Origin of the sequence: Acidovorax benzenivorans (genome assembly GCF_028680575.1) — a bacterium.
In the GTDB taxonomy this organism is placed as follows: domain Bacteria; phylum Pseudomonadota; class Gammaproteobacteria; order Burkholderiales; family Burkholderiaceae_C; genus Acidovorax; species Acidovorax benzenivorans.
Genome location: NZ_JAPCKI010000002.1, coordinates 54,705 through 504,767 on the forward strand (window position 1 = coordinate 54,705; position 450,063 = coordinate 504,767).

397 protein-coding genes, 1 tRNA gene, 1 other RNA gene, 2 pseudogenes, 1 CRISPR repeat array and 1 riboswitch (2 of these 403 running past the window's edge) are annotated in these 450,063 nt (G+C 65.2%); of the genes and pseudogenes, 221 read left to right on the forward strand and 180 right to left on the reverse strand.

Annotation, left to right across the window (positions count from 1 at the left end; translation table 11 throughout):
• Positions 1-2,246, forward strand: partial view of an acetyl-CoA carboxylase family protein gene (locus OIN59_RS03735; protein WP_274108064.1) — the 3' portion only. The gene continues 1,027 nt to the left of window position 1, outside the view; 2,246 of the gene's 3,273 nt are visible here — the last part of the coding sequence; its start codon lies beyond the left edge, outside the window; it ends in the stop codon at positions 2,244-2,246.
• A 19-nt stretch (positions 2,247-2,265) separates the two neighbouring features.
• Here the strand turns inward: OIN59_RS03735 and OIN59_RS03740 are convergent, their stop codons facing one another.
• Positions 2,266-2,649, reverse strand: coding sequence for a hypothetical protein (locus OIN59_RS03740; RefSeq protein WP_274107225.1), 384 nt, complete (start codon positions 2,647-2,649; stop codon positions 2,266-2,268).
• Positions 2,650-2,742: 93 nt separating this feature from the next.
• Between OIN59_RS03740 and OIN59_RS03745 the strand changes: the two genes are divergently transcribed.
• Together OIN59_RS03745 and OIN59_RS03750 are read left to right on the forward strand one after the other, a co-directional pair.
• Positions 2,743-3,882 (forward strand): aminotransferase class V-fold PLP-dependent enzyme, encoded by a 1,140-nt coding sequence (locus tag OIN59_RS03745; RefSeq protein ID WP_274107227.1) that lies wholly within the window; start codon positions 2,743-2,745, stop codon positions 3,880-3,882.
• A 33-nt stretch (positions 3,883-3,915) separates the two neighbouring features.
• On the forward strand, positions 3,916-5,211 hold the full coding sequence (locus OIN59_RS03750; RefSeq protein ID WP_274107229.1) for a DUF445 domain-containing protein: 1,296 nt from the start codon (positions 3,916-3,918) through the stop codon (positions 5,209-5,211).
• A 445-nt stretch (positions 5,212-5,656) separates the two neighbouring features.
• Here OIN59_RS03750 and OIN59_RS03755 read toward each other — a convergent pair whose 3' ends face one another.
• The 6 genes from OIN59_RS03755 to purU all read right to left on the reverse strand — a co-directional run bounded on the left by OIN59_RS03755 (position 5,657) and on the right by purU (position 12,908).
• Positions 5,657-6,091, reverse strand: coding sequence for a hypothetical protein (locus OIN59_RS03755; protein ID WP_274107231.1), 435 nt, complete (start codon positions 6,089-6,091; stop codon positions 5,657-5,659).
• Between the two features lie 144 nt (positions 6,092-6,235).
• Positions 6,236-7,147, reverse strand: coding sequence for a DUF4238 domain-containing protein (locus OIN59_RS03760; RefSeq protein ID WP_274107233.1), 912 nt, complete (start codon positions 7,145-7,147; stop codon positions 6,236-6,238).
• A gap of 100 nt (positions 7,148-7,247) precedes the next feature.
• The gene (locus OIN59_RS03765; RefSeq protein ID WP_274107235.1) at positions 7,248-8,747 is read right to left on the reverse strand and encodes an FAD-linked oxidase C-terminal domain-containing protein; all 1,500 of its coding nucleotides are present in this window, start codon (positions 8,745-8,747) and stop codon (positions 7,248-7,250) included.
• Positions 8,748-8,919: 172 nt separating this feature from the next.
• On the reverse strand, positions 8,920-10,959 hold the full coding sequence (locus tag OIN59_RS03770; RefSeq protein WP_274107237.1) for a UvrD-helicase domain-containing protein: 2,040 nt from the start codon (positions 10,957-10,959) through the stop codon (positions 8,920-8,922).
• Between the two features lie 181 nt (positions 10,960-11,140).
• Positions 11,141-12,046 (reverse strand): LysR substrate-binding domain-containing protein, encoded by a 906-nt coding sequence (locus OIN59_RS03775; RefSeq protein WP_274107239.1) that lies wholly within the window; start codon positions 12,044-12,046, stop codon positions 11,141-11,143.
• Between the two features lie 13 nt (positions 12,047-12,059).
• Complete coding sequence (gene purU, locus OIN59_RS03780; protein WP_274107241.1) at positions 12,060-12,908, reverse strand: formyltetrahydrofolate deformylase; 849 nt, start codon at positions 12,906-12,908, stop codon at positions 12,060-12,062.
• A gap of 72 nt (positions 12,909-12,980) precedes the next feature.
• Between purU and OIN59_RS03785 the strand changes: the two genes are divergently transcribed.
• Positions 12,981-15,302: a putative bifunctional diguanylate cyclase/phosphodiesterase gene (locus OIN59_RS03785; protein ID WP_274107243.1), complete on the forward strand. Its 2,322-nt coding sequence runs from the start codon at positions 12,981-12,983 to the stop codon at positions 15,300-15,302.
• Positions 15,303-15,306: 4 nt separating this feature from the next.
• Here the strand turns inward: OIN59_RS03785 and OIN59_RS03790 are convergent, their stop codons facing one another.
• Positions 15,307-16,176 carry a ChaN family lipoprotein gene (locus OIN59_RS03790; protein WP_274107245.1) on the reverse strand — a complete coding sequence of 290 codons (870 nt, stop codon included), beginning with the start codon at positions 16,174-16,176 and terminating at the stop codon, positions 15,307-15,309.
• 72 nt (positions 16,177-16,248) lie between these two features.
• Between OIN59_RS03790 and OIN59_RS03795 the strand changes: the two genes are divergently transcribed.
• The 16 genes from OIN59_RS03795 (at position 16,249) to OIN59_RS03870 (ending at position 37,347) form a co-directional block, all read left to right on the forward strand.
• Entirely contained in the window at positions 16,249-18,186 is a 1,938-nt protein-coding gene (locus tag OIN59_RS03795; protein ID WP_274107247.1) for a type IV pili methyl-accepting chemotaxis transducer N-terminal domain-containing protein, read from the forward strand.
• Positions 18,183-18,917, forward strand: a complete 735-nt coding sequence (locus OIN59_RS03800; RefSeq protein WP_274107249.1) for a response regulator — start codon at positions 18,183-18,185, stop codon at positions 18,915-18,917. Before OIN59_RS03795 ends, OIN59_RS03800 begins: the two co-directional genes overlap by 4 nt.
• Before the next feature lie 213 nt (positions 18,918-19,130).
• Positions 19,131-20,423 carry an MFS transporter gene (locus OIN59_RS03805; protein ID WP_274107251.1) on the forward strand — a complete coding sequence of 431 codons (1,293 nt, stop codon included), beginning with the start codon at positions 19,131-19,133 and terminating at the stop codon, positions 20,421-20,423.
• Positions 20,424-20,443: 20 nt separating this feature from the next.
• A complete protein-coding gene (locus OIN59_RS03810) occupies positions 20,444-21,853 on the forward strand; it encodes a NarK family nitrate/nitrite MFS transporter (RefSeq protein ID WP_274107253.1) in 1,410 nt (469 codons plus the stop codon).
• A gap of 34 nt (positions 21,854-21,887) precedes the next feature.
• Entirely contained in the window at positions 21,888-25,697 is a 3,810-nt protein-coding gene (locus tag OIN59_RS03815) for a nitrate reductase subunit alpha (protein WP_274107255.1), read from the forward strand.
• Positions 25,698-25,720: 23 nt separating this feature from the next.
• A complete protein-coding gene (narH, locus tag OIN59_RS03820; RefSeq protein ID WP_274107257.1) occupies positions 25,721-27,244 on the forward strand; it encodes a nitrate reductase subunit beta in 1,524 nt (507 codons plus the stop codon).
• A gap of 20 nt (positions 27,245-27,264) precedes the next feature.
• Positions 27,265-27,966, forward strand: coding sequence for a nitrate reductase molybdenum cofactor assembly chaperone (gene narJ / locus OIN59_RS03825; protein ID WP_274107259.1), 702 nt, complete (start codon positions 27,265-27,267; stop codon positions 27,964-27,966).
• Positions 27,963-28,694 carry a respiratory nitrate reductase subunit gamma gene (gene narI / locus OIN59_RS03830; protein ID WP_274107260.1) on the forward strand — a complete coding sequence of 244 codons (732 nt, stop codon included), beginning with the start codon at positions 27,963-27,965 and terminating at the stop codon, positions 28,692-28,694. Before narJ ends, narI begins: the two co-directional genes overlap by 4 nt.
• Before the next feature lie 25 nt (positions 28,695-28,719).
• Positions 28,720-29,664, forward strand: a complete 945-nt coding sequence (locus OIN59_RS03835) for a peptidylprolyl isomerase (protein WP_274107261.1) — start codon at positions 28,720-28,722, stop codon at positions 29,662-29,664.
• Between the two features lie 36 nt (positions 29,665-29,700).
• Positions 29,701-30,378 carry a carbonic anhydrase gene (locus OIN59_RS03840; protein WP_274107263.1) on the forward strand — a complete coding sequence of 226 codons (678 nt, stop codon included), beginning with the start codon at positions 29,701-29,703 and terminating at the stop codon, positions 30,376-30,378.
• A gap of 100 nt (positions 30,379-30,478) precedes the next feature.
• Positions 30,479-32,926 (forward strand): adenosylcobalamin-dependent ribonucleoside-diphosphate reductase, encoded by a 2,448-nt coding sequence (locus tag OIN59_RS03845; RefSeq protein WP_274107265.1) that lies wholly within the window; start codon positions 30,479-30,481, stop codon positions 32,924-32,926.
• Complete coding sequence (locus OIN59_RS03850) at positions 32,923-34,257, forward strand: NnrS family protein (protein ID WP_274107267.1); 1,335 nt, start codon at positions 32,923-32,925, stop codon at positions 34,255-34,257. The genes OIN59_RS03845 and OIN59_RS03850 overlap by 4 nt, the downstream gene beginning before the upstream one ends.
• Before the next feature lie 19 nt (positions 34,258-34,276).
• A complete protein-coding gene (locus OIN59_RS03855; protein WP_274107269.1) occupies positions 34,277-34,954 on the forward strand; it encodes a nitroreductase family protein in 678 nt (225 codons plus the stop codon).
• Positions 34,955-34,988: 34 nt separating this feature from the next.
• Complete coding sequence (locus OIN59_RS03860) at positions 34,989-35,402, forward strand: ribonucleotide reductase subunit alpha (RefSeq protein WP_274107271.1); 414 nt, start codon at positions 34,989-34,991, stop codon at positions 35,400-35,402.
• A gap of 8 nt (positions 35,403-35,410) precedes the next feature.
• Positions 35,411-36,004 carry a hemerythrin domain-containing protein gene (locus OIN59_RS03865; RefSeq protein WP_407655052.1) on the forward strand — a complete coding sequence of 198 codons (594 nt, stop codon included), beginning with the start codon at positions 35,411-35,413 and terminating at the stop codon, positions 36,002-36,004.
• A 260-nt stretch (positions 36,005-36,264) separates the two neighbouring features.
• Positions 36,265-37,347, forward strand: coding sequence for an AbrB family transcriptional regulator (locus tag OIN59_RS03870; protein ID WP_274107273.1), 1,083 nt, complete (start codon positions 36,265-36,267; stop codon positions 37,345-37,347).
• A 28-nt stretch (positions 37,348-37,375) separates the two neighbouring features.
• On the opposite strand, the gene OIN59_RS03875 is transcribed toward OIN59_RS03870, so the two are convergent.
• From OIN59_RS03875 to OIN59_RS03885, 3 genes are all read right to left on the reverse strand, one after another.
• On the reverse strand, positions 37,376-37,675 hold the full coding sequence (locus tag OIN59_RS03875; RefSeq protein ID WP_100412684.1) for a BTH_I0359 family protein: 300 nt from the start codon (positions 37,673-37,675) through the stop codon (positions 37,376-37,378).
• A 199-nt stretch (positions 37,676-37,874) separates the two neighbouring features.
• The gene (locus OIN59_RS03880; RefSeq protein ID WP_274107276.1) at positions 37,875-39,047 is read right to left on the reverse strand and encodes a DUF3108 domain-containing protein; all 1,173 of its coding nucleotides are present in this window, start codon (positions 39,045-39,047) and stop codon (positions 37,875-37,877) included.
• Between the two features lie 35 nt (positions 39,048-39,082).
• Entirely contained in the window at positions 39,083-39,865 is a 783-nt protein-coding gene (locus tag OIN59_RS03885) for an IclR family transcriptional regulator (RefSeq protein ID WP_274107278.1), read from the reverse strand.
• Between the two features lie 103 nt (positions 39,866-39,968).
• Between OIN59_RS03885 and OIN59_RS03890 the strand changes: the two genes are divergently transcribed.
• A complete protein-coding gene (locus tag OIN59_RS03890; RefSeq protein ID WP_274107280.1) occupies positions 39,969-40,982 on the forward strand; it encodes a fumarylacetoacetate hydrolase family protein in 1,014 nt (337 codons plus the stop codon).
• 243 nt (positions 40,983-41,225) lie between these two features.
• Entirely contained in the window at positions 41,226-42,203 is a 978-nt protein-coding gene (locus tag OIN59_RS03895; RefSeq protein WP_274107282.1) for a Bug family tripartite tricarboxylate transporter substrate binding protein, read from the forward strand.
• Positions 42,204-42,292: 89 nt separating this feature from the next.
• Here OIN59_RS03895 and OIN59_RS03900 read toward each other — a convergent pair whose 3' ends face one another.
• Together OIN59_RS03900 and OIN59_RS03905 are read right to left on the reverse strand one after the other, a co-directional pair.
• Complete coding sequence (locus OIN59_RS03900; RefSeq protein ID WP_274107284.1) at positions 42,293-42,706, reverse strand: VOC family protein; 414 nt, start codon at positions 42,704-42,706, stop codon at positions 42,293-42,295.
• 144 nt (positions 42,707-42,850) lie between these two features.
• A complete protein-coding gene (locus OIN59_RS03905) occupies positions 42,851-43,873 on the reverse strand; it encodes a zinc-binding alcohol dehydrogenase family protein (RefSeq protein WP_274107286.1) in 1,023 nt (340 codons plus the stop codon).
• Between the two features lie 183 nt (positions 43,874-44,056).
• On the opposite strand from OIN59_RS03905, the gene OIN59_RS03910 reads away from it, so the two are divergent.
• From OIN59_RS03910 to OIN59_RS03920, 3 genes are all read left to right on the forward strand, one after another.
• On the forward strand, positions 44,057-45,013 hold the full coding sequence (locus OIN59_RS03910) for a LysR family transcriptional regulator (RefSeq protein WP_274107288.1): 957 nt from the start codon (positions 44,057-44,059) through the stop codon (positions 45,011-45,013).
• A gap of 108 nt (positions 45,014-45,121) precedes the next feature.
• Positions 45,122-46,285 carry an iron-containing alcohol dehydrogenase gene (locus OIN59_RS03915; RefSeq protein ID WP_274107290.1) on the forward strand — a complete coding sequence of 388 codons (1,164 nt, stop codon included), beginning with the start codon at positions 45,122-45,124 and terminating at the stop codon, positions 46,283-46,285.
• A gap of 171 nt (positions 46,286-46,456) precedes the next feature.
• Positions 46,457-47,533, forward strand: a complete 1,077-nt coding sequence (locus OIN59_RS03920) for an alpha/beta hydrolase family protein (RefSeq protein WP_274107292.1) — start codon at positions 46,457-46,459, stop codon at positions 47,531-47,533.
• 96 nt (positions 47,534-47,629) lie between these two features.
• On the opposite strand, the gene OIN59_RS03925 is transcribed toward OIN59_RS03920, so the two are convergent.
• The gene (locus OIN59_RS03925; protein WP_274107294.1) at positions 47,630-49,723 is read right to left on the reverse strand and encodes a molybdopterin-containing oxidoreductase family protein; all 2,094 of its coding nucleotides are present in this window, start codon (positions 49,721-49,723) and stop codon (positions 47,630-47,632) included.
• Between the two features lie 137 nt (positions 49,724-49,860).
• On the opposite strand from OIN59_RS03925, the gene OIN59_RS03930 reads away from it, so the two are divergent.
• Positions 49,861-51,009, forward strand: coding sequence for an ABC transporter substrate-binding protein (locus OIN59_RS03930; protein WP_274107296.1), 1,149 nt, complete (start codon positions 49,861-49,863; stop codon positions 51,007-51,009).
• A gap of 48 nt (positions 51,010-51,057) precedes the next feature.
• Here the strand turns inward: OIN59_RS03930 and argE are convergent, their stop codons facing one another.
• Positions 51,058-52,215, reverse strand: a complete 1,158-nt coding sequence (gene argE, locus OIN59_RS03935) for an acetylornithine deacetylase (RefSeq protein WP_274107298.1) — start codon at positions 52,213-52,215, stop codon at positions 51,058-51,060.
• 77 nt (positions 52,216-52,292) lie between these two features.
• On the opposite strand from argE, the gene OIN59_RS03940 reads away from it, so the two are divergent.
• From OIN59_RS03940 to OIN59_RS03955, 4 genes are all read left to right on the forward strand, one after another.
• On the forward strand, positions 52,293-53,504 hold the full coding sequence (locus tag OIN59_RS03940; RefSeq protein WP_274107300.1) for a M20 aminoacylase family protein: 1,212 nt from the start codon (positions 52,293-52,295) through the stop codon (positions 53,502-53,504).
• A gap of 101 nt (positions 53,505-53,605) precedes the next feature.
• Positions 53,606-54,703 (forward strand): M14 family metallopeptidase, encoded by a 1,098-nt coding sequence (locus tag OIN59_RS03945; protein WP_274107302.1) that lies wholly within the window; start codon positions 53,606-53,608, stop codon positions 54,701-54,703.
• 157 nt (positions 54,704-54,860) lie between these two features.
• Positions 54,861-55,835 (forward strand): helix-turn-helix transcriptional regulator, encoded by a 975-nt coding sequence (locus tag OIN59_RS03950; RefSeq protein ID WP_274107304.1) that lies wholly within the window; start codon positions 54,861-54,863, stop codon positions 55,833-55,835.
• A gap of 186 nt (positions 55,836-56,021) precedes the next feature.
• On the forward strand, positions 56,022-57,674 hold the full coding sequence (locus OIN59_RS03955) for a tannase/feruloyl esterase family alpha/beta hydrolase (protein WP_274107306.1): 1,653 nt from the start codon (positions 56,022-56,024) through the stop codon (positions 57,672-57,674).
• Between the two features lie 66 nt (positions 57,675-57,740).
• On the opposite strand, the gene OIN59_RS03960 is transcribed toward OIN59_RS03955, so the two are convergent.
• Both OIN59_RS03960 and OIN59_RS03965 read right to left on the reverse strand, forming a co-directional pair.
• On the reverse strand, positions 57,741-58,730 hold the full coding sequence (locus OIN59_RS03960) for a tripartite tricarboxylate transporter substrate-binding protein (protein WP_274107308.1): 990 nt from the start codon (positions 58,728-58,730) through the stop codon (positions 57,741-57,743).
• 37 nt (positions 58,731-58,767) lie between these two features.
• Positions 58,768-59,934, reverse strand: a complete 1,167-nt coding sequence (locus tag OIN59_RS03965) for a mandelate racemase/muconate lactonizing enzyme family protein (RefSeq protein ID WP_274107310.1) — start codon at positions 59,932-59,934, stop codon at positions 58,768-58,770.
• A gap of 108 nt (positions 59,935-60,042) precedes the next feature.
• Here OIN59_RS03965 and OIN59_RS03970 point away from each other — a divergent pair, with 108 nt between their 5' ends.
• Entirely contained in the window at positions 60,043-60,972 is a 930-nt protein-coding gene (locus tag OIN59_RS03970; RefSeq protein WP_274107312.1) for a LysR family transcriptional regulator, read from the forward strand.
• Here the strand turns inward: OIN59_RS03970 and OIN59_RS03975 are convergent.
• Positions 60,969-61,436 (reverse strand): nuclear transport factor 2 family protein, encoded by a 468-nt coding sequence (locus OIN59_RS03975; protein WP_274107314.1) that lies wholly within the window; start codon positions 61,434-61,436, stop codon positions 60,969-60,971. The genes OIN59_RS03970 and OIN59_RS03975 overlap by 4 nt on opposite strands.
• Before the next feature lie 103 nt (positions 61,437-61,539).
• Here OIN59_RS03975 and OIN59_RS03980 point away from each other — a divergent pair, with 103 nt between their 5' ends.
• Positions 61,540-62,124 (forward strand): TetR/AcrR family transcriptional regulator, encoded by a 585-nt coding sequence (locus OIN59_RS03980; RefSeq protein WP_274107316.1) that lies wholly within the window; start codon positions 61,540-61,542, stop codon positions 62,122-62,124.
• Positions 62,125-62,151: 27 nt separating this feature from the next.
• On the opposite strand, the gene OIN59_RS03985 is transcribed toward OIN59_RS03980, so the two are convergent.
• The gene (locus tag OIN59_RS03985; RefSeq protein WP_274107318.1) at positions 62,152-62,532 is read right to left on the reverse strand and encodes a tautomerase family protein; all 381 of its coding nucleotides are present in this window, start codon (positions 62,530-62,532) and stop codon (positions 62,152-62,154) included.
• An 87-nt stretch (positions 62,533-62,619) separates the two neighbouring features.
• Here OIN59_RS03985 and OIN59_RS03990 point away from each other — a divergent pair, with 87 nt between their 5' ends.
• A complete protein-coding gene (locus OIN59_RS03990) occupies positions 62,620-63,477 on the forward strand; it encodes a LysR family transcriptional regulator (protein WP_274107320.1) in 858 nt (285 codons plus the stop codon).
• Here OIN59_RS03990 and OIN59_RS03995 read toward each other — a convergent pair whose 3' ends face one another.
• Both OIN59_RS03995 and OIN59_RS04000 read right to left on the reverse strand, forming a co-directional pair.
• Complete coding sequence (locus tag OIN59_RS03995; protein ID WP_274107322.1) at positions 63,478-64,038, reverse strand: DUF922 domain-containing Zn-dependent protease; 561 nt, start codon at positions 64,036-64,038, stop codon at positions 63,478-63,480.
• Positions 64,039-64,067: 29 nt separating this feature from the next.
• Positions 64,068-65,702, reverse strand: coding sequence for a wax ester/triacylglycerol synthase family O-acyltransferase (locus tag OIN59_RS04000; RefSeq protein WP_274107324.1), 1,635 nt, complete (start codon positions 65,700-65,702; stop codon positions 64,068-64,070).
• A 149-nt stretch (positions 65,703-65,851) separates the two neighbouring features.
• On the opposite strand from OIN59_RS04000, the gene OIN59_RS04005 reads away from it, so the two are divergent.
• Positions 65,852-66,106, forward strand: coding sequence for an acyl-CoA-binding protein (locus OIN59_RS04005; RefSeq protein WP_055397012.1), 255 nt, complete (start codon positions 65,852-65,854; stop codon positions 66,104-66,106).
• 64 nt (positions 66,107-66,170) lie between these two features.
• Here OIN59_RS04005 and OIN59_RS04010 read toward each other — a convergent pair whose 3' ends face one another.
• Positions 66,171-67,091, reverse strand: coding sequence for a hydroxymethylglutaryl-CoA lyase (locus OIN59_RS04010; RefSeq protein WP_274107333.1), 921 nt, complete (start codon positions 67,089-67,091; stop codon positions 66,171-66,173).
• A gap of 201 nt (positions 67,092-67,292) precedes the next feature.
• Between OIN59_RS04010 and OIN59_RS04015 the strand changes: the two genes are divergently transcribed.
• Entirely contained in the window at positions 67,293-68,354 is a 1,062-nt protein-coding gene (locus OIN59_RS04015) for an ornithine cyclodeaminase (protein ID WP_274107335.1), read from the forward strand.
• Positions 68,355-68,379: 25 nt separating this feature from the next.
• Here OIN59_RS04015 and OIN59_RS04020 read toward each other — a convergent pair whose 3' ends face one another.
• Genes OIN59_RS04020 through OIN59_RS04030 form a run of 3 tightly spaced genes read right to left on the reverse strand, consistent with a single transcriptional unit; the run spans position 68,380 to position 70,674 of the window.
• Positions 68,380-69,084 carry a nitroreductase gene (locus tag OIN59_RS04020; RefSeq protein ID WP_274107337.1) on the reverse strand — a complete coding sequence of 235 codons (705 nt, stop codon included), beginning with the start codon at positions 69,082-69,084 and terminating at the stop codon, positions 68,380-68,382.
• 17 nt (positions 69,085-69,101) lie between these two features.
• Positions 69,102-69,509: a polyhydroxyalkanoic acid system family protein gene (locus tag OIN59_RS04025; protein WP_274107339.1), complete on the reverse strand. Its 408-nt coding sequence runs from the start codon at positions 69,507-69,509 to the stop codon at positions 69,102-69,104.
• Positions 69,502-70,674, reverse strand: coding sequence for an aminopeptidase (locus tag OIN59_RS04030; protein ID WP_274107341.1), 1,173 nt, complete (start codon positions 70,672-70,674; stop codon positions 69,502-69,504). The genes OIN59_RS04025 and OIN59_RS04030 overlap by 8 nt, the downstream gene beginning before the upstream one ends.
• Positions 70,675-70,756: 82 nt before the next feature.
• On the opposite strand from OIN59_RS04030, the gene OIN59_RS04035 reads away from it, so the two are divergent.
• A complete protein-coding gene (locus tag OIN59_RS04035) occupies positions 70,757-71,431 on the forward strand; it encodes a DNA-3-methyladenine glycosylase I (protein ID WP_274107343.1) in 675 nt (224 codons plus the stop codon).
• A gap of 4 nt (positions 71,432-71,435) precedes the next feature.
• Here OIN59_RS04035 and OIN59_RS04040 read toward each other — a convergent pair whose 3' ends face one another.
• The 5 genes from OIN59_RS04040 to phnF are packed head-to-tail and all read right to left on the reverse strand — an operon-like array spanning position 71,436 to position 75,227.
• On the reverse strand, positions 71,436-72,635 hold the full coding sequence (locus tag OIN59_RS04040) for an MFS transporter (protein ID WP_274107345.1): 1,200 nt from the start codon (positions 72,633-72,635) through the stop codon (positions 71,436-71,438).
• Positions 72,636-72,674: 39 nt separating this feature from the next.
• Positions 72,675-73,097 carry an arsenate reductase (glutaredoxin) gene (arsC, locus tag OIN59_RS04045; RefSeq protein WP_274107347.1) on the reverse strand — a complete coding sequence of 141 codons (423 nt, stop codon included), beginning with the start codon at positions 73,095-73,097 and terminating at the stop codon, positions 72,675-72,677.
• A 36-nt stretch (positions 73,098-73,133) separates the two neighbouring features.
• Positions 73,134-73,733 carry a phosphonate metabolism protein/1,5-bisphosphokinase (PRPP-forming) PhnN gene (gene phnN / locus OIN59_RS04050; protein ID WP_274107349.1) on the reverse strand — a complete coding sequence of 200 codons (600 nt, stop codon included), beginning with the start codon at positions 73,731-73,733 and terminating at the stop codon, positions 73,134-73,136.
• The gene (locus OIN59_RS04055) at positions 73,730-74,458 is read right to left on the reverse strand and encodes a DUF1045 domain-containing protein (RefSeq protein WP_274107351.1); all 729 of its coding nucleotides are present in this window, start codon (positions 74,456-74,458) and stop codon (positions 73,730-73,732) included. Before OIN59_RS04055 ends, phnN begins: the two co-directional genes overlap by 4 nt.
• Positions 74,445-75,227 carry a phosphonate metabolism transcriptional regulator PhnF gene (phnF, locus tag OIN59_RS04060; protein WP_274107353.1) on the reverse strand — a complete coding sequence of 261 codons (783 nt, stop codon included), beginning with the start codon at positions 75,225-75,227 and terminating at the stop codon, positions 74,445-74,447. Before phnF ends, OIN59_RS04055 begins: the two co-directional genes overlap by 14 nt.
• Positions 75,228-75,302: 75 nt before the next feature.
• On the opposite strand from phnF, the gene phnG reads away from it, so the two are divergent.
• The 12 genes and pseudogenes from phnG to OIN59_RS04120 all read left to right on the forward strand — a co-directional run bounded on the left by phnG (position 75,303) and on the right by OIN59_RS04120 (position 85,072).
• Positions 75,303-75,815, forward strand: coding sequence for a phosphonate C-P lyase system protein PhnG (phnG, locus tag OIN59_RS04065; protein ID WP_274107355.1), 513 nt, complete (start codon positions 75,303-75,305; stop codon positions 75,813-75,815).
• On the forward strand, positions 75,812-76,465 hold the full coding sequence (gene phnH / locus OIN59_RS04070) for a phosphonate C-P lyase system protein PhnH (RefSeq protein ID WP_274107357.1): 654 nt from the start codon (positions 75,812-75,814) through the stop codon (positions 76,463-76,465). The genes phnG and phnH overlap by 4 nt, the downstream gene beginning before the upstream one ends.
• A 2-nt stretch (positions 76,466-76,467) precedes the next feature.
• Entirely contained in the window at positions 76,468-77,571 is a 1,104-nt protein-coding gene (locus tag OIN59_RS04075; protein WP_274107359.1) for a carbon-phosphorus lyase complex subunit PhnI, read from the forward strand.
• Positions 77,568-78,488, forward strand: coding sequence for an alpha-D-ribose 1-methylphosphonate 5-phosphate C-P-lyase PhnJ (locus OIN59_RS04080; protein ID WP_274107361.1), 921 nt, complete (start codon positions 77,568-77,570; stop codon positions 78,486-78,488). The genes OIN59_RS04075 and OIN59_RS04080 overlap by 4 nt, the downstream gene beginning before the upstream one ends.
• Entirely contained in the window at positions 78,485-78,946 is a 462-nt protein-coding gene (locus tag OIN59_RS04085; protein WP_274107363.1) for a GNAT family N-acetyltransferase, read from the forward strand. The genes OIN59_RS04080 and OIN59_RS04085 overlap by 4 nt, the downstream gene beginning before the upstream one ends.
• Positions 78,943-79,731, forward strand: a complete 789-nt coding sequence (gene phnK, locus OIN59_RS04090; RefSeq protein WP_274107364.1) for a phosphonate C-P lyase system protein PhnK — start codon at positions 78,943-78,945, stop codon at positions 79,729-79,731. Before OIN59_RS04085 ends, phnK begins: the two co-directional genes overlap by 4 nt.
• The gene (gene phnL, locus OIN59_RS04095; RefSeq protein ID WP_274107365.1) at positions 79,728-80,459 is read left to right on the forward strand and encodes a phosphonate C-P lyase system protein PhnL; all 732 of its coding nucleotides are present in this window, start codon (positions 79,728-79,730) and stop codon (positions 80,457-80,459) included. Before phnK ends, phnL begins: the two co-directional genes overlap by 4 nt.
• The gene (locus OIN59_RS04100; protein WP_274107366.1) at positions 80,456-81,610 is read left to right on the forward strand and encodes an alpha-D-ribose 1-methylphosphonate 5-triphosphate diphosphatase; all 1,155 of its coding nucleotides are present in this window, start codon (positions 80,456-80,458) and stop codon (positions 81,608-81,610) included. The genes phnL and OIN59_RS04100 overlap by 4 nt, the downstream gene beginning before the upstream one ends.
• Positions 81,611-81,758: 148 nt before the next feature.
• A pseudogene (gene phnC / locus OIN59_RS04105) lies at positions 81,759-82,620 on the forward strand (phosphonate ABC transporter ATP-binding protein).
• Between the two features lie 45 nt (positions 82,621-82,665).
• Positions 82,666-83,613, forward strand: a complete 948-nt coding sequence (gene phnD, locus OIN59_RS04110) for a phosphonate ABC transporter substrate-binding protein (RefSeq protein ID WP_274107368.1) — start codon at positions 82,666-82,668, stop codon at positions 83,611-83,613.
• Between the two features lie 34 nt (positions 83,614-83,647).
• Positions 83,648-84,454 (forward strand): phosphonate ABC transporter, permease protein PhnE, encoded by an 807-nt coding sequence (phnE, locus tag OIN59_RS04115; protein WP_274107370.1) that lies wholly within the window; start codon positions 83,648-83,650, stop codon positions 84,452-84,454.
• A gap of 18 nt (positions 84,455-84,472) precedes the next feature.
• Complete coding sequence (locus OIN59_RS04120; protein WP_274107372.1) at positions 84,473-85,072, forward strand: phosphonate degradation HD-domain oxygenase; 600 nt, start codon at positions 84,473-84,475, stop codon at positions 85,070-85,072.
• A gap of 36 nt (positions 85,073-85,108) precedes the next feature.
• Here OIN59_RS04120 and OIN59_RS04125 read toward each other — a convergent pair whose 3' ends face one another.
• On the reverse strand, positions 85,109-85,570 hold the full coding sequence (locus OIN59_RS04125; protein WP_274107374.1) for an Lrp/AsnC family transcriptional regulator: 462 nt from the start codon (positions 85,568-85,570) through the stop codon (positions 85,109-85,111).
• A 97-nt stretch (positions 85,571-85,667) separates the two neighbouring features.
• Here OIN59_RS04125 and OIN59_RS04130 point away from each other — a divergent pair, with 97 nt between their 5' ends.
• Complete coding sequence (locus OIN59_RS04130) at positions 85,668-86,639, forward strand: EamA family transporter (RefSeq protein ID WP_274107376.1); 972 nt, start codon at positions 85,668-85,670, stop codon at positions 86,637-86,639.
• A gap of 109 nt (positions 86,640-86,748) precedes the next feature.
• Here OIN59_RS04130 and OIN59_RS04135 read toward each other — a convergent pair whose 3' ends face one another.
• Genes OIN59_RS04135 through OIN59_RS04160 form a run of 6 tightly spaced genes read right to left on the reverse strand, consistent with a single transcriptional unit; the run spans position 86,749 to position 93,740 of the window.
• Positions 86,749-87,150 carry a RidA family protein gene (locus OIN59_RS04135; RefSeq protein ID WP_274107379.1) on the reverse strand — a complete coding sequence of 134 codons (402 nt, stop codon included), beginning with the start codon at positions 87,148-87,150 and terminating at the stop codon, positions 86,749-86,751.
• Positions 87,151-87,152: 2 nt separating this feature from the next.
• On the reverse strand, positions 87,153-88,820 hold the full coding sequence (locus tag OIN59_RS04140; protein ID WP_274107381.1) for an AMP-binding protein: 1,668 nt from the start codon (positions 88,818-88,820) through the stop codon (positions 87,153-87,155).
• Between the two features lie 4 nt (positions 88,821-88,824).
• Positions 88,825-90,030, reverse strand: a complete 1,206-nt coding sequence (locus tag OIN59_RS04145; protein ID WP_274107383.1) for an acyl-CoA dehydrogenase family protein — start codon at positions 90,028-90,030, stop codon at positions 88,825-88,827.
• A gap of 4 nt (positions 90,031-90,034) precedes the next feature.
• Positions 90,035-90,889 carry an enoyl-CoA hydratase family protein gene (locus tag OIN59_RS04150; RefSeq protein WP_274107385.1) on the reverse strand — a complete coding sequence of 285 codons (855 nt, stop codon included), beginning with the start codon at positions 90,887-90,889 and terminating at the stop codon, positions 90,035-90,037.
• Positions 90,886-91,377, reverse strand: coding sequence for a MarR family winged helix-turn-helix transcriptional regulator (locus OIN59_RS04155; RefSeq protein ID WP_274107387.1), 492 nt, complete (start codon positions 91,375-91,377; stop codon positions 90,886-90,888). Before OIN59_RS04155 ends, OIN59_RS04150 begins: the two co-directional genes overlap by 4 nt.
• Positions 91,378-91,379: 2 nt before the next feature.
• Positions 91,380-93,740 (reverse strand): bifunctional salicylyl-CoA 5-hydroxylase/oxidoreductase, encoded by a 2,361-nt coding sequence (locus OIN59_RS04160; protein WP_274107389.1) that lies wholly within the window; start codon positions 93,738-93,740, stop codon positions 91,380-91,382.
• Positions 93,741-93,853: 113 nt separating this feature from the next.
• On the opposite strand from OIN59_RS04160, the gene OIN59_RS04165 reads away from it, so the two are divergent.
• Both OIN59_RS04165 and OIN59_RS04170 read left to right on the forward strand, forming a co-directional pair.
• Positions 93,854-95,140 (forward strand): class I SAM-dependent methyltransferase, encoded by a 1,287-nt coding sequence (locus OIN59_RS04165; RefSeq protein ID WP_274107391.1) that lies wholly within the window; start codon positions 93,854-93,856, stop codon positions 95,138-95,140.
• 10 nt (positions 95,141-95,150) lie between these two features.
• The gene (locus OIN59_RS04170; RefSeq protein WP_274107393.1) at positions 95,151-95,465 is read left to right on the forward strand and encodes a DUF1840 domain-containing protein; all 315 of its coding nucleotides are present in this window, start codon (positions 95,151-95,153) and stop codon (positions 95,463-95,465) included.
• A 135-nt stretch (positions 95,466-95,600) separates the two neighbouring features.
• On the opposite strand, the gene OIN59_RS04175 is transcribed toward OIN59_RS04170, so the two are convergent.
• From OIN59_RS04175 to OIN59_RS04215, 9 genes are all read right to left on the reverse strand, one after another.
• Positions 95,601-96,698: a Bug family tripartite tricarboxylate transporter substrate binding protein gene (locus OIN59_RS04175; RefSeq protein WP_407655053.1), complete on the reverse strand. Its 1,098-nt coding sequence runs from the start codon at positions 96,696-96,698 to the stop codon at positions 95,601-95,603.
• A gap of 256 nt (positions 96,699-96,954) precedes the next feature.
• Positions 96,955-97,941: a tripartite tricarboxylate transporter substrate-binding protein gene (locus tag OIN59_RS04180; RefSeq protein WP_274107395.1), complete on the reverse strand. Its 987-nt coding sequence runs from the start codon at positions 97,939-97,941 to the stop codon at positions 96,955-96,957.
• Positions 97,942-98,286: 345 nt separating this feature from the next.
• A complete protein-coding gene (locus OIN59_RS04185) occupies positions 98,287-99,534 on the reverse strand; it encodes a phenylacetate--CoA ligase family protein (RefSeq protein WP_274107397.1) in 1,248 nt (415 codons plus the stop codon).
• Positions 99,535-99,757: 223 nt separating this feature from the next.
• Entirely contained in the window at positions 99,758-100,570 is an 813-nt protein-coding gene (locus OIN59_RS04190) for an ABC transporter ATP-binding protein (protein ID WP_056060067.1), read from the reverse strand.
• Positions 100,571-100,791: 221 nt separating this feature from the next.
• Positions 100,792-102,120: an ABC transporter substrate-binding protein gene (locus OIN59_RS04195; protein ID WP_274107402.1), complete on the reverse strand. Its 1,329-nt coding sequence runs from the start codon at positions 102,118-102,120 to the stop codon at positions 100,792-100,794.
• Positions 102,121-102,250: 130 nt separating this feature from the next.
• On the reverse strand, positions 102,251-103,327 hold the full coding sequence (locus OIN59_RS04200) for a branched-chain amino acid ABC transporter permease (protein ID WP_274107404.1): 1,077 nt from the start codon (positions 103,325-103,327) through the stop codon (positions 102,251-102,253).
• A 28-nt stretch (positions 103,328-103,355) separates the two neighbouring features.
• On the reverse strand, positions 103,356-104,285 hold the full coding sequence (locus tag OIN59_RS04205; protein WP_274107406.1) for a branched-chain amino acid ABC transporter permease: 930 nt from the start codon (positions 104,283-104,285) through the stop codon (positions 103,356-103,358).
• Between the two features lie 16 nt (positions 104,286-104,301).
• A complete protein-coding gene (locus OIN59_RS04210; RefSeq protein WP_274108070.1) occupies positions 104,302-105,087 on the reverse strand; it encodes an ABC transporter ATP-binding protein in 786 nt (261 codons plus the stop codon).
• 35 nt (positions 105,088-105,122) lie between these two features.
• Positions 105,123-107,069, reverse strand: coding sequence for an AMP-dependent synthetase/ligase (locus tag OIN59_RS04215; protein WP_274107408.1), 1,947 nt, complete (start codon positions 107,067-107,069; stop codon positions 105,123-105,125).
• Positions 107,070-107,250: 181 nt separating this feature from the next.
• Here OIN59_RS04215 and OIN59_RS04220 point away from each other — a divergent pair, with 181 nt between their 5' ends.
• Positions 107,251-108,993, forward strand: coding sequence for an AAA family ATPase (locus OIN59_RS04220; protein ID WP_274108072.1), 1,743 nt, complete (start codon positions 107,251-107,253; stop codon positions 108,991-108,993).
• A 5-nt stretch (positions 108,994-108,998) separates the two neighbouring features.
• Positions 108,999-109,826, forward strand: coding sequence for a general secretion pathway protein GspB (locus tag OIN59_RS04225; protein ID WP_274107410.1), 828 nt, complete (start codon positions 108,999-109,001; stop codon positions 109,824-109,826).
• Positions 109,827-110,020: 194 nt separating this feature from the next.
• On the opposite strand, the gene OIN59_RS04230 is transcribed toward OIN59_RS04225, so the two are convergent.
• Positions 110,021-111,232 carry an ABC transporter substrate-binding protein gene (locus OIN59_RS04230; protein ID WP_274107412.1) on the reverse strand — a complete coding sequence of 404 codons (1,212 nt, stop codon included), beginning with the start codon at positions 111,230-111,232 and terminating at the stop codon, positions 110,021-110,023.
• Between the two features lie 168 nt (positions 111,233-111,400).
• Between OIN59_RS04230 and OIN59_RS04235 the strand changes: the two genes are divergently transcribed.
• Positions 111,401-112,126: a Crp/Fnr family transcriptional regulator gene (locus OIN59_RS04235; RefSeq protein WP_274107414.1), complete on the forward strand. Its 726-nt coding sequence runs from the start codon at positions 111,401-111,403 to the stop codon at positions 112,124-112,126.
• A gap of 75 nt (positions 112,127-112,201) precedes the next feature.
• Here OIN59_RS04235 and OIN59_RS04240 read toward each other — a convergent pair whose 3' ends face one another.
• Positions 112,202-113,914: a methyl-accepting chemotaxis protein gene (locus OIN59_RS04240; protein ID WP_274107416.1), complete on the reverse strand. Its 1,713-nt coding sequence runs from the start codon at positions 113,912-113,914 to the stop codon at positions 112,202-112,204.
• Between the two features lie 406 nt (positions 113,915-114,320).
• Here OIN59_RS04240 and OIN59_RS04245 point away from each other — a divergent pair, with 406 nt between their 5' ends.
• The 6 genes from OIN59_RS04245 (at position 114,321) to OIN59_RS04270 (ending at position 121,796) form a co-directional block, all read left to right on the forward strand.
• Complete coding sequence (locus tag OIN59_RS04245) at positions 114,321-115,214, forward strand: DUF4394 domain-containing protein (protein ID WP_274107418.1); 894 nt, start codon at positions 114,321-114,323, stop codon at positions 115,212-115,214.
• Positions 115,211-115,864, forward strand: coding sequence for a methylamine utilization protein (locus OIN59_RS04250; RefSeq protein ID WP_407655054.1), 654 nt, complete (start codon positions 115,211-115,213; stop codon positions 115,862-115,864). The genes OIN59_RS04245 and OIN59_RS04250 overlap by 4 nt, the downstream gene beginning before the upstream one ends.
• Positions 115,864-118,197: a putative bifunctional diguanylate cyclase/phosphodiesterase gene (locus OIN59_RS04255; protein WP_274107422.1), complete on the forward strand. Its 2,334-nt coding sequence runs from the start codon at positions 115,864-115,866 to the stop codon at positions 118,195-118,197. Before OIN59_RS04250 ends, OIN59_RS04255 begins: the two co-directional genes overlap by 1 nt.
• 408 nt (positions 118,198-118,605) lie before the next feature.
• Entirely contained in the window at positions 118,606-119,391 is a 786-nt protein-coding gene (locus tag OIN59_RS04260; RefSeq protein WP_407655061.1) for a pseudouridine synthase, read from the forward strand.
• A gap of 64 nt (positions 119,392-119,455) precedes the next feature.
• Positions 119,456-120,757 carry an esterase/lipase family protein gene (locus OIN59_RS04265; protein WP_274107424.1) on the forward strand — a complete coding sequence of 434 codons (1,302 nt, stop codon included), beginning with the start codon at positions 119,456-119,458 and terminating at the stop codon, positions 120,755-120,757.
• A 103-nt stretch (positions 120,758-120,860) separates the two neighbouring features.
• Positions 120,861-121,796: an exopolyphosphatase gene (locus OIN59_RS04270; protein ID WP_274107426.1), complete on the forward strand. Its 936-nt coding sequence runs from the start codon at positions 120,861-120,863 to the stop codon at positions 121,794-121,796.
• Between the two features lie 58 nt (positions 121,797-121,854).
• Here OIN59_RS04270 and aqpZ read toward each other — a convergent pair whose 3' ends face one another.
• The gene (gene aqpZ / locus OIN59_RS04275) at positions 121,855-122,550 is read right to left on the reverse strand and encodes an aquaporin Z (RefSeq protein ID WP_274107428.1); all 696 of its coding nucleotides are present in this window, start codon (positions 122,548-122,550) and stop codon (positions 121,855-121,857) included.
• Between the two features lie 324 nt (positions 122,551-122,874).
• On the opposite strand from aqpZ, the gene htpG reads away from it, so the two are divergent.
• Positions 122,875-124,851, forward strand: coding sequence for a molecular chaperone HtpG (gene htpG, locus OIN59_RS04280; protein ID WP_274107430.1), 1,977 nt, complete (start codon positions 122,875-122,877; stop codon positions 124,849-124,851).
• A gap of 197 nt (positions 124,852-125,048) precedes the next feature.
• Here htpG and OIN59_RS04285 read toward each other — a convergent pair whose 3' ends face one another.
• Positions 125,049-125,357, reverse strand: a complete 309-nt coding sequence (locus OIN59_RS04285) for a hypothetical protein (protein WP_274107433.1) — start codon at positions 125,355-125,357, stop codon at positions 125,049-125,051.
• A gap of 330 nt (positions 125,358-125,687) precedes the next feature.
• Here OIN59_RS04285 and OIN59_RS04290 point away from each other — a divergent pair, with 330 nt between their 5' ends.
• The 3 genes and pseudogenes from OIN59_RS04290 to OIN59_RS25330 all read left to right on the forward strand — a co-directional run bounded on the left by OIN59_RS04290 (position 125,688) and on the right by OIN59_RS25330 (position 130,042).
• On the forward strand, positions 125,688-129,152 hold the full coding sequence (locus tag OIN59_RS04290; RefSeq protein WP_274107435.1) for an IPTL-CTERM sorting domain-containing protein: 3,465 nt from the start codon (positions 125,688-125,690) through the stop codon (positions 129,150-129,152).
• Positions 129,153-129,231: 79 nt separating this feature from the next.
• Positions 129,232-129,691, forward strand: a pseudogene (gene xrtH / locus OIN59_RS25325) (exosortase H); the annotation flags it as partial.
• Positions 129,665-130,042 carry an exosortase H-associated membrane protein gene (locus OIN59_RS25330; RefSeq protein ID WP_407655062.1) on the forward strand — a complete coding sequence of 126 codons (378 nt, stop codon included), beginning with the start codon at positions 129,665-129,667 and terminating at the stop codon, positions 130,040-130,042. The pseudogene xrtH and the gene OIN59_RS25330, both read left to right, overlap by 27 nt.
• Positions 130,043-130,071: 29 nt before the next feature.
• Here the strand turns inward: OIN59_RS25330 and OIN59_RS04300 are convergent, their stop codons facing one another.
• The 10 genes from OIN59_RS04300 to OIN59_RS04345 form a co-directional block, all read right to left on the reverse strand.
• On the reverse strand, positions 130,072-130,800 hold the full coding sequence (locus tag OIN59_RS04300) for a response regulator transcription factor (RefSeq protein WP_274107437.1): 729 nt from the start codon (positions 130,798-130,800) through the stop codon (positions 130,072-130,074).
• A gap of 187 nt (positions 130,801-130,987) precedes the next feature.
• Positions 130,988-132,046, reverse strand: a complete 1,059-nt coding sequence (locus OIN59_RS04305; protein ID WP_274107439.1) for a serine/threonine protein kinase — start codon at positions 132,044-132,046, stop codon at positions 130,988-130,990.
• Between the two features lie 44 nt (positions 132,047-132,090).
• Complete coding sequence (locus OIN59_RS04310) at positions 132,091-133,185, reverse strand: DUF2855 family protein (RefSeq protein ID WP_274107441.1); 1,095 nt, start codon at positions 133,183-133,185, stop codon at positions 132,091-132,093.
• An 81-nt stretch (positions 133,186-133,266) separates the two neighbouring features.
• A complete protein-coding gene (locus tag OIN59_RS04315; RefSeq protein WP_274107443.1) occupies positions 133,267-134,703 on the reverse strand; it encodes a bifunctional serine/threonine-protein kinase/universal stress protein in 1,437 nt (478 codons plus the stop codon).
• Positions 134,700-135,458: a metallophosphoesterase family protein gene (locus OIN59_RS04320; protein ID WP_274107445.1), complete on the reverse strand. Its 759-nt coding sequence runs from the start codon at positions 135,456-135,458 to the stop codon at positions 134,700-134,702. The genes OIN59_RS04315 and OIN59_RS04320 overlap by 4 nt, the downstream gene beginning before the upstream one ends.
• Before the next feature lie 133 nt (positions 135,459-135,591).
• A complete protein-coding gene (locus OIN59_RS04325) occupies positions 135,592-135,978 on the reverse strand; it encodes a DUF1304 domain-containing protein (RefSeq protein WP_274107447.1) in 387 nt (128 codons plus the stop codon).
• A gap of 3 nt (positions 135,979-135,981) precedes the next feature.
• Positions 135,982-136,398 (reverse strand): organic hydroperoxide resistance protein, encoded by a 417-nt coding sequence (locus OIN59_RS04330; protein WP_274107449.1) that lies wholly within the window; start codon positions 136,396-136,398, stop codon positions 135,982-135,984.
• Positions 136,399-136,470: 72 nt separating this feature from the next.
• Complete coding sequence (locus OIN59_RS04335) at positions 136,471-136,935, reverse strand: MarR family winged helix-turn-helix transcriptional regulator (protein ID WP_274107451.1); 465 nt, start codon at positions 136,933-136,935, stop codon at positions 136,471-136,473.
• Between the two features lie 255 nt (positions 136,936-137,190).
• The gene (locus tag OIN59_RS04340) at positions 137,191-138,009 is read right to left on the reverse strand and encodes a crotonase/enoyl-CoA hydratase family protein (protein WP_274107453.1); all 819 of its coding nucleotides are present in this window, start codon (positions 138,007-138,009) and stop codon (positions 137,191-137,193) included.
• A gap of 203 nt (positions 138,010-138,212) precedes the next feature.
• Positions 138,213-139,061 (reverse strand): 3-hydroxybutyryl-CoA dehydrogenase, encoded by an 849-nt coding sequence (locus OIN59_RS04345; protein ID WP_274107455.1) that lies wholly within the window; start codon positions 139,059-139,061, stop codon positions 138,213-138,215.
• A gap of 246 nt (positions 139,062-139,307) precedes the next feature.
• On the opposite strand from OIN59_RS04345, the gene OIN59_RS04350 reads away from it, so the two are divergent.
• Positions 139,308-140,897 (forward strand): GMC family oxidoreductase, encoded by a 1,590-nt coding sequence (locus OIN59_RS04350; RefSeq protein ID WP_274107457.1) that lies wholly within the window; start codon positions 139,308-139,310, stop codon positions 140,895-140,897.
• A 188-nt stretch (positions 140,898-141,085) separates the two neighbouring features.
• Positions 141,086-141,823: a hemerythrin domain-containing protein gene (locus OIN59_RS04355; protein WP_274107459.1), complete on the forward strand. Its 738-nt coding sequence runs from the start codon at positions 141,086-141,088 to the stop codon at positions 141,821-141,823.
• Between the two features lie 166 nt (positions 141,824-141,989).
• Here OIN59_RS04355 and OIN59_RS04360 read toward each other — a convergent pair whose 3' ends face one another.
• Genes OIN59_RS04360 through OIN59_RS04370 form a run of 3 tightly spaced genes read right to left on the reverse strand, consistent with a single transcriptional unit; the run spans position 141,990 to position 144,693 of the window.
• Positions 141,990-143,342: a GAF domain-containing protein gene (locus tag OIN59_RS04360; protein ID WP_274107461.1), complete on the reverse strand. Its 1,353-nt coding sequence runs from the start codon at positions 143,340-143,342 to the stop codon at positions 141,990-141,992.
• Positions 143,339-143,845, reverse strand: coding sequence for a hypothetical protein (locus OIN59_RS04365; protein ID WP_274107463.1), 507 nt, complete (start codon positions 143,843-143,845; stop codon positions 143,339-143,341). The genes OIN59_RS04360 and OIN59_RS04365 overlap by 4 nt, the downstream gene beginning before the upstream one ends.
• Positions 143,842-144,693, reverse strand: a complete 852-nt coding sequence (locus OIN59_RS04370) for an ABC transporter permease (RefSeq protein ID WP_274107465.1) — start codon at positions 144,691-144,693, stop codon at positions 143,842-143,844. The genes OIN59_RS04365 and OIN59_RS04370 overlap by 4 nt, the downstream gene beginning before the upstream one ends.
• Positions 144,694-144,783: 90 nt before the next feature.
• Between OIN59_RS04370 and OIN59_RS04375 the strand changes: the two genes are divergently transcribed.
• The 6 genes from OIN59_RS04375 to cynS all read left to right on the forward strand — a co-directional run bounded on the left by OIN59_RS04375 (position 144,784) and on the right by cynS (position 150,537).
• On the forward strand, positions 144,784-145,992 hold the full coding sequence (locus OIN59_RS04375) for a sensor histidine kinase (RefSeq protein ID WP_274107467.1): 1,209 nt from the start codon (positions 144,784-144,786) through the stop codon (positions 145,990-145,992).
• The gene (locus OIN59_RS04380) at positions 145,989-146,684 is read left to right on the forward strand and encodes a response regulator (RefSeq protein ID WP_274107469.1); all 696 of its coding nucleotides are present in this window, start codon (positions 145,989-145,991) and stop codon (positions 146,682-146,684) included. The genes OIN59_RS04375 and OIN59_RS04380 overlap by 4 nt, the downstream gene beginning before the upstream one ends.
• 146 nt (positions 146,685-146,830) lie before the next feature.
• Positions 146,831-148,237 (forward strand): CmpA/NrtA family ABC transporter substrate-binding protein, encoded by a 1,407-nt coding sequence (locus tag OIN59_RS04385; RefSeq protein WP_274107471.1) that lies wholly within the window; start codon positions 146,831-146,833, stop codon positions 148,235-148,237.
• 1 nt (position 148,238) lies between these two features.
• Positions 148,239-149,108, forward strand: coding sequence for a nitrate ABC transporter permease (ntrB, locus tag OIN59_RS04390; protein WP_274107473.1), 870 nt, complete (start codon positions 148,239-148,241; stop codon positions 149,106-149,108).
• A complete protein-coding gene (locus OIN59_RS04395) occupies positions 149,098-149,982 on the forward strand; it encodes an ABC transporter ATP-binding protein (RefSeq protein WP_274107475.1) in 885 nt (294 codons plus the stop codon). The genes ntrB and OIN59_RS04395 overlap by 11 nt, the downstream gene beginning before the upstream one ends.
• Positions 149,983-150,093: 111 nt before the next feature.
• Complete coding sequence (cynS, locus tag OIN59_RS04400; protein WP_274107477.1) at positions 150,094-150,537, forward strand: cyanase; 444 nt, start codon at positions 150,094-150,096, stop codon at positions 150,535-150,537.
• Between the two features lie 214 nt (positions 150,538-150,751).
• On the opposite strand, the gene OIN59_RS04405 is transcribed toward cynS, so the two are convergent.
• From OIN59_RS04405 to OIN59_RS04430, 6 genes are all read right to left on the reverse strand, one after another.
• Positions 150,752-151,330 carry a DUF3455 domain-containing protein gene (locus tag OIN59_RS04405; protein WP_274107479.1) on the reverse strand — a complete coding sequence of 193 codons (579 nt, stop codon included), beginning with the start codon at positions 151,328-151,330 and terminating at the stop codon, positions 150,752-150,754.
• Between the two features lie 144 nt (positions 151,331-151,474).
• Entirely contained in the window at positions 151,475-152,800 is a 1,326-nt protein-coding gene (locus OIN59_RS04410) for an FAD-dependent oxidoreductase (protein ID WP_274107481.1), read from the reverse strand.
• Entirely contained in the window at positions 152,797-153,954 is a 1,158-nt protein-coding gene (locus OIN59_RS04415; protein ID WP_274107483.1) for an acyl-CoA dehydrogenase family protein, read from the reverse strand. The genes OIN59_RS04410 and OIN59_RS04415 overlap by 4 nt, the downstream gene beginning before the upstream one ends.
• Before the next feature lie 44 nt (positions 153,955-153,998).
• The gene (locus OIN59_RS04420; protein WP_008905298.1) at positions 153,999-154,568 is read right to left on the reverse strand and encodes an OsmC family protein; all 570 of its coding nucleotides are present in this window, start codon (positions 154,566-154,568) and stop codon (positions 153,999-154,001) included.
• An 87-nt stretch (positions 154,569-154,655) separates the two neighbouring features.
• The gene (locus OIN59_RS04425; protein ID WP_274107489.1) at positions 154,656-155,576 is read right to left on the reverse strand and encodes a sulfurtransferase; all 921 of its coding nucleotides are present in this window, start codon (positions 155,574-155,576) and stop codon (positions 154,656-154,658) included.
• 235 nt (positions 155,577-155,811) lie between these two features.
• Positions 155,812-157,458 carry a sigma-54 interaction domain-containing protein gene (locus tag OIN59_RS04430; protein WP_274107491.1) on the reverse strand — a complete coding sequence of 549 codons (1,647 nt, stop codon included), beginning with the start codon at positions 157,456-157,458 and terminating at the stop codon, positions 155,812-155,814.
• 95 nt (positions 157,459-157,553) lie between these two features.
• Between OIN59_RS04430 and purT the strand changes: the two genes are divergently transcribed.
• Positions 157,554-158,756, forward strand: coding sequence for a formate-dependent phosphoribosylglycinamide formyltransferase (purT, locus tag OIN59_RS04435; RefSeq protein WP_274107493.1), 1,203 nt, complete (start codon positions 157,554-157,556; stop codon positions 158,754-158,756).
• A 137-nt stretch (positions 158,757-158,893) separates the two neighbouring features.
• Here the strand turns inward: purT and OIN59_RS04440 are convergent, their stop codons facing one another.
• The 4 genes from OIN59_RS04440 to OIN59_RS04455 all read right to left on the reverse strand — a co-directional run bounded on the left by OIN59_RS04440 (position 158,894) and on the right by OIN59_RS04455 (position 164,710).
• Positions 158,894-159,829, reverse strand: a complete 936-nt coding sequence (locus tag OIN59_RS04440; protein ID WP_274107495.1) for an ATP-binding cassette domain-containing protein — start codon at positions 159,827-159,829, stop codon at positions 158,894-158,896.
• Positions 159,830-159,946: 117 nt separating this feature from the next.
• Positions 159,947-161,083 carry a GGDEF domain-containing protein gene (locus OIN59_RS04445; protein ID WP_274107497.1) on the reverse strand — a complete coding sequence of 379 codons (1,137 nt, stop codon included), beginning with the start codon at positions 161,081-161,083 and terminating at the stop codon, positions 159,947-159,949.
• Positions 161,084-161,107: 24 nt separating this feature from the next.
• Positions 161,108-162,589, reverse strand: a complete 1,482-nt coding sequence (locus OIN59_RS04450) for an AMP nucleosidase (RefSeq protein ID WP_274107499.1) — start codon at positions 162,587-162,589, stop codon at positions 161,108-161,110.
• A gap of 57 nt (positions 162,590-162,646) precedes the next feature.
• Complete coding sequence (locus OIN59_RS04455) at positions 162,647-164,710, reverse strand: putative bifunctional diguanylate cyclase/phosphodiesterase (RefSeq protein ID WP_274107501.1); 2,064 nt, start codon at positions 164,708-164,710, stop codon at positions 162,647-162,649.
• 158 nt (positions 164,711-164,868) lie between these two features.
• Here OIN59_RS04455 and OIN59_RS04460 point away from each other — a divergent pair, with 158 nt between their 5' ends.
• Together OIN59_RS04460 and dbpA are read left to right on the forward strand one after the other, a co-directional pair.
• Positions 164,869-166,149 (forward strand): MgtC/SapB family protein, encoded by a 1,281-nt coding sequence (locus tag OIN59_RS04460; protein WP_274107503.1) that lies wholly within the window; start codon positions 164,869-164,871, stop codon positions 166,147-166,149.
• A 33-nt stretch (positions 166,150-166,182) separates the two neighbouring features.
• The gene (dbpA, locus tag OIN59_RS04465; protein WP_274107505.1) at positions 166,183-167,601 is read left to right on the forward strand and encodes an ATP-dependent RNA helicase DbpA; all 1,419 of its coding nucleotides are present in this window, start codon (positions 166,183-166,185) and stop codon (positions 167,599-167,601) included.
• A 64-nt stretch (positions 167,602-167,665) separates the two neighbouring features.
• Here dbpA and OIN59_RS04470 read toward each other — a convergent pair whose 3' ends face one another.
• The 4 genes from OIN59_RS04470 to OIN59_RS04485 all read right to left on the reverse strand — a co-directional run bounded on the left by OIN59_RS04470 (position 167,666) and on the right by OIN59_RS04485 (position 171,196).
• Complete coding sequence (locus OIN59_RS04470; RefSeq protein WP_274107507.1) at positions 167,666-168,358, reverse strand: ankyrin repeat domain-containing protein; 693 nt, start codon at positions 168,356-168,358, stop codon at positions 167,666-167,668.
• A 43-nt stretch (positions 168,359-168,401) separates the two neighbouring features.
• Positions 168,402-168,887 carry a GlcG/HbpS family heme-binding protein gene (locus OIN59_RS04475; RefSeq protein WP_274107509.1) on the reverse strand — a complete coding sequence of 162 codons (486 nt, stop codon included), beginning with the start codon at positions 168,885-168,887 and terminating at the stop codon, positions 168,402-168,404.
• 139 nt (positions 168,888-169,026) lie between these two features.
• Positions 169,027-169,659 carry a response regulator transcription factor gene (locus tag OIN59_RS04480; protein ID WP_274107511.1) on the reverse strand — a complete coding sequence of 211 codons (633 nt, stop codon included), beginning with the start codon at positions 169,657-169,659 and terminating at the stop codon, positions 169,027-169,029.
• On the reverse strand, positions 169,649-171,196 hold the full coding sequence (locus OIN59_RS04485) for a sensor histidine kinase (RefSeq protein ID WP_274107513.1): 1,548 nt from the start codon (positions 171,194-171,196) through the stop codon (positions 169,649-169,651). The genes OIN59_RS04480 and OIN59_RS04485 overlap by 11 nt, the downstream gene beginning before the upstream one ends.
• A 111-nt stretch (positions 171,197-171,307) precedes the next feature.
• Between OIN59_RS04485 and OIN59_RS04490 the strand changes: the two genes are divergently transcribed.
• Positions 171,308-172,258 (forward strand): cation diffusion facilitator family transporter, encoded by a 951-nt coding sequence (locus OIN59_RS04490; protein WP_274107515.1) that lies wholly within the window; start codon positions 171,308-171,310, stop codon positions 172,256-172,258.
• Positions 172,255-172,713: a D-aminoacyl-tRNA deacylase gene (gene dtd / locus OIN59_RS04495; protein WP_274107517.1), complete on the forward strand. Its 459-nt coding sequence runs from the start codon at positions 172,255-172,257 to the stop codon at positions 172,711-172,713. Before OIN59_RS04490 ends, dtd begins: the two co-directional genes overlap by 4 nt.
• A gap of 34 nt (positions 172,714-172,747) precedes the next feature.
• Here dtd and OIN59_RS04500 read toward each other — a convergent pair whose 3' ends face one another.
• From OIN59_RS04500 to OIN59_RS04525, 6 genes are all read right to left on the reverse strand, one after another.
• Positions 172,748-173,959 carry an MFS transporter gene (locus tag OIN59_RS04500; protein ID WP_407655063.1) on the reverse strand — a complete coding sequence of 404 codons (1,212 nt, stop codon included), beginning with the start codon at positions 173,957-173,959 and terminating at the stop codon, positions 172,748-172,750.
• A gap of 122 nt (positions 173,960-174,081) precedes the next feature.
• Positions 174,082-174,831, reverse strand: coding sequence for a sulfite exporter TauE/SafE family protein (locus tag OIN59_RS04505; protein WP_274107521.1), 750 nt, complete (start codon positions 174,829-174,831; stop codon positions 174,082-174,084).
• 123 nt (positions 174,832-174,954) lie between these two features.
• On the reverse strand, positions 174,955-176,682 hold the full coding sequence (locus OIN59_RS04510) for a hypothetical protein (protein WP_274107523.1): 1,728 nt from the start codon (positions 176,680-176,682) through the stop codon (positions 174,955-174,957).
• A gap of 65 nt (positions 176,683-176,747) precedes the next feature.
• On the reverse strand, positions 176,748-178,700 hold the full coding sequence (locus OIN59_RS04515) for an integrin (protein WP_274107525.1): 1,953 nt from the start codon (positions 178,698-178,700) through the stop codon (positions 176,748-176,750).
• A 388-nt stretch (positions 178,701-179,088) separates the two neighbouring features.
• The gene (ybeY, locus tag OIN59_RS04520; RefSeq protein WP_274107527.1) at positions 179,089-179,550 is read right to left on the reverse strand and encodes an rRNA maturation RNase YbeY; all 462 of its coding nucleotides are present in this window, start codon (positions 179,548-179,550) and stop codon (positions 179,089-179,091) included.
• A gap of 62 nt (positions 179,551-179,612) precedes the next feature.
• Entirely contained in the window at positions 179,613-180,569 is a 957-nt protein-coding gene (locus OIN59_RS04525; protein WP_274107529.1) for a PhoH family protein, read from the reverse strand.
• Positions 180,570-180,649: 80 nt separating this feature from the next.
• On the opposite strand from OIN59_RS04525, the gene ruvA reads away from it, so the two are divergent.
• From ruvA to ruvB, 3 genes are all read left to right on the forward strand, one after another.
• Positions 180,650-181,225, forward strand: coding sequence for a Holliday junction branch migration protein RuvA (gene ruvA / locus OIN59_RS04530; RefSeq protein ID WP_274107532.1), 576 nt, complete (start codon positions 180,650-180,652; stop codon positions 181,223-181,225).
• A gap of 69 nt (positions 181,226-181,294) precedes the next feature.
• Complete coding sequence (locus OIN59_RS04535) at positions 181,295-183,214, forward strand: trypsin-like peptidase domain-containing protein (RefSeq protein WP_274107534.1); 1,920 nt, start codon at positions 181,295-181,297, stop codon at positions 183,212-183,214.
• Between the two features lie 8 nt (positions 183,215-183,222).
• The gene (gene ruvB / locus OIN59_RS04540; RefSeq protein WP_274107536.1) at positions 183,223-184,284 is read left to right on the forward strand and encodes a Holliday junction branch migration DNA helicase RuvB; all 1,062 of its coding nucleotides are present in this window, start codon (positions 183,223-183,225) and stop codon (positions 184,282-184,284) included.
• Here ruvB and OIN59_RS04545 read toward each other — a convergent pair.
• From OIN59_RS04545 to OIN59_RS04605, 13 genes are all read right to left on the reverse strand, one after another.
• Positions 184,241-186,043 carry a lysoplasmalogenase family protein gene (locus tag OIN59_RS04545; protein ID WP_274107539.1) on the reverse strand — a complete coding sequence of 601 codons (1,803 nt, stop codon included), beginning with the start codon at positions 186,041-186,043 and terminating at the stop codon, positions 184,241-184,243. The genes ruvB and OIN59_RS04545 overlap by 44 nt on opposite strands.
• A 109-nt stretch (positions 186,044-186,152) precedes the next feature.
• A CRISPR array of direct repeats spans positions 186,153-191,710; the repeat unit is 28 nt; unit sequence TTTCTGAGCTGCCTATGCGGCAGTGAAC.
• Positions 191,711-191,839: 129 nt separating this feature from the next.
• Positions 191,840-192,415: a type I-F CRISPR-associated endoribonuclease Cas6/Csy4 gene (cas6f, locus tag OIN59_RS04550; protein WP_274107541.1), complete on the reverse strand. Its 576-nt coding sequence runs from the start codon at positions 192,413-192,415 to the stop codon at positions 191,840-191,842.
• Positions 192,416-192,428: 13 nt separating this feature from the next.
• Positions 192,429-193,454 carry a type I-F CRISPR-associated protein Csy3 gene (gene csy3, locus OIN59_RS04555; protein WP_274107543.1) on the reverse strand — a complete coding sequence of 342 codons (1,026 nt, stop codon included), beginning with the start codon at positions 193,452-193,454 and terminating at the stop codon, positions 192,429-192,431.
• A 56-nt stretch (positions 193,455-193,510) separates the two neighbouring features.
• Positions 193,511-194,599 carry a type I-F CRISPR-associated protein Csy2 gene (gene csy2 / locus OIN59_RS04560; protein WP_274107545.1) on the reverse strand — a complete coding sequence of 363 codons (1,089 nt, stop codon included), beginning with the start codon at positions 194,597-194,599 and terminating at the stop codon, positions 193,511-193,513.
• Positions 194,596-196,002 (reverse strand): type I-F CRISPR-associated protein Csy1, encoded by a 1,407-nt coding sequence (csy1, locus tag OIN59_RS04565; RefSeq protein ID WP_274107547.1) that lies wholly within the window; start codon positions 196,000-196,002, stop codon positions 194,596-194,598. The genes csy2 and csy1 overlap by 4 nt, the downstream gene beginning before the upstream one ends.
• Positions 196,003-196,370: 368 nt before the next feature.
• The gene (cas3f, locus tag OIN59_RS04570) at positions 196,371-199,919 is read right to left on the reverse strand and encodes a type I-F CRISPR-associated helicase Cas3f (protein WP_274107550.1); all 3,549 of its coding nucleotides are present in this window, start codon (positions 199,917-199,919) and stop codon (positions 196,371-196,373) included.
• Complete coding sequence (cas1f, locus tag OIN59_RS04575; RefSeq protein ID WP_274107552.1) at positions 199,916-200,905, reverse strand: type I-F CRISPR-associated endonuclease Cas1f; 990 nt, start codon at positions 200,903-200,905, stop codon at positions 199,916-199,918. The genes cas3f and cas1f overlap by 4 nt, the downstream gene beginning before the upstream one ends.
• Before the next feature lie 85 nt (positions 200,906-200,990).
• Positions 200,991-202,157 carry a DSD1 family PLP-dependent enzyme gene (locus OIN59_RS04580; protein WP_274107554.1) on the reverse strand — a complete coding sequence of 389 codons (1,167 nt, stop codon included), beginning with the start codon at positions 202,155-202,157 and terminating at the stop codon, positions 200,991-200,993.
• Positions 202,141-202,782, reverse strand: coding sequence for a histidine phosphatase family protein (locus OIN59_RS04585; RefSeq protein ID WP_274107556.1), 642 nt, complete (start codon positions 202,780-202,782; stop codon positions 202,141-202,143). The genes OIN59_RS04580 and OIN59_RS04585 overlap by 17 nt, the downstream gene beginning before the upstream one ends.
• 81 nt (positions 202,783-202,863) lie before the next feature.
• A complete protein-coding gene (locus tag OIN59_RS04590; protein ID WP_274107558.1) occupies positions 202,864-203,481 on the reverse strand; it encodes a DUF4136 domain-containing protein in 618 nt (205 codons plus the stop codon).
• Between the two features lie 55 nt (positions 203,482-203,536).
• Positions 203,537-204,508 carry a tRNA 2-thiocytidine(32) synthetase TtcA gene (gene ttcA, locus OIN59_RS04595; RefSeq protein ID WP_407655064.1) on the reverse strand — a complete coding sequence of 324 codons (972 nt, stop codon included), beginning with the start codon at positions 204,506-204,508 and terminating at the stop codon, positions 203,537-203,539.
• Positions 204,509-204,524: 16 nt separating this feature from the next.
• Entirely contained in the window at positions 204,525-204,896 is a 372-nt protein-coding gene (locus OIN59_RS04600) for a dihydroneopterin aldolase (RefSeq protein WP_055396414.1), read from the reverse strand.
• 50 nt (positions 204,897-204,946) lie between these two features.
• A complete protein-coding gene (locus OIN59_RS04605) occupies positions 204,947-205,732 on the reverse strand; it encodes an SDR family oxidoreductase (RefSeq protein WP_274107563.1) in 786 nt (261 codons plus the stop codon).
• A gap of 15 nt (positions 205,733-205,747) precedes the next feature.
• Between OIN59_RS04605 and OIN59_RS04610 the strand changes: the two genes are divergently transcribed.
• Together OIN59_RS04610 and OIN59_RS04615 are read left to right on the forward strand one after the other, a co-directional pair.
• Positions 205,748-206,878, forward strand: coding sequence for a class I SAM-dependent methyltransferase (locus tag OIN59_RS04610; RefSeq protein ID WP_274108078.1), 1,131 nt, complete (start codon positions 205,748-205,750; stop codon positions 206,876-206,878).
• The gene (locus OIN59_RS04615; protein WP_274107565.1) at positions 206,879-207,073 is read left to right on the forward strand and encodes a DUF2905 domain-containing protein; all 195 of its coding nucleotides are present in this window, start codon (positions 206,879-206,881) and stop codon (positions 207,071-207,073) included.
• A gap of 123 nt (positions 207,074-207,196) precedes the next feature.
• Here OIN59_RS04615 and otsA read toward each other — a convergent pair whose 3' ends face one another.
• The 3 genes from otsA to otsB are packed head-to-tail and all read right to left on the reverse strand — an operon-like array spanning position 207,197 to position 211,164.
• Positions 207,197-208,576, reverse strand: a complete 1,380-nt coding sequence (otsA, locus tag OIN59_RS04620; RefSeq protein ID WP_274107567.1) for an alpha,alpha-trehalose-phosphate synthase (UDP-forming) — start codon at positions 208,574-208,576, stop codon at positions 207,197-207,199.
• A 48-nt stretch (positions 208,577-208,624) separates the two neighbouring features.
• Complete coding sequence (locus tag OIN59_RS04625) at positions 208,625-210,430, reverse strand: glycoside hydrolase family 15 protein (RefSeq protein ID WP_274107569.1); 1,806 nt, start codon at positions 210,428-210,430, stop codon at positions 208,625-208,627.
• Complete coding sequence (gene otsB / locus OIN59_RS04630; protein WP_274107571.1) at positions 210,427-211,164, reverse strand: trehalose-phosphatase; 738 nt, start codon at positions 211,162-211,164, stop codon at positions 210,427-210,429. The genes OIN59_RS04625 and otsB overlap by 4 nt, the downstream gene beginning before the upstream one ends.
• 188 nt (positions 211,165-211,352) lie before the next feature.
• Between otsB and trxC the strand changes: the two genes are divergently transcribed.
• A complete protein-coding gene (gene trxC / locus OIN59_RS04635; RefSeq protein ID WP_274107573.1) occupies positions 211,353-211,790 on the forward strand; it encodes a thioredoxin TrxC in 438 nt (145 codons plus the stop codon).
• Positions 211,791-211,800: 10 nt separating this feature from the next.
• On the opposite strand, the gene OIN59_RS04640 is transcribed toward trxC, so the two are convergent.
• The 4 genes from OIN59_RS04640 to OIN59_RS04655 are packed head-to-tail and all read right to left on the reverse strand — an operon-like array spanning position 211,801 to position 214,187.
• A complete protein-coding gene (locus OIN59_RS04640; RefSeq protein WP_274107575.1) occupies positions 211,801-212,274 on the reverse strand; it encodes a DoxX family protein in 474 nt (157 codons plus the stop codon).
• Positions 212,275-212,283: 9 nt separating this feature from the next.
• Positions 212,284-213,054 carry an HvfC/BufC N-terminal domain-containing protein gene (locus OIN59_RS04645; RefSeq protein ID WP_274107577.1) on the reverse strand — a complete coding sequence of 257 codons (771 nt, stop codon included), beginning with the start codon at positions 213,052-213,054 and terminating at the stop codon, positions 212,284-212,286.
• Complete coding sequence (gene bufB / locus OIN59_RS04650) at positions 213,045-213,896, reverse strand: MNIO family bufferin maturase (protein ID WP_274107579.1); 852 nt, start codon at positions 213,894-213,896, stop codon at positions 213,045-213,047. The genes OIN59_RS04645 and bufB overlap by 10 nt, the downstream gene beginning before the upstream one ends.
• Before the next feature lie 3 nt (positions 213,897-213,899).
• Positions 213,900-214,187 (reverse strand): BufA1 family periplasmic bufferin-type metallophore, encoded by a 288-nt coding sequence (locus OIN59_RS04655; RefSeq protein ID WP_274107581.1) that lies wholly within the window; start codon positions 214,185-214,187, stop codon positions 213,900-213,902.
• Positions 214,188-214,399: 212 nt separating this feature from the next.
• On the opposite strand from OIN59_RS04655, the gene OIN59_RS04660 reads away from it, so the two are divergent.
• Both OIN59_RS04660 and OIN59_RS04665 read left to right on the forward strand, forming a co-directional pair.
• A complete protein-coding gene (locus OIN59_RS04660; RefSeq protein ID WP_274107583.1) occupies positions 214,400-215,029 on the forward strand; it encodes a sigma-70 family RNA polymerase sigma factor in 630 nt (209 codons plus the stop codon).
• Position 215,030: 1 nt separating this feature from the next.
• Positions 215,031-215,672 (forward strand): DUF1109 domain-containing protein, encoded by a 642-nt coding sequence (locus OIN59_RS04665; RefSeq protein ID WP_274107585.1) that lies wholly within the window; start codon positions 215,031-215,033, stop codon positions 215,670-215,672.
• Positions 215,673-215,694: 22 nt separating this feature from the next.
• On the opposite strand, the gene OIN59_RS04670 is transcribed toward OIN59_RS04665, so the two are convergent.
• Both OIN59_RS04670 and OIN59_RS04675 read right to left on the reverse strand, forming a co-directional pair.
• Positions 215,695-216,153: a GNAT family N-acetyltransferase gene (locus OIN59_RS04670; protein WP_274107587.1), complete on the reverse strand. Its 459-nt coding sequence runs from the start codon at positions 216,151-216,153 to the stop codon at positions 215,695-215,697.
• A 131-nt stretch (positions 216,154-216,284) separates the two neighbouring features.
• Positions 216,285-217,538, reverse strand: coding sequence for a multifunctional CCA addition/repair protein (locus OIN59_RS04675; protein WP_274107589.1), 1,254 nt, complete (start codon positions 217,536-217,538; stop codon positions 216,285-216,287).
• 45 nt (positions 217,539-217,583) lie between these two features.
• Between OIN59_RS04675 and OIN59_RS04680 the strand changes: the two genes are divergently transcribed.
• Both OIN59_RS04680 and OIN59_RS04685 read left to right on the forward strand, forming a co-directional pair.
• Complete coding sequence (locus tag OIN59_RS04680) at positions 217,584-218,039, forward strand: hypothetical protein (protein WP_274107591.1); 456 nt, start codon at positions 217,584-217,586, stop codon at positions 218,037-218,039.
• An 8-nt stretch (positions 218,040-218,047) separates the two neighbouring features.
• Complete coding sequence (locus tag OIN59_RS04685; RefSeq protein ID WP_274107593.1) at positions 218,048-218,509, forward strand: hypothetical protein; 462 nt, start codon at positions 218,048-218,050, stop codon at positions 218,507-218,509.
• Positions 218,510-218,551: 42 nt separating this feature from the next.
• On the opposite strand, the gene OIN59_RS04690 is transcribed toward OIN59_RS04685, so the two are convergent.
• The 3 genes from OIN59_RS04690 to OIN59_RS04700 all read right to left on the reverse strand — a co-directional run bounded on the left by OIN59_RS04690 (position 218,552) and on the right by OIN59_RS04700 (position 220,263).
• Complete coding sequence (locus OIN59_RS04690) at positions 218,552-218,860, reverse strand: NIPSNAP family protein (RefSeq protein ID WP_108499396.1); 309 nt, start codon at positions 218,858-218,860, stop codon at positions 218,552-218,554.
• 8 nt (positions 218,861-218,868) lie between these two features.
• Complete coding sequence (locus tag OIN59_RS04695; RefSeq protein ID WP_274107596.1) at positions 218,869-219,561, reverse strand: glutathione S-transferase family protein; 693 nt, start codon at positions 219,559-219,561, stop codon at positions 218,869-218,871.
• Positions 219,562-219,690: 129 nt separating this feature from the next.
• Complete coding sequence (locus OIN59_RS04700) at positions 219,691-220,263, reverse strand: 5-formyltetrahydrofolate cyclo-ligase (protein ID WP_274107598.1); 573 nt, start codon at positions 220,261-220,263, stop codon at positions 219,691-219,693.
• A gap of 14 nt (positions 220,264-220,277) precedes the next feature.
• On the opposite strand from OIN59_RS04700, the gene OIN59_RS04705 reads away from it, so the two are divergent.
• Positions 220,278-222,263, forward strand: a complete 1,986-nt coding sequence (locus OIN59_RS04705) for a lytic transglycosylase domain-containing protein (RefSeq protein WP_274107600.1) — start codon at positions 220,278-220,280, stop codon at positions 222,261-222,263.
• A 115-nt stretch (positions 222,264-222,378) separates the two neighbouring features.
• Positions 222,379-222,981: a DUF4124 domain-containing protein gene (locus OIN59_RS04710; protein ID WP_274107602.1), complete on the forward strand. Its 603-nt coding sequence runs from the start codon at positions 222,379-222,381 to the stop codon at positions 222,979-222,981.
• A 128-nt stretch (positions 222,982-223,109) separates the two neighbouring features.
• Here the strand turns inward: OIN59_RS04710 and OIN59_RS04715 are convergent, their stop codons facing one another.
• The 10 genes from OIN59_RS04715 to OIN59_RS04760 form a co-directional block, all read right to left on the reverse strand.
• On the reverse strand, positions 223,110-224,042 hold the full coding sequence (locus OIN59_RS04715; protein ID WP_274107604.1) for an MBL fold metallo-hydrolase: 933 nt from the start codon (positions 224,040-224,042) through the stop codon (positions 223,110-223,112).
• A gap of 158 nt (positions 224,043-224,200) precedes the next feature.
• On the reverse strand, positions 224,201-226,363 hold the full coding sequence (locus tag OIN59_RS04720; RefSeq protein WP_274107606.1) for an NHL repeat-containing protein: 2,163 nt from the start codon (positions 226,361-226,363) through the stop codon (positions 224,201-224,203).
• 223 nt (positions 226,364-226,586) lie between these two features.
• Complete coding sequence (rbsD, locus tag OIN59_RS04725) at positions 226,587-226,976, reverse strand: D-ribose pyranase (protein WP_274107608.1); 390 nt, start codon at positions 226,974-226,976, stop codon at positions 226,587-226,589.
• Complete coding sequence (rbsK, locus tag OIN59_RS04730; protein ID WP_274107610.1) at positions 226,973-227,917, reverse strand: ribokinase; 945 nt, start codon at positions 227,915-227,917, stop codon at positions 226,973-226,975. Before rbsK ends, rbsD begins: the two co-directional genes overlap by 4 nt.
• Positions 227,914-228,936 carry a LacI family DNA-binding transcriptional regulator gene (locus OIN59_RS04735; protein WP_274107612.1) on the reverse strand — a complete coding sequence of 341 codons (1,023 nt, stop codon included), beginning with the start codon at positions 228,934-228,936 and terminating at the stop codon, positions 227,914-227,916. The genes rbsK and OIN59_RS04735 overlap by 4 nt, the downstream gene beginning before the upstream one ends.
• A gap of 56 nt (positions 228,937-228,992) precedes the next feature.
• Positions 228,993-229,985 (reverse strand): ABC transporter permease, encoded by a 993-nt coding sequence (locus OIN59_RS04740; protein WP_274107614.1) that lies wholly within the window; start codon positions 229,983-229,985, stop codon positions 228,993-228,995.
• Positions 229,982-231,631, reverse strand: coding sequence for a sugar ABC transporter ATP-binding protein (locus tag OIN59_RS04745; protein WP_274107616.1), 1,650 nt, complete (start codon positions 231,629-231,631; stop codon positions 229,982-229,984). Before OIN59_RS04745 ends, OIN59_RS04740 begins: the two co-directional genes overlap by 4 nt.
• 71 nt (positions 231,632-231,702) lie before the next feature.
• On the reverse strand, positions 231,703-232,656 hold the full coding sequence (locus OIN59_RS04750) for a sugar ABC transporter substrate-binding protein (protein WP_274107618.1): 954 nt from the start codon (positions 232,654-232,656) through the stop codon (positions 231,703-231,705).
• A gap of 466 nt (positions 232,657-233,122) precedes the next feature.
• On the reverse strand, positions 233,123-234,805 hold the full coding sequence (locus OIN59_RS04755) for an AMP-binding protein (protein ID WP_274107621.1): 1,683 nt from the start codon (positions 234,803-234,805) through the stop codon (positions 233,123-233,125).
• Positions 234,806-234,879: 74 nt separating this feature from the next.
• The gene (locus tag OIN59_RS04760) at positions 234,880-235,620 is read right to left on the reverse strand and encodes an FFLEELY motif protein (protein ID WP_274107623.1); all 741 of its coding nucleotides are present in this window, start codon (positions 235,618-235,620) and stop codon (positions 234,880-234,882) included.
• Positions 235,621-235,718: 98 nt separating this feature from the next.
• Between OIN59_RS04760 and OIN59_RS04765 the strand changes: the two genes are divergently transcribed.
• The gene (locus tag OIN59_RS04765; RefSeq protein WP_274107625.1) at positions 235,719-236,612 is read left to right on the forward strand and encodes an esterase/lipase family protein; all 894 of its coding nucleotides are present in this window, start codon (positions 235,719-235,721) and stop codon (positions 236,610-236,612) included.
• 914 nt (positions 236,613-237,526) lie between these two features.
• Here the strand turns inward: OIN59_RS04765 and phhA are convergent.
• The 5 genes from phhA to OIN59_RS04790 form a co-directional block, all read right to left on the reverse strand.
• Complete coding sequence (phhA, locus tag OIN59_RS04770; protein WP_274107627.1) at positions 237,527-238,366, reverse strand: phenylalanine 4-monooxygenase; 840 nt, start codon at positions 238,364-238,366, stop codon at positions 237,527-237,529.
• Between the two features lie 61 nt (positions 238,367-238,427).
• A complete protein-coding gene (locus tag OIN59_RS04775) occupies positions 238,428-239,396 on the reverse strand; it encodes a Bug family tripartite tricarboxylate transporter substrate binding protein (protein WP_274107628.1) in 969 nt (322 codons plus the stop codon).
• A gap of 73 nt (positions 239,397-239,469) precedes the next feature.
• A complete protein-coding gene (gene hppD / locus OIN59_RS04780; protein ID WP_274107630.1) occupies positions 239,470-240,582 on the reverse strand; it encodes a 4-hydroxyphenylpyruvate dioxygenase in 1,113 nt (370 codons plus the stop codon).
• Between the two features lie 178 nt (positions 240,583-240,760).
• Positions 240,761-241,750 carry a lipase secretion chaperone gene (locus OIN59_RS04785; protein WP_274107632.1) on the reverse strand — a complete coding sequence of 330 codons (990 nt, stop codon included), beginning with the start codon at positions 241,748-241,750 and terminating at the stop codon, positions 240,761-240,763.
• A gap of 3 nt (positions 241,751-241,753) precedes the next feature.
• Positions 241,754-242,695 (reverse strand): esterase/lipase family protein, encoded by a 942-nt coding sequence (locus OIN59_RS04790; protein WP_274107634.1) that lies wholly within the window; start codon positions 242,693-242,695, stop codon positions 241,754-241,756.
• Between the two features lie 165 nt (positions 242,696-242,860).
• On the opposite strand from OIN59_RS04790, the gene OIN59_RS04795 reads away from it, so the two are divergent.
• From OIN59_RS04795 to fabB, 6 genes are all read left to right on the forward strand, one after another.
• Positions 242,861-243,343 (forward strand): Lrp/AsnC family transcriptional regulator, encoded by a 483-nt coding sequence (locus tag OIN59_RS04795; RefSeq protein ID WP_015012403.1) that lies wholly within the window; start codon positions 242,861-242,863, stop codon positions 243,341-243,343.
• Between the two features lie 351 nt (positions 243,344-243,694).
• Positions 243,695-244,435 carry a GNAT family N-acetyltransferase gene (locus OIN59_RS04800; protein ID WP_274107638.1) on the forward strand — a complete coding sequence of 247 codons (741 nt, stop codon included), beginning with the start codon at positions 243,695-243,697 and terminating at the stop codon, positions 244,433-244,435.
• Between the two features lie 104 nt (positions 244,436-244,539).
• Entirely contained in the window at positions 244,540-245,424 is an 885-nt protein-coding gene (locus tag OIN59_RS04805; protein WP_274107640.1) for an HlyC/CorC family transporter, read from the forward strand.
• Complete coding sequence (lnt, locus tag OIN59_RS04810; RefSeq protein ID WP_274107642.1) at positions 245,424-247,055, forward strand: apolipoprotein N-acyltransferase; 1,632 nt, start codon at positions 245,424-245,426, stop codon at positions 247,053-247,055. The genes OIN59_RS04805 and lnt overlap by 1 nt, the downstream gene beginning before the upstream one ends.
• Before the next feature lie 161 nt (positions 247,056-247,216).
• A complete protein-coding gene (gene fabA, locus OIN59_RS04815) occupies positions 247,217-247,738 on the forward strand; it encodes a 3-hydroxyacyl-[acyl-carrier-protein] dehydratase FabA (RefSeq protein ID WP_274107644.1) in 522 nt (173 codons plus the stop codon).
• Positions 247,735-248,958, forward strand: a complete 1,224-nt coding sequence (gene fabB, locus OIN59_RS04820; RefSeq protein WP_274107646.1) for a beta-ketoacyl-ACP synthase I — start codon at positions 247,735-247,737, stop codon at positions 248,956-248,958. Before fabA ends, fabB begins: the two co-directional genes overlap by 4 nt.
• A 73-nt stretch (positions 248,959-249,031) precedes the next feature.
• Here the strand turns inward: fabB and OIN59_RS04825 are convergent, their stop codons facing one another.
• Complete coding sequence (locus OIN59_RS04825; protein ID WP_274107648.1) at positions 249,032-249,949, reverse strand: LysR family transcriptional regulator; 918 nt, start codon at positions 249,947-249,949, stop codon at positions 249,032-249,034.
• 209 nt (positions 249,950-250,158) lie between these two features.
• Between OIN59_RS04825 and OIN59_RS04830 the strand changes: the two genes are divergently transcribed.
• The 7 genes from OIN59_RS04830 to OIN59_RS04860 all read left to right on the forward strand — a co-directional run bounded on the left by OIN59_RS04830 (position 250,159) and on the right by OIN59_RS04860 (position 257,786).
• Positions 250,159-251,235: a type II asparaginase gene (locus OIN59_RS04830; protein WP_274107650.1), complete on the forward strand. Its 1,077-nt coding sequence runs from the start codon at positions 250,159-250,161 to the stop codon at positions 251,233-251,235.
• Between the two features lie 464 nt (positions 251,236-251,699).
• The gene (gene glyQ / locus OIN59_RS04835) at positions 251,700-252,605 is read left to right on the forward strand and encodes a glycine--tRNA ligase subunit alpha (protein WP_274107652.1); all 906 of its coding nucleotides are present in this window, start codon (positions 251,700-251,702) and stop codon (positions 252,603-252,605) included.
• Between the two features lie 20 nt (positions 252,606-252,625).
• Positions 252,626-254,767, forward strand: a complete 2,142-nt coding sequence (glyS, locus tag OIN59_RS04840) for a glycine--tRNA ligase subunit beta (RefSeq protein ID WP_274107654.1) — start codon at positions 252,626-252,628, stop codon at positions 254,765-254,767.
• A gap of 47 nt (positions 254,768-254,814) precedes the next feature.
• A complete protein-coding gene (gene gmhB, locus OIN59_RS04845) occupies positions 254,815-255,432 on the forward strand; it encodes a D-glycero-beta-D-manno-heptose 1,7-bisphosphate 7-phosphatase (protein ID WP_274107656.1) in 618 nt (205 codons plus the stop codon).
• A gap of 64 nt (positions 255,433-255,496) precedes the next feature.
• Positions 255,497-256,270: a lysophospholipid acyltransferase family protein gene (locus OIN59_RS04850; protein ID WP_274107658.1), complete on the forward strand. Its 774-nt coding sequence runs from the start codon at positions 255,497-255,499 to the stop codon at positions 256,268-256,270.
• A 13-nt stretch (positions 256,271-256,283) separates the two neighbouring features.
• Positions 256,284-257,243, forward strand: coding sequence for a M48 family metallopeptidase (locus OIN59_RS04855; protein ID WP_274107660.1), 960 nt, complete (start codon positions 256,284-256,286; stop codon positions 257,241-257,243).
• 120 nt (positions 257,244-257,363) lie between these two features.
• Positions 257,364-257,786, forward strand: a complete 423-nt coding sequence (locus tag OIN59_RS04860; protein WP_274107662.1) for a rhodanese-like domain-containing protein — start codon at positions 257,364-257,366, stop codon at positions 257,784-257,786.
• Positions 257,787-257,944: 158 nt separating this feature from the next.
• Here OIN59_RS04860 and lysM read toward each other — a convergent pair whose 3' ends face one another.
• Entirely contained in the window at positions 257,945-258,433 is a 489-nt protein-coding gene (gene lysM, locus OIN59_RS04865; RefSeq protein ID WP_274107664.1) for a peptidoglycan-binding protein LysM, read from the reverse strand.
• 179 nt (positions 258,434-258,612) lie between these two features.
• Here lysM and OIN59_RS04870 point away from each other — a divergent pair, with 179 nt between their 5' ends.
• A complete protein-coding gene (locus OIN59_RS04870; protein WP_274107666.1) occupies positions 258,613-259,380 on the forward strand; it encodes a type III pantothenate kinase in 768 nt (255 codons plus the stop codon).
• A gap of 198 nt (positions 259,381-259,578) precedes the next feature.
• On the opposite strand, the gene OIN59_RS04875 is transcribed toward OIN59_RS04870, so the two are convergent.
• From OIN59_RS04875 to OIN59_RS04885, 3 genes are all read right to left on the reverse strand, one after another.
• A complete protein-coding gene (locus OIN59_RS04875; RefSeq protein ID WP_274107668.1) occupies positions 259,579-260,355 on the reverse strand; it encodes a tetratricopeptide repeat protein in 777 nt (258 codons plus the stop codon).
• Positions 260,356-260,409: 54 nt separating this feature from the next.
• The gene (locus tag OIN59_RS04880; protein WP_274107670.1) at positions 260,410-261,072 is read right to left on the reverse strand and encodes a TetR/AcrR family transcriptional regulator; all 663 of its coding nucleotides are present in this window, start codon (positions 261,070-261,072) and stop codon (positions 260,410-260,412) included.
• 229 nt (positions 261,073-261,301) lie between these two features.
• Positions 261,302-261,895, reverse strand: coding sequence for a phasin family protein (locus OIN59_RS04885; protein ID WP_274107672.1), 594 nt, complete (start codon positions 261,893-261,895; stop codon positions 261,302-261,304).
• Positions 261,896-262,122: 227 nt separating this feature from the next.
• Between OIN59_RS04885 and OIN59_RS04890 the strand changes: the two genes are divergently transcribed.
• From OIN59_RS04890 to OIN59_RS05155, 54 genes are all read left to right on the forward strand, one after another.
• Positions 262,123-264,108, forward strand: a complete 1,986-nt coding sequence (locus OIN59_RS04890; protein WP_274107674.1) for an SDR family oxidoreductase — start codon at positions 262,123-262,125, stop codon at positions 264,106-264,108.
• Positions 264,109-264,219: 111 nt separating this feature from the next.
• Entirely contained in the window at positions 264,220-265,314 is a 1,095-nt protein-coding gene (rfbB, locus tag OIN59_RS04895) for a dTDP-glucose 4,6-dehydratase (protein WP_274107676.1), read from the forward strand.
• Positions 265,311-266,201 carry a dTDP-4-dehydrorhamnose reductase gene (gene rfbD / locus OIN59_RS04900; protein ID WP_274107678.1) on the forward strand — a complete coding sequence of 297 codons (891 nt, stop codon included), beginning with the start codon at positions 265,311-265,313 and terminating at the stop codon, positions 266,199-266,201. Before rfbB ends, rfbD begins: the two co-directional genes overlap by 4 nt.
• A gap of 14 nt (positions 266,202-266,215) precedes the next feature.
• A complete protein-coding gene (rfbA, locus tag OIN59_RS04905; RefSeq protein WP_274107680.1) occupies positions 266,216-267,100 on the forward strand; it encodes a glucose-1-phosphate thymidylyltransferase RfbA in 885 nt (294 codons plus the stop codon).
• A gap of 6 nt (positions 267,101-267,106) precedes the next feature.
• Positions 267,107-267,652, forward strand: a complete 546-nt coding sequence (gene rfbC / locus OIN59_RS04910; protein WP_274107682.1) for a dTDP-4-dehydrorhamnose 3,5-epimerase — start codon at positions 267,107-267,109, stop codon at positions 267,650-267,652.
• The gene (locus OIN59_RS04915; RefSeq protein WP_274107684.1) at positions 267,649-268,842 is read left to right on the forward strand and encodes a DUF1972 domain-containing protein; all 1,194 of its coding nucleotides are present in this window, start codon (positions 267,649-267,651) and stop codon (positions 268,840-268,842) included. Before rfbC ends, OIN59_RS04915 begins: the two co-directional genes overlap by 4 nt.
• A 50-nt stretch (positions 268,843-268,892) precedes the next feature.
• Positions 268,893-269,861, forward strand: a complete 969-nt coding sequence (locus OIN59_RS04920; protein WP_274107687.1) for a glycosyltransferase family 2 protein — start codon at positions 268,893-268,895, stop codon at positions 269,859-269,861.
• A 70-nt stretch (positions 269,862-269,931) separates the two neighbouring features.
• Positions 269,932-271,650 (forward strand): GspE/PulE family protein, encoded by a 1,719-nt coding sequence (locus OIN59_RS04925; RefSeq protein ID WP_407655055.1) that lies wholly within the window; start codon positions 269,932-269,934, stop codon positions 271,648-271,650.
• Positions 271,643-272,851 carry a type II secretion system F family protein gene (locus OIN59_RS04930; protein WP_274107691.1) on the forward strand — a complete coding sequence of 403 codons (1,209 nt, stop codon included), beginning with the start codon at positions 271,643-271,645 and terminating at the stop codon, positions 272,849-272,851. The genes OIN59_RS04925 and OIN59_RS04930 overlap by 8 nt, the downstream gene beginning before the upstream one ends.
• A gap of 30 nt (positions 272,852-272,881) precedes the next feature.
• On the forward strand, positions 272,882-273,328 hold the full coding sequence (gene gspG, locus OIN59_RS04935; protein ID WP_274107693.1) for a type II secretion system major pseudopilin GspG: 447 nt from the start codon (positions 272,882-272,884) through the stop codon (positions 273,326-273,328).
• Between the two features lie 44 nt (positions 273,329-273,372).
• Positions 273,373-273,864, forward strand: coding sequence for a GspH/FimT family pseudopilin (locus OIN59_RS04940; protein WP_274107695.1), 492 nt, complete (start codon positions 273,373-273,375; stop codon positions 273,862-273,864).
• Positions 273,861-274,331: a type IV pilus modification PilV family protein gene (locus tag OIN59_RS04945; protein ID WP_274107697.1), complete on the forward strand. Its 471-nt coding sequence runs from the start codon at positions 273,861-273,863 to the stop codon at positions 274,329-274,331. Before OIN59_RS04940 ends, OIN59_RS04945 begins: the two co-directional genes overlap by 4 nt.
• Positions 274,328-274,939: a prepilin-type N-terminal cleavage/methylation domain-containing protein gene (locus OIN59_RS04950; RefSeq protein ID WP_274107698.1), complete on the forward strand. Its 612-nt coding sequence runs from the start codon at positions 274,328-274,330 to the stop codon at positions 274,937-274,939. Before OIN59_RS04945 ends, OIN59_RS04950 begins: the two co-directional genes overlap by 4 nt.
• A gap of 47 nt (positions 274,940-274,986) precedes the next feature.
• A complete protein-coding gene (locus tag OIN59_RS04955; RefSeq protein WP_274107700.1) occupies positions 274,987-275,859 on the forward strand; it encodes a type II secretion system minor pseudopilin in 873 nt (290 codons plus the stop codon).
• A gap of 398 nt (positions 275,860-276,257) precedes the next feature.
• Positions 276,258-276,857: a PilN domain-containing protein gene (locus tag OIN59_RS04960; protein ID WP_274107702.1), complete on the forward strand. Its 600-nt coding sequence runs from the start codon at positions 276,258-276,260 to the stop codon at positions 276,855-276,857.
• The gene (gspM, locus tag OIN59_RS04965) at positions 276,854-277,408 is read left to right on the forward strand and encodes a type II secretion system protein GspM (protein ID WP_274107704.1); all 555 of its coding nucleotides are present in this window, start codon (positions 276,854-276,856) and stop codon (positions 277,406-277,408) included. Before OIN59_RS04960 ends, gspM (OIN59_RS04965) begins: the two co-directional genes overlap by 4 nt.
• Positions 277,405-277,914, forward strand: coding sequence for a hypothetical protein (locus OIN59_RS04970; RefSeq protein ID WP_274107706.1), 510 nt, complete (start codon positions 277,405-277,407; stop codon positions 277,912-277,914). The genes gspM (OIN59_RS04965) and OIN59_RS04970 overlap by 4 nt, the downstream gene beginning before the upstream one ends.
• A gap of 345 nt (positions 277,915-278,259) precedes the next feature.
• Positions 278,260-280,356, forward strand: coding sequence for a type II secretion system secretin GspD (gene gspD, locus OIN59_RS04975; protein WP_274107708.1), 2,097 nt, complete (start codon positions 278,260-278,262; stop codon positions 280,354-280,356).
• A 49-nt stretch (positions 280,357-280,405) separates the two neighbouring features.
• Complete coding sequence (locus tag OIN59_RS04980; RefSeq protein ID WP_274107710.1) at positions 280,406-280,861, forward strand: hypothetical protein; 456 nt, start codon at positions 280,406-280,408, stop codon at positions 280,859-280,861.
• A gap of 167 nt (positions 280,862-281,028) precedes the next feature.
• Positions 281,029-281,982, forward strand: coding sequence for a hypothetical protein (locus OIN59_RS04985; RefSeq protein WP_274107712.1), 954 nt, complete (start codon positions 281,029-281,031; stop codon positions 281,980-281,982).
• Positions 281,983-282,103: 121 nt separating this feature from the next.
• Positions 282,104-283,237: an NHL repeat-containing protein gene (locus tag OIN59_RS04990; RefSeq protein WP_274107714.1), complete on the forward strand. Its 1,134-nt coding sequence runs from the start codon at positions 282,104-282,106 to the stop codon at positions 283,235-283,237.
• A gap of 83 nt (positions 283,238-283,320) precedes the next feature.
• Entirely contained in the window at positions 283,321-284,145 is an 825-nt protein-coding gene (locus tag OIN59_RS04995; RefSeq protein WP_274107716.1) for a peptidylprolyl isomerase, read from the forward strand.
• A 180-nt stretch (positions 284,146-284,325) separates the two neighbouring features.
• The gene (locus OIN59_RS05000) at positions 284,326-285,282 is read left to right on the forward strand and encodes a glycosyltransferase family 2 protein (protein ID WP_274107718.1); all 957 of its coding nucleotides are present in this window, start codon (positions 284,326-284,328) and stop codon (positions 285,280-285,282) included.
• A gap of 2 nt (positions 285,283-285,284) precedes the next feature.
• The gene (locus OIN59_RS05005) at positions 285,285-286,508 is read left to right on the forward strand and encodes a glycosyltransferase family 4 protein (protein ID WP_274107720.1); all 1,224 of its coding nucleotides are present in this window, start codon (positions 285,285-285,287) and stop codon (positions 286,506-286,508) included.
• On the forward strand, positions 286,508-287,428 hold the full coding sequence (locus OIN59_RS05010; RefSeq protein WP_274107722.1) for an NAD-dependent epimerase/dehydratase family protein: 921 nt from the start codon (positions 286,508-286,510) through the stop codon (positions 287,426-287,428). The genes OIN59_RS05005 and OIN59_RS05010 overlap by 1 nt, the downstream gene beginning before the upstream one ends.
• Positions 287,425-288,249, forward strand: a complete 825-nt coding sequence (locus OIN59_RS05015) for an ABC transporter permease (RefSeq protein ID WP_274107724.1) — start codon at positions 287,425-287,427, stop codon at positions 288,247-288,249. Before OIN59_RS05010 ends, OIN59_RS05015 begins: the two co-directional genes overlap by 4 nt.
• Before the next feature lie 2 nt (positions 288,250-288,251).
• The gene (locus OIN59_RS05020) at positions 288,252-289,475 is read left to right on the forward strand and encodes an ABC transporter ATP-binding protein (RefSeq protein WP_274107726.1); all 1,224 of its coding nucleotides are present in this window, start codon (positions 288,252-288,254) and stop codon (positions 289,473-289,475) included.
• A gap of 32 nt (positions 289,476-289,507) precedes the next feature.
• Positions 289,508-290,371: a hypothetical protein gene (locus tag OIN59_RS25290; protein WP_328517972.1), complete on the forward strand. Its 864-nt coding sequence runs from the start codon at positions 289,508-289,510 to the stop codon at positions 290,369-290,371.
• Positions 290,358-291,350 (forward strand): class I SAM-dependent methyltransferase, encoded by a 993-nt coding sequence (locus tag OIN59_RS05030; RefSeq protein WP_274107731.1) that lies wholly within the window; start codon positions 290,358-290,360, stop codon positions 291,348-291,350. Before OIN59_RS25290 ends, OIN59_RS05030 begins: the two co-directional genes overlap by 14 nt.
• Before the next feature lie 24 nt (positions 291,351-291,374).
• Positions 291,375-291,995 carry an acyltransferase gene (locus tag OIN59_RS05035; RefSeq protein ID WP_274107733.1) on the forward strand — a complete coding sequence of 207 codons (621 nt, stop codon included), beginning with the start codon at positions 291,375-291,377 and terminating at the stop codon, positions 291,993-291,995.
• A 241-nt stretch (positions 291,996-292,236) separates the two neighbouring features.
• Positions 292,237-292,710 carry a lytic transglycosylase domain-containing protein gene (locus OIN59_RS05040; RefSeq protein WP_274107734.1) on the forward strand — a complete coding sequence of 158 codons (474 nt, stop codon included), beginning with the start codon at positions 292,237-292,239 and terminating at the stop codon, positions 292,708-292,710.
• Between the two features lie 218 nt (positions 292,711-292,928).
• Complete coding sequence (locus OIN59_RS05045; RefSeq protein WP_274107736.1) at positions 292,929-294,032, forward strand: MraY family glycosyltransferase; 1,104 nt, start codon at positions 292,929-292,931, stop codon at positions 294,030-294,032.
• A gap of 76 nt (positions 294,033-294,108) precedes the next feature.
• On the forward strand, positions 294,109-294,999 hold the full coding sequence (gene argB / locus OIN59_RS05050; RefSeq protein ID WP_274107738.1) for an acetylglutamate kinase: 891 nt from the start codon (positions 294,109-294,111) through the stop codon (positions 294,997-294,999).
• Between the two features lie 185 nt (positions 295,000-295,184).
• On the forward strand, positions 295,185-295,877 hold the full coding sequence (locus OIN59_RS05055) for a response regulator transcription factor (RefSeq protein WP_274108080.1): 693 nt from the start codon (positions 295,185-295,187) through the stop codon (positions 295,875-295,877).
• Positions 295,878-296,126: 249 nt separating this feature from the next.
• The gene (locus OIN59_RS05060; RefSeq protein WP_274107740.1) at positions 296,127-297,581 is read left to right on the forward strand and encodes a sensor histidine kinase; all 1,455 of its coding nucleotides are present in this window, start codon (positions 296,127-296,129) and stop codon (positions 297,579-297,581) included.
• Positions 297,582-297,788: 207 nt separating this feature from the next.
• Complete coding sequence (gene slmA, locus OIN59_RS05065) at positions 297,789-298,451, forward strand: nucleoid occlusion factor SlmA (protein ID WP_274107742.1); 663 nt, start codon at positions 297,789-297,791, stop codon at positions 298,449-298,451.
• Between the two features lie 149 nt (positions 298,452-298,600).
• Positions 298,601-299,347: a TetR/AcrR family transcriptional regulator gene (locus OIN59_RS05070; protein WP_274107744.1), complete on the forward strand. Its 747-nt coding sequence runs from the start codon at positions 298,601-298,603 to the stop codon at positions 299,345-299,347.
• A gap of 5 nt (positions 299,348-299,352) precedes the next feature.
• Positions 299,353-301,149: an acyl-CoA dehydrogenase C-terminal domain-containing protein gene (locus OIN59_RS05075; protein WP_274107745.1), complete on the forward strand. Its 1,797-nt coding sequence runs from the start codon at positions 299,353-299,355 to the stop codon at positions 301,147-301,149.
• A 45-nt stretch (positions 301,150-301,194) separates the two neighbouring features.
• Positions 301,195-301,632 (forward strand): DUF2147 domain-containing protein, encoded by a 438-nt coding sequence (locus OIN59_RS05080; RefSeq protein WP_274107748.1) that lies wholly within the window; start codon positions 301,195-301,197, stop codon positions 301,630-301,632.
• A gap of 115 nt (positions 301,633-301,747) precedes the next feature.
• Complete coding sequence (locus OIN59_RS05085; RefSeq protein WP_274107750.1) at positions 301,748-304,150, forward strand: 3-hydroxyacyl-CoA dehydrogenase/enoyl-CoA hydratase family protein; 2,403 nt, start codon at positions 301,748-301,750, stop codon at positions 304,148-304,150.
• Between the two features lie 11 nt (positions 304,151-304,161).
• The gene (locus OIN59_RS05090; protein WP_274107751.1) at positions 304,162-304,671 is read left to right on the forward strand and encodes a DUF4442 domain-containing protein; all 510 of its coding nucleotides are present in this window, start codon (positions 304,162-304,164) and stop codon (positions 304,669-304,671) included.
• 15 nt (positions 304,672-304,686) lie between these two features.
• Positions 304,687-305,886: an acetyl-CoA C-acyltransferase gene (locus OIN59_RS05095; protein WP_274107753.1), complete on the forward strand. Its 1,200-nt coding sequence runs from the start codon at positions 304,687-304,689 to the stop codon at positions 305,884-305,886.
• A gap of 218 nt (positions 305,887-306,104) precedes the next feature.
• A complete protein-coding gene (locus tag OIN59_RS05100) occupies positions 306,105-306,992 on the forward strand; it encodes an alpha/beta hydrolase family protein (protein ID WP_274107754.1) in 888 nt (295 codons plus the stop codon).
• Positions 306,993-307,019: 27 nt separating this feature from the next.
• Complete coding sequence (locus OIN59_RS05105) at positions 307,020-307,883, forward strand: acyl-CoA thioesterase (RefSeq protein ID WP_274107756.1); 864 nt, start codon at positions 307,020-307,022, stop codon at positions 307,881-307,883.
• Between the two features lie 75 nt (positions 307,884-307,958).
• Positions 307,959-308,735: an enoyl-CoA hydratase gene (locus OIN59_RS05110; RefSeq protein WP_274107758.1), complete on the forward strand. Its 777-nt coding sequence runs from the start codon at positions 307,959-307,961 to the stop codon at positions 308,733-308,735.
• 1,008 nt (positions 308,736-309,743) lie between these two features.
• On the forward strand, positions 309,744-310,493 hold the full coding sequence (locus tag OIN59_RS05115; protein WP_274107760.1) for a TetR/AcrR family transcriptional regulator: 750 nt from the start codon (positions 309,744-309,746) through the stop codon (positions 310,491-310,493).
• Between the two features lie 29 nt (positions 310,494-310,522).
• Positions 310,523-311,464, forward strand: coding sequence for an SDR family oxidoreductase (locus OIN59_RS05120; RefSeq protein ID WP_274107762.1), 942 nt, complete (start codon positions 310,523-310,525; stop codon positions 311,462-311,464).
• A complete protein-coding gene (locus tag OIN59_RS05125) occupies positions 311,461-313,074 on the forward strand; it encodes an acyl-CoA carboxylase subunit beta (RefSeq protein ID WP_274107765.1) in 1,614 nt (537 codons plus the stop codon). The genes OIN59_RS05120 and OIN59_RS05125 overlap by 4 nt, the downstream gene beginning before the upstream one ends.
• A 15-nt stretch (positions 313,075-313,089) precedes the next feature.
• Positions 313,090-314,220, forward strand: coding sequence for a DNA alkylation repair protein (locus OIN59_RS05130; protein WP_274107766.1), 1,131 nt, complete (start codon positions 313,090-313,092; stop codon positions 314,218-314,220).
• Between the two features lie 53 nt (positions 314,221-314,273).
• Positions 314,274-315,452, forward strand: a complete 1,179-nt coding sequence (locus OIN59_RS05135; protein ID WP_274107768.1) for an acyl-CoA dehydrogenase family protein — start codon at positions 314,274-314,276, stop codon at positions 315,450-315,452.
• Position 315,453: 1 nt separating this feature from the next.
• A complete protein-coding gene (locus OIN59_RS05140; RefSeq protein ID WP_274107770.1) occupies positions 315,454-316,263 on the forward strand; it encodes an enoyl-CoA hydratase/isomerase family protein in 810 nt (269 codons plus the stop codon).
• Positions 316,260-318,200: an ATP-binding protein gene (locus OIN59_RS05145; RefSeq protein ID WP_274107772.1), complete on the forward strand. Its 1,941-nt coding sequence runs from the start codon at positions 316,260-316,262 to the stop codon at positions 318,198-318,200. Before OIN59_RS05140 ends, OIN59_RS05145 begins: the two co-directional genes overlap by 4 nt.
• Positions 318,197-319,369, forward strand: coding sequence for an acyl-CoA dehydrogenase family protein (locus OIN59_RS05150; protein WP_274107774.1), 1,173 nt, complete (start codon positions 318,197-318,199; stop codon positions 319,367-319,369). Before OIN59_RS05145 ends, OIN59_RS05150 begins: the two co-directional genes overlap by 4 nt.
• A 145-nt stretch (positions 319,370-319,514) precedes the next feature.
• On the forward strand, positions 319,515-320,423 hold the full coding sequence (locus tag OIN59_RS05155) for a BKACE family enzyme (RefSeq protein WP_274107776.1): 909 nt from the start codon (positions 319,515-319,517) through the stop codon (positions 320,421-320,423).
• A 36-nt stretch (positions 320,424-320,459) separates the two neighbouring features.
• On the opposite strand, the gene OIN59_RS05160 is transcribed toward OIN59_RS05155, so the two are convergent.
• From OIN59_RS05160 to OIN59_RS05205, 10 genes are all read right to left on the reverse strand, one after another.
• Positions 320,460-321,074 (reverse strand): PIN domain-containing protein, encoded by a 615-nt coding sequence (locus OIN59_RS05160; protein WP_274107778.1) that lies wholly within the window; start codon positions 321,072-321,074, stop codon positions 320,460-320,462.
• Positions 321,075-321,188: 114 nt separating this feature from the next.
• The gene (locus OIN59_RS05165; RefSeq protein WP_274107780.1) at positions 321,189-323,360 is read right to left on the reverse strand and encodes a 3-hydroxyacyl-CoA dehydrogenase NAD-binding domain-containing protein; all 2,172 of its coding nucleotides are present in this window, start codon (positions 323,358-323,360) and stop codon (positions 321,189-321,191) included.
• Positions 323,361-323,382: 22 nt separating this feature from the next.
• On the reverse strand, positions 323,383-324,588 hold the full coding sequence (locus tag OIN59_RS05170) for an acetyl-CoA C-acetyltransferase (protein WP_274107782.1): 1,206 nt from the start codon (positions 324,586-324,588) through the stop codon (positions 323,383-323,385).
• Positions 324,589-324,666: 78 nt separating this feature from the next.
• Positions 324,667-325,833 (reverse strand): acyl-CoA dehydrogenase family protein, encoded by a 1,167-nt coding sequence (locus tag OIN59_RS05175; protein WP_274107784.1) that lies wholly within the window; start codon positions 325,831-325,833, stop codon positions 324,667-324,669.
• A gap of 127 nt (positions 325,834-325,960) precedes the next feature.
• Positions 325,961-327,127 (reverse strand): ABC transporter substrate-binding protein, encoded by a 1,167-nt coding sequence (locus tag OIN59_RS05180; RefSeq protein ID WP_274107786.1) that lies wholly within the window; start codon positions 327,125-327,127, stop codon positions 325,961-325,963.
• A 207-nt stretch (positions 327,128-327,334) separates the two neighbouring features.
• Entirely contained in the window at positions 327,335-329,191 is a 1,857-nt protein-coding gene (locus OIN59_RS05185) for an AMP-dependent synthetase/ligase (protein WP_274107788.1), read from the reverse strand.
• A 7-nt stretch (positions 329,192-329,198) separates the two neighbouring features.
• Positions 329,199-330,017, reverse strand: a complete 819-nt coding sequence (locus OIN59_RS05190) for an ABC transporter ATP-binding protein (protein WP_274107790.1) — start codon at positions 330,015-330,017, stop codon at positions 329,199-329,201.
• Between the two features lie 61 nt (positions 330,018-330,078).
• Entirely contained in the window at positions 330,079-330,918 is an 840-nt protein-coding gene (locus OIN59_RS05195) for an ABC transporter ATP-binding protein (protein WP_274107792.1), read from the reverse strand.
• A gap of 5 nt (positions 330,919-330,923) precedes the next feature.
• Positions 330,924-332,000, reverse strand: coding sequence for a branched-chain amino acid ABC transporter permease (locus OIN59_RS05200; protein WP_274107794.1), 1,077 nt, complete (start codon positions 331,998-332,000; stop codon positions 330,924-330,926).
• Between the two features lie 3 nt (positions 332,001-332,003).
• Complete coding sequence (locus OIN59_RS05205; protein ID WP_274107796.1) at positions 332,004-332,879, reverse strand: branched-chain amino acid ABC transporter permease; 876 nt, start codon at positions 332,877-332,879, stop codon at positions 332,004-332,006.
• Between the two features lie 265 nt (positions 332,880-333,144).
• Between OIN59_RS05205 and OIN59_RS05210 the strand changes: the two genes are divergently transcribed.
• The 3 genes from OIN59_RS05210 (at position 333,145) to OIN59_RS05220 (ending at position 335,318) form a co-directional block, all read left to right on the forward strand.
• On the forward strand, positions 333,145-333,942 hold the full coding sequence (locus tag OIN59_RS05210) for a crotonase/enoyl-CoA hydratase family protein (protein WP_274107798.1): 798 nt from the start codon (positions 333,145-333,147) through the stop codon (positions 333,940-333,942).
• A 109-nt stretch (positions 333,943-334,051) separates the two neighbouring features.
• A complete protein-coding gene (locus tag OIN59_RS05215; RefSeq protein WP_274107799.1) occupies positions 334,052-334,540 on the forward strand; it encodes a thioesterase family protein in 489 nt (162 codons plus the stop codon).
• 214 nt (positions 334,541-334,754) lie between these two features.
• Positions 334,755-335,318, forward strand: a complete 564-nt coding sequence (locus OIN59_RS05220; RefSeq protein ID WP_274107801.1) for a bactofilin family protein — start codon at positions 334,755-334,757, stop codon at positions 335,316-335,318.
• Positions 335,319-335,383: 65 nt separating this feature from the next.
• On the opposite strand, the gene OIN59_RS05225 is transcribed toward OIN59_RS05220, so the two are convergent.
• A complete protein-coding gene (locus OIN59_RS05225) occupies positions 335,384-335,806 on the reverse strand; it encodes an acyl-CoA thioesterase (protein WP_274107803.1) in 423 nt (140 codons plus the stop codon).
• A gap of 129 nt (positions 335,807-335,935) precedes the next feature.
• Here OIN59_RS05225 and OIN59_RS05230 point away from each other — a divergent pair, with 129 nt between their 5' ends.
• From OIN59_RS05230 to OIN59_RS05240, 3 genes are all read left to right on the forward strand, one after another.
• A complete protein-coding gene (locus OIN59_RS05230) occupies positions 335,936-337,801 on the forward strand; it encodes an ABCB family ABC transporter ATP-binding protein/permease (RefSeq protein ID WP_274107805.1) in 1,866 nt (621 codons plus the stop codon).
• 149 nt (positions 337,802-337,950) lie between these two features.
• Positions 337,951-338,883, forward strand: coding sequence for a 2-hydroxyacid dehydrogenase (locus OIN59_RS05235; protein ID WP_274107807.1), 933 nt, complete (start codon positions 337,951-337,953; stop codon positions 338,881-338,883).
• Between the two features lie 71 nt (positions 338,884-338,954).
• On the forward strand, positions 338,955-339,287 hold the full coding sequence (locus tag OIN59_RS05240) for a nucleotide pyrophosphohydrolase (protein WP_274107809.1): 333 nt from the start codon (positions 338,955-338,957) through the stop codon (positions 339,285-339,287).
• A 177-nt stretch (positions 339,288-339,464) separates the two neighbouring features.
• Here the strand turns inward: OIN59_RS05240 and OIN59_RS05245 are convergent, their stop codons facing one another.
• From OIN59_RS05245 to OIN59_RS05255, 3 genes are read right to left on the reverse strand one after another with little or no spacing between them, the layout of a single operon-like run.
• Positions 339,465-340,502 carry a DctP family TRAP transporter solute-binding subunit gene (locus OIN59_RS05245; protein WP_274107811.1) on the reverse strand — a complete coding sequence of 346 codons (1,038 nt, stop codon included), beginning with the start codon at positions 340,500-340,502 and terminating at the stop codon, positions 339,465-339,467.
• A gap of 43 nt (positions 340,503-340,545) precedes the next feature.
• On the reverse strand, positions 340,546-341,844 hold the full coding sequence (locus OIN59_RS05250) for a TRAP transporter large permease (RefSeq protein ID WP_274107813.1): 1,299 nt from the start codon (positions 341,842-341,844) through the stop codon (positions 340,546-340,548).
• A complete protein-coding gene (locus tag OIN59_RS05255; protein WP_274107815.1) occupies positions 341,841-342,389 on the reverse strand; it encodes a TRAP transporter small permease in 549 nt (182 codons plus the stop codon). Before OIN59_RS05255 ends, OIN59_RS05250 begins: the two co-directional genes overlap by 4 nt.
• A 218-nt stretch (positions 342,390-342,607) precedes the next feature.
• Here OIN59_RS05255 and OIN59_RS05260 point away from each other — a divergent pair, with 218 nt between their 5' ends.
• The 6 genes from OIN59_RS05260 to OIN59_RS05285 all read left to right on the forward strand — a co-directional run bounded on the left by OIN59_RS05260 (position 342,608) and on the right by OIN59_RS05285 (position 347,948).
• Positions 342,608-343,540: a LysR family transcriptional regulator gene (locus OIN59_RS05260; protein ID WP_274107817.1), complete on the forward strand. Its 933-nt coding sequence runs from the start codon at positions 342,608-342,610 to the stop codon at positions 343,538-343,540.
• 181 nt (positions 343,541-343,721) lie between these two features.
• Positions 343,722-344,618 (forward strand): amino acid ABC transporter substrate-binding protein, encoded by an 897-nt coding sequence (locus tag OIN59_RS05265; protein WP_274107819.1) that lies wholly within the window; start codon positions 343,722-343,724, stop codon positions 344,616-344,618.
• 118 nt (positions 344,619-344,736) lie between these two features.
• Complete coding sequence (locus tag OIN59_RS05270) at positions 344,737-345,636, forward strand: amino acid ABC transporter substrate-binding protein (RefSeq protein ID WP_274107821.1); 900 nt, start codon at positions 344,737-344,739, stop codon at positions 345,634-345,636.
• 108 nt (positions 345,637-345,744) lie between these two features.
• Positions 345,745-346,503 carry an amino acid ABC transporter permease gene (locus OIN59_RS05275; RefSeq protein ID WP_274107823.1) on the forward strand — a complete coding sequence of 253 codons (759 nt, stop codon included), beginning with the start codon at positions 345,745-345,747 and terminating at the stop codon, positions 346,501-346,503.
• Position 346,504: 1 nt separating this feature from the next.
• A complete protein-coding gene (locus OIN59_RS05280) occupies positions 346,505-347,170 on the forward strand; it encodes an amino acid ABC transporter permease (protein WP_274107825.1) in 666 nt (221 codons plus the stop codon).
• 40 nt (positions 347,171-347,210) lie between these two features.
• Positions 347,211-347,948, forward strand: a complete 738-nt coding sequence (locus tag OIN59_RS05285) for an amino acid ABC transporter ATP-binding protein (protein WP_274107827.1) — start codon at positions 347,211-347,213, stop codon at positions 347,946-347,948.
• A 108-nt stretch (positions 347,949-348,056) separates the two neighbouring features.
• On the opposite strand, the gene OIN59_RS05290 is transcribed toward OIN59_RS05285, so the two are convergent.
• Positions 348,057-348,977, reverse strand: coding sequence for a MurR/RpiR family transcriptional regulator (locus OIN59_RS05290; protein WP_274107829.1), 921 nt, complete (start codon positions 348,975-348,977; stop codon positions 348,057-348,059).
• 99 nt (positions 348,978-349,076) lie between these two features.
• Here OIN59_RS05290 and OIN59_RS05295 point away from each other — a divergent pair, with 99 nt between their 5' ends.
• The 6 genes from OIN59_RS05295 (at position 349,077) to OIN59_RS05320 (ending at position 356,048) form a co-directional block, all read left to right on the forward strand.
• Entirely contained in the window at positions 349,077-350,258 is a 1,182-nt protein-coding gene (locus OIN59_RS05295; protein WP_274107830.1) for a M20 family metallopeptidase, read from the forward strand.
• Between the two features lie 51 nt (positions 350,259-350,309).
• Positions 350,310-351,296 (forward strand): Bug family tripartite tricarboxylate transporter substrate binding protein, encoded by a 987-nt coding sequence (locus OIN59_RS05300; protein WP_274107831.1) that lies wholly within the window; start codon positions 350,310-350,312, stop codon positions 351,294-351,296.
• Between the two features lie 107 nt (positions 351,297-351,403).
• A complete protein-coding gene (gene pyrC, locus OIN59_RS05305) occupies positions 351,404-352,468 on the forward strand; it encodes a dihydroorotase (RefSeq protein WP_407655056.1) in 1,065 nt (354 codons plus the stop codon).
• Positions 352,453-353,223 carry a DUF3025 domain-containing protein gene (locus OIN59_RS05310; protein ID WP_274107833.1) on the forward strand — a complete coding sequence of 257 codons (771 nt, stop codon included), beginning with the start codon at positions 352,453-352,455 and terminating at the stop codon, positions 353,221-353,223. Before pyrC ends, OIN59_RS05310 begins: the two co-directional genes overlap by 16 nt.
• A gap of 183 nt (positions 353,224-353,406) precedes the next feature.
• Positions 353,407-354,285, forward strand: coding sequence for a protease HtpX (gene htpX, locus OIN59_RS05315; RefSeq protein WP_099731248.1), 879 nt, complete (start codon positions 353,407-353,409; stop codon positions 354,283-354,285).
• Between the two features lie 194 nt (positions 354,286-354,479).
• Complete coding sequence (locus OIN59_RS05320; protein WP_274107834.1) at positions 354,480-356,048, forward strand: methyl-accepting chemotaxis protein; 1,569 nt, start codon at positions 354,480-354,482, stop codon at positions 356,046-356,048.
• 19 nt (positions 356,049-356,067) lie between these two features.
• Here OIN59_RS05320 and OIN59_RS05325 read toward each other — a convergent pair whose 3' ends face one another.
• Positions 356,068-357,132, reverse strand: a complete 1,065-nt coding sequence (locus OIN59_RS05325) for a GlxA family transcriptional regulator (RefSeq protein ID WP_274107835.1) — start codon at positions 357,130-357,132, stop codon at positions 356,068-356,070.
• Between the two features lie 124 nt (positions 357,133-357,256).
• Between OIN59_RS05325 and OIN59_RS05330 the strand changes: the two genes are divergently transcribed.
• A complete protein-coding gene (locus OIN59_RS05330) occupies positions 357,257-358,600 on the forward strand; it encodes an amidohydrolase (protein WP_274107836.1) in 1,344 nt (447 codons plus the stop codon).
• Positions 358,601-358,634: 34 nt separating this feature from the next.
• Here OIN59_RS05330 and OIN59_RS05335 read toward each other — a convergent pair whose 3' ends face one another.
• The 7 genes from OIN59_RS05335 to OIN59_RS05365 form a co-directional block, all read right to left on the reverse strand.
• On the reverse strand, positions 358,635-360,353 hold the full coding sequence (locus OIN59_RS05335; protein WP_274107837.1) for an NAD(P)/FAD-dependent oxidoreductase: 1,719 nt from the start codon (positions 360,351-360,353) through the stop codon (positions 358,635-358,637).
• Between the two features lie 210 nt (positions 360,354-360,563).
• Positions 360,564-361,481 carry a cysteine synthase A gene (gene cysK / locus OIN59_RS05340; protein WP_274107838.1) on the reverse strand — a complete coding sequence of 306 codons (918 nt, stop codon included), beginning with the start codon at positions 361,479-361,481 and terminating at the stop codon, positions 360,564-360,566.
• A gap of 126 nt (positions 361,482-361,607) precedes the next feature.
• Positions 361,608-362,675 carry an RNA 3'-terminal phosphate cyclase gene (gene rtcA / locus OIN59_RS05345; protein WP_274107839.1) on the reverse strand — a complete coding sequence of 356 codons (1,068 nt, stop codon included), beginning with the start codon at positions 362,673-362,675 and terminating at the stop codon, positions 361,608-361,610.
• Positions 362,676-362,755: 80 nt separating this feature from the next.
• The gene (locus tag OIN59_RS05350) at positions 362,756-363,976 is read right to left on the reverse strand and encodes an RtcB family protein (RefSeq protein ID WP_274107841.1); all 1,221 of its coding nucleotides are present in this window, start codon (positions 363,974-363,976) and stop codon (positions 362,756-362,758) included.
• 27 nt (positions 363,977-364,003) lie between these two features.
• A complete protein-coding gene (locus OIN59_RS05355; RefSeq protein ID WP_274107843.1) occupies positions 364,004-364,798 on the reverse strand; it encodes a hypothetical protein in 795 nt (264 codons plus the stop codon).
• A gap of 21 nt (positions 364,799-364,819) precedes the next feature.
• A complete protein-coding gene (locus OIN59_RS05360; RefSeq protein ID WP_274107845.1) occupies positions 364,820-365,962 on the reverse strand; it encodes a slipin family protein in 1,143 nt (380 codons plus the stop codon).
• 295 nt (positions 365,963-366,257) lie between these two features.
• Positions 366,258-366,330 (reverse strand) — tRNA-OTHER (locus OIN59_RS05365).
• Between the two features lie 344 nt (positions 366,331-366,674).
• Between OIN59_RS05365 and rtcR the strand changes: the two genes are divergently transcribed.
• Positions 366,675-368,309 carry an RNA repair transcriptional activator RtcR gene (gene rtcR, locus OIN59_RS05370; protein ID WP_274107847.1) on the forward strand — a complete coding sequence of 545 codons (1,635 nt, stop codon included), beginning with the start codon at positions 366,675-366,677 and terminating at the stop codon, positions 368,307-368,309.
• 10 nt (positions 368,310-368,319) lie between these two features.
• An RNA gene (rnpB, locus tag OIN59_RS05375) (RNase P RNA component class A) lies at positions 368,320-368,659 on the forward strand.
• A 66-nt stretch (positions 368,660-368,725) separates the two neighbouring features.
• On the opposite strand, the gene OIN59_RS05380 is transcribed toward rnpB, so the two are convergent.
• The 6 genes from OIN59_RS05380 to OIN59_RS05405 all read right to left on the reverse strand — a co-directional run bounded on the left by OIN59_RS05380 (position 368,726) and on the right by OIN59_RS05405 (position 375,793).
• Positions 368,726-369,949, reverse strand: coding sequence for a M48 family metallopeptidase (locus OIN59_RS05380; RefSeq protein ID WP_274107849.1), 1,224 nt, complete (start codon positions 369,947-369,949; stop codon positions 368,726-368,728).
• 2 nt (positions 369,950-369,951) lie between these two features.
• A complete protein-coding gene (locus OIN59_RS05385) occupies positions 369,952-371,217 on the reverse strand; it encodes a YjgN family protein (protein ID WP_274107851.1) in 1,266 nt (421 codons plus the stop codon).
• Positions 371,218-371,387: 170 nt separating this feature from the next.
• The gene (locus tag OIN59_RS05390) at positions 371,388-372,173 is read right to left on the reverse strand and encodes an rRNA pseudouridine synthase (RefSeq protein ID WP_274107853.1); all 786 of its coding nucleotides are present in this window, start codon (positions 372,171-372,173) and stop codon (positions 371,388-371,390) included.
• Between the two features lie 31 nt (positions 372,174-372,204).
• Positions 372,205-373,902, reverse strand: a complete 1,698-nt coding sequence (locus tag OIN59_RS05395; protein ID WP_274107855.1) for an MBL fold metallo-hydrolase — start codon at positions 373,900-373,902, stop codon at positions 372,205-372,207.
• An 83-nt stretch (positions 373,903-373,985) separates the two neighbouring features.
• Positions 373,986-374,738, reverse strand: coding sequence for a maleate cis-trans isomerase family protein (locus OIN59_RS05400; protein ID WP_274107857.1), 753 nt, complete (start codon positions 374,736-374,738; stop codon positions 373,986-373,988).
• Positions 374,739-374,830: 92 nt separating this feature from the next.
• Positions 374,831-375,793, reverse strand: a complete 963-nt coding sequence (locus OIN59_RS05405) for a Bug family tripartite tricarboxylate transporter substrate binding protein (protein ID WP_274107859.1) — start codon at positions 375,791-375,793, stop codon at positions 374,831-374,833.
• A 129-nt stretch (positions 375,794-375,922) separates the two neighbouring features.
• Here OIN59_RS05405 and OIN59_RS05410 point away from each other — a divergent pair, with 129 nt between their 5' ends.
• Entirely contained in the window at positions 375,923-376,795 is an 873-nt protein-coding gene (locus OIN59_RS05410) for a LysR substrate-binding domain-containing protein (RefSeq protein ID WP_274107861.1), read from the forward strand.
• Positions 376,796-376,888: 93 nt separating this feature from the next.
• Here the strand turns inward: OIN59_RS05410 and dkgB are convergent, their stop codons facing one another.
• Together dkgB and OIN59_RS05420 are read right to left on the reverse strand one after the other, a co-directional pair.
• Positions 376,889-377,707, reverse strand: coding sequence for a 2,5-didehydrogluconate reductase DkgB (gene dkgB / locus OIN59_RS05415; RefSeq protein ID WP_274107863.1), 819 nt, complete (start codon positions 377,705-377,707; stop codon positions 376,889-376,891).
• Positions 377,708-377,768: 61 nt separating this feature from the next.
• Complete coding sequence (locus tag OIN59_RS05420) at positions 377,769-378,971, reverse strand: MFS transporter (RefSeq protein WP_274107865.1); 1,203 nt, start codon at positions 378,969-378,971, stop codon at positions 377,769-377,771.
• 113 nt (positions 378,972-379,084) lie between these two features.
• Between OIN59_RS05420 and OIN59_RS05425 the strand changes: the two genes are divergently transcribed.
• A complete protein-coding gene (locus OIN59_RS05425) occupies positions 379,085-379,969 on the forward strand; it encodes a LysR substrate-binding domain-containing protein (protein WP_274107867.1) in 885 nt (294 codons plus the stop codon).
• Between the two features lie 34 nt (positions 379,970-380,003).
• On the opposite strand, the gene OIN59_RS05430 is transcribed toward OIN59_RS05425, so the two are convergent.
• Positions 380,004-380,708 (reverse strand): glutathione S-transferase N-terminal domain-containing protein, encoded by a 705-nt coding sequence (locus OIN59_RS05430; protein ID WP_274107869.1) that lies wholly within the window; start codon positions 380,706-380,708, stop codon positions 380,004-380,006.
• A 116-nt stretch (positions 380,709-380,824) separates the two neighbouring features.
• On the opposite strand from OIN59_RS05430, the gene dapF reads away from it, so the two are divergent.
• The 4 genes from dapF to lepB all read left to right on the forward strand — a co-directional run bounded on the left by dapF (position 380,825) and on the right by lepB (position 384,281).
• Entirely contained in the window at positions 380,825-381,706 is an 882-nt protein-coding gene (gene dapF / locus OIN59_RS05435; protein ID WP_274107871.1) for a diaminopimelate epimerase, read from the forward strand.
• The gene (locus tag OIN59_RS05440) at positions 381,703-382,392 is read left to right on the forward strand and encodes a DUF484 family protein (RefSeq protein ID WP_274107873.1); all 690 of its coding nucleotides are present in this window, start codon (positions 381,703-381,705) and stop codon (positions 382,390-382,392) included. The genes dapF and OIN59_RS05440 overlap by 4 nt, the downstream gene beginning before the upstream one ends.
• A 44-nt stretch (positions 382,393-382,436) precedes the next feature.
• Positions 382,437-383,414: a tyrosine recombinase XerC gene (locus tag OIN59_RS05445; RefSeq protein ID WP_274107875.1), complete on the forward strand. Its 978-nt coding sequence runs from the start codon at positions 382,437-382,439 to the stop codon at positions 383,412-383,414.
• A 198-nt stretch (positions 383,415-383,612) separates the two neighbouring features.
• Positions 383,613-384,281 (forward strand): signal peptidase I, encoded by a 669-nt coding sequence (gene lepB / locus OIN59_RS05450; protein ID WP_274107877.1) that lies wholly within the window; start codon positions 383,613-383,615, stop codon positions 384,279-384,281.
• 47 nt (positions 384,282-384,328) lie between these two features.
• On the opposite strand, the gene OIN59_RS05455 is transcribed toward lepB, so the two are convergent.
• Both OIN59_RS05455 and OIN59_RS05460 read right to left on the reverse strand, forming a co-directional pair.
• On the reverse strand, positions 384,329-385,966 hold the full coding sequence (locus OIN59_RS05455) for a methyl-accepting chemotaxis protein (protein WP_274107879.1): 1,638 nt from the start codon (positions 385,964-385,966) through the stop codon (positions 384,329-384,331).
• A 36-nt stretch (positions 385,967-386,002) separates the two neighbouring features.
• A complete protein-coding gene (locus tag OIN59_RS05460) occupies positions 386,003-386,530 on the reverse strand; it encodes a chemotaxis protein CheW (RefSeq protein WP_274107881.1) in 528 nt (175 codons plus the stop codon).
• Positions 386,531-386,776: 246 nt separating this feature from the next.
• On the opposite strand from OIN59_RS05460, the gene OIN59_RS05465 reads away from it, so the two are divergent.
• The gene (locus OIN59_RS05465; RefSeq protein WP_056059256.1) at positions 386,777-388,012 is read left to right on the forward strand and encodes a class I SAM-dependent rRNA methyltransferase; all 1,236 of its coding nucleotides are present in this window, start codon (positions 386,777-386,779) and stop codon (positions 388,010-388,012) included.
• Between the two features lie 42 nt (positions 388,013-388,054).
• On the opposite strand, the gene OIN59_RS05470 is transcribed toward OIN59_RS05465, so the two are convergent.
• The 3 genes from OIN59_RS05470 to OIN59_RS05480 all read right to left on the reverse strand — a co-directional run bounded on the left by OIN59_RS05470 (position 388,055) and on the right by OIN59_RS05480 (position 392,264).
• Positions 388,055-390,160, reverse strand: a complete 2,106-nt coding sequence (locus OIN59_RS05470) for an acetoacetate--CoA ligase (RefSeq protein WP_274107885.1) — start codon at positions 390,158-390,160, stop codon at positions 388,055-388,057.
• Positions 390,161-390,187: 27 nt separating this feature from the next.
• Complete coding sequence (locus OIN59_RS05475; RefSeq protein WP_274107887.1) at positions 390,188-391,171, reverse strand: Bug family tripartite tricarboxylate transporter substrate binding protein; 984 nt, start codon at positions 391,169-391,171, stop codon at positions 390,188-390,190.
• Positions 391,172-391,340: 169 nt separating this feature from the next.
• Positions 391,341-392,264, reverse strand: a complete 924-nt coding sequence (locus OIN59_RS05480; protein ID WP_274107889.1) for a helix-turn-helix domain-containing protein — start codon at positions 392,262-392,264, stop codon at positions 391,341-391,343.
• A gap of 224 nt (positions 392,265-392,488) precedes the next feature.
• Here OIN59_RS05480 and OIN59_RS05485 point away from each other — a divergent pair, with 224 nt between their 5' ends.
• The 20 genes from OIN59_RS05485 (at position 392,489) to ftsZ (ending at position 416,613) form a co-directional block, all read left to right on the forward strand.
• A complete protein-coding gene (locus OIN59_RS05485) occupies positions 392,489-393,550 on the forward strand; it encodes a CobW family GTP-binding protein (protein WP_274107890.1) in 1,062 nt (353 codons plus the stop codon).
• A gap of 177 nt (positions 393,551-393,727) precedes the next feature.
• Positions 393,728-394,525, forward strand: a complete 798-nt coding sequence (gene dksA, locus OIN59_RS05490; protein WP_274107892.1) for an RNA polymerase-binding protein DksA — start codon at positions 393,728-393,730, stop codon at positions 394,523-394,525.
• A 47-nt stretch (positions 394,526-394,572) separates the two neighbouring features.
• Entirely contained in the window at positions 394,573-396,312 is a 1,740-nt protein-coding gene (locus OIN59_RS05495; RefSeq protein WP_274107894.1) for an STAS domain-containing protein, read from the forward strand.
• A gap of 159 nt (positions 396,313-396,471) precedes the next feature.
• Positions 396,472-397,038 carry an ATP-dependent protease subunit HslV gene (gene hslV, locus OIN59_RS05500; RefSeq protein WP_274107896.1) on the forward strand — a complete coding sequence of 189 codons (567 nt, stop codon included), beginning with the start codon at positions 396,472-396,474 and terminating at the stop codon, positions 397,036-397,038.
• A gap of 132 nt (positions 397,039-397,170) precedes the next feature.
• A complete protein-coding gene (hslU, locus tag OIN59_RS05505; protein ID WP_274107898.1) occupies positions 397,171-398,496 on the forward strand; it encodes an ATP-dependent protease ATPase subunit HslU in 1,326 nt (441 codons plus the stop codon).
• 252 nt (positions 398,497-398,748) lie between these two features.
• Complete coding sequence (gene mraZ, locus OIN59_RS05510; protein WP_015012546.1) at positions 398,749-399,177, forward strand: division/cell wall cluster transcriptional repressor MraZ; 429 nt, start codon at positions 398,749-398,751, stop codon at positions 399,175-399,177.
• An 8-nt stretch (positions 399,178-399,185) separates the two neighbouring features.
• On the forward strand, positions 399,186-400,112 hold the full coding sequence (gene rsmH, locus OIN59_RS05515) for a 16S rRNA (cytosine(1402)-N(4))-methyltransferase RsmH (RefSeq protein ID WP_274107903.1): 927 nt from the start codon (positions 399,186-399,188) through the stop codon (positions 400,110-400,112).
• A gap of 1 nt (position 400,113) precedes the next feature.
• Positions 400,114-400,440, forward strand: coding sequence for a cell division protein FtsL (gene ftsL, locus OIN59_RS05520; protein ID WP_274107905.1), 327 nt, complete (start codon positions 400,114-400,116; stop codon positions 400,438-400,440).
• Positions 400,437-402,182, forward strand: a complete 1,746-nt coding sequence (locus OIN59_RS05525) for a peptidoglycan D,D-transpeptidase FtsI family protein (protein ID WP_274107907.1) — start codon at positions 400,437-400,439, stop codon at positions 402,180-402,182. Before ftsL ends, OIN59_RS05525 begins: the two co-directional genes overlap by 4 nt.
• Positions 402,182-403,696 carry a UDP-N-acetylmuramoyl-L-alanyl-D-glutamate--2,6-diaminopimelate ligase gene (locus OIN59_RS05530; protein ID WP_274107909.1) on the forward strand — a complete coding sequence of 505 codons (1,515 nt, stop codon included), beginning with the start codon at positions 402,182-402,184 and terminating at the stop codon, positions 403,694-403,696. Before OIN59_RS05525 ends, OIN59_RS05530 begins: the two co-directional genes overlap by 1 nt.
• Positions 403,687-405,153 (forward strand): UDP-N-acetylmuramoyl-tripeptide--D-alanyl-D-alanine ligase, encoded by a 1,467-nt coding sequence (locus tag OIN59_RS05535; protein ID WP_274107911.1) that lies wholly within the window; start codon positions 403,687-403,689, stop codon positions 405,151-405,153. The genes OIN59_RS05530 and OIN59_RS05535 overlap by 10 nt, the downstream gene beginning before the upstream one ends.
• A gap of 39 nt (positions 405,154-405,192) precedes the next feature.
• Positions 405,193-406,371 (forward strand): phospho-N-acetylmuramoyl-pentapeptide-transferase, encoded by a 1,179-nt coding sequence (mraY, locus tag OIN59_RS05540; RefSeq protein WP_274107913.1) that lies wholly within the window; start codon positions 405,193-405,195, stop codon positions 406,369-406,371.
• Positions 406,368-408,332 carry a UDP-N-acetylmuramoyl-L-alanine--D-glutamate ligase gene (murD, locus tag OIN59_RS05545; RefSeq protein ID WP_407655057.1) on the forward strand — a complete coding sequence of 655 codons (1,965 nt, stop codon included), beginning with the start codon at positions 406,368-406,370 and terminating at the stop codon, positions 408,330-408,332. Before mraY ends, murD begins: the two co-directional genes overlap by 4 nt.
• Positions 408,329-409,597 carry a putative lipid II flippase FtsW gene (gene ftsW / locus OIN59_RS05550; RefSeq protein ID WP_274107915.1) on the forward strand — a complete coding sequence of 423 codons (1,269 nt, stop codon included), beginning with the start codon at positions 408,329-408,331 and terminating at the stop codon, positions 409,595-409,597. Before murD ends, ftsW begins: the two co-directional genes overlap by 4 nt.
• Positions 409,594-410,664, forward strand: a complete 1,071-nt coding sequence (gene murG, locus OIN59_RS05555) for an undecaprenyldiphospho-muramoylpentapeptide beta-N-acetylglucosaminyltransferase (RefSeq protein WP_274107917.1) — start codon at positions 409,594-409,596, stop codon at positions 410,662-410,664. Before ftsW ends, murG begins: the two co-directional genes overlap by 4 nt.
• Positions 410,661-412,094: a UDP-N-acetylmuramate--L-alanine ligase gene (gene murC, locus OIN59_RS05560; RefSeq protein WP_274107919.1), complete on the forward strand. Its 1,434-nt coding sequence runs from the start codon at positions 410,661-410,663 to the stop codon at positions 412,092-412,094. The genes murG and murC overlap by 4 nt, the downstream gene beginning before the upstream one ends.
• The gene (locus OIN59_RS05565) at positions 412,091-413,080 is read left to right on the forward strand and encodes a D-alanine--D-alanine ligase (RefSeq protein WP_274107921.1); all 990 of its coding nucleotides are present in this window, start codon (positions 412,091-412,093) and stop codon (positions 413,078-413,080) included. The genes murC and OIN59_RS05565 overlap by 4 nt, the downstream gene beginning before the upstream one ends.
• Positions 413,080-413,883: a cell division protein FtsQ/DivIB gene (locus OIN59_RS05570; RefSeq protein WP_274107923.1), complete on the forward strand. Its 804-nt coding sequence runs from the start codon at positions 413,080-413,082 to the stop codon at positions 413,881-413,883. The genes OIN59_RS05565 and OIN59_RS05570 overlap by 1 nt, the downstream gene beginning before the upstream one ends.
• 107 nt (positions 413,884-413,990) lie before the next feature.
• Positions 413,991-415,220, forward strand: a complete 1,230-nt coding sequence (ftsA, locus tag OIN59_RS05575) for a cell division protein FtsA (RefSeq protein ID WP_015012559.1) — start codon at positions 413,991-413,993, stop codon at positions 415,218-415,220.
• Between the two features lie 151 nt (positions 415,221-415,371).
• Complete coding sequence (ftsZ, locus tag OIN59_RS05580) at positions 415,372-416,613, forward strand: cell division protein FtsZ (protein WP_274107926.1); 1,242 nt, start codon at positions 415,372-415,374, stop codon at positions 416,611-416,613.
• A gap of 133 nt (positions 416,614-416,746) precedes the next feature.
• Here the strand turns inward: ftsZ and OIN59_RS05585 are convergent, their stop codons facing one another.
• Positions 416,747-418,531, reverse strand: a complete 1,785-nt coding sequence (locus OIN59_RS05585) for a methyl-accepting chemotaxis protein (protein ID WP_274107928.1) — start codon at positions 418,529-418,531, stop codon at positions 416,747-416,749.
• Positions 418,532-418,749: 218 nt separating this feature from the next.
• On the opposite strand from OIN59_RS05585, the gene lpxC reads away from it, so the two are divergent.
• The 4 genes from lpxC to OIN59_RS05605 all read left to right on the forward strand — a co-directional run bounded on the left by lpxC (position 418,750) and on the right by OIN59_RS05605 (position 423,932).
• Entirely contained in the window at positions 418,750-419,673 is a 924-nt protein-coding gene (lpxC, locus tag OIN59_RS05590) for a UDP-3-O-acyl-N-acetylglucosamine deacetylase (RefSeq protein WP_015012562.1), read from the forward strand.
• 12 nt (positions 419,674-419,685) lie between these two features.
• Positions 419,686-419,862: a hypothetical protein gene (locus OIN59_RS05595; RefSeq protein ID WP_015012563.1), complete on the forward strand. Its 177-nt coding sequence runs from the start codon at positions 419,686-419,688 to the stop codon at positions 419,860-419,862.
• 54 nt (positions 419,863-419,916) lie between these two features.
• Positions 419,917-420,040, forward strand: a riboswitch (TPP riboswitch).
• Between the two features lie 149 nt (positions 420,041-420,189).
• Positions 420,190-422,067 (forward strand): phosphomethylpyrimidine synthase ThiC, encoded by a 1,878-nt coding sequence (thiC, locus tag OIN59_RS05600; protein WP_274108083.1) that lies wholly within the window; start codon positions 420,190-420,192, stop codon positions 422,065-422,067.
• 206 nt (positions 422,068-422,273) lie between these two features.
• Positions 422,274-423,932, forward strand: coding sequence for a methyl-accepting chemotaxis protein (locus tag OIN59_RS05605; protein WP_274107932.1), 1,659 nt, complete (start codon positions 422,274-422,276; stop codon positions 423,930-423,932).
• Positions 423,933-423,998: 66 nt separating this feature from the next.
• Here OIN59_RS05605 and OIN59_RS05610 read toward each other — a convergent pair whose 3' ends face one another.
• The 10 genes from OIN59_RS05610 to gspG (OIN59_RS05655) form a co-directional block, all read right to left on the reverse strand.
• A complete protein-coding gene (locus OIN59_RS05610; RefSeq protein ID WP_274107934.1) occupies positions 423,999-425,387 on the reverse strand; it encodes a GspE/PulE family protein in 1,389 nt (462 codons plus the stop codon).
• A 13-nt stretch (positions 425,388-425,400) separates the two neighbouring features.
• Positions 425,401-427,683 (reverse strand): type II secretion system secretin GspD, encoded by a 2,283-nt coding sequence (gspD, locus tag OIN59_RS05615; protein ID WP_274107936.1) that lies wholly within the window; start codon positions 427,681-427,683, stop codon positions 425,401-425,403.
• A gap of 4 nt (positions 427,684-427,687) precedes the next feature.
• Positions 427,688-428,500, reverse strand: a complete 813-nt coding sequence (gene gspN / locus OIN59_RS05620; RefSeq protein WP_274107938.1) for a type II secretion system protein N — start codon at positions 428,498-428,500, stop codon at positions 427,688-427,690.
• Between the two features lie 27 nt (positions 428,501-428,527).
• Entirely contained in the window at positions 428,528-429,082 is a 555-nt protein-coding gene (gspM, locus tag OIN59_RS05625; RefSeq protein ID WP_274107940.1) for a type II secretion system protein GspM, read from the reverse strand.
• The gene (gene gspL, locus OIN59_RS05630) at positions 429,079-430,362 is read right to left on the reverse strand and encodes a type II secretion system protein GspL (RefSeq protein ID WP_274107942.1); all 1,284 of its coding nucleotides are present in this window, start codon (positions 430,360-430,362) and stop codon (positions 429,079-429,081) included. Before gspL ends, gspM (OIN59_RS05625) begins: the two co-directional genes overlap by 4 nt.
• Before the next feature lie 92 nt (positions 430,363-430,454).
• A complete protein-coding gene (gene gspK, locus OIN59_RS05635; RefSeq protein WP_407655058.1) occupies positions 430,455-431,390 on the reverse strand; it encodes a type II secretion system minor pseudopilin GspK in 936 nt (311 codons plus the stop codon).
• 74 nt (positions 431,391-431,464) lie between these two features.
• Positions 431,465-432,226 carry a PulJ/GspJ family protein gene (locus OIN59_RS05640; RefSeq protein ID WP_274107946.1) on the reverse strand — a complete coding sequence of 254 codons (762 nt, stop codon included), beginning with the start codon at positions 432,224-432,226 and terminating at the stop codon, positions 431,465-431,467.
• Positions 432,226-432,603, reverse strand: a complete 378-nt coding sequence (gene gspI / locus OIN59_RS05645; RefSeq protein WP_274107948.1) for a type II secretion system minor pseudopilin GspI — start codon at positions 432,601-432,603, stop codon at positions 432,226-432,228. The genes OIN59_RS05640 and gspI overlap by 1 nt, the downstream gene beginning before the upstream one ends.
• On the reverse strand, positions 432,600-433,115 hold the full coding sequence (locus OIN59_RS05650) for a prepilin-type N-terminal cleavage/methylation domain-containing protein (RefSeq protein WP_328517970.1): 516 nt from the start codon (positions 433,113-433,115) through the stop codon (positions 432,600-432,602). Before OIN59_RS05650 ends, gspI begins: the two co-directional genes overlap by 4 nt.
• 28 nt (positions 433,116-433,143) lie before the next feature.
• Positions 433,144-433,584, reverse strand: coding sequence for a type II secretion system major pseudopilin GspG (gene gspG, locus OIN59_RS05655; protein ID WP_274108085.1), 441 nt, complete (start codon positions 433,582-433,584; stop codon positions 433,144-433,146).
• Between the two features lie 72 nt (positions 433,585-433,656).
• Between gspG (OIN59_RS05655) and OIN59_RS05660 the strand changes: the two genes are divergently transcribed.
• Positions 433,657-434,109, forward strand: coding sequence for a type II secretion system protein N (locus tag OIN59_RS05660; protein WP_274107950.1), 453 nt, complete (start codon positions 433,657-433,659; stop codon positions 434,107-434,109).
• A 26-nt stretch (positions 434,110-434,135) separates the two neighbouring features.
• On the opposite strand, the gene OIN59_RS05665 is transcribed toward OIN59_RS05660, so the two are convergent.
• From OIN59_RS05665 to ilvA, 3 genes are all read right to left on the reverse strand, one after another.
• Complete coding sequence (locus OIN59_RS05665; RefSeq protein ID WP_274107952.1) at positions 434,136-434,723, reverse strand: histidine phosphatase family protein; 588 nt, start codon at positions 434,721-434,723, stop codon at positions 434,136-434,138.
• Complete coding sequence (cobS, locus tag OIN59_RS05670; protein WP_274107954.1) at positions 434,720-435,526, reverse strand: adenosylcobinamide-GDP ribazoletransferase; 807 nt, start codon at positions 435,524-435,526, stop codon at positions 434,720-434,722. Before cobS ends, OIN59_RS05665 begins: the two co-directional genes overlap by 4 nt.
• A gap of 83 nt (positions 435,527-435,609) precedes the next feature.
• A complete protein-coding gene (gene ilvA / locus OIN59_RS05675; protein WP_274107956.1) occupies positions 435,610-437,169 on the reverse strand; it encodes a threonine ammonia-lyase, biosynthetic in 1,560 nt (519 codons plus the stop codon).
• 366 nt (positions 437,170-437,535) lie between these two features.
• On the opposite strand from ilvA, the gene OIN59_RS05680 reads away from it, so the two are divergent.
• Positions 437,536-437,985, forward strand: coding sequence for an OsmC family protein (locus tag OIN59_RS05680; RefSeq protein WP_274107958.1), 450 nt, complete (start codon positions 437,536-437,538; stop codon positions 437,983-437,985).
• Positions 437,986-438,096: 111 nt separating this feature from the next.
• Here the strand turns inward: OIN59_RS05680 and coq7 are convergent, their stop codons facing one another.
• The gene (coq7, locus tag OIN59_RS05685) at positions 438,097-438,714 is read right to left on the reverse strand and encodes a 2-polyprenyl-3-methyl-6-methoxy-1,4-benzoquinone monooxygenase (protein WP_274107960.1); all 618 of its coding nucleotides are present in this window, start codon (positions 438,712-438,714) and stop codon (positions 438,097-438,099) included.
• 315 nt (positions 438,715-439,029) lie between these two features.
• Here coq7 and OIN59_RS05690 point away from each other — a divergent pair, with 315 nt between their 5' ends.
• From OIN59_RS05690 to OIN59_RS05730, 9 genes are all read left to right on the forward strand, one after another.
• On the forward strand, positions 439,030-440,076 hold the full coding sequence (locus OIN59_RS05690) for a porin (protein WP_274107962.1): 1,047 nt from the start codon (positions 439,030-439,032) through the stop codon (positions 440,074-440,076).
• Positions 440,077-440,560: 484 nt separating this feature from the next.
• Positions 440,561-442,141 (forward strand): ABC transporter substrate-binding protein, encoded by a 1,581-nt coding sequence (locus OIN59_RS05695; protein ID WP_274107964.1) that lies wholly within the window; start codon positions 440,561-440,563, stop codon positions 442,139-442,141.
• 142 nt (positions 442,142-442,283) lie between these two features.
• Entirely contained in the window at positions 442,284-443,264 is a 981-nt protein-coding gene (locus OIN59_RS05700; RefSeq protein ID WP_274107966.1) for an ABC transporter permease, read from the forward strand.
• Positions 443,264-444,481 (forward strand): M20 aminoacylase family protein, encoded by a 1,218-nt coding sequence (locus tag OIN59_RS05705; RefSeq protein WP_274107968.1) that lies wholly within the window; start codon positions 443,264-443,266, stop codon positions 444,479-444,481. Before OIN59_RS05700 ends, OIN59_RS05705 begins: the two co-directional genes overlap by 1 nt.
• Positions 444,482-444,581: 100 nt before the next feature.
• Positions 444,582-446,165, forward strand: coding sequence for an ABC transporter substrate-binding protein (locus tag OIN59_RS05710; protein WP_274107970.1), 1,584 nt, complete (start codon positions 444,582-444,584; stop codon positions 446,163-446,165).
• Between the two features lie 122 nt (positions 446,166-446,287).
• A complete protein-coding gene (locus tag OIN59_RS05715; protein WP_015012586.1) occupies positions 446,288-447,199 on the forward strand; it encodes an ABC transporter permease in 912 nt (303 codons plus the stop codon).
• Positions 447,200-447,220: 21 nt separating this feature from the next.
• On the forward strand, positions 447,221-448,207 hold the full coding sequence (locus tag OIN59_RS05720) for an ABC transporter ATP-binding protein (protein ID WP_274107974.1): 987 nt from the start codon (positions 447,221-447,223) through the stop codon (positions 448,205-448,207).
• On the forward strand, positions 448,204-449,238 hold the full coding sequence (locus OIN59_RS05725; RefSeq protein ID WP_274107976.1) for an ABC transporter ATP-binding protein: 1,035 nt from the start codon (positions 448,204-448,206) through the stop codon (positions 449,236-449,238). Before OIN59_RS05720 ends, OIN59_RS05725 begins: the two co-directional genes overlap by 4 nt.
• Before the next feature lie 431 nt (positions 449,239-449,669).
• A protein-coding gene (locus OIN59_RS05730; RefSeq protein WP_274107978.1) for a hypothetical protein crosses the window boundary here: on the forward strand, positions 449,670-450,063 show its 5' portion. 1,274 nt of this gene lie beyond the right edge of the window; only the first 394 of its 1,668 coding nucleotides appear in the window; it begins with the start codon at positions 449,670-449,672; its stop codon lies beyond the right edge, outside the window.

Below are 450,063 nucleotides of genomic sequence, written 5' to 3' on the forward strand. Positions count from 1 at the left end.
GCATCAACGCCGAGACGCTGGACGCGCAGGGCGGCGCCACCCCCGGCAGCGGCACGCTCAGCCGCTTCGACCTGCCCACGGGCCCCGGCGTGCGCGTGGACTCGCACGGCGCAGCGGGCGCCACGCCGTCACCACACTACGACACGCTGCTGGCCAAGCTCATCGTGCACACACGCAGCCCGCGTTTTGCCGATGTGCTGCGCCGCTCGCAGCGTGCGCTGGCCGAGTGCCGCATCGACGGCGTGGCCACCAACCTGGCGCTGCTGCAGGCACTGGCCGCACGGCCCGAGATGGAAATCCAGCAGGTGCACACACGCTGGCTGGAATCAGTGCTGCCAGAACTTCTGATTGCTACTAAAAATATAGCTGATGGCGCTTATGAATCAAGCGCTAGCGGCCCAAATGATCCAAATCCATCAGCGCCCGCACCCGAAGGCGCCGTGCTTGCTCCCATGCCCGCGCGTCTGGTGCAGCTCAGCGTGGCGGAAGGGGATGTGGTGGCCGCAGGCGCCGAGCTGGCCGTGCTGGAGTCGATGAAGATGGAGCACATGCTGCTGGCGCCGCATGCGGGCCGCGTGCGCGCACTGCTGGCAGTGCCGGGCGGCTACCTCGTGCAGGGCCAGCCGCTGCTGGTGCTCGATGCCGTGGAGGGGGCGGATGCCGCCCAGGACGCGCAGGGCGCGGAACAGGACCTGGATGCCATCCGCCCCGACCTGCAGCGCGTGCGGGACCGCCACGCGTTCACGCTCGACGCCGCACGCCCCGAAGCCATCGCCAAGCGCCACGCACAAGGCGGTCGCACCGCGCGCGAAAACATTGCCGACCTGTGCGACGACGGCAGCTTTATCGAGTACGGCACGCTGGCCATCGCCGCGCAGACGCGCCGCCGCAGCCTGGATGACCTCATCGCCAACACGCCCGCCGACGGCATGGTCACGGGCATTGGTGGCATCAACGGCGCACTGTTCGGGCCCGAGAAGGCCCGCGCGGTGGTCATGTCCTACGACGCCACCGTGCTCGCTGGCACGCAGGGCGCGCGCAACCATGCCAAGACCGACCGCATGCTGGGCATTGCCCTGGCGCAAAAGCTGCCGGTGGTGCTGTTTGCCGAAGGTGGCGGTGGTCGGCCGGGCGATACCGACATGCCCATCGTGGCGGGGCTGCATGTGCACACCTTCGCCAGCTACGCCGCGCTGTCGGGCCTGGTCCCGGTGATCGGCATCGCGGCGGGGCGCTGCTTTGCGGGTAATGCGGCGCTGCTGGGTTGCAGCGACGTGATCATCGCCACGCGTGGCAGCAACATCGGCATGGGCGGCCCGGCCATGATCGAAGGCGGGGGACTGGGCGTCTTCAAGCCCGAGCAGGTCGGCCCCAGCCGCGTGCAGCACGCCAACGGCGTGATCGACGTGCTGGTGGAGAACGAGGCCGAGGCCGTGGCCGCCGCGCGGCACTACCTGTCGTTCTTCCAGGGCCGCACATCGCAGTGGTCCGCACCCGACCCACGCCTGCTGCGCGCCGTGGTGCCCGAGAACCGTCTGCGCGTGTACGACACCCGCGCGGCGATGGCTGGCCTGGTGGACGACGGCAGCTTGCTGCTGCTGCGCACCGGCTTTGGCGCGGGCATCTACACGGCGCTGGCGCGCATCGAAGGCCGCCCCGTGGGCATCTTGGCCAACAACCCGCAACACCTGGGCGGCGCCATCGACGCCGACGCGGCCGACAAGGGCGCGCGCTTCATGCAGCTGTGCAACGCGCATGGCCTGCCCATCGTGAGCCTGGTGGACACGCCCGGCTTCATGGTCGGCCCCGAGGTCGAAGCCACGGCCCAGGTGCGCCACGTGAGCCGCCTGTTCGTCACCGCCGCCAGCCTGCGCGTGCCATATTTCAGCGTGGTGCTGCGCAAGGGCTACGGCCTGGGTGCCATGGGCATGACGGCCGGGGGCTTCCACGCGCCCGTGTTCACCGTGGCCTGGCCCACGGGCGAGTTCGGCGCCATGGGGCTCGAAGGCGCCGTGCGCCTGGGCTTTCGCAAAGAGCTGGAGGCCCTGCCCGAGGGCGCCGAGCGCGACGCGCTGTTCGCCAAGCTGCTGGCCAAGTCCTACGCCAACGGCGAGGCGCTGCACATGGCGACCACGCTGGAGATCGACGCAGTGATCGACCCGGCCGACACGCGGGCGTGGCTGGCGCGCGGGCTGGCGTCGGCGCAGGTGGGGCCGTTGGGGCACCGGTTTGTGGATACCTGGTGATTCGACCGAAGTGTCGAGACTAGGAGTGCTCTTGCGACTCTTTCGTTAACTGTCTCAGGCAACGTCCAAGTGCCATGAACAGGAGCCCCAGACCCACGTCCCACAGGGCCGCACAGGCGAAGCCGCCAATTGCATAGGATGCGCTCAAGACCTGCAGAGCGCGCTTGCTGCGCGGTGACGCCACGCTTTTACTTGCCGCATACGGCAGCAGGATCGCTGTCAGCACAAGAAAGTTGGCCCATAACGGGGCGCTCCATTGGCGGCCCATCGTCGTCATTGGGTTGAACGAAGCAGCTGCGCCCCCTAGCTTCGCTAGTACAAGGACGATGACCGTTGTGCTGGTCAAAATGGTGAAGCCGCGAAACGAAAACACCTCTTTGAACCAACTTATGAGTCGTTGCATGATTTGTGAGGCGTCAGCATAGGCATGTAAGCATGCTTTCAAATATTGAGTAGCCTCGCAGTATGCTGTACCCCCATTGAACACGGAGATGCTATGCCCGGCCTTTTGCCCGATATCGATCCTGATGGCCTGCTCGAATTCTCGGTGGTCTACACCGACCGCGCGCTCAACCACATGTCCAAGCGCTTCACCGGCGTGGTGCAGGACATTCTGGGCACGCTCAAAGAGGTCTACCACGCCCACACCGCTGTGCTGGTGCCCGGCAGCGGCACCTTCGGCATGGAAGCAGTGGCCCGCCAGTTTGCCAACAAGGAAAAGGTGCTCATCGTGCGCAACGGCTGGTTCAGCTACCGCTGGACGCAGATCTTTGACGCCGACAAGGGCCTGGGCGGCGGCTCGGTCATCTGCAAGGCGCGCCAGCAGGGCAGCGGCCCGCAGGCGCCCTGGGCACCATGCCCCGCTGAAGAAGTCGCAGCCACCATCCGCGCTGAAAAGCCCAAGGTGGTGTTTGCGCCCCATGTGGAAACGGCCAGCGGCATCATCCTCTCTGACGACTACCTCCGCACGCTGACGGCGGCTGCCCACGAGGTGGGCGCGCTGTTTGTGCTGGACTGCGTGGCGTCGGGCGCCATGTGGGTGGACATGCAGGCCACGGGCGTGGATGTGCTCATCAGCGCCCCGCAAAAGGGCTGGAGCGGCTCACCCTGCTGCGCCATGGTGATGCTGTCCGAGCGTGCGCGCCAGGCGATTGAAGGCACCACGAGCAGCAGCTTCTCGTGCGACCTCAAGAAGTGGATGCAGATCGCCGAGGGCTACGAAAAGGGCCAGCACGCGTACCACACCACCATGCCCACGGATGCGCTGGTGCGCCTGCGCGAGGTGATGGCCGAGACGCGCGCCTACGGTTTTACCAAGGTGCGTGATGAGCAGATCGAACTGGGCGCCAAGGTGCGTGCACTGCTCGAATCGCGCGGCTTCCCCAGCGTGGCGGCCGATGGATTCAAGGCCCCTGGTGTGGTGGTGAGCTACACCACCGACCCCGGCATTCAGAACGGCAAGAAGTTCATGGAAGTGGGCCTGCAGACCGCCGCCGGCGTGCCGCTGCAGTGCGACGAGGGGCCGGACTTCAAGACCTTTCGCGTCGGCCTGTTTGGCCTGGAGAAGTGGCACAACGTGGACCGTACGGTGGGCCATTTGTCGAAGGCGCTGGACCAGATTGCGGCGGCGGCTTGACGGGTTGCGGTCGAGGTCGGCGGGCTTGCCCGGATGAACCCCGAGACTGACAGCGCAACCCTCGCCCTTCGGCGCGCCAAGCGGCAGGCGCTGGGCCTGTTGTTGCTGGTGACGGCAGTGTTCATCGCCACCAGCGTGGTCGAGCGCGGTTTGCTGCTCAACTGCATCAAGGCCATGGCCGAGGCCGCCATGGTGGGTGCGCTGGCGGACTGGTTTGCGGTGGTGGCGCTGTTCCGGCGCCCGCTGGGCCTGCCCATTCCGCACACGGCGGTTATTGCGCGCAACCAGGCGCGCATCGGCCGCAACCTCGCCACCTTTGTGCGCGACAAGTTCCTGGACGTGCCTTCGCTGGTGTCGCTGATCCGCCGGCACGACTCGGCCGAGCGGCTGGCGCAGTGGCTCACGGCGCCGGGCAACGCCGCGCTGCTGGGGCACCAAGCCACGCGCCTGGCGTCGGCTGCGCTGGAGACGGTGCAGGACGCGCAGGTGGAGCGTTTCATCCAGAAGGCCGCGCGTGCTCTGATCGGGCAGGTGGACATGTCGCGTGCGCTGGCGGCGGTGCTCGATACCCTCACGCACAACGGCCGTCACCAGGCGCTGCTGGACGATGTGCTGGCCAAGCTCATCGAACTGCTGCAGAACGAGCAGACCCGCACCTGGGTGGCGCAGTCCATCGTGGCCTGGCTCAAGAAGGACCACCCGCGCACCGAGAAGTTGCTGCCCAGCGACTGGCTGGGCGACAAGGGTTCGGCCTTGCTGGCCCGCGCGCTGGAGAGCGTGATGGCCGACGTAGCCGCCAACCCGCAGCACGCCCTGCGCGCGCAGTTCGATGTGGCGGTGCAGCGCTTCATCGAGCGCCTGCGCAGCGACCCGGAATGGGAGCGCAAGGGCGAGGAGATCCGCACCTGGCTGCAGACCGACGCCACGGTGGGCGGCTATGTGCAGACCTTGTGGCTGGACCTGCGCGGTGCGTTGCAGCGCGATCTGGCAGATGCCGATTCGGTGCTGGCGCGGCAGGTGGGCAAGCTGGGGCTATGGCTGGGCGAGTCGCTGGCGGGTGATGCGGCGCTGCGGCAGTCGTTCAATGACCGGCTGGAGCGGTGGGTGGAGGGCCTGGCGCCGGATGTGTCGGCGTTCATTGCGCAGCACATTGAGGACACCGTGCGGCGATGGGATACCGAGGAGATGACGCAGCTGATTGAGCTGAACATTGGCAAGGATCTGCAGTACATCCGTATCAACGGCACCTTGGTGGGGGGGGTGATTGGGCTGGTGCTGTTTGGGGTGTCGCATGCGGGGGAGATTGGGCGGGCGATGGTGGGTGGCTGAGTCGGGCGAAGTCCGAGTGTCACCCCCAACCGTTCGGGCTGAGCTTGTCGAAGCCTGAGCGTGTTCGAACGGGAAGCATGCCCAGGTTGAGGGCAGAGGCCGGGAGTCGCCCGGCATGCGAGTAACTTTCTTTCGCGTCGCCGAAAGAAAGTCACCAAAGAAAGGGCGACCCCCAGTCTGCGACCCCTTCGCTGCGCTACGGGGCAAACCTGCGTCGGGGCGGTTGCGGGGTGCGCCGTGGAACTCGCTTTGCGCTGGCGCGCGCCGCTCGGACAACCACGGCGAGTCAGTTCACGAGGCATGCGCGCTCCGACGCGCATGCTCACCCCGCAACCGCCCCGCCGCAGGCGCAGCCAGCAGGGGTGGGGAGCCTAACAGCCAACAGCCGAACAGCCACACGGGCCATCGCGTTGCTCGGCCGTGTGCCGACCACGTGGGGCTGGGCCTAGCGTGCCGCCTGATCCGCAGCCATGTTGGCCGCGTGTTCTTCCTGCAGGTGCTGCGCAATCTGCGCCCAGGCCTGCTTGGCCTCGCCGTCCTGCGCCCAGGCGTAGCAACTGGCAATGTGCATGGCCGTCACCGCATGGTGCGGGTCGAGCGCAAAGGCCACCTCGCACTGCAGCGCCGCCTGGCGCCACATCGCCGTCGCATCTTCAGATCCTTCTTTCTGCAGCGCATGGGCCTCGGCCACCCACGCCTGCCCCAGCCGAAACGCCGCCGCGTGCTGCCCGGGGGCGGCTTCGTGCGCCCGTTGAAACAACACCCCCGCCTGCCGCCACAACGCCCGCGCTGCGGCAAAGTCTTGCGTGGCCACGGCCTGTGCCTGGGCGACGAGGGCGTTGCCGGAATGGAGGAGGGTGGTGGTGGAGTCGCTGGGCATGGGTTTGGAGCGCGGATGGAGGGGCGGATTGTCGATGGTTCTACTGGATGCTACCGGGTGATAGCAGCCGATGGCACCAGAGAGAATTGCTACTCGCCGGTAGCATGCGGAACCGCTGCAGAACTCGTACGTTTGAGCAACCCGTTAGGCCCGCACAGTAACAACGCCTCCGCGCCCGTATGCCAGGAAGTTGTCTTCGGCAAGGAACAGTCGTCGATCCGCTTGGCGCGATACCCGGGTGTTCATCCTGGCGACTACGTCGGCGCGCACGTTGATCACTGGTTTCAATGGTGTGCCGAGAATTCCAATGAAGCCCGCCTTCTTGCTAATGGGGAAAAACAATTCAGTGTTTTGCGTTAGGAACGATGGGTGACCGTGGAAGCCGTGTTCCATAACTAAGGAGAACGGGTAGTCAGAGGTGATGAACGAGCTGTCCTCTGGAGCTACCAGTACAGTCCAAGTGCGTTTGCCGAGCGCTGTCAAGAGTTCATCATGCGCGCGAAACTCTTCACGCAAAGTACCTTCGTTCCCAAAGTCGATGATGTAGTGTCGACCTTCGACGAACTGACGTGCGCGCTCGTAGCTCACATCTCCTTTGAACTCTTCGTCAGTCTGTTGAGCCAACGAGAGATGGTGCTCCCAATTGGCCTGAGATGCTACAAGCCACTTAAGTTTCTCGTCTGCGACGCGTGTTCGAGCACTGTTCAAGTTTCGTCTAGATTTTGGGTTCTGCACGATCACCAAACTCAGAAGATTGAGTATCAGATTGTGGTCCTCATCACTTGGGAACTCCCTCGATTCAGTCACACGACGAATTGCTTGTATGGCTCTATCCTCTATTGGGGCTAGGGCGTTTTCGATTGCATCTGGTGGTAGACCCTCAGTATCTATGCGCTTGAAGTCCTTCTCGACCGCAACATTCAATGGCGACGTCCGAAAGCTCCTACTTTCCTGGAGGTCCAGGACGTGCAGCATTCCATCTTTTCGCCCGGAATCAGTGAAGCCGGCTAGATAACCCTGGGGGAGAAAATGATGTCGGCGGGCGACTGTCGGCATAACTTGGGATTCTTCGTGTTGAACGCGAGTGATGGTTTTGTAACTCTCACTTGGACGGCGGTCCTGGGCTCACTTCGGGCGGCGCCGGGGGCGGCATCGTTCAAAACCGCGGCAAATCAGGATGCTTGATCTGCCCCCCACGCACCAGCATCTTCCCGTACTCCGCACACCGGTTCAGCGTGGGAATCACCTTCCCCGGGTTCAGCAACCCTGCCGGGTCAAACGCATGCTTCAGCCCAAACATCTGCGCGTTCTCCGCCGCAGAAAACTGCACACACATGCTGTTGAGCTTCTCTACGCCCACGCCATGCTCCCCCGTCACCGTGCCGCCCATGGCGACGCTGGTCTCCAGGATGTCGGCGCCAAACAGCTCGCAGCGGTGCAGCTGGTCGGCATCGTTCGCATCAAACAGGATGAGAGGGTGCAGGTTGCCGTCGCCCGCATGGAACACGTTGGCGCAGCGCAGCTGGTATTTCTTTTCCATCTCCTGGATGGCGAGCAGGATGTCGGCCAGGCGCTTGCGCGGGATGGTGGAGTCCATGCACATGTAGTCGGGGCTGATGCGGCCGCTGGCGGGGAAGGCGTTCTTGCGGCCGCTCCAAAAGCGCAGGCGCTCGGCCTCGTCGCGGCTCACGCTGATGGCGGTGGCGCCTGCGGCGCGCAGCACCTCGCTCATGCGGCCGATTTCTTCTTCCACCTCTTCGGGTGTGCCGTCGCTCTCGCACAGCAGGATGGCCTCGGCCGTGAGGTCGTAGCCCGCATGCACAAAGTCTTCGACGGCGGCGGTCATGGGTTTGTCCATCATCTCCAGGCCTGCGGGGATGATGCCGGCGGCGATCACTGCGGCGACGGCGTCGCCTGCTTTGCGCACGTCGTCAAAGCTGGCCATGATGCAGCGCGCCAGTTGGGGCTTGGGGATGAGCTTGACCGTCACTTCGGTGGTCACGGCCAGCATGCCCTCGCTGCCGATCACGGCGGCCAGCAGGTCGTAGCCGGGGGCGTCGAGTGCCTCGCTGCCGAATTCCACCGGTTCGCCTTCTACCGTGAAGCCCTTCACCTTGAGCACGTTGTGCACGGTGAGGCCGTATTTGAGGCAGTGCACGCCGCCCGAGTTTTCGGCCACGTTGCCGCCGATGGTGCAGGCGATCTGGCTGCTGGGGTCGGGCGCGTAGTAGAGGTTGTAGGGTGCCGCCGCCTCGCTGATGGCCAGGTTGCGCACGCCACACTGCACCACGGCCGTGCGGCTTTCGGGGTTGATGTCGAGGATGCGGTTGAACTTGGCCAGCGACATCGTCACGCCCATGGCGTGGGGCATGGCGCCGCCCGACAGGCCCGTGCCCGCACCGCGTGCCACCACGGGCGCCTGCAGTTGGTGGCACACCTGCAGCACGGCCTGGACCTCGTCATACGTTTCGGGCAGGCACACCACCAGCGGGCGCTGGCGGTAGGCGGTGAGGCCGTCGCATTCGTAGGGCGTGGTGTCTTCGGTGTGCCAGAGAAGCGCGTGTGTTGGCACCACGCGGCTCAGGGCCTGGACAACCTCGGCCTGGCGCGCGGCGCGTTCGGACAAGGCTGTGGTGGGTTCGGCGGCAGTGTTCATGGCCGCCACTGTAGAGGAAGGTTGCGTGCAGGGGCGTGAGTTTTCTTGCAGCAGTCTGTGAAATGGCCTGGATATGGCTGTTTGCTATCAATTAGTGAGCCATTGGCGCTTGTGAATAAAGCGCTAGAGGCCAATTGGGCTTGAATTTCTGAGCAAATGGCCCGCAGCCCCCTCACACAGGCCCGGGGCTGACCGGGCGTTGGCTGCCTTCCAGAAGCCACAGGCGTTTGCTGGCGCGCGTCATGGCGACATAGAGCATGTTGCGTTCGCGGTAGGCGTCTTGCCGGGCGGCACTGCGCGGAAAGCGCCCGCGTTCTACCAGGGGCACGGCCACATACTCATATTCATGCCCTTTGCAGCGCTCCACCGTCAGCAGTTGCAGGCTGGAGGCCTCTTGCTGGGAGTGCTGGTGGATGCTGGCCTGGACCATGAGCGCCAACCGGCCCAGGAATTCGTCCACCGACAACCCGGCGCAGATGCGGGCCAGCGCCGCGAGGCTGTCCCGGCAGTAGCGCAATTCGTCCGGGCTGATGGGCGCCTGCGCAAAGAGCTGAAGCACCAGCGGATGCGCGCACAGCAGTCCGGCATCGGCACAGGCCTCGGGGGGCAAGGCCAGCAATTGTTCGCACAGAGGGGATGCCACCGGGGCCTGGGGGTTGAAGCTGGCACGCACCAGAAACCGGCGCATCAGGTCCCGCTTGCCGATGAGTTCTGCGGCCACAACGCGGGTGTCCACTTCAGCGGGGGAGTCTTCCACCAGCGCTTGCATGTCGAACGCGCCATTGGCCAGCACGTCCTGGTCGGGCTGGCTGCCGCGCCGCACGTAGCGCAGCAGACCTTCCATCGCGCTGCTCAGAATGCCCTGCGTGAGCCGCACCCCGTCGCTGCAGCCCTGCATGGCCCCCATGATGGCCAGCACCAGGGCGATCTCGCGGCGCTGGTAGAAGCGTTTCATGCCCTTGCAGGCGTAGTGCACGCCTTCATGGGCAAACATCCATTCGAGCAGGATCGAGTCTTCTGGCGACCGCAGGACCACATTCAGGCAGGGAGGGTGCGTGTGGCTGCCGGGCGACTGCGGCTGTTGGGGCCGCTGGGGCAATTGCTGCAGCACGGTGTCATGGATAGCCAGCAGTTGCCGGGCGCAGTCCTCGTCGTCGGTGTAGCGGCGCTGCTCGAAGGCGGAAGCTTTGGTGGGGTAGTGCGCAGCAAACTCCACGCCGAACAAGGGGTTCAGCCCCTGGCAGATGGCGTTGCCGAAACGGTAGGTGGTGTTGAGGGCGACGACCTGGGTGTCTGCAGGCAGCTCTTGCCGGATGCGGGCCAGGCTGTCGCCAAAGACGGAGAACGCGCCGGGCAGGATGTGCTGGTTGAAGTCTCCCGCGCCGACGAATAGACCATTGCCGCCCTGCACCAGAGTCCGCAGCACCCGCATGGCGGCCTCGTCCAGGTCCTGCAGCTCATCGAACAACACCGCGTCGAAGCGGCCCTGCAGCGGTGCATAGGCATCGTCGAAATCCAGCTCCCCGAGCTGTGTGGCCACTTCATACGTGCAGTCGCCCGGCGCGTAGAACAGCGGCTCGTTGCTCAGCCCCCTGCGCAGGCGTTCGTACTTGGCCAGCAGCTGATAGAGCCCGTAGTCGAGCTGGTGTTCGCGGCAGTAGGGCAAGGCGCCCACGCCTGACTGGTCGATGGCGCGCAGCAGCAGCCGCTGCTTGGCCTGGGCTTCAAAGTCGATGAAGGCCTGCACGTCCAGATCGCGCGACAGAAAGTCATCGGTCTCGGACGCCTTGTCCAGCACGTGGTCCTGGAGCAGCGCGGCGTGGGCCTGGCGCACGAGCAGACTCTTGTGCAGGGGCTCGGTCACGCGCACGAGGGGGTCGCCCTGCTCCTTGAGCACAGTGGAGCACAGTTGCTCCACGGTCATGATCTGGACCTGGCGGGGAATGGTGGGGACGAACTTTTCCAGGCGCTGCGCTATGGCGGCCAGTCCCGCCTCCGAATACGCGAGCATCAGGATGCGGCTGGCCCCCTGGGTGCGGATAAGGTCCGCAGCCTTGATGGCCAGGGTGGTGGTCTTGCCTGTGCCAGCCAGCGCGTTGACCAGCACTGCGCGCGCCGTGGTGTTGAGCACCGCGTTCTGCTCCAGCGTGGGGTATCTCTTCTTGAAGTGGGCGTCTTGCAGCACGGCGTGGTGAGGTGGTGGAGAGGTCAAGAGGTCAAGAGACAGGACAGACGAGAGGCGCGTGCCGGGTGATGGCGGCAGGCGGGCTGTGTGAAGCTGGAACCCTGCGCGCCACAGGGGGAGGGCAGGGTACTTTGGGTGCTATTAAATATATAGCTTCTGGCGCTTTATGGATAAGCGCTTGCGGCCAAAATCGTCAATGCAGGAGGGCTCAGGCCATGGTTTTGCGCAGCCACTCGGCAAACGCCGCGCACTCCCAGCGGTCCATGGTGCCCGTGCGCCAGCACAGGTAGTGTGCGTGGGGGCTGGTCGTATCGGTGTCGAACAGGCGCACCAGCGTGCCGTTCTCCAGCCACGGCGCCCCGAGCTTCAGGCGCACCAGCGCCACGCCCATGCCAGCGGCGGCGCCGTCGCACATCAGGCCGATGTCGTTGAACTGCGAGCCCTCGCTGGGCTCGGCCCAGTCCAGGCCCGTGGCGGCAAACCAGGTGCGCCAGGGCTCCAGCGGACTGCGCAGCAGGGGCACGCCTTCCAGGTCCTCCGGCCGGTCGAACGGGCCGTGTTCGCGCACGAACGCGGGGGAGGCCAGGGGCGTGACCACGTCGCGCGCCAGCTCCACATGCTCCACATCGGCATAGTGGCCGGGGCCAAAGCGCACCATCAGGTCAGCGTCTTCGGCCACCACGTCCAGCAGCGGAATGGACACCTGCAGGGCCAGGTCGATCTCGGGGTAGGCCTCGGTGAACTGGCGCAGGCGCGGGATGAGGATGGTGCGCGCAAACGTGGGTGTCACGGCCAGCTTGAGCCGCCGGCGCCCGGGCGCTGCCGCCTGGCCCGGAAACCGCTGCAGAGCGCCCAGCCCCTCGCGCACATGGGCCAGGTAGGCGCTGCCCTCGGTGGTCAGCGAAAAATCGGCCCGGCCAAACAGCCGCACACCCAGGATCTGCTCCAGTTGCTTGACGCGGTGGCTCACGGCGCTGGGCGTGACGCACAGGTCGTCAGCCGTCTGCGTCACGCTGCGCAGGCGGGCCAGGGCCTCAAACGTCAGCAGGCACTGGATGGGCGGAATGCGCCGTGCTGCACTGCTGAGGAAGGAAGACGGGGCTGCCGTGGCCATGGGGCGGAACGGGTTAGCGGAAGATGACGGTCTTGTGACCGTTCAGGATCACGCGGTGCTCGCTGTGCCACTTCACGGCGCGGGCCAGCACCTGGCTTTCGGTGTCGCGGCCCCGGGCCGTCAGGTCTTCCACCGTGTCGGTGTGGTCGGCGCGGGCCACGTCCTGCTCGATGATCGGGCCTTCGTCCAGGTCGGCCGTCACATAGTGGGCGGTGGCGCCAATCAGCTTCACGCCCCGGTCATGCGCCTGGTAGTAGGGCTTGGCGCCCTTGAAGCTGGGCAGGAAGCTGTGGTGGATGTTGATGGCCCGACCTGCTAATTTTTGACATAGGTCAAGGGAAAGTATCTGCATGTAACGAGCTAAGATCACTAACTCGGCGCCTTCGGCCTCGATAATCTCCAGCTGTTTGGCTTCGGCCTGGGCTTTGGTGCTGCCCGTCATCGGGATGTGGTGGAACGGCACGTTGTAGCTGGCCGCTAGTTGGTAGAAGTCGCGGTGGTTGCTGATGATGGCGCGGATGTCGATGGGCAGCAGGCCACTCTTCCAGCGAAACAGCAGGTCGTTGAGGCAGTGGCCTTCCTTGCTGACCATGAGCACGGTTTTCATGGGGGCTGCCGTGGCGTGCAGACTCCAGTTCATGTTGTAGGGCTCGGCAAAGCTGGTCAGGCGCGCTTTGAGGGTGGGGTGGTCGTGCTGGTCGCAGGCAAACTGCACCCGCATGAAGAACAGGCCCGTGGCGTGGTCGTTGTACTGCGCGGCTTCTTCGATGTTGCCGCCGTGCTCCAGCAGAAAGCCCGAGACGGCGTGCACCAGCCCCAGGCGGTCGGGGCAGGACAGGGTAAGGATGTAGGCGTTGGTCATAGCTGTGCAATTGTCGCAGCAAGGGCCGATGGCTGTGGAACCGTGGAACCAACAAGGAGCGCAAGAAGCGCAATGGGCAACGAGGGCTACGCCTCATCGCTGGTCCCCTGGCGGGGCATGCTGCTGTACCTGGTGCTGGGGGTGGCCTGGGTGTTCGTGGGCGATGTGTTGCTGGCCCACTGGGTGACCGACCCGGCCCTGCTGACCCGTTTTCAGACCTGGAAGGGTTGGTGCTATGTGGGGTTGACCAGCGGCCTGGCCTGGTGGCTGCTGCGGCGTATGCGCCGGGCCGAAAAGGTGCGCATGGCCATGGCGCAGGAGCTGACGCAGATCGTGCGCCATGCGCCCGCCGGTTTTGCGCGGGTGGGGCTGGACGGTAGCTTTCTGTGGGTCAACACCCGCCTGTGTGATCTGCTGGGCACAACGCCCGAGCAGGCGCTGGGCCTCAATTTTCGCGATGTGATGATTGCCCAGGACCGTGACTGGGCCGCGTCGCAGCTGGAGCGCCTGCTGGCAGGCGAGATTGACCACTACGTGGGCGAACGCCATTGCCTGCGGCTGGACAACGGCTGCCGGGTGACCGTGTTGTGCACCGTGACGCTGGCGCCCGCCGTGGGCGACGAGCCCGCGCACCTGGTGTGTGTGGTGCAGGACTTGGACGAGATCAAGGCTGCCCGCGCCGCACTGCAGCGCAGCGAGGCCCGCCAGCGCCTGGCGGCTGCGGTGGTGGACAACACCATGGAAGGCGTGGTGGTGACCGACGCCCACAGCCGCATCCTGTCAGTCAACGCCGCGTTCACCCGGCTGCTGGGCTACACCGAGGAGGAGCTGCTGGGCAAGACGCCCCGCGTCTTCAAGTCGGGGCGCCACGACAAGGCTTTTTACCAGGCGATGTGGGCGGCGCTGACCGAGACGGGGTACTGGCAAGGCGAGATCTGGAACCGCCGCAAGAACGGCGAGATCTTCCCGGAGCACATGTCCCTGTCGGCCGTGCGCGACCCGGCGGGCGAGATCACGCACTACGTGTGCATGTTCTCCGACATCTCCGAAGAAAAAGCCCAGCAGCGGCAGCTGGAGTATTTGGCGCACAACGACTCGCTCACCGGCCTGTCCAATCGCACTTGGTTTGGGCACCAGCTGGAGCTCGCGGTGCAGGAGGCGCAGCTCAGTGGCGAGCGCATTGCCGTGCTGCTGCTCAACCTGGACCGCTTCAAGGACGTGAACGACAGCTATGGCCATGCCACGGGCGACGAGGTGCTCAAGCACATCGCGCGGCAGGTGCAGTCGGCCCTGCGGCCGGGGGATGTGCTGGGGCGGATGGCGGGGGACGAGCTGGCCGTGGTGGCGCGCAATTTGCGCCATGCCGATGGCGCCGCCGCTGTGGCGCGCCACCTGATCCGCGCCGTGGCCGAGCCCTGGCGCTCGCCCGACGGGCTGGAGGTGGTGGCGGGCGTCAGTGTGGGCATTTGCATGTTCCCGGAGCACGCCAACACCACCGAGCTGCTGCTGCAGGGCGCCCACGCAGCGGTCTATGGGGCCAAGGCGCAAGGGCGGGGTGCATGGTGCTTCTTTCAGGAGGCCATGACCCAGGCCGCCCGCGAACGGCTGGAGCTGGAGTCGCGCCTGCGCCTGGCGCTGGCCCAGGGCCATCTGCAGATGTACTACCAGCCCCAGATCGACATTGCCACCGGGCGCATCCAGGGTGCCGAAGCCCTGGTGCGCTGGAACGACCCGCAGGAGGGGCTGATCTCGCCCGCCCGCTTCATCCCTGTGGCCGAGACCTCGGGCGTCATCGGACCGCTGGGCGAATGGGTGGTGCGCGAGGTTTGCCGACAGGGCCAGCAATGGCGTGAGGCGGGGCTGCCCGAGCTGACCCTGGCGTTGAACGTGTCGCCGCGCCAGTTCCACCTGACCGACCTGGCCGGGAGCACTGCGGCCGCGCTGCAGGCCAGCGGGTTCCCGGCGGCGCTGCTAGAGCTGGAGATCACCGAAAGCGCGCTGGCCGAGCGCACCGATGAGGCCCGCCAGGTGCTGGTGCGCCTGCGAGAGCTGGGTGTGCGCATTGCGGTGGACGACTTTGGCACCGGCTACTCGTCGCTCGCACAGCTCAAGCGGTTTCCCATCGACGTGCTCAAGATCGACCAGGGTTTTATCCGCGACATTCCGCAAAGCGAGGACGACATGGCCATCAGCGCCGCCATCATTGCCATGGGGCACAGCATGGGCCTGTCGGTGCTGGCCGAGGGGGTGGAGACCGAGGGGCAGTTGGCCTTTTTGCGCGAGCGGCGCTGCGACGCCTACCAGGGCTACCTGTGCAGCCGCCCTGTGCCTGCCGACGATTTTGTGGCGCTGCTGCGCGCGCAGGCGGTGCCTGTCGCCACCGTTCAGGGCTGAAAACTCAGACCTTTTGTCCGGGCGCCGCCGGGCGCCACTGCTCGCGCAACTCTGCGCACACATCACGCGGGGGCAGCGCGGGGGTGTTGATCACTGCATCGGCATCTGCACCTGATTTGATAGCGGCTGACGCATGTTCCACCTGCGCTAGAGCCACTTTTGACACCAAATTTGCGGGCCAGTGGGTGGGCACGCCCAGGTGGCGCAGCACATGGCCGCCGCCCGCCACCAGCAGCACAGTCTGGCCGGGGCGCACTGCGTCCAATGCGGTCTGGGCCATGCTGGCGTCGCGGGCGATCTGGATGCGGGCCATGGGCGCGATTTGTGACTCCGGCAGCAGCCCGCAGTGGCCGTCGCGCAGCGCCTGGTATTGCTGGGCCAGCGCCGGGGCGGGCAGATGCTGGTCCCAGGCGGGGTTGGCCATGGTGGCCCGCATGCGGGCGCGGGGCAGGTTGCCACCCAGCACGGGCACCCCGGCGCCCACGGCCGCCATCACCACCGGGCCATAGGCCTGCCATGGCCAGGCGGTGTTGTCCCACTGCAGGGCGGCCTGGGCCTGGGCCTCGCTGGCATCGTGCGGCAGGCCTTGAGTGCTGTGGCCGCGCTCGGCCATTTCCATCACCACGGCTGTCAGCTGCCCCCGTGCCGCCAGCCACACCACGGTCTCGCGCTGCAGGCGCTGGTGGTCGGGCGCATCGTGCTGCTCGCCCAGCAGCAGCACATCGGCGGGGAGCAGGGTCTGGAGGCGACCGGGCCAGTCAGCGAGCGGAATGCTGGGGAGCATGGTGCCCGTGCTGGCGCAGCCCGCCAGTGCTACCAGGGCCGCGGCCAGCAGCCAGTGGACACAGAGGCGGGTGTCGGGTGATCGTCGCATGGCGCCATGCTACGCGTGTTGGCCTTGACTCAAGTCAAGAGTCAGTGCAGGCTCGGTGCCTACACTGCCGCCATGCGCACCAAGCCCACGCTAACCACCAAGCTCCTCGCCATGGGCGCGGGTTTCCTGTTGGTGGCGCTGGCATCCATCGGCCTGACGCTGTGGGTGACCTGGAAACTTGAAGGGGGTGCTGCTGCGGTGAATGAGGCTGGCCGCCTGCGAATGAACATGCTGCGCATGGTGCTGGTGCTGCAGACAGAGCCCCCCGCTGCGGTGCAGGAGCGCGCTCGCCAGTTTGACGTGAGCCTGGATCTGCTGCGCACGGGCGATCCATCGCGGCCCTTGTTTGTGCCGTGGAGTCACGAGACACGCACCCGCTTTGACGGTATTCGCAGCCAGTGGGCGGTGGCGCGCGCGGGGTGGGTCAGTTCCTTGCCCCCAGACCGCGCACAAATTCTGGCGGAAGCCGATGCCTTTGTGCAGCAGGTCGATGGTTTTGTGGACGCCATCGAGATCCAGATCGCGGGCTGGACCGCCGCGCTGCACCTGTTCCAGCTGTTCATGATGGCGCTGGCCATCGTGGCCGCCGTCACCTTCATGGCCGTGAGCTACCTGCTGGTCATCAACCCCGTGGCGCGCCTGCAGCAGGCCCAGGCCCGGCTGCGTCAGGGCGAGCTCGGCACGCGCCTGCCGGTCGATACGGATGACGAGTTCGGCCAGCTCTCGGCGGGCTTCAACCTCATGGCGCATGCACTGCAGGCCTCGCACGACGAGCTGGAGCACAAGGTGCGCGAGAAGACCGCCAGCATCGCCGTGCAGAACCAGCGCCTGGCAGCGCTGTACGAGGTGAGCGCGCTGGCCAGCACGGCGGGCAGCCTGGAACTGCTGGCTCAGGGCTTTGTGCAGCAAATCCGCCGCGTGGCGGGGGCCGATGCGGCGGCGGTGCGCTGGTCCAACGAGGCCAACGAACGTTATGTGCTGCTGGCCGGTGATGGCCTGCCCCGCACCATGGCCGAGGGCGAGCACTGCCTGCACACCGGCACCTGCCTGTGCGGCCAGCCACAGGCGCAGGCGCGCACCCGGGTCATTCCCATCACGCCATCGACCGCCGTCGCCTTGCCGCATTGCCGCGAGGCGGGTTTTGAAACCATGGTGACCATCCCGGTGCAGATGCAGCAGCGCTTGCTGGGTGAGGTCGACCTGTTCTTCCGTTCGCCGGTGGAGATGACCGATGAGCTGCGCGACCTGCTCGAAGCCATGACGCGTCACCTGGCCAGCGCCATGGAGGGCCTGCGCGCCACTGCGCTGGAGCGCGAGGCTGCGGTGGCCGAGGAGCGCAGCCTGCTAGCGCGCGAGCTGCACGACTCCATCGCCCAGTCGCTGGCTTTCCTCAAGATCCAGACCCAGTTGCTGCGCGATGCCGTGGCGCGTGGCGACGAGGTGAAGCGAGACCGCAGCATTGGCGAGCTGGACGTGGGCGTGCGCGAGTGTTATTCCGACGTGCGCGAGTTGCTGGTGCACTTTCGCACCCGCACCAGCGAAGAAGACATCGAATCCGCGCTACGCGCCACGCTGTCCAAGTTTGAGCACCAGACCGGCATGGCCACCACGCTGGGCATGGTGGGCCATGGCCTGCCGCTGGCGCAGGACGTGCAGATTCAGGTGCTGCACATGGTGCAAGAGGCGTTGTCGAACGTACGCAAGCATTCGGGCGCAACGCGGGTCGATGTGCTGGTGCACCGCCACCCGCGCTGGCGCTTTGAGGTGCAGGACAACGGCACGGGCTTTGACACCGCCTCCGTGCCGCCCGACTCGTTGCACGTGGGTCTGGGCATCATGCGCGAACGGGCCCAGCACATTGGCGCCGTCGTGCAGGTGGAGTCCGCGCCGGGGCAGGGCACCCGCGTGTGCGTTGAGCTGCCCTCGGTGGCGCCAGCCCAGGCCGTCGCATCCACCCAGGCCGCGGCATCGGCCCCTGTCGCCGTTCCACAACCTGTCTTCACCTCATGATGCCCTCCGCTTCGCCCGCTGCCACACTGCCGGCTCCCACTGCACTGCCGGTCACGCTGCTGGTGGTGGACGACCATACGCTGTTCCGGCGCGGACTGATCGCGCTGCTTGGGCAGTACGACGGCCTGTCTGTGGTGGGCGAGGCGGGTGATGCCGCGCAGGCCCTGCGGCTTGCGCCGCAGTTGAAGCCGCAGGTGATCTTGCTCGACAACCACCTGCCCGGCGTGATGGGGGTGGACGCCATCCGGGGGCTGCGCGAAGTGTCGCCCACCTCGTGTGTGCTCATGCTTACGGTGAGCGAAGACGCGCAAGACCTCGCTACCGCACTGCGCAACGGCGCGCAGGGCTACCTGCTCAAGACCATTGATGGCGACCTGTTGGCCCAGGCCATTCGCCGAGCGGCCCGGGGCGAGCCTGTGGTCAGCCCCGAGCTGATGGGCAAGCTGGTGGCAGCGTTCCAGTTGCAGGGCGCACCGGAGGCTGTGCCTGCGCCGCCCGCACCCTCCGATGCCACTGTGGTCGCCGCCAACGGCTTCACGCCCCTGTCGCCGCGCGAGGAAGACGTGCTGCGTGAGATTGCACGCGGCGCGAGCAACAAAGAGATCGCGCGCACCCTCGATATCGCCGAGACCACGGTGAAGATCCATGTGCAGCACATCCTGCGCAAGCTGGGTCTCAGCTCGCGCGTGCAGGCGGCGGTGTACGCCTCGGACCGGCAGCGCGCTGAATAGCGCAGGCCTGCACTCGCCACGGGCAGGTGGTGGTGCAGAAGTGGTGGAGCAGGGGGGCACCGCCATGCAAAGGGCACTCCATAGTTCTTTCGGACGATGCCCTGCCCCCAGTGACTACTCCCTCTGCCGCGCCGCACACCCTCTAGCGAAGGATGTGCAAAAAGCCCTGCATACGCGACCATTCCTCCCATCCAAAAAGAGAGGAACCGCGCAATGGCCAACGCAACCCTGCCCCCGGGCGACAGTCCGCAGCGCACCCGCCAAGCCTGGTCGGTGCTCATCGTCAGCACCTTCGCCTTCACCGTCTGCTTCATGGTCTGGATGATGTTCGGCGTCATCGGCATCCCCATCAAGAAGATGCTCAACCTGAACTCCACGCAGTTCGGGCTGCTCATGTCCATGCCCGTGCTCACGGGCTCGCTGGTGCGGGTGCCGCTGGGCATCTGGACCGACAAGTTCGGTGGTCGCATCGTGATGACCGCCGTCATGGCCACCACCGTGCCGGCCATCTGGATGATGGGCTATGCCACGGAGTATTGGCACTTTCTCACCATTGGCCTGTTCGTGGGCTTGGCGGGGGGCTCGTTCTCGGTGGGGACGCCCTACGTGGCCCGCTGGTTCCCCAAGCACCGCCAGGGCACGGCCATGGGTGTGTACGGGGCTGGCAATTCGGGCGCAGCCGTGAACAAGTTCGTGGCCCCGGTGCTGCTGGTGGCTTTTGGCTGGACCATGGTGCCGCAGGTGTATGCGGCCATCATGCTGGGCACCGTGGTGCTGTTCTGGCTCTTCAGCTATAGCGACCCGGCCCACCTGGTGCCCAGCAGCGTCAAGTTCACCGACCAGCTCAAGGCGCTCAAGGACCCCAAGGTACTCAAGTATTGCCAGTACTACAGCATCGTGTTCGGCGGCTATGTGGCGCTGTCGTTGTGGATGGTGCAGTACTACGTGGGCGAGTTTGGCCTGGACATCCGCGTGGCGGCTCTGCTGGCGGCCTGCTTCTCGCTGCCCGGTGGTGTGCTGCGCGCCATCGGCGGCATGCTGAGCGACAAGTACGGCGCCCACAGCGTGACCTGGTGGGTGATGTGGGTGAGCTGGATCTGCCTGTTCCTGCTGAGCTATCCACAGACTGATTTCACCATCCTGACCGTCAACGGCCCCAAGACCTTTCACCTGGGGCTCAACGTCTACGCGTTCACCGGCCTGATGTTTCTGCTGGGCATTTCGTGGGCCTTCGGCAAGGCCAGTGTCTTCAAGTACATCAGCGATGACTACCCCCACAACATTGGCGCCATCAGCGGCATCGTGGGCCTGGCTGGTGGCCTTGGGGGCTTCATTCTGCCCATCCTGTTTGGTGCGCTCATGGACCTCACGGGCATCCGCTCCAGCGCCTTCATGCTGATGTACGGCGTGGTGTGGGTCTCGCTCATCTGGATGTACTTCACCGAAGTGCGCAACACCCGTCTCATGGGCTCGCAGGGCGCTGCTGCACAGCCTGCCACCCGCTGATTTTTTAAGGAAACCTCACCATGTCTGCCACCAACAACAGCGGGCGCCAGGGGCGTCTGCTCACCCTCTGGGCCCCGGAGGACAAATCGTTCTGGGAGCGCGAAGGCGAGGCTGTCGCCAAGCTCAACCTGTGGATCTCGGTGCCCGCGCTGTTCCTGGCCTTTGCCATCTGGCAGGTCTGGAGCGTGGTCGCCGTGAGCCTGCCGGGCCTCGGGTTCAAGTATTCGACCAACCAGCTGTTCTGGCTGGCGGCGGCGCCCGCGCTCTCGGGCGCCACGCTGCGCATCTTCTACTCGTTCATGGTGCCGCTGGTCGGTGGCCGCCGCTGGACGGCCATCTCCACCGCTTCGCTGCTGATCCCTGCCATCGGCATCGGCTTTGCGGTGCAGGACAACACCACGGCCTACCCCACCATGCTCATCCTGGCGCTGCTGTGTGGCCTGGGTGGCGGCAACTTCAGCTCCAGCATGGCCAACATCAGCTTCTTCTTTCCGAAGGAGCGCAAGGGCTCGGCGCTGGGCGTGAATGCGGGCCTGGGTAATCTGGGCGTGTCGGTGGTGCAGTTCCTGAGCCCGCTGGTCGTCACTGCAGGCATCTTCGGCATCTTTGGCGGCGAAGGCCAGACCATTGTGAAGAACGGCCAGACCGTGCAGGTGTGGACGCAGAACGCTGCCTTCATCTGGGTGCCATGGATCGCGCTGACGGCACTGGCCGCCTGGTTTGGCATGAACGACATTGCCGACGCCCGCGCCTCGTTCGCTGCGCAGGCCGCCATCTTCAAGCGCAAGCACAACTGGCTGATGTGCGTGCTGTACCTCGGCACCTTCGGCTCGTTCATCGGCTATGCCGCAGGCTTTCCGCTGCTCATCAAGAGCCAGTTCCCCGGTGTGAACCCCCTGGCCTACGCCTGGCTGGGCCCGCTGGTAGGTGCCGTGATCCGTCCGTTTGGCGGCTGGCTGGCCGACAAGCTCGGCGGTGCGCGCGTCACGCTGTGGAACTTCATCGTCATGGCCATGGCAGTGGCGGGTGTCACGTTCTTCCTGCCCTCCGCTGGTAACGAAGGCCAGTTTGCGGGCTTTTTCGTGTGCTTCCTGGTGCTGTTCCTCACCACCGGCATTGGCAACGGCTCCACCTTCCGCATGATTCCCGTGATCTTCCTGACCGAAGCCATGCGGGGCGTGGACCCCCGCAACACCGCCGCCGTGGCCCAGGCCAACAAGGAAGGCAACACCCTGGGCGCTGCCACGTTGGGCTTCACTGCCGCCATGGCTGCCTACGGCGGGTTCTTCATTCCCAAGAGCTATGGCAGCTCGATTGCCCTGACGGGCAGCCCCCATGCCGCGCTGTGGACGTTCTTCGTTTTCTACATCGCTTGCATCGTGATCACCTGGTGGTACTACGCGCGCAAACACGCCGAGATGCCTTGCTGATCACCTTTAGACAGAACAGAAAAAGGAGCCCCCGATGAGCCATTTCCTCGATCGCCTTTCGTACTTCTCGCAGCCCCGCGAGACCTTTGCCCAAGGCCACGGCGAAACCAACGGTGAAGACCGCACCTGGGAAGACGCCTACCGCGACCGCTGGGCGCACGACAAGATCGTGCGCTCCACCCACGGCGTGAACTGCACGGGCTCCTGCTCGTGGAAGATTTACGTCAAGGGCGGCATCGTGACCTGGGAAACCCAGCAGACCGACTACCCCCGCACCCGCCCTGACCTGCCCAACCACGAACCCCGTGGCTGCGCACGCGGTGCTAGCTACAGCTGGTACCTGTACAGCGCCAACCGCGTGAAGTACCCCATGGTGCGTGGCCGCCTGCTCAAGCACTGGCGCGCCGCCATTGCCCTGGCCAAGAGCCCGGTGGATGCCTGGGCCAGCATTGTCGAAAACGATGCCTCCAAGCGCGAATGGCAAAAGCAGCGGGGTCTGGGCGGCTTCGTGCGCAGCACCTGGGACGAAGTCAACCAGATGATCGCTGCGGCCAATGTCTACACCATCAAGAAGCATGGCCCGGACCGCATCATCGGCTTCTCGCCCATCCCGGCGATGTCGATGATTTCGTACGCCGCTGGTTCACGCTACCTGAGCCTGATCGGTGGCGTGTGCATGAGTTTCTACGACTGGTACTGCGACCTGCCTCCCAGCAGCCCGCAGACCTGGGGCGAGCAGACCGACGTGCCCGAGTCGGCCGACTGGTACAACAGCTCGTACATCATTGCCTGGGGCTCCAACGTACCCCAGACGCGCACGCCTGATGCCCACTTCTTGACCGAGGTGCGCTACAAGGGCACCAAGGTCGTGTCCATCACGCCCGACTATTCCGAAGTAGCCAAGCTGGGTGATCTGTGGATGCACCCCAAGCAGGGCACCGACGCTGCCGTGGCCATGGCCATGGGCCATGTGATCCTGAACGAGTTCTACTTCAAGGACGGCGGCAAGGGCCGCTCGGCGTACTTTGACGACTACGCACGCCGCTACACCGACTTGCCGCTCTTGGTGGTGCTCAAGGAAAAGACGCTGCCCGATGGCCGCACGGTGATGGTGCCCGACCGCTATGTGCGCGCCAGCGATTTCCCCGGCCAACTTGACCAGTCGAACAACCCCGACTGGAAGACCGTGGGCTACGACGAGCTGGGCCAGGTCACGCTGCCCAACGGCTCCATCGGTTTCCGCTGGGGTACCGATGGCCGCGCCGACCAGGGTCTGTGGAACCTGGAGAACAAGGAAGCGCGCACCGGCAACACCGTCAAGCTCAAGCTGTCGGTGATCGAAGATGGCGAGCAGGCGCACGATGTGGCCGATGTCGCCTTCCCTTACTTTGGCGGCGTGGCAACGCCCAACTTCACGGCCAACGAGCAAGGCGGCGACGTGATGGTGCGCCGCGTGCCGGTGTCCCACCTGGAGTTGGCTGGGCACGAAGCCAAGGGCCGAGTGATGGTGGCTACCGTGTTCGACCTGTTGGCCGGCAACTACGGCATCGACCGTGGCCTGCCCGGCGAAGAACCGGGTGGCGGCTATGACGCCGACCGCCCCTACACCCCCGCATGGCAAGAGGCCATCACCGGCGTGCCGCGTGACCAAATCATCACCGTGGCGCGCCAGTTCGCCGACAACGCCGACAAGACCCATGGCAAGTCCATGGTCATCATCGGTGCGGCGATGAACCACTGGTACCACTGCGACATGAACTACCGCGGCATCATCAACATGCTGATGCTGTGCGGCTGTATTGGCCAAAGCGGTGGCGGCTGGGCGCACTATGTGGGCCAGGAAAAGCTACGGCCCCAGACCGGCTGGACGGCACTGGCCTTTGCGTTGGACTGGATCCGTCCCCCCCGCCAGATGAACAGCACGAGCTTCTTCTATGCCCACACCGATCAGTGGCGCTACGAGAAGCTTGGCATGGAGGAAATCCTCTCGCCCCTGGCCGATGCCAGCGCCTACCACGGCGCCCAGATCGACTACAACGTGCGCGCCGAGCGCATGGGCTGGCTGCCTTCGGCGCCCCAGCTCAAGACCAACCCGATGCAGGTGGCCAAGGATGCCGCAGCCAAGGGCATGGACGCCAAGGACTACGTGGTTCAGTCGCTCAAAGACGGCAGTCTCACGATGAGCTGCGAGGACCCGGACCATCCCGACAACTGGCCGCGCAACATGTTCGTGTGGCGCTCCAACATCCTGGGCTCGTCGGGCAAGGGACATGAATACTTCCTCAAGCACCTGCTGGGCACCACGCACGGCGTACAGGGCAAGGACCTGGGCAAGGACGAAGCCAAGCCCGAGGAAGTGCAGTGGCACGCCAACGCGCCCGAAGGCAAGCTGGACCTGCTGGTCACGCTCGACTTCCGCATGAGCACCACCTGCCTGTACTCCGACATCGTGCTGCCCACCGCCACCTGGTATGAGAAGAACGACCTCAACACCAGCGACATGCACCCCTTCATCCACCCGCTGTCCACAGCGGTGGACCCTGCTTGGCAGGCCAAGAGCGACTGGGAGATCTACAAGGGTTTCGCCAAGGCCGTGAGCGAGGTCAGCGTGGGCCACCTGGGCGTGGAAAAGGATGTGGTGCTCACGCCCATCATGCACGACACCCCCGGTGAAATGGCCCAGCCTTATGGCGTGCGCGACTGGAAGAAGGGCGAGTGCGAACTCATCCCCGGCAAGACCGCGCCCCAGGTCACGGTGGTCGAGCGCGACTATCCCAACCTGTACAAGCGCTTCACCGCCCTGGGCCCCTTGATGGACAAGGCCGGCAACGGCGGCAAGGGCATCGGCTGGAACACGCAGACCGAAGTCGGTCAGCTGGGCGACCTGAACGGCCGCGTGAAGGAAGAGGGCGTGACGCAAGGCATGCCCCGCATCGTGACTGACATCGATGCCACCGAAGTGGTGATGATGCTGGCCCCCGAAACCAACGGCCATGTGGCCTGCAAGGCCTGGGAGGCCCTGGGCAAGCAGACGGGCCGCGACCACGTGCACTTGGCGCTGCACCGCGAAGACGAGAAGATCCGCTTCCGCGACATCCAGGCGCAGCCGCGCAAGATCATCAGCTCGCCCACCTGGTCGGGCCTGGAAAGCGAGAAGGTCAGCTACAACGCGGGCTACACCAATGTGCACGAGTACATCCCATGGCGCACCCTTACGGGGCGCCAGCAGTTCTACCAGGACCATCCGTGGATGCGTGACTTCGGCGAAGGCTTTGTGAGCTACCGCCCACCGGTGCACCTGAAGACGCTGCATGAAGTCGAAGGCAAGAAGCCCAACGGCAACAAAGAGATCCAGCTGAACTTCATCACGCCGCACCAGAAGTGGGGCATCCACAGCACGTACAGCGACAACCTGATGATGCTCACGCTGAACCGGGGTGGCTCGGTGGTGTGGCTGAGCGAAGACGACGCCAAGGTCGCTGGCATCGTGGACAACGACTGGGTTGAACTCTTCAACGCCAACGGCGCCATTGCGGCCCGCGCGGTGGTGAGCCAGCGTGTGAACCCCGGCATGGTGATGATGTACCACTCGCAAGAGAAGATCATCAACACCCCCGGCTCTGAGATCACCGGCACCCGTGGCGGTATCCACAACTCGGTCACCCGCATCGTGCTCAAGCCCACCCACATGATTGGTGGCTACGCACAGTACAGCTACGGCTTCAACTACTACGGAACCATCGGCACCAACCGCGACGAGTTCGTGCTGGTGCGCAAGATGGACCGCGTGGACTGGCTCGACGACGAAGCCCCCGCATCGGCCCACAGCGGCGCGCATGCCTGAAGCCGAAGACAAGGAGAAACACGATGAAAATTCGCGCACAAATCGGCATGGTGCTGAACCTGGACAAGTGCATTGGTTGCCACACCTGTTCCGTCACCTGCAAAAACGTTTGGACCAGCCGCCCCGGGGTGGAATACGCCTGGTTCAACAACGTCGAAACCAAGCCCGGCATTGGCTACCCCAAGGAATGGGAAAACCAGGACAAGTGGAACGGTGGCTGGGTACGCAGCCCTGACGGCTCCATCGCCCCCCGCCAGGGCGGCAAGTGGAAGCTGCTCATGCGCATCTTCGCCAACCCCAACCTGCCGCAGATCGACGACTACTACGAGCCCTTCACATTCGACTACGACCACCTGCAGTCCGCCCCTGAAAGCAAGGCCGCACCCACGGCGCGTCCACGCAGTCTGATCACCGGCAAGCGCATGGAGAAGATCGAGTGGGGCCCGAACTGGGAAGAAATCCTGGGCGGCGAGTTCAGCAAGCGCAGCAAGGACAAGAACTTCGACGATGTGCAAAAGGACATCTACGGCCAGTTCGAAAACACCTTCATGATGTACCTGCCGCGCTTGTGCGAGCACTGCCTGAACCCGGCGTGTGTGGCATCGTGCCCCAGCGGCTCGATCTACAAGCGCGAGGAAGATGGCATCGTGCTGATCGACCAGGACAAGTGCCGTGGGTGGCGCATGTGCGTCAGCGGCTGCCCCTACAAGAAGATTTATTACAACTGGCAGTCGGGCAAGGCAGAGAAGTGCATCTTCTGCTACCCCCGCATCGAAGCGGGCCAGCCCACCGTGTGCTCAGAAACCTGCGTGGGCCGCATCCGTTACCTGGGCGTGCTGCTGTATGACGCAGACCGTATCCAGGAAGCTGCCAGCGTAGAGCGCGACCGCGACCTGTACCAGGCCCAGCTCGACATCTTCCTGGACCCGAACGATCCGGACGTGATCAAGCAGGCCCGCATCGACGGCATCCCGGACAGCTGGATGGACGCCGCGCGCAACAGCCCCGTCTACAAGATGGCCGTGCAATGGAAGGTGGCCCTGCCGTTGCACCCCGAGTACCGCACGCTGCCCATGGTCTGGTATGTGCCACCGCTCTCGCCCATCACGGCCGCCGCCAACGCGGGCCATGTGGGCGTGAATGGCGAGATCCCGGACGTATCGCAGCTGCGCATCCCCGTGCAGTACCTGGCCAACCTGCTGACCGCAGGCGACACCGGGCCCGTGGTGCGGGCACTGGAACGCATGCTGGCCATGCGCACTTACCAGCGCGACAAGCATGTGGAACAGCGCCAGAACCTGGCCGTGCTCAAGCAGGCCGGTCTGTCGATGTCCGAGGTCGAGGAGATGTATCACGTGATGGCGATTGCCAACTACGAGGACCGCTTCGTGATCCCATCGGCCCACCGCGAATACGCCGAAAACGCTTTTGACATTCGCGGCGGCTGCGGCTTCTCGTTTGGCAACGGGTGCTCCGATGGGGCCACCGAGACGAGCATGTTCGGTGGCAAGAAGCCCCGAACCATCCCGATCAAGGCCACTGTTTGAGTGCAACGGAAGGAATCACCATGTTCAAGAAGAACCCGACCTCCGTGCGCTTGACCCTGCGCGCCCTGGGCTACCTGCTGAGCTACCCCGATGCGCAGCTGCGCAGCGTGATGCCGCAGCTCATCGACGCGCTGCAGGCGGAGCAGGCCTTGACGGCCGACCGCATGGGCGAGCTGAAGGCTGTGTGCGAGCACCTGGCTGCACTCGACCCGCTGGAAGCCGAAGCCCGCTACGTGGACAACTTCGACCGGGGCCGCCAGACCTCGCTGCATCTGTTCGAGCATGTGCACGGTGACTCGCGCGACCGGGGGCCTGCGCTCATCGATCTGATGCAGACCTATGAAAAGGCCGGCCTGCAATTCCAGGCCGACGAGCTGCCCGACCACCTGCCGGTGGTGCTGGAGTTCGCATCCACCCAGCCGCCTGAAGTGGCCAAGGAGTTTCTGGGCGAAATGGCCCACATCCTCAACGCGCTGTTCAGTGCGCTGGTGGCGCGCAACAGCCCCTATGCCAGCGTGATTGCTGCGGTGCTCGAAGTGTCGGGCCAGCGCGTGCAGTCGGTGGCGCTCACGCCTGAGCCCCCCATGGACGAGGTCTGGGCCGAGCCCGAAGCGTTTGGCGGTTGCAGCACCCAGGGTCAGTCCAAGCCTGACCAGCCGCAGCCGATGCATTTTGTTCGTACCCCCCGCGCCGAGCGGGCACCAGAAGGAGTCTCCGTATGACCGCCTGGCTTGATACCCTGTTGTTTGGCATCTATCCCTATATTTGCCTGGCCGTTTTCTTCATTGGCAGCTGGGCGCGGTTCGATCGCGATCAGTACACCTGGAAGAGCGACTCATCGCAACTGCTGCGCACCGGCAGCCTGCGCTGGGGCAGCAACCTGTTCCACATCGGCGTGCTGTTCCTGTTCTTCGGGCACACCGTGGGCATGCTCACGCCGCACTTTCTGTATGAGCATTTCATGAGTGCGGGTGCCAAGCAGCTCATGGCCATGGTCTCCGGGGGTATTGCGGGCACGCTGGGCTTCATCGGCCTGTCCATCCTGCTGCACCGCCGCCTGTCGGATGAGCGCATCCGCGCCACGTCAAAGGTCAGCGACATCCTGATCCTGGTGCTCCTGTGGCTGCAACTGGCGCTGGGCCTGGCTACCATCCCGCTGTCGGCACAGCATCTGGACGGCTCCATGATGATGAAGCTGGCCGAGTGGGGCCAACGCGTGGTGACCTTCCGCAGCGGGGGTGTGGAGCTGCTGGCCGAAGCGGGCTGGATCTTCAAGGCCCACATGTTCCTGGGCATGAGCATCTTCCTGATCTTCCCGTTCACCCGTCTGGTGCACGTGTGGAGCGGCTTTGGCACGTTGGCCTATGTGCTGCGCCCCTATCAGGTGGTGCGTGCGCGCCGCTTGAACCTGCCCCCAGGCCATATGCAGTCGCAAGACCGCCGCGCCTGAAACCCACCGACCCAAGGAGCACACCATGAGCGGATGTGGAACCGGGAGCTGCGGATGCGGCTCTACTGAGAGCAGCGCGGCAGCCGCCCCTGCCAGCCTACTGACCCCCACGCAGACAGCGGCCTACGAGGCACTGGCAGCAACGGTGGCTGACGTGCCCCTGCAGGCCACGTCGGCACCCGTGACCGGCGGAGTGAGCGACGCGGTGGCTGGAATTGCACGCATCAACGGCGTGGCACTCAATGCTCCGCACGAGTTGCTGGACGAAGAGGCCTTGCGCCAACGCGCTTGCACCGAGCTGCTGCGCCAGGCCGCTCAGCAGGCGGGCTTGCTGTCAGCAGACGATGTGCCGGGCATCGAGGGCGCCATCAGCACGGAGGCCTCCAATGCCATTGAGCAACTGCTGGACCGCGAGCTGCCCATTCCCGATCCGTCGGAGGAAGCCTGCCGCCGTTACCACGAGGCCCACCCTGCGGCGCACGCCCAGGGCGAACGCGCCCAATTGCGCCATGTGCTGTTTGCCGTGACGCCGGGCGTGGATGTGAAACAGCTACGCCTGCGGGCCGAGGCCATGCTGATCGAACTGCGCTGCGCGGACGATGGCGGCGCCCAGTTTGCCAAGGCAGCAGCCCAGTGGTCCAACTGCCCCAGTGGCCAGCAGGGCGGCGATCTGGGCTGGCTCACTCGCGCCGATTGCGCCCCCGAGTTCGCCCGCGAGGTGTTTGGCAGCGCCGAGATCGGTGTGCTGGCACGCCTGGTGCACAGCCGCTTTGGCCTGCATGTGGTGGAGGTGGTGGCCCGCGACATCGGGCAGCAGCCCTCCTTCGAAGAGGTGCGCCAGGCCATCGCGCTCACGCTGCGCCAGCAGGCGTGGGTGAATGCGCTGCGCCAGTACCTGCAACTGCTGGCAGGCGCTGCCGTGGTGGATGGTGTGGCGCTGGACGCGGCCGACACGCCGCTCGTACAGTAGTTGCGCGGCACACCACCGCTACCCGATTGCCCGCCCATGCCCGACGAGTTGCTGGACCGCTTGCGCCGCTTTCACAACGACGCCTTTCCCCAGTACCGCGAGCAGTTCAAGACGCTGGTGGATGAGGGGCAGCACCCCACCACCTTGTTCATCGGCTGCTCCGACTCCCGCCTGGTGCCCTACCTGCTCACCGGGGCGGAGCCGGGCGAGTTGTTTTTGGTGCGCAATGTGGGGGCTTTCATCCCACCCTATGACGGATCACACGGCCACCATGGCACTACGGCGGCGATCGAGTTTGCCGTGCTCAACCTGCAGGTGCGCCGCATTGTGGTGTGCGGCCACAGTCACTGTGGGGCTATCAAGGCGATGTATGGTGAGGTCTCTCCCGAGGCGCCCAACCTGAACCGCTGGCTGGATCTGGGGCGCGAGGCCCTGTTGCCCATGCAGCCGGGCCCCGAGGTATTGCGCCGCACCGAGCAGCGCGCTGTGGTGCTGCAGCTTGAACGCCTCATGGAGTACCCCATGGTGCGCAGCCGGGTGCAGTCCGGCCAGATCAGCCTGCACGGTTGGCACTACGTGATTGAGGATGGTGAAGTTCATGTCTTCGATGTCCAGACCGGCGGTTTCGTGCCTGCGTCGCAGTCGGACCATAGCGGCACCGGCCCCTACCAGCCCTATGTGGAGCATGACGGGCAAGTGCTGGTGGATGAGTGATCTGCCGTCTGCTTGCCAGCAGCCATCATTCGGAGTGGAATGAGCGCTCCTTGACGGAACGCAACCCCGTTTCAGTGTGAAACCCAAATCATCGGCCCCCATGAAACGCGAACCCCAGCCCCCTCTTCACCTCGCCTCGTCCCTGCAGCCCATCAGCCTGGATGTGCTGCGCGAGAAATACCTCAAACCCGGCGAAACCACCGCCGACGAGCTGTACCAGCGCGTGGCGCGTGCCCTGGCATCGGTCGAAAAACCAGAGCTCCGCGAAAAATACGAAACGCTGTTCCTGGCCAACCTGAAGGCGGGTGCGATTGGCGCGGGCCGCATCATGAGCGCGGCGGGTACCGATATCCAGGCCACGCTGATCAACTGCTTTGTGCAGCCCGTGGGCGACTGCATCCAGGGTGTGGACGACGAGGGCTTTCCAGGCATCTACGAAGCGCTGCGCGAGGCCGCAGAAACCATGCGCCGGGGCGGTGGCGTGGGCTACGACTTCTCCCGCATCCGACCCAAGGGGGCGCAGGTGAAGGCCACGGCCTCCATGGCGTCGGGGCCCTGTAGCTACATGAACGTGTTCGACCAGTCCTGCTCCACCGTGGAGAGTGCAGGCGCGCGCCGGGGTGCGCAGATGGGCGTGCTGCGCATCGACCACCCCGATGTGCACGAGTTCATCACCGCCAAGCGCACGCCGGGCCGCTGGAACAATTTCAATGTCTCGGTGGGGGTGTCGGACGAGTTCATCCTTGCCGTCCAGAACAACGCGCCGTGGGAGCTGGTGCACAAGGCACGCCCTGGCGCTGCCCTGCTGGCCCAGGGCGCCCGGCAGCGCGCCGATGGCTTGTGGATCTACGCCACCGTGCCCGCGCGCGAGCTGTGGGACACGATCATGAAGTCGGCCTATGACTTTGCCGAGCCTGGCATCCTGTTCCTGGGCCGTATCAACGAAGACAACAACCTGCACTATTGCGAGGACATCGCGGCGACCAACCCCTGTGGTGAACAGCCTCTGCCGTCCTATGGCTGCTGTGACCTGGGCCCCATCATCCTCACCCGCTTCGTGCGCCACCCCTTCGGTTTTGGGGGCGTGGCCGCATTTGACTTCGACGCCTTTACCAAAGCAGTGGCGCTGCAGGTGCGCGCGCTCGATAACGTGCTCGATGTGACCTACTGGCCCTTGCCGCAGCAGCGCGACGAGGCCATGGCTAAGCGCCGCATTGGTGTGGGCTTTACCGGCATGGGCAACACCTTGGCCATGCTGTGCCTGCGCTACGACCTGCCCGAGGGGCGCACCATGGCCGCACGCATTGCCGAGTGCATGCGTGATGCCGCCTACGCCGCGTCTGTGGACCTGGCGCGCGAGAAGGGGGTGTTCCCGAAGTTCGACGCCAACGGTTATCTGGCCGAAGGCACCTTCGCCAGCCGCTTGCCCGAGTCACTCAAGACGGCTATCCACCAGCACGGCATCCGCAACAGCCACCTGCTGTCTATCGCCCCCACGGGCACGGTGAGCCTGGCCTTTGCCGACAATGCCTCCAACGGCATCGAGCCGCCGTTCTCGTGGATGTACAAGCGCAAGAAGCGCGAGTCCGATGGCAGCACCACCGAGTACGCGGTGGAAGATCACGCCTGGCGCCTGTACCGTGAGTTGGGTGGCGATGTGAATGTGCTGCCCGACTACTTCGTCTCGGCCCTTGCCATGCCCGCCGAAGGCCACATCGCCATGATGGAAGTCGTGCAGCCCTTTGTGGACACGGCCATCTCCAAGACGGTCAACATCCCTGCCGACTACCCCTACGAGGGGTTCAAGGACCTGTACCTGCAGGCCTGGCGCGCCAAGCTCAAAGGCCTGGCCACCTACCGGCCCAACGCCATCCTGGGATCGGTGCTGGAGACCCATGCAGCGCCTGAGCCAGCAGCCGTTGCCGCACCGCCTGTGGCTCCCCCCGCACCGCCGGTGGACCCCATGCGCACCGTGATCGAAAGCCGCCCCCAAGGTGGCCTCTCGGCGGTGGCCGAAAAGCTCGAATACTGGACACAGGAAGGCCACAAGACGCTGTACCTCATCGTCTCGTTCCTGCCGGTCCCCACGGGGGTTGGCAACGGCACGGTGGACCGTGCTATCGAGTTCTTCATGCCCGTGGGCCAGAGCGGCGAGTCGCAGCAGTGGATCACCTCCAGCATGCGCATGTTGTCGCTGGCAGCGCGTGGCGGCTTTTTGGAGCGGGCGCTGTCCGATATGCGCAAGGTGGCCTGGGACCGTGGCCCCGTGCGCTTGGGGCAACACCGCAAGGACGACGGCACGCTGGTGCCCATGTGGCACGACTCCGAAGTGGCGGCCATGGCCTACGCCATCCAGAACATCCTGGCGCGCCGTGTGGCTGACCCCGTGCAGCAGCAACTGCCGCTGGATGAGCCTGCTCCACCCCCGGTGGCCGTGCCGCAGGCCATGGCGGGCAAGAAGTGCAGCGAATGTGGCGCCCACGCCGTGATCCGCAAGGATGGTTGCGACTACTGCACGCAGTGTGGGCATCTGGGAAGCTGCGGGTGACCACCTCTCGGCCCACCATTCCCCTGCGCGTGGCATCCGGCAAACCCTCTGCCGAGGCGCTCGCACAGATGGACAGGCACTGGCGCTGGCGCTATGTGATGCTGGCCCCCCATCGGTTGGGCTTTCTGCTCGCCATGGTGGTGTTGGTGACCTCTGGGGTGTGGTGGGCGCTGGTGCAGGTGGATCGGTCCACCCAATGGTGGGGGTTGCCTGGCGCGTTGCCGCCCACGCTGGTGCACTCCGCCGTGATGGTGTTCGGATTCATCCCGCTGTTCTTTTCGGGTTTTCTCTTTACGGCGGGCCCCAAGTGGCTGGGCGTGGAGCCTCTGCCTGTCAATGCGCTGCGTTTTCCCTTGCTCGCGCAGGCTGCGGGCTGGTTGCTGTGGCTGGCAGGGGCCCATTGGCATTCCGCTCTGGCGCTGGCGGGGCTCGCGCTGGCCTGCAGCGGCCTGGTGTGGATGACTGCACAGTTTTGGGGCCGTGTGCGGCTGAGCCAGGCGCAAGACCAGCTTCATGCGCGCGTGATTGCCAGCGCCTGCCTGCTCGGCAGCGCCAGCGTGGTGGGGCTGTGGCTCAGCCTGGTGTTGGGCGCCCCCGCAGTGGCAAGGGCCTGGGTGTTCACGGGTCTCTGGGGGTTTGTGGTCGTGGTGTATGTCACGGTGGCACACCGCATGATTCCCTTTTTCACCTCCAGCGCCATGCCCATGGTGCAGGCGTGGCGCCCTTTCTGGGTGCTTTGGCTCATGCTGGCGGCGGCGCTGCTGCAGGTGCTGGCCGTGTGGCTCGAATGGGCCGGTGTATCCGCCAGTGCAGCGGGGCCCGCCTGGGGACTGGTGCATGGCTCGCTGCAGTTGGTGGTGGGGGGCGTGCTGGTCTGGCTGGCCTGTGTGTGGGGGTTGGTGCAGAGTCTCAAAAACAAGCTGTTGGCCATGCTGCACATTGGCTTTTTGTGGCTGGGAGTGTCCTTCTTGCTCGGTGGTGTGTCCGCGTGGCTGGCCTGGGGGATGGGCGTTGGCGGCCTGGGCTTGGGGGCCCTGCACGCGCTCACCATGGGGTGCCTGGCGTCGTTGATGCTGGCCATGGTCACGCGGGTGTCCTGCGGGCACAGCGGGCGGGCGCTGGTGGCTGACCGCATGGCGTGGTCGCTGTTCTGGTTGCTGCAAGCCGCGACTGTGCTGCGCATTGTGGCTGCGGTGCCGGGTATCCCCGGCGATGTGTTGCTCTGGTTGCTGCCGTTGGCCGCTGTGCTGTGGGCGGGCACCATGGGGGCCTGGGGCGTGCGCCTCGGCCGCTGGTATGGTTGCCTGCGGGCCGATGGTCGACCGGGCTGAGCCTTTTCAAGGACTTGCAATGGCTGTCATCCCTTGGCCTTTGAGCCACGTATCCAAACCGCCCACCTCCTCTCCGCGCACGCCGGTGGCGGACGATGTGGCGGGCATGGCGGCGGCGCTGATCCAGTCGCGCCAGACCATTCTGCCCAAGCGACTGGGCGCCCCGGGGCCCAACGCTGCCGAACTGGCGCAGATCCTCCATGCGGCGGCCCACGCGCCGGACCATGGCCAACTGGTGCCCTGGCGGTTTGTGCTGGTGCCAGAGGCTTCACGCCCCATGCTGGCTGACGTGTTTGCCCAGGCGCTGCTGGAGCGCGACCCTGAAGCCACCCCCGAGCAGGCGGAGCAGGCCCGCGAGAAGGCGTACCGGTCTCCCGTGCTGCTGCTGGCGGTGGTGGAGGCAGAGCGGGGCGATGCCGAGATCGACCTGGCCGAGCGCATCGTCTCTGCGGGTTGTGCCGTGCAGAACATGCTGCTGATGGCAACTGCGCAGGGTTATGGCTCGGCGCTGACCAGCGGCAAGGCCCTCAAGGCGGCCAGCCTGCGCGACCTGTTCCAGCTGGCGGCCTCCGAGCAGGCCTTGTGTTTCATCAGCATCGGCACCGTACAGTCGCGCAAGGCGGCGCGCGCTCGTCCTGCGGCGGGTGCCTATGTGAGTACGCTGGATGCCAAACGAGGCATAGTGCCTGGGTTCTGACATCCCGCCCATTTTTTGTTTGCGAGACTTCTTCATGGATATTTCCAGTTTTGACGACCTGTTGCAGGCTGCCCGCATGCAGCCGGAGCCGCAGCGCCTGCTGTTTGTCTTTGCGGCTGTAGAGCTGCCCGATGACGCCACCCCCGCTCAGCGCGCACGCTTTGAAGCCGGGCAGGGCGGTGCGCTGGTGCCGCTGATGTGTGTGGACAAGACGCCGCAGGAACTTGCTTCGTTCGACGCGCTGGTGGACGAGGCCCGCCAGTTCACGGCCCCTGGCCACGACTGGGCCATCGTGTTTGCGGCGGCCATGTCCGGCACGCTGAACAAGGCCCCCACCAGCGCCGATGCCGAGGCGCCTTTGCAGCGCATGGTGGACGCCATCAAGGGCGGTGCGCACGGCGCGTTCATCCCGTTCGACCGCCAGGGCCAGCCCGTGCGGTTTGGGTGAGGCGGGCCATGGCCTCTGCCCCCGCATCTGCACCGGTATCGGCGCCCGCCCCGGTCAGTGCCGCTCCACGCCATCTCCCGGGCTTCAGTGCGCCCGCTGTGGGTTTCGAGCAGCCCTTTGCCATGCTGGAAGCCTGCCACGAGCGCGTGCAGCGCACGCTGGGTTTGCTAGGCCGCTTGCGCGCCCATGTGCAGGCGCACGGGGCGGACAACGATGCCCGCCAGGCCGCACGCGATGTGCTGCGCTACTTCGACGTTGCGGCGCCGCTGCACCATCAGGACGAAGAACTGCATGTGTTCCCGCTGCTGCTTGCCGAGGCCACGCCCGAGGTCCGGGCGCTGGTCTTGCGCCTGCAACAAGACCACGTGGCCATGACGGCTGACTGGGCGGCAGCCCGGGTTGGCCTGCAGGCGCTGGTGGACGGAGGCGCCACGGGCTTCACGCCCCAGGACGAAGCGGCGTTTGACCGTTTTGCTGGGCGGTACGGCGCCCACATCGCAGCCGAAGAAGGCGCGGCCTACCCCGCCGCCGCTGCTTTACTGTCACCCGCCTCCCTCGCCACGATGGGGCGGGAGATGGCCGCCCGGCGTGGCGCTGTCTGATGCTATTAAAAATATAGCTGACGGCGCATATTCGACGGGCGCAATAGGCTGATATGGCTGAAATTCCGGCGATTGCTGCCCGGCAGAGACCTGACGCGCCCTGAAACGCCAGTGGGCGCCTTGTGCAGTGTGGCCGTTGCCCGGTGGCGATGCCTGCCGTTCCGTGTGGGCAGTGCCGCTGTGGCTGCAGGGGACGTTGCTCGCGCGATACTGCGGTGTTGCCCGCGCTGCTGGCGCGGCCTGTTTGTTCTCTGTTTCGTATGCGCCCCCTCTTTGTTGTTCGCACCCTGGCCACCCTTGCCCTGGCGTGGGCCGCTGCCGCTGCCTGTGTAGCCCTGCAGACCCCGCTGCCCTGGATGATCGGCCCGTTGCTGGCCACCTCCGTCGTGTCGATGGCTGGCGGGCCCACCGAAAGTTGGGGGCCGTTGCGCAATGCCGGGCAATGGACCATTGGCGCTGCACTGGGCCTGTATTTCACGCCCCAGGTGGTCGCGCTGATCGGTGGCCTGTGGTGGGCCATTGTGCTGGGCATTGTGTGGGCGCTGTTCCTGGGCTGGCTGTTTGGTGCGTGGTTGTACCGGGTGCACGCGCCACGCATGCATGGCGTGCCCGCCTCCATGCTGCGCGCCACCAGCTACTTTGCCGGTGCGATAGGTGCGGCGTCCGAGATGACCTTGTTGTCCGAGCGCGAAAACGCGCGCACCGATCTGGTGGCCGCCAGCCACAGCCTGCGGCTGCTGATCGTTACGGTGACCATTCCGTTCGCGCTGCAGTTCAGCGGCCTGCACGGCCTCGATATCCTGCCGCCCACGCTGCGGGTGGTGAACTGGTCGGGGCTGGCGCTGATGGCGCTGCTGACCGGTACAGGGGCGCTGCTGATGGACCGGCTGGGCCGCGCCAACCCCTGGTTCATGGGGGCGATGCTGGTGTCCATGGGCCTGACCATGGCGGGCCAGAGCCTGTCGGCAGTGCCCCAGGGCATGGTCAATGCGGCCCAGTTGGTGATCGGGGTGAGCCTGGGCGTGCGGTTTCGCGCGGAGTTTTTGCACACTGCGCCGCGCTGGCTGGCGTCAGTGGCGCTGGGCACCGTGGTGCTGATGGGCGTGTGCGCGCTGTTCGCAGGCGCCTTGGCCTGGGCCACGGGGCTGCCCTGGGTCACCTTGCTGCTGGGCACTTCGCCCGGCGGCATCACCGAGATGGCCATCACGGCCAAAGTGCTGCAGCTGGGGGTGCCGGTGGTGACGGCGTTTCAGGTGTGTCGACTGATTGCGGTGCTGATGCTGGTGGACCCGCTGTACCGGCGCATTTACCCGCCCGACGTAGATCAGGGCTCGGTGGGCTGAGCCACCAGGGCCGCGCTATCCCCGTGTGTCAGTGCACCACGACAGGGTTTTGCGCCAGCCCCGCGTAGCGGTCCAGTGCGTCTTCCACTTCTTCCTGGGTCGGCGTGTCGCGCTGCCAGGCCAGGATCTGCTCCTGGAACATCTCGGCCCAGGAACCGTCCAGGTACACCTCTTTGCCAGAGCGCTTGTCCACGATTTCAAAGCCGTGGCGCGCAAGCTGGGGGATGGCGGGGGCGGTGTCGTTGAGCACTTGGGCGCTCTTTTTCTCCACGGCGTCGGGCAGCATGTGGACCACCACGAAGGATTCTGAGTCGTAGAGCATGTGCATCGTGTTCCCCTTGTCGATATAAATGTCAGATGACAGCGGGTACGCAGAGTTCAAGGGGCCCGGGTAAAGCCCGTGGCTTTTGTCCCCCTGCTGCGTTGCAGTATTTCATGAAAAACGGAGCACGCCGGGTTCGTGGGGCTTTTTTGCCCGGATGGCGTTTGGGCGCAACACTCCGTGCGGCGCAAGAGGGGGCAAGTGCTCAGGGTGGGGCGCTGGCTCGCAGCTGCAGGTCGGCAAAATCCCCGTTGGCCTGGGTGAGCTTGATGCGCACCGGTAGGTAGCCCAGCCCTGGAGCCACCCAGAGTTCGGCCTTCTGGTCGTAGTCCTTGCGGGGCAGGCGCAGCAGCTTGAGTGCGGGCGTGGGCCCGGCGGGCAGGTCCAGGGTTTCGGGGCCTTCTACGGTGAAGGTCCAGCGGTCGGCGCTGCGGGCGCTCACGGTGGTCAGCGTGATCTGGGTGCCTGGCGCAAAGCGGCCTGGGTCTGCGGCGAGCATGGCGCCCAGCTGGATGAAGAGGCTCAGGCGGTCCTGCACGCCAGGGCCTGCTGCTGCCTCGGGCGTATTGGCGCTGAAGGTGACGCGGCCCTTGGCGTAGTCGAAATGAGCGGCCTGCTCGCTGCGGGATTTGTCGGAGAACTTTTCGGGCAGCAGACCTTGGGCCGTGACCGTGCCCACGCTGCGCTGTGTGCGGGTGCCTACCAGGAAAGCGCTGATCTCCTGGCGTGCCTCGTAGCGATTGCCATCGTGCTGCCACAGCAGTTCGGCACGGGCGCTGTAGGCAAACTTTTTGGCCTGGCCGCTCACATCGAACGCGAGCCGCGTGGGGCTGGGGATGCGCACGGGCGGTGGTGTGGTGCTGGCGCTGCGGCCGGTGCCCCCGGGGGGGCTGATGTCCACGCCCGAGCCTGGTGGGGTGTCTTCGACCGGTGGCGCCGGTGGCGCAGCGGAGGCCGGGGCGTCGGGTGCGGCGGCGGGGGTGGCTTGCGATGCGACCGGGAAGGCATCGGTGTCCTGCACGTCCGAGGCGGCACTTGCCACGGTGGATACGACACCAGCATCGGCAGGGGGGCTGGACTCGGCAACGGGGCCGGCCGCAGGCTGGGGGGGGGAGGCGTCAGTGGCGGGTGGATTCGGTGGGCGCTTGGGTGCTGCCACCTTTTTGCGGGCTGGCGGCAGGGGGGCTGTGGCTGTGGCGGGCAACGCGATCGGGGCGGCGTTTGCCGGTGGTGGGGGCGTCGCCGCAATGCTGCGCGTGCTGAATACACGGTGGGTCGGTTGTGCAGGGCTGTCCCACGCCAAGGGCACGCCACTGAGCACCAGCCAGTGCAGGGCCAGCACCAGGGCCGTGATGAGAACCAACGCGCGCCGTGGCATCTCGTCGCTGCTTGCGTGTGTGGGGTCGGGGGCCGTCAGGCGCTGCCCGCGCCCAGATCGCTGGACAGCTGGGCGGCGGCAGCGCGCAGCGGGGCATCGATGGCGCCATCCCATTCGGGGTCGAACGTGGCGATGGAGCCCAGCGTGGTGATGCCCAGCTCCAGGTGGCCGTCGGCGTCGAACACCGGCGCGCAGAAGGCGACGATGCCGGGCAGCAGCGTGTCCACCACGCGGGCCGCGCCGCGCGTGCGCACCTCGGCCAGCAGAGTGTTCACCTCGGCCATGGTCGCGGGAAGGTCGGTACGGCGCATCTTGACGGCGCGGGCCAGTTCCTCTTTCAGCAGCGGCGCCACCACCTCGGGCGACATGAAGGCCGCAAAACACCGGCCGGTGGCCGACGACAGCAACGGCATCACGTCACCCAGGCGCAGGTTGGCGGTGACGGCCTGGGGCGACTCCTCCCAGTGCACGATGGTGGCGCCGTGGTTGCCCCACACCGCCAGCGCGAGCGTATGGCCGATGGTTTCCATCAGCGCGGGCATGCGTTCACGGGCCAGGCGCACGCCATCGAGCCGCGTCAGCGACGCTAGGCCCAGCTTGAGTGCGGCGGGGCCGAGGTCGTAGCGTGCGGTGCGTGGGTCTTGCGTGACCAGGCCCAGGCGCTGAAAGCTCACCAGATACCGGTGCGCCTTGGCTGCGCTCATGCCCGCCGAGGCGGCCACATCCTTGAGCATCAGCGGTCCGCGCGAGCGCGTCAGCCCCTCCAGCAGGGCAAAACCCACCTCGACCGACTGAATTCCTGCACGTTCTTTGTCCATGTGCACTAAAATTTGCGAGTTTTGTTTAGTTAAATCAATTTACCCAAGCGTAATTCGTGTTGGGTGAAGACTTTCAACCCCTTGAGACAAAGGTCCTGCCACCATGAAACTCGCTACCTACAAAGACGGCTCGCGCGACGGCCAACTGGTTGTCGTCTCCCGCGACCTGGGCACGGCCCATTATGCGACCGGCATTGCCAGCAAGATGCAGCAGGTGCTGGACGACTGGGGCTTCATTTCGCCCCAGCTGCAGGACCTGTATGACCAGCTCAACAGCGGCCGCGCGCGCCACGCGTTCCCGTTCGACCCGGCCCAGTGCATGGCCCCGCTGCCACGCGCCTACCAATGGGCTGACGGCTCGGCCTACATCAACCACGTCGAATTGGTGCGAAAAGCACGCAACTCCGAAGTGCCCGAGAGCTTCTACACCGACCCTCTGATGTACCAGGGCGGTAGCGATGACTTCATCGGCCCCTGCGACGACGTGGTGGTGCCCAGCGAAGCCATGGGCATCGACTTTGAGGCCGAGATCGCGGTAGTGACTGGTGACGTGAAGATGGGCACCAACGCCGACCAGGCGCTGGACGGCATCCGCCTGGTGATGATTGCCAACGATGTGAGCCTGCGCAACCTGATCCCGGCCGAGCTGGCCAAGGGCTTCGGCTTCTTCCAATCCAAGCCCGCCACCGCCTTCGGCCCCGTGGCCGTGACGCTGGACGAGCTGGGCGACGCCTGGGACCACGGCCGCGTGAACCTCACCGTGCAGTCCACCTGGAACGGCCGCAAGGTCGGCATGTGCGACGCCGGCCCTGAGATGACCTTCCACTTTGGCCAACTGATTGCCCACGTGGCCAAGACGCGCAACCTGCGCGCCGGTTCCATCATCGGCAGCGGCACCGTGAGCAACAAGGGCGTGACCGACGCCAGCGGCCGCACCGAATGGCCCAAGGGCTACAGCTGCATCGCTGAAAAGCGCTGCATCGAGACGATTCAGGATGGCCAACCCAGCACCGACTTCATGAAGTTTGGCGACACCATCCGCATCGAGGTCAAGGGCAAGGACGGTGCGAGCATCTTCGGCGCCATTGACCAAGCCATCGCAGCCCCTGCGGTCTAAAGCGCCGACAGCTGATCGGTTGAATAGCTGAACCGCGCACCCCACACGCGGGTCGTTCCATCCCACCCGTTCGCGCTGGGCTTGTCGACGCCTGGGCGTTGCGGGAGATGGCTCTCGACGGGCGCAAAGTGTGAGGGCGTAGTCGTCGTTGGGCAAAAAAATACAAGCAAAAACAGGCTCTAGCGCTTATTAGATAAGCGCTAGTAGCTATCAATTCAATAGTTATCTATCGGAGACAACCCCATGCAACGCAGAACCCTCTTGTCCGCCCTGGCCGCCGCTGGCGCCGCCTCCGCTGCGCCCTGGGCCACTGCCCAATCAACCTGGCCCGACCAGCCCTTGCGCTGGGTGGTGCCCTACCCGGCTGGTGGCGGCACCGACGTGCTGGCGCGCACCGTGGCCGAAGCCATGCGCCAGACGCTGGGCCAGCAGATCGTGGTGGACAACCGCCCCGGCGCCTCCACCAACATCGGCGCGCAGATGGTCGCCACGGCCAAGGCCGACGGCAACACCTTCATGTCGGCCGACAACGCCGTGCTGGCCTACAACGAGCACCTGTTCACCAAGCTACCGTTCAACCCCGAAAAGGACTTCACCTACGTGGGCGGCATCAGCCGCTTTCCGCTGGCGCTGGTGGTGCACCCGGCGTTTGAAGCCAAGACGGTGAAAGAATTCCTGGCCTACGCCCGCGCAAACCCCGGCAAGCTCAACTACGCCTCGCCCGGCAACGGCTCGCCGCACCACTTGGCGATGGAGATGTTCAAGAACCGCACCAAGACCTTCCTCACGCACATCCCCTATCGGGGCGCCGCGCCTGCGCTGCAGGACGTGATGGGTGGCCAGGTGCCCTGCATGTTCCTGGACTTGGCGGCTGGCCTGCCCGTGATCACCTCGGGCAAGGTGCGCGCGCTGGCCATCGGCTCCGCCAAGCGCGTGGCCGCGCTGCCAGACGTGCCCACGTTGGCCGAGGCCGGTGTGCCCAACACCGAGGTGTTCGCGTTCCAGGGCATCCTGGCGCCCGCTGGCCTGCCTGCGGCCATAACGGCGCGCCTGAACGGCGACCTGAACAAGGCCCTGCTCAACCCCGCCGTGGTCAAACGCATGAACGACTTCGGCATGGAAGCCCTGCCCGGCACGCCCGAGCAGTTCCGTGCGATGGCGCGCGCCGAGTCCAAGCGCTGGGGCGAGATCATCAAGGCAGCAGGCGTGAAGCTGGACTGATCACAGGGCCCCAGGCGACCCCTGGGAGATCGTCCACAGGCTCCACGCTTTACCGGGCCCAGCCACCTCTGCCCTCGCAGGCTGCTGGCCTACGCAGGCTGGTGGCACACCGCCTCGATGTTGTTGCCTTCGGGGTCGATGACAAACGCGCCGTAGTAGTGCGGGTGGTAGTCAGGCCGCAGGCCGGGGGCTCCGTTGTCCTTGCCTCCGGCTTCCATGGCGGCGCGGTAAAAGGCATCGACCTGGGCCTGTGTTGCAGCCCGCCATGCCAGGTGGCAGCCTGTGGTGGCAGGCGGTCCGCCGTAGGGCGAGGGGCCGTCGATGAACCACACATCGGCCTTTTTGCCGTCGGGCTCGGACGCATCCGGGTAGGCAAAGCCCAGAATGTTCATGCCGTAATTGCCTTCAAAAGACAGGCTGTAGCCCAGTGGTGCGAGGGCGGCACTGTAGAACGCCTTGGCGCGGGCAATGTCGGTCACGCGGAAAGTCATGTGGTCGAGCATGGGGACTCCTGGTCAGGTTGTTGACCTTGTTTTATACATGAGTTACTGGTTTTAAACACAGTAATTCGTGCCAATAAACAAACCGCTACCCACGCCCCCATGCCCCTGCCGCCACCCCGTTCTGTTCATGTGGTCCTGGGGCGCTCAGTTCCACCCCTCCAGCACCAGCTTGCCCCGCGCCTTGCCGCTTTCGATGAGCGCATGCGCCCGCTTCAGGTTATCGGCGTTGATGCCCCCCAGCCGCTGGTCCAGCGTGGTGCGGATCAGCCCCGCGTCCACCAACTGCGCCACCTCGTTCAGCAGCCGGTGCTGGCCGATCATGTCGGCGGTGCCGAACAGGGCGCGCGTGAACATCAGCTCCCAGTGCACGGACACCGACTTGCGCTTGAACTTCGTCACGTCGAGCGACACCGGGTCATCGATCAGTCCGAACTGGCCTTGCGGTGCAATGGCCTCCACGATCTGGTCGAAGTGCGCGTCGGTTTGCGTGAGGCTCACGATGATGTCCACCGTGGGGCGGCCGATGCGGGCCAGCTCCTGCGTGATCGGCAGGCTGTGGTCGATGACATGGTGGGCGCCCAGCTCGCGCACCCAGGCCTGCGTTTCGGGGCGTGATGCGGTGCCGATCACGGTCAGGCTGGTCAGCCGCGCTGCCAACTGCGTGAGGATGGAGCCCACACCACCGGCGGCGCCGATGATGAGCAATGTCTTGTGGCTCGGCTGCTTGCCGGGCGCCACGCCCAGCCGGTCGAACAGCATCTCCCAGGCGGTGATGGCGGTCAGGGGCAACGCAGCCGCCTCGGCAAAGTCCAGCGACTTCGGCGCATGGCCCACGATGCGTTCGTCCACCAGGTGCAGCTCGCTGTTGGTGCCCTGGCGCGCGATGGAGCCCGCATACCAGACACGGTCGCCGGGCTGGAACAGCGTCACGTTGGGGCCCACGGCACGCACGACGCCGCTGGCGTCCCAGCCCAGCACCTTGTAGTCGGGGCCATCGCCGCTGCGCGAGCTGCTGTTGCGCACCTTGGTGTCCACGGGGTTCACTGACACCGCGCGCACTTCCACCAGCAGGTCACGGCCCGTGGGCGTCGGGTCAGGCAGGGTGATGTCGATCAGCGAGTCGGCGCGCCCGATGGGGCCAGCGTGGAGGTAGCCAATGGCTTTCATGAAAAGGTCCTGGGTCAAAAGAAAACAAACCGAACAGATGCCCGAATGATTGACTTGATCGGTTTCTTTTTAAATGGATCATCCTTTGAATAGATCTTCAAGCAATGTTTGAAAATGGCGCGTGCGGTGCGCCTTTGCTTCTCATCGCACTCCGCGATGGAGCCCGCCACACCCGGAGCCCCCATGAAAAGCTTGAAGGACCTCGACATCTTCGTGCGCACCGTGGACAGTGGCAGCCTGTCTGCCACGGCCCGCGCGCTGGACATCACGCCCGCCGCCGCCAGCGCCGCGCTCAAGCGGCTGGAGGCCGAGCTGGGCGTGTCGCTGTTCGTGCGTTCCACGCGCAGCCTGCGCCTCACCCAGGAGGGCGCCCTGTTCCTGGAGCATTGCCGCCCGGCCCTGGTGTCGCTGCAGCAGGTGCAGGGGCAATTGGCCGGTGGCCACGCGGGTGGGTTGCGTGGCACGCTGCAGCTTGCTGCGCCGTCCGATCTGGGACGCAACGTGCTGCTGCCGTGGCTGGATGCGTTCCAGGCCCAACACCCCGGCGTCGATATCCGCCTGCAGCTCTCGGACCGTGTGGCCAATGTCTACAGCGAGCCGGTGGATGCCGCCTTCCGCTATGGCAAGCCGCAGGACTCCAGCCTGGTGGCGCTGCCGTTGGCGGCCGAGCACCGACGCGTGTTGTGCGCCGCACCGTACTACCTGCAGGCCCACGGCGCACCCGACACGCCCCACGCGCTGACTGAGCACGACGGACTGTGCTTCATGCTCGGTGAGGACGTACACGACCGGTGGCACTTTTGGGACGCTGCGGGCCGCGAGGTGGTGGTGCGCGTGCGCAGCCGCAACGTGGCCAACGACGGCGATGTGGTGCGCCGCTGGGCCGTGCTGGGTCGGGGCATTGCCTACAAGTCGTACTTCGACGTGGCCGACGATCTGGCGGCAGGCCGTCTGGTGCCGCTGTGCACCGGTTGGACCACCGAGGCCGTGCCACTCTTCCTGGTGGCGCCCAGCCGCCGCCAGTTCACGCCGCTGGTGCGCGCGCTGCGAGACTTCATGGCCGAGCGGTTGCAGGCGCTGATGCGCAGGGCACCCGACCAGCCCCACGCCGGGCCGTTGCCAACCGGCGCTTCGGGGTAGGGCTATCGCACGCGCGACCGGCGCGGCGGGCGGGGGCGACGCACAATCTCGCCCTGCATGCGGCCCGCCATCCCCCGCGATGGGGCCGCCACCCCACGGAGAAACACCATGCTGAATTTCGACTTCCACAACCCCACCCACATCGCTTTCGGCCAAGGCCGCATTGCTGACCTGGCCAAGCTGGTGCCCGCTGGCGCCAAGGTGCTGATCCTGGTGGGTGGCGCCAGTGCCGAAAAGACCGGCACCCTGGCCGAGGTGCGCGCGGCGCTGGGCGAGCGCCAGCACGCCACCTTCAGCGGCATCGAGCCCAACCCGAGCTACGAAACCTCCATGAAGGCCGTGGCGCAAATCCGCGAAGGCGGGTTCGACTTTCTGCTGGCCGTGGGGGGTGGTTCGGTGATTGACGCCACCAAGTTCATCGCCGCCGCTGTCCGCTTCGAGGGCGATGACCCTTGGGTCATCCTCGAAAAGCACGGCCGCAACATCAAGGGCGCCCTGCCGTTTGGCGCTGTGCTCACGCTGCCAGCCACGGGTTCGGAGATGAACAACGGCGGCGTCATCACCCACCGCGCCAAGGGCGCCAAGCTGTCGTTTGGCAGCGTGCACACCTACCCGGTGTTCTCGGTGCTCGACCCCACCAAGACCTACACCCTGCCGCCCCAGCAGCTGGCCAACGGCGTGGTCGATGCGTTTGTGCACACGGTGGAGCAGTACCTGACCTACCCCGTGAATGCACCGGTTCAGGACCGTTTTGCCGAAGGCATCCTGCAGACGCTGATCGAGATCGGCCCGCGCCTGCTGGCGGCGCCTGAGCCCGTGTACGACGACCGTGCCAACCTCATGTGGGCCGCCACCATGGCTCTCAACGGCCTGATCGGCGCGGGCGTGCCGCAGGACTGGGCCACGCACATGATCGGCCACGAGCTGACGGCGCTGCACGGCATCGACCACGCGCGCACGCTGGCCATCGTGCTGCCCGCGCTGCTGAACGAGCGCCGGGTTGCCAAGCGCGCCAAGCTGCTGCAGTACGGCGAGCGCGTGTGGGGCATTACCACGGGCAGCGAGGACGAACGCATCACCGCCGCCATCGAGCGCACGCGCGACTTCTTTGAAAGCATGGGCATCGCCACCCGTCTTTCGGGCTACGGCCTGGGCGCCGAGGTGGTCGGCACCGTGGTGGCGCAGCTCGAAGCGCACGGCATGGTGACGCTGGGCGAGCAGCGCGAGATCACGCCTGCCGTGAGCCGACGCATCCTAGAAGCCGCGCTGTAACCGGCTGCGGGGCGGGGAGGGGAGGGGAGGGCGGGCATACGCTCGCATCTCCTGCGCTGCATTTCGCGCCGCGCAGCGGCGTTTCGTCGCAGGGTGCTGGAGCCCGCCACCAGCGCCGCCTACAGTGCCGTCAAGCCGCCTCCCTGGGCGGCATTTGACGAAAGGCGCACCGTGACCCTCATCCTGGCCCTCCACTCCACATGGCGGGCAGCCCGCGCTCCGCTGCTGGCGGCCCTGGTGACGCTCCTGGCCTGGGCAACGCCTGCATCGGCGCAGCATGCCGGTTTGCGCACCCTGGTGGTCCCTGGCGCCGAGCCTGTGACCGTGGCGCTGTTTTATCCCTCCCCCGCCGTGGCGCGCACCCAACCCATGGGGCCGTGGCGGCCCCAGGTCACGCCGGGAGCGCCGGTGGCTGCCGCACCCCTCAAGGGCCTGGTCCTCATATCGCACGGCACGGGCGGCCATGAACTGGGCCACCACAACCTGGCCACGCGCCTGGCGGCCGACGGCTATCTGGTGGCGGCGCTGCGCCACCCGGGCGACAACTGGGAGGACCGGTCGATGATCACCTCGGGCCGCTACTTCAGCGAGCGCCCCCGCCAGGTGAGCCGCGTGCTGGACGCGCTGCTGGCCAGCCCCGAGTGGGGCCCCCGCATTCCGGCCGAGCGCATCGCCGCCGTGGGGCATTCGGCGGGCGGCTACACCGTGCTGGCCTTGGCCGGTGCGCAGGCCGAACCGGCCCGTGCCGCGCAGCATTGCCGCAGCGTCTCGGACGATCCGGGTTTCTGCAGCCTGGGCAAACTCTCTTCGGCCCAGGGCACCAACGGCACCAACGGCGCCCACAGCCCCGTGGCCTCGGCGTCTTCAGCGGTTGGCCCGCTGGACGGCCCGCTGGTCTCGGTGGCAGACCCCCGCATCCGCGCCGTGGTGGCCCTGGCACCCATGGCCGTGGTCCTGACGCCCCAGAGCCTGGCCGCCATTACCGTGCCGGTGAAGGTGGTCATGGCCGAGCGCGACGTGGTGCTGCAGGGCAAGTACCACGGCCAGCATGTGGCGGCCCACCTGCCCCGGGCAGACACCAGCACCGTGCCGGGCGCTGGCCACTTCGCGTTCATGGCCCAGTCGGTCTGGCCCCTGGTGTCAGACGCCGGTGACGCCGCCGCCAATCCCGAGGGCTTTGACCGGGTGGCCTACCACGCCACGCTGGAGAACCAGGTGGCGGAGTTTCTGGGGCGGCAATGGCGGTGAGTGCAGCGGATTCTTAAGAAAAATGGCCGTCTGCGCTCAATGGGCATGCCTTTTTTGCTATGAAATTAATAGCAATTCATGGTTTGCTGCAGCCGCTCAGGCGGGCAGCGCCGCCTCGGTGGGGCATGCCTCCACCTGAACCAGGCAGTCATAAAACGTCGGCGCACGGCCCAGGTCCGTCAGCGCCTGGCCGGTCACCTCGTTCACGTTGGTGCCGTTCAGCCCGAGCTTGCGCCACCAGATGCCCAGGCCGTTGACCACGCCGGCCCGCGCGCGGCGCGAGACGGTGGCGTGGCACAGGTAGCTGCCCCGGTCGTTGAAGACGCGCACCACGGCGTCGTTGGCAATGCCGCGCGCTTCGGCGTCGTCGGGGTGGATCTCCAGTACCGGGCGGCCTTCGATGGTGCGCAGGCTTTGCACGTTGACGAAGGTGGAATTCAAAAAGTTGCGCGCGGGCGGCGAGATCATTGCCAGCGGGTAGCGCGCATCCGTGCCCTGCAGCTCGTAATTGGGCAGGTGGTCGGGCAGCCCGTCCAGGCCCTGCGCGGCCAGGCGGGCGCTGTAGAACTCGCAGCGGCCCGATGGGGTGGGGAAGTTGCCCTCGGCAAACGGCGCATCGGGCAAAGCCAGCGTGGCAAAGCCCTGCGATTCGAGCAATGCGTAGTCCACGGCGTCGCCAAAGGCCTGGCGGCACAGCGCCTCGTCGCTGTCGGCAAAACAAGGCTCGGTGAAACCCATGCGCGCAGCCAGGTCGCGGAAGATCTGCGCATTGCTGCGGGCCTGGCCCTGGGGTGCAATGGCGGGGCGGTTGAGCAGCACATCGGTGTGGCCGTAACTCAGGTGCACATCCCAATGCTCCAGTTGCGTGGTAGCGGGCAGGATGTAGTCGGCGTAGTCGGCCGTGTCGGTGCGAAAGTGCTCCAGCACCACGGTGAACAGGTCTTCGCGCGCAAAGCCGCGCACCACCTTGCCCGAGTCGGGTGCCACGGCCACGGGGTTGCTGTTGTAGACCACGATGGCCTCCACCTTCGGTCCGAAGGCTGGCGAGGCCTCGCGCAGCAGGTCGTCGCCAATGGTGGACATGTTGATGGTGCGTGGTGTCTGGGCGGGCATCAGGTCGGGCCGCTGCAGCACGGCGCGCTGCGCCGGGAACTGGCCCGAGCTGGACAACAGAACGCCGCCCGCGCGGTGGCGCCATGCGCCGGTCAGCGCAGGCAGGCAGGCCACGGCACGCACGGCATTGCCGCCGCCGCGCACGCGCTGCATGCCGTAGTTCAGGCGGATGGCGGCGGGCTGGGTGGTGCCATAGTCCTGGGCCAGCTGGCGGATCTGTTCCACGGGAATGCCGCACACCTCGGCCGCGCGCTCGGGCGGCCATTGCAGGGCGCGCTCGCGCAATTGGTCCCAGCCCAGCGTGTGGCGGGCGATGTAGTCGTGGTCCAGCCAGTCGTGCGCGATCAATTCGTGCATCAGCGCCAGGGCCAGCGCGGCGTCGGTGCCGGGGCGCAGGGCAATGTGCTCGTGGCATTTGTCGGCCGTCTCGCTCTTGCGGGGGTCAATGCACACCAGCTTGGCGCCGTTGCGCTTGGCCTGCTGGGCGTAGCGCCAGAAGTGCAGGTTGCTGCCGATGGAGTTGCTGCCCCAGATCAGGATGAGCTGCGCTTGCGCAAAAAACTCCACCTTCATACCCACCTTGCCGCCCAGCGTCTGCACCAGCGCCTCGGCCCCGGCGGATGCGCAGATGGTGCGGTCGAGCTGCGATGCGCCCAACTGGTGGAAGAAGCGCCGGTCCATGCTCTCGCCCTGCACCATGCCCATGGTGCCCGCGTAGCTGTAGGGCAGGATGGCCTCGGGCGCGCGTGCGGCGATGGACTGCAGGCGCTGGGCGATGTCGGTCAGCGCCTCGTCCCAGCTGACCGGGGCGAACTGCCCGCTGCCTTTGGCGCCGGTGCGCTTGAGCGGGGTGAGCACGCGCTCGGGGTGGTAGCTGCGCTCGGTGTACTTGCTCACCTTGGCGCACAGCGCGCCGTCGGTGTGGCGGTGGTCGGGGTTGCCTTGCACACGGGTGGCCACGCCGTGCTCGTCCACGGTGGTCAGCAGGGCGCAGGTGTCAGGGCAATCGTGCGGGCAGGCTCCACGCACCAGAATCGGTGCAGATGAAGGGGTATTTGCGGCAGAAGGCGTGTGCATTCGGGGGCTTGATCGTTAAACTGGCACTCAGGGTTGGAACGGGCATGCATAAGTTGCCGCAGTTCCAAGGAGGCTGCCTACCGGCAGCGCAGAGGGGCATGCCCCTTCTTTCTTCTTACAAGAGCAGAGATTTCACCATGAACCACTCAGTATTGGGGCGCAGGCAGTTTTCGGTGGGCTTGGGGGCTGCAGCGTTGGGCGGTTTTGGCCTGGCGCGTGCGCAGGGCGAGGGCCGCATCGTGCTGGGGCAGTCGGCTGCCTTCACCGGCCCTGCGGCCCAACTGGGCGTGCAGTTCAACCAGGGCGCCAAGCTCTTTTTTGACCAGATCAACGCCCAAGGCGGCGTGGGCAAGCGGCTGGTCGAGATCCGCACCATGGACGATGGCTACGAGCCGGACCGCTGCGCCGAGAACACCCGCAAGCTGATTGCCGACGAGGTGTTTGCCCTCTTTGGCTACATCGGCACCCCTACCAGCCTGGCCGCGCTGCCGCTGTTCACCAAGGAGAAGGTGCCGTTTTTTGGCCCCTTCACGGGCGCCGAGGCGCTGCGCCAGCCGTTCAACCGGCTGATCTTTCATGTGCGTGCGTCTTACTACGACGAAACGGCGCTCATCGTGCGCCAACTCACCAATCTGGGACTCAAGAAGATTGCGGTGTTCTACCAGAACGACGCCTACGGCAAGGCGGGGCTCGACGGCGTGACCCGTGCGCTGGCCGAGCTGAAGCTGACACCTGTGGCAACGGCCACGGTGGAGCGCAATTCCACCGACGTGAAAGCGGCCGTGGACAAGCTGGTACCCGCCACGCCCGATGCGGTGGTGCAGATCACGGCCTACGCGTCGGCCGCCGCGTTTGTGCGTGCAGCGCGCAAGGCAGGCTTTGGTGGCACGTTCTACAACGTGTCGTTTGTGGGGACCCAGGCGCTGGCCGACGAGCTGGGCAAGGACGGTGCGGGGGTGGTGGTGTCTCAGGTGGTGCCCTCGCCTTACCAGCCCTCACGCCAGATCACGCGCGAGTTTCTGGAAGCCATCAAGAAGGGCGGTGACAAGGTGCAGCCCAACTACTCCAGCATGGAGGGCTACCTGGCCGCCCGTGTCTTCACCGAAGGGCTGCGCCAGGCACAGGCCAGCGGCAAGATCACGCGCGAGAGCTTCATCACCGGCACCGAGTCCATCGGCAACCAGGTGATCTCGGGCTTTCCGGTGTCGTTCAGTGGCACCAGCCACGCAGCCTCGAAGTTTGTCGAGATGTCGATGCTGACCGGGGACGGCCGGGTAAGGACCTGATTCCGAACGGGGGGCGGGCGTGCGCCGGCCCCCGCCGCTCCAAAGCGATCAGCTCAGCGTGCGCGTGCGCGCTAGCCCCTGCATGAACGCCTCGCAGCGTCCCAGCTGCTCCAGGCTCACGTACTCGTCGGGCTGGTGGGCCTGCTGGATGCTGCCGGGGCCACACACCACGGTGGAGATGCCCGCGTTCTTGAACAGCCCCGCTTCGGTGCCAAAGGCCACCAAGGTGGTGCCTTTTTCGCCCGACAGCTCCTGCGCCAGGCGCGTCACCGGGTCGTCCTTGCTGCCCAGAAAGCTCGGGATCTCGCAGATGGTTTCGAACTCGAAACCCGCTCCGGGCGCCACCTTCTTCATGGCGGGCTCCAGCGATTTGGCGTAGGCCACCACCTCGGACTGCATCTGCCCCGCGTTGGCCGTGGGCAGGTCGCGGAACTCGTAGCGGAACTCGGCGTCGCGCGGCACCACATTGTCGGCAATGCCACCATGGAACTGGCCCACGCTGCTGGTCGAGAACGGCACGTCAAAGCCCTCAAAGCGGGGCTCGTTCTTTTCAAAGTCTTCCGCCATGTCGCGCACCCGGCCCACCACGCGGGCGGCCATCTCGATGGCGTTGACCGAATGCGGCGTGAGGGACGAATGCGCCTCCTTGCCGCGCACGCAGCACTTGTAGCGGTACACGCCCTTGTGCGCGATGGCGGGGATCATGCTGGTGGGCTCGCCCACGATGCAGGCCAGGGGCTTGATGTTCGCGTCGCGCAGGTCGGCGATGAGTTCCTTCACACCAAAGCAGCCGATCTCTTCTTCGTAGCTGAACGCCAGATGGACCGCAAAAGGCGCGTCGCTGTTCAGGAACTGCTCTGCGTGCGACACGGCAATGCCAATAAAGGCCTTCATGTCGGCACTGCCGCGCCCGTACAGGTTGCCGTCCTTGACCAGGGCACTCAGCGGGTCCATGGTCCAGTCCTGACCATCCCACGGCACCGTGTCGGTATGGCCCGAGAGGATCACGCCCGCCGGCTTGCCCTCGCCCAGGGTGGCGAACAGGTTGGCCTTGGTCTTGTCGTCGTTGAAGGTCAGGCGGCTTTTCACACCCAGCCGGGCCAGGTGATCGCGGATGAAATGGATCAGCTCCAGATTGGAGTTATGGCTGACGGTGTTCATGCGCACCAGGGTTTGCGCAAGTTCGAGGGCGTGGGCAGAAATCATGGAGTGGCTAGCGAATAACCCGGGTTGGCACGTGTGTTGCTGTCGGGCTAGACTGTGAGATCGTAAGGACACATATCATGAACGTTATTGACTCCATCGTCACCCAGGCGGCCAGTATTGCAGCGGTGCGCCGGGACATTCACGCCCACCCCGAGCTGTGCTTCGAAGAGGTGCGCACCGCCGATGTGGTGGCGAAAAAGCTCACCGAATGGGGCATTCCCATTCATCGGGGGCTGGGCAAGACGGGCGTGGTGGGCATCGTCAAGGGGCGCGATGGCGGCGCCAACGGCCGTGCGATTGGCCTGCGCGCCGACATGGACGCCCTGCCCATGCAGGAGTTCAACACCTTCGCCCACGCCAGCAAACACCAGGGCAAGATGCACGCCTGCGGCCACGACGGCCATGTGGCCATGCTGCTGGCGGCGGCCCAGCACTTTGCCAAGCACCGCAACTTTGACGGCACCGTGTACCTGATCTTCCAGCCGGCCGAAGAAGGCGGCGGCGGTGCCCGCGTGATGATCGAAGACGGCCTGTTCGAGCAGTTCCCCATGCAGGCTGTGTACGGCATGCACAACTGGCCCGGCATGCCGGTGGGCACCTTTGCCGTGAGCCCCGGCCCGGTGATGGCATCGACCAGCGAATTCAAGATCACCCTGCGTGGCAAGGGCGGCCACGCGGCTTTGCCACACACGGGCATTGACCCGGTGCCGATTGCCTGTGGCATGGTGCAGACCTTCCAGACCATCATCAGCCGCAACAAGAAGCCGGTGGACGCGGGCGTGATCTCGGTCACCATGATCCACGCGGGCGAGGCCACCAATGTGGTGCCCGACAGCGTCGAGCTGCAGGGCACTGTGCGCACCTTCACCGTGGAGGTACTGGACCTGATTGAAAAGCGCATGCGCCAGGTGGCCGAGCACACCTGCGCCGCACACGACGCAACGTGCGAGTTCGAGTTCGTGCGCAACTACCCACCCACCATCAACTCGCCCGCAGAGGCCGAGTTTGCCCGCAAGGTCATGGTCGGCATCGTGGGTGAAGAGCGTGTGCTGCCCCAGGAGCCCACCATGGGTGCTGAAGACTTTGCCTACATGCTGCAGGCCAAGCCCGGTGCGTATTGCTTCATTGCCAACGGCGACGGCGCCCACCGCGAGATGGGCCACGGCGGCGGCCCCTGCATGCTGCACAACCCCAGCTACGACTTCAACGATGACCTGATCCCGCTGGGCGCGACCTACTGGGTCAAGCTGGCCGAGGAATGGCTGGCCCAGCCCGCCAAAGCGGCCTGAAGCAGCTTGGCGCGCCGTTGATCCTCTTCCACCCGGGCGTGCGCAGCGCGCGTGCCCGGGTTTTCTTTTTGTCTTCCCACTGACTCCTGAAAGCCCTGCCCATGACCGGAATCGTTGAAGCCTTCTCGCCCAGCTACGCCCAGGCGCGCACAAAGTTTCTGGAGGCCGCCGCAGCCGCCGGCCTGTCCATCGAATCGCACGCCCACCCACTCAAGGGCCGCGACGGCGAAGACCTGGCCATGGACGTGGTGCGCGACGGCCCGGCCGATGCCAAAAAGCTGCTCATCGTGAGCAGCGCCTGCCATGGCGTCGAGGGCTACTGCGGCAGCGGCGTGCAGGTGTTTGCGCTGCACGATGCCGAGTGGCGCGCCAAGGCGCGCGATGCCGGTGTGGCCACGCTCTACATCCACGCGCTCAACCCCTATGGCTTCTCGCACGTGCGCCGCTTCACACACGAGAACGTGGACCTGAACCGCAACTTCCAGGACTTCAGCAAGCCCCTGCCCGTGAACACCGCCTACCGCGAGGTGCAGCCCCTGCTGCTGCCCGAGCAGTGGCCACCCGGCCCTGAGAACCAGGCAGCGGTGGCGGAGTACATCGCCACCAAGGGCGAGGCCGCGTGGCAGGCCGCCATCTCGCAAGGCCAGCACGAGTTTCCGCAGGGCGTGTTCTTTGGCGGCACCGAGCCCACCTGGAGCAACCGCACGCTGCGCCAGGTGCTGCGCCAGCACGGTGTGGCCGCGTCGAAGATCGCCTGGATCGACCTGCACACGGGCCTGGGCCCCAGCGGCCATGGCGAGCGCATCTACGCGGGCAATGACAACGCCGTGGCCGTGGCCCGCGCGCGCGCCTGGTGGGACGGCGGCGGCGCCACGCCGGTCACGTCGATCTACGACGGCTCGTCCACCTCGGCCTTCCTCACCGGCCTGATGTGGACATCGATCTACGACGAGTGCCCCCATGCCGAATACACCGGCATTGCCATGGAGTACGGCACCGTGCCCGTGCTCGACGTGATGAACGCCATCCGTGCCGAGCAATGGCTCCAACTGCACCCCGAAACTCCGGCTGACAAGGCTGCCCAGATCAAGGCGCAAATGCTGGCGGCCTTCTACACCGACACGGACGCGTGGAAGGGCCAGATCATCAGCCAGGCACGGCAGTCGATGTTCCAGGCGGTGAACGGGTTGACGGCCTGATTTTTTGCTCCAGAGGCCTCAGGCGCTAGTGCTATATGCCTGAGATGCTATCAATATGGTAGTGGGTGCGCAGGGGTTTGGCGGGTAGTACGGGTTCAGGAGCGTTGGGGTTGCCACCGTGGGGCGGCTACCATCGCCCCAAAAACCAGGAGACACCATGGCCTCTGACCCTCTGCGCGCGCTGAGCCGCAGCCTGCTCCGGCTGTCGGAGCAAGCCCAGCAGGTGGCCCCGCAGGACTTGCTGCACCAGGCCATGCAGACCTTGCAGGGGCTGGTGCCTTTTGATTCCGCTTGGTGGGGCGAGGTCTCGGCGGGCGATGTGCAGGTGGCACCCCGCAACTGGCTGCACGGCAGCATTGGCCTGAGCCGCAGCTTTGCCGAGGAGTGGAATGCGCTGGCGGCGGTGGACCTGTTTGGACTTCAGTCCATGCAGCAGCTGGGGGTGGTGATCCGTGAACGCGATGTGGTGGGCCCGTTACCCGAGCACCCGGAGGTGGCGGCCTTCAGCCAGCGCCATGGCCTGTACCACTGCATGGCCCTCACGGCCGAACTGCCGCACAGCGGGCTGATGTTTTTTGTCTCCATCTACCGCCCGCCGACCCGGCCGGAATTCTCGGACGGCGAGACCGTGTTGTTCGGCGAGTTTGTCTTGCACTTGCTGCAGCAATGGCACCACCGTCTGCAACGCCTGCAAAGCGACACGCCCGGCCGCCCGTGGGATAGTTTTGCCCTGGCCCGGCCGTCGGGCGAGTTGCTTTTCGCAGGCCTGCGCATCAGCCTGGCGCTGGGCGAGGCCAGCCCCGGCTGGAACGGCACCCACCTGCCACCGGTGGTGGCGCAGGCGCTGGCGGGCGCGCCCTGCACCTTGTCGGTGGGCAAAGCCTGCCGCCTGCGGCTGGAGCCCTGCGGCCCACTGGTGGCGGTGAGCCTGGCGTCGCGCCAGCACAAGCAAGCCCTGGCCCCGCGCGAGCTGAGTGCCGCCATGCTGTATGCCCAGGGCCGCTCGCACAAAGACATTGCGGCCACGTTGGGCCTCACGCCCGCGACGGCGCGCACCTACCTGCGCACGGCCTATGCCGCGCTGAGCGTGAGCAACAAGCTGGAGCTGGTGGCCGCGCTGCGCCACCAGTAGCGAACGGCTGCGGGGGTGCCCCGCGCGGGTTTGCAGGGCTCGGTAGTTTCCCGCTCCCTCTGCATTTGCAGAGGCTGCAACCACGCCGCCTTTTCCTATCGTCCGCACCGGAGTCCAGTCGCCGGTGCCGGTCACGCGCCGCCCAGCCTGGACTCCTGAAGAACCGTCATAACAGGAGACCCTTGCATGTTCCCGAACCCACACCCCTTCGCCGTGGCGCCCCGACGCCACCCCGAACCTCACCCTCACTCCCTGGCACGCGCAGGGCGCTGGACCGCTGCCTGCACCCTGGGTGCTGTGGCAGCCCTGGCCCTGACCGCCTGCGGCGGCGGCAGCGACGCCAACCCCCCGCTGGCCAGCAAGCCCCTGGCCGAGGCCTGCGCGGCCTACGCATCCACCGCCTTGCCCCATGGCGCCAAGGTCACCCGCACCGAGCTGCGCAAGGCCGAGGGCACGTTGCCCGATGCCTGCATCGTGCGCGGGCAGATCGTGTCGTCGCCCGAGTCCACCATCCACTGGGCGGTGGAGCTGCCCACGCTGGCGCAGTGGAACAGCAAGACGCTGACCATTGGTGGTGGCGGCTTCGACGGCTTCATCCCTACCGACGACCCGTGGTACCAGCAATTGGTGGGGCCCTCGGCCAACCCGTTCGTGAAGATCAGCTCCGACTCCGGCCACCAGGTGCGCGGCTTTGCCTGGGGCAAGAGCGATGTGGCGCTGCGCAACCATGCATTCGACGCCAACCACTTCGTGCTGGAGGTCGGCACCGCCATCGCCACGGAGTTTTACGGCAAACGCCCCGTGCGGCGCTATCACATGGGCCATTCCAACGGCGGGCGATCGGGGCTCATCTCCACGCAGAAGTACCCCAAGGACTACGACGGCGTGGTGGCCATGGAGCCCGCCATCAGCCAGCAGGCGCACCAGGTCAACCTGGGCCCCACGGTGCTGCGCCACATCTTCAAGAGTCGTGACAACTGGATGAGCCCCGCCAAGATCGCGCTGTATGCCAAGGCCGAGACCGCTGCGTGTGATGGTCTCGACGGCCTGAAGGACGGCATCATCGGCAACATCGAGGCCTGCCACTACGTGCCCACCGAGCTGCTGTGCCAGGGCGCGGACAACGACAGCTGCCTCACCGCCGGGCAGATCGAATCCATCCGCCTCATCTACAGCGACCACCAGACGCCCGTGACCCTGTCGCGCGGCGCCGTGGGCTACCCGCGCTACGGCCGGGGCGGCGCGTCCACGTCGGACTGGCAGTCGTACATGTTCGGCACCAGCTTCGACGCGCCCGATTCGTTCAACCACATGGCCGTGACGGAAGCCGCGCGCCTGGTGGAGAGCAACCCCAACGCCAACATCCTGAGCCACGACCCCACGCAGTACCAGGCGCAGTACCTGCGGCTCGCCGAGATGATCGACGCGACCGACCTGGACCTTTCCGCCTTTGCCGACAACGGCGGCAAGCTGCTGATCTGGTACGGCCTGGGCGACACCTGCGTGTCGCTGTATAGGACGGCGGACTACTTCGACACCGTGAAACAGCGCCTGGGCGCCAGCAAGGTGCGGGGCTTTGCGCGCATGGTTACTTCGCCCTCCAACGGGCATGACCTGGACGGCGCGGGCACCGAGCCGCGCTCCATCGACCTGCTCGCCGCCATGGACGCCTGGGTGGAAAAGGGCGCGGCGCCTGACAAGCTGGTCGCCACGAAGTTCGCCCCCGGCACCAGCACACCCGTGGCCCAGCGCCCGGTGTGCGAGTACCCCCAATTCCCGCGCTACAACGGCACGGGTGATCCGAGCAAGGCCGAGAGCTTTAGCTGCTCCGCGACCTGAGCCATCGTCAACGATGAAGAGCAAGGGCGTGCCGAGGGGGTCGCCCTTGCTGCGATGTCGCACGCATCAATCGGCAGTTTCGCCAGAGTCCTTGATGATCTTGGCCCAGCGGCGCATTTCGCCTTCCACGTACTTTTTGTGCTCTGCAGGCGCAAGGCGCGCATCGGTCACCACGCGCACCCCCAGGGCTTCTTCACGCTGGATGAGATCGGGGTCTTTGAGTGCAGCGCGAATGGCCGCATTCAGCTTGGCCAGCACGGCTGCAGGCGTGCCCTTGGGGGCGTACACCCCGTGCCACACCGACATCTCAAAGCCAGCCAACCCCGCCTCCGCCAAGGTGGGCGTCTGCGCCAATGCAGGCAGCGCCATCCGCTGCTGGCTGGTCACGCCAAAGACCTTGACCTTCTTGGCCTCGATCTGGGGCACGGCGTTGGTGGCCTGTTCACACATCAGGTCCACTTGTCCTCCCATCAGGTCGGTCATGGCGGGCGCCGTGCCTTTGTAGGGCACAAAGGTCATCTTCGATGGCAGGCTGGCCTGCAGGACCAGTCCGCACAGGTGCGATGCCGAACCCACGCCAGCGTTGGCAATGTTGACCTTGCCGTTGTTGGCGTTGATCCATTGGCGCAGATCGGCAAAGTGGTTGGCTGCCAGGCCGGGTTTGCCGATCAGGGTCGAGGGGGCTTCGTTGATGAGTCCGAGATACTCAAAGTCCTCCAGCGTCTTGTAGGGCAGCTTCTTGTACAGCGCGGGGGCGGTGGAGAAGCCAATGTGATGCACCAGCAGGGTGTAGCCGTCTGGCGCGGCGCGCGCAACGCGGGCAGCGCCTATCGTGCCACCTGCTCCAGCGGTGTTGTCCACGATGACGGTCTGCCCCAGGGGTTTGCGCAAAGCCTCGGCGAGGTCACGGGCGATCTTGTCGCTGGGGCCTCCAGCAGAGAACGGGACGACCAGCGTGACGGGCTTGTCCGGGAACTCCGCCCACGCGCTCGTGGTGCTGCTGGCCGCGACCAGTCCTATGGCTGCGGCTGCAACCCCTTGCTTCAAAATGCCCATGACTTTGTCTCCTTTTATTGTGTTTGTGGGGCGGTGATCAGGCGGACAACGCCTGCATCTGTGCGTACAAGTCGGCCTTGCCTTCGAAGCCGATGCCGGGCAGGTCAGGCAGCGTCACATGGCCGTCCACTACCTTCACACCGTCCGGGAAGCCACCAAAGGGCTGGAACAAATCGGGGTAGGACTCGTTGCCGCCGAGGCCCAGGCCGGCAGCGATGTTCAGCGACATCTGGTGCCCGCCGTGCGGAATGCAGCGGCTGGCGGACCAGCCATGTTCCTTGAGCATGTCGAGCGTGCGCAGGTACTCCACCAGGCCGTAGCTCAGCGCGCAGTCGAATTGCAGCCAGTCGCGGTCGGGGCGCATGCCGCCATAGCGGATCAGGTTGCGCGCGTCCTGCATCGAGAACAGGTCCTCACCCGTGGCCATGGGGTTCTTGTAGAAATTGCGCAGCGTGGCTTGCAGTTCGAAGTCGAGTGGGTCGCCAGGCTCCTCGTACCAGAACAGGTCGTATTGCGAGAGCGCCTTGGCGTACTGAATGGCGGTGTCCAGGCCAAAGCGGCCGTTGGCGTCCACGCACAGCTTCTGGCCGTCTTGCAGCACGCTGAGGATGGAGTCGATGCGGCGCAGGTCCTCGTCGAGCGAGGCGTCGCCAATCTTCTTCTTGACCACCGTGTAGCCCCGGTCGATGTAGCTCTTCATCTCGTCCTTGAGCTTGCCGTGGTCCTGGCCTGGGTAGTAGTAGCCGCCCGCCGCATAGACGAAGATCTTGCGGTTGGGCGTGCCATTGCCATAGCGGTCCGCCAACAGCTGGAACAGCGGCTTGCCTTCAATCTTGGCCACCGCGTCCCACACGGCCATGTCGATGGTGCCGATGGCTACCGAGCGCTCGCCATGACCGCCGGGCTTTTCGTTGGTGAACATGGCGTTCCAGATCTTGTGCGGGTCAAGGTTCTTGCCGCAGTCGTCGATCAGGGAGTCGGGATTGGCTTCGAGCACACGTGGGATGAAGCGCTCGCGCATCAGCTTGCCCTGGCCATAGCGGCCGTTGGAGTTGAAGCCATATCCCACCACTGGTTTGCCATCGCGGATTACGTCGGTGATCACGGCCACCAGGCTCAGTGTCATCTTGCTGAAGTCGATGTAGGCGTTGCGGATGGGCGAACTGATGGGGATGGTCTTCTCTCTGATTTCAACGATCTTCATGGGGTGCTCCGTGTCTCGAAACGAATGTCGGGATCGGTATGATCCGCAGCCGCGCAGCGTTTGACCAATGCCGTTTTTCTTCTCTTCAATGCTTTCAAGGCACCGGCTATGCACATCTCCTGGCTCGAAGATTTCATGGTGTTGGCATCGGTCGGAAACTTCTCGCGCGCGGCGGAAGATCGGCACATGACGCAACCCGCGTTCGGCCGCCGTGTGCGGGCGCTGGAGGAGTGGCTGGGTGCAGAGTTGTTTGACCGCAGTACGCAGCCGGTCAGGCTCACCGAAGCGGGGCGCTGGTTTCAGGGCGTGGCGCCCGAGCTACTCGCCGAAGTGGCGCGCTTGCCCGGTGCGGCGCGTGCCGTGGCCGAAGCGAATTCCAAGAGCTTGCGTTTTGCCGCAACACATGCCCTGTCGCTCACCTTCATGCCGGGCTGGCTGCGCAGTTTTGAAGCACACACCATGGCGGGAACGCTGCAGCTGGAGTCCGACATGCTGCACCGGTGCGAGGCACTGCTGGCCCAGAGCAAGGTGCAGTTTGTGCTGTGCCACGCGCATGCCCAGGCGCCAGGGCCGTTGGAGGTACAGGGGTATCCGTCGCTCGGTGTGGGGGCCGATGTCCTGCTGCCCGTTTGCGCTGCGGGGCCTGATGGCCAGGCCCTTCACCGGCTGGAGCACCTGGCAGCAGTGGCGCCTCTGCTGACCTATAGCGTGGAATCAGGGCTGGGCAACATCCTGCACAAGACCATCGACGGTGCGATCAAGGCGCATCGCACGCACACCGTATTCACCGCCCATCTGGCGTCCGTCTTGCGGACCATGGCGCTGGACGGCCGGGGTATTGCCTGGCTGCCGCGCAGCCTGATCGACGCGGACCTTGCGGCGGGCAGGCTGGTGGCCGCGGGCCCCGACAGTTGGAATGTGGATCTGGAGATCAGGTTGTACCGAGCCCATGCGCAACTGGGGCACGCTGCGCAGGCGCTTTGGGATGCGGTGGCCCAGTCGGTAGACGGCGGGGCTACGTCGCGTCCCTGGCGTTAAAGCCCCAGCTCGCTCAGCCCCGCATGGTCGTCCGGCCTGCGCCCCAGCGGCCAGAAGAACAGCCGGTCCGTCGCCTGGATGGGGCGGTCGTTGATGCTTGCGTGGCGCACGGCCATCAGGCCCGCGTCGTTGAACTCCCAGTTCTCGTTGCCATAGCTGCGATACCACTGGCCAGCGTCGTCATGCCATTCGTAGGCAAACCGCACGGCGATGCGGTGGCTGCTGAACGCCCACAGTTCCTTGATGAGCCGGTAGTCCAGTTCGCGCGCCCATTTGCGTTCCAGAAGCTGCTGTGCTGCAGCACGCCCTAGCGGAAACTCGGCCCGGTTGCGCCAGCGCGTGTCCTCCGTGTAGGCCAGGGCCACGCGTGCAGGGTCGCGCGAGTTCCAGCCGTCTTCGGCCAGGCGCACCTTCTGGGTGGCGGTTTGCAGGGAGAAGGGCGGAAGAGGCGGACGGGATTCCATGGGCGGCACCTTGTGGAGGAGGGGTGAAGAAGGATGAGGCGTAGACAGATCTGTCTACGTCGCATCATAACGGTATGTAGACAGACTTGTCTACAATGCCTGCATGATTCCTCTGCCCCCTTCTGACTGGAAAGACTTGCCCGCCCGCGACCGCCTGCTGCAGACCGCGCACACGCTGTTTTACCGCGACGGTATCCGTGCCACGGGTATCGACCGCGTGATCGCCGAGTCGGGGGTCACCAAAGTCACGTTCTACCGGCATTTCCCCAGCAAGACCGATCTCATCTGCGCCTACCTCGAATACCGTCACGCAGGCTGGATCACCTGGTTCGCTGCAGCCCTGGAGCGGCATGGGGGCACAGGGCGCGGTAGTGCATCAGGCCTGAATGCGTTGGTTGCCACACTGGCCGAATGGTTTGGCCGCGATGACTTTCGAGGTTGCGCCTTCATCAACAGCGTGGGGGAGCTGGGCGGCACGGTGCCGGAGGTGATGGAGATTGCGCAGCGCCACAAGCGTGAGATGACCGGCCTGTTGGCCATCCTGCTGCCCCCTGGCGCGCAGCGGGCGCGGGACGCGCAGGCCGTGACGCTGGTGGTGGAAGGCGCCATCGTGCGCGTGCAGATGGGCGAGCCTGTGAAGGCTGTGCTGGGCAGCGTGGAGCGCCTGCTGGCAGGCCTTGCCCCATAAGCCTGCCCGGTGGTGCTGCGCATCACCTCATGCGTACTGCGCCAGGCCGTGGCCGAAGGACCAGTTCTCCTTGGCCACTTCAACGATGTTCACGAAAACGTCCTCAGGCCGCAGGCCCGGGCTCTCGCCCAGCAGCTGCGCGATGCGCGCAAACAGCGCCTTCTTTTGCTCCAGGCTGCGCGTGTTGTTGGCGGAGATCTGGATGAACACCACGTCGTCGCTGCGGGCCACGCCCAGGTAGGTGGGGCTATAGCGGAAGTTGGCGGCCTCGTGCTCGGTGATGGTCATGAACTGGTCGTCCTCGGGCACGTTGAAGGTCTCCCGCATGGCGCGGTACAGCGTGTCGAAGATCGCTTGCCGGTAGGTCTCTGGCTTTCCGGCGCGCATGGCAATGTGGATGAGGGGCATTGCAAGATCCTTTCTGAACAAGATGCTGGCGAAATCCTATCCATATGAATATGCTATGGATATCTATTTCAGAAATATCAAATTCAAATGGTTGAGCGATCCCTGGATCTGGATGCCGTTGAAGCCTTTGTGCGCATTGCCGAGCTGGGCAGCTTCACGCGCGCGGCCGAAGCCATGGGCACGGCGCAGGCCGCGATGAGCCTGAAGCTCAAGCGGCTGGAGGACCGCCTGGGCTGCCGCCTCATCGAGCGCACGCCGCGCCACGTGCAGCTGTCGGCCCGGGGCGCGGCCTTTCTGGAGCATGCCCGCGAGCTTCTGGCCGCGCACGACCGGGCGCTCGCCACGTTTGCGCAGGCCCGCCAACGCCTGACCATCGGCATCAGCGACCATGTGGCGGGGCCGGAGCTGCCCGCACTCATTGCCCGTATGAACGCGCAGGACCCGCAACTGCTCATCGAGATCCGCATCGGCTCGTCGGGCGACCTGCTGCAAAGCTACGACCGGCGCGAGCTGGATGCGGTGCTGGCCCGCATGCACGTGGGTCGCAGCGATGGCGAGTTGCTGGCCGAGGAGCCCTTCGGCTGGTTCGCGGCCCCCGGTTGGCTGCACCGCGCGGACGAGCCCTTGCCCCTGGCCACGCTGGCCGAGCCCTGTGGTGTGCGGGCGATGGCAGGGCGGGCGCTGGACGCGGCGGGCATTGCCTGGGCCGAGGTGTTTGTCGGCGGGGGTGTCGCTGCCGTGGCTGCGGCCGTGATGGCCGGGCTGGGTGTGGCGGCGTTGGCGCCGCGCATGCTGCCGCTGGGGGCGGTGGACGTTGGCGCGCGCCTGGGGTTGCCCGCGCTAGCACGCCTGCCGGTGCTGCTGCACACACGCACCAAGGACGGCCGCCCGCGCGATGCGCTGACAGCGTTGTCTGCGGCCTTCCGCAGCGCGGTGCGCGGCTAGTCACTCCAGCTTGGCGCCTTGCGATGCACCGTGGTAGGTGTCGCGGTCGTACTGCTTCTCGCGCTCGGTATGTTCGCGCAGCAGGCGGTGGCCCAGTGCGTTGGCTTGGCGCTCTAGCGTCGCGCAGTCTGGGGCTGCGGGCAGTGCGGTAATGCCCTGGTCAATCGCCTGTGCCGCGTCGCGCCCGAACTGGACATGGCCTTGTTCGTGGCGGGACAAGGCGGGCAGGTACCGGTCGAAAACAGCCTGTTGGGCGGGTGTGGCGCTGCGCAGTTCGGGCAATTGCACCTCGGTGCGCAGGCGCGTGGTGACTTCGGTAATGGTGCAGCGGCCCGATGCCTCGCGCCACCAGCGAAAGGTCCAGCGCACGTTCCAGCGGGTATAGCCGTGAAAGCGCTGGCCATTGACCGTGATGGGGGTGGCAGCGTTCAGCGCTTGTCTCAGGGTCTCGCCGGGTTGGGCGCGCACGGGGTAGGGCTGCTGGATGTGTTCTTCTGCGACGGCGGCCTGGGCGGCATCCGCGCAGACCAGGGCAACCAGCACCCCGGCAAAGCCCGTCATGCGTGCCTTCGCCACCGTGGCTCGCCCGTTCACTCGCCCCACGGCAGCATCAGCGTGAGCAGCGATAGCTGGTCGAACTCGGGCGCAAAGGCGTCGATGATCTGCTGCGGCTCGGGGCACAGGGTGGTGTCGGTGATCACGCCAAACTGCACGCCGCCGCCGTAGCTCAGGATGGAGACCCCCAGGCCAATGTCGCCCGACTGCGGAACCCAGAACATGCACTGCGTGACGCGTGAGCCGCACAGCGTGAGCTGCTCCTTGGGCCCGGGCACATTGGTCATCACCGCCGTGGTCTTGCGGCCAAAGAGGTTGAGCAGCGCATCCTGCGCGGGCTTGATCATCAGGCCCGCCACGGCCAGCATGGCAAACGCCAGGATGGGCTGAGTGCTGCCCTTGAGCGCGTTCATGCGCTTGCGCACCTCGTACACGCGCTCGACGGGGTTGGCCACGCCAATCGGCAGCACCAGCGGCACCAGCCCGAAGCGGTTGCCCAGCTTCCAGGCCTCTTCCATGGGGCGCAGGTTGACCGGGATCATGGCGCGGATCTCCTGGCCCGTGGGGTCGTCGCCCTGGCTGCGCAGGTAGCCGCCGATGGCGCCCGCCACACATGACAGCAGCACGTCGTTGATGGAGCAGTTGAGTGCTTTGCCGATGGCCTTGACCTCTTCGAGCGGAATCGGCGGGCACCAGGCCACACGCTTGGCGCTGCCAGGCTGGCCCTTCAGGCGTGTGGGTGAGTCGTCGGGCATCAGCGCCAGGGCAGCGGCATCGCTCACTAACTGGTAGGCCACGCGGGCCATGTCCATGGTGCCGGCCAGCCCGTGGTGCATGGCCTTTTCCGGGTCGCCCAGCATCTGCAACGACTTGGCGGCGCTGTCGCCCGCCAGGTCCAGCGCCTTGATGGTGAGGCCGGTGAAGGGTTTGATGAGCGCGTCGGCAATCCAGTCCTCGGCCGTGGCGGCCTCTTTGTCGGCCCGCGCTTTGCGTTTGGGGGGCTCCGAGCCGCCATCGATCAGCGACATGGTCACCGAGATGAGTGCAATGCCGTCGGCAATGCAGTGGTGGATGCGCACGATGAGCGCGCTGCCCTTCGCGCCGTCATCACCCACGAAGTCTTCGATCAGGTGCATTTGCCACAGGGGTCGGCGAGTATCCAGCGGCTGCATGGCGAGTTCGCCCACGCGGTCCTGCAGTGCGCGCTGCATGCTGTGGCCTTTGCGGTGTGGCAGCTTCTCACGCAGCACATGGGCGGCGATGTCAAAGTTGCGGTCCTCCACCCAGGTGGCGCCTGCGGCATCTTCCACCACCCGCTGGCGAAAGCGCGGGTACTGCAGCAGGCGCTGTTGCACGCGTTCGCACAGCGCCGCCCAGGTGATGCCGGGCGACAAGGTCCACACCCCGTTGATCATCATCAGGTTGCTGTGCGAGTCCATGCGCAGCCAGGCGGTATCAACCTTGCTCATGCGCTCACCCGACAGGCCCAGCATGCCGGTGGCGGCGCGGCGTACGTTCTTCTGCATTACGGTGGCGGCTTTGCGGGCTGCGGGGGGCAGGGCCTGGGCCGCCTTGCGCGCCACCTCGGGAGCCTGGTCGCGCATCGTGCGCAGGGGGCTGGAGCCTTTGCCCGGAGTGGCTTTGCTGGGGGCTGGAATGCGGGTCACCATCGGATGTACACCTGTTGTTTGATTTTTGGGGACTTGCCTCTATGGATTGAGCGGCCCCGGGCCATGCTCAGCCCGTAAGATACAACGCAGCAAACCCTTGCCGACACCGTTCTTTCCCTCCCCCCAAACATCCCAAGGAGCACACAGACATGGCCGACCTCAACGCCACCTTCGAAGCCGCCGTGGCCAATTCCAAGAACCTGAGCGAGCGTCCTGACAACGCCACGCTGCTCAAGATCTACGCGCTGTACAAGCAAGCCACCGCCGGCGACAACACCGAGAAGAAGCCCAGCTTCTCCGACATGGTGGGCCGCGCCAAGTGGGACGCCTGGGAAAAGCTCAAGGGCACGGGCGCCGACGAGGCCAAGCAGCAGTATGTGGACCTGATCACCTCGCTGAGCTGATACGGCGAAGACCCCCAAAGAAAAAGGCGACCTCGGTCGCCTTTTTCTTTGGGTCGCAGGTGCGTTAACCCTGGGCCCACCCCTTGGGCAACCCCGCCTCGGGCGTCATGCCATAGACCGGCTCGCCCGGCAGCCCCGCCTGCAGTGGCGCGCGCGCGGCCATCAGGCGCTCCAGGTCCACTCCCGTGGTGATGCCCATGGCCTCGAACATGAACACCAGGTCTTCGGTCACCACATTGCCCGACGCGCCCGGCGCATAGGGGCAGCCGCCCAGCCCGCCCAGCGACGCATCAAACGTGCGCACCCCCACGTCGTAAGCCGCCAGGCAATTGGCCAGGCCCAGGCCCCGGGTGTTGTGCATATGGGCCGCACCGGCCTTGGCGCCCAGCTCGGCGCGCAAGCGCGTGAACAGGCGGCGCACCTGGGCCGGATTGGCCATGCCGGTGGTGTCGGACAGGCCCACCTCGTCGGCCCCGGCCTCGGCGCACAGGCCTGCGAGCCAGATCACGTCGTCCTCGGGCACCACACCCTGCAGCGTGCAGCCGAAGGCGGTGGACAGTCCCACCTCCACCAGCACACCGGGCGCTTGCGCGTCACGCAGCTGGGCCACGGCCCGCACCTCTTCGACCATGGCCTCGCGCGTCTTGCGCACGTTGGCCAGCGAATGGGCGGCGCTGGCTGACACTGGCAGCGTGACCTTGTGCACACCTGCCGCCACTGCCGCCTCGGCCCCGCGCAGGTTGGGGGCCAGCGCCATCACAGTGATGCCGGGGTGGGTGAGCGCGTGCCGCACCACTTCGGCCACATCGGCCATCTGGGGCAGCAGGCGCGCGGGCACGAACGAGCCGACTTCGATCTCGCGCAGGCCGGCGGCCATCAAGGCGTCGATCCAGCGCAGCTTGTCTGCGGTGGGCATGGTGGCTTTCACGGACTGCAGGCCATCGCGCGGGCCGACTTCGCTGATGAGTATTTGGGGGAGCGTCATGGTGCTGGACGGGTGAAGCAGCCGAGGATAGCGCGCTGGCGCCGCCGGAGGATGTCTTGGGGCTTCTGCGCAAAGTGGCAGTTTGGGTTGCCATACCGGCAAACGGGCCAGCAATATGCGGCAGATTGGGCGATTCCTATTGTTTTGGCGCTTCGGGACACTGCTTGTAGTCACATCCATTCCTATTCGGAGACAAGCGCCATGCCTTCACACCATCACTTTTCCACCCGTTATCTCAGTGCCCCCGATGTCATCGACATGGTGCAGCGCAAAGGCGTCGAGGCCTGCCTGCGCGGCGTCGCCGACTACCTCCATGCCGACTTTCTGCGCTGGGGCGCGTTTGACAAATCGGCGCGCGTGGCCAGCCATTCGCGCGATGGCGTGATCGAACTCATGCCGATTGCGGATGACCGGACCTATGCGTTCAAGTACGTCAACGGCCACCCCAAGAACACGCGCTGGGGCCTGTCCACGGTGATGGCGTTTGGCGTGCTGGCCGATGTGGCCACGGGTGCGCCGCTGCTGCTGAGCGAACTCACCCTCACCACCGCCCTGCGTACCGCTGCCATGTCGGCCGTGGCCGCCCGCGCCATGGCGCGGCCTGGCAGCCGCACCATGGCGCTGATCGGCAACGGTGCGCAGAGTGAATTCCAGGCGCTGGCCTTTCACCACTTGCTGGGCATCGACACCCTGCGGCTGTTTGATACCGATCCGGCCGCCACCGCCAAGCTGCAGGCCAACCTGCAAGGCACGGGCCTGCGCACCGTGGTCTGCACCAGCACGGCCGAGGCCGCGCGCGGCGCCGACATCGTCACCACGGTGACGGCTGACAAGACCAACGCCACCATCCTCACGCCCGACATGCTGGCGCCGGGCATGCACATCAACGCAGTGGGCGGCGACTGCCCCGGCAAGACCGAGCTGCATGCCGACGTGCTGCGCCAGGCACAGGTGTTTGTGGAATACGCGCCGCAAACGCGCATCGAAGGCGACATCCAGCAACTGCCTGCCGACTTTGCCGTGACCGAGCTGTGGGAGGTGCTGGCGGGTCAACACACCGGCCGGGCCAGCGATGCGGCAGTGACGGTGTTCGACTCCGTGGGTTTCGCGCTGGAGGACTTTTCTGCGCTGCGCTTCTTGCGTGATACGGCCACCGAGCTGGGCATTGGCCAGCCCATCGAACTCATCCCGGAGCTGTCAGACCCCAAGAACTTGTTCGGGCTGCTGCGCACGCGCAACCCTCTGCTGCGCGCTGCCGCCTGACGTCTGCCCGGTCACGCCTTCTCACTCAGTCCCGCCACACCACACTGCTGGCTGGATCGGCGCGTGTGGTGCGGAAATGGTTGGCCGCGTGGGCGGGGTCTGCCATGCCGAACGAGATGCCGCAGACGATGGTGCGGTCCTCGCCAATACCCAGCACCTCGCGCAGCACGCTGGGGTACGACGCCAGCGCTGCCTGCGCAATGGAGCCCACGCCCAGGCTGTGTGCTGCGAGCATGAAATTGCTCACGTAGGCGCCGCAGTCCACCGCACCATAGACGCCCAGTGCCTCGTCGCTGGTGATGATGGCCACATGGGGTGCCCCAAACATCGTGAAGTTCTGCGCCGCCTGTTGCGCCGAGGCTTCGCGGTCACCCTTGGCAATGCCCAGGGCTTCGTACAGGCCCCAGCCGCATTCGCGCCGCCGCTCCTGGTACACGCCCCGGTATTCGCGAGGCCAGGGCAGGTCGGGGTTGGGGGCTGCTGTGGCCATGTGCGACTGCAGTGCGCCGCGCAGGCGCTCGAGCGTGGCGCCGCTGGCCATGGTGAGCTGCCAGGGCTGCGCGTTGCACCACGAGGCCGTGCGTTGTGCGGTGGCCAGGATGGCTTCGATGGTGGTGCGCGGCAGCGGCTCGGGCAGAAAGGCGCGGCAGCTGTAGCGGGTGTGAAGCAGAGCGGACAGCGTGTCGAACGCCGGGCTGTGGGCGGCAGTGTCCGTGGCGGTGGATGTCATGGTCAGGGCCCCGGCGGCTATGCCTTCTTGGCTTTGGCGGCAGGCTTGGCCGCCGCCTTGGTGCTGGGCTTGTCTGCACCGGCCTCCGCTGTGTGCTTCTTTTTGTCGGCGGCGTGCTTCTTGGCGCCGGGGTGAGGGGCGTTGAGCAGCGCATCCAGTTGCTCGCCAATTTCGGCCTCGATGCGGTCCTTGAACGCGCCGAGCAGAAAGCCCAGTTGCGCCTTCATCTCGAACTGGTGGGCGTCCACCAGCAGCGTGCCTTTGACGCCGGTGCGGGTGAAGGTGAGCAGGTCCTCCTTCTCGCCTTCTTCGTAGGTGCATTCCATGTCGAATTTTTCTTCGGCCTTCTCGGCCCAAGAGAAGGCGACCTTGCGGGCTTCCTTGAAGCCCAGGTGGTGGTCGCGGTGGATATGAATGTCAGGCACCGGCTGTCTCCTTGAGGTGTTGGGGGTCAGGTAAAAGGGCTCGCAGGGCCTCGTGGCGCTCGGGCTGCGGCTGCTGCGTCAGTTGTCGTACGGCATCATAAAACCGGGGCCAGTCGCGGCCCTCGCGTTCGAACAGGGCTTCAAACGCGGGCACCAGTTCGTCGTACGCGGCCTGGGCTGCAAAGCTGGCGTTGTTGGCCTGGGCCACCCAGCGGTCGTAGCCAGCCACCTGGGCCGTGGTGGCCTGGGGGGCGGGGCCGCCCGGGGTGCCCAGCCAACGTGCGCGCAGGGCTGCGTAGTCGGTGCGAAAGGTCTCCATTGCTTCTGTTTTGATAGCTATAAGCGCATTGTTATCAAGCGCTAAGGCCTCTTTTTGCTCATAAATGGCTGCCAGCCGGGCACGCGTAGTGCGCGTCAGTGCGCGGAAGGCGCTGCGCCGCATTTCGCTGGTGGCAAAGGCCTCGCGCGCCTGTGGGGTGGACTGGGTAGCCAGCCATTGCGCCACGCCGATGCGCTCCACCGCCGTGGCGAACGATTCGTTGAACAAGGTGTCGTTCTTGGCATAGACCACCTGGTGCGCCAGCTCGTGGAACAGCAAGCGCACAAAGTCGCCCTCGGGCCAGGCGATGAAGGTGGACAGCAGCGGGTCGCCCCCCGCCCAGTTCATGTAGCCCAGCGTGGAGTACGCGGGCACGCCATACACCTCCACCTCCAGTCCCTGCGCGGCCAGCTCTGCCGCCTCGGCCTGCGCGTCGGCCTTGGTGAAGTAGCCGCGGTAGCCAATGCAGCCCGTGACCGGGAAGCACCAAGTGTGCAGCGTGAGGGAGTACGGTGGCGCGGCCACCACGTTCCAGACGGCAGAGGGGCGTTTCAGGTCGGCATAGCGGCGGTAGCTGGCGTTGTCGGGCAGGCCCAGCTCGGCCACTGCAAACGCACGGGCGCGTTGCGCCAGCTGCAGGCGCTCGCGCAGGGCGGGCGAGATGTCTTTGCGCGCCACCCAGTCGTCGATGGGCTCCGCAGCATGCATGATCTGCATGTGCCCGCGCAGCGACTGCCAGTAGTAGCCCAACGCATTGGTCGGGCCGGTGGTGCTGGCGCAGCCCGCCAGGGCAAGGCTGGTCAGCAGGGCAGGCAAGGCCCGCAGGCAGGGGATAAGCTGGCGCATGCGGGCAGTTTATGGGCAGATCGCGCGGAGCGTCTGAAGGGCTGTCAGCAGCCTGGCCGCAGCCGTTTCTAGAATGCAGCGCATGACCGCTGAAACCACCCCCGAGCCGCATGACCTGCCCGACTTGCCTGCCGGCCTGTTTGCCGACCAGACCGGTTGCCCACGCTGCACCTGGTGCCAGGCCACGCCTTTCTATCGCCACTACCACGACCAGGAATGGGGCTTCCCTGTGGCGGATGACCGCAGGTTGTTCGAGAAGATCTGCCTGGAGGGCTTTCAGTCGGGCCTGAGCTGGCTCACCATCCTGAACAAGCGCGAGGGTTTTCGCGCCGCGTTTGCGAACTTCGATGCCGAGCAGGTCGCGGCCTTCGGCCCGGCGGATGTCGAGCGCCTGGTGCAGGACGCGGCCATCGTGCGCCACCGGGGCAAGATCGAGTCCACCATCAACAATGCGCGCCGCCTGCTGGAGCTGCGGCGCGAGTTCGGCTCGCTGGCGCACTACGCGTGGCGCTACGAGCCCGCCGCCGCCGACCGGCCCGAGCGCATCACCCGCGAAGTGGCGCGCACCCTGTCCACCTCGCCCGCGTCCATCGCCATGTCCAAGGACCTGAAAAAACGCGGCTGGAGTTTTGTGGGGCCCACCACGGTGTACGCCTTCATGCAGGCCATGGGGCTGGTCAACGACCATCTGGAGGGCTGCCATTCCCGCCCTGCAGCGCTCGCGGCGCGGAAGGCGTTTGTGCTGCCGCGCGGCTGATCGATCAAGCCCGCGCCACGGGCCGCAGCAGCCACAGTGCAGCCAGCGCAGCCAGACCCAGCAGCGTGGTGAGCCACAGGGCGGCCGCCCCGGCGCTGTCCAGCAGCATGCCAAACAGCACCGGCGCAAAGGCCTGCGCCACGCGGGCAGGCACCATCATCAGGCCCTGTCGGGCGCCGTAGCCCGCAGGGCCAAACAGCACCAGCGGCAGCGTGCCCTTGGCAATGGTCAGGATGCCGTTGCCCGCCCCGTGCAGCACCGTGAACACCGCTGCTGCAGGCCCGCCCACCACCATCAGCAAGGCGGCACCCACTGGGTGTGCCGCCGCAGCCAACTGGGCCGACAGCAGTGGGTGTAGGCGGCGCAGAAAACCAAACTCCAGCAGCCGCGCCGCCACCTGTGCCGGGCCCACCAGCGCGGCCATGGCCACAGCGGCCTGCAGCGATGTGCCGCTGGCCTGAAGCAGGCGGGGCAGGTGGGCCGCCATGGCGGTGCTGGTGAACCAGGTGACCGCAAACACAAAGGACAGCAGCACCGTGGTGCGCAGCGGATGTACGGGAGCAGGCGATGCAGATGCCGCTTTTTCTGTAGTGAGCGTGGAGGGTGCGCCTGCGGGCGGTTCAGAGGCTTTTTCTGCCGCATCAGCGTGTGGCAACCAGCCATTCAGCGGCACCCCCACCAGCAAGTGCAATGCGGCCCAGCCCGCACACGCGCCGCGCCAGCCCCATTGCACCTCCATCCAGGCCGACAGCGGCCAGCCCACGGTGCTGGCAAACCCTGCAATCAACGTGATGCCGGTGATGGCGCCGCGTGCGCCCTGGCCGTACAGCCGCACCAGCGTGGCAAAGGCGGCCTCGTACAGGCCCGAGCCCATGGCCACGCCCATCAGCACCCAGGCGGCAAACAGGCCCACGGGGCCCTGCGCCAGCGCCATGCCCGCCAGGCTGGCGGCAAACAGCAAGTTGGTGCCCACCAGCACCGGGCGGCCGCCATGGCGGTCGATGGCCCGGCCCGCGAAGGGCCCGAGCAGCGCCGACACGATGAGGGCCACCGAAAACGCCGCGAACACGGTAGGGGTGGTGACGCCCAGGTCGTGCGCCATGGGCGCGGCGAGCATGGCGGGCAGGTAGTAGGACGAGGCCCAGGCCAGGGTCTGGGCCGTGCCCAGGCGTGCCACGGTCCAGCGTTGAGAGGCGGCGCTCATGCCGCGCGGCGCGCTACGGCATGGGGGTGTGCGGTGGCCTCAGGCACGCTGGCCCTGCGCGTTGATGACGACTTCGCCATCCTCCTTGGTGAAGGAGCCCTTTTGGGGCGCGGGCAGGATGTCCAGCACCTTCTCGGAGGGGCGGCACAGCCGCGTGCCCAGGGGCGTGACCACGATGGGGCGGTTGATGAGGATGGGGTGCTGCAGCATCGCGTCGATGAGCTGCGCATCGGTGACGCCCGGTGCGTCCAGTTGCAGCTCGGTGAAAATCGCCTCCTTGGTCCGCACGGCGTGGATCACCGGCTCGCCTGTGGCGGTAATCAGCGCCACCAGCGTGGCGCGGTCGGGCGGGGTTTGGAGGTATTCGATGACCTCGGGCTCCACGCCACTGTTGCGGATCATGGCGAGGGTGTTGCGGGACGTACCGCACTTGGGGTTGTGATAGATCGTGATGGTGGTCATGGGGATGGCGTGGCTATGGCTAGGGGCAGGCCTGTGTCAGGCTGTGTGCAGGCCGGAAAGTGTGCCACTGCGCCGGGGCCAGCCCGGCAAAACTTCCAGCGCGTTCAGCAACCGCTGGCCCGCATCGCTCAGCGCGCCGTCGTTGTGGATTTCCAGGCTGGCCGCACCCGGGGGCGGTGTATAGGCCAACGCGCGCTGCACCCGGGCCTCCACCTCTTCGCACGTTTCGCGGCCCCGCGACAGCAGCCGCTCGCGCAGCACCTGTGGGCTGGCGGTGATGTGCACGGCCACCAGGTCCGGGAACCGCGCCAGCGCCTCGGGCAGGTAGGCGCGCGAGCCATTGAGCAGCACCCAGTTGCCTTGGGCCAGCGGCGCCAGTTGCGCATGCCGCACGCCGTAACTCAGGCCGTTGGCGTCCCAGTGCAGAGCAAACGCCTGCGCGTGGCGCAACGCAACAAACGTTTCGGGCGACACACTTTCATGGGCCTCGCCGCCAGGCATGGCGGCACGGCTGATGGTGCGCTGCGCCCAGTGCACGGGGCACGGGGTGGGCAGGTGTGCCCGCAACCAGTCCAGCAGGCTGTCCTTACCCGCGCCCGAGGGGCCCATGCAGTAAATCAGTCTGCCGGTGGTCATGTGCCCATCTCCAGATGGTCCAGCAGCACAAAGTCCGCGCCGGGCGTGGGCTCTGCAAACAAGGCGAGGCTGTTGAATTTGAGGATGGGCAGGTCCGAGAAGAACTCCTGCGCGGCATCGAACACCAGGGCCTGTGTCCGCGCGTCCACTTGCGCCAGACTGCCGGTGAGGGACATATGAAATCGGAACTCGTCCAGCACAAATGGATAGCCCCATTGCTGCAGCAAGGCATCCTGCCGGGCGGTGAGCCTGGCCGCCCGGCGCCGGGCCAGGTCGGCGTCGGATAGGGGGGCGGCCAAGGGCTGCAGTGCCGTCACGCAGGCGGCGGCGGTCTCCTGGATCTGCGCATTGGCAGGGTGCAACGCCGGGGGCACCAGCGCCAGAAAGTCATCGATGCGTTGCACCTGCAGGGGCGGCAGTACAAAGGGTTGCAGCCCGCGCGCCACGGCCTGCACGGCCTGGTGCAGCGTGATCCAGTCGGTGCCGGGCGCCAGGGCAAACGGCGCCTTGAGTGTGGCGTGCCACCCATAGCGGCGGGGCGCCGCAGTCAGGCGGTGCAGGTTGTCCGCCGCAACGCCTTCGATGGCTAGCTGCTGCAGGGGTTGCAGCAGTGCGGCGCAGCGCCCCAGCCAATGGCTACCCGCCAGCCAGCCCAGGCTGCCAGGGTTGGGGGCGAAATAGATCGCATAGCGATGGTGGGTGGAGGGAGCGTCAGGAGTGTTCATCGTGGTCAATGGTCAGTTTCACGCGGTCGCCAGCAAACCAGGCGCGCGCCCATTCGATGGGCGTGCCCGCCAGGTCCACGTTCAGGCTCTCCACCTGCAGCACGGGGCGTGACGTGGGCTGGCGCAGTTGTGCCGCCACTTCTGCGCTGGGCAACTCGGCGGTGATGCGGCTTTCGCGGCGCGTGTAGTCGGCCACGCCGTGGGCGGTGAACCCGGCGGTGATGGAGCCCGTTTCGTGCACCACCGCTGCCAGCCTTTCAAAGCGCGGCAGGGGAAAGTAGCGCTCGCTCACATGCAGCGGCTGGCCTTCGGCGTCGCCCCGCACACGCAGCGCCAGCAGTGGGCTGCGTGTGGGCACCTGCAATGCCTTGGCCAGCGCTGCCGTCGCCCGCGTGGTCTGGGCCTGCAGTACCACCAGGCTACCCCGCAGGCCCGCTTGCGCCAGGCCCTGTTGGTGGCGTGTGCGTTTGCCCAGCACCAGGTCCACTGCAAAGTCTTCCACATAGGTGCCACTGCCCTGCGTGATGCGCACCAGCCCCTGGCTACACAGGCTGGCGAGAGAGCGGCGGATGGTGTGGCGGTTCACGCCGAACTGCTCGGCCAGCGCGTGTTCCGAGGGCAGGCGCTGGCCCGGCGGGTAAACGCCGCTGCCGATGGCATCGGCCAGCTCAGCGGCAATGCGGGTCCAGAAACTGTCGCGCGCAGGGCGCAAAGACGGTGCGGGTGGGGCCTGCAAGGGGGACGAAAGGGAGGTGGTGCTGGCTGTCATGAAACCTACATGCGCGCTCTTTAAGCTGGCGCCAGTTGTTCAATTTGTCTATACAACTTTCAGGGTATCACTTTCATGTTTCAAGCCTTTGACAACCCGGGACCGGACCGCCCCCTGGGCCGCGCGCAGTGGATGGCGCTGCTGGCACGGGCGCCGCTGGGACTGCTCGAATCTGCGCTGCAAGAGCATGCCACGCGCCCCGCACGCTGGCTGCGTGCGCCCGAGACCGGTCTGATGATGGTCCAAGGCCGCGCCGGTGGCACGGGCGAACGCTTCAACCTCGGCGAGGCCACCGTGACCCGCTGTGCGTTGCGCGTGGCGAACCCATCGGACGCCGCAGAGGCCACCGTGGGCGTGGCCTACGTGCTGGGCCGCTCCCACCGCCAGGTGCAGCTGGCGGCCCTGGCCGATGCGCTGCTGCAAGACCCTGTGCAGCAACCGGTGCTGGACGCGCAACTGCTGGACCCCATCCGCGCCCACCTGCGCAACACCCAGGCCGAGCGCCAGGCGCGTGCAGCCAGCACCAAGGTGGACTTCTTCACCGTGGCGCGCGAGAGCGGTTCCGACAACGAGGAGGAGACCGAATGAGCACGACCCCCTTGGCATCCCTGGGTGCCGGATTCTCGAACGAAGCCTTTGGCAGCCAGGCGGTGTTCCGCGCCGTGCTGCAGGCGCTGTCGCACCCCGGCCGAGCTGTGGCGGTAGAACACGACGCGCAGACCCCGGCTGTGGGGCACGCTGCATCGGCGGCCGTGCTGCTGGCGCTGCTCGACAGCGACTGCACGTTGTGGCTCTCACCCCGCCTGGCGGCCAGCGATGCGGGTGCGTGGCTGCGCTTTCACACGGGCTGCACCTTGGTGGCCGACGCCGCGCTGGCCCGATTTGTGTGGGTGGCGCAGGGTGACGCCCTGCCCGCGCTGCGCAGCCTGGCCCAGGGCAGTGACATCTACCCCGACCAGTCGGCGACCTGCGTGGTGGACGTGGTGCGCGCCATCGCAACCACGGCAGAGGCTCCTGGTGCATGGCAGTTGCGCGGACCCGGCATCCAGGACATGGCGGCTTTGCAAGTGGATGGCTTGCCCGACGACTTCGAGGTCCAGTGGGCCGCCAACCACACCGTGTTCCCGTGTGGTGTGGATGTGGTGCTGGGCACTGTTGGGCACATCGTTGGCCTGCCACGCACTACGCGGGTCGCGCGGATCGCCGCAGCCGCCACCCTTGAGTCCCAGGAGGTCTGAGCATGTACGTTGCCGTCAAGGGCGGGGAAGCCGCCATCCTCAACAGCTACCAGCTGCTGGCCCGCCAGCGCCGGGGCGATACCTCACAAACCGAACTGTCGGTGGCGCAGATCCGCCAGCAGCTCAAGCTGGCCGTGGACCGGGTGATGACCGAGGGCTCGGTGTACGACCCCGAGCTTGCCGCGCTGGCCATCAAGCAGGCCGCTGGCGACCTGGTGGAAGCCATCTTTTTGCTGCGCGCCTACCGCGCCACGCTGCCGCGCCTGGGCACCACCTGCCCGCTGGACACCAGCCGCATGGCGCTGGACCGGCGCATCTCCGCCACCTTCAAGGACCTGCCCGGTGGACAGGTGTTGGGCCCCACCTACGACTACACGCAGCGCCTGCTGGACTTCAAGCTGCTGGCCGAAGGCCCGGTGGCGCCGCCTGCTGCAGCGGCAGCCGCCGTGCCGACTGGCTCCACGCCGCGCGTAGTGGATCTGCTCAATCAGGAAGGCCTGATCGAAACCCGCCCCGTGCCCCCGGGCGACCCGGCCCCCACAGACCTGACTCGCGAGCCGCTGCGCTTTCCGGCCAGCCGGGCGACGCGCCTGCAGAACCTGGCGCGGGGAGACGAAGGCTTTTTGCTGGCCATGGCGTACTCCACCCAGCGAGGCTATTCACACTCGCACCCCTTTGTGGGCGAGGTGCGACTGGGCACCGTGGCCGTGGAGATCGAACCCGAAGAGTTGGGCTTTGCCATCGACATCGGTGACATCGAGATCACCGAGTGCGAGATGGTGAACCAGTTTGCGGGCAGCAAGAGCCAGCCCCCACAGTTCACGCGCGGCTATGGCCTGGCGTTTGGCCACAGCGAGCGCAAGGCGATGGCCATGAGCCTGGTGGACCGTGCCCTGCGCGCCGACGAATTGGGTGAGCCGGTCGAATCCCCCGCGCAGATGCAGGAGTTTGTGCTGGGCCACAGCGACAGCCTGGAAGCCTCGGGCTTCGTGCAGCACCTGAAGCTGCCGCATTACGTGGACTTTCAGTCCGAGCTGGAGCTGGTGCGCAAGATGCGCGCCGCTGCCGCCCACCCTGCAACCCCTTTGGAGGAAGAAGCCCCATGAACGCACCCATGGAACCCGCCGTGATGGGTCTGCCCGCCGACGCTGCGCCGGTGGACGGCCACTTCAACTTTGCCTATCTGGACGAACGCACCAAGCGCATGATCCGCCGCGCCATCCTCAAGGCGGTGGCGATCCCCGGCTACCAGGTGCCCTTTGGCTCCCGCGAAATGCCGCTGCCGTATGGCTGGGGCACGGGCGGTATTCAGGTCACGGCGTCCATCATCGGGCCACAAGACTGCCTCAAGGTCATTGACCAAGGCTCGGACGACACGGTCAACGCCGTCAATATCCGCCGCTTCTTTGAGCGCACCACGGCCGTGGCCACCACCACCCGCACGCGTGAGGCCACGCTGATCCAGACACGCCACCGCATCCCCGAGACGCCGCTGGCCGAAGGCCAGGTCATCGTCTACCAGGTGCCGGTGCCAGAACCCATGCAGCGTCTGGAGCCGCGCGAGACCGAGACACGCACGCTGCACGGCCTGGCCGAGTACGGGCTCATGCACGTCAAGCTCTACGAGGACATCGCACGCTACGGTCACATCGCCACCACGTATGACTACCCCGTGCTGGTGAACGGCCGGTATGTGATGGCACCATCGCCCATCCCCAAGTTCGACAACCCCAAGATGCACATGAACCCCGCGCTGCAGCTGTTTGGCGCGGGCCGCGAAAAACGCATCTACGCTGTGCCGCCCTACACGCCGGTCGAAAGTTTAGGCTTTGAGGACCACCCCTTCGAAGTGCAGCGCTGGGACGCTGCTTGCGCACTGTGCGGCGCCACCGACAGCTTTCTGGACGAGGTGATCACCGACGACCAGGGCGGGCGCATGCATGTGTGCTCCGACTCGGACTATTGCCAGGAGCGCCAGGCACAAAAAGCCGAACTGGCGTTGGTGGAAGGCGGCGCAGCATGAGTACGGTGCACCTTCGCGAAGCCCAGCGCGATGACCTGGAGAACGTGCTGGCCCTGTACGCCGCCATTGAAGACAGCCCCGCAGACGTGCTGACCCTGGATGAAGCCCAGGCCGTGTGGGCCCAGTTTGTCCGCTACCCCAGCTACCGCCTGTGGGTGGCCTGCGACTCTGCGCAGCACGGTGCGGTGGTGGGCACCTATGCGCTGCTCATCATGCACAACCTGGCCCACCGGGGCGCGCCATCGGCCATCGTTGAAGACGTGGTGGTGGCGCAGGACCAGCAGGGCCGTGGCATTGGCCGCCAGATGATGGCCCACGCCATGCAGCAGGCGCGCGATGCGGGGTGCTACAAGCTCGCGCTCTCGTCCAACGCCCGCCGTGCGGGCGCCCATGCCTTTTATGAATCCCTGGGCTTTGCGCAGCATGGCCTGAGCTTTGTCGTCGAGACCCTCACATGAACCACCCCGAACCTGCTGCGCCGCTGCTGAGCGTGCGCAACGTCAGCAAGCGCTATGGCGACCGCGTGGCGCTGCAAGGCGCGTCCTTTGACCTGTGGCCGGGCGAGGTGCTCGCCGTGGTCGGCGAGTCCGGCTCCGGCAAGTCCACGCTGCTCAACGCTATTGCGGCGCGCAGCGCCCCGGACGAAGGCACGGTGCAGTTCCGCCAGCGCAGCGGCGAGCTGCAGGACATCTACGCCATGTCCGAAGCGCAGCAACGCCTGCTGGCCCGCACCGACTGGGGCTTTGTGCACCAGAACGCGGCGGACGGCCTGCGCATGGATGTATCTGCCGGTGCCAACGTGGGTGAGCGCCTGATGGGCCTCGGCGAGCGCCACTATGGCCGTCTGCGCGCCACGGCCACGGAGTGGCTGCAGCGCGTGGAGATCGATGCTGCGCGCATCGACGACGCACCGCGCACGTTTTCGGGCGGCATGCGCCAGCGCCTGCAGATCGCCCGCAACCTGGTGACGCAGCCGCGCCTGGTGTTCATGGATGAACCCACATCGGGTCTGGATGTGTCGGTGCAGGCGCGCCTGCTCGACCTGCTGCGCCAGCTCACGCGGCAGATGCAACTGGCCGCCATTGTGGTCACGCACGACCTGGCCGTGGCGCGCCTGCTGGCGCACCGCATGGTGGTCATGCAGCGCGGTCGCGTGGTCGAAGCGGGCCTGACCGACCAGGTGCTCGACGACCCGCAACACCCCTACACCCAGCTCCTCGTCTCTTCGGTACTGCAGCCATGAACCAGACTTCCTCTACCCCCATTCTTCAGATGAAAGGGGTGGCCAAGCGCTTCACCCTGCACCACCAGAACAGCATGGAGCTGCCCGTGCTGGAGCGCGTGGACCTGGCCGTGCAGCCCGGCGAATGCGTGGTGCTCGACGGGCCATCGGGCATGGGCAAGAGCACGCTGCTCAAGATGATCTACGCCAATTACCGCGCCAACGCGGGCAGCATCACCGTGCGTTCGGCCGGTGGCGCCCTGGTGGACGTGACCCAGGCCACGCCGCGCGCGCTGGTGCAGTTGCGGCGCGACACCGTGGGTTATGTGAGCCAGTTCTTGCGGGTCATCCCGCGCGTGTCGGCGCTCGATGTGGTGGCCGAACCGCTGGCCGAAGACGCCGGGGACGACCCTGCGGGTATCGAGGCAGCGCGTGAGGCCGCCCGCCAGTGGCTGACCCGCCTGCGCATCCCTGAGCGGCTGTGGCACCTGCCGCCCGCCACCTTCTCGGGCGGCGAGCAGCAGCGCATCAACATCGCCCGCAACATGATCAAGCCCAAGCCGCTCTTGTTGCTGGACGAGCCCACCGCGTCGCTCGATGCGGCCAACACCGAGACCGTGATTGCCATGATCCGCGAGGCCGTGGCGCGCGGCGCGGCCCTGGTCGGCATCTTTCACGACGCACAGGTGGGCGCTGCCGTGGCCACGCGCCGCGTGAACGTGGGTGACTTTCGGGGAGCATCGGCATGACCGCCGCCGTGTTCAAAAACGCCCGCATGGTGCTGCCGGGTGAAGTGGTGTTGGGCAGCCTGCACGTGGATGGCGGGCGCATCGCGGCGCTGGACAGCGGGGCCACTGCGGCCCTGCAGGGCATTGACCTGGGAGGCGACTACCTGCTGCCCGGACTGGTGGAAGTCCACACCGACAATTTTGAGCGCCACCTCATGCCACGCCCCAAGGTGCAATGGGCTGAGATGCCCGCGCTGCTGGCCCACGACGCCGAGATTGCCGCTGCAGGCATCACGACGGTGCTGGACGCGCTGGGCGTGGGCGAGGCCGATGTGGACAGCCTGCGCGGCAGCGCCTGGAACCGCGTGCTCGACACCATCGACACCTGCACAGCGCGCAACCTGCTGCGTGCGGACCACCACCTGCATGTGCGTTGCGAACTGCCCGCGCCCAACACCATCGATCTGTTCGAGCCCTTCCACGGCCACCCGCGCCTGTCGCTGATCTCGCTGATGGACCACACCCCGGGCCAGCGCCAGTGGGAGAACATCGAGCAGGCGCGCACCTACTACACCGGCAAGAAGGGCTGGAGCGCCGAGAAGTTCGAGCGCCAGGTGGCCCACGCGGCCACGCTGCAGGCGCAATACGCCGAGCCGCACCGTGCGTATTTTGTGGACTACTGCCGCACGCACGGCATCTCGCTGGCCAGCCACGACGACACCACGGTGGCCCATGTGGAGCAGGCCCATGCGGAGGGGGCCGCGATGTCGGAGTTCCCCACCACACTGGCAGCCGCGCAAGCGGCGCACGAGCGCGGCCTGCTCACCGTGATGGGTGGGCCCAACGTGGTGCGTGGCGGTTCGCACTCGGGCAACGTGGCGGCGGCCGACCTGGCGCGCCGGGGGCTCTTGGACATCCTCTCGTCCGACTATGTGCCCGGCAGCCTGCTGAGCGCGGTGATGCGGCTGGTGCATGACGAAGTGCTGACGATGCCGCAGGCTGTGGCCACCGTCACGCTCAACCCGGCCAAGGCGGCAGGCATGGCGGACCGGGGCGTTCTCGCGCCCGGCCTGCGCGCCGACCTGGTGCAGGTGCACATGGCCGAGCTGCCGTGTGGCGGCCACCAGGCCGTGGTGCGTGGCGTGTGGCGCGAAGGGCAGCGCGTGCTGTAGCGCGAGCCAGAGCCAGAGCCCGAGCCGGTGTCGGTCAGCCCATCGCGCTGACTGACACCCAAACTTCTTTCAACTGTCAAAGCGCTGTCACGCGTGGCAACCACACTTCGGTTGTCTAGACGACTTCACGCCAGCAAGGAGACCCTTCATGCCAGCAGCCCTGCACATCCAGCAGCTGAACAAGCATTTCGCCAACGGCAAACACGCCCTGCGCGACATCAACCTCACCGTGCAGCGCGGTGAGATGGTGGCGCTGATCGGAGCCTCAGGCTCCGGCAAGTCCACGCTGCTGCGCCATGTGGCGGGCCTGGTGGTGGCCGATGCGGCCAGCCATTCGCTGATCGAGGTGGACGGCTGCTGCGTGCAGCAGGGCGGCCGCATCCACAGTGACATCCGCAAGGTGCGCTCGCAGGTGGGTTTTGTGTTCCAGCAGTTCAACCTGGTGGACCGTTTGCCCGTGCTGATGAATGTGCTGGTGGGTCTGCTGCACCGCACCCCCTGGTGGCGTGGCTGGCTGCGCATGTTCAAGCCGCAGGAGCGTGCGCTGGCGCTCGAAGCGCTGGGCCGCGTGGGCATTGCCGAGTGCCATGCGCAGCGCGCCTCCACGCTGTCGGGCGGGCAGCAGCAGCGCTGCGGCCATTGCACGCACGTTGGTGCAAGGTGCCAAGGTGGTGCTGGCCGACGAGCCCATTGCCTCGCTGGACCCCGAGTCCTCGCGCAAGGTCATGGACATCCTGGCCCGCATCAACCGCGAAGACCGCTGCACCGTCGTCGTGTCGCTGCACCAGGTGGATGTAGCCATCAAATACTGCCCGCGCGTGGTGGCCCTGCACCACGGTCAGGTGGTGTACGACGGCCCTTCGTCCGCCCTCACGCCTGCCTTGCTGCGCAGCCTGTATGGCGTACACGCCGACGAAATTCTGTCGGATGCAGCGGGTGCTCACACCGCACCTGTGCAGGCGCCAACGCCTGTGCCGCAGTGGTCGCCCGCCATGGTTCAGGCTGCCTGAACGGCCTTTCGGTTCTTTTTCTTTCCTTTTTCTGGAGATTTCAACATGTTCAAGAAACTGTGTGCTGCCCTGACGCTCGGGCTGGGATTGACCACGGGCGCATTGGCCCAAGACATCAACTTCGGCATGATCTCGACCGAGGCCTCGCAAAACCTCAAGGCCGACTGGCAGCCCCTGCTGGACGACATGGCCAAGCAGACCGGCCTGAAGATCAACGCCTTCTTTGCGTCTGACTATGCTGGCCTCATCGAAGCGATGCGCTTCAACAAGATGCAGGTGGCATGGCTGGGCAACAAGTCGGCCATGGAGGCCGTGGACCGCGCCAGTGGCGAAGTCTTTGCGCAGATGGTGAACGCCGACGGCACCCAGGGCTACTACTCGCACCTCATCGTGCACAAGGACAGCCCCCTGGCCACGCTGGACGACGTGCTCAAGAACGGCAAGTCGCTGAGCTTTGGCAATGGTGACCCCAACTCCACCTCGGGCTTCCTGGTGCCCGGCTACTACGCCTTTGCGCAGAACAAGATCGACGCGAAGACGCACTTCAAGATCGCGCGCAGTGCCAACCACGAAACGAATGCGCTGGCCGTAGCCAACAAGCAGGTGGATGTGGCCACCAACAACAGCGAGAACCTGGAGAAGATCAAGGAGCGCCAGCCCGAGAAGTTCAAGGACATCAAGATCGTCTGGACCTCGCCCCTGATTCCGCTCGACCCGCTGGTGATGCGCAAGGACCTGCCGGACGCCACCAAGACCAAGATCCGCAACTTCTTCTACAACTACGCCAAGACCGATGCACGTGAGAAGGAGATCGTGATGAAGATCTCCAAGCTGTCGGGCTTCAAGCCTTCGACCAACGCCCAGCTCACGCCCATCCGCCAGCTCGACCTGTTCGGCAAGCGCAACAAGATCGAGGCCGACGCCACGCTGGCCGATGCCGACAAGAAGACCCGCCTGGCAGAGATTGACCAGCAACTCGCGTCGCTGAAGTAAGCCGCCGGTTTGTCCTTGTTGCCCAGGTGTCCCCATGTCCTCTGCTTTGAATCCCTCGCTGGCCACACTGGCCAGCACCTCGTCGCCCAAGCGCAGCCTGGCCTGGTACCTGTCGTGGGGCATCCTGCTGGTGTTGCTGGCGGCTTCCTGGAAGGGCGCCGATATGCGCCCGCTCGCCCTGTGGAACGACTCGGGCAACATGGTCAGCTATGCGGCGGAGTTCTTTCCGCCCAATTTTGCGCAGTGGCAGATCTATGTGCAGGAGATGCTGGTCACTTTGCAGATTGCGCTGTGGGGCACGGCACTGGCCGTGGTGACGGCGGTGCCGCTGGCACTGCTGGCCTCGTCCAACATCGTGCCTTGGTGGGTGTACCAGCCGGTGCGCCGCGTGCTCGATGCGTTCCGTGCCATCAACGAAATGGTGTTTGCCATGCTGTTCGTGGTGGCTGTGGGCCTGGGGCCGTTTGCGGGGGTGCTGGCGCTGTGGATCCACACCTCGGGCACGCTGGCCAAGCTGTTCTCTGAAGCCGTGGAGGCCATCGACCCGCAGCCCGTGGAAGGCATCCGCTCCACCGGTGCGAGCGCACTGCACGAAATCATCTACGGCGTGATTCCGCAGGTCATGCCGCTGTGGATCTCGTACACGCTGTACCGCTTTGAGGCCAACGTGCGTTCGGCTTCGGTGGTGGGCATGGTGGGCGCGGGCGGCATTGGGGTGGTGCTGTGGGAAATCATCCGGGGCTTCCAGTACGCCGAGACCTGCGCGGTCATGCTCATCATTGTGGTCACGGTGAGTGCCATCGACCTAGTGTCGGCGCGCATCCGCAAGGCACTGATCTAAAGGGGCTAGGAGTACCTCATGGCATTGAGTCTTGAAGACATTGCCCACCTGCTCGCTACTCGGGGCGTGAACCAGTACGGCCGCGAGGCGGTCAGCCAGCTGGAGCACGCGCTGCAGTGCGCGCAGTGGGCCGAAAAATCGGGCGAAACCCCTGCCACCATCGTCGCTGCGCTGCTGCACGACCTGGGGCACCTGCTGGCGCCAGGTGGCGACACGGCCGAGCAGGACGACCTGCATCAGTACATGGCCATCCCGTTCTTGCGTGGACTGCTGCCCGACGCGGTGCTGGAGCCCATTCGCCTGCATGTGGATGCCAAGCGTTACCTGTGCACCATGGAGCCGGGGTACTGGGAGACGTTGTCGCCCGCGTCGCAGCACAGTCTGGTGTTGCAAGGTGGCGCCTTCACGCCCAAAGAAGCGATGCAGTTTGCGGCCCAGCCCTTTGCGCAGGAAGCCATTCGCCTGCGCCGCTATGACGACCATGCCAAGGTGCCGGGGCTGGCCACGCAGCCGCTGGGCTACTACTTGGCGCTGTTGCAGCGCCTGGCGCAGGCTCCTGCTGCGGTTGGTGTTGCCGTTGGCGTTGTTGCGGCCGACCGCGTTCCTGTGGTGGCGTAAACAGCCGCACTGCGAGCCCAGGGCGGGCGCTTCGCGTCAGCCGCCCTTGTCGCCATTCACCCAGCTGAGGTCCAGCGGCCGGTCTTCAAACTCGGTGTTCAGCACCACCGTGCTGGTGGTGCGCGCCACGCCCGCAATGGCCTTGATCTCGTAGATCACATCTTCCAGCGCACGGGCATGTGTGGTGCGGATCTTGGCCAGAAAGTCGTATTCGCCCGCCACGCTGTGCAGCTCTTCGACCTGCGGCATGGCGCGCAGGCGGGGCGCCACATCGCGGCAGTGAATGCCACCATCGTTGCGGATGGCCACGAACGCGGTGAAGTTCAGACCCACGCGTTCCGGGTCCACGCTGATCGAAAACCGGCGGATCACACCCTTGTCCAGCAGCTTTTTCACGCGCTCGTGCACGGCGGCAGTGGACAGTCCCACTTCAGCCCCTACATCGGCGTACGAACGCCGGCCATCTGCGCCCAGTGCCGAAATAATTCTGGCGTCCATGTCATCTGTCTGAATATTTGCTTGCATAGCCGCTTGATTTTGGTAAAAATTCCGAAAACCTCGCGGTTTCCATAAATTATTCGGTCAGGTGAAGAATATGCCGGCAATTTTCAATGCGCAAGCCCGTGCACAGCGTAACGGGGCGGTGGCAGTCGCGCTGCTGCTGGTCTACATCGTCTGGGGCACCACGTATTTCGCCATCGGCATTGCGCTGCAGAGCATGCCGCCGCTGCTTATGAATGCGATCCGCTTTCTGTGCGCAGGGGGCGTGATGCTGCTGATTGCACTGTGGCAAGGCCATGCGCTGCCCACGCGGGTGCAGTGGCGCAACTCCGCCCTGGTGGGCGGGCTCATGGTGTTTTTGGCCATGAACTTCATTGGGTTTGCGCAAAAGCTGGGCATCGGCTCGGGCCTGATGGCCACGGTGGTCACCACCATGCCCATGTGGCTGGCGCTGTGGTCGCGCTGGGGCGGAGAGCGCGTGCCCTTCACCAGCTGGATCGGCCTGGCTTTGGGCGTGGTGGGCGCGCTGCTGCTGGCACTGGAGGGCGACTTTTCGGCCACCTGGCTGGGGGCGTTGTTGGCGTTTGGTGCGCCGCTGGCCTGGAGCGTGGGCTCGTATGCATCGCGCAAGCTGTCGTTGCCCGCACCGGCCATGGCCTCGGCCGCACAGTGGTTTGCCGGTGGCGCCATGGGGCTGGTGGTGGCGTTGTGGTTCGAGCCTTTGAGCGCCCTGGGCCAGGTCACTGCCAAGTCGTGGGCGGCCTGGGTGTACCTGCTGGTGTTTGGCACCTTGGTGGCGCTCAATGCGTACCTGTGGCTGCTGCAGAACACGTCGGCGGCGCTGGCGGGCAGCTATTCGTTTGTGAACCCTGCGGTGGCGTTGTTGGTGGGGGTGGCGTTGGGTGGGGAGCTGCTCACGGGGTGGGTGTATGCGGCGTTGCCTTTGATTGGCGCGGCGTTGGCGTTCATTTTGTATGGCAAGCAGGTGCAGGCTTGGTGGGTGGGGCGGGGGGCGTCGTTGAGGGGGAAGGCTGTGGGCGCTACTCCCCCAAGCCGTTTGGGCTGAGGTCGAACGGCATTGAAAATGCAGGGTGCTATTGAAATAATAGCTGTCTACGCATGCCGAATAAGCGCCAGGCAGCGATTTCGTTCAAATCCCTGTAGAAGATGGCCCCTCAAGCATCCGGCACCACCGCTGTCGCCTCAATCTCCACCTTCGCTCGCTCCTCCATCAACCCCGCCACCTGCACACACGCCATCGCCGGAAAGTTCTTGCCCAGCACTTCGCGATAAACCGCGCCCAGCTCCTTCAAGCGCGCGTTGTATTCCTTGCGATCCACCACGTACCAAGTCAGCCGCACCAGGTGCTCAGGCCCCGCGCCGCCAGCCTCCAGCACCGCGCGCACATTCAGCAGCGTCTGCTTCGTCTGGTCGATGAAGTCATCACTCTCAAATTGCTGCTGTGCGTTCCAGCCGATCTGGCCGCCGGTAAAGACCATGGTGCCGCGCGCGGCCACGCCGTTGGCGTAGCCCTTGGGGGTGACCCAGCCCTCGGGCTGCAAAAGGGTGTTTTTCATCGTCATGTTGTTTTGGCGGAAGTGGGCGATGCAGAGGGGGATGAAGCCGCAGCGCCCTGGCGCAGCTTGAAGCGTTGCAGCTTGCCCGTCTCGGTGCGCGGCAGTGCGGTCACAAATTCCACCACGCGCGGGTATTTGAACGGGGCGATGGTGGCTTTCACGTGGTCCTGCAGAGTCTTGACCATGGCCGCATCGCCTGTGTGGCCGGGCTTCAGAACGCAGATGGCCTTGACCACCATGCCGCGCTCCTCGTCGGGCACGCCGATCACTCCGCACTCGGCGACGGCCGGGTGGCGCAGCAGGGCGTCTTCGACCTCGGGACCGCCCACGTTGTAGCCTGCGGTGATGATCATGTCGTCGTCGCGCGCTTGGTAGAAGAAGTAGCCGTCGGCGTCCTGCGTGAAGGCGTCGCCGGGGTAGTTCCAGCCGTCCTTCACATACTTGGCCTGGCGTGGGTCGTCGAGGTACTTGCAGCCCGTGGGGCCGATCACCGCGAGCTTGCCCACCGTGCCGCGCGGCACCTCGTTGCCGTCGTCGTCCACCACCTTGGCGGCGTAGCCGGGCACCACCTTGCCGATGGCGCCGGGCCGGCTCTCACCACCGGGCGACGAAATAAAGATGTGGAACATCTCCGTGGCGCCGATGCCGTCCGTCATGTCGAGGCCGGTCGCGTCCTTCCACAGCTGGCGCGTGGCGTCGGGCAGGCCCTCGCCCGCGCTCACGCTGGTGCGCAGCTGCGGCAGGCCGATCTGCTTGGCAAACGGCGCCATCTGCCGGTAGAAGGTGGGGGCGGTGTAGCAGATGGTCACGCCCGCTTCGCGCATCAGCCGCACCATGGTCTCGGGGGTGTAGGGCTGGTCGGGGAAGTACACGCTGGCCCCCGCCCACATCGGAAACACCAGCAAGCCGCCCAGGCCAAAGGTGAACGCCAGCGGCGGCGAGCCCGCCACGATGTCGTCGGGCGTGGCGCGCAGCACATGGCGCGGCCAGGCCTCGCAGCCCGCCAGCACGTCGCGGTGTGTGTGCACAGCGGCCTTGGGCGCGCCGGTGGTGCCGGAGGTGAACGCCATCAGCGCAATGTCGTCCGCCGACGTGGGGCAGGGCGGCGTGGTGCCGGGCTTGCCCTGTGCGCGTTGCAGCAGGTCGGCCGCATCGGGCGCGGTGTGGAAGGGCACGATGGTGGCCAGCACCGGGTGCTGGGTTTGCGCCGTCTGCAGTTCTGCCAACAGGCGGCCGTCGCACAGCGCCAAGGTGGGTTGGGCGCGGTCGATGATGCTGCCCAGCTCGCCTGCACGCAGCAGCGGCATGGTGGCCACCGCGATCAGCCCCGAGTAGACCGTGCCCAGCCAGGCCAGCGCCATCTCCACCGTGTTGCCGCCGCGTAGCAGCACGCGGTTGCCGGGCACCAGGCCGTGGTCTTGCGTCAGCACCTCGGCAATGCGCGCGGCCTCGGCGCGGGCGTCGCGGTAGGTATACGTGCGGTGCGGGCCGCGCAGCAACGGGCGGTCGATGTTGCCAGCACGTTCGGCCTGGTCGAACAGGGCCTGCACCAGGTTGGCCTGGTCTGTGATCTGCAGCTCGGGCAGGTCGTAGTGCAGCGTGGGCCATGCATCGCGTGCAGGCAGGCGGTCGTGCACAAAGTGGTCGGGCTGGGCGGAGGGGGCTTTCATGCGATTACTCCTGCAAAACGGCCTTACCGATGATGAGCTGCTGCACTTCGGTGGCGCCTTCGTAGATGCGCAGCGAGCGGATGTCGCGGTACAGCGATTCGACCTTGCTGCCCACTTCCACGCCGCGCCCGCCGTGCAGCTGCAGCGCCATGTCGATGACGCGCTGGGCGTTTTCAGTGGCGGTCATCTTGGCCATCGCCGCTTCGGCAGTCACGCGCGCCTGGCCGGTGTCGCGCAGCCAGGCCGCGCGGTAGGTGAGCAGCGCGGCGCTGTCCACCAGCGCGGCCATCTCGCCGATCTTGGCCTGCGTGAGCTGGAAGTCCGCGAGCGTCTGGCCGAACATGCGGCGCTGGCGGGCGTGGTGCACGGCCTCGGCCAGCGCGCGGCGCGCCATGCCCAGGGCAGCGGCGGCGACCGACGCGCGGAAGATGTCGAGCGTGCGCATGGCGAGCTTGAAGCCGCCGTTCTCGTCGCCCAGCAGCGCGGTGGCGGGCACGCTGCAGTTGGTGAACTGCAGCGTGGCCAGCGGGTGGGGAGCCATCACATGGATATGGCGCGAGGCGTCCAGGCCCGGCGTGTTCGCATCGACGATGAACGCGCTGATGCCGCGCGTTCCACCCGCCGGGTCGGTCTTGGCAAACACGCAGTAGAAGTCCGCAATGCCGCCATTGCTGATCCAGGTCTTGGTGCCGGTCAGGGAATATGAGTCTTTTTGGCCGCTAGCGCTTGATGGATAAGCATTAATAGCTATCGTTTGCATAGCGCCAACGTCGGACCCCGCCTCGGGCTCGCTCAGTGCAAACGCCGCGATCAGTTCGCCGCGCGCCACACCTTGCAGGTAGTGCGCCTGCTGCGCGGGGCTGCCCGCCAGCGTGATCGCGCCGCTGCCCAGCCCCTGCATCGCAAACGCAAAGTCCGCCAGCGGCGAGTGGTAGGCCAGTGTCTCGCGCAGCAGCACCAGCGCGCGCGAGTCCAGCGCGGGCAGCGCGCCGCCGTGCGCGGCAGGCACGCAGTAGCGCAGCCAGCCGCCCGCGCCCAGGCGTTTCACCCAGTCGCGGCAGGCGGCGCGGTCGTCGGTTTCATCGACCTCTTGTGCGGCGGCCCAGGGCACCAGGCCCTTGGCCAGCGCGCGGTGAGCGTCGTCAAAGAAGGGCAGGGCCAGGTGCGCTGTCGAAGGCGGGCAAGGGGCGGGGGGCGTGGCGACATGCATGCGCTCAATCTCCTTGAAACACGGGTTTCTGCTTGGCCGCAAACGCCTCATACGCACGCCGGAAGTCTTCGGTCTGCATGCAGATGGCCTGGGCCTGCGCTTCGGCTTCGATGGCCTGCTCGATGGTCATGCTCCACTCCTGGCCCAGCATGGTCTTGGTCATGCCGTGGGCGAAGGTGGGGCCGCTCGCCAGTGCGCGCGCCGTGGCTTGCACGTTGACCAGCAGGTCGGCGCTTTCATACAGGTCGTTGAAAAAGCCCCAGGCCAGGCCTTCGTGCGCGGTCATCGCTCGGCCGGAGAACAGCAGCTCGCTGGCGCGGCCCTGGCCGATCATGCGCGGCAGCAGCGCGCAGGCGCCCATGTCGGCCCCGGCCAGGCCCACGCGGGTGAACAAGAACGCGGTCTTGGTCGCCTCGGTGCCGTAGCGCATGTCGCAGGCCAGCGCCATCATGGCTCCCGCACCGGCGCAGATGCCGTCGATGGCGCCCAGCACGGGCTGCGGGCAGGCGCGCATGGCCTTGATGAGGTCGCCGGTCATGCGCGTGAACTCCAGCAGTTCGGGCATGGTCATGGTGGTGAGCGGGCCGATGATCTCGTGCACGTCGCCGCCCGAGCAGAAGTTGCCGCCCGCGCCGGTGACGACGATGGCTTTCACATCGGTGGCAAAGCGCAGCGCGTAGAAGAAGTCGCGCAGCTCCGCATAGCTCTGGAAGGTGAGCGGGTTCTTGCGGTCCGGCCGGTTCAGCGTGACGGTGCCCACGCCATCGGCAAAGTTCCATGCGAAGTGCTCAGCCACGTAGCTGGCCTGCGGGTTGAACTGCTCGCGCATAGGGTTGCTCGCCCCGATGTAGTGCTTCATTCGGCTGTCTCCAAAGAGTTGTTTTGTGTGTGTTCTTTGACCTTGCCCAGCAAGCGGTACAAGGTGGCGATGTCGCGCTCGCCCAGCGTGGAAAAGGCCTCGACGATCCATTGCTCGTGCTGGCGCGCCATGGTGTTGAACTGCTCGCGGCCTTGCGGCGTGAGGCGCACCAGGTACGCGCGGCGGTCGCCTTCCACGTCCATGCGTTCCACCAGCCCTTCGGCCACGAGCTGGTCGGTGATGCCGGTGATGTTGCCGCTCGTCACCATCATGCGGCGCGAGAGCTCCTTCATCTTCATGCCGTCCGGCGCGCGCTCCAGCTGCGCCATCAGGTCGAAGCGGGGCAGCGTGGTGTCGAACTGCGCGCGCAGGTGGCTGCGCACCTGCTTTTCGATGAGCTGGGTGCAGGTGAGCAGGCGCAGCCACAGGCGCAAGGCCTCGGGGTGTTCGCTGGGGGCGGCGCCGTGCAGGCGGGCTTCGAGGTCCATGGCTAGCCTTCTTCCTCGGGTGCTCTGTTTTTGGTAGCTGTCTGCGCTTGATTGGTAAGCGCTGCAAGCTGTTTTTGTTTGGATATCTCGCGCAGCATCTGGTCGCGGCCGCTGGTGTACTGCACGGGCCAGTCGGTGTGCGCGGCGGCCACGGGGCTCAGTTGCGCGGCGGCGTGTTGCGTCCAGGCCGGGTCGGCCAGGTGCGGGCGCGCAATGGCGCACAGGTCGGCACGGCCAGCCGCAATGATGCTGTTGGCGTGGTCGGCCTCGGTGATCGCGCCCACGGCCATGGTGGCAATGCCCACCTCGTTGCGGATGCGGTCGGCAAACGGCGTCTGGTACATGCGGCCATACACCGGGCGCGAGTCGCGTGTGGTCTGGCCGGAGGACACATCGATCAGGTCGGCGCCCGCAGCCTTGAACAAGCGTGCGATGGCAATCGCGTCGTCAGCGGTATTTCCATCGGGGAGCCAATCGTGGGCCGAGATGCGCACGCTCATCGGTTTGTCGGCGGGCCACAAGGCGCGCAGCGCGGTGAACACCTCGAGCGGGTAGCGGCAGCGGTTGTCCAGGCTACCGCCGTATTCGTCCGTGCGCTGGTTGGTGGCGGGGCTCAAAAAGCTGGCCAGCAGGTAGCCGTGCGCGCAGTGCAGCTCCAGCCAGTCAAAGCCACAGGCCACGGCGCGCTGGGCGCTGGCGATAAATGCGGCAGTGAGCCGGTCCATGTCGGCGCGATTCATGGCGGCGGGCGTCTGGTTCTGTGGGCCATAGGCGATGGGGCTGGCGGCCAGCAGAGGCCAGTTGCCCGTCTCCAGTGGCTCGTCCGTGCCTTCCCAGCCCACGCGTGTGGAGCCCTTGGGGCCGCTGTGGCCCAGCTGCAGGCCGATCTTGGCTGTGCTGCTGCCGTGCACAAAGTTCACGATGCGCGCAAAGGCCGCTTGCTGCGTGTCGTTCCACAGGCCGGGGCAGGCGGGGGTGATGCGGCCCTCGGGCGTGGGGCTGGTCATCTCCACCATCACCAGCGCGGCGCCGCCGAGCGCGCGGGCGCCCAGGTGCACCAGGTGGAAGTCCTGCGGCACGCCCTCGACCGCGCTGTAGGTGGCCATGGGCGAGACGACGATGCGGTTCTTGAGCGTCACGCTGCGCAGCGTGAACGGCGTGAGCATGGGCGGAATCGCTGCCTTGCCGCCCGCGAGCCAAGCTTCGTAGCCCTCCAGCCACGCTGCATCGCGCAGGCGCAGGTTCTCGTGGCTGATGCGTTGGCTGCGCGTAAGCAGCGAGTAGGTGAACTGCTCGATGGGCATGCCGGTGTAGCGGCCCACGTTCTCGAACCATTCGGTGCTGTTGCGCGCGGCGTTCTGGATCTTGAGCACCTCCACACTGCGCCGCGCCTCGTAGTGCTGCAGCACCTCGTTGATAGGCAAGCCGGTGACGAACTCGTTGGCGAGGTCGATGGCGTCTTCCAGCGCGAGCTTGGTGCCGCTGCCGATGGAGAAATGTGCCGTGTGCGCTGCGTCGCCCATCAGCACGATAGGCACCTGCTTGCCGCCGATGGTCTCGCGATGCACCCAGGTGTTGCAGATCACGCGCGGAAAACGAATCCAGTTGGCCGAGCCGCGCAGGTGCGTGGCGTTGCTGATGAGCGCGTTGCCGTCCAGGTACTTGGCAAACAGCTTCTCGCAAAACGCAATCGCCTCGGGCTGCTCCATGGCATCCAGGCCATGGGCCTTCCACACGGCCTCCGGCGTTTCGATGATGAAGGTGGAGGTGTCGGCGTCGAACTGGTAGGCGTGCGCCTGAAACCAGCCATGCTCGGTCTGCTCGAAAGCAAACGTAAAAGCATCCAGTTTTTTGTGCGTACCCAGCCAGACAAAACGGCACGCACGCAGGTCGATGTCGGGCTGGTAGGTGCTGGCGTAGCGCGTGCGGATGCGGCTGTTGAGGCCGTCGCTCGCTATCACCAGGTCAGCGTTGTACTGCGCGGCCAGCGCCTGGTCGTCGGCCACATCGGTCTCGAACACCAGCTCCACGCCTACCGCCAGGCACCGGTCCTGCAGGATGTTGAGCAGCCGCTTGCGGCCAATGCCACAAAAACCGTGGCCTGTGGAGCGCACGCTGCGCCCCTTGAAGAACACTTCGATATCGTCCCAGTGGTTGAACGCATCGCCAATCAGCGCGGCCGTGGGGGCGTCGGCCGCCTGCAGGTTGGCCAGCGTCTGGTCCGACAGCACCACGCCCCAGCCAAAGGTGTCGAACGGCCGGTTGCGTTCGACCACCGTGACGCGGTGCGCGGGGTTTTGCTGCTTCATGAGCAGGGCGAAGTAGAGACCGGCGGGCCCACCGCCAATGCAGAGGATGTTCATGCCAAAATAGTTTAGGCTTAAACAAATTGCTGTCAATGGGGCCTTCCCGGCGAAACCCCTGATGCCATCGCGGGGTGTTGACGCAGTGCAGCAAACTTTTCAAGATGCGCAGCATGAAGCACTTGCTGCACACCCTGGAGGGGCGGCTGGCGACCTTGCCGGTGCCGATGGCCGTCCAGTTGCCTGCGGGCCAGCAATTGGGCGCGTCCGAGCCTGCTGTAACTCTGCGCTTTCGTGACCGCATGGCACTGGTGGCGCTGGCCACGGGCGAGATCGGCAATGTGGGGGCGGCCATCGTGGAAGGGCGCGTGGCGCTGGAAGGCGGCATGCGCGACCTGATGGCCGCCGCTGCGGGCCTGTTGACCCGCGACCCGGCCCGCGACCAGCACCACGGCTGGTGGCAGCGGGTGTTGGCGCGAGCGCGCTCCATGGCCGTACACACGCTGGCGCATGATGCGCGGCATGTGCAGTTTCACTACGACCTGTCGGACGACTTCTACGCGCTGTGGCTGGACCCGCGCCGCGTGTATTCGTGTGCCTACTACCGCTCACCAGACCTGACACTGGCCCAGGCGCAAGAGGCCAAGCTCGACCACATCTGCCGCAAGCTGCAGCTGCAGCCCGGCGACCGGTTCCTGGACATTGGTGCGGGCTGGGGCGGTCTGCTGCTGTGGGCGGCCGAACACTACGGCGTGGATGCCACGGGCATCACGCTGTCGCGCAACCAGCATGCGCATGTGCTGCGGCTTATTGAAGGGCGTGGGCTGCAGGGGCGCGTACGCATGCAGCTGGTGGACTACCGTGCGCTACAAGTGCAGCAGCCGTTCGACAAAATTGCCTCGGTGGGCATGTTCGAGCACGTGGGCCGCGCGCAGATGGGCCGCTATTTCGACACCGTGGCCCGCCTGCTGCGGCCCGGCGGGCTGGTGCTGAACCACGGCATCACGGCGGGTGGCGCAGACAACGCGCAACTGGGCGCGGGCATGGGTGATTTCATCGAGCAGTACATCTTCCCGGGCGGCGAGCTGTTGCATGTGAGCACGGTGCTGCATGACATGGCCCGCGCAGGCCTGGAAATGGTGGACACCGAGAACCTGCGCCCGCACTACGCGCGCACGCTGTGGGCGTGGTCCGACGGGCTCGAAGCCCGATTGCCTGCAGCCCGTGAGGTGCTGGCCGCACCAGGTGGGGCGCTGCAGGGTGACAAGGTCTTGCGTGCGTACCGCCTGTACCTTGCGGGCAGCGCCCTGGGGTTTGAACGTGGCTGGATGGCGCTGCATCAGATGCTGGCCATCAAGCCGGACGGCGACACGACCAGGGGCTCTTTGCCCGGCGCACAATCGGGCTATCCGTTCACCCGCGACCACATGTACGCGGACCCCGGCAACCTTCTCCGATAGGCCCTTGACCATGCTCTACAAGTTCAAATCCCGCGCCACCGCCGACCTGATCATGCTCGAACCCCAGGGGCGCCAGATCGTGGCCATCATCGGCAAGACTCCCGGCGCCAGCGGCATCGTGACCGCTGCCCAGATCCCCGTCGCCATTGCCGCGCTGGAGGCGGCCGTGATCGCCGACGAAGCACAGCCCGAGGCCCAGGAAAACGATGAAGCGGCGGTCGAGGAGCGCAGCGATGTTGTGCGCCTTCGCCAGCGCGCCGCGCCGTTCATCGAGATGCTCAAGCGCAGTGCGGCGGCCGATGTGGATGTGGTGTGGGGGGCGTGACCTGATCGCAGGCGCTTTGAGCCGGTTCTTCATTCAGGTGGGCGCCGGGCACGCGTTGTGCGCACACATGCCCGGCATGGGCCGGGGCCTACCGCCGGTGCGCGCGTGGCCAGAATGGCCTGCGTGACGGCTCCATCAATCCACCTTCGCCCCCGACGTCTTCACCACCTGCGCCCACTTCTTGTGCTCGTTGTCGATGTGCTTGGCAAATTCGGCCGGGGTGTTGCCGCCGGGGATGGCGCCCTGGGCCAGCAGCCGCTCCTTCATGGCAGGCGTGGCCAGTGACTTGGCCACTTCCTGCTGAATGCGGTTGACGACGTCAGCGGGTGTGCCTGCCGGGGCCAGCAGGCCGAACCAGGAGCTGGCCTCGTAGCCCTTGAGCGTGGGGCCGCCCGCTTGCTCTACGGTAGGCACGTCGGGCAGAGCGCTGGAGCGTTCTGAGCTGGTCACGGCCAGTGCGGTGAGTTTGCCCGCCTTGATCTGCGCCATCGACGAGGGCAGGTTGTCGAACATCACGTCGGCGTTGCCCGCCACCATGTCCATGAGGGCCGGGCCTGAGCCCCGGTAAGGCAGGTGCAGCATGAAGGTGCCTGTCATGCTCTTGAACAGCTCACCGGCCAGGTGGATGGAGGTGCCATTGCCGCTGGACGCCATGTTCATCTTGCCGGGGTTGGCCTTGGCCACGCGGATGAAATCCTGCACGTTGTGAATGCCCTGGGCCTTGGCCTTGTCGGCGTTCATCACCATCACGTTGGGCACGGCGGCCACCAGGGTGATGGGCGCGAAGTCCTTGATGGGGTCGTAGGGCAGCTTGGCGTACAGCGCGCGGTTGATGCCGTGGGTGCCCACGGTGCCCATCAGCAGCGTGTAGCCGTCGCCGGGCGACTTGGCCACGATCTCTGCACCCACGTTGCCGCCCGCGCCTGCGCGGTTGTCCACGATGAATTGCTGGCCGAAGGCCTTGGACAGCTCGGGCGCCATGGCGCGGGCCAGGATGTCGGTGGTGCCACCGGGGGCAAAGGGCACGACGATGCGCACGGGCTTGGTGGGCCATGCACCCTGGGCGCGTACGGTTGCAGGCAGCCATGCTGCAGCGCAGGCCAGCGCGATGGCACTGGCGGTGAGGGCCAGTGCCTTGCGGCGTGCGGACTGTTGTTGCACAGCGCCCCTCGTGGCTGTGGTGGCGATGGGGTGGGTCGGGTGGGTGGTGGTGTGAGCGGGACGGTGTGCCATGGGGTTCCTTGTCTTGATGAGGTGTACGTTGTTGTCCCCCGGTTCTACGCGTGCTGTCGCCATTGGTGCAGATGGATAACCCCAATCGGGCTACTAAGGTGCGGCGGTGCTGCGGGCCGTGTGTTGGCCCCGTGCACGACCCACCAGCGGCCCCAACGAACAGGCATGAAAAAAGCCGCAGCGCATCGTGTGATGCGGCGGCTTTGAAAGGGCAGGGGAGGACTGCGTGGCAGGCCTGCCCAAGGCGCAAGGGAGATCAGTCCGCGTAGGTGCCTGCAGCCTTGATCACAGCGCCCCACTTGTCGATTTCGGACTGCACAAACTTCTTGTGCTCGGCGGGTTCCATGCGTTTGTCGGTGACGACCACGGCGCCCAGGGCTTCTTGCTTCTTGATGAAGTCGGGGTCCTTCAGTGCCACCTTGAGGGCTTCATTGATCTTGGTCACGACGGGGGCTGGCGTGCCCTTGGGCGCGTACAGGCCGTGCCAGATGCTGACGTTGAAGTCCTTCAGTCCAGACTCCGCCAGGGTCGGCAGATCCTTCAGGGCCGGGGTGGTCAGGCGCTTGGGGGTGGTCACGGCGTAGGCCTTGACCTTCTTGCCTTCAATCTGGCTGGTGGTGTTGGTGGTCTGGTCGCACAGCAGGTCGATCTGGCCGCCGATCAGGTCGGTGATGGCGGGGGCCGTGCCCTTGTAGGGTACGGGGGTCATGTCCACCTGCATGGCGCTCTGGAACATCAGGCCGCACAGGTGCGACGCTGCGCCCAGGCCGGCGTTGCCCAGGTTGATCTTGCCCTTGTTCTGCTGGATCCAGGCGGAGAGTTCCTTGAAGTTGTTCGCAGGCATGGTGGGCCGAGCGATCAGCGTCATGGGCACATCGTTGACCATGCCCAGGTATTCAAAGTCGTTGGGCACGCTGAACGGCAGCTTGCGGTACAGCGCAGGCATGGTGGACATGCCAATGTGGTTGAGCAGTAGCGTGTAGCCATCGGGTGTTGCACGGGCTACGCGGGCTGCGCCGATGGAGCTGCCTGCGCCGGCAGTGTTGTCCACCACCACGGTAGCGCCCAAAGGCTTGCGCAGTGCCTCGGCCAAGTCGCGCGCCACTCGGTCGGTGGGGCCGCCTGCCGCAAAGGGCACCACGATGGTGACGGTCTTGTCCTTGGCGGGGAAGTCCTGGGCGTGGGCGCCAAAGGCGGCCACTGCGGCAGCAGCGACGACGGCGAGTCTCAGCGTTGTTTTCATGGATGCTCCTGTAAATGACGGGCCATGATAGCGAGGGGCATTTCCGGCAACATTGCGGATAGTACGTAGCACACCAGTCGCATGGTCTTTGAACTAAATGGGCCTGTGGCGCCCGTATATATTGCCTTTTGTGCTATTGAATATGTAGCGTTTGTTAGGGTAAACACTGCGGTGCCCCGGCGCGCTCAGTGGGCATGTTTTGCGCTGCCGCAAGGCTTTGGACCGCCTCGGTCATTGATGTGTATGCACATTGTGGTGTCAGCGCGGGCATGTGCCACTCTTTCTGGCGGGCACTGAGGGCCGGTTGGCGATCTCCTGCGAGATCGCCAACCGGCTCCGGTGGAGCTACTTGTAGCTGCGGGCGTCTTCGATGACCTTGCCGTCGTTGGGCAACGTGCCGGGCGGCACCATCTGCACTTCGCCGCGCAGCTTGGTCACTTCGCGGATGGCGTCGCTGAGCTGGTGGGCCAGGCCCTCAGCGGTCTCGGTGGTCTCTACCTGCAGCACCATCTGGTCGTTGGCCATTTCGCCGCTGACGACGAGCCGTGCGCGCTGCACCTGCGGAAAGCGCCGGGCAATGGTGGCGATCTGCCCTGGGTGCACAAACATGCCGCGCACCTTGGTGGTCTGGTCGGCCCGGCCCATCCAGCCTTTGATGCGGGTGTTGGTGCGGCCCGTGGGGCACTGGCCCGGCAGCACGGCCGACAGGTCGCCCGTGCCAAAGCGGACCAGCGGGTAGTCGGGGTTGAGCGTGGTGATGACCAACTCGCCCACCTCGCCCTCGGGCACCGGGTCGCCGGTGCCGGGGCGCACGATTTCGACGATCACGCCCTCGTCGAGCACCAGGCCTTCGCGGGCTGAGGTTTCATAAGCGATGAGCCCCAGGTCGGCCGTGGCGTAGCACTGGTAACCCGCGATACCGTGCTCGGCAAACCAGTCGCGCAGCGAGGGCGGAAAGGCCTCGCCCGACACCAGCGCCTTGGTTACCGTGGGCAGCGCTACCCCCATCTCGGTGGCCTTCTCGACAATGATTTTCAGAAAGCTGGGCGTGCCGATGTAGCCCGCAGGCTGCAGCTCGGCCATGGCCTGCACCTGCTGCTCGGTCTGGCCGGTACCACCGGGGAACACGGTGCAGCCCAGGGCGTGGGCGCCGGTTTCCATCATCGAGCCCGCAGGCACGAAGTGGTAGCTGAAGCTGTTGTGGATAAGCTCCCCGCCGCGAAAGCCCGCCGCGTGGATCGCCCGCGCCATGCGCCAGTAGTCGCGCCGCGTGCCCTCGGGCTCGTAGATGGTGCCGGGGCTGGCAAACACGCGCGTCATGCCCGCGCCAAAGCCCAGTGCGCTGAAGCCGCCAAACACGTTGGCGGCGCGGCCCGCCTGCTGGCGCTCCAGCAGCTCGTACTTGCGCGTGACGGGCAGTTGCGCCAGCGCAGCGCGGCTGGTGATGGTGGCGGCATCCACGCCCGCCAGAATGCTGGCAAACGCGGGCGATGCCTTCTGGGCATGGGCGATCTGCTGCGGCAGCGCGGCCATCAGGGCCGCTTCGCGCTCTGCGGGGCTGCGGGTTTCCAGGGCGTCATAAAACGTGCTCATGCCTGGGTTTCCTTGTGAGGTTGTTTGGGTGAAATATGCCTCTAGCGCTTTTCTATCAAGCGTAAGCAGCTATGAAATTGAGAGTGATTCCGTTTGAGGTCTGAAAAGGAACACGGCCCTGGTCGCCCGCGCTAACCCACCAGCGCACCCGTGGAACTGGCTTTGCCAGGCCACCGGGTGCGTCCCCCTGAGGGGGAAGGCGCGCAGCGCCACAGGGGGCTCCTCAAGCCAACCAGCGCTTGCGCCGCTTGTAGCTTTTGACATCCTTGAAACTCTTGCGCTCGCCACCGCCCACGCCCAGGTAGAACTCCTTGACGTCTTCGTTGTTGGCCAGGTCGCTCGCAGCGCCGTCCATCACCACACGGCCGCTTTCCATGATGTAGCCGTAGTCCGAATATTTGAGCGCCATGTTGGTGTTCTGCTCGGCCAGCAAGAAGGTGACCTTCTCCTTGGTGTTCAGGTCCTTCACGATGTTGAACACCTCCTCCACGATCTGTGGGGCCAGGCCCATCGAGGGCTCATCAAGCAGCACCATGCTGGGGTTGGCCATCAGCGCGCGGCCGATGGCGCACATCTGCTGCTCGCCGCCCGAGGTGTAGGCTGCCTGCGAGGTGCGGCGTGTCTTGAGGCGCGGAAAGTAGTTGTAGACCTTCTCCAGGTTGGCCGCGATCTCGGCCTTGCTGGTGCGGGTGTAGCTGCCCGTCATCAGGTTCTCTTCGATGGTCAGGTGGGCAAAGCAGTGCCGCCCCTCCATCACCTGCACCACACCGCGCTGCACCAGGTCGGCCGGCGAGAGGTTTTCGATGCGCTCGCCACGCAGCTCGATCGAGCCCTTGGTGACCGCGCCGCGCTCCCCCTGCAGCAGGTTGGAGATGGCGCGCAGGGTCGTCGTCTTGCCCGCCCCGTTACCCCCCAGGATGGCCACGATGGAGCCCTCGCGCACCTGCAGCGAGACGCCCTTGAGCACCAGGATCACGTGGTTGTAGATGACCTCGATGCCGTTGACGTTGAGAACAATATTGCTGTTGGAGTCCATGGTGTTGCCTTCCTGTACCAATCCAAAGAGCTGTTGCACAACCCTTTGGATTGGCGGCTGCCAAAGAGGCAACCGCTGTTCACTGGCCCTTGAAACTGTCGCTGCCCAGGCCAGCGCCACCGCGCAAGGGCTGCCCCGCCGCGCTGGTGGCGTCCCCCTTCCCGCAGCGCGAAGCGCTAAGAGAGAAGGGGGAAGCGGCGCAGCCGCTCAGGGGGATGTCCTCAAGACTGGCAGTCCGCCGCATCGCGGCGCGTCATCTTCTTGTCTGCCAGGTACTTGTCCGCACCGGCCTTGACCATGGGCTTCAGGATCTGCTCATCGGCCTGGTACCAGTCGGACGAGAAGTTGAACTTCTTGCCGTCCCAGGTGTGCACGCGCGCCCAGGTGGAGCCCATGTGGTCGGCGCAGCTGGTGGACAAGGGGCGCATCACGTCCTTGAAGCCCAGTGCGTCCAGCTTCTTCTGGTCCAGGGCCAGGTTTTCCATGCCCCAGCGCACTTGTTCGCCGGTCATGACCTTGCCCTTGCCAAAACGCTCCTGCGCACGGCGCACCGCTTCGACGGCCAGCATCTGGATGATCACGCCACGCGTGTACAGCACCGAACCCACTTCGTCCTTGGGACCCGTGCCCTGGCCCTTGTCGTGCACGTTCTTCAGGATGTCCTGGATCACCTTGGGCTGCTGGCCCGAGGTGTTCAGTGCCAGCGCGTTGTAGCCCTTGGCGCCGTCGCCCACGTCACGCACATCGGGCTCGGCACCGGCCCACCACACGCCGTACATCTTGTCGCGGGGGTAGCCGGTGGCCTGGGCTTCCTTGAGGGCGGTGGAGTTCATCACGCCCCAGCCCCACAGCAGCACGTAGTCGGGGCGGCTCTGGCGCACTTGCAGCCAGGTGGCTTTTTGCTCCACGCCGGGCGCGGTCACGGGCAGCATCTGCAGCTCAAAGCCGTGCATCTTGGCGCGCTCTTGCAGCAGCGGGATGGGTTCCTTGCCAAACGGGCTGTCGTGGTACACCAGCGCGATCTTCTTGCCCTTGAGCTTGTCCAGGCCGCCATTGGCCTTGCCAATGTGCTGGATCAGGATGTCGGCGCCGGTCCAGTAGCTGCCCATGTAGGGGAAGTTCCACTTGAACGCCTGGCCGTCCTGCGCCACCGACAGGCCATAGCCCAGCGTCATCAGCGGAATCTTGTCCACGGGGGCTTTTTCGGTCAGTGCAAACGTGATGCCGGTGGCCTGGGGGTCAAACAGCGACACGCCGGGACGGCTCTTGAGGCGTTCGTAGCATTCCACGCCACGGTCGGTGGCATAGCCGGTTTCACATTCTTCAAAGGTCAGCTTCACACCGTTGATACCGCCGTCGCGGGCGTTGATCATCTTGATGTAGTCCTGCTTGCCGTTGGCCCATGGCACGCCGTTAGGGGCATAGGGACCGGTGCGGTAGGACAGCAGCGGGAAGAACTGCTCCTTGGCTTGCGCGAAGGCGCTCGTCGTGACGGACGATGCACCGGCAGCAACCACCGCCGCGGCGATCACGAGTTTCGAAAGCTTCATGGATGTCTCCTTTGGATGAATGTGTTGAAGCACGGGGGAAAACAGGACGGATAGACAGTGAGTGAACGCGGCAATGCGACAGGCACGTATCGGGACTTGCGAGTAAGGGGTTTCCTGCAGCGCGGACCGGTCAATGGGGGAAGGGCCACAGGCGCAACTTCTGCTTGCCGGTGGACCACAGCTTGGCCAAGCCATGAGGCTCCACGATCAGGAACCACACGATCAGCGCGCCGAAGATCATCAGCTCGGCGTGCGACACGCCTGCCGTGGACACCTCGATGCCAAACAACCCCATGAAGGCGGGCAGGAACTGGTTGAGCACGATGGGCAGCACCACGATGAAGGCCGCACCAAAGAAGCCGCCCATGATCGAACCCAGCCCGCCGATGATCACCATGAACAGCAGGCGAAACGAAATCTCCACCGAGAAGGCCGCAGGCTCCCACGCCCCCAGGTGCACAAAGGCCCACAGTGCACCGGCCATGCCCACGATGAAGGAGCTGACGGCAAACGCGCTGAGCTTGGCGTACATGGGGCGGATACCGATCACGGCGGCGGCCACGTCCATGTCGCGGATGGCCATCCACTCGCGGCCAATGGCGCCGCGCACCAGGTTCTTGGCCAGCAGGGCCACGACCACCAGCAGGGCCAGGCAGAAGATGTACTTGCTGGTGGCGCTCTCGATGGGCAAACCGAACACCTGCAGGTTGTTCACCGACACCGAGCCCGAGTCGGAGTTGTTGGTGAACCACTTGATGCGCAGGAACATCCAGTCACTGAAGAATTGCGCTGCCAGCGTGGCCACCGCCAGATACAGTCCCTTCACGCGCAGGCTGGGCAGCCCGAACAGGATACCGAAGAACGTGGCGCACAGCCCACCCAGGATGAGTGCCGGAATCAGCGGCATGCCTGGAAAGCGCACAAAGAAGTTGTAGGCCCCGTAGGCGCCCACCGCCATGAAGGCGCCCGAGCCCAGCGAGATCTGCCCGCAGTAGCCCACCAGGATGTTCACCCCCAGGGCCGCCAGCGCCATGATGACGAAGGGGATCAGGATGGCGCGGAAGATGTAGTCGCTGGCCAGCATGGGCACGACCAGAAAGGCGACAGCCAGCAGCACCGCAATGGCGATGCGGTCCTGCGCGATCGGGAAGATCTGCTGGTCGGCGCGGTAGCTGGTCTTGAACTGGCCGTTTTCGCGGTAGAGCATGGAAGTCTCCTGTTCTTGCTGTTATGGGTTACACGCGGTCGATGATCTTCTCGCCAAACAACCCTTGGGGGCGGAACAGCAAGAACACCAGCGCCAGCACATACGCAAACCAGATCTCGATGCCCCCGCCCACGAACGGGCCCAGGTACACCTCGGACAGCTTCTCGCCCACGCCGATGATCAGCCCGCCGATGATGGCGCCGGGCACAGATGTCAGGCCGCCCAGGATCACCACCGGCAGTGCACGCAGTGCCACCGTGGTCAGCGAGAACTGCACACCCAGCTTGCTGCCCCAGATCATCCCGGCCACCAGGGCCACGACGCCCGCCACGCACCACACGATCACCCAGATGCGGTTGAGTGGAATGCCGATGGATTGCGCCGCCTGGTGGTCGTCGGCCACGGCACGCAGTGCGCGGCCGGTGGAGGTTTTCTGGAAGAACACCGACAGCAGGGCCACCAGCGCAGCGGCAATGGCGGCGGCAATCACGTCTTCCTTGTTGATCAGGATGCCGCCCTGGAACATGGACTCCAGCGCAAAGATCGGCTCCTTGGGCATGCCCACGTCGATCTTGTAGATGTCGCTGCCAAACAGCGTCTGGCCCAGGCCTTCCATGAAGTAGGTGATGCCCAGCGTGGCCATGAGCAGCGTGGCGCCCTCCTGGTTCACCAGGTGACGCAGCACCAGCTTTTCAATCAGCCAGGCCACCACAAACATGATGGCGCCTGCAATAACGAAAGCAGCAAGGTTGGCCACGATGGGGTTGTCGATGCCGGTCCACTTGGGGATCCACTCGGCAAAGCGGGCCATGGCCAGCGCTGCAAACAGCACCATCGCGCCCTGCGCAAAGTTGAACACGCCAGAGGCTTTGTAGATCAGCACAAAACCCAGCGCCACCAGCGAATACAGCATGCCGGCCATGAGGCCGCCGATCAGTGTTTCGAGAAAGAATGCCATTGTTTTTCTCCCGCCCTTAGTGGCTCGTGCCCAGATAGGCACTGATCACGTCTTCGTTGTTGCGCACTTCGTCGGGGCTGCCGTCGCCGATCTTCTTGCCGTAGTCCAGCACCACCACGCGGTCGCTGATATCCATCACCACGCCCATGTCGTGCTCGATGAGCACGATGGTGGTGCCGAACTCGTCGTTCACGTCCAGGATAAAGCGGCACATGTCCTGCTTCTCTTCCACGTTCATGCCGGCCATGGGTTCATCGAGCAGCAGCACCTGCGGCTCCATGGCCAGGGCGCGGCCCAGGTCCACGCGCTTTTGCAGGCCGTAGGGCAACTGGCCCACGGGGGTCTTGCGGTAGGCCTGGATTTCGAGGAAGTCGATGATGTGTTCGACGTACTCGCGGTGGCGGATCTCCTCGCGCTCGGCCGGGCCGATGCGCAGCGCCTGCATCAGCAGGTTGCTTTTGATCTTGAGGTTGCGGCCGGTCATGATGTTGTCGATCACGCTCATGCCCTTGAACAGTGCCAGGTTCTGGAACGTGCGGGCCACGCCCATCTCGGCCACCTGGCGCGAGTTCATGTGGTCAAACGTCTTGCCCCGGAAGGTGATGGAGCCTTCGGACGGCGTGTACACGCCGTTGATGCAGTTGAGCATGGAGCTTTTGCCTGCGCCGTTGGGGCCGATGATGGCGCGGATCTCGTGCTCCTTCACGTTGAAGGAGATGTCGGTGAGCGCCTTCACCCCGCCAAACCGGAGGCTGATGTTCTTGACGTCGAGGATGACGTCGCCGATCTTCTTAGTGGTCATGGTGGGGGGCTTCTCCAGCGGGTAGAGCGCGGGTTTCATGCGGCGGTCTTGACGGGGGTGAAGGTCTTCGCGTCCGAGATCTTGAGCGTGGCGCTCACGCTGCCTGTGCGGCCGTCCTCGAACTTGACCTGGGTCTCGATGTACTGCTCGGCGCGGCCTGCGTAGAGGGCGTCCACCAGCACGCCGTACTTGTCGGCGATGAAGCCCCGGCGGACCTTGTTGGTGCGGGTGAGTTCGCCGTCGTCGGCGTCCAGCTCCTTGTGCAGCACCAGGAAGCGGCTCACCTGGCTGCCTGCCAGCATGGTGTCGTTGGCCAGGTCGGCGTTCACCTTCTCGATGCATTCGCGGATCAATTCATACACCTCGGGCTTTTGGGCCAGGTCGGTGTAGCCCGCGTAGGGCAGGTTGCGGCGCTCGGCCCAGTTGCCCACGGCGTCGAAGTCGATGTTGACCATCACGCAGACCTTCTCGCGCTTGTCGCCCAGCGCCACCACTTCCTTGATGTGCGGGAAGAACTTGAGCTTGTTCTCCACATACTTGGGCGCAAACATGGCTCCGTCGTTGGCGCCGCCCTGGATGCGGCCCACGTCCTTCACGCGGTCGATGATCTTGAGGTGGCCGTGTGCGTCCAGAAAGCCCGCATCACTGGTGTGGTACCAGCCATCGGCCGTCAGCACCTCGGCTGTGGCAGCGGGGTTTTTGTAGTATTCCTTGAGCAAGCCTGCCGACTTGACCAGGATCTCGCCGTTGTCGGCCACTTTGATCTGCACGCCACGGATGGGCACACCTACGGTGTCGGCGCGCGCCTGGTTGTCGGGCTGCAGGCACACGAACACGGCGGTTTCGGTGGAGCCGTACAGCTGCTTCAAGTTGATGCCGATGGAGCGGTAGAAGGTGAACAGGTCGGGGCCAATGGCCTCGCCTGCCGTGTAGGCCACGCGCACGCGGCTGAAACCCAGGTTGTTGCGCAGCGGGCCGTACACCAGCAGGTTGCCCAGCGCGTACTTGATGCGGTCCAGCGTGCCCACGGGCTCGCCGTCCATCAAGGCCGGGCCCACGCGTTTGGCCACGCTCATGCAGGCCTCAAACATCTTGCGCTTGAGGGTGCCAGCGTCTTCCATGCGGATCATCACGCTGGTCAGCAGGCCTTCAAAAATGCGGGGGGGCGCAAAGTAGTAGGTGGGGCCCACTTCCTTCAGGTCGATGGTCACGGTGCTGGCCGACTCGGGGCAGTTGACCACGTAGCCGCAGGCCAGCCACTGGGCGTAGCTGAAGATGTTCTGCCCGATCCATGCGGGCGGCAGGTAGGCCAGCACTTCCTCGGAGCTGGTGAGCTTGTCGAACTCGGCGCCCGCGCTGGCGCGGTCGAGCAGTGTGCTGTGGGTGTGCACCACGCCCTTGGGGTTGCCTGTGGTGCCCGAGGTGAAGAACATCGCGGCCACGTCGCTCGGCTGGACCTTGGCCACCTCCGCCTTGAACCAGCCGGGGTTCTTCGCCGCGAACGCCTTGCCGGACTCGATCAGGGCATCCAGCGAGGCCAGACCCTGCTCTGCGTAGTTGCGCAGGCCACGCGGGTCGTCAAAGTAGATGTTGGAGATCTGCGGGCATTGCTCGCGGATTTCGAGCAGCTTGTCCACCTGCTCCTGGTCTTCCACCAGGCAAAAACGCACCTCGGCGTTGTTGAGCGGGAAAATACATTCGGCGGCCACGGCGTCCTGGTACAGCGGCACGGGGATGGCGCCCAGCGACTGGGCGGCCAGCATGGTGGCGTACAGGCGGGGGCGGTTGGCGCCCACCACCACCATGTGTTCGTGGCTTTTCAGGCCCGCCTGGTGCAGGCCGGCCGCCACCTGTTCCACCAGCCGCACCAGGTCGGCCCAGCTGTGGGTTTGCCAGATGCCATATTCTTTTTCGCGCAGGGCCGGGGCATCGGGGCGCTCGGCGGCGTGCTTGAGCAGCAGTTGCGGGAACGTGGTCAACATTGCTGGTTCCTGAAAGTGAGAAGGTGTCAGCCCAGTGACTGCCGGGCTCGCAAGCTTGTGTTTGCGTGTTGGGCCCGATGCTAGGACGCACTTTGACGTTATCTTGTCTTTCTGACGACAATTTACGGGAAACTACCTGTCGGGTAAAACCCTGCCTTGGCCCGGCGGTATGCTTGTTCGCATGTACGTCCCGTTCTTCGGCCTCCAGCATCCGCCGTTCTCCATTGCCCCCGACCCCCGCTACCTGTTCATGAGCGAGCGGCACCGCGAGGCGCTGGCGCATTTGCTGTACGGGTTGGACGCAGGTGGCGGTTTTGTGCTGCTCACCGGCGAGGTGGGCGCGGGCAAGACCACGGTGTGCCGCTGCTTTCTGGAGCAGATCCCGTCGCACTGCAATGTGGCCTACATCTTCAACCCCAAGCTCACGGTGGGTGAGCTGCTGCGGTCCATTTGCGATGAGTTCGGTGTGCCACACCAGCCTTCGGTGGCGGGGGTGGAGACGGTCAAGGACTACATCGATCCGCTCAACGCCTCGCTGCTGGCGGCGCATGGCGCCGGGCGCAACACCGTGCTCATCATCGACGAGGCACAAAACCTGTCGGCCGACGTGCTGGAGCAACTGCGCCTGTTGACCAACCTGGAAACCAGCGAGCGCAAGCTGCTGCAGATCATCCTCATCGGCCAGCCCGAGCTGCGCACCATGGTTGCCAGCCCCGCCCTGGAGCAACTGGCACAGCGGGTAATTGCGCGTTTTCACCTCGACGCGCTGAGTGCGCAGGAGACCCAGCAGTACATTGCCCACCGCCTGGCCGTGGCGGGCCTGCAAGGGCCGCTGCCCTTCAGCCGCAGCGCCATCCGGCGGGTGCACGCGCTGTCGCGCGGCATTCCCCGGCGCATCAACCTGCTGTGCGACCGGGCACTGCTGGGCGCTTATGCCGCCGGGGTGCGCGAGGTCAGCGCCCGGATCGTCCAGCGCGCGGCGGCTGAGGTGTTTGATGCGCCCGCGTCGGCCGCTGCCGCGCGCAACGCCTGGGGCCTGTGGCCGCGCTGGGCGGTGGCGGGCCTGGGCGTGATGGCGGGTGCAGCGCTGGTGGCGGGCGGCTGGGCGCTGGGGGCCTGGCCGCAATGGTCTCGGCAAGGCGCCGTGTCATCTGCCGGGACTTCGGGCGCCATGGTCAGCAAAACGGAAGCCAGCGCGCCACCGAGCGGTGCTGCCCGCACAGCGGGGTTAACGCCCGCAGTCCCTGCGGCAGGGGCCTCGGCCCCGCGCGGCGCGGTGCCGGTGGCCATGTCGGACCTGCAGCAGTTTGTGGCCGCACTGCCCGCCAGCGACACCGCCGCCTGGCAGGCGCTGGCCTCGGCCTGGGGTGCCAGTGTTGCCGATGGCGCTGATGCATGTGCCGCATTGCCCCGCGACGGCCTGCGCTGCTACCGCAACCGCCGCGCGGGCCTGAACCTGGTGCGGCAGATGGACCGCCCGGTGCTGCTCACGCTGTTCCCGTCCGAAGAGGGTGACGTGGCGGTGGCTGCCGTGCTGCGCCGCCTGGATGGCGACACGGCCACGCTGGAAGGCGCGGGCCACACCGTGCGTGTGCCCGTGGCCGAGCTGGCCCAGGTGTGGCGCGGCGACATCGCAACGCTGTGGCGCACGCCGCCCGACATGCCCGACAAGGGTGACTTGGCAGAGACCCCTGCAGGCGCCGTCTGGCTGGACCAGCAACTGGCCACGGCTGCGGCCGGGGGCACGCGCGCTGCAGTCGCTGCGCCCAACCGCGCGACCACGCCTGCCCAGCGTCAGTCGCGCATCCAGCGCTTCCAGCTGGCCCAAGGGGTGACCCCGGACGGCCGGGCGGGCCCCTTGACCCTCATGCTGCTCAACCGTGTCAACGGTGTGAGCGAACCGCGCTTGCGCACCGGAGGCTGAACCCTGTGTCTTACATCCTTGACGCGCTGCGGCGCGCAGAAGCTGAGCGGGGCCGTGGCGCTGTGCCCGGCATCCACACCCAGGCGGTGCCTGTGCCCGGTGCCGTGCCGGTGGCAGGGCGGTCGGCCATCAGCCCGGTGCTGCTGACGGTGGCGGTGACGGCGGTGGCCGCTGTGGCGGCAGGCGGTACCTGGTGGCTATTGCAGCGGCCTGCACCCGTGGATGCTGTGGTGGTGGCGGCTGCTCCCGCTACGTCCGCTGCCGTGGCACCGGCCATGCCTGCGGTTGCGTCTACGGCGGCAGCCCCAGCAGCGGCCGCCGCGCCCGAGCCTGCGGCGGCCCCTCCCGCCGCACCAGTGCTGGCTCCAGCGCCTGCCCTGGTGCCTGCCCCATCGGCCCGTGCGGCGGCGCAGCGGGAGCGACCTGTGTCGCCCCCCAGTGCGTCCGTGACAGCGCGCCCCGCCGCGCCAGAGCCGACCCGGTCACGGCCTGCAGAGCCTGCCCCCCGCGATCGCGCACCGGTGGCCCCCGCCCCACGCGCGCCGGACACTGCCGCCGCCAGCCCGGCGGCTGCAGCGACAACGGCTCCTGCAGCAACAGGCACGGTGTTCGCTCAGGCCGACTTGCCCGAGTCTGTGCGGGCGCAGTTGCCGTCGCTCAAGATCTCTGGCGTCACCTATTCCAGCAACCCGGTGTACCGCATGGCCATCGTCAACGGCCAGGTGCTGCACGAGGGCGACCCCGCCGGGCCGGGCCTGCTGCTGGAGAAGATCGAGCCCAGCCGCACCATCTGGTCGTTCAAGGGCTACCGGTACGGACTGGCTTCGCAATAGCCGGTTTTGAGTCAAATCGGCATGTGGTGCCCGTGTAATAAGCGCTGATAGCTATCAAATTGATAGTTTTGTGGCTGGGCCCTGTAGAGGAAGCCCCGACGTCCCAGCGCCCCAGTTGGAGCCAGTGCAGAACCGGCATGGCTTGGTGGCGCGTGGTTTGCACCCGCTGGCAAAGGCGCCACGGTGCGCAGGCGTTACCGCAAAAACCGCCCCTCGCGGCCCACCAGCGTCAGTTCCACAAAACGCGAGGCATTGCGGTCGGGCGTGCTGGCGCTGATCTCGAACCCGCCGAGGTCCCACTTTTTCAGGTTCCAGGTGGCGTCGATGAAGGCTGCGCGTGTGGGGTTGCGGCCTGCGCGCTGCAGGGCCTCGGCAAACACCCGGGCGTTGATGTAACCCTCCAGCGCCAGGTGCGAGGGCTCGGCCGTGGCGCCCGAGGCCTTCCAGGCCGCCTGGAACTCGCGCACCACGGGCATCACCACGTTGGAGGGCAGGGGCACCACCTGCGAAATCGCCATGCCGGTGGCGTCCGCACCCAGGGCCTTGACGGTGGCCGGGGTACCCATGACCGACAGCGCATACAACGTCACACCCCGCTTGAGCGCGCGGAACGCCTTCACAAACTCCAGCGTGGGCTTGCCCGCCAGGCCAATCACGATGGCCTCCAGGTTGCCGCCAGCCAGCTTGGCCGCGGCACTGCCCGCGTCCGAGGCGTTGTTCTCCACCGTCACCGTGACGGCCTCGGGCAGCTTGAGCCGGTCCATGGACTGCTTGGCCGCGTTGAACACCTCTTTGCCGAACGAGTTGTTCTGGTAGACGATGCCAATGCGCTGGATGCCGATGGTGGACAGGTGCTGCACCAGCTTCTCGGCCTCGTCGGCATAGCTGGCGCGAATGTTGAACACGTTGCGGGCGTTCTTGGTGCGGCTGAGCTGTGCGCCGGTGAAGGGCGCAAAAAACGGGATGCCGCTGTCGATCACCTTGGGCAGCATGGCGTCGATCATGGGCGTGCCCATGCAGTTGAACAGCGCGAAGTACCCCGGCTCGGCCAGAAACTGCTCCACATTGGCCAGCGCCTTGGGCACGTCGTACGTGTCGTCCTGTGTGACGAGTTCAATGGCCTTGCCGTGGATGCCGCCGCGTGCATTGATGCCCGCAAACGCGGCTTTGGCGCCCTGGTGCATGGCCGACCCCAGATCGCCCAGCGGGCCGGTGAGGGCGGTGGATTGCGCAATCTTGATTGCGCCCTCCTGCGCGCGGGCCGCACCACTCCAGCCCAGTCCGGGCAGGCCGACGGCCGTTGCGGTGGCTGCTGCGGCGGCCAGCACCTGTCGGCGGGCCAGGGGGGGCGCGGCGGGTTGCAACGGGGCGCTGGTGCGGGTGGTGGTTGAAGGGTGTTGGGTCATGGTGCTTGTCTCCTCGGGGGGGCTGTGGCCCTGTGCGGCCGGGGCGCGAAGCGACATCATCCCGTCACGATTGGCATTTTTTTGTCGTTCTGACGACAATTGGGGTCGTGGTATTCCCGCATCTCAGGACGGCTGTGGGATGCCCCTTTTCGTGAGAACCTTTGCGCCATGGACCCACGCACCCACCAGGATCTGTCGCTGCACCAACGCCGCCGGTCACCCACGCCGCAGGAGCTCGATGGCATTCCGTGGCTCCACCTGCTGCTGCCCGCCGAGCGAGAGCGCGCCGTGGCCTCGTTGCTGGTGGGTGACGCCAAGGCAGGCGACTACGTGTGCCGCGTGGGGCGCCCGGTCACCTATTGGTTTGGGGTGGTGGAGGGCCTGCTCAAGATGAGCACCGACAACGCCCAGGGCCAGACCATGACCTATGCGGGCCTGCCGCCCGGCGGCTGGTTTGGCGAGGGCACCACCATCAAGCGCGAGCCTTACCGCTACAACATCCAGGCCCTGCGCAAGAGCGTGGTGGCGGGGCTGCCCATCGACAGCTTCCACTGGCTGCTGGACCATTCCATCGGCTTCAACCGCTTTGTGATGAACCAGCTCAACGAGCGCCTGGGCCAATTCATTGCGGCCCGCGAGATTGACCGCCTGAACAACCCCGATGTGCGCGTGGCGCGCAGCCTCGCGTCACTGTTCAACCCCGTGCTGTACCCGGGTGTGGGCGAGGTGCTGCGCATCACGCAGCAGGAGCTGGCTTACCTGGTGGGCCTGTCGCGCCAGCGGGTGAACGAGGCGCTGGCGGCGCTGGAGGCGCAGGGCACGATCCGGGTGGAGTATGGCGGCCTGCGGGTGCTGGACCTGGCGGCGCTGCGATCGAGTGTGACTCCCCCCTGAGGCGCTGCGCGCCTCGGTGCGGGGCGTCCCTTGCTTGGCGTCCCTCGCTTGGGGCGCGCCAGTTTTCGATGCCAGTTAGCTGCGCGGCAGTGCGGGAGCGCGGGATGTGGCTGAGGCCAGATGGCGCGGGGCTGCCGTGCGTGTGGGCGCTGGCACCGCCACGGGCGATGCGGAGGGGCTGGCTGTGCCCCAGCTGTTGTCGTCGCCCCCGCCGCGCGTGAGGCGGAAGGTGCCCACCATCTGCGTCAGGCGCCCGGCCTGGTCCTTGAGGCTGTCGGCAGCGGCGGCGCCTTCTTCCACCAGCGCGGCGTTTTGCTGGGTCATTTCTTCCAGCGCACCCACGGACTGGCTCACATGGCCGATGCGCTGGCTTTGCTCCTGCGTGGCAGCGGTGATCTCGCCCATGATGTCGGACACACGGCGCACCGACTGCACCAGTTCTTCAATGGTCTTGCCTGCGTGGTTGACGAGCGTGCTGCCCTCTTGCACCTGGTCCACGCTGGTGTCGATCAGGGCCTTGATCTCGCGCGCGGCGTTGGCAGAGCGGCCGGCCAGGTTGCGCACCTCGCCCGCCACCACCGCAAAGCCCCGGCCCTGCTCACCCGCGCGGGCGGCCTCGACGGCGGCATTGAGCGCGAGGATGTTGGTCTGGAACGCGATGCCGTCGATCACACTGATGATGTCGGCGATCTTGCGCGAGCTGGCGCTGATGGTGTCCATGGTGCGCACCACCTGGCCTACCACTTCACCGCCGCGTGTGGCCGCATCGGACGCGGTGGACGCGAGTTGGTTGGCCTGGCGGGCCGAGTCGGCGCTTTGCGACACCGTGCCGGTCAGGTCCACCAGCGAGCTGGCCGCGCTTTGCAGGTTGTGCGAGGTCTGTTCGGTGCGCTGGCTCAGGTCCAGGTTGCCCGAGGCCACTTCGGAGCTGGCCACCAGGATGGAGTCGGCGGTCTGGCCGATCTCGCCCACCAGGGTGCGCAGGCGCTCTTGCATGGCGGCGATGGCTTCGAGCAGGCGGCCGGTCTCGTCGTGGATGCGCACTTCGACTTGTGAGGTGAGGTCGCCGCGCGCAATGCGCTCGGCCACCACCACCGCGCGGCCGATGGGGGCGGTGATGCTGGTTGTGATGCGCCAGGCAATCAGCGCGCCCAGCCCGATGGCCAGCAGCACCAGCAGCCCACCCACCACTCGGGCGCTGCTCTGGGTTTGTTCGGTGGAGGCGGTGGCTTCGGCGTTCAGGGTGTTCTGCAGCTCGATCAACTCGCGCAGCTTGGCGCGCCAGGCCGTTTCTGCGGGGGCCACACGTGTCATCAGCGCCAGGGTGGCGCTCACCGTGTCGCCGTCGTCGGCTGCCTTGATGGCGCTGTCAAGCTCGGGGCGGGTCTTGCTGCCCAGGGCCTGCACTTCGCCCAGCAGCTTGAGCTCTGCGGGGGTGGCCGTGGTGGGGGTGAGCAGCTCTGTCAGGGCGGCTTCCTGGGTGGCGTATTCCTTGAGCGTCTTGCCCACGGCCACGATCTGCTCGCGCGCCTGCTTGGGGTCGATGTCGTTGAGCATGGCGGCCGACCGGCTCTGGATGCCGATGGCACTCACGCTTTCCAGCATGCCGTTGACCAGCTTGGCCTTGTTGGCGCCCACGCCGGTGATCTGGATCATCTGCTCGTGCACCTTGCCCACGGACAGCTGACCCAGTGCCGCCACCGCCACGACGAGCACCAGCATGCAGCCGAAGCCCAGGCTGAGCCGGCTGGAGATCGACAGGGATTTGAGGGTGGAAGCAGCCGACATGGGGGTCCTTGGGTCTCGAAAAAGATCAAAGCGTGATCAAACGGTGGGCCTTGGCACGAAGCAATAACGGTGCCCGCCGGCCGCAGTGCGCCTGATGGGTCGGCGCCGAGGTCGGTGCAGTGTAGGCAATAACAACTGAATGTGTCATGAGCGTTGAGGATGGTCCTATGCCCGATCTGCATAGTCGCTGTTGTTACAAATGCGGCAGTGCACGGCCCTGGTGCACTGGAGTCAAAGTGCAACAGAAGGCGCTGCAAAAATCATTGGTAAAAACGATAGTAGTGCCGGTAAAACATGCCTGTGTTGCTATCAAAAACAAAGTAAATGCCAAGCCTGGGGTTTGCCCTCGCCCACACCGCGGGCGCTATCGATCAGGTATAAGCCTGTAACACTTGCGAGGCCCTCCATGCATTCGTTTTGTCCTTCTTGCGCGTTGCGCGCGGCCGCCGCTGCTGCGGCCCTGGTCTGGCTGGTCGGCTGTGCGGCCCCCCAGCCCCACACGGGTTTGCGAGAAACCCTGGTGGCCGTGACGGCTTCGCATGAACTCATCACCTTCCAGGCCGCGCAGCCCGAGCGCATCCTGGAGCGGCGCCCTGTGACGGGCCTTGCGCCCGGCGAGCGGTTGGTGGGCATCGACTTTCGCGTGGCCAAGGGCGTGCTCTATGCGCTGTCGCAGGCAGGGCGCCTGTACACGCTCGACATCCCCACCGGCGCGCTGCGCCCGGTGGGCCCCGCGCCCGCCGCGTTGGCGCTGCAGGGTGCGGTGTTCGGTTTCGATTTCAACCCGGCGGCCGACCGCATCCGGGTGGTGTCCAGCACCGGTCAGAACCTGCGCTTGCACCCCGACACCGGGGCGGCCGTCGATGGTGACGCTGGTGTGGAGGGTGTGCAGCCCGACCCCAGCCTGCGCTACGCCTGGGGCGACATGAATGCCCGCCGCAAGCCCGACATTGCCGGGGCCGCCTACACCTACAACCCCAACGACAGCAAGATCACCACCAACTACGCCATCGACCGTGCCCTGGGCGCGCTGGTGATGCAGGGCTCGCGCGAAGGCTCCCAGCCCGTGGTGTCGCCCAACACCGGGCAGCTGCGCACCGTGGGCCCGCTGGGGCTGGGGCCGCTCACGGATGTGAGCTTTGACATCGCCGACGTGGGCAACACCGCCCTCATCGCCGTGCGCACCGCCGCCGATACCCAGACCCGGCTGCACCAGGTGGACCTGGTAACGGGCGCCACCCGCCCCCTGGGCCTGGTGGGCGACGGCGCGCCGCTGGTGGGCTTGGCGATCGAACCATGAGGCAGGGCGGTGCGCCGAGGCTGGGGGCAAGCGCGGGGCGCGGTGCCCTGTGCTCCGTCGTGCTGGCCGTACTGACGTTGTTGGCCTCTGGCGCCCATGCGGGCGCGGTGCAGGTTGAAGTGTCCGACGCTGCGGGCAAGCCGCTGGCCGACGCTGTGGTGTTTCTGGACTCCGCCGAGGCGCGCAAACAGGTCAGGCCGCTGGCCGGTGTGGAGATGGCGCAGGAGAAGCGGCAGTTTGTGCCCGGCGTGCTGGTGGTGCCGGTGGGCACCGAGGTGCTGTTCCCCAACCGCGATTCGGTACGGCACCATGTGTACTCCTTCTCGCCCGCCAAGAAGTTCGAGCTCAAGCTCTACAGCGGTACGCCGTCCAACCCGGTGCTGTTTGACAAGTCCGGCGTGGTCGTTCTGGGCTGCAACATCCACGACCAGATGGTGGGTTGGGTGCTGGTGGTGGACTCGCCGCACTACGCCCGCACCCCAGCCGCCACGGGCAAGGTGCAGCTCGACAACGTGCCGCCCGGCACCTACACGCTGCGCACCTGGCACACCCGCCTGCCCGTGGGCACCCCGGCCCTGGAGCAGGCGCTGACCGTGCCCGCCACGGGTACCGCCATGGCGTCGGTGCGCATGACGGGGTTGCAGCCTTGATGCGGCTGCGCCTGGTCCGGCGCAGTTTGATCCTGCGGCTGGTGGGGTTGTCGCTGTTGCTGCTGCTCATCGTGCAGGCGGCAGGGTTTGCCGTGGTGCGGGCCTCCATCGACCGCAATGCACGCGCCCAGATTGCGCGCGCCCTGGACCTGGACGAAAACATCTGGCGCCGCCTGCTGGACCAGAATGCCGAGCAACTGCGCCAGGGCTCGGCCCTGTTGGCGGCCGACTACGGGTTTCGCTCGGCGGTCAACTCGGGGGACGAGGAAACCATCCAGTCGGTGCTGGAGAACCATGGCAGCCGCATCGGCGCGGCGGTCACTGCGCTGCTGGGCACCGACCTGCAGCTGCGTGCGGTCAGCCTCACGGGCGGCATGGAGCAGTTCCCGGCCACGCTGCGGCAGGTGGTGCCGCGCCTGGAGCAACAGCCCCAGGGCAGCCAGATCGCCGTGATGGACGGCGTGCCCTACCAGTTTGTAATGGTGCCCATGCGGGCGCCGGTGGTCATTGGCTGGGTGCTGATGGGTTTTCGCATCGACCAGTCGCGTGCCGACGAAATGCGACAGCTCTTGTCGGTGCATGTGGCCCTGTTGACCAAGGCCCCGGGAGGCGCGATGACCCTGCCGGTCAGCACCTTGCCCCCTGATGCGCGGGCCCTGCTGCTGAGCAGCGGGGGCGCGGCGGGCGAGCTGCAGACGGCCGAAGGCACCTTGCTGGCGCGCTCCAGCCCGCTTGACAGCGTGGGGGGCGAGGTGCATTCGCTGCTGCTGCGCTCGGTGGACGAGGTGGTGGCGCCGTACCGGCAGCTGCAGGTGCTGCTGGCCATCATCACCGTGGCGGGTGTGCTGCTGTTTGCGGTGGGCACGGGCCTGGTGGCGCAGCGGCTCACCACGCCCTTGCGCTCGCTGCTGGCTGCCACGCAGCGGCTGTCGCGTGGTGAATACGATGTGCCGCTGGAGCACACCGGCCGCACCGACGAGATCGGCAACCTGGCGCGTTCGTTCGACCACATGCGCGTGGACATCGGCGCGCAGCAAACCGAGATCCGCCGCCTGGCCTACTGGGACCGCCTGACGGGCCTGCCCAACCGGGAGCGCTTTCGTGACGCCGTGGTGCAGGCCATTGCCGACACGGCCAACCCAGCGCAGCCGCTGGCAGTGCTCACGCTGGACTTGGACCGCTTCAAGCATGTCAACGACGTGCTGGGTTATGCCTTTGGCGACCGCCTGCTGCAGGCCGTGGCCGAGCGCTTGAGCCAGCAGGTGCGGTCGCCCGATGACATGGTGGCGCGCCTGGGGGGCAACGAATTCGCCATCCTGCTGCAGCGCGCCGACGCCGCAGCCGCGCACGAAATTGCCCAACGCATCAACCAGTCGTTCGAGCAAGCGCTGGCCTTTGAGGACCAGACGGTGGACCTGAGCGCGGGCATTGGTTTTGCCTGCTGGCCGGGCGATGCCGGTGACGCCGACACGCTGCTCAGTCGATCTGAAATCGCCATGTATGCCGCCAAGCGCAAGCTCAGCGGGGCGCTGCAGTACGACGCGGCGTTTGACTCGTCCAGCGCGCAGACCCTGTCGCTGCTGACCGAACTGCGCCACGCCGTGGAGCACCATGAACTGCGCCTGTACCTGCAGCCCAAGGTGTCTTTGCATGGCCAGCCGGGCCTGGCGGCCGAGGCACTGGTGCGCTGGCAGCACCCGCAGCGTGGGCTGGTGCCGCCTATGCAGTTCATTCCGTTTGCCGAGCAGACCGGGTTTGTGCGCCACCTCACGCTGTGGATGTTTGAAGAGGTGGCTCGCCTGCTGGCCGGCCCGCGCACGCAGGGCCTGCCGCTGCGCGTGTCGGTCAACCTCTCCACGCGTGACCTGCTCGACCCTGAACTGAGCCACCGGCTGGCCGACATCCTGGCGCGCCACGGGGTGGCGGCCAGTGCCTTTTGCCTGGAGATCACTGAAAGCGCCATCATGGACGACCCGCAACGCGCCGAGGCCATGCTCAACCGCCTGTCCGAGCAGGGCTTCAAGCTGTCCATCGACGATTTCGGTACGGGGTATTCGTCGCTGGCCTACCTCAAGCGCCTGCCGGTCGATGAGCTCAAGATCGACAAGTCATTCGTGATGGGCATGGAGACGGGTGAGGACGACGCGATGATCGTGCGCTCGACCATCGACCTGGCGCACAACCTCGGGCTCACGGTGGTGGCCGAAGGCGTGGAGACCGCTGCCATCCTGGAGCGCCTGCGCATCCTGGCCTGCGATGAGGCGCAGGGTTATCACATCGCGCGGCCCCTGGCGGTGGATGATTTCCTGGCCTGGCAGGCGCGCCAGGGGTAAGCTCTTTCTGTTCTTTTCAGGCCCTCGATCCCCCTGAGGTTGGGGTTTGCCGCCCCGCAGGCGAAAATACCCGCAATGTCTTCCTCCAGTTCCCGTCCGCCTATCGGCCCCGCTGCCGCCTCCACGCCTGCACCCGGTGGTGCTGCATCCCCGGCCCCCGCACCCCGTCCGGTGTTGCGACGTCCTGCCGTGGCGGCCAAGCCGGCGCCGCCAGCCCCGTCCGCCGCACGGCGTGGTCCGTCATCCGAGCGGCCTTCTCGAACCCCGCCGCCCACGGGCTACCGCATATCGTCAGGCGCGCCCTATGTGGCCCCGGTGCGCCAGGCACCGCCCAAGCCAGTGCCTGCCACCAAAGCGGCGGGCACCTCAGGCACATCCCGCCTGAACAAGCGCATGGCCGAGCTGGGTATGTGTTCGCGGCGCGAGGCCGACGACTGGATCGCCCAGGGCTGGGTCAAGGTCAATGGCGAGGTCGCGCCCATGGGGCTGCAAGTCACGCCCCTGGACCGCATCGAGGTGGACAAGGTGGCGCAAGGCTTTCAGGAGCAGCGCGTCACCATCCTGCTGCACAAGCCCATGGGCTACGTGAGTGGTCAGGCCGAGGACGGTCACACGCCCGCAGTGGCGCTCATCAACCCCCGCACCCATTGGCGCGACGACCCCAGCCGCAACCGGTTTTCGCCGCCGCAGCTGCGCGGCCTGGCGCCTGCAGGGCGGCTGGATATCGACTCGGTGGGCCTGCTGGTGCTGACGCAGGACGGGCGCGTGGCCCGGCAGATCATTGGCGAGGACTCCGAGATGGAAAAGGAGTACCTGGTGCGCGTGGTCTACCAGGCACCGGGCCAGGCGGTGCCACGCCACCCCAGCGAGCGTTCCGCGCCGCTGCAGGAAATTGACGAGCGTGACCCTGTCAGCACCAACGTGCAGGCGGTGTTTCCCAAAGAGTTGCTGGAGCGCCTGCGCCATGGTCTGAGCCTGGACGGCGAGCCGCTCAAGCCCGCCAAGGTCGATTGGCAAAACCCCGAGCAACTGCGTTTTGTGCTGACCGAGGGCAAGAAGCGCCAGATCCGCCGCATGTGCGAGCTAGTGGGGCTTAAGGTGGTGGGCCTCAAGCGCATTCGTATCGGCCGCGTGACCCTGGGCAACCTGCCCGTGGGCCAGTGGCGCTACCTGTCGCCCCACGAGCGGTTCTGAGCCCGAGGGCTCCCCGCGCAACGCACACGGCGCATTGCATCGCATTGTCTGAACGGAGCCTCCCATGCCACCCTCACCACCGCCCCCAGGGCCTCTTGCGCCTGGCGGAAAGCGCCGCGCGGGCGCAGCGCCTGCTCCGGCCAACCCGCTGCGCCAGTTGCGTGCGTCAGACCTGCGTGGCGTGGCCCGCCTGGCCACACAGGCCACCACCGGCATCAGCCGGGTGGCTGAGGGCGTGCACCAGTCGGTGCTGGGCACGCTGGGGCTGCCGGGCGGCGCCCAGCCGGGCCGCACGCGGGGGCTGACCGGGCTGGTGTACCAAAGCATCCGGGGGGTGACGCAGCTGGTGGATGCGGGCCTGCAGGCCGGGCTGGCGCGGCTGGAGCCGTTTTTTGCTTCGTCCACCCCGGCCGACACGGTGCATTGGGAGCGCGAGGCGGTCGTTGCCGCGCTCAATGGCGTGATGGGCGACCGCCTGCAGCGCGACGGCAACCCGCTGTGCACGCAGATGGGCTGGTACCAGCAAGGTCTGCCACTGGATCTGCGCGCGCTGGCCGCACCGGGCGCTGCCACAGGCAAGCTGCTGGTGCTGGTGCATGGCCTGTGCATGAACGATCTGCAGTGGCTTCGCCACGGCCATGACCATGGCGCCCATCTGGCCCAGGCCCTGGGTTACACCCCGGTGTACCTGCGCTACAACACGGGCCAGCACACGTCCACCAACGGGGCCGAGCTGTCGGCCCTGCTCGAATCCCTGGTGGCCTCCTGGCCCGTGCCAGTGACGGAGCTGTCCATCCTGGCCCACAGCATGGGCGGCCTGGTGGCGCGCAGCGCCTGCCACCATGCCACCCAGGCGGCGGCAGGCGTCAGCGGCTGGCTGCCCCGGCTGCGCCATCTGGTCTTTCTGGGCACCCCACACCACGGCGCGCCCCTGGAGCGCGCAGGCCATTGGGTGGATGTGCTGCTGGGCAGTACAGCGTATTCGCGCCCCTTTGCACGCCTGGCCCAGTTGCGCAGCGCGGGCATCACCGACCTGCGCTACGGCCATGTGCTCGATACCGACTGGTTGGGGCGCGACCGTTTTCGCAAAAGCCCCGACCAGCGCACCCCGGTGCCGCTGCCCGCCGGGGTGGCTTGCCACGCGGTGGCGGCGACCCTGGCTGCGCGGCGCAGCCCGGTGGGGGAGCGGTTGGTAGGGGACGGGTTGGTGCCCTTGCACAGTGCGCTGGGCATCCACGATGATTCCGGCCGAACGCTGGGTTTTGCCAAGGCGCAGCAGGCGGTGTTCTACCGCCTGGGGCACTTGGACCTGCTGGCGGATGCGGGCGTGGCTCGGCAGCTGCAAGGCTGGATGCAGGGCCATTGATGCGGGAGTACCTGAGCGGCCTGCTTTTTGACGCAGTCGGCGCTTGCCAGGTGGCGGGGCGCGGCTACCATGTCGCGGTGCGCCACGTAACAAGGAGAATTTAGTGAGTGATGCGAAATACCGCCTGGTGACCCGCAGTGACTTTGACGGCCTGGTCTGCGCGGTGCTGCTCAATGAGCTGAACCTGATCGACGAGATCACCTTCGTCCACCCCAAGGACATGCAGGACGGCAAGGTGCCGATCACCAGCCGCGATATCACCACCAACCTGCCCTATGTGCCGGGCGCGCACCTGGTGTTTGACCACCACGAGTCCGAAACCATCCGCAACTCAGGCCGCCGCGACGAGAACCACATCATCGAAGCACACGCCCCCTCGGCAGCGCGCGTGGTCTACAACCACTATGGCGGCAAGGCCGCGTTCCCGCGCGTCACCGATGAGATGATGGCGGCCGTGGACCAGGCCGACTCGGCCCAGTATTCACGCGACGACATCCTCAACCCCCAGGGCTGGGTGCTGCTGAACTACCTCATGGATTCGCGCACGGGCCTGGGGCGCTTTCGGGAGTTCCGCATCAGCAACTACGCGCTGATGATGGACCTGATCCAGTATTGCCGCGACCACACCATCGACGAGATCCTGGCGCTGCCCGATGTGCAGGAGCGCGTCAACCTGTACCGCGAGCACGCCCCCAAGGCCCAGGCCCAGCTACAAAGCTGCGCCATTCGCATCGGCAACCTGGTCGTGCTGGATCTGCGCGACGAGGAAACCATCTGGGCCACCAACCGGTTCATGATCTACGCGCTGTTCCCCCAGTGCAACATCTCCATCCACGTCATGTGGGGCCTGCAAAAGCAGAACACGGTGTTTGCCACCGGCAAATCCATCCTGGACCGCGGCAGCAAGACCCATGTGGGCAACCTGATGCTGGAGTTTGGCGGCGGTGGCCATGCGGCGGCGGGCACCTGCCAGGTGGCCAACGACAAGGCCGACACCATGCTCAAGACGCTGATCGAGCGCATCACCGCCGAAGGCTGATCGGCAAAACCGCAGTGGGCGGGCGGCAGGGCTGTGCATGTGCGCCACCCCGCCACCGTCAATCGTCGCTGAGCAGTGCGCGGTAGATGGCGGCGCCCAGCAGTGCGCCTGCAATGGGTGCGGCCCAGAAGACCCACAGTTCCGACAGCGCATAGGCCGGGCCAAACAGCGCCGGGCCGGTGCTGCGGGCCGGGTTGACCGAGGTGTTGGTCACCGGGATGGAGATCAGGTGGATGAGCGTGAGGCACAGGCCAATCGCCAACCCGCCGAAGCCGCTGGCCGCGCGCTTTGCTGTGGCGCCCAGGATCACGATGAGGAAGATGGCCGTCAGCACGACCTCTGTCACCACGGCGGCCATCAGCCCATAGCCGCCAGGGGAGTGTTCACCATAGCCGTTGGTGGCAAAGCCGCCGATGTCTGCGCCCGGCTTGCCCGTGGCAATGAGGTACAGCACGCCCGCTGCTGCAATGGCGCCCAGCACCTGGGCCACCACGTAGCCGGGCAGCTCGGACGCCTTGAACCGCCCCCCCAGCGCCAGCCCCACCGACACGGCGGGGTTGAAATGCCCGCCCGAGATCGGCCCCAGCGCATAGGCCCCGGTCAGCACCGTGAGGCCAAAGGCCAAGGACACCCCCACAAACCCAATGCCCAGCTGCGGAAAGGCGGCGGCCAGCACGGCACTGCCGCAGCCCCCCAGGGTCAGCCAGAACGTGCCGAGGAACTCGGCGGACCATTTTTGAAGTGAAGTGGGCATGGTTGGAAGGCGCCGAAGGGAAGGTGCAAAGGATTGGAAGGCCACCCATCGCAGAGCGGCTTCGGTTGCGTGCATCTTATGGGGGTTAAATGACAAAAAATGCGGCCAACTCCCTGCAAATTGTTAACAATTTTCAGCGTTGGGCCGCCGTGGAGGTGGGCTCCGACAACGGTGCTCGGGTGGCACGGGCGTTTGCTGCGCAAGCCTGCCCTTGAAATCAACCAGTCTGCCCCGAGGTGAACACGCGCGAACGCCTTTCCTTGCCGACCCTCGGCGCGCAAAAGGCGTTCTTTTTGCCTCCTACACAGCAACCCCCAAGACATCATGAGCACCAAACAGACCCTGTCGTTCCAGGCCGAAGTGGCCCAACTGCTGCACCTGGTCACCCATTCGCTGTACTCCAACCAGGAAATCTTCCTGCGCGAGCTGATCTCCAACGCGTCGGACGCCTGCGACAAGCTGCGTTTTGAAGGGCTGAACAACTCCGCCCTGTTTGAAGACGCCCCCAACCTCGAAGTGCGCGTGAGCTTCGACAAAGATGCCAAGACGTTGACCATCGCCGACAACGGCATCGGCATGAGCCAGCAAGAGGCCATCGACCACCTGGGCACCATCGCCAAGAGCGGTACCAAGGACTTCATGGGCAAGCTCAGCGGCGACCAGAAGCAAGACGCTCAGCTCATCGGCCAGTTTGGCGTGGGCTTTTACTCGGGCTTCATCGTGGCGGACAAGATCACCGTGGAGTCGCGCCGTGCGGGCCTTGCGGCCGACGAAGGCGTGCGCTGGATCAGCGGCGGCACGGGCGACTTCGAGGTGGAGACCATCACCCGCGCCGCACGTGGCACCAGCATCATCCTGCACCTGCGCGACGACGCCGAGGAATACCTCAACGCCTGGAAGCTCAAGCAGGTCATCGCCAAATACTCCGACCACATCAGCCTGCCCATCCTGATGGAAAAGGAAGAGTGGAAAGACGGCGAACTCATCAATCCATCCGACGAAAACGGTGGTCGCCAGCCCGGCGGCATGGTCAAGACCGGCGAGTGGGAGACCATCAACAAGGCCAGCGCCCTGTGGACCCGCCCCAAGAAGGACATTACCGAAGAGCAATACGCCGAGTTCTACAAGGCCATCAGCCACGACCACGAGGCCCCAATGACCTGGGCGCACAACCGCGTGGAAGGCAACACCGAGTACACGCAGCTGCTGTACATCCCTGCCAAGGCGCCGTTCGATTTGTGGAACCGCGACAAGAAGGCGGGCGTGAAGCTGTATGTGAAGCGCGTGTTCATCATGGACGACGCCGAGGCGCTGATGCCCACCTACCTGCGCTTCGTCAAGGGCGTGATCGACTCGGCCGACCTGCCGCTGAACGTGAGCCGCGAGTTGCTGCAGGAAAGCCGCGACGTGCGTTCCATCCGCGAAGGCTCCACCAAGCGCGTGCTGAGCATGCTGGAAGACCTGGCCAAACACGATAAGCATGACACCACGGCAGGCGCCGACGGCGTGACCGATGTGGTGGACGCCGACGACAAGGCCAAGGAAGGCAAGTACACCGCCTTCTACAGCGAGTTTGGCGCCGTGCTGAAGGAAGGCCTGGGCGAAGACTTTGGCAACCGCGAGCGCCTGGCGAAGTTGCTGCGCTTTGCATCCACTACTAGCGACGCGGTGACCGTGGGCTTTGCCGACTACAAGGCCCGCATGAAGGAAGGCCAGGAGGCGATTTACTACATCACCGCCGACACCTTGGCCGCAGCCAAAAACAGCCCGCAGCTCGAAGTCTTCAAGAAGAAGGGCATCGAAGTGCTGCTCATGACCGACCGCGTGGACGAGTGGGCGCTGAACTACCTGCAAGAGTTTGACGGCACGCCACTGCAAAGTGTGGCCAAGGGCGCTGTGGACCTGGGCACGCTGCAGGACGAAGCCGAAAAGAAGGCCGCCGAAGAGGCCGCCGAAGCCTTCAAGCCCGTGCTGGCAAAGCTGAAAGAAGCCCTGAAGGACAAGGCCGAAGACGTGCGCGTGACCACCCGCCTGGTCGACTCGCCCGCCTGCCTGGTGGTGCAAGACGACGGCATGAGCACCCAATTGGCCCGCATGCTCAAGCAGGCTGGCCAGCAGGCGCCCGAGACTAAGCCGGTGCTGGAGGTGAATGCCGAGCACGCGCTGGTCAAAAAGCTGGACGGCAGCGTGCACTTTCACGACCTGGCCCACATCCTGTTCGACCAGGCGCTGCTGGCCGAGGGCGGTTTGCCCGAAGACCCTGCAGCCTACGTGAAGCGCGTGAACGCCTTGCTGGTCTGATTCTGGGCGTTTTGTAGCTGAAACGGCAGCCAGCGCAAGTGTCATAAGCGCTGGCTGCTATCAAAATGTGAAAACCCCGGTGGTGCCATGCGCCGCCGGGGTTTTTTGTTGCGAAAGGACTGTGGTGTGTGCTGCTGCCGGGCTTCCTGCCCGGGCGGCCAGGGCGATAGGATGCGTGCGTCCTGTACGGCGGCCCGTCAGTCCTGGGGCTCTGCCAGCTCCAGAATCCGCGCATGCGCCTGGTTGCGCTCCACCGGGTCTGCATCGATCAGCGCCTTGAGCGCCCCGTCAGGCAGCAGCATGCCTTTGCGGCGATCGGCTTTGACCGGCATGTTGCGCCAGCCCGACAGCACCAGCCAGTCCCACAACTCAGCGGGCACTGGGTGTGTGACCAGCATCTTCACCGGCCCCCGAACGACGAACACCCCCACCGCAGGCAACGAGCCCACCGGCGCTGGCCTGCGCGGTTGGCGGATCGATAGGGCGTTGCGGATCCAGTCTTTCATGGGGCGGTGGGCAGTTCACAAGGTCGTGATAACCGCAGCATAGCTCAGGGGCCATGACCCCATCCAGCGGCAGATTGCACCGATCAAATGGGCCACTGCTCGCCGCAGCGTGGCACAACCCCAACGCTACCAGCCGGTAGAACGTCAACGATTGTTGTAACGCGGCCTGCTGGCCGTAGCGCCGATAGATTCGGTCCCAGCCTTCAGCCGCTGTGCTCAAGGCAGACTCCACGCACTCCCTTTGCACCGACTTTTTTCCAACCCGAAAGGGGCTTGGTGAGGTTGCGGCGTGACCCAAAAGGCTTGAGCCATTCACTCCCAGGAGTATTCATGTTGTTCAGTTCATTGGCGCGCTTGTTCGCGCGAGAACAATCCCCCAGCCGGCGTACGCTGGCGTCGGGCGATACCTTGCTTCCCACCCCGGGCGCCGCAGTGAAGCCGCGCGCCGTGCGGCGTCTGCGCTGGCTGCTGCTTGCGGGTGGCTTGTGCGCGGGGGCTGCAATGGCGCAGTCTGCCGACCTGGTGGTGAACCATGCGGACTCTCCGGACCCGGGCCCTGCTGGCGGCATCTTCACCTATACCCTGCGCATCGACAACAACGGGCCTGACGGCGCGACCGCTGTTACCTTGGCCGATACCCTTCCCACAGGCTCGACCTTCATTGATGTCAACGCCACCGCTGGCAGCTGCAACCAGGCGGGCGGGACTGTCAACTGCGCCTTGGGCAATATCCCGTTCAATGCGAACCAGACGGTGACCATCCGCGTGCGCCTGCCCTCTGCTGGCGTGTGGACGAACACCGCCACCGCGGGCAGCACTACGCCCGACCCCAACACCAGCAACAACGTCAACAGCATCCAGGACACCACGGCCACGCAGGCGGCGGATCTGGCGCTCACGGCCACGCCGTCGCTGGCCAACGTGACGGCTGGGCAGAACTACAGCTATGCGCTGCAGGTCGCTAACAACGGCCCGGATGCGGCCACCGGCAGCCAGCGCATCAGCTTCACCGTGCCTGCGGGGGGCTCGGTCACCTCGGCGCCTTCCGGCGGCGGGTGGACGTGCACCCCTTCGGGAGGCTATCCGCTGGCCAGCGGTGCGTCAGTCGCTTGCACGCGTGCCGGCACGCTCGCCAACGGTGCCACATCGTCCGTGCTCACGGTGCCTGCGGTCTCCCATGTGAACGGGACGGTGACGGCCGCGTTCGCGGTGGCCGGCATCAAGCCTGACGACTCTGCCATGCCCGATAGCGATGTGTCCAACAACACCGTGTCTGCCGACGTGACCTCTGTATCCGGGGCCGATGTGCAGATATCCAAATCCGCTCCGGGCGGCACCAATGTGGCCTTGGGCAGTGATGTCACCTACACGCTCACACCACGCCTGAACGGTGGCGTTTTGCTGACCGGCCAGCCCATCACGGTGACCGACACGCTAGGTGCCGGCCTCACATTCGTCTCCGCCAGCGGGGCCGGGTGGACGTGCGATGCCACCATCGCCTGCACGCGCACGGAATACACCGGTGCCAACTTCACCAACATGCCTGTCATCACGGTGGTGGCCACTGCAACTGGTTTGGGCGCGCTGACCAACACTGCGGGTATCAGCACCGCGTTGCCCGACCCGGTGCCTGCCAACAACAGCGCCTCGGTCAATGTGACATCGAGCAACGACGCGGACATGCAGCTCACGAAGACGGCCAGCATCAACCCCGTCGTGCCCAACCAGGCGTTCAACTACACCCTGACCGCACGTAACACCGGGCCGCTGGCTGTGCCAGCAGGCCAGGACATCACCGTCACCGACCAAGTGCCAGCAGGGGTCACGCTCAGTGCGCCCTTGAATGCCTCCGGCTGGACCTGCGATGCGCTGCCCTTCACCGGCCCCGGCGCCTGGAGCTGCACGCGCAGCACGGGCCTTGCGGCCAACACCAATGCACCCGCCATCACCGTGTCTGCGGTGCTGACCGGCACGGGCACGGCCACCAACAATGCCTGCGTAGCCCTGGGCGGCGGGGGGCGTGTTGACGGCAACGCGGGCAATAATTGCACCGGCGTCACCGTGTCTTCCACCGCCACGCAGGCGGACCTGCGCGTGGTGTCCAAGACGGCCGCACCCGACCCAGTGGTCGCTGGCGTGAACCTGACCTACGTGATCACCGTGGAGAACCTGGGCCCGGCCACCGCCACCAACGTGGTGGTGTCCGACACCTTGGCCAGCCTGGTTAACACCGGAGGCTTTCAGTCCGCCGCGGCATCGCAGGGCACCTGCACGCCCAACAGCGTGACCAATGGCACCTCGCAGAACCTTAGCTGCAGCCTGGGCGCTCTCGCCATGGGCGCGCAGGCTACCGTGACGGTGGTTGTGCGTCCCAGCATCGCCACGACTGGCCCGCGTACCAACACCGCAACGGTCCGCTCCACCGATGTGGGCGACCCGGTCCAAAGCAACAACAGTGGCAGCGTGACCAGCCAGGTCACGGCCATCGTGGATGTGACGGCCGCCAAGACCGCGACCCCTGCGTCCGTGCCCGCCGGCGCTCCTATCACGTTCGTCGCGACCATCGGCAACACCGGCCCTTCGACCGCACAAACGGTACAGATGGTGGATACGCTGCCATCGAACGCGGCCTTCATCGACATCGTCTCGGTGAGCGGCGGCGGCAGCTGCACGCCCATCACTGCAGGGGCTGTGGGCGGTACGCTGACCTGCAACTGGGGCAGCATCAGTGCAGGTTCGCAGCAGACGGTGACCTACCGCATGCGCCCTCTGGGTACGGCGGCGGGCGGTACTGTGGTTAACAGCCTGGCGGCGACCACGGTCACGGCCGAGTCGAATGCGGCCAACAACAGTGCGACCACCACCACGGCTGTCACGGCTGCGCAGCTCGACATTCTTATCAACAAGGCAGACAGCGCAGACCCTGTGGGCCTGGGGCAGCCCACGACGTACACCATCACCATCAACAACAGCGGCCCGTCGTTCGGTACCAACGTGGTGATGACGGATATCTTTCCTGCGCCCGGCTCTGCACCCACGGCCACGTTCAGCTACCAGGGTGCCCTCACGGTCAACGCCGGCGGTGTGTGTACCGAGCCTTCGGTGGGCGCCTCCAGCGGTACGCTGCGCTGCGTGTTCCCTGGGCTCAGCAGTGGGCAGACTGCCACGGTTACCTATGTGATGCGCGCTGAGACCCTCACGGTGGCAGGCGCCACCAGTGGCACTGCGTTCAACCGTGCGAGCGTGACGGTGGACGAAACCGAAACCACGCTGGCCAACAACGTGGTGACGCATGACACCACCGCACGCCGCTTCACCGTGGCCACCGACCTTGCGCTGGTCAAGTCAGCACCCTCTGGCCCTCTGGCTCCCGGCGCAACACTGGACTACACGCTGGTGGTCACCAACAACGGTTCCCTGGCGAGCGATGGTGCTCAGGTGGTGGATACCCTGCCCGTCAGCGTGAACTTTGTCTCGGCCGTGGGCTGCGTGAACGCTGCCGGTACGGTGCGCTGCGCGATTGGCCCGCTGGCAGTGGGTGCGTCGCGCACCTTCACCATTCGCACGACCCTGCGCTCGCCCTTCACCGGAGCCACACCGCTGGTGAACAATGCCAGCCTGGATGCCCCAGGGGACACCAATCCTGCCAACAACACCTCCAGTGCCAGCACCACGGTGACTGCGTCAGGCGGGGTGAGCAGTATCCCCACACTGTCGGAGTGGGGGCTCATTGTCCTGTCGGCGCTGTTGGCATTGATGGCCTTTGGCCACGCTGGCGCCGTCCGTCGCAGGTAGGCAGGGCGCCTTGCGGCTCGCGCGAGCGGGCCACCGCCATTCTCTGCACAGGCCAGCACGGCGATATCGGCGTGCTGGCCTGCTGCGTTTCTTCCTTACCTTTGTGGTCCTGCAACTCACGCTGCTTGGCGTCAACATGCTGGGGTGGTACAGCAGCATGTGGTGCTGCCCTGGACGGCACTGCTGGCGCGTGGTTGCGCTGCGCTGGTGACATTGTTTGATGCATCGGCCGCTGCAGCGGGCAAGGTGCTATAGAACACCGTCAGCGGGTTTGGGGTGTCGATCGAACCCGGTTGCAATGGCATTGAGGCTTGCATCGTGTTGTTTGCGCGGTGATAGCGTTTCCGTCTAGCTGGCGCCACGAGCCCGTGGGACTGGGTGTGGGTTTTGTGGCGGTGCAGGGGCTGAATGTGGTGCGGGCCATCAGCCTTTTCTATCTGGGGCCGTGGAGCACCCCTGTGTTCAAGTTCGCCCATGAGTACCTGTGGCGGGCGCTCATCATGCTGGACGTATTGATTGTCTGGCTGCTGTGGGTGCGCCCGGCGCAATATGCATACGGCTTACCCATCTTTCTGGCGCTTGTGCTGGCAGCCCGTGGCAAGGGGCGTTGGGTTCGGGTGTTGGGCGGGTACGTGCTGCTGCTGCCGTTTCAGGCATTCAGTCTCACGATGTCGGCGCTCATGCAGATGGTGCAGTCTGCGCAGACCGATATCCGGCTGCTGCGCATTGCCCAGTGGCAGATGGAGGCCATCATCTACGGCTACCAATGGGGCTCTCTAGTTGTTCCCACGCTGGCTCCCATCCTGCTTTGGTTGTGGATGGATCGTTCATTTGTGAGCGATGTGCTGGTGCGCGGGTGGCGCGCGTCCTTGCCCACAGCTTCGCCTTGAATAGGTGGTGGTTGTGCGGAATGGACCGGCTATAGCTCGGCCGCGCAGGCTGGTTGGGCCTCGACCGTGGTGCTGCAAGCCACCGCATCCAGCCGATACCCCGACCCATACACCGCCGTGATCGTGTAGCCATTGGCCTCGGTCAGCTCCAGCTTGCTGCGCAGCCGTGACATGTGGGTGTCCAGGGAGCGCGAGGGGGTGTCGGTGGCGTCGCCCCAGACGGCCTCGCGCAGGTGCGAGCGGGACAGCAGGCGGCCCGCGTTGCGGAACAGGAACAGTGCGAGTTCGTATTCGCGGTGTTTGAGCCCGATGGCCTGGCCTTGGAGGCTCAAGATGCGTTGCTCCGCGTCAAAGCGGTACGCGCCAAACTCCAGCCGGGCGCCCATGGACTGGGGGAAGGCCCGGCGCAGCAGGGCGGTGGTGCGGGCTACCAGTTCGCCCATGCGCAGGGGTTTGCTCATGAAGTCGTCCGCGCCGCGCGACAGGGCCTCGACCACATCGCGCTCGTCGCTGCGGCGGGTGATGAACAGGATGGGCGGTTGCATGCCGTGGGTGCTGCGCACGGTCTGGACCACGTCGGTGCCTTCCATGTCTGGCAGGAGCCAGTCCACGATCAGCAGGTCGAAGGTGTCGTTGCGCAGCGCCTGCAGCAGGCTGGCGCCGTCGGCAAAGGTGTGGCACACATGCTGGTGGCATTCCAGGGTGCCCTTGATCTGCTCCAGAAGGAGAAGGTCGTCGTCAAGGACTGCGATGCGCATGAAGGGAGTCTCTCGGGGATGGCGCCCCGTGCAAATCAACAAAACACCCCCGCCATTGGGGAGCGCTTTGATGTTGCCCGACATCTGCCTGCTGTGCGTGTGGGTTGACAATCGTTTGCAATAGTCGGGCCTGCGCTGGCAGGGCTTGTCCCCGCTCCGTTCACCTGCTCAGATCGTCAACACGTTCTCAGGCCACCAGCGGTTCTTCCTCCATGGCTTCGATCTGCTCGATCAGCATGTCTACCTGCCCGCGCCAGTAGTCGCTGGTGCCAAACCACGGAAAGTTCACCGGGAAGATCGGGTCCTGCCAGCGGCGCGCGAGCCAGGCGCTGTAGTGGATGAGGCGCAGCGTGCGCAGCGGTTCGATGAGTGCCAGTTCGCGGCGGTCAAAACTGCGGAACTGTTCGTAGCCGTCTATCAAGGCGCCGAGCTGGTGGGTGCGCTGGCGCCGGTCGCCCGACAGCAGCATCCACAGGTCCTGCACGGCCGGGCCCATGCGCGCATCGTCCAGGTCCACAAAATGCGGGCCGCCCCGGCCCCATTCGTCGAGCGGCGTCCACAGGATGTTGCCGGGGTGGCAGTCGCCATGCAGGCGGATGGGAGTGGCATCTTTTAAACCAAATCGGCCCGTAGCGCCTGTACCATCTGCGCGAGTAGCTATCAAATCGAGAGCTTTGTCGCATTGGGTCTTCCAGGTGGCCTGCATGTCGAGCGGAATGATCTCGTTCGTGAGCAGCCAGTCGCGCGACGCCGTGCCAAAGGTTTCCAGGTCCAGCGTCGGCCGGTGCACAAACGGCTGGGCCGCGCCCACGGTGTGGATGCGGGCCAGAAAGCGGCCGATCCATTCCAGCACTTCAAAGTCGTCCAGCTCGGGCTGGCGCCCGCCGCGCCAGGGGCTGACGGAGAACGCAAAACCGTCGTGCTGGTGCAAGGTGCTGCCGTTCAGCACCAGCGGGCCCACGGCGGGCACCTCGGCGGCCATCAGCTCGGCGGCAAAGGTGTGTTCTTCGAGGATCTGCGCCTCGCTCCAGCGGCCGGGTCGGTAGAACTTGGCCACTACACGCTCGCCGTCTTCCAGCGTGGCCTGGTATACCCGGTTTTCGTACGACGACAGGGCCATGAGGCGGCCATCGCCATACAGGCCCACGCTGGCCAGTGCGTCCAGCACCTGGTCGGGGGTGAGGCGGGCGTAGGGGTGTTGGTCGCTGGCAGCGTTGGCGGCGGTATCGGGGGGCAATGGGGTCATGCCCCATTGTCGCTGCCCGCCCTGCCTTCAGTTGCGCGGGGCCGTCAGCCCGGCAACAGCGTCGCGATATGCCCCGCGCGCGGATCACCGCTGCCCGCCAGCATGCTGGCGAACAGCGCCTGTGTGGCCTGGGGCCCCGCATAGTGTTGCACCACCAGCCAGGGCTGCGGCCCCGAAGAAACGGCGGCGCTGAACTGGTTCCAGGCCGCCACCAGGCGGTCGTTCAGGCCCTGTGCACCCCAGTCGGCGTGGCGCTTCTTGACCTGGGCAGGCGCAAAGAACATCACCGGGCGCGGGCCGGGTAACTGGCCTGCGCCGCCCAGGTCTTGCACATGGCTGGCGCCCACCGAGCAGCTGTAGGCCAGGCCCGTGAAGTGGGCGTGGATGCGCTGGCGCAGGCCCACGCTGCCTGCAAAATCGATGTAGACGCTGGGCGTGGCGCCGTCGATCTGGTCCAGTGCGTCGTAGGTGACCACGCGGCTGTAGCAGCCCAGGCTTTCGCAAAACGCCACATTGCCGGGCGAGGTGAGGCCGATGACCTCTATGCCTTCGCGTTGCGCGAGCTGGAAGGCCGTGCCGTAGGCGGTTTTGCTCGATGCGCTGGACAGCAGCATGCGCCGGGCGCCAAAGAACTGCTGGTCGGCCAGAAAGTCGTCGATGAGCCATGAGGTGATGAACAGCGGCCGCAGCAGCGCCTGCACGTCCTCGTTGTCGGCGCGGTACAGCCCGTCGGTGCTGGTGCGCAGGTAGTGGTTGTAGACCGCATGCAGGCCCGCGCGGTGGGCCGCGCCGTCACTGAAGCCCGTGGGGTTGACGCGCTGGGGCGACAGCACGGCCTGGCTGGCCATGGGCCAGTAGCCATACAGCCGCTCGCCCACCGCCACGGCCGGGTGCAGCGACTGGACCACGGTGCCAAAGCCCCACACGGGCACGATGCCCCAGCCGGCCTCGCCGGTGGGGAAGAACTGCCAGTAGTTCAGCATGTCGCCCAGCGCGGCATAGGTGATGTTGTTGGCTGTGAGGGCAAAGGACTCGACCCGCACGCGGACCTGGCCGTCGGCCAGCGGGGTGTCGTCGGTGGTCAACAGGCGGGTGGTGGCCAACTGGTCCTGGCGTACGAGAAGGGTGGTGGTGCTCATGCCGCCACGCTAAACCAAAGCGGGCTCGTGCTCAAGCAGGGCGCGCCACCTGAGCGACAGGCGCGTTGCGTGCCGGAGTGCTCAGTCGGCCGTGGGCTGGGCCAGTTGCTCGAACGGCAGCGCCTGCTTGACCAGGATGACGGTGCAGGGCGCATCGCGTGCCACGCGCATGGGCACCGTGGCAAAAAAGCGCTGTGTCTGCAGCCCGTGCGTGGCGGCGCCGACGATCATCATGCTCACGTGGTTGCTGGCCGCATAGCGCACCAGCGCGTGGGCCACGTCGCCCGATTCGAGCACGTGGTAGCTCACGGCATGTCCGGTCAGGTCCAACCCCTGGGCCCACTGGCGCAGGCGGGCCATGTGCTGGCGGTGCAGCGTGGTTTCGCTGCGCTCGCTGTCGCTGGTGCTGCTGGCGCCGGGCGACACCACCGTCACGCAGGCCAGCCGCGCGCCGGGGCGGATGCCCAGTGAGCGCGCCACCGCCTGGCGCAGCGAATACAGCGTGGCGTCCGTCACGTCGGCATGGGGCACGGCGACCATGAGGATGGGCGTGTCTTCGATCTGCGCCGATGGCAGCGGGCTGGGGGTGTAGTGCATGCCCGCTGCACGCAGCCAGCGCTTGAAGTGTGTGCGCAGCGGGGTGCGCTCGGTGCGCTCGCCGCGTTCGGTGATAGGCACCTGCTCGGGGTGGGACAGGTCAAATGCCAAGTGGGCGGCTGAGGGGTAGCGGTGGGAGGCCTCGGCCTCCAGGCAGCGCAGGATGACCTCTTGCAGCCAAGGCGGGATGTCCGCCCGGTGTTTGCGCGGCGGCGCGGGTGTCATCCACAGGCGCTGGCGCATGCCGCCGCTGGTGGTGGGCGCGCCAAACGGCAGCTCGCCCGTGGCCAGTTCGTACAGCATCACGCCGATGGCAAAGATGTCGCTGCGCGGATCGCCGCGCACTCCCACCACCTGCTCGGGCGCGATCCACGCGGGCGAGCCCACGGCCTGGCGCATCTCCTCGGCCAGCAGGTCGGGGTAGTGGGCGTGGCACGAGAGGCCAAAGTCCAGCAACACGGCTGTGCCGTCGGCCTTGATGAGCACGTTGGCGGGTTTGAGGTCCAGGTGGCACACGTTCTGTTGGTGCAGGCTGTGCGCGGCGTGGGCCGTGGCCGCGCCCAGGCGGGCGATGGCGTCGATGTCGCAGCGCTCGGGCGCGTCCAGCCAATGCTGCAGCGTCTGGCCGGGGATGTATTCCATGACCAAGTAGGGCAGGCGCACCAGGTCGCCTGCCGCCACAAAACGCGGCACATGCGGGCCGCTGAGCACGGGCAGGATCTGCAGCTCGACCTCGAAGCTCACGATGTTCTCGGCCCCGTCGCCCGCCGTCATGCGCGGGATCTTCATCGCCATGGCAAAGCCGGGGCTGCGGTCTGCCTGCGCGTATTCCACGGCGTAGATGTGCGCCATGCCGCCCGCGTGGATGCAGTCCACCACGCGAAAACCGTCGATCTCGGTGCCGGGTTCGAGCAGTTTCATTGACCATGCTCCAGCCTGTCGGCATAAAACCCGGGCAGGCCCGCCGCGCGGATGGCGGCGGCGGCGGCCAGGTGGTCATACGGCACGCGGTAGAAGGTGATCTGCCGAGCCTGGTCATCGAACAGGGCGTACATGGCGCGCGCGTCGCCGTCGCGCGGCTGGCCCACCGAGCCCACGATGCCCAGCCATTGGCGGTGCGGCGGCACGGGCACGGGCACGCCGGGCTCGGGCGCAAAGCGCATGAGCTTGGCGGTGGGGGTGAGGAAGTACAGCACCTGCTCATGCACATGGCCGCAGAACACGTAGCGGATGGCGGGGTCGATGCCCTGGGCCGCCGTCATGCTGCGCTCGGCAGAGTTGGAGTCTTCGACATAGCGCCATTGCGCAGGCATATCGGCGCTGGCGTGGACCAGCAGCGCGCTGCTGCCCAGCCGTGCGGTGAGCGGCAGCGATTGCAAAAAGGCGATGTGGCTGTTGCCGAGCTGGTCGTGTGTCCACTGCGCGCCCAGCTCGCTGCGGTTGCGCGGGTTGGCGGGGGGGGCCAGGGCCATGGCGTCGTGGTTGCCCAGCACGCACAGGGCACCTTGCTGGGCCAGGTCCCGCACCTGCTCCACCACCGCCACGGGCTCGCCGCCGTAGCCCACCAGGTCGCCCAGCAGCGCGAACTGCTCGGCGCCCTGGGCGCGGGCGTGTTGCAGGCAGGCGGTGAGGGCCTGGCGGTTGGCGTGGATGTCGGACAGCAGGGCTATTTTCATGGGGTTGTCTCCAGCCCCATCATCGCTCGTGTCGCTGAATGCCAGCTTGCAGGCAGCAGCATCCGCACGCATTCAAAGCAAAATAGCTGCCAGCGCTTGTGGGTAAAGCGCTGGCAGCTATGGTTTTGATAGTTCAGAGGCTGCGCTGTGCGGCGGGCTTTTTGTCCAGCGCCAGCACCAGGCCCAGCGCAATGATCGCGGGCAGCGCCTGGCTGAAGAAGATCTTGGGCGCAGCGGTGGCGGCACCAAACACCCCGGCCACGATCACGCAGGTCAGGAAGAAGATCTTGAACACCCGGTTGCCTGTGAACAGCCCCCAGAACAGGCCGGCCGCCAGAAAACCGTTGTACAGCCCCTGGTTGGCCGCCAGCGTGGTGGTGGCGTCCGCAAACTCCTGGGTCAGGTTGAACGTCTTCATCCCCAGCGGCTTGTTCCAAAAGAACATTTCGAGCACGAGGATGTACGCATGCTCGATGGCCACCAGGGCCACCGCGATGCGGGGAAGCAACTGGCGGCCCATGGCTTACACCAGCGTGATGGTCACGTCGATGTTGCCGCGCGTGGCGTTGGAGTAGGGGCAGACCTGGTGGGCTGCGTCCACCAGCTTCTGCGCCGTTTCCTTGTCCAGGCCGGGCAGGCTGATGTTCAGGCGCGCGGCGATGCCGTAGGCGTTCGGGATGGGCCCCAGGTCCACTTCGGCGTCGATGGACACGTCTTGTGGCACGGGGATGCCGATCTTGCCGCCCACAGCCTTCATGGCGCCGATAAAGCAGGCTGCGTAGCCGGAGGCAAACAGCTGCTCGGGGTTGGTGCCGGTGCCGGAGGTGCCGGGCGAGGACAGCTTGACTTCCAGGCGGCCGTCATCGGTCTTGGCGGCGCCATCGCGGCCACCGGTCACGTGCGACTTGGCGGTGTACAGGACTTTTTCGAGTGTGGTCATGGTGTCTTCCTTGCGGTTGTTGCCCACTGGCGGGCGGTGGAGGGAATCGGTTTTTGTGTTGTCTGCAGGCCGTCAGCGTTGCTGGCTGAGCCGGTCCCGCAGCTGCTTGAGTTCGGTGGTCAGGGCCGTCAGTTCGGCTATCGAGCACTGGCTGCTTTGCAGCACACATTGCGGGATGGCCTCGGCCTGGGTGCGCAGTGTGCGGCCCTCAGCGGTGAGGGTGATGCGCACACGGCGCTCGTCCTGCACATCGCGCAGCCGGGCAATGTGGCCCTGCACCTCCAGGCGCTTGAGCAGCGGCGTGAGCGTGCCGGAGTCGAGGAACAGGCGCTCGCCCAGCTCGGACACCGTGACGCCGTCCTGCTCCCACAACACCAGCATCACGAGGTACTGCGGGTAGGTCAGGCCGATGCGGTCGAGCAGCGGCTTGTACAGCTTGGTCATCGCCAGCGATGCGGAATACAGCGCGAAGCAGACCTGGTTGTCCAGCCGCAGGGCGGCGGGGCTGGGGGTGTGGGGCGTGCTGTGGCTGGGCATGGGGTGAATTGTGGATGTAAATTAAATTGTGTGCAATTGAATTGTGAAAAACTTTGTTAATGCGTGGGATTGGAGCGATGGGCGGGCAGTGCTGCGCCATCGGTGCTACACGGGGGCGCAGCGCAAGCGTGCTCGGAAGGACGCCGCTCCTGCTGCTTGGTAGGTTTGCTATAGATATATGAGCTGCTGGCGCATATGGGGCATGCGCTAGCGGCTGTTTTTGCTCAAAATGCGGTGGCAATGACTGCCACGTCCTCACCGCCCGCTGAACTGTGCGGGCCGGCGCTCGACAAACGCGCGCACGCCTTCGGCCGCGTCCTCGCTGTTGGCCAGCGCTTTCTGCACCGGGATGAAGTCCGCCACCGCCGCCGCCTGGCCCTGCTCGATGGCCTTGAGCACATTCAGGCGCGTGGCGACCACCGCGCGCGGCGCCTGGGCGGCAATGCGCTGGGCAATGGCCAGGGCTTCGTCCAGTTCCTGGCCCGCAGGCACCACTTTTTGCACAAAGTTCAGCCGGTACGCCTCGGCGCTGCCGAACTCGTCGGCCGTCAGCAGGTGCAGCAGCGCATTGCCCGTGCCCGCGCGCTCGGCCATGCGCAGCGTGGCGCCGCCGGTGGCCATGATGCCGCGCTGTACCTCCATCTGCGAAAAGCGGCAGTTGTCGGCCGCCACCACGATGTCGGCACCCAGCATCAGTTCGATGCCCACGGTAAAGCAAATGCCCTTCACCGCTACCACCATCGGCTTGGTGCGGCGGCGGTAGCCAGGCAGGCCGTAGTCATGTGGCTCCACCAGGCCTTCGGGGACGGCCTTCTCGCCGCGCTGCATGTAGGCACTCACTGCAGGCAGGTCCAGCCCGGCCGTGAAATGGTCACCCATGGCGTGCAGCACGCCCGCGCGCAGGTCGGGGTCGTCATCAAGGCGGGTGTAGGCCTCGGCCAACTGGCGGAACATGGGGGGCGTCCAGCCGTTGCGCTTGGCCGGGCGGTTGATGCCGATCAGCAGCACGTGGCCGAGCACCAGGGTGTCAATGCAGCCCTCGGGCGGGGGCGTGTTGGACGTGAAGGTGGGCATGGTGTTGTGTCTCCTTGCCCATGATTGAAAACGTATTCAGTCGTGCACTCCGTCTCAAGCGGGACAGCACATGCGCGCAGGTCTTCCATGCGTCGGCGGCCTCAACCACCGACGCAGCGCCCTGCCAGTGCCCCCGCGCAAGGGCCGCCCCGCCGCGCTGGGGGCGTCCCCTCGGGGGGAAGGCGCGAAGCGCCTCAGGGGGGTCAATAGCTATACACGCCCTGGCCCGTCTTGCGGCCCAGGCGGCCTGCGGCCACCATTTCTTTCAGCAGCGGGCAGGGGCGGTACTTGCTGTCGCCAAACTCGGTCAGGTACACGTCCATCACGGCCAGGCACACATCCAGGCCGATCATGTCGGCCAGTGCCAGCGGGCCAATGGGCTGGTTGCAGCCCAGCTTCATGCCGGCGTCGATGTCCTCGGGTGTGGCCAGGCCTTCGGCCAGCACGAAGAAGGCCTCGTTGATCATGGGCACCAGGATGCGGTTGACCACAAAGCCGGGCGCGTTCTTCACGGTGATGGGGCTCTTGCCCAGCGCCTCGGCCAGGGCCTTCACGGCGTCGTGTGTGGCGTCGCTGGTCTGCAGGCCGCGGATGATCTCCACCAGCGCCATCATGGGCACGGGGTTGAAGAAGTGCATGCCGATAAAGCGGTCGGCGCGGCTGGTGGCGGCGGCCAGCTTGGTGATGGAGATGGACGAGGTGTTCGATGCGATCAGCACCTCGGGTGCCACCAGCGCATCCACCTGCTTCAAGATCTTGAGCTTGAGTTCGTAGTTTTCGGTGGCGGCCTCGATCACGAGCTGCGCGGCCTTCAGGTCGTCGTAGCTGGTGGAGGTCTTGATGCGCGCCAAGGCGGCGTCCTTGTCGGCGGCGCTGATCTTTTCCTTCTTGATCAGGCGGTCCAGGCTGCCAGCCACGGTGGCCAGGCCTTTTTGCACTGCAGCATCCGAGATATCGACCATCACCACGTTGATGCCCGACACCGCGCACGCCTGCGCAATGCCGTTGCCCATGGTGCCTGCGCCGATGATGCCTACGGTCTGAATCGTCATATAGAGAGCCCTCTTCAAAGTGAAACGAATGGGCAAGATGGTAAAGCGAATCGCACGACCGTTCGGTTATCGTGGCCCAGCGCGGCTCACAAGACTCTTCGGGCGCCATTGCTGCGCCCTGTCTTACGACCCGTACGACCTGCGGCATTGCGCCGGGCCAGAACCGCCTGGCTCAGTTGTGTGAGCCGCTCTCTTTACTCGACATAACCAACCCGCCACACAGCATGGCGGAGGAGACAGGACAACATGTTCGACTACATCGTCATTGGTGGCGGCTCTGCAGGCTCCGTACTGGCTGGCCGCCTGTCCGAAGACCCCGCAGTGCGCGTCTGCCTGCTGGAGGCGGGGCCCGCAGACAAAAGCGTGCTCATCCACTGCCCCGCAGGGCTGGCCGTGATGGCCAAGTTCGAGCTGAACGGCTGGGGCTTCAACACCACACCGCAGGCTGCGCTCAACCATCGGTGCGGCTACCAGCCACGCGGCAAGGTGCTGGGGGGCTCCAGCTCGATCAACGCCATGGTCTACATCCGGGGCCAACATACCGACTATGACCACTGGGCCGCGCAGGGCAACCCGGGCTGGGGTTGGGAGGATGTGAAACCCTACTTTCTGCGTGCCGAGCACAACGAGCGCGGCGCCGATGCCTGGCACGGCCAGGGGGGCCCCTTCAACGTGGCGGACCTGCGCTCGCCCAATCGCTTCAGCCAATACTTCACTGACGCGGGTGTGCAAGCCGGGCATCCGTACAACGCCGACTTCAATGGCGCCACCCAAGAGGGTGTAGGCCCTTACCAGGTCACGCACAAGAACGGCGAGCGGCACAGCGCTGCCAAGGGCTACCTCACGCCACATCTTGCGCGACCCAACCTGCAGGTCATCACCGGTGCGCATGCCACGCGCATCCTGTTCGACGGCAAGCGTGCCGTAGGCGTGGAATACCGCCAAGGCGGCACGCTGCATCAGGTGAAGGCCCGCCGCGAGGTGCTGCTGAGCGCGGGCGCGCTGCTGTCGCCGCAGCTGCTGATGTTGTCGGGCGTGGGGCCGGGTTCGCAGCTGCAGCAACACGGCATCCCGGTGCTGCACGACCTGCCGGGGGTGGGCGCGCATCTGCACGATCACCCTGATGTGGTGCAGGTGCTGGATGCGCCCGAACTCAAGGACCTGTTCGGCTTGTCGCTTTCGGGCATGGCGCAGACACTGCGCGGCATGGCCGAATGGCGCAAGCACCGCACCGGCATGTTGACCACCAACTTCGCCGAGGCGGGGGGCTTCATCAAGAGCGACCCGTCCGAGCCCGCGCCCGACCTGCAACTGCACTTTGTGATTGGCAAGCTGGTGGACCACGGGCGCAAGACCGTGTTTGGCCACGGCTACTCGGCCCACGTGTGCCTGCTGCAGCCCAAGAGCCGGGGGGCGGTCACGCTGGCAAGCCGTGACCCGATGGCCCTGCCGCTGGTAGATCCGAACTTCCTCTCGGACCCGGACGACATGGCTCGCATGGTGCGTGGCTTTCAGCGCACGCGCGAGATTCTGGCGCAGCCCGCGCTGGCGAAGTTCGGCGCCAAAGAGCTGGCAGTCTCGGCCAACGCGCGCACGGATGCCGAGATCGAGCAGTTCATTCGCCAGTACGCCGACACCATCTACCACCCCGTGGGCAGTTGCCGTATGGGCCCTGGGCCTCTGGATGTGGTGGACGCCCAGCTGCGTGTGCACGGCCTGTCGGGCCTGCGCGTGGTGGACGCATCGATCATGCCGCGCATCGTGAGCGGCAACACCAACGCGCCCACGGTGATGATTGCGGAAAAAGCGGTGGACTTGCTGCGCACAGCCGCGTGAACGATTTCACGTTTAGCGCGCAGAACGTGATTTTTAAGGTTTTTGAAGGGTCTGTTTAAGGAGTTTTTAACAGGCAAAAACGTGGCGCGTTTCTAGACTTCTTGGCATGGAAACGGGTGCATGGTGCACCCGGCCCGGCGCTATCAAAAAGGCGCTGAAAGAGCCCACCGAGGCCACGAAAGAACGTGATGAAGATTGATGCCCGCGAAATTGCCGTATTGACCCAAGCCCAACCCACAGCCCCCCGCATGGACATGTACGCCAGCATCCACAAGGCACTGCGCGCCTTCATGGCCGACACGCTGCTGGGCCTCGGCCGCATGGATGTAGAGGAAGACCTGGAGTTTGCCCAGACCTGCGACCGTGTGATGCAGCTGCTGGACCTGTGCCGCGCGCACCTGCACCACGAGAACCAGTTTGTGCACGCCGCCATGGAGGCGCGCCAGCCTGGCTCCAGCCAGTCCATTGCGGGCGAACATGTCGAGCACGAACAGGCCATCACGGCCTTGGCAGACGGCGTGAACCACCTGATGGCCTGCGCCAAGCCCGCACGCCCGGCCGCCACCTTGGCCCTGTACCGCCAGCTGGCCTTGTTCGTGGCACACAACTTCGAGCACATGCACGAGGAAGAGACCGCGCACAACCGCGTGCTCTGGCAGTGCTACACCGACGCGGAACTGGCGGGCGTGCACGACGCGCTGGTGGCCTCGATCCCGCCGCACGAAATGATGGTGGTGGCCCGCTGGATGGTGCCCTACATGTCACCCGCAGAGCGCACGGCCATGCTGTCGGACATGAAGCAACATGCGCCTGCCCCTGTGCTGGCAGCGGTGCTGGCGCAAGTGCAGCCGCACCTCACGCAGCCCGAGTGGACCAAGCTCATGCGCAGCCTGGGCCTGCCGGTGGTGCCAGGCCTGGTGCAATAAGAAGGTGTGAACGAACCCGCCATGCCCGCTCATCCCGCCAAAACACACCCGTTCGTCGTTACAAATGCTCGCCATAGCCCGAGCTATGGCTGCGCTTTGTGTCTCGATCGGGCGCGTTTTGACGGCCTGCTCGGGCACGCCGGATTCATTCACACCTTCTGAGGCGTCAGGCGTCTTCCAGCACCACGGGGCGCAGCACGCACAGCCGAAAGCGCCCGCGCCCCGTCTTTTCGATGTGGATGTGTGGGCAGTTCTCCTGCAGGCGGCGGTGCAACAAAAGCAGGCGGGCCTCCAGGTTGTCGGCCACATCGGGTAGGCGCAGGGCGGGGTCCAGCCGCAGTTCGCGGTTGGTGAAGTCCACGCGCCCGGTGTGCTGGTGGTCGCGCAGCAGCTTCCACACGATGGCGCCCGCCACGCCCTTGATCAGGTAGTCGTCGTTGATGAACACGCTGTCGTTGGCCGCAAAGTGGCGCACCCGCAGCGCGCTGCCGCTCACCGGTGGTGCCGCCGTGGGGGCGGGCAGGGGCTCGGTCACATCGGGCGCCGCCTGCAGCAGGTCGATGGCGGCGGCCAGCTGGCCTGCAATGGCCACCAGCAGGTCTTCATCCTCGAAGCCAAAGCGCATGTCCTCGGGGCTCTCGGCAAACAGCACGCCCAGCAGGCGCCCGGCCGACAGCAGGGGCACCGCCACCTGGCTGTGGGGCTCAGGCAGGCCGGGGTAGGGGATGTCCAGCCCGCGCAGCGGGGGCGCATCCGGTGCGGCATGCGCGTCCATGCTCTCGCGGATGGCATGGCTGTACAGCGCAGCGTGCGTCATGTGGCTGATGCGCACCGGCGTGCGCTCGCGCGCAGCCATACCGATCACGCCCTGTCCCAGCCGGATTTCTGAACCCACGCCCGACGTGGCATAGCCGCAGCTGGCCACCGTGTAGAGCTGCTGGGCGCTGGCGTCCAGCATCAGCACCATGGCGTGCTGGATGCCCAGCTTGTCCTGCAGGCCCTGCAGCGCGCCTTGCAGCAATTCGTCCAGCCCCGAGCAGCGCGCGATGCCTTCGCTGCACAAGCGCAGCGTGTGCAGCAGCCCGGAGCGTGGTGCCGGTGCCGGCAGGCCTTCACCCGCCACCGATTCGATGTGCTCCACGGCGTAGATGTCGGCCCCCTTGAGTTCAAACACCTCGGCCATGCCCGCATGCGACGCAATGCCCGCCAACTGCGCGCGCATGCTCTCGAACACCGGGCCGCTGTCCTCGGTGTGTTCGTACAGCAGGTGCAGCCGGTAGAAATGGGCGGTGAGCGGGTCTAGCACCAGCACCGACGCACGTGGGTTGCGCAGGATGTTCTGGCGGGTCTTGTTGAAGAACTGGAACGACAGCGCCACACGCGCTGCATCCACATAGACCACCTGCGAGATGTAGGCCACGTTGGGTGTGCCGTCAGGGTCGCAGGTGGCCATGATGGCGGGAATTGCGCCCTCCAGGCAGGGGCGGATACTGTGCAGGGAAGGCGCTGCAGTGCTCATGGCAGTGAAACGGTTGGCGTGGGTGGTGCACACAACTCCGCGCCTGCGCGTGGCCCCGGCGTCTGGTCGAACGCGCTGGTGGGGGTGAAGGTCACCGCCACCACATCCTGCAGCGGCGCCGCCAGCATGGCGCCCACATACTGCGGGCCATAGCCGACCCGGCCCACCTCCTGCACCATGGACTGCAGGTAGGCCTGCAACACCGGCAGGTCGCCATCAGTGGCAGGGCGCTGCGTGGCCCGGCGGGCCTTGACCTGCAGCGTCTGGTGGGTGGACGGCACGCTGAACACCACGGCAATCTCTCCGGTGTGCGCAATGTCTTGCAGCAACTGCCCGGACTGGCTGCGCCGCAGGTACACGGTGACTTCTTGCCCATCGGCGCTGATGTGGCTGCCCACGGCCCGCATGATGCTCGGGCGCAGGTCTGCGTCGCGCGACGCGACGATGGCCGACACGCCCTTGGCCACCATGGCGATGTGGTCTGGGTCCAGCACCACGGTCATGCCTTGAAGCGCTTGCGGGTCAGCGCCAGCGCCACCCAGAACGCCACCGCCGTGGTCACCACCAGCACCAGGCCATGGCGCCATGGGTGGGCGGGCCACTGGTCCATGAACAGCGGTCGCACCAGCTCGACGGCGTTGGTCAACGGCAGCCAGTCGGAGATGGCGCGCACGATGGGCGGCAGTTGCTCGCGTGGAAAGAACACCCCCGAGAGAAACATCATGGGCGTGAGCACCAGCGTGAAGTAGTAGGTGAAGAAGTCATACCCCTTGGCCAGCGCATTGAAGATGAGTGCGATGCTGGAGAACATCACCCCCACAAACAGCAGCACCGGCCAAGCCACCAGCAGCTTGGGACTGTGGCTGATGCCTAGCGCCAGCATCACGCCCAGGATGGCGGTGACGGTGAAGAGGGCCTTGAACGCCGCCCACAGCATTTCGGCCAGCACCACATCGTCCAGGCTGATGGGGGCATTCATGATGCCGTCCCAGGTCTTTTGCACATGCATGCGCGAGAAGGCGGAGTACAGCGCCTCAAAGCTCGCTGCGTTCATGGCGCTCATGCAGATGGACCCGCTGGCCAGGAACAGGATGTAGGGCACCCTGGTATCGCCCGCCGCGCCGCCCACATTCACCTGCCCCACCAGGGCCCCCATGCCGTAGCCAAAGGCCACCAGCCACATCAGCGGCTCGGCAATGTTGCCCACCAGGCTGGGGATGGCCAGCTTGCGCCAGACCAGCAGGTTGCGCATGAACACGGGCCACCAACGCACGGACAGGCTGGGAAGGCGCCATACCGACGGCGGCGGCGGGGCCACGGCGGCCACGGAGGGCGGGGTAACGGTTTGCATCCGCTTATTGTGCGATGTTGGCGGGCGGGCGCACAGCCCTTGATGCGCAGTTGACCGTCACCTGGGCACGGCCATTGCTTGGGTGCCCCTATGCCCACCCATGTCCTGAACCTGCCTGCCGGTGCCAGTGCCCTCTGGCAGAACCGCCTGGGGTTGCTGCTGGAGTCCACGGGCGAGGGGGTGTTCGGCATCGACCTGGCGGGCAACTGCGTGTTTATCAACCGGGCGGGCGCGCAGATGCTGGGTTTTGCAGCCGAGGAGGTGATGGGGCGCAACATGCACGCGCTCACCCACCACAGCCACCCCGACGGCAGCCCCTATGCCGACAGTGACTGCCCCATCTTCAACGCGTTCCGCCAGGGCCTGCCCTGCCGGGTAGACACCGAGGTGTTCTGGCGCCGCGATGGTTCGGCGTTTGCCGTGGAGTATTCGAGCCACCCCATCCTGGAAGGCGACCAGGTGCAGGGCGCCGTGATTGCTTTTGTCGACATCACCAGCCGCAAGCGTGCCGCCGATGAGCTGCAGCGCGCGCACGATGAACTGGCCCGCGCCAATGACGAGCTGGAGCGCCGCGTGGCCGCCCGCACGCACGAGCTGTCGCAGGCGCTGGCGCAGCTGCGGGAGCTGTCGGCCTATTCAGAGCAGGTGCGCGAGGACGAGCGCACGCGCATCGCCCGCGAAGTGCACGACGAGCTGGGTAGCCTGCTGGTGGCGCTGAAGATGGATGTGAACTGGCTGCACAAGCGCCTGGGCGAGCAGGGCGAGCGCACGCCCGAGGCCGCGGGCGACATGCGCACCCAGATGCGCTGCAAATGCCAGAACATGAGCCGCCTGATCGAAAACGCGGTAGACAACGTGGGCCGCATCATCACCGACCTGCGCCCCAGCATCCTGGACCACCAGGGTCTGTGGGCGGCGCTGGAGTGGCAGGCACAGGAGTTCGTGCAGTCGGCCGAGCTGGAGCTTGCGTGGCAGATGGAGGTGCCCGCCACCCTGCACCTGCCAGAGCCTGCGGCCATCGCCGTGTTCCGCATCTTCCAGGAGATGCTGAGCAATGTGGGCCGCCACGCGCAGGCCAGCGCCATCGACATTGCCATCGATGTGCACGACGAGATGCTGCAACTGCGTGTGCGCGACAACGGCGTGGGCGCCACGCGCCAGGCCCTGGAGGCGCCCACCGCCTATGGCGTGATGGGCATGCGCGAGCGGGCGCGGCAGCTTGGGGGCCGGTTGAGCATCACCAGCGAGCCGGGGCAGGGCTCGTGCCTGCAATTGCTGATTCCTCTGGAGCTGTCATGAATTCCGTGGTTCGGGTATTGATCGGTGATGACCACCGCATCGTGCGGGAGGGGCTCAAGCAGGTGCTGGGCGATCCGGCCAATGGCATGCCCGAGATCACCGTGGTGGCCGAGGCCACGCAGGGCAGCGAGGTGCTGGAGCTGGTCGCTGCCCTGCAAGGCCCCCCGGGAACACCGGGGCTGGACCTGGTGCTGCTGGACATCGCCATGCCGGGCATGGATGGCCTCGAAGTGCTGCAGGCGCTGCGCAAGGCATGGCCTGCGCTGCCGGTGCTGATGCTCAGCACCTACCCCGAGCGGCAATACGCGGTGCGCTGCATCCAGATGGGCGCGGCGGGCTACCTGCACAAAAGCGCCGACCCCGACGACATGGTGGCCGCCGTGCGCAAGGTGGCTGCGGGCGGGCGCTATCTGACCGAAGCCACGGCATTGGCGCTGGCGGGGGCTGTGGAGCGCACCGGGGTGGTGCGCACTGCCCAGCAGGGAACGCCCGCTGGGGTGGACGCGCTCTCCTATCGGGAGCACCAGGTATTTCGCCTGCTCACCGCCGGGCAGAGCGTGAGCGAAATTGGTGCGCAGCTCAAGCTCGCTCCCAACACGGTGAGCACCTACCGCGCTCGCATCCTCGAAAAGACCGGCGCGCGCAACGATGTGGAGCTGGCGCTGCTGGCGCGCGGAACGCCTGCAGAGTGATTTGAGGGTGTTGCTCGCCTGATTTGTAGTGCTGCCCCTACACGTTGTAGACACAACACCCGCGAATTCATGACAGCGGGCCGACACCGGCAAAAACTGGCCCGCGCTTTGCGTAATGCCTAGCACCAACTTCTTCGAGGTGTGCCATGTCCGAATTCTTCTCGCCCTACGATGCCGACCGCCCGTTGATGCTGAAATGCAGCTGTGGCCGCGACCACACGGTGGCCGACCACCACGCCGAGGTGTCGGCCGATGCCGCCGCAGCCACTCTGCGCCAGCGCAGCGAGACCCGTGAGTTCGAGCTCTACAGCAACGAGTTCATCGAGGCCACGCTGGTCAAGGCGCTGTTTCCGCAAGACGCGGTGCGCCGCCGCTTCATCAAGGCGGTGGGCAAGGGCACGGCCATGGCAGCCATTGCCAGCGTGCTGCCCGTGGCCAGCATGCAGGCCATGGCGCAAGAGAAACAAGGCGCGCTAGAGAAGACCAATCTCAAGATCGGCTTCATCCCGATCACCTGCGCCACGCCGCTGATCATGGCGCACCCGCTGGGCTTCTACAGCAAGCAGGGCCTGAACGTGGAGGTGACCAAGACGGCGGGCTGGGCGCTGATCCGCGACAAGATGATCAACAAGGAGTACGACGCCACACACTTCCTGTCGCCCATGCCGCTGGCGATCTCGATGGGCCTGGGCTCGAACGCCACGCCCATGAACGTGGCCACCATTCAGAACGTGAACGGCCAGGCCATCACGCTCGCCCTGAAGCACAAGGACAACCGCGACCCCAAGAACTGGAAGGGCTTCAAGTTCGCGATTCCCTTCGAGTACAGCATGCACAACTTCCTGCTGCGCTACTACCTGGCCGAGGCGGGGCTGAACCCCGACACTGACGTGCAACTGCGCGTGGTGCCACCGGCCGAGATGGTGGCCAACCTGCGCGCGGGCAATATCGACGGCTTTCTCGGCCCCGATCCGTTCAACCAGCGCGCCGTGTTCGAGGAGGTCGGCTTCATCCACCTGCTGACCAAGGACCTGTGGAACGGCCACCCCTGCTGCGCCTTTGGCACCAGCACCGAGTTCATCCAGAAGAACCCCAACACCTTCGCCGCGCTGTACCGCGCCGTGCTCACCTCGGCTGCGATGGCGCGCGACCCCAAGAACCGCGAACTGATCGCCAAAGTGATCGCACCCCAGGCCTACCTGAACCAGCCCGAGGCGGTGCTCAACCAGGTGCTCACCGGCAAGTTTGCCGACGGCCTGGGCAAGATCCAGAATGTGCCCGACCGCGCGGACTTTGATCCCATGCCGTGGCAGAGCATGGCTGTGTGGATGCTCACGCAGATGCAGCGCTGGGGCTACATCAAGGGCGATGTGGACTACAAGCAGATCGCCGAAAAGGTGTTCCTCATCACCGATGCGAAAAAGCAGATGAAGGCACTGGACCAGAAGGTGCCCGAGGGCGCGTACCCCAAGTTCAAGATCATGGGGCGCGAATTCGATGCTGCCAAGGCGAGCGAGTACGCCAAGAGCTTCCCCATTCGGAAAGTCGCGTGATATGGGCACGACCAAGAACCTCAACCTGCGCGCGGGCCTGTTGTCCGTGCTCATCTTCCTGGCCCTGCTGGGCATCTGGTACATCGCCACGGCGTCGTCTGGTGCGGCCACCAGCACGGCGGGCATGACGGCGGAGCAGATCGAGTACGCCAAGATGATGGGCAAGGACCCGGGCGCCAGCGCCAAGGGCAGCGGCTTCCCCTCACTGGCAGAGATGGGCCGTACCGTGTGGGGGCACGTGTCCAACCCGTTTTATGACAACGGCCCCAACGACAAGGGCATCGCCATCCAGCTGGCGCATTCGCTGGGCCGTGTGGCGCTGGGCTTCGGCCTGGCCTGCCTGGTGGCGATACCGCTGGGCTTCATCATCGGCATGTCGCCGCTGCTGCGCCGTGCGTTCGACCCGTTCATTCAGGTGCTCAAGCCCATCAGCCCGCTGGCGTGGATGCCGCTCGCGCTCTACACCATCAAGGACTCGTCGATCTCGGGCATCTTCGTCATATTCATCTGCTCGGTCTGGCCCATGCTGGTCAACACGGCGTTTGGTGTGGCGTCGGTCAAGCGCGAGTGGCTCAACGTATCGGCCACGCTGCAGGTCAACCCGCTGCGCAAGGCCTTCCTGGTGATCTTGCCCGCCGCAGCGCCCACCATCCTCACGGGCATGCGCATCAGCATGGGCATCGCGTGGCTGGTGATCGTGGCTGCCGAGATGCTGGTGGGCGGCACGGGGATTGGCTACTTCGTGTGGAACGAGTGGAACAACCTGTCGCTCACCAACGTGATCTTTGCCATCCTGGTGATTGGCGTGGTGGGCATGTTGCTCGACCTGGTCTTCGGCCAGCTGCAGAAGGTGGTGACCTATGTGGAGTGATGTCGCCCAGCGCCCGGCTGTTCCAGCCCCTCTTGCCACTGATGCCACTGACGCCCCGCAACGAAAGGCCTCTGCCGTGACCCAAGGCTTCCTCCAGATCGACCGGCTGAGCAAAGCCTTTGTGCTCGCCAAGCCCGTGTTTGCTGATGTGTCGTTCACGCTCGACAAGGGCGAGTTCGTCTGCATCATCGGCCACTCGGGCTGCGGCAAGACCACCATCCTCAACGTGCTGGCGGGGCTGGACACCGCCACCTCGGGCACCGTCATCATGGACGGGCGCGAAGTGGCTGGCCCCAGTCTGGACCGGGGCGTGGTGTTCCAGAGCCACGCGCTCATGCCGTGGCTCACGGTGCGCCAGAACATCGCGTTTGCCGTGAAGTCGCGCTGGCCCGACTGGAAGAAGGCCCAGGTCGATGCGCATGTGGAGAAGTTCGTGGCGCTGGTGGGCCTGAGCCCTGCCATCGACAAAAAGCCTTCGCAACTCTCAGGCGGCATGAAACAGCGCGTGGGCATTGCGCGCGCGTTCTCCATCCAGCCCAAGATGTTGCTGCTGGATGAGCCCTTCGGCGCGCTCGATGCGCTCACGCGCGGCACCATCCAGGACGAGTTGATGGCCATCGTGCGCCAGACGCAGCAGACGGTGTTCATGATCACCCACGACGTGGACGAAGCCATCCTGCTGGCCGACCGCATCCTGCTCATGAGCAACGGCAATGAGACAGCCGACGGCTATCGCCCCGGCGGCATCGCCGAGGTGGTGGTGAACCCGCTGCCGCGCGAACGCACGCGCACTAGCCTGCACCACCTGGACGGCTACTACGCGCTGCGCAACCACATCGTGGACTTTCTCGTCACCCGAGCCAAAGCCCACTGATTTCCTGAATAGCCCAGCACTGTCGTGTTGCCCCTTGGGGGGCAGGGAGTGCTGCACCCTGAAGTTTCTGTTCCCTGTTCCAAAACCCATCCAACCGAAGGAGCCATCACCATGAACCGCAACGACGTTACCGAAAAGATCATCAGCACCAAGGTCGCCAAGGGCCTGCAATGGGAGGCCATTGCCAAGAAGGTCGGCCAGTCTAAGGAATGGACCACGGCCCTGTGCCTGGGCCAGATGACCGCCACAGCCGAACAGGCCAAGGTGCTGAGCAAGATCTTCGGCCTCACGGCCGAGGAGCAGAAGTGGCTGCAAGTGGTGCCTTACAAGGGCTCGCTGCCCACGCCCGTGCCCACCGACCCGCTGATCTACCGCTGGTACGAGGTGGTGAGCGTGTACGGAACCACCATCAAGGAGCTGATCCACGAGGAGTTTGGCGATGGCATCATGAGCGCCATCGACTTCAGCATGGACATCCAGCGCGAAGCCAATCCCAATGGCGACCGCGTGAATGTGGTCCTGTCCGGCAAGTTCCTGCCCTATAAGCAGTATTAACCCCCTGAGGCGCTTTGCGCCTTCCCCCTTTCTCTCAAATTGCTGCGCAATTTGGGAAGGGGGACACCGCCAGCGCGGCGGGACGGCCCTTGCGCGGCGGTCGCTGACATGGGCTGTGCGGGTGCGTCGGCCACGCGTCTCGCACAGTCCCGCCGTTCGAATGCAAGGTTTACCGGCAACACGCACGTCTGCTGGGGCCGGTCGGGCATGAGGCCTACGCCGCCTTCCAGAAGATGTAGTCGGCCTGGTACTTCACGATCTGGCGCTCGCCCTTGTTGGCCATGGTGCAGGCGGCCGCAGGGGCTACGCCGCCCTTCAAAGCCACGCGTTGGATGAAGGTGACGCCCGTCAGGGCGCCCGTGCCCATGGCGGGGTTGGCCTTGACCAACTGGTAGGGCAGGTTGCCCGTGCCCGAGGGCGCCACGGCGAGCTGTGTGGCGGTCAGCTTGGAGCCATCGTTGGATTCCCAGGTGGCGGGTGGTCCGTAATACGTGCCCACGGGCTTGCCGCTGCGGTCGTTCAGCGCGGCCTTGGGGCCCACAAACACCCATTCGGTCTGGCCGGGCATGTTGGTCTTGTCGCGGCATTCGTAGGTGATCTCGCCCACGCCCACGGTTTCCATGGCGACCTTGTTGCCTGCAGGCACCTTGATGGCGTCGGGCAGGCTGTCTTGCGAATACATGGATTGGGAGGGCGGCGACATCATCGAGCCGCAGGCGGTCAGCAACACAGCGGCGGCAACCGCGCCGGTCAAGGGGATCAGGCGGTGGATGGTGGACGGGGTGGTGGTCATGGCGTTTCTCTCTGTGTCGATGGGTTGAAAAGGCAGCAGCCACTTGCGTTGCTGCTATCTATGACTACTCACCAAAACGCCGGTTGGATTCAGCCGGGTGCAAAAATTTTTCGCGACCCGGCTTGGGGCGCTGAACCCCCTTTGTCAATGAAGCGTCAGCGGCCGGGTGGTGGTCTTCACCCGCACCACCGCAGCCCGGTGCTCGTAGGGGCTGGCCTTCTGGCCCAGTACGGCAGCCGCCAGGGTGCGCGCCTGCCGGGCAATCGGTTCGATGTACCGGCTGCATTGCCCGTCGATGCTGATGCAGTCGCCCAGCGCATGGATGCCGGGCACGCTGGTCTGCAGCGTGTCTGCACTCACCGCAATGCCGTGGGCCCAATCGAGCCCTGCACTCTGTGCCAGGCGGAGGGGTGGCAACAGGCCCGCGGCCACCACCACTTCGTCGGCCGCAAAACGTTGCCCGCTGGTGGTGGTGACGCGGTAGCGTGACCCCACGCGCTCTACCTGTTGCACCTGCAGACCGCCCGCAAAGCGGATGGACAGATCTTTCCAGGCGTCGAGCAGCTGCGGCCCCGCCTGCTGGTCGTGCCAGCGCGCCAGCGGTTCGGCGGCCGTGTCCAGCAGTGTGATGCGGTGCCCGCCCAGCGCCAGGTCGTTGGCCAGCTCACTGCCGATCAGACCCGCGCCGATGATGAGTACGTCCTTGGGTTGGTCGCTCAGGTGCTGGCGCAGGCGCTGGTAGGCGTCCAGGTGGTTGATGCGCCAGCACAGGCTGGCGGGCAAGCCCGGCGGCAAGGCAGCCTGCGCACCGTGGGCCAGTACCAGGTGGCCATAGCGCAGCGTGCCCCGGGTGGTGCGCAGCTGGCGCGTGTCGGCGCAGATGCGCACGGCGTGGGTGTGGGCCAGCAAGGTGACGCCCAGGCGCTGTGCTGCCGCGTTGCCGGTTTCGGACACCAGGGCCGATGGGGCCAGCTGGCGCGCCATGGCCACCGACAGCAAAGGCTTGTCGTACCGGTCGCCCGCGCAGGCCGTCACCAGGGTGATGGGCAGCGTGGCGCTGTGCTGGCGCAGGGTTTCGGCCAGTTGCCAGCCTGCGCGGCCTGCGCCGACGATGACCACGCCCGGCTCGCCACGCACGCGGATGGAGGCGGCTGGCGCTGCGCTGGCCTGCGCCCGCAATGCCTCGAGCGTGGGGGCTTCGTACAGCGAAAAATCGGCCTTGGTCACGCCGCACAGCGGGCACGCCCAGTCGTCGGGAATGTCCGCCAGCCGCGTGCCGGGCGGCAGGCCGCCGTCGGGGTCGCCGTCGGCCTCGTGGTAGATGTAGCCACAAGCGTTGCAGATGTAGCTCTGCCAGGGCGCCTGGGCCGCCGCGTCGGTAAACGCATCGCACAGCGCCTGCGAGGTGACGCTCAACGCAAACCCGGACACCGGCGGCGTGGTCGTGGCGGTGGTGATGGCAGACGTCATGCAGGCATCTCCTCGGTGCTGAGCCGGGCGATCTCCTTGCGCAGGTGCTTGATGGCGGGCGTGACGATGGCCACAAAGTGCGACTCGCGCACGCGCCGCTGCACGTCCGAGCTCATCAGGTAGCCGCGCGCACCCTGGTGCATCAGGGCGGACTGGGCGGCGCGCAGGCACAGCTCCGCGCCGTGGGCACGGGCGTCCAGCACGTCAATGAAGAAATCAGTGCTTGTGTCGAACGGGGTCTGGGCCAGTTGCATGACGCGTGCGGTCAGTGCATCCAGCTCGGCCTGCAGCGCGTCGGGCCGGTCTTCCAGGAACTGGTTGACATGGCCCAGTTGAGCCTCCACCGCCCACATCGAGTCGATGGCGCCCTGGGTGATGCCCACCGCCATGCCACATTGCAGCATCACAAACGCAGCGCGGATGCGGGCGATGAAAGGCCGGGTAGGGTCGGCCATGGTGTCGGCCGTGCCGATGAAATGGTCCTTGAGCCGCAGCGCATAGGTGCCCGTGCCCTCCATGGCGGAGAAGCTGGGGCATTCGCGCATCTCCACGCCCGGTGCGTCGCAGCGCAGCAGGAACATCACCTCGCGCTGGCTGGCCGCACCGTCGGCCTCCACCACCGCCGCAATCGCGCCGCAGTAGTGGTCGGGCCCCAGGTTGCTCACCCAGGGCAGGGTGCCGTTGACGAGGTAGCCGCCCTCCACCGGCGTGGCCTTGAGCAGCAGGCTTTCGATCTGCGCATAGCTCTTCATGGGGTTGGACAGCGCCGTGCCGCCCATGCCTGCGCCGCTGGCGTGGCGCTGCAGCACATCGCCCATCAGCGTGGGGTTGCCCGACTGCTGCAGGTACAGCCCACACACCGCCTGGCACCACATCATGAAGCCGGTGGCGCCGCACACGCGCGAGGCCTCAGCCATGGCGCGGATGGCCAGGCCGTAGTCGGCCGGGCCGGCGGTGCTGTCCAGGTGTGCACTCATCGCGCCCACGGCGGCCAGCTGCTGCAGCTCCGCGCAGGGGTAGTAGCCGGTGCGGTCAATCGCCTCCACCTGCGCGGCCAGCGGGCCCTGGGCAATCTCGCGCACGGCGGCCAGCAGCGCATCGCCCCGCAGGGCGCCGTCCAGGTGGAGTTGGGGAGGGAGGTCGGCGGGGTTCATGGGGCTCCTTGGGTGCGCGGGGCGGGGTCGATAGCGGTGGGCTTTTAGTCCGCCAGGCTGATCTCGAAAGGAATGGGGTTGCGCATGCTGTTCGCCACCGGCGAGTAGAAGTTGGCGTGCTGCACGATCTCGTCCAGTACCTCGCGCGGTGCATCGCCCTCCACCAGCACCTTCACGCGGATCGCCTGAAAGCCCATCTCCGGCGGCGTCTTCTGCAATGCGCCACCCGCACCCCAGGCGGCGGGGTTACCGATGTCGCCTTCCATGAAGACCTCGATCTTGCTGAGCTTGACCTGCTTCCAGGTGGCCACGGCCGTGATGCCCACGGCCAGGCAGCCGCCCAGGCCCGACAGCACGATCTCGCCGGGCGCAGGCGCCGTGTCCTGACCGAACAGGTGCAGGGGCTCGTCCACCACCACCGGCGCATGGTTGCCCACATAGCTCAGCGAGCGGTACTGCCCCTCCATCACCGTGTGGACCTTGTTGGTGCCCCGGCTGGCGGGGTTGTTGCGGCCCTTGTCGGCAAAGGCCATCAGCCCGTCGCGGTCGATGGGGCGCAGGTGCGTGTGCACGGTGGTGACGGGGGCAGAGGGTTCCAGCAGATCGGTGGACATGGTGTTCCTTGGAGAAAGAGAAGGGAATGCAAAAAAAGAAGGACAGGGTTCGCAGCGGGCCACGCCCGCTGCAACAACGCACGGGGCTCAGGCCGCCAGTGCCAGCGCAGGCTTTTTGGGGAACTTGACCAGCGGCAGCCCGCTTTCGATCGGCAACTTGTCGTCGCGCGACCATTCGTTCCACGAGCCGAAGTACATGCGCACATCGGCAAAGCCCGCCTGCTTGAGCGCCAGGAAGGTGTTGGACGCGCGTGCGCCCTTGAAGCAATACAGGTACACCGTGTCCGCAGGGCTGATACCCGCCGTGGCGCATTCGGCGCGCACTTCGTCGGGCGACTTGAAGACGGGGCCTTGGGGCGAGGGCTTCATGAAGCGGTACCACTCCAGCCACTTGGCACCCGGCAGGCGGCCCTTGCGCGGCGCAAAGTCTTTGCCGTACGGGCTGGAGCTGTCGCCAATCCACTCGTCCACGTCGCGCACGTCCAGCAGCACGGTGTCGGTGCCCAGGGCCTCGATCACGTCCTCTTTGGTCAGCATCACATCGGTGGTGGTTAATTGGGTGGGGAAGATGGCGGGCGTGGGCACCACGGCTTCGGTGGAGATGGGCAGCTCGGCGGCCTTCCAGGCCGAGTAGCCGCCATTGAGCACCTTGACCCTGGGATAGCCCAGCCAGGTCAGCAGGTAGTAGCCCCGGCAGGATTGGCCGTAGCCGCTGTTGAGCGCATCCTCATAGAACACGGCCGTCTCCGCGCCCGACAGGCCGATGGCGCCCAGGTGCGCGGCAAAGGTGTCTTTCAGCTCCTGCAGGCCTTGGGGCGTGGAGGTGGCGAGATAGGTGAAGGTCTCGCGCAGGTTCACCGCGCCGGGGATGTGCCCTAGGGCATAGGTGTCAGCGTCGCGGGTGTCGATCAGCACCACAGGCTCTGCGGCTTGCAGGGCTTGCAGGGCTTGCAGTTGGGTGGGCGAGATGAGGACGGCGTCGGAGGCAGAGGCGGTCACGGTGCTCATGGGGAAACCTTTCGATGCGGTGGTGGGCGGGATGCCTGCCTCCCTTATCGCAACAGGTGTGCCAGAGCGCTTTGTATTGGTTGGATTTGAATAGAAATGGCCAGTAGCGCAAGTGGAATATGCGCTGTTAGCTATCAATTTGGTAGTGAGTGGCGTGCGACCATGTGTGGGTGGCCTGCATGGAGCAGACCGCGCCAGACACTGTGTCTACAAATTGTCGACACAGTGTCTGGTGTCACTTCAACCCCGCCTTGCGCAGCCGGTAGCTGAACTGCCGCAACGTCAGCCCCAGGCTTTGCGCGGCGCGCGACTGGTTGCCGTGGTGCTCGGCCAGTGCTGCCTGCAGCACCAACACGCTGTGCGACTGGGCGGGCGCGTAGTCACGCACCAGCGGCGCCGGGGCAGTGGCAGGCCGTGTTGCTGCCCCGATGGCAGCAGGGAGCGGTGGTGCGGGAGGCGAAGGCAAAGGCACGGACGCAGCAGGTAGAAACCGGTCCAGCTCCGCCCGCGCCACCAGCGTGTCGTTGGCCAGCAGCACCAGCCGCTCGATCACATTGCCCAGCTCGCGGATGTTGCCGGGCCAGGGGTGTTCTTCCAGCCGCGCCAGCGCGTCGGGCGACAGGTTCACGTTGCGCTGGTGTGCCTGGTTGGCACGGCTCACAAAGTGCAGCGCCAGCGCGCGGATGTCCTCGCGCCGCTCGGCCAGCGAGGGCAGGCGGATAGGGATGACGTTCAGGCGGTAGTACAGGTCCTGCCGAAAGTGGCCAAGCTCCACCTCCTGCGCCAGGTCGCGGTTGGTGGCCGCCACCAGGCGCACGTTGACCTTGACCTCGCGCTGCCCGCCCAGCCGCACCAGCGTGCCCTCTTGCAGCGTGCGCAGCAGCTTGGACTGCATGGCCAGCGGCAACTCGCCGATTTCGTCGAGAAAGATGGTGCCGCTGTCGGCCTGCTCGAACCAGCCCGCGCGGGCAGTGCTGGCGCCGGTGAATGCGCCTTTCTCGTAGCCAAACAGTTCGGATTCGAACAGCGCGTCCGGAATGGCCGAGCAGTTGACCTTGATGAAGGGCCGGTCGCGCCGCCCGCTGGCCAGGTGCACGGCGCGTGCGAACAGCTCCTTGCCCGTGCCCGATTGGCCCAGCAGCAGCACGGTGGCCTGGGTTTGCGACACGCGCTCCAGCTCGCTCAAGGCCTGCAGCAGCGGTGGCGAGCTGCCAATGAGCCCGTAGCGCGCGCTTTTGGTGTTGAGCGCATTGGCCAGCACGGCGTTGCGTGCCTGGAGTTGCCGCGTCTGCTCAGCCACCAGGGCTTCCAGCTGCAGCAGTTGCCCCACCAGGGTGGCCAGCACACGCAGCACGGCCAGGTCGTCGTTCAGGTGGCGCTGGCGGCTGCGGATGCGGTGGCAGGCCAGCACGCCGATGGGAGCGTTGTTGACCTCGATGGGCAGGGCGATGAAGGCCACCGTCTCGGGCGGCAGCTGGCTGCGCTCCACCGCGCGTGCCAGAAACAGCGGTTCGGCATCGATGTCCTGCACGATGGCAGGCTGCCCCGTCGCCAGCACGCGGCCTGTGATGCCTTCTCCCCAGGCGTACCGCCCGCGCTGCACCTCGGCCTGGGTGAGTCCGTACGCATGCTGGATGGAGGCGGTGCGTGGCGCACCGGCTGGGGATGAGGGAGCGTCGTCCACCAGCACGATGCGCCCCCGGTTCAGGCCCAGCAGCTCGCTCATCAGGTGCAGCATCTCGCGCAGCACCAGGCCGGGCGCCAGGCTGCGGCCGATGAGGCGCATCACCTCGCGCATCAGCAGCAGCTCCTGGGCGTGCCAGTCGGTGGGGCTGTGCGGGCGGGCCGTGCTGGAGGGGGAAGGCGGGGGCGGTGAGGGCATGCCAAGAGCGATTGCAAGTTCTGCGCCCAGGTGCATTAAAGTCGCCAGCGTTCTGCCTTATCCCGATATTTCTCTTTTCTAGAAAGCCCGCCACCATGACCACCCTCGGAACCCCCCTGTCCCCCCATGCCACCAAAGTCATGCTGCTGGGCTCGGGCGAGCTGGGCAAGGAAGTGCTGATCGCCCTGCAGCGCCTGGGCGTGGAAACCATCGCGGTGGACCGTTACGAGAACGCGCCCGGCCAGCAGGTGGCCCACCACGCGCGCACCATCACCATGAGCGACCCGGCCCAGCTTAAGGCGCTGATCGAGTCCGAGCGCCCCCACCTGGTGGTGCCCGAGATCGAAGCCATCGCCACCCCCATGCTCGAAGAGCTGGAAGCCGCTGGCACCGTGCGCGTGATCCCCACCGCCCGCGCCGCCCGCCTGACCATGGACCGCGAAGGCATCCGCGTGTTGGCCGCCGAAACGCTGGGCCTGCCCACCAGCCCCTACAAGTTTTGCAACTCGCTGGACGAGCTGCAGGCCGCGATTGATGCAGGCATCGGCTACCCCTGCATCGTCAAGCCCGTGATGAGCAGCTCCGGCAAGGGCCAAAGCAAGATCGACGGCCCGGCCGACGTCAAGAAGGCCTGGGACTACGCCATGGCCGGTGGCCGCGTGAGCCACGGCCGCGTGATCGTCGAGGGCTTCATCGACTTTGACTACGAAATCACCCAGCTCACCGTGCGCTCGGTCGGAGCCGACGGCCAGATCACCACCAGCTTCTGCGACCCCATCGGCCATGTGCAGGTGAGCGGCGACTACGTGGAAAGCTGGCAACCCCACCCCATGCACCCCGCCGCGCTCGACAAGTCGCGCCAGATCGCCAAGGCCGTGACGGACAACCTGGGCGGCCAGGGCTTGTTTGGTGTGGAACTGTTTGTGAAGGGGCAAGACGTGTGGTTCAGCGAGGTCAGCCCCCGCCCGCACGACACCGGCCTCGTGACCCTGTGCACCCAGCACCAGAGCGAGTTCGAGCTGCACGCCCGCGCCATCCTGGGCCTGCCGGTGGACACCAGCCTGCGCAACCCCGGTGCCAGCGCCGTGATCTACGGCGGCGTGGAAGCCCAAGGCATCGTGTTCGACGGTGTGGAAGAGGCCCTGCGCGTGCCGGACACCGACCTGCGCCTCTTCGGCAAACCCGAGAGCTTTGTGAAGCGCCGCATGGGCGTGGCGCTGGCGCGTGCGGCCGATGTGGACACGGCGCGCTCCAATGCCAAGCTCGCGGCCAGCAAGGTTAAACCGCGCGAGGCGTGATGCTGCAGATTTAAAGAAAATTGGCCTCTGGCGCTTATTTGATAAGCGCTGGTAGCTATGTTTTTGGGAGCAATTGGGGCCTTGCATGCGCCCTGCCTTGCTCCACGCCTCCCGCATGACCTCATGGCCAGCGCCCCTTATTCGCGGATCTGCCGCCCCGTCAGCTTGAGGAACAAGTCCTCCAGATTCGCCGGCCGGTGCAGCGTGCGCAGGTGGCCATGCTGCCCCAGCGCCTGCAGCAGCGGCTGTGCGTTCTGCGTGTAGAAAAACACGGTCTCACCGCTGATCTCCACCCGCGCGGCCAGGGAGCGCAGCGCGGCGTCGTCGGCCATCTGGACGGCGCCCACGCCGAACACTTCCACCACATCGGGCTCCAGGTGCTGGGCGATCAGCTCGCGTGGCTTACCTTCGGCGATTTTCTTGCCGTGGTCCAGCACCAGCAGGCGCGAACACAGGCGCTCGGCCTCGTCCATGAAGTGGGTGGTCAGCAAGATCGACTTGCCTTGCTGCAGCAGCAGTTGCAGCCGCTCCCACATCAGATGGCGGGCCTGCGGGTCCAGGCCCGTGGTGGGCTCGTCCAGCAGCAACAGGCGCGGGTTGTTGACCAGGGCGCGCGCCAGCGACAGGCGCCGCTTCATGCCGCCCGACAGTTCACCGGGCTTGGCATCGGCCTTGTGGGTGAGGGCGGCGAACTCCAGCAGTTGTGGCACGCGCTCGTCCATCACCGGGCCCTTGAGGCCGAAGTAGCGGCCAAACACGCGCAGGTTCTCGGCGCAGGTGAAGTCCGGGTCGAGCGTGTCGAACTGCGTGACCACGCCCAGCTGTGCCTTGATGGCCAGCGCATCGCGTGGCATGTGCAGTGGGGCGGTGCCAGGGGTGGGCGTGAAATGCACTTCGCCGCCGTCCGGCGACGCCAGGCCCAGGCACATGCGGATGGTGGTGGTCTTGCCCGCGCCGTTGGGGCCGATGACGCCCAGGCACTCGCCCGGGGCTATGGCAAACGATACGTCGTCCACCACCGTGGTCTCGCCATAACATTTGCGCAGGTGCAAGGCTTCAAAAAGTGCGGTCATGGGGGAATTGTGTGCGACGCGGGCTTGCCCGGTGTTGTTGGCAGTCGTCGTGGCTCAAATCTGCCTTGAGCGCAGGTGGATATTGCGCTGGCTGCTATCAAAAATGGATCGAATGATTCAATCCGCAGCGACCAGCCGCCCACGGCCCGCCGTTTTGGCCGCGTAGAGGGCGCCGTCGGCTCGGGCCATCAGTTCAGCCAGTCCTGCCTCGCCGGGCTGCAGGACGGCCATCCCGGCGCTGTAGTCCAGCACAAAGCCCAGCTCGGCCACGCTGGCCGCTTGCAGGCGCCGCCGCAGCCGCCGGTCGAGGGCGATCCCGGCGGGTTCGCCGTTGTGCAGCAGCAGCACACCAAACTCCTCGCCACCCAGGCGTCCGACCAGGTCGCCGCTGCGGCAGGTTTCGCCCAGCAGACGGGTAAACAGTTGCAGTGCGCGGTCGCCCGCCTCATGGCCGTGGGTGTCGTTGACCCGCTTGAAGTGGTCCAGGTCCAGCATCAGCGCCGTCATGGGCAACAGGTGGCGCGCGGCGTGTGCCAGCATGGTGCTGCCTTGGGTGGTGAAGCCGCGCCGGTTGAGCACTCCGGTGAGGCCGTCGGTCATTGCCAGTGTGCGCAGCTTGTGTTCGGCCTCCGACCGCCAGGCCACCAGCAGGGCGACGGTGCCGAGCACCAGGCTCACGTTGGTGGCCACGGCCGCCGCCAGGTTGACGGGGTTGGGCGCGCGAAAACTGGGGTACTGGTCCGTGAAGGCGCCCAGCACTCCCCGCGCCAGCGTGAAAGCAGCCGTAGTCAGCAGACAGCCCAACAACAGGCTGCGCCAGCGCAGGTTGGCTTCGATCACGGGCGCCAGGGTGGCGCGCGCAACGATGCACAGGATGGCGGTCAATAAAAAGTTGGCCCAGCCTACGCGCCAGGCGTAGTGGTCAAAGCCCAGTGTGTAGCCCAGCGGGGCGGCAATCACCAACACCAACAGCGTGCGGCGCAAGGGGCGGGGGCCCAGCCATTCTTCCAGCGCCCGGTACAGCATCCACTGCGCGGCGGCGTTGCAGGCAATCGACAAGGTGGCGAGAGCCTGGTTCCACAGGGAGGAAGAAGCAATGATGGTCGCCCAGGCCACGGCCTGCAGCAGCAGGCTGGCCTGCGCATGGCGGGCCGCGCGGCTCACATCCCGGCCCATGATCAGCGGCAGCGCGGCCGAGATCATGAACAGGTTGGCCGCCATGACCGTGATCAGGGTGAGGAAATCCAGTGGCATGCGCAGTGGCCCCGGGCCTGTCGTTTACTGAAAAGCGACCTCGGCAAAGCTGCGCAGCTTGCGGCTGTGCAGACGGTCTACGCCACCATTGCGCAGGATCTCGATGGCGCGCATGCCGATGCGCAGGTGCTGGTCCACGCGCTCGCGGTAAAAGTGGTTGGCCATACCGGGCAGCTTGATTTCACCGTGCAGGGGCTTGTCGCTCACGCACAGCAGAGTGCCGTAGGGCACGCGAAAGCGGAAACCGTTGGCGGCGATGGTGGCGCTTTCCATGTCCAGCGCCACGGCACGGCTCTGGCTGAAGCGGCGCTGGGGCGTGTTGTCGGGCAGCAGCTCCCAGTTGCGGTTGTCGGTGCTGGCCACGGTGCCGGTGCGCATCACGCGCTTCAAGTCCGCGCTGCTGATCTGCGTGACATCGGCCACTGCCTGCTGCAGCGCGAGCTGGATCTCGGCCAGCGCCGGGATGGGCACCCACAGCGGCAGGTCTTCGTCGAGCACATGGTCCTCGCGCACATAGGCATGCGCCAGCACGTAGTCACCCAGCTGCTGGCTGTTGCGCAGGCCGGCGCAGTGGCCCAGCATCATCCAGGCGTGGGGGCGCAGCACGGCGATGTGGTCGGTGATGGTTTTGGCGTTGGCGGGCCCCACACCGATGTTGACCATGGTGATGCCGCTCGCGTCCTTGCGCACCAGGTGGTAGGCGGGCATCTGGGGCAGGCGGGGCGGGGCAGCACCCAGGTCATCGCCCGCCTCGGCGCTCAGGCCCACGCGGCGGGTGACCACGTTGCCGGGTTCGATGAAGGCGATGTATTCGCTGTCAGGCTTGGCCATCTCGGCATGGCCCAGGCGCACGAACTCGTCGATGTAGAACTGGTAGTTGGTGAACAGCACAAAGTTCTGGAACCACTCGGGCGCCGTGCCCGTGTAGTGGCGCAGGCGGTGCAGCGAGTAGTCCACGCGCGGCGCGGTGAACAGCGACAGCGGCTGGGCCTCGCCCGGTGCGGCCTGCCAGGTGCCGTTGGCAATGCCGTCGTCCATGGCGGCCAGGTCGGGCAGGTCGAACACGTCGCGCATCAGCATGCGGCGGGCCTGGGTCAGCGTGCCCTCGATGTGGTCGTGCTCGGCAAACGAGAAATGGATCGGAATCGGGTGGGTGCTGGTGCCCACTTCCAGCTCCACGCTGTGGCTGGCGCGCAGCAGCCGGAACTGTTCGGCGTAGTAGTTGGCGAACAGGTCGGGCCGGGTCAGCGTGGTCTCGTAACGGCCGGGGCCTTCCACAAAACCATAGGCCAGCTTGGTATCGGCCCGCGCCACGGTGGTGGTGTGCACCCGCACAAACGGGTAGAACGCGCGCACCGGGCCCTCGGGCGTCTCGCCCGCCACAAAACGCTGCATGGCGTCGCGCAGGTGGCCAATTTGTTGTTGGTAGATGCGTTGCACCTGGGCCAGCGCATCGGCCGGGTCGGTGTGGCGGGTGGGGGCGATGAAGTCGGGGATGAGGGGCATGCCCCTATTGTCCACAAGCCGAGGGGGTTCGCGGGCAATAGGCCGCTATGGCTGCAGCTACCGCTGCAGCCAGCTGCCGGTGGCCTGGGCATCCATGGGCACCGCCACCACAAACCCCTGGATCACATCGCATCCCAGTTCCGTCAGCAGTTCGATCTGCCCCTGCGTCTCCACCCCCTCTGCCACGGTCTTGAGCTGCAGGCTGCGGGCCATCTGGATGATGGCGGTGACGATGGCGACGTCGTCGGCTTTGTCGGGGATGTCGGTCACAAATGACCGGTCGATCTTGAGCTTGTCGATGGGGTAACGCTTCAGATACGCCAGGGACGAGTACCCCGTGCCAAAGTCATCGATGGAGATGCCGACGCCCAATGCCTTGACGGCGTGCAGGGTGTTCAGGGTCTGGCCGGTCTGGTGCATGAGCACGGACTCGGTGAGTTCGATCTCCAGGTACTGTGGGGCCAGCCCTGTTTCCTGGAGGACGGCGGCGATTTCGGCGGCCACATCGCGTTGGCGGAATTCGAGGGCAGAGAGGTTGACTGCCACGGGCACCCTGGCCAGGCCCTGGTCCTGCCAGGCCTTGAGTTGGCGGCAGGCCTCGCGCATCACCCAGCGGCCGATGGGTGTGATGAGGCCGCGCGACTCCGAGAACGTGATGAACTCATCGGGCCCGACTAGCCCGCGCTCGGGGTGGCGCCAGCGCACCAGCGCTTCCAGGCCTTGCAGCGTACCGTCGGCCAGGCCTATTTGCGGCTGGTAGTGCAGCACGAAGTCGTTGTGGGCGATGGCGTCGCGCAGCAGGCGCTCCTGGTGCAGCACGTCGAGTGCGCTGGCTTCCATGCTGGTGGCATAGAACTGGCGGTTGCCGCGCCCGCTGTCTTTGGCGTGCTGCATGGCCGCATCAGCGCGGCGCAGCAGCACGTCGGCGCTGCCGCCGTGGTCCGGGTATAGGCTGATGCCGATGGACGGGGAGATGGTGAGCGGCAGCTGATCGACCGTGAACACGCCGTGCATGGAGTCCAGCAGCTTGTCGGCCACCATGGCCGCGTCATCGGGTGTCTGCACGTCGGTCAGCACCACCACAAACTCATCACCGCCGATCCGTGCGACCACATCGGCATCGCGCACACCCTGGCGCAGGCGCTCGGCCACGTTGCACAGCAACTGGTCGCCCGCATGGTGGCCGAGCGAGTCGTTCACGGTCTTGAAGTGGTCCAGATTCATGAACAGCACCGCCGCACGGCCATGCCGCCTGCGTGCCAGCGACAGCACCTGCGACAGCTGCTCCATCAGGAAGTGCCGGTTGGGCAACTGCGTGAGGGGGTCATGCAGCGCAATGAAGGCCTCGCGCTCCTGCGCTTGCTTGCGGGCTGTGATGTCGCGCACCACCACGATGCGGTAGTCCGCGTGGTGCAGGGGCATGGTCTTGCCGACGACCTCGACGGGGATGGCATGGCCATCCTTGTGGCGGATGGTGACTTCGTACGGGTCCTCCCGTCCGCTGCGGGTGTACTCCAGCGCGGTGGCGCGCCATTCGGGGCTGATGAAATTGAAGATCGACAGGCCCAGCACCTCGTGCAGGGCAAAGCCCGTCAGGCGGTACAGCGCCTCATTGCCGTCGGTGATGATGCCGTCGCGGTGGAACACGATGGCCTCGTCCGTGGCCTCAGTGAACTTGCGCATGCGCTCTTCGCTTTGGCGCACGGTGCGTTCGGCGCGCCAGCGTTCGGTGATGTCGGTGATCAGCACGAACGAGCCGATCTGCCGCCGGTCTGCGTCAAAGTGCGGGATCAGGTTGACCTCGATCATGCGGGCCTCGCCATTGGGCAAGGTCTGCTCGCGTGTGTACTTCACATGCTCGCCCTGCGTGGACCGCTCTACATGCGGCTGGATCGCCAGCCACGCCTTGTCGCCGATGGCCTGTTGCACCGTGAGGCCCAGAATGGATTCGGTGCTGTGGCCGTTGTAGGCCGCATAGCCCTGGTTGGCAAAACGGCAGCGCAGGCCGGGGAGGTCGTAGTAGGCCATCATGGCCGGGACAGAGTCGGCAATCAGGCGCAGCAGGGCATCGCTGGATCCGCCGGGGCCAGGGGTGGGGGCTGCATTGTGGGGGTCTTGCATAGGCAGGCGCGGATGGGATTCGTTATAGCCGATCCACCTGACGCCAAGGCTTGGGGCAACTCCGCATGTTCGCTGCGCGAAGGCGGTACGTGGCTGGTCTTTCTGTCACCATGCTGCGTTGCCAGAAGAACCATCAACAGGAAAGGTGCGGGAGTCCCATGCAGGAGTTCGGAGGTTTTTCCGCCGCGCTGGCCGTGCTGGCGAGCGCGGCGGGGTGCGGTTTGTTGATGGGGATCGAGCGCGAGCGCCGCAAGGGCGAAGGGCCCGACCGGGCGCTGGCAGGGGTGCGGTCGTTCACCCTGGCCTCGTTGGGGGGCGCCGCAGCAGCCCTGACGGGCTTGCACGCACTGGTGGCGGTGGGGGCTGCTTTGGTGGCGGCACTGACCGTGGTGGCCTATGCGCGCGACCGGTCCGGCGACCCGGGCGTGACCACCGAGATCGCCCTGTTTGTGGCCTATGTGATCGGGGTGACCTGCACGCGCGACCAGTTGCTGGCCGCCGCCCTGGCGGTGGTAGTGACAGGGTTGCTGGCGCTGCGAGACGCGCTGCACCAGTTCTCTAACCAGTGGCTGCAGCCCGGCGAGGTGCGCAGCGGGCTCATTCTGGCTGCGCTGGCCTTGCTGGTGTATCCGCTCGCCCCCAACACACCCCTGTGGCAAGGGGGACTGAACCCACAGGTGGTCGTGCGTCTGGTCATCGTGCTGCTGGTGATCCAGTCGCTGGCGCATCTGGCCAAGCGGCTGATGCAGGCGCGCCATGCGGTGGCGCTGTCGGCGCTGGCCTCCGGGTTTGTGTCGAGCACCGCCACCATCGGCAGCCTGGGTATGGAGGTGCGTGCGGGTCGGGCCACGGCGCGCACCAACGCGGGCGCAGGGGTGCTGTCGTGTGTGGCCACCATGGCGCAGATCGTGGTGGTGGCTGCCACCGTGCAGCCGCAGTGGCTGGCGCGGCTGTGGCTGCCTGCGCTGGCGGGCGGGTGTGTGGCGGCCGCCGTGGGGTGGTGGGGCGGTCGGGGTGCTGCGCGCCTGTCCGCAAAGGCTGCGGATGCCGGGGCGGATGTGGCTGCTGCCGTGCCCCCCGATACCCCCATGTTCAAGCTGCGTGATGCCCTGCTGATTGCAGCCCTGCTCACGGGTATCCAGGTCGGTGTGCAGGGACTCACGGCGTGGCAAGGCGATGCAGGCATGCTGGCTGGCGCGTTGCTGGCGGCGCTGGCCGACGTGCACGCCGCCACCGCCGCCGTGCTGGTGCGAGGCGGGCCGCACAGCGCGTTCGCCCCCGCCATTGCGCAAGCCCTGATGGCCGCGCTGCTGGTGCATGCGGGCAGCAAATGTGTGGTGGCCCTGGCCAGTGGCGGCTGGCGCTACGCATTGGCCGTGGCGCCGGGCGTGCTGGCGCACACCCTGGCCTTTGTGGGGGTGCTGGCCCTGCAGGCATAGCGGCTGGTGAAGGCGGGGCCGGATAATCGGCCCATGACCTCCAAAGAAAACCAAGCCCGCACTGATTTCAGCGCGCTGGCCCTCAGCCCCGCCACGCTGGCCAACCTGCAGCAGCTGGGCTACACCACCATGACGCCCATCCAGGCAGCCAGCTTGCCGCCCGCGCTGCTGGGCAAAGACCTGATTGCCCAGGCCAGCACGGGCAGCGGCAAAACCGCTGCGTTTGCCCTGGCCCTGCTGGCCAACCTCAACCCCCGCCGTTTTGCGGTGCAGGCCCTGGTGCTGTGCCCCACGCGCGAGCTGGCCGACCAGGTGACCACCGAGATCCGCCGCCTGGCGCGGGCCGAAGAAAACATCAAGGTCGTGACCCTGTGCGGCGGCGTGCCACTGCGCGGCCAGATGCTGAGCCTGGAGCACGGCGCGCACATTGTGGTGGGCACCCCCGGCCGTGTGATGGACCATCTGGAGCGCCAGCACCTCACGCTGGAGGCGCTGAACACCCTGGTGCTCGACGAGGCTGACCGCATGCTGGACATGGGTTTCTTCGACGACATCGTTGTGGTGGCCAAGCAGTGCCCCAAAGAGCGTCAGACCTTGCTCTTTTCTGCCACCTACCCCGAAGGTATCGCCAAGCTCAGTGCGCAGTTCATGAAGTCGCCCGAGCAGATCACGGTGCAGGCGCAGCATGCCGAAGGCAAGATCGAGCAGCGTTGGTACGAGGTGAAGAACAGCGAGCGCCTGCACACGGTGTCCCAGCTGCTCAACCACTTCCGGCCCGAATCTTCGATTGCCTTTTGCAACACCAAGCAGCAGTGCCGCGACTTGGTGGGCGTGCTGCAGGCGCAGGGCTTCAGCGCGCTGGCGCTGTTCGGCGAGTTGGAGCAGCGCGAGCGCGACCAGGTGCTGGTGCAGTTTGCCAACAAGAGCTGCTCGGTGCTGGTGGCCACCGACGTGGCCGCGCGCGGCCTGGACATTGCCAACCTGGCCGCGGTCATCAACGTGGACGTGACGCCCGACCCCGAGGTGCACATCCACCGCATCGGCCGCACGGGCCGGGGCGATGCCGAAGGGCTGGCGCTGAACCTGGCCAGCCTGGACGAGATGGGCAGTGTGGGCAAGATCGAGCAACTGCAGGGCCGCGAGTCGCGCTGGTTCCCTGTGACCGACCTCACGCCCACGGGCAGTGGCCCGCTGGTGCCGCCCATGGTCACCATCCAGATCATCGGTGGCCGCAAGGAGAAGATCCGCGCGGGCGACGTGCTGGGCGCGCTGACCGGCGACATGGGCTACACCCGCGAGCAGATCGGCAAGATCAACGTGAACGATTTCTCTACCTATGTGGCGGTGGACCGCGCCATCGGCGCCCAAGCGGCCCAACGCCTGAACCAGGGCCGGGTGAAGGGCAAGACCGTGAAGGCGCGGCTGGTGACCGGAACCCAGGACTTTGAGTGAAATTGGCCGCTGGCGCTTACCCGTAAAGCGCTAGTAGCTATCAAATTTGCATTGACGTCGGCGCTCAGCGCTTTGCAGCAGCGGCCTCCAGCAGTCGCACCATCTCGCCAAAGCCCCGCTGGCGCGCCAGCTGCAAGGGCGTGTTGCCTTGCCGGTCGGTCAGCGTCTGGCTGGCCCCTGCCTGCAGCAGGGCCTGTAGCGTGGCCTGGTGGCGCGGGCCGCCGTTGCCCAGCACGATGGACTCGATGAGCGCCGTCCAGTGCAGGTTGTTCACATGGTCCAGCGGCGCCCCGGCGGCGATCAGCTGGCGCACCACGCCGTCGTGCCCCAGGTGGGCGGCGGCAATCAGGGCGGTGCCGTCGTAGCGGCTGGTCACCTGTTTTGCGCTTGCGCCCAGTTGCAGCAGCAGGCGCAGCGTGGCCTCGTCGTCGGCCACGGCGGCGATGGTCACGGCGTCGTAGCGGTCGTTCTCCAGCGCATTCAGGTCGGCCCCAGCCTGGGCGAGGGCGCGGATGGCATCGGCCTGCCGCGCATAGGTGGCCACATGCAGTGGTGTGCGGCCGTAGCCATCGCGGGCATTCACGTCGGCCCGCGCTGCGATCAGCTGGGTGAGCCTGGGCACATCGCCCCGCGCCGCAGTTGCATGCAGGCCCTGATGGGCCGCTGTTTCTGCCGCACTGGGAGGCACCTGAGCCTGGGCCGCGGTGGCACAGGCCAGTGCAGCGGCCAGGGCGAAAACAAGATTCCACGGCTTCATGGGGGCCTCCGTTGAATGCTCAGTTGCCTGTGGTTGGGCTGGCTTACTTCAGCAAATCCTGCACCTTGGCGATGCCCGCCACCGCGCATTGCTCGTCCAGGTGGCCGCCGGGTGCACCGCCCACGCCCACAGCGCCGATCACCTCGTTGCCCACCTTCACCGGCACGCCGCCGCCCAGCAGCAGGTAGCCGGGAATGTTCACCAGGTTGGCTGCAGCGGGGTTCTTCTGTGCGCCTTCCATCATGGCCAGCGTGGTGTTCTTGGCCGATGCCGAGGTGTAGGCCTTGAGGCGGCTGGCTTCCAGCGTGTGGGGGCCTGCGTTGTCGGCGCGGTGCACGGCGCGCACGGTGCCTGCGCGGTCCACCACGGTGGCGGTCACGTTGTGACCGTTGGCGCTGCAGGTGGCCACGGTTTGCGCGGCGATCTGCGTGGCCAGGTCCAGCGACATGTTCTTTTCGGTGCGCACGCCTTCGGCGCTGGCGGCGGTGGCGATCAGGGACAGGGCGACGGTGGCGAGGCGGTTTTGCATGGTGTTCTCCGGTGTTTCTGGGTCGGTGCCACCCTTTGTGGCGCCGTGGGAGAACTGTAGAAATTGCCGCCGTTTTCAGCCATTCGTGTGGCTACGCGCGGCCCTCCGTAGAACTACGGAAAGCCCGCCAAGGGGCAGCTCACGCTGCCGCGTCCACCAGCGCCGCGTAGCGCCGGATCAGCTGCGCCAGCGACTCGGCTCCCAGCTTGGCAAACAGGTTGGCGCGGTGTGTTTCCACCGTGCGCGGCGAGAGTTCGAGCGCCCGGCCGATCTCCTTGTTGGTCAGCCCCTCAACGATCAGGCCCAGCACCTCGCGCTCCCGGGCGGATAGCTGCACAAAACGCTCGCGCGCCTGCTGATCGGCCTGGTGGCGTTCACGGGACCGTACATGTTGGCGCACGGCGTTCTGCAGGGCCTCGATCAGCACTTCGTCGTCCACGGGTTTTTCGAGAAACTCCGCTGCCCCTGCCTTGAAGGCGCGGCGGCACATCTCCACCGTGCCGTGGCCTGTGAGCAAGATCATGGGCTGGTCCACACCCTGCGCCAGCAGTTGCTCCAGCACCGTGAGGCCGCTGATGCCCGGCATGCGCACATCCAGCACGATGGCGCCGATGCTGGCGCGGTCAAACCCGACCATGAAGGACTGCGGGTCGGCCCAGGCCTGCACGCGCAGGCCCACGGTGCTGATGAGCAGGGAGAGGCCCTCGCGCACGGCGGCATCGTCGTCCACCAGGTGGATCAGGGGCGAGAGGGAGGGGGCGCTATCGGTCATCGGTGGGTGGTGCGGCTTGCAGGGTCAGCACAAACTCAGCGCCCCGCTGGGCGGTGGATGGGGGCGTGGCCTCGGGCGCCAGGGCGAGCTGCGCTCCCATGGCCTGCGCCAGGCTCTCGCACAGCGTGAGGCCCAGGCCCAGCCCTCCGGTGCGCGTGGTGTAGAAGGGCTCGAACAGGTGCTGGCGCGCCTCGGGCGGGATGCCCGGACCATGGTCGCGCACCGACAGGGTCACCTGCCCACTTGCCGCACGCGCCATGTTCAGGCGCAGCTGGCGCTCTGCGGGCGGCACCTGCTCCAGTGCCTGCAGGGCGTTCATCAGCAGGTTGTGGATGATCTGCTGCAGGGCCACGGGTTCTGCCAGTACGCTGGGCAAGTCCGGTGCGGCAGACACCTCGGGCACCACGCCGCGCTGCGCCAGCTCGGGCTCCAGCAGGTGCAGCACGTCCTGCACGGCAGTGGGCAGTGCCAGGGGCTGGGACTGACCGGCCAGGTCGGGCCGCTCTACCAGGCGGCGCAGGCGGCCCACCACGGTGGATGCGCGGCGCGCCTGCTCCACGGCGCGGGCCATGGCGGTCTGTGCGGTGTCGATGTCGGGTGGGTCGTCTGCCAGCAGGCGCTGGGCGGCCTGGGTGCTGGACAGCAGGGCGGTCAGCGGCTGGTTCAGCTCGTGGGCCATGCCTGCGGCCAGTTCGCCCAATGTGTTCAGCCGCGCCACCTGGCCCAGGCGCAGCAGCTCTTCGGCCCGCTGGCGCGCCACGCGCTGGCGCCACAGTGCGCGGCCTGCGGCCCACAGCGCGGCGGTCAGCAGGCACCAGCCCAGCATGCGCCACCAGGGCAGTTCGTGCAGGTCCACGGTGCGGCGGGCCACCACGTCCAGCGGCTGGCTGGCGGCGGCCAGCAGTTTGTGAAAGTCGTAGGTGCGGATGCCGCTGCCCCGGTCGGCCTGGCCGGGCTGCACCACAAAGGCCGTGCCGCCATGCTCCAGCGTCACGCGCACCGGGCTGGTGGCCATGTCCATGGGCCACTCGTCGGTGGGGATGGTGGTGCGCAGGTCGATGTGCAGCGCATAGCTGGCTGGCGTGCCCGCCAGCACCAGGTAGTAGCGGCCTGCGGGCAGGTTCAGGCCCGCCGTAGCGGCGTGGCCGGTGCGCCGTGAGGTGGCCTCGGCTGCTGTCAGCTCGGCCTGCAGCGCGGGCGGCCAGTCGCTGTGGGCCGAGCGCTGCAGCACCGCCAGGATCTGCGGGTACACCGACGTCAGGCGGGGCAGGGGCGATGCCGCGTTGTGCAGGTCATCCGCCGCAGCGGCGGGCTGCAGCAGCGCCAGCGTGGCCATGATGGCGTCGTGCTGCACCACGCGCTGGCTCAGCAGCCGGTGCACGATGCGTGCGTCGGTCTCAAACGCCGCATGCAGTTGCTGCAGGCGGTTGACCACCAGCCAGCCGCAACCGGCGCATGCCACCGCCACCCACAGCAGCAGGCTGGGCAGGTGCGGGGTGTGTCGCGAATGAAGACTGCGGCGCCAGGCGGGGAACATGCGCAGATTCTGGCACGAGGGTCTGCGCCCGGGGCTTCCGTTAAACGGCGCTTAAGCTGGCTCTGGTGTAATTTCCGACTCGCCTGTTTGCCGCTCCTTCCCCTGCCCACCATGTCCGTTTCTTCTCCCGCATCCCACCCCTGGCTTTCGCCCCGCAACCTGCTGTGGGCCTCGGTGGCCGTGGCGGTGGTCACCATCGCGCTCAAGACGCTGGCCTGGGTGGTCACGGGCTCGGTGGGCCTGTTGTCCGACGCAATGGAGTCGTTTGTGAACCTGGCCAGCGCCATGTTTGCGCTGGCCATGGTGACGGTGGCGGCCCGGCCGGCCGATGATGACCACCCCTATGGCCACCACAAGGCCGAGTATTTTTCTTCGGGGTTCGAGGGCATCCTCATCATGGGCGTGTCGGCGGGCATCCTGTGGGCGGCTGGGCACCGCTTGTTCGATCCACAACCCATCGAGCAGGTGGGCTGGGGCCTCGCGCTGTCGGTACTCAGCTCGGCCCTCAATGGGCTGCTGGCCTGGGTGATGTTCCGCTCGGCACGCGAGCACCGCTCCATCGCGCTGGAGGCCGATGCTCGCCACCTGGTCACCGATGTGTGGACCTCGGCCGGTGTGCTGGTGGGCATTGCGGGCGCGGCCCTCACGGGCTGGTTGTGGCTGGATGCGGTGGCGGCCATTGCCGTGGCGTTGAACATCCTGAAAGAGGGCGTGGAGCTGGTGTGGCGATCGTCCCAGGGCCTCATGGATTCGGCTGTGGAGCCCGAGGTGCAAGCCACTATCGACGCCACCTTGCAGCAGTTTGTGCAATCGCAGGCGCCCGGTGCCGTGCGTTTTGACCATGTCTCCACCCGCCGTGCGGGCCAGCGCCAGTTTGTGGACATGCACCTGCACATGCCCGCCCACTGGACCCTGCGGCACGCCGCCGAGCTACGCGGCCAGGTTGAGCTCGCGCTGATGACAGCCGTGCCCGGCCTGCGCGCCACCATCGAACTGCTGCCTACCGATGTGGAAGCGCATTTTGATGACCCCCATGACGAAACCAGGGAAGCCGTGAAGTGATCAGCGTATTACAACGTGTGCGCGAAGCGCGAGTCGATGTGGATGGGCAGACCGTGGGCGCCATCGGTGCGGGCCTGCTCGTGCTGGTGTGCGCCGAGCGCGGCGACACCGAGGCCGAGGCCGACAAGTTGCTGGCCAAGATCCTCAAGCTGCGCATCTTTTCGGATGCTGCTGGCAAGATGAACCAGAGCGTGCAGGACATCGGTGGCGGCCTGCTGCTGGTCAGCCAGTTCACGCTAGCGGCAGACACCACCGGTGGCAACCGCCCCAGCTTTACCCAGGCGGCTGCGCCCGACGAGGGGCGGCGGCTGTACGACTACCTGGTGGCCCAGGCGCGCAAGATTCACCCTGTGGTGGCCACCGGCCAGTTTGCAGCCGATATGCAGGTGCACCTGGTCAACGACGGGCCGGTGACGATTCCGCTGCGAATGCCGCCTGCAGTTAATCAAAATTGATAGCTGCTTGCGCTTGATATATAAGCGCTAGAGCCTATTTAGGCTCTGATGTTTGCAGAGAAACCAATGGCGACACAGGCAGAAACCGGAACGCCATGGACGCCAGCGCCAGCCAGGTCGCAATGGCCAACATGACGGCCGTGTGCGCATCCCAGCCCTGGCGCTGGGCGCCGTTGGCCACGATGCCGGTGAACCACTGCATCAGCGCCACGCCCAGGAACATTGCCATCGTGTAGGCCGACAAGGCCCGGCCGGTGAGTGCGGGCGGGTACGAGGCGCGCACATCGGCGTACTGCAGCACGCCGTAGCCCGACAGCAGCCCCATCAGCAGGATCAGCACCACGCTGGCGGCAGGGTGCACCCGCAAAAATGCCAGCAGCGCGAACAGCCCGGCCATCAGCAGCGAGGCGTTGCCAATCCATCGCCGGCGGCGTTTGACGCCCGGGTCCAGCCGGCCCGCCAAACCGGGTGCAAACAGCGCAATCAACGACAGGCCCAGCGCCACGTTGCCGCTGTCCACCAGCGTGAGGTAGTAGCGGTCCATCAGCAACGGCGCCAGCCACAGGCCCCGCAGCGACAAAAATGCGGCGTAGCCCGACATGCCCAGCAGGAGGATGCCCCAGGTGTGCGGCACCGTGAGCAGCTGGCCAAAGCCGAGCAGCGCCCGGCCCCAGGTTTCGCGCTGCGCCGGGGGCGGCACCAGCGGGGCAGGCTCGTGCACCCGCAGCCAGATCAGCAGCCACGACAGCGCGCTGAGCACCGCCAGCACGGCATAGCCCGTGCGCCAGCCGCCACCGTGCTGCACCAGCCAGGCCAGCGGCGTACCGGTGAATAGCAGGCCCAGACCGCCAACTCCCATCGCCACGCCCGACAGGTAGGCAAACCGGTCAGCAGGGAAATGTCGCGCAATGAACAGCGTGCAGGCCAGGAACGCGGGCGAGCAGCCCACGCCGATCATCAACTGGCCCACCATCAGCCACGCATAGCCGGGCGCTGCCGCCGACAGCGCGGCCCCGCCAATCGCCAGCGGGAAAGCGGTCAGCACCGTGCGCCGCAGGCCCCACAGATCCAGCCCCACGCCCATCAGCAACTGGGCCACACCGAACGACAGGCCGAACAGCCCGGCAAAGGCCCCCAGCGACCCGGGCGAAAGTCCGAACTCTGCCGTCAGCCCCTGGGCCAGGATGGCAGTGGTGGTGCGAAACGCCTGGCTCAGCGCGAACCCGCTGAGCAGCGTGAGCAGCATGGCCCACAGCACGCGGGGCGGTGGGCGGCCGCTGCCTGCCCTTGGTGCTGGTGCTGGTGTGGGTTCCGGTACCGCCGTAGGCGTGGACCTAGGCGTTGGCGGCGAGGCCAAGGGGCTGCTGCTCACTGCCGCCAGAAGAACAGAGCGGCCATTACCAGCCCGGTAGCCACAATGCCCCAGCGCAGCACGTTGGCAGGCAGCTTGCGCGCTACGCGTGCACCGCCATACCCGCCTGCGGTGGCGGCCACCATCATCATCAGCGCCTGGGGCCACAGCACGATACCGCCTGCTGCGTAGATGGCCACCGCAATCGCGGTGAGCAGCGCAGAGACCAGGTTCTTCATGCCGTTCATGGCGTTGAGCTGGGTTTGCCCCAGCAGGCCGAACAGTGCCAGCAGCAAGATGCCCAACCCGCCGTTGAAGTAGCCGCCATACCCCGCCACGGCCAGCATGCCCAGGGCCGCCTTCCACGGCGCGGCGAGGCCATGGGCCGACGCGCCGGCCCACTGGCGCAGCCGAGGCCCCAGGGCAAACATCGCCGTGGCCGCCAGCAGCAGCCAGGGCACGACCTTGCGGAAGGTGGCATCGGGCGTGATCAGCAGCAGCCCCGCCCCGGCCGATCCGCCGATGAGGGCCAGCAGCACCACCGCCCGCATGGACAGGCCGGGCGGCGGCTGCATGTCTTCCCGAAACCCCCAGGCCCCCGCCATGTAGCCCGGCAGCAGCGCCACTGTGCCCGTGGCATTTGCGACCACGGGAGGCACGCCGGTGAAGACCAGGGCGGGCAGGGTCAGAAAACTACCGCCACCGGCAACGGCATTGAGGGCGCCAGCGATGAAGGCGGCGGTGAGCAGCAAAGGGGTGTCTAACATCCACCAATGGTAGGCGGTGGTGCCATCGCCAATGGCTACGGCGCGGGTGCAACACTTTTGCCTGCCGTGAGTCCAGTCAGGTTTCCGCGCCAGTCGCCAGTGGGGGGCGTACTCCTAGTGTGATCAGTACAGATAGGCCGCGTTGGCCGCGGCGGGTGTCACGCCGTCCGTGGCGCTGCTGGTGCCAACGGCCAGAGTGCTGGCATCACCAGACAGGGAGACGCCAGCGCCGAAGCGCGCAAGTGCTTGCGGGTGGGGCGCCTTGAGATAGGCGCTGTGGCCCCAACTGGTGCCGCTGCGGCGGTAGATGTTGACGGCGCCGGCCACATTGATGGCCTGGTTGTTGGCGTCGCCGTTGATGCCAGAGGCGTTGCTGGCATCGTCGAGGTTGCCCAAGGCGAGCGTGCGGCCGTCTGCAGAAAGTGACAACATGACACTGTTTGAATAGAACTGGTCGGCAGCCTTGACCGACAGCGCGGGCTGCTGCGTCCAAGCGTCCCCCATGCGTGTGAACGTTCGCAGTTGAACGTCAGAACCTGCAGAGCGGTCCACGACTGCCAGTGTGGTTCCGTCCGCAGACAGTGCAAAGGGATTGTGCAAACCCAGCAGCCCGGCGGGCTTGCTCCACACCTGCGTGGGGGCGCTCCACGTGTTGCCGGAATGAGTCAGGACCGACACGTCCTTGTCGGTGTTCGCCGCGAGGAGTGTGCCGTCGTTGGACAGGGCTACAACCGCCCCGAAGCGGGTCATGCTTGGGTCTGCGCTGCTGCCTGGCAGATACGCTTGCTCGGCCCAGGCGCCGTTGTTGCGGGCAAAGGTGTGAACGGCCCCTACGCCGCCCCCAAAAATGGTTTCGCTACCGGTGAAGATCGTTCCGACGCTGGGGGCAGCCCCCGGGGCGAAGTTGGCGCCTTCCTCGGGTGCCCCCACTGCGAGCAGGTTCCCGTCGGCCGACAGAGCCACGCCGAAGCCAAAGTGTTGGGGGGTGCACGGAAACACATACGTGCCCGAGATGTCCAGGCGGCTGCAGGTTTCAACTTTCTCCGGTGTGTTGCGTGCCTTGATGTAAGCCTGCTGGCTCCAGGTGCCGCCGCTGCGAGTGAGCAGGTAGACCGCTCCTGCGCCATACGCATCGCGGTTGGATGCATCGCCATTGATACCCCGGGCATTGCTTCGTTCTTCTGGGGCACCCACGGCCAGCGTGTTACCGTCAGCAGACAATGCCAAGCTGGCGCCAAAGGCCATTTTTGCGGCGGCGCTGGTGCTTTCAATGCGTGCCTGCTGGCTCCAGGTACCGCCCACCGTGCTGCGACTGAAGACATACACCGCGCCTGCCCCGGCCAACCCACCTGAGCTGCCCTCGCTCGGAGATCCAACAACCATTGTTGCTCCGTCCGCCGACAGGGCAATCGCATTTGTATAGCTGCCAAATCGCGCGGCATTGCCGCCGGCGAGTTCGAACTTGCCAATGGCCTGCGTGAGGTCGGGGGTGACGGTGGCCGTGAACGGGCCACAGCCGTTCGCATCGCAGGCACGCAGTCGGTAACTGGCGTTCACACGCTCGTGCAGTAGCTGAGGGGCGAGGCTATGGGCGTAAGAGTTGCTGCTCAGTGCGCCGCCGAGCTGTGTCTCGGGCAGGGAGCCTGTCGGTCCATCGGGGTCCTCAAACAATTCATAGCGTGTGGCTCCGGCGCTGGCATTCCAGCTGAAGTTGTAGCCCTTGATCCCATAGCCTACGGTGAGGCTGAAAGGTGTAGGGGAGGTCGAGCTTCCGGAGCCGCCGCCGCAGGCTGTCAGTACCAGCGGGATAGCGAGAAACAAGCCGTTCAGGGGTTGAAGAATGCGAGGCATGAAGGGTTTCCTCAGAGTGTTGGGTTTTGACGCGTGGAGTTGGAGGGCGTGCCCAGGATCAATGGTCAGTACAGATACACCGCCCCGACGCTGACGGGAAGGGGCATTGCAGGGTAGGCGGGGCTGCCCGAGTTGTCCGCCTGGTTGCCTTGGATGTCTTTGGCCAGACTGTCTTCGCCCGTTGCTCCCACTGCCAGGGTGGTGCCGTCGCCTGACAAGGCGATGCTTGCGCCAAAGAGGTCCCCCGCATCGGTGTTGCTGGCCTTCAAGTAGGCGTGTTGACTCCAGGTACCGCCACTTCGCTTGTATACGTAGGCAGCGCCCGCACCGCCCGCAGAATTGTCCGCCTGCTTGCCATTGATGCCCCTGGCGCTGCTGGCTTCAGCCATGGCGCCCACGGCCAGCGTATTGCCGTCGGCGGACAGTGCGAGGCTGGATCCATACCAGTGGTCCTGGCCGGTGTTGCTGGCTTTCAGATAGGCCTGCTGGCTCCACGCATCGTTGCTGCGGGTGAACAGATAGGCGGCGCCCGCACGTGCCAGGGTGCGAGCGCCGGGCGGGTTGTTGATGCCCGTTCCAGACGCGCTCTCATCCTGGGCTCCCACGGCCAGTGTGTTGCCATTTGCCGAAAGTGCGAGCTTGAGGCCAAACCTGTCGCGGGCGGCTGTATTGGATGCCTTGACATAGGCCTGCTGGCCCCAGCCGTTGTTGTTCTGGGTGAAGACGTAGACCGCACCGGAGCCGCTGGCCGATTGATCCTGCTGATTGCCATTGATGCCCGTGGCGCCGCTGCTCTCCTGCGGAGCCCCCACTGCCAGCGTGCTCCCATCACCCGAGAGTGCAATGGATTCGCCAAAGTATTGCCAACCTGCGCTGCGGGTGTTGCTGGCCTTCAGGTAGGCCTGATGGGCCCAGGTGTTGCCCCCTCCAGCACCGCTGCTGCGGGAGTAGGTGTACACCGCGCCTGCGCGGATGGCCGAGTTGTCGCTCTGATCGCCATTGATTCCGTTGGCTTTGCTGCCTTCGCCGGGTGCGCCAACGGCCACCAGGTTGCCATCGGAAGACACCGCCACGCTGCTTCCGAAGCTTTGTGGGTCGCGTACGTAGTAGCCCATGATGTCAACGCTGTAGTCGGCCTTGGGGCGTGTATTGCTGGCTTTGAGATAGGCCTCTTGCACCCATTTCGTAGAAAGGCCGTGAGGTAGGGAGCTACCGACAGCCTTGAATACGTATGTGGCACCTGCACCCTGGGTCTGGGTGTCGGATGCGTCGCCGTTCACTCCTTTGGCACTGCTGGTCTCGCCGGGGGCGCCTACGACCAGTGTGGATCCGTCGGCAGAAAGTGCCAGGCTGGCGCCAAAGTGGGGGCCGTTATCCAGGTAGCGTCCGTTGTTGTAGGCCCGGTTGTTGCCGGCCTTGAGATAGGACGCCAGTGTCCACAAGCCGTAGCTATTGTTGCGCGAGAAAACATAGACGGCGCCTGCGTTCACGATGGAGTTGTCGGCTTGGTCGCAGGAGGTGGTTGTGGGGCAGGTCGCGTTGCTGCGTTCGCCGGTTGCGCTCACAGCCATTACCCTGCCATCGGCCGACAGGGCCACTGCACTCCCAAATGCGTCGATAGCCTCGCCGTTGCTTGCTTTGAAGTAGCCAATGGCCCGGGTCACATCGGGGGTGATGGCGGCAGTGAATGCTCCGCAGCCAGTGCCGTCGCAGGCGCGCAGGCGATAGGTGGCATTCACTCGCTCATGCAGCTGCGCTGACTTTATCTCGTGAAAAAAGGCGGTAATGGTGTGGTCGTTGGCGCCGCCCACCATCACCTCCGGCTGCGGGCCAGTGGGGCCGTCGGGATCTTCGAACAGCTCGTAGCGGGAGGCGCCCGCGCTGGTGTTCCATTGGAATTTGTAATCTTTGGTTCCATAGCCCACGGTGAAACCCGACGGTGCTGCAAGGCCCGTGGATGGAGCGTCCGAACCTGAGCCCCCACCGCAGGCCGCCAGCATCACAGGGACGGCCATCATCAGTGCCCGCGCCAGGTGAGTCGGCCTCGGGGTGGTAGGTGTCCTGCGAGATGTGGAGTGTCCGATCATGGGCAATGTCCTGTTGTCCTGAAGTGGAAAAGGAAGCGGTGCGAACGGAGGAGGATGGGGGCGGGGAGATGTCAGATGTGTGCCCCCAAGTGCTGTAGCCAGTGCCGTGTAGCGTTACAAACGCTTATCCCGAACCTGATCCCTAGCCTCTCCCTTAGGTCGGGCTTTTATACCATTCAGTAAAAAATAAACAGCAAGAGATTCGATTTGTTTCCGGATCTCTGTAGGAGACTTGGTGGGCAAGATGTGACCCGTGGTGAGGCTCGCGCAGCGCCAAGCCCAGGGCGCTCTATGCCTTGGCCGCTCTACTTGGGCGGCGCTATTCAGGCGCGTACGGGTCTGCAAACCCCAGCTCTTGCAGGATGGCCGTTTCGTACGCCTCCATCTCCTCGGCGTCAGCCTCGCTGGTCTCGTGGTCCCAGCCTTGTGCGTGCAGCGTGCCATGCACCAGCATGTGGGCGTAGTGTTCTTCCAGGCTCTTGTTCTGTTCCTGTGCCTCGCGCTCGATCACGGGTGCGCACAGCACCAGGTCGGCGGTCACCAACGGCTCCTGCGTGTAGTCGAAGGTGAGCACGTTGGTGGCGTAGTCCTTTTTGCGGTACTCGCGGTTGAGCTGCTGCCCTTCGTCGGCGCCCACGATGCGCACGGTGATCTCGGCGTCGGTGGCCAACGCATGGCGGATCCAGCGCGTGACCTTGTGGCGTGGCAGTACGGCACGGTGTGCAGTCGCACCGTCAAAGGTGCCGAACTGCAGCGACAGGGAGAGTTGGTTCAATGGCATTTGGAGTGTTTTTGGCCTCTGGCGCCTGATGAATAAGCGCGAGTAGCTATAAAAATAGGAGTTCAGTCGCGTGTACGTGCCACCGCAGCACGGCGGGGGGTGTCGTAGGCGTCCACGATGCGGGCCACCAGTGGGTGGCGCACCACGTCGGCGCTGGTGAAGTGGGTGATGGAGATGCCCTTGACGCGCTTCAATACACGCTCGGCGTCGATCAGGCCGCTCAGCGTCCCCTTGGGTAAGTCGATCTGGCTCACGTCGCCCGTCACAACGGCCTTGGCGCCAAAGCCGATGCGGGTCAGGAACATCTTCATCTGCTCGGGCGTGGTGTTCTGCGCTTCGTCCAGGATGACGAAGGCGTTGTTCAGCGTCCGCCCGCGCATGAAGGCCAGCGGCGCGATCTCGATGGCGTTGCGCTCGAACGCCTTTTGCACCTTGTCATGCCCCATCAGTTCGTACAGTGCGTCGTACAGCGGGCGCAGGTAGGGGTCCACCTTCTGCGCCAGGTCGCCGGGCAAGAAGCCAAGGCGCTCGCCAGCCTCCACAGCCGGGCGGGTCAGCACAATGCGCTGCACGCTGCTGCGCTCCAGCGCGTCCACCGCACTGGCCACGGCCAGGTAGGTCTTGCCGGTGCCGGCCGGACCGATGCCGAAGGTGATGTCGTGTGTGGCGATGTTCTGCAGATACAGGTTCTGTGTGGGCGTGCGGCCGCGCAGGTCGGCGCGGCGGGTGTTGAGGATGATGGCGTCGTCCGGGGCCTCCAGCAGTTCGCTGTCGCCCGCCAGCATCAGCTGGATATAGTCCTCGCCAATGGGGCGCTCGGCCATTTCATAGAGGGCCTGCAGCAGCTCCATCGCCTGCGTGGCCTTGGCCTTGGGGCCATCGACCTTGAACTGTTCGTGGCGGTGCGCAATGCTCACCTGCAAGGCCACTTCGATGGTGCGCAGGTGCGCATCGGCCGGGCCACACAGGTTGGTGAGCCGGGTGTTGTTGTGGGGGGTGAAGGTGTGGCGCAGGATCACGCGGATAATTCCAGTCAGGCAACGGAAAACGGCAAGAACGACGGCGCGGCATGTCATGCCCGCGTCGTCAAAGGACATCAATGATAGGCAAATTGACCGGCACCCTGCTGGAGAAGAATCCCCCCGAGGTGCTGCTGGACTGCCACGGCGTGGGCTACGAGGTGAATGTGCCCATGAGCACGTTCTACAACCTGCCTGCAGTGGGCGAACGCGTGAGCCTGCTGACACAGTTCATCGTGCGCGAGGATGCGCAACTGCTGTACGGCTTTGCGACCGCCCCCGAGCGCCAGGCGTTTCGCGAGCTGATCAAGATTTCAGGCGTGGGGCCGCGCACGGCGTTGTCCATACTGAGCGGCATGGGTGTGAGCGATCTGGCTCAAGCGATTTCGCTGCAGGAGGCGGGTCGTCTGGTGAAGGTGCCGGGCATCGGCAAAAAGACGGCCGAGCGTTTGCTGCTGGAGCTCAAGGGCAAGCTGGGGGCCGATATGGGTGCGGCGCGTGGCGCGGCCACCAGCGATGCACAGGCCGACATTCTGCAGGCGCTGTTGGCTTTGGGTTACAACGACAAGGAAGCGGCGGCGGCGCTCAAGGCCCTGCCGGCGGAGGTGGGGGTGAGTGAAGGGATCAAGATGGCGCTGAAGGCGTTGGCGAAGTAGCACTGTGGCGCCTTTGCGAGACCATTGGGTTCTCTGTATTGGCATCTTTTCCGGTTGTTGGGGCATTCCATGAGAACTGTTTTTAGAAATCTGATGGGCGCGCTGGGTGCTGTGACCCTCTTTTCGCTGCTGGCAGGCTGCGGAGGGGGGGGCGCGGAGTCGGCTACGACGTTTCAGACCACCCGCGTGGAAGGCTGGGTGCAGCCCTCCAGCGCTGATCAGGGCGTGCCGTATGTCAAGTCGCGCGAGGCGATGGATCTACCAACGCCTGCAAAAATCCGGCTTGGTGCCGTTGCACAAGAGAAGGCAGTACCTTTCACGTTGAAGAGTGGCGTAGCGCCTCGTCTGATCGGCTTGGCCCGCGATGTGAATGCCACGGGCGCATCAGCCCAGACACTGCAGCAGTTTCATTGGAGACCGACCGATTCGGGAGGGCTGGTGGCTGCCATCAACTTTTCTTCAGAGGGGGCGCATGGTTTGCGTCTCGGTGTGGTGGCCAAGCAGTTGCCCGGGGGCTCCGTGCTGCGCGTCTACAGTCCGGCAAACGCTGGCACGGTGTTTCAGATCCCTGGCCAGGAGGTGCTGCAGCGCATTCAACGACAGAAGCTGGCAGGGGATACCGGCCTGGACGGACAGACTTGGTGGACCCCCGACTTGGGTTCTGACGAAGTCACCTTGGAGGTAGAGTTACCTCCGGGGGCACCCTTGGGCGCACTCGACATTGCCATTCCTCGCGTGTCCCATATCTTTGAGAATCTATCGCTTCCGACGGAGGACGATTTCTCCACGAAGATCAACGAGTCAGCAGCCTGCCAACTGGACGCCTCCTGCTACGACGCATATGCAAATCAGCGTAACGCGGTCGCACGGATGATCTTTACTTCTGGGGCCAATACCTACCTGTGCACCGGCACTTTGCTGAATGACAGCGTTTCTTCGGGTACGCCCTATTTTTTGACTGCCAATCACTGCATTTCGTCCGCCGCGGAAGCTGAGTCGCTGCAAACAGACTGGTTTTACAGGACTCCGATATGCAATAGCCGTATCTTGTCTTCCACGTCGGAGAGACGGCTGGGTGGGGCAACTTTGCTCTACGCTTCCGACGGCTTCGATATGACGTTGCTCAAGCTCAATGAGGCTCCTCCGGCAGGCGCATTTTTTGCCGGCTGGGATGCGGGTGTACAGGCGGTGGGCTCGGCCGTGGCAGGGCTGCATCACCCGCGCGGGGACATGCTCAAGATCAGTTTCGGCTCCATCGGCGGGCAGACCTTCTGCACTCCTTCAGGCTCAGGCACGGAGTTCCAGTGCATAGGCAATTCTGGCAACTACTATCAGATCAACTGGAGCCGTGGAACAACGGAGGGCGGCAGCAGCGGGTCCGCCCTGTTTAACAGTGCCAACCAGGTGATTGGCACTTTGTATGGCGGCAGCTCGACCTGCTCATCCGCAGCCTCCCCCGAGTTCTATGGGCGGTTTGACATTGCTTTCAACACGGCATTGAAGAACTGGCTCGCCCCTGTGTCTCCCGCTCCTTTGTCCAATGGACGCGTTGCCGTCTACCGATTCTTCAACGGTACGACCGGCGCCCATTTTTTCACCACCAGCGTGGCTGAGCGCGACAATACGATACAGACGGCGCCCAGCTTTTCTTATGAAGGCGTTGCCTTCTTTGCGCAGGCGGCCCCCGCGACTGGCAATACTGCGGTGTATCGTTTCTATGGTCTCGTGGGCGGCGCGCATTTCTACACCAGCAGTGCACAGGAAAGAGACACCGTGCTGAATAGCATGCCGTCATTCCGCTATGAGGGCATTGCCTGGTATGCCGTACCCAGTCCGACTGCCGGCTCATCCCCCGTGTACCGTTTTTACAGGCCCTCGAAGCAGGTCCACTTCTACACGATCAGTTTGGCAGAACGTGACTCCATCATCGTCAACAACCCTGAATATGTTTATGAAGGTGTGGGCTACTACGCGTGGGCCAGCCAGTAAGCCTTGACATGACCATCCAGACCGACGACTTCGCCCCCGCCTCCGCCAAACGCGTCATCTCCGCAGTCCCCGTATCCCCGCAAGAGGAGGCCATTGAGCGTGCCCTGCGCCCCAAGCTCCTGCAGGAGTACGTGGGCCAGGCCAAGGCGCGCGAGCAGCTTGAGATCTTCATCGGCGCAGCGAAGAAGCGCGGCGAGGCGCTCGACCATGTCCTGCTGTTCGGCCCGCCTGGCCTAGGCAAGACCACGCTCTCGCACATCATCGCGGCCGAACTGGGCGTGAACCTGCGCCAGACCAGCGGCCCCGTGCTGGAAAAGCCCAAGGACCTGGCGGCGCTGCTGACCAACCTCGAAAAAAACGACGTTCTCTTCATCGACGAGATCCACCGCCTCTCGCCCGTGGTGGAGGAAATCCTCTACCCCGCGCTGGAGGACTACCAGATCGACATCATGATCGGCGAAGGGCCTGCAGCGCGCAGCATCAAGCTCGACCTGCAGCCCTTTACCCTGGTGGGCGCCACCACGCGCGCGGGCATGCTGACCAACCCGTTGCGCGACCGGTTTGGCATCGTGGCGCGGCTGGAGTTCTATACGGCCGAAGAGCTGGCGCGCATCGTCAAGCGCAGCGCGGGGTTGCTCAACGCGCCCATGGACGACGAAGGCGGTTTTGAGATCGCCCGCCGCTCGCGCGGCACACCGCGCATTGCCAACCGGCTGCTGCGCCGGGTGCGCGACTACGCTGAGGTCAAGGGCGATGGTCGCATTACCAAACCCATTGCCGACAAGGCTCTGGCCATGCTCGATGTGGACCCGCAAGGCTTTGATGTGATGGACCGCAAATTGCTCGAAGCCGTGATTCACCGCTTTGACGGTGGTCCCGTGGGGCTGGACAACATTGCGGCCAGCATTGGCGAAGAGGCTGGCACCATCGAAGACGTGATCGAGCCTTACCTGATCCAACAAGGTTTCTTGCAGCGCACGCCCCGTGGGCGCATTGCCACACTGGCGGCGTTCCGCCACCTGGGGGTTACGCCGCCGAAGGCGAGCGGGCAAGATCTGTTTGGGGTGTGAGGGCGGTGGCTGGGGCTGGCTCTGCGCGGGCTGCCCCCCGCAGTATTCCCGCCACGATCAGTGCCTGCGCTGCGTAGTAAGTCGCCAGCACCCACACCTGCGCCATGGGCAAGGGGTGCACAAACCGGTTGGTGGCCAGCAGCGAGTCGCTGAGCATGAAAAACCCGGCGCCGATGGCGACCAGCAGTGAAGGGGCGTCGCGCAACACCGTGGCCCGGCCGATGGCCTGAGCCGCCATCAGCGCGATCACCAGCACATAGGCCGCGACCGGCAATCGCAGCGCAGGTGGCAGGCCACCGGCCCACAGAAAGGCGTACATGGCCGCTCCAATGCCCAACGTAGCGGCCAGTGCACCCCGGTGCGGAAACCACCCCTGTCCGCTTTTGAACAGCGCCACATAGAACAGATGAGCTACCAGAAAGCTCACCAAGCCGGGGATGAAGAAGCCCTGGAACATGAGGAACGCATCGCCTGCCAACGACCCGCCCAGGGCGGCGATCAGCAAGATCCAGGGCATTTTTGAGCCGAATGCACCCCTTGCGCCCGTTGAATATGCACTGATAGCTATCAAAACAATAGCAATCACCATGGTCAGCGGTTTGAACAGCCAATGCCATTGCGTGAACCCCAGCGCACTGGTGGCCGTGGCCAGCGCCGCGCTTTGCAGCATCAGCGCCATCAGCATGCCAATGCGCCTCTGCATCACAGCGCCCAGCGACCATTGCATCGTCAGCAGCACAGCAAACCAGATGGCGTTGTGCACCAGTGGCGCCGCATCGGCTTGCCACAAAAAGGCCGCCACGCCCGCGAGCAGCAGCACAAACTGCACCAGCGCAAACCACTGCACGGCGTGCGACATCGGCGGGTGGTAGAGCGCCATCTGCGCCATGCGGAAGGCCGGTTTGGGAAAACGCTCCGCCACATCGGCGGGCCGCCAGCCGGGGGGCTTGATCCAGACCTTGAGCTTGTCGAGCCAGCTGCGCGCGTGCCAGCTGTCGTGCGCCAGCGCTGCATACACCTGCGCGTTGGCCCACAACGGGTCCCAGCTATTGAGCAGGCCGCGCGTGCCGTACACGCACCGCTCCTGCTGGTCTTCGTCCTTGAAGGTGCCGAACAGCCGGTCCCACAGGATCAGGATGCCACCGTAGTTCTTGTCCAGGTAGGCGTCGTTGACGGCGTGGTGCACGCGGTGGTTGCTGGGGCTGCAGAACCAGCGGTCGAACCAGCCCAGGCGCCCCACCTGCTCGGTGTGCACCCAGAACTGGTAGAGCAGGTCGACGAGCGCCACCACACCAAACACCAGAGGCGGAACGCCCGCCAGCGCCATCGGCACATAAAAGATCCAGCCCAGCAGCGCGCCCGAACTGGTCTGGCGCAGTGCGGTGGAGAGGTTGTAGTCCTGACTCTGGTGGTGCACCGCGTGCGCGGCCCACAGCACCGCTGACTCGTGCCCCATGCGATGCAGCCAGTAGTAGCAGAAGTCGTAGAACACCAGCGCCAGCAACCAGCCGGGCAGGCTTGTCCAGAACGCATCGTCGCGCCACAGCGCCACGTGCTCGAACAGGGCCGTGTAGATGCCGATGCGCAGCAGTCGCGTGAACACTGCGCTGGTCTGGCTGAGCATACCGAGGCTGATGCTGCTGACCGCATCGGCCAGCCGGTAGGTGTTGCGTCGACGTTGGTAGCCGATGGCCAACTCAACGGCGATCAGCAGCAAGAAAACGGGTGTGGCAAGGACGATGATCTGGCTGGGGCTCATGGGGGACACCAAAATGTCCGCCGATTTTTGCCCCAATCAGGTCAGCGCGCCTCTGGCATCAACCCTGATTCGGTGAACCACTAAAACCGCCCCCAGCGAGTTGTATCCTTTTCTGAGCTGCCTATGCGGCAATGAACCACTGGGAGGTGTACCTGCGCGACGAGAAGCTTTTCTGAGCTGCCTATGCGGCAGTGAACCCGAGCAAAGCACCGCGCACCTTCCCGCGCGTTTTCTGAGCTGCCTATGCGGCAGTGAACATCGCGCTCAGTATTCGTGTTCTCAGCCATACTTTCTGAGCTGCCTATGCGGCAGTGAACGCTCCCCCTCCTGCCCCGGCTGGGCTGGCGCATTTCTGAGCTGCCTATGCGGCAGTGAACTTTCAGGATGGCCCGGCGGGTCGCTATTTGATTTTCTGAGCTGCCTATGCGGCAGTGAACCACCAGGGCGCCCGCCCTGGCCCCGGCCGCAATTTCTGAGCTGCCTATGCGGCAGTGAACTCCGGCGCCCAGACCATCGACGGCGTGAGCGTTTTCTGAGCTGCCTATGCGGCAGTGAACTTGTCGCGGCGCTCGCGCAATCGACGGCTCATTTTCTGAGCTGCCTATGCGGCAGTGAACCACTACGTGAACGCGCGCGGCTGCCCGGTGGTTTTCTGAGCTGCCTATGCGGCAGTGAACCGAAGCCCCTTGAAAGAGGGGCGATCCCTGATTTTCTGAGCTGCCTATGCGGCAGTGAACAGTTTGATGCACTTCATAAGAAGGCGCTTTTGTTTCTGAGCTGCCTATGCGGCAGTGAACGCCGCTCCACCACGAAGTCATCGGCAGGCGACTTTCTGAGCTGCCTATGCGGCAGTGAACTTTGACCGCCAGCCATCGCCGGGTGTCTTTGATTTCTGAGCTGCCTATGCGGCAGTGAACGCTTTGAACTTGGGGTTGATCGCCTGCAGGTCTTTCTGAGCCGCCTATGCGGCAGTGAACAATGCGGGCCGTGGCGCGGGTCTCGGTGTCCTTTTCTGAGCTGCCTATGCGGCAGTGAACTGCCCGAGAACTCATTCAAAGCAAGCGGCACCTTTCTGAGCTGCCTATGCGGCAGTGAACCAAGTTCGCCCGCCGCAAGAAGCGCCTGGTGTTTTCTGAGCTGCCTATGCGGCAGTGAACATCGTTGACCTCCCCCCGCATCACCCCGGCATTTTCTGAGCTGCCTATGCGGCAGTGAACCTGGCCCATTGGCTGCAGGCGCCTCGGTGACTTTTCTGAGCTGCCTATGCGGCAGTGAACTTACACGGGGGGCGATGGCGCTGGAGGTCTGGTTTCTGAGCTGCCTATGCGGCAGTGAACGCCTCCAGGCCATCCACCTTGCCATCGGCAATTTTCTGAGCTGCCTATGCGGCAGTGAACGTTGATTGTGTCGTCGCCCAGGCCCACAAACTTTTCTGAGCTGCCTATGCGGCAGTGAACCCCGGCCAGCGCCTAAGCCCCGGCCATGCACTTTTCTGAGCTGCCTATGCGGCAGTGAACCAGGAGGCCGTGGGCAGCGCCGCCCTGCAGGTTTTCTGAGCTGCCTATGCGGCAGTGAACAGCTCAACGTCCACAGGCGGGATCAGATCCGTTTTCTGAGCTGCCTATGCGGCAGTGAACCAGCACCTTGTCCCAGTCCTGTTCCACCACCTTTTCTGAGCTGCCTATGCGGCAGTGAACGTGACCGGCATCAACCAGCAAGAGTCCGTCACTTTCTGAGCTGCCTATGCGGCAGTGAACGGGGATGGGCTGGAAATTGCCAGGTGCTGCGTTTTCTGAGCTGCCTATGCGGCAGTGAACGGTGTCGCTGCTACCGGGCACCGCGTTGAGCATTTCTGAGCTGCCTATGCGGCAGTGAACCCCCGGCCTTGTGCCGGACTGCGCAATGTGATTTTCTGAGCTGCCTATGCGGCAGTGAACGGTGGCTGGAGCGCGCATAGTGCGCAAGGACATTTCTGAGCTGCCTATGCGGCAGTGAACCAGAGCCACCACCATATCGCGGCGGACTGGATTTTCTGAGCTGCCTATGCGGCAGTGAACTTCCCCATGGTTGAGAAGTATTCGCTATCAAGTTTCTGAGCTGCCTATGCGGCAGTGAACCCTTACGTGGCAGATCCGAAGATCGGCAGCAATTTCTGAGCTGCCTATGCGGCAGTGAACATTGGGGTAGTTCGCATCCTGCGCCCAGGCAGATTTCTGAGCTGCCTATGCGGCAGTGAACCAACCGCAGGCCGTGGCGGGCGGGGAGCCGGTTTTCTGAGCTGCCTATGCGGCAGTGAACGGTGTTGGCTTGGCGAAAAAGGGCACAACCGTTTTCTGAGCTGCCTATGCGGCAGTGAACGGGTATTCCGTGGCCGACTCCGCGAAGGAATATTTCTGAGCTGCCTATGCGGCAGTGAACTTTCCTTTACTACTGCCAATGTGGCGTAATCATTTCTGAGCTGCCTATGCGGCAGTGAACGAACACCCCAGGCGAAAGCAGGCCAGTCATTGTTTCTGAGCTGCCTATGCGGCAGTGAACCGTGCCAGGCAGCACGAACGCTGCAGCCTATTTTTCTGAGCTGCCTATGCGGCAGTGAACGCGGCCCGCTTCACCCTTGGCCCGCAGGAAAGTTTCTGAGCTGCCTATGCGGCAGTGAACGTTCACGCTCACCGAGGGGTGGAAATCCACGCTTTTCTGAGCTGCCTATGCGGCAGTGAACGCGGCGCGGCCGGTGTCGCTGTCGCGCAGGTATTTCTGAGCTGCCTATGCGGCAGTGAACGAATCGCCGGATGAACTGCTCGTGCGTGAGCATTTCTGAGCTGCCTATGCGGCAGTGAACTACAACTGGGGCCAGGGCAACGTGCAGCGAAATTTCTGAGCTGCCTATGCGGCAGTGAACGATACTGGTGGCCTTACGCGCCTTCGTGAACATTTCTGAGCTGCCTATGCGGCAGTGAACGCGCGGGCAGCACGGGCCTAGGCCTCACGGCGTTTCTGAGCTGCCTATGCGGCAGTGAACTCATACGTGACGGTGGACGCGCTGGGCCTGGCTTTCTGAGCTGCCTATGCGGCAGTGAACTTCTTTGCAATCCATGTTCCGCGCCTGTTCGTTTTCTGAGCTGCCTATGCGGCAGTGAACGTGGGTATTGGCCTGTCATCTCACCGCTCCTATTTCTGAGCTGCCTATGCGGCAGTGAACCCAGACGCCGATGGGGGATGCCCTCCTGTTTCTTTCTGAGCTGCCTATGCGGCAGTGAACGCCGGGTGGAAATCACCCGTTTGGTTGAGATTTTTCTGAGCTGCCTATGCGGCAGTGAACCCATGGATCGCTGCAGGACATACGCAAGGCAATTTCTGAGCTGCCTATGCGGCAGTGAACCCATGGATCGCTGCAGGACATACGCAAGGCAATTTCTGAGCTGCCTATGCGGCAGTGAACCTACAACCTCGGCATGGGCAACCTCGGTCTGGTTTCTGAGCTGCCTATGCGGCAGTGAACGTATGGAGTCAAGGCGTAGTTTGCGACGTTATTTTTCTGAGCTGCCTATGCGGCAGTGAACTCCGGCACCCGGTCATCAGTCGCTTGCTTGACTTTCTGAGCTGCCTATGCGGCAGTGAACAACCCATCCAAGCTGATGGGCGATGGCTACCATTTCTGAGCTGCCTATGCGGCAGTGAACGGTACGCTTGGCAGCGGCAGCATCAGCCCTTGTTTCTGAGCTGCCTATGCGGCAGTGAACTTCTCGCGCACCTGGTCTACGCTGATGCCGTATTTCTGAGCTGCCTATGCGGCAGTGAACGCTGAAAGGGTCTCCACCATGGCAGGGCGGCTTTTCTGAGCTGCCTATGCGGCAGTGAACGATTTCGCGGGTGTATGCAAGGATGTGCTCTTTTTCTGAGCTGCCTATGCGGCAGTGAACCTCTCTGAAGTTGTGAAGCGTGATAGCGATGGTTTCTGAGCTGCCTATGCGGCAGTGAACGCAGGCATCAACCCGCGCGTGGACCAGGTGGTTTTCTGAGCTGCCTATGCGGCAGTGAACGCCCTTGAGCTTGCCCTGTTCGATCTCGGGATATTTCTGAGCTGCCTATGCGGCAGTGAACCAGGTCGGTGGCCAGCGCTTGCCCTGGCGTGATTTTCTGAGCTGCCTATGCGGCAGTGAACCAGGTCGGTGGCCAGCGCTTGCCCTGGCGTGATTTTCTGAGCTGCCTATGCGGCAGTGAACCTCCACTCTCAGCGAAAAATTGCGCCGTCGAGTTTCTGAGCTGCCTATGCGGCAGTGAACGTAGCTTTCGGCGCCGTCTTTCATGGTGCCGTATTTCTGAGCTGCCTATGCGGCAGTGAACTTGTTTCGTCCAACCTGACGCCCTCCGCTACGTTTTCTGAGCTGCCTATGCGGCAGTGAACCACCCGTACACCACGCGCACGCGCGGCACGAATTTCTGAGCTGCCTATGCGGCAGTGAACGTTCCGCACCGGCACAGCAGACGAAAGCGACTTTTCTGAGCTGCCTATGCGGCAGTGAACCACGGCGCTTGCGCATAACGCGCAGGGTCTTTTTTCTGAGCTGCCTATGCGGCAGTGAACGTACGCATCCTCTTTGTTGGTGAACGATCCAATTTCTGAGCTGCCTATGCGGCAGTGAACTTCGGTCTGTGCTGAATGACGCACCTTTGACTTTTCTGAGCTGCCTATGCGGCAGTGAACTGAGTGGTTTTGCCCCGAGGGTTGGTATGAGTTTTCTGAGCTGCCTATGCGGCAGTGAACGGTCGCAGCTCGGGAACGGGGCCGGTGGTGCATTTCTGAGCTGCCTATGCGGCAGTGAACGGGCGGGCCAGAAACGAAAGAGCCCGCTGGGTTTTCTGAGCTGCCTATGCGGCAGTGAACGCCAAGGAGGCGCTGCGAATCGCGCACGAAAATTTCTGAGCTGCCTATGCGGCAGTGAACAAGAGTGACCGCGCAGGGCCAAGGTCGGGGCAATTTCTGAGCTGCCTATGCGGCAGTGAACTTGCGAATGTCCGAAGCCATCCAGACGCGCATTTTCTGAGCTGCCTATGCGGCAGTGAACAAACAAGCGAGCCCGCTGGGTTGCGGGCTCTGTTTTCTGAGCTGCCTATGCGGCAGTGAACGAGTTGAAGCGCATATCAACACCGTCCTGAGTTTTCTGAGCTGCCTATGCGGCAGTGAACAAAGCGTGGTTGGCGATGTAGCGGACTTGATTTTTCTGAGCTGCCTATGCGGCAGTGAACTCGATGCAGCCGCAGGCCTGGCCGAGGTGTCTTTTCTGAGCTGCCTATGCGGCAGTGAACATGGAGGCAATGTTTCTATCCAGACCAGCAAATTTCTGAGCTGCCTATGCGGCAGTGAACCTGAGCGCATCGCCCGTTGTCTTGAGTCCACATTTCTGAGCTGCCTATGCGGCAGTGAACTTGCTCTGGCCGGTTGCGCATGTCGTCCTGGCTTTCTGAGCTGCCTATGCGGCAGTGAACACCGCTGCGCGTCCACCGCATCTGCCGTTGCTTTTCTGAGCTGCCTATGCGGCAGTGAACTTCATCCTCTGGCGACGAATTGGCCGGTCTGTTTTCTGAGCTGCCTATGCGGCAGTGAACGCCGGTATTTTGAAGAGTGCGAATGATTCGGTTTTCTGAGCTGCCTATGCGGCAGTGAACTATCAGTCTAGCCCCGTAACTTCCTGATTTTTAAAGAACATTCCCCTTCCAAGCCAAAACACCCCAATTCCTGGGGTGTTCTGTAAGTGCTTGATTCCAAAGGGCCCGTCACCGGCCCCGAAAAAAGGGTCAAAACCAGGGCACGGTCGCTTCGTGACCCAGGCCGTAGGCGTTGAAGGCCCCCGCCACCGCGTGCGGTTGCAGCGAGCCGTGCTCCACGCACAGGCAAAACGGCTGGCCTGTGCTGCTGCTGCGCAGTTGCACAAACGGCAGGTTGGGGAGTCGCTCCACGGTGTCGGGGATGGCGGTGGCAGCCTGTTCGGCGGTTTCGCCTTTGCGTTGCATGCGGCGGCGGCGCAGGCGGTCCACACTGGTTTTGAACTGGCGGCGGCGCACGGTGCGGTGCGGTGCATCGGCAGGGGCCTGGCGCAGTTCGCTGACCTGGGTGTGGTCGCGCATACCCTTGAGCCAGTCTTGCCCCATCAGGCGCTGCAGTGCATCGGGCGTGCCGTGCAGGCGCAGCACCGCGCCCAGGGTGCGCCGTGTCAGTGGCTGGCCGATGTGCTGCGGGTAGCTCACGCCAATGTCGGTGGTCTGCCCCAGCACCAGTGCCCGGTGCAGCTTGGCCACCAGCGCACCCAGCAGGTGCGCGTGGCTGAACTCCGGGTCGGGCAGCAGGGTGATGTTGATGTAGTGCGTGGTCATGGGGCCTCGCGCATCAGCTGGCGTCGCCAAACACGCCGCCACGGATCAGCACCGCCATCACAAAGTGCTGTTGCTCTGCGGGGGGCACCTGGTCTTTCAGCAGCCAGTTGTCCAGCAGGGTGTAGAAGTCCAGCTTTTGCTTGGGCTGGCGGTAGGCCTTGCCCTGGGTGGTAACGGAGCCGTAGGGCTCCACCGCGATGGGGCCCAGTTCTTCAGCGCCTTCGTACCAGGTGTCGATGGTGCGGATGGCGTTGCCGATTTTTTGCGAGTGGATGGCGGCCACGCCGTCCACGTGGTACAGCGTCTTGCTCTTGCCGGCGCTACCTTTGTCCAGAATCAGCTCTTGCGATGGGAACACCTCTTGCCCCGCACCCTGGCGCACAAAGGCCGTCACCCGCAGCAGCACATGTTGCGAACCGGCCAGCCCGGCGGCAATGGCTTGGCCCAGTTCGTCTAGGCCTTCTGCTTCTGTATTGATAGCGCCTACCGCCCGTGTATTAAGCGCCAGAGCATCAAAAGACCATGTATGTGCGGACTGCCCGCCCTGCATCTGGTCCACAGTCACTTCCACCTGTTCGGCCCCGGCGCGGTTGCGCCACAAGAAGCGGCCATTGGCCAGGTTGGCCGCGTAGCGCCGGGCCAGCTCGCCAAAGCCGTGTTGCTGCACATAGCCCTGCACGGTAGCCAGCAGCTTGGCCTGGTAGGCCGCGCTGTTGCAGGCCGATGGCGTGCCTGCGCCGCCCAGCACGCGCAGCGTGAACTGCACTTTGAGCGTGTCGGCCTCAGCGGGCAGGGCGGCCACATCTACGGTTTGCAGGTTGGGGTTCTCGATGGCGGCGTCCAGCTTGGCGGGGTCCTGGTCTTTGGCCTTGAGGCGGTTGCTGATGGTGCCGCGCACGGACTTCGGCTTGATGGTGACGGGCTGCCACGCGTGCGACTGTGCGCGGTCGTCCCAGCGGCCTGCATGGAACACGGCATCGGACGGGTCCAGCTTGCGTTCAAAAGCCAGGACGGAAGCGGTAGTGAGTTTGTCGGTCATGGTGTCAATCCTTCAAAAATGGGTGTGTTGAATGCGAAGGGGCTGATACGCGGGGCTCAGGTGTAGTCATAGGCCTCGGCGTCGTCCCATTCGTCCAATGCGTCAGTGCGCGCCGCGGCATTTGCGTTGGCGTCGTCCGCGTGTGCGGGCTTGTAGGCATTGCGGCAGCGGTACAAGCCTTTGGCCTCGTCGGCTTCGGCATGCCACAGCAACTGGCCCAGATGGGTCAGGCGGTGCGGGCTGATCCACTCGCCCAGCGCATAGACCGACTCCACAAACCGCAGCGGTACCGTCGCATCGCGTGCGTTGCGTACGGCGCCAGGGGCGTGTGTGGGCGTCAGCGCGGCATAGCCAACGGGGATGGGAACTACCCAGCCGCTGCCCTTGGGCCGCCACGGGTCTGCCCATGGCACCTGCCCGTCGGGTGCTGGTGTGCCGCCGTCAGGCACCACAGGCTCGTAGTTAAAACGGGCCGCATGCAGCCAGGAATCCAGCAGTGTGGCATCGGGCTGTGTGGTGAGCAGGTCTTGCAGGCGCTGGGCCAGCAGGTCGTCGCGCCCCACCAGGGCAAAGCCTGGCAGCCATTGCCGCCGCCATTGGCGAAACGCCTTCTCTGCCGCCACGGGGTCTTCGGGCACGATGGCCATCCAGGGCCGCACGCGCTTGCCCGGCACCGGGCGCGAAGGCAGCACGCTGCCGCCCGCCACGCGCATGCCCGCCAGGATGTGGCCTGCTTTCGCAGCCCATTCGTCCAGCTGCGCCTGGTTGCCTTGCACCAGCGCTGCCGGGGTGCCGGGCGTGCGCTTTTCTGACACGGCCAGCACCAGCGTGATCTGCAGGTGCATGCGGCCTTCTTCCACGATGGCGGCGGTGCTGCCGTCTTTGTCCACCGGGTTGCGCGTGAGGTTGAAGCTGCGCACGTAGCCCTGTGTGACCTGCTCCTGGTGGTGGTGGCAGACCACGCCCACGCCGTGCAGTTGCAGCGGCACGCCAGCCTGGGCCAGCTTGCGCTCTAGCGCCCACATCACGCCCGTAAAGGCCGTGATGGACGGGAAGCCGTGCGTGAGCGGGCTGGCAATGGCGTTGGCGTTCTGGATGCGCAGGTGGGGCAAAACGAGGATGGCTTGGGGTTGCAGCGGGCTCATGGGTTCTCCTCCCGCAGTGCTACCAACTCCGCATGTGTTTTGCGGATGGGGATGTAGTGCGGCGCATCCAACTTGTCGCGCAGTTCGCGCAGTTGTTGCTTGAAGCCATCTTCATCGGTCAGCAGCACTTTCTTCCACTCGCGTGCTTCGGCATCACCCATCGGCAGCTTGCCGCGCAGTTGTGCGTTGAGCCAGTTGCCGAAGGCTTTGCCGATGGCTGCGGGCCAATCCATGTACAGCCAGTCATGTGCAAATTGGGCTTCTTCGGGTATCTCTGTGCGCAGAGGGTCAAGCCAAAGCGTCTCTTCGTAATCGAGCTTTTCAAAGCGCTCGTCATCCCGGCTCCAACCCGGGGGCAGGATTTGTTGCAATTCGGCGGCCAGCGAGACCAGCTCGTCTACCAGAGTGTCCAGCAGCTCTTCGCGCCGCTCACGGGTCGCCAGGTTGGCGTCGGGGGCGGACTCCAAAAACACCCGCAGCGCCCGCACGGCCCGGCGCGCTTCGGGGCGGGCGATGAACAGCCGGTCGAACACCGAAGCTGCATGCACCGGCAACCGCACCGCGCTGGCCTGCCACTGCGGCGGAAGCGACGACAACAGGTAATTCATGCCCCGCCGCTCACTGTTGAGCTGGCTGATGTTCTGCGGTTTGGTGCCGCCCATGTTCTGTACGGCCAGGCCTGGGTAGTCGTGGAACACGCCGTCATGTGCCTTGCGTTCGCGCCGTGCCTGGCGGGCGGCTTTGTTGGTCTCGCCAAAACGGTCTTCTTGCACCTGGGCGTGCACCGCATGCGCCAGCGACGTGGCGTACAGCGGGGCCAGCAGGGTGTAGTCGGCATCCTCGCCGGCGTCGCTGCCCGTCAGCCAGTACAGCTGCTTGGCCAGGGTGTGGCTGCTGGGGCCTTCGGCACGCGGCTGGGTCAATGACACGAATGCATCGCGCAGTGCCTGGGCTTGCGCCGGGTCGGCGTGCAGCGCAGCCAGGGCGTTAGCATCCTGCGCCAGCAAGGCGGTGAGCAGGCTGCGCCCGTTCACTTCCAGCTTGAGCAGCTTGTACACGTCCAGCGCGGCAGCGTTGCCCACCACATCGCCCACAAAGCGTTCGCCCAGTGCGTGGCTGCCCAGCTCGGCCAGCGGGGGAAGGGTGCGGGGCTCCACATACAGGTTGGTGCCCCGCGCATCGGGGTGGATGGGTTTGAGGGAGTGGGTAACGGCCTGGATTTGCTCCACGCGCTTGGCCGCGCTGGCCAGCCACACATCATGGGCGAATGAAGCAATCACTTCATTGTGTTGGGGATCGTCAGGCTTGAGCTTGTCGAGCTTGGCTTGCAGTCGCTCTTGCAGGAAGGCGCTGATGGCCGCTCGGTAGCCTGCCTTGCCACCTGTTGCAGGGGCTTCAGACATGGGAATACCTTTCCAAAAGGGTTGGAAGCTAGAATTCCCCGGTCAGCACAAAGCCAACCGGGGGATAGGTTTGGACGGCAAGCCGTCATACGACTAATAAGGTCAAGTGGTTGCTAAGCACAAAGCCTCCTTTCTTCTGGTGCCTGCTGGGCACGTTGCTGAATCAACCGTGGTGCAACTGGTACTTGCACCACGGTTTTTTTGTTTATTAAAAAATAACCAGTCAACTTGATATTTTTGACGTAGTCAATTTATCTGCTATTGGTCAATCATAAAGGTGGCGTGCTATCTTTGCAACATCTGCTGAAAAGCAGCTCAGAAAAGTCAGCTAGACAATTTGGCTGTCGATCCACTGCCGCACAGGCAGCTCAGGTTTTCTTCGTAAAGCCCAAGCGCTCATCCCACCACCAGCCCGCCTGAGATTCAGGCAGGCTGGCGGTGGCATAGCGTTTTGCGCAGTGCTCCAGCGACAAGCCCCGCGCTTGTGCCAGTGCAGCCAGTTCCCCCATCAAGCTCATCTGCGGCCAGGGCGATACGCTGGGTGATGCCAGTTGCGCCGCAGGCACGGGGTGGCACAGACTTTGGTGGATGGGCACATAGAGCTTTTCGTAGCGTCGTTCTCCGTCTTGCACGCGGTGCAGCCACAGCGTTTCTTCTTCCTCGTCCGGTAGCAGGGCCACGTCGTCGCGTTGTTGTGGGTCGTAGCGAAAGCGCTGGCACTGCGGCAGCAGGCCGGTGAGCCAGAGCTGACCGGGGTGCGCCCAATGCAGGAAGGCCGCGCGCTCGGGGGCGGTGGTGTGTTTGCTGGTTCCAGAGCGTTGCAACATGGCATCGCGCATGCGCTCGTGCTCCAGGTCGGCCCAATGACGGCGGGGATGGTATTGCGCGGTGGCCACTTCAATGCGCGGTTGGGCATCCACTGCCCACGGTTCATCGTCTTTGACCAAGCGCGTCATCAGTTGGCTCAGGTTATGGCTGTGCAGGTAGAAGTTCTGTGCAGCGTCGCTCGACCCTGGCGGCTGTGGGTCCATTTCAAAGCCTGGTTTGCAAAACGCCGCTTTGCTCTTGTCTTTGAAGTGCCGCAGGTTGCTGTCCAACACCACCATGTTCACCCCGCCCACAGCCCCGGGCCGATGCCGCCGCACGCGCCCGGCGAGCTGGATGAGCGAGCGCATGGACGAAGGCTCCACCACGGCCCAGTCGTAGTCGTGGTCGCGGCCTACTTCGGTCACGGGGCTGCCCAGCACGATAAACAGGTGGTGGGGCTCGGGGTGGGCGTCGATGAGCGCGCGCAGGCCCGGGCGTTGCAGCGCGGGGTCTTGGCCGTCCTTCGCGCCATGGCGGTTGAGCAGGGTGTCCAGCTGCTGTTCGATGGCCGAGCGCAGCAGCAGGGGAAACTGCGAGTGGTACACGCACAGGTGGACGCGAACCTTGCCTTGCAGCGCTGGCGGCAGGGCATCGGCTGCGTACATGGCCAGTGCCACGTCATACAGCGGGGCAATATTGGCCATGCGGATGAGGCCCAGGCTCACGCGCTTTTCGCTGGCGGCGTGGGTGGTGGTATCCGTGCTGTGGTTGTGGGGCCGTTGGTGCAGCTCCCACGCTTGCTCCAGTACTAGGCGGGCAAAGTCTTTGCGGCGCTCTGCTTTTTGCATGCCGTGCCAGGCGTCGGGTAAGGGTGCGATCTGCGCAAGGCGCCGCACCTCAGCGTGTTTCAGCTTGGCTACCCGCTTTTGCACGTATTGGGTGTGTGCTTTGCGGAAGGCAGCGCCATCCGCACAGTCTTGCGCGGTCTGGTGGAACTCGTCGACCCACAGGCAGCAGATGTTGGCGGGCTCGCTGGGCCGCTCGCTGCGGTGGCGCTGGTACACGGCCCGCCCGGCGCGGTAGGCACGGAAGAGCCCTTCCACCAGCGCGGGCGCCAAGGTGGCCGATGACAGCAGCACGCGGCTGCCCAGCAGGCCCGCCCAGTGCACCAGCCGGGTGAGCGCGGGCAGGTCGGCCATATCGAAGTCATCGGGCTCGTCCAGCACCAGGTCGCCCGTCAGCAGGCGCAGCATCGGCGCGATCTGACGGCCGCCACGCAGGCTTTCGGTGGCGGGGGTGAGGTGGTCTACGGTGCAGACCAGCAGCGGTGCGGCAATCAGGGCACGGGCCTTGGCGTCATCCGTGAGGCGCTGCAGCAGCGGGTGCTGGTCGTTGCCTTCGTAGAGCACCGTTCCCGCTTCGTCCAGCAGCGCCTGGCTCGATGCGGAGCCGGTGGCTTCGGCCTGCTGCTCCCAGTATTCAAACAGCGCCCGGCTGGCCGCGCCGCCGACCTGGATGGCCAATTGCTCGTCACTCAGTTGCAGGTCGTGCTGGAACACGCGTCCTGTCTGCAGCGTGAGCGTGCGCAGTCCCATGGCAAAGGCGCAGCGCATGCCAGCGGCCGGGTCGGCCAGCGCGTTCATGATGCGGGCGTTGCCCAGCGTCTTGCCGCAGCCGGTGGAGGCCATGTTGACGATGAACGCACCTTGCTGCGCTGCGCGGGCGCGCACGCTGGCGGCTAGGTCGGCGGCCTTGTCTTGCCAGGCAAAGCGTGGGTCAGCGCTGCGCTTTTTGAGGGGCTTGTGGTTTTTGAGCGCAGGCAGGCTGCGCGTGAGGCTGGGCAGAGACCGTGCCACCAGCGTGGCGTGGGCCTGCACGCCCAGCAGGTGTTCGTCCAGTGTTTGATTGAAAATTGGGCTCTGGTGCTTGTCTAATAAGCGCGAGCAGCTATTGTTTTGATAGTGATTGCTGCGTGTGTTGGCGTACAGCGGGTAGCCTTCGTTGAGGTACGGCGTCCGCACGGTTTTGTCGGTAAGACTGGAGTAGTGGTGGTCTGCCAGCATGAGGCACAGGCGGGCGACGTGCATGGCAAAGGGGTCGTGCAGCACCGTGTCTTGACCGGGTGCCTGCGACAGGTCCAACAGCTTGCGTGCGTAGCGTGCTGCCTGCTTGCGCCAAGCGGGCGTGATGACGGGCAGCCCGTGCGGGAAGTGCCAATGGGCACGCACCGTGGCGGGTTCTGCGTGTTCGCGTGGCTCGTTCCAGTCGGCGCTAACGCGTAGCAGCACGTCGTTGAGTTCGCTGGTGTTGATGAAACTGGGCCGTGCACCAAAGCGGCGGTAGGTGTGTCTGCTGTCCTCTTGGTCCTCGGCATCCATGCCTTGTGCCTGCTTCACCGGCAGGCAGGGCAAGCGGTGGTGAGTGAACACCAGCCAGGTAACGGCCTGGGCCAGCGGCGGCAGGCGGGCGAACGGCAAGCGTTGCGAGGCCTGAGGCTCGTCCAGCCCATCGCGCAGCAGCCGCCCGCCAGCGTGGTCCAACCACGGTGTCTCGAATGCCTGGGCATCCCCCTCCGCCTCGGCACATGCCGCAAGCCGCTGCAGCCAACCGTCATCGTCGTCCTGCCCCACAAAGGCCTGGAATAGCCGCACGGACACCCACTCATGCCGGTAGTGGTTGCGCTCGCGCACGCCGACGTTCTTGAGCTTGTCTTGAAACGCCTGCGTGGCCTTGCCCAGGTCATGCAGCAGGGCCGCGAGCGCGGCCAGGGCGGTCATCAGCGGCAGGTGGTGCCAGGCGTTTTCGTCACCGGCGCGCAGCACGTTGCTGGCCGTGGTGTTGGTGGGCACGGCGCCCTGGTCGTTGAATTGGCTTGCGTCGCCCACCACCCACAGCAACTCGCTGTGGTCGCGCCCGCGAATCCAGTGGCAGGCCACGGCAGTGTTTTTGCGCGCTGTCTGGCGCAGCAGCTTGCGCACGGTGTCCAGCCCGGCCTGGGTGATGGGTGTTTGCCAGGTGCGCTCGCCGCGCCGCTCGGCAAATTGGTCGAGGATGCGGCGCGTCTCCGCCAGTGCGCGCTTGTTGCACTGGGAAATGAACAACACATTCATGGTGTGGGGCGGGCCGTGGCTTGCTGCGCGGTGGCGATAGCGATGGCTTTGAGAGTATCGATCATGAAATCCAGCGATTCGCTTTGCGTCAACGTTTCAATGCAGCGTCGCCGGAACTGCTGCTCGTCGTCGCCCTGCATGGCCGACAGGAACGCCTGGGGCAAGATGGCTGCGTCCTTCACCAGATCTGCAGCATCGAATACCAGGCCACCTCTTCGTGTCTTGCCATGCAACACCGCCAGACCGTGCGGTAAGCCCAATACCCAGGTGGCCGTGGCGCCCAGGCCGTAGGCCAGGTAGTTTCCATGGTCCAGAAAGCGGTTGGCGGCATCGGTGCCGCTGCCACGCTTGGCGCGCGTGAATTCGCCGTAGCGTGTGGCATCGACCGCCAACTTGAACAGGGTTTTGGTGAGCTGGGCTTCGTCCGTGAGCAGGGCGGTCACGTCTGGGGCCGTGGCAATGCGTTGTGTGAACTGCCCTGCCAGCGCGTCCAGGCGCGTTGCTTCCACGGCAAAGCCAGCCTCCCGCAGGGGCCGCGCCAGCCACTGCTGCCGCAGGCGTTGCAAGCGGGCGGTCTGTAGTGCCTTGGCCGCCATCAGGCGCAAATCGTCGTCAAACCAGAAGCGTACCCAGGCCTGCAAGTATTCCGTGGGCCGGTATTCGGATTGGGGCGCGAACCAAGCGACCTCGATATCCATCTCGTTGGCGCTGAACAACGGCGTACCACCTCCGCCCGCAAAACCCACCAGGACGCCGGCCTTGGCCAGCTCGCGCATGGCCGCCTGGGTGATCGAGGTGCCAGTGCCCAGCAGGATGCTGGTGGTGTTGGCAATGGGAATGTTCCAGTACAAGCTGCGCTTGCCCATGTCGGTGACGTACTCCACGCGGCCACCATTGACCAAGACGCGGCAATGCTCCAGGTAGTAGAGATTGGCCCGCTTGGAGTGCAGGATGGTCTTCAGGTCAGATGATGCAATGGCTTCCATCGCATCAGTTTTGCCCAAAACGGCAGGTACATCACGGAAAATTTGGCAGATTCAGCCCCTGCACTGGCAGTGCTCAGTCGATCGCTCAGGTCAGCGCGCCTCTGGCATCAACCCTGATGATGCGCTCCACCGTGCCAGCCGCCAAACCGCCGCGCACACCGATCAAAAAGTCATGCAGATTGACCGTGGGGTCGCAGTGACCGGGGATGAGCCAGAGCATGTGACCCAGGCTGGGCAGGCGGGCGTCGGGGCCGTCGGCGTACAGAAGGCCGTGTTCGTCGCCGCCATTGGCGTAGCGCAGGGTGCGGTCGGCGGGCAGCAGGGCCACCGTGGGCAGGCCGGAGTCGATGGCGTGGCTCTTGTGGCCTGCGTCGCACACAGCGTGGGTGTCGCGCACCGACACCACCTGGGTCTTGACGTACAGCGCGTTTTCAAACGCGGGCTGAGCGGGTTCGCGCTCGTTGCGGGCGTAGTCGGCATCCATGAAGAGGAAGGAGCCTGCCTGCAACTCGCCAAACACGCCGCTGGCGGCCTCGTGTACCAGGGTGCCGGTGCCTGAGCCGGTGATCAGTGGCACAGGCAGCCCAGCGGCTTCGATGAGCTGGCGCGTGTGGTCGGCGGCGCGCACCACGGCGGCAATGGTCTCACGGCGGCCCACGCTGCTGGCTAGGTGCTGCGCGCGGCCATGGTAGGCCTGCAGCCCCGCAAAACGCAGGCGCGGGCTGCGCGCCACGGCCAGTGCCAGCGGCACGGCGGCTTCGCCGGGGGGTACGCCGCAGCGGCCCTGGCCCACGTCGATCTCGACCAGCACGTCAATGCCCGCATCGCTGCCGGATTGCGCCATGGCTTCGGCCAGGCGCTCAATGCCGTCGATGTGGTCCACGGCCACGCCCAGGCGCCCGCCGCCTGCTGCCAACTGCGCGGCCAGCCGTGCCACGCGGTGCAGCTTGGGCATGGCGATGACCTGGTTGGTGATGGTGATGTCATCCACGCCACCGGCCGCCAGCGCCTCGGCCTCGGCCACCTTCTGCACACACACGCCCTGGGCGCCTGCGCGTTGCTGCAGCAGCGCGATTTCGGCACTCTTGTGCAGCTTGGCATGGGGGCGCCAGCGCACCTGGTGCTTGCGCGCAAAGTCGGCCATGCGCTGGATGTTGCGGTCCATGGCGTCCAGGTCTACCACCAGGGCGGGGGTGTCGATAGCGTCCACCCGCTGGCCGATGGTGGATTGCAATTCAGGCGTGGTTTTCATCGCGCAGGACAATTTGGTCAAGGTGTTGGGTGTCCGCCCAGCCGACGAGGGTGAGGCCGTCGGGTGTCCACAGCAGGCGGTTGATGGCGGCGTTGGACAGTTGCCAGGTGCGCGGCGCCTGGATGTCCTGGCGCGTGGCCAGGCGGTACAGCACGTCGAGCACACCGCCGTGCGCCACCATCACCACCTGCTCGCCCACATGCTGCTGCGCGAGGGTGGTCACGGTGCGTTCGATACGCTCGCGCAGCGTGACCAGCGACTCGCCGCCCTCGGGCGTGTAGTGTGGGTCTCGCTTGCGCCAGCGTAGAGCGTCTTCGGGCAGCTCGGCCTCGATCTCGGCAAACGTGCGGCCTTGAAAGTGCCCGAAGCTGCGCTCGCGCAGTCCGGGCTCGGCCGTCAGCGGGGCGCCGGTGGCGCGGGCCACGGCCTGGGCGGTGGCGTGTGCGCGTTGCAGGTCGCTGGAGTAAATGGCCGCTATCGGCTCGCCCGCAAGGGCCTGCGCGACCTGGTCGGCCTGCCACAGGCCCGTATCGTTGAGAGGAATGTCCAGGTGGCCCTGGATGCGGGTGTCCACATTCCAGGCGGTTTCGCCGTGGCGGATGGCAACGATGCGGGTGGCTTGCATGTCAGTTTTCGATGGCGTTGGATGTAGCTCGCAGCCGATGAAACCGGCGGGGAGCGCCGCGCAGCCGCTCAATGGGAGGTTTCATTTTTGCACCAGCGGCAGGCGCACTTGCCGGGGCCCCTGGGGCGGCTTCGGAAAGCCGTTGAGCGCGGCGTCGAACAACACGCCATAGACGGCCGGGTCGCTCACCCACACATCTTCGTGCACGGCCGAGGTTTCGTATACGACGGCCTGGGTGCTGGCGTCGCGCATCACGACGCTGACCGCGCGGCGGTGCAGGGGCGTGGGCTCGCCAAAACGCCACATTCCATGCACGCCCCAGCCTCTGCCATACCAGCCGCCCATGCCCCAAGGGCCAGGGCCATACGCACCGTAGGGCCCGTAAGGGCGGAAGGGGTCGTAGCGCGGCACGGCGTCGGCCTGCACGCCCAGTTGCACCAGCAGGCGGGGGGCGGCATCGTCGCGTTGCAGGCCGGCGCTTGCCAGCGACTGTTCAGCGAGTGCGGCGATGGCGTCAAATGATGGCGTTTGCTGCGAAGGCAGGCGCTCGATGCGGTAAGTGGCGGGCGCGGGCACGGCCGCCAGGGTGGAGAAGCTCTGCACTTGCCCCTCGACCACGCGCGTGGTGCTGCAGCCCACGAGCAGGGCGGTGGCCAAGCCCAAAACGAGGGCGTGGATCCATCGGCGTTGCGTTGTCATGGTGAGACGCTCCAGAAAAAGAAGTCTCCATGAGAGTGCCGCAGCTCGCCGGGGTTCACGACAGCTGCACCACCTGCACGCCTGGCAGCGATGGCGACGGTGCCACAAACTCTTCCTTGTCAAAGGCCTTGTCGCCGTCTTCGCTGGCGATGCCCGTGGCCTTGGCGTTTTGGAAGTCGTATAGGCTGCCGTCCAGCAGGTGTGAGGGCACCACGTTCTGCAGCGCGTTGAACATGTTCTCCACCCGGCCCGGGAATCGCTTTTCCCAATCGCGCAGCATCTCGCCCACCTGCTTGCGCTGCAGGTTCTCCTGGCTGCCGCACAGGTTGCACGGGATGATGGGGAAGTTGCGGTGCGCGGCCCAGCGGGTGGTGTCCTTCTCGGCCACGTAGGCCAGCGGGCGGATCACCACATGCTTGCCGTCGTCGCTCACCAGCTTGGGCGGCATGCTCTTCATCTTGCCGCCAAAGAACATGTTCAGCAGCAGCGTTTGCAGGATGTCATCGCGGTGGTGGCCCAGCGCGATCTTGGTGCAGCCCAGCTCATCGGCCACGCGGTACAGAATGCCCCGGCGCAGGCGGCTGCACAGGCTGCAGGTGGTCTTGCCCTCGGGGATCAGCTTCTTGACGATGCTGTAGGTGTCTTCGTTCTCGATGTGAAACGGCACGCCGGTGGTGGCCAGGTATTCAGGCAGGATGTGCTCAGGGAATCCGGGCTGTTTCTGGTCGAGGTTCACAGCCACCAGGTCAAAGTGGATGGGCGCGCGGGCCTTGAGCTTGAGCAAAATGTCCAGCAGCGCATAGCTGTCCTTGCCGCCCGACATGCACACCATCACCTTGTCGCCTTCTTCAATCATGTTGAAGTCCACGATGGCCTTGCCGACCTCGCGGCACAGGCGCTTTTCGAGTTTGTGGGTTTCGCGCTCGATCTTCATGCGAGCGGCGCCGCTCGCTGCGGCTTCTGCGGGCTCGTCGGTCCAGTGGGAGGGGTTGGCGAGCGTGGGGATGGAGGTTGGGGCTTCGTTCAATACGGTGCTCATGGGGTCACCACTGTCCTGTCTCGACGCGAATGGCCACTTCGCAGTCGTCAAAAATTTCGAGTTTGGCAATCTTTACGCGCACGCCCAACACGCCGGGCAGCTGCATCAGGCGGTTGGCCAGCTTGCCGATCAGGCTCTCCAGCAGGTTCACATGCTCGGCCGTGCACTCGTCGATGATGATCTGGCGCACACGGCGGTAGTCCAGCACATGGCCGATGTCGTCGTCGCGCGGGGCCAGCGGCTGCACGCCCAGGCTCAGTTCGGCATCGACCTGGATGGGCTGCGGGTCGGTCTTTTCGTGGTCGAGGATGCCCAGGTTGGCGTCAAAGCGCAAACCAGTGAGCGTGAGGATCTGGGTGCCTGCAGCGGTGGTCATGAATAGGTCCTAGATTGAGTGGGCGTGTTTGTGCGCGTGTGTGCGTGCGCTCACATCAACGAGAAATCGCGGTCAAACTTCATCAGATGCTGGCCGCCATCGACCAGCAGCGTGGTGCCGGTGATGGACCGGTTCTCCAGCGCAAATTTCACCGCGCTCGCCACGTCCCCGGCGGTGGACGAGCGGCCCAGGGGCGAGAGGGCGTGCAACTGGGCAAACTTTTCGTCGCTGAGCATGTGGCTGGTCAGCGTGAGGCCGGGCGCCACACCCACTACGCGCACGCGCGGGGCCAGGGCGATGGCCAGCATGGTGCCTGCGGCTTCGAGCGCGGCCTTGGAGAGCGTGTAGCTCACAAAGTCGGGGTTCTGGTTCCAGAGCTTCTGGTCCAGCAGGTTGACCACGGCGCCCTGCGCGTCGGCCTCGCCTGCCGCAGCGCGGCTGGCCACATGCTGGTGCAGCGCCTGGGCCAGCAGCACGGGGGCGGCGGTGTTGCTGCGCAGGTGTTTTTCGAGCGCGGCAAAGCCAAAGGTGGCGGTGTTGTCGTGCTCGAACAGTGAGGCGCTGTTGACCACCGCATCCACGCTGCCAAAGTGCGCCACCACACGGGGCAACAGGCCGCGCACGGCAGCCTCGTCTTCAAAATCAGCATCAAAATGGGCGCTGGTGCTTGTCAGTCGTGCGCAAGCAGCTGCGGTATCGATAGCATCTTGCTCCGACGAACGGTAGTGCACCGCCACCTGCCAGCCCCCCGCCGCCAGGGCCAGTGCAATGCTGCGGCCCAGGCGCTTGGCAGCGCCCGTGACCAGAACGGTGCGTGGGTGGGAGGGGTGAGACATGTGGGCTGGGAGACAATGCGGGCCGTGACCCAAAGACCCGACAGTTTAACGACCGCCCTGCACCAGCACATTGCCCAGGCCATTGCCGCCGAGGGTGGATGGCTGGGGTTTGACCGCTTCATGGCACTGGCCCTGTACACCCCCGGCCTGGGCTACTACGCCAACGATTCCACCAAGTTCGGCGCCATGCCCGAGTCGGGCAGCGACTTTGTGACTGCGCCCGAGATGACGCCGTTGTTCGGCCAGACGCTGGCCGCGCAGGTGGGCGAGGCCCTGGCTCAGACCGCGACCGACGAGGTGTGGGAGTTTGGCGCGGGCTCGGGCGCACTGGCGCTGCAGCTGCTCGACGCTTTAGGCGACCAGGTGCAGCGCTACACCATCGTCGATCTGTCAGGCAGCCTGCGGGCGCGCCAGCAGGCCAAGCTGGTGGCGCATTCGCACAAAGTGTGCTGGGTGGATGCCTTGCCCGAGAAATTCAGCGGCGTCGTGGTGGGCAACGAGGTGCTCGACGCCATGCCCGTGCAACTGCTCGCGCGCCACGGTGGCCAGCAGGGCGGCAAAGACGGCGATGGTTGGTACGAGCGCGGCGTGGTCGTGGATGGCGACGGCAGCTTTGCCTGGGCCGACCGCCCCACCGACCTGCGCCCGCCTGTGGACATCGAAGGCCCGCAGGACTACCTGACCGAGATTCACGCTCAGGGCGAAGGTTTTATCCGCATGCTGGCCGACCGCCTGGAGCGCGGCGCCGCCTTTTTGCTGGACTACGGCTTTGGCGAGGACGAGTATTACCACCCCCAGCGCCACATGGGCACGGTGATGTGTCACCAGGGCCACCTGGCCGATGGCGACCCGCTGGTGGCGGTGGGCCGCAAGGACATCACGGCCCACGTCAACTTCACCGCCATGGCGTTGGCCGCGCAGGATGCGGGGCTGCAGGTGCTGGGCTACACCACGCAGGCCCACTTCCTCATCAACTGCGGGTTGCTACCAAAAATGGAGCTGCTACCGCAAGCACAGCGGGCGACAGCTGCCAAATTGATCATGGAACACGAAATGGGCGAGCTGTTCAAGGTGCTGGCCCTGGGCGCGGGCGAAGCGTGGGAGCCCATGGGGTTTGCGCACGGCGATCGATCACACCGGCTCTAGATGTTCCGCTGGCTCCTCGTCATCTTCCTGGCGCTGATGCTCATCAGTTGGCTGTCGCCCTTTCTGCGCCGCCTGGGCTTTGGGCGCCTGCCGGGGGACTTCCGGTTTCGCTGGCTGGGGCGCGACTGGGATGTGCCGCTGGCGTCCACGCTGCTGCTGAGCTTTGTGGTCAGCCTGCTCACCAAACTGCTGTAAACAGGCGCTTAGAGCGGCTAACAAAACTCAGCGAAGCGGCCCTGGCTAGACGTTCCGCCGCAGGCAGTACAAGTAGTACGACAAGGCGGGACAACGACGCCAGGGGAGTTTTGTTAGCCGCTCTTACTGCTCCGCAGCTTGCAAGGCGTTCAGAAACGCCTTGCGCCACCAGTGCACGTCGTGCTCCTTGATGCGGGCCATGAGCTTCTGGTGGCGCGCCTGCCGCTCGGCCAGCGGCATTTGCAGCGCCTGCTGGATGCTGTCGGCCATGCCCTGGGTGTCGTAGGGGTTCACCAGCAGCGCTTCTTTCAGCTGCTCGGCCGCACCGGCAAAGCGTGACAACACCAGCACGCCCGGGTCGTCCGGGTCTTGCGCCACCACGTACTCCTTGGCCACCAGGTTCATGCCATCGCGCAGGGGCGTGACCAGGCCCACGGCGGCGGCGCGGCACAGGCCCGGCACCCGCTTGCGGGCCACCATGCGGTGGATGTAGCGCACCGGCATCCAGTCCAGCTCGCCATAGTCGCCATTGACCGAACCGCACAGGCCCTCCAGCTCCTGGCGCAGGTCGCCATAGGCGTTCACGTCGTCGCGCGTGGGCGAGGCGATCATGATGAGCGTGGCGCTGTCGCGGTTTTCCGGGTAGCGGTCCAGCAGTTCGCGAAAGGCCCGCACGCGTTGCGGAATGCCCTTGGAGTAGTCGAGCCGGTCAATGCCCAGCAGCAGGCGCCTGCGTGAATACTCGTCGCGCATGTTCTCGTAGGTTTCCACCGCGTCGGGTGCGTGCGTGAGGCGTGTGAATTCGTCCACGTCGATGCCGATGGGAAACGACTGCACCACCACGGTGGCCCCGAAGGCGCGCACACGTTTTTCGTCCAGTGCTTCTGCGCTGCCTTCGTTGCGCACATACCGCGTGAAATGCGATACGTCGGCCTCGCTCTGCAGGCCCACCAGGTCGTAGGCAAACAGCGAGCGCATGAGCCACTCGTGCTGTGGGATGGCCGCCATGATGAGCGGCGGTGGCACGGGGATGTGCAGGAAGAAGCCGATGCGCTGCTTGCAGCCCATGGCGCGCAACTCGGCGGCCAGCGGGATCAGGTGATAGTCATGCACCCAGATCACATCGTCGTCGCGCAGCAGCGGCAGCAGCTTGCGCGCAAACATCTGGTTCACGCGGCGGTAGCCTGCGATGTAGCTGGCGTTGAAGTCCGCGAGGTCCAGCCGGTAGTGGAACACCGGCCAGAGCACGCTGTTGCTGTAGCCGTGGTAGTAGCTGTCGTGGTCTTCGCGGCACAGGTCCACAGAGGCCAGGGTCACAGCACCCGCCTGTCGGGTGTGCAGTTCGCCCTCGCCGGGTGTGCCGCCTTCGACCACGGTGCCGCTCCAGCCAAACCAGAGCCCGCCGGTCTGGTTCAGGGCTTCGCCCAGGGCGACGGCCAAACCACCGGCTGCGGGCTTGCGGGGATCTGCAAGGCGGTTGGAGACAACAACAAGCCTGCTCATCTCGCAATCTTCCTTGTCACAGGGGATGGTGATGTGTCGGACATCACCTTAAATCACGCTGTCCCAGGGCGCCGACAGGCGTACGGCGGCGTTGATCACGCCCACCATCGAATAGGTCTGTGGGAAGTTGCCCCACATCTCGCGGGTCTCGGGGTGCGTGTCTTCGGACAGCAGGCCCAGCGGGTTGCGGGCGGCCAGCATGGTCTCGAAGATGGCGCGCGCCTCGGCCTTGCGGCCGATGCGCGTCAGCGCGTCGATGCGCCAGAAGGTGCAGATGTTGAAAGCTGTCTCGGGCTTGCCGAAATCGTCGGCCGCCTCGTAGCGGCGCATGTAGGGGCCGTCGCACAGGCTTTTTTCCATGGCCTCCACGGTGCTCACGAAGCGTGGGTCTTTGGGGTCGATGAGGCCCACCTCGGCCATCAGCAACACGCTGGCGTCGAGTTCATGACCGCCAAAACTTTCGGCAAAGGCCTGGCGCGCTTCGCACCAGGATTTGTCGAGAATCTCGGCGCGCATGCGGTCGGCATGCTGCTGCCAGTGGCTGGCGCGGTCGGCCAGTTGCAGGGTGGCGGCGATCTTGGCCAGCCGGTCGCAGGCTGCCCAGCTCATCAGCGCGGACGAGGTGTGCACCCGGGCGCGCGTGCGCAGCTCCCACATGCCCGCGTCGGGCTGGCCATACACGCGCACCGCGTTGTCGCCCACCTGTTCCAGCCGCGTGAACTCGGCCAGGCCCGCACGGTGGAGCAGGCGGTGGTCGTGAAAGGCCTGGGCAGCGCCCAGCACGATGTTGCCGTACACATCGTGCTGAAAATGCTCGGCCGCCTGGTTGCCCACACGCACGGGGCCCATGCCCCGGTAGCCCGCCAGCTGCGGCACAAAACTCTCGGGCAGGTCTTTCTCCAGCCCGATGCCATACAACGGCTGGATGTGGCCGTCGCCGCCTTCGACCACCACGTTGCTCAGCCAGCGCAGGTAGTCCTCCATGGTGCCGACTTCGGAGATGCTGTTGAGCGCGCGCACCACAAAAAATGCGTCGCGCAGCCAGCAGTAGCGGTAGTCCCAGTTGCGGCCGCTGTGGGCGGATTCGGGGATGCTGGTGGTCATGGCGGCCACGATGGCGCCGGTGTCCTCGTACAGCGACAGCTTGAGCGTGATGGCCGCGCGGATCACGGCTTCTTGCCACTCCAGCGGTATGGCCAGGGCGCGGGTCCAGCTGCGCCAGTAGGAGGTCGTCTCCTGCTCAAACAGGCGTGCCGTGTCAGCAATGCCCTCCACCAGCGTCTCGTCCGCCCCCAGCAGAAAGTTGTGTTCGCGCGTGAGCACAAACGGCTGGCCTGACAACACGTGCGAGACCGGTGCATCGGTGGACAGGCGCAGCGTCATGCTCTCGCCCACGTAGCGGATGTGGTTGCTGCCGCGTGTGATCTCGGGTGCGGTCTGGCCCCAGTCGTAGCGCACCTTGAGCGCCACACGAATGCGCGGCGCGCCCTGGATGGGACGCACTCGGCGCACCAGCGTCATCGGCCGAAAGTAGCGCGAGCGGCTGTAAAAGCGCGGCGCAAAGTCGGTGATTTCGATGCCGTGGCCGGCCTTGTCAAACAGCTGCGTGCGCAGGATCGCGGTGTTCGGCTCGTACCACTGGTGGGCCGAGGCCAGGTCTTCCAGTTCGATCGCGAAGTGGCTGCCTTCGTCACCGGGCTGGAGCAGGGCGTTGAACACCGGGTCGCCATCAAAACGGGGCAGGCAGCACCACACCATGCGGGCGTGGTTGTCGATCAGCGCGCTGATCGCGCAGTTGCCGATCATCCCGAGGTTGAGCGAGCCCGCTTGGGGGGCGTTGGCTGCAGTGTTCATCGTTCGCGCTCCAGGGTCGTGCGTGCAGAAGACAGCCAGCCGCGCAGCGCGGCAGATGTCATGCAGCGGTGTTGTGCCATGGTCGGCCCTTCGCCCACCTTGATGCCCCAGCCGCCGAGCGCCTGCACGGCGGCAAAGCCGGCCTCGTCGGTGACGTCATCGCCGATGAAGACGGGTGTGCGCCCTGCAAAAGGGGCCTGGGTCATGAAGTCGGCAATCGCCTGGCCCTTGTGAATGCCACGGGGCTTCACTTCAAAGACGCATTTGCCGCGCAGCAGTTCCACGCCCTCCACATGGCGCATGGCGTGCGTCAGCGTTTCGCTGCACAAGGACTCCAGCTGAGGGGCAAGGCGGTAGTGCAGGGCCAGGCTCACGCGCTTGGTCTCTACCAGCAGGCCGGGATGGCGGGCTGCAAGGTCCTGTGCGGCCCGCAAGACGGGCTCCAGGGCGGGTCGGGACGTGGCGGGGACGGAGGCGCCGCTCAGTCGGTATTGCGCCCCATGCTCGCTGGCCAGCGGCAGGCGCAGCGGTGCCAGAAAACCGTCGATGTCGGCCTCGGGCCTCCCGGTCACGATGGCTAGCGCGCCGCCCAGGCGGGTGTGCAGCGCTGACAGCGTGGGGACCAGCCCCAATGCAACGCGCACCGCCTCGGGGCGCGGCGCTAGTTCGGTGAGCGTGCCGTCGAAATCCAGAAAAAGCGCATGGGCAGTTGTCAGTGTGGGGAGCAGCTGCATCCGCGAAACCATAGCAGACGCTGCAAAACTGACCTGGACACAAGGGTGATACAAGGCGGGTAAATGCGCGCAAGGTCTGCGACCTGTTGCAACTTTGGCAACCCAAGCGTGCCAGGTGCGCCCTTGAAACGTGGGGCCTGCGTCGCAATGTGTTCTGTATCCTGTTTGCACCAAGCCGTAGCCACGCCATGACCGAAGCCCTGCACATCGTCTGCCCCCACTGCCACACCACCAACCGCGTGCAGGCCGCCCAACTGGGCAGCGCGCCCGACTGCGGCAAGTGCCATCAGCGCCTTTTTGCAGGAGCCCCGCTGGAGCTGGATGCCACCAGCTTTGACAAGCATGTGGCGCGCAGTCACATCCCCGTGTTGGTGGACTTTTGGGCCCCCTGGTGCGGGCCGTGCCGCCAGATGGCCCCGGCCTTTGCGCAGGCCGCCCGCGAGCTGGAGCCGCGCGTGCGCCTGGCCAAGCTCAACACCGAAGACCACCAGGCCATCGCGGCGCGTTATGCCATCCGCAGCATTCCGACCATGATCCTGTTCCAGCAGGGGCGCGAGGTGGCGCGCATCTCGGGTGCGCTGGGCGCTGCGGACATCGTGCGCTGGGTGCAGACGGCTGCAGGTTGACGCGAAAGAATCAGCGGATTTGCAGAACGCGGTCCAGCGACATGTTGCCCGCGCCACGCCCCACCAGGTAGAGCATCAGCCCACCCCACGACAGGTGCGTGGGCCAGGCGTCGGGGTACACAAACACCTGGATGACCAGCGTCATGCCCAACAAGGCCAGCGCGGACAGGCGCGTGAACAGGCCCAGCACCAGCAGCATGGGGAACACATGCTCAGCCACAGTGGCCATTTGTGCGGCCAGCTCGGGTGGTAGCAAGGGCAGCTTGTACTCCTCGCGGAACAGCGCATAGGCGCTGTCGGACACGGTGAACCAGCCCTCCACCTTGGTGCGTGCCGACAGCCAAAAGATACCTGCCAAGGCGATGCGGTTGACCAGGGCCAGCAGGCTGTGCGGGGTGAGCCAGATGGCAGCGTCGGCCAGGCGGGCCAGCAGCACGCGTGGGGCCTTCGCGGGGGCTGTGGGGATGTGGGTGGTGGTCGTCATGGCGGCTCCTCAGCCTGTGTGTGAATCGGTGGGGGCCAGGGCGCCTGCGTCGAGCAGGGTGCCCATCAGGGCCGCAAAGTCGGTGGCAGGGTCGACATCCAGGGCGCTGGTGGCGGCGGCCTCCAGCGCCTGGCCTTGGGCGCAGGCGTCCAAAAATGCAACCCCGGCGCGCGACAGCGGTCGCCATGTCACTTGCGCGTGGGGCCGGGTGAGCAAGGCGCCATCGCCCGACCAGTCCAGCGAGTCCAGTGACATGGACAGGGCCAGGCCGTCGCGGTGGCTCTGCCACAGGGCGTAGGCAGGATGCTCGTCGCACCAGGCCCAGCGGGCGGCAGGGTGGGGGCGCAGTTGCACCAGGGGCAAGGCATCGGGTGTCTGCCGTGCGAGCCAGTCCCGGCCGACGGTGGTGGCGTCTGCCGCCAGATGGCATTCGGTCCAGCCGCGGTCCAGACGTGCCACGGCGGGCAGGTAAGGCAGCTCAGCCGCGGGTGCAAACCCGGCCAGAAAATCGGCAAACCCCGCGCCATAGTCCATCAGCAGCCCATCACCGGGCGGCTGAGCGCGGGCATACACCGCAGCGGCAGCGCGGAACCAGTCTTCGCCCACCAACTGGCACACGGTGCGGTAGTTGGCCTGCAGCGCATCGACACAACCCTTGAGCACGGTGTTGCGGTACACGGCAAATCCTGGTTGAGACTCCAGCGCAGACAGCCACGGCGCTTGCACCGCATGGCCGAGCAGCGTGGCGGAGAATCCGTCCTGGAATGCAGTCAACTGCATGTGGCCTCCTGGGGGGGCGCCGAGGCCAGCGTGCTGTGGGCCAGTTCCCGCTCGGCCAGCAGTTCGCTGAAGGCGGGCAGGTGGTCATCGCGCTCGATCAGGGTGGGCACGGGGCCGGTGCGCGCAATCACCTGCGCGTACAGCGCCCACACCGCCGGGGCGATGGGCGCATCGTGGCTATCGATGAGCAGTGCATTGCCATGCACTGGGTCGGCATGGTGCCCCGCCAGGTGGATTTCGGCCACGGCGTGCAGGGGAAAGGCGTTGAGGTAGGTCTGCGCGTCAAAGCCCAGGTTGTTGGCACTGACGTACACGTTGTTCACGTCCAGCAGCAGGGCACAACCGGTGCGCTGCACCAGTTCGGCCAGGAAGTCGGTTTCGGCCCAGTCATGGCCGTCGATGTGCAGGTAGTGCGTGGGGTTCTCGATGGCGATGGGGCGTTGCAGTGCGTCTTGTGTGCGGGCAATGTTGTCCGCAATGCGCTGCAGCGCCGCGTGCGTGCGCGGAAACGGCAGCAGGTCGGGCAGGTACTGCCCGCGCCAGGTGGACCAGGCCAGGTGCTCCGAAATGATGGCGGGCTCCACCCGCCTTGCAAGGGCTGCCAGGCGCGCCAGATGGGCCGCGTCGGGTGGTGCATCGGCCGCGAGTGACAGCGAGACGCCGTGCAGCGCCACGGGGTGGCGCGCGCGGATGGCTTCCAGCCAGGCCAGGCGCGGACCGCCATCGGCCAGGTAGTTCTCGGGGTGCACCTCCCACCACAGGCCGGAGGCCGAGCAATGCAGCGCCTCGTCATAGTGCTGGGGCTTGAGGCCGAGGCCTGCGGTGAGAGGTGACCGTGTCATGGCTCAGGCCTTGATGGGGGCCAGCGAGCCCATGCCCTTGGGGGTCTTGATGGTGGTGCAGGTGCCTGCGGGTACGTACTTCCAGGCGTTGCCCTGGTGGTCCATCTTGGACGTGCCCGCGCAGGTGGTGCCGGGGCCAGCGGCGCAGTCGTTCTTGCCGGCCATCGAAACTCCGTAGCACTTCTCCATGGCGGGCTTGGCGCCGTCCATGGGGGCGGTCTGGGCCATGGCGGCGCCAGAGGTCAGGGCAACGAGGGCGAGGGCGCCGAGGCTGAGGGAGCGAGTGATCATGGTACGGTTCTCCGAAGGTTGGGTAAGGGTTGAATCCGACCGGGGTGCTGCGCAGAGGCCGCGTTGAATTGCCCGATCTGCGTTGTAATTCGCGCTGCGCAGCGAGCGGGTTACAGCGCTGTGTAAAAAAATCGTGGCGACATGGCAAAAATATTTTTGTGTTGCCTGTAACCCATTGGCCCCGGCATACGAATTGCCTGTAGGGAGACACCATGGAGATAGTGGAAGAGCGCCTGCGCGGCTTGCTGCTGCAGGGGCTGGATGCCGATGCAGCCGCCTACCAGCGCTTTTTGAAGGAGCTGAGCGCGCACCTGCGTGCCTTCCTGCGCCGCCGCCTCGCGCAGCGGCCCGATGAGGTGGAAGACCTGGTGCAGGAGACGCTGCTGGCCGTGCACAACCAGCGCCACACCTACCGGCCCGAGATGCCAGTGACGGCCTGGGCGCACGCGATTGCGCGCTACAAGCTCATCGACTGGCTGCGCTCACACGCCGTGAAGGAGGCGCGCAACGACCCGTTGGACGATGCCGACGAGTTGTTTGCCAGCAGCGACAGCGAGGCAGCCGAAGCCCGGCGGGACCTGGGGCAACTGCTGCGCACGCTGCCCGACAAGCAGCGACTGCCGATTGAGTACGTGAAGCTGGAAGGTTTGTCGGTGGTCGAGACGGCGCGGCTCACGGGGCTGTCGGAGTCGGCCGTCAAAGTTGGCGTGCACCGGGGGCTGAAGGCCCTGGCCGCCAGGATCAGGGACATGACTTACGCAAAACAGGGCTCAAGCAAATCGCTGGGTACAGCGGGCGGTTCATCGTTGCATCGTGATTTGCGCAAGTCCCAGGAGGAATGACATGAAAACCGATGAATTGATCCACCTGCTGGCCACCGATGACCAGCCAGTGCAGCCCGCCGCCATTGAGCAACGGTTTGCTATCGCGAGCGCAGTGGGCATTGCGGGTGCTGGCGTGCTGATGCTGACCCTGTTCGGCCTGCGCCCTGATCTGCTGGCGACCGTGGCGCTGCCCATGTTCTGGGGCAAGCTGGTGTTTGCCGCTGCCCTGGCAGCCGCAGGCTTGGCGCTGCTGCGCCGCATGGCCCGCCCGGGCATGGCGCTGGGCCACACAGCCCTGTGGCTGGCGGTGCCGCCGCTGGTGTTGTGGGCCATGGCCTTGTGGACGTTGTCGCAGGTGCCTGCGGCAGAGCGCGTGCCGCTCATCCTGGGCAGCACCTGGCGCACCTGCCCGCTCAATATCGCGGCACTGTCGGTGCCCGCGTTCGTCGCGGGGTTTTGGGCGCTCAAGGGCGCTGCCCCCACGCGCCTGGCGTGGGCGGGTGCGGGTGCCGGGTTGCTGGCGGGCGCGCTGGGTGCTTTGGTGTACGCCCTGCATTGCCCCGAAATGGCCACACCGTTTCTGGCGGTGTGGTACGTGGCGGGCATGGCCATCCCGACCGCGCTGGGGGCTGTGCTGGGGCCGCGCCTGTTGCGCTGGTAGTTGCGGGCTTTGGCGGCTCCGCTCAGGCCGCTACCCGCTTGTTGTAGGCGCGAAAAACCGTGTCCAACGTCCAGCCCAGCGATTCGTAGAGCGCTTGCGCCGTGGTGTTGGTGTGTGCCGTGGTCAGGTCCATGCGCACCTTGCCATGGGCGCGGGCCGTGGCTTCTGCCGCCTGCAACAAGCTGCGCCCAGCGCCTGTCTTGCGTGCCGTGGGAGCCACGAACAGGTCGTACAGCGTGTAGATGGGGGCTGCCTCCACCGAGCAGAACGTGGGGTAGAGCTGGCAAAAGCCCACTGCTGTCTGCGACGCATCCAGCGCCAGCAGGATCACCGACTCTTCACGCTCCAGCCGTTGGGCAATGAAGGCCCGCGCTCCGGCCAGGTCTGGCGCCTGTTCGTAGAACTGCCGGTAGGCATCAAACAGCGGCGCGATGGTGTCGGCGTCGGTCGCGGTGGTGGGGCGGATGTGCACAGCGGTCATGAAGGCGTTGGGATGATAGGAGGGCGTGAACAAGCGCCCAGTTTTTTGGTAAACGGATCCCCCGGATGGGCTGCGAGCGGACGCGGATTGTAGGAAGTGTTCTGCCGCGTCTTGGGACGCTGTTCGAGGGGTCAGGCAACGTCGCCGTGGGCTTGCAGCCACTGCGCCACGGCCTCGACCCGCGCCTGGTGGATCAGCGCACCCACCTGCGGGCCGCTCACCCCTTTGGCCGCTGCCTGTGCAGCGATATCACGCGTGACCACCGACTGCACGGCGGCCAGCACCGCCATCAGGCGAGGGCGCTGCGGGTAGGCCGACGCTTCAAACCCCAGCCGTCCGCGCGCATCGCATTCGCAGGCCAGCAGAATGTCGGCAAAACGCTCGGGCTTGCGGATGGCGTCGCAGCGCTCCAGCAGGCGCACCAAGGCACCGGCAGACAGGTCGGTGCTGCGGTGGATGTGCCCGTGTTCGCGTGCCACCACGTCAGCCGTCTCGCGGCAGTCCACGGGCACGCGCAGGCGTTCGGCCACGTCTTTCAGCAGCTCGGCACTGCGCTCCTCATGCCCAATGTGGCGTGGCAGCACATCGGCGGCTGTGGTGCCCTTGCCCAGGTCGTGCACCAGGCAGGCAAAGCGCACCGTCAGCGGTGCCTGCAGCCGCGCGGCCATGTCCAGCACCATCATCAGGTGCACGCCCGTGTCCACCTCGGGGTGGTAGTCGGCGCGCTGGGGCACCCCCCACAGGCGCGCCACCTCGGGCAGCAGCACCTGGAGCGCGCCACACTCGCGCAGCACCTCGAACATGCGCGAGGGTTGTTCTTCCATCAGCCCGCGCGCCAGCTCTTGCCACACGCGCTCGGCCACCAGGTGGTCCACCTCGCCATGCGCCACCATCTCGCGCATCAGCTGCATGGTCTCGGGCGCCACCGTGAAGTCGGTGAAGCGTGCCGCAAACCGCGCCACGCGCAGGATGCGCACCGGGTCTTCACGGAACGCGTCCGTCACGTGGCGCAGCACGCGGTTCTCGATGTCTTGGGCGCCAGAATATGGGTCAAATATGCCTCCAGCGCTTATTCCATAAGCGCTGGTAGCTATTGCATTGATAGTAAGGTCGCGGCGCGACAGGTCTTCTTCCAACGTCACGTCGGGCGAGCTTTGCACCACAAAGCCCCGGTAGCCTCGCCCGCTCTTGCGCTCGGTGCGCGCCAGCGCGTATTCCTCGCGCGTTTCGGGGTGCAAAAAGACGGGGAAGTCGCGCCCCACGGGCAGGTAGCCCTGCGCCAGCATCTGCTCGGGCGTCGCGCCCACCACCACCCAGTCGTGGTCATTCACCGGCCGGCCCAGCAGCTTGTCGCGGACGGCGCCGCCCACCATGTAGATTTGCATGGTGCGAGTTTAGAACTTGCTCTGCGCCGTATAGTCCAGCCCACCATGTCTCTATCGTCTGACCTCACCATCGCCCAGCTCAACCCCGACGGCAGCGTGCCCGTGCCCCAGGCACCTGACGCCGCCGCCAATGCTGCCGCCGAGGCCCTGCAGCGCGAGGCGCAGTTCGAGGCTCTGAAGGCCAAGGTAGACGACCTGCAGGAGATCCTGGCCAAGCCGCTCAATGACATCCTGGCCGAGCACGACAAGTTCAAAGAGGTGGCGGCCGCGTGGGATTCCTTCGGCGCGATGTGGATGCTGTCGCAGCGCGCCATGCGCCGCGTGGCAATGGACCTGGCGGCCACACAGGGCGTGAGCGATGAAGAGGTGGTGGCCCGCGCCATGGCCTACGCCAACCAGGTGCTCAACACCGAGGACGAAGACCTGGGCGGTTCTATCGCCCCTGCGCAGTTGGCGCACATCGCGCGGCACAAGGCGTTCTTGCGCAAGCAGTTTAGGTAGAGCGGGCGATGAAAAAACGTGTGACGGTGTTTACTTTTGCCTTTGCGGCTTTGCTGACGGGAATGGCTCTATGGCCGTACGCTCCCCCGCTTGAAACACTGACGGTGGAGAGTGCCACTGTCGAAGTAAAGCACCCGGGGCCGATGGCGCGCGAGGCCGTCTTTAGGACAGCGTCGGGCGCGCAGGTGTCCTGCTCGCGTGGACACAAATCGGGGGGATGCCCTATAGAACACTTGGTTCGAATGGAGGCGCGTCAAGCGCAGCTCACCGTGTGGCACGATGGCGCGCGCGTTCTCCAAATCGCTGACAAGGAAAGAGTCATTCACCCCTACGATGACATTTACAGCGGCCGGGCATTTGTGTTGGTGATGGCGGCCATTGTTGCGCTGGTGGGGTTGGGCCAGATAGCGATACACATTGGCTGGGCTAACGAGTACGACAAAGAGGGGAAGCTGATCCAGCGCGAATAGCCGGGGCGCGCGCTGGGCTCCCGATCGATTGGCCCTGAACGCTCACTTGAAAACGGGGCGGAAAAAACTCCGCTCGTAGCTCACGATGCACCCCGTCTCTTCGGCATAGCGGAAAGCCGCTTGGCAGTCCGCATCCTGCATCGACGCCTCGCGGTAGCGCTCGTAGGCGGCGAGGCTCTCGAACGTGAACAGCGCCAGCGCGATGTTATTGGCGCCCTCGCTGGGCATGAAGTAGCCGTGGTGTTGGCCGCCGAATTTCTCGACCAGCGGAATCCACAGTTTTCCGTAGTGCTCAAACTCTTTCAGCTTGCTGGTGTTGAGTACATAGCGCAGGTAGATGGTGACGGCCATGGTGGTGCTCAGCCTTCGGTATGGCGCAGGCGGTAGGGCTCTTCGAAGTCCAGAAAGTCCTTTTCGGCCAGGGCCTCGTCGATCCAGGCTTTCACGCCGGGCAACTCGCGCACGCGCTGCACATAGGCGGCGATGTGCGGTGGCAGGGGCAGGGCGTATGTGTGCAGGCGCATGCACACGGGGGCAAAGTAGGCGTCGGCCACGGTGAACTCGCCAAACAGCATCGGGCCGCCATGTTCTTCCAGCAACGCGCTCCACATCTCCACCAGGCGCTGCACATCGGCGCGCACACCAGGCTTGTCGCGCCAGATCAGGGCACCGGTGTCGGCCAGGTGGGCCTCAATGTTCATAGGGCAGTTGCCGCGCAGGGCGGTGAAGCCGCTGTGCATCTCGGCACAGATGCTGCGGGCGCGTGCGCGGGCCTTGGTGTCGGTGGGCCAGAGCTTTTTGTCGGGATGGGTTTCGGCCACGTATTCGGCAATGGCCAGGGTGTCCCACACCACCAGGTCGCCATCCACCAGCACGGGCACTTTGCCCGTGGGGTTCACGGCGCCAATCGCGCGCTTGAACTCCGAGTCGGCATCAAAGCTGTCGAAGCGCACGCGCACTTCTTCAAATACGATGCCCGCCTGTTTGAGCAGCACCCAGGGGCGCATGGACCAGGACGAGTAGTTCTTGTTACCGATGTAGAGCTTGAGCATGGTGGGTACCTGAAATGAAGAGGCCAGCCCGCCATGCTAGCGGCTGCCGGGCGCGCCAGCGATGCCAAAAACCGGCCTGAATGATGCGCGGCAGGCATCACAGACCATCGTGCAGACCTGGCAGTGCGATCAGACCGGCCAGACCACGCCGTTGTCGTTCAGGATGGCGTCGAGTGGCAGGTCGAACTCCTCGGGCTCGAAGTCGTCCAGGTAGCCGTTGGTGAAGCCCAGGCCCACGGTGAACGGCCTGGGCTGCAGCGTGGCCAGCGTGCGGTCGTAAAAGCCGCCGCCATAACCCAGCCGGTAGCCGCCGGGTGCGTAGCCCACGCAGGGCACAAACAGCAGCGTGGGCACGATGACTTCGGTGTCCTTGGGCTTGGGGATGCCGTAGGCGTCTTCTTCCATGGGGCAACCGGGGTACCAGGCGTGGAAGGTGAGCGTTTTGTGCTGCTTGTTGACCACCGGCAGGCCGATGCGGCGGCGCAGGGGCTCGTCCAGCAGTTCGCCGTCTTCCTTCCAGCGGTGCAGGGCAGGCAGGGGGTCAAACTCGCCCTTGATGGGCCAGTAGGCGCCGATCACCGTATCGGGCCGGTTGACCAGCCAGATGCGCATCACCTGCTGTAACAGGTCGGCCCGCTGTAGGCGGTCGGGCAGATTGAGGCGTTCTTCTATCAATGCGCGCCGAAGGGCTGCTTTGTCCATCAGATAATTCCCCCATGCAATTTCTCAGAGCGATTCTGACACCCCTTGTGGCCGCCACCCTGCTGGCCGCCGCCGCGCCCCTTGTCATGGCGCAAAACCGTGGTGACGATACCCTGCTGGAGATGCAACAGGCCTTCCGCAAGGGTGACCGCAACAAGCTCGCGCAGTTGCAGCCCGCCGCACGCGGCCATGCGCTGGAGCCCTGGGCCGCCTACTGGGAGCTGCGCGTGCGCCTGGGCGAGGCCTCGCCGCAGGAGATTCAGGCCTTCATGCAGCGCTACGCCGGAACTTACCAGGAAGACCGCCTGCGCAACGACTGGCTGCTGTTGCTGGGCCAGCGGCGCGACTGGAGCCAGTTTGCCGAACAACACCCCAGCTACCGCATGTCGGACGACCGCGAGGTGCGCTGCTACGCCTTGCTGATCGACCACATCAAGGGCACGGCACCGGCGACGGTGTCAGACGATGTGCGCAGCAACTGGTACGCCATCCGCGATGCCGACGACGGCTGTACCCACGCTGCGGGCGAGCTGTACAGCGCCAAGAAGCTCTCGGCCCTCGACATCTGGCGCAAGGCGCGGCTCGGGGTGGAGGCCAATCGGCCTCGCGTGACGCGCAATGCGGTCGAAATTGTGGCGCCCGATGCGCTGCCCCAGCTCAAGGAGTCGCTCGACACCCCCAGCAAATACCTGCTGGGCCGCGTCACCGCACGCGGCAAGGTGCGCCAGGAGCTGATCGTGCTGGCCCTGGTCAAACTGGCGGGCAGCGACCCCGACGGCGCCGCCCGCCAGCTCGACAGCAAGTGGAGCGTGCACCTGTCGCCCGAGGAGCGCAACTGGGCCTGGGGCGTGATCGGCAAGGCGGCCGCGCAAAAGCTGTCCAGCGATGCCGTGGGCTACTTTGGCAACGTCACCAAGGACAGCGACCTCAACGACGACCTGCTGGGCTGGAAGGTGCGCGCGGCCCTGCGCGCAGGCCAGTGGAAGACGGTGGCCAAGGCCGTGGACGCCATGGGCCCCGAAGCCCGCCAGGACAGCACCTGGGTGTACTGGAAGGCGCGTGCGCTGCTGGCGGGCAAGCCCGGCGACGCTGACCGCGCCGAGGCGCGCCAACTGCTCGAAGGCATTGCCGGTACGCGGGGGTTTTATGAACAACTGGCGCTGGAGGAGCTCGGCCAGCGCATCACCGTGCCGCCATCACCTGCCCCCCTCACGGCCGAAGAAAAAGCTGCCGCCCGCGCCAACCCGGGCCTGAACCGCGCGCTGTACGCCATCTTGCTGGGCCTGCGCAGTGAAGGTGTGCGTGAATGGAACTACACCACCAACCTGCACCAGAGCGGCGGCATGCCAGACCGCGAGCTGCTGGCCGCAGCCGACTTCGCGTGCCAGCGCGAGGTGTGGGACCGCTGCATCAACACCAGCGAACGCACCAAGGGTGTGATCGAGGTCAGCCAACGATTCCCCATGCCGTTTCGCAACACCGTGGTGGAGCGAGCCCAGGGCATTGGTATTGACCCGGCCTATGTGTACGGCCTGATCCGCCAGGAAAGCCGCTTTGTGATGGATGCCCGCTCGCATGTGGGTGCCTCGGGCCTCATGCAGGTGATGCCCGCCACGGCCCGCTGGACGGCCAAGAAAATCGGCCTGACCAACTTCACGCCCGACCAGATCACCGACCGCGACACCAACATCACCATCGGCACGGCCTACCTCAAGCTGGCGCTGGACGACTTTGCGGGCTCCATGCCCATGGCCGCAGCGGCCTACAACGCGGGCCCGGGCCGCCCACGCAGCTGGCGCAACGGCCCGGTGCTGGACGCCGCCATCTGGGCCGAGAACGTGCCTTTTGCCGAGACGCGCGACTATGTGAAAAAGGTGCTGTCCAACACCACCAACTACGCGGCCATGCTCACCGGCCTGCCCCAGTCGCTCAAGGGCCGCCTGGGCACCATCGGCCCGCGCGACGCGGCGCTGCCCGAGGTGAACAAAGATTTGCCGTGACACCTGCTCGCAGCTCTGCCACTTGGAGGTTGGTAGGTTTGCTATCAATAGAGGAGCTGAAAGCGCATGCCCAATATGCGCTTCATCGTGTTTTCGCATAAAAGGAAGGGGTGGGATGAACAAACTGGCGTGGATGGCCTGCGTGGCCGCAATGGTGCTGTGGGGTGCGGGTGCCCAGGCGCAACCCGTGTACAAGTGGGTGGATGCCGATGGCAAGACCCACTACGGCTCGCAGCCCCCGCCCGCCAAGCAGGACGCCGAGCCGCTGAAGCTGCAGAGCAATAACGGCACCAGTGGCTCCAGTGGTGGCAGTGGCAGCGCCTCATCCGGCAGCAAGGGCGCCAGCGCCAAGGCGGCCCAGCAGTACAACCCGGACGGCACCAAAAAGGTCTCCAAGGACGTGGAGGAGTTTGGCGAAGGGCTCAAGAAGTCGTTGGGCACCGTGGACAGCAAGCAGGCGCCCCTGAACTGCACCGTGGCCGTGGACAACATCCACTACCAGGCCGACCTGATGCTGGAGGTGGGCCAGAAGAACGTGCGGGATGGCTACATGACGCAGACAGCGTTTGATTCCGCCGCCCCCAAAATCCGCGAGGCCAAGGGCAAGTACAGCGTGTCGGACTGCCAGGGCGCCTCGGGCAACAAGAAGTCGTTCTACCAGTGCATGTCCAGCAGCAAGAACCACGTGACGGGCTGCGACAAGCAATACAAACATTGATGGGATTGCCCTGACCCGTTCAGGCGCGTTGCGCGTTGTGCCTGGGCTGCCCCTTTTGCTGCAATCCGCAGCGCCTCGTCAATAGTACGTGGTATGGACCGGCAGGAGCGCCAGGCGTCACCAAGGCCTCACACGTTGTGCAACACCTCGCCCTGGCGCGCTGCGGCGCCCGAGCGCACCAGCTCATCCGCTAGGCTCTGCAGCCATTCAGCCTCGGTCTGCGCCGCAAAGTGCCGCTCGCGCAGCATGCCGAAATACGGCGTGGCCTGTGCCCAAGCCGTGAGGTCGGGGATGCTGATCTGCTGCCATTCCAGCAACTTGTACTTGAGCAGCACCTTGGCCGCATACAGCGCGTGCTTGCCGGGGTTGCGCACAAAACCGTCCAGGCGGCGGCGTGCGCCGTCGATGGCGCGGGGTGCATCGGCAAACACCGGCCCGTGGCCCGGAATCACGACCTGCGGCGCCAGCTGCTCAATCACATCCAGCGTGGCGGCCACATGGGCGAAGGCATCGTCGCCCTCCAGCTCGGGGAACACCACGCCAAAGCCGTTTTCCCACAGCGCGTCGGCCGAGATCAGCACGCGGCCTTGGGGCTCGAACAACACCACCGAATGCGGGTCGTGCCCCGGCGCGGCATGCACCTGCCAGGGCTTGTCGCCCAGCAGCACGCATGAGCCTGGCACCAGCAGCGTGTCGGCCCGAAAGGGCGGGCATTCCTGCCCCGTGGGGGTGTAGCTCAGCGCGTAGGCGTCCCACTGGCGTACATGGTCCGCCTGTCCGGGCGGGATGGCCGTGAGCACGCCTGGCCAGGCTTTTTGCAGTGCTGCGTTGCCACCGCAGTGGTCGCTGTGCAGATGGGTGTTGAGCAGGCGGTCCAGCCTGCGGCCTGCAAGGGCGTCGCGCACCAGTTCCACGGTTTGCTCGGCATGGCTGCAATAGCCGGTGTCCACGATGGCGGTGTCGTGCTGGCCGATGAAGAGGATGTTATTGGCCGAGAGCCAGCCGCGTTCGAGAACGGTGATTTCAGGGGGCAGGAGATCGTGGGGCGCTGTGGTGGGCATGGGGGCGTGAATTCAGGGCTTCGGTGGCGTGCATCAACGCTGCGCCGTGGGCTGCTGCCCAGCGTACCGCAGGTCGTGCCTGCCCGAAGTCCTCCAAAACCCGCAGCCCGGCCTGCGATGGCTGCTGCGGCCGGGTGGCGGTAACTGGCAGCGCGTCGCTACTGCGGCAGGCTCACCTGTGATACCGCATTGCGCGTGGTGAAGTACAGCTTCGAGTCGCGCACCGCGACGCCCACAGGCGTGTGGATCACTCCTGGGAGATCTCCGCCCACGAATCCTCTTTGCCCTGCTTGGCCCGCCAAGGTCGTCACCTGGCCCTCTGCGGAGATCTTGCGGATCACGCTATTGACGGGGTCGGTGAGGTACAAATGGCCCTTGGAGTCCACGGCAAGACTGGCCGTTGCGCCATTCTCACCATGGCTGGAGCCGAAGTCCTGGCCCAGGTAGACCCCGCCGGCCGTATAGGTGCTGTAACTGGCCACAGCAAAGCGTGCACTACCGGCGGGGCCATCCACCAGGCCCGCAGGCAGATCGGCTCGACCGGCGATGGTGCTCACCATGCCTGCGGGGGTGATCTTCCGGATGGTTGGGCCAATGCCGGTGAACGCGTCGTTGAGTCCATCCACCACGTACAGGTTACCTGCCTGATCCAGGGTCATGTTCCCCAGGATGGCAAAGCGTGCGGTGCTGCCCGGCCCATCTACATGGCCCAGAGTGCCGGGACTGCCGGCCAGCACGCTGACCGAGCCCGCTGCAGTGATCTTGAGGATAACGCCATTGACGCCATTTGCGTACACGTTGCCTGCGTCGTCGGCCGCAATCCCATTGATGCCTGCAAAGTAACTGTAGGTCCGACCGCCCGAGACAAAGGGGGCGATCCATGTGGACACATCTGCCAATACAGTGCCCTGGCCTGCGGGGGTGAACCGGTAAATGAGATGGGGCGAGTCCCGCATGCTGGCCGTCGACGCAACGTAGATGTTGTCTTGTCCGTCCACGGCCATGGCCCGCCAGGAAGGGCCTTCAGTGCCTGCGGGCCACTGAAGCGCGCGGGTCCTCGTGGTGCCATCCGGGTTGACGATGCGCATCCTCGATTTGTCGTAGTCACTCACATACAAAGAGCCGGACTTTGCCAATGCCAGGGCCAGAGGTGCCCTGAATCGTGCATCCACGCCGGGTCCATCGGGCGGGGGGCCTTCGAGATCTGGTTGCGTCGGCTTACCGGCAAGGATGGTGCGGGTGCCGTCGCGCTGATACTTCTGGACCCACGTGGATAGGCCGTTGGAGAGGCTGGCAATGAAGTTGCCGCTGCGATCAATCACCAGGCTGGTGCCGCCCAGCGCCTCAGGAGCCGTGGTAGCTACTGTGGACGCTGTCCCGTTCTTGGCGATGTGGCGAATGGTGGCGGAGCGGAGTCCATCCAGCGCGTAGAGCTCGTTGGCAGCATCGATTGCCAGGTCCTGGAGGATGCCGAACCGGGCCGTTGTTGCATCACCATCGGTTGTTCCTTGGATGTCTTTGTCGCCGGAGACGTGGGTCAGTTCGCCAGTCGGGGCATATTTTTTGATGGAACTGTCATCCGTGACGTAGATGGTGCCGGAGGCATCCACGACGAAGCTGGAGCGTTCCGGTATCGGCAATGCAGCGTCCAGCGTACTCGTCAGACCCGCGGGTGTGATTTTGCGAATTTTCGGATAGGTGTAGGAGCTTTGGCCGACATAGAGGTTTCCGGCGCTGTCTAGCTTCAGCCCCCGGGGGGCGCAGACTGTCGAGTCCTGTGGCGCACCGTCTGTGTTGCCACACACCCCGGCTTTGCCCGCGAAGGTGGTGACTGCGCCTGTGTTGTCGATCTTGCGCACCAGGTGGTTGGCGGTATCTGCTACGTAGGTATTGCCTGCAGCGTCCGACACGATCGCCGATGGATAGTAGAAGCGGGCTGTAGTACCCGGTCCATCAGCGTATTGCCCCTGTATGGACGGGGATGGTTCGGGGCTTTTGCCGCCAGCCACCGTGCTGACCATGCCGGAGGCCGTCAACTTGCGGATGGCGTGGTTGTCCGTGTCGGCCAGCAGTAAGTCGCCCGTGGAGGAGAGCGCCAGTGCAGGCGCACTGGCAAAAAGTGCGTCAGCAGCGGGGCCATCTAGATAGCCAGAACCGCTGGTGGCCCCGGCGAGCAAGCTGAGCAAAGCCTTGGCAGCGGGTGGAGTCACCGCCGTCTCAGGATCGCTCCCGCTGCCGCACGAGGTGACCAGAACAGACGCGCCCAAAAGAACGGTCAGCCACGCACGAGTGGGCAGGCGCTGCTGCTGCAAAGTTGTCATGAACGGAATCTCCCGATGTGGTGTAAGCAATTTGCACCAATGTGGTGCTTTTGCATGGGAAATGATTATGCGTAAGCACCCAAAGAGACACGGTCGGCGTTTCAATTCGTTGCAAGTCGGATCTGGCGCTTTATGGTTCTAAGAGGGTTGTGGGCCGCGACAAAGTCGCTGCGCGGATCTTCTGGACTGATCGCTTGTCACAGCCAGGGGCTGACAGAGGGCATCAGAACGTCACGCCCGCCACCAGGATCACGTTGGCATATGGCGTGCACTCGCCCGTGCGCACCATCACGCGGGCCTGCTGGGTCAGGCGTTTGAACTCATCGTGCGATACGGTGCGAGGCTCCACCGGAAGCTGGCACCATGTGGGCAGTTGGCCACCGTTGCGCTCTACGGCTTCGGTGGCGATCATGGCTTTCTCGATCTGCATTTCTTCCAGCACCACCCGCAGCACATCGGCCACGGCCGGGATGCCCGGTGTGAGGGCCAGGTCGATGCGGCGCGGGCCGGGGGGGATGGGCAGGCCCACATCGCCAATCACCAGCATGTCGCCGTGGCCCAGCGTGGCGATGGCGTGGGAGAGTTCGGCGTGCAGCAGGGCGGTGCGTTTCACAGGGGGCTCCAGGCGGGCGGTTGGGGGCTTTGCGCCACGGCGGCGCGGGTGGGGATGGAAGGCTGGGCACCGGGCTGGGTGACGCACAGCGCGGACGCACGGATGCCATCGTGCACGGCGGCATCGAGCGGCTCGCCGCGTGCCAGCGCGACGGCCAGCGCGCCCAAAAAGGTGTCGCCCGCAGCCGTGGTGTCCACGGCCAACACGACCAGGCCGGGGTGGTAGCGGCAGCCTGCGGCGTCGGCCGCAACGGCGCCTGCAGCGCCCAGGGTCACTACGACCTGGGCGGGGCCCTTGGCACGCAGGGCTTGTGCCGCCTGCGCGGCGTCGGCGGGTGTGGCGACGCTCTGGCCTGCCAAGGCGGCGGCTTCTACTTCGTTCACCACCAGCGTGTGCACCAGCGGCCACAGCGCATCGGGCAGCGGCTGGATGGGCGAGGGGTTGAGCACCACCGGGCAACTCGCCGCATGGGCCATCTCGGCGGCGGCCAGTACCTGGGGCAGGGGGCTTTCGAACTGCAGCACCAGACCGCCTGCGCCTTGCAGTGCGGTGCCCAGCGCGGCCGTATCGAGCACAAACCGGCCATTGGCGCCGGGCACCACCACGATGCGGTTCTGCCCCGTGGCTTCCACGGTGATGGCGGCCACGCCGGTGGTGGTTTCGGTGTCGGTCTGCACGCCGCTGTGGTCGATGCCATCGGCGTCGAGCCCAGCGCGCAGGGTGTGGCCGTAGCCGTCATCGCCCACGCGGCCAAACAAGGCCACCTGGGCGCCCTGGCGCGCGCAGGCCACGGCCTGGTTGCCGCCCTTGCCGCCGGGCACCAGGTGCAGGGCGTCGGCCAGCATGGTTTCTCCGGGGCCGGGTGCGTGTTGGACCTGTAGCACCAGGTCCATGTTCAGGCTGCCGACGACAGCGATGCGGGGCGTGTGGGAGTTGCTCATGCAGCACCTCCGGGCGCATGGGCCGTGGAGGCGCGCACGCGCAGCTCGGGCTGCAGCATCACCTTGCGCGCGTCCTGGCGTTTGCCGTCGATGCGCTCCAGCAGCATGTCCACCGCCAGCGCACCGATGCGCTGCTTGGGCTGGGCCACGGTGGTCAGCGGTGGGCTGGTAAAAGCCGCCAGCTCGATGTCGTCAAAGCCGACGACGGACAGGGCCTCGGGTACGCGCAGGTCGCGCTCATGCGCGGCGCACAGTGCGCCCATGGCCATGAGGTCGTTACACACAAAGACGGCGGTGGGTAACTCGCGGTTGCGCAGCACCGCGTGCATGGCTTCGTAGCCGCCCTGGCTGGTGAAGTTGCCATGCCACAGCAGGCCCTCGCCCGTGCCGCAGCCCGCGTCGGCCAGCGCGGTGCGCCAGCCCGCAATGCGCTGCTCGCTGGGGGCAATGCCTGCCGGGCCGCCAATGCAGGCAATGCGCCGGTGGCCAAGCGACAGCAGGTGGCGCGTGGCCAGCAGGCCGCCTTGCATGTGGGCGGTTTCCACCAGGTCGCAGGGCTGTTGTTCGGCGATCTCGATTTCGCGGTCCACCAGCACGGTGGGGATGGACAGGCCCGCGAGCTGCGTGGCCAGCGTGGCGTCGTGCCCGGTGGAGACCACGATGAGCCCGTCGATGCGCCGCTCGGCCAGTACCTGCAGGTAGGTGCCCTGGCGGTGCGCCTCGTCGTTGGTGTTGCACAGGATGACGTTGTAGCCCGCGCCAAAGCAGCGGTCTTCCACGCTGTGCACGATCTCGGCAAAGTAGGGGTTGGAGCTGTTGGGGATCAGCATGCCCAGCGTGCGCGTGTTGTTGCTCTTGAGGCTGCGCGCAATGGCGCTGGGCACATAGCCCAGGGCGCGGATGGCGGCCTCGACACGTTCGCGCCCCTCGGGGCTCACGCGGCGTGTGCCGTTGACCACGTGCGACACCGTGGTGACCGACACCTCGGCGTGGCGCGCAACGTCCTTGATAGTAGCCATGCAAAAAGAAAAATGAGGTCGTTGGTGGTGGGGCGGCTGGATGCGGGGTCAGTCTTTCAGACCTTGGCGCGGCGCTGGCGCAGCGTGTCCACAATGACGGCCGCCACGATCACAAAACCCGTGATGATGCGCTTGCTGGGCTCGCTGGCGCCCACCTGGGCCAGGCCCGCCTCCAGCACCGCGATGATGAGCACACCAAACGCGGTGTTGACCACCGAGCCGCGCCCGCCCATGAGGCTGGTGCCACCGATCACCACGGCGGCAATCACCTGCAGCTCCATGCCGGTGCCCGCGTTGGGGTCGGCGGCTTCGAGCCGGGCCGACTGCATCAGGCCCGCCAGACCCGCGAGCAGGCCGGTCATGGCAAACACGATGACGCGGATGGGGCGTGGGTCCACACCTGCGAGGCGCATGGCTTCTTCGTTGGTGCCGATGCCCACCACGCAGCGTCCAAACACGGTGCGCGACAGCACCAGCTGCGCCACCACCACCAGCAGCACCGCCAGCAGAAAGGCGAACGAGATGCCGCCGAAAAACGGCGCCGACAGCCAAGAGATCGCATCGCCCACGTACTGCGTGCGCGAGTCAGTGACCACATACGCGCTGCCGCGCACGGCTTCGAGCATGCCCAGCGACACGATGAACGAGGGCAGCCGCCAGGCCACCGAGATGGCGCCCGTGATGGTGCCGCACACCAGGCCGGTGGCCAGTGCCAGCGCGGCGGCGGCGGGCACTGTCCAGCCCCACTGCAGGATGGCGGCGGCCGAGGTGGCGGCGGCCAGCGCCATCACCGAGCCCACCGACAAATCGATGCCCGCAATGATGAGCACAAAGGTCATGCCCACCGCCATCACAGCCAGGGCCGGGATTTCGTTGGCGATGGTGATGAAGGTCTCGGCGCTCCAGAAGTATTCGGACAGCGACGAAAACAGCGCCACCATGCCCGCCAGCACGGCCAGCAGGCCCAGGTAGGTGCCGAGCTGGCTGCGCCAGACCGAGGCGGAGGAAGGCGCCGCAGCGGGCGCGGCAGATGCGGTGGGGGCGTTCATGCGGTCGCAGGAGAAGAAGTTGAAGAGGTTGTGCTGGTGCGCCCTCCGGGCTCTGAGAACGCGGCCGCCAGCAGCGATTGCTCGGACCACTCGCCGCGCTCGAACACGGCGACCAGGCGGCCCGCGCTCATCACGCCGATGCGGTCGGCCATGGCCATGAGTTCGCGCAGGTCGGAAGACACCATGAGCAGCGCACGGCCCTCGGCCGCCATGCGGTCCAGCTCGCCATACAGCTCGGCGCGTGCGCCCACGTCCACGCCGCGCGTGGGTTCGTCGAGCAGCAGCACGCGGCCCTGGCGGTGCAGCCAGCGGGCGAACACCACCTTTTGCTGGTTGCCGCCTGACAGTTGGCCCACAGGTTGCTCCGGGCCGTGGCAGCGCACGCGCAGGGTGCGGATGAATCCCTGCACCAGGCGGCTTTCGAGACCGCGCTGCAGCCAGCCGCCGCGCGACACGGCCGACAGGTCGGACAGCGTGGCGTTGATGCGGATGGGCTGCGACAGCAGCAGGCCCTGGGATTTGCGGTCTTCGGTGACCAGGCCCACACCGGCGGCAATGGCCTGCAGCGGGGACGCGAAACCCCGGGGAATCGTGCGCGCCGTGGTTGAGGGTTTTGCTATATTTTGTATAGCTGATGGTGCTTTTTCATCAAGCGCTAGAGTCTGTTTTTGTTCAAATTCTGGGTGCAAGGTCACGCTGCCTCGGTCTGCCCGGTCGGCGCCGAACAGCAGGCGGACCAGCTCGGTACGACCCGACCCAACCAGCCCGGCAATGCCAAAGATTTCGCCCGCGCGCAGTTCCAGGCTCACGTCCTGCACGGCGGTGCCGCGGCCCAGGTTTTCCGCGCTCATCACCACCGGGCCGACAGGACGGCGCGGGCGGTGGTCCAGGTCGCTCACCACGCGGCCTACCATGCGCTGCACCAGGTCGTCTTCGCTCATGCCCGCCATGGGGCGCACATCCACCAGGCGGCCATCGCGCAGCACGGCCACGCGGTCGGCAATGCGGCGCAGTTCCTCCAACCGGTGCGACACGTAGATGATGGCCACGCCGCGTGCGGTGAGGTGGGCGATCTGCTCGAACAGGTAGTTGGTCTCGCGCGGCGTGAGCATGGCCGTGGGCTCGTCCAGCACCAGGATGCGCGTGTCGTCCTGCAGGTTGCGCGCAATCTCCACCATCTGCTGCTGGCCAATGCCCAGCTGCGAGACCGGTGTGGCGGGGTCGATGGTGTCGAGCCCGATCTTGGCCAGCTGCGTGCGTGCGGCGGCGTGCAGCACATCGCGCTGCAGCCAGCCCAGCCGGTGCGGCAGGCGGCCCATCAACAAATTCTCAGCCACGGTGAGCGTGGGCACCAGGCCCAGCTCCTGCATCACCATGCGCACGCCCTGGCGCTCGGCGTCGCGGCGTGACGTGGGAGTGTAGGCTTGCCCACTCAGCGCCATGCCGCCGCGCGTGGGCTGCTCCAGCCCGCAGAGGATCTTGGACAGCGTGCTCTTGCCCGCGCCGTTCTCCCCGGTCAACGCCAGCACCTCGCCCGCAAACAGCTCCACATTCACGCCATCGAGCACGGTGGCGGTGTAGTCCTTGCCCACGGCCTGGATGGCGAGCAGGGGCGTACGTGGTGAGTCGGGTGACGAGCTGGGCATGGCGGTGTGTGCGGTTTTCAATCTTGGCGCGGAGAACAACGCCAGAAGAGCTTTGTTCTCCGCGCCCGGGCTTACTTGCTGTCCTTGGTCACCAGCACCACGTCGGTCTTCACCGTGGCGGGCAGCTGGTTCTGCGGTGTCTTGGCAGCCAGCGCCTTCTGCGCCAGTTCGATGCCGAACACGGCCTGCTTGGCGGCGTACTGGTCGGCGGTGGCAAGCACCCGGCCATCGGCCAGCATGGGCTTGATGGCGCCAATGTTGTCATAGCCCACTACCTGCACCTTGCCGGTCTTGCCTGCGGCCTTCACGGCGGCCACGGCACCCAGGGCCATGCTGTCGTTGCCGGCCAGCAGGGCGACGAGGTCAGGGTGCTCGCGCATCATGCCCGCGGCCACGGTGTTGCCCTTTTCGATCTCCCAGTTGCCGGACTGCACGCCCACCACGGTGATGTTGGCGGCCTTCATGGCGTCCTGGTAGCCCAGCGTGCGCTGCTGCGCATTGAAGGTGGTGGACACGCCTTCGATGATGCCCACCTTGTCGCCCGCCTTCAGCGTCTTGGCCAGGTGGTCGCCCACCAGTTTGGCGCCTGCGCGGTTGTCAGGGCCCACAAAGGGCACGGTGATGTTCTTTTCCTTCAGCGCATCGGCATCGAGCTGGTTGTCGATGTTGACCACCAGGATGCCCTTGTCGATGGCGGACTTGACCACGGGCACCAGCGCCTTGGAGTCGGCCGGGGCCAGCACGATGGCGCTGACCTTCTGCGCCATGGCCTGCTCGATCATCTTGATCTGTGCGGCCGTGTCGGTCTCGTTCTTGATGCCGTTGGCCACCAGCGTGTATTCCTTGGCGTGGGCCTTCTGGTGCGCCTTGGCGCCGTCTTCCATGGTGCGGAAGAACTCGTTGGCCAGCGACTTCATGATGAGCGCGATCTTGGGCTTGTCCTGCGCGAAGGCGGGGCTGGCTAGCAGGCTGCCCACAACGGCGAGGGCGGCGGCGGTCTGAACGGAACGGCGGGTGAACTGCATGGGTGTTGTCTCCAGGTTGGAATGTGGACAAAGGCAACGCTGAACAAGCCTCTCGCGCCCGGCGCATCCCTGGCTCAGGACGGTCTGCAGCGTTGCAAATCCTCGCGATAGCTACGGCTATCACTGTGGTTTGCGCCTTGCAGCCCATCCCGACCCAGGGCCCGCCGCATCGCGGATGCTTATTCAGCGTCGCCCTAAGGCGACCGACAGCGTGAAGGGAAATCCCCGGCAGCGCCCCAAAAAAAGGCGGTCGCCGATGCCCCGGTGCCTTGTCGCGATCTGGATGATAACGAAAGCAAACGTTTGCGCAAACGTTTGCTAGTCAGTAAAAACCCGGAGATGCAGGCATTGGAGTACCCGGTGCAGACGGAGGGCTTGCATGGTTTGCGCCCAAGAAAAAGGGCGCCGAAGCGCCCTGGGGGAGGTGGCAGGGGGCGGCGCTTTGCGCGCTGCCCCTTGAACTGCGTCAGGCCTTGCGCAATTCCCTGCGCAGGATCTTGCCCACATTGCTCTTGGGCAGCTCGTCGCGGAACTCGATGTACTTGGGGCGCTTGTAGCCGGTGAGGTTCTGGTGGCAGTAGTTGGCCACTTCGTCCTCGGTCAGGGCCGGGTCGTTCTTGATGATGAACACCTTGATGGCCTCGCCTTGTTTTTCATCGGGCACACCGACGGCCGCGCATTCGACCACGCCAGGGCACAGGCTGATGACCTGCTCCAGCTCGTTGGGGAACACGTTGAAGCCGCTCACCAGGATCATGTCCTTCTTGCGGTCGATGATGCGGGTGTAGCCCTGCGGGTCCATGATGCCGATGTCGCCCGTGCGCATGAAGCCGTCGGGCGTGAAGGCCTTGGCGTTTTCTTCGGGCTGGTTGTAGTAACCCACCATCACGTTGGGGCCACGGATGCAGATCTCGCCCGACGCGCCCTGGGGCAGGCTGTTGCCTTCGTCGTCCTTGATGGCGATGTCGATGCTGGGCAGTGGCAGGCCAATGTTGCCGCTGAACGTGGTGCTGATCACCGGGTTGTTGGTGCCGATGGCGCAGGTCTCGCTCATGCCCCAGCCTTCAATCATGGTGCTGCCGGTCATCTTCTGCCACTGCTTGGCTGTGCCTTCGCTGGCCGCCATGCCCCCGGCCTGCGACACGCACAGGTGCGAGAAGTCCAGCGTCTTGAACTGCGGGTTTTGCAGCAGTGCATTGAACAGCGTGTTCACGGCGGGCAGCATGTGGAAGGGGCGTTTTTTCAGCTCAGCAATGAACTTGGGGATGTCGCGCGGGTTGGGGATCAGCGTGAGGCTGGAGCCCTGGCGGATGGCCAGCAGGCACAGCGTGAGCGCGAAGATGTGGTACAGCGGCAGCGCGGCAATGCTGTTGGCCTTGGAGAGGTCGCCCACCTTGGACAGCGCGGGCGTGAACCACGCCTCGGCCTGCAGCGTGGCGGCCACGATGTTGCGGTGGGTGAGCACGGCGCCCTTGGACAGGCCCGTGGTGCCGCCGGTGTATTGCAGGAAGGCAATCGAATCGAGCGTGGCCTGGCTGGGTGCCAGGGACTTGTGCTCGCCCAGCGACAGCGCCTTCTTGAACGTAACGACCTTGCGGCCGTTGGACAGCGGCAAGTCATAGGCGGGCACCATCTTGGCCAGGTGGCGCACGGCAAAGGTAATCCATTTGCCAAACCAGAAGCCCAGCAGATCGCCCATGGACGCCATCACCACATGCTTGACGGCCGTATGGTCGATCACATCGGCCAGCGTGTGGGCAAAGTTCTCCAGGATCACGATGGCCGTGGCGCCCGAGTCCTTGAGCTGGTGCTCCAGCTCGCGGGCGGTGTACAGCGGGTTCACGTTGACGCAGGTGTAGCCTGCGCGCAGCACGGCAGCCATGGTCACGCCAAACTGCGGGATGTTGGGCAGCATGATGGCCACGCGCGCACCCGGCTCCAGCCCCAGGCTTTGCAGATAGGCGCCCAGCGCGGCGGAGCGGCGATCCAGCTCGCCATAGGTCATCCACTGGTCCATGCAGACCGAGAACGGGCTCTTTGCGTGTTTGCGGAACGACTCTTCCAGCAGGTGGGCCACAGAGCGGTATTGCTCGGGCTTCACGTCATGTGGGACGCCCGGGGGGTAGCTCTTGAGCCAGATCTTTTCCATGCGCTTGTTTCCTTGTGCTCGCCAAATGCCATTGATAGGTGGGCACAGATTGTGGAAGGCGCGCGCGTTGTGGGCTATCGGGCTTGTCCTAGTGTGTTTGCGAGTTGGGTCCCGCAAGTGACAGGATCGGCATCAAACATCTGGTCCATCAGTGCCCGCTCACGTTGCTCGATGGTGGCCAGGAACTGCTCCACCCCGCTGCGCTGGCGCGCGAGCTGGCCAAAGGTGTCAAACCCCGCCTCCAGAAACCTCTGCAACGCGCCCATGCCGGCTGCGTTCGCGGGGCCGCGCATCATGCGCAGCATCATCCGCAGGCCGGGCGTGCGCGTGAGGCGCGCCAAATCCGTCCCCATGGCCAGCACGCGCTGTAACTGCTGTTGGCGCGCATGGCGCAGGCCCACGGCGCGCCAGGTGGCGGTGTAGCGGGCAGATTCATGGGCCGCATCGGCATGCACCAGCCACGCGCGGCCCATGTCCTGGTCCAGCTCCTCGGTCTGCGCGTGCAGCACGGCCAGGGCCACGGCCGTGTTTACCACCGGCTGAGGGAACATGGTCTGCAGCGTGCCCGCGATGCGGCCAAACTGCAGGTCGCGGTCGGTGTAGTCGGTGTCGCTGTACAGCTCTTCCAGAAAGAACCGCGCTGCGGGCCCGAACGAGGGCGAGTCCATCAGGTCCGCATAGGTGCCCCGAAAGCGCCGCGCCTGCAGGCTTTTGACGCTGCCCACCGCCGCCCCCAGCGCCGGGTCGCCCGTGCGGTGCAGGCGCAGTGCGGTCACGTCGGCGATGCAGTCGCGGATGGTCTGGGCGGCATCCATGGGGCGGGGTCCTTTCTGCGTTCTGCGGCGCGCGGTGTCGGGCTGTGGTCAGACCGCACAATGCGGCTGGTCGATTACAACATCTGCCCATCACCACCATGATCGCGCGCTGGCAACGAACCCTGCTCCTGTTCATCCTGCTGACCATGGCCGCCTGGCTGGTGTGGCAGTCGCCCCATTCACCGTTGCGTGCCGTGCTGGGGGCGCTGGTGCCGCTCGGCATTTACCTGGTGGTGATGGCCGTGGAGTTTGTGCTGATGCACATCACCAACCGCGCCGACGCGGCGCCCCGTGCACGCCTGTCGCAGGTTGCCAGTGCCTGGTGGGCCGAGGTGTGGGTGGCGTTGCTGGTCTTTGGTTGGCGCCAGCCGTTTCGCCACCAGTCATTGCCCGACTGGCTGCCTGCGCAACCCACTGGGAAACGCGGCGTGGTGCTGGTGCACGGGTTCATGTGCAACCGGGGCCTGTGGCTGCCGTGGTTTGCGCATTTGCTAGCACGGGGCCATGCCTATGTGGCGGTCAATCTGGAGCCGGTGATGGGATCGATTGATGAGTACGCCGACATCATCGAAGACGCTGTGCGCCAAGTGACGGCGGCCACGGGGCAGGCACCGGTGTTGTTGTGCCACAGCATGGGCGGGCTGGCGGTGCGGGCGTGGCTGCGGGCGCACCAGGCCGACGGGCGGGTGCACCGGGTGTTGACGCTGGGCACACCGCATGGGGGCACGTGGCTGGGGCGCTTCAGCCGCGCGGTGAACGGGCGGCAGATGAGCTTGGCGGGGGACTGGGTGGTGGAGTTGCAGCGGGCGGAGCCTGCGGGGCGGGCGGCGCTGTTCACCTGTTGGTATTCCAATTGCGACAACATCGTTTTTCCGGCAATGACTGCGGCATTGGAGGGGGCGGACAACCGGTTGGTGAAGGGGGTGGCGCATGTGCAGATGGCGTTTGATGCGCAGGTGATGTGGGCTTGTCTTGAAGAGATTGGGCTGTAGGTTTTTTTGAGTGAGTTTTGGCTGCTGGCGCTCGTCTTTTAAGCGCTGGCAGCTATTGTTTTTGTAGTTCCGGGGGCTCTCTCTTGGCCGTTCGGGCTGAGTCTGTCGAAGCCGGGGCGTGTTGGTTTGAAAAGCATGCTGGGTTTGAGGGCGGGAGCCGGGAGTCGCCCGGCGGGCGAGGTACTTGTTCTTTGCTTCGCCAAAGAAAAGTACCCAAAAGAAAGGCGACCCCCAGTCTGCGACCCCTTCGCTGCGCTACGGGGCAACCTGCGTCGGGGCGGTTGAGGGGTGCGCCGCAGAACTCACTTCGCGCTGGCGCGCTCCGTTCAGACAACTGCGGCGAGTCAGATCACGAAGCACGCGCGCTCCGACGCGCGTGCCACCCCGCAACCGCCCCGCCGCAGGCGCAGCCAGCAGGGGTGGGACAGCCGAACAGCCGAACAACCACACGGGCCATTGCTTCGCTCGGCCCTACCTCGCGGGCGCAAGCGCCTCGCGCTGCGCAACCTGGGCCGAGCGAAGCAATGGCCCGTACGGATGTTTTGCTCCCTTTGCCCCTCTGGATGCGCCGAGGAGCGCAGGGTTTGGCGGATCAGGGCTCGCGATTGTTTGAGCGAAGCGAGTTCGAGCGAGACCCCGCCAAACCCGAGCACCGCAGGTTGCCCCGGCGCGAAGCGAAGGGGATGCAGACAGCGGGGTCGCTTTCTCTTTGGTGACTTTCTCTTGGCGAGACAAGAGAAAGCTACTCGCATGCCGGGCGACTCCCGGCCTACGCCCTCCGCCTAGGCATGGAGATCGACTCATCCACAACCTCAACCAGCTCAGATCGGCAGCGGTGGATGCATCGAAAATGCTATTAAAAATGTAGCTGTTAGCGCATGTTTAACAAGTGCCAGCAGCCATTTTTACCAAAATCAAACCCCCACAGCCCCCCGCTCATCCGCCCCAAACTCCGGCAACCCCTGCAGCCGCTCATAGATCGGCGCAAAGTCCGCCGCCGTCATCTCAAACAACTGCTCAAAACTGTCGATCACAAAATACGTCTGCTGGTACGTATCGATCTTGTAGCGCGTGCGCATGGTCCGCTCCAGCTGCAGCGGAATGCGCTGCGGCTCGGGGCTCTGCACCGAATAAGCCAGCTCGCCTGACGAACTCAGAATCCCCGCCCCATACGCCCGCAACTGCCCCGCCTCGCGGATCAGCCCGAACTCAATCGTGTACCAGTACAAACGCGAAAGCATTTCGCACGACCCCAGCCCCTGCGCCTTCAGTCCCCCTTGGCCATAGCGCTGCACATAGTCGGCAAACACCGGGTTGAACAGCAACGGCACATGCCCGAACAGGTCATGAAAAATGTCGGGCTCGACGATGTACTCGAACTCCTCGGGCTTGCGGATCCAGTCCGTCACCGGGAACTTGCGGTTGGCCAGCAGGGTGAAGAAGGGCACCTCGGGGATCAGTCCGGGCACGCCCACCAGTTCCCATCCGGTCGCTTTGTACAGACGTTCGTTGACCTCTTCAAATCGCGGAATGCGGTCACTTGCGCCCAGTGAGGGCAGGGCGTCGATGAACGCCTGGCTCGCCAGGCCCGGCAGCAGCGCGCGCTGGCGCTCGTACAGGCGGCGGTAGGTGTCGTGGTCGGCTTCGGTATAGCTCGCGTAGTCCTGCGGGCAGGTGTAGTCCTCGCTGGCACGCGAGTAGTCGCCACGCGGTGGGCGGGTGGATTGGCCATAGACGACGGGGGCTTGTCCCATTTTTTGCTCCTTTGCCGTCTTGACCCTGCGCACCGACGGGCGCGCACCTGCCCGACGGCTGTTAATCGATCTTGATTTTTGCGGCCCGGATCAGGAACTCGTACTTGCTGTTTTCCGAGCGCACAAACTGCGCAAACCCGTCGAGCGTCAGCTCTTCGGGTGTGATGCCCATCTTCTTGAACTTCTCCTTGCCAGCGGGCGAGTGCATGGCGGCCGAGAACGCGTTGGCGTAGCGGCGCGCATCGGCATCGGGCAGCGAGGCGGGTGCGAACAGCCCAAACCAGGTGGACACGTTGAAGCCCTGCACGCTGTCGTTGATGCTGGGCACGTTCGGCAGCGTCTCGTTGCGGCTGAGTGTGGTCACGCCCAGCGCCAGCAGCTTGCCCGACTGGATCTGCGGCAGCGCCGAGGCCAGGTTGTCAAACACCATCAGCACCTGGCCGGATTCCAGCGCGGCCAGCGCGGGCTTGGAGCCCTGGAACGGCGTGTGGCCCATCTTGGTGTTGGTGAGCGACTTGAACATCTCGGCCGAGATGTGGCCGATGCTGCCGTTGCCGCCCGATCCGTACTGGGCCTGGTCCGGGTTCTTCTTGAGGTACTGCACCAAGTCGGGCGTGGTCTTGATGCCGAGCTTGGCGGCCTGCGCCGCGCTCACCACCAGCACATTGGGCGTGCGCGCCACGAGAGCGATGGGCTTGAAGTCCTTGAGCGCGTTGTAAGGGAAGTTCTTGTACAGCCAGGGATTGACGGCGTGGGTGGCCACGGCGCCCATCAGCACCTGGTTGCTGGTCTTGGGTGATTTGGCGACCTGGTCAGCACCGGTACTACCACCCGCCCCCGGTTTGTTCTCCACGGTAATGGAGCCCAACTGGGCTGCGGCACCGTCGGCCACGATGCGGGCCGAGGTGTCCAGCGGACCACCAGCGGGGTAGGGCACCACGATGGTGAGCGGGGCAGAGGGGCTTTGGGCCATGGCAAGGGTGGCCACACAGGTCAGGCCTACGCTGAACAGGGTGCTACGGAGCGACATCGGGATCCTTTTGAGTTCCGGGGAGCGCGCAGTATAGGCACGTGTTCAGGGTTAACCCTGGATGTCTGATGTCTTATGTATTCAGCACGCCACGGCGGATCTGGTCGCGCTCCAGCGACTCGAACAGCGCCTTGAAGTTGCCTTCGCCAAAGCCGTCGCGGTAGTCGCCTTCGCGCTGGATGAATTCGAAGAACACCGGGCCCAGCATGGGCGTGGAGAAGATCTGCAGCAGCAGGCGTGGCGTGCCGTCGGCGGTGGTGCCGTCCAGCAAAATGCCGCGCGACTGCAGCTCGGGCACGGGCTGGCCGTGGCCGGGCAGGCGGGTGTCCAGCATCTCGTAGTACACGTCGTTGGGCGCGGTGGCCAGCTGCACACCAGCCATACCCAGCTTGTCCACCACGTCCAGCAGGTTGTCGCAGATCAGCGCGATGTGCTGGATGCCTTCGCCGTTGAACTGCATGAGGAATTCTTCGATCTGCCCGCCGCCCTGTTTGGACTCTTCATTCAGCGGGATGCGGATCTTGCCGTCGGGCGCCGTCATGGCTTTGGAGGTCAGACCCGTGTATTCGCCCTGAATGTCGAAGTAGCGGATCTCACGGAAGCCGAACAGCTTCTCGTAAAAGTTGGCCCAGAAGCCCATACGGCCGCGGTACACGTTGTGCGTGAGGTGATCGATGAGGTTCAGACCGTGGCCTGGAGGGCGACGGTCCACGCCTTCGATGAATTCGAAGTCGATGTCGTAGATGGACTTGCCGTCGTCAAACCGGTCGATCAGGTACAGCGGCGCGCCGCCGATGCCTTTGATGGCGGGCAGGCGCAGTTCCATGGGGCCGGTGGGGATCTCGATGGGCTGGGCGCCCAGTTCCAGTGCGCGGTTGTAGGCCTTGTGGGCGTCTTTCACGCGGAAGGCCAGGCCACAGGCGGAGGGGCCATGCTCGGCGCCGAAGTAGGCGGCCTGGCTGTGGGGCTCGCGGTTCAGGATGAAGTTGATACCGTTCTGGCGGTACAGCACCACGTCCTTGGAGCGGTGCTTGGCCACCAGCGTGAAGCCCAGCTTTTCAAACACCGCCTCCAGCACGCCGGGCTGGGGCGAGGTGAATTCGACGAACTCGAAGCCCATCAGGCCCATGGGGTTGTCCCAGGCGTTGAGCTGGGCGGCGGTTTCTTGCGGCAGGGCGGCGTTCATGGGGTGTCTCCGGCATTCGTTGATGAATGTCATGGACTGTAGGCGCGGCCTGCCTCATGTTTCTGGCGAAATCAAGAGGCTTTGGCCACTGATTTGCAGGAATGTTGTGAATGATCAAATTTTGACGCAGGGTGGCAGCGCGCCAAGGCATTGCACTCGCGTTGGTCTGCGTTGCGACTCAGGACCCCGAGGTGCTCGCGTTGAGCTGGCGCAGTGCCAAGGCGGCGTCGATGCGTTGTTGTTCTTCGGGCGAGAAGAGCTGTTGGCGAAGCTGCTGCAGCGCTGCGCCTTCGCCTTGCTGGGCGCGGGCCTGGTGGTATTGGTCGAGCCGTTGGTTCCAGTGCTGTTCGTCGCGGTCTAGTTGCGCCATGGCCTGGGCGGCGGCCTGGCCGTATTGCACGCTGCGGGCGGCGTAGCGGGTGCGTTCGTCGGCGTTGCCGGCGTTGAAGGCAGCGGTTTGCGCGGCGGCTGCCATGTGTTCGGTAGCGGCACTGCGTTCGGCGCGGCGCTCGGTGGAGAGTTCGTTGTCGGCCGCCTGCAGCGCCTGCGCGCGTTGCTCCGGGCTGAGCTGGGGGTTACGGGCGATCTCCAGGCGCGCCAGGGTGTAGCGGTCCAGGTCTGCCTCGCGGGCAAACAGGGCGTCGTATTCGGCGTCGTCAAAGAACTGCAGGCGCACCTTGTGGCGCGCCTCCAGGGCATCGCGCAGTGCGCGTGGGTCGGTCAGGTCTTGCGGCGCACGCAAGCTGCCCAGTGCCACGCGGTAGTCCACGTAGCGCTCGGCCAATGCCAGTGCGCGCGTGGCCAGGGCGGCGGGGAAATGGCGGCCCACCAGTGCGGCCAGGCGCTGTTTGAGCGTGGCCGGGTCGCTGGCGTCGCCCGCTTCCATCAGCAGGGCTTCCAGCGTATCGCGCAGGCCGTTCACCAGCAGCGGGTCGGATGTGCCGTCGGTGCCGAGGGCGCGGCGGCGGGCAAAGAAGCTGCTGTCCGTGACCTGTGCCAGCAACGGCTGAGTCTGAGACCCGGCGGGGGCGGCGGCCGCCCCGACCGGTGGGTGGTGTTCGCCCCCCGCACCAAGCCACGCAGGGCCGCCCAGCCACCACACCACGGCGGCCGTGGTGAGTGCCAGCGCTGTGGCGGCAACCGCCCAGGTGCGCGAGGGCTGGGCCATGGCTTACAGGCCTTGTTGCTTGAGGCGGTTGGCGTGCTGGCGGTACAGCGTCACCGGGTCGGTGGAGAACCAGTCGCGCAGGCCCAGCAACTGGTTGACTTCGTCCAGGTGGTTCTGGCGGTAGTCCCCCAGGTGTTTGCCCAGGCGCGACGAGCAGGCCGACACCAGGCCGTCGTTGGCTTCGCCAAACACCAGGCTCAGCGTGGTGAGCAGAGCGTCGCTGGCGTCGAGCAGGTTGGTCAGGGGCAGCGTGCCGGTCCAGGAGTAATAGCGCACGCCGTTCACCAGCTCAGCGCCGCTGCCGCAGCCGGAGGTGGGCACACCTTGCGGAAAGCGGCTGTTGAACTGGGCCGAGCCTGCGGTGGTCAGCGAGTCCAGCGCGGCCGTGGGCATCTGGGGCAGGCCCGAGCCGCCCGAGGTCAGGTTGATCAGGCCCACCAGCGCCGAGGCTGCAGCACTGGCCACGGCTTCAGACATCGAGCCTGCAGGCGCTACGCCGCGCAGGATGTCGGCCACGCGCGAACCCCGGTTCACGCCGCCAATCGACGTGACCGACGCTACCAACTGCGGCGCCACCCCGGCCACGTAGCGGGTGGTGGGGCCGCCGTGTGAATGACCCACCAGGTTCACCTTGGGGGCACCGGTCAAGGCCAGGATGGTCTTGACCTGCGCCAACAACTGCTCGCCGCGCACTTCGGTGCTATTGGCGGCCGACACCTGCGCCACATAGACCTTGGCGCCACTTTGGCGCAATGCGTCGGGGATGCCGTAGAAGTAGTCGATGCCCAGGGCCGAGTCAAAGCCGAACAGGCCGTGCACCAGCACGATGGGGTAACGCGTCTGCGTGTAGCCCGTTTGCGCCTGCGCGCCCACGCCCAGCAGCAGCAACCCCGCAGTTGCCACCAGCACCAGTCGCCGCAAAAAGCGGCTGAAAAATCCGGTCATGTGTTTGTCTCCGTTGGTATGGTTTTTTATATTCGCAAAAACGAACGACCGTTCTTTTTTGCGAGATCAATTTTTGTATTGCCCCTCGGGAGTCACTATCGGGACATACCCGTGTGTGCGCCGCAGCATGCAGAAACTGCGCAGTTCTTCGTAAAATCCTGCGTTATGAAAGCCTTTGACGCACTCGACAAGCTGGACCGCGCCATCTTGCGCCGTCTGCAAGACAACGGTCGCGAAACCTATGACGTCATCGGCGAGCAGGTAGGCCTGTCGCCCAGCGCCGTGCTGCGCCGCGTCAAGCGGCTGGAAGACAGCGGTGTGATCCATCGTTATGTGGCCCTGGTACAGCCCGAAGCGGTGGGGCTGGGTCTTACGGCGTACCTGAACGTGCGCCTAGAAAAACACACCGAAAGCCACAAACGCAACCCCATGGACCTGTTTCGCGCCAGCGTGCAGACCTGGCCCGAGGTGGTGGAGTGCGCATCGCTCACTGGCGAGATGGATTACCTGCTGCGCGTGGTGGTGGCAGACATGGCGCACTACAGCCGCTTCATCATGGACACGCTGCTCAAGCACCCCAGCGTGCAGGACTGCAAGACCAGCTTTGTGCTCGACCGGGTGAAGGCGACCACGGCCGTACCGGTGTAAATCAACCCCTGCCCGCCGCATCGCCCGGCGGAGGGCGCGCACGTCGCAGGGGTGACTCTCTAAGGTGTCTCCCCGCGCGGCGGATGTTGCTGTGAGGCGCGCCGCGCTATACGCTGTGGCCGGTGCAGAAGGGGCACGGCACGCGCGGTAGGGAATCCCACCCACAACGCCGTGTGTGAGGCCCATCCTGGGGGTGTTCAGTCAATAATTGCTATTAAAAAAATAGCTATTGAGGCATGTTTCACATGCGCTTGAGGTCGATTTCACTGTATTTTGAGTGGGATCACTATTTTGTTGCGGCGCAGCAATTTGGACTGGAAAAGATGAGGGAAAACCCTTATATTTGGCGACATGTTCGCAACCAAAGACTGGCTCAAGGCATCCTGGTACGCAGGTCGGGGCATGCTGCGCCCGGTAACCGGCGGCTCTTCTGCCTCTGACATCCACATCCACCAGCAGGAGACGCCCGTGATGGTTCCTATCCGCTCCCTGGGCCCCTCCTACCGGGAGCGGATCACCCAGCACCTGCTGCAGCTGGAGCCTGCAGACCGCTACCTGCGGTTTGGCTATGCCGCCAACGACGAACAGATCCGCCGTTATGCCGAGCAGCTGAACTTCGAGCGCGACGATATCTTTGGCATCTACAACCGCCGCCTCGAACTCATCGCCATGGCCCACCTGGCGTTCTCGGACAACCCCGATCACAAGCCTTGCGCAGAGTTTGGTGTGTCCGTGCTCAAGCAGGCGCGGGGCCGTGGTTTTGGCGCGCGCCTGTTCGAGCGTGCCGTGATGCATGCGCGCAATGAGGGCGTGAACATGGTGTTCATCCATGCGCTGTCCGAAAACACCGCCATGCTCAAGATTGCCCGCAACGCTGGCGCCACCGTGCACCGCGATGGGTCCGAGTCCGAAGCCTATCTGCAGATCCCGCCCGCCAGCCTCGACACGCGCATGACCGAGATGGTCGAGCAGCAGTTCGCCGAGGTGGACTACCAGCTCAAGAAGCAGGCCAAGCAGTTCTGGGACTTTCTGGCCAACGTGCAGGAAGTGCGCAGCGGCGTGCAACACGCGCGCCACCAGTCGGCCGAGTGAAACACCGAAGCCACGCAGCCGGGTCGCGACTGCGGCGGTGTTAGCTTGTCACGGCAATCCGCTATCCTAGGGGTCTGATTCACTACCGCACGTCGTGCACTCCAGTGTCTGACCCGCACCCCGCGCACCCTGGGCGACCGCCCGAGAGGGAAGACAAGCGCAGCTTCCTGCAGAAAGTGGCCGAGTTCATTCACCCTGGGCCGGATTCCACGGAAGAACTCATCGAGACGCTGGCCGAGGCCGAGGACAACGAGGTCATCGGCGCCGATGCGCGCGTGATGCTGGAGCGCGTCATCCGCATGGCCGACATGACGGCGGGCGATGTGATGGTGGCCGCCCCGCGCATGGACCTCGTCGACATCGACGCGCCTTTTGACGAGCTGCTGCGCCTGGTGATTAGCACCGCGCATTCGCGGTTCCCGGTGTACCAGGGCGAGCGCGAAAACATCATCGGCATCCTGATGGCCAAGGACCTGCTCAAGCTGCAGCGGGCGCCCGAGCTGAATATCCGCACGCTGCTGCGTCCAGCGGCGTTTGTGCCCGAAAGCAAGGGGCTGAACGACCTGCTGCGCGAGTTTCGCGGCAACCGCAACCATCTGGCCATCGTGATCGACGAGTTTGGCCGCATGGCCGGGCTCATCACCATCGAGGACGTTCTGGAGCAGATCGTCGGCGAGATCGAGGACGAGTTCGACATTCCCGAAGACGATGGCGACATCTTTGGCCTGGCCGACCGCACCTACCGCGTGAGCGGCGACACCTCCATCGAGCGTGTGGCCGAGGCCTTTGAGGTAGCGATTGCGGGCAGCGATCCGGGCACACATTTCGACACCATTGGCGGCCTGATTGCCCATGAGATGGGCCATGTGCCCAAGCGCGGTGAGCACCTGCAGCTCAGTGGCCTGCATTTTGTGGTGCTGCACACCAAGGGCGGGGCGGTGCGCTGGTTCAAGGTGTCCAGGGTCGAAGCCACCCACCCCGGCGGCTGATGTCGCGGCGCTCTCAGATGGCGGGCGGGCCGCTGCTGCCGCAACTGCTGCTGGCGCTGGCGGCGGGCCTGCTCCAGGCGGCCTCGCTGGCCTGGCCGGGTAGCGGCCAACCTCTGTGGTGGCTGCAACTGGCATCCATGGCTGCATTGGCCTGGCTGGTGCGGCCCGCAGGTGCCGCATCCCGGCGCATCGCGGTGCCTTGGCGGCGCGGTGCGCTCGTCGGTGGGGTGTTTGCCACCGCCTGGCTCGCGGGCACCTTCTGGTGGCTGTTTATTTCCATGCATTCCTACGGCGGCCTGCCCGCGCCTCTGGCCGTGGCGGCGGTGTTGGGGCTCGCCGCCTTTCTGGCCAGCTATTACGCAGCGGCCTTGGCCTTGTTTTGCCGGTATGCGCCCGTCCATCGTGCGGGAAATGCTATCCTTTTCGGAGCGCTGTGGCTGCTGGCCGAATTGGCGCGTGGCGTCTGGTGGACAGGGTTCCCATGGGGCGCTGGCGGTTACGCGCATGTGGATGGCCCCCTGGCCGTGCTGGCCCGCCACATGGGGGTGTACGGCATCAGCGCGGTGGCCGCTGTGTCGGCGATGGGCTTGGTGCAGGTGCGTGCCACGGACCTGCGCAATGTGCGCTGGTGGGCGCTGCTGTTGGTGGCGGGCGGCCTGCTGGCCTGGGCCACGGTGGACCGGCTGTGTGCGGTCAACCTTTGCCACACCCCGGCCCGGCGCGCAGCGCCCGCCCTGAGTCTGGAACTGCTGCAGGGCAATATCCCCCAAGACGAAAAGTTCCAGTCCGGCAGCGGTGTGCCCGTAGCTCTGCAGTGGTATGCCGAGGCCCTGCGCAACGCCCAGGCCGACCTGGTGGTGGCGCCCGAGACCGCTATCCCGCTGCTGCCGCAGCAACTCATCCCGGGCTATCTGGAGGGTATCCAGCAACGCTATGCACAAGGCCCCCAGGCTGCCATGGTGGGCATTCCTTTGGGCGATGAAGCGCAGGGCTACACCAACTCGGTGCTGGGCATGAGCGCAGCCACCCAGGCTGTGCCCTACCGCTACGACAAGCACCACCTCGTGCCGTTTGGGGAGTTCATCCCGCCGTTTTTCAAGTGGTTCACGGCCATGATGAACATCCCGCTGGGCGACTTCAACCGGGGTACGGTGGGCCAGGCGTCGTTTGCCGTGGCGGGGCAGCGCATCGCGCCCAACATCTGCTACGAAGACCTGTTTGGCGAGGAGCTGGGCGCACGGTTCATCGACCCGGCCCGGGCGCCCACGGTGTTCGTCAACTTCAGCAACATCGGCTGGTTTGGCGACACCCTGGCCATCGACCAGCATCTGCACATCAGCCGCATGCGTGCGCTGGAGTTCGAGCGCCCCATGGTGCGCGCTACCAACACCGGCGCCACGGTCATCATCGACCACCGGGGCGTGGTCACGCACCAGTTGGCCCGCTATACACGCGGGGTGCTCAAAGGCGAAGTGCAGGGCCGGGGGATGGACGCACAAAGTGGCTGGGCCATCACGCCCTATGCGTGGTGGGTGTCGCGCTGGGGGCTGTGGCCGTTGTGGGTCTTGGGGGCTTTGGCGCTGGTGGGTGCCATGGTCGCCGCCAGGGGCCGAAGGGCGCGTGGCGATTGATCCAGGTCAGGCATTGCGCCCGGCGGCGCAGGGGGCTGGGCAACCCCGTGTTTAGAGTCGGCTCCCTATGCCTTGATAATAGAGGCCCGCAACCGGGGGCTGGTGTTGCGTAAAACGATGATTTGAGGCGGGCCATCCGCCGTTCTGGAGCACGACTGAAAATGGCAGATTCCTTTTCCTACGAACAACTGATCGCCTCGGGCGAAGGCCGGCTGTTCGGCGCTGACAGCGGGCGACTGCCGCTGCCACCCATGCTGATGTTTGACCGCATCACGCACATCGACAGCGATGGTGGCGCGCACGGGCTGGGAAAGATCCGTGCCGAGCTCGATATCAAACCCGACCTGTGGTTCTTTGCCTGCCACTTCCAGGGCGACCCGGTCATGCCCGGCTGCCTGGGGCTGGACGCCATGTGGCAGCTCATCGGTTTTTACCTGACCTGGCTGCAACTGCCCGGCCGGGGCCGCGCTTTGGGCGCGGGCGAGGTCAAGTTCACTGGTGAAGTGGGCCCCGATGTGAAGCTGGTCACCTACGAAATCGACATCAAGCGCGTCATCAAGCGCAAGCTCGTCATGGCCATTGGCGACGCTCGCCTGCTGGCCGACGGCAAGGAAATTTATGTGGCCAACGACCTGCGCGTGGGTCTGTTCAAGCGCGAGGAAGACGGTAAGGACGCAGCATGACCACCAAGAAGCGCGTAGTCATCACCGGCGCGGGCATCGTCTCGTGCATTGGTAACGACCTGGTCACCGTGGAAGCCTCGCTGCGCGCGGGCAAAAGCGGCATCAAGGCCGTGGAAAAGTTCAAGGAACTGGGCCTGCGCAGCCAGGTGGGCGGCGCCCCCGAGATCGATATCGAAGCGCGCATTGACCGCAAGCAGTTGCGCTTTATGGGCGATGCGGCGGCCTATGCGCAGATCGCCTTGGAAGACGCGATCAAACAAGCGGGTCTGACGCCCGAGCAGGTCAGCCACCCGCGCACCGGCCTCATCATGGGCTCGGGCGGAGGTTCGCCCGCCAACCAGATCGAAGCGGCCGACACGCTGCGCGAAAAGGGCATCCGCCGCGTGGGGCCGTACCAGGTCACACGCTGCATGAGCTCCACCGTCTCCGCCTGCCTGGCCACCAACTTCAAGGTCAAGGGCATCAACTACTCCATCACCTCGGCCTGTTCCACGTCGGCGCACTGCATCGGCGCGGCAGCCCAGCAGATCGCCTGGGGCGTGCAGGACGTGATGTTTGCCGGCGGCGGCGAAGAGCTGTCCTGGGGCATGTCGCTACTGTTTGACGGCATGGGCGCCATGTCTAGCAAGTACAACGACACGCCCGAGAAAGCCTCGCGCGCTTACGACGCCAACCGCGATGGTTTTGTGATCGCTGGCGGCGGCGGTGCCGTGGTGCTGGAAAGCCTGGAGCATGCCCAGGCCCGTGGCGCCACCATCCTGGCCGAAGTGGTGGGCTTTGGCGCCACCAGCGACGGCGAAGACATGGTGGCTCCGTCGGGCGACGGCGCCATTGCCTGCATGCAGCAGGCCATGGAAGGGCTGAACGCCCCCATCGACTACATCAACACCCACGGCACTTCGACCCCCGTGGGCGACATGCAGGAAGTGCGCGCCATGCGCGCCCTGTTTGGCGACAAGGTGCCTCCGTTCTCGTCCACCAAGTCGCTCACCGGCCACTCACTGGGTGCCACGGGGGTGCAAGAGGCGATCTACTGCATGCTCATGCTGAACAAAGGCTTCATCGCAGGCTCGGCCAATGTCGACACGCCCGACCCGGCTCTGGGCGACATGCCCCTGGTCACCCAGACGCGCGACGCGCAACTGACCACGGTGCTGTCCAATAGCTTCGGCTTTGGCGGCACCAACGCCAGTCTGGTGCTGCGCCGCTGGAGCCACTGACCGCTGTCTGCCCACTGCAACGGCCTGCCTGTCCTGGACATGCAGGCCGTTTTTCATGGTCTGTACCGCGCCATCAGCGCCTCGCGGGCCTGGGGTTGGGCTGTAGGGCCTCGTGCAGCAAGGCGGGCAGCATGGCCAGCATGCGCGTGGCCTGCAGGCCCGGCGGAAAGGCCCGCGCGTGGTAGCTGTAGAGCGACATGGGAGCCAGTTCGTGCAGCTCCTGCGCCACCATCTGCGCAGGGTCCAGCCCCTTGGCGGTGAGAAAGTCCACCACCGTCCAGCCCATGCCCCGGCGCACCAGCTCCAGCGCCAGACGCGATGTCTGCACCTGGATGCCGGGCCCGGCAGGGGAGCCCAGCCGTTGCGCGATTTCGTCAATCGCCTGGCGCATGGGGTCGTCGCCCACCAGGCGGATCACCGGCACCTGCGCCAGCCGCGCACCGGGGCTGGCGGCACGGGGCGCACGTGCCCACACGCTGGTTGCCACCGCCAGGTACAGGCGACCGCTGACCAGCAAGTCGCTCGCAATTTGCGGATGAGGGTGTTTGTAGAAACCCAGGCAAAAGTCCACGCTGCGTGTGAGCAGTGCCTGCGTCATCTGGTCCTGGTGGATGGTGCGCACCTCCACCCCCACCTGCGGATGCTGCTCGGCATGGTGCTGCAGCAGGCGCGGTAGAAACTCATGCGTGATGGATGGTATGGCGGCCAGCCGCACGTCGCCCGAGTCACTGGTGGCCAGGTTGCGCGCGGTGCGTTTGAGCGCATCCAGTTGCCGGTAGATGCCGGTGGATTCGGCTGCCAGCACCTGGGCCTCGGGCGTAGGGGTCAGGCCTGCGGGCGAGCGGTTGAACAGCCGGTAGCCCAACTGCAGTTCGGTGTGCGCCACGGCCTTGCTGATCGCCGAAGGGGTGATGCACAGCAGGCGCGCTGCAGCGCTCATGTTGCCGGTTTGCAGCACGGCCTGAAAAACTTCCAGTTGCCTCAGGTTCATTGCGGTGTTGTCTCGCGGTGCTGGCCGGTAGGTCCCTCAGCGACTGCCAAACGGCAGTCCAGGGGTGTGAGTTGAATTCATAGGATAGGGCTAATTATTCCGCATCACTGTGTTCTGGTTTCTCATAGGATGCGGCACCGCTTCATCGGCGGTTTTGCACAAAGCGGCGCAACGCGCGCTGCCACTCAAAAAAATCAGGAGACACCCTCATGCGCATTTCTTCCTCCCCCATCGCCAGCCGCTGGCTCGCGGGTTTGCTGCTGTCGGCCGCGTCCGCCGTGGCCATGGCCCAGGCAGCCCAGCCCCATGTGGTGGTGTTGGCCACGGGCGGCACCATTGCGGGTGCAGGCGCCTCGGCCGCTAACAGTGCTACCTACGCCGCCGCCAAGGTGCCAGTGGACAAGCTGCTGGCAGGCTTGCCAGAGCTGGCCAACGTGGCCAAGGTGTCGGGTGAGCAGGTGTTCCAGATCGCCTCGGAGAGCTTCACCAACGAGCACCTGCTGCGCCTCGGCCAGCGCGTCTCGGCCCTGGCCAAGCAGGCTGATGTGGACGGCATCGTTATCACCCACGGCACGGACACGCTGGAAGAAACCGCGTATTTCCTGAACCTCACGGTGCGCACCAACAAGCCCATCGTGGTGGTGGGCTCCATGCGCCCTGGCACGGCCCTGTCGGCCGACGGCACGTTGAATTTGTACGACGCCGTGAGCGTGGCTGCCAGCAAGGACGCTGCGGGCAAGGGTGTGCTCGTCACCATGAACGACGAAATCCAGAGCGGCCGCGATGTGAGCAAAACCATCAACATCAAGACCGAAGCCTTCAAGAGCCAATGGGGCCCGCTGGGCATGGTGGTGGAAGGCAAGAACTACTGGTTCCGTGCCCCCGTCAAGCGCCACACTGCGCAGTCTGAATTCAACATCGACGACATCAAGGCCCTGCCCGCCGTGGACATCGTGTACGGCTACGGCAACATGAACACCACTGGCATCGAGGCCTATGGCAAGGCAGGCGTGAAGGCGCTGATCCACGCAGGCACGGGCAATGGTTCGGTGGCGGCCCAGGCCGTGGAATCGCTCAAAACCCTGCGTGGCCAGGGCGTCCAGATCATCCGCTCGGCCCGCGTGCCCGATGGTTTTGTGCTGCGTAATGCCGAGCAGCCCGACGACAAGTACGACTGGGTGGTGGCCCACGACCTGCGCCCCCAAAAGGCCCGCATCCTGGCCATGGTGGCCCTCACCAAGACCAACGACAGCAAGGAACTGCAGCGCATTTTCTGGGAGTATTGATCTCCCCCTGAGTCGCTGCGCGCCCTCCCCCCGAGGGGGACGCACCCGGTGGCCTGGCAGAGCCAGATCCACGGGTGCACTGGTGGGCGAGGCGCCCTGTGGATGCATGCCGGATGCGACACGCGCGATGAATACCTGATTCGAGACTTGGCGCACAACAGGTGCGCCGACGGGCTGCCCGCAAAGGTGGTCACCGGTACGCACCGGCTTATAGCTCGCGTGACTGGTTGGGAAGGCTGGGGCTCCAAAAGGGCTTCGGCCTTTTTTCATGGGCGCAGCCGCAGTTGCTGGGTTGCGCTGCAGCACCTGCGGCTGCGCGCCGTAAAATCACCGGTTTGCGCGCGCGATGCCCGTCCTTGTTACCTTGTGAGGCGGCGGGCCTTGGGTTTGCTCACGCACCGCGTTTTCTTCTTTTCCCCTTACTTGCCCGGCCCTGGCTTGCCAGTGCCTCAGCCACAGACGCCATGTTGACATTCCAGCAAATCATTTTGAAGCTGCAGTCCTACTGGGACGCGCAGGGTTGCGCTCTTTTGCAACCCTATGACATGGAAGTGGGCGCTGGCACCTCGCACACCGCCACCTTTCTGCGCGCCATCGGCCCTGAGCCGTGGAAGGCCGCCTACGTGCAGCCCAGCCGCCGCCCCAAGGACGGCCGCTACGGCGAGAACCCCAACCGCCTGCAGCACTACTACCAGTACCAGGTGGTCCTGAAGCCCGCACCGGCCAACATCCTGGAGCTGTACCTGGGCTCGCTCGAAGCTCTGGGCTTTGACCTGAAGAAGAACGACATCCGCTTTGTCGAAGACGACTGGGAGAACCCCACCCTGGGCGCCTGGGGCCTGGGCTGGGAGGTGTGGCTCAACGGCATGGAAGTCACGCAGTTCACCTACTTCCAGCAAGTGGGCGGCATCGACTGCAAGCCTGCCACCGGCGAAATCACCTACGGCCTGGAGCGCCTGGCCATGTACCTGCAGGGCGTGGACAACGTCTACAACCTGAAGTGGACCGACACCCTGAGCTACGGCGACGTGTACAAGCAAAACGAGGTGGAGCAGTCCACCTACAACTTTGAGCACAGCGACGCCGACTTTTTGTTCACCGCCTTCAATGCGCACGAAAAGCAGGCCAAGTACCTGATGGAGCGGCAGCTGGCGCTGCCCGCCTATGAGCAAGTGCTCAAGGCCGCGCACAGCTTCAACCTGCTGGATGCGCGCGGCGCCATCAGCGTGACCGAGCGTGCTGCGTACATCGGCCGCATCCGCAACCTGGCCCGCGCCGTGGCGCAGAGCTACTACGAAAGCCGCGAACGCCTGGGCTTCCCCATGGCGCCGCGCGAATGGGTGGAACAGATGGTCAAAAAGGCAGCGTGAACGAGCGAAAGAACAAGAACATGACGACCCCAAACCTCCTCGTTGAACTGTTTGTCGAAGAATTGCCCCCCAAGGCGCTGCAGAAGCTGGGCGATGCCTTTGCCACTGTGCTGAGCGACCAGCTCAAGGCCCAGGGCCTGGCGACGGCCGCTTCGGTGGTCACACCCTTTGCCTCGCCCCGCCGCCTGGCAGCGCATGTGACGGCCGTGGCCGACAAGGCCGCCGACAAGGCCGTGCAGCAAAAGCTGATGCCTGTGACCGTGGGGCTCGACGCCAGCGGCAATGCCACGCCTGCGCTGCTGAAAAAGCTGCAGGCGCTGGGCGCCGATGTGTCTAACCCCGCAGCCGCTGTGGCCGCACTCAAGCGCGCACAGGACGGCAAGGCCGAAGCCCTGTTTTATGACAGCGTGGTGCCCGGTGCGACCTTGCAGGAGGGCTTGCAAAAGGCTTTGCTCGAAGCGCTCGCCAAGCTGCCCATCCCCAAGGTGATGAGCTACCAGCTCGAAACCGATTGCGAGCTGCCCGGCTGGACCAGCGTGAACTTTGTGCGCCCCGCACACGGCCTGGTGGCGCTGCATGGCGGCACCGTGGTGCCCGTCAAGGCGCTGGGCCTGACAGCTGGCAACAGTACCACCGGCCACCGTTTTGAAGCCGCCGTATCGCCCGTGGTGCTGCAGGACGCCGACAGCTACGCCGCTACCCTGAAGAAGGACGGCGCCGTGATCGCCAGCTTTGCCGAGCGCAAAGCCGAGATTGCGCGCCAGCTGACTGCGGCTGCTGCGAAGGTGGGCAACGGAGCCCGTCCCATTGAAGACGAAGCCTTGCTGGACGAAGTGACCGCGCTGGTCGAGCGCCCCAATGTCGTCATCTGCCAGTTTGAAGAGCAGTTCCTGGGCGTGCCGCAGGAATGCCTCATCCTCACGATGAAGGCCAACCAGAAATACTTCCCGCTGCTGGACGCCGCGGGCAAGCTCACCAACAAGTTTCTGGTGGTCAGCAACATCAGCCCCGAAGACACCAGCTTTGTGACCGGCGGCAACGAGCGCGTGGTGCGCCCCCGCCTGGCCGATGCCAAGTTCTTCTTTGACCAGGACCGCAAGAAGACCCTGGCCTCGCGTGTCGAGGGCCTGGGCAAGGTCGTGTATCACAACAAGCTGGGCACGCAGGGCGAGCGCGTGGAGCGCGTGCGCGCCATCGCCAAGGCCATCGCCACACAACTGGGCGACGCCGCTTTGATGGCCGATGCCGACCAAGCCGCTTTGCTGGCCAAGACCGACCTCGTGACCGACATGGTGGGCGAGTTCCCCGAGCTGCAGGGCATCATGGGCGGCTATTACGCGCTCAACGACGGCCTGGGCGAGACCGTGGCGCACGCCATCGAAGACCACTACAAGCCCCGCTTTGCGGGCGATGCGCTGCCGCGCAACACCGCTGGTGTGGTGGTGGCCCTGGCCGACAAACTGGAAACCCTGGTGGGCATGTTCGGCATCGGCAACCTGCCCACGGGCGACCGCGACCCGTTCGCGCTGCGCCGCCATGCGCTGGGCGTGATCCGCATGCTGGTCGAGAAGGACCTGTCGCTGGATTTGAACGCGCTGCTGGCTGGCGCTGTGCCCGCCTTTGGCGACAAGATCACCGACGCATCGGCCGCGTTGGCCGATTTCATTTACGACCGCCTCGCCGGCAGCCTGCGCGAGCAAGGCTACAGCGCCCAGGAAGTGGACGCCGTGCTGGCCCTGCGCCCGCAACGCCTGGCCTTGGTCGAGAAGCAATTGGCGGCAGTGCGCGCGTTTGCCGCCTTGCCCGAAAGTCCCGCCCTGGCAGCCGCCAACAAGCGCGTGGGCAATATCCTGAAAAAGGCCGAGGTCGAAGGCGCTGTGGACGCCCATGTGAATCCCGATCTGCTGCAGGAAAAGGCGGAGCAGGACCTGTACGCCGCGCTGCAACGCTTTGTCCCCGAGGCCAATGCCCAGTTCGACGCAGGCGACTACACCGCCAGCCTGCAGACCCTGGCCGTGCTGCGTGCCCCGGTGGATGCGTTCTTTGACGACGTGATGGTGAACGCCGAACAACTGGACCTGCGCCTGAACCGTCAGGGCCTGTTGAAGACGCTGCACGAAGCCATGAACCGTGTGGCCGATTTGTCCCGTCTGGCGGCCTGACCCCCGGTGCTGGTAGGCTGGTGGTTCTCACAAGGCAAACCCCTCCTATGAAACTCGCCATCCTCGACCGCGACGGCACCCTCAACCCGATGGGGGACGAATACATCACTTCGGCCGACGAGTGGACGGCGGTGCCCGGCGCGCTCGAAGCCATTGCCCGCCTCAACCATGCGGGCTGGCATGTGGTGGTGGCCACCAACCAGTCTGGACTGGGCCGGGGTCTGTTTGACGTGGTGGCGCTCAACGCCATCCACGCCAAGATGCACCGGCAGGTGGCAGCGGTGGGTGGGCGCATCGACGCGGTGTTTTATTGCCCCCATGCGGCCGACGAGGACTGCAGCTGCCGCAAGCCCGCGCCTGGGTTGCTGGAGCAGATTTGCGACCGCTATGGCGTGGAGCGCAACGAGGTCCGCGTGGTCGGCAGTTGCGAGGCCCACCTGCAGGCGGGCGCCGCCCTGGGGGCCCAGTTGCACCTGGTGTGTACCGGCCGGTCTGCCCCGTTGCGGCCGGGCGGGGCGCTGCCTGCGGGCGTGCCGCCTGGCACACAAGTGCACGCCAGCCTGGCCGATTTTGTGGACCAGTTGCTGCCGGTGATGCCAGGCCCCGCAGCCGCCGTGGCCGCAGCGCCTTTGCCGCTGTCGGGACATGGCATGGCGGCATCTTGATGCTATTTAATTGATAGCTGTTGGCGCATATCCCACTTGCGCTTGCGGCCAAAAAGACATTCCAATGGCTCTTCTCCGTTCTGTCATTCACCTTCTCTGGATGGGCATCACCGTGGTGCCCTACGCGCTGGCCATCATGCTGGGCACGCTGCTGGGCGTGCGCGGGGTGCCGCTGTACCGCATCGCGCGGGCCTGGCTGTCGCTGTGCATCAGCGGCGCTCGGGTGGTCCTGGGCATCCGCGCCGAGGTGACCGGCATGGAGAACCTGCCGCAGGGCGCCAACGAAGGCGCCATCCTGCTGGTCAAGCACCAATCCACGTACGAGACCTTTTTGATGCCGGTGATCATGCCGCACCCCCTGGCCTATGTGTTCAAGAAGGAGCTCCTGCACGTGCCCTTCTTCGGCTGGGCCATCGGGAGGCTGGACATGATCCACATCGACCGCAACCAGCGCACGCAGGCCTTCCACAAGGTGGTGCAGCAGGGCAAGGACCTGCTGGCCAAGGGCATCTGGATCATCATGTTCCCCGAGGGCACGCGCATTGAGCGCGGGCAGAAGGGCAACTACAAGACCGGCGGCACGCGACTGGCGATTGACACCGGAGCGCCGGTGATTCCGATTGCCGTGACCTCGGCCAAGGTGTGGCCGCGCAAGGCCTTCATCAAACGCCCAGGCGTGGTGGACGTGTCGATTGGCAAGCCCATCTCCAGCGTGGGGCGCCAGCCCGACGAGCTGATGCGCGAGGTGGAGGCCTGGATCGAGGCCGAGATGCGCCGCCTGGACCCGGATGCGTACCCGGCCCCCGAGGCCAAAGCAACAGCCCCTGGCGGGAAGTAAAGCCACCACTGTGATGCAGCGGCTTGTGCAGTTGGCGCTCGACCTGTTTGACCCACCGGGTGCGCCTGCAGCAGCCCCCAGCCCCGTGGTTGCGGGTTTGATGCCAAATCAGCCGCAGGCGCTAGTCAATCAAGCGCCAGTAGCTCCTAAAACTATAGTGATCCGCCCCGCAGCGCCAGCGGTGCCGCTGCCCTCGCTGTTGTCGCCCGCCGAGTTCCGCCACCCTCAAGCCAGCCGTGAGGTGCTGCTGGGCGATGCCGTCGTGGCCTATGCCCTGCAACGCGCGCGGCGCCGCAGCATCGGCTTTACCGTGGGGGCCGATGGCCTGTCGGTGCGGGCCCCCAGCTGGGTGACGCTGGGCGCAGTGGATGCCGCGCTGCGCGAGAAGTCCGACTGGATCCTGCGCAAGCTGTCCGAAGCGCGCGAGCGCCAGCAGCGCATGGAGGGGGGGCGCATTGTCTGGGCCCATGGCGCAGAGCTGCCCTATCTGGGCGAGCCGCTGAGGCTGGTACTGGACCCCAGCCACGGGTTTGCAGGCAAAGGTGGAGCGCTGGTGGCTGCGGTGGAGCCGGGCGGCTCTGCCACGCTCAGTCTGCACATCGGCTTGCCCCACAGCGCCAGCCCTGCACAGGTCCGCGACGCTGTGCAGGCCTGGCTCATGCGCGACGCGCGCCGCCACTTCATCGAACGGCTGGACCACTTTGCACCGCTGCTGGGTGTGCGCTGGGCCAGCCTGCGCCTGTCGAACGCCAACACCCGCTGGGGCAGCGCCAAGGCCGACGGCTCCATCCGCCTGAACTGGCGCCTGCTGCACTACCGCCCGGCCGTCATCGACTACGTGGTGGCGCACGAACTGGCCCACCTGCGCGTGATGGATCACAGCCCACGCTTTTGGGACACCGTGGCCACCGTGGTGCCTGATTACGCCCAGCTGCGCAGCCGCCTGCGCGATGAACCGGCGCCTGTATGGTGAATCCCCCCTGAGTCGCCTGCGGCGCCTTCCCCCCAAGGGGACGACGCCCTTGCTCGGCGTCTCTCGCCTAGGCCGCGTCCATTGAAACGTTGTGACGAAACCCCTGAAAGGACAGAACCCATGACAACTACGCTCCCTTCCGTTTCCCCCGCCCAAGGCTATGCAGGCGACGTCACGCCCCAGCAGGCCTGGCAGTGGGTACAGGCCGGGCAGGCCGTGCTGGTGGATGTGCGCAGCGATGCAGAACGCGAGTGGGTGGGGTACGTGCCCGGCGCTGCCGCCGTAGCCTGGAAACAATGGCCGGGAATGGCGATGAACGCCGACTTTGATGCCCAGATGCGCACCGCTGTGCCCGAGGGCGGGCGGGCCGTGCTGCTGTGCCGCAGCGGCGTGCGCTCCATCGCCGCCGCGCGCCGCGCCACCGAGCTGGGCATCACGGCGTACAACATCCTGGAAGGCTTCGAAGGCGATGCCGATGCGCAGGGCCAGCGCGGCAAGAAGGGCGGCTGGCGCTTTCATGGCCTGCCGTGGAAACAAGGCTGACGGCTTGCCCCCACGTTCCGCCGCTGCGCGGGTCACTGCCCGCCGGGGGGGGGGGCCATGCTGGGGCGTCTCGGCGATAAAAACAGCTATCAAAAAAAGAGCTGCTAGCGCTTGATAGACAAGCGCTAGCAGCTCTTTGGTCTTGAAGTGACGAGAACTTACTTGGCCAACGGGGGGATTCGGAGTTTCTGGCCGGGGTAGATCTTGTCGGGGTGGCTCAGCATGGGCTTGTTGGCCTCGAAGATCACGGGGTACTTGTTGGCGTCGCCATAGAACTTCTTGGCAATGGCGCTGAGCGTGTCGCCACGCACCACGTCGTGGTACTGGGCTTCGGGCTCGGGGTTGGTGACGTCCATCAGGTTCTCGACGCTGGTCACACTGGCCACGTTGCCGCAGCACAGGGTGATCTTTTCCTTGGCGGCCTGTGTGGGGGCGGTGCCCTTCACGGTGACTTTGCCTTCGGGGCCTTCAAAGGCCACCTGCACGTTGCTGGCGCCCAGGTTCTGGGCCGTGATGTAGGTCTCGATGGCCTTGGATGCCTTGGCGTTGAGTTCATCCTGTGTGGGGGCGGCTGCCGTGGCGGCCTGTGCCTCTTTGCCGCCGAACAACTTTTCGCCGGCTTCCTTGATGAAACTGAAAAGACCCATGTCGTACCTCCTAATGTTGCAGAAACAGGAAGGACCACTGTAGCGGCAATGGGCGGCTGCGGTGTGTCGGACAGGGGCTCGACACGATTTTTCACAATTCGTGGGCGGGGAGGGGGATGCGGCGGTGGGCTGTCGCCCTCGGGCGGGGTCGGATCGCAAAACTCGGGATAATCCGCCGCATGACTTTTCTGGCCATCGACGTCGGTAACACCCGTCTCAAATGGGCGTTGTACGACGCTCCCCACCACGGGGCTGCGCTCATTGCGCATGGCGCCGAGTTTCTGGACCACATCGATCGCCTGGCCGAAGGCAGCTGGGCATCACTACCCCACCCGCAGCGCATGCTGGGCTGTGTGGTGGCGGGCGATGCCGTCAAACGCCGTGTGCAGGAGCAGATGGAAATCTGGGACGTCACCCCGTCGTGGGTGGTGTCGTCGGCGCAAGAGGCGGGGTTGATCAACGGCTATGACCACCCCTCGCGCCTGGGCTCGGACCGTTGGGTGGCCATGATCGGTGCACGCCACCATGTGCTGGCGCGTGGCCCCGCGCGGCCCCTGGTGGTCGTGATGGTGGGCACGGCGGTGACCGTGGAATGCATCGACACCGAAGGCCGTTTCATGGGCGGCCTCATCCTGCCCGGCCACGGCATCATGCTGCGTGCGCTCGAATCCGGCACCGCCGGCCTGCACGTGCCCACGGGCGAGGTGCGCCCCTTCCCCACCAACACCAGCGACGCACTGACCAGCGGCGGCACCTATGCCATCGCAGGCGCCGTCGAGCGCATGTACCAGCACCTGCTGCAGCACTGCGGCCAGGAACCCGTCTGCATGATGACGGGCGGCGCAGGCTGGAAGATGGCGCCCAGCATGACGCGGCCGTTCGAGCTGGTGGACAACCTGATCTTTGATGGGCTGCTGGAGATAGCCGCGCAGCGGTTTGGGGGCTGAGGGCGGCGGCTGCAGACTGCGGTGCGAGAGTTTTGCAGGGGGTATTCGCCCGCCAGAAACCGGAAACCGCTCCAGCCAACCTTTCACTGCGCGGTCTTTGGTGGGACTGCTTTCGTCACAGATGGTTGAAACGGTTGCTGCTCAAAACACCAGCGACCGCCGCGCAAGGGCCGCCCCGCCGCGCTGGCGGTGTCCCCCTTATTCCTCTTCCAGTTCAGCCCGCGCCATCTCCACATCCAGCCGCTCCATGGCATCCGTGGGTTCAGCGGCGGCGGCTTTTTCGTAGAGCGCGGTGGCTTCCTTCATCTTCTTGTCGCCCTCCAGCATGACGAGGGCATTGGCGTACTCAATCATCGCAATCGCCGATCCCGGGTTGAGCTTGAGGGCTTCCTGGAACAGCTTGAGGCCCGTGTCCTTCTTGGCGCCATAGGTCATGCCGCCAATCAGTGAGCCCACCTTGTCGATCACCTCGGCATGGAAGGCGCCCAGCGCAATGCGCGCATCAGCGTGTTTGGGCGACAGGGCGATGGCTTTCTCCAACGACTCCTTCACCTTGCCGCCCAACCCCTGCGCCAGCGCCTTGGCCACGCTGATGCCTTGGCTGTAGCGTCCCAGCGCATAGGCATGCCAGTACCAGGCGTTGGCGTTGTCGGGCTCTTTGGCGGCCTGGGCCTGCGCCCGTTCGGCCACCTGCATGAAAAGGTCCAGGCGCGCCTTTTCCTTCGGCTCCAGGTAGTTGGCATAGATGGAGGTGGCCTTGTTGGCCGCAGTGATGCCCGCGCCCCCGGCCGCCAGGCCTGCTGCCGCAGCTTTCTCAAAATCACCGTTGTGGAACAGTGCCCAGGCTTCCAGCGCGGCTGCGTCCTTGGGGCAGGGTTCGGCATCACCGCCATGCAGTCGTGCCCAATGCTTCTTGACGCTCGCAGCGTCGAACTGGTAGTCGCCGGCGTGGGGGAAGGGGGTCCATTTGGCCATGGTGTGTGTCTCCGGAAGTTCTTGTTGGTGGGTGTCTGTGGCGGGTGGGCTGTATCAGCCTGGCGCTGTGGCGTAGGCGCCGACCAGCTGCAGCAGGTGGGCCCGCTGGCCGCTTTCGAGGTAGGGCATGAGCAGGTTCAGCACGTGGTGGGCACCACGCAGCAGCGCGGCCTGGGCGCTTTCGGGCTCCAGCGCGCGGCGTGGGTCGCGCACGTACTCAAAACTGAGCCAGTAGGTCAGCACCACGACCATGCTGGTGGCGGTGGCCTCCAGCTCGCGCGAGTCGATGTGCAGCGCGTCAGCGCGCGCCATGCCGTCCAGTAAGGCGCGTACGGCGCGGGTCTTGTTCTTTAGGATGGCCTGGAAGTGGGTTTCCAGGCGCCGGTTCTTGGACAGCAGGTCGTTGAGATCGCGGTACAGAAAACGGTACTGCCAGATCAGCTCGAACAGCGAGTGCATGAAGAACCAGGCGTCCTCCACATTTCGCACGCCATCGGCGGCGGCCAGCAGTTCGGTGAGCGAGCTTTCGTAGCGATCAAACAGCGCGTTGATCAACTCGTCCTTGGCGGGGTAGTGGTAGTACAGGTTGCCAGGGCTGATGCGCAGCTCGGCCGAAATCAGGGTGGTGGAGACGTTGGGTTCGCCGAACCGGTTGAACAGGTCCAGCGTGACTTCCAGAATGCGTTCTGCGGTGCGGCGTGGCGCTTTCTTCACCATGTGTGCGGGCCCCTTCGCGTCGTTGTGTGTCGTTGTTGTGTTGTCTCTGATGGCTACTCTAACCCACGCGGTCATGCTGCAGTGCGACATGGATGTGGGGTGCGTATGCAGTACCTAGGCTGCTTGTAGCGCACTTCATGGGTTTCACCAAAAAAAGAAAAGCGGTCCAAACGCCGTGGCGCGTGGACCGCTTGGAGCGGGCTGAGTGCTTGCCAGCGGCAAGCCGTGATCAGCTGGCCGATGGCGTGCTGGTGGCTGCGTCGGCAGCGGCACGTGTTGCCGTTTTCTTGGCCGCAGCCTTCTTGGCGGGGGCCTTGGCTGCGGGCTTGGCGGCTGCCTTTGCAGGAGCCGCTTTCTTGGCCGCAGCCTTCTTGGCGGGGGCCTTGGCTGCGGGCTTGGCAGCAACTTTGGCGGGTGCGGCCTTGCTGCCCTTGGCCAGGGCGTCCACACGGGCGCTCAGGGCTTCCAGGTCGCGGGCCGAGGGCACGCCCAGCTTGGCCAGGGCCTTGGCCACGCGGTCTTCAAAGATGTTTTCGAGCTTGTCCCACTGGCCCTGGGCCTTGGAGCCGATGTCGCTGGCCATGGTGGTCACACGGCTGGTGGCTTCGGTGATCTTTTCTTCGGCCACGGCCTGGGTCTTGCGCTGGATGGTCAGGCCTTCCTTGACCAAGGCCTCAAACACCTTGCCGCCTTCTTCTTGCGCCTTGGAGAAGGCCCCCAGGCCAGCCAGCCAGATTTGTTGGGCGGAGTCCTTGACGGTGCTGGACAGTTGGGCGTTGCTCTTTTTCTTGTCGGCGCTGAGTTTCTGCAGTTTCTTGACCATGGGGCCTCCGTTGTGCGGTTGGTTGGATTTGCCGGGGCGGTTTGCCTCTGACGCATGGCCGCACTGTACGCCGCACGGCGCGCAAGGTGTAGGCGTGCGCTCCTAAAAATGTAGAGCGTGCCATCTAGCGGGGGCGTTCGCTGGCCGCCTAGTATCGGCGCGGGTTTCTGCTGAATCGGGGTGCGCAGGCCTTGCGCAAGAATGAAGCTATCTCAGAGGAGTTATCCATGCAGTATTTCGTTACGGGGGCAACGGGGTTCATTGGCAAGCGGCTGGTCAAGAAGCTGCTGGAGCGCAAGGGGGCGGTGGTGCATTTCCTGATCCGCAAGGAAAGTGCGGACAAGGTGGCCGACCTGCGCAGCTTCTGGGGTGTCGGGCCCACGCGTGCAGTCCCTGTGTTTGGCGATCTCACCGCGAAGAGGCTGGGCGTGGCGGCAGACGACGTGAAGAAGCTCAAAGGCCAGATCGACCATTTCCACCACCTGGCGGCGGTGTACGACCTCTCTGCTGATGAGGAAACTCAGGTGGCCGTGAACATCGAGGGCACGCGCAACACGGTGGACCTGGCCAAGGCGATTGATGCCGGGCATTTCCACCATGTCTCCTCCATCGCGGCTGCCGGCCTGTACGAAGGTGTGTTCCGCGAAGACATGTTCGAGGAGGCTGAGGGCCTGGACCATCCGTACTTCCAGACCAAACACGAGAGCGAAAAGATCGTGCGCCAGGACTGCAAGGTGCCCTGGACGGTGTACCGCCCGGCGATGGTGGTGGGCGACAGCACCACGGGGGAGATGGACAAGATCGACGGCCCCTATTACTTCTTCAAGCTCATCCAGCGCCTGCGTCAGCTGCTCCCACCCTGGATGCCCACTGTGGGCCTGGAAGGGGGGCGCGTCAACATCGTGCCGGTGGACTTTGTGGTCAACGCGCTCAACGTCATCAGCCACCAGAAGGACATCGGCAAGAAGTGCTTCCATCTGGTGGACCCGGTCGGCTACCGCGTGGGCGATGTGCTCGACATCTTCAGCCGCGCCGCGCATGCGCCGCGCATGAACCTATTCGTCAACGCCGCGCTGCTCGGCTTCATCCCCAAGAGCATCAAGAAAAGCCTGATGGCCCTGGCGCCCGTGCGCCGCGTGCGCAATGCCGTCATGAAGGACCTGGGCCTGCCCGAGGACATGCTCACTTTCGTGAACTATCCCACGCGCTTTGACTGCCGCGAAACGCTGGCGGCGCTCAAGGGCTCGGGCGTGTCGTGCCCGAATCTCAAGGATTACGCCTGGCGCTTGTGGGACTACTGGGAGCGCAATCTGGACCCCGAGCTGTTCATCGACCGCACCCTCAAGGGCACGGTGGCGGGCAAGGTGGTGCTGATCACTGGCGGATCGTCCGGCATTGGCCTGGCGGCAGCGCACAAGTTTGCCGAGGCTGGCGCCACCACCATCATCTGCGGGCGCGACCAGGACAAACTCGACGAGGCTTGTGCCGAGGGCAAGGCGAAAGGCTACAGCTTCGTCGCGTATTCAGCCGACATCGCCGACATGACCGACTGCGACCGCTTTGTGCAGTTGCTCATCGATAACCATGGCGGCGTGGATTTCCTCATCAATAACGCAGGCCGCTCCATCCGCCGCGCTATCGAGTCGAGCTACGACCGCTTTCACGACTATGAGCGCACCATGCAGCTCAACTACTTTGGTTGCCTGCGGGTGACCATGGGCTTTTTGCCTGGCATGGTGGAAAGACGCAAGGGCCATGTAGTCAACATCAGCTCCATTGGCGTGCTCACCAATGCACCGCGCTTTTCAGCCTATGTGGCCAGCAAGGCTGCGCTGGACGCATGGACGCGCTGCGCGTCCAGCGAATTTTCGGATCAGGGCATCACCTTCACCACGATCAACATGCCACTGGTGCGCACGCCCATGATCGCGCCCACCAAGATCTACAACAACGTGCCCACCCTGAGCCCAGAGGAGGCTGCGGACATGATTGCGCAGGCCTGCATCTTCAAGCCGGTGCGCATTGCTACGCGCCTGGGTATCACCGGCCAACTGCTGCACGCCTTGGTGCCGCGCGTGGCGCAGATCACCATGAACACCAGCTTTCGCATGTTCCCGGATTCCACCGCCGCCAAAGGCAGCAAGGACGCCAAACCACAGTTGTCGGCCGAGGCTGTGGCGCTGCAGCAGATGATGCGTGGTATCCACTTCTGACGACCGTCCGGCCCAGGCAGATGCCCATGCGTTGAACTCTGTTACCTAGTGACCGGGCAGGGTGGGATAATCGTAGGTTCTGCCGAGCTGGCATTTCACACAGCCCTCCCTATGATTCTGGTAACTGGCGGCGCGGGTTTCATTGGCGCCAACTTCGTTCTTGACTGGCTTGCTGCCTCCAGCGAGTCCGTGGTCAATCTCGACAAGCTCACCTACGCAGGCAACCTGCACAACCTGGACAGCGTGCAGGGCGATGCGCGCCATATCTTTGTGCAGGGTGATATCGGCGACACCGCGCTGGTAGCCCGCCTGCTGGCCGAGCACAAGCCCCGCGCCGTGGTCAATTTTGCGGCCGAGTCGCATGTGGACCGCTCCATCCACGGGCCGGAAGACTTCATCCAGACCAACATCGTGGGATCGTTCCGCCTGCTGGAGGCCGTGCGCGCCCACTGGAGCGCGCTGCCCGAGGGCGAGCGCGCGGCTTTCCGCTTCCTGCATGTGTCCACCGACGAGGTGTACGGATCGTTGGCCCCCACCGACCCGGCCTTCGCCGAGACCCGTGGTTTCGAGCCCAACAGCCCCTACAGCGCCAGCAAGGCTGCCAGCGACCACCTAGTGCGCGCCTGGCACCACACCTACGGGCTGCCGGTGCTCACCACCAACTGCAGCAACAACTACGGTCCCTATCACTTCCCCGAGAAGTTGATCCCGCTGATGATCGTGAACGCCCTGGCGGGCAAGAACCTGCCCGTGTATGGCGACGGCATGCAGGTGCGCGACTGGCTGTACGTGAAGGACCACTGCAGCGCCATCCGCCGCGTGCTGGAGGCCGGTGCGCCCGGCGAGACCTACAACGTGGGCGGCTGGAACGAGAAGCCCAACATCGAGATCGTGAACATGGTGTGTGCGCTGCTCGACGAGCTGCGCCCCCGTGCCGACGGCCAGAGCTACTGCGCCCAGATCACCTATGTGAAGGACCGCCCTGGCCACGACCGTCGATACGCCATCGACGCGCGCAAGATCGAGCGCGAACTGGGCTGGAAGCCTGCCGAAACCTTCGACACCGGGATCCGCAAGACGGTGCAGTGGTATCTGGACCATGCCGACTGGGTGGCCAGCGTGCAGACCGGTGCCTACCGCGACTGGGTGCAGACCCAGTACGCGCAGGAGGCATCGGCCGCTGCAGTCGCGGACGCCAGCGCATGAACATCCTGCTCTTTGGCAAGGGCGGCCAGGTCGGCTGGGAGCTGCAGCGCAGCCTCTCGGTGCTGGGCTCGGTGACCGCGCTGGATTTCGACAGTACCGAGCACTGCGGTGACTTTGCCAACCCGGCGGGTGTGGCCGAGACGGTGCGCGCCCTGCGCCCGGACGTGATCGTTAATGCTGCAGCTCACACCGCCGTAGACAAGGCCGAGGGCGAGGCCGACTTCGCCCGCACACTGAACGCCACCACCCCCGGCGCCATTGCGCAGGAGGCTGCGAAGCTGGGCGCTTGGCTGGTGCACTACAGCACGGACTATGTCTTTGATGGCAGCGGCAGCAGCCCCTGGATGGAGACCGATACGCCTGCACCGTTGAGCGTATACGGCCGCACCAAGCTCGAAGGCGAGCAGCTCATTGCCCAGTCGAGCGCAAAACACCTCATCCTGCGCACCAGCTGGGTCTATGCCGCACGCGGCGGCAACTTCGCCAAAACCATGCTGCGGCTGGCGCAAGAGCGTGAACGCCTGACGGTGATTGATGACCAATGGGGGGCGCCCACCGGCGCTGACCTGCTGGCGGATGTGACCGCCCACGCGCTGTGCCACCTGCAGCAGCGCCCGCAGGATGCCGGCCTATACCACTGCGTTGCCGGTGGGGAGACCAACTGGAATCAGTACGCAAAATACGTGCTGGCGCACGCTAAGCAAGCGCAACCTGCTATTGAAATCAAAGCAAAAGAAGTAGCGCCTGTGCCTACAAGCGCGTTCCCGACGCCTGCCGTGCGCCCCCACAATTCGCGCCTGAGCACCCACAAGCTGCAGTCCACTTTTGGCTTGCAGATGCCCCATTGGCAAAAGGGCGTGGCGCGCATGCTCACGGAAATTCTCTGAACGGACCCCAGACCATGACGCAACGCAAAGGCATCATCCTCGCCGGAGGATCTGGCACCCGGCTGCACCCGGCCACGCTGGCCATCAGCAAACAGCTGCTGCCGGTGTATGACAAGCCCATGATTTACTACCCGCTGAGCACACTGATGCTCGCGGGCATCCGTGACATCTTGGTCATCAGCACTCCGCAGGACACCCCGCGCTTCGAGCAGCTGCTGGGCGATGGCAGCCAGTGGGGGCTGAACCTGCAATATGCCGTGCAGCCCAGCCCGGACGGCCTGGCCCAGGCCTTCGTCATCGGTGAAGCATTCCTGGGCGGCGCGCCCAGTGCCCTGGTGTTGGGGGACAACATCTTCTACGGTCATGATTTCCATGAACTGCTCGGCAATGCGCAGCAGCGCACGGTGGGGGCCAGTGTGTTTGCCTATCATGTACAGGATCCGGAGCGATATGGCGTAGCTGAGTTCGATGCCAAGGGCAAGGTCCTGTCACTTGAAGAAAAGCCCGCCCAGCCCAAGAGCAGCTATGCCGTGACCGGCCTGTACTTCTATGACAGCCAGGTGGCGCAGATGGCCAAAAGCCTCAAGCCGTCGCCACGGGGTGAACTCGAAATCACCGACCTGAACCGCCTGTACCTGGACCAGGGCCAACTGAACGTCGAGATCATGGGCCGCGGCTACGCCTGGCTGGACACGGGCACGCACGAAAGCCTGCTGGAGGCCAGTCAGTTCATCGCCACGCTGGAGCACCGCCAGGGTCTGAAGATCGCGTGCCCGGAAGAAATCGCCTGGCGTGCCCAATGGATTGACAGCGCGCAGTTGGAGCGCTTGGCCAAGCCCCTGGCCAAGAATGGCTACGGCCAATACCTTCAGCGTCTGCTGAACGACAAGGTTTATTGATCTGCCATGCAAGCTATACGGCAATCCATCCCAGACGTGGTGCTGATCGAACCCAAGGTGTTCGGTGACAGCCGCGGATTTTTCTATGAGAGCTTCAACGAGAAGGCCTTTCGCGAGGCCACTGGCGTGCCGTGCGAGTTTGTCCAGGATAACCACAGCCGCAGCAGCCAAGGTGTGCTGCGCGGCCTGCATTACCAGCTGCCGCCCCGAGCGCAGGGCAAACTAGTGCGTGTGGTGCGGGGCGCCGTGTTCGACGTGGCCGTGGACATCCGCAAGGATTCCCCCACGTTTGGGCAGTGGGTAGGGGCATTGCTGACGGAAGACAACCACCGCCAATTGTGGGTGCCGCCAGGACTGGCCCATGGTTTTCTGGTGCTTTCGGAGTCGGCGGATTTTCTCTACAAGACCACCGACTACTACAGCCCCGAGTACGAGCGGTGCATCCGCTGGGACGATCCCAAGCTTGCGATCGCTTGGCCATCCCTGGATGTGGCCATTCAGCTGTCGGCCAAGGACCAGGCGGGGCGCTGGCTGGCCGAGGCGGACCTTTGATCCCCCTGGCGTCGCACGCGCCTGATGCGCTGGAGCCACAGGCCCCCCCGGCTGCACTGCGAGTAGCCCTATTGGGCGCGCGGGGCATTCCTGCGAGTTATGGGGGCTTCGAGACCTTTGCCGAGCAGCTGGCAACCCGCTTGGCCGCACGTGGGCACGAGGTCACGGTCTATGCAGAGTGCGGCGACCAGCCGGTGGCAGACACTGTGTACCAGGGCGTCCGGGTCCGGTCCCGGCGCCGACCCCGTTGGGGCGCGGCTTCGGTGCTGGCTTACGATTGCGCGTGCTTGTGGGATGCGCGCCGTGGGTACGACCTGGTCTACATGCTGGGCTACGGAGCGGCGTGGGCCTGCTGGTGGCCGCGCGTCTTCGGGGTGCCGGTCTGGATCAACGTGGATGGCCTGGAATGGGCCCGCAGCAAATGGGGTTGGGGCGCGCGCACCTATCTGCGCTGCATGGAATGGGTGGCGTCCAAGGTGGCTACCCGCCTCATTGCGGATGCCGAGGCCATAGCGCTGCGGTTCCGCCAGACATACCCCGGCGGTGCGCCGAGCAGTTTCATTGCCTATGGCGCGGAGCTGGTTCAGGCGGGTCAGGCAGATCCTTCGCTGCTGGCAGCATGGGGGCTGCAGGCCCATCGCTACATGCTGGTCGTGGCGCGGCCCGAGCCGGAGAACCACATCCTGGAGATCGTCCGGGGCCATGTGCTGCATGGTGGTGACTGGCCTCTGGTGGTGGTGGGCGACGTGTCGGGTGGCACGGCCTACCAGCAGCAACTGAAGGCGCTGGCCAGCGACCGGGTGCTTTTTGTGGGCGGCATCTACGACGCGGCGCAGCTCAACAGCCTGCGCGTACATGCCGCGTGCTACCTGCACGGGCACTCGGTGGGCGGCACCAACCCTTCGCTGCTGGAAGCGCTGGCCTGCGGCAACTGGGTGGTTGCGCATGACAACCCCTACAACCGCGAAGTGGCACGCGATGCGGCCGAGTATTTCAGCACCCCCCAGCAGCTGGCACAAAGCCTGGACCGAGTGGTGAGCGAGGGGGCGGCCTTGCGGCCCCTCCGTGCCCAGCGAGCACGCGACATCGTCGCGAAACACTACACGTGGGAGGGCATCACCGATGCTTATGAAGCCCTGATGCGCGCCGAGTGTCCGCCCCACCGTCCTGCCGGAGCGGCCACGCCGTGAGCGCCAGTGCCGACGTACCCGTGCCTGCGCGGCTTGTGGGCGCCGCGTCCATGAAGTCCGTGACTTTCATGGAGCCGACGCTGGTCGATGTGCTGCTGGCCACCTACAACGGGTCCCGGTACCTCGCGCAGCAGCTTGACTCGATTCTGGCCCAGACCCACACCTCGTGGCGCATCCTCGTGAGTGACGATGGGTCATCGGACGAAACCCTTGCGATCTTGCAGCGGTATGGCGAGCGGCTGGGCGAGCGGCTGGTTCTGGTGCCCAATCCTGCCGCAGGGAAAGGGGTGGTCTGTAATTTCGAAAACCTCATGCAGGCCAGCCTGAATGACGGGCTCGCACGGTGGGCGGTCTTTGCCGACCAGGATGATGTTTGGCTGCCGGAAAAAATCGCCTCGCAATTGGGTGAGATGGTGCGGATCGAGGGGGGCGATGCAGATGCCGTGCCCTGCCTGGTTCATTCGGATCTTACCGTCGTGGACGAGGCCCTGACGGTGCTGTCCCCGTCCTTCGCCCGGTACCAGCGAATGGATCCGGCCGTTTGCTCACAGTTGTCGCTGCTGAGCGTGAACCAGGTGACGGGCTGCACCATGATGGTCAACCGCGCGCTGCTGGCAAGGGCCTTGCCGCTGCCCGCCGAAACCATCATGCACGACTGGTGGTGCGCTCTGATCAGTGGCAGCGGGCGCAGGTCTTTCGTCGACAAGCCTCTGATCCTGTACCGTCAGCACGGCGCCAACCAGCTTGGCGCCAAGGACCGTGGACTGAAGACCCGGTTGATGCGCATGCTCACCGATGGCCGCGGAGTGGTGCAGAGGGTCCGGGTGCTGGGTCGTGCCACCCGGTTGCAGGCTGAGGCCCTGCGGGAGCGGCTGCGCGAGCAAGGGGCGGATGGGGGCTACGTGTCAGAATATCTCTTTTGGAGATCCCGGCCTTTATGGGCCAGGTTGGCTGGCTACCGCCATTATTATTTCGGCCCCGAGCTGGACCGGCTGAGCCGGTGTTTGCTGTGGTTTTAGCGACATTTCTACCAGGTGAATATTGAAAATGCCAGTGTGTCTGGTTCGCAAATGTGCAAAGGCGTAGGTAATGAAATATTCGGCTGAAACAATCGGCATGGAAAGCGTTGATGCTGCCGCGCCCAAGCTGGGGGAAATGCTGCTGGCCGACCAGAAGCTCTCCCGCAACGACCTTGACCGGGCGCTGGAAGTCCAGCGCTCCATGGGGGGGCGCCTGGGCCGACTGATCATCAGCCTGGGGCTGGTGTCCGAGGCTGATGTGTATGCAGCGCTGTCTCGCCAGGCGGGGTTGCCCCTGGTGCGCCAGGATGCATTTCCCAAGGACAAGCCAGCGACGTCGAGGTTGAACACCAGCTTCCTGCTGGCCCACAACCTGCTGCCTCTGGGCGACGCCGAAGACGCGGGCTCGCCACCCGACTTCGCGTCGGTGGATCCTCGGGACCCACAGCTCCAGAACGCGTTGCGGCTGGTGTTCGGTGGCGTACCTCGCATCGCTTTCGGGCTCGAATCCGAGATATCCAGCCAGTTGAGCGAGTGGTACCTGCAGGATGCGTCGCAGGATGACGAAGGCAGCGGCGACCAGCCGGAAGCGTCGGAGTTCATCGAGCACCTGCGTGACATGGCCTCCGAGGCACCCATCATCCAGCGGGTGAGCCATATCCTGGCTCAGGCCGTGGCAGCCCAGGCGTCGGACATCCACATCGAGACCTACGAAGAAAAGTCGGTGGTGCGCATCCGCGTCGATGGGGAGATTTTTCCCATCGACGAAATCGACAACAAGGATGCGCCTGCGGTCGTGTCACGCATCAAAATACTGTCGCAACTCGACATCGCCGAGCGGCGCATGCCCCAGGATGGCCGCACGAAGCTGCGGGTGCACGGTAAGGAGATGGATGCGCGGGTCTCCACCATTCCCACCATGTTCGGCGAATCGGTGGTCATGCGGCTGCTGGAGAAGAACTTCGACCTGCTTTCGTTGGAGAGCCTGAATTTCACGCCGCCCACGCTCAAGGCCATGCGCCAGATGCTGAGCGTGCCGCACGGGATCTTCTTGGTGACAGGCCCGACGGGGTCTGGAAAATCCACCACCCTGTACGCGTCGATGCAGGAGCTGGAAGGTGAGAACCTCAAGATACTGACCGTGGAAGACCCGGTGGAGTACCGCCTGCAGTGGCTCAACCAGGTGCAGGTCCAGCCGCAAATTGGCCTTACGTTCGCCAAAGTGCTGCGCTCCTTCCTGCGCCAGGATCCGGACGTCATCATGATCGGTGAAATGCGCGACGGCGAAACCGCCGAAATCGCCGTGCAGGCCGCCCTGACAGGCCACCTGGTCCTCTCCACGCTGCACACAAACAGTGCCCTGGGCGCCATTGTCCGCCTCATCAACATGGGGGTGGAGCCCTATCTCATCACAGCCTCTGTGGTGGGGGTACTGGCACAGCGCCTAGTGCGCAAGCTGTGCGGGGAGTGCAAGTTGCCGCTGTCGCCTGACCAGACGCTGGCCGCTGCAGCCTCCCTCGGCATGGCGGCGCCCGAAGGGCAGGCCCTGTACCGAGCTGTAGGGTGCCCCGCATGTCGTGGCACGGGCTATCGAGGGCGGGTGGCTATCCATGAGCTCCTGGTCCTGACCGACGAAGTCAAGAAGGTGGTGCTGGCGCAGGGCTCCTCGCTCGGTAGCGACGACGGCGCCTATGCCGGGGGGAACTTGTTGAACGATGGGGCCACCAAGGTCTTCAAGGGTCTGACAACGGCAGAAGAAGTCCTGCGCGTCGCTCGTCAAAATGATTGATTTTCAATACGATGGTGTGATGTCCGATGGCAAGGCGTGCCAAGGGGCTATCCGCGCGCCCAACGAGGAGACTGCGAGGTTGCGCCTGCTCGGCCAGGGAGTGACTCCGGTGCGCATTGTCGATGCAGCTGGCGCCATCCCGTCGGACGTGCCGCGAGGCCGCAGCTCCCGGCTCAAGCGGGCGGACATCCTGCTGTTCAGCCGCGAGATGGCCCATTTGAAGCAGGCGAACATGCCCCTGGACAAGGCGCTTGCCATGCTCAAGGAAACGGCCGATACCGACCGGTTGAAAGTCTTTATTTCCAAGGTGGAGGAGGGCGTACGGGGTGGCAAGTCGCTGTACCAGTCGCTGCTCCCGTTTGAGCGTGATCTGGGCCAGCAGTATTTGGTGCTGATTCGTGCAGGGGAAACTTCGGGGTCGCTGCATGTAGTCATGAAGGAACTGACGACACAGCTGGAGGCCGCTGACAAGCTGCGCAACTATGTCATCTCGTCGATGACGTACCCGGTCATTTTGCTCGTCGTGGCCGTGCTGTCTGTCGTGTTGTTGCTGGCTTTTGTGGTGCCCCAGTTCCGTGAGATTTTCGACTCCATGGGGGACAAACTGCCCTACACCACCCGTCTCGTGGTAGACATGAGTGATTTGATCCGCTCGCACTGGATGGCCATCATGCTGGGGGTGACTGCGGTATTGTTCCTGGGGTCGCGCTGGGGGGCGACAGTGGGAGGTCGCCTGCGACTCGACAGCCTGCTGCTGGATCTTCCGCTCTTTGGAAAGGTGATGCGTAACCTGCAGTTTGCGGTCTACTTCAGGACTTTTGGCATTTTGCTGCAGCGTGGTGTCCCCATCGTGGATGCATTGCGCATTGCGGTGGATACCTTGACCAACACTGCTCTACGCAAGGACTTCGAGCCGCTGGTCGCGTTGGTGAAGGCGGGGAAGAGGCTTTCTACTGGTTTTGTCTCGCCCTATCTCGGCAAATCCAGTACGTCGCAGCTGATCCGGGTCGCTGAGGAAACGGGGCAACTCGATGTAACACTGCTGGGACTGGCTGACCGCTATGAAGATGAAGGCCGACGCACTATGGGCCGAGTATTGGCGGCGATGGAGCCTTTGATCATTATTGTGCTCGGTGCACTGGTTGCATTTATCATTATCGCCATCTTGGGTGGTGTTTTGTCGATTAACGACACCATCTAGGTTTTCATATTTTGATCGTTGAGAAATTTCATGAATATCACGAATATTTACAATATTAAGAAAATCAAGCAGTCCCGCCGTTCCAAGGGTTTCACTCTGATCGAATTGCTGGTGGTGTTGGTGATCTTGACGCTGCTCGCTGGCTTGGTCGGTCCCAAGGTGCTTGATCAATTGGGTGGGGCCAAGTCCAAAACCGCCAAGATCCAGATCTCTGAAATCGAACAAAGCTTAGACCTTTTCAAACTGGATGTGGGCCGCTATCCCAACGACGCTGAAGGTCTGCGTGCTCTGGTCGAGCGGCCTGCCACTGCCCAAGGATGGACCGGGCCTTACCTCAAGAAGGGGTTGCCGACTGACCCTTGGGGCGCAGCCTATCTGTATAAAAACCCGGGGCGCAATGGTGGCCCCGACGTCTTCTCCCTTGGTGCAGACGGAAAACCCAGTGGCGATGGCGAAAACGCTGATGTCTACAACTGAGCCTCGGGGGCGTTGCAACACGGTTGCCGGTTGACTTGTATCGCATGAAGACCTCCTTCGGTGGATGGCGAGCGAGCGCACGTGCAGGTGGCTTCACTCTGCTTGAGTTGTTGGTAGTGCTGGTGGTGGCTGGCATTGCGGTGGCGGTAGTTGGTGTCGGAGGACAGTCGTTTCTGGATCGCTCGCGCTATCACCAGACTGTGCGGGATATTGCAAGCCAACTCCGCCAGGCGCGCGCTCTCAGTGTTCAGGAAGGGCGGCCTGTCGCTGTCACTTACCAGCCGGAAATCCGCAAACTCATGATCGATGGGGGTGTGTACCTCGACATTCCTTCATCCTTAGGGGTCCAGTGGGATGTGGCTGAGCGCAACCCCAGAACGCCAACGGGTGCAGGCTTCCCGATTTTTGTTTTCAATGCCGATGGTGGCGCACGAGGCGGTCGTCTTGTGGTGCTGAGAGGGGGGCAGGGCGTGGCTTTCAAGGTCAACTGGCTGCTGGGCACCATCGAGCAATCCGCCGCTGTGGCCGCGTCATGACGATCGCGCGTAGCACTTGGCATTCCCTGGTGTCTTTTCTGGGTGAACGCAAGCAGGTTTGGGCGAGGTTGGGTCGACGCCAGCAGGGTTTCAGCCTGCTGGAGGCTCTCGTGGCCATGTCTATTGCATCTATTGCGCTCGCCAGTCTCTACAGGACAGTGGGGCAAAGTTCCAAAGGCGTGGGGGACGTTGAATCTCGCATAGAGGCTGCGCTCGTCGCTCGATCGGCGCTGGCAGGCAGCACTTTTGCGGAAGATGTGGAGCGACAGCCTGCTGGCTCAGTCGGAGACTGGTATTGGCTCATTCGCATACAACCCGAGCAGATACCTGTGCGAGAAGAGGATGGGCGTCCGGCGCCTGGTGCTCCGTTGCGCGCAGCGATGGTCACCGTCGAAGTCATCCGCGGCCAGAATGGTCCCACGGTGATGACCTGGACCACTTGGAAGCCCTATCGGGCCGCGCCATGAAACGTGTTTCCACTCAAACTGCGCGTGGCTTCACGCTGCTGGAACTACTCATTGCACTGGCTGTGACCGCAGCGGTGGTCGCGCTGATGTTCGCAGGTTTCGGCACCATTGGCCGTGCTGAGGAGCGTAACCAGCGCGTGATGGAGCGCTCGGAGCGCATTTTGGTGGTCAGCCAATGGCTTGGCCGCAAGTTCGATGCCTTGCGCTTGCTCAGTCGACGCGACGGGAACGTGTTTGTCAGTTTTTTCAGTGGCAATGCGGCAGGGGTTATCTGGGTCGCACCCCTGCCTGAGAGGGGAGATGCAGGCGGCCTCCATGTGTTTCGCCTGACACCCTTGCGTCATGACGATGGACGCGTCGATCTCTCGGTCGAGGTGGTTCCTTACGATGGAGCGCTGATGGCTTTGGATTGGAGCAATGCCCTGAAAGAAACCTTGCTGCGGGATGTGCGCACTCTGCAGTGGCATTACCAGGACGGCCGGACAGGACAATGGTCGCAGGAGTGGGATGCGTCCAAGTCGGGCTACCCTGCACGGATTCGGGTGGACATCGCGGACGACCGTGGCGTCTGGCCCCCTTTGGTCTTCCCTTTGGCGAGGGCTCGGTGATGGGGGGGGGCAGGGGTCGATATCACAACACAGGCGCCGCACTCATCATGGTGCTGTGGCTGGTGGCTGCTTTGTCGCTGGTTGTGCTGGCCGGCGCTCAGGGGGTCAGATTGCAGGCGCAACGAACTGCGTTGGACATAGAGCGTCTGCGCGCTGAATCTTTGTTGGATGGTGCCGTTCAATTGGTTGCACAGCGGTTGTTGGTGGAAAAAAATCAAGACAGTCAATACAAGGTGCAACGCTTGTCTTTGGGGCAAAGTGACATCTGGGTCGAAGTCACTCCATCAGGAGGTCTGGTGGACGTGAATGTTGCCAGCGAGGCGCTCCTCCAGGCGCTGTTGCAGAGGGCTGGCGGGCTATCTCCTGGAGAGGCTGCCATCCTCACTTCCCGCGTGCGGGATTACATCGATCCCGACGATACCCCTGCGGGGGTGGGGGGGGCGGAAGCCGCCCAATACAGGGCAGCAGGTTGGCCCTCCGTGCCTCGCAATGCCGCGCTGGACGATCCTTCCGAGCTCAGATCCGTGCTGGGAATGACCGCTGGGCTCTATGAGATAATCGCGCCCCATTTGGGTATCAACGGACAGCAACGCATTGAGATCGATTCAGCGCCTCCGGCGCTCATCGATGCCTTGACGGGGCAGCAAGGACTTGGTGCCCGTATTCGCCACTCTCCTCCGGATATGCGGGCGGGCGTGCTTCTCTCCGGGGCTGCAGCAGAGTTCTTCTCTCCAACCCGATCATCAGGCTTACAAACCATGCGATTGCGGGCATTCGTTCGGGCTGAGAGCGACCGATGGTGGTTGCGCGAGGTGTGGGTCGACCTCAGTGAGCGGCCAGACGCTCTGACACCCTGGACAACTCTCTCAATAGAGCCAACACGCCGCTTTGGCAAGCCGGAACAGGAGTTCGCGCCATGACAGGTAGGGGGCAGTTATCTTCTCGTCTGCAAACCGTGCTAGACCGACTGGCGTGGGGTTTTGGCGATCTCAAGCGGGCATTGATTGAGCGCGGGTTCTGGCCTGCGCGTGCCAGTTCTGCGGTGGCTGCGGATGGCGGTCGTTGGACCGTGACCGGAGGGCGTCTGCTCAAGCGGGCGAGCGGTGGAAAATTTGATAGCTTGCTGGTGCCCGAGTCTGAATGTTTGTGGGGAGTTGTTCAAATCCCTCCCATGCCAAAGAGGTCCTTGGGTGGCGCCGTTGAGGAGGCTCTCTGGCGAGTGTCTCCTTTGCCCCCCGATCAGATCGTTGCAGCCTGGACTGCCGAGCCGGATGCTGGGAGTGGATGGACTGTGCACTGGGGCGTGTCCAGACGCAGCGTGCGCGACGAATTGCTGGCCCAACATGGCTTGGGCGAAGATGTGGCGGTATTCCTTATGCGCCAAGGGCGGGCGGTACCTGTGCGTGGTAAGGCCTGGCAAACACAAAGCAGTCGCCAGCGGTGGGTCGATGGCGCCACCATCGTGCTGTTCTTGCTGATTCTGTTCGCGTTGTCACTGCCCGCGCTGATGCCTTTGGTGCTTAAACGCCAGGCGGTGGTGAGGGCTGTTGAACATGTCAACCTGCTGGTGCCCAAGGCCGCGCCGCTGCGCCAGAAAATGGATGGGTTGCGTCGCCAAGCCGACATTGCGGAAGAGCTGCGCAAAAACATACGCACGGATCTGCCCTTGGCGAGCGTGGTCGAGGATTTGTCCGCAGCCTTGCCAGGAGACACCTGGCTGGATCGCATTGAAGTCAACGGCAATGAAATTCGTATCACTGGCTTGACGTCGAACGCGACGGAGCTGATCGCGCACCTGGGGCGCCAACCGGGGCTGGTGGATGTCCGTGCGACGGGAGCCAACGTGCGTGATGGTACGTTGAACAAGGAGCGCTTCACCTTCGAGATGCGCTGGAAAAGTGAAGGGGGCAAACCATGAACAAGAACATCTGGTTGCGCCATGCCATCACCGTCTTGTTGGTGGGGCTTGTGATTTCTGTCCTTGGGGCCGCGTTGACCTATCGCACGCTCTGGAATCGCTACGACAACGCGCTGGTGCAGCTGGAGCCTCGGAGTGAGCGTCTTGAAGGTGTTGTGGATGCTGGTGCCGAGATCGAGGCGTTGCTTAGCTCCGCCGGTGAGGCTGTGTCACCCTGGTTGCATCCGTCGGGAGACGCGGCGCAAAACGAAATCCAGCAGCAGCTACGGAAAATGATCATGGCCTCCGGTAGCACCTTGGTGTCCTCTCAGGTCGCTTTGGAGCCAGCGAGCGACGGCAAGCTCGCCCGCATTCGTGTCACGGCGACGGTTACCGGTGAGTGGACCAAGCTGGTAAGTTTCATGGAAAGCCTCCAGATCCACCGACCTCCGTTCTGGGTGCGCACGGTGAACATTACGCGCGACGGAGCAAGTTCCGGCGCTGGCCCGCAAAGTGCCCGCTTGGCGTTGCAGCTTGAAGCTCCGCTGGCGCCGGAGAAAACCACGCCATGATCAAGCCTTGGTACATCTTCCCTGTGTTGGCGGCCTCCGCCTTGGTGGCTAGTGCCTACTGGTGGCAGGCAGAAAAAGATCGTTGGACGCCCCCTGTTGCTCGCAAGCCGGACCTCCCCAAAGTGGAACCGTTGCAACAGCATGTCAGTATTCGCGCGCGCCAGGCAATCGAACGCCCCATCTTCTGGACTTCGCGCCGCCCGGTGGCGGTGGATGACAAGAAAAACAGCTTGGCCCGTGAATTGACGCAGTCGCGGCTCACGGCTGTGTTCGAGTCTGGTCTCGAGCGTGTAGCGATTCTGCAGCGTGTTGACGGCAGCACGCTCAAGATCACGACGGAAACCAAACCCTGGCGTATTGAATCATTTGACGGCCGCAGGGCAACCTTCGTGTCTGCGGACGACGGCCGTGTGGTTCGGCCGCTGGAGGCGGGAAGTCCTGCGGCGGTGAGAACGCCCCAAGGGGCTGCCGTGGAACGGGCTCGCAAACCTGCGCCCTCTCAGTAAGCGGCAAACCCTTCGCTGCGACGTCCCAACATTGTGGAGTTACACCCTATGAATTTTCGGCCTTCCATTCTCTTGCTGGCGTTGCTGGCCTCGGGTTGCGCGAGCACGCGGGGAGGCCCCGCTCCAGACTCTTCGCCGTCCTCGGTGCCCCTGACCTCCGCCAGCGCTGTCGCTCCAGGAACGAAAGGGGAGGCGCCCCCATTGCAGCCTGCGGTGCCTTCTGCCGTAGGCCAGCAGTCGGCCTCGGTCGCTGTGGCAAAGGACCCCGAAGCCAAGCGATCGGGAGGGGGGTCCCGGCTGTTCCCGGGTGACGATAAGCTGTTCAAGCGTGATATGGCACCCCGTGTGGATCCCGTTCTGGCGCGCGGGGACAAGGTCTCGCTCAACTTCGAGAGCGTTACTGTGGGCAACCTCGCCACGGCCTTGCTGGGGGATCTGCTCAAGCTCAACTACACCATCGATGCTGGCGGAGACACGGTGGTCAGCCTGCACACGCGCCAGCCATTGCTGCGCAGTCAAGTGCTGGATGTGCTCGATGCGGTGTTGCTGCCTCACGATCTGGCGATCAATCGGGACAACGCAGGGGTCTACCACGTCACCAAACGCACGGTTACCCTCGGTGCCCGCCCTGTGGTAGGGTCGTCCAACTTCAAGGATCTGTCGGGTTCTGGGACCGTCATCGTGCCGCTGAATCACATCGCGGCGGCCGAAATGGCGAAGATTCTTGCACCCATTGCTCCCAAAGAGTCCATTGTGTACGTGGACAGCATGCGCAACCTTCTGGTACTCCAGGGCAGCAAAGCGCAGTTGGGGGGCTGGTTGGAGATGGTAGAGGCCTTTGATGTCGACTTCCTCTCTGGCATGTCGCTCGGAGTGTTCGTTTTGGAAAATGCCAATGTCAATGTGGTGCGTGATGCACTTCAGGCCATGTTGGGAACGGACAAGTCGGCCGAACCCTATGGCGGCGGCAGCGCAGCAAGCTCGTCAGGCGCCGCTGCTGGAGGCGCCCAGGGTGGGGCCGCGTCGGCACAGGTCGCCAATCCAATGGGGGGGTTGATCCGCGTGTTCCCCGTGGAGCGGCTCAATGCCTTGGTGGTGGTCACGCCGCGTGCCCACCTGCTGACACAAGTAGAGACCTGGGTTCGTCGCTTGGACCGCCCTACCGACACGCTGGAGGCAAGCCTGTTTGTCTATCCCGTGCAAAACGGCTCGGCGCTGCAGTTGGCCGAAATGCTCAACGGCTTGTTTGGGGGGCAATCTGCACAAGCCAAATCGGGAGGGGCTGGGGTGGCGGGTGGATCTGCCCCTGCGCAGTTCAGCCAGGGGAGCGTTGGCGCGGCAGGGGGCAATTTGGGCGGCTCGTCGAGCAGTTCAAATCCCTTTTCCGGTACCAGCACGGGGAGCAGTTCCGCGACAAGTGCTGTCGGAGGAGGGGGACTCCAGTCCATGGCAGGGGGCAACAAAGCTTCGCCCAACAACATGTCGCTCACGTCCGCCAGCCAGCTAGACGGCAATGTGCGTGTGGTGGCGGACGAGAAACGCAATGCCCTTTTGATCCGTGCCCCTCGCACTGAGTACCGCCGCATAGAGCAAGCGTTGCGCGAGCTGGATAAGGCGCCGGCGCAGGTGTTGATCGAGGCCAGCATTGTCGAGGTCAGTCTCACCGGCAACCTGCAATACGGTGTCGAATGGTTTGTGCAGAACAGTATCTCGGGTGGCCGCGAAGGGCAGGCGCTACTTAACCTGAGGGAGTCTGGGGCTATTGGGGCCAAGCAACCGGGGTTTTCTTACACCATTCTGAACAAAGCTGGTGTTGTGCGTGCAACGCTCAACGCTCTGGCAGAAAAATCCCAGGTTCGGTTGTTGTCAAGCCCCTCTGTGCTGGTGCTCAACAACCACAACGCCACCATTCAAGTCGGTCAACAGCAGCCCATCAAGAGCTCCACGTCGGTCACGACGGGTAATCTGGTCACGGAGTCGATTACTTACAAAGACACCGGCGTGATGCTTTCTGTCACGCCATCGGTGAACGCTGGCGGGCTGATCACCATGGATATCTCGCAGCAGGTCACCGATGTGGGTGATGCGGACACGGCGACAGGCCAGCGGGCCTTCCTGACACGCCAGATCCAGACCCGTGTTGCCGTTCGCTCGGGTGAGCCTGTTGTGCTCGGGGGCTTGATTCGTGAAAACGACACCACCGGCCGCAGCGGCGTGCCGCTTCTGTCAAGTCTCCCGGTGCTGGGCGCGTTGTTTGGCAACACCACGAACAACAACAACCGTACGGAACTGCTGGTGTTGCTCACGCCCCGCGCACTGGAGAACGATGACGAGCTGCGTTCTGCCAGTGCGGAGCTGCGCGACCGCATGCGGGCCTTGTCGCTGCAACCCAAACCGTTTCTCGCCGGTTCACAGGATGCATCTTCGGCGGACAAACGCTGAGGGTGCGAGGATTGTTGTTTTTTCGTATCGCAAACAGGAGGTTTGTTACATGTCACAATTACCAATTGGTCGGCGTCTGCTCGTGACTTCGGCTGCGTTGCTCACCGCAGTGGTGATGGCGGGCTGTGCCGCTACAGGCGCAGCCTCAATGTCCCCCGAGAGCGAAAAGGCCGCGTTGAAAAAACGCGTCCAGACCTACTGGGATCTGGTGCGTGTCAATGATTCCGTGGCGACGTGGCCCTATGAGTCGGTGTCCAAGGATCAATCCATGACGCTCGAGACCTACATCAAGCGCGGCGGTATCGCCTATGACGCTGTCGAAGTGCGGGACGTGCGCAGCTTGGACGGAGACGAGGCGGTCGTGGATGTTTGGATGCGTTACGGCATTCCGATACTGCGCCTGAAGAACCAGGAAAGCCTGGCGCAGGACCGGTGGCGCAAGATTGATGGCGTGTGGCATCACGTGTTGCGCCGAAGCGCCAATTCCGCCGACCCCAAGAATTAAAGCGTCGCTTTGTTGCAACAAAAAGGGCTGAATCCGATTTCTGAATGTATTTGGTTGAAAACGGAGAAAGCTACAGCTAAGATAGGCCCAACCCAAACGAAGTGACGGATGGGTTGCATATCCCGCAATCGTGGGGAAGCTTCGTTCAATTATCTAAGGACTTAGAAATGAAAAAATTTGCAATGGCAGCCGTCGCTGCAGCTGCAATGACTGCAGGCGTTGCCCAGGCTTACACGCAAGGTACGTTCACCAACGGTGTCGTGGTTCCTAACGTGATCCACACCGGCGCTACCAACACGACCGCTGTTGGTCTGATCAACCAAACCGCTGCAGTGGTGCCTGTGTTCTGGACGTTCTTCGACCAAGACTCTAACCACGTGACCGACGGCTGCTTCCCCCTGACGCCTAAGGATACGCACGCTTTCGTGTGGTCTGCTGCTTCCGGCGTGGGCCTGGAAGGCAAGCGCGGTTACCTGGTGTTTGCCGCTGGTACCGTGGCTGCTCCTCCAGCAAGCGTGGCTAACGCCTGCCAAGCAGCTAACTCTGCTGCCATTGATCCGGCTGCTCTGATCGCTGCCAGCGCATTCCAAGTGGACACGACCGCCAAGGATGTGGCTTACACCCCCGTGATCGACGGTCCTCTGACTATCGCCGGTGACCTGAGCACGATGGGCCCTACCAGCCTGACGAATGTCGCTGGTGCCGTGACGGTCGCTGCTGGTCCCCTGGCAACGCCTACGTTCAGCATGCGTTACTACGTGGACGGCGTGGTTGACAGTGGTGCCAACACCCGCGTGGTGGTCTGGTCCACCGGTAGCCACAAGGGCACCCACACTGTGAACATGTACAACGACGCGCAAGAGCGTAAGTCGGTGAACTTCAAGCTGGACCACGCTGAACTGGACTGGTTCGATCCAGAAACCATCGTTGGCCGCCCTGCTGCTTTCGTTGACGGTTTCATCGAATGGGCTCCTGTGGCTGCTCTGCCTGCTGACTACTCGCCAGCAGCCGGTACTGGCTCGCTGTTCAACGACGGCGGTTCTGTGTTCACGTACAGCGTGATCGATGCGCCTATCTTCGGTGCTTCGCAAACTATCCTGGGCGCACACACTGCTCCTTAATTTTCTTAACCCGGGAGCGATGTTTGCATCGCTTCTGAGCAAGAAAAACAGCGGCCTTTTCACAAGGCTTGCTAAAAATAGCGCCGCAAGGCGCTATTTTTTTTGAAGGAATGATTTCATCATGGTGTTGTCCAAGAGTTTGCCTCGACTGATGTTGGGTGTTGTAGTAGGGCTGTTGCTGGGCGGGTGTCAAACTCAGCCTCAAAAGGTTGTTGCACCAGGGGTTGTGCCCAAGGCTGTGGCGACTGGGAATGCGCTGGCTGCTGACAAGGGCCGACTGCAGTTGGACCTGCCCGATGCTTGGGGTGGTGATGTGCGCTGCGGCAAATTCGGTTGTTTGCTAGGGGCTGTAGAGCACGAGAAGAACACCGTGGTGGTGCATCAACTGGCGCCCAATCGCACTGCGCGTTTGTTGTCCAAATTCAGTGTTCCGTACCATCCGGACTCGGTTGCGTGGTTGGAAGATGATCTTCTGGCGGCGGCTGTGGAGGACGGCTCCACCGTAGACATTTTTCGTCTGGTTGATGAGAAGTTGGTAAAGGTCCAGGGCGTGACGGTCTGGTTCGGGCCGCGTGACGTGACCCTGGTGAATGCGTCTGAAGGGCGCTACCGGTTGTTGGCGACCCCTTACAGCGGCAGCAAGGTCGCGTGGATCGACTTGCCAGACGGATCTGCTGGCACTGCCAGGGTGACGCAGTCGACCTGGTGTAAGTCCCCTTGGCACCCGGCCAAGGTATCTCAGCTGCCCAAAATGAGCGGCGGCGGCATCGTGGTGGCCTGCTTGGATGACCGGCGCGTGGTGGCCGTGCCGGACAGCAATCTTATGGCCGCGCCCACCGTGTTGGCCACTTTCAATGCCATTCCTCGCCGAGTGGCCTCATCGCCCTCTGGTCGGTGGTTGTATGTGGGTCTGGAAACGGGCTCGCGCAACGCGCGAATCGACATGCAAACCGGGGAACTTCAGTGGATTGCGGCTTCTCCGAATGGGTCTGTGTCGGTGGTGGCCTTGTCCGACGACCTGGTGCTCTGGGGTGAGGATGGCCGACTGGTCATGCAGCGTCTGGATGCGCAGGGTGTTGTGCTCGAGTCAGGGGAGCTGCCTGCGAGCGGTTTCTCCACCGACCTGCAGGTGATCGATGTGGATGGTGACGGCGCGCTGGATGCCGTCGTGCTCAACTCTGCGGGCACCAAGTCTGATGTGATCTATGGCCCCTTGTGGGAGAAGGCGCTCCAGCGTCCTTTGATGAAAAAATGACAGGAACTGAAATGGGATTGAACTGGAACCTGGTTCGTGCGCTCGTGGCAGGTGTGGGCTTGTGTTTTGCAACCGCTTCAGCCATGGCGGATGCAAACAGCGCCGTGCTGGTGCGTTTCAAGGGCGGCGAGACGATCACCCAGCAAGAACTGGATGATTTTTTTGCGCGCCGTATCGACATGCGGCACGCCAGCCGCAGCGTCATTGGTGTGCAGACTGCCTTGCGTGAAATGGCCATGAACCGTGCCCTGGTGCTGGAGGGCGAGGCGATGGGCGAGCGGCGTCGTGAGGGCAAGGAAAACGACCGCTTTGACGAGGTGTATAGCTTGACGGTCTACAAGAAGCTTGCACCGGCGTGTGAGCCCCCGGCAGATACTGCGGCGGCTCGGCAGTTCTTTGACGCGAATCCCCAGGCGTTTCGCGTCCCACCCATGGTGCGCGTGAGCCGCGCCATGCTCCCCGCGAGCGAGGTGGTGGACGGAGAGCATGCGGGTAGTTGGTTGATGCAGCAAGCCCTGGCCATCGGTTCAGGAACCCGCAAGTTCGATGACGTGGCTGAGCGCGCGAGTGCTGTCTATAAGCTGGATCCTCAGGGGGACTTGGGGTGGGTGACTTTGACCGATGAAGCCAGGATCTTGCGCGCGCTGGCCGATGCCAAGGCCGGAGACATGGTCGGACCGGTGCGTGAGGGCGAATTTGTGTATTTGTTCTCCGTGGTGGCCAAGCGTGAGGCCCAGCAACTGGCCTGGGAAGACGTTGCTGCGTCGGTGCCAAATCGCGCGGTAAGGTTCTGCCGGGAGCAGTCTGCCAAGCAAACGCAAGATCGCCTGTTTGAGAAATACGGCGTTGTGTTGGATCAGTCTGCCATCCGTGGCCTGTTCAACAAGCCGGTCGAGGCTGCCAAGTAGTTCACAGACCGATACAAGGGCGAGCGCTGAGCGTTCTACCCTGCAAGGGCCGCACAGTACAATTCGCGGTTCTGTGGAACGCCGTGTCCTGTCGATGTGAGTTGCTTGCGGGCGCTCGGGCATGTGATCTCGAGCAAACGCATCAGCAGCAACCAGACAATGAACCCAATACACGCCTCCGTGCTGATCCCCGTCAAGAATGGCGGCCTACTGCTCGGCGAAGTGCTGGACGCCGTGCTGGCCCAGCAGACTCCATGGCCCTTTGAGGTCATTGTGGTGGACTCGGGGTCATCCGACGGGTCGGTGGCTTTGGCTCGTGCGCGCGGAGTGCGGGTGGAAACGATTCCTGCGGCCGAATTTGGCCATGGCCGCACACGCAACCTGCTGGCGTCGATGGCAACGGGACAGTTTTTGGTGTTCATCACACAGGACGCCAGGCCCGCCAGCCCACAGTGGCTGAAAAACATCGTACAAGGTTGCGATACGGAGCCCTCTGTGGCCGGTGCGTTTGGTCCGCACATGGCGCACCCCCAAGCAAGGCATGTTACGCATTGTGAATTGAGTCAGCACTTTGCGGGCTTTGGTGAACAGTTGTCGGTGGTGCGCATGGAGGACCCAGTGCGTTTTGCGGCAGATCCCGGTTACCGGCAGTGGCTGCACTTTTTCTCCGACAACAATTCCTGCATCAGGCGCTCCGTATGGGAAAAGCTGCCTTTGCCAGATGTGGCCTTTGCTGAGGACCAGACATGGGCTTTGCGCGCTATCGAGGCGGGCTATGCCAAGGCATTCGTTCCCGACGCCGCGGTGTACCACTCGCATGATTTTGGAGTTTGGGAGACATTGCAGCGCAACTTCGACGAGGCGCGCTCCTTCAATCGATATTTCGGATACCGCATCCAGGACAGCCTGCCACGAGCCCTGAAATCTGCCGTGCATTTGGCATTGCGTGATCGGTCGTGGCTGAAGAGTGGTGGCCTGCGAGGTTGGCGCCTTTTCAAGAACGCAGGATTTATGGCATGTATTGAACTGGCTCGTGTGGTGGGCCAATACCTGGGCACTCGCCATGATCACCTGCCTGCATGGCTGCTGCGTTCGGTGTCGCGTGATGAGCAATTGCAGCGCGCAGGGGCAGCTTGACCATGTCGTTGAATCTGAAGAGAAAAATCTGGCGCATCAAGGAGATGGTTCGCAAGGAGGGTGTGATCCCTGCGTTGCGCGCGGTGGTGCGGCGTCTGCGACAAGGCCCGGGGCGCCACGTCGATGTGTTTCGACATTACGACTTTGCCTTGCCTTACGCATTGTCTCCCCTTCCAGGGGTGGTGTCGGTAGGCACCCTTCTATGGTTCATTCCCGATTTCAACGTGGGGTCGGGCGGTCATCTGAACATTTTTCGCACCATCTGGCATCTGGAGCAGATGGGTTACAAGTCCACGATCGTGATCGGCAAACCTGTCATGCATCAGGATGCCGACGAGGCGCGTCAGAAAATCCGCGCGCATTTCTTTCCTTTGCAGGCCCAGGTTCTTTTGGGCTTAGACAAGCTGCCGCCCTGTGAGTTTGCTGTAGCTACGGGTTGGGACACGGCCTATGCGGTACGAGCTTTCACGGGGGCTCGGCACAAGCTTTATTTTGTGCAGGACTACGAGCCGCACTTCTACCCCGTAGGGTCTGAGTCTGTGTTGGCCGAAAACACGTATCACTTCGGGTTCTTCGGTATCACTGCAGGTGGTTGGCTGGCGCACAAGCTGGCCCAGGAATATGGGATGACCACTCACCCGGTGGGTTTTGGCGTTGAACTGGAGCGCTATCGTCGCCTGCTGCGCAGAGAGCCGGAGATACGACGTGTTTTTTTCTACGCGCGTCCTCCTACTCCCCGGCGTGCGTTTGAGCTGGGTTTGCTGGTACTGAACGCCGTATGGGAGCGTTTACCCGATGTTCAGTTTGTGCTGGCGGGATGGGATACGGCCGGATATCACATTCCGTTTCCGCATCTGGGCTGTGGCACCGTGGCGCTGGATGACTTGCCCGATCTCTACAGCCAGTGCGATGCTGCACTGGTCTTGTCCCTGACCAATGCATCATTGCTGCCATTGGAGCTGATGGCCAGCGGCTGCCCGGTCGTCTCCAATCGGGGGGCGAATGTCGAATGGTTGCTGAATGACGAGGTTGTGGTGCTGGCGGACTCCTCCCCGGAAGGGCTGGCCGAGGCCATTTGCGCTTTGCTGCAGGATAACGAGCGTCGTCATGCGCTGAGTCAACGGGCTGAAGCCTTTGCCCGTAGCCTGACCTGGGATGCTGTAGCGCGAGACTTTGAAGCAGGGATGCTGCGTGCAAGGTCGCAAGAAGTGCGAGGCGGATCCTGATGCGTTGCGCAATATTGGGAGGGGCCGGATTCCTGGGCCGCCACGTTGGGCGCTCCATGGCTGCAGAAGGCGTTGAGGTATGGTCTGTGGATCGGGCACTTTCGCTACCGGGCAGTGCCCCGTGGCTGGCCGGGGAAGTGCAGGCGGATTGTTTTGACCTGGCATCTTGGTGGGACGCGGTGGGTGGAGCCGATACCATCGTCCATCTGGCTTCTTCCACGGTACCTGCGACTGCGAGTGAGGATCCGGTCCAGGACGTGCAGACAAATCTCGTTGGTACGTTGCGTCTTCTGCAGGCGCTGCGCCAGCAGCGCGCGCGCCCCCGTCTATTATTTGCCTCATCGGGGGGGGCTGTTTACGGGCGCCCCCAGTCTGTTCCACTGAGAGAAGACCACCCGACCATGCCGATGGGGGCCTACGGGGCCACGAAGCTGGCCATTGAGCACCACCTGCGCATCGAGGAGACGCAGAACGGGCTGCCGTGCCGCATCTTGCGGCTTAGCAACCCCTACGGGGAGTGGCAGCAGCCTCACGGTGTACAAGGCGTCATCGCGGTTTTTGCGCACCGTGCGTTGCATGGGCAGCCGATTGACGTATGGGGTGACGGCTCCGTGGTTCGTGATTTTGTGTATGCGGCAGACGTGGGGCGGGCCTTTATGGCGGCTGCATGCCATGAGGGGGCTGCACGAATTTTCAACATTGGCGGGGGCGCGGGACATAGTGTCAATGACATCATTCTGTCCCTGGAGCGGCTGCTGGGGCGGAGTGTGGAGCGGCGTGTCTTTCCTGCGCGTCCGTTCGACCCACCAGTGAATGTGCTGGATATTCAGCGTGCGCGGGAGGAGTTGCACTGGGCGCCCCAAATGACATTTGAAGAGGGGGTAGCCATGTCGGTGCAGTGGCTGCGGACGGTGTCATGACGAAGTCGGATTCTCATGCCGTGGCCGCTACGCCTGCGACGCCCAGGAGCGCCAGGCAATTGTGGGTCTTGTGGCGTTACTGGATGGTGCGCGAGTTCAAGACCCGATATGCCGGTTCAGTGTTGGGCTTTGTTTGGGCATTTGTTCAGCCTCTTGCCTCCCTTGCCATTTTTTATGTGCTCTTTGGCTTGGTGCTAGCGGTGCGGGTTCCTGGACTGGAAGTAAACAACGGGTATCTCCTGCACCTGCTGGCGGGGCTGGCCGTGTGGCTCCCTTTTACCGATGCCATTGGTCGGGGGGTAGGTTGCCTGGCGGCATACGAAGACTTTTTGCGCAAGCAGCCCATGCCAGCGGAGATCCTGCCTGCTGTGTCGGTCGGAGGAAGCCTGCTGGTCCTGGGGATCGGGTATGGTTTGTTGCTGGTGCTTTCTGTCGGCGAAGGCGTTGGGCCATACGCATCGCTCGCCTGGTTGCCGTTTCTTGTGCTGGCACAGATAGTGATGACCTACGGATTGACCTTGCTGCTGAGCATGGCTCATTTTCTTTGGCGTGATGTTGGCTCCATGGTGGCTTTTGGCCTGCAGCTTTGGTTTTACGTCACCCCGATCGTCTACCCGCTGTCCCAAGTGCCAGAAAAATTTCACCATTGGTTTCTTTTCAATCCCGTTGCCTGCTTGGTGCTTATGGTGCAAGGAACGGTTCTGCATATGCCGGTGCCTCCAGGCACTGCAATGGCATTGGTAGCGTGGGTTTTGGCGCTTGGAGGTGGGGGGTGGTGGTTCTTCCGCTCGATGAAATCCGCTCTGGGCGAGGCGCTGTAGTCATGACCATTTGCTTTGAGGGCATCGAGAAAACCTACATGGTGTACGCCCGTCCCCAGGACCGGTTGTGGGAATGGGTAACGCGTAGTCAGCGGCACCGTGTGCACGTGGCGCTGACGGGCGTGGATTTTGAGGTGCAGGCGGGCGAGACGTTTGGTCTCATCGGTGAAAACGGGGCGGGGAAAAGCACGCTGTTGAAGATTGCAGCCGGAACCATCCGCCCTACGCGCGGGCGAGTGACTCAACAAGGTCGGGTTGCGGCGCTGCTGGAGCTGGGTGCTGGTTTCCATCCCGAGGAGTCTGGTTACGACAACATCCGATTCATGGCCGCCTTGCATGGTTTGGAGGGCGGTGCGATGGCGGATTTTGTCCAGCGAGCAACGGCTTTCTCTGAACTGACCCGAGAGACATTGGAGCGTCCCGTCAAGACATACTCTTCTGGAATGTTCATGCGCTTAGCGTTCGCCGCCGCAACGGCTATCGATCCAGACGTGCTGATTGTGGATGAGGCATTGTCTGTAGGGGATCTGCATTTCCAAAAGAAGAGTCTGAATCGCATCTTGGAGTTGCGCGAGCGTGGGGCTACGGTGCTCTTCTGTTCCCACAATTTGTATCAGGTGCGCAGCCTTTGTCAGCGTGCTGCGTGGGTTCATGGTGGGCAGATCCGAGCCATTGGCGCCACAGAGGATGTGGTGACGGCCTATGAAGCACATGAGCGTCGCCGGTACTCTGATTCGTCCTCGGCTGGTGCTCTTGCCGAGGGAGGCGAGAAGCGCGAGAGATCGGCATCGCCGACTGCGAGCACTGCGCCGGTGAAGATCGTGCGCTTGTGCACGGAGAGCGCTGACGGCATCAATCCAGCGCAAGTAGACTCGTTTCAAGACCTGACATTGGAAATTGAGGTTGAGGCGTATAGCAACGCGCCATTCCATGTAGGCTTTGCCATCGTGAGGCCTGACAAGGACAACGTGTTTGGCAGCAGCACACAGTTTCAGGGGGGCGGGCGATCCGCAATGCAGGGAATTGGAACGCACGTTATCCGGGTCCGCTTCCCTCGACTGCCTTTGTTGTCGGGCGAATATCTCTGGAACGTTTACACGCTGGATGACACGGGGCTGCAAGTGCTCGACATGGCTGAGCTGATTCAGCCGTTCACGGTCCTCAACCAGAAACATCGCGAATTTGGTCTCGTTTGGCTGGAACACGAGTGGCTGTCAGCAGCATGACAAGCGATTGGCGTTTCAAATGGGCGTTTCCAATGCTGGGGCGCATGCCGTCAACATTGCCATGGCACATAGCGCCCAAGTTGGGGCGTGATCCAATGCGGACCCGGCAGGCGACGGAGCGTTTCCTGCAGGAGCGCTTTCGGAGCGTATTTCCTGACAGGCTGGAGGCCGAATACCGGCAATGGGCATGTGCCCACTTGGACATGCTTGCCCAAGAACAGTTGGACTCGGTAGCGCTGCACCGATTGGGTGCCAGAGGAGGGCCGAAAATCCAGCTTGCGGGATGGGAGCACGTGGAATGCTTGCTGAGCCGAGGCCAAGGGTTCATCCTGGTGCTAAATCATTACGACCGATTGTTGACCGCACCCATCGCACTGGCTCTCAGGGGCTTGACTTTGCACACCATGACGATGCCGATCGCTGACAATTTGGAGCTTGGAGCCGCCCACCGAGATTTCTTGATGAGGAAGATCAGCGCCTATACCCAAATTACCAGGGGGCAGTGGCGCACTTCCAACCAAGGGCTTCGCCCGGTCCATGAAGGACTCCGATCTGGGCAAGCGTGGGTCATTCTCGCGGATGCCTGGCGGCCGGAATTTGGTCGAATGCGTAGCCATGCATTCTTGGGTGGGCAGCTGAATTTGCCCACGGGCATCGAGCGCTTGGCACAATCGACAGGTGCCGCTCTTCTGCATGGAATGACCCGAAGCGTTGCACCGGATCAACTGGAGGTTGTGATTGAGGCCTTGCCTGAAGAACCAGAAGTGGCCCTCAACCGGGTGGTTCGGCGCCTAGCCGAGGACGTAGCAGCCCGGCCTTGGGCGTGGTGGCAATGGGGACTCTGGGACCAGATGTGGCGGCCAACTTCACAAGGGGATCGTCTTGTCCACCATTGATCGTTATGACTATGCCTTCGAGCCCGATGGGGAAGAGTGGGCCGCGCGTCTGTTGCGTTGCGTGCCGCCCGGGGGGCTATCGGTACTGGAACTGGGACCCGGCCCGGGAGCGATGACCAAGGTGCTGCTGGCCCGCGGTCATCGCGTCACGGTCGTAGAAAACGATCCTGAGGCCTTGACAGCCTTGCAGACGCTTGGTGCCGAGGTGATTGAGGGGAATCTGGACAGCCCGGACTGGTTGGACACAATTGCTGGCCGTCGCTTCGATGTGGTACTCGCCTGCGATGTTCTGGAGCACCTGAGGAAGCCCGAAGACGTGCTGCGCCGATTGGGGGACTTCATTGCCCCGATGGGGCGGTTGGTGATCTCTGTTCCCAACATCGCCTATGCCGGTGTGCTGGCGGCGATGCGCAATGGCATCTTCGACTATTCCGATAAAGGGCAGCTGGACAGAACACATGTTCGGTTTTTTACCAAGCGCAGCATTGAAAAGATGCTGCTGAATTGCGGTTGGGCCCCCAGATTTTGGGATGCCAATCGAGTGCCTGTTGAATGCAGTGAGTTTGCTTGGTACTGGAGTGCATTGACGGGTGAGCAGCGTCAGGCGTTGCTGGCGGGTTGGCCGGACTTTGATGTATACCAATGGATGGTGGTGGTGACGCCTTCAGTGGATGCTTCTGCCTGGGAACTGAGCGAGGCTCGCAGCGCCGCCGACAAACTGCGAGATGATCTGCAGACATTAACCGTGGTTCATCAGCGCGAACGTGCGTCGCTGCTGGAGCATCAGAAGGCTTTTGCGGAGGCGAAGGACATCATCAGCAAACTGCAGATTGAAATCAAGGAGTTGCGCACGGAAGTGGAGATCGTCCGGGCAGAGAAGAGGACTGTTGAGGCAGCGCTGGTGTCCTGCCAGACCAGTCCTGGAGGCCAGGACGGCGGGTGGTCTCGCCGTTGGCGCAGGCTCTTGGGGCGCACCTGATCCGGTGTCCATGGTGGGTTTGATATGTTGTTAGGGATTCCCGATTTCACGCTGTCGCATGCGGGTGTGGATGTTCTCGGAGCGGACTGCCGAATTGATCCCTCGGTATCCGTAATGCGATTCGGGCAGCGAGCTGATGTGCTTTGTCTGGCCGATGGTGTCAGTCTCTATGCATACACTCGTCTTGTTTTAGGCGATGTGGTCGCAGATCCGTGCGTGGGTATCCGTATTGGCGCACGTACGATCGTGAATGTCGGGGCCTATCTTTCTGGAGAGGGCGGGTTGGAGATTGGGGAGGATGTGCTGATCGGCCCCCACGCAAAGCTCTTGTCGGCAGGGCATGCAATTGACGAGGGTGACGTGATCATTGCGAGAAATCGCATTACTCGCGACAAGATCAAGGTAGGGGATGGGGCCTGGATCGGCGCTGGTGCAATCATTTTGGAGGGGGTGACCATCGGCCGGGGCGCAGTGGTGGCGGCGGGTGCCCTCGTTCGACAGGATGTGCCTGATGGAATGGTGGCCGCAGGAATGCCGGCAAGGCTACTCCGTTCGCGCCGCGGCAACGCTTGGACTCAACCGACGAAAAGCGTCTTGGGCAAACTTCAAGGTGTGCAGGTAGTCTTGAAAAAAATTTGGCGCTGAGTGCCGTATTGAAGCAATGATGGTTGGATCTGATGGAAAACGATTGGGCGATGGTAGACGGCGCTATGCGCTAAGTCTGTTGCGTTTCGCTGTGTTATTTGCTGCGGTTTGGTGTGGGCTACAAGTCTGTGCTTACGCGGATGAAGTCTGGGAATTCGTGGATGGTGACGGGGTAGTACATATCGGCAATGGGACTCCGCCTGCACTTCGGGGGGTGACATGGCTCAGTCGCACCCCCGCCGTGAAAGCTGGCAAGGAGGGCAAATCGCGCGATCCTTCCGCGTTGAAACTTCCAGGCTATGACGCAGCAAAACCTCATTTGGAAGCGGCGGCGTTGTCGCAGTCGTTGGATCCAGCCTTGGTGATTGCGGTTGCAGCGGCAGAGTCTGCGTTCAATGAAAAAGCAATATCACGCAAAGGCGCCTTGGGATTGATGCAGGTCATGCCCGCAACTGCAGAGCGATATGGTGTCGCGGCTCGCTCCTCGTCGGGTGGAGAGCATGCGGTCATGGAGCCCAAGGTGAATGCACAAGTGGGAAGCCGTTATCTTGCCGACCTGCTACGGATGTTCGACGGGGACAAAGAATTGGCCCTGGCCGCCTATAACGCGGGAGAGGGGGCAGTGATCAAATATGGTCGCCAGATACCTCCTTACCCAGAAACCCAGCAATATGTGGCGAAGGTCATGCGCATCTATCGGACCCTTGTCCGATAACGCATCCGCGCGCCTGACCCCGTCCACTCAATGGCACTCTTTTGCGCTCTGAACCTTTGCTTTGACGTGGCATGGATGCCAGGTAGTGACCCTATGAGTTGGCATGTCCGACACCTCACATGCGGTAAGGTCGCCGGCCGTGAACGATGGCGCACTAAAACTGCGTTTAGCGCTTTTTTACAGGCGTTTGTTTTGAGTGCGGGTACCATCGGCCGCTCATGATCTGGTTATCTGTGGTGGCATTCATCGTTGCAGCGTTGGCTGCAGGTTACATCGTGCGATGGATGCGCAGCCACGCTTCTGTGTACGGTAACGGCATGCCGCAACGGTTTCATCTGGGCGATATTCCGCGCCTGGGTGGGGGCGCCTTGCTATTGGGAATTGGCTGCAGTTGGGGGCTTGGGGTGCTGCAGTCTTTGCAGTGGGGTGATCCAGGTTCGCTCAGACTGGGCGCGTGGGTTGGTGGTTGGCTCGTGGTGTTGTTGCCTTCGGCCCTGGGAGGCATTGCGGAAGACATGACACAGCGTTTATCAGTGCGCTATCGCTTGATTCTGACGGGGGCTTCAGGCGTGTTGGCTGTGGTGCTTTTGGATCTGACCCTGCCGCGCATGGGTTTGCTCTGGCTCGATGCTGTTCTTGCCGCAGCCCCCTGGCTTGGTATTGCCGTTGTTGTGCTTGCCGTCGCAGGCCTGCCCCACGCCTTCAACATCATTGACGGCTACAACGGTCTGGCGGGCATGGTCGCCTTGATCGTGTGCCTGGCACTGGCTCATGTCGCCTTGCAGGTGGGCGACCGTGCGCTGGCGGCGCTGTTGGTGTCTACCGCCGCAGCCACGGGTGGCTTTCTGGTCTGGAACTACCCACGTGGCATGTTGTTTGCCGGAGATGGTGGTGCCTATGTGTGGGGCGTGGTGATCGCCGTGGCCAGCATCTCGCTGGTGCAGCGCAACGCGGACGTATCACCCTGGTTCCCGATGCTTCTGCTGATCTACCCGGTCTGGGAGACGATTTTCTCCATTTACCGCAAGTCGGTGCGGGGCGTTTCTCCGGGTGTGGCCGATGCGCTGCATTTCCACCAGCTGATCTACCGCCGCATCGTGCGTGGGGTGTTCCACGACGATGAATCGCGCCGCGTGCTGATGCGCAACAACCGTACGTCGCCTTATCTGTGGGGTTTTACGCTGCTGACGGTGGTGCCTGCGGTGCTGTTCTGGAACAACACGCCTTTGCTCATGGCGTTTTGTGGGCTGTTTGTGATCAGCTATGTGATGGCGTATATGGCCATCGTGCGGTTCAAAGTGCCGAACTGGTTGCGCCACTGACGCCTTCTTGTGTTCGCGGGCCCGGCGAATGCGGCACAATTTGCGCCTCACAGTTTTCTCCGGATGGCACGCCTCCATGACCGACCTTCTTTCGATTGCCCCGCGCGACAAGGCTGAAATCCTGGCCCAGGCGCTGCCTTACATCCGCAAGTTCCATGGCAAGACCATGGTGATCAAGTACGGCGGCAACGCCATGACCGACCCGGCCCTGCAGGCCGACTTTGCCGAGGATGTGGTGCTGCTCAAGCTGGTGGGCATGAACCCAGTGGTGGTGCATGGCGGTGGCCCGCAGATCGAGACGGCGCTCAACCGTCTGGGCAAGAAAGGCGAGTTCATCCAGGGCATGCGTGTGACCGATGCCGAGACCATGGAAGTGGTCGAGTGGGTGCTGGCCGGTGAGGTGCAGCAGGACATCGTGGGCTTGATCAACCAGGCCGGCGGCAAGGCCGTGGGTTTGACCGGCCGCGATGGCGGCATGATCCGCGCCCAAAAGCTCAAGATGGTGGACAGCAAGGACCCCAGCATCGAACACGACGTGGGCCAGGTGGGGGACATTGTCTCTATCGACCCCAGCGTGGTGAAGGCATTGCAGGACGACGCTTTCATCCCTGTCATCAGCCCCATTGGCTTTGGCGAGAACAATGAGAGCTACAACATCAATGCCGACGTGGTGGCCAGCAAATTGGCGACGGTGCTGCGGGCCGAAAAGCTGATGCTGCTGACCAACACCCCTGGCGTTCTGGACAAGGCAGGCAACCTGCTGACCGACCTGACGGCCCGCCGCATTGAAGAGCTGTTTGCCGATGGCACCATCTCGGGCGGCATGCTGCCCAAGATTGCGGGCGCGCTGGATGCCGCCAAGGCGGGGGTCAACGCCGTGCACATCATCGATGGCCGTGTACCACATGCCATGTTGCTGGAGATCCTGACCGACCAGGCCTACGGCACCATGATCCGTAGTCATTGAGATGCCCCCCCTGAGTCGCTTCGCACCCTTCCCCCCAAGGGGGGGGACGTCGCCAGCGCGGCGGGGTGGCCCTTGCGCGGCAGCCGCTGGCCTCTCCCGTGCCACGACGGCTTGCGCTCCCTTTGGGGATGTTCTTCGTGGACATCAACCGCAGCGAATCGCCTTTGGCGCGTGGGGGCGCTGACATGCGCCTGCTGTTGGTCGAAGACGATGTGATGGTGGCCAGCGGCATCAAGCTGGGGCTCACCGATGCGGGCTATGCGGTGGACTGGGTGGGCAGTGGTGAGCGGGCCGAAGAGGTGTTGCGTGCCGAGTCGTTTGACGCGGCCATCATCGACATTGGACTGCCCGCCATGGACGGCCTGGAACTGACGCGCCGCCTGCGCCGCCCTGACATGGCGAGCCCGGCCATGCCTGTATTGATCCTGACCGCGCGCGATGCGCTGCACGACCGGGTGCAGGGGCTGGACCTGGGGGCGGATGACTACATGGTCAAGCCGTTCGAGCTGCCCGAGTTGTTGGCGCGCCTGCGGGCGCTGTTGCGCCGGTCCCAGGCCGCGACCACTGCCGTGCTGAGCTTTGGCCCGCTGGAGCTGGACACGGCCGGGCGCCGGGCCAGCATGCGCACGCCGACGGGCGAGCAGGTCATCGAGCTGGGGCCGCGCGAGTGGACGGTGCTCGAATACCTGCTTATCAACGCCCCCAAGCCCGCCAGCAAAGACAAGTTGCTGCAGGCGCTGACCGGCTGGGACAAGGAGATCACACCCAACGCGGTCGAGGTGTATGTCTCGCGCCTGCGGGGCAAGCTGGAGCCCCACGGCGTGGCGCTGCGGTCCATCCGGGGCTTTGGTTACCGGCTCGAACTGCAGGCCCCCTGAGACGGGGTGAACGAACCCGCCATGCCCGCTCGTTCCGCAAAAACTCACCCCCTCGGCGTTGCCAATGCTCGCCATAGCCCGGGCTATGACTGCGCTTTGCGCCTGGATGGGTTGCGCCGGTGCGGCCCGCTCGGCCACGCCGGATTCATTCACACCTCTTGAGCGGGCTCCTTTCGGCCCCCGCGCTCTTTTTGCCGCCTCGCCATGCTGCTTCGGAAAGATCCCCCCCGGCGGCCCGGCTTGCGTGCCATGACGTCCGATCTGCGCACCCGGCTGCTGCTGATGCTGGTGTTGCCCCTGTGTGTACTGGCGCTGGTGGGAGTTTGGCTGGACTATCGGTCGGCCGACGAGGCTGCCAGCCAGCACGATCAGCGCTTGGTGCGCCTGCTGCCCGCACTCGCGGATTCGGTGCTGGCGCCGCCTATTCACGATAACGACCCGCCGCTGCTGCTGCTGGCCCCTCCCATCGAAGATTTTTTGCGCCAGAACGCAGGGTTTGCCGCTTACAGCGTGCGCGACACCTCGGGGCGCCTGTTGCTCGGAGAGGGGTGGGTGCACGGCGCAGTGCCTACCACGCTGGTCCCGGAGTTCCACTCCGTGGAGTTCGGCGGGGTGACCTACCGGGTGGCCGCGCAACGCGGGCGCACGGGGGCGGGTGAACTGGTGGTGGCTCTGGCCGATGGGTCGGACCCGCGCCAGAAATGGGCGCAGCAACTGCTCTTGAGGGTGCTGCTGCCCAACATGGTGTTGTTGATTGCAGCCGGTTTTGCAATCCATTGGGCGGTGCGGCAGGCTTTCAAGCCCCTGGTGGGGCTGGCCGAGGCGGTGGAGCGCCGCTCGCCACGCGACCTCAGCCCCATCGACGAAGCGGCATCGCCCGACGAGGTGCGGCCCCTGGTGCACTCGCTCAACCGCCTGTTTGCGCTGGTCAATGCGCAGGCCGAGGGGCAGCGCCGTTTTGTGGCCGACGCGGCGCACCAGTTGCGCACGCCGCTGGCAGGCCTGCAAGCCCAGGTGGAGGCCTGGGCCATGATGGCCAAGGCGGCGGCCCCATCGCCAAGAACGTCGTTCCCGGATTTCGACCGAAAAATGCCGCTGGCGCACGAAGAATGTGCGCAAGGTGCTATTGTTTTGGGAGCGTATCAGATCGAGAAGCTGCGCAACGCCACGCGGCGCACCTCGCAGCTGGCGCACCAGCTGCTGGCGCTGTCCCGTGCGGACGCCCGCAGCCTCGACGCGCAGCCTCCGCAGCGGGTGGACCTCAAGGACCTGTGCGAATCGCTGCTGGAGAACTTTCTGGACGCCGCTACCGGCAAGGGCCTGGACCTGGGCCTGGATGTGCAACCGGTCCATGTCACCGGCCATGGCTGGCTGCTGCGCGAGCTGTTGTCCAACCTGGTGGACAACGCCATCAAATACACCCCGCCCGGCGGTGTGGTCACCATCCGCTGCGGACTGCGCCAGGGGCGCGCGGGCCTGCCCCGGCCCTATGTGGAGGTGGAGGACGACGGGCCTGGCGTGTCCGAGGCCGAGCGCACCCGCGTGTTGCAGCGGTTCTACCGCGTGCCCGGCGCGGGTGGGGAGGGCTCAGGCCTGGGCCTGGCCATTGCGGACGAGATTGCCCGTGTGCATCGCGCCGCACTGACATTGGGCACTGGCTCCCAGGGGCGCGGGCTGCTGGTGACGGTGGTGTTTCCGCTGTAGTCGTGCGCGGCCCGCAGTCCGTCCGGGCCGGTTTGGGGCCTGTGCGAGAATCATTTCCACACACGATTGACTTGTGCAAACAGATGGCGGCGAAGCCCCTGCTGGCTGGTGCAAGACATGACATCGTGATTCATGCCCTGCCGTAACCAGACCATGCCCGGTGGCATGTGCAACGGGAGCAGGGCCCCACCGGAGCCCCTGTCCTGCATGTCTGAAATCTCGCCCCTCCCCGAGTCTGCCAGTACCGCCGAAGCGGGTGATGTCGCGGCTGCCCGCAAGCGGCCCAAGCCCGGAGAGCGGCGCATCCAGATCCTGCAGGCCCTGGCCGCCATGCTGGAGCAGCCAGGGGCCGAGCGCATCACCACCGCCGCGCTGGCCGCGCGCCTGTCGGTCAGCGAGGCGGCGTTGTACCGCCACTTCGCCAGCAAGGCGCAGATGTTCGAGGGGTTGATCGATTTCATCGAGCAATCGGTGTTCACGCTGGTGCAGCAGATCACCGGGCGCGACGTGCCCGACCCCGCACAGGCTGCGGACGTAGGCGCTCGCCAGGCCGCGCGCATTGTGGTCCTGGTGCTCCAGTTTGGCGAGCGCAACCCGGGCATGGTGCGGGTGATGGTGGGCGACGCGCTGGTGTTCGAGCACGAACGCCTGCAGCAGCGCATGAACCAGTTTTTTGACCGCATCGAATCCACCTTGCGCCAATGCCTGCGTGCGACCACGGCAGCATCCAGCACACCCACGGTCGATGCCCAGGTGGCGGCCAGTGTGCTGACGGCCTTTGTGGTTGGGCGCCTGCAGGGCTATGCGCGCTCAGGGTTTCGGCGCCTGCCCACCGAGCATCTGGAAGCCAGTCTGGCGTTGATGCTGTAGCGCCCTGACCCGCTGAGGCAGCACGTCGCGGAGAGGGTGGCGCGGCTGCAACGGGCGGTTTGGGTGGGTCTCCCTATTTTTTCGGGGGGCTTGGGGGCTGCAGGGAATTTGCTGCAGAATAGAACGAACGTTCGTTTTTATTCGTGCCCATGTCCTCCATCCCCGAATCCCGTCAGGTCACCCGCATACCGCGCGCTCGCAGCGGTACCGGCCGCGCCCTGCAAAAAGGCCAGCAGACCAAGGCGGCCATCGTCGAGGCGGCGCTGGGCCTGGCCACGCACATTGGGCTGGAGGGCCTGTCCATCGGGGCGCTGGCCGACGTCACGGGCATGAGCAAGTCGGGCGTGTTTGCCCACTTTGGCTCCCGCGAAGAGCTGCAGATTTCTGTCATCCGCGAATATCACACGCGCTTCGAGCAGGAAGTGTTTTACCCCGCCATGTCTGCCGCGCGCGGCGTGGCGCGGTTGCGTGCGCTGTTCGACAACTGGATGAAGCGCACCTCCATCGAGATCGACTCGGGCTGCATCTACATCAGCGGCGCGGTCGAGTTTGACGACCGCACCGGCCCCGTGCGCGATGCGCTGGCCAGCTCGGTACTGACCTGGCACGCCGCGATGCGCCGAGCCATCGAACAGTGCAAGGAGCTGGGCGAGCTGCGTGCCGACACCAAGGAAGAGCAGATGCTCTTCGAGATTCACGGCCTCATCCTCGCGCTGCATTACGAGGCGCGGTTCCTGCAGACCCCGGGCTCCATCGACCGGGCCGTCGTGGGCTTTCACAACATCCTGGCGCGTTACAGCGCTGCAAAACCAGGCGCCACCGCAGAAGCAGCACCCGTTGTTGTAGCTGCCAAGCGCCGCAAAGTTTCCAACCAAACCACCACCTCCAAGGAGTAAACCCCATGCCTATGTACACGCCGCCCCTGCGGGACATGCAATTCGTCATGCACGAAGTGCTCAAGGTCAGCGATGAATTCAAGGCAATGCCGCCCCATGCCGAGGTGGATGTGGACACCATCAACGCCGTGCTCGAAGAAGCCGGCAAGTTCACCGCCGAAGTGACCTTCCCGCTGAACATCAGCGGCGACACCGAAGGCTGCGTGCTCAACAAGACCACGCACGAAGTGAAGACCCCCACGGGCTTCAAGGACGCGTATGCCAAGTACGTCGAAGGCGGCTGGGCGGCGCTGAGTTGCGACCCCGCCTACGGCGGCCAGGGCCTGCCTTTTGTGCTGAACCAGTGCCTGTACGAGATGATGAACTCGGCCAACCAGGCCTGGACCATGTACCCCGGCCTGTCACACGGCGCGTACGAAGCCCTGCACGCCCACGGCACCGAAGAGCAAAAGAAGATCTACCTGCCCAAGCTCACCAGCGGCGAGTGGACCGGCACCATGTGCCTGACCGAACCCCATTGCGGTACCGATCTGGGCCTGCTGCGCACCAAGGCCGAGCCGCAGGCTGACGGCACCTACAAGATCACCGGCAACAAGATCTTCATCAGCGCTGGCGAACACGACATGGCCGCCAACATCGTCCACCTGGTGCTGGCCCGCCTGCCCGATGCGCCCAAGGGCAGCAAGGGCATCAGCCTGTTCGTCGTGCCCAAGTTCAACATCAAGGCCGATGGCTCGCTGGGTGAACGCAACCCGATCTTCTGCACGGGCCTGGAGCACAAGATGGGCATCCACGGCAACGCCACCGCGCAGATCGCCATCGACGGCGCCATCGGCACCATGGTGGGCCAGCCCAACAAGGGCCTGGCCGCCATGTTCGTGATGATGAATGCCGCCCGCCTGGGCGTGGGCAACCAGTCGCTGGGCCTGACCGAAGTGGCCTACCAGAACGCGCTGGCCTACGCCAAGGACCGCATCCAGATGCGCAGCCTGTCGGGCACCAAGGCCAAGGACAAGGACGCCGACCCGATCATCGTGCACCCCGATGTGCGCAAGATGCTGCTGACCGCCAAGGCCTATGCCGAAGGTGGCCGCGCGCTGCAGATTTTCTGCACGCTGCTGCTGGACAAGGTGCACAGCCACCCCGATGAAAAGGTGCGTGCCGAATCCGAAGAGATGGTGGCGCTGCTGACCCCCATCGTGAAGGCCTTCATCACCGACAACGGCCACATCAGCACCAATGCGTGCATGCAGGTCTTCGGTGGCCATGGCTTCATCAAGGAATGGGGCATGGAGCAGTACGTGCGCGACAACCGCATCAACATGATCTACGAAGGCACCAACACCATCCAGTCGCTGGATTTGCTGGGCCGCAAGATACTGGGCAACAACGGCGCCACGCTCAAGAAGCTGGGCAAGCTGATCGGCCAACTGGTGGAAGAAGAAGGCGTGAACGAGAAGATGGCCGAGTTCATCAACCCCGTGGCCATGCTGGGCGACCAGATGACCAAGTTCACCACCGAGATCGGCTTCAAGGGCATGCAAAACCCCGACGAAGTGGGCGCTGCTGCCGTGGACTACCTGCGCGTGGCGGGCCACCTCGTGTTCGGCTACCTGTTCGCCCGCATGGCCCAGGTGGCACTGCGCGAGATCGCCGCTGGCAACACCGACCCCTTCTACGGCGCCAAGCTGCAGACCGCACGCTTCTACTTTGCCAAGCTGTTCCCTGAAACCGCCACGCTGATGCGCACGGCCCGTGCCGGCAGCAAGGTGCTGATGGACACCGATCTAGCCCTGGCCTGATCGGTGCATCGCGCGGATTTCAAGCCTTTTTGCCACGGAGCGCTTATGTATAAAGCGGTAACAGCTATTGTTTTTGTAGCGTCTGCGGCGCCCGCGTGGGCGCAGGCAACGCCCGAAGGCCTGTGGCGCAACATCGACGACAAGACCGGCGAGGCCAAGGCCGAAATCCGCATCCGCGACATCGGCGGCAGCGTGCTGCACGGGGCGCTGGAAAAGCGCCTGTCCAAGGACGCCAAGCCCGACGATGTCTGCGACGAATGCTCGGATGACCGCAAGGGCAAGCCCATCCTGGGCCTGGAGATCATCCGTGGCGCCAAGAAGGCCGAAGGCAAAGAGGTGTGGGAGGGCGGCAAGATTCTCGATCCCGAGAACGGCCGCAACTACACCCTGCGCATGACGCCCATCGAGGGCGGCAAGAAGCTCGAAGTGCGGGGCTCTATCGGCCCCTTTGGCCGCACGCAGACCTGGATCCGGGTCCAGTAAGCGCTCTCCTTTCAATACCCCCCGTTCGCCCTGAGCTTGTCGCAGGGCCTGGATGCAACCCCCTCGCCAAGGCTTCGACAAGCTCAGCCCGAACGGATTCGAACCTATCCAAACCATGTCCAGATTCCAAGTCAAAAAAGTCGCCGTGCTCGGCGCAGGCGTGATGGGCGCGCAGATTGCCGCCCACCTCGTCAACGTGAAGGTGCCGGTGGTGCTGTTCGACCTGCCTGCCAAGGAAGGCCCGAAGAACGGCATCGTCACCAAGGCCATCGAAGGCCTGAAAAAACTCAAACCCTCGCCCCTGGGCGTGGCCGACGATGCAGCACTGATCCAGCAAGCCAACTACGAAGAGCACATGCACCTGCTCAAGGAATGCGACCTCGTGATCGAGGCCATTGCCGAGCGCATGGACTGGAAGCTGGACCTGTACACCAAGATCGCGCCCCACGTGGCCAAGCACGCCATCCTGGCGTCCAACACCTCGGGCCTGTCGATCACCAAGCTGTCCGAAGTGCTGCCCGAGAGCATCAAGCCGCGCTTCTGCGGCATCCACTTCTTCAACCCCCCACGCTACATGACGCTGGTGGAGCTGATCAACACGCCCACCACGCAGCCTGAAGTGCTCGACCAGCTCGAAGCCTTTGTCACCAGCGGCCTGGGCAAGGGCGTGGTGCGCGCGCACGACACCCCCAACTTCGTCGCCAACCGCGTGGGCATCGCCGGCATGCTGGCCACCATGAAGGAGGTCGAAAACTTTGGCCTGACCTATGACGTGGTGGATGACCTCACGGGCAAGAAGCTGGGCCGCGCATCGAGCGGCACCTTCCGTACCGCCGACGTGGTGGGCCTGGACACCATGGCCCACGTCATCAAGACGCTGCAGGACAACCTGAGCATTGAGACCGACCCCTTCTATGAAAGTTTTGGCACGCCCGCCGTGCTGAAAAAGCTGCTGGAGCTGGGCAACCTGGGCCAGAAGGCCAAGGCCGGTTTCTTCAAGAAGGTTGGCCGCGACGTGATGCGCTTCGAGCTGGAAAGCGAAGAGTACGTGCCTGCTGGCCAGAAGGCCGACGAGGTGTACGCCCGCATGCTCAAGAAGCCCGCTGCCGAACGCTTGCGCCTGCTGCGCAACGCAGAAGGCGCGCCCGGCCAGTTCCTGTGGGCCATCTTGCGCAACAGCTTCCACTACGCTGCCGTGCACCTGGGCACCATTGCCGACAACGCCCGCGACGTGGACCAGGCCATGCGCTGGGGCTTTGGCATGAAGCAGGGCCCCTTCGAGCTGTGGCAAGAGGCTGGTTGGCTCGACGTGGCCAAGATGATTCAGGAAGACATCGACGCTGGCAAAGCCCTGTGCAAGGCGCCGCTGCCCGAGTGGGTCTTCAAGGGCCCCGTGGCCGAAACCGGTGGCGTGCACACCGCACAAGGTTCGTGGAGTGCATCGCAGAACAAGTTTGTGCCCCGCCGCCAGTTGCCCGTGTACGAGCGTCAAATTTTCCCCGAGTCGCTGCTGGGCGAGTCCAACCTGCCCGACTGGCGCACTGCCGGTACCACCATTGCAGAGTCCAAGGCGCTGCGCACCTGGACGCTCGATGGCCAGGTGCTGATCGCCAGCATCAAGAACAAGATGCACGCCATCAGCCCCGAAGTGATGGAGGCGCTGATGGAAGCCCTGGAGCTGGCCGAGTCCGAGTACCAAGGCATGGTGATCTGGTCCGGCGACGCACCGTTCAGCGTGGGCGCCGACCTGGAAGCCACGATGCCCGCCTTTTTGGTCGGCGGCGCCGATGCGGTCGAAAGCATCGAGCAGGAGCTGCAGAACCTGATGATGCGCATCCGCTACGCCCAGGTGCCTGTGGTGGCTGCCATCCATGGCATGGCGCTGGGTGGTGGTTGCGAACTGGCCGTGTATTCGGCCAAGCGTGTGGCGCACATGGAAAGCTACATCGGCCTGGTGGAGGTGGGCGTGGGCCTGGTGCCCGGCGCTGGTGGCCTGACCTATATCGCCCGCCGTGCGGCCGAGAACATGGCGGCCTCTACCGGCAAGGACATCCTGCCCTTCCTGACCGAAGGCTTCACCGCCGCCGCCATGGCCAAGGTGGGCACCAGCGCGCTCGAATCGCGCAAGCTGGGCTTCTTGCTGGACAGCGACATCATCGTCCCGCACAAGGACGAGCTGCTGTTCGTGGCCATCAACGAAGCCAAGTCCATGGCCGCCAGCGGCTGGCGTGCGCCGCACAAGCGCCTGTTCCCCGTGGCGGGCCGCAGCGGCCTGGCCACCATCAAGGCGCAGCTGGTGAACATGCGTGACGGCGGCTTCATCAGCGCCTACGACTTCAAGGTCGGCGCCATGATTGCCGAAGTGGTCTGTGGCGGTGACGTGGATGCTGGCGCGCTGGTGAGCGAGGAATACCTGCTCACGCTGGAGCGCAAGGCGTTCTGCCACCTGATCGCCCAGCCCAAGACGCACGAGCGCATCCTGGGCATGCTCTCGACAGGTAAACCTGTTCGCAACTGACCACCATCGCCATGACGGACCACGCCCCCAACAAACTCCAGCGCTCGCTGATGCGCCTGGACGAGGCCCCCGCCTTCATGCGTGGCTTTGTGCAGAACATCATCCTGCGCCGGGCCGTGCCCTTCACCGGCACGGCCGGGGTGAAGTTCGTGTCGCTCACGCCCGAGCGTGTCGAAGTGCATCTTGCCAACGAGCACCGCGTGCAGAACCACATCGGTGGTGTGCATGCCTCGGCCATGAACCTGCTGGCCGAAACGGCCACCGGCATGGTGGTGGGCATGAACGTGCGCGACGACTGCATCCCGCTGGCCAAGGAGCTTTCCATGGCGTTCAAGAAGCGCGCCACGGGCGGCCTCAAGGCCGTGGCCACGCTGAGCGCCGAGCAGCGCGCCGCCATGCGGGCCAGCGACAAGGGCGAGGTGCAGGTCGCAGTCACCGTGACCGACGAAGCCGGTGTGGAGCCGGTCGAATGTGTATTTACGTGGGCCTGGATTCCTTCCAGCCGCCCCGCCAAGAATTGAAGGAGTTACAACACCATGGCTCAAAAACAAGTCCAGGACGCCTACATCGTTGCTGCCACGCGCACGCCCATCGGGCGCTCGGGCCGCGGCTATTTCAAGAACACCCGCCCCGATGACCTGCTGGTCGCCGCTATCCGCAGCGCGATGACCCAGGTGCCCACGCTGGACCCCAAGGCGATCGAAGACGCCATCATTGGCTGCTCGTTCCCCGAGGGCGAGCAGGGCATGAACATGGCCCGCATTGCCGTGGGCCTGGCGTTTGACCACCCTGTGGGCGGCGTGACGGTGAACCGTTTTTGCGCATCGGGCATCACCGCGCTGCAGATGGCGGCCGACCGCATCCGCGTGGGCGAGGCCGACGTGCTGATCGCCGGTGGCGCCGAGTCCATGAGCCTGGTGCCCATGGGCGGCAACAAGACCTCGTTCAACGCAGAAATTTTTGCGCGCGACGAGAACGTGGGCATTGCCTACGGCATGGGCCTGACCGCCGAGAAGGTGGCCCAGCAGTGGAAGGTCAGCCGCGAGGCGCAGGATGCCTTCGCGCTCGAATCCCATCTGCGTGCCATCAAGGCGCAGAAGGCCGGTGAGTTCACCGACGAAATCACGCCGTTCGAGATCGTGGAGCGTTCGCCCAACCTCGCCACCGGCGAAGTGGTGGAAAAGCGCCGCACCGTGAACCTGGACGAAGGCCCACGCCCCGACACTTCCCTCGAAGGCCTGGCCAAGCTCAAGCCCGTGTTTGCTGCGCGCGGCAGCGTCACGGCGGGCAACAGCTCGCAGACCAGCGATGGCGCCGGTGCCCTCATCGTGGCCAGCGAAAAGGCCGTGAAGCAGTTTGGCCTGACGCCCCTGGCGCGCTTCGTGAGCTATGCCGCCCGTGGCGTGCCGCCTGAAATCATGGGCATTGGTCCTATCGAAGCGATTCCTGCGGCCCTGCGGTATGCGGGCCTCAAGAGTGATGACATTGGGTGGTACGAGTTGAACGAAGCGTTTGCGGCGCAGTCGCTCGCAGTGATCAATACGCTGGGCTTAAACCCTGCGAATGTGAACCCGATGGGCGGCGCGATTGCGCTGGGGCATCCGCTGGGGGCCACCGGTGCGATTCGGGCGGCCACCGTGGTGCATGCGCTGCGTCGGCATAAGCTGAAGTACGGGATGGTCACGATGTGTGTAGGTACCGGCCAAGGCGCCGCCGGCATCATCGAAGCTTTGTGAGTTAGCTGGCTACTGCGCGGTTTTCATGCGTCGTTGGGCGGTGCTCGCAATCCTCACGTACCGCAAGTACGTTCCGGTTGCTGCGCTCCGTCCGCCTCGCCTGAAAGCCGCTCGCTACGCCCTTGAGGGCGGGGTGTGAAGGCAGGGGGGACGTGCACTGCCTGTTTTTCTTTTCCATTCAAGCTGGCGCAGATCGGCATTGAACCTAGGAGACAGACATGAACAAGCAAACCTTGCAGGTGAACGGGACAGTGTCATTGGCGCTGCGTGTCTACCAACCCGAGGGCGCTCCGCGCGCCAGCGTCGTCATCGGCGGCGCGATGGGGGTGCGGCAGTCGTATTACGAGGCCTTTGCGCTGTGGATGGCGCAGCAGGGGTTTCGGGTCACCACGTTTGATTACCGAGGCCACGGCGATTCGCTGCAGGGCGCGATGCGCGATGTGAAGGCGGATCTGTTTGATTGGGCCGAGGACTACGAGGCGGTGATCTCCGTCGCCAAGGCCGCGTTGCCGTCGCAGCCGCTGTACTTGCTGGGGCACAGCCTGGGCGCGCAGCTGCCGGGTTTGCTTAAGAAGCCCGAGCAGGTGGCGGGTTTGCTCAGTGTGGCTGCAGGCAGCGGCTACTGGCGCGACAACGCGCCGCAGCTCAAGCGCATCGTTCCGTATTTCTGGTGGGTGCTGGTGCCGCTGGCCACGCGGCTGTGTGGGTACTTTCCGGGGCGCACGCTCAAGAAGGTGGGCGACCTGCCTGCGGGGGTGATCCTGCAGTGGCGGCGTTGGTGTCTGGACCCTGCTTACAGCGTGGGGGCGGAGGGGCCTGCGGTGGCGCAGAGTTATGGCGCGGTGCGGTTCCCGGTGCTGGCGCTGTCGATGGCTGACGATGAGCTGATGACCTTGCGCGGCACGCACAACCTGATCAACCTGTACGCCAACACCGAACGCTGCGTGGAGAGCATCACCCCGGCCGACCTGCAGGTGCGGCGCATTGGCCACTTCGGATTCTTTCGCGACCAGTTCCGCCAGAGCCTGTGGCCGCGCGCGGCGGCTGCGCTGGCCGCCATGGGTGGCGGCGTGCCCCCCGGCGAAGTCTCCGGTACGACGGCCTGAGCGGCCGTTTCGCGGCACACTCGCAACATGACTTCCTCCTCCCATTCCTCGTCTTCGTCCTCCGCTACCCACCCGCTGGACGAAGCGCTGCAACTGACGGCCTCGTCCTCTGCGACGGGACAGTACGAAGGGCAGACCCACCCCGGCTACTGGAACATGGTGGGCCCGTTTGGTGGCATCACCGCCGCCACGCTGCTGCAGGCCATCCTGCAGCACCCCGACCGGCTGGGCGATCCGCTGTCGCTCACCGTCAACTACGCGGGCGCGCTGACAGCCGGAGCCTTTACCGTGCAGGCCACGCCCGTGCGCACCAACCGATCCACCCAGCACTGGACGCTGTCGATCCTGCAGGCCGGTGCTGACGGCGCGCAGATGGTCACCACCACCGCCACGGCGGTGACTGCCGTGCGCCGCGAGACCTGGAGCGTGGGCGATGTGCCCATGCCGCAGGTACCACCCCCCGCAGAACAAAAAGCCATCGTCGCCCCCTTGGGTGCTGTGGAGTGGCTCAACCGCTACGAGATGCGCCCCATTGCTGGCTTCATCCCGCGCACCTGGGACGGCAGCGGCGACCACAGCCTGACGCAGCTGTGGATGCGCGACACACCATCCCGGCCGCTCGACTTTGTGGCGCTGTCCGCATTGGCTGATGTGTTCTTCCCCCGCGTGTGGCTGCGCCGTGCGCGCCAGGTGCCTGCGGGCACGGTGTCCATCACGGTGTACTTCCACGCCACGGCAGAGCAGCTGCAGGCCACGGGCACCGGCTTCCTGCTTGGCCAGGCGCGCGGGCAGGAGTTCCGCAACGGTTTCTTCGACCAGACCGTGCAACTGTGGAACGAGGCTGGCACCATGCTGGCCACGAGCCACCAGATCGTTTACTACAAGGAATAGGAAGTCGGCCCGTTGCTCTGCGCCGTACGTCATTCCTCTCGTCCTCATCCATCAGCCCCCGAAACCTTCACCACCATGACCGAAGCCACCCAAGACATCCTCGTCCACTCCGAAGCGGGCGTGACCACCATCACCTTCAACCGCGTGGACAAGAAGAACTCCATCACGCGCGACATGTATGCCGCTATGGCCGATGCGCTCGACACCGCCAAGGCCGACGCCAGCGTGCGCGTGGTGGTGTTCCAAGGGGACGTGGCCATCTTCAGCGCGGGCAATGACATTGGCGACTTTCTGCAGCAGCCGCCCGCCACGCAGGACTCGCCCGTGTTCCGTTTTCTGCGCGGCATCGCTACCTTCCCCAAGCCCGTGATCGCCTCGGTGTGCGGCCCGGCCGTGGGCATCGGCACGACGATGCTGTTCCACTGCGATCTGGTCTACGCGGGCGACAACGCGGCGTTCTCCATGCCGTTCGTTAATCTGGGCCTGTGCCCCGAGGCCGCATCGAGCCTGCTGGTGCCGCAGATGCTGGGGTATCACCGCGCTGCTGAAGCGCTGCTGCTGGGTGAGCCTTTCATGGCCGAAGCCGCTTTGGAAGTGGGCCTGGTGAATCGCGTGGTGCCACCGACCGAATGCAATGGGGTGGCACAGGCGCAGGCGAAGAAGCTGGCGGCCAAGCCGTTGTCGTCGCTCATCGAAACCAAGCGGTTGATGAAGGGTGGGCAGACGGCGAAGGTGCTGGAGGTGATGGCGGAAGAGGGCGAGAGCTTTGGGCGCATGCTGCGCGAGCCCGCGGCGCGGGAGGCGTTTGCGGCGTTTATGGAAAAACGCAAACCGGATTTCAGCAAGAGCTGAAATCCAGTGCGCCGCGCAGCAGACCGCTGGATCTTTCGGTAAAAGCGCAAGCCGGATTTCAGCGCAGTCTGAGTGTTTTTGGCTCTGGTGCTTGTCCTTAAAGCGCTGGCAGCTATTGTTTTTGTAGTTCCGGGGGCTCTCTCTTGGCCGTTCGGGCTGAGCCTGTCGAAGCCGGGGCGTGTTGGTTTGAAAAGCATGCTGGGTTTGAGGGCGGGAGCCGGGAGTCGCCCCGGCGGGCGAGGTACTTGTTCTTTGCTTCGCCAAAGAAAAGTACCCAAAAGAAAGGCGACCCCCAGTCTGCGACCCCTTCGCGGTGCTACGGGGCAACCTGCGTCGGGGCGGTTGCGGGGTGCGCCGCAGAACTCACTTCGCGCTGGCGCGCTCCGTTCAGACAACTGCGGCGAGTCAGATCACGAAGCACGCGCGCTGCGACGCGCGTGCCACCCCGCAACCGCCCCGACGCAGGCGCAGCCAGCAGGGGTGGGACAGCCAAACAGCCAACAGCCATTCGGGCCATTGCTTCGCTCGGCCCAACCTCGGGGCGCAAGCGCCTCGCGCTGCGCAACCTGGGCCGAGCGGAGCAATGGCCCGTATGGATGTCCTGTCCCCTTGCCCCTCTGGATGCGCCGAGGAGCGCAGGGGTTGGCGGATCAGGGCTCGCGATTGTTTGAGCGCAGTGAAACGAAGCGAGTTCGAGCGAGACCCCGCCAAACCCGAGCACCGCAGGTTGCCCCGTAGCGAAGCGAAGGGGACGCAGACAGCGGGGTCGCTTTCTCTTTGGTGACTTTCTCTTGGCGAGACAAGAGAAAGTTACTCGCATGCCGGGCGACTCCCGGCCCCCGCACTTCGCATAGGCATGCCATATGCTTCCAAATAGATAGCAAATCAGGCAATAGATACCGGCGCTTCAACTCAAATAGCACCCGACGGCGATCACGATGAGGCAAGCCATCTATTTTTACAAAGCATTTGCTTGCTAAAAATAAACAGTTTTGCTATCGTGCCCGCATGGACTCACCCGTGCCGCGCACCCGCGCTATCACCTCACCAACAAAGAACCGCCCGGCCCGCCCCAGCAGCAAAGCCGTAGCGCTCCCCAGCACCCACTCGGCACCCACGGCAAAAACCGCTGTCGAAGAGCCTCCCCGCCGCCCGCGCGGACGCCCCCGCAAAACCGCCGAAGAACTCGACGACGGCAACCGCCGCCGCAAGCTCATGGACGGCGCCGCCAAGCTGTTCCGCACCCAAGGCTTTGCCGCCACCAGCACGCGCGACATTGCGGCGGCCGCAGGCATGCACAGCGGCTCGCCCTTCTACCACTTCGAAAGCAAAAGCGCGCTGCTCTACGCCGTGATGAGCGAGGGCATGACCATGGCTACACAAAGCCAGCAGTTGGCGCTGGACGCACTACCCGCCAAGGCTACGCCGCGCGAACAACTGCACACCCTCATTCGCCACCACTTCGAAATCCTGCTCGGCCCGCGCAGCAGCTTCATCCCGGTGATGTTGTACGAATGGCGCTCGCTCACGCCCGCGCAGCGCAAGGGCATTGCGCGCATCAAGGACAGCTACGAGGCCACCTGGATGCCTGTGCTCGACGCGCTGGCGAAACAGGGCGCCCTGCAGGCCGAGCCCGGTGTGGCGCGGCTGTTCATCTTTGGTGCGCTCAACTGGGCCGTGCAGTGGTTCTCGCCCAAGAAGGGCAAGACGCTCGATGCACTGACCGACGAGGCGCTGGCCCTGTTCATTCGCGCATAAACAAAAAATACAAAAAAGGCTGGACCACCATGGCCCCCACGGCTCCGAATGTTTATCAGTCTGTGTTTGCACCGGGCCTGTTCAGCGGCCAGGTGGTCGTCGTGACGGGGGGCGGCTCGGGCATCGGCCGCTGCACCGCGCACGAGCTGGCCCGCCTGGGCGCACAGGTGGTGCTGGTGGGCCGCAAGCCCGAGAAACTGCAGGTCGTTGCCGATGAGATCACCGCCGACGGTGGTGCGGTGTCCTGGTTTGCCTGCGACATCCGCTCCGAAGACGCGGTGGTGGTGCTGGTGCAGCAGGTGCTGGCCGCGCACGGGCGCATCGATGGACTGGTGAACAACGCGGGCGGGCAGTTCATGTCGCCGCTCGAATCCATCAGCGCCAAGGGCTGGGAGGCGGTGCTGCACACCAACCTCACCGGCGGCTTCCTGGTGGCGCGCGAGTGTTACCGGCAGTGGATGGCGCCGAACGGCGGCTCCATCGTCAACATCGTGGCCGACATGTGGGGCTCCATGCCGGGCATGGGCCACAGCGGTGCGGCGCGCGCGGGCATGGTCAGCTTTACCGAAACCGCCGCGCTCGAATGGGCCTGCAGCGGCGTGCGCGTGAACGCCGTGGCGCCGGGCTACATCGCATCGAGTGGCATGGACAACTACCCGCCCGCCGCCGCGCACACGCTGCGCGCCATGCCGCAGACCGTGCCGCTGGGCCGCTTCGGCAACGAGGCCGAGGTGTCGGCGGCCATCGTCTTCCTGCTCAGCCCGGCAGCCAGCTTCATCAGCGGCAGCACGCTGCGCGTGGATGGCGCGCGGCCGCAGGTGCGCCTGGGCTGGCCGTTGCGCGTGCCCGATGCCGCCACGCAGCAGCGCGCTGCGGTGAAGCCCTATGGTGGTTTTCACCGTGCGCAGGTGCCACGTGTGTTTGCAGCGTCTGCCGAGCAGGCTTCCAGTGCGTCCAAGGACTCCGAATGACCACCGCTTTCGCTTCGCGCTTCCACCCCGGCGCACCCGATGCGCAAAAGCGCCGCGCCGCCCTGGCCGCGCGCCTCGATGCCCTGCGCGCGCTGGAAGAGCGTGCCGCCGCCGCATCGGCCCGCTCGCTGCCCCAGTTCGACAAGCGCGGCCAGCTGCTGCCGCGCCAGCGCGTCGCACTGCTGCTGGACGCGGGCGCGCCCTGGCTGCCGCTGTGCACCCTGGCGGGCTACCTGCAGGATGTGAAGGACCCCGAAAAGTCCGTGCCCGGCGGCGGGATGATCGCCGGCATCGGGTTGGTCAGCGGTGTGCGCTGCATGGTGGTGGCCAGCGACTCCGGCATCGAGGCGGGGGCCATCCAGCCCATGGGCCTGGAGAAAATCCTGCGCGTGCAGGAGATCGCGCTGCGCGAGCGCCTGCCCTTCGTGCACCTGGTCGAGAGTGCGGGCGCCAACCTCATGCGCTACCGGGTCGAAGGCTTCGTGCACGGCGGCAGTTTGTTCCGCAACCTCGCGCGGCTGTCGGCGGCGGGCATTCCGGTCATCACCGTGCAGCACGGCTCGGGCACGGCGGGCGGGGCCTACATGCCGGGGCTGTCGGACGTGGTCATCATGGTGCAGGGCCGCTCGCGCGCCTTCCTGGCCGGGCCGCCGCTGCTCATGGCCGCCACGGGCGAGGTAGCGACCGAAGAGGAACTGGGCGGCGCCGAGATGCACACCGCCGTCTCGGGCCTGGGCGAATACCTGGCGCTGGACGACCGCGAGGCCATCGGCATGGCGCGCGACGTGATCGCGCAGACCGGCTGGGCCGCAGTGTCGCGCGCTGCAGCACCTGCGCCCACACTGCCCGCCGACGACCTGCTGGCCCTGATGTCCGCTGACCTGCGGCAGCCCGTGGACATGCGCGAAGTGATCGCGCGGCTGGTGGACGGATCGGAGCTGCTGGAGTTCAAGGCCCGCTACGGCATGGCCACGCTCTGCGCGCAGGGCCGCATCGGCGGCCATGCCGTGGGCTTCATCAGCAACAACGGCCCCATCGACGTGGCGGGCGCCAACAAGGCTACGCACTTCATCCAGTGGATGTGCCAGCTGGGCCACCCCATCATCTACCTGCAGAACACCACGGGCTACATGGTGGGGAAGGACAGCGAGCAGGGCGGGATGATCAAGCACGGCAGCAAGATGATCCAGGCCGTGACCAACGCCACCGTGCCTCAGATCACCATCCAGTGCGGCGCGAGCTTTGGCGCGGGCAACTACGGCATGTGCGGGCGGGGTTATGCGCCGCGCTTCCTTTTCAGCTGGCCCGGTGCCAAGACGGCGGTGATGGGCGGCGAGCAGGCTGCGCGCACCATGCAGATCGTGACCGAGGCGGCGCTGGCGCGCAAAGGCATTACGCCCGACCCGGCCGAGTCGCAGGCCCAGTTCGACAAGATCGTCGCCATGTTCGAGGCCCAGGCCGATGCGTTCTACACCAGCGGCCTGCTGCTGGACGACGGCGTGATCGACCCGCGCGACACGCGGGCCGTACTGGCGTTTTGCCTGGACACCTGCGCCGAGGCACAGGCCCGCACGCTGCGGCCCTTGAGCTTTGGCGTGGCGCGGATGTGAGCCGCAGCACACACCATGGCCGAACCCCTCAAATACCTGCTGAACGACACCGTGCCGCCGCGCATTGCGGCCATGGTGCGGCGTGCGTGGCGCAAGTTCGATGCCACTGCATTTCTGCAGCAAGTAGAGCCCGGCTACGACTCGCTGGAGCTGATGGCGCGCGGCCAGCGCATTGCGCAGGCCCTGCAGGCCCACCTGCCGCAAGATGTGCCGCGCGCGCTGGGTGTGCTGGTCGATTCGATGGACCCACCCATGGGCCTGGATGCGGTGGGTGAGCCCGATGCGGGTGACCGCCCGTACAGCGCCTTTTTGTACCTGCCGCACAGCATCTACATCGGCACACACGGCCTGCCGCATTTCGAGGCGGCCATGGCCGCGCAGCACGCGCTCACCCAGCGCTTTACGGCCGAGTTCAGCATCCGCCCCTACCTGCTGCACCACCAGGGCGCCACGCTCGCGCGGCTGCGGGACTGGGCGCAGGACGACAACGCCCATGTGCGCCGTCTGGTGAGCGAGGGCACGCGGCCCCGCTTGCCATGGGCGCCGCGTTTGCCTGCATTCCAGAGCAACCCGCAGCTGGCCCTGCCGTTGCTCGATGCGCTCAAGGACGACCCATCGTCGTACGTGCGTCGCTCCGTGGCCAACCACCTGGGCGACATCGCCAAGGACCACCCCGACCTCGCCGTAGGCACCGCGCGCACCTGGCTGCAGGGCGCACCCGCCCCGCGCGAGGCCCTGGTGCGCCACGGCCTGCGTTTTCTCATCAAACGGGGCGACGCCGCTGCGCTCGATGCCCTGGGCGTGGGCCATGCCGTGGCGCTGGATGTGCGGGCCGCGCGCGTGCTGCCCGCCCGCGCACGCATTGGCGACAAGGTGCGCATCGAGGCCGAACTGCACAACCCCACACCCCAGCCCCAGCGCGTGCTGGCGGACCTGAAGGTGCACTACGTCAAGGCCCACGGCGGTGCGGCGCCCAAGGTGTTCAAGCTGCAGACGCTGGAAATCGCCCCCGGCGCCACCGTGGCCGTGGGCAAGACGCTGTCGCTGCAGCAGATGACTACGCGCACCCACTACCCCGGCGCGCACCAGGTGGAGCTGGTGCTCAACGGGCGGCCCCAGCCGCTGGGGCAGTTTCAGCTTTCGTGATCGAGGTTTGCAGGCACACAAATATACAAACGCAACAGCAGGAGACAAGCACCATGCAGTTCACACACGAGCACCGCGAGATCCAGAAGACCCTCAAGCGCTTCATCGACGAAGAGATCAACCCCCATGTGGACGAGTGGGAAGCGGCCGAGATATTCCCCGCGCACGAGGTCTTCAAGAAGATGGGCAACCTGGGCCTGCTGGGCCTGTGCAAGCCGGAGGAATACGGAGGCCAGGGGCTGGACTATTCGTACAGCCTGGCTATGGCCGAGGCACTGGGCCACATCCACTGCGGCGGCGTGCCCATGGCCATCGGCGTGCAGACCGACATGTGCACCCCGGCGCTCGCGCGCTATGGCAGCGAAGAACTCAAGCACCAGTTCCTGGCCCCCGCCATTGCGGGCGACATGGTGGGCTGCATTGGCGTGAGCGAGCCTGCGGCGGGCAGCGATGTGTCGGGCATCAAGAGCGTGGCGCGCAAGGACGGCGACGACTACATCATCACCGGCCAGAAGATGTGGATCACCAACAGCCTGCAGGCCGACTGGATGTGCATGCTGGTCAACACGGGCGAAGGCCCCGTGCACAAGAACAAGAGCCTGGTGATGGTGCCCATGCGCGACGGGCCCGGCGGCAAACTCACCAAGGGCATCGAGGTGGCGCAAAAGATCCGCAAGATCGGCATGCACAGCAGCGACACCGGCCTGATCTACTTTGACGAGGTGCGCGTGCCGCAGCGCTACCGCATCGGTGCCGAAGGGCAGGGCTTTATTTACCAGATGCAGCAGTTCCAGGAAGAGCGCCTGTGGTGTGCCGCCAGCACGCTCGAATCGCTGAACCACTGCATCCAGTGGACCATCGACTATGCGCAGGAACGCAAGCTGTTTGGCAGCACGCTGGCCGACCAGCAGTGGGTGCAGTTCAAGCTGGCCGAACTCAAGACCGAGGTCGAGGCCCTGCGTGCACTCACCTACCGCGCCTGCGACCTGTATGTGAACGGGCAGGACGTGCTGGAGCTGGCCAGCATGGCCAAGCTCAAGGCCGGTCGCCTGAACCGCGAGGTGCCCGACACCTGCCTGCAGTTCTGGGGCGGCATGGGCTTCACGCTGGAGAACAAGGTCTCACGCATGTACCGCGACGGGCGGCTGGCGTCGATTGGCGGCGGTGCGGACGAGGTGATGCTGGGCATCCTGTCCAAGCTCATGGGCATCGCCAAGCGGCCCGCGCACTGACATGGCTGATTCGCTGTTGATCGACCGCGCGCCGCTGGCCAGCGGCAGCGTGGAAACCTGGACGCTCAATGACCCGGACAGCCGCAATGCGCTGTCCGAAGTCATGGTGGACGCCCTGCTGGCCGCGTGCGAGCGCGCTGCAACCGATGCCGACCTGCGTGGTGTGGTGCTGCGGGGTGCCGGTGGGCACTTCTGCGCGGGGGGCAGCCTGGGCGGTTTCGGCAAGACGATTGGCCAGCCCCTGGCTTCTGGTGAGGCCGACCCGCTGGTGCCCTTGAACCGACAGTTTGGCGCGCTGCTGCAGGCCCTGTGCGCTTTGCCGCAGTGGCTCATTGTGGCGGTGGAGGGCGCGGCGATGGGCGGCGGCTTTGGTCTGGTGTGCTGCGCCGACCGCGTGCTGGCCCACGCCAGCGCGCAGTTCGCCACGCCCGAAGTCACGCTGGGCATCGTGCCTGCGCAGATCGCGCCGTTTGTGCTGCAGCGCCTTGGCCCTGCGGCTGCGCGGCGGTGTTTGCTGACGGGCGAGCGGTGGGATGCTGCTACCTCCCAGCGCTTGGGCTTGGTCGATGACGTGGTGGAGGGCGATATGGAGGCCGCTGTGCAAGCAGCCATCGCGCGCCACGCCGCTGCGGCGCCGCAGGCTGTGGCGGCCACCAAACGTTTGTTATTGGCCCAACCCGAAACGCCGTTGCCCGCGCTGCTGGACGAAGCGGCAATTGCTTTTTCGCAGGCGCTGCGTGGCCCCGAGGCGCCGCAAGGGCTGGCGGCGTTTGCTGCGCGCAAGGCGCCGCCCTGGAGTGCGAAGCCATGAAAAAGATCCTCATCGCCAATCGCGGCGAGATCACTCGCCGGGTGATTCACACCGCCCACCGCATGGGCATCGAAACGGTGGCGGTCTATTCCGACCCCGATGCCAACGCCCTGCACGTGCGCGAAGCCACCCAGGCCGTGGCGCTGAGTGGCGCGGCCAGCGCCGACACTTACCTGCGCATCGACAAGCTGCTGGCCGCCGCCCGTGCCACCGGCGCAGATGCCGTGCACCCTGGCTACGGCTTCCTCAGCGAGAACGCTGACTTCGCCCAGGCCGTGGTCGATGCGGGCCTGACCTGGATTGGCCCGCCGCCTGCCGCCATCCGCACATTGGGCAGCAAGTCTGGCGCTAAGGCACTGGCCCAGGCGCAGGGCGTGCCCTGCTTGCCCGGGTACTCCGGCGACGATCAGAGCGACGAACGTTTTGCCGCCGAGGCTGCACGCATCGGCACGCCCCTCATGGTCAAGGCCGTGGCGGGTGGGGGAGGGCGCGGCATGCGCCTGGTCACCGACCTGGCGCAGTTGTCCGCCGCACTGGCCAGTGCGCGGTCGGAGGCGCTGGCGGGTTTTGACTGTGGCGACCTGCTCATCGAACGCGCACTGCTGCAGCCGCGCCATGTGGAGGTGCAGATCTTTGCCGACGCCCACGGCGCCTGCATCCACCTGGGCGAGCGCGACTGCTCGGTGCAGCGCCGCCACCAGAAGATCATTGAAGAGTCCCCCAGCCCGGCCGTGGATGCAGCGCTGCGCGAACGCATGGGCGCCTGCGCTGTTGCGCTGGCCCAGGCTGCTGGCTATGTGGGTGCCGGGACCGTGGAGTTCTTGCTCGACGGCAGTGACTTCTACCTGATGGAGATGAACACCCGCCTGCAGGTGGAGCACCCGGTGACCGAAGCGCTCACCGGCCTGGACTTGGTGGAGTGGCAAATCCGTGTGGCACGTGGCGAGCCGCTGCCGCTCGCGCAAGACCAGGTGCACCTGCAAGGCCACGCCATCGAGGTGCGCCTGTGTGCCGAAGACGCGCACTTTCGGCCCCACACCGGCCGCGTGCTGCAGTTCAGCGCGCCGCCAGCCACCGCGTTTGAGCGTTCGGCCGTGGGTGCGCTGCGCTTTGACCACGCGCTGGAAGAGGGCGCCGAGGTCACCCCCCACTACGACGCCATGCTGGGCAAGCTCATCGTGCACGCGCCGACGCGGGCCGAGGCCATCGCCGCGCTCGTCCGTGCGCTGCACAACACCCGCGTGCTGGGCCTGCCCACCAACCGCGCGTTTCTGGCGGCGTGCCTGCAGCACCCGGTGTTTGCCAGCGGGCAGGCGCTGGTGCCGTTCCTGGCGGAGCACGCTGCTGGTTTGCAGGGGTTGCTATCAAATGGAGAGCTGTCAGCGCTTGTTCCTCCTGCGCTAGAGGCCATTTTTGCTTCAAATTCTGCATCGGATCTACCTTGTTCCATGGCCCGACCTCTGCGCCTGCGTCACCAGGGCGAGGTGTACTCCGTCGCCGTGCGCGAGCTGGGCGGTGGGCGGCTCCAGGTAGAGCAGGTCGGGGCTGAGCCCACCAGCTTCACACTGCAACTGCCCCAGCGCGGCGTGCATTACGCGGCCGTGGGACCGTTGCGCTGGCACTGGCAATCGGGCTGCGTGGATGGCTGGGTCGAAGACGCATCGTGGGAACCTGCTGCGCGCGCCGATGCGGCCGGTGGCGCCACCGAACTGCGCGCACCCTTCAACGGCAAGGTGGTCGCACTGCCCGTGGCCGCAGGCCAGGTGTTGGCGGCGGGGGACACCGTGGCAGTCATCGAATCCATGAAGCTCGAACACAGCCTAGCCAGCCCCGCAGCCGCCACCCTGGCCGAGCTGCTGGTAGCGCCCGGCCAGCAGGTGTCGCCCGGCCAGGTGCTGGCCCGCTTTGCACCTGCCACGCAAGGAGCGCCCGCATGACCGTCACAACCGATGCAAGTTCTGCGAGCGACGAAGACCGCACTGCCCTCACCGACACCGTCACCCGCTTTGCCCACACCGAGATCGCACCGCATGTGGACGCGTGGGATACCGCCGGTGAATTCCCCCGCAGCCTGTACCGCCGCGCGGCCGACCTGGGCCTGCTGGGCCTGGGCTACCCCGAGCAGTACGGCGGCACGCTCGCCAGTTACCAGCTGCGCCTGCCACTGTGGCGCGCGCTCAGCCGCCACGGCGCCAGCGGCGGCGTGCTGGCCAGCCTGCTGTCGCACAACATCGGCCTGCCGCCCGTGCTGGCGCATGGCAGCGACGCCGTGCGTGCCGAGGTCATCCCACCCGTGCTGGCGGGCGAGCAGATCGCGGCACTGGCGATTACTGAGCCCGGTGGCGGGTCCGACGTGGCCCAGCTCAAGACCACCGCGCGGCGTCAGGGCGATGACTACATCGTCAACGGCGAAAAGGTGTTCATCACCTCCGGCATGCGCGCGGACTGGATCACCGTGGCTGTGAGGACCGGGGAGGCCGGAAGCAAAGGCAGTGCAGGCATCTCTATGCTGCTCATCCCCGGCCACAGCGCAGGCCTGTCGCGCAGCAAGCTCGACAAGATGGGCTGGCTCTGCTCCGACACCGCCCACCTGCGCTTCGACAACGTGCGCGTGCCCGCCCGCTACTTGCTGGGCGAAGAGGGCGCGGGCTTTCGGATCATCATGGCCAACTTCAATGGCGAGCGCTTTGGCCTGGCCGCATCGGGCCTGGGCTTTGCCGAGGCCTGCTACGACGAAGCCCTGGCCTGGGCCCGCCAGCGCAAGACCTTTGGCGCCGCGCTGGTAGAGCATCAGGTCATCCGCCACAAGCTGGTGGACATGCAGATGCGCATCCAGTCCACCGCCGCGTGGTGCGAATCCGTGGCCGCGCAGGCCGACGCGGGGCGCACCGGTCCCGAGTGGGTCGCGCAGGTCTGCCTGCTCAAGAACCACGCCACCCAAACCATGCAGTTCTGCGCCGACCAGGCCGTGCAGATCCTGGGCGGCATGGGCTTCATGCGCGGCACTATCAGCGAACGCATCTACCGCGAGGTCAAGGTCATGATGATCGGCGGCGGTGCGGAAGAAATCATGAAAGACCTGGCTGCACGACAACTCGGCATTTGAGTCGTGCCATTGGCCAGAAACTCACCTCGGCCCCAACCGTTCGGGCTGAGCCTGTCGAAGCCAGGGCGCCCCGCCTTCGACAGGCTCAGGCCGAACGGTCGGGGGATTGCGAAACAAGAGCGGTAACGCTATTCGGAGACGCACCATGACCAGCAGCCATACCACCAGCAACAAAGCCATCATCACCTGCGCCATCACCGGCGTGCTGACCGACCCCGGCCAGCACCATGTGCCCGTCACGCCCGAGCAACTGGCTAAAGAAGCCCGCCGTGCGTACGACGCTGGCGCCGCCGTGGTGCACGTGCACTTTCGCAACCAGGAGCCCGGCAAAGGCCACCTGCCCAGCTGGGACCCGCAGGTGGCGCGCGACTGCGTGCAAGCCATGCGCGAGGCCTGCCCGGGTTTGATCATCAACCAGACCACCGGCGTGGTCGGCCCCAATTACCAGGGCCCGCTCGACTGCCTGCGCGCCACACGCCCCGAGATGGCCGCGTGCAACGCCGGTTCGCTCAACTACCTGAAGGTGCGCAGCAACGGCACCTGGGCCTGGCCGCCCATGCTGTTCGACAACCAGCCCGCCAAGGTCAAGGACTTCATCGACGTGATGCTGGAGACCGGCACGCTGCCCGAGTTTGAATGCTTCGACGTGGGCATCGTGCGCTGCGTGGAGATGTATGTACAGACCGGCATGTACACCGAGCGCCTGCCCGAATACAACTTTGTGATGGGCGTCGAATCCGGCATGCCTGCCGACCCGGACCTGCTGCCCATCCTGCTCAAGCTCAAAATCAAGGACGCCCCCTGGCAAGCCACCGTCATCGGCCGCAGCGAGATCTGGCCCGTGCACCAGCGCGTGGCCGAGTTGGGCGGGCACCTGCGCACGGGGCTGGAAGACACGTTCTATCTGCCGGATGGGACCAAGGCGGACTCGAACGGGCCGTTGATTGAGAAGCTGGCGCAGTACGCGCGCAATGCGGGGCGGGAGGTGGCTTCGCCGCAAGAGGCGCGGGGGATGTTGGGGTTAAAAGAGGTTGCAATGGCGTCGGATGCCTGAGCGCACCCGCAGCAACTTGTTGTTTGCGCTGACGGGTTAAGCGGTCGCTACCGCCACCTCCGGCAGCGCATAAGTTACCTTGTTCTCCAAGATGGAGATGGCTCCCATAGACTGCAGCTCTGCTAACAACATAGTGAGCGCTTCTCCCGGGAGCTGCTTCTGAAACAACGAGAGGATGGTGCTGGAGAGCGTCTTTACGGTGCGCGGTTTGGACGCGCCTCGTTGATACAGGTTGCTAATGACCACGGCAGCTTTTTCTTGCAGCGTCTTGGAATTCGCAGCCTTGAGCAACGGGATGTCGCAGACATCTTTGGATCTAGTGATCCCGATCTTTTGCGTCTTGAGATGCTGGATCAGTGGATCGAAACCGGTGTCCTTAGAGATGATGTGAAAGTAGGCTGTTGGATCTTCATTAACCAGCTTACCGATGTAATACGCTATGTGGAAATCCAGCGCGTTGCTGCCATTGCCGGAAATCTTGATGTAGTTGGCACGCTCTCCCAGGTGCTGAATCGCGGTGACAAGATCAAAAGGGATTTTGGTTTGATTTGCCCCCACGAAGACCGTGACGCGGAAGAAATCCGCATTTAGACCGGTCAGTGAAGCTGGTTGAACGTTTTCAAGATCGATAAGGATATGGTTGATTCGCATGGGTTCACGTGCATCCGGGAATTGCTTTCAGTAGCTGCTTGTCGTCCTCGCATATTGATCGTGCTGTGATCAATATGCAAGGTTGACTGAATCATGGATGTCTTCGCCCGCACATCAAAAAACAGGGCGAAATTTCTCGATTGCCTCGCGCACCTTGGTGGGCGCAGCGAAGCCCGCCCCATAGCGGGCCGCGAGTTCTTCCGCCCGGCGCTGAAAGTTGTCTATTCCCACGCCGTAGATGAACTGCATCGCCCCTCCCGTCCACGCCGGAAACCCAATCCCAAAAATCGACCCGATGTTCGCGTCATGCACGCTGGTCAGCACGCCCTCGGCCAGGCAGCGCGCGGTCTCGATGGCCTGGCGGTAGAGCAGCCGGTCCTGGATCTCCTGCACGCTCCATTCCACGCCGGGCTTTTCGAACAGAGGCTTCAGCTCCGGCCACAGGTGCTTCTTGGCGCCTGCGGGGTAGTCGTAAAAGCCTCCGCCACCGGCGCGGCCCGGGCGCTTCAGCTCCTTGACCATGCGCTCCACCAGCAGCTCGCCGGGCGTGGCGGTGTAGGTCTTGCCTTCGGCCGCGTAGTCGGCGCGGGTCTGGTCCAGCACATGCACGCTCAGGGTTAGCGCGGTTTCGTCCAGCACGGCCAGCGGGCCCACGGGCAGGCCGGCCTGCATGGCGGCGTTTTCAATGGCGGCGGCGGGGATGCCTTCGCCCAGCATGGCGGCGCCTTCCATCACGAAGGTGCCGAAGGTGCGGCTGGTGTAGAAGCCGCGTGAGTCGTTGACCACGATGGGCACCTTGCCCAGGGCCTGCACGTAGTCGAACGCGCGGGCCACGGTTTCGTCATCCGTTTGCTTGCCGCGAATGATCTCCACCAGCTTCATCTTGTCCACGGGGCTGAAGAAGTGGATGCCGACAAACTTCTCGGGCCGGCTGCTGGCCGTGGCCAGGCCGCTGATGGGCAGGGTGGAGGTGTTGCTGGCAAAGAAGCCGCCGGGTGCCAATTGCGGCTCGGCCTCTTGCGTGACCTTGGCCTTGAGGTCGCGGCTTTCGAACACGGCTTCGATGATGAGGTCGCAGCCCGCCAGGTCGGCTGCGCTGGCGGTGGGCGTGATGCGGGCCAGCAGCGCCTGCTGCGCCTCGGCTGTCATGCGGCCCTTGTCCACGCGGGCTTGTGTGAGCTTGGCGCTGTAGGCCTTGCCAGCCTCGGCCTTCTCGGTGCTCACGTCCTTGAGCACGGTGGCGATGCCCCGGCTGGCCTGGGCCCAGGCGATGCCCGCACCCATCATGCCAGCGCCCAGGATGCCGACCTTTTGCGGCTTGTAGCGTGGGGCTGAGCCCGGGCGCGACTTGCCGCTCTTGATCGCGTTCATGTCGAAGAAGAACGTGTTGATCATGTTGCGCGCCACGGGGCCGGTCATCAGGCGGGCGAGGTAGCGACTTTCGATGCGCAGTGCGGTGTCGTAGTCCACCATGGCGCCTTCGGCCATGGCGGCCAGCGCCGCCTCGGGTGCGGGGTAGCGGCCGCGCGTGGTCTTCTTGAGCATGGCGGGCGCGACGGTGAGGGCGCCAGCAATCTTTGGGTTGGCGGGCGTGCCGCCGGGCATTTTGTAGTTCTTGTCATCCCACGGTTGCACGGCGTGCGGGTGGGTGGCGATGTGGGCCAGCGCGGCGGGCAGCAGTTGCTCGCGCGTGGCCACCAGCTCGTGCACCAGTTGCAGCTCCAGCGCCTCGGCGGGGTTGAAAAGCTTGCCTTCCAGGATGTAGGGCTGCGCACCCATCAGGCCCAGCAGGCGGGTCATCTTGGTCACGCCGGTGGCGCCGGGCATCAGGCCCAGTGTCACTTCGGGAAGGCCGAACTGGATCTTGGCGTCGGCCACGGCGATGCGGTAGTGGGCGACCAGCGCCACCTCCCACCCACCGCCCAGCGCCGCGCCGTTGAGGCAGGCCACCACAGGGATGCCCAGCGTCTCCAGCGTACGGAAGTGCCTCTTCATGCGCTCGATTTCGGCGAAGGCAGAAGGCGCCTCGGCGGGCGTCAGGCGCATGGTGGCCTTGAGGTCGGCACCTGCAAAGAAGCTGGTCTTGGCCGATGCGAGCACGATGCCCTTGAGGGTGGCACCCAGGCGTTCGCGGTCGCCCAGCACCTGGGCGGTGACCTCGCCCAGCTCTTGCTGCCACTGGCGGCACATGGTGTTGACGGGGGAGTTGGTTTCGTCAAACGTGATGACGGCAACTTCGCCGTCGGTGCCCTGGGCGGGGATGAGTTCGTAGCGGATGGTTTGCATGATGTTCTTGTCTCCTGCCCGTTCAGATACGTTCCACGATGGTGGCAATGCCCATGCCGCCGCCCACACACAGCGTGGCCAAGCCATAGCGCTGGCCCCGGCGGTGCAGCTCGTCAATCAGGGTGCCGAGGATCATGGCGCCCGTGGCGCCCAGCGGGTGGCCCATGGCAATGGCGCCGCCGTTCACGTTGACCTTGTCGTGGGGTACACCCAGCTCGCGCATGAAGCGCATGGGCACGGCGGCGAAGGCCTCGTTGACCTCAAACAGGTCGATCTGGTCGATGGTCATGCCTGCACGGGCCAGCGCCTTTTTGGCGGCGGGCACGGGGCCGGTGAGCATGATGGTGGGGTCGGCCCCGCTGAGCGCTGTCGCCACAATGCGCGCGCGGGGCGTGAGGCCATGGGCCTTGGCGGCGGCCTCGTTGCCAATCAGTACGGCGGCGGCGCCGTCCACGATGCCCGAAGAGTTGCCCGCGTGGTGCACGTGGTGGATGCGCTCCACCTGTGGGTAGCGTTGCAGCGCCACGGCGTCAAAGCCCATGCCGCCCAGTTGCTCGAACGATGCCTTGAGCGCGCCCAGGCCTTCGAGCGTGGTTTTGGGCTTGATGAATTCGTCTTCGGCCAGGATGGTCTGGCCGATGAAGTCGCGCACGGGCACGACGGAATTTTTGAAGTAACCCGCCGCGCGCGCGGCGGTGGCGCGGCGTTGGGATTCGAGCGCGAAGGCGTCCACGTCGGCGCGGGTGTAGCCGTCCAGCGTGGCGATCAGGTCGGCGCCGATGCCCTGGGGCACGAACAGCGTGGCGGAGTTGGTGGCGGGGTCTTGCGCCCAGGCTCCACCGTCGGAGCCGATGGGCACACGGCTCATGCTCTCCACGCCACCGGCCACCACCAGGTCTTCCCAGCCGCTGCGCACCTTTTGCGCGGCCAGGTTCACCGCTTCGAGGCCCGATGCGCAGAAGCGGTTGAGCTGCACCCCCGCACAGCGAAAGTCCCACCCGGCCTTGAGCGCGGCCACCTTGGGCAGCACCGAGCCCTGCTCACCCACGGGCGAGACGATGCCCATGACCACGTCGTCCACCGCCGCCGTGTCAAAGCGGTGGCGAGCCTGCAGCTCGGTGAGCAGGCCCACGAGCAGGTCGATGGGCTTGACCTCGTGCAGGGTGCCGTCCTTCTTGCCCTTGCCGCGCGGGGTGCGCAGCGCGTCGAATACATAGGCTTCGGTCATGGTGTGGTCTCCAGATTTGAATGAAATTGGCCGTTTGCGCCCGTCCATAAAGCGCTATTAGCTATCAAAAGGGAAGCATCAGCGCGCGGGCAGGCCCATGCCGCGCGAGATGACTTCTTTCATGATCTCGTTGGTGCCGCCATAGATGCGCTGCACGCGCGCGTCGGCGTAGGCGCGGGTGATGGGGTACTCCCACATGTAGCCGTAGCCGCCGAAGAGTTGCACGCACTCGTCCATCACCTTGCACTGCAGGTCGGTCGTCCAGTATTTCGCCATGCTGGCGGTCTGGGTGTCGAGTTGGTCTTTCACGATCAGCTCGCAGCATTTGTCCACAAACACGCGGGCCACCTGCACCTCGGTCTGCAGCTCGGCCAGGGTGTAGCGGGTGTTCTGGAACGATGCGACGGGCTGGCCGAAGACCTTGCGCTCTTTCACATAGTCCAGAGTCCAGTCAATCGCCGCCTGGGCGGCTGCCACGGCGGTGATGGCGATCTGCAGGCGTTCCCACGGCAGTTGCTCCATCAGGCAGATAAAACCGCGCCCCTCCATGGCGAGGCCGCCCAGCAGGTTCTCGGCGGGCACTTTCACGTCGTTGAAGAACAGCTCGGAGGTGTCCTGCGCCTTCATGCCCATCTTTTTGAGGCGCTGGCCTTTTTCAAAGCCGGGCATGCCGCGCTCCACCAGCAACAGGCTGGTGCCCTTGGCGCCCGCAGCCGGGTCGGTCTTGGCGACCACGATCACCAGGTCGGCATGCCAGCCATTGGTAATGAAGGTCTTGCTGCCGTTGAGCACATAGTGCGACCCGTCCGCGCTTTTGATGGCGGTGGTCTTGATGCCTTGCAGGTCGCTGCCTGCAGCAGGCTCGCTCATGGCGATGGCGCCCACAACCGCGCCGCTGGCCATCTGCGGCAGGTACTTTTGTTTCTGGGCCTCGGTGCCGTAGTGCAGGATGTACGGCGCCACGATCTCGCTGTGCAGGCCAAAGCCGATGCCGGTGGTGCCAGCGCGTGCCAGCTCCTCCATCTGCGCCACCGAGTACAGCTTGTCGGCCCCGGCGCCGCCGTATTCCTCGGGCAGGCTCATGCACAGAAAGCCATTGGCGCCCGCCTGGCTCCACACCTCGCGCGCCACATAGCCCTGGTCTTCCCAGGCGGCGTGGCGGGGCGTTACCTCCTTGTCGATGAAGCGGCGAAAGCTGTCGGCAAAGGCCTGGTGGTCGGGCTGGAAGAGGGTGCGTTCGATCATGGTGGTGCAACCAGTTTATTTATGCAAAGTTACTGCTTGGTTAAATTCTGCCACCGACTGGGCCCGGATGCACCCCCTGAAATGCAAAAGCCGCCCGAAGGCGGCTTGAAGGAGGCGGGTCAGGCGCTCATGGCTTGACGTAGTCGGAGACCACCTTCCACTTGCCATCGGTGATCTGCGACAGGCGCGAAAGGGCGCTGCCCAGGCGCTTTTGTGGGCCAAAGGTGCCCTCGGCGCTACCGAACATGTCGGGCGGGATCACCATGGTGTCCATGGCCTTGATGAAGCTGTCGGTGCTGAGGTTGGGGCCAGCCTTCTGGGCAGCCTTGATGAACGCATCGACCGCGTTGTAGCCGTACACCGAGAAGACGGTGGGGTCTTCGTTGAACTTGGTCTTGTACTTGTTGGCCCAGAAGCGGATAGGCTGGCTGGCTTCGTCCAGGTAGGGGTGCTGCACCGTCATGGTGGCGTACAGGCCGTCCATGGGCTTGCCGCCCAGTTTGTGGATGAGGTCGGTGTAGGCAGCGCTGGAGCCCAGGAACGTGGGGTTGAAGCCCGTCTTGCGCGATTCGCCAATGGTGCCGATGGTCTCGCGAATGATGGTGCCCAGGATCACAAAGTCGCAGTCCGACGACTTCATCTTGGCGACCTGCGAGGAGAAGTCGGTGGCGCCGCGTTTGTACGAGGTCTTCTCGGCAAACTCCATGCCGATGGATTTGAGCGCTGCTTCGCCGCCGCGCATCACCTCCAGGCCAAACTCATCGTCCTGGTAGATGGTGCAGACCTTTTTGGCGCCCTTTTCCTTGATGAGCTTGGGCGCGGCAAGGCGGATCTGGTCGTAGTAAGTGGCGGCAAATGAATACTTGAGCTTGTGAAAGGGCTCGTACATTTCGCGCGCAGCCGTCACCGGGAAGAAGTTGATCACGTTCTTGCTGAACTGCACGGGCATGGCGGCCAGGTTCTGGGCCGTGCCGATGTGTGCCACCATCATGAAGATCTTGTCCTGGTTGACCAGCTTCTGCGCGGCCAGCACGGCTTTCTTGGGGTCGTAGCCTGAGTCTTCCACCTTCAGGTCGAGCTTGCGGCCATTGACGCCGCCTTGCTCGTTGGCCTCGTCCACGCGCAGCATCATGCCCAGCCGCACCTGCTTGCCAAAGCCCGCCAGCGGGCCTGACAGGTCCTGGATGGAACCCAGCGTGATGGTGTCCTTGCTCACGCCTTGGCTGGGCTGCGCCTGCGCAGCACCTCCGGCCATGGCCACGATGGCCAGCGCGGCAATGTGATGAAACTTCATGGCACGTCTCCTTAGGTTGGATCGAACTCGGTTGCCCGTTATAGAACGATGCCCAGGGTGGGGCACCAGCACTTTCCCTATCCTGAATGGGCGTTGGGCCCGCAGAGCTCCCAGGCTTCGGCGGGATCAGCCCGAACGGTAGCTGGAGGGCGTGCACACGGAGCCCACTCCTCGCCCGTTCCGCCTGAGCTTGTCGAAGGCCTGCCCCTACCGATACATCGCCTCGATCTGGCTCGCGTACTTCTGCTGCACCAGCTTGCGCTTGAGCTTCATCGTGGGCGTCAACTCTTCATCCTCGGCCGTGAGTTGCGTATCGAGCAGGAAGAACTTCTTGATCTGTTCCACACGGGCGAACTTGGCATTGACGCGGTCGATCTCGGTCTGGATCAGCTCCTGTACCTCGCGCGTGCGGGTCAGGCTGGCGTAGTTGCTGAAGGGCACGTCGTTGTCCTGCGCGTACTTCTCCACGTTTTCCTGGTCGATCATGATGATCACCGTGAGGTAGGGCAGCTTGTCGCCAATGACCACCGCGTCGGTGATGTAGGGGCTGAACTTGAGTTCGTTCTCCAGCTCGCTGGGCGTGATGTTCTTGCCGCCTGCCGTGATGATGATGTCCTTCATGCGGTCGGTGATGCGCAGGTAGCCGTCGGCGTCGATGGCGCCCACATCGCCCGTGTGCAGCCAGCCTTCGGGGTCGATGGTTTCGGCGGTTTTCTCGGGCTGGTTGAGGTAGCCCTTGAACACATTGGGGCCGCGCACCAGGATCTCGCCCGTGGCGGGGTCGATGCGCACCTCGTTGTAGCTGGCTGCGGGGCCGATGGAGCCGGGTTTGATGCGGCTGGCGGGCACGCCGGTGGCGGCGCCGCAGGTTTCGGTCATGCCCCACACCTCCAGCATAGGCACGCCCAGCGCCAGGTACCACTTCACCAGATCGGGCGAAATGGGCGCTGCGCCCGTGACGAGGAAGCGCGCGCGGTGGATGCCGATGAGCTTGCGCACGTTGTTCAGCGCCAGAAAGCGCGCCAGCATGAACTGCGCCTTCAGCAGCCCGCCCACCGGCTGGCCTGCCAGCACCCGGTCTGCAATGCGGGCGCCCACGCCAATCGACCAGGCATAAGCCGCCTGCTGCATGCGCGTGGATTCCTTCAGGGCAATCATCACGCCCGAATAGAACTTCTCCCACACACGCGGCACGGCGGTGAACACTGTGGGTGCGATCTCGCGCACGTTCTCGGGCACGGTGTCGGGGTTCTCCACAAAGTTCAGGCGGGCGCCGGTGTAGAGCGAAAAGTATTCGCCGCCCATGCGCTCGGCAATGTGGCACAGCGGCAGAAAACACATGGTCTCGTCCGCATCGCTGCGCGAGATGAGCGTGTTGTAGCCGCGCACGGTGTAGGTGAGCGCGGCGTGCGTGTGCATGGCGCCCTTGGGCTTGCCGGTGGTGCCCGAGGTGTAGACCAGAATGGCCAGGTCTTCGGGGCGGCAGGCCTTCACGCGCTGCATCAGTGCGTCGGGGTGTTGTGCATTCCAGGCGCGGCCCAGCTCGCGCAGGTCCGCCAGGCTCAGCACATCGGGGTCGTTCAGGCTGCGCAGGCCTTCCATGTCGAACACCACCACCTTGCGCAGCAGGGGCAGCCCGTCGCGCACTTCCAACGCCTTGTCGAGCTGTTCATCGTCTTCCACAAACAGCACGCGGGTCGCAGAGTCTTCGCTCAGGTAATGCACCTGCGCCGCCGCATCGGTGGGGTAGATGCCGTTGGCCACGCCGCCGCAGCTCAGCACGGCCAGGTCGGCCAGCACCCATTCGATGTTGGTGTTCGAGAGGATGGACGCGCATTCGCCGGGCGCAAAACCCAGCGACATCAGGCCGCCCGCGATCTCGCGCACAGCCTGGGCGGTCTGGTCCCAGGTCCAGCTCTTCCAGATGCCCAGCTCCTTCTGGCGCATCCACACGCGCGGGCCGCGCTCGGCCACGGCGTTCCAGAACATGGCGGCAATGGTGTCGCCCGCGAGCACATCGGTGCCTGCGGGCTGGATGTGAGAAAGGTTCCAGAGATTGCTCATACCGTCTTCACCGCCACGTTTTCTTTTTCTTCCAACGCCGCTCGCCGCGCACGCCGACATCCTTCATCCCCAGGTAGAACTCCTTGATGTCGTCCTTCTCGCGCAGGCGCTCGCAGCTGTCTTCCATCACGATGCGGCCGTTTTCCAGCACGTAGCCGTAGTCCGATGCGTTGAGCGCCATGTTGGCGTTCTGCTCCACCAGCAAGATGGTGGTGCCGCGCTCACGGTTGATGCGCACCACGATCTCGAAGATCTCCTTGGTGAGCTTCGGGCTCAGGCCCAGGCTGGGCTCGTCCAGCAGGATGAGTTCGGGGTTGGCCATAAGCGCGCGCGAGATGGCCAGCATCTGCTGCTGCCCGCCGGAGAGCAAACCAGCATCCTGCCCGGCGCGCTCCTTCAGGATGGGGAAGTAGCCATACACCGTTTCGATGTCGCGCGCCACGGCGTCAGCGTCGCTGCGCGTGTAGGCGCCCATCAGCAAGTTGTCGCGCACCGAGAGCAGCGCAAACACCTCGCGCCCCTCGGGTACATGCATGAGGCCCCGGCGCACGATGGCTGCCGGATCGTTGGCGGTGATGTTGACGCCCTGGAACTCGATGGAGCCCTTGCGCGGGTCGATGATGCCGCTGATGGTCTTGAGGATCGTCGTCTTGCCCGCGCCGTTGCTGCCCAGCACGGCGGCGATCTCGCCGCGCTGCACCTGCAGGCTCACGCCCCGGATGGCCTTGATGGGGCCGTAGGCGCTCTCCACGTTCTGCAGGCGCAGCAGGGGCTGGTCGGCCGCTGCTGCGGCTGGTGTGTGGGCGGCAGCAAGTACGGCGCTCATTTGGAAACCTCCGTGCTGCGCACTGCGGTGCGAGCTTGCTTGGGGCGGCCCGGCGCGGCGCTCATGCCCGAACCCCCAGGTGGGAACCCGCCGGGCGGCGCAGGTTGCTCACATCGTCAATGGTGCCCAGGTACGCCTCGATCACGCCGGGGTGCGACTGCACCTCGCGCGGCGTGCCCATGGCCACGACCTCGCCCTGGTTCATGGCCAGCACGCGGTCGGACACCTTGGACACCAGCGACATGTCGTGCTCCACCATCAGCACCGTGATGCCCAGCTCGTGCTGGATGTCCTGGATCCAGAAGGCCATGTCGTCGGTCTCCTCCACATTCAGGCCCGACGATGGCTCGTCGAGCAGCAACAGTTGAGGTTCGGTGCACAGCGCGCGGGCCAGCTCCACCACCTTGCGCACGCCATAGGGCAGGCCGGCCACCATGGTGTCGCGGTAGTGCTGCAGGTCAAGAAAATCGATGATCTGCTCGGCCTTCTCGCGGGCGCGCACCTCGGCGTTGCGCACCTTGCGGGTGAACAGCATGTCGGCCCACAGTCCGGTCTCGCGGCGCGTGTGGCGGCCGATCAGCAGGTTGTGCAGCACGCTCGCGTGTTCGAAGAGTTCGATGTTCTGAAAGGTGCGCGCAATGCCCAGTCCCGCCACCTTGTGTGGCGGCTGGTCCGTCAGCGGCAGCATCGCGCCACCGGGGGCGGCATAGGCAATGGTGCCGTTGGTAGGCGTGTAGATGCGGCTGATGAGGTTGAACACCGTCGTCTTGCCCGCGCCGTTGGGGCCGATGAGGGTGAACACCTCGCCACGGCGCACGTCGAAACTCACGTTGTTGACCGCCAGCACGCCGCCGAAGCGCACGCTGAGGTTCTGGGCCGAAAGGAGCAATTCGCTGGTCATAACTGTCATTTCAACCGGTCGGACTTTTGGAACGACTTCTGCCGCTTGAACAGGCCCCTGCGGTAGAACGGGAACATCTGCAGCCAGGTGCGCACCTTGAGCCAGCGGCCGTACAACCCCATGGGCTCGAACAACACAAAGGCGATCAGCACCGCGCCATAGACCACCGCCTGCAGACCCGGTGCCTGGCCGATGGCGGCGGGCAGCCAGTCCTTGGAGAGCGAAATCATCTGGGGCATGGTGATGAGGAAGATGGCCCCCAGGAATGCACCATGCACCGAGCCCAGCCCGCCGATCACGATCATCAGCAGCAGGTCGATGGACTGCAGGATGTTGAACTGGTCCGGTGAGATGAACTGCAGCTTGTGCGCGTACAACGCGCCGCCAATGCCAGCCAGGGCTGCCGAGATCGAGAACGACAACGTCTTGTAGCGCGCGAGGTGGATGCCCATGCTCTGCGCCGAAATCTCTGAATCGCGGATGGCCACAAAGGCCCGGCCCGTGGGCGAGCGCAGCAGGTTCAGGATGGCCAGCGTGCTGACCACGGCAATCACGAGACACAGAAAGTAAAACGACTCGGTGGACTCGAACGAGTAGCCCGCGATCTGCGGTGGCACCAGGTGCTTGCCCGAGTTGCCGCCCGTCACCGACTCCCACCGCGCGAACACCTCTTCCACAATGAAGCCGAACGACAGCGTGGCCATGCCCAGGTAGATGCCCTTGACGCGCAGCGCTGGCAGCCCCACCACCACGCCCACTGCCGCCGACAGCCCCGCCGCGCAGGCCAGCGATAGCGCAAACGGCCAGCCCATGCCTGTGAGCACCGCCTGCGTGTACGCCCCCACGCCCAGGAAGGCCGCATGCCCCAGCGAGAACAGCCCCGTAAAGCCCGCCAGCAGCATGAGCCCCAGGCCCACGATGGCGTAGATCAGCACAAAGGTCAGCTGCGCCAGCCAATACTCGGGCGCCACCCAGGGGGCGGCCACCAGCGCCACGGCCAGCAGGCTGTACCAGAACACATGCCCGCCATGTTTGGCCAGGCGCAGATCTTGTTCGTAGCTGGTCTTGAAGATGAAGCGCATGGGTCAGACTTTCTTTCTCAGCTTCTCGCCGAACAGTCCGTTGGGCTTCACCATGAGCATGACCAGCACCACGATGTAGGCGGCGGTGTCCTTGAAGCCATCGGGCAGATAAAAACCTGAGAGCGATTCGACGATGCCGATGACCAGACCGCCCACGATGGCGCCCGGCAGGCTGCCAAAGCCGCCCACCACAGCGGCCGGGAAGGCCTTGAGCCCGATGAGCCCCATGTTGGCGTGCACGAAGGTGATGGGCGCCAGCAGCAGGCCCGCCACGGCCGCCACGGCGGCGGCCAGGCCCCAGGCCAGGCCGTTGAGCCTCTGCACAGGGATGCCCATGTAGTAGGCCGCCAATTGGTTTTGCGACGACGCCTGCATGGCAACGCCCAGCTTGCTGTAGCGGAACATGGCAAACAGCAGCACACACAACACGCCCGTGGCGCCAATCACCACCAACTGCTCGGCGTTGAGCACCAGCGCGCCGAGGCGGAACGACAGGTCTTTGTAGGGCACGGGCAGCGTGTGAGTCTCGGTGCCGATGTTGGGGATCATCGTGACCAGCCCGCGCAGTACGTAGCCGATGCCGATGGTGAGCATGACGATGGAGAAGGCGGGCTGGCCCAGGATGGGGCGAATGACGGCGCGCTCCAGCACCACGCCAAAGCAGCCCATGGCGAGGATGCTGGCGAGCACCGCCACCCAGAAGGGAAAGCCCAGCACCGTCATGAGCGCCAGGCCGCAGAACGCACCGAGCATCATCAACTCGCCCTGGGCGAAGCTCACGGTCTCCGTGGCCTTGTAGATGAGCACGAAACCCAGCGCGATCAGGCCGTAGATGCACCCCTGGGAGATGCCGCTGATCAACAGTTGCACAAATTGCACTCGGGCTCTCCAGATTGAGACCTGGGCCGATGGGGGTGCAAAGGGTGTGGTGACTGACGCCACGCGCTTTGTGAAACCCTGTGGGCACAAGACCTGCAGAATATTTTTACAAAGCGATTGCTTTGCATAAATAATGGTGCACGCGCCAGGCGCATACCGCACTCGGGGCTAACCCTGATGGGGGCGGGTAACGGCGGATATTGACGCAGTGCTGCACCCTGCGCAAGAGGAATAACGTCGGGTGGGAGAACCACAGGAGAGCCGCATGTCTGTAGAGGTTGAAACGCGAGGCGGTGTCACGCTAGTGACATTGCACCGGCCCGATGTGCGCAACGCGGTCGATGCCCACACGGCCCGCGCGCTGCATGCGGCCTTTGTAGCCTTTGAGCACGATGAAAACGCCGATGTGGCGGTGTTCCAAGGTGCTGGCGGACACTTTTGTGCGGGCTGGGATCTGCAGTCTGGCGCGCGCCTGCTGGCCGATGGCGTCGCGCCCGAGGCGCTGGCCGAGACGCTCGACTTCACTGCCGATGCGGTCCACCCGCCAGGGCCCATGGGCCCGAGCCGCCTGCATCTGTCCAAGCCGGTGATCGCGGCGATAGAAGGCGCCGCTGTGGCCGGTGGCATGGAGCTGGCACTGTGGTGCGACCTGCGCGTGATGGCGGAGGACGCGTACATGGGCGTGTTCTGCCGCCGGTTTGGCGTGCCGCTGATCGACGGCGGCACGGTACGCCTGCCGCGCCTTGTGGGGCTGTCGCACGCGCTGGACCTGATCCTGACGGGACGCAAGGTGGAGTCGGCCGAGGCCCTGCGCATGGGGCTGTGCAACCGCGTGGTGCCCACCGGGCAGGCGCTGGAGGCAGCCCTGGCGCTGGCCCGCGAAATAGCGGCCTTCCCACAGGCCACCCTGCGCGCAGACCGCGCCAGTGCGCTCGCCGCCGAAGGCCTGCCGTTACAGCAAGCCCTGCTGCAGGAATGGGCCGGTGGCCGCGAATGCCTGGCCGAAGCGTTGCGCGGCGCCTCGCGTTTTGCCTTGGGGCAAGGGCGTCACGGCCAGTTTTAGATCAAAATGGCCTCTGGCGCTTATCTAATAAGCGCGAGCAGCTACAAAATCAGGAGTATCTGGATGGCGTCGATGGCAGGCACCGTCCCGCATTGACCCCAGGAGACCCATGAGCAAATCCACCGCCACCGCCACCCCGCAAGCCTTCGAGCCTGAGTTCATCGCCGGGCTCAAATCCATCTTTGAAGAAAAGATCGTGTTCAACCAGGTGCTGGGCCTCAAGATCACTTCGCTGGCACCCGATGGTGTGGTGGGCCGCATCGACATGAAGCCCGATCTGGTCGGCCACTATGCCTACAACCGCATCCACGGTGGCGTGATCAGCGCGGGGCTCGATGCCATGGGCGGGCTGGCCGTGATGGCCGCGATTGGCGCCAAACACCTGGACGAGGCGCCCGAGCAGCGCCTGCACCGCTTTGCCAAGCTGGGCACCATCGACTTGCGCATCGACTACCTGCGCCCCGGCATTGGCAGCCACTTCGAGCTGCGCGCGCAGGTGCTGCGCCTGGGCTCGCGCGTGGCCACGACGCGCATGGAGTTTCTGGGGCCGGACGGGCAGATCATGTCGGCAGGGGCTGCGGCTTACATCGTCTCTTGATTCGGACCGCCGCCTGAGCAGCCTCGCCGCATGCGTGGGGCATGCAGGGCACCGGTGCCTCGCTGCAGGGCGCGTGGCCGTGCGTCGGATGTGTGATCCCGCAAGCCTTGCAAGCGCATGCTACGAGAGAACCGTTTGGTTACTGTTCTTGCGTAACGAAGGCATCTTTGACGGGGCGCGGTACCTACGATGACTCTCTTTTCAAGGAGATCTGATGGCCGTGCAAAACCCCTTCTTTGGCAAGCGTGAACCCGAGTCGTTCCAACCCCGTAACAGCACCACCTCAGGCTCCGTATTGGGCGGCGCTGCGGCCAGCAGTGCGGCATCTGCGCAATCGGTGTCTGCGTCGGCAGCCCCCAAGTCGAGCAGCGCCAGCGACAGCTCTGGCAGCAAGCTCACGGTGGGCCCGAACATCAAACTGAAGGGCGTAGAGATCACCGATTGCGACACCCTCGTGGTCGAAGGCACTGTTGAAGCCACCATGGATTCGCGCGTGATCCAGATCTCGGAGCACGGTGCCTTCAAGGGCTCGGCCGAGATCGACATTGCCGAGATCCACGGCGAGTTCAACGGCACGCTCACCGTGCGGCAAAAGCTCGTCATCTACAGCACCGGCAAGGTCAACGGCAAGATCCGTTACGGCAAGCTGGTGGTGGAAGAGGGTGGGCAACTGGCGGGCGAGATCGAGGCCGGGTTCTCGCCCTCGTCATCCAGCAGCAATCTGCAGCGCACGACAGCCCCTTTGCGCACCGAACCGGCCACTGCACTGGCGGCCTGACCGATCATCCATGAAGGCGTCCGCACGCTGCGGGCGCGGTCTGCGCGGGCCGGCCTTCGGTGCCCTTACGCCGGCGCGTTGTGCTTGGGCACGGGGCGCGGCCTGCCTTGGTCATCAATGGCCACATAGGTCAGGCGTGCCTCGGTCACCTTCACGTACCGGCCCTGGTCGGCAAAACGTTCGGCATACACCTCCACCTCCACGGTGACCGAGGTGTTGCCCACCCGTGTGATGGACGAGAAGAACGACAGGATGTCGCCCACGCGCACGGGCTGCTTGAAGATGAATTCATTGACCGCTACTGTGGCCATGCGGCCCTGGATGTAGCGGGCGGGCAGCACGGAGCCCGCCAAGTCCACCTGCGCCATTACCCAGCCGCCAAAAATGTCGCCATTGCCGTTGGTGTCGGCGGGCATGGGGATGACCTTGAGCACCAGTTCCTTGTCGGTGGGCAATGCGGCGGGTGGTGGGCTGAAAACGGCAGACATGGGCACAATCTCGGTTGGGGCTGAGCCAATCCTTGAAGGAACCTGGGGTTTCGCAAGGCGGCTCGCCCGCAAAAAACCACTTGGCATCAGCCGGGTCGGTAAAAACAACAATAACCGGAATTGTCCCCCATGCGCCACCACGGCGAAACCGCCCCTACCGCGCCCGGTGCCACCGCCCCTGGCACGGCCGCCAGCCCTGCCCCGGTCCAGTCGGACTGGGTCACCCTGCACCGATTGCTGCCCTACCTGTGGCAATACAAATGGCGCGTGATCGCCGCCATCGTCTTCATGGTGGGCGCCAAGTTCGCCAACGTGGGCGTGCCCATCCTGCTCAAGACGCTGGTGGACGCCATGAGCCTGAAGCCGGGCGACCCCGCCGCGCTGCTGGTCGTGCCGGTGGGGTTGCTGCTGGCCTATGGCGCGCTGCGGCTGTCCACGTCGCTGTTTACCGAGCTGCGCGAACTGGTGTTTGCCAAGGCCACGCAGGGCGCGGCGCGCTCAATTGCGCTGCAGACGTTTGAGCATCTGCACGCGCTCAGCCTGCGGTTTCACCTGGAGCGGCAGACCGGTGGCATGACCCGCGACATCGAGCGTGGCGTGCGCGGCATCGAGTCGCTGATCTCTTTCACGCTGTTCAACGTGGTCGCCACCCTGGTCGAGGTGGTGCTGGTGCTGTCGGTGCTGGCCATCAAGTTCGACGCCTGGTTTGCGTGGATCACGCTGGCGGCGCTGGCGCTGTACATCACGTTCACGGTGCTGGTGACCGAGTGGCGAACGCAGTTCCGCCGCGAGGCCAACGAGTTCGACTCGGCAGCGCACTCCAAGGCCGTGGACTCGCTGCTCAACTACGAAACCGTCAAATACTTCAACAACGAGGGCTTTGAGGCCCGCCGCTACGACGAAAGCCTGGAGCGCCTGCGCCGTGCGCGGCTCAAGAGCCAGACCACGCTGTCCGTGCTCAACACCGGCCAGCAACTCATCATTGCCGTGGGCCTGGTGGCCATGCTCTGGCGCGCTACACAGGGCGTGGTCGATGGGCGCATGACGCTGGGCGACCTCGTCATGGTCAATGCCTTCATGATCCAGCTGTACATCCCGCTCAACTTTCTGGGCGTGATCTACCGCGAAATCAAGCAGAGCCTCACCGACCTGGACAAGATGTTCACACTGATGGACAAGGAGCGCGAGGTGGCCGATGCGCCCGGCGCCCAGCCGCTGGCGGGGCTGGACCAGCCCACCGTGCGCTTCGAGGGCGTGGTGTTTGCCTACGACCCCAAGGGGGGGCGCACCATCCTGCAAGGTATCAGCTTCGAGATCCCGGCGGGCAAGACGGTGGCGGTGGTGGGGCCCTCGGGCTCGGGCAAGAGCACGCTAGCGCGCCTGCTGTTCCGGTTCTACGACATCCAGCAAGGCCGCATCACCATTGCGGGGCAAGAGATCCGCAGCGTGACGCAGGCCAGCGTGCGCCAGGCCATTGGCATCGTGCCGCAGGACACGGTGCTGTTCAACGACACCGTGGCCTACAACATCGCCTACGGCCGCCCCGGCGCCAGCCAGGACGAGATCGAATCGGCCGCTCGCGCCGCTCGCATCCACGACTTCATCGCCAGTGCCCCCAAGGGCTATGCCACCACGGTGGGCGAGCGGGGGCTCAAGCTCTCGGGTGGCGAAAAGCAGCGCGTGGCGATTGCGCGCACTCTGCTCAAGAACCCACCCATCCTGATCTTTGACGAGGCCACCAGCGCGCTGGACTCGGCCAACGAGCGCGCCATCCAGGCCGAGCTGCAGGGCGTGGCGCAGAACAAGACCACGCTGGTGATTGCGCACCGCCTGTCCACGGTGGTGGACGCGCACGAGATCCTGGTCATGGACACGGGCCGCATCATCGAGCGCGGCACGCACGCCCAACTGCTGGCCCTGGGTGGCCGCTACGCGAGCATGTGGTCCTTGCAACAGGAAGGCCCCCCTGAGTCGCCTGCGGCGCCATCCCCCTGAGGGGGACGACGCCTTCGCTGCGGGGCGGCCCTTGCTAGGCGTCTCTCGCCGGGACCGCGCCGGTTGTATCCGCTCTGCGCGGAGGTAGGCCGTGCAAGCTGCACGGTTGCCGTTTTCGCAGATTTTTATTTTTGATATTGCATTGACCCATGAAGCCAGTCCTTCTCGCCCTCATGTTCCTGTCTGAAGAGCACATCGCCCAGATGGCCCAGACCTTCGAAGTGATCTACGCCCCCGACGCGCCGCAGGCCGCCGCCGCCATTGCGCAGCACGGCAGCCGCGTGCGCGTGGTGCTGACCATTGGGGCCGTGGGCTTGAGCCCTGCGCAGATCGACGCGCTGCCCGCGCTCACGCTCATCTGCGCGCTGGGCGCTGGCTACGAGAACATCGCCGTGGACTACGCCAAGGCGCGCGGCGTGGTGGTGGCCACGGGCGCGGGCACCAATGACGACTGTGTGGCCGACCACACCTGGGGCCTGCTGATTGCGGCGCAGCGCCGCATCCTGCCGCTGGACAAGGCCACGCGGGCAGGCATCTGGCGCACGGCCTTGCCGCTGCCGCCCAACGTGTCGCACAAGCGGCTGGGCATCATCGGCCTGGGCACCATTGGCAAGAAGATCGCGCAGCGTGCGCTGGGCTTCGAGATCGAGGTGGGTTACCACAACCGCAGCGCGCGCACCGATGTGCCCTACCGCTACTTTGGTGATGTGACTGCGCTGGCTGAATGGGCGGACTTTCTCGTGGTTGCCACGCCGGGCGGCGCGGGCACCAAACACCTGGTCAACGCGGAGGTGCTGAACGCGCTGGGCCCGCGCGGCGTGGTGGTCAACATCGCACGCGGCAGCGTGATCGACACCACCGCCCTGGCTGCTGCGCTGCGCGAAGGCCGCATTGCCGCGGCAGGGCTGGATGTGTACGAGAGCGAGCCCGCGCCACCCGCCGAGCTGCTGGACCTGGACAACGTGGTGCTCACACCCCACGTAGCGGGCTGGTCGCCCGAAGCGGTGCAGGCCTCAGTGGACCGTTTCATGGAAAACGCCCGGCGCCATCTGGCGGGCCAGGCGCCGGTGTCTCCACTCTGAGATTTGGGTTAAAAATGCCTCTGGCGCTTTATGTATAAGCGCGAGTAGCTATCAAATCAGGAGTAACGGTGATGTCCCTGGATGTAGATGCCTTGCAGGCGCGGCTGCGCGCCTTTGCCGCCGAGCGGCAGTGGCAGCCGTTTCACACCCCCAAGAACCTGGCCATGGCGCTGATGGTGGAGGCGGCCGAGCTGGCCGAGATCTTTCAGTGGATGACGCCCGAGCAGTCGCTGGCGGCGCGTGATGACCCGGCGCTGAAGGAGCCCATCGGCGACGAGGTGGCCGATGTGTTGCTGTACCTGCTGCAACTGGCCGACCACGCGGGGGTGGACCTGGCCGAGGCGGTGGAGCGCAAGCTGCGCAAAAACGCGGTCAAGCACCCTGTGCCGGATGGTTTGAAGTAAAAGCGGCTGGTGGCGCCAGTGCAATATGGCTTTGTTGCTATCAACTAAATAGCAATGGGCTGGCATGGCACTGCTGCCAGCCTCTTCGCAGTGCCCCCAGCAAAAAGCCCCGCCATGGCGGGGCTTTTGCATGCACCGGGCGACTGTTACGCACCGGTGATGGGTTCATTCACTGAGTCACTTCTTGCGCGCAGCGATGGACTTCTCGGCCGAGCCCACCAGGTCGGCGCCGATCTGGCCTTTCCACTTTTCGTACACGGGGCGTGTGGCCTTCACGAAGGCATCGCGCTCGGCGGTGGAGAGTTGCGTCACGGTCACGCCGTTGGCGGCGATGTCCTTGAGCAGGGGCTTGTCGGCCTCGACCATGCCCTTGCGGGCAATGGCGATCTCTTCCTTGCCTGCGTCGATGGCGGCCTGTTTGACGATCTCGCGGTCGGCTGGGGTCCACGAAGCCCAGATGTCCTTGTTCACCACGAAGATCAGCGGGTCGTTCACGTAGCCCCACATCGTCACGTGTTTTTGCGCCACGGTGTGCAGCTTGGCGGCCATGTACACGGCAATCGGGTTCTCTTGGCCGTCCACGGCGCCGCTGGCAAAGGCGGGCTGTGCGTCGGCCCAGCTCATCTGCGTGGGGTTGGCGCCCAGCGCGGTGAAGGTGTCCAGGAACAAGGGCGAGCCCACCACACGGATCTTCAGGCCCTTGAGGTCTTCAGGGCTCTTGATGGCCTTCTTGGAGTTGGAGATTTCGCGGTAGCCGTTTTCGCCCCAAGCCAATGGCACCACACCGGCCTTGTCCAGCGTGGCGAAGATGCTCTTGCCCACATCGCCCTGCGTCACGGCGTCCACCGCTGCGTAGTCGGGGAACAGGAAGGGCAGCGAGAACAGGTTGAGCTGCTTGACCTGCGGAGACCAGTTGATGGTGGAGCCCACGGCCATGTCGATCACGCCCTGGCGCAGCGCGCTGAACTCGCGCGTCTGGTCGCCCTGGATCAGCGAGACGCCGGGGTACAGCTTGATGTTGATGCGGCCCTGGGTGCGCTCGCGCACCTTGTTGGCCCACAGCTCACCACCCTTGCCCCAGGGGAAGGCGGTGCCCAGCACCAGCGACATGCGGTACTCGCTCTTGTACGCGGTCTGTGCGATGGCGGCAGGTGCGGTGAAAGCCAGGGCGGCGGCAGCGGCCACGGCGGAAGCGAGGAAGGTGCGCAGTTTCATTGTTTCAGTCTCCTAGTTAGAAATACATCAGTAACGGAACGGGTCAATAGCCCAACTTGGCGGGCAGCCACAGGGCGAGTTGCGGGAAGGCGATCACCAGCACCATCACGAGGAACATGGCGAACAGCATCCAGCCCACCCAGCGCACGGTCGATTCCATGCGCACACCGGCAATGCGGCAAGACACCATCAGGTTCACGGCCAGCGGGGGGGTGAACTGGCCCAGGGCCACCTTCAGGGTCAGGATCACGCCGAACCAGACCGGGTCCCATTTGTAGTGCTGCATGATGGGCAAGAGCAGCGGTACGAAGATCAGGAAGATCGAGATGCCGTCGAGGAACATGCCCACCGTGATCAGCAGCACGATGAGTAGTGCCAGCACGCCGTACTCGCCCAGGCCCGAGTTCACGATGGCGTTGGCCACCGGGTCAATCACGCCCAGTGTGGACAGCGAATACGCAAAGATGCCCGCGAGCGAGACCACGATGAGGATCACCGCCGACAGCTCGCCCGATTCGCGCAGGATGGGGAACAGGTCGCGCACAGAAATCGTGCGGTGGATCACCATGCCCACGAAGAGGCCGTAGAACACCGCCACCACGGCGGCTTCCGTCGGCGTGAACCAGCCCGCGCGCATGCCGCCCAGGATCAGCACCGGTGCGGCCAGGCCCCAGGTGGCCTCGCGCAGGCTCTTCCAGAACGGGGGGCGGGGCATGGTGGCTTCAAGCGCACCCATCTTGTGCTTGCGCGCCATCCACACGGCGGGCACGATCAGCGCCACGCCCGCCAGGATGCCGGGGATCATGCCCGCCGCAAACAGCGCGGGCACCGAGGCGCCGGGCACCAGCACCGAGTAGATGATGAAGGCCACGGACGGCGGGATCAGGATGTCGGTAGCGGCCGCAGCCCCCACCACGCTGGCCGAGAATGAAGGCGGGTAGCCCGCGCGCGACATGGCCGCGATCATCACCCCGCCCACGGCGGCGGCGTTGGCCGGGCCCGAGCCCGAGATGCCACCCAGGAACATCGCCACGGCAATGGCCACCAGCGGCAGCATGCCCGGGCCACGCCCGACAATGGCCACGGCAAAGTTCACGAGGCGCAGCGCCACGCCCGAGCGGTCGAAGATGGAGCCCACCAGCACGAACATCGGGATGGCCAGCAGCGGGTATTTGCCCAGGCCGGCGTAGAAGTTCTGCGGCACGGCCAACAGGCCGAACCACTGGCTGTCGGCATTGGCCAGCGCGATGGCGGCGGCGCCTGCCAGCCCCAGCGCGGCGCCAATCGGCACGCCCACAAACATCAGGCCCAGGAAGGCCACAAACAGCAGGGTGGCGATCATGGCTGGGCGTCCTTGGGTGCTTCAGCGGTGCGGCTGCGGCGGATGAACAGGCCCACGGCGCGCGCCGTGATGAGGGCCGAGAACACGGGCAGCCAGATCGAATACCACCACTGCGGCACACCGATGCCGGGCGAGGTCTCGCCAAAGCGGTAGTCGTCCCACACCACGCGCACGCTCAGCACGGCAATCACGCCAAACAGCAGGGCCACAGTGGCCGCACCCAGCATCGACAGGCGCTTGCTGCGCAGCGCAGAGCCGCCCTCGGCAAAGTATTCGATGCGGATGTGCTGGTCACGCGCGACGGCGGCAGAGCCTGCGATGAGGGCCAGCGCGATCATCAGGAACACGGAGATTTCTTCGGTCCAGGCAAACGAGGAGTTGGTGAAGTAGCGCACCAGCACGTTGGCAAAGGTAATGAGTGCGAGGGCCGCCATGACGATGACGGTGAGCCAGTCTTCAAGGCGCAGCGAGCGAGGCTCGGCCTCGGGACTCGCAGCGCAGGGCAATGCGTCGGTCGCAGGCCCTTGGGGGGAGGAGGAGGACATGGGGCAGGGGAAGGAGGAGAACAAACACGGGGGGCATGCGGGTCGCCCTGCCCGGCAGTGTTGTGCACCAGGGGCCTCGACGCGGAGCGCTGTAAGCGCTGCTTTCTATTATGCGATGGGTTGCTATGCATGCACACCATTGGTGCGCCGCGTCAGCACTGTGTAAACCCTCATGTCGGGCGTCGGCACGGTGCAGGCGGCGCGCGGATAATGCGCCGATGGAAACCAAGTGGCTTGAAGATTTCGTCAGTCTTGCGGAAACCCGCAGCTTCAGCCGGTCAGCGCAGCTGCGGCACGTGACCCAGCCCGCGTTCTCGCGGCGCATCCAGGCGCTGGAGGCCTGGGCCGGCACCGATCTGGTGGACCGCAGCTCCTACCCCACACGCCTCACCCCCGCCGGCAAGACCCTGTACGACCAGGCCCTGGAAATGCTCCAGGCGCTGCAGAACACGCGTGCCATGCTGCGCGCGCACACCAGCGCTGGCAAGGACATGATTGAATTTGCCGTGCCCCACACGCTGGCGTTCACGTTCTTCCCGGCCTGGGTGTCCAGCCTGCACGACAAGTTCGGCCCGTTCAAAAGCCGCCTGATTGCGCTGAACGTGCACGACGCGGTGATGCGCCTGGTCGAGGGCGGGTGTGACCTGCTGATTGCCTACCACCACCCTTCGCAGCCCTTTCAGCTCGATGCCGACCGTTATGAAATGGTCAGCCTGGGGCAGGAGGTGCTGTCGCCCTACAGCAAGGCCGACGCCGAGGGCCAGCCCGTGCACCGCCTGCCTGGCCGCGCGGGGCAGCCGTTGCCCTATCTGGGCTATGCGCCCGGCGCGTACCTGGGGCGGGTGACCGAACTCATCCTCAAACAGTCGCAAACGCCCATCCACCTGGAGCGTGTGTACGAGACCGACATGGCCGAAGGTCTCAAGGCCATGGCGCTGGAGGGGCATGGTGTGGCCTTCTTGCCGCACAGCGCCGTGAAGAAGGAGCTGCGTTCGCGCCGCCTGGTCAGCGCCGCGCCCCCGGACACCGAAGGCCTGCAGATGACCATGGATGTGCGCGCCTACCGCGAAAAACCCAACGGCAAGGACACCCCCAAGGGTACGGCGCAGGCGCTGTGGACCTACCTGCAGGCCCAAGCGGCCTCATGCTAAGGGTAAATACGGACATAAACACTTTGCATAGTTGTGCGCGCAAACGGCATTGGAATTTCACCGTAACGACACGTACAGTCTGCGCCATCGCCGGATCGGTGGAACGCAGCGTGTGCCTTGGCAGGGCCCCACGGTGGCACGAAGATTGCAAACCCGGTTCATTCCTTCACAGAGGCATCGTATGAAAGTTCAGCATTGGGGATTGGCCTGGGGCCTCGCAGCACTGTGCTGTGCGGTCGGTGCGTCTGCGCAGGCCAGCGTGCTGGAGCGCGTGGCCAGCGGCGGCAAGCTGGTCATCGCCCATCGCGAATCCTCGGTGCCTTTTTCGTACATCGACAGCCAGTCGGGCAAGCCCGTAGGCTACGCGCTGGACCTGTGCCTGCGCATGGCCGAGCTGGTGCGCAAGAAGACCGGCAAGAAGGACATGGAGGTCGAGCTGGTGCCCGTCACCCCGGCCAACCGCATCACCATGATCGAGCAGGGCAAGGCCGACATGGAGTGTGGTTCCACCACCAACAACGCCGAGCGGCGCCAGAAGGTGGCCTTCACCATTCCTCATTTCATCACCGGTGCGCGTCTGCTGGTCAAGTCCTCCAGCCCCATCGACCGCGTGGAAGACCTCAACGGCAAGAAGCTGGTGTCTACCAAGGGCACCACGCCCCTGAAGGCGGCCGACCAGGCCAACCGCGAGCGCCTGATGGGCATCACCATCATCGAGGCGCCCGACCATGCCAAGGCGGTGGAGATGGTTGAAAAAGGCGAGGCCGATGCTTTTGTAATGGACGATGTGCTGCTGTATGGCCTGGCCGCCGGGCGGCCCGACCCCAAGGCGCTCAAAGTGGTGGGCCGCTTCATGACCACTGAGCCGCTGGCCATCATGCTGCCTAAAAACGACCCCGAGTTCAAAAAACTGGTGGACGAAGAAATGCGCCGCCTGATTACCAGCCGCGAGATTTACCCGATTTACGACAAGTGGTTTAACAAGCCCATCCCGCCCAATAACACCGTGCTGAACCTGCCGGTCAGTTACTTGTTGCGCGACTTCTGGAAATACCCTACCGACCAGGTTCCGTTCTGACTAATATCCCTGGTTGCGTGTTACCCCTTTTTGGAGTGCGGTTCTGACCGGTTACCCCCGGCAGGCCCCTGTCTCTAAAATTCCTCCCTTTTTTCGTTTTCAACACAAGGAGATCCCTATGAAGAAACATTTGCTCGCGGTTGCCGTGACCGCCTTGGCTGCAGGCAGCGTATTTGCCCAGGCCAATGACACTTTGGCCAAGATCAAGGCCTCCGGCAGCGTGACGCTGGGCGTGCGCGAGTCTTCGGGTCTTTCGTACACGCTGGGCAACGGCAAGTACGTGGGTTTCCACACCGAAATGGGCGAAATCGTTCTGCACGACATCCAGAAGCAACTGGGCCTGCCCAAGCTGGATATCAAGTACCAGCCCGTGACCTCGCAAAACCGCATCCCCCTGGTGACCAACGGCACCGTGGATCTGGAGTGCGGCTCCACCACCAACAACGCCGCTCGCCAAAAGGACGTGGCGTTTGCCGTGACCACCTATGTGGAAGAAGTGCGCACCGTGGTGAAGGCCAACTCGGGCATCACCTCGATCAAGGACCTGAACGGCAAGACTGTGGCCACCACCACGGGCACGACCTCGGTGCAGACCCTGCGCAAGCATGAACGTGCTGGCGGCATCGACTTCAAGGAAGTCTTTGGCAAGGACCACGCAGACAGCTTCCTGATGCTGGAAACCGGCCGCGCCGACGCCTTCGTGATGGACGGCTCCATCCTGGCGGCCAACGTCTCCAAGTCCAAGAACCCAGCCGACTACAAGATCGTGGGCGAAGTGTTGTCGGTGGAACCCATCGCCTGCATGCTGCGCAAGGATGACGCTGGTTTCAAGAAGGCTGTAGACGACAGCATCAAGCGCCAGATCGCTGACGGCTCGCTGGCCAAGCTGTACGACAAGTGGTTCATGCAACCCGTGCCACCGACCAACACCAAGATCGGCCTGCCGATGTCGGACGCCACCAAGGCAGCCTGGGCATCGCCTAACGACAAGCCCATGGAAGACTACGCCAAGAAGTAATCTTCGCTGAGCTTGTGCCCCTTCGGCCAACCGGTTTGAAGGGGCTTTTTTGTTGGGGCAGCCAAGGGTGGCGCCCAACGCACAACCAAAAATTAAAGGGGTGCTCCTATGAGTTGGGATTGGCAGGTGTTCTGCCAGGACACCATGGACCGGGATGTGGTGCAGGGCTGCTTTGGCAAGGGCGGCGATATCACGTACCTGGACTGGATGCTGTCGGCCTGGGGCTGGACGGTGTCCGTTTCGCTGCTGGCCTTGTTGCTGGCGCTTGTGTTAGGTTCATTCATCGGTACGCTGCGCACCTTGCAAGACCGCCCGATGATCGTTCGACTGGGCAATGCCTGGGTCGAGCTGTTTCGCAATATTCCGCTGCTGGTGCAAATTTTTCTGTGGTACCACGTGCTGCCGAGCCTGTTCCCTGTGCTCAGGGGCGTTCCAGGTTTTGCGCTGGTGGTGTTGGCGCTGGGCTTTTTCACCTCGGCACGTATTGCCGAGCAGGTGCGCTCGGGCATCCAGGCCCTGCCACGCGGCCAGCGGTATGCCGGTCTGGCCATGGGCTTCACCACCTTCCAGACCTACCGCTATGTGCTGCTGCCCATGGCGTTTCGCATCATCATTCCGCCGCTGACCAGCGAGACGATGAACATCTTCAAGAACTCGTCCGTGGCGTTTGCCGTGTCGGTGGCCGAACTCACCATGTTTGCGATGCAGGCGCAGGAAGAAACCTCGCGCGGCATTGAGGTCTACCTGGCAGTGACCACGCTGTACATCATCTCGGCGTTTGCGATCAACCGCATCATGGCCTTCATTGAAAAGCGTGCACGCATCCCTGGCATGGTCGTGAGTGGCGCGGCCGGAGGGGGGCATTGATATGAATCTCGATTTCTCCTTCTACAACTGGGACCTGATCTCCAACTTCGTGCTCAAGGGCCTGTACTTCAGTCTCTTGCTCACGCTGGTGGCCACCGTTGGGGGCGTGCTGTTTGGCACCGTGCTGGCGCTCATGCGCCTGTCGGGCAAGAAGTGGCTGGATGTGCCTGCCACCATCTATGTCAACGGCATGCGCTCCATTCCGCTGGTGATGGTGATCCTGTGGTTCTTCCTGCTGGTGCCTGCCATCATCGGGCGCCCCATCGGCGCGGAATTGTCGGCAGTCGTTACCTTCATCGCATTCGAGGCGGCGTACTTCAGCGAAATCATGCGCGCTGGTATCCAGTCCATCCCACGCGGCCAGGTGTATGCAGGCCAGGCGTTGGGCATGACGTATGGTCAGAACATGAAGCTGGTGGTGCTGCCCCAGGCGTTCCGCAACATGCTGCCCGTGCTGCTCACCCAGACCATCATCCTGTTCCAGGACACGTCGCTGGTTTACGCCATTGGTGCCTACGACATGCTCAAGGGCTTTGAAGTGGCGGGCAAGAACTTTGGTCGTCCGATCGAGGCGTACCTGGCCGCTGCGGTTCTGTACTTCATCATGTGCTATGCGCTGTCCTGGGTGGTCAAGCGCCTGCACCAGAAGATCGCGATCATCCGCTGATCGAGGCTGGTGCAAAAGAGATTGGATTGAGGAAAAAGAAATGATCGAACTCAAAAACGTATCCAAGTGGTATGGCCCGGTGCAGGTGCTCAACGAGTGCTCGGCCACCATCAACAAGGGTGAAGTGGTCGTGGTCTGCGGCCCCTCGGGCTCGGGCAAGTCCACGCTCATCAAGACCATCAACGCGCTCGAACCCTTCCAGAAGGGCGAGATCACGGTCGATGGCGTGAAGCTGCATGACCCCAGCACCAACCTGCCCAAGCTGCGCAGTCGCGTGGGCATGGTGTTCCAGCACTTCGAGCTGTTCCCCCACCTGTCGGTGACGGACAACCTGACCATCGCACAGATCAAGGTGCTGGGCCGCAGCACGGACGACGCCAAGAAGCGTGGCCTGAAGATGCTGGAGCGTGTGGGCCTGATCGCCCACAAGGACAAGTTCCCCGGCCAGCTCTCGGGCGGCCAGCAGCAGCGTGTGGCCATTGCGCGTGCGTTGTCGATGGACCCCATCGTGATGCTGTTCGACGAACCCACATCTGCGCTCGACCCTGAAATGGTCGGCGAAGTGCTGGACGTGATGGTGGGCCTGGCCAACGAAGGCATGACCATGATGTGCGTGACCCACGAAATGGGCTTTGCCCGCAAGGTGAGCAACCGCGTGATCTTCATGGACGTGGGCGGCAAGATCCTGGAAGACTGCTCCAAGGACGACTTCTTCAACAACCCCGACGCGCGCCAGTCCCGCACGAAGGACTTCCTCAACAAGATCCTGCAGCACTGAACGGTGCTTGCACCCCCGTGCCGCAAGGGTTTGGGGCTACAAAAAAAGCGCTCTCCGGAGCGCTTTTTTCATGGAACCACCCAAGGCTGAACGTCTGCTGCGCGCAGGCTAGCGCTTGCTCCGCCGACCGGCTGGCGAGGGGCTTTCCACGATGAGTTGTGACTCGAAATCTGTCCACAGGTCGTCGCGCCGCTTCAGTGCCTCGGACACCGCCTTGTGCCGCAGCTGGGCCACGGCCGACACCAGGGCGTTGCACAGGAAGAATGCGGCGGTGTATGAGTCGAATGGGGACGCGTTGGATGTGCGCACCTGCACGCGGTGGTGGGCCTGCGCTGCCAGTGGTGCTGCGGCACTGTCGGTGATGGCCAGCACCTGTGCGCCCGCGTCGCGAAAGCGCTGCGCCACTTTCACCGGCCCGCTGGCGTAGCGGCGAATGCTGAAGACCAGCAAGGCGTCCTCGGGCTGGATCCACAGCAGCTGGTCGGTAGCGTCCACGGCGCCAGCCCCCAGTTCGTGCACGCCGGGGCGGCACATGTTCAGGTGCAGGGCCAACCACGCGGCCACAGGGGCACTGTTGATCTGCGCCAGCACAAAGATGCGCCCCTTGCCCTGCGCGATGCGCGCCACCATGGCCTCGAACGCTGCCATGTCCAGCCCGTCGCGGGTGGCGGTGAGGTTGTGCTGGTCGTGCAGCAGCGCATCGTCCACACACTGCTGCAGGCTGCGCCGGGTGCCGATGGTGACCGGCGCGCGTTGCCCAGCCGTTTGCAGCAGGGCCGTGACCTCGGCCCGCGCCTCGCGCTGCGCCTCGGCGTAGCTGCCGTAGCCCAGCTTGGCAAACAGCCGCACCACGGTCGATGCGCTGGTGCCCGTGCGCGCTGCCAGGGCGGTGGCGGACTCCAACAGGGCATGGGGGTAGTCACGCCCCAGGGCCTCGGCCAGCGCCCGTTCGCTTGCGGTCAGGTCAGCGTCCTGGCGGGCCAGCCGTTCGGTCAGCAAGGCGCTGGACTTGTGCAATGATGATTTCATAAAATTCTCATTCGTGCAAAATACGTTGCAAAACCCGGAGTCGCATGCAACACTGCGACCCAAATTTTGCCCCCACCCGGGCATTGCCCAAGGACAAAGATGCTCAATACCCAGAACGAAAGCAAGTTGCCGGTGCATGCGCAGGTCTTAGACTGGCTGGCCAGGCAGCAGCAGGCCATGCAAGACCTGTTGCAAAAAGTGATCAATATCGAGAGCGGCAGTCGCAATGAGGCGGGCGTGACGGCCGTGGCCCATGCCCTGGCCGAACGATTGCTGGCTGTCGGTGTGCCGGTGCAGTTCGAGCCCGTGCCCGGCTATGGCGTGCTGCTGCACGCGCAGGTCAACCCGGCAGAGGGCACTGCAGCCGGTGGCGCGCCCATCATCCTCATGGGGCACATGGACACGGTGTTTCCTGAAGGCACCGTGGCCAAACGCCCCTACCGCGAAGAAGCCGGTCGCGCTTACGGCCCCGGCGTGGCCGACATGAAGTCGGGCCTGGTGCTCAACGTGTTTGTGGCCGAGGCGTTTGCGCGTTGCGGCGGGCTGAGCGCGCCGCTGCATCTGTTTTTCTCGTGCGACGAAGAGATCGGCTCACCCGCCACGCGCAACATCATCATGGACCGTGTGCGCGGTGCACGCGCGGTGTTCAATGCCGAGCCTGGCCGCGTCAGCGGCAACGTGGTGACCAGCCGCAAGGGCTCGATGGTGGTGGAGTTTGAAGTGCAAGGCGTGGCCGCCCATGCGGGCATCAACCATGCGGCGGGTGCCAGCGCCATTGAGGCCCTGGCCCGCAAGACCCTGGCGCTGCATGCACTGACCGACCCGGCCACCGGCGTAACTGCCAACGTGGGCGTGGTGCATGGCGGCATCGTGCCCAACATGGTCGCCCCACATGCCAAGGCCGAGGTAGACCTGCGCTTCACCGCCGACACCGACCCCGATGAATTGCTGGAGCGCGTGCGCACCATCGTCGAAGAAGAATCCGTGCCCCGCACGCAGGGCCGCATCACCGTGGCCCGCCGCACCATGCCCATGAAGCCAACACCCGACGACCTGCTGGCGTTGTACCAGCAAGGCGCACGGTCGCTGGGCTTTGAGGTGCAGGGCGAGTTCACCGGCGGCGCGGCCGACAGCGGCCTCACCGCATCGGTGGGCGTGCCCACGCTGTGCGCCACGGGCCCCGTGGGCGGCCACCCGCACACCGAGCGCGAGTATTGCGAGCTGGCCACCTTTGTGCCACGGGCGCAAGCCGTGGCGCTGGCCGTGCTGGGCCTATCCTGAGCTGCAACTCCCTTTGATTCCCCATCCGTTTTTTTGAGCTTTCTGACTGCCATGAACACACCTTCCCGCCGCAGCCTCCTTTCTACCGGTCTGGGCCTTGCAGGCCTGGCCGCGCTGCCCGCCCTGGCCCAGGACAAATTCCCTTCGCGCCCGATCACGCTGGTGGTGCCGTTCCCGCCCGGCGGGTCGGTGGACATCATGGCGCGCCAGTATTCCGAGCCGCTGTCGCGCGTGCTGGGCGTGCCCATCGTGGTGGAAAACCGCGCGGGTGCCGGCGGCTCGGTGGGCGCGCAATATGTGGCGCGCGCCAAGGCCGACGGCTACACCCTGGTGGTGTCGTCGCAAAGCAGCCACCTGGCCAACCCGCTCACCCAGCCCAAGATCGGCTACGACCCCGTCAAGGACTTTGAAAACATCGCCATCCTGGGCCGCCAGCCCAACGCCCTGGTGGTGCACAGCAGCCTGCCTTTCAAGACCTTCAAGGAGTTCATCGACTACGCCAAGAAAAACCCCGGCAAGCTCAACTACGGCAGCGGTGGCGTGGGTAGCATGGGCCAGCTCAACGTGGAAATGCTCAAGGTGTCCACGGGCGTGTTCACCACGCACATTCCCTACCGTGGGGGCACGCCGCTGATCACGGGCGTGCTGGGCAATGAGGTGCAGTTCATCCTCGACAACCTGGTCATCATGCTGCCGCACATCCAGGCGGGCAAGGTGCGCGCCCTGGCCGTGGCGGCCGACCAGCGCCTGCCGCAGCTGCCCGATGTGCCCACCATGGCCGAGGTGGGCCACCCCGAGCTCAACCTCACCTCGTGGACCGGCCTGGCCGCGCCTGCGGGCACGCCTGAAGCGGTGGTGCAGACGCTGTACAAAGCCGTGCGCCAGGTCGCCACATCGCCCGCCATGGTGACGAACCTCAAGGAGCGCGGCGTGATCGTGCCCGAAGAAATGCCGCCCGCAGCGTTCGAAAAGATGATGGCCGAGCGCCTGGTGAAGTTTGGCGATGTGGTGCGCAAGGCAGGCATTACCGCCGAATAACGCGGTGTTGCTCTGAATTTTGAGTGTTTTTGGCCGCTAGCGCTTATTGAATATGCGCTAGTAGCTATCAAAACAATAGTATTGGAGCCGATGGGACAATGCTGCCCATGACAGCCGCACCCCACCCCCCCCTCTCCGCCGACGGTTCCACCCTCACCATCACCCGTCCCGACGACTGGCACCTGCACGTGCGCGACGGTGAGCCCCTGCACACCGTCGTGCCCCACACCGCCGCCCAGTTTGGCCGCGCGATCATCATGCCCAACCTGCGCCCGCCCGTGACCACGGCCGAGCAGGCCCTGGCCTACAAACAGCGCATCCTGGCCGCCGTGCCCGCAGGCGTGAGCTTTGAGCCGCTGATGACGCTGTACCTCACCGACAACCTGCCACCCGAAGAAATCGCACGGGCCAAAGCTGCAGGCGTGGTGGCCTGCAAGCTCTACCCCGCTGGCGCTACCACCAACAGCGATGCGGGCGTGACCGACCTGCGCAAGACCTACAAGACGCTCGAAGCCATGCAGAAAGCAGGCATGCTGCTCTTGGTGCATGGCGAAGTCACCAGCAGCGACATCGACCTGTTCGACCGCGAGGCCGTGTTCATCGAGCAGCAGCTCATCCCGCTGCGCCGCGACTTCCCCGAGCTGAAAATCGTCTTCGAGCACATCACCACCAAAGACGCCGCCGACTACGTGATGCAGGCCGACCGCTTCACCGCCGCCACCATCACCGCGCACCACCTGCTGTACAACCGCAACGCCATCTTTGTGGGCGGCGTGCGCCCCCACTACTACTGCCTGCCGGTGCTCAAGCGCGAAACGCACCGCGTGGCCCTGGTGCAAGCCGCCACCAGCGGCAGCAGCAAGTTCTTTTTGGGCACCGACAGCGCACCGCACCCCGCGCACCTTAAAGAGCACGCCAGCGGCTGCGCAGGCTGCTATACGGCCCACGCCGCCATCGAGATGTATGCCGAGGCGTTCGACAACGCGGGTGCGCTCGATCAGCTCGAAGGCTTTGCCAGCTTTCACGGCCCCGACTTCTACAACCTGCCGCGCAACACCTGCACCATCACCCTGCGCCGCGAGTCGTGGACACCGCCCGACAGCTTTGCGTTTGGCGAGGCCGAACTCAAGCCCCTGCGCGCCGGTGAAGCCCTGCCGTGGCGGCTGGTGTAAGCCACGCCTTCGACGCCATCGACTGGAGCGCTCCCTGGCTGGCGCCGTGGTGCGGCCTGGGCCAAACCCTGGCCCAGCAGGTGCAGGGCGATCCGTCGGTGCACCGGGCGTTGCAGACCGCAGCGCCGCAGGGTGCTCCCGTGGTCTTTGTCCCCCAGTCCGAGCTGCCCGAAGGCACCGCCTACGAGCAGTACATCTGGGACACCCGCCGTGTGCCCACGCGCGACAACCTGCACGACTTCTTCAATGGCCTGGTCTGGCTGCGGTTTCCGCACACCAAGCGGCGCCTGAACCAGCTGCAGGCCCAGGCCATCGCCGCCGATGGCGTGCAGGCCGTGCGCGGGCCGCTGCGCGATGCACTCACGGTGTTTGATGAAAACGGTGCGGTGCTGCAAGCCCCCGAGGCGTTGTGGGCGGCGCTGCGGGCGCGCGATTGGCAGGCGCTGTTTGTCGATTTGCGCCCGTTGTGGCGACAGGCCCGGCTGGTGCTGTTCGGCCACGCGCTGCTCGAAAAGCTGGTTATGCCTCGAAAACCCATGGTGGCGCATGTCTATCAAGCGCCATTGGCTATTGAATCAATAGCAATTCTGGATGCGTGGCTGGCCCAGGAGATTCAGCCGCAGCCATGGGCCACCAAGCCCTTCACCCCGCTGCCCGTGCTGGGCATCCCCGGCTGGTGGCCTGCCAACGAGGCGCCGGGCTTTTATGCCGACGCCCAGGTGTTCCGCCCGCCCCGGGCCGCTGCACCTGCGTAATTCCCGTCAAGGCTTGTGTGATAAGGCCCTGGCGCGGGTTTGCACCTACCATAGCGCGATGCAATCGCGGCCATGGGGCGGGTGCCGTTGCCACCAAGGGTGGCGGCGCTTGAAGCGCGGCCACCGACCCCCATCTGAGCCAGCAAACACTTGTTGTTGTTTACCCCACGGAGAAACCATTCCATGAAGCGGATCCTTTTGTTTGTGATGACCAACCTGGCCGTCGTTGTCGTGCTGGGGGTGGTGGCCAGCCTGCTGGGCGTCAACCGCTACCTCACGGCCAACGGGCTGAACCTGGGCGCACTGCTGGGCTTTGCGCTCATCATGGGCTTTGGCGGCGCGATCATCTCGCTGCTCATCAGCAAGCCCATGGCCAAGTGGACCTCGGGCGTGCGTGTGATCGACGGATCCGGCTCGCCCGACGAGCGCTGGATCGTCGAGACCGTGCGCAAGTTCGCCACCGAAGCCAAGATCGGCATGCCCGAAGTCGGCATTTTTGAGGGCGACCCCAATGCGTTCGCCACGGGTGCGTTCAAGAACTCCGCGCTGGTGGCCGTGTCCACCGGCCTGCTGCAGGGCATGACACGCGATGAGGTCGAGGCCGTGATCGGCCACGAGGTGGCGCACATCGCCAATGGCGACATGGTCACCATGACGCTGATCCAGGGCGTGATGAACACCTTTGTGGTGTTCCTGTCGCGCGTGATTGGCTACGCGGTCGATAGCTTCCTGCGCAAGAACGACGAGAACAGCTCGGGCCCCGGCATTGGCTACTACGTGACCACCATCGTGCTCGACATCGTGCTGGGTTTTGTGGCCGCCATGATCGTGGCCTGGTTCAGCCGCCAGCGCGAGTTCCGTGCCGACGCGGGCGCGGCGCAACTGATGGGGCGTCGCCAGCCCATGATCAACGCGCTGGCCCGCCTGGGTGGCATGCACCCCGGCGAGCTGCCCAAGAGCGTGGCCGCCATGGGCATCGCCGGTGGCATTGGCAAGCTGTTCAGCACCCACCCTCCCATCGAAGAGCGCATTGCTGCGCTGCAGAACGCGCAGCAGCAATAAAGAGCGCCGGGCACAACGCCTTTCGGGCCCCCGAGGCCGCCACAGTCTGGCACTGTGGCGGCCTTTTTCGTTCCTGCGGTGCGTGGCGTGTTGTGGTGCGGCTCAAGAGTTTGTAACCTTTTGTCGATATAACTTCGACAGCCGCACCGGCGGGTGGTGCCGCGTTGCCCCTTTCATATTCCCGAGAACCTCCCATGTCCATCTCCCAAGCACGTGTTGCTGTCCGCCTGGCTCTGGCCTTTGGTGTGGTCTGCCTCGTCATGTCCCTGTCGGCTGCGGTGGGCATCTGGCGGCTGGCCGGGCTGCAGGATATTGCGGACGACCTGGGCGGTGCGTCGTCCGAACGGGCGCTGCTGGCGCGCGAACTGCACGCCATCGTGGTGCTCAGCTCTGTGCGGGCCGAAACCCTGCTGGAGATCGACAACCCCGCCTACGCTGCGCGCATTGATGCAGACCGCAAGGTCACATCGGCCCGGTCTTCCGAAGTGCGCAAGCGCCTGGACGAGCTGGCGGCAGACCCCGAATCCCAGGCCTTGTTTGATGCCATCGACAAGGCAGGCAACGGTTTCCGCACCGTGCGGGACGACCTCGTCAAGCGCCGCAAGGCGGGCGAGGCCTTGCCGCCAGCCGCCATTGCCAACCAGCTGCGGCCAGCGGCCGATGCCTATGCTGCGGCGGTGAACAAGTTGGCCGAGTACCAGCGCCAGCGCGTGGCCGAGGCCCGCGAGGCTGCGGCCCGCAGCGAAAGCCAGGGCATCACGCTGCTGGCTGCGGGCTCGTTGGTGGGGTTGCTGCTGAGCCTGGCCTGCGCCTGGCTGCTGTCGCGCTCCATCCTGCGGCCGCTGGCCCATGCCTCCGAAGTGACCGACCGCATTGCCGAAGGCGACCTCACATCGGCGGTGCCCGCGCCGCAGGCAGGCAGCCGCGACGAGTTGCAGGCCCTGCTAGCGCGCCTCTCTGGCATGCAGGCACGGCTGGCCGAGCTGGTGGTGGGCATGCGCCAGGCCAGCACATCGGTGGCCGGTGCCAGCAGCGAAATTGCAGCGGGCAATAGCGACCTGTCGGCCCGCACCGAGCAGACCGCCTCCAACCTCGAAGAGATCGCCGCCAGCATGGAGGAGCTGCTGGCCACCGTGCGCCACAGTGCCGACGCCGCTGCGCAGGCCAGCACCCTGGCCACCGGTGCCAGTGGCGTCGCCCAGCGCGGGCGTGAGGCTGTGGACCGCGTGGTGGGCACCATGGACGGCATCGCGCTGTCGTCGCGCCGCATTGCCGACATCACCAGCGTGATCGATGGCATTGCCTTCCAGACCAACATCCTGGCGCTGAACGCCGCCGTGGAAGCGGCCCGCGCGGGTGAGCAGGGCCGGGGCTTTGCCGTGGTGGCGAGTGAGGTGCGCAGTCTGGCGCAGCGCTCGGCCACGGCGGCCAAGGAGATCGGGGGGCTCATCAGCGAAAGCGTGCGGCAGGTGGACGAAGGCACCCAACTGGTCCATGCCGCGGGCGACACCATGGGTGAGATCGTCCAGTCCGTGCAGCAGGTGGCCACCATCATTGGCGAGATCAGCACCGCCGCGCGCGAGCAAACCACTGGCCTGAGCCAGGTGAGTGAGGCCGTCTCGCAGCTCGACCAGATGACGCAGCAGAACGCCGCGCTGGTGGAAGAGTCGTCCGCCGCCGCGCAGGGCCTTCGGGTGCAGGCGCAGCAACTGGCCGAGCTGGTGGAGGCGTTCCGCCTGCCTTCGGGCAACGCGCTGCCCTAGGCGGGAGTACGCCGGGCTTTCACGTCAGATCCACCCGCCAGCGCCGCCGTGGCGCACGCAGTGCATGGCGCTTGCGGTACTCGGCCGGTGCCATGCCTGTGTAGCGCACAAAGATGCGGCGGAACGCGGCGGGGTCGGCATAGCCGCAGGCCGCCGCAATGCTGGGCACGCTCTCCAGCGTCACCTCCAGCATGACCTTGGCGCGTGCGCAGCGCAGGCTGTGCAAGTGGTCCAGCGGCGACTGCGACAGCTCCTGCTGAAAGTGCCGCAGCAAGGTGCGCGGGCTCACCGCGGCAGCCTCGGCCAGCCGGGCCAGCGAGTAGGGCTCGTCCAGATGGGTCTCCATCCAGGCCATGGCGCGGGCCAGAGTGCTGTCGCGTGTGGCCGGGATGTGCTGTTGCGCGTTGGCCTGCAGCGCAGCCCGGGCGCGTTCATGGTCGGGCCGCAGTACGCTGGCACAGGTCTGGGCCAGCGCGTCGCCCAGCGCTTGGCGCACCAGGGCAATGGCCATTTCACCCAGGCTGTGTGGCAGCGCACAGCTGAGCCAGGGGCCGTCATCCGTCAGGTCGTGGCCTGCGTCGAGGCCGATGTCGGGAAAGTCGCGCTCAAACCCCGCCAGGTAGAACCATGGCAGGCAGCAGCGGCGGCCCTGCAGGCGCCCGCTCTGCGCCGCTAGCCAGGCACCGTTGCCGACGGTGAGCACCTTTTGCCCCGCATCGAGCGCGATGCCGATCTGGCGCGAGAGGGCATGGTGGCGCGCCGCCACGCTGCGGATGGCGGGGATATCGGCGGCGTGGAACGAGGGGATGAACCAGGCAAACGCCGGGCCCTCGGCGGGTGCCGCCGTGGGCTGGGTGTAGGCTGCCAGCGGCCCCGGCTGGTGCGCCACCGGCTGGCCGTGGGCGTCCAGCAGCCGCCAGGTGAAACGGGGTGAGCCAGCACCTCCCCGCAGACCAGCCAGCAGGTTGGCGCTGCGCAGGAAGTCGATGAATTGCAGTGCGTTGCCCACCGCTGATTCGGGCAGCAGCGGGATGTCGATGCGAAAAACCGGCGCCGTCGCAGACGAGACAGAAGAACGGGGCATGGCGATATTGGCTCTGTGGATGGCCATTTTCGCTTGTCTGCAGCGTGGGGTGGGCTCTTAGCATGAACGTGCGTTTTTGTTGTCCCGTTCTTTTTTGTTGTCACTCCCCGCACGGATCTGCCTCATGCACAAACCCCTCTCTGCCATTTCGCTGGCCACCGGCCTGCTCATCAGTGGGCTGACGTTTGCATCGTCCGCCCAGGCCCAGGCGCTGGATGCCACCGGCCTGCAGGTCATCGACGCCGCCGTGAGCGCCGTGGCGCCCAAGATGATCAACTGGCGCCGCGACATCCATGCCCACCCCGAACTCTCGGGCCAGGAAGTGCGCACGGCCAAGCTCGTGGCCGAGCACTTGAAGAAGCTGGGCATGGAGGTGCAGACCGGCGTGGGCGGCACCGGCGTGGTGGGCACGCTCAAGGGTGGCCTGCCCGGCAAGGTGGTGGCCCTGCGCGCTGACATGGATGCCCTGCCCGTGCCCGAGAACACCGGCCTGCCGTTTGCGAGCAAGGCCAAGGCCAACTACCTGGGCAAGGAAGTGCCCGTGATGCACGCCTGCGGCCATGACGCCCACACCGCCATGCTGATGGGCGCGGCCGAGGTGCTGGCGGGCATGAAGGCACAGCTGCCGGGCACGATCAAGTTCATCTTCCAGCCCGCCGAAGAGGGCGCGCCCGTGGAGCCCGACGCCAACGGCAAGGTGCCCAGCTTCGGCGCCAAGGCCATGATCGAAGCCGGTGCGCTCAAGGACGTGCAGGCCATCTACGGCCTGCACATCACCTCCAACCTGCCCGGTGGCGTGGTGGGCTACCGCAGCGGCCCGCTGATGGCCGGGTCCGACAACATCACCATCCATGTGGAAGGGCGCGGCGGCCATGGCTCGTCGCCCTGGGCCACCATCGACCCCATCGTGGCCGCCAGCCAGGTGGTGATGGGCCTGCAGACCGTGGTGAGCCGCCAGCTCAACATCAGCCAGGAACCGGCGGTGGTCACCATCGGCCAGATCCAGGGCGGCACGCGCTACAACATCATCCCCGACAAGGTAGAGATGATGGGCACGCTGCGCACCTTTGACGAAGACATGCGCCAGGAAGCGCTCAAACGCATCACCACCACGGCCGAGTCGATTGCCGCTGCCAGCGGCGCCAAGGCCAGCGTGCGTTTTGGCCCTGTGGCCTACCCTGTGACCACCAACCCCGCGCAGCTCACGCAGGCCTCGCTGCCCGCGCTGAACCTGGCCATGGGCGGCAAGACCATGGTGATCCCCAAGGTGGCTGGGTCAGAGGACTTCTCGGAGTTCCAGAAGGTCGTGCCGGGCTTCTTCTACTTCCTGGGTGCGCCACCTAAGGGCAAGGAGTTTGCCAAGGCCCCGCCCAACCATTCCGCGCTGTTCGATATCGACGAAGACCAGTTGCCTGTGGGTGCCCGCTCGCTGGCGGCGCTGGCCGTGGACTTTTTGCAGCGCAAGTAAGCGATGCCACTGGCCTGCGCCGCCAGGAGGCAGGTCAGCCCGCTACGCCCAGCAGGCTCCGGGCGACGGCCTCACCCACCTTGATGCCGTCCACGCCCGCCGACAGAATGCCGCCCGCATAACTTGCACCTTCGCCCGCCGGGTACAGGCCTGGCGTGTTCAGGCTTTGCAGGTCGTCGCCGCGCCCGATCTTGAGCGGCGACGACGTGCGCGTCTCTACGCCCGTCAGCACCGCGTCGTGCATGTCAAAGCCCTTGATCTTGCGGCCAAACGCGGGCAGGGCTTCGCGCAGGGCCTCGATGGCGTAGTCGGGCAAGGCGGCGTGCAGGTCGCCCAGGGCCACGCCGGGTTTGTACGAGGGCTCCACGCTGCCCAGTTGGGTAGAAGGCTTGCCCGCAATGAACTCGCCCACCAACTGGCCCGGCGCACTGTAGTCACGGCCGCCCAGCACAAAGGCGTTGGATTCAAGCTGGCGCTGCAGCACGCTGCCAGACAGGGGGTGGAACTGCCCGGCGGGCAGGGCTTCCACGCCGTAGGTTTTACCGAGGTGGGTTTCAAACGCCTGCGCGTCCTGCGGATAGTCGCGCGGGTCGATGCCCACCACCATGCCCGCGTTGGCGTTGCGCTCGTTGCGCGAATACTGGCTCATGCCGTTGGTCACCACACGGTTCGGTTCGCTGGTGGCGGCCACCACGGTGCCGCCGGGGCACATGCAGAAGCTGTACACCGCACGCCCATTGGCGGCGTGGTGCACCAGCTTGTAGTCGGCCGCGCCCAGCAGCGGGTGGCCCGCGTGGCGGCCCCAGCGGGCGCGGTCGATCACGCTCTGCGGGTGTTCGACGCGAAAGCCGATGGAAAACGGCTTGGCCTCCATGGCCACGCCGCGCTCGTACAGCATGGCGAAGGTGTCGCGCGAGCTGTGGCCCAGCGCCATCACCACGTGGTCGGCACGCAGCTCGGTGGTCTCGCCCGTGGCCTGGTTCAGCACCTTCAGGCCGCGCAGGTGGCGCGCATCGCCGGTGCCTTCGATGACCACGTCGGTCACGCGCTGCTCAAAGCGGATCTCGCCGCCCAGCGCAATGATCTGCTCGCGCAGGTTTTCCACCACCTTCACCAGCTTGAAGGTGCCGATGTGCGGGTGGGCGACGTAGAGGATTTCTTCTGGGGCCCCCGCCTTGACGAACTCGTTCATCACCTTGCGGCCCAGGTGGCGCGGGTCCTTGATCTGGCTGTAGAGCTTGCCGTCGCTGAAGGTGCCAGCGCCGCCTTCGCCAAACTGCACGTTGCTCTCGGCATGCAGCTCGCGCTTGCGCCACAGGCCCCAGGTGTCCTTGGTGCGCTCGCGCACGGTCTTGCCGCGCTCCAGCACGATGGGCTTGAAGCCCATTTGCGCCAGCACCAGTGCCGCAAAAATACCGCAGGGGCCAAAGCCCACCACCACGGGGCGCAGGGGCAGGTCGGCGGGCGCCTGGCCCACGGCGTGCCAGGCCATGTCGGGCGTGGGCTGGATGTGTGGGTTGCCAGCAAACTGGGCCAGCAGCGCGGCTTCGCGTGCAGGCTGGGCCAGGGTGATGTCCACGATGTACACCGCCAGCAGGTCCACCTTGCGCGCATCAAAGCTGCGTTTGAAGACATGCAGATGGGCGATATCGGCATCGGCGATACCCAGGATCTTGGCGGCGGCGGCGCGCAGGGGCGTCTCGGGGGCTTCGGCCACGGTGAAGGGCAGCCGGATTTCGGAGAGTCGGATCATGGTCTTGCGGGCCCGTGTCGATCGGGCGGCTTGCAAAGTCGTGGGGCCGTGATTTTACCGGCGCGCACCGCGCAGAGCCTGTCCAAAGAAAAGGCCCGCCATGTGGCGGGCCTGGTTGCAGCGCAGTCGTTGTCTATAGTGCTATTTATTTAATAGCTATTGGCGCTTATCTATCAAGCGCTAGGGGCCAATTTGGCTCATATCCCCATCTCAGGCGGGCAAGAAACCTTCGACCGACAGATAGCGCTCGCCCGTGTCGTAGTTGAAGCCCAGCACCTTGGCACCTGCGGGCAGCTCGGGCAGCTTCTGGGCAATGGCCGCCAGCGTGGCGCCCGACGAAATACCCACCAAAATGCCCTCTTCGCGCGCGCAGCGGCGTGCGTATTCGCGGGCCGGTTCGGCGTCGACCTGGATCACGCCGTCGAGCACGCTGGTGTCCAGGTTCTTGGGGATGAAGCCCGCGCCGATGCCCTGGATGGGGTGAGGCGACGGTGCGCCGCCCGAGATCACGGGCGAGGCCGTGGGCTCCACCGCAAACACCTTGAGCTGCGGGAATTTGGCTTTGAGCACGCGTGCCGTGCCCGTGAGGTGGCCCCCAGTGCCCACGCCGGTGATGACGGCGTCCAGCCCGTCAGGGAAGTCGGCCAGGATTTCTTGCGCGGTGGTGCGCACATGGATGTCGATGTTGGCCGGGTTTTCGAACTGCTGCGGAATCCACGCGCCCGGCGTCTGCGCCTGCAGCTCCTGCGCGCGGGCGATGGCGCCCTTCATGCCCTTCTCACGCGGCGTCAGGTCAAACTGCGCGCCGTAGGCCAGCATCAGGCGGCGGCGCTCGATGCTCATGCTGTCGGGCATCACGAGGATGAGCTTGTAGCCCTTGACGGCCGCCACCAGTGCCAGGCCGATGCCGGTGTTGCCCGAGGTGGGCTCGATGATGGTGCCGCCGGGCTTGAGCGCGCCGGACTTCTCGGCGTCTTCCACCATGGCCAGCGCAATGCGGTCCTTGATGGAGCCGCCGGGGTTGCTGCGCTCCGACTTCACCCACACGTTGGCCGACGGGCCGAACAGGCGGTTGATACGCACGTGGGGCGTGTTGCCGATGGTTTGCAGAATGTTGTCAACTTTCATGGCGTCTCCTGTGAGGTGTCGGTTGGGTCAAAGGGGAGGGTGTGGTGCGCATTCTGAACCAGTTGTTCTACTGCCCTGGCCATATGGATATAGCCAGGGTATGGGCCCACGCCGCCGCCCACCCGTTCAGGGCGCGGGCGATATCTCTACGTGCATCGCACCCTCTGCTGGCGTGATCTGCACCCGCACTGGCAGGCCCTGCGCGATGGTCTGCGCATTGGTGGCCGTGTGCTGCGTCACCTCGGTGCAGGTGTAGCCTGCAGCCCGCCCGCTGCGCCACACGGCCAGGGCCAGCGGCAGCATCCACTGGTCGGCCAGGTGGGGCCCTAGGGCCCCGCTGCTGCGCTGATAGGCGCGCACCTCGTCCACCAGCCGCTTGGCGACCTGCTCGGCCGACAGGCTGCGCTCGCCCAGCTGGCAGAACACTTCGGTGATGTGCGCGTATTCCAGCGTGGCGATCAGTGCATTGCCGGGGCCTTCGTTCTGCCGCGTGGCCGGCTGGCGCAGCTGGTCCGCTTCAAAAGTCCAGCCCATCCGCTGGCCCAGGGTCTCCAACTCCCGGTAGGGAATGTTGCGTGCCAGGCCGGGCGCCAGCGCGTCGGCCCAGCCGTTCATCAGCGGGCCGCGCTCCAGAACATTCACGGGTGTCAACGGCAGCGCTGCGGGCGTGATGTGCGCCAGCACCTCGCCACCCCCGGCCGGGTAAAAGCCGCGCCGCTGCAGTTGCAGATCCAGCCCCACACCCAGCCGCCGCACCAGCGGCGCAAAGGCCCGCTCCAGAAAATCAAACGGCGGCGCCATGGGGTTGTGCGTGCCGCCCGACAGCTGCACGCGGCTCTCACCGTCGGCCAGCATCAGCGCGGGCAGCACGGTCTGCAGCACCAGCAGGCAACTGCCCGCCGTGGCGATCTGAAAGCGGTAGTCGCCCGCACGCACCGCGCCGGGCGTGAGCTGCAGCGTTTGCGACCCCAGCTCGGCCCCGTCGGCCTGCCCGCCACACACAGCCACCGCCGCCTGCACGCAAGCCAGGTGCTGGCGCATCAGCCCCGGCTTGGGCCGCCCCGCACGGATGCGCGTGATGTGCAGCGGCCGACCGGTGGCCATGGAAAGGGCCAGGCCGGTGCGCAGGATCTGGCCGCCGCCTTCGCCGGTGGAGCCGTCGAGAGTGAGGGGCGTCGAGGTGTTTTCTTTCATATTTTTTTATGCATAGAAATAGACTGACTCACCCAATGGATAGGCGCAAACAGCTATCAAATCCGTAGTTTCAAAGGGTGTTACCCCTTCACACACACCACCTGCTTGAGCGTGTAAACCACCTCCACCAGGTCCTGCTGCGCCGCCATCACCGCGTCGATGTTCTTGTACGCCATCGGGATTTCGTCGATCACGTCCGCGTCCTTGCGGCATTCCACGCCTTCGGTTGCCTTGATCTGGTCCTCGACGGTGTACATCTTCTTGGCCTTGGTGCGGCTCATCGTTCGGCCCGCGCCGTGGCTGCAGCTGTTGAAGCTCTCGGGGTGGCCTTTTCCGCGCACGATGAAGCTCTTGGCACCCATGCTCCCCGGGATGATTCCCAGCTTGCCTTGCTCAGCACTCACCGCGCCTTTGCGGGTCACGAACACGTCCTGCCCGAAGTGCGTTTCGCGCTGCACGTAGTTGTGGTGGCAGTTCACGGCTTCCACGTGCGTCTCGAACGGCTTGGTGATCACCTGTCGCAGCGCGGCGATCACCCGGCCCATCATCACTTCGCGGTTGGCGGCGGCGTACTTCTGGGCCCACCCCACGGCCTTCACGTAGTCTCCGAAATACTGTGCGCCTTCCTCGAAGTACGCCAGGTCTTTATCAGGCAGGTTGCGCTGGTTCATCTCGGCGTCCTTCTTGGCCAGCTCGATGAAGTGGGTGCCGATGGCGTTTCCCACCCCGCGCGATCCGGAATGCAGCATCACCCACACGGCCTGGTGTTCGTCCAGGCAGATTTCGATGAAGTGGTTACCCGTCCCCAGCGTTCCCAGGTGCTTGTAGTTGTTGGTCTTCTCGATGCGCGGGTGCGTCTCGCAGATTTCCTTGAACTCATCCACCAGCCCCGCCCAGGCGCGGTCGGTTTCCACTGGCGGCGTATCCCAGCTTCCCTTGTCGCGGCCAAAGCGCTTGGGGGTCATCCCCACGGGCACCGCGCGCTCGATGGCGGCGCGCACGCCAGACAGGTTGTCGGGCAGATCGCTCGCGGTGAGCGTGGTTTTGCACGCCATCATTCCGCAACCCAGGTCCACCCCCACAGCAGCGGGGATGATGGCCTTGAGGGTGGGCACCACGGAACCGATGGTGGCGCCGATTCCCAGGTGCACGTCGGGCATCACCGCCACGTGCTTGAACACGATGGGCAGGCGCGCAATGTTGCGCAGCTGGTTGCGGGCTTCTTCTTCCACGGGCACGCCGTTGGTCCACATCTTCACGGGCACGCCGTTGGGTACTTCATATTGTTCGTAGTTGTTCATGTTTTTTTCCTGTTCTGTCGTTCATCTTCAGCTGGCGACGGCATCAAAGACGGTTGTGATGCGTTCGGTCAGCGGGTAGTGGGTCTTGCCACATTTGCTGCATGCTGGACGCCCATCGCTGGGTGGCCCCTTCTCGATCAGCTTCAGTAGCTTGTGAGCCCAGGCGGCTTTCGTGCCCGGGTCGTTCAGCCAGGCCTGCATGGCAGCTTGAAACGGTGCCTCTGCAAAGGCATTGGTGATCGTTCCTCCGTCCATCCAGTATTCCCAGTAGTACGAATCTACAAAGTTCAACGTTGCGGCTTCGCGGTCGTCTGCCAACCAGTCGTCCAGCAAAGGCTGTATGGGTACTCCGGCGTAGTCCCACATCAGCAGGATGCTGAATGCGTGCTCTGCTTGGAAAAGGCCCTTTTGGTCTGGCTCCCATTGCGCAAGCCCCTGGGCAAAGAAAGCCCGTGCATAACTCAGCAGTGCATCCCTCTCATCAGATGAGTAGGCGTCGGCCTTGCAACGCCCCATTCGGTCTAGATAGATCTCGGTGGAGTGGTGCAATCGGGCGCCTTGCGCTAGCAATTCCAGCATGCGGGGCAGGTAGTACTTGATCTCGTCAGCGGGCTGCACTTCGCTCTTGGCAGAGTCGTTGTATTGATAGAAGTGCTCCTGCGTCAACTGGCGCAGAGGCAGGCGGTGCATTTCGCGCTCCACTTCTGCATCCATGCAGCAGCCGGTGCACACGTCCAGCAGACCTTCGGGCGCACGATAGTGTGCGAAGGCTAGGTAGACCGCTTCCACCGCTGCGTCTAAAGGTGTCTGTTGCTTTTTCATTCTTCGTCCCTCGTTTCTTCTTCAACGCATCTTCACCAAGCCATTGAGCACTTGGTCTAGTCCACCAAACACCGAGATCTTGTCGATGCGCTCGGCCACGCGTTCCAGCGTCTCCAGCTCCTTCATGCGCAGGGCGACGGGGTTGTCCTCCATCACCTTGGCGGTGTTGAGCAGCGAGCGCGTGGCCGCCGTTTCCTCGCGGCGGCGGATCACGTTGGCCTCGGCCTGCTTCTGCGCCTGCACCACCTGGGTCAGGATGGTTTTCATCTCGCCGGGCAGCACGATGTCCTTCACGCCCACGCTTTCCAGCTGCATGCCGTAGGGCAACAGCTTGGCGGCCATGTGTGCGGTCACCACCTCGTCGATCACCGTCTTGTTCTCCAGCAGCTCATCGAGCGTGCGGGTGCCCACGGCGGCGCGCAGCGCAAACTGCAGCTCGCGGTACAGGTAGTCGGCAGGCTTTTGCAGCTGGGCAAAGGCGCGCAGCACATCGGTGTAGCGGTAGGTGGCGCTCAGATTCAGGCGCAGGCTCACCTTGTCGCGGGTCATGATGTCCTGGCCCGACACCTCCACGGCTTGCAGGCGCAGGTCCACCAGCTCCACGGCCACGGTGCGGCCGTACTTCCAGAAGGCGTAGGTGCCAGCGGCCAGCAGGCGCTCCACCTTGCCGTCCACCGTCAGCAGGCCGCACTGGCCCTCGGGCACCTGCACCTGTAGCACACCGGCCAATCCGGTCACGCTGCGCTGGCGCAGCTGGGTTTGCGTCAATCGCGCCACCAGTGCAGCGGGCAGTTCAGGGCCTGCTTGCAGGTCCACCACTTGCACGCTCACATCCACCAAGCCTTTCCAATAAAGGCGGCGGGTGCCAGGGGGCAGGATTTCGACCAGTACGCCATTTTCACTGCGCAGGCCCACGTCGGTTTCCGACAGGCACACCTGCACAAACTCGGCTGCCACCACGGCGGGCTCCTGCGCCATCAGGTACTCGGCCAGGCCGTGGGTGAAGGCGGGTTGTTCGAGGGCGAAGGTCTCCACGCGCAGCTCGTCGGTGCCCGCAAAAAACCGATAGGTGCCGCTGCGCAGCACGCGATCAAAGCTGCCATTGCGCAGCAGCAGGGCGCGTTCGTTTTTCTTCACGGTGGTGCGTTGGAACAACTTCAGCATCTTTTTTTCCTCTTTCTTCTTCGTTGTCGTCACTCGTCACATATCGGGTTGCCGTTACAGCGATGGCGGGGTGCCAGGGGGCGCAGCCTGGGCCGTGCAGTGCGCCGTGGTTACTGCCACATCCCCAGCGGGAAGGGCGGCAGTACGGCTGGCTGCGGGCGCGGGCTGTGCCGGGTGCTGGCACAAACCGCCACCGGCTGACGGGGTGAAGCCCTTGCGGTTGCAGCGCAACCTGGGGGCCTCTCCCCGCGTTCGGCGGGTGGTCTTTCGACCGGTACTTCCAATCAAGGTCTTGCGACCGTGGGCAGGAATCGAACCTGCGACAACCGCCTTTCGGCGGGGCTCTACCAGACTGAGCTACCAGTGGTGGCACGCCCGGAGTCGAACCAGACACTTCCTTTCAGAGTGGTCACCACGACCGTGCCGCTACCCAGCGTTGGCGATGTGCGGCATGCAGGACATCGACAGAACCCGAAGGCCCCGGACGCCCGGCACCGGTGGGGCGAACTGTTGTCCTAACCCCGACCTGTAAGCGGTCACCGCTTGCGCTGGATGCTCTATCTATTGCCAGATGCATGCCAGGTGGCTGGTGTGATGGTGCAGAACTTCTAACGTATTGATTTGATTGGATAAAGTTTTCTCTCTGTTTGAATCATTCAACTGCCGTATGAATAATTACTAGAATGAAAACTAGCTAATTAGATTAATAGCCATGCGCAAAAACAAGGTAGTGATCGGCTTTCTGGGTACGCAACTCGACTCTGGCCGGGGCGCGGGCCGGTGGGAGAAGTGGCGCCCTACGGTGTCGCTGGTGCAGCACGAAGACGTGGTGATCGGGCGGCTGGAGCTGCTCTACACGCCCGCGCACAAAGACCTGGCGCAATGGGTCAAGGCCGACATGGCGCAGGCCTCGCCCGAGACCACGGTGAATCTGGTGCCCATGCCCATGGCCGACCCGTGGGACTTTGGCGAGGTGTATGCCCAGTTGTTTGACTGGCTGCAGACCTACCGCTTTGATACCGAGCGCGAGGAGTACTGGACGCACATCACCACGGGCACGCACGTGGCGCAGATCTGCCTGTTTTTGCTGGTGGAGTCGCGGCGGATTCCGGGTGTGCTGGTGCAGACCTCGCCCCCGAAGCGCCAGCGCGTCGGTGACCCGGGCAGCTATGCGTTGATCGACCTGGACCTGTCACGCTATGACGTGATTGCGCAGCGTTTTGGCGCAGAGCAGCGCGATGCGGTCGATTTCCTCAAGAGTGGCATTGCCACGCGCAACGCGCGCTTCAATGCGCTGATCGACGAGGTGGAGCGTGTGGCAGTGCGCTCGCGCGCGCCCATCCTGTTCACCGGGCCCACGGGCGCGGGCAAGTCGCACCTGGCGCGGCGCATGTTTGAGCTGAAGAAAGCCCGCCACCAGGTGCAGGGCGCATTTGTGGAAGTGAACTGCGCCACACTGCGCGGCGACGGGGCTGCATCGACCCTGTTTGGTCACAAAAAAGGCGCGTTCACCGGCGCGGTGGCCGACCGTGCGGGCCTGCTGCGCACGGCGCACAAGGGCGTGTTGTTCCTCGACGAGATTGGTGAGCTGGGCCCGGACGAGCAGGCCATGCTGCTCAAGGCCGTTGAGGAAAAACGCTTCTACCCCCTGGGCAGCGACCGCGAAGTGGAGAGCGACTTCCAGTTGGTGGCTGGCACCAACCGTGACCTGCGCACCGAGGTGGCGGCAGGGCGCTTTCGTGAGGACCTGTTTGCACGCATCAACCTCTGGAGCTATGTGCTGCCCGGCCTGGCCCAGCGGCCCGAGGACATCGAGCCCAATGTGGACCATCTGCTGCAGCGTGCGGGCACGGAACTGGGACGCAGCGTGCGCTTTTCCAACGAAGCACGCGCCGCCTACCTGCGCTATGCCCAGTCGCCTGAAGCGTTGTGGACCGGCAACTTTCGTGACCTGTCGGCCAGCGTCACGCGCCTGGCCACGCTGGCCGACAGCGGTCGCATCGGCCTGCCCCTGGTCGAGGCCGAGATCGCCCGCCTGCGCTGGCTGTGGCAGCCCGCCAGCGATGCGCGCAACGGGCTGGCATCTGCAACAGGAGCGCTGGGACGCGACGAACTCGCGGCCCTGCTGGGCGACGGGGCGGTGGAATCCATGGACCTCTTCGACCAGCTGCAACTGGCGGCGGTGCTGCAGGTCTGCCGCCAGTCGCGCACTTTGTCGGACGCGGGGCGCCTGCTGTTCCAGGCCTCGCGCACGCAGCGCACGGTGGTAAATGACGCGGACCGGCTGCGCAAGTATCTTGTGCGCTTTGGTCTGGACTGGGATCGCGTCGCGGCCGCTGGGCGATAATCCCACCCGTGAAGCACGCCAGACCGCCGCTGGTGCAATCTGGGAAACCAGGCACTGGAGGAACGTCCGGACTGCACAGGACAGCGTAGCAGCTAACGGCTGCCCACCGTGAGGTGAGGATCAGAGCAACAGAGACGAGTCCAGGGGGAGTGCCGCAAGGCAAACCACCGGGGGTGAAACGGGCAATCTCTACGCGCAGCAATACCAAGTAGGCCAGCGTTGATGTGGTTCCGCAGAGCTGGCGGGTAGGTAGCACCGAGCCGTGGTGGCGACACCCGGCCCAGATTAATGGCGGTCACACTGCGGGCAACCGTGGTGCACAGAATCCGGCTTATCGGCGCGCTTCACACTTTATTTTTACCCCGACTCGCCAAGGGTCGTGTTGTGAGCACGCCGCCCCTGTGGCGCGGCTGTGTTCATTTTTTTGCGCAATGGGGTGCTTGCCCCCGCTCCAGCTCTGTTGCACGCTCTACCGTGTCGGGGTGGCTGCTCAGCAGCGACCAGACAGGGTGTGAGCCGATCTCCTGAGCCACCTTGCGCTGGCGTGCTGCATCGGGTGTGCTGGCCCCGGAGGAGGGCGCCGATGCCGCGGCGGTCGTACCCTTGCCCTGGTCCTTTTTCTGGGTCTCTTCGTTGTCCTCATCGCGCGCAATCGCCAGCAGCAGCTGGCCCATGGGCGCTGTGGGCAGTGCGGCGTGGCGCATGACGGCGATGGCATAGCAGTCGGCCTCGCGCTCATGGCTGCGGCTGTAGGCAAGGCCGGTCAGCAAGGATGCACCTGTAGAAACGATGCCGGACACATCGCCCAGCGCCAGCCCCAGGCCCATGTTGAGCACGCCCTGCTGCACCACCATGCGTGTGGTGTGGCGCTGCACCACGTGGCCGACCTCGTGGGCCAGCACGCCCACCAAGGCGTTGTCGTCCAGGCCCTTGTCGGCTGCTGCCTTCACGATGCCGTCGGTCATCACGATCTTGCCGCCGGGCAGCGCAAAGGCATTGGCGCCCATGCCGGATCGGAACTCCAGCGACAAAGGCGGCCGGTAGCCGGAGTAACGTTGCAGGCCAGGGGGCGTTTGCTGCACCAGGGCATCAAAACGCGCCTTGAGCTGGTCTTGTCGCTCCTTGGGCAGCTTGCTGGGCTTCAGGGTGCCGTTGTCCATCTGCTGGAGCACGTTCTCGGCCACGCTGGTCTCCCAGCTGATGGGCACAAACCGCGTGAGCTGCGTGGCCGCCCAGGGTGTGCCGTAGCGGTAGAACAGCGTGAGGCCAATGACGGCGGCGGCCGTCACGCCCAGCAGCACGGGCCAGCGGGTCTGCATGCGTTGTGCGATGCCGGGGCGCTCGCCTGCAGCAGCCAGGGCGGCGCGCCATTCGGCCACGGCGTCGATCTCCACGCTGCCGTGGTCGCGCAGATCGACGACCACCCGGGGTTGCGGCTTGCGCTCGTTCCAGGCCTCGGGCCAGCCCACCTGTTTCCAGGCAAAGACCACAGGCTCGGCCCCGGGCTGCGAGAGCGGGTGCAGCACCAAGGAGGGGCCTTGCGGCGTGGGCCGCAGGCTCACCACCACGGGCCGGGCCTTGCTGCTCTGGCCATCGAACCAGCGCCCAGGGACGAGGGCTGGGTGCGCAGACGCCGACATGTTCAACCGATGAGGTCGAGGCCAGCCGCATCCGCCAGCGCATCGCCCAGGCCCCCCTGCTGCTGGCGCACCATGGCACCGGTCACCTGTTCCACGCCGCCCTTGACGTGCAGGGTGACGGATTCGACCTTCATGCGGTATTCGCTGACCCGTGCAAACGGGCGGTACAGTCCCAGCGTCAGCAGGGTAAGCAGCATGTTCTTGATGCGCAGCCACACGTAGCGGCCGCTGGGCAGGTGGCACTTGAAGCGGGCCACGTGGCTCACGCCGATGTTGTTCCACATCAGCTGGAACATGCGCGCCTCGCGGTACGCGCGGGCGGGTGCCGAGGCCAGGATCAGCATGAAGATGCCCGCGATGACGGACACGATGATCACCACAAACATCCACAGGCCCAGGCGGTTGCTCTGGCTGGCCACCAGGGCGATGGAGCTGCCCGCCAGGATGCCGATCAGCGCCGAGAACCCGACCACGCACAGGATGAACACGGCCACCGTGGCCAGCCACACCTTCACGAAATCCATGTACACCGGCTTCCAGCGGCCTTTTTCTGCGCCCACCTGGGCCTTGAGCACCAAGAGGCTCTTGAAGTTGTATTCGGTGCGGATCACGCACAGCACCGATAGCACCAGGCCCAGCAGCACCAGGCCGCCCATGGCGGGCGTGAAGCGGGGCATGGGTTGTTTCTTGCCCTCTTCTTCGATGGCCTCCAGCGCCTGGGCCAGGTCGGGCGACAGCAGCTGCAGGCCATAGAACACGCCAAACCACACCAACGCCAGCGCAAACACGGGCCAACTGGCGACGTAGACCTCTTTCCAGCTGGCGGTGAACTGCAGTCGCAGCCCGCGCCAGCGCGTGGCCCCCAGGCGAAACCGCATGGCGCTGGCCCAGATGAAGGGGGCAAGCGCTGCTCCTGCCAGCAGGAACAGGCCCACCGCCGTGTCCTGTCCGGTGTTGGCCGCCAGGTTGTAGGCAATGGTCAGCAGCATCAGCAGCACAAAGCCCATCACCATCTTGCGCTGCTGCGCGGTGAATTCGAGGGGGCTGCCGGCCACCAGCGTGTGGCTGTAGAAATACTGGGCGGTGCGGCGGCGCGCCCAGGGGGTGTAGATGCCCAGCGTGACGATGGACAGCAGCACGTTGACGATCCAGACCCGGAAATACTCGCCCCCGCTGCCCGTGAACTCGAGCGGGTGGGCGTCGATGTTCATCGGCATGAAGGTGGACATCGGCCCCGCTGCGCCGCCTGACGATTGGTTTGTGTTCATGAACTCCCTCCAGAGTGCAGCGCAGTGTAGCAGCGGTCCAGGTCCTGGGAATTCATGCAAAAAGTGCCTGTAGCGCTTGTTGTTAAAGCGTTGGCAGCTATGTTTTCAGGAGCATATGTGCCCCGCTTGCCCTGAGCGGGCAGACGGGTTGCAGCGCGGAGGAGGCCGCCTCAGAACTTCTCCCACGGCTGCAGGTAGCGCCACTGCCCCTCGGGCACCTTGGCCAGTGGCACGCGGCCGATGCGGATGCGCTTCATGGCCACCACCGTCAGTCCGACGGCGTCGCACATGGCCGGTATCTGGCCCGGACGGATGCCCTTGAGCGCAAAGCGCAGCTTGGTCTCGTTCTGCCAGCTCACCTTGATGGGTGGAAGCGGGCGACCGTTGAAGGTGAGGCCGTGGCATAGCCGCTGCAGGCCGTTAGGGGCAATGTCGCCCTTCACCTCGACGATGCACTCCTGCTCCAGCGACTCGATATCTTCCGCCAGCTTGCGCGCGATGCGCTTGTCTTGCGTGTACACCACCAGGCCGCTGGCTTCGGTGGGCAGCGGCGTGAAGCATTCGAGCTGCTTGAAGTGGCGCTGCAGCACGCGGATGCCCGAGGCGTCTTCGGGCAGGTGGGACGCTGCATTGAGCAGCGTGAGCGCCGGGCTTGCGCCCTGGCTGCGGCTGGCGTGGGCCGCTTGCCCGGCGGGCAGGCCCAGGCCCGCTTCAAACCCTGCCGGTTTGTGCAGCAGCAAGGTCACCGGGGTCAGCTCCAGCAGGCTGGCATCGGGTGCGACCGTCACGGCCTGATCGGGGCGCACGCGCGCGCCGGGGGCCTCGACCACCTGGCCGTCCACGCTCACAAAGCCGCCCTCGATGAATTGCTCGGCCGTGCTGCGCGAGCAGCTCAGCTGCTCGGCCACGCGTTTGGCCAGGCGGATGTGGGTGGGGTCGGGGTTCTTGTCGGTCATTGAATGAAAGCGATCTTTTGTGTTTTGTTGTTCAGTCATTGCCGGGCTGCAGAGAGCGGATGCGCTCCACATGCGCCAGCAGCGAGCGCTGGGCCACGGGCCACATGCGCTGCGGCACGTCGTCGTACGCATGGCGCACCCAGTCGTCCATGCTGCCCTGTGGCAGTGCCTGCATGGCGGCCATCACCTTGGCCTCGCGCGCCAAGCGGTGGGCCTTGAGCTTGGCGATGGCACTGCGCGCCGCGTGCACCGGTCCGCCCAGCACGTAGCCATGCGCGGGCAGGATGAACTCCACGCCATGCTCGGTGCAGACCGCATCAAGCAGGTCCAGCGAGTCGAGGTAGTCGGCCATGTTGCCGTCGGGTGGGTCGATCACCGTGGTGCTGCCGTTCAGGATGTGGTCGCCACTGAACAGTAGCGCGTCTTCCACCAGCAGTAGGCACAGGTGGTTGGCCGCATGGCCTGGGGTGTGGATCACCTGCAGGGTGTGGGTGATTTTGCCCTCTGGTGCTTGTCCTGTAAGCGCAAGAAGCTCATTATTTTGTAGCGCTCTGTCGGGCGTGAACTGGCTGGCCGCACGTGCCGTGGGCGCCGACGGCAGGCCCAGAATGGGCGGGCGCGCCTTGCCTGCCTGCACGCACATGGCCTGCAGTGGCGCGGCGCCGGGCGAGTGGTCGGCGTGTGAGTGGGTGCACACAATCATGCGGATGTCGCCACCCGCCGCGCGCCAGAGTTTGTCCAGGTGCTCGGCGTCGGCCGGACCGGGGTCGATGACGATGAAGCCCGTGGTTGGGTCTCCCACCAGGTAGCTGTTGGTGCCGGGGCCGGTCATCACGCCGGGGTTGGGGGCGGTCAGGCGCACCACGTTGCGCAGCAGCGGCACCGGGCGCTCGGTCTGCCAGTCCAGCGGGTGCACGATCTGGCCGTCGGGGCACACCAGCGCCAGCTCGCCAAAGGGCATTTCGTCTTCCATGTAGCGCGCTTCCTTGCCTGCCAGCAGGCCCGCGCGCGGACAGCTGACCCACAGGGGCTGCTCGTGCGCCACGGCGTCCAGCACTGCCTGCGTGTGGGCGAACCTGGCCAGGCGCTGCAGCGTGCGGATGGTCGGGAAGATCATGAAAAACTGCCCCGCCTCGTGCCGAGCCAGCGCGTCGGCAGGGCGCACCCACACGGGCTCGAACTGCTCCGCCTCGTCGGCCACGGGCTCCTGGCCCTCGGGCATGCGGGCCACCAGGAAGGGCACCTCAAAGCGGCGCGCCAGGTCACGATCGGCCGTCCAGTGGGCCAGCAGGTACACCCCGTCGGCCGCCAGGCGCAGTCCGCGTGCGGCGCACTGCGCGGCAAACGGCTGGTGGCGGTCGATGGCGGCAATGTCTTGCGCATCGGCCATCTGCCCTGTGCGGGGGCCGTCGGCATGGCGCGCCAGCAGCACACCCAGCTCTTCAAAACTCTCGCGGATGGCGGCAATCGCCTGGGTGAGGTGCTGGTCGCTTTGTGTGGGGCGTCGGTCGGCGGCGGCGTGCGTGGCGGGCACGGCATCCAGCGCATCGATGCCACCACCGGGGAACACATAGGCGCTGGGCGCAAAACTGGCTGTGGCCGAGCGCCGGGTCATGAGGACTTCGAGCCCGCCCCCGCCAAGCACATCACGCAGCAGCAGCACGGTGGCAGCGGGGCGGGTGGCTACGGGTTCACGGCGGGGGTGGAGTTGTTGGCTGGAGCGGGGCATCGGGCCATTATCCGGCGTTGCCCTGCAGTCTGTCGGACGCCCGCCCTGGGAAAAGGGCGGGGCGTGTTTTCCTGGAGGGGAGATCAGTAGGCGCCGGAGAGCAGGGCACCCGCGTTGGGCACCCGGGTCTCCAGCCCCAGGCGCTTGAGCATGGCCCAGGTGGTGCAAGCGGCAGCGGACACCACGGGCAGGCCCAGCCGATCCTGAGCCACCTGCACGGAGGCCAGCGAAGGCATCTGCACGCAGGCCGAGATCACCACCACATCCACCCCGCGCGTGTCCAGGCGCTGCACGATCTGCGCCGGGGCGGCCGGGTCCTGTGCTCCCACCTCCAGGTTGTCGGCAATTTCCAGCGACAGGCTGTCGTGCACGGCAATGCCCTCGTGCTCGATGTAGTCCACCACCAGTTGGGTGAGCGGCTTCATATAAGGGGTGAGCACGGAGACCTTCTTCGCGCCCATGGCCTTCAGGCCTTCGACCAACGCACCAGCACTCGACACCACGGGCGCAGGCTTTCCGTTGGCCACTGTGACTTCGTGCAGCCGCTTTTCGGACGTGCGGTGGTAGCCCAGGCCCATGCTCATGATGGCCACCAGGCAGGCATAGCCCATCACGTCCATCTTGCCGTCCGACAGCTCCAGTGCGCAGCGGTCGGAGTCGCGGTCCATCGCGGCCAGCTCTTCCTTGGTGACCTTCTGCATGCGCATGCGGCTGGCGTGGAAGCTGAAGCGCTCGGGCAGGATCTGCTCGCGGGCGCGCAGCATGGCGGGGATCTCGGTCTCCATGGTGGTGTTGGAGCTGGGCACGATCTGCCCGATGCGGTAGGTGCGTTGCATGGTGGTCTTTCAGAAAAAATAGGCAAAGCGCTGCCCTGCCCGGTGCGCGGGGCGCCGGGAATGGGATCGCGCAGGGGATGTTTGTGGGCCGGTCAGTCGGCCTTGATGCCAGCGCCCTTGATGGTCTTGGCCCAGTAGGCGGTCTCGGTCTTCACCAGATCACCGAGCGCATCGGGCGGCAGGTAGCGCAGCTCAATGCCCGCAGCGTCGGCGCGCTGGCGGGTCTCGGGCATCTCCAGCGCCTTCTTCACATCGGTCGTGAGCTTGGCGACGACGGCGGGTGGGGTGGCTGCCGGGGCGAACAGGCCCACCCAGGCTTCCAGCTTGAAGTCCGGCATGCCAGCCTCGGCCACGGTGGGTACGTTGGGCAGGCCGGGGTGGCGCTTGGTACCGGTGACGGCAAAGGCCTTGAGCTTGCCGCTGACCACATGCTGCATGACCGACGGTGGCGTGGTGATGAACACCTGCACCTGGCCCGCCAGCACATCGGCCACCGCAGGGCCCGAGCCACGGTAGGGGATGTGGGTCATGAAGGTGCCGCTTTGCTGCTTGAAGATCTCGGTGCCGATGTGCGACAGCGAGCCGTTGCCCTGCGATGCGTAGTTCACCTTGCCTGGGTTGGCCTTGAGGTAGGCGATGAATTCCTTGAGGTTGTTGGCCGGTACCGAGGGGTGGGCCGCAATCACGTTGGTGGCCACGGTGAGCAGAGCCACCGGTGCGAAGTCCTTGGCCTCCCAGGGCAGGCTGGGCGAAAGCGCTGGGTTGCCCACGTGGTAGGCCGAGTAGGAGATCAGCAGGTTGTAGCCGTCAGCCTTGGCGCGGGCCACGGCGCCGTAGGCCACGTTGCCGCTGCCGCCCGCCTTGTTGTCGATCACCACCGGCTGGCCGATCACGCGCGCCAGCGGCTCGTTGAGCAGGCGGGCCGATGTGTCCACCACGCCACCGGGCGGGTTGGGCACGGTGAGCGTGATGGCCTTGCTGGGGTAGTTGTCCTGCGCCATGGCCAGGCCGGAAAGCGCCAGCGTGGCAGCCAGCAGGCTATGTGAAATCTTCATGTGTGTCTCCGCCGGGTTGTTGTGTTCAGGGCCTATTGTCGAAACGCGGTGCACCGCAGTCCAATATATTGTTGGTCTTGATCTAGACTTTGAAACTATTAATAAACCCATCCACCGGATGGCACGCTCATGGAACTGCGGCACCTGCGTTATTTCATTGCCCTGGCCGAAGAGCTGAGCTTCACGCGCGCCGCGCAGCGCTTGCATGTGTCGCAGCCGCCGCTGAGCCTGCAGATCGCCCAGCTGGAGGAGGAGCTGGGCGCCCAGCTGTTCGTGCGCACCAGCCGCCGGGTGGAGCTGACGCTGGCGGGCCAGGCCTACTTGGTCGATGCGCGCGCGGTGCTGGAGCGGCTGGACGCCGCACGCCAGCGTGTAGGCGCCATCGGCCAGGGGCAGGCGGGGCGCATCGAGGTGGGGCTGTCGGGCTCGCACTTTCTGGGGCCGTTTCCGGCGGCGCTGGCGCGCTACCGGCAAAGCCATCCGGGTGTGGACGTGGTGCTGCATGAGATGCAGCCTTCGCTGCAGCAGGCTGCCCTGCGCGACAAGCGCATCGATGTGGGCATCTCGCGCACCGCCGTCAACGACGATCAGCTCTCCAGCACCCTGCTGTGGCCCGACCCGGTGGTGGCCGCGCTGCCGCCCGACCACCGTCTGGCGGCGCGCAAGGCCCTGGCCTTGAAGGACCTGCGCAGTGAAGCCTTTGTGATGCTGCGCCGCGATTCTTCCGCCCATGCCGAGCACATGGTGCAGTGCTGCGTGCAGGCGGGCTTTGCACCCCGGGTGGCGCAGACCACCGTGGAACTGGCGGCCGTGCTGAGCCTAGTGGCCGCCGGGCTGGGCGTGGCCCTGGTGCCGTCGTCGCTGGGCACCTTGTTCGGGCCGCGCGTGGTGTTCAAAGGCCTGGGCGCCAAGTCGCCCCGCGCCGATGTGCACGCGGTGCAGCGGCGCGATGACCTGCTGGGCGTGGTGCCCGCATTCGTCCGCGTGGTGGCCGATGTTTGAAGGACAACCGCTCCTGGCTCGGCAATGAAGAGCGGTCGGCCCTGGCAAACGCACCGGGGTGTAAAGCGGCTTCGGGGGGATGTACAGAACCCATCAATCCCAGGCTGGGGCAAGGCCCTCGGGGTCGACCATGCGGCCGCCACGGTCCAGCGCCGCGATCTGCGCCATGTCCGCATCGCTCAGGCGCAGCTGCTGCGCCTTCAGGTTGCTCGCCAGGTTCTCGCGCCGGGTGGAAGAGGGGATCACCGCGTAGCCCAGTTGCAGCGCCCAGGCGAGCGCCACCTGGGCCGGGGTGGCCGAGTGTGAGCGGGCAATGGCCTCGATCACCGGGTCTTTGAGCACCTTACCGTAGGCCAGCGTCATGTACGACGTGATGGAGATGCCCTGGCTCTGGGCGAACCCGGCCACGGTGCGGTTTTGCAGGTAGGGGTGCAGCTCGACCTGGTTGGTGGCGATGGCGCCTGCGCCCACGGCGGCAATGGCTTCGCGCATCAGCGCCACCGTGAAGTTGGAGACACCGATCTGCCGTGTGAGGCCCAGGCGCTTGGCCTCGGCCAACGCACCCATGAAATCGGCCACGGGCACCGCACCGCCTGGCGAGGGCCAGTGGATCAGGGCCAGGTCCACATGGTCCGTGCGTAGCTTGTGCAGGCTGTCCTTGAGGCTGGCAATCAGCTTGTCTGCGGGCAGGTTGTCGGTCCAGACCTTGGTGGTGATGAACAGCTCGCTGCGTGGTACGCCGCTTTCGGCCACGGCCTGGCCGACTTCGGCCTCGTTGCCGTAGATCTGCGCGGTATCGATCGCGCGGTAGCCCAGGTCCAGCGCGTTGCGCACGGAGTCGATCACGACCTGGCCCTGAAGGCGGAAGGTGCCGACGCCGAAGGCGGGAAGAGAGTGGTGAGGGGATGTCATGGCGGTTCCAGAAATGAAGGAGATGAACAAGGGGAGGGCAGAGGAAAAAGGGAAACAGCGCTCAGTGCCCCACAGGCACCGCGCCAGTGGAGCGCACAGGGATGCCGCTGCGCCGGTCCAGCACGCCGCTCCACTGCGTGAGGGCGAGCGACACCAGCACCACCAGCGCGCCAATCCACGGCGTGTGCTGCAGGCCCAGGTGCGTCACGATCAGGCCCCCGGCCCAGGCGGCGCCCGCAATGCCCAGGTTGAAGGCGGCGATGTTCAGGCCCGAGGCCACGTCCACCGCCTGGGGTGTGAAGCGCTCGGCCTGCTTGACCACATACACCTGCAGCCCTGGCACATTGCCAAACGCCACGGCGCCCCACAGCAGCACGGTGCCCACCGCCAGCCATGGGTAGGGCGCGGTGAACTGCAGCAACAACAACACGGCCGCCAGCAGCGCAAAGATGATGCGCAGCGCCGGGATAGGCCCCAGCCTATCGGCCAACCGGCCACCCCACAGGTTGCCCACGGCCACCGACACGCCGTAGACCAGCATCACCCAGCCCACGGCGCCAGCGCTGAAGCCCGAGATGTCGGTGAGGATGGGCGCGAGAAAGGTGAACGGGATGAACGTGCCGCCGTAGCCGATGGCCGTCTTGGCATACACCAGCAGCAGGCGCGGCTCGGCCAGCACTTTGGCCTGCTGCAGCAGCGAGGCGGGTGCGGTGTGGGCGATGTTGCGCGGCACAAAAATCGCGCTGCCGATGAAGGCCACCACGCCCAGGGCCGACACGGCCAGGAAGGTCTCGCGCCAGCCGAAGTGCTGACCGATGAAGGTGCCCAGCGGCACGCCCGTGACCAGCGCCACCGTGAGGCCGGTGAACATGATCGCAATGGCGCTCGCGGCCTTCTCGCGCGGCACCAGGCCGGTGGCGATGGTCGAGCCGATGGAGAAGAACACCCCATGCGCCAGGCCGGTGAGGATGCGCGCGGCCACCAGCGTCTCGTAGCTGGGCGCCTGCCAGGCCAGCAGGTTGCCAGCGGTGAACAACGCCATCAGCGACAGCAGCAGCGCCTTGCGCGGCAGCTTGCCGGTGAGTGCGGTGAGCACCGGGGCGCCCACGGCGACCCCCAGGGCATAAAGGCTGACCAGCAGGCCCGCCGAGGGGATGCTGATGGAAAGGTCTGCCGCCACGGTGGGTAGCAGGCCAACGATCACGAACTCTGTCGTGCCGATGGCAAAGGCGCTGAGCGTCAGCGCGAGCAAGGCAATGGGCATGGGAACACTCCTGTGGAATGGGACGGAGTGTGGGGTTTTCAGTCTTGCAGAAAAAGACGGTTACGCTCGATAGATAGTTGACTGTGAATCAACAATCAAGGATGGGGAAATCCATGAAAACCACGCTGGAAGAGCTGCAGGCCTTTGTTGCCGTGGTGGATGGCAGTTCGATCACCGCCGCCGCCGACCAGTTGGGCCAGACCGTCTCGGGCATCAGCCGGGCGCTGGCACGGCTGGAGAAGAAGCTCGACACCACGCTGCTGCGCCGCACCACACGCCGCACCGAGCTGACCGAGGAAGGCCAGGCCTTCTTGTTGCGCACGCGCGCCATCCTGGCGTCCATCGACGATGCCGAGGAGCACATGGCGGCGCGCCGCCAGCAGCCCGCAGGCCGTCTGCGCGTGAATGCAGCCACGCCCTTCATGCTGCATGCCGTAGTGCCGTTGGTGCCGGCGTTTCGCAAGGCGTATCCGCAGATCACGCTGCAACTGGACACAGACGAAACGTACATCGACCTGCTGGAGCGGCGCACGGACGTGGCCATACGCATCGGGCAACTGCAGGACTCGACCCTGCACGCGCGCCCCCTGTGCACCAGCCGCCTGCGGGTGCTGGCCAGCCCCGACTACCTGGCGCGGGTGGGCAAGCCCAAAAGCGTGGCCGACCTGGCCAGCCACACGCTGCTGGGCTTCAACCAGCCCGAGTCGCTCAACCACTGGCCGCTGCGGGGAGCGCATGGGGATGCTTGGCCCATCGTGCCCAGCCTCACCGCTTCGAGCGGTGAAACGTTGCGCCAGCTAGCGCTGGAACATGTGGGGCTGGTGTGCCTGTCGGACTTCATGACCGCAGGCGACCGCGACGCTGGCCGCCTGGTTCAGGTGCTGGCGCGCGACACCGTGGACGTGCGCCAGCCTATCAACGCCGTCTATTACCGCAACACGCAGTTGGCCGCGCGCATTGCGTGTTTTCTGGATTTTTTGCAGGAGCGCATGGGCTGATGCCACAGAGTCTGCATCCAGGGCCGCCTGCTGATTAGCCGCGCGCCGGGATGTTCAGGCCCTTGGCCACGGCCGGGCGTGCCACAAATACATCCAGCACACGCTGTACTTCGGTGAATTGGCTGAATTCCACCAGGTCACCCGCGCCGTAGAAGCCGATCAGGTTGCGCACCCACGGCAGGATGGCAATGTCGGCGATGGTGTACTGGTCGCCCATCACCCATTGGCGGCCTACCAGGCGCTGGTTCAGCACGCCCAGCAGGCGTTTGGACTCCGCCACGTAACGGTCGCGCGGGCGTTTGTCTTCAAAGTCCTTGCCCGCAAACTTGTTGAAGAACCCCACCTGGCCGAACATGGGGCCCACGCCGCCCATCTGCCACATCACCCACTGAATGGTTTCGTAACGCGCGGCGGCGTCCTGCGGGATGAGCTGACCGGTCTTGTCGGCCAGGTACAGCAGGATGGCGCCCGACTCGAACAACGCCAACGGGTGGCCACCCGGGCCGTTCGGGTCGAGGATGGCCGGGATCTTGTTGTTGGGGTTGAGCGACAGGAACTCGGGCGAGGTCTGGTCGTTGGTGTCAAAGCTCACCAGGTGCGGCTCGTACGGCAGGCCCAGTTCTTCGAGCGCAATCGACACCTTCACGCCGTTGGGCGTGGGCAGCGAATACAGCTGCAGGCGGTCCGGGTGCTGGGCGGGCCATTTGTGAGTGATGGCGAAGGCGGAAAGATCGGGCATGAAAGAGTCCTGGCTGGTGGCGGCTGCTGCAGCGCCTGAAAAAGTGCAAGCCTAGTGCGCCATGGAAACCGGCGCTGCTTGAGGTTATTGGCAGCCCACCGACGATAATCCGGCGGATGCAGATTCGCTTTACCAAAATGCAGGGCGCGGGCAACGATTTCGTGGTGCTCGACGAAACCCAGGGCCGCCTGGGGTTGAGCACGGCCCAATACCGCTTTCTGGCCGACCGCCACTTTGGCGTGGGGGCCGACCAGATCCTCACCGTGCGTCCTTCACCAGCGGACGGTATCGACTTCGAATACGTGATCCACAACGCCGACGGCGGCGAGGTGGAGCAGTGTGGCAACGGCGCCCGTTGTTTCGCGCGGTTTGTGCACGACCGGGGCCTGTCGGGCAAAGACACTCTCCGCGTGCAGACCAAAAGTGGCGTGATCGCCCCCCGCCTCACGGCCGATGGCCGCGTCACGGTGGACATGGGTCGGCCCGAGTTCGACCCGGCCAAGGTGCCCTTTGATACCACCGGCCTCACGCCCGTGCCGCAGGGGTTGGGGCAAAAATGGCCGTTGGCGCTAGAAGAATATGCGCAGGGTGCTTCTGTTTTGATAGCGGTTGCCTCCATGGGCAACCCCCACGCCGTGCAGTTGGTGGACAACGTGGACACGGCGCCCGTCGCACAGACCGGCCCGCTCATCGAACACCACGTGCGCTTTCCCCAGCGTGTGAACGCTGGCTACCTGCAGATCGTGGACCGCAGCCATGTGCGCCTGCGTGTGTTCGAGCGTGGCGCAGGCGAAACACTGGCCTGCGGCACCGGCGCCTGTGCGGCAGTGGCCAGCGGCATCCGCCTGGGCCTGCTGGACCCCGAGGTGCATGTGGACACGCGCGGCGGGCGCCTCACCATTGCCTGGAGCGGTGCCGACACCGATTCCGTTTTCATGACCGGCCCCGCCACCACGGTGTTCGAAGGCCAGATCGACATTCCCGACACGCTCGTATGACTACCCACATCCCTCCGATCACCGAAGACGACATCGCCCAGTTCCTCACCAACACGCCCGGCTTCTTCGAGCGCCATGCCGAGGTGCTGGCCAGCGTACAGATCACCAGCCCCCACGGCGCGCGCGCGGTGAGCCTGCAGGAGCGCCAGGCCGAGATGCTGCGCGAGAAGATCAAGGGCCTGGAGCAGCGCATCATGGAGATGGTGCGCAACAGCACCGAAAACGCCGCCATTGCCCACAAGGTGCACCAGTGGACCGGCAGCCTGCTGCAGGTGCGCGACCCGTTCGACTTGCCCCAGGCCGTGGTCGATGGCGTGCGCACCCTGTTCGACGTGCCCCAGGCAGCGGTGCGCGTGTGGGAGGTGGCCGCGCCGTACATCGACGCCGACTTCACCCAGGGCGCCAGTGACGACGCCCGCGCGTTTGCCTCATCGCTCACCATGCCGTTCTGCGGCCCCAACCTGGGTTTTGAGCCTGCGGGCTGGCTGGCCAACGAAGCGGGTGAACCCGCCCAGTCGCTGGCCCTGCTGCCGCTGCGCGAAGGCGCCATCGACAGCGCCACGCCCGCGTTTGGCCTGCTGGTGCTGGGCTCGCAAGACCCGCAGCGTTTTGATGCCACGATGGGCACCGACTTTTTGTCGCGCATGGCAGAACTTGCCAGCGCCGCGCTGCTGCGGCTGAAGTAGCCCGCCAGCCTTCATCAACCTGGCAGCGTCTCAGCCACGGCCCCATGCCTGAAACGCCCGCCATACCCACCACGCTCGACCCGCATGTCCTGCGCTATCTGGAGCATGTGCGCGTCGAAAAGCGGCTGGCCGCGCGCACGCTCACGCTCTACACCCTGGACCTGGAAAAGCTGGCGCAGTTTGCGGTCGGCATGAATGTGCCGCTGCTGCAGTTGCAGACCGCTCACATTCGCCGCTTTGTCGCGCAGATGCACAGCGGCGGGCGCAGCGGGCGGGGCATTGCGCTCATCTTGTCGGGTTGGCGCGGGTTTTTCATCTGGGCGGGACGACAGGGGCTGATCCCGCACAACCCGGTGCAAGACGTGCGTGCCCCCAAGGCGCCCAAGCCCCTGCCCAAGGCGCTGGGCGTGGACGATGCCGTGCGCCTGGCCGAGTTCGACAACACCGGCGCCGACCCCTGGCTGGAGGCGCGCGATGCGGCCATGGTGGAGCTGCTGTACGGCTGCGGCCTGCGCGTGGGTGAACTCGCGGGGCTAGACGCCATCCCCAATGCCGACACCCAGCGCCTGGGCCGGGGCTGGGTCGACTTGCAAGCGGGCGAAGCCCATGTGTTCGGCAAGGGCAGCAAGCGCCGCAGCGTGCCGGTGGGCGCCGCCGCCACGGCGGCATTGCAGACCTGGCTGCAGCTGCGGGCCACGCCTTTTGGCGGCGAGGGCTCGGCGCGGCTCGATACCGCCCTGTTCGTGGGTCAGCGCGGTAAGCGGCTCACGGCCCAGTCGATCTGGCTGCGCCTGCGCCAGCGCAGCCAGCAAGCGGGGCTGACCACGCCGGTGCACCCGCACATGCTGCGCCACTCGTTTGCCAGCCACCTGCTGCAAAGCAGCGGCGACCTGCGTGCGGTGCAGGAGCTGCTGGGCCACGCCAACATCACGACCACGCAGGTCTATACACGGCTCGACTTTCAGCACCTGGCCAAGGTGTATGACGCGGCCCACCCGCGCGCGAGGAAGAAGCCCCCCTGAGCCGCTGCGCGGCTTCCCCCAAGGGGGAGATACCCGGTGGTCTGGCAGAGCCAGTTCCACGGGTGCACTGGTCTGGCGCCGCGCGCGGGGCTACGGCTGTGTCTGCCCCCCCCGTCCGCCAGCCTGGCGGAACCAAGTGACAAACAGGCGCCTCCGAGCAACGTGGCGCCCGCTGTGGAGCGCCTTGGAGCTGTTGTCATGCTGCTGAACTGGATCAAGTCGAACCGTGGGTTCATCGTGCTGTTGCTGTGCTTCGGCGTCTTTCGCACCGCCGTGGCCGACTGGAACCCCATCCCCTCGGGCTCGATGCGGCCCACATTGCTGGAGGGGGATGTGGTGCTGGTCAACCGCCTGGCCTACGACGTCAAGCTGCCGCTCACGGACATGATCCTGGCGCACATCGATGACCCGCAGCGCGGCGATGTGGTCACCTTCTCGTCGCCGCTGGACGGCACCCGCCTGATCAAGCGCATTGCGGCCTTGCCCGGAGACACGGTGGAGATGCGCAACGAGGTGCTCTATATCAACGGCCAAGCTGCCGAATATGAGACGCCCGACTCTGTGCAGGAGTTGGTGCAGCCGGGCCACACGCTCACCGCTACGCGCTGGACGGAGCGCCTGTTGGGGCATGAGCGCCGCGTGCAGTGGCTGCAAGGCGTGAGTGCCCGCAGCAGCTTTGACCCGGTGCAAGTGCCCGAGGGCGAATACCTGGTGCTGGGTGACAACCGTGACAACAGTGCCGACTCGCGCTACATCGGCCTGGTGCCGCGCCATCTGCTCATCGGGCAGGCGCACCGCGTGCTGCTGTCTGCCGATGTGCTGGGCCACTGGGCGCCGCGCCTGGAGCGTTTTGGCAAGGCGCTGTAGCCTTGGCACACCAGGGGCAGGACAGGGTCCTGGAACAGGCCTGAACCTCAGGCGGCTGCCAAGGGCGGATGGTCGTGGCCCAGCAAGGGGCGGCGCGCAGGCTGATGCTGTAGTGCAGCGCGCTGCTCATAGACCTGCGGCAGCTTGAAGGTGGACACCGTGTGGACCAGCTCGCCCGCCTGCTGGTTCAGGCTGGCAGCGGCAGCGGCCATTTCTTCTACCAGGGCCGCGTTTTGCTGCGTGGCCTGGTCCATCTGGGTGATGGCCTCATTGATCTGGTCCACGCCCTGGCTTTGTTCGGTGCTGGCTGCAGTGATCTCGCCCACGATGCCGGTAACGCGGCGAATGGAGTCCACTACGTCGGTCATGGTCTGGCCGGCGCGGTCCACCAGGGCAGTGCCCGCTCCCACGCGCTCCACGCTGGCGCTAATCAGGCCCTTGATCTCGCGCGAGGCGTCGGCCGAGCGGCTGGCCAGCGCGCGCACCTCGGTGGCCACCACGGCAAAGCCACGGCCCTGGTCGCCTGCGCGGGCCGCCTCTACCGCCGCGTTCAGCGCCAGGATGTTGGTCTGGAAGGCGATGGAGTCGATCACGCCAATGATCTCGGAGATCTTGCTGCTGCTGTCGTTGATGTCTTTCATGGTGCGCACCACGTCCGCCACCACCTCACCGCCCTGCATCGCAATGGTTGTGGCGGTTTGCGCCAGTTGGTTGGCCTGGCGGGAGTTGTCGGCGTTCTGGCGCACGGTGGCGTTGAGCTGCTCCATCGAGGCGGCGGTTTCTTCCAGTGCGCTGGCTTGTTCTTCGGTGCGCGACGACAGGTCGTTGTTGCCCTGGGCGATTTGCTCCGAAGCGCTGGCCACGTTGATGGAGCTTTGGTGCACGGTGGCCACCATGGTGGCAAGGCTGTCCTGCATGCGCTTGAGCTGCGCCATCAGACTGGTGGTGTCGCCAGGTTGGAGGTCAATCGCCACGGTCAGGTCGCCGTGTGCCACGCTGCGCGCGAGGGCAGCGGCGGTGCCAGGCTCGGTGCCCAGCTGGCCCACAATGCTGCGCGTCACCAGGTAGCCAAGGCCCAGGGCAAACAGCACGCCACTTGCGATGGCCAGGACCACAAACAGCCGCGTGTTGGCATAAGACTCGACCGCCTGGTCGTACTCCTTGCGCGCGGTGTCTAACTGCACTTGTACCAGCGCGCCCAGCACTTCCTGCAGCGGGTCGAGTGCGGGGTACATCTCCTGGGCGGCATAGGCGGTCAGGCCCGGCAGGTCCTTGTTGCCGATCAGGCTCTCCAGAGTGTGCACGGCGCCATCGGCCTTGGGCTGCAGCGCTTTGAATTGGGCGACCAAGCGCGTCTCGTCGGCCACCAGCTCGGTCGCCAGATATGCGGTCCAGTTGTCGCTGATGTCCTTCTTGGCCTTGGCGATGGATTCCAGCCCTTGCTGCGGTGTCAGCGCGCCGTCGCGCACCTTGTGCGCGGTATCTACCACGTTGACGGCGTACGCGTCTGACACCAGCTTGATTTGCTTGAGGGGTACCACGCGGTCTTGGTACACGGTGTTGAGCCCCGCGTCGGCGTGCTGCATGCCGGTAAGGCCTGCGATGCCGATCACAACGGTCAACACGCACAGTGCTGCCAGCAGCAGAGACAGGCGGGTAGAAATCTTCAGGTCGTTGAATTTCATGGTGTGTCCAGTTCTTTGGGGTATGGGGTTGGACTCTCAGTGACTGGTGGCAGGGACCTCGTCCGCCGCAGATTTGGCAAGGAATTTCTCGATGTCGAGCAGGATCAGCATGCGCGGGCCGACCGAGCCGATGGCCAGCAGGTGCTCGGGCCTGACGTTGCCGCGCAGTGCGGGTACAGGGCGCAGTTGCTCGCGCTCCAGTGTGAGCACATCGGACACTCCGTCCACCACCACGCCCACCGTGCGATGACCGATGTGCAGCACGATCACCACCTTGAGGTGGTCGTACTGCACGGCGGTTTGCCCCAGTTTCAGGCGCAGGTCGAGGATGGGCACGATCACTCCGCGCAGGTTCATCACGCCCAGCAGCTCACCCGTCGCGTTGGCAATGGTGGTGGGCTTTTCGTACGACCGGATCTCTTGCACGCGCAGGATGTCCACTCCGTATTCCTCGTTGCCGATCTGAAAGGTCAGAAATTCGCGTAGGTCGGTCATCACGGCCTGGGCTGTGCCTGGCGCGGGGGCCAGGCGGGTGATGCTGTGGAGCGTGGTGGGGGTGGACATGGCGCTTGTGATAAAAATGATAATTTCAGCAATTGTATTGAGGTTGAATCATATTTGTCAAATATGATATTTTTGATGATGCGACAGGCCACGTGCCGCAGACAGGAGAAACGTGCGCCGGTACTCGGTGTGGACGAGAGAAGGTCGAGCGGGACAGGGGCCGTGCCGGGCGGGCCGGTACTTCTTGCCCGCGTTTTTCCATTGCACGGGGCTCGGCAGCGCCTGCGAGCCCGCACAATCCGGGTCATGAAAACCCTTCGACTTCGCGCAGGCAAAGAGCGCTCGCTGTTGCGCCGCCACCCCTGGATCTTTGAATCGGCCATTGCCAAGGGCGGTGGCGACAGCGGCGAGACCGTGCGTGTGGAGTCCCACGAAGGCCAGTTCCTGGCCTGGGCCGCCTACAGCCCCAGCTCGCGCATCCGCGCGCGGGTGTGGAGCTTTGATGAGGCGCAACGTATTGATGCTCCTTTTTTTATAGCTGCTTGCGCACGTTCCATCATCGCTAGAGCCCGTTTTGACGTGCAAAGCGATGGCGTGCGCCTGGTGCACGGCGAGTCCGACGGCCTGCCTGGGCTCATCGTGGACCGCTATGGCGATACGCTGGTGGCTCAGTTCACCAGCGCAGGTACCGAGCGCTGGAAGGGCGTGATTGCCGATGCGCTGCTGCGCGAGACGGGGCTGACCAAGCTCTACGAGCGCTCGGACGCCAGCGTGCGGTCGCTGGAGGGCCTGGAGCCCGCCACCGGCTGGCTGCGCGGCGGGCCCACGGGCGCGGCAGGTGATGGGGAGGGGCCGCCGCTCGAACTCACGATCCGTGAACACCAGTGGCGTCTGACGCTCAACATCGCCGAAGGCCACAAGACCGGCTTCTACCTGGACCAGCGCGACAGCCGCCAGCGGTTTGCCGACTACACCCAGCGCCTGGGCTTCAAGCATGTGCTCAACTGCTTTTGCTACACCGGCGGTTTCAGCGTGGCGGCGCTGGCGGGCATGCGTGCGGCAGGCACCGTGGCCGACGGGCACGTGACCTCCATCGATTCTTCAGGCCCGGCCCTGGAGCGCGCCCGCGCCCACGTGGCGCTCAACGGCTTCGATCCGAACCGGGCCACCTTCCTCGATGCCGACGTGAATGCCTCGCTGCGCCAGTTCCTCAAGGAAGGCCAGCGCTTTGACGCCATCATCCTGGACCCGCCCAAGTTCGCCCCCACGGCGGCCCACGCCGAGCGGGCCGCACGCGCCTACAAGGACATCAACCGGCTGGCGCTGCAGTTGCTGTCGCCCGGCGGGGTGCTGTTCACCTTCTCGTGCTCAGGCGGCATCAGCGCCGACCTGTTCCACAAGATCGTGGCGTCGGCGGGCGCGGATGCGGGCGTGGATGGCTACATCCTGGAGCGCCTGGGCGGCGCGCCCGACCACCCCATGACGCTGGAGTTCCCAGAGGGCGAGTACCTCAAGGGACTCGTGGTGATGCGGAAATCTTGATGTTTTCGCCTCTGGCGCTTATCTGTCAAGAACTGGTAGCTATCAAATTGATAGTTTTTCGGGTGCGATGCGCGCAAGGTAGTCTGCCGCGAACTGCACATACCAGTCGATGCTCTCGGGCTGCGCCAGCGCGTCACGCTTGAGCACCTGCTCGGCCGGGTGACCCAGAAGCAGCTTTTTGATGGGCAGCTCCAGCTTCTTGCCTGTCACGGTCTTGGGGATTACTGGCACCTGCAGGATTTCGTCGGGCACGTGGCGCACCGACAGCGCGGTGCGCAGCGCCTGGCCAATGCGTCGGCGCAGCGGCTCGTCGAGTGTGGTACCTGCGCGCAACTGCACGAATAGCGCTAGGTAGGACGGGCGGCCCAGGTATTCCAGATCCACCACCAGGCTGTCGAGCACGTCGTCCAGCCCCTCGACCACGCGGTACAGCTCGGCCGTGCCCATGCGCACGCCCTGGCGGTTGATGGTGGCATCCGAGCGGCCGTAGATGATGCCGCCCACAGCCTCGGGCCGGGCCACCAATCGCAGCCAGTCGCCCTGGCGCCACACGGGGCGCTGCTCGGCATCGTGAAAGGTGTCGAAGTAGCTCTCTTTGTAGCGTGTGCCGTCGGTGTCGCCCCAGAAGTACAGCGGCATCGACGGAATGGGCCGGGTACAGACCAGCTCTCCCACCTCGTCCATCACCGGCTGGCTCGCGTCGTTCCAGGCCTGCACACTGGCGCCCAGCGCACGGCATTGCATCTCGCCCAGGTGCACGGGCAGCGTGGGCAGGCCCACCAGGAAACCCCCTGCGATATCGGTGCCGCCGGAGACTACGTTGAGCCAGAAGTCGTCCTTGACATCGTAGTAGAGCCAGCGGTAGGCCTCGGGCGACAACGGTGATCCGGTGGAGCACACGGTGTGCAGGGCCGACAGGTCGGCCACCTGCCGGGGCACCACACCGGCCTTCAGGCAGGCGTGGTGGATGGCGGCTCCCACGCCGAAGGTGGTCACGCGCAGACGGCCTACCAGGCGCCACAGATAGGCCCAGTCGGGGGCGGCCCCCCCGCCGCCCGCACCGGTGACGGAGCCGTCGTATAGCACGATGGTGGCCCCACCCAGCAAGCCCATGACGTGCGCGTTCCAGACCATCCACGAGGTGTTGACCGCCCACAGCACCCGGTCGCCGGGGTGCAGGTCGTTGTGCAGCACCATGGCCACCAGGCTGTTGGCCAGCACGCCACCGTGGCCGTGCACGATGGCCTTGGGCAGGCCCGTGGTGCCGGATGAATACAGCGTCCACAGCGGGTGGTCGGGTGCGAGTGCGAGCGGCTCAAGCGGTGCGTTGCCCGCCACGGCATCGGCCCAGTGCACCACGGTGCGCGCCTGCGCCTGCGCGGGGGGCGCAGGCGCCGGGTCGAGGCAGGGTACCCAGACCACGTGGCTCACCGTGGGCAATTGGTCCAGGATGTCGCCCAGCGCAGCGCGGCGGTCAAACGGTTTGCCCGCGTAACGGTAGCCATCCACCGCGACCAGCACCTTGGGCTCGATCTGGCGGTAGCGATCGCTCACGCTCACGGGGCCCATGTCGGGCGCACACAGTGCCCACACCGCACCGATGCTGGCGGCCGCGAGGAAGGCCACCACCGCTTGCGGGATGTTGGGCAGGTAGCCCACCACGCGGTCGCCCGGCTGCACGCCCAATGTGCGCAGCGTGTGCGCCAGCGCGCCCACCTGGCGGCGCAGTTCGGGCCACGAGATTTCTCCGGCGCCACCGGACTCGTCCTCGAACACGATGGCCGGTGTATGGGGCTGCGTGCCTCCGGGCGTATGGCGCAAAAGGGTGTCCACCAGGTTCAGCCGCGCGCCTTCGAACCATTGGGTGGCGGGCATGGGGTCGTCCGAGCGCATGCGGCGCGGGGCTTGCGCCATGGGCACGTCGAAGAAGGCCAGCAGTGCGCTCCAGAACGCTTCGGGTTCGTCCACCGACCACTGCCACAGGGCTTCATAGCCGCCAAAGCGCAAGCCACGCTCGCGCGCAAGCCAGCCCTCGAAGGCGATGACGAGGGCGCGCTCGCGGCGCGCGGCGCTGGGCTGCCAGAGCAGGGTGCCCGGCAGGTTGGTAGCGTTTGGGGTGTTTGGTGCTGAGGCGGTCTTGGCTGTCATGGGGCTTTTGTGTGATTCAGGGGGCGCTCAGGTGTCTGCCGTGAAGCCGATGTTTTTTACGTGCGCCCGCCACTGCTCGGCCTCGGCGCGCAGCCGCGTGACCAGCTCTTGCGACGTGGACGAGCGCGCTGTCATGCCGAATTCCGCCAGGCCGCGCGCGAAGTCCGGCTGGGCCACGGCAGCGCGCACGGCCTCGGCAACGCGCTGCACGGTGGCAGCAGGCGTGCGCGCGGGCACAAACACACCGAACCATTCGGTCATGTCCAGCGCAAAGCCCTGTTCGCGGTAGGTGGGCAGGTCGGGCGCGAAGGTGCTGCGTTCGGTGCCCGAGACTGCCAGCAAGCGCAGGCGGCCGGATTTGAGGTGCGGCAGGTAGCTGCCCAGCACTGTCGAATAGGCCGGCAACTGGCCGCCCATCAGGTCCTGCAGCCCCGGCGCATCGCCCCGGTAGGCGACGTGGGTGAAGTCGATGCCCGCCATCTTGCCCAGCACGCTGCCCACCAGATGCGGCGTGGAGCCCGACGCCGGCGAGCCGAAGCTGGCCTTGCCGGGATTGGCCTTGGCCCAGGCGACAAAGTCCTGCAGCGTGCGCACGCTGTCGGGCACGGCCGGCCCCACTGCCAGCGCAAACGGGAAGGTGCAGGCCATGGACACGGGCGCCACGTCCTCCAGCGCATAGGGCAGCTTGCGGTAGGTGTAGGGGTAGACGGTGAACGGGGAGGGCGGCGACAGCAGCAGCGTGGTGCCGTCGGGCGCGGCGTCCTTGAGCGCGCTCACGGCAATCTGGGTGCCCGCGCCGGGCTTGTTGTCCACGAGCACGTTGGCGGCATAGGTGCCGCGCAGCTTCTCGGCCAGGCGCCGGGCCACGTTGTCGGTGCTGCCCCCGGGCGGAAAGCCCACCAGCAGGCGGGCCAGGTCGGACTGTTGCTGTGCCTGTGCGGCAGAGAAGGTGCCGGTGCCCAGTGCGGCCAAGCTGGTGAGTTGGACAGCGAACTGTCGGCGGGTAGTCATGGTTTGTCTCCTGGTTTTTGGTGTGCCACGGCGGTAGTGCGTTGCGACTGTGCCGCAAGGGCGCAGGGGCTGCTTTCCAATTACTGCGGTGGGTATCGCAAAGCTGCGGACCTAGGGGAAAACCTGGGCATCGCGCGCGGTGGGGTGAGACCCCCGGCGACTGGGCACGCTACGAGCGGCGGTAGTCCGAAGGCGTTACACCCCAGTGGCGGCGAAAGGCGTGGCTGAAGTGGGCCGCCGAGGGGTGGCCGGTGAGCAAGGCGATCTCCAGCAGCGGCTTGCGCGAATCGCGCACCAGCCGTGCGGCCAGCTCCATGCGCTGAAAGTGCACCCAGGCGTGGGGTGTGGCGCCAAACGACATCTTGAAGGCGCGCGCAAAGTGAAACGGGCTGAGCCCCGCGATGTCCGCCAGGCGCGCCACTGGCCAGGGTTCGTGCAGGCCGGCCATCACGGCCTCGGTCAGCTGGCGCATCTGCCGCGAGGTGAGTGTGGCGCCAGTGCGCGGGCGCTCGCCGGGCAGTGCGTAGTTTTCCACGAGGTGGATGGCAATGCCCATCGCGATGTGTTCGCCAAACGCGGGTTGCAGTGAGGCGTTGTTGTCCAGCGACGCCAGAAGCAGGTCGGCAAAGGCCGCGAGCACCGGGTCCTTGCGGCCAAAACACTGGCCCAGCGCCACATCGCCGCCTGCGGCACGCTGCAGCCAGGCGGGGGCCAGGTCGATGTGGATGTTGTCGCGAACAGCCGAGCTGCGCCAGAAGCTCGGGGTGTCTCCGGGCAGGATCACGGACTCGCCGCGCTGCCAGAGCCTTTCCCCCACCAGGTCTCCATGGCGTTGCAGCAGCTGCGTGGGGTTGCCCCGGCGCACCAGGATGACGCAGTTGCTGTGGGCGGGTACGTACAGGTCGCCCACGGGGCCCACCTGGTGCCACACCGCGAGGCCCTGCCAGGGGCGCCCGGCGCTGGAGCGGTGGACGTGGTCCGGCAGCGCCTGCCAGGGGTGGTCCAAGCGCTTGTCGGCCAGCGCCCGCCAGTGCGCCGTGTCGAAACCTTCGATGGCAAGCGGAGTGTGGCGGGCGGTTAGTGGTGGCGTCATGGTGAAGATGGCAATGGATTGCCACCAGCGGCCTATCGTAGAGGGTTCCCGGTCCTGGCTACCTGTGTTTCCCGCCGGGCTGGACGGTGGTCGGACCGCGCTCAGGTGTGGCCAAGTGCTAGCAGGGGCTTGACAGCCTCGGTACACTGAAAAAGATGCCCCTGGGTGGGGCACTGCGCCGCGCAGCGCAGCGCAAGTATTTGATTCCCTTGAAAGACAGATTTATGGCACTGATCCCCGTCACCATCCTCACCGGCTTCCTGGGCTCGGGCAAAACGACGTTGCTCAAGCGCCTCTTGAGCGAAGCCCATGGCCAGAAGATTGCCGTGATCGAGAACGAATTCGGCGAAGAAAACATCGACAACGACATCCTCGTGACCGAGTCCAAGGAGCAGATCGTGCAGATGAGCAATGGCTGCATCTGCTGCACCATCCGCGAAGACTTGCGCGAGACGCTGCAATTGCTGGCGGCCAAGAAGCGCAAGGGCCTGCTGGACTTTGAGCGCATCGTGATCGAGACCACCGGCGTGGCCGACCCGGGCCCCGTGGCGCAGACCTTCTTCATGGACGAAGAGATCGCCGAGACCTACCTCATCGACTCGATCATCACGCTGGTGGATGCCAAGCACGCGCCGCAGCAGCTCAATGATCGCCAGGAAGCACGTCGCCAGGTGGGGTTTGCCGACCAGATCTTCCTGTCCAAGACCGATCTGGTGTCCAAGGAGGAGACCGAGGCGCTGATCCATCGCTTGAAGCACATGAACCCGCGCGCGCCCATCAAGGCCGTGCATTTTGGCGAAGTGCCGCTCAAGGAGGTGCTGGACCTGCGCGGCTTCAACCTCAATGCCAAGCTGGATATCGACCCGGACTTCCTCAAGGAAGAAGGGGATGGGCATGACCACCACGACCATGACCACGAACATGGCGAGCACTGCAGCCACCCCTCGCACCAGCATGAGCACGGCCATGGTCATCACCATCACCACGATGACGATGTGAAGAGTTTTGTGTACCGATCGGACCGCCCGTTCGACCCGGCCAAGCTCGAAGACTTCCTCGGCGCCATCGTGAATATTTACGGCCCGCGCATGCTGCGCTACAAAGGGGTACTGAATATGAAGGGCACGGAGCGCAAGGTCATATTCCAGGGCGTGCACCAGCTCATGGGCAGCGACCTGGGCCCCCAGTGGGCCGAGGGCGAGCCGCGTACCAGCAAGATGGTCTTTATTGGCATTGATCTGCCCAAGGACATCTTCCTGCAAGGGCTGGAGCAAAGCCTGGTCTGACCTGCTTGCCAGTGCCGAGCGGGTGATTTCGCCCGATTTGTGTTGTATCTGCAACGTTTCCGTTTGCGTCCGCCCAGGTCGATACAATCGCGCCCCGGCGAAACCCCGGAAGGCTTGCCACACGCCCTTGGCTGCGAATGCAGCTGGGGCCCGCCCGTACTGCGAGGAGACCAGGAAGTGAAAGCCGACACCAGCAAATCCAAGGGGGCCACCAAGGCGACCCCCGCCGCGGCGAAAAGCGCCGCAGCCCCAGCGGCACCCAAAGTTGCTGCGAAGGCCACTGCCAAGGCTGCTGCGGCGCCCAAGGTGACCGCGCCCCCCGCCGTGGCGGCACCCGCTCCCGCGCCTGCATTGCAAGCGGGCTCGCAGGTACCCGTGCGCACAACCCGGCCTTCTTCCCGATTGGCCCAATTGACCGTACCATCCATGGCACAGACGGTGGCTTCAACAGCTGCCAAAGCCAGTTATCAACACACCATGCCCACGACCGCGCAAGCGCAGCCCACTTACATGGCTGCAAAAAAAGACCCCAAGCTGGCGAACAACTGGAAAACCAAGTCCGTCGCCGAGCTGACTGACGCCGAAGTCATGGCCATGCCCGACAGCGAGTACATGAACGAAAAGCAGATGGCGTTTTTCCGCCTCAAGCTCGTTCAGCTCAAGCAGGACATCCACAACAGTGCCGGCGAAACCACCGAACACCTGCGTGAAGATACCGTGGTGGTGCCCGACCCGGCCGACCGTGCCACCATCGAAGAAGAACACGCGCTGGAACTGCGAACGCGCGACCGCGAGCGCAAGTTGCTCAAGAAGATCGAGCAGTCCATCGCCCGCATCGACGCAGGCGACTACGGCTACTGCGACGAAACCGGTGAGCCCATTGGCGTTGGCCGTCTGATCGCACGCCCCACCGCCACGCTGTCCCTCGAAGCGCAGCAACGCCGCGAACTCAAGCAGAAGATGTTTGGGGATTGAGCAGGCTGCGGCCTGTCGATCAACGCGCGCACTCTGCACCCTGAGCCATGAGCAAGGAAGAATCCACCCCCGGCGGCCTGCTATCGAAGGTGGTGCGGTTCGTGAAGAACCCGACGGTGAACTGGACCGAACTCGATTCGATCCAGGATGACCGGGAGAGTCAGTACAGCAAGCAGATGCTCAAGGAGATGATCGAGCGCAAGCGCCGCAACGACTTTGTGCGGCGCCGCGAGTTCGATCAGCTGCGCAAGCTGCGCCAGCGTGAGGTCTTGCACGGGCAGCGGGTGGAGGACGCCGCTGGGCGTCCCTCGTTCTTCCAGAGCAGCATGGCATCGCCCGACGAGCGGGCCGTCACGCTCAAGAAGATCGACGAGATCGAAGCGCAGATGTCCCAGCAGTGGTGGAAGAGCAAGCAGGGCGCCGATGCCCCCACCCAACCGGGGGTGATGCCTGAGTCCAGTACGGAGGCGTCTGCGGAAGCGCATGCCCGTGCCTATGCACCCACGATGCCCGGGAGCCTGCCTGTCCCGTTGGACACCAAGCCCGCCGTCCAGCCCCTGTTTGCCGATGACAGCATGGCCATTGGTCGCTTTGGTGGCGCAGACGCCACCATGCTGCCAGGCGATACCCTACCCGTCGAAGCATCCTTCAGCCCTGCGGCTCCTACGGCTACGCCCGCGCCCGCATTCGAACCGGAGGAATTCGTGCACGAACCCGATCTTGAAGAAGCCGCCATCCGGTTTGCCAACGGTGACCACGCAGGCGCCGAGTCTGGTCTGCTGGAAGTGCTGGCCCAGCATCAGCAGGACGATCCGGCGCAGCAGCTGGAAATCTGGATGACGCTGTTCGACCTGTACCGGGCCACCGGGCAGCACGACCGTTTCGATACGCTGGCCATCGACTTTGCGGCGCAGTATGGCCGCTCGGGGCCGCTGTGGTTCTCCATTCCGGCGCAGTTGGGCCTGGTTGTGGAGGCTGCTCCTGCGTCCGAGCCAGCCGTAGCCATGCGCCGCGATTTCAGCTGGAACGCTCCGCCCACCGTGGCCGTGTCCTCGGTGGCGGCCCTGCAGGCCTCGCTGGCCCGCGCTGCATCGCCCTGGACGCTGTCCTGGTCACGCCTCACTTCCATTGAAGAGGCTGCAGTGCCCCTGTTGGCCGACCAGTTCAGCCTGTGGGCCGACCGCGATGGCCAGATCGTGTTTTCGGGGGTTGAAAAGTTTCATGCCCTGCTCGACGCCAAGACCCAGTCGGGCGACCGGTCCAACAGCCCCGAATGGTGGCGCCTGCGCATGGCAGCCATGCGCCTCATGGGCAAGCCCGACGAGTTTGAGCTGGTGGCGCTGGATTACTGCGTGACCTACGAGGTATCGCCGCCCTCCTGGGTGTCGCCGCGCTGCGGATATTCGGACAACGAGGGCGTCTCTTCCGGCTCGGCGCCTTTGGCGGCCGACGGCGATTTCATGGGGGCCGATCTTGGTGAATCATCGACCCCGGCCCCCTTGGATGCCGGGCCGATCGCACAGCTCAGCGGCCATATCGACGGCGATGCCACGCCCTTGTTGCAGCCGTTTGAGGCGCACTTCAAGCCCGGCGTGCCACTGACCATCGCCTGCGACAAGCTGATCCGGGTGGACTTTGCCGCCGCAGGCTCCGTGCTCAACTGGGCGGCTGAGCAACAAGGTCACGGCCACGTGATCCAGTTCCACAACCTGCAGCGGTTGGTGGCGATCTTCTTCAACGTGATCGGCATCAACGAGCACGCCTGGGTGGTGCCCCGGAAGAACTAGCGGGTACCCCCGTCATAGGCCGCTCCGCGGCGGCCTATGACTCTCTCTTTGCTTTCCTGCAAGGCGGTCTCTTTGTTTTGCAGAGCGACCGGGGACCAGGTGCTGTCCTTCCTGGGGGTTGGCTTGCAAAATGGGGCACGATCCCCATCTGCCGCAGCTATGGACTCATCAAAAGACAACCATCCGGTGTTCCACGGCACCACCATCCTCAGCGTGCGTCGCCAGACGCCTTCCGGCATCCAGGTCGCCATCGGCGGCGACGGTCAGGTCACGCTGGGCAACATTGTGGTCAAGGGCACGGCGCGCAAGGTACGCAAGCTCTACCACGGCAAGGTGCTGGCGGGTTTTGCCGGAGCCACGGCCGATGCTTTCACGCTGTTTGAACGCTTCGAGGCCAAGCTGGAAAAACACCAGGGCCACCTGACCCGCGCTGCCATCGAACTCACCAAGGACTGGCGCACCGACCGGGTGCTGCGCCGCCTCGAAGCCATGCTGGCCGTGGCGGACGCCAGCGCATCGCTCATCATCACCGGCAATGGCGATGTGCTCGAACCCGAGCAAGGCATCGTCGCGATTGGCTCAGGTGGTGCCTATGCCCACTCGGCGGCCAAGGCGCTGCTGGTGAACACCGATCTGTCTGCGCAGGAGATCGTGAAGAAGTCGCTCGAAATTGCGGGCGAGCTGTGCATCTACACCAACATGAACCACACCATCGAGACGCTCTGAGCGTACGGAGGTGGGACTGGCCCAGCGATGGCTTCACGGTCAGCGCATTGTGGGCTGATTGCTCTGTTTTTTATAGCTAATAGCGCATGATTCATTGGCGCTCTAGCCCCATTTGATACCAGGAAGACCTGTATGTCGTCCATGACCCCCCAGGAAATCGTCTCCGAACTCGACCACCACATCGTGGGCCAGGCCAGCGCCAAGCGCGCCGTGGCCATTGCACTGCGCAACCGCTGGCGCCGCCAACAGGTCGAAGGCAGCCTGCGCCAGGAGATCACGCCCAAGAACATCCTCATGATCGGCCCGACCGGCGTGGGCAAGACGGAGATTGCGCGCCGCTTGGCCAAACTGGCTGACGCGCCGTTCATCAAGGTCGAGGCGACCAAGTTCACCGAGGTGGGCTATGTGGGCAAGGATGTGGATTCCATCATTCGCGACCTGGCCGAGATGGCCGTCAAGCAGACGCGCGAGGCCGAGATGAAAAAGGTGCGCACCCGCGCCGAAGATGCCGCAGAAGAGCGCATCCTGGACGTGCTGATTCCCCCAGCCCGCGCAGCCGCAGGCAGCGAGTCTGCGGCCGACAACACCGCTCGCCAGGTCTTTCGCAAGAAGCTGCGTGAAGGCGCGCTGGCCGATAAGGAGATCGAGATCGACGTGGCCGAAGGCCGCCCCTCGCTTGAAATCATGGGCCCCCAGGGCATGGAAGAGATGACCGAGCAGCTGCGCGGCATGTTCAGCCAGATGGGCCAGGACAAGCGCAAGACCCGCAAGCTCAAGATCGCCGAGGCCCTGAAGCTCATCACCGATGAAGAGGCGGCCAAGCTGGTCAACGAGGAGGAAATCAAGACGCGCGCGGTGGCCAACGCCGAGCAGAACGGCATCGTCTTCATCGACGAGATCGACAAGGTGGCTGCGCGCCAGGAAACCAGTGGTGCCGACGTGTCCCGCCAGGGCGTGCAGCGCGATCTGCTGCCGCTGGTGGAGGGCACCACGGTGTCCACCAAGTACGGCATGATCAAGACGGACCACATCCTGTTCATTGCGTCCGGGGCGTTCCACCTGTCCAAACCCAGCGACCTGATCCCGGAGCTGCAGGGGCGCTTTCCCATCCGGGTCGAGCTGGAGTCCCTGTCGGTGAAGGACTTCGAAGCCATCCTCACGCAGACCCATGCATCCCTTGTGAAGCAATACCAGGCCCTGCTGGCCACGGAGGGTGTCACGCTGGAGTTTGCGCCCGAGGGCATCACCCGCCTGGCGCACATTGCGTTTGAGGTGAATGAGCGCACGGAGAACATCGGCGCGCGCCGCCTGTCCACGGTGATGGAACGCTTGTTGGACGAGGTGAGTTTTGATGCGACCGGCCTATCGGGTCAGACCATCGTCATTGACGCTGCCTATGTGAACGCCCGCCTGCAGACACTGAGTCAGGATGAGGACCTGTCGCGCTACATCCTGTGACCACTCGGTCAAGCCTTGAGAGGTCACTTTCATAGGCCTCTCTAAGTGCTTCTTTTTCAACGACTTTTGGTGTTTTGATGGCTAAGAAATCGCATCTAAGTTGTTGATTTCATTGAAAAGTTTGTGGGACACCCCCCTTGTTCGGTGTGCTTTTCCTGCTACAGTGCAAAAAAGTGCAATTAAGTGGTGAAAAGTGCCCTCAAGGTCTGTTTCTGGACCTGCGAGGCGCAAAACCGAACTGGGAATCTGTCCGTGTTTCAAGGTGCCTCGTCGCTGAGTCTCGATGCGAAGGGTCGGCTGTCCGTGCCGACCCGGCATCGTGACGTCCTCGCGGCCACGGCATCGGGCCAGCTCACCATCACCAAGCACCCGCACGGCTGCCTCATGGTCTTTCCCCGTCCTGAATGGGAGAAATTCCGCGAGCGCATTGCCCAGTTGCCCATGTCCGCCCAGTGGTGGAAGCGCATCTTCCTGGGCAATGCCATGGATGTGGACATGGACGCCACCGGCCGTGTACTGATTTCCCCCGAGCTGCGCGAAGCCGCCGGTATTTCCAAAGACACCATGCTGCTGGGCATGGGCAACCATTTCGAACTCTGGGACAAGGCCACCTACGACGAGCAGGAAGCCAAGGCCATGCAGGGCGAGATGCCGGATGTCTTCAAGGACTTCTCCTTTTAAGGCGCGCTGTGACATCCCCCTTGCAACACACCACCGTCCTGCTCAATGAGGCCGTGGACTCTCTTCTGGGCGGCGCAGGCCCTGAGCCTGCGGGTACCTGGGTCGATGCGACCTTCGGGCGCGGGGGGCACTCCCGCCTCATCCTGCTTCGGCTGGGCCCCCAGGGGCGCTTGGTGGCCTTTGACAAGGACCCCGAAGCCATCGCCGAAGCAACGCGCATCACCGATGCGCGTTTTTCTATTCGGCACGAAGGTTTTCGCCATCTGGCCGACCTGCCACCCGGCAGCGCAGCGGGCGTGTTGATGGACCTGGGCGTGAGCTCGCCCCAGATCGACAGCCCCGAGCGGGGCTTCAGTTTCCGTTTTGACGGCCCGCTGGACATGCGCATGGATACCACGCGCGGCGAAAGCGTGGCTGATTGGTTGGCCACGGCCGAAGTCGGTCAGATTGCGGAGGTGATACGTGACTACGGTGAAGAACGGTTTGCTGGCCCCATTGCAAAGGCGATTGTTGCTCGGCGCGAAGAACGGGGTCCTCTTGCAACCACCGCCGAACTGGCCGACCTCGTGGCTGGCGCGGTCAAAACCCGCGAGCAGGGCCAGAACCCTGCAACGCGCACATTTCAAGCTCTTCGGATTTTCATCAATGCCGAGCTTGAAGAGCTGCAACAGGCGCTAGAGGCCAGCCTCTCGGTGCTGCAGCCGGGTGGACGGTTGGCGGTCATCAGCTTTCACTCGCTCGAAGACCGCATCGTCAAGCAGTTCATTGCCAAGCATTCCAAGGAGGTCTACGACCGCCGCGCGCCCTTTGCCGCGCCCCAGGCCATGAAGCTCGTGGCGCTCGACCGCATCAAGCCCAGCGCCGCCGAAGTGGCTGCCAACCCCCGCTCGCGCAGCGCCATCATGCGCGTGGCCGAGCGCACAGCCGTCGTCTGACATGACCAGGCTCAACGTTGTCCTGCTGCTGGCGGTGCTGGCCAGCGCGATCTATCTGGTGCACACCCAGTACGAATCGCGCCGCCTGTTCACCGAGCTGGACCGCGCTGTGGCTGAGGCCCGCCGTCTGGAGACGGAGCATCAGCGCCTGCAGGTGGAAAAGCGTGCCCAGGCCACCCCGCTGCGGGTGGAAAAAATCGCGCGTGCGCAGCTGAACATGCGCACGGCCACGCCCGCCATCACGCAGTACGTGTCCGACCCCCAGGGCGTCGCTGCAGCAGCAGCGGCCGCAGCGACTGCATCACAACCCGCTGGGGTGCAGCCATGAGCCGCAGCGTGCTCTACACATCGAGCCCTCTGCTGGCGAGCAAGACGCCGGTTTGGCGCAGCAAGTTCATCGTGGCGGTGATTGCGCTGGGCTTTTTGGGGCTGGCGGGGCGGGCTGCCTATGTGCAGGTGTTTGGCAACGCGTTCTTTCAGCGCCAGGGCGAGGTGCGTTTTGCGCGCACGCTGGAGCTGCCCGCCAACCGCGGCAAGATCGTGGACCGCAATGGCCTGATCCTCGCGTCCAGCGTGCCGGCTGCCAGCATCTGGGCCATCCCCGAGGACGTGGAGTCGGACAAGCCCGAGGTGCGCGCCAAGCTCAAGCAGCTGGCCAAACTGCTGGACATGCCGCAGGCCGACCTGCTAAGGAAGCTGGCTGATGAGGACAAGACCTTTGTCTGGATCAAGCGCCAGCTGGACTGGGATGTAGGCCAGCAGATCGCTGCCCTGGACATCAAGGGCATCTACCAGCGCAAGGAATACAAGCGCCAGTACCCTGAGGGCGAGGCCGCCGCGCACGTGGTGGGCTTTACCAACGTGGAAGACCATGGCCAGGAAGGCATGGAGCTGGCGTTCGACAAAGAGCTGGCGGGCAAGCCGGGATCGCGCCGCGTGATCAAGGACCGGCTGGGCCGCGTGGTCGAAAGCGTGGGCGAAACCGTGCCCCCGGTCGATGGCAAGGACATGCAGCTGTCCATCGACAGCAAGGTGCAGTTTTTTGCGTACCAGAAGCTGCGCGACCAGGTGGCCGTGCACAAGGCCAAGGCGGGCAGCGTGGTGGTGCTCGATGCCCACACGGGCGAATTGCTGGCGCTGGCCAACTACCCGAGCTACGTGCCCGACAAGCGCCAGAACCTGACGGGCGAGCAGTTGCGCAACCGCGCGCTCACCGACGTGTTCGAGCCCGGCTCCACCATGAAGCCGTTCACCATTGGCCTGGCGCTGGAGACCGGCCGCGTGCGCCCCGAGACCATCGTGGACACCAACCCCGGGCGTATCACTATCACCGGCTCCACGATCTCGGACACGCACAACTATGGCGTGCTCACGGTCGAGGGGGTGATCCAGAAGTCCAGCAACGTGGGCACCACCAAGCTGGCCATGCAGATGCCCGCGCGCGAGATGTGGGAGACCTTCTCGGCCGCTGGGTTCGGCCAGAAGCCGCAGCTGCACTTCCCCGGCGTGGTGACGGGCCGCCTGCGCCCGTACAAGAGCTGGCGCCCGGTAGAGCAGGCCACCATGTCCTATGGCTACGGCCTGTCGGCCAGCCTGTTTCAGATGGCGCGCTCGTACACAGTGTTTGCCAACGGCGGCCGGGTGATTCCGGCCACCATGCTCAAGACGGCCGAGTCCGCCGTGGGCGTGCCGGTGTTCTCGGAACGCACCGCCGACCAGGTGCGCAAGATGCTGCAGATGGCCGCAGGCCCCGGCGGCACGGGCCAAAAGGCGCAGACCGTAGGCTACTCGGTGGGCGGCAAGTCGGGCACGGCGCGCAAGCAGGTGGGCAAGAACTATGCATCGGGCAAGTACCGCGCGTGGTTCACCGGCATGGCGCCTATCGACAAGCCGCGCATCATCGTGGCCGTGATGATTGACGAGCCGAGCAACGGCGTGTTCTACGGCGGCGCTGTGGCGGCGCCGGTGTTCAGCGAGGTGGTGCAGCAGACCTTGCGCATGATGGGCGTGCAGCCGGACATGGCCGTCAAGCCTCAGATTGTGGCCAACGCGGTGGAGGAGTCGCTGTGATGCACGCACCGCTCCACACTCTGCAGTCCGCCGGCGACGCCGTGCAATGGCTGCGCGCGCGCGTGACCGGCACCCTGCACACCGACAGCCGCCAGATCGCGCCCGGAGATGGCTTCATTGCCTGGCCCGGTGCAGCCACCGACGGCCGCGCGCATGTGGCTGACGCCATGGTGCGCGGCGCCACGGCCTGCCTGGTAGAGCAGGCGGGGGTGGAGACCTTCGCTTTTGCGGGCGATCACATGGCCGCGCTGCCGGGCCTCAAGGCCGCCACCGGGCCCATCGCCGCTGAATGGTTTGCGCAGCCCACACAGCAGCTCAAGGTGCTGGCGGTGACAGGGACCAATGGCAAGACCAGCACGGCGTGGTGGCTGGCGGGCGTGCTGAATGTGCTATCGAATGAGAAGCACTCAGGGCAGGATCAATGCGCGCTGGTGGGTACTTTGGGCATGGGAGTGCCTCCCGCGTTGACGTCCACCGGCATGACCACGCCCGACCCGGTGCGTCTGCAGCGCGCGTTTGCCCAGTTTGTGGCGCAGGGGCTGGGCGCCTGTGCCATTGAGGCCTCGTCGATTGGATTGGCCGAGGCCCGGCTCGACGGTACGCACATCCACGCGGCCATCTTCACCAACTTCACGCAAGACCACCTGGACTACCACGGCAGCATGGCCGACTACTGGCTGGCCAAGCGTGCTCTGTTCGATTGGCCCGGCCTGCAGGCTGCCATCGTCAATGTGGACGACCCTGTGGGCGCTCAATTGCATGGTGAACTGGAAGGCTGTGCCCTCGACCTGTGGAGCCTCTCGGCTCAGGGGGCCGCGCGCCTTGCCGCACAGGACATCACCCTGGGGGACCAGGGCCTGCGTTTCGCTGTGATCGAGGGCGCTGACCGGCAACTGTTGCAAACCCGAGTGATCGGCCAGTACAACGTGCTGAACCTGCTGGGGGTGCTGGCCACGCTGCGCAGCCTGGGCGTGCCGCTGGACCGCGCTGTGCGGGCCTGTGCCAGCCTGCAGCCCGTGCCGGGCCGCATGCAGCGGCTGGTGGCGGTGGGCCAACCCCTGGTGGCCGTGGACTACGCTCACACCCCCGACGCTTTGGACAAAGCCCTGCAAGCCCTGCGCCCCCTGGCCACCGAGCGTGGCGGGCGGCTGTGGTGTGTGTTCGGCTGCGGCGGCGACCGCGACGCGGGCAAACGCCCGCTGATGGGGGCGGTGGCCCAGCAGCAGGCCGACCAGGTGGTGGTGACCAGCGACAACCCCCGCAGTGAAGACCCGGCCGCCATCCTGCACCAGATCCTGCAGGGCACGATTGCCGGTGGCACGGTGCGCGCCGAGCCCGACCGTGCGGCCGCCATCGCCCAGGCCGTTGCCGAAGCCGCGCCCGCCGATGTGGTGCTGATTGCCGGCAAGGGCCACGAAGACACCCAGGAGACGGCAGGCGTGCGTGTGCCGTTCTCCGACATGGCCCACGCGCAGGCTGCGCTGCAGGCCCGAGGAGCCCACACATGGGCATGAACAGTTTTGAACCCGTTATGACACTGCAGCAAGCCTGGGCGCTGCTGCAGCCGCGTATTCCCACCGCCCGTCTGGTGGGCGATGGCGCCACGCCGCTGGCGCGTGTGCACACCGACACGCGCACCCTGCAGCCGGGCGATCTGTTTGTGGCGCTCAAGGGCGAGCGTTTTGATGCCAACGCCTTCCTGGCCGATGCCCGTGCTGGCGGTGCCGCTGCAGCCATTGCACACGGTGGTCTGGAGGCAGCCGGTTTGCCCGGCATCGAAGTGCCCGACAGCCTGGCTGCGCTGGGCGCACTCGCCACCGGCTGGCGTACGCAGTTCCACCTGCCGCTGATCGGCGTGACGGGCAGCAATGGCAAGACCACGGTGACGCAGATGATCGCGTCCATCCTGCGTGCCTGGCAGGGTGAAGCTGCGTTTGCCACGCAGGGCAATTTCAACAACGACATCGGCGTGCCGCTGATGCTGCTGCGCCTGCGCAGCAGCCATGCGGCGGCGGTGATCGAGATGGGCATGAACCACCCTGGCGAAATCGCCACGCTGGCCGCCATGGCCCAGCCCACGGTGGCCTTGGTCAACAACGCGCAGCGTGAGCATCTGGAGTTCATGCACACCGTCGAGGCGGTGGCGCGCGAGAACGGTTCGGTGTTTGCCGGCCTGCCCGCTGATGGCGTGGCGGTGTTTCCAGCTGGCGATACCTACACGGGACTGTGGCAGTCGCTCTCCATGGAGCAGCCAGGCCGCCGCACGATGACCTTTGGCGATGGCGGCGACGTCCGTTGTGCGCAGGCCACCTGGGAGCGCGGAGCCTGGGCTGTCACCCTGACCACGCCGCGGGGCGAGATCACGACCCGTCTGCACATTGCAGGCCGCCACAACGTGACCAACGCGCTGGCCACTACCGCCTGCACCCTGGCGGCGGGTGCGCCTCTGGCTGCCATCGCCCAGGGCCTGCGCGACTTCACGCCGGTCAAGGGCCGCTCGCGTGCGTTCAGTGTGTTGGTGGCGGGGCGCGAGGTCACGGTGGTGGACGACACCTACAACGCCAACCCCGACTCCATGCACGCCGCCATTCAGGTGCTGGCCGAGCTGCCGGGGCCACAGTTGCTGGTGATGGGTGACATGGGCGAGGTCGGTGACCAGGGCCCGCAGTTCCACGCCGAAGCCGGGGCGCTGGCGCGCGCTGCCGGTATCCCCAAGCTGTTTGCGCTTGGAGCGCAGTCGGTGCACGCCGTGTCGGCCTATGGTGATGGGGCCCAGCATTTCAACGAGATGGCCGCGCTGCTGGACGCCGTGCGCAACGCATTGCCCACGGTGGGCAGCGTGCTGGTCAAGGGATCGCGATTCATGAAGACGGAACAGGTGGTCGAGGCCATTGTGGCCATCGCACTGCCCTCAGAACAACAACAAAAGCCGATCAATCCACGGGAGGGACACCATGGCGCAACGCATTGATATTGCCCGTACGGTGCCAGCCCATGCCGGAGGTACCACATGCTGCTGATGCTGTCGCAATGGCTGCAGGGCCTGTCGCCCGAGTTCGGCTTCTTTCGGGTGTTCCAGTACCTCACCTTCCGCGCGGTGATGGCCGCCATGACGGCGCTGCTCATCGGGCTGGTGGCCGGCCCCAAGGTGATTCGCATCCTCACCTCGCTCAAGATCGGCCAGCCCATTCGGGGCTATGCCATGCAGTCGCACCTGTCCAAGAGTGGCACTCCCACCATGGGCGGTGTGCTGATCCTGCTGTCCATCGCCATCTCTACCCTGCTGTGGTTCGACCTGTCCAACCGGTTTGTCTGGATCGTGTTGATCGTTACGCTGGGTTTTGGCGCCATTGGCTGGGCGGACGACTGGCGCAAGGTGGTCAACAAAGACCCCGAGGGCATGCGTTCGCGCGAAAAGTATTTCTGGCAGTCGGTGATCGGCCTCATGGCCGCGCTGTACCTGGTGTTCAGCATCTCAGAAAGCTCCAACGCCAAGGTGTGGGAACTGTTCGTGGGCTGGGTGCAATCGGGCTTCTCGCTGGACCTGCCACCCAAGGCGGGCTTGCAGCTGCCCTTCTTCAAAGAAGTGAGCTACCCGCTGGGTGTGCTGGGTTTCGTCATCCTGACCTACCTGGTGATCGTGGGCTCCAGCAACGCGGTGAATCTGACCGACGGCCTGGATGGCCTGGCCATCATGCCGGTGGTGATGGTGGGCTCGGCACTGGGTGTATTTGCTTACGTCACCGGCAGCTCGGTGTACTCCAAATACCTGTTCCTTCCGCACATCCCGGGCTCGGGCGAGCTGCTGATCTTCTGCGCGGCCATGGCGGGCGCGGGGCTGGCTTTCCTGTGGTTCAACGCGCACCCGGCCCAGGTCTTCATGGGCGATGTGGGGGCCCTGGCGCTGGGCGGTGCCCTGGGCACCATTGCCGTGATCGTTCGGCAAGAGATCGTGCTGGCCATCATGGGCGGCATCTTTGTGGTCGAGGCCCTGTCGGTGATGCTGCAGGTGACCTGGTTCAAGTACACCAAGAAGCGCTACGGCGAAGGCCGGCGCCTGCTCAAGATGGCACCCCTGCACCACCACTTTGAAAAGAGCGGCTGGAAGGAAACGCAGGTCGTCGTGCGCTTCTGGATCATCACCATGCTGCTGTGCCTGATTGGCCTGTCCACGCTGAAACTGCGATGAACCCGAACGAACCCCTTCTTCCCGACCCCCTCGGTATGCCCGAGGCCGTGCCCTCGACGGCAGGGACGGGTGTGGGCGCAGATGGCGCTCCAGGGGCTGATTCGGCACTGCAGGATGCGGCTCCCCTTGCGCCCGAGCTGAGTCCGGTACAGGACCCTGAAGCATCTGGCAGCGAAGTGCCAGGCGGCACATCGGCAGCCGAGGGCTCTGAAGCGGCCCCCGCGATGCCATTGACTCCGAGCACCAATACCGGCTGGAACCCGGAGGCGGTGCCTGCCGTCTCTGCCGCCAAGGCTGCGGCGGACTTCGTGGCGCAGATCTTTGCCGAGGTGGCCGCGCCCGAGTCAGCGCCGTCCGATGTTGCAGACACCACCGACACCGTGGATACCGACGAGTCCGTGATTCCCGATGCGTCTGCGGGCCCGGCGCGCGAGGGTGTTGTGAACCTGCTGCAAGACCAGAACATCCTGATCCTGGGCCTGGGTGCTTCGGGCATGGCGATGGCACGCTGGTGCGTGCGCTGCGGCGCGCAGGTCACCGTGGCCGATACCCGCGCTGCCCCGCCGCAACTGCCCGCGCTGCAGCAGGAGCTGCCCCAGGTGCGGTTTGTGTCGGGTGCATTCGATGCCAGCCTGGTGCAAGGGCATGACCTGCAGGCGGTCTATCGTTCGCCAGGGCTGAGCCCTGAGACAGTTGCTCCTGTTTTTGAAGCGGCTCGTGCAAGCAATATCAGCGCTGGCGGCGAATTGAGCCTGTATGCCATGGCGCTGGCAGCGTTGCGCAGCTCGCATGCGTATGCCCCCGCCGTGCTGGCCATCACCGGGACCAATGGCAAGACCACTGTGACCTCGCTCACCGGCCAGCTGGTGGAGCGCTCGGGCAAACGTGTGGCCGTGGCAGGCAACATCGGCCCGACCCTGCTCGATACGCTCGCAGAGCACCTGGAGGCCGACACCCTGCCCGACGTGTGGGTGCTGGAGCTGTCGAGTTTTCAGCTCGATGGCGTCACGGGCTTTGAGCCCACGGCAGCCACGGTGCTCAACATCACACAAGACCACCTGGACTGGCACGGCAGCATCGAGGCCTATGCCGCTGCCAAGGCGCGCATCTTTGGCCAGACGGGCTTGATGATCCTGAACCGCGAAGACCCTGCCGTGATGGCCATGCTTCCACCACCCGTCAAGGTCAAGCTGCAAAAGCCGCAGGTACGCGCCCACCTCACCTTTGGTGGCGACATGCCCCGGCGTCCGGGTGACTTTGGCATCGAGGTGGTGAGCGGTATGCCCTGGCTGGTGCGTGCCATGGATGCGGATGAAACCCGCAAGCGTGGTCGCAACGAGGTGGAGGAAGACCTGCACATCCAGCGGCTCATCCCCGCCGACGCGCTGCGCATCCGGGGCCGCCACAACGCGACCAACGCGCTGGCGGCGTTGGCGCTGGCCTCGGCGGCCGGTTGCCCCCTGGCGCCCATGCTGTATGGCCTGCGCGAATACCGGGGCGAGCCCCACCGCGTGGAGCCCGTGGCCATCATCCACGGCGTGGAATATTTCGACGACAGCAAAGGCACCAACGTGGGGGCCACGGCGGCGGCACTGGTGGGCCTGGGTAACGAGCGGCGTCTGGTCGTCATTCTGGGGGGTGAAGGCAAGGGGCAGGACTTTGCGCCGCTGGCGGCCCCCGTGGCGCGCTACGCGCGTGCCGTGGTGCTGATCGGCCGCGACGCACCGCTGATCCGCACCGCGCTGCAGGATGCAGGTGTGCCGCTGCTGGACGCTGAGACATTGCCCCAGGCCGTGGCGCTGGCCGCGCAGCGCGCCCATGCGGGCGACGCCGTGCTGATGTCGCCCGCCTGCGCGAGCTTCGACATGTTCAAGGACTACGGGCACCGTGCGCAGGTCTTTTGCGACACGGTGCGAGCCATGGCTGACGATGCCGGTCAGTCGGCGGAGGGCATGCAATGACGGCGCCCGCCAGCACCCTGTTGCAACGCGTGACCGGCTGGTTCGGTGGCCTGCCCGGCAAGGCCGCCGACGTGTTGCCCGTGCGCGTGGGCGGCACCGAATACCGCCAGTCGTCCAGCACGCCAGCGAGTGTGCTGGGCTTTGACCAGGCCCTGCTGTGGGTGGTGGTGGCACTGCTGGCGTGGGGGCTTGTGATGGTGTATTCGGCGTCGATTGCGATGCCGGACAACCCGCGCTTTGCCAACTATGCGTCCACCCATTTCCTGACCCGCCACATGATGTATCTGGTGGTGGGTTTTGTGGCGGCGCTGCTGGCTTTCCAGATACCGATGGCGCTGTGGGAGCGGGTGGCACCCTGGTTGTTCATCGTGGCGCTGCTCATGCTGGTGGCGGTGTTGATCCCCGGCGTGGGCAAGGTGGTCAACGGCGCGCGCCGCTGGTTGTCCATCGGCCCCGTGGGCTTTCAGCCGTCCGAGGTCGCGAAGTTTGCGGTGCTGATCTACGCCGCCGACTACATGGTGCGCAAGATGGAGGTGAAGGAGCGCTTCTTCCGCGCCGTGCTGCCCATGGGCGCTGCGGTGGCCATCGTCGGCGTGCTGCTGTTGGCCGAGCCCGACATGGGGGCCTTCATGGTGGTGGCCGTGATCGCCATGGGCATCCTGTTCCTGGGCGGCGTGAATGCCCGCATGTTCTTCCTGATCGCCGGGGTGCTGGTGGGCGCCTTCGCGCTGATGATTGCCAGCTCGCCCTGGCGCCGCGAGCGCGTGTTTGCGTACCTGGACCCCTTCAGCGAACAGCACGCGCTGGGCAAGGGCTACCAGCTCTCGCACTCGCTGATCGCCATCGGGCGCGGCGAGGTTTTTGGCGTGGGGCTGGGTGGCAGTGTGGAGAAGCTGCACTGGCTGCCCGAGGCGCACACCGACTTCCTGTTGGCCGTGATCGGCGAAGAGTTTGGCTTGGTGGGCGTGGTTGCGCTCATCGTGCTGTTCCTGTGGATGACGCGCCGCATCATGCACATCGGCCGTCAGGCCATTGCGCTGGACCGCGTATTCGCTGGGTTGGTGGCGCAGGGAGTGGCGATCTGGATCGGCTTTCAGGCCTTCATCAACATGGGGGTGAACCTGGGCGCGCTGCCGACCAAGGGGCTCACGCTGCCGCTGATGAGTTTTGGTGGGTCTGCAATCTTGATGAACCTGGTTGCTTTGGCGGTTGTCCTGCGGGTGGACTACGAGAACAAACTCCTCATGAGGGGGGGGCGCGTATGAGTGCCCAGAAGACTGCCCTCATCATGGCCGGCGGCACCGGTGGTCACATCTTCCCAGGCCTGGCCGTGGCCGAAGAATTGCGCGCACGCGGCTGGCGTGTGCACTGGCTGGGCGCGCCCGGCAGCATGGAGTCGCGCATCGTGCCCACGCACGGCTTTGCGCTGGAGTTGATCGACTTCTCGGGTGTGCGTGGCAAGGGGCTTGTCACGCTGGCCCTGCTGCCGCTGCGCCTGCTGCGTGCGTTCTGGCAAGCCCTGCAGGTGGTGCGGCGTGTCAAGCCCGATGTGGTGGTGGGTCTGGGTGGCTACATCACCTTTCCGGGTGGAATGATGGGCGTGCTCGCGGGCAAGCCCCTGGTGTTGCACGAGCAGAACTCGGTGGCTGGCATGGCCAACAAGGTGCTGGCGGGTGTGGCCGACCGGGTGTTCACTGCCTTCCCCAACGTGTTCAAGAAGGGCCAGTGGGTGGGTAACCCGTTGCGCACCGCCTTCACACAGCAGCTCGGCCCGGCCGAGCGGTTTGCGGGCCGCACCGGTCCGCTGCGCCTGCTGGTGGTGGGCGGTAGCCTGGGCGCGCGTGCCCTCAACGAGATCGTGCCCCAGGCCGTCGCCCTGATGCCTGCGGCACAACGCCCCACCGTGGTCCACCAGAGCGGAGCGACGCAGATCGACGCACTGCGCGCCAACTATGCCGCCGCCGGGGTCGATGCAGAGCTGACGCCTTTCATCGACGACACCGCCAGTGCCTTTGCGGCGGCCGACATCATCGTCTGCCGCGCGGGGGCCAGCACCGTCACCGAAATCGCCGCCGTGGGGGCTGCGTCCATCTTTGTGCCGTTCCCTTCGGCGGTGGACGACCACCAAACCACCAACGCGCAGTTCCTCGTGAATGCGGGGGGCGGCTGGCTGGTGCAGCAGCGCGACCTGACGCCCGAGGGTTTGTCTGAAATGCTATTGAAATTAGAGCGCTCCATGCTGATGGATGTAGCGCTCAAGGCCAAAAATATGCAAAAAATCAACGCCACCCGCGAGGTGGTGACTGCCTGCGAGGAGCTTGCAACACCATGAAGCACGCCATTCGCCACATCCACTTCGTCGGCCTGGGCGGTGCCGGCATGAGCGGCATCGCCGAAGTGCTGTTCAACCTGGGCTACCGCATTTCGGGCTCGGACCTGGCCGACAGCGCCACGCTGCGCCGCCTGCAGGGGCTGGGTATCAAGACCTGCCTGGGCCATGCCGCTGCACACATCGACGGTGCCGATGCTGTGGTCACGTCCACCGCCGTCACGGCCGACAACCCCGAGGTGCTGGCCGCGCGCGAAAAGAAGATTCCCGTGGTGCCCCGCGCGCTCATGCTGGCTGAGTTGATGCGCCTGAAGCAGGGCATTGCCATTGCCGGCACGCACGGCAAGACCACCACCACCAGCCTCGTGACCAGCGTGCTGGCCGAGGCGGGGCTGGACCCGACCTTCGTCATCGGCGGCAGGCTCAACAGCGCGGGCGCCAACGCCAAGCTGGGCAGCGGCGACTACATCGTGGTCGAAGCCGACGAGTCCGACGCGTCGTTTTTGAACCTGCTGCCCGTGATGGCCGTGGTGACCAACATCGACGCCGACCACATGGAGACCTACGGCCACGACTTTGGCCGCCTCAAGGGCGCGTTTGTCGATTTTCTGCACCGCATGCCGTTCTACGGCACCGCCGTGCTGTGCGTGGACAGCCCGGCCGTGCGCGACATCCTGCAAAGCGTGACGTGCCCGATCACCAGCTACGGCTTCTCGGAAGACGCGCAGGTGCGCGCCATCAACGTGCGAGCCGAGGCGGGCCAGATGCGCTTTACCGTGCAGCGGCGCAACGGCGTCACGCTGCCCGACATGGAGATCGTGCTCAACCTCGCGGGCGAACACAACGTGCTCAACGCGCTGTCGGCCATTGCCGTGGCGGTGGAACTGAACATCCCGGACGAAGCCGTCCAGCGTGCGCTGGCGGGCTTCAAGGGCGTGGGCCGACGCTTCCAGCGCTATGGCGACCTGCCTGCCAAGGACGGCGGTACGTTCACCGTGATTGACGACTACGGCCACCACCCCGTGGAGATGGCCGCCACGCTGGCCGCTGCGCGTGGTGCATTCCCTGGTCGCCGCCTGGTGCTGGCCTTCCAGCCGCACCGCTACAGCCGCACGCGCGATTGCTTTGAGGATTTCGTCAAGGTGATTGGCAATGCCGACGCGGTGCTGCTCACCGAGGTGTACGCCGCAGGTGAAGCGCCGGTTGTGGCCGCCGATGGTCGCTCGCTGGCCCGTGCATTGCGTGTGGCAGGGCGGGTGGAGCCGGTGTTTGTGGACAACGTGGCCGATCTGCCCCAGGCCATTGCCGACAACGCACGCGCTGGCGACGTGGTGATGTGCATGGGGGCTGGCTCCATTGGGGCCGTGCCTGGCAAGGTGGTTGAAATGCTACAAAATAATGAGCTATCAGCGCATGAAGGGCGCGCGCTATGACCATTTTTGATTCAAATATTGATGTGAAATCCCTGGGCAAGGTCGCCGTGCTGATGGGCGGGGACTCGGCCGAGCGCGAGGTTTCGCTGATGTCTGGCAGCGGCGTGCTGCAGGCACTGCGTTCGCGCGGCGTTGATGCCCATGCGTTCGACCCCGCGCAGAACGCGCTGGGTGATTTGAAGCGCGATGGTTATGCGCGCTGCTTCATCGCGCTGCATGGCCGCCATGGCGAAGACGGCACGGTGCAGGGCGCTCTGGAGCTGCTGCGCATTCCGTACACCGGCCCCGGCGTGATGGCCTCGGCCATCGCCATGGACAAGGTCATGACCAAGCGCGTGTGGCTGGCCGAGGGCCTGCCCACCCCGCGTTACGTGTGGCTGGCACCTGATCGCCAGCAGCGCGAGGTGGTGCGCACCGTGCCTGATGAGCTGGGCCTGCCCCTGATCGTGAAGCCGCCGCGCGAAGGTTCGTCCATCGGCGTGACCAAGGTGCGTGGCTATTCGGACATGCAAGAGGCCGTACAGCTGTCTGCCCAGTACGACCCCGATGTGTTGTGCGAAGAATTTATCGAGGGCGAGGAGGTGACCTGCCCCGTGCTGGGCCAGGGTGCCAGCGCGCGCGCGCTGCCGGTGATTCGCATCGTGGCGCCCGATGGCGCCTACGACTACCAGAACAAGTATTTCACCGACGATGTGAAGTACCAGTGCCCAAGCGGCCTGCCCGAGGCCGAGGAGCGCGAGATCCAGCGCATCGTGCTGGAGGCCTACCGCACCCTGGGTTGCCGGGGCTGGGGTCGCGCCGACCTGATGATCCGCGCCAGCGACCGCAAGCCTTTCCTGCTGGAGATGAACACGTCGCCCGGCATGACGGGGCATTCGCTGGTGCCCATGTCGGCCAGGGCCTCGGGCATCAGCTATGAGGAACTGTGCCTGCGCATCCTCGCGGATGCGGCGCTGGATACGCCCGCAAAGCCAAAGGCTGCCTGATGACCCAGACGCTGCCTGCACCCTTGGACGTCAAGCTGATGAACCTGACCGCATCGGTCCTGTTCGTGGGCTGCGCCATGGCTGTGCTGGCAGCGGGAGCGTGGTGGGTGCTCCGGTACCCGGGCTTTGCCATCGCACGCATCGTGGTGCAGGGTGAGCTGGTGCACAACAACTCGGTGACCTTGCGGGCCAACGTGGCACCGCACCTGGCGGGCAACTTCTTCACGGTGGACCTGCGTACCGCCCGAGAGGCCTTCGAGCAGGTGCCCTGGGTGCGACGCGCGCAGGTGCGCCGGGTGTACCCCGGTGGCCTGCGTGTGGAGCTGCAGGAGCATGACGCGGTGGCGTACTGGGGGCCGGACACCGGCTCAGCACTGGTCAACAGCCAGGGTGAAGTCTTCGAGGCCAATGTGGGCGATGTGGAGCAGGAAGGCCTGCCGCGCCTGCAGGGGCCCACCGGCAGCTCGGCCGAAGTGCTGCAGATGTACGGGCTGCTGGAGCCAGTGTTCAAGCCGCTGCGGCTGGATGTGGAAGAGCTGGAACTGACAGGGCGAGGCGGCTGGCGCGCCACCCTCGACAGCGAGGCGGTGGTCGAGCTGGGGGGCGGTACGCCGCAGGAAGTGGTGCAACGCACGCAGCGTTTTGTGCGCACCTTGACCCAGGTGGCCGCGCAGTATGGCCGCCGCGTGGACGCGCTGGAGTCGGCGGACCTGCGCCACGCCGGGGGATATGCCCTGCGCCTGCGGGGTGTGACCACGGTGACTGCAGACGCAACAGGCACGGCCGCCGTGCGCAAGAGGTGATGGCATGACGCAAGACAGGACAGCACGCAGCACGCTGCGGGCCCCGAGAGGGCGGTGCGAGGGGTTGGTGGGACAGCGGGACAGAACCTAGAAGGGCAGAGACTGATATGGCAAGAGAATACAAAGACGTCGTCGTGGGGCTGGACATTGGCACCGCCAAGGTCATGGCCGTGGTGGCCGAGGTTCTGCCCAATGGCGAGCTCAAACTCGCAGGCTTGGGCGTGGCCCCGAGCAATGGTCTGAAGCGCGGGGTGGTGGTCAACATCGACGCCACCGTGCAAAGCATTCAGCAGGCGCTGAAAGAGGCCGAGCTGATGGCCGACTGCAAGATCCAGCGTGTGTACACCGGGATCACCGGCAGCCACATTCGCGGGCTCAACTCCAGCGGCATGGTTGCGGTGAAGGACAAGGAAGTCACCTCGGCCGATGTGGCGCGCGTGGTGGAGACGGCCAAGGCCATCAACATCAGCAGCGACCAGCGCCTGTTGCTGGTGGAGCCGCAAGAATTTGTGATCGACGGGCAGGATGTGAAGGAGCCCATCGGCATGAGCGGCATCCGCCTGGAGGCCAAGATCCACATCGTGACTGGCGCCCAGAGCGCGGCCGAGAACATCATCAAGTGCGTGCGCCGTTGCGGCCTGGAGGTCGAGCAGCTCATGCTGAACCCGCTGGCCAGCAGCCAGGCCGTGCTGACCGACGACGAGCGCGAACTGGGCGTGGTGGTGGTCGACATTGGCGCGGGCACGACCGACGTGGCCATCTTCACCGGCGGCGCGATCCGCCACACGGCGGTGATTCCGATTGCGGGCGATCTCATCACCAGCGACATTGCCATGGCGCTGCGCACGCCCACGAAGGACGCCGAAGACATCAAGGTGGAGAGCGGCTACGCCAAGCAACTGCTGGCCGACCCCGAGGCGCAGGTGGAAGTGCCCGGCTTGGGTGACCGCAGCCCGCGCATGCTGAGCAAGCAGGCGCTAGCCGGTGTGATCGAGCCGCGCGTCGAAGAGATTTTCTCGCTCGTGCAGCAGGTGGTGCGCGAGTCGGGCTATGAAGAAGTGCTGTCCTCGGGCATCGTGCTCACCGGCGGCAGTTCGGTGATGCCCGGAATGATCGAGCTGGGCGAGGACATCTTCCTCAAGCCCGTGCGGCGCGGTATCCCCAAGTATTCCAGCGCCCTGGCGGACATGGTGGCCCAGCCCCGTGCTGCCACCGTGATGGGGTTGCTCGAAGAAGCGCGCCTGGCACGCTTGCGCGGCTTCAAGGTGGCTCAGAAGAGCGGGTCCATGAAGACCGCATTCGGGCGTTTCAAAGATTTCATCGTGGGGAATTTCTGACCATGAAATACCCACTCTGGTTGGCCCGTGGTAGCCCGCACATCACTGCACGCGAGCGATGGCGATGCACAGGCCCGCCGCGCTCATCGGCCACTACAACCCCATTCCCCATTTGGCAATTGCATACGAATTTAGAACCAGGAGCTCCAAGATGACCATCGAAATGATCGAAGCCGAAGAATTTAACCAGGGCACCCAGATCAAGGTGATCGGTGTGGGCGGCGGCGGCAGCAACGCCGTCGAGCACATGATTGCCCGCAGCGTGCAGGGCGTGGAGTTTGTCAGCGCCAACACCGATGCACAGGCGCTCACGCGCAGCTCGGCGCACCGCGTCATCCAGCTGGGTGGCAGCGGCCTGGGCGCGGGCGGCAAGCCCGAGAAGGCGCGCGATGCGGCCGAGGCAGCGGTGGAGGACATCCGTGAGGCAATTTCCGGCGCACACATGCTGTTCATCACGGCGGGCATGGGCGGTGGCACGGGCACCGGTGCTGCACCCGTGATCGCGCGCGTGGCCAAGGAGATGGGCATCCTGACGGTGGGTGTGGTCACCAAGCCCTTCGATTGGGAAGGCGGTCGCCGCATGAAGAACGCCGACGATGGTCTGGCCGAGCTGGAAGCCAACGTGGACTCGCTGATCGTGGTGCTCAACGAAAAGCTGCTCGATGTGCTGGGCGATGACATCACCCAGGACGAGGCCTTTGCCCACGCCAACGACGTGCTCAAGAACGCCGTGGGCGGCATTGCCGAAATCATCAACGAGTACGGCCAGGTGAACGTGGACTTTGAAGACGTGCGCACCGTGATGGGCGAGCCCGGCAAGGCCATGATGGGCACGGCCACCGCCAGCGGCCCGGACCGCGCGCGCATCGCTGCCGAGCAAGCCATTGCCTGCCCGCTGCTCGAAGGCATCGACCTGTCGGGCGCCAAGGGTGTGCTGGTGCTGGTCACGGCCAGCAAGGGCAGCCTCAAGCTGTCTGAATCGCGCCAGGCCATGAACACCATCAATGCCTACGCATCGACCGACGCGCACGTGATCTTCGGCGCCGCCTATGACGAAACCCTGGGCGACGAGATCCGCGTGACCGTGGTGGCCACGGGCCTGTCGCGTGCCAATGCACGTCGCCAGCCCATCTCCGTGGTGCAGGGTGGCCTGCGCACGGGCACGGACAACATGGCCTACCAGATGCCTGTGGCCGGTGTGGGCACGCTGGGTGGCGCCGTGGGTGTGCAAGGCGGCCATGCAGGCAGCGCACAGGCCGACTACGGCAGCATGTCGGTGCCCAGCGTGTGGCGCACCAACCGCACGCAGGCTGCAGCCCGCGTGGATGCCCTGTCGTCTGGCGGCATGGATGACCTGGAGATTCCGGCCTTCCTGCGCAAGCAAGCCGACTGATCGCTGAATACGTGCCCGTTCTCGGGCCGTAAGACAAGAAGCCCTGCCAGCGTTCGCTGGCAGGGCTTCTTTTTTGGGGTGCAGCGCGGTTTCGCGCTTGCTCAGGTCCGCGAGGTGTGCGGCCTCTTCCGGGTCAGAAGGATTCCCAATCGTCGTTGTTGTCCGCCGCAGGCTTGCTGGGGCTGCTGGCCTTGGGCGGCAAGGCCGCTTTGGGCGCCGGCGTTGCTGCGGGGCGGGGGGCTGCAGGCGTCTTGGCAATGGCAGGGCGGGGTGCAGCAGCTCGCACTGCGGGGGCTGCCACGGGGCGGCGTGGGGCAGGCGCGGGCCGGCTGACCGGGGCGGACGCTGAGGTGCTGCCATTCACCCGGAACAGCGCCACCACCTGGGTGAGCTTCATGGCCTGCTCGCGCAGGCTGTCGGCTGCGGCGGTGGACTCTTCCACCAGCGCCGAGTTCTGCTGGGTCATCTGGTCCAGCTGGTTCATCGCCGTGTTGACCTGTGCGATGCCCTGGCTCTGTTCGGACGTGGCCGCACGGATCTCGCCAATGATGTCGGTCACGCGCTGCACACTGGCCACGATCTCGGTCATGGTGGCGCCTGCATTGCCCACCAGGGCCGTGCCGGATTCGACCTTTTCGACCGACGCGCCGATCAGCGACTTGATCTCCTTGGCGGCCTCGGCGCTGCGCTGGGCCAGGCTGCGCACCTCGCCCGCCACCACGGCAAAGCCCCGGCCCTGTTCGCCCGCACGGGCGGCTTCTACAGCGGCGTTGAGCGCCAGGATGTTGGTCTGGAACGCAATGCCATCGATGACGCCGATGATGTCGCTGATCTTCTTGCTGCTGGCATTGATGTCCTGCATGGTGGACACCACCTGCGACACCACTTCGCCCCCGCGCGCTGCCACTTCGGCGGCTGACGTTGCCATCTGGTTGGCGGTTTGGGCGGAGTCGGACGTCTGTTTGACGGTGCTGGTCAGCTCCTCCATGCTGCTGGCCGTTGTCTGCAGGTTGCTGGCCGTGTCTTCGGTGCGGTGGGCCAGGTCGTTGTTGCCCTGGGCGATCTCGCTGGACGCTGTGGCAATGCTGTCGGTGGCCGAGCGCACCTCGGTCACCAGCTTGCGCAGCGAGGTGACCATGTGGGCCAGGCCGTCAAGCATGGAGCCCGGCGGGGCGGCCGGGATTTGCGCGTCCAGGTTGCCTTCGGCCACCTCCGACATGATGGCAATGGCGTGGGTGGGTTCGCCACCAATCTGGCGCAGCACCGAGCGAGACACGAGTGTGCCGATCAGCCCCACAGCAGCGAAAACCGCCACCACCAACACCAAGCTCGACAAGAGCGCCTTGCGCAGCATGGTATCCACGTCGTCTGTATATAGCCCGGAGCCCACCATCCAGTTCCAGCCGTCCACCTTGACGATGTACTGCAACTTGGGCACAGGCGTCTGCTGGCCGGGGCGCGCAAACATGGTGGGTATAAAGGCTTTGCCGTCCTTGCTGCTGCGCATGCCGTTGACCAGCAAGCCGATGATGTCCACCCCCGAGCCGTCCTTGACCTTGCCGAGCATGTCCTTTCCGTCCCACTCGGCTTTGAAGGGGTGCATCACCCCCACGCCTTCGGTGGTCCAGATGTAGAAATATTCGGTTTTGCCCTCGGGGCCGCCGTAGCGGGCAATGCGCAGGGCATCCTTGGCCGCCTTCTGCGCGTCTTCTACCGACATGGCGCCGCTCGCAGCCTTGGCCTGGTACCCGACCACGATGCTGTGGGCGGACTGTACGGCCGTGGTCAGCAGGTCCTTGCGGGATTCAGTGATTAGTCGCCGCTCCTGAAGGAGTGACAGGATGGCCATGATCAGCAGCGCCGTGAGCGCGGTGCCGATCATGAGCATGACTTTCATCTTGAAACTGAGCTTGCTCATGGGAGTCTCCTGTGGGGCGTGTGCGGTGTAGGCATGTGGTGTGTTTGCAAGGCCCTCTGATTCCAAATTGTGCGGCGAACCATGGGGCCTGCGCTGTAGGGGAAAACGCGGCGGTAGCTCTACTTATGGGCGCAAACGTTCCAGGTGTGGCGTGTACCCTGTATCGCAGGCAAGACCTCAGTCCGTGCGGGGCGGCGCGCAGAAACTAAAATACGAAGATGCTCCAGCAACGCACCCTCAAGACCCTGACCCGTGCCGTAGGCGTGGGTCTGCACAGCGGCCAGCGGGTCGAGTTGACCCTGCGGCCCGCACAGCCGGACACGGGCATCGTGTTCCGGCGGGTGGACCTGCCCCAGCCGGTGGACATTCCCATCCGAGCCGAGGCCGTCACGGATACGCGGCTGGCGTCCACCATCGCGGTGGGCAATGCCAAGGTGCATACTGTGGAGCACCTGATGTCGGCCTGTGCCGGGCTGGGTATCGACAACCTCTATGTGGACATCACGGCCGAAGAGGTCCCCATCCTCGACGGGTCTTCGGCTTCGTTCGTGTTCCTGTTGCAAAGCGCCGGCGTGGAGTTGCAAAACGCGCCCAAAAGGTTCATTCGCGTCACCCGCCCTGTGGAGGTGCGCGAGGGCGAAGGTGCCAACGCCAAGTGGGCACGCCTCACGCCGTATCACGGCTACAAGCTCAGTTTTGAGATCGACTTTGACCACCCGGCCGTGGACTCCACCGGCCAGCGCGTGGAGTTTGACCTGGGGCAAGGCAACTACAGCCGCGACATCGCCCGCGCGCGCACCTTTGGCTTCACCCGCGACGTGGAGATGATGCGCTCCAACGGTCTGGCCTTGGGCGGCGGGCTGGACAACGCCATCGTGATGGATGACTACAAGGTGCTCAACAGCGACGGCCTGCGCTACGACGACGAGTTCGTCAAGCACAAGATCCTGGATGCCATGGGCGACCTGTACCTCATTGGCAAGCCCTTGCTGGCCGCCTACAGCGCCTTCCGCTCGGGCCACGCCATGAACAACCTGCTGCTGCGCGAGCTGCTGGCCCAGCGCGATGCGTGGGAGGTGGTCACGTTCGAGGACGAGCGCCAGGCCCCCACCGGCTTCGCGCAACCCGCGCGCGCCTGGTAGAGCAGGCCCGCCATGTTGATCTTTCGCTGGCTGGCCATGCTGCTGCTTCTGGCGGCTGCCGTGTCGTTTGCGTTTTACGCGGGCACAGGGCAGCCGCGCTACAAGCGCCTGGGGCTTGTCATCCTCAAATGGACGGTGATTGCCGCTGTGTTTTTCTTTGCGGTGATCCTCATCGGCCGCCTGGCCTGATGCATCTGCTGATGCACGGGCTCTGCTGCCCCGTTTTTCCTCTGCCCTATACTCGCGCCTGCTCCGGGGTGTGCTGATGCGCTGAGATGCAAGAGGCTTGAAGAAATTCAAGCCAGCTTGCGAACCCGACGAACTTGATCCGGTTCATACCGGCGGAAGAAGAGCCGACCTCCTTGTCCCCGTGCCCGCACTCCCTGTGGGCACGCCTTGCCTCAGGTGCTGCCATGCGCAGCCACCCGAGGGGCGCACAGGTCCATTCCGGAGCAGAACCCACCGCCCCGGAACCAGGAGACCTGCCCCATGAATGCCCCCGACCCCCACGCCAAGCTGGCCACCCCCGAAAAGTTTGCCGAACTGCTCGCCCGCACGCGCGAGCCCTTCCCCGCATCGCGCAAGGCCTACATCCCCGGCCACTTACACACCGACCTGCGCGTGCCCGTGCGCGACATTGCGCTGACCAACGGCGAGCTGGTCAGCGTGTACGACACCTCCGGCCCCTACACCGACCCGACCGCAGTGATCGATGTGCGCCAGGGCCTGGCCAGTGTGCGCGGGGGCTGGATCACCGGCCGTGGCGATGTGGAGCACTACGAAGGCCGCGCCCCCGTGGCGCTGGACGATGGGCAAAAGAGCGAAGACGCCACCCGCCTCGCCCAGTTGCGTGCGGAGGCCGCCGCGCTGCAGCGCAAGCCCCTGCGTGCCAAGGCCGGTGCCAACGTCACGCAGATGCACTACGCCAAGAAGGGCATCATCACGCCCGAGATGGAATACGTGGCCATCCGCGAAAACGGCAAGCGCGAGTGGATGGAGCAGTACATGGCCGATGCAGGCCGTGAGAAGCGCCTGATGGGCAACCCCATGGGCGCGAGCATCCCGCGCATCATCACGCCCGAATTCGTGCGCGACGAAGTGGCCCGGGGCCGTGCCATCATCCCCGCCAACATCAACCACCCCGAGGTGGAGCCGATGGTGATTGGCCGCAACTTCCTGGTCAAGATCAACGCCAACATCGGCAACTCAGCCGTCACTTCCAGCATTGAAGAAGAAGTGGAAAAGCTGGTGTGGGCGATCCGCTGGGGGGCTGACAACGTGATGGACTTGAGCACCGGCAAGAACATCCACACCACACGCGATTGGATCGTGCGCAACTCGCCGGTGCCGATTGGTACCGTGCCGATCTACCAGGCGCTGGAAAAGGTGGGCGGCATTGCCGAAGACCTGACCTGGGAAATCTTCCGCGACACGCTGATCGAGCAGGCCGAGCAGGGCGTGGACTACTTCACCATCCACGCGGGTGTGCGCCTGGCCTACATCCACCTCACGGCACAACGCCGCACGGGCATTGTTTCGCGCGGGGGCTCCATCATGGCCAAGTGGTGCATGGCGCACCACCGCGAGAGCTTCCTGTACGAGCATTTCGAGGACATCTGCGACATCATGAAGGCGTACGACGTGTCGTTCAGCCTGGGTGACGGCCTGCGGCCCGGCTGCGCATCCGATGCCAACGACGAAGCACAATTTGCCGAGCTGCACACGCTGGGCGAGCTGACCCAGGTGGCGTGGAAGCACGACGTGCAGACCATGATCGAAGGCCCCGGCCATGTGCCCATGCACATGATCCAGGCCAACATGACCGAGCAGCTCAAGACCTGCCACGAAGCGCCGTTCTACACCCTGGGCCCGCTGACCATCGACATCGCCCCCGGCTACGACCACATTGCTTCGGCCATCGGCGCGGCCATGATCGGCTGGATGGGGACGGCCATGCTGTGCTACGTGACGCCCAAGGAGCACCTGGGACTGCCCGACCGCGACGACGTGAAGCAGGGGATCATTGCGTACAAGATCGCCGCCCACGCCGCCGATGTGGCCAAGGGCCACCCCGGCGCTCGCTCGCGCGACGATGCGCTCAGCCAGGCGCGTTTCGACTTCCGCTGGCAGGACCAGTTCAACCTGGGCCTGGACCCCGAAACGGCCAAGGAATACCACGACGAGACCCTGCCCAAGGATTCGGCCAAGGTGGCGCATTTCTGCTCGATGTGCGGCCCCAAGTTCTGCTCGATGAAGATCACCCAGGAAGTGCGCGACTTCGCCGCACAAAAGGGCGTGGCCGAGGCCGAAGCCCTGGCTCAGGGCATGCAGACCAAGGCGGCGGAGTTCCAGAAGGGTGGGGGCGAGTTGTACATCCCGCTCAAGCCCGTCTGATGGGCGCGATTCGGTCCACTGGATAAGAGCGGCTACTGGCCCCGTGGTTTCCCTACAAAAGGGCCACGGGGCCGTGCTTACCCTGTGCGGCGAGGGCAGCGGCTGGGCCTATATTTCCTCCAACGTCCGGCCCAGAAGGTCGGTTGGTGGGTGTGGCACCAAATTTGCTATGCTGGGTAGTCTGTTAAAAAATGTAAGGAAGAGCCATGAATGCTCTCGGCCGCTTCTCCATCCGCACGCGTCTCTATTTCGGAACCGTCTTTTCCCTGATTCTTCTGGTCGTCATCGGTGCCATGGGCTATGTGGCCCTGGACCGAACGCGCGGCACGCTGCAGGAGCTGTTTTCCCAGCGGGTTCAGACGCTGACCGACATGTCCGAGCTGCGCACCACCCTGGGTGACTTGCGCCGGACCGAAAAAGACATCATCATCAACTTCAACAACACGGTCGAGGTTTCTTCCCTGCGCGAGACCTGGGCCAAGACCCTGGCCTCTCTGCGCAAGAGTCTGGCCGATGTGCGCCAAGTGCAGTCGGGCGACGCAGAGTTCGTCGCCTCCATCGACAAGTCCCTGGACGAGATCAAGCAGTACGAAACCGGCATTTCGCCCATCTTCGAGAAGATCGAGGGGGCGCAGCTCGACGGTGCAGGGGGCGGCGCCTACGCTGATCGCCTGAAGGTCCACATGGAGGCCACCGACAAGCTGTTCTCCAGCCTGGCCGCCTCGGCGCGCGCACAGATGGACGAGGCCCGCGCGGGCGTGGAGTCGCGCACCTCCACCATGGCTGCACTGATTGGCGTGGGCCTGGTGCTGGCGCTGGCGGTGCTGATTCCGCTCACGTTCTTCAGCGTGCGCTCCATCACCAAATCCCTCGGACAGGCGCAGGAGCTGGCCGAACGCATTGCCAGTGGCGACCTGTCGCGCGATGTGGCGGCCATGAACCAGGACGAAGTGGGCCAGCTAGTGGGCGCCATGGGCCGCATGCAGGACTCGTTGCGCGACCTGGTGCGCCAGGTGCAGGACGCGGCGGGCAACATCTCCACCGCCAGCTCCGAGATCGCCAGCGGCAACCACGACCTGAGCCACCGTACGGAGCAGACGGCTGCCAACCTGGAAGAAACCGCCTCATCGATGGAGGTGCTGACCAGTACGGTGCAGCAAAGCGCCCAGGCCTCGCGCCAGGCCAGCGACTTTGCCTCGTCGGCCGCCGAAGTGGCTGCACGCGGCGGTGCCGTGGTGTCGCAGGTGGTGACCACCATGGACCAGATCACCACCAGCTCGCGCAAGATTGCCGACATCACGGGGGTGATCGACTCCATCGCGTTCCAGACCAATATCCTGGCGCTCAACGCTGCCGTGGAAGCGGCTCGTGCCGGTGAGCAGGGCCGGGGTTTTGCCGTGGTGGCCAGCGAGGTGCGCAACCTGGCGCAGCGCAGCGCCGAGGCGGCCAAGGAGATCAAGGGTCTGATCGGTTCGTCGGTGGAGCGGGTCGAAGACGGCTCGCGTCTGGTGAGCCAGGCCGGTCAGACCATGACCGAGATCGTGAGCAGCGTGCGCCGCGTGTCCGACATCATTTCGGAGATCACCGCCTCGTCGGCCGAGCAGAGCGACAACATCGGCCAGATCAGCCAGTCGGTCACCCAGCTCGACCAGATGACCCAACAGAACGCGGCGCTGGTGGAAGAGTCCACCGCAGCGTCCGAGTCGCTGCGCGAGCAAGCGCACCAGCTGACCAGTGCGGTGAGCCAGTTCAAGCTGCAGGATGGCGCAACGGCGTCCGCGGCGTTCAGCACCTCTGCACCTGCTGCGCCTGCCGCACCCGCTATGGCCCAGGTGGGGCGCCGACCTGCGCTGCAGATCCGGTAATTTCAGGTGTTTTTGGCTGGTAGCGCTAGCGCTTCATGCGTTAGCAGCTATCAGATATATAGCAGATCAGTCCCGCGTCACCCGCAGCACTTCTTCGCGGCTGGTGATGCCAGCGGCAATCAGGCGCTCGCCATCATCCCGCATCAGTGCCATGCCATCGGCCATGGCGGCGGCGCGGATGTCGGCCTCTGATGCCTGGTTGTGGATCTGCGCCCGGATTGCGTCCGTGGTCACCAGCAACTCAAACACGCCCGTGCGGCCGGTATAGCCGGTCTGGCCGCAGTGCTCGCACCCGCTGCCGTGGCAGTGGCTGCAGAACTTGCGCACCAGGCGCTGGGCCAGCACGCCCAGCAATGACGACGACAGCAGGAACGGCTCAACGCCCATGTCGGTCAGGCGCGTCACGGCGCTGGAGGCGTCGTTGGTGTGCAGCGTGGCCAGCACCAAGTGGCCCGTCAGCGAGGCCTGGATGGCGATCTGCGCGGTTTCGAAGTCGCGGATTTCGCCGATCATGATGATGTCCGGGTCCTGCCGCAGGATGGCGCGCAGGGCCTTGGCAAAGGTCAGTTCGATCTTGCTGTTGACCTGCGTCTGGCCCACGCCCGGCAGCTCGTATTCGATGGGGTCTTCCACCGTCATGATGTTGTTGCGCGTGGCATCGAGCCGACCCAGCGCCGCATACAGCGTGGTGGTTTTGCCCGAGCCCGTGGGCCCGGTCACCAGGATGATGCCGTGCGGCTGGCTGATCAGGCCTTCAAAGCGGCGCAGCGTCTCGCCCTGCATGCCAACGGCTTCCAGGCTCAGCTTGCTTTCGCTCTTGTCCAACAGGCGCAACACGGCGCGCTCGCCATGGGCGCTTGGCAGTGTGGACACACGCACGTCGATGGCGCGTGTGCCCAGGCGCAGGCTGATGCGGCCGTCCTGCGGCAGGCGCTTTTCGCTGATGTCCAGGTCGGCCATGATCTTCAGGCGCGAGATCAGCGCAGCGTGCAGCGCGCGGTTGGGCTGCACCACTTCGCGCAGCGTGCCGTCCACACGAAAGCGCACGCTGCTGTGCCGCTCGTAGGGCTCGATGTGGATGTCGCTCGCGCCGTCGCGTGCGGCCTGCGTGAGCAGGGCGTTGAGCATACGGATGATGGGCGCGTCGCCGGCTGATTCCAGCAAGTCCTCGACGGCCGGCAGCTCCTGCATCATGCGCGAGAGGTCGGCGTCGCTCTCGACCTCGCTCACCACGGTGGCGGCGCTCGATTCGCTGTGCGAATAGGCCGCGCTGATGCGCTGGGCCAGGGCGGGGGCATCGAGCTGCAGCAACTGCTGCACCGGGTGCTTGCGCAGCACTTCGGACAGCGCGCCCGCGTCGGGGCTGGGGCCGTGCCACAGCACCAGTTGGTGGCCGTCGTCCTCCAGCAGCAGCTGGGCGGTGCGGGCAAAGGCGTAGGGCAGGGGGTGGCGCATGCGTGGCGGCCCTTCAGCGTGGCGAGGTCTCTGCGGGCAGCGGGGCCAGCGGCTGCGCAGGCGGGGTGGCTACGCCAGGCTCAGCGCGCTGTGGCAGCGCAGGCAGGATGGGTGCGCCCGACACCGACTTCATCACCACGCTGGGCGCGGGCTGTGTGGTCTGCTGCAATGCGCGGATGGCCTCGTAGCGGTCCATCATCAGGGCGTCGCTGGTGGCGTTGTCACGCACCACAATGGGGCGCAGGAACACCATCAGGTTGGTCTTGTTGCGGGTGCGGTTCTCGCTGCGGAACAGGTTGCCCAGCACCGGGATATCGCCCATCACTGGCACCTTGTCCTGGCCTTGCGAGTAGCTGTCTTCCAGCAGGCCGCCGATCACGATGATGCTGCCGTCGTCCACCACCACGTTCGACTCGATGGAGCGCTTGCTGGTGGTGGGGCCGTTGGCGTTGCTGAGGGTGGAGGAGTCGATCTTGGAGACCTCCTGGTAGATGGCCATCTTCACCGTGCCGTTCTCGCTGATCTGCGGGCGCACCTTGAGCATCAGGCCCACATCCTTGCGCTCCACCGTGGTGAACGGGTTCACCGTGCTGCTGCCCGTGCTGTTGGCGTACGAGCCGGTCACGAACGGCACGTTGTTGCCGATGATGATGCGCGCCTCTTCGTTGTCCAGCGTCATCAGGTTGGGGGTGGAGAGCACGTTGGCGTCGCCGCTGTTCTGCAGAAAGTTGGCCAGCGCGCCCAGGTAATACTGGCCGTTGATGCGCGGCGCCAGCGCCAGGTTCAACCCCTTGCCCAGCGAACTGGCCGCCGATGCGATGGAGGTGGTGGAGCCTGAGGCCAGGGCGGCCGTCACGTTCAGGATGTTGGCGCCCGCCTGGCCGGAGTTGGTGCCGATCACGCCCACGGTGCCATCGCCGTTCTTGCCCAGAATGCCCTGCCACTGAATGCCGAACTCGGCCACCTTGTTGGCAGAGACTTCGACGATCAGGCTCTCGACCAGCACCTGCGCGCGGCGGCCGTCGAGCTTGTCGATCACGTCGCGCAGCTGGCGGTACAGCGGCTCGGGCGCGGTGATGATGAGCGAGTTGGTGGTGGGGTCGGCCTGGATCTGCCCGCCGGTGGAGGGCTGGTTGTTGTTGGTGCTGCTGGTGCCCATGGCGCTGGCGTTGGAGCCCAGGCCGCCGCTGGTGCTGCTGCCGCCGGACGAGCTGCCATTGGTGGACAGCATGCCCCCGGTGCTCAGCCCCGTGCTGGGAGCAGGTGCGCTGGCACCGCCACCGCCACTGGCCGCACCGCCATTGCCGCCGCCCATGGCCGCCATGGCGGCACGCAGGGTGGTGGCCAGCTTGGTGGCATCGGCGTTCTTGAGATACACCACGTGGATGTTGCCGCTGGCGGCGCTGCTGCCGGGTGCGGGGGCTTGGTCCAACTGGGCCACCAGTGCGCGCACCTGGGCCACGCGGGCCGGGTTGGCGGCGCGCAGGATCAGCGAGTTGCTGCGCGGCTCGGCGATCAGGGTGGTCTTGAACGACGTGTCGGCCTGGCCGGGTGCGGCCGCAGCTGCGGCGCCCCCGTTGGCGCTGCCGCCGTCGATCAGACGCGACACCAGCGGTGCCAGGTCGCTGGCAATCGCGTTCTTGAGCGGAATCACCTCCACATCACTGGCGTTGGACACATCCATGGCCGCCACGATGCGCGCCAGGCGCTGCAGGTTGTCGGCATAGTCGGTAATCACCAGCGAGTTGTTGCCGGGGTTCACGTTGATGGTGTTGTTGGGGCTGATGAGCGGGCGCAGCACCGGCACCAGATTGGCCGCATTTTCGAAGTTGAGCTTGAAGATCTGCGTGACGATCTGCCCGCCGCCGGGCGCGCTGCCCGCGTTGCCCTGCACCACGCTCACGCTGCCGCCCTGCAGCTTGGCGTCTGCCTCGGGCACCACCTTGTACAGGCCCGCCGCCTCCACCACCGTGAAGCCCTGCAGCCGCAGCGCGGCCAGGAACTGCTGGAAGGCTGCGGCAGGCGTCACGGCGCGTTCGGTCACCAGGTTGAGTTGGCCTTTCACACGCGGGTCCACCACCACGTTGCGGCCGGTGATGGTGGCCATGGTGCGCGCCACGGCCTCGATCTCGGCATTGGCAAAGTTGAGCGTGACGGGTTCGCTGGGGCGTACGCTGCCGGTGCGGGTGTCCACCGCCGTCTGGGCGCCAATCTGACCACAGACGCAGGTAAGTATTGCGCTGGCTGCTATGGTTTTGAGAGTGAAACGCAGGCGTGGAGCAAACAGGAAAGTCATAGATTCAACCCACGGTGATGATGGAGCGCGCGCCATTGCGCCGTCCGATGATGTTCAGAAGATTGGACAGCGCGGCCTCCCGCTCGGGGGCGGCGCTGGCTTCGCCCGCGAAGCGCAGGCGGTTGCCCACCCACTGGCCGCTGCCGCTCAGTTGCAAGGCCCCGTCGAGCGTGCTGAGGGCGAGCGTGGGCACCTCGCCGCCCTGCAGCACCAGCCGGTAGCTGCCCATGGGGCGCAGCGTGGACAGGCGCGAGGACATGGCCCGCGCATCCATCTGGGCCTGGCCCGACAGCACCATGCGGCCAGCGGCCCATTGCACGGCCAGGTTGCGCGTCTGCAGGGCCAGTTGGCCCTGCGGTTGCAGCGTGTTCCAGGGGGTGCCCAGGCCCGCCAACAGGGCGGCAGGCCACTGGCTCTGGCTGTCGGCCACGGTGACCTGCAGGCCTGCCCAGCGCGCGTGTACCTGGGCTTGCAGGGGCTCGGGGGTGCAGCAACCCGCTTGTACCTGGGCGCGCAGGCCACCCCAGGTAGGGCGCAGCTGCCAGTCCACCCGGCCGGGCAGGGCGGCGCTGTCCTTGCTGGCCTGGCCGCCAGTCAGCACCAGTTGGGCCGAGCCGGTCCATACCGTGCCACGGGGCTGTAGCAACAGCACCTGCCCTTGGGTGGCGCTGGCCACGCCACCCGCCAGCCAGTGCGCGGGCGCAAAGGCCACCACGGCGGGCAGCACGCCGGCCAACGCACCGGCCCATGCCCAGCCCCACGCTGCGCGCGGGGCAGAGCGGGGGGAGGTGCGTGTCGTGCGGAAGTTGCGGGCCACGGTGGGGAATATGTTGTGCAGGGCGGGTCAGCGTGCCGTAGCGGCAGGCAGGGCCAGCACCACGGTGCCGTCCCAGCGGGGCATGGCCACGGGCGGGCTGCCCAGGGTGACGGGTGCGTTGCCGGGGAGCGGGGCTGCGGCTGGTGCCGCGCTGCGGGTCAGTCGCGCTTCCAGCGGCGTGGCGCGGGCGTTGCTGCGGGCCTGGGGCAGCCATTGGGCCAGCGCGTCGGCCGATGCGCCTTTGAGCGTGACCGTGGCGCGGTCGCCCGCCACGTTGAGCTGTGCCGTGTTGCCCAGGCGCTGCGTGAGGGCGGTGCGCAGCGCACCCACGGCATCGCCGGGGCTGGTGGCGGGTGTGGCCTGCAGCTGCTGGGCCTCGGCCTGCAGGCTTTGCATGCGCTGCAGCTGGACGTCGAGTGCGGCGTGCCGCGCGGGCGCGGCGCGCAAGGTGCCGAGTGCGGGGGCGACGGCCACCCACCACAGCAGGGCCAGCGCCACCACCGTGCCGGCGGCCAGCACCAGGTTCTGCTCGCGGGGCGCCAGGGCTTTCCAGCGGTCCTGGAGGGCGGAGGATGGGGTCATGGGCTCACCTCGGTGCGCAGCAACAGGCTGCCATCGTCCACGCGGGCGCGGTACCCGGCGGCTTGCAGGCGGCCAGACACCACAGATTCTTCATCGGGCGCCAGGGTCACGCCGCGCAGGCGCAGCTCGCCGGGCGTGTATTCGATGCTGCTGGGCAGGCGGCCATCGGGCAAGGCCGCACCGGCCGCTGCCAGCAGGGGCTCCAGGTCGCGCGCCGAGACACTGCCGGCAGACTGCCGCAGCTGGGCGAGTTCGCGCTCCATCTGCACCGGCGCATCGACGACCACCTGCACCTTGGGGAAGGTCTGGGTCAGGGTGTTGCGTACGCTGGCCTGCTTGGCGGCCAGCGCCTGCCGTTCTTGCCAGGCCCAGGCATTGAGCCCCACCAGGTGCGCCACCACCAGCACGCCCGCGCCCCAGCGGGCTGCACGCCACTGCGGGGCATACAGCGCCGCGCTCAGCGCGCTGCCCACTTTGCGCAGCGCGCGGGTGCTGCTGGTGCTGGACAGGTCGAACTGCGCCAGGTCCCAGTCGCCGCGGGCGGCATCGAGCGCGCGCTGGCTGGTGGTGTGCAGGGCAATACGCTGGCCTTGCTGGCCCAGGGTGCGTTCGGCCAACGCGGCCACAGCGGGTTCGGCGCGGATTGTGAGGGCCTGGTCGTCGTTGTCGGTAGCCGACAAGCCCGCGCGGGCCAGGGTCAGGGCCATGGGGGTCAGCGGCAGCACGGCCACGCCGTGGTCGGCACCGTGGCCGGTGAGCACCACATAGGCATCTTCGGGGGCGCCGAGTGCGCACAGCTCGGGCTGGTCGCTGGCCGTGGGGCCGGGCGCAAATTCGGGCACCACGCGAGCCACGCGGCGGCCGGCGGCTTCGAGGGCTTGCAGGTGTTCGCGCAGCCAGGCGCGGTCGCACACGGCCACCCATACTGGCTCGCCACTCTGCGCGCGGCTTTGTGCGCCGGGTTGCAGCGCAAAGTGCAGCTGGCTTGCATCGTCCAGCACGCGGTCTTCCAGCAGGCCTTCAAGCACCGAGCGCAGCCGGGGCGTTTGCTGGCTGGCGCCCAGCGGCACACCGGCCGGAATGGACACGCGCTGCCACGACAGGGCCCGTGCAGGCACCACGGCCACCACCTCGCCGCCGGGGCGGGTGGGCTCGGGCAGCAAGGCTGCGGGGGCGGTGGCGTGCTGGAGGGCGGAATGGCCGTCTGCCGTGAGCGTGTAGGCGTACTCGGAGGCGGGTCCGGGGCGGGCCGGCGGCAGGAAAAGGATCAGGGTGCTCATGGACGGGTTTTGCGGGCCATTTTAGGGGGCGGGCGTGACGCAGCGGTGGGATGGGGTGGCGCGGTGCATGGCCTGAGAACACAAATGCGTTTTCAACGCTGCGCTCCGGGCAGGAGTTGCGTGGTTTCCCGGTCGAAGGCGCCGCGCTCGCGCCACAGTGTGGTCACGTCGATGCCCTGTTTGCGCACCAGGGAGCGCTCGTCCACCATCGCATCGCCCAGCCGCAGGCGGCCCCGTACTTCAAAGTACGACGAGGCCACGGCGTGGGCACTTTCGTTGATGTCGATGCTGGCGCCCACCAGGTCGCGCACATCGCTGAGGGTGCGGAAATGCCGTGCCTCGCGGGTCTGTACGATCTTCTGGGCCGTGGCGCTGTCCAGCCCGTCGATGACGGCCATCAACACATTGATGTCGGCTGTGTTCAGGTTGACGGGCGTGCGCACGGGCAGCAGCGTCACGTGGGGCGCGAGGGCCGTTACCGTGGCGGGCGTCAGGCCCAGCCACCCCAGCTGGGTCACGCTGGGCGGCAGCAGGGGGGAGGAGCCGCTGTCAGTGCCTGCGCCCGCCTGCGCCCGGCGCAGGCCGCCGATCAGGGTACTCAGCTGCTGTCCGGGCAGCCCCAGGCGCTCGAACAACCGGGTGAACTGCCGCAGCGCCACGGCTTGCACCTGCCCGCCTTCTGCGAGGTTGGTGATGTTCAGGCGGCCCTGCAGGTCGGTGATCTGGCCCGACAAAAACGCCTCGGTGGTGTCGGTGCTGGCGTCATCCACCTGTGTCACGTTCTTGTCGGCCGCGAGAAAGGTGGACAGGCGCGCCTCCTGCAGGGGGATGGCCCAGGGCTCGGCCAGGTGGTCGGCGCCGCCCGAGCGCCCGTCTTCGCGCAAGATCAACCGCGACCAGTCGAGCGCGCCGATCAATATCCAGGTGGACTGCACGTGGCCGCGCTCGGCCGTCTCGACCTCCACCGCCCGCCATTGCTGCCACATGGCTGCGGCAGCAAACGTCGCCACCAGGGTGACCGTGAGCATGGCGGCGAGCAATGCGGCGCCGCGTGCCCTGCGCCTGTGCAACTGGCGCCGCAACTGCGAGTGCAGGGGCGGCCTCATGTCCTGCCCCCGCCCAGCACCGGGTTCACCCAGTCGCGCGTCAACTGGCCTGCCAGCGCCTGGCCCGGGGGCAGGGTGATCTGCAGGCGGATGCCATCCGGGACGGCGGACGTGCTGTCGCCCGACGGGGTGCCCGTGCTCGACTGCGGGTTGGACCAGGCGCCGCCCCGGTAGTAAAAGATCTGCCAGCTGTCCAGGGACAGCAGCGTGACCTCATAGCGCCGCTCGGCATCGCCCGGCGTGCGCGCCCACTGGGCGGCCTGCTGCCAGGCCTGCTGCCAGTCGGCGCGGGTACGCACTGGTGGCGACTGCCAGCGCAGCCACTGGCCCACGCCCTGGTTGTTGTTGCGGCGGGTCCAGGCCACCACCAGCGCCCCCTCGTCGGGCACGGCACTGCTGCGGCGCGTGAGGCGCAGCACTTGGCCGTCCCAGTCCAGTGGCGTGGTGTTGGTAACGGGCATCAGTGCGTCCAGGTCCGTGCCCCACTGGCCCAGCGCGGCCTGCAGCACCAGCATCTCGTCTGCCCGTTGGCGCGTGGCCTCCTGCGCCCGCACCATGCCATCGAGCCCGCGCCAGCTCAGGATGGCGATCAAAGCCATCACGCTGATGGCGACCAGCAACTCGATGAGCGTGAAGCCGCGCGGGACCTTCAAAACTGGCGCGACGCGAGGCCAGCGCACCCGTGGAACTGGCTCTGCCAGGCCACCGGGTGCGTCCCCCTCACGGGGGGAAGGCGCGAAGCGACTCAGGGGGGGCATCAATACCTTCCAATGATGGTGGAGATGCGCAAGATGGAGTTGTCTCCATCCAGCACCTGCGCATCGATGCGCCGAAAACTCGGGTTGGGCGTGGGCCGCACGATGGTCACCACCTGCAGCTGGCGCCCCGCCTGCTCACAGGTCAGGCTGCTGTCGCCCACGCTGGGCATCTGGCGCGAGAGCCGGGCCTTGATCAGCTCGTTCTCGGCACACAGTTGTGCCAGCACGATGTCGGACTGCCGCAGCGCATTGCGCGTGAGCGCGGTGGTGGCCTGCAGCCCTGCCATGAGGGCAATGGCCACGATGGCCAGCGCCACGAGCACTTCCACCAGCGTGAAGCCACGATGGCCGATGTTGTGGGGGCGATAGCTCCTCACTGCACCGCGTCCACGGAAAACGGGCGCACGCCGTCGGTGGCAATGCGCAGGGTGCGGTCGGGAGAGGACTGGTGGGTGATCAGCACCTGCTGCGGGCCGATCAGGGGCTCGGGGCCCAGTTGCAGCACCGCCGGCCCGCGCACCACGGTGCCGGGGTCCAGCCACTGGCTGGGCAAGGCGGCCTGCGCACTTTGTGGCAGCCCCTCAAAACGGAAACCGTGCGGCAGCGCGCGCCAGCGCACAGGGATGCCCCCGGCGCGCGACTGGGCGCGCGCGGATTCGAGCAACGCGGCCAGCCGTGCGGCCTCCCGCTCCAGCTGCGTCTGCCCGCCATCGCGCATCGCCAGCCCCACGCCCGCCGTCGCCAGCGCCATGATGCTGATGACCACCAGCAGCTCCAAAAGAGTGAAGCCCCCCTGAGCCGCTGCGCGGCTTCCCCTGAGGGGGACGACGCCGGTGGCCTGGCAAAGCCGGTTCCACGGCGTCCCTCGCTTGGCGCGTGCCAGTTTCATGGGGCTGGGGCACCTTCGCAATGAGCAGTCACTGCCAACTGCCAATATCGGCGTCCTTGCCTTCACCGCCCGATTGGCCATCGGCACCGAACGACATCACGTCGATCTCGCCCTTGATGCCGGGGTTGAGGTATTGGTAAGGGCGGCCCCAGGGGTCGTTGGGCAGCTTTTCCAGGTACAGCTTCCAGTTGCCCGGCACGGGCCCGGAGGTGGGCTTGATGATCAGCGATTGCAGGCCCTGCTCGGCCGTGGGGTAGCGCTGGTTGTCCAGGCGATAGAGCTTGAGCGCCTGCATGATGTTGGTGATGTCGGTGCGGGCTGCGGTCACGCGGGCGTCGTCGGCACGCTCTAGCACGTTGGGTACGATCAGCGCGGCCAGCACGCCGATGATCACCAGAACCACCATCAGTTCGATGAGGGTGAAACCACGGGCCACGGTCTTGGCAACGCGGCGGGGGGCGGAGCGCACGAGGAGGGAGAAAGAAGTGTTCACTGCTGGCGGTCTCTCGGATGGTCGAATCGCGTGAATCATAATCGCCGCATGGTGACCAATACGTACAGCAAATGGGGCGTCCGCCTGGGGACTCTGGTGCTTTGGGCAGCAGCCGGTGTCAGTGTGGCCTATTGGGGGCTGCGCCTGTCGTCGCCCTCGGCGGTTTCTGCCGCCCCGGCCGTGGCACCGGCCCCCGTGGCCATGGATGCGCAGGCTTTGGCGCGTTTGTTGGGGGCGGCGCCTGCAGCCTCTGGCGCTGCTGCGGCGCCGGTGGCCTCGGCTGCGAGCCGCTTCACGCTGATCGGGGTGCTGTCGGGGCGCAGCAGCGGGGGCGGGGCGGCGTTGATTGCCGTCGCCGGCAAACCGGCCAAGCCGTTCCGTGTGGGGGCTGCGGTGGATGAGGGGCTGGTGCTGCAGGCCCTGGGCCCCCGGCAGGCGCAACTGGGGGCCAGCATGGGCGGGCCCGCCACGGTGACGCTGGACATGCCGCTCAAGAACTAAGCAATTGTGGCCTGCGGCCTGTGGCCTCAGGCCAGTTCCCTGATTTCCCACTCCCCCCAGCCAGGTGCCGCCACGGGCCAGTCCTCCGGGCGGGGCAGAGCGTTGTCTCCACGCAGCTGCAGCCAGGCCACGCAGCGCGCCACCCCGGCGTGGGTGATCCACACCACGTCCTTCACGCCATGCTCGGTGCGCCATCCCTGGGTGGTCTGCAGGGCTGCCGCTACGCGGTGCAGCATGTGGACCAGGCTTTCGCCCCCGCCGGGTGCATGGGTGGCGAACGCGGCCACCCAGGTGTCGATGTCGCTTTTGCCGATGGCGTCCCAGGTTTGCCCTTCCCAGCGGCCAAAGTCCATTTCGCGCAGGCGCGCGTCTGGGGTAGATGCCAAATCTGGCCTGAGCGCTTGTAATTCAAGCGCTAGCAGCTCACATCTTTGTAGCGTGGAGTGCGTCACCCGCGCTCTGGAGGGCAGCGCCGTTGCCAGGCGCTCCGCCGCAGCGCGGGTGGCCTGTGCGTCCGCCGGTACGTCCAGCACGCCGTAGCAGGTGCCTGGGGCGACGAGCGGGGCCGCATGGCGCACCAGCCACAGGCGGGTGGGGGTGGGGTGGGGCGTCATAGCCAGCGCAGTGCGATGGCCGCGCCCAGGTAGAACCCGATCTCGCTTACCTGCTGCGTGGCGCCCAAGCAGTCCCCCGTGAAACCCTGCAACCGGCGGGCAAACCAGCGCGCCATCCAGGCCGCACAGAGTCCACTGAGGGTGATGGATGCTATTAAAAAGAGAGCTGGTTGAGTATATCCGACCAGCGCTAGGGGCGGAAAACACCAAAAAACCGCCGCGACCAGGGCGGTGCCTGAAATCTGGTCGGCCAGCGGTTTGCTTTTGGATCGCGCCGTATCGCCCACATGCGGCAGGCTGCGCACGATGAGCAGGGGCCAAAAGCGCGACAGCACATGCGCGCCGACCAGGGCGGCGAGCGCCACCGGCAGGCTGTGCGTACCCAGCAGCGCCAGCAGGCTGAGCTTGGCCAGCAGCGCCAGCACCAGCGCCATGGCCCCGAAGGCGCCGATGCGCGAGTCCTTCATGATGTCCAGCGCGCGTTCGCGGTCGTAGCTGCCGCCCAGGCCGTCGGCGACGTCGGCCAGGCCGTCTTCATGAAACCCCCCGGTCATCAGCACCGTGGCGACGGTGCAGAACACGGCGGCCACGGCCGGGGCCAGCGGGTTGGGCGCCAGGGCCCAGTGCAGTGCGGCGTACACGGCGGTGGCCAGCAGCGCCGCCAGCCAGCCAATGCCCGGAAAGTGCGCTGCGCTGGCCCGCAGCATGGCGGGGCTGTACCCCACCCAGTCTGCCAGCCGCCCGGTGACGGGAATGCGGGTGAAGAACTGCACGGCCAGCAGGTAGTGGCGCAGGGCTTGCATGGGCGGGCTGTAGCTGTGTCAGATTTGATAGCTACCAGCGCTTGATGGATAAGCGCTAGAGGCCAATTTAATCCACATTCTGGTTACTTGGACCGCAGGAACAGCCGGTAGGCCGGGTTCAGCGTTTCTTCCACATACGGATAGCCCAGCGTGGCCAGGAAGGCGTCGAACGTGGCAGCGTCTTCGGGCGGCACCTGTATGCCCACGAGGATGCGGCCATAGTCCGCGCCTTGGTTGCGGTAGTGGAACAGGCTGATGTTCCAGGTCGGCTGCATCAGGCTCAAAAACTTGAGCAGCGCGCCTGGCCGTTCGGGAAAAGTAAAACGCATCAACCGCTCGTCCTGCGCCAGGGCCGAGTGCCCGCCCACCAGGTGGCGCAGGTGCTCTTTGGCCAGCTCGTCGTGGGTCAGGTCCAGCGCCTCGAAGCCGTGGCGGCCGAAGTTCTTGGCGATTTTTTCTGATTCGCCCTTGCCTTGCGTGGTCAGTCCCACAAACACGTGGGCCCGTGCCGCGTCGCTGATGCGGTAGTTGAACTCGGTCACGTTGCGCGGGCCGCCAGGCAGGCCACCCACCACTTCACAAAAGCGGCGGAAGCTGCCGCGCTCTTCGGGGATGGTGACGGCCAGCAGCGCCTCGCGCTCCTCGCCCACCTCGGCGCGCTCGGCCACGAAGCGCAGGCGGTCGAAATTCATGTTGGCGCCGCAGAGGATGGCTGCGTAGGTCTCGCCCTTGGTCTTCTTTTCAGCAACGTACTGCTTGATGGCGGCCACGGCCAGGGCACCGGCAGGTTCGACGATGCTGCGCGTGTCCACAAAGATGTCCTTGATGGCGGCGCAGACGGCGTCGGTATCGACGGTGATGTAGTCATCGACCAGGCCTTGCGCCACGCGGAAGGTTTCCTCCCCCACCAGTTTCACCGCCGTGCCGTCGGAGAACAGGCCCACATCGGCCAGCGTCACGCGCTCGTGGGCCTGCACCGACTGGATCATCGCGTCCGAGTCGTTCATTTGCACGCCGATCACCTTGATCTCGGGCCGCACGGCCTTGATGTAGTTGGCCACGCCCGAGATGAGCCCACCGCCGCCAATGGCCACAAACACGGCATCGAGCTGGTTGCTGCCCAGACTTTGCAGCTGGCGCAGGATCTCCATGGCAATGGTGCCCTGGCCGGCAATCACGTCCGGGTCGTCGAACGGGTGCACAAAGGTCAGGCCCTGTTCCTTCTCCAACTTGACCGAGTGACCGTAGGCGTCGGAATAGCTGTCGCCAAACAGCACCACTTCACCGCCGAGCGTCTTCACCGCGTCGATCTTGAGTTGCGGCGTGGTGGTGGGCATGACGATGACGGCGCGCGTTCCCAGCTTGTGGGCGCTCATGGCCACGCCCTGGGCGTGGTTGCCGGCTGAGGCGCAGATCACGCCGCGCGCCAACTGCTCGGGCGTGAGGTGCGCCATCTTGTTGTAGGCACCACGCAGCTTGAAGCTGAACACGGGTTGCTGGTCCTCGCGCTTCAAGAGCACTTTGTTGTGCAGGCGGCGGCTGAGGTTCTTGGCGGGCTCCAGCGTCGACTCCACCGCCACGTCGTACACGCGGGCGGTCAGGATTTTTTTGAGGTAGTCGGCGGGGGTGAGGTGCTGGGTCATGGCAGGTGCTGGAGGGAGAGCCCCCATTGGCACAGGGCGGGCGGGGGCCCACATCATAGGGCGTCGTCCTTGGCAGGCCCGCTGCCCCAGAAGGCACCCGGTACGGAGCGCGACGACCGGGCAAAAAAAAGCCCCGGGCCGTGAGGCCTGGGGCTAATCCATCCTTTGAGGAGATGGAGGAGACAATCGGTGCGAGGCAAGTGCCGGAGACCGGGCTTCTTGCCGCCTGCCCTTTCTGTTCAAAAGCGGCAGCGCATGGGCGAAGTTTAGCGCGAGTTTTGCTGCGATGCAGCAAAATCCGCATCAAATTCTTTTCGCTGCGGTTTTCCGTGCGAAAAAACCACGTGTCACACAGGAGAAACACAAATGGAATGCACAGTCAGTTGGACCGGCGGGGCGGGAACCCGCTCTGGCATGGGTTTTGTCGCTGAAACCGGCAGCGGCCATGTTTTGACCATGGATGGTGCGCCCGATGCCGCCAACCCGGCCAACGGCGGCCAGAACCTGGCGCCCCGGCCCATGGAGACCGTGTTGGCGGGCACGGGGGGCTGCACGGCCTACGATGTGGTGCTCATCCTCAAACGGGGCCGCCACGATGTGCGTGGCTGCAGCGTCAAACTGACCACCGAACGCGCCCAGACAGATCCCAAGGTGTTCACGAAGATCCACATGCACTTCACCGTCACGGGCAAGGGCATCCCGGCTGCCGCCGTGGAGCGTGCCATCGCCATGAGCCACGACAAATATTGTTCGGCCAGCATCATGCTGGGCAAGACCGCCGAAATCACCACGGGCTTCGAGGTGCTGGAGGCCTGATAGGGTGGTGCGCCGCCGGACTGACTGCTGAACCGGGCTGAGGTTGCTGCGCGTGTGGAGTGTCCCGTGTGTTTGTGGTGCACCTGCCGCCTGCGTTGCCCGGTTCAGTGTTCAAAGATAGTGCGCCGTGGTGGTCATCACCTTGGCAGCGCCTTTCATGGCAAGACGCACCGGGGTGGGTAACTCCATCGCACCGGCGGCGCGTGCCTGGTCTGCGTGCCGTTCTTCATCTTGCTTCATCCGGGCCACCACGGCCCGCGATGCCTGATCCTGCTCGGGAAGCCTTTCGAGGTGGCTTTGCAGGTGTGCAGCCACCTGGGTTTCCGTCTCCACCACAAACCCCAGGTTGGCCCGGTCGCTGACCTTGGCGGCCACCAGCCCGAGCGCAAAGGCCCCTGCGAACCACAGCGGGTTGAGCAGGCTAGGGCGTGCGCCCAGTGCGTCCAGGCGCTGCTGCGTCCACGCCAAATGATCGGTTTCTTCGCGCGCCGCAGCCTGCAGATGGCTCCGCAGGGCTGGGTCGCGAGTGACTGCCGCCTGCGCGCTGTAAAGCGCCTGGGCGCACACTTCACCGACATGGTTCACCCGCATCAGCGCCCCTGCCAGCTTTTTCTGCGCAGGGTCGAGCGAGGCCTCGGGCATGCCCTGCGCAGGCGTCTGTTCTGAGGCGTGGGGTTGGGCAAACAGTGTGCGCAGTGCGTTGTCTGCCGCAGTAAAAAAAGCGTCCATGGAAAGCTCTCGGATGGCAATGGCGTCGAAACACAAATTGCACCTGGATACAAAAAACCGCAAGGCAAGGCACAGGAGTTGCATGCGCCAATCGTGATTTTGCCTGTGCGCACTGAAATGTTGCAACACTGCAACGAATTTCCCCTTTCGGGGCGATTGTGGGTGAATTCCTTTGCGAAACCGGGCCGGGTCTGGTGCAATAAGAGCAACTTCCCCACCAGGAGGTTGGCCCGGGAAACCGGCGGGACTGTGCAGGTGTTTTCACCATAGACCCCCCGTACCGGAGCCCGATGTTTAACCTTGGAGTAACTCGCAATGAAAAAATCCCTGATTGCCCTGGCTGTGCTGGCTGCTTCCGGCGCTGCAATGGCTCAATCTTCCGTGACCCTGTTTGGCGTGGTTGACGCAACCTACGCTTACGGTTCCGGCAGCGTCGCTAACAAGTCGCAACTGACGAACTCCGGCTACAATAGCAGCCGTCTGGGTTTCCGCGGCGTTGAAGACCTGGGTGGCGGCCTGTCCGCTTCGTTCTGGCTCGAAGCTGGCGTGAACAACGACAACGGCACCGGCGGCGTTACCAACACCAACAACCAAGCAGCTACCAGCACTGGCGGCGGCCTGACTTTCAACCGTCGTTCGACGGTTAGCCTGAACGGCGGCTTCGGTGAAGTGCGTCTGGGCCGTGACTACACTCCCCAATTCTGGAACCTGACCGTGTTCGATCCGTTCGGCACGAACGGCGTGGGCACCACCCAAACCCTGAACTCCAGCCTGGGTGGCCCTACCACCATCCGCGCTTCCAACGCCATCGGCTACTTCCTGCCTGGCAACCTGGGCGGCTTCTACGGCCAAGCTCAGTACTACATGGGTGAAAACCTGAGCAACGCTGCCAACAAGAAGGACGGCAACGGCCTGGCACTGCGCGCTGGTTACGCTAACGGCCCCATCAACGCCGCTATCGCATTCTCCGAAACCAAGTTCCTGACGGGCAACATCAAGGCTGTGAACCTGGGCGGTCAATACGACCTGGGCGTGGCCAAGATCATGGCTCACTACAACCAAGACAAGATCAGCGGCGGCAACGACGGCAAGGGCTTCCTGATCGGTGGTCTGGTTCCCGTGGGTGCTGGCGAAGTTCGTCTGTCCTACTCCACCTACAAGGTTGACACCGTTGGTGCTGATCCCCGTTCCAACAAGCTGGCTCTGGGCTACGTGCACAACCTGTCCAAGCGCACGGCTCTGTACGCAACGTACGCTCACCTGACCAACAAGAACGGCGCTGCACAAGCTCTGAACGGTGCTGTGACTGGTGTGAACAGCAACTCCAACGGCTACGACTTCGGTATCCGTCACAGCTTCTAATATCGTCGGCTGGCTTTGGCCAGTTGTTGATACACAAGCTTAAAAGCCGCCTTCGGGCGGCTTTTTCGTTTTTGGGTATTCATTTCAGAGGTTATTTGCTGCACTTGGGGTGGTACTTTTACTGGTGCGCCTGTGTTGATTCAAGCTGGAGTGCGCGTGGAGCGACTTGTTCTCTGGCGATGCATTGCAATCTGCTGAACATCGCCTGTGGTGCTCTGCGGCTTAAGGGGGCTCAATCCAAGAAATTCCCTCGGATGAGGGGTGAGCCAGCTAGGGCTTGTTTGGGTCGGTGCTGGGGGGGGCGAACTGCGCGGGTGCAAATAGGCATGCCCGAAAAGTGGAGTTTTAGCTGGCACCAACCTTGCATAAAGGACGCTGTGTCGGCGCTGCTATAGGCCCTTCGTTGCACCGGGGATTCAGGGATTTCCCGTTGGCTATAGAGCAACCTTTACTGCATAGTAAAACTTTTAAACAAGAGGGTTCCATGAAACTCAACCACAGTCTTTTGTCGGTGGCTGCTGCTGCCGCGCTGCTGTTTACCCCTTCACTGCAGGCCAAGCCCTTCAAATGGGCCAGTCAAGGGGAAATTGCGACCTGGGACATTCACTCCCAAAACAATGCGTTGCAAAACGGCCTCCATGCCAATGTGTATGAAAGCCTGGTGTACTACAACAGCAAGACGTTTGATGTGGAGCCTGTACTGGCAACGGCGTGGAAGGAAATCAGCCCCACGCAGGTGCGTTTTACGCTGCGCCAGGGCGTCAAGTTCCATGATGGTTCATCGTTGACTACCGACGACGCCGTGTACTCCATTCAGCGAGCCATGGCCAAAACGTCCAATTTCACCCCCTACGTGCAGGGCATCAGCAAAGTGGTGAAGGTGGACGCCCAGAACTTCGATGTCATGCTGTCTTCGCCCAACCCGGTGCTGCTGCGCCAGATGACCGAGTTGCGCATCATGAGCAAGGCTTGGGCCGAGAAGAACAAGTCGGTCGAGCCCAAAGACATCAAGGGCACCGACGAAAACTTTGCCCACCGCAATGCCATGGGCACAGGGCCTTACACGCTCGATTCGTGGCAGCCTGATGTGAAGATGGTGTTCAAGCGCAACCCCAACTGGTGGGGCAAGATGGACGGCAACGTGACCGAGATTGTCTACACACCGATCAAGTCGGCGGCCACGCGCATTGCGGCGCTGTTGTCCGGCGAAGTGGACATGGTGCTGGACCCTTCACCACAGGATCTGGGTCGTCTGCGCGCCAGCCCTGATCTGAAGGTGATTGACGGCTTGGAAAACCGCACCATTTTCCTGGGCATGGATCAGTTCCGTGAAGAGTTGCCGGGCTCGAACATCAAGGGCAAGAACCCGCTCAAGGATGTGCGTGTGCGCAAGGCCTTGTACCAGGCGATTGATGCCGAGACCATTTCGCGCAACATCATGCGCGGCCTGGGCAAGCCCACCGGCACCATCGTTGCGCCGCAGGTGGCGGGCTACACCGAGGCAGTGGGTAAGCGCTTCCCGTACAGCGTGGATGCTTCCAAGAAACTGCTGGCCGAGGCCGGCTACCCGGATGGGTTCGAGGTGGATTTCGCCTGCCCCAACAACCGCTACATCAATGACGAAGCCATCTGCCAGGCCGTGACCGCCATGTGGGCGCGCGTGGGCGTGAAGGCCAAGCTGCGCACGCTGCCACTCGTCAATTACTTCCCGATGATCCAGCGCCACGAGGCCAGCATCTACATGCTGGGCTGGGGCGTGCCTACGTTTGACTCGCTGTACAGCCTACAGTCGCTGGTGCGCACCGTGGGCCAAGGCGGTGACGGCAACTACAACGTGGGTCGCTACAGCAACCAGCGCATGGACTACCTGGTGGACCGCATCAAGGCCGAGACCGATGCACCCGTGCGCGCGCGCATGCTGACCGAAGCGCTGCAACTGTCCAACGACACTGTGTCCCATATTCCTCTGCATGACCAGGTGATCCCATGGGCCATGAAGAAGAACGTAGAACTGGTGCACCGCGCAGATAACCGCGTGGACATGCGCACGGTCAAGGTGAACTGATTTATTCTTGACACACTGAAAGCAAGGGCCGTGCGGCCCTTGCTTTCTTTGGTTTGGTTTCTCGGACGACGTATTGCCCCATGGCGCCCCGGTCATCAAAAGTGACAGCGGCACCTCCATCGAACACTCACTCGACTCTCTGATGCTTGCCTTTATATTGCGCCGCCTGATACAGGCTGTGATTGTCATGGTCACGGTGGCCTTCATCTCCTTCATGCTGTTCCAGTACGTGGGAGATCCCGTGGTGTTCCTGCTGGGCCAGGATGCCACCCCTGAACAGATCCGCGAGCTGCGCAGCGCCCTCGGCCTGGACAAATCCTTCTTCGTGCAGTTCTGGCACTTTCTCGTGAATGCGGCGCAGGGCGAGTTTGGCCTGAGCCTGCGCCAGGGTGCCAAGGTGTCACGCCTGATTGCAGAGCGCTTCCCGGCTACGTTGGAGCTGGCGCTGGTAGCCGCACTCCTTGCGCTGGTGATTGGTGTGCCGATGGGCGTGTATGCCGCCCTCAAGCGTGGCACCTTCACCAGCCAGCTGTTCATGACGCTGTCATTGCTGGGCGTGTCCCTACCCACCTTCCTGATCGGTATCTTGCTGATTCTGGTGTTTGCCGTGCACCTGGGCTGGTTCCCCAGCTTTGGTCGGGGCGAAGTGGTGCAGCTGGGTTGGTGGAGCACCGGCTTGCTCAAAGCCAAGGGCTGGCACCACGTCACTCTGCCAGCGATCACGCTGGCCATCTTCCAGCTCACGCTGATCATGCGATTGGTGCGGGCCGAGATGCTGGAGGTGCTGCGTACGGACTACATCAAGTTCGCCCGGGCTCGCGGCCTGTCCAACCGGGCTATCCACTTTGGCCACGCTCTCAAGAACACGCTGGTTCCGGTGCTGACCATCACCGGTTTGCAACTGGGCGGCCTGATCGCGTTTGCCATCATCACCGAGACAGTGTTCCAGTGGCCGGGCATGGGCCTGTTGTTCATCCAGGCGGTGACCTTTGCCGATATCCCGGTGATGGCCGCCTACCTGTGCCTGATTGCACTGATCTTCGTGGTGATCAACCTAGTCGTTGACCTGTTGTACTTTGCAGTCGATCCCCGCCTGCGTGTGGGCAAGGCAGGAGGCCACTGATGCAAGGCCCTCGTCTGAAAGCCGGTGGACGGGCGTTTGCGCACATTGCCCAATACCACCCCGAGTTGACGGCATTGCGGCGTGACCTGCACGCCCACCCGGAGCTTGGTTTTGAAGAGATCTACACTGGCAAACGTGTCAAAGAAGCCCTGAAGCTCTGCGGCGTGGACGAGATCCACGAAGGCATCGGGCGCACCGGTGTGGTGGGCGTCATTCGTGGGCGCAGCACTGCCAGCGGCGGCATGGTGGGCCTGCGCGCCGACATGGACGCACTGCCGCTGACCGAACACAACGACTTTGCCTGGAAGTCCGGCAAGCAGGGCCTCATGCACGGCTGTGGCCACGACGGCCACACGGCCATGCTGATTGGTGCTGCGCGCTACCTGGCCGAAACCCGCAACTTCGACGGCACCGCCGTGCTGGTGTTTCAGCCGGGCGAAGAGGGGTTTGCCGGTGCCCGCGTGATGATGGAGGACGGGCTGTTTGACCGATTTCCGGTGCAGTCCATCTTTGCCATGCACAACTGGCCAGCGATGAAACCCGGCACCGTCGGCATCAATGCCGGGCCGATGATGGCAGCCGCCGACCGCTTCACGGTCGAGATCACCGGGCGCGGCGGCCATGGCGCACACGCCTACCAGACGGTGGACGTTGTGCTGGTGGCAGCCCACATCATCACTGCGGCGCAAAGCATCGTGTCGCGCAACGTGCGGCCCATCGACAGTGCGGTGGTCAGCCTGTGCGCGATGCAGGCGGGTGATCTGGGCGCTTTCAGTGTGCTGCCCGGCGCAGCCACGCTGGTGGGCACCGTGCGCACCTTCGACCCGCAGGTGCAGGAGATGGTCGAAAAGCGCCTCAAGGAACTGTGCAGCGCTATTGCGCTGGGTTTTGGGGCCACGGCCACCGTGCACTACGAGCGCATTTACCCCGCCACCATCAACAGCGAAAGCGAAGCGGTATTTGCAGGCGATGTGGCCGAGTCGCTGCTGGGTGCAGACCATGTGGTGCGCGACCTGGAGCCCAGCATGGGTGCAGAAGACTTCTCTTTCATGCTGCAGAACAAGCCGGGGGCGTACCTGCGCATTGGCCAGGGCACGGGGTCGAGCGGCAGCGCTTTGCACAACAGCCGTTACGACTTCAACGATGACATCCTGCCGCTGGGTGCTGCGCTGCACGCCAGCCTGATCGAGCAGGCCATGCCCTTGCCGGCACTCTGATCGGGTGCCCGGCCCTTCTCTCTCCACGCAAACACGCTTTTCACCCATCGGAAGTCTTCGTACCCTTCCGTCCCACCCTTTTCACTACCAGGAGATTTCCATGAAATTCCAGAAAAAAATCGCCGTGACCGCTCTCTTTGCTGCGTTGGCAGCGGCGAGTTTGGTAGCCCAGGCACAGACCGTGCGCATCGCAAACCAGGGCGATGCCCTGTCGATGGACCCGCACTCGCTCAATGAGTCGCTGCAACTGAGCGTGACGAGCAACGTGTATGAACCCCTGGTGGGCCGCAACAAGGACCTGAGCTTGGCGCCCGCGCTGGCGACCAGCTGGAAGCAGATTGCCCCCACCGTGTGGCGCTTCGAACTGCGCAAGGGTGTGCAGTTTCATGACGGCACGCCGTTCACAGCCGACGACGTCGTGTTCAGCTTTGCCCGCATGAAGGGCGACGGCTCCGACATGAAGGCCACCAACAGCGACATCAAGCTGGTGCGCAAGATCGATGACCACACGGTCGAGATCGACACCATGGCACCCCAGCCCATCCTGCCGGGCGTGATCACCACGTCCTACATCATGAGCAAGAAGTGGTGCGAGACCAACCAGGCCACGACCCCGGTGGACCGCCGCAAGGGCATCGAAAACGCTGCCTCGTTCCGTGCCAACGGCACCGGCCCTTATCGCCTGCGTGAGCGCCAGCCCAACGTGCGCTCCGTGTTCGTGCGCAACGGCTCCTACTGGGACAAGATCGAAGGTAACGCCACTGAAGTCGTCTTCACGCCCATCGGCAACGACGCCACGCGCGTGGCTGCCCTGCTGTCGGGCGAAGTGGACGTGATGGAGCCTGTGCCCGTGCAGGACATCGAGCGCGTCAACAGCAGCGCCAACGCCCGTGCCATCACCGGCCCCGAGCTGCGCACCATCTTCCTGGGCATGGACCAGAAGCGTGACGAGTTGCTGTACTCCAACGTCAAGGGCAAGAACCCCTTCAAGGACAAGCGTGTGCGCCAGGCCTTCTACCAGGCCATCGACATCGACGGCATCAAGAAGACCGTGATGCGCGGCGCGTCCAACCCGTCCGCACTGATGGTGGGGCCCGGCGTCAATGGCTTCCAGCCAGATGTCAAGCGCCTGCCCTATGACGTCGAGGCTGCCAAGAAGCTCATGATCGAAGCCGGCTACCCCAACGGCTTTGAAGTCACCATGAACTGCCCCAACGACCGCTATGTGAACGACGGACGCATCTGCCAGACCGTGGCGGCCAACCTGTCGCGCATCAACGTCAAGATCAACCTCGCGGCCGAGACCAAGGGCACGTACTTCCCCAAGGTGCTGCGCCGTGACACCAGCTTCTACATGCTGGGCTGGACGCCCACTACGTACGACTCGCACAACGCACTGAATGCGCTGATGATCTGCCCGGACGACAAGACCGGTGCGGGCCAGTTCAACCTGGGTGCGTATTGCAACCCCAAGCTGGACGAGCTGACCAAGAAGATCCTGGTTGAGACCGACAAGCCCAAGCGCGACGCCATGATCAAGGAAGCCTTTGACGTGCATACCGCCGACGTGGGCCACCTGCCGCTGCACCAGCAGGCGCTGGCCTGGGGCGTGAGCAAGAAGGTCAAGCTGGTGCAGATGGCCGACAACTACATGCCTTTCAAGTGGATCAGCTTGAGCAAGTAATCCCACTTGCTCTGGCCTGATCGATACGACGACAACAACAACGCCACTGGCTGATTCAAGCCCGCAACAACACCCGCGGCTACCCGCTGCGCGTGTTGTTGTCTGTTGACTGGTTTCCCACAATGAAAACTACCCTTGCCCGCTGGTTCGACAGCGACGTTGGCTACAGCTTCCGCACATCGCCGGTGGCCATGCTGGCTGCCGCCATTGCGCTGATTTGCCTGTTCTGTTCGGTGTTTGCCGGATGGGTGGCCCCCCACAACCCGTTCGACCTGACCACGCTGGAGCTGAGCGATGCGCGGTTGCCTCCTGCGTGGAGCGAAATGGGGTCCATGAAATACCCCTTGGGCACCGACGACCAGGGCCGTGACATCCTGTCCGCACTGATCTACGGTGCGCGCATCTCCCTCGTGGTGGGCATCGCTTCGGTGGTGCTCTCCGTGGTGGTGGGTGTGGCCTTCGGTCTGCTGGCCGGTTTTCGGGGAGGCTGGGTGGATGCCGTGCTCATGCGCCTGTGCGACGTGATGCTGTCCTTCCCCGCCATCCTGGTCGCGCTGCTGATTGCCGGTGTGGGCCGTGCACTGTTCCCCAACGCCCACGAGTCGCTGGCGTTCGGCGTGCTGATCCTTTCCATCTCCCTCACCGGCTGGGTGCAATATGCCCGCACGGTGCGCGGGTCCACGCTGGTGGAGCGCAACAAGGAGTACGTGCAGGCCGCCCGCGTGACGGGTGTTTCGCCACTGCGCATCATGCGCAAGCATGTGCTGCCCAACGTGATGGGCCCGGTGCTGGTGCTGGCCACCATCCAGGTGGCCACGGCCATCATCACCGAGGCCACGCTGTCCTTTCTGGGCGTGGGCGCGCCGCCCACTTCGCCGTCGCTGGGCACGCTGATCCGCATCGGCAACGACTACTTGTTCTCCGGCGAATGGTGGATCACCGTGTTCCCCGGCGCCATGCTGGTGCTGATCGCCCTCTCCGTGAACCTGCTCGGCGACTGGCTGCGTGATGCTTTGAACCCCCGCCTGCGTTGAACAAGAAGAAGTGACCTCCCCATGAGTCTCCTAGAAGTCAAAAACCTCGTTGTCGAATTCCCGAGCCGCCGCGGTACCCTGCGCGCCCTGGACGACATTTCCTTCTCCATCGCACCCGGCGAGATCCTGGGTGTGGTGGGGGAGTCCGGTGCGGGCAAGTCGCTCACCGGTGCCGCCATCATCGGCCTGCTGGAGCCACCGGGCCGTGTGGCCTCGGGCCAGATCCTGCTGGAAGGCCAGCGCATCGACAACCTCAGCAACGATGAAATGCGCCACATCCGTGGCCGCCGCATTGGCGCCATCTTTCAGGACCCGCTGACCTCGCTGAACCCGCTGTACACCGTGGGTCGCCAGCTCACGGAAACCATCCTCGCCCACCTGCCGGTCACGCCCGCCGAGGCGCGCCAGCGTGCCATCGCACTGCTGCAGGACACCGGCATTCCGGCAGCCGCCGAGCGTGTGGATCACTACCCGCACCAGTTCTCCGGCGGCATGCGCCAGCGTGTGGTGATTGCCCTGGCCCTGGCGGCCGAGCCCAAACTCATCGTGGCCGACGAGCCCACCACGGCGCTGGATGTGTCCATTCAGGCGCAGATCATCACGCTCTTGAAAAACATCTGCAAATCGCGCGGCGCCGCCGTCATGCTCATCACCCACGACATGGGCGTGATTGCCGAAACCTGCGACCGCGTGGCCGTGTTGTACGCCGGGCGCGTGGCCGAAATCGGCCCGGTGCACGATGTGATCAACCAGCCATCGCACCCCTACACCAGCGGCCTCATGGCCTCCATCCCCGACATGACGATGGACCGTGAACGCCTGAACCAGATCGACGGCGCCATGCCGCGCCTGAACGCCATTCCCCGTGGTTGCGCCTACAACCCCCGCTGCCCCAAGACCTTTGACCGCTGCATGACCGACCGCCCCGACCTGATGGACGCAGGCGCTACCCGCGCTGCCTGCTGGCTGCACGCAGGTGCCACGACAAAAGCCGAGGTGACCGCATGAGCGCCGCCGCAAACACCACGACCCCCGCCGCCGCGAAAAGCAAGGCCTTGGTGCAGGCGCATGACCTGGCCAAGACCTTTGACGTGTCTGCCCCCTGGCTCAACCGCGTGATCGAACGCAAGCCCCGCACCCTGCTGCATGCGGTGGACGGCGTGAGCTTCGAGATCGAGAAGGGCAAGACACTGGCCCTGGTGGGTGAGTCCGGCTGCGGCAAAAGCACCGTGGCGCGCCTGCTGGTGGGTTTGTATGAGCCCACACGCGGGGGCCTCACGTTCGACAACCAGGACGCGCATGCCGCCTTCAAGGGCAACGATGCCAAGGCCATGCGCCGCCGCATCCAGATGATCTTCCAGGACCCGTACGCTAGCCTGAACCCACGCTGGCTGGTGGAGGACATCATTGGTGAGCCGCTCAAGGAGCACGGCCTCATCACCGACAAGGCAGAGCTCAAGCAACGCGTGGGTGAGCTGCTGCAGTCCGTAGGCCTGTCGCCGCTGGACATGGTCAAGTACCCGCACCAGTTCTCGGGCGGCCAGCGCCAGCGCATCTCCATCGCCCGCGCCCTGGCCACCGAGCCCGAGTTTTTGGTGTGCGACGAGCCCACCAGCGCGCTCGACGTGTCGGTGCAGGCGCAGGTGCTCAACATCATGAAGGACCTGCAGCGCGAGCGGCAGCTCACCTACCTGTTCATCAGCCACAACCTGGCCGTGGTGCGCCACGTGAGCGACCAGGTGGGCGTGATGTACCTGGGCCGTCTGGTGGAGCTGGCCGACAAACACACGCTGTTCGACACCCCGCGCCACCCCTACACCCGCATGCTGCTCGATGCCATCCCCAAGATGCACGACACCGGCAAGGCGCGCACCCCCGTGCAGGGCGAGGTGCCCAACCCCTTGAACCCACCACCCGGCTGCGCCTTCAACCCCCGCTGCCCGCATGTGAATGACCGCTGCCGCACTGAGCGCCCACAGTTGCTCAGCATCGGCGGCATCCGCATTGCGTGTCATGCGGTCGAAGAAGGCCGCATTTGAAATATTGCTCCTGAAAACATAGCTGCTGGCGCTTTGTGTATAAGCGCTTGAGGTTTGTTTGATGCAATTTCTGATACCCGTGGAGTGCCTTGCTGCCCACAGGAGTCCTGTCTGAAGTCAGTCCTATCTGACCTCGGTCTGAAGTCCGTCTGAGGCCCTTGGGCCTGTGGACGCCCGACGCCACACGTTTTCCTGCGGGAGCGTGTGGCGTTGCTTTTTCTGCTGGGGAGAGTCCTGGGGGGGGACCCATGCTGGGGCCGTTTGAAAGTGTGGGGTGCCAAAAAACCCTTGGTCCTCGCAAACCGCGTGGATAAGATGCGCCGCTGCCAAAAAGCCGTGCCCTTGTTGTTGCCATGCCCCTTGACCTGGCGTGGTGCGGTACGGCCTCCGTGCTCTTTGCGTCACCGATTCTGTTCTCCGCTCCTCTCCCCATGAGTTTCTTTTTTTTGTCCCGGCCGGGCCGCCGCAGAGCCGCCGCGCCTGCCATACACACGCTGTTGTTTGTCCTCATGGGCCTGGTCCTGCTGGCGCAGGCTTCAGTGGCCCATGCCGCAGCCGAGCTGCGCACACTGATCGATGCGGACGGCAATCCGGCGACCGGCTGCAACGTGGCGACCCCGGCCGGGGTGTTCCAGGGGGCGGATCTGGCGGCCGTCACGCGCATCGACCTGGCGGCGCCCGACCCGGTAGGTGATGTGTCGCGCGAGGTCTGCCAGGGCGGGGCCCTGGTGCCCGACCCCAGTTTCGTGCCGCTGGCGCCAGTGCGCTGGCCCGTGGGCATCGACGCGGCAGGACCTCTTGTCGACGTGGTGGAGAGCTACACGC

What these genes read in the sequence shown, in the direction of transcription:
- OIN59_RS03740 (WP_274107225.1), bottom strand. Translation starts at nt 2,649, where the DNA reads ATGCAACGACTCATAAGTTGGTTCAAAGAGGTGTTTTCGTTTCGCGGC.
- OIN59_RS03745 (WP_274107227.1), top strand. Translation starts at nt 2,743, where the DNA reads ATGCCCGGCCTTTTGCCCGATATCGATCCTGATGGCCTGCTCGAATTC.
- OIN59_RS03750 (WP_274107229.1), top strand. Translation starts at nt 3,916, where the DNA reads ATGAACCCCGAGACTGACAGCGCAACCCTCGCCCTTCGGCGCGCCAAG.
- OIN59_RS03755 (WP_274107231.1), bottom strand. Translation starts at nt 6,091, where the DNA reads ATGCCCAGCGACTCCACCACCACCCTCCTCCATTCCGGCAACGCCCTC.
- OIN59_RS03760 (WP_274107233.1), bottom strand. Translation starts at nt 7,147, where the DNA reads ATGCCGACAGTCGCCCGCCGACATCATTTTCTCCCCCAGGGTTATCTA.
- OIN59_RS03765 (WP_274107235.1), bottom strand. Translation starts at nt 8,747, where the DNA reads ATGAACACTGCCGCCGAACCCACCACAGCCTTGTCCGAACGCGCCGCG.
- OIN59_RS03775 (WP_274107239.1), bottom strand. Translation starts at nt 12,046, where the DNA reads ATGGCCACGGCAGCCCCGTCTTCCTTCCTCAGCAGTGCAGCACGGCGC.
- purU (WP_274107241.1), bottom strand. Translation starts at nt 12,908, where the DNA reads ATGACCAACGCCTACATCCTTACCCTGTCCTGCCCCGACCGCCTGGGG.
- OIN59_RS03785 (WP_274107243.1), top strand. Translation starts at nt 12,981, where the DNA reads ATGGGCAACGAGGGCTACGCCTCATCGCTGGTCCCCTGGCGGGGCATG.
- OIN59_RS03790 (WP_274107245.1), bottom strand. Translation starts at nt 16,176, where the DNA reads ATGCGACGATCACCCGACACCCGCCTCTGTGTCCACTGGCTGCTGGCC.
- OIN59_RS03795 (WP_274107247.1), top strand. Translation starts at nt 16,249, where the DNA reads ATGCGCACCAAGCCCACGCTAACCACCAAGCTCCTCGCCATGGGCGCG.
- OIN59_RS03800 (WP_274107249.1), top strand. Translation starts at nt 18,183, where the DNA reads ATGATGCCCTCCGCTTCGCCCGCTGCCACACTGCCGGCTCCCACTGCA.
- OIN59_RS03805 (WP_274107251.1), top strand. Translation starts at nt 19,131, where the DNA reads ATGGCCAACGCAACCCTGCCCCCGGGCGACAGTCCGCAGCGCACCCGC.
- OIN59_RS03810 (WP_274107253.1), top strand. Translation starts at nt 20,444, where the DNA reads ATGTCTGCCACCAACAACAGCGGGCGCCAGGGGCGTCTGCTCACCCTC.
- OIN59_RS03815 (WP_274107255.1), top strand. Translation starts at nt 21,888, where the DNA reads ATGAGCCATTTCCTCGATCGCCTTTCGTACTTCTCGCAGCCCCGCGAG.
- narH (WP_274107257.1), top strand. Translation starts at nt 25,721, where the DNA reads ATGAAAATTCGCGCACAAATCGGCATGGTGCTGAACCTGGACAAGTGC.
- narJ (WP_274107259.1), top strand. Translation starts at nt 27,265, where the DNA reads ATGTTCAAGAAGAACCCGACCTCCGTGCGCTTGACCCTGCGCGCCCTG.
- narI (WP_274107260.1), top strand. Translation starts at nt 27,963, where the DNA reads ATGACCGCCTGGCTTGATACCCTGTTGTTTGGCATCTATCCCTATATT.
- OIN59_RS03835 (WP_274107261.1), top strand. Translation starts at nt 28,720, where the DNA reads ATGAGCGGATGTGGAACCGGGAGCTGCGGATGCGGCTCTACTGAGAGC.
- OIN59_RS03840 (WP_274107263.1), top strand. Translation starts at nt 29,701, where the DNA reads ATGCCCGACGAGTTGCTGGACCGCTTGCGCCGCTTTCACAACGACGCC.
- OIN59_RS03845 (WP_274107265.1), top strand. Translation starts at nt 30,479, where the DNA reads ATGAAACGCGAACCCCAGCCCCCTCTTCACCTCGCCTCGTCCCTGCAG.
- OIN59_RS03855 (WP_274107269.1), top strand. Translation starts at nt 34,277, where the DNA reads ATGGCTGTCATCCCTTGGCCTTTGAGCCACGTATCCAAACCGCCCACC.
- OIN59_RS03860 (WP_274107271.1), top strand. Translation starts at nt 34,989, where the DNA reads ATGGATATTTCCAGTTTTGACGACCTGTTGCAGGCTGCCCGCATGCAG.
- OIN59_RS03865 (WP_407655052.1), top strand. Translation starts at nt 35,411, where the DNA reads ATGGCCTCTGCCCCCGCATCTGCACCGGTATCGGCGCCCGCCCCGGTC.
- OIN59_RS03870 (WP_274107273.1), top strand. Translation starts at nt 36,265, where the DNA reads ATGCGCCCCCTCTTTGTTGTTCGCACCCTGGCCACCCTTGCCCTGGCG.
- OIN59_RS03875 (WP_100412684.1), bottom strand. Translation starts at nt 37,675, where the DNA reads ATGCACATGCTCTACGACTCAGAATCCTTCGTGGTGGTCCACATGCTG.
- OIN59_RS03880 (WP_274107276.1), bottom strand. Translation starts at nt 39,047, where the DNA reads ATGCCACGGCGCGCGTTGGTTCTCATCACGGCCCTGGTGCTGGCCCTG.
- OIN59_RS03885 (WP_274107278.1), bottom strand. Translation starts at nt 39,865, where the DNA reads ATGGACAAAGAACGTGCAGGAATTCAGTCGGTCGAGGTGGGTTTTGCC.
- OIN59_RS03890 (WP_274107280.1), top strand. Translation starts at nt 39,969, where the DNA reads ATGAAACTCGCTACCTACAAAGACGGCTCGCGCGACGGCCAACTGGTT.
- OIN59_RS03895 (WP_274107282.1), top strand. Translation starts at nt 41,226, where the DNA reads ATGCAACGCAGAACCCTCTTGTCCGCCCTGGCCGCCGCTGGCGCCGCC.
- OIN59_RS03900 (WP_274107284.1), bottom strand. Translation starts at nt 42,706, where the DNA reads ATGCTCGACCACATGACTTTCCGCGTGACCGACATTGCCCGCGCCAAG.
- OIN59_RS03905 (WP_274107286.1), bottom strand. Translation starts at nt 43,873, where the DNA reads ATGAAAGCCATTGGCTACCTCCACGCTGGCCCCATCGGGCGCGCCGAC.
- OIN59_RS03910 (WP_274107288.1), top strand. Translation starts at nt 44,057, where the DNA reads ATGAAAAGCTTGAAGGACCTCGACATCTTCGTGCGCACCGTGGACAGT.
- OIN59_RS03915 (WP_274107290.1), top strand. Translation starts at nt 45,122, where the DNA reads ATGCTGAATTTCGACTTCCACAACCCCACCCACATCGCTTTCGGCCAA.
- OIN59_RS03925 (WP_274107294.1), bottom strand. Translation starts at nt 49,723, where the DNA reads ATGCACACGCCTTCTGCCGCAAATACCCCTTCATCTGCACCGATTCTG.
- OIN59_RS03930 (WP_274107296.1), top strand. Translation starts at nt 49,861, where the DNA reads ATGAACCACTCAGTATTGGGGCGCAGGCAGTTTTCGGTGGGCTTGGGG.
- argE (WP_274107298.1), bottom strand. Translation starts at nt 52,215, where the DNA reads ATGATTTCTGCCCACGCCCTCGAACTTGCGCAAACCCTGGTGCGCATG.
- OIN59_RS03940 (WP_274107300.1), top strand. Translation starts at nt 52,293, where the DNA reads ATGAACGTTATTGACTCCATCGTCACCCAGGCGGCCAGTATTGCAGCG.
- OIN59_RS03945 (WP_274107302.1), top strand. Translation starts at nt 53,606, where the DNA reads ATGACCGGAATCGTTGAAGCCTTCTCGCCCAGCTACGCCCAGGCGCGC.
- OIN59_RS03950 (WP_274107304.1), top strand. Translation starts at nt 54,861, where the DNA reads ATGGCCTCTGACCCTCTGCGCGCGCTGAGCCGCAGCCTGCTCCGGCTG.
- OIN59_RS03955 (WP_274107306.1), top strand. Translation starts at nt 56,022, where the DNA reads ATGTTCCCGAACCCACACCCCTTCGCCGTGGCGCCCCGACGCCACCCC.
- OIN59_RS03960 (WP_274107308.1), bottom strand. Translation starts at nt 58,730, where the DNA reads ATGGGCATTTTGAAGCAAGGGGTTGCAGCCGCAGCCATAGGACTGGTC.
- OIN59_RS03965 (WP_274107310.1), bottom strand. Translation starts at nt 59,934, where the DNA reads ATGAAGATCGTTGAAATCAGAGAGAAGACCATCCCCATCAGTTCGCCC.
- OIN59_RS03970 (WP_274107312.1), top strand. Translation starts at nt 60,043, where the DNA reads ATGCACATCTCCTGGCTCGAAGATTTCATGGTGTTGGCATCGGTCGGA.
- OIN59_RS03975 (WP_274107314.1), bottom strand. Translation starts at nt 61,436, where the DNA reads ATGGAATCCCGTCCGCCTCTTCCGCCCTTCTCCCTGCAAACCGCCACC.
- OIN59_RS03980 (WP_274107316.1), top strand. Translation starts at nt 61,540, where the DNA reads ATGATTCCTCTGCCCCCTTCTGACTGGAAAGACTTGCCCGCCCGCGAC.
- OIN59_RS03985 (WP_274107318.1), bottom strand. Translation starts at nt 62,532, where the DNA reads ATGCCCCTCATCCACATTGCCATGCGCGCCGGAAAGCCAGAGACCTAC.
- OIN59_RS03990 (WP_274107320.1), top strand. Translation starts at nt 62,620, where the DNA reads ATGGTTGAGCGATCCCTGGATCTGGATGCCGTTGAAGCCTTTGTGCGC.
- OIN59_RS03995 (WP_274107322.1), bottom strand. Translation starts at nt 64,038, where the DNA reads ATGACGGGCTTTGCCGGGGTGCTGGTTGCCCTGGTCTGCGCGGATGCC.
- OIN59_RS04000 (WP_274107324.1), bottom strand. Translation starts at nt 65,702, where the DNA reads ATGGTGACCCGCATTCCAGCCCCCAGCAAAGCCACTCCGGGCAAAGGC.
- OIN59_RS04005 (WP_055397012.1), top strand. Translation starts at nt 65,852, where the DNA reads ATGGCCGACCTCAACGCCACCTTCGAAGCCGCCGTGGCCAATTCCAAG.
- OIN59_RS04010 (WP_274107333.1), bottom strand. Translation starts at nt 67,091, where the DNA reads ATGACGCTCCCCCAAATACTCATCAGCGAAGTCGGCCCGCGCGATGGC.
- OIN59_RS04015 (WP_274107335.1), top strand. Translation starts at nt 67,293, where the DNA reads ATGCCTTCACACCATCACTTTTCCACCCGTTATCTCAGTGCCCCCGAT.
- OIN59_RS04020 (WP_274107337.1), bottom strand. Translation starts at nt 69,084, where the DNA reads ATGACATCCACCGCCACGGACACTGCCGCCCACAGCCCGGCGTTCGAC.
- OIN59_RS04030 (WP_274107341.1), bottom strand. Translation starts at nt 70,674, where the DNA reads ATGCGCCAGCTTATCCCCTGCCTGCGGGCCTTGCCTGCCCTGCTGACC.
- OIN59_RS04035 (WP_274107343.1), top strand. Translation starts at nt 70,757, where the DNA reads ATGACCGCTGAAACCACCCCCGAGCCGCATGACCTGCCCGACTTGCCT.
- OIN59_RS04040 (WP_274107345.1), bottom strand. Translation starts at nt 72,635, where the DNA reads ATGAGCGCCGCCTCTCAACGCTGGACCGTGGCACGCCTGGGCACGGCC.
- arsC (WP_274107347.1), bottom strand. Translation starts at nt 73,097, where the DNA reads ATGACCACCATCACGATCTATCACAACCCCAAGTGCGGTACGTCCCGC.
- phnN (WP_274107349.1), bottom strand. Translation starts at nt 73,733, where the DNA reads ATGACCACCGGCAGACTGATTTACTGCATGGGCCCCTCGGGCGCGGGT.
- OIN59_RS04055 (WP_274107351.1), bottom strand. Translation starts at nt 74,458, where the DNA reads ATGAACACTCCTGACGCTCCCTCCACCCACCATCGCTATGCGATCTAT.
- phnF (WP_274107353.1), bottom strand. Translation starts at nt 75,227, where the DNA reads ATGACAGCCAGCACCACCTCCCTTTCGTCCCCCTTGCAGGCCCCACCC.
- phnG (WP_274107355.1), top strand. Translation starts at nt 75,303, where the DNA reads ATGTTTCAAGCCTTTGACAACCCGGGACCGGACCGCCCCCTGGGCCGC.
- phnH (WP_274107357.1), top strand. Translation starts at nt 75,812, where the DNA reads ATGAGCACGACCCCCTTGGCATCCCTGGGTGCCGGATTCTCGAACGAA.
- OIN59_RS04075 (WP_274107359.1), top strand. Translation starts at nt 76,468, where the DNA reads ATGTACGTTGCCGTCAAGGGCGGGGAAGCCGCCATCCTCAACAGCTAC.
- OIN59_RS04080 (WP_274107361.1), top strand. Translation starts at nt 77,568, where the DNA reads ATGAACGCACCCATGGAACCCGCCGTGATGGGTCTGCCCGCCGACGCT.
- OIN59_RS04085 (WP_274107363.1), top strand. Translation starts at nt 78,485, where the DNA reads ATGAGTACGGTGCACCTTCGCGAAGCCCAGCGCGATGACCTGGAGAAC.
- phnK (WP_274107364.1), top strand. Translation starts at nt 78,943, where the DNA reads ATGAACCACCCCGAACCTGCTGCGCCGCTGCTGAGCGTGCGCAACGTC.
- phnL (WP_274107365.1), top strand. Translation starts at nt 79,728, where the DNA reads ATGAACCAGACTTCCTCTACCCCCATTCTTCAGATGAAAGGGGTGGCC.
- OIN59_RS04100 (WP_274107366.1), top strand. Translation starts at nt 80,456, where the DNA reads ATGACCGCCGCCGTGTTCAAAAACGCCCGCATGGTGCTGCCGGGTGAA.
- phnD (WP_274107368.1), top strand. Translation starts at nt 82,666, where the DNA reads ATGTTCAAGAAACTGTGTGCTGCCCTGACGCTCGGGCTGGGATTGACC.
- phnE (WP_274107370.1), top strand. Translation starts at nt 83,648, where the DNA reads ATGTCCTCTGCTTTGAATCCCTCGCTGGCCACACTGGCCAGCACCTCG.
- OIN59_RS04120 (WP_274107372.1), top strand. Translation starts at nt 84,473, where the DNA reads ATGGCATTGAGTCTTGAAGACATTGCCCACCTGCTCGCTACTCGGGGC.
- OIN59_RS04125 (WP_274107374.1), bottom strand. Translation starts at nt 85,570, where the DNA reads ATGGACGCCAGAATTATTTCGGCACTGGGCGCAGATGGCCGGCGTTCG.
- OIN59_RS04130 (WP_274107376.1), top strand. Translation starts at nt 85,668, where the DNA reads ATGCCGGCAATTTTCAATGCGCAAGCCCGTGCACAGCGTAACGGGGCG.
- OIN59_RS04135 (WP_274107379.1), bottom strand. Translation starts at nt 87,150, where the DNA reads ATGAAAAACACCCTTTTGCAGCCCGAGGGCTGGGTCACCCCCAAGGGC.
- OIN59_RS04140 (WP_274107381.1), bottom strand. Translation starts at nt 88,820, where the DNA reads ATGAAAGCCCCCTCCGCCCAGCCCGACCACTTTGTGCACGACCGCCTG.
- OIN59_RS04145 (WP_274107383.1), bottom strand. Translation starts at nt 90,030, where the DNA reads ATGCATGTCGCCACGCCCCCCGCCCCTTGCCCGCCTTCGACAGCGCAC.
- OIN59_RS04150 (WP_274107385.1), bottom strand. Translation starts at nt 90,889, where the DNA reads ATGAAGCACTACATCGGGGCGAGCAACCCTATGCGCGAGCAGTTCAAC.
- OIN59_RS04155 (WP_274107387.1), bottom strand. Translation starts at nt 91,377, where the DNA reads ATGGACCTCGAAGCCCGCCTGCACGGCGCCGCCCCCAGCGAACACCCC.
- OIN59_RS04160 (WP_274107389.1), bottom strand. Translation starts at nt 93,740, where the DNA reads ATGAACATCCTCTGCATTGGCGGTGGGCCCGCCGGTCTCTACTTCGCC.
- OIN59_RS04165 (WP_274107391.1), top strand. Translation starts at nt 93,854, where the DNA reads ATGAAGCACTTGCTGCACACCCTGGAGGGGCGGCTGGCGACCTTGCCG.
- OIN59_RS04170 (WP_274107393.1), top strand. Translation starts at nt 95,151, where the DNA reads ATGCTCTACAAGTTCAAATCCCGCGCCACCGCCGACCTGATCATGCTC.
- OIN59_RS04175 (WP_407655053.1), bottom strand. Translation starts at nt 96,698, where the DNA reads ATGGCACACCGTCCCGCTCACACCACCACCCACCCGACCCACCCCATC.
- OIN59_RS04180 (WP_274107395.1), bottom strand. Translation starts at nt 97,941, where the DNA reads ATGAAAACAACGCTGAGACTCGCCGTCGTCGCTGCTGCCGCAGTGGCC.
- OIN59_RS04185 (WP_274107397.1), bottom strand. Translation starts at nt 99,534, where the DNA reads ATGAGCACGTTTTATGACGCCCTGGAAACCCGCAGCCCCGCAGAGCGC.
- OIN59_RS04190 (WP_056060067.1), bottom strand. Translation starts at nt 100,570, where the DNA reads ATGGACTCCAACAGCAATATTGTTCTCAACGTCAACGGCATCGAGGTC.
- OIN59_RS04195 (WP_274107402.1), bottom strand. Translation starts at nt 102,120, where the DNA reads ATGAAGCTTTCGAAACTCGTGATCGCCGCGGCGGTGGTTGCTGCCGGT.
- OIN59_RS04200 (WP_274107404.1), bottom strand. Translation starts at nt 103,327, where the DNA reads ATGCTCTACCGCGAAAACGGCCAGTTCAAGACCAGCTACCGCGCCGAC.
- OIN59_RS04205 (WP_274107406.1), bottom strand. Translation starts at nt 104,285, where the DNA reads ATGGCATTCTTTCTCGAAACACTGATCGGCGGCCTCATGGCCGGCATG.
- OIN59_RS04210 (WP_274108070.1), bottom strand. Translation starts at nt 105,087, where the DNA reads ATGACCACTAAGAAGATCGGCGACGTCATCCTCGACGTCAAGAACATC.
- OIN59_RS04215 (WP_274107408.1), bottom strand. Translation starts at nt 107,069, where the DNA reads ATGTTGACCACGTTCCCGCAACTGCTGCTCAAGCACGCCGCCGAGCGC.
- OIN59_RS04220 (WP_274108072.1), top strand. Translation starts at nt 107,251, where the DNA reads ATGTACGTCCCGTTCTTCGGCCTCCAGCATCCGCCGTTCTCCATTGCC.
- OIN59_RS04230 (WP_274107412.1), bottom strand. Translation starts at nt 111,232, where the DNA reads ATGACCCAACACCCTTCAACCACCACCCGCACCAGCGCCCCGTTGCAA.
- OIN59_RS04235 (WP_274107414.1), top strand. Translation starts at nt 111,401, where the DNA reads ATGGACCCACGCACCCACCAGGATCTGTCGCTGCACCAACGCCGCCGG.
- OIN59_RS04240 (WP_274107416.1), bottom strand. Translation starts at nt 113,914, where the DNA reads ATGTCGGCTGCTTCCACCCTCAAATCCCTGTCGATCTCCAGCCGGCTC.
- OIN59_RS04245 (WP_274107418.1), top strand. Translation starts at nt 114,321, where the DNA reads ATGCATTCGTTTTGTCCTTCTTGCGCGTTGCGCGCGGCCGCCGCTGCT.
- OIN59_RS04250 (WP_407655054.1), top strand. Translation starts at nt 115,211, where the DNA reads ATGAGGCAGGGCGGTGCGCCGAGGCTGGGGGCAAGCGCGGGGCGCGGT.
- OIN59_RS04255 (WP_274107422.1), top strand. Translation starts at nt 115,864, where the DNA reads ATGCGGCTGCGCCTGGTCCGGCGCAGTTTGATCCTGCGGCTGGTGGGG.
- OIN59_RS04260 (WP_407655061.1), top strand. Translation starts at nt 118,606, where the DNA reads ATGTGTTCGCGGCGCGAGGCCGACGACTGGATCGCCCAGGGCTGGGTC.
- OIN59_RS04265 (WP_274107424.1), top strand. Translation starts at nt 119,456, where the DNA reads ATGCCACCCTCACCACCGCCCCCAGGGCCTCTTGCGCCTGGCGGAAAG.
- aqpZ (WP_274107428.1), bottom strand. Translation starts at nt 122,550, where the DNA reads ATGCCCACTTCACTTCAAAAATGGTCCGCCGAGTTCCTCGGCACGTTC.
- htpG (WP_274107430.1), top strand. Translation starts at nt 122,875, where the DNA reads ATGAGCACCAAACAGACCCTGTCGTTCCAGGCCGAAGTGGCCCAACTG.
- OIN59_RS04285 (WP_274107433.1), bottom strand. Translation starts at nt 125,357, where the DNA reads ATGAAAGACTGGATCCGCAACGCCCTATCGATCCGCCAACCGCGCAGG.
- OIN59_RS04290 (WP_274107435.1), top strand. Translation starts at nt 125,688, where the DNA reads ATGTTGTTCAGTTCATTGGCGCGCTTGTTCGCGCGAGAACAATCCCCC.
- OIN59_RS04300 (WP_274107437.1), bottom strand. Translation starts at nt 130,800, where the DNA reads ATGCGCATCGCAGTCCTTGACGACGACCTTCTCCTTCTGGAGCAGATC.
- OIN59_RS04305 (WP_274107439.1), bottom strand. Translation starts at nt 132,046, where the DNA reads ATGACCCCATTGCCCCCCGATACCGCCGCCAACGCTGCCAGCGACCAA.
- OIN59_RS04310 (WP_274107441.1), bottom strand. Translation starts at nt 133,185, where the DNA reads ATGAGCACCACCACCCTTCTCGTACGCCAGGACCAGTTGGCCACCACC.
- OIN59_RS04315 (WP_274107443.1), bottom strand. Translation starts at nt 134,703, where the DNA reads ATGAAACTGCTCGAACCCGGCACCGAGATCGACGGTTTTCGCGTGGTG.
- OIN59_RS04320 (WP_274107445.1), bottom strand. Translation starts at nt 135,458, where the DNA reads ATGAAAATAGCCCTGCTGTCCGACATCCACGCCAACCGCCAGGCCCTC.
- OIN59_RS04325 (WP_274107447.1), bottom strand. Translation starts at nt 135,978, where the DNA reads ATGGGCCGCCAGTTGCTTCCCCGCATCGCGGTGGCCCTGGTGGCCATC.
- OIN59_RS04330 (WP_274107449.1), bottom strand. Translation starts at nt 136,398, where the DNA reads ATGACCACACTCGAAAAAGTCCTGTACACCGCCAAGTCGCACGTGACC.
- OIN59_RS04335 (WP_274107451.1), bottom strand. Translation starts at nt 136,935, where the DNA reads ATGCCCAGCCACAGCACGCCCCACACCCCCAGCCCCGCCGCCCTGCGG.
- OIN59_RS04340 (WP_274107453.1), bottom strand. Translation starts at nt 138,009, where the DNA reads ATGCCCACCTTCACGTCCAACACGCCCCCGCCCGAGGGCTGCATTGAC.
- OIN59_RS04345 (WP_274107455.1), bottom strand. Translation starts at nt 139,061, where the DNA reads ATGACGATTCAGACCGTAGGCATCATCGGCGCAGGCACCATGGGCAAC.
- OIN59_RS04350 (WP_274107457.1), top strand. Translation starts at nt 139,308, where the DNA reads ATGTTCGACTACATCGTCATTGGTGGCGGCTCTGCAGGCTCCGTACTG.
- OIN59_RS04355 (WP_274107459.1), top strand. Translation starts at nt 141,086, where the DNA reads ATGAAGATTGATGCCCGCGAAATTGCCGTATTGACCCAAGCCCAACCC.
- OIN59_RS04360 (WP_274107461.1), bottom strand. Translation starts at nt 143,342, where the DNA reads ATGAGCACTGCAGCGCCTTCCCTGCACAGTATCCGCCCCTGCCTGGAG.
- OIN59_RS04365 (WP_274107463.1), bottom strand. Translation starts at nt 143,845, where the DNA reads ATGACCGTGGTGCTGGACCCAGACCACATCGCCATGGTGGCCAAGGGC.
- OIN59_RS04370 (WP_274107465.1), bottom strand. Translation starts at nt 144,693, where the DNA reads ATGCAAACCGTTACCCCGCCCTCCGTGGCCGCCGTGGCCCCGCCGCCG.
- OIN59_RS04375 (WP_274107467.1), top strand. Translation starts at nt 144,784, where the DNA reads ATGCCCACCCATGTCCTGAACCTGCCTGCCGGTGCCAGTGCCCTCTGG.
- OIN59_RS04380 (WP_274107469.1), top strand. Translation starts at nt 145,989, where the DNA reads ATGAATTCCGTGGTTCGGGTATTGATCGGTGATGACCACCGCATCGTG.
- OIN59_RS04385 (WP_274107471.1), top strand. Translation starts at nt 146,831, where the DNA reads ATGTCCGAATTCTTCTCGCCCTACGATGCCGACCGCCCGTTGATGCTG.
- ntrB (WP_274107473.1), top strand. Translation starts at nt 148,239, where the DNA reads ATGGGCACGACCAAGAACCTCAACCTGCGCGCGGGCCTGTTGTCCGTG.
- OIN59_RS04395 (WP_274107475.1), top strand. Translation starts at nt 149,098, where the DNA reads ATGTGGAGTGATGTCGCCCAGCGCCCGGCTGTTCCAGCCCCTCTTGCC.
- cynS (WP_274107477.1), top strand. Translation starts at nt 150,094, where the DNA reads ATGAACCGCAACGACGTTACCGAAAAGATCATCAGCACCAAGGTCGCC.
- OIN59_RS04405 (WP_274107479.1), bottom strand. Translation starts at nt 151,330, where the DNA reads ATGACCACCACCCCGTCCACCATCCACCGCCTGATCCCCTTGACCGGC.
- OIN59_RS04410 (WP_274107481.1), bottom strand. Translation starts at nt 152,800, where the DNA reads ATGACGTCTGCCATCACCACCGCCACGACCACGCCGCCGGTGTCCGGG.
- OIN59_RS04415 (WP_274107483.1), bottom strand. Translation starts at nt 153,954, where the DNA reads ATGAACCCCGCCGACCTCCCTCCCCAACTCCACCTGGACGGCGCCCTG.
- OIN59_RS04420 (WP_008905298.1), bottom strand. Translation starts at nt 154,568, where the DNA reads ATGTCCACCGATCTGCTGGAACCCTCTGCCCCCGTCACCACCGTGCAC.
- OIN59_RS04425 (WP_274107489.1), bottom strand. Translation starts at nt 155,576, where the DNA reads ATGAGCACCGTGACCGCCTCTGCCTCCGACGCCGTCCTCATCTCGCCC.
- OIN59_RS04430 (WP_274107491.1), bottom strand. Translation starts at nt 157,458, where the DNA reads ATGCCCTCACCGCCCCCGCCTTCCCCCTCCAGCACGGCCCGCCCGCAC.
- purT (WP_274107493.1), top strand. Translation starts at nt 157,554, where the DNA reads ATGACCACCCTCGGAACCCCCCTGTCCCCCCATGCCACCAAAGTCATG.
- OIN59_RS04440 (WP_274107495.1), bottom strand. Translation starts at nt 159,829, where the DNA reads ATGACCGCACTTTTTGAAGCCTTGCACCTGCGCAAATGTTATGGCGAG.
- OIN59_RS04445 (WP_274107497.1), bottom strand. Translation starts at nt 161,083, where the DNA reads ATGCCACTGGATTTCCTCACCCTGATCACGGTCATGGCGGCCAACCTG.
- OIN59_RS04450 (WP_274107499.1), bottom strand. Translation starts at nt 162,589, where the DNA reads ATGCCCCTCATCCCCGACTTCATCGCCCCCACCCGCCACACCGACCCG.
- OIN59_RS04455 (WP_274107501.1), bottom strand. Translation starts at nt 164,710, where the DNA reads ATGCAAGACCCCCACAATGCAGCCCCCACCCCTGGCCCCGGCGGATCC.
- OIN59_RS04460 (WP_274107503.1), top strand. Translation starts at nt 164,869, where the DNA reads ATGCAGGAGTTCGGAGGTTTTTCCGCCGCGCTGGCCGTGCTGGCGAGC.
- dbpA (WP_274107505.1), top strand. Translation starts at nt 166,183, where the DNA reads ATGACCTCCAAAGAAAACCAAGCCCGCACTGATTTCAGCGCGCTGGCC.
- OIN59_RS04470 (WP_274107507.1), bottom strand. Translation starts at nt 168,358, where the DNA reads ATGAAGCCGTGGAATCTTGTTTTCGCCCTGGCCGCTGCACTGGCCTGT.
- OIN59_RS04475 (WP_274107509.1), bottom strand. Translation starts at nt 168,887, where the DNA reads ATGCAAAACCGCCTCGCCACCGTCGCCCTGTCCCTGATCGCCACCGCC.
- OIN59_RS04480 (WP_274107511.1), bottom strand. Translation starts at nt 169,659, where the DNA reads ATGACCGATAGCGCCCCCTCCCTCTCGCCCCTGATCCACCTGGTGGAC.
- OIN59_RS04485 (WP_274107513.1), bottom strand. Translation starts at nt 171,196, where the DNA reads ATGTTCCCCGCCTGGCGCCGCAGTCTTCATTCGCGACACACCCCGCAC.
- OIN59_RS04490 (WP_274107515.1), top strand. Translation starts at nt 171,308, where the DNA reads ATGTCCGTTTCTTCTCCCGCATCCCACCCCTGGCTTTCGCCCCGCAAC.
- OIN59_RS04500 (WP_407655063.1), bottom strand. Translation starts at nt 173,959, where the DNA reads ATGCTGCTCACGCTGCTCAGCGGGTTCGCGCTGAGCCAGGCGTTTCGC.
- OIN59_RS04505 (WP_274107521.1), bottom strand. Translation starts at nt 174,831, where the DNA reads ATGTTAGACACCCCTTTGCTGCTCACCGCCGCCTTCATCGCTGGCGCC.
- OIN59_RS04510 (WP_274107523.1), bottom strand. Translation starts at nt 176,682, where the DNA reads ATGCCTCGCATTCTTCAACCCCTGAACGGCTTGTTTCTCGCTATCCCG.
- OIN59_RS04515 (WP_274107525.1), bottom strand. Translation starts at nt 178,700, where the DNA reads ATGATGGCCGTCCCTGTGATGCTGGCGGCCTGCGGTGGGGGCTCAGGT.
- ybeY (WP_274107527.1), bottom strand. Translation starts at nt 179,550, where the DNA reads ATGCCATTGAACCAACTCTCCCTGTCGCTGCAGTTCGGCACCTTTGAC.
- ruvA (WP_274107532.1), top strand. Translation starts at nt 180,650, where the DNA reads ATGATAGGCAAATTGACCGGCACCCTGCTGGAGAAGAATCCCCCCGAG.
- OIN59_RS04535 (WP_274107534.1), top strand. Translation starts at nt 181,295, where the DNA reads ATGAGAACTGTTTTTAGAAATCTGATGGGCGCGCTGGGTGCTGTGACC.
- ruvB (WP_274107536.1), top strand. Translation starts at nt 183,223, where the DNA reads ATGACCATCCAGACCGACGACTTCGCCCCCGCCTCCGCCAAACGCGTC.
- OIN59_RS04545 (WP_274107539.1), bottom strand. Translation starts at nt 186,043, where the DNA reads ATGAGCCCCAGCCAGATCATCGTCCTTGCCACACCCGTTTTCTTGCTG.
- cas6f (WP_274107541.1), bottom strand. Translation starts at nt 192,415, where the DNA reads ATGACCACGCACTACATCAACATCACCCTGCTGCCCGACCCGGAGTTC.
- csy3 (WP_274107543.1), bottom strand. Translation starts at nt 193,454, where the DNA reads ATGACCGACAAACTCACTACCGCTTCCGTCCTGGCTTTTGAACGCAAG.
- csy2 (WP_274107545.1), bottom strand. Translation starts at nt 194,599, where the DNA reads ATGAGCCCGCTGCAACCCCAAGCCATCCTCGTTTTGCCCCACCTGCGC.
- csy1 (WP_274107547.1), bottom strand. Translation starts at nt 196,002, where the DNA reads ATGTCTGAAGCCCCTGCAACAGGTGGCAAGGCAGGCTACCGAGCGGCC.
- cas3f (WP_274107550.1), bottom strand. Translation starts at nt 199,919, where the DNA reads ATGAATGTGTTGTTCATTTCCCAGTGCAACAAGCGCGCACTGGCGGAG.
- cas1f (WP_274107552.1), bottom strand. Translation starts at nt 200,905, where the DNA reads ATGGAAGCCATTGCATCATCTGACCTGAAGACCATCCTGCACTCCAAG.
- OIN59_RS04580 (WP_274107554.1), bottom strand. Translation starts at nt 202,157, where the DNA reads ATGAAAACCACGCCTGAATTGCAATCCACCATCGGCCAGCGGGTGGAC.
- OIN59_RS04585 (WP_274107556.1), bottom strand. Translation starts at nt 202,782, where the DNA reads ATGCAAGCCACCCGCATCGTTGCCATCCGCCACGGCGAAACCGCCTGG.
- OIN59_RS04590 (WP_274107558.1), bottom strand. Translation starts at nt 203,481, where the DNA reads ATGACAACGCAACGCCGATGGATCCACGCCCTCGTTTTGGGCTTGGCC.
- OIN59_RS04600 (WP_055396414.1), bottom strand. Translation starts at nt 204,896, where the DNA reads ATGACCACCGCTGCAGGCACCCAGATCCTCACGCTCACTGGTTTGCGC.
- OIN59_RS04605 (WP_274107563.1), bottom strand. Translation starts at nt 205,732, where the DNA reads ATGTCTCACCCCTCCCACCCACGCACCGTTCTGGTCACGGGCGCTGCC.
- OIN59_RS04610 (WP_274108078.1), top strand. Translation starts at nt 205,748, where the DNA reads ATGCGGGCCGTGACCCAAAGACCCGACAGTTTAACGACCGCCCTGCAC.
- OIN59_RS04615 (WP_274107565.1), top strand. Translation starts at nt 206,879, where the DNA reads ATGTTCCGCTGGCTCCTCGTCATCTTCCTGGCGCTGATGCTCATCAGT.
- otsA (WP_274107567.1), bottom strand. Translation starts at nt 208,576, where the DNA reads ATGAGCAGGCTTGTTGTTGTCTCCAACCGCCTTGCAGATCCCCGCAAG.
- OIN59_RS04625 (WP_274107569.1), bottom strand. Translation starts at nt 210,430, where the DNA reads ATGAACACTGCAGCCAACGCCCCCCAAGCGGGCTCGCTCAACCTCGGG.
- otsB (WP_274107571.1), bottom strand. Translation starts at nt 211,164, where the DNA reads ATGCAGCTGCTCCCCACACTGACAACTGCCCATGCGCTTTTTCTGGAT.
- trxC (WP_274107573.1), top strand. Translation starts at nt 211,353, where the DNA reads ATGACCGAAGCCCTGCACATCGTCTGCCCCCACTGCCACACCACCAAC.
- OIN59_RS04640 (WP_274107575.1), bottom strand. Translation starts at nt 212,274, where the DNA reads ATGACGACCACCACCCACATCCCCACAGCCCCCGCGAAGGCCCCACGC.
- OIN59_RS04645 (WP_274107577.1), bottom strand. Translation starts at nt 213,054, where the DNA reads ATGCAGTTGACTGCATTCCAGGACGGATTCTCCGCCACGCTGCTCGGC.
- bufB (WP_274107579.1), bottom strand. Translation starts at nt 213,896, where the DNA reads ATGACACGGTCACCTCTCACCGCAGGCCTCGGCCTCAAGCCCCAGCAC.
- OIN59_RS04655 (WP_274107581.1), bottom strand. Translation starts at nt 214,187, where the DNA reads ATGATCACTCGCTCCCTCAGCCTCGGCGCCCTCGCCCTCGTTGCCCTG.
- OIN59_RS04660 (WP_274107583.1), top strand. Translation starts at nt 214,400, where the DNA reads ATGGAGATAGTGGAAGAGCGCCTGCGCGGCTTGCTGCTGCAGGGGCTG.
- OIN59_RS04665 (WP_274107585.1), top strand. Translation starts at nt 215,031, where the DNA reads ATGAAAACCGATGAATTGATCCACCTGCTGGCCACCGATGACCAGCCA.
- OIN59_RS04670 (WP_274107587.1), bottom strand. Translation starts at nt 216,153, where the DNA reads ATGACCGCTGTGCACATCCGCCCCACCACCGCGACCGACGCCGACACC.
- OIN59_RS04675 (WP_274107589.1), bottom strand. Translation starts at nt 217,538, where the DNA reads ATGCAAATCTACATGGTGGGCGGCGCCGTCCGCGACAAGCTGCTGGGC.
- OIN59_RS04680 (WP_274107591.1), top strand. Translation starts at nt 217,584, where the DNA reads ATGTCTCTATCGTCTGACCTCACCATCGCCCAGCTCAACCCCGACGGC.
- OIN59_RS04685 (WP_274107593.1), top strand. Translation starts at nt 218,048, where the DNA reads ATGAAAAAACGTGTGACGGTGTTTACTTTTGCCTTTGCGGCTTTGCTG.
- OIN59_RS04690 (WP_108499396.1), bottom strand. Translation starts at nt 218,860, where the DNA reads ATGGCCGTCACCATCTACCTGCGCTATGTACTCAACACCAGCAAGCTG.
- OIN59_RS04695 (WP_274107596.1), bottom strand. Translation starts at nt 219,561, where the DNA reads ATGCTCAAGCTCTACATCGGTAACAAGAACTACTCGTCCTGGTCCATG.
- OIN59_RS04700 (WP_274107598.1), bottom strand. Translation starts at nt 220,263, where the DNA reads ATGGACAAAGCAGCCCTTCGGCGCGCATTGATAGAAGAACGCCTCAAT.
- OIN59_RS04705 (WP_274107600.1), top strand. Translation starts at nt 220,278, where the DNA reads ATGCAATTTCTCAGAGCGATTCTGACACCCCTTGTGGCCGCCACCCTG.
- OIN59_RS04710 (WP_274107602.1), top strand. Translation starts at nt 222,379, where the DNA reads ATGAACAAACTGGCGTGGATGGCCTGCGTGGCCGCAATGGTGCTGTGG.
- OIN59_RS04715 (WP_274107604.1), bottom strand. Translation starts at nt 224,042, where the DNA reads ATGCCCACCACAGCGCCCCACGATCTCCTGCCCCCTGAAATCACCGTT.
- OIN59_RS04720 (WP_274107606.1), bottom strand. Translation starts at nt 226,363, where the DNA reads ATGACAACTTTGCAGCAGCAGCGCCTGCCCACTCGTGCGTGGCTGACC.
- rbsK (WP_274107610.1), bottom strand. Translation starts at nt 227,917, where the DNA reads ATGAGCAACTCCCACACGCCCCGCATCGCTGTCGTCGGCAGCCTGAAC.
- OIN59_RS04735 (WP_274107612.1), bottom strand. Translation starts at nt 228,936, where the DNA reads ATGGCTACTATCAAGGACGTTGCGCGCCACGCCGAGGTGTCGGTCACC.
- OIN59_RS04740 (WP_274107614.1), bottom strand. Translation starts at nt 229,985, where the DNA reads ATGAACGCCCCCACCGCATCTGCCGCGCCCGCTGCGGCGCCTTCCTCC.
- OIN59_RS04745 (WP_274107616.1), bottom strand. Translation starts at nt 231,631, where the DNA reads ATGCCCAGCTCGTCACCCGACTCACCACGTACGCCCCTGCTCGCCATC.
- OIN59_RS04750 (WP_274107618.1), bottom strand. Translation starts at nt 232,656, where the DNA reads ATGCAGTTCACCCGCCGTTCCGTTCAGACCGCCGCCGCCCTCGCCGTT.
- OIN59_RS04755 (WP_274107621.1), bottom strand. Translation starts at nt 234,805, where the DNA reads ATGGAAAAGATCTGGCTCAAGAGCTACCCCCCGGGCGTCCCACATGAC.
- OIN59_RS04760 (WP_274107623.1), bottom strand. Translation starts at nt 235,620, where the DNA reads ATGGATGCCGCCCAGACCATCCGCGACTGCATCGCCGACGTGACCGCA.
- OIN59_RS04765 (WP_274107625.1), top strand. Translation starts at nt 235,719, where the DNA reads ATGATCGCGCGCTGGCAACGAACCCTGCTCCTGTTCATCCTGCTGACC.
- phhA (WP_274107627.1), bottom strand. Translation starts at nt 238,366, where the DNA reads ATGGGACAAGCCCCCGTCGTCTATGGCCAATCCACCCGCCCACCGCGT.
- OIN59_RS04775 (WP_274107628.1), bottom strand. Translation starts at nt 239,396, where the DNA reads ATGTCGCTCCGTAGCACCCTGTTCAGCGTAGGCCTGACCTGTGTGGCC.
- hppD (WP_274107630.1), bottom strand. Translation starts at nt 240,582, where the DNA reads ATGAACGCCGCCCTGCCGCAAGAAACCGCCGCCCAGCTCAACGCCTGG.
- OIN59_RS04785 (WP_274107632.1), bottom strand. Translation starts at nt 241,750, where the DNA reads ATGGCCCAGCCCTCGCGCACCTGGGCGGTTGCCGCCACAGCGCTGGCA.
- OIN59_RS04790 (WP_274107634.1), bottom strand. Translation starts at nt 242,695, where the DNA reads ATGACCGGATTTTTCAGCCGCTTTTTGCGGCGACTGGTGCTGGTGGCA.
- OIN59_RS04795 (WP_015012403.1), top strand. Translation starts at nt 242,861, where the DNA reads ATGAAAGCCTTTGACGCACTCGACAAGCTGGACCGCGCCATCTTGCGC.
- OIN59_RS04800 (WP_274107638.1), top strand. Translation starts at nt 243,695, where the DNA reads ATGTTCGCAACCAAAGACTGGCTCAAGGCATCCTGGTACGCAGGTCGG.
- lnt (WP_274107642.1), top strand. Translation starts at nt 245,424, where the DNA reads ATGTCGCGGCGCTCTCAGATGGCGGGCGGGCCGCTGCTGCCGCAACTG.
- fabA (WP_274107644.1), top strand. Translation starts at nt 247,217, where the DNA reads ATGGCAGATTCCTTTTCCTACGAACAACTGATCGCCTCGGGCGAAGGC.
- fabB (WP_274107646.1), top strand. Translation starts at nt 247,735, where the DNA reads ATGACCACCAAGAAGCGCGTAGTCATCACCGGCGCGGGCATCGTCTCG.
- OIN59_RS04825 (WP_274107648.1), bottom strand. Translation starts at nt 249,949, where the DNA reads ATGAACCTGAGGCAACTGGAAGTTTTTCAGGCCGTGCTGCAAACCGGC.
- OIN59_RS04830 (WP_274107650.1), top strand. Translation starts at nt 250,159, where the DNA reads ATGCGCATTTCTTCCTCCCCCATCGCCAGCCGCTGGCTCGCGGGTTTG.
- glyQ (WP_274107652.1), top strand. Translation starts at nt 251,700, where the DNA reads ATGTTGACATTCCAGCAAATCATTTTGAAGCTGCAGTCCTACTGGGAC.
- glyS (WP_274107654.1), top strand. Translation starts at nt 252,626, where the DNA reads ATGACGACCCCAAACCTCCTCGTTGAACTGTTTGTCGAAGAATTGCCC.
- gmhB (WP_274107656.1), top strand. Translation starts at nt 254,815, where the DNA reads ATGAAACTCGCCATCCTCGACCGCGACGGCACCCTCAACCCGATGGGG.
- OIN59_RS04850 (WP_274107658.1), top strand. Translation starts at nt 255,497, where the DNA reads ATGGCTCTTCTCCGTTCTGTCATTCACCTTCTCTGGATGGGCATCACC.
- OIN59_RS04855 (WP_274107660.1), top strand. Translation starts at nt 256,284, where the DNA reads ATGCAGCGGCTTGTGCAGTTGGCGCTCGACCTGTTTGACCCACCGGGT.
- OIN59_RS04860 (WP_274107662.1), top strand. Translation starts at nt 257,364, where the DNA reads ATGACAACTACGCTCCCTTCCGTTTCCCCCGCCCAAGGCTATGCAGGC.
- lysM (WP_274107664.1), bottom strand. Translation starts at nt 258,433, where the DNA reads ATGGGTCTTTTCAGTTTCATCAAGGAAGCCGGCGAAAAGTTGTTCGGC.
- OIN59_RS04870 (WP_274107666.1), top strand. Translation starts at nt 258,613, where the DNA reads ATGACTTTTCTGGCCATCGACGTCGGTAACACCCGTCTCAAATGGGCG.
- OIN59_RS04875 (WP_274107668.1), bottom strand. Translation starts at nt 260,355, where the DNA reads ATGGCCAAATGGACCCCCTTCCCCCACGCCGGCGACTACCAGTTCGAC.
- OIN59_RS04880 (WP_274107670.1), bottom strand. Translation starts at nt 261,072, where the DNA reads ATGGTGAAGAAAGCGCCACGCCGCACCGCAGAACGCATTCTGGAAGTC.
- OIN59_RS04885 (WP_274107672.1), bottom strand. Translation starts at nt 261,895, where the DNA reads ATGGTCAAGAAACTGCAGAAACTCAGCGCCGACAAGAAAAAGAGCAAC.
- OIN59_RS04890 (WP_274107674.1), top strand. Translation starts at nt 262,123, where the DNA reads ATGCAGTATTTCGTTACGGGGGCAACGGGGTTCATTGGCAAGCGGCTG.
- rfbB (WP_274107676.1), top strand. Translation starts at nt 264,220, where the DNA reads ATGATTCTGGTAACTGGCGGCGCGGGTTTCATTGGCGCCAACTTCGTT.
- rfbD (WP_274107678.1), top strand. Translation starts at nt 265,311, where the DNA reads ATGAACATCCTGCTCTTTGGCAAGGGCGGCCAGGTCGGCTGGGAGCTG.
- rfbA (WP_274107680.1), top strand. Translation starts at nt 266,216, where the DNA reads ATGACGCAACGCAAAGGCATCATCCTCGCCGGAGGATCTGGCACCCGG.
- rfbC (WP_274107682.1), top strand. Translation starts at nt 267,107, where the DNA reads ATGCAAGCTATACGGCAATCCATCCCAGACGTGGTGCTGATCGAACCC.
- OIN59_RS04920 (WP_274107687.1), top strand. Translation starts at nt 268,893, where the DNA reads ATGAAGTCCGTGACTTTCATGGAGCCGACGCTGGTCGATGTGCTGCTG.
- OIN59_RS04925 (WP_407655055.1), top strand. Translation starts at nt 269,932, where the DNA reads ATGAAATATTCGGCTGAAACAATCGGCATGGAAAGCGTTGATGCTGCC.
- OIN59_RS04930 (WP_274107691.1), top strand. Translation starts at nt 271,643, where the DNA reads ATGATTGATTTTCAATACGATGGTGTGATGTCCGATGGCAAGGCGTGC.
- gspG (WP_274107693.1), top strand. Translation starts at nt 272,882, where the DNA reads ATGAATATCACGAATATTTACAATATTAAGAAAATCAAGCAGTCCCGC.
- OIN59_RS04940 (WP_274107695.1), top strand. Translation starts at nt 273,373, where the DNA reads ATGAAGACCTCCTTCGGTGGATGGCGAGCGAGCGCACGTGCAGGTGGC.
- OIN59_RS04945 (WP_274107697.1), top strand. Translation starts at nt 273,861, where the DNA reads ATGACGATCGCGCGTAGCACTTGGCATTCCCTGGTGTCTTTTCTGGGT.
- OIN59_RS04950 (WP_274107698.1), top strand. Translation starts at nt 274,328, where the DNA reads ATGAAACGTGTTTCCACTCAAACTGCGCGTGGCTTCACGCTGCTGGAA.
- OIN59_RS04955 (WP_274107700.1), top strand. Translation starts at nt 274,987, where the DNA reads ATGGTGCTGTGGCTGGTGGCTGCTTTGTCGCTGGTTGTGCTGGCCGGC.
- gspM (WP_274107704.1), top strand. Translation starts at nt 276,854, where the DNA reads ATGAACAAGAACATCTGGTTGCGCCATGCCATCACCGTCTTGTTGGTG.
- OIN59_RS04970 (WP_274107706.1), top strand. Translation starts at nt 277,405, where the DNA reads ATGATCAAGCCTTGGTACATCTTCCCTGTGTTGGCGGCCTCCGCCTTG.
- OIN59_RS04980 (WP_274107710.1), top strand. Translation starts at nt 280,406, where the DNA reads ATGTCACAATTACCAATTGGTCGGCGTCTGCTCGTGACTTCGGCTGCG.
- OIN59_RS04985 (WP_274107712.1), top strand. Translation starts at nt 281,029, where the DNA reads ATGAAAAAATTTGCAATGGCAGCCGTCGCTGCAGCTGCAATGACTGCA.
- OIN59_RS04990 (WP_274107714.1), top strand. Translation starts at nt 282,104, where the DNA reads ATGGTGTTGTCCAAGAGTTTGCCTCGACTGATGTTGGGTGTTGTAGTA.
- OIN59_RS04995 (WP_274107716.1), top strand. Translation starts at nt 283,321, where the DNA reads ATGGCGGATGCAAACAGCGCCGTGCTGGTGCGTTTCAAGGGCGGCGAG.
- OIN59_RS05005 (WP_274107720.1), top strand. Translation starts at nt 285,285, where the DNA reads ATGTCGTTGAATCTGAAGAGAAAAATCTGGCGCATCAAGGAGATGGTT.
- OIN59_RS05010 (WP_274107722.1), top strand. Translation starts at nt 286,508, where the DNA reads ATGCGTTGCGCAATATTGGGAGGGGCCGGATTCCTGGGCCGCCACGTT.
- OIN59_RS05015 (WP_274107724.1), top strand. Translation starts at nt 287,425, where the DNA reads ATGACGAAGTCGGATTCTCATGCCGTGGCCGCTACGCCTGCGACGCCC.
- OIN59_RS05020 (WP_274107726.1), top strand. Translation starts at nt 288,252, where the DNA reads ATGACCATTTGCTTTGAGGGCATCGAGAAAACCTACATGGTGTACGCC.
- OIN59_RS25290 (WP_328517972.1), top strand. Translation starts at nt 289,508, where the DNA reads ATGCTGGGGCGCATGCCGTCAACATTGCCATGGCACATAGCGCCCAAG.
- OIN59_RS05035 (WP_274107733.1), top strand. Translation starts at nt 291,375, where the DNA reads ATGTTGTTAGGGATTCCCGATTTCACGCTGTCGCATGCGGGTGTGGAT.
- OIN59_RS05045 (WP_274107736.1), top strand. Translation starts at nt 292,929, where the DNA reads ATGATCTGGTTATCTGTGGTGGCATTCATCGTTGCAGCGTTGGCTGCA.
- argB (WP_274107738.1), top strand. Translation starts at nt 294,109, where the DNA reads ATGACCGACCTTCTTTCGATTGCCCCGCGCGACAAGGCTGAAATCCTG.
- OIN59_RS05055 (WP_274108080.1), top strand. Translation starts at nt 295,185, where the DNA reads ATGCGCCTGCTGTTGGTCGAAGACGATGTGATGGTGGCCAGCGGCATC.
- OIN59_RS05060 (WP_274107740.1), top strand. Translation starts at nt 296,127, where the DNA reads ATGACGTCCGATCTGCGCACCCGGCTGCTGCTGATGCTGGTGTTGCCC.
- slmA (WP_274107742.1), top strand. Translation starts at nt 297,789, where the DNA reads ATGTCTGAAATCTCGCCCCTCCCCGAGTCTGCCAGTACCGCCGAAGCG.
- OIN59_RS05070 (WP_274107744.1), top strand. Translation starts at nt 298,601, where the DNA reads ATGTCCTCCATCCCCGAATCCCGTCAGGTCACCCGCATACCGCGCGCT.
- OIN59_RS05075 (WP_274107745.1), top strand. Translation starts at nt 299,353, where the DNA reads ATGCCTATGTACACGCCGCCCCTGCGGGACATGCAATTCGTCATGCAC.
- OIN59_RS05080 (WP_274107748.1), top strand. Translation starts at nt 301,195, where the DNA reads ATGTATAAAGCGGTAACAGCTATTGTTTTTGTAGCGTCTGCGGCGCCC.
- OIN59_RS05085 (WP_274107750.1), top strand. Translation starts at nt 301,748, where the DNA reads ATGTCCAGATTCCAAGTCAAAAAAGTCGCCGTGCTCGGCGCAGGCGTG.
- OIN59_RS05090 (WP_274107751.1), top strand. Translation starts at nt 304,162, where the DNA reads ATGACGGACCACGCCCCCAACAAACTCCAGCGCTCGCTGATGCGCCTG.
- OIN59_RS05095 (WP_274107753.1), top strand. Translation starts at nt 304,687, where the DNA reads ATGGCTCAAAAACAAGTCCAGGACGCCTACATCGTTGCTGCCACGCGC.
- OIN59_RS05100 (WP_274107754.1), top strand. Translation starts at nt 306,105, where the DNA reads ATGAACAAGCAAACCTTGCAGGTGAACGGGACAGTGTCATTGGCGCTG.
- OIN59_RS05105 (WP_274107756.1), top strand. Translation starts at nt 307,020, where the DNA reads ATGACTTCCTCCTCCCATTCCTCGTCTTCGTCCTCCGCTACCCACCCG.
- OIN59_RS05110 (WP_274107758.1), top strand. Translation starts at nt 307,959, where the DNA reads ATGACCGAAGCCACCCAAGACATCCTCGTCCACTCCGAAGCGGGCGTG.
- OIN59_RS05115 (WP_274107760.1), top strand. Translation starts at nt 309,744, where the DNA reads ATGGACTCACCCGTGCCGCGCACCCGCGCTATCACCTCACCAACAAAG.
- OIN59_RS05120 (WP_274107762.1), top strand. Translation starts at nt 310,523, where the DNA reads ATGGCCCCCACGGCTCCGAATGTTTATCAGTCTGTGTTTGCACCGGGC.
- OIN59_RS05125 (WP_274107765.1), top strand. Translation starts at nt 311,461, where the DNA reads ATGACCACCGCTTTCGCTTCGCGCTTCCACCCCGGCGCACCCGATGCG.
- OIN59_RS05130 (WP_274107766.1), top strand. Translation starts at nt 313,090, where the DNA reads ATGGCCGAACCCCTCAAATACCTGCTGAACGACACCGTGCCGCCGCGC.
- OIN59_RS05135 (WP_274107768.1), top strand. Translation starts at nt 314,274, where the DNA reads ATGCAGTTCACACACGAGCACCGCGAGATCCAGAAGACCCTCAAGCGC.
- OIN59_RS05140 (WP_274107770.1), top strand. Translation starts at nt 315,454, where the DNA reads ATGGCTGATTCGCTGTTGATCGACCGCGCGCCGCTGGCCAGCGGCAGC.
- OIN59_RS05145 (WP_274107772.1), top strand. Translation starts at nt 316,260, where the DNA reads ATGAAAAAGATCCTCATCGCCAATCGCGGCGAGATCACTCGCCGGGTG.
- OIN59_RS05150 (WP_274107774.1), top strand. Translation starts at nt 318,197, where the DNA reads ATGACCGTCACAACCGATGCAAGTTCTGCGAGCGACGAAGACCGCACT.
- OIN59_RS05155 (WP_274107776.1), top strand. Translation starts at nt 319,515, where the DNA reads ATGACCAGCAGCCATACCACCAGCAACAAAGCCATCATCACCTGCGCC.
- OIN59_RS05160 (WP_274107778.1), bottom strand. Translation starts at nt 321,074, where the DNA reads ATGCGAATCAACCATATCCTTATCGATCTTGAAAACGTTCAACCAGCT.
- OIN59_RS05165 (WP_274107780.1), bottom strand. Translation starts at nt 323,360, where the DNA reads ATGCAAACCATCCGCTACGAACTCATCCCCGCCCAGGGCACCGACGGC.
- OIN59_RS05170 (WP_274107782.1), bottom strand. Translation starts at nt 324,588, where the DNA reads ATGACCGAAGCCTATGTATTCGACGCGCTGCGCACCCCGCGCGGCAAG.
- OIN59_RS05175 (WP_274107784.1), bottom strand. Translation starts at nt 325,833, where the DNA reads ATGATCGAACGCACCCTCTTCCAGCCCGACCACCAGGCCTTTGCCGAC.
- OIN59_RS05180 (WP_274107786.1), bottom strand. Translation starts at nt 327,127, where the DNA reads ATGAAGTTTCATCACATTGCCGCGCTGGCCATCGTGGCCATGGCCGGA.
- OIN59_RS05185 (WP_274107788.1), bottom strand. Translation starts at nt 329,191, where the DNA reads ATGAGCAATCTCTGGAACCTTTCTCACATCCAGCCCGCAGGCACCGAT.
- OIN59_RS05190 (WP_274107790.1), bottom strand. Translation starts at nt 330,017, where the DNA reads ATGAGCGCCGTACTTGCTGCCGCCCACACACCAGCCGCAGCAGCGGCC.
- OIN59_RS05195 (WP_274107792.1), bottom strand. Translation starts at nt 330,918, where the DNA reads ATGACCAGCGAATTGCTCCTTTCGGCCCAGAACCTCAGCGTGCGCTTC.
- OIN59_RS05200 (WP_274107794.1), bottom strand. Translation starts at nt 332,000, where the DNA reads ATGCGCTTCATCTTCAAGACCAGCTACGAACAAGATCTGCGCCTGGCC.
- OIN59_RS05210 (WP_274107798.1), top strand. Translation starts at nt 333,145, where the DNA reads ATGTCTGTAGAGGTTGAAACGCGAGGCGGTGTCACGCTAGTGACATTG.
- OIN59_RS05215 (WP_274107799.1), top strand. Translation starts at nt 334,052, where the DNA reads ATGAGCAAATCCACCGCCACCGCCACCCCGCAAGCCTTCGAGCCTGAG.
- OIN59_RS05220 (WP_274107801.1), top strand. Translation starts at nt 334,755, where the DNA reads ATGGCCGTGCAAAACCCCTTCTTTGGCAAGCGTGAACCCGAGTCGTTC.
- OIN59_RS05225 (WP_274107803.1), bottom strand. Translation starts at nt 335,806, where the DNA reads ATGTCTGCCGTTTTCAGCCCACCACCCGCCGCATTGCCCACCGACAAG.
- OIN59_RS05230 (WP_274107805.1), top strand. Translation starts at nt 335,936, where the DNA reads ATGCGCCACCACGGCGAAACCGCCCCTACCGCGCCCGGTGCCACCGCC.
- OIN59_RS05235 (WP_274107807.1), top strand. Translation starts at nt 337,951, where the DNA reads ATGAAGCCAGTCCTTCTCGCCCTCATGTTCCTGTCTGAAGAGCACATC.
- OIN59_RS05240 (WP_274107809.1), top strand. Translation starts at nt 338,955, where the DNA reads ATGTCCCTGGATGTAGATGCCTTGCAGGCGCGGCTGCGCGCCTTTGCC.
- OIN59_RS05245 (WP_274107811.1), bottom strand. Translation starts at nt 340,502, where the DNA reads ATGAAACTGCGCACCTTCCTCGCTTCCGCCGTGGCCGCTGCCGCCGCC.
- OIN59_RS05250 (WP_274107813.1), bottom strand. Translation starts at nt 341,844, where the DNA reads ATGATCGCCACCCTGCTGTTTGTGGCCTTCCTGGGCCTGATGTTTGTG.
- OIN59_RS05255 (WP_274107815.1), bottom strand. Translation starts at nt 342,389, where the DNA reads ATGTCCTCCTCCTCCCCCCAAGGGCCTGCGACCGACGCATTGCCCTGC.
- OIN59_RS05260 (WP_274107817.1), top strand. Translation starts at nt 342,608, where the DNA reads ATGGAAACCAAGTGGCTTGAAGATTTCGTCAGTCTTGCGGAAACCCGC.
- OIN59_RS05265 (WP_274107819.1), top strand. Translation starts at nt 343,722, where the DNA reads ATGAAAGTTCAGCATTGGGGATTGGCCTGGGGCCTCGCAGCACTGTGC.
- OIN59_RS05270 (WP_274107821.1), top strand. Translation starts at nt 344,737, where the DNA reads ATGAAGAAACATTTGCTCGCGGTTGCCGTGACCGCCTTGGCTGCAGGC.
- OIN59_RS05275 (WP_274107823.1), top strand. Translation starts at nt 345,745, where the DNA reads ATGAGTTGGGATTGGCAGGTGTTCTGCCAGGACACCATGGACCGGGAT.
- OIN59_RS05280 (WP_274107825.1), top strand. Translation starts at nt 346,505, where the DNA reads ATGAATCTCGATTTCTCCTTCTACAACTGGGACCTGATCTCCAACTTC.
- OIN59_RS05285 (WP_274107827.1), top strand. Translation starts at nt 347,211, where the DNA reads ATGATCGAACTCAAAAACGTATCCAAGTGGTATGGCCCGGTGCAGGTG.
- OIN59_RS05290 (WP_274107829.1), bottom strand. Translation starts at nt 348,977, where the DNA reads ATGAAATCATCATTGCACAAGTCCAGCGCCTTGCTGACCGAACGGCTG.
- OIN59_RS05295 (WP_274107830.1), top strand. Translation starts at nt 349,077, where the DNA reads ATGCTCAATACCCAGAACGAAAGCAAGTTGCCGGTGCATGCGCAGGTC.
- OIN59_RS05300 (WP_274107831.1), top strand. Translation starts at nt 350,310, where the DNA reads ATGAACACACCTTCCCGCCGCAGCCTCCTTTCTACCGGTCTGGGCCTT.
- pyrC (WP_407655056.1), top strand. Translation starts at nt 351,404, where the DNA reads ATGACAGCCGCACCCCACCCCCCCCTCTCCGCCGACGGTTCCACCCTC.
- htpX (WP_099731248.1), top strand. Translation starts at nt 353,407, where the DNA reads ATGAAGCGGATCCTTTTGTTTGTGATGACCAACCTGGCCGTCGTTGTC.
- OIN59_RS05320 (WP_274107834.1), top strand. Translation starts at nt 354,480, where the DNA reads ATGTCCATCTCCCAAGCACGTGTTGCTGTCCGCCTGGCTCTGGCCTTT.
- OIN59_RS05325 (WP_274107835.1), bottom strand. Translation starts at nt 357,132, where the DNA reads ATGCCCCGTTCTTCTGTCTCGTCTGCGACGGCGCCGGTTTTTCGCATC.
- OIN59_RS05330 (WP_274107836.1), top strand. Translation starts at nt 357,257, where the DNA reads ATGCACAAACCCCTCTCTGCCATTTCGCTGGCCACCGGCCTGCTCATC.
- OIN59_RS05335 (WP_274107837.1), bottom strand. Translation starts at nt 360,353, where the DNA reads ATGATCCGACTCTCCGAAATCCGGCTGCCCTTCACCGTGGCCGAAGCC.
- cysK (WP_274107838.1), bottom strand. Translation starts at nt 361,481, where the DNA reads ATGAAAGTTGACAACATTCTGCAAACCATCGGCAACACGCCCCACGTG.
- rtcA (WP_274107839.1), bottom strand. Translation starts at nt 362,675, where the DNA reads ATGAAAGAAAACACCTCGACGCCCCTCACTCTCGACGGCTCCACCGGC.
- OIN59_RS05350 (WP_274107841.1), bottom strand. Translation starts at nt 363,976, where the DNA reads ATGAACAACTACGAACAATATGAAGTACCCAACGGCGTGCCCGTGAAG.
- OIN59_RS05355 (WP_274107843.1), bottom strand. Translation starts at nt 364,798, where the DNA reads ATGAAAAAGCAACAGACACCTTTAGACGCAGCGGTGGAAGCGGTCTAC.
- OIN59_RS05360 (WP_274107845.1), bottom strand. Translation starts at nt 365,962, where the DNA reads ATGCTGAAGTTGTTCCAACGCACCACCGTGAAGAAAAACGAACGCGCC.
- rtcR (WP_274107847.1), top strand. Translation starts at nt 366,675, where the DNA reads ATGCGCAAAAACAAGGTAGTGATCGGCTTTCTGGGTACGCAACTCGAC.
- OIN59_RS05380 (WP_274107849.1), bottom strand. Translation starts at nt 369,949, where the DNA reads ATGTCGGCGTCTGCGCACCCAGCCCTCGTCCCTGGGCGCTGGTTCGAT.
- OIN59_RS05385 (WP_274107851.1), bottom strand. Translation starts at nt 371,217, where the DNA reads ATGAACACAAACCAATCGTCAGGCGGCGCAGCGGGGCCGATGTCCACC.
- OIN59_RS05390 (WP_274107853.1), bottom strand. Translation starts at nt 372,173, where the DNA reads ATGACCGACAAGAACCCCGACCCCACCCACATCCGCCTGGCCAAACGC.
- OIN59_RS05395 (WP_274107855.1), bottom strand. Translation starts at nt 373,902, where the DNA reads ATGCCCCGCTCCAGCCAACAACTCCACCCCCGCCGTGAACCCGTAGCC.
- OIN59_RS05400 (WP_274107857.1), bottom strand. Translation starts at nt 374,738, where the DNA reads ATGCAACGCACCTACCGCATCGGGCAGATCGTGCCCAGCTCCAACACC.
- OIN59_RS05405 (WP_274107859.1), bottom strand. Translation starts at nt 375,793, where the DNA reads ATGAAGATTTCACATAGCCTGCTGGCTGCCACGCTGGCGCTTTCCGGC.
- OIN59_RS05410 (WP_274107861.1), top strand. Translation starts at nt 375,923, where the DNA reads ATGGAACTGCGGCACCTGCGTTATTTCATTGCCCTGGCCGAAGAGCTG.
- dkgB (WP_274107863.1), bottom strand. Translation starts at nt 377,707, where the DNA reads ATGACATCCCCTCACCACTCTCTTCCCGCCTTCGGCGTCGGCACCTTC.
- OIN59_RS05420 (WP_274107865.1), bottom strand. Translation starts at nt 378,971, where the DNA reads ATGCCCATTGCCTTGCTCGCGCTGACGCTCAGCGCCTTTGCCATCGGC.
- OIN59_RS05425 (WP_274107867.1), top strand. Translation starts at nt 379,085, where the DNA reads ATGAAAACCACGCTGGAAGAGCTGCAGGCCTTTGTTGCCGTGGTGGAT.
- OIN59_RS05430 (WP_274107869.1), bottom strand. Translation starts at nt 380,708, where the DNA reads ATGCCCGATCTTTCCGCCTTCGCCATCACTCACAAATGGCCCGCCCAG.
- dapF (WP_274107871.1), top strand. Translation starts at nt 380,825, where the DNA reads ATGCAGATTCGCTTTACCAAAATGCAGGGCGCGGGCAACGATTTCGTG.
- OIN59_RS05440 (WP_274107873.1), top strand. Translation starts at nt 381,703, where the DNA reads ATGACTACCCACATCCCTCCGATCACCGAAGACGACATCGCCCAGTTC.
- OIN59_RS05445 (WP_274107875.1), top strand. Translation starts at nt 382,437, where the DNA reads ATGCCTGAAACGCCCGCCATACCCACCACGCTCGACCCGCATGTCCTG.
- lepB (WP_274107877.1), top strand. Translation starts at nt 383,613, where the DNA reads ATGCTGCTGAACTGGATCAAGTCGAACCGTGGGTTCATCGTGCTGTTG.
- OIN59_RS05455 (WP_274107879.1), bottom strand. Translation starts at nt 385,966, where the DNA reads ATGAAATTCAACGACCTGAAGATTTCTACCCGCCTGTCTCTGCTGCTG.
- OIN59_RS05460 (WP_274107881.1), bottom strand. Translation starts at nt 386,530, where the DNA reads ATGTCCACCCCCACCACGCTCCACAGCATCACCCGCCTGGCCCCCGCG.
- OIN59_RS05465 (WP_056059256.1), top strand. Translation starts at nt 386,777, where the DNA reads ATGAAAACCCTTCGACTTCGCGCAGGCAAAGAGCGCTCGCTGTTGCGC.
- OIN59_RS05470 (WP_274107885.1), bottom strand. Translation starts at nt 390,160, where the DNA reads ATGACAGCCAAGACCGCCTCAGCACCAAACACCCCAAACGCTACCAAC.
- OIN59_RS05475 (WP_274107887.1), bottom strand. Translation starts at nt 391,171, where the DNA reads ATGACTACCCGCCGACAGTTCGCTGTCCAACTCACCAGCTTGGCCGCA.
- OIN59_RS05480 (WP_274107889.1), bottom strand. Translation starts at nt 392,264, where the DNA reads ATGACGCCACCACTAACCGCCCGCCACACTCCGCTTGCCATCGAAGGT.
- OIN59_RS05485 (WP_274107890.1), top strand. Translation starts at nt 392,489, where the DNA reads ATGGCACTGATCCCCGTCACCATCCTCACCGGCTTCCTGGGCTCGGGC.
- OIN59_RS05495 (WP_274107894.1), top strand. Translation starts at nt 394,573, where the DNA reads ATGAGCAAGGAAGAATCCACCCCCGGCGGCCTGCTATCGAAGGTGGTG.
- hslV (WP_274107896.1), top strand. Translation starts at nt 396,472, where the DNA reads ATGGACTCATCAAAAGACAACCATCCGGTGTTCCACGGCACCACCATC.
- hslU (WP_274107898.1), top strand. Translation starts at nt 397,171, where the DNA reads ATGTCGTCCATGACCCCCCAGGAAATCGTCTCCGAACTCGACCACCAC.
- ftsL (WP_274107905.1), top strand. Translation starts at nt 400,114, where the DNA reads ATGACCAGGCTCAACGTTGTCCTGCTGCTGGCGGTGCTGGCCAGCGCG.
- OIN59_RS05525 (WP_274107907.1), top strand. Translation starts at nt 400,437, where the DNA reads ATGAGCCGCAGCGTGCTCTACACATCGAGCCCTCTGCTGGCGAGCAAG.
- OIN59_RS05530 (WP_274107909.1), top strand. Translation starts at nt 402,182, where the DNA reads ATGCACGCACCGCTCCACACTCTGCAGTCCGCCGGCGACGCCGTGCAA.
- OIN59_RS05535 (WP_274107911.1), top strand. Translation starts at nt 403,687, where the DNA reads ATGGGCATGAACAGTTTTGAACCCGTTATGACACTGCAGCAAGCCTGG.
- mraY (WP_274107913.1), top strand. Translation starts at nt 405,193, where the DNA reads ATGCTGCTGATGCTGTCGCAATGGCTGCAGGGCCTGTCGCCCGAGTTC.
- murD (WP_407655057.1), top strand. Translation starts at nt 406,368, where the DNA reads ATGAACCCGAACGAACCCCTTCTTCCCGACCCCCTCGGTATGCCCGAG.
- ftsW (WP_274107915.1), top strand. Translation starts at nt 408,329, where the DNA reads ATGACGGCGCCCGCCAGCACCCTGTTGCAACGCGTGACCGGCTGGTTC.
- murG (WP_274107917.1), top strand. Translation starts at nt 409,594, where the DNA reads ATGAGTGCCCAGAAGACTGCCCTCATCATGGCCGGCGGCACCGGTGGT.
- murC (WP_274107919.1), top strand. Translation starts at nt 410,661, where the DNA reads ATGAAGCACGCCATTCGCCACATCCACTTCGTCGGCCTGGGCGGTGCC.
- OIN59_RS05565 (WP_274107921.1), top strand. Translation starts at nt 412,091, where the DNA reads ATGACCATTTTTGATTCAAATATTGATGTGAAATCCCTGGGCAAGGTC.
- OIN59_RS05570 (WP_274107923.1), top strand. Translation starts at nt 413,080, where the DNA reads ATGACCCAGACGCTGCCTGCACCCTTGGACGTCAAGCTGATGAACCTG.
- ftsA (WP_015012559.1), top strand. Translation starts at nt 413,991, where the DNA reads ATGGCAAGAGAATACAAAGACGTCGTCGTGGGGCTGGACATTGGCACC.
- ftsZ (WP_274107926.1), top strand. Translation starts at nt 415,372, where the DNA reads ATGACCATCGAAATGATCGAAGCCGAAGAATTTAACCAGGGCACCCAG.
- OIN59_RS05585 (WP_274107928.1), bottom strand. Translation starts at nt 418,531, where the DNA reads ATGAGCAAGCTCAGTTTCAAGATGAAAGTCATGCTCATGATCGGCACC.
- lpxC (WP_015012562.1), top strand. Translation starts at nt 418,750, where the DNA reads ATGCTCCAGCAACGCACCCTCAAGACCCTGACCCGTGCCGTAGGCGTG.
- OIN59_RS05595 (WP_015012563.1), top strand. Translation starts at nt 419,686, where the DNA reads ATGTTGATCTTTCGCTGGCTGGCCATGCTGCTGCTTCTGGCGGCTGCC.
- OIN59_RS05605 (WP_274107932.1), top strand. Translation starts at nt 422,274, where the DNA reads ATGAATGCTCTCGGCCGCTTCTCCATCCGCACGCGTCTCTATTTCGGA.
- OIN59_RS05610 (WP_274107934.1), bottom strand. Translation starts at nt 425,387, where the DNA reads ATGCGCCACCCCCTGCCCTACGCCTTTGCCCGCACCGCCCAGCTGCTG.
- gspD (WP_274107936.1), bottom strand. Translation starts at nt 427,683, where the DNA reads ATGACTTTCCTGTTTGCTCCACGCCTGCGTTTCACTCTCAAAACCATA.
- gspM (WP_274107940.1), bottom strand. Translation starts at nt 429,082, where the DNA reads ATGACCCCATCCTCCGCCCTCCAGGACCGCTGGAAAGCCCTGGCGCCC.
- gspL (WP_274107942.1), bottom strand. Translation starts at nt 430,362, where the DNA reads ATGAGCACCCTGATCCTTTTCCTGCCGCCGGCCCGCCCCGGACCCGCC.
- gspK (WP_407655058.1), bottom strand. Translation starts at nt 431,390, where the DNA reads ATGCTCACGGTCACCCTGGTGGCGACGTTTGCTGCCGCAGCCATGTGG.
- OIN59_RS05640 (WP_274107946.1), bottom strand. Translation starts at nt 432,226, where the DNA reads ATGCCCCCCCTGAGTCGCTTCGCGCCTTCCCCCCGTGAGGGGGACGCA.
- OIN59_RS05650 (WP_328517970.1), bottom strand. Translation starts at nt 433,115, where the DNA reads ATGAAACTGGCACGCGCCAAGCGAGGGACGCCGTGGAACCGGCTTTGC.
- OIN59_RS05660 (WP_274107950.1), top strand. Translation starts at nt 433,657, where the DNA reads ATGGTGACCAATACGTACAGCAAATGGGGCGTCCGCCTGGGGACTCTG.
- OIN59_RS05665 (WP_274107952.1), bottom strand. Translation starts at nt 434,723, where the DNA reads ATGACGCCCCACCCCACCCCCACCCGCCTGTGGCTGGTGCGCCATGCG.
- cobS (WP_274107954.1), bottom strand. Translation starts at nt 435,526, where the DNA reads ATGCAAGCCCTGCGCCACTACCTGCTGGCCGTGCAGTTCTTCACCCGC.
- ilvA (WP_274107956.1), bottom strand. Translation starts at nt 437,169, where the DNA reads ATGACCCAGCACCTCACCCCCGCCGACTACCTCAAAAAAATCCTGACC.
- OIN59_RS05680 (WP_274107958.1), top strand. Translation starts at nt 437,536, where the DNA reads ATGGAATGCACAGTCAGTTGGACCGGCGGGGCGGGAACCCGCTCTGGC.
- coq7 (WP_274107960.1), bottom strand. Translation starts at nt 438,714, where the DNA reads ATGGACGCTTTTTTTACTGCGGCAGACAACGCACTGCGCACACTGTTT.
- OIN59_RS05690 (WP_274107962.1), top strand. Translation starts at nt 439,030, where the DNA reads ATGAAAAAATCCCTGATTGCCCTGGCTGTGCTGGCTGCTTCCGGCGCT.
- OIN59_RS05695 (WP_274107964.1), top strand. Translation starts at nt 440,561, where the DNA reads ATGAAACTCAACCACAGTCTTTTGTCGGTGGCTGCTGCTGCCGCGCTG.
- OIN59_RS05700 (WP_274107966.1), top strand. Translation starts at nt 442,284, where the DNA reads ATGCTTGCCTTTATATTGCGCCGCCTGATACAGGCTGTGATTGTCATG.
- OIN59_RS05705 (WP_274107968.1), top strand. Translation starts at nt 443,264, where the DNA reads ATGCAAGGCCCTCGTCTGAAAGCCGGTGGACGGGCGTTTGCGCACATT.
- OIN59_RS05710 (WP_274107970.1), top strand. Translation starts at nt 444,582, where the DNA reads ATGAAATTCCAGAAAAAAATCGCCGTGACCGCTCTCTTTGCTGCGTTG.
- OIN59_RS05715 (WP_015012586.1), top strand. Translation starts at nt 446,288, where the DNA reads ATGAAAACTACCCTTGCCCGCTGGTTCGACAGCGACGTTGGCTACAGC.
- OIN59_RS05720 (WP_274107974.1), top strand. Translation starts at nt 447,221, where the DNA reads ATGAGTCTCCTAGAAGTCAAAAACCTCGTTGTCGAATTCCCGAGCCGC.
- OIN59_RS05725 (WP_274107976.1), top strand. Translation starts at nt 448,204, where the DNA reads ATGAGCGCCGCCGCAAACACCACGACCCCCGCCGCCGCGAAAAGCAAG.